Source organism: Micromonospora sp. CNZ309 (assembly GCF_002846525.1).
Genome location: NZ_PJNG01000001.1, coordinates 3,748,841 through 4,203,947, shown reverse-complemented (window position 1 = coordinate 4,203,947; position 455,107 = coordinate 3,748,841). Strand labels below are relative to the sequence as shown.

Below are 455,107 nucleotides of genomic sequence, written 5' to 3'. Positions count from 1 at the left end.
CTGCTGCCATGAGCACGCCTCGCCCCGTCCTCGTGGTGGACTTCGGAGCCCAGTACGCCCAGCTCATCGCGCGTCGGGTGCGTGAGGCCAACGTCTATTCCGAGATCGTGCCGCACTCGATGCCGGTCGCCGAGATGCTGGCGAAGGACCCGGCCGCGATCATCCTGTCCGGCGGCCCGTCGAGCGTCTACGCGCCGGGCGCCCCGCAGATCGACGCCGGCATGTTCGACGCCGGGGTGCCGGTCTTCGGCATCTGCTACGGCTTCCAGGCGATGGCCCAGGCACTCGGCGGCACGGTGGCCCGCACCGGCAACCGCGAGTACGGCGGCACCCCGCTGCGCCCCCGCCTGCTCGACCCGGGCGTGCTGCTCCGCGACCTGCCGGCCGACCTGCCGGTCTGGATGAGCCACGGCGACTGCGTGACCGAGGCCCCTGCGGGCTTCACGGTGACCGCCGAGTCGGCGGGCGCGCCGGTCGCCGCGTTCGAGGACGTGGCCGGCCGCCGCGCCGGCGTGCAGTTCCACCCGGAGGTCGGGCACACCGCGCACGGCCAGGAGATGCTGCGCCGCTTCCTGCACGACATCGCCGGGATCGCGCCGACCTGGACGCCCGAGAACATCATCGACGAGCAGGTCGCGCGCATCCGCGAGCAGGTCGGCGACAAGGAGGTCATCTGCGGCCTGAGCGGCGGGGTCGACTCGGCCGTCGCCGCCGCGCTGGTGCACCGGGCCGTCGGCGACCAGCTCACCTGCGTCTTCGTCGACCACGGCCTGCTGCGCGCCGGCGAGGCCGAGCAGGTGGAGAAGGACTACGTCGCCGCTACCGGCATCAAGCTCAAGGTGGTCGACGCGGCCGACCGGTTCCTCGGGGCCCTGGCCGGGGTCACCGACCCCGAGCAGAAGCGCAAGATCATCGGCCGCGAGTTCATCCGGGTCTTCGAGGCCGCCGCGCGGGAGGTCGCCGCCCACGGCGACGTCGAGTTCCTCGTGCAGGGCACCCTCTACCCGGACGTCGTCGAGTCCGGCGGCGGCACCGGCACCGCCAACATCAAGAGCCATCACAACGTCGGCGGCCTGCCGGAGGACCTGAAGTTCGCCCTGGTCGAGCCGCTGCGCACGCTGTTCAAGGACGAGGTCCGCGCGCTCGGCCTCCAGCTCGGCCTGCCCGAGGCGATGGTCTGGCGGCACCCGTTCCCGGGCCCCGGCCTGGCGATCCGGATCATCGGCGCGGTCGACCGGGAGCGGCTCGACCTGCTCCGCAGGGCCGACCTGATCGCCCGGGAGGAGTTGACCGCAGCCGGCCTGGACCGGGGCGTCTGGCAGTTCCCGGTCGTGCTCCTGGCCGACGTGCGCAGCGTCGGGGTGCAGGGCGACGGCCGCAGCTACGGGCACCCCGTGGTGCTGCGGCCGGTCTCCAGCGAGGACGCCATGACCGCGGACTGGTCCCGGCTGCCCTACGAGGTGGTCGCCCGGATCTCCACCCGGATCACCAACGAGGTCGCCGAGGTCAACCGCGTCGTGCTGGACGTGACGAGCAAGCCGCCGGGCACGATCGAGTGGGAGTGATCCCGCCTCACGCCGCCGGCGGGTAGGCCGGCGGTGCCGGCTGCGCGCCGTCGGCCGGCGACGCGGCCTGCGCCGGGTGCGGCCAGGCCGGCGCGCCTGCCGGCTCCTCGGGCATCAGGAACCACATGATCGGGTACGCGAGCAGCGCGAGCCCGCCGGTGAGCAGGCCGGCGACGGCGAAGACCACCCGGACGAGGGTGGGGTCGACGGCGAAGTACCGGCCGAGGCCGCTGGCCACGCCGGCAACCATCCGGTCCGTGACGGGCCGGCGGAGCTGCTTGTACGGGGGCTGGGGCGGGGTGGTGTAGGTCATGTCTCCACGGTCCGCGCCGGTCGTCGGGTCGGCCTCGGTGACCGCCCGGATCCTTACCCTGAGCCGGCCCTGAGGCGCGAGCATTCAGTCAGGAATCTGACTCTTTTCGATGGAGTCAACCTGGGCCGAGGAGAATTTGGCCCCGTGACCACCATGCTGGAGCCGCTCCGCAGGATCGCGGCATACGCAGTTTGTGCTGATTCAGTCGGCCGGGTGTTGCTGGTCCGCGCATCGGAGCGCTCCGGCACCCCCGGCACGTGGTCGCTGCCCGGCGGGGCGGTCGACCACGGTGAGGACCCCCACCACACCGTCGTCCGGGAGACCGCCGCCGAGACCGGCCTCTCCGTCACCGTCGCCGGCCTGCACGACGTGCTCGCCGACATGCGGGCGCTGCCGGAGCGAGGCATCACCATCCACACCGACCGCCTGATCTACCAGGTCTCGGTGCGGGGCGGGACGCTCGCCGACCGGGTCGACCGGCCCACCGACCTAGCCCGCTGGTTCACCCCGGCGGAGGCGCGCGAGCTGCCGCTGCGCTCGTTCACCGCTCGGGCGCTGGGTCTGCCCGCCTCGTCGGCCGACATCGTGCCGGACGAGGCGCCGGAGTTCCCCTCGTTCTACGCCGTGCCCGGCCCCGACGGGCTGCACCGCGCCCAGCGCTTCGCCGCGTACGCCGTGGTGACCGACCCGGACGGGCGGGTGCTGCTCACCCGCGTCTCCGACGGCTACCCGGGCGCGGGCTGCTGGCACCTGCCCGGCGGCGGCACCGACTACGGCGAGCAGCCCGGCGCCGCCCTGATCCGGGAGCTGGTCGAGGAGACCGGGCAGAACGGCCGCCTCGTCGAGCTGCTCGGCGTGGCCAGCCACCGCGACGCCGCCTCCCTCGGCCCGGAGGGCTACCCGATCGACTGGCACGGCGTACGCGCCTTCTACCGGGTCGTCGTCGACAAGCCCGCCCCGCCCACCGTCGCCGACGTCGGCGGTTCCACCTGTGAGGCCCGCTGGTTCGCCCGCGACGAGCTGGGGGCCCTGCCGACCGACCGGCTGACCGAGGTGACGGCGGAGGCCGTCCAGGCAGCCCGCCTGGCCTGACTCTCCCACCCCCTGCTTCCCGTTCGCCGATCATGAGGTTGACCGGGCGGCGCGCGAGCTGCGCTGCGGCTAGCCTCATGATCGACGGGGCAACCCGGGAACGGCCGGGCAGGCGGGGGAGTGCGAGCGGGTGGAGCAGCGGCGGCGGGTGCGACGAGCTGGGCTGGTTCACGACCGACGAGGCGGCGGCGGTGCCGCTGATGCCGTTCACCGCCGAGCTGCTCGACCTGCCCGTGTCGCCCCTGCCGTCTGATCTGCCCCGTTCGTCGGCGACCGAGCCCGCCGCCGCGCTCCCGCCCGACCGGAGGCAGCGCTTCGGGGCGTACGGCCTGGTCACGGACCCCGCCGGCCGGGTGCTGCTCACCATGATCGCCGACGGCTACCCGGGCGCGGGCCGGTGGCACCTGCCCGGCGGCGGGACCGACCACGGCGAGCAGCCGGTGTCCGCCCTGCTGCGCGAACTGGTCGAGGAGTCCGGCCAGCTCGGTCGGGTGGTCGAGCTGGTCGGCGTCGACAACCTGCACAATCCGGCCGCGCTGGGCCCGGAGGGGCGCCCGCTCGACTGGCACGGCGTCCGGGTGGTCTACCGGGTGGCGGTCGACGTGCCCACCGAGCCACGGGTGACCGAACTCGCCGGCGGCTCCACCGCCCGGGCGGCCTGGTTCACGCCCGGGCGGCTCGTCGGGCTGCCGCTGACCGAGATCGCCGTACTGGCGCTGGCCGGGGGCCCCGCCGTCGGCCGTCCGTAACCGGACATCGGCGTCCCTGACGCCCGCTCGCCGAGCCGGTGGAGACGGGGTCCGGTACATTCGATGTGGGGTTGGTGGAGGAAACGGGCGATGGAGCCCGAGATGGGAATAAGAGCGCGGTTCGAGCGGTTGGACCAGATATAAGTACCGCCGGCAGCTATCGCCAATCCCCGTTCCCCTATGCGATGGTGTACTCCGCAAAACGGCTGCCGGGCCAGAAAGGTCCGGCACGAGACAGCCGGACACCCGCCCTCGCGGCGGTAAGCCGATCCGGTGATGGAGGAAACGTGCCGAGAGCCCCATGGCGCCGGCGTCGTACCACTGACAGTCCGCGTCCCGCAGGGCGTCGTTGGGCGGGCCCGTTGCGCCGCAGCAGCACGCTCGCCCGGCAGGTGCTGCTGGTCCGGGTGGGGCGCCGCGACGGTGACCTGCACGGAGGCGGCGACCTGTCGATGCCCGAGCACCGCTACGCCGACCGGCCGCGCCGCCGCAACGGGCTGACCCGTGTCGAGCGCGCCGAGGTCGCCTCGATCGTCCCGGTCAGCCCCGCCCTCGGCCCCACGACACCGGTCGACGACGATGGCGCGATGTCGATCCCGCTGCTTCCGGGCGAGCGGACGGTCGCCCGCCGGATGAAGTTCGCGGTGGTCAACGCCTGCACCCTCAGCAGCCTGATGCTCGGCATGCTGGCCATCTTCCTGGCGATGCAGGGCGAGGTGCGCGTCGCCGCGCTCTTCCTGATCGCCTGCGTCATCTTCGACGGCCTCGACGGCGCGCTCGCCCGCAAGTTCGGTGTGGCCAGCCCGTTCGGCGCGCAGATGGACTCGCTGGCCGACATGTGCTCGTTCGGCCTCGCCGCCCCGGTGGTCGTCTACGCCTCGCTGGCCGGCTCGGTCTCGACACCGGCCGCCGCGGTGGCCTGCGCCCTCGTGGCGGCGTGCGCGGCGATCCGGCTCGCCCGGTTCAACGTCTCGCCGAAGGACGGCAGGTTCTTCTGCGGCGTGCCCACCACCATGGCGGCCGCCGTGCTCGCCCTGACCGTCGCCATCGGGCTGCCCGTGCCGGGCATCGTCCTGGTCGCCGGCGTGGCGCTGCTGGCCTTCGCCATGGTCTCCAGCTTCCCCTACGCGAAGCTCGCCCGGCTGGTGAAGCTGCCGCCGTGGCTGTGGCTGGCCCCGGTGATCGGCGCGCTGATCGACATCCGGCTCACCTTCGCCCTGATCGTGGTCGGTTACCTGGTCAGCGGCCCGGTGCTCTGGCTGCGTCAGCGTCGCACCGCCTGAGGCACGTACGCGAGAAGGGGCGCCGCGATCCGCGGCGCCCCTTCTTCGTGTCGTCCGTCCGGGCCGTCAGCGCCAACGGGCGATGACGCTCGAACCCCCGACGACCTTGTCCCCGGGGCCGACCAGCGGCTCCGCGGCGTCGGCCGGCAGGTAGACGTCGGTGCGCGAGCCGAACCGGATCAGGCCGAAGCGCTCGCCCCGGGCCAGCAGCGCGCCGATCGGCGCCCGCTGCACGATCCGCCGGGCGATGAGGCCGGTGCGCTGCGCCACGACCACCGTGCCGTGCGCGGTGTCCAGCACCGTGTACGCGGCCACGTTGTGCTCCGCCGCCGGCTTCATGGCGTTGGCGAAGCCACCGTCGGCGACGAAGTAGTCGACCACCTTGCCGGCCACCGGAGCACGGTTGACGTGCACGTCCAGCACCGACAGGAAGACCGCGATCCGCAGCCACTCGCCCTCGCCGAAGCGCTCGTCGTGCAGCCGCTGCACCGACAGCACCCGACCGTCGGCCGAGGCGACCACCGCCGACGCGTCCTCCGGCACGTCGCGCTCCGGGTCCCGGAAGAAGGCGGCCACCGGGGCGGCGGCCAGGGCCGGCAGCAGCCAGAGCTTCGACTTCGGCCGGGTGGCCCGGGCCACCGCGGCCAGGCCCAGCGCGATGCCGGCCGCGGCCACCCCGTTGGAGTCGATGTGCATGCCGCGGGTCAGCGGGACGCTGGACGGGCGGTACGCCGGGGCCAGCCCGACCGCCGACGCGGCGTCGGCCGGGGTGTAGCGGAGCCGGTACACCCGCAGCGGCGGCGTGTTGCGCAGCACCAGGTCGACGCCGACGCCGTACAGCGCACCCTGCCGGTCCAACTCGGCGGCCGCGCCCGCGGTGCGCCCCGGCGTGGCGGTCGTGGCCACGCTCAGCACCGCGCCGTCGGTGAGGTACTTCGTCAGGCCCTCGACGGTGGCGCGGGTCTCGTCGGGCGTGCCGGTGAGCGGCTCCGCGGCGACGACCACCGTGGCGGGCTCGGCCTCGGCGAGGGTGTCGACCACGCTGACCCGGTCGGCCACCCAGCGGCCCTGGGCGGTGACGTGCTCGCGCAGGGCCGCCGCGGAGCCCGACCCGGCGGGCACCAGGGTGAGGGTGTCGCCGGGCAGCAGCGCGTCGATCGCCGCGGCCAGCACCGCGGACTCGGGCGTCGCGCCGACCAGCAGCGCGGCCTTCGGGTCGTTGATCCGGGCGAGCTCGGAGACGAGGGTACGGGCGGCTCGCTCGCCGATGCGGACCGGACCGGAGCGGCCGGAGGTGCGCACGGCGGGGGACTGCGTCATGTCGGACGGACTCCTGACGGGGTAGAGACGGGAATCGCGGCGGGACCGCCACGGCGGCGCGGTCCGGCCGGCGCGGCGGCCAGGTCGGCGCGGGCCGGCCGGCGGAGGGCGAGTTCTCCACGGCCAGCATAGGCCGCCGCCGACAGCCTCCGCACCGCTGTGGTCAGCCGCGCGGGCGTTCCTCGTCGGCGGGCGGCCGGTCGGTGCGCCGCTGCGGCCCGCCCTCGTCGGCGGCGCGGTCCTCCACCGCCTCGGGCCGGACGTCGGTGACGGCCTCCGTCGGCCACTCGTCGGCCTCGCCCCCGGCCCGGAGCCCGCCTGCCGTCGGCCCGTCCGCCGTCTGCCCGGTGGCCGTCGGCTCCTGCGTCGTCGGTCCGGCGGTCGCCGGCTCCTGCGTCGTCGGTCCGCTCGACGGCCATCCGGCCGTCGTCGGTGCGCCGGTCGTCGGCGCGGAGACGTCCCACTCGGACCGCGTGCCCCAGTCGGTCGGTCCGCCCCAGTCGGAGCGCCGGCCGCCCCACGCCGTCGGCTCGTCGGCCGGCGCGGGCCGGTCGAGGTCCCAGCGGGTCGGGTCGACCTCGACGGGCTGGTCCGTCCCCACCGGGCCCGACGGCTCGGGCGGGGCCGAGGCGGAGCCGACCGGCTCCGAGGCCCCGGGGCCGTCGTCGGGGCCGTCGTCGGGGGCGGCGGCGTCGCGGGGCGGGGCCGTGTCGGCGGGCCGTCCGGAGCGCAGCGCGCCCACCAGGCCCAGCAGGCCGATCAGGATCAGCGCGCCGGCCAGGAACCACCCCACCGCCGGGAGGGCGAGCCCGAGCAGTTGCGCGAGCAGCCACCACGCGGCGAGGCCGAGGAAGATCAGCCCGAAGGCGAACGACACGATGTCGGTGCGGTGGGCCTTCACCGGGTCACCTCCAGGTTGCCGGCGTTGACGTGGATGTAGAGCCGCAGCGCGCCGCCGCCGGCCCCGTCCGGGCCGAGGTCGGTGGTCTCCCGCAGTTCGCCGGCGAGCCCGCCGGAGCGCTTGCCGAAGACGAGCGCGTCGCCGGCGTTGACGTCGGCCACGGTGGTGACGTCGACGTTGGGCGGCACGACCACCGTGCACTCGCCGAAGTTGACGGCGACGGTGATCTCGGTGTTCTTCTTGTCGAAGTCGACCGCGCGCAGGTCCAGCACGGTGTCACCGAAGCTGTTCTCGTACCGCAGGGCCAGGTCGCGGTGGTCGGTGGGCGCCCAGGTGACGTTGCCGTCGACGCCCCGGATCCGGTCGTAGGACTCGGCGACGGTGGCCACCCCGAGCGCGGCGGCGGCCACCACGCCGAGCGCGATCAGCCAGCGGGCCCGCCCGAACCAGGTGCCGACCAGCAGCCCGAACCCGATGGTGGCCAGCGTGGCGGCGAAGTACGCCGACGCCCCGACGTCGAAGACGTCCAGCAGGTCGACGACGGCGACCACGCCCAGGGCGAGGAAGATCAGCGAGAACGTCACCGCGCCGAGCGGGGAGCGCTCGCGGGGTCGCTTCGGCGGCTTCACCCGCGGCTTCGGCGGCGCCGGCGGCACGGGGGTCTGCGCGGCGTACGGGCCGTGCGGGGCGTACGGGCCGTGCGGGGCGAACGGGGGCCGGTAGCCCGGAGGCAGCGGCGGGGCGACCGGGTGAGCCGGTGCCCCCGACGTCACGGTGGGCCAGCCCGAGGTGGGCGGGGCCGGCGGCCAGCCGGCGGTCGGCGTACCCGTCGAGGGGCGGGCGGGCGCGGCCGGGGCGGCCGGCGGCCAGGCGGGCAGCTCGGCGGTCTGCTCGGCCGGCGGGGTGGGGACCGGGGCGCTCCAGGCGGCCTGGGTGGCGGTCGCCGGCGGGGCCGGGACCGGGCCCGCGCCGGGGGGCACGGTCACGGTCGGCGGGGCCGCGTACGCGACCGGGGCGGGATGGGCGACCGGCGGTACCGGCCCGGGCGGGGCGCCGGGCGGCACGGGACCGACCGGAGCCTGCTGGGCGCCCCTGTTGTCGCGGTTGAGCAGTAGCGCGCCGCCGACCAGGATGGTGGCGCCGAGCAGCACCGCCCGGAACGCGTCCGTGACGATGTAGCCGAAGCTGATCGCGACCAGGATGCTCAGCACGATCACGGTGACCGGGGACATGCTGGACCGGCCCCGGCCCAGCATGGACTCGACGGGGGAGGCGCTGTCGCCCTCGCCCGGGATGATCAGCCACGCGGTGACGTAGACCAGGATGCCGATGCCGCCGAAGAAGCCGAGCACCGCCAGCAGCACCCGCCAGAGGACGGGGTCCGTGTTCGTGGCCCGGCCGATCGCCGCGCAGACGCCGGCCAGGTAGCGGCCGTCGCGGGGGCGCACCAACCCGTACCGCGAGGTGAAGCCGGCGCCGCCGAACGACGGCTGCGGCCCGGGGCCGGGCCCGGGTGGTGGCGGCGCACCCGCGCCCCCGGCGGCGGCCGGCGCGGCCACGGGCGGCGGTGTCGCGGAGCCGCCGGGCGGTGTCGCGGCGGCCGGTGGCCCACCCGGCTGTGCCGCCCCGGGACCGGCGGACTGGGCAGCTTCCTCGCTCATGCCTCGATCCTGCTGCCCCGACCCGCCGGACGGCCTCAGGAGCCGACCCTGACCCCACCCTGAGATCCCGGCCGCCCGAATGTCGGGGGCGTCCCCGTGGTCGGGCGACGGCGCGCCGTGTGACGATCGACCCGGCGCCGGCGACGGACCGTCGCCCGCCGCGTGCCCGTCGTGACCAGGGAGTCTCCGATCAGTGCCGTGACCCAGCCACCGCGCCTCTACCGCGCCCCCGAGCACCGGATGGCCGCGGGGGTGGCCGCCGGCATCGCCGACCACCTCGGCATCTCGGTGCTGCGGGTACGCGTCGCCTTCATGGTGCTGCTCGGGCTGAGCGGCCTCGGCCTGCTGCTCTACGCGGCCTTCTGGGCGGTCGTGCCGCTGCGCCCGGGCGACACCGCCGTACCGCCCCGCAGGGACGTCGCCCAACTGCTGCCGTTCGTGGTCATCGGCCTCGGCGTGCTGCTGGTGCAGGTGATGGTCTTCGACTCGATCGGTGCGGCGGGCACCGCCGGCTGGCTGGTTGCGATCATCGCGGTCGGCGCCGGCGTGATCTGGCACCAGTCGGCCCCGGAGCGGCTGCGGCAGTGGGGCGACTCCATGCCGGTGCCCTGGCTGGGCGCGGTCGTGGAGGAGAGCGACCGGCGGGCCTTCGTGCTCCGGTTCATCGGCGGCGGGGTGCTGGTCGCGGTCGGCATCATCGGCGTCGCCGCGGTCTACTCCCCGGCGCAGAACTTCGACGCCGTGCTCAACGGCGTGATCTTCGCCCTGGTGGGGCTCGCCGGGGTCGGCGTGGTGGCCGCGCCGGTGCTGTGGCGGACGTACAACCAGCTCCGCTCGGAGCGCGAGGGGCGCATCCGCGAGCAGGAGCGGGCCGAGCTGGCCGCCATGGTGCACGACCAGGTGCTGCACACCCTGGCCCTGATCCAGCGCAACGCGAGCGACGTGAAGACCGTCCAGCGGCTCGCCCGGGGGCAGGAACGCTCGCTGCGCAACTGGCTCTACAAACCCACCGGCTCGCCCACCGAGCGGTTCGCCGCCGCCCTGGAGCAGGCCGCCGCCGAGGTCGAGGACACGTTCGCGATCACCGTGGAGGCGGTGGTGGTCGGCGACCGGGAGACCGACGAACGGGTCGGCGCCCTGGTGGCGGCGGCGCGCGAGGCGCTGGTGAACGCCGCCCGGCACGCGGGGGTGCAGACCGTCTCGCTCTATGCCGAGGTCGAGCCCGAACAGGTCAGCGTCTTCGTCCGGGACCGGGGGAAGGGCTTCGACCCGGATACGGTGGAGGATCACCGGCACGGGGTCCGGGGTTCGATCATCGGGCGGATGAAGCGGCACGGCGGCCGGGCGGAGATCCGCTCCGGGCCGGGGGAAGGGACCGAGGTCCGGTTGATCCTGCCGATCAGCCGGGACTCGGCAACGGCGGAAAGGGACAAGGGATGACCGAGCAGTCGATGGAACCGGTCGAGGGGGCGGCTGCCCGTACCGAGCGGCTGCGGGTCTTCCTCGTCGACGACCACGCCATGTTCCGGGCGGGGGTCCGCGCCGAGCTGGGCGCGCACGTCGAGGTGGTGGGCGAGGCGAGCACCGTCGGCGAGGCGGTCACCCGCATCGCCGTCACGCTGCCCGACGTGGTGCTGCTCGACGTGCACATGCCCGACGGCGGCGGCCGCGCGGTGCTGGAGGCGATGCGGCGTACCCACCCGCAGGTCAAGTTCCTGGCGCTGAGCGTCTCGGACGCGGCGGAGGACGTGATCGGGCTGATCCGGGCCGGCGCGCGGGGCTACGTCACCAAGACGATCTCCCCGGAGGAGCTGGCCGCCGCGGTCCGGCGGGTGGCCGACGGCGACGCGGTGTTCAGCCCCCGGTTGGCGGGGTTCGTGCTCGACGCGTTCGCGGCCCGTCCGGACGCCCCGGTGGCCGACCCGGAGCTGGACCAGCTGACCAACCGCGAGCGCGAGGTGCTGCGGCTGCTCGCCCGGGGGTACGCGTACAAGGAGATCGCCAAGGAGCTCTACATCTCCATCAAGACCGTGGAGACGCACGTGTCGAACGTGCTGCGCAAGCTCCAGATGTCCAACAGGTACGAGTTGTCCCGCTGGGCGGCCGACCGCCGGCTCGTGTGATCCATTTCTTTTCCCCGTCATTTGGGACGGAAGCGACGAATGTGGCCCACAGGGGCTGACAAACGATCAACTGCCGTCACATAATGCCCCGTCGCGTTCTCGCGTGCGGGTGGTGCGCATCCCGCGGGAACGGCGGCTTCACGCAACCCGCCGTACGCGGGTCACCCCTGGGGAGAGGTGCACGAATCTGATGTTCGGACAACGAGGACGGCGCTGGGCGCGGATCGCCCTGGCGACCGTCGCCGGTGGCGCGCTGGCACTCGGCGCGGTGGCGCCGGCCGCCGCCGCCGACAAGATCGGCGTGGCCAAGTCGGTCAAGGGCAGCAACGTCACGCTCATGCTCAACGGGCAGCCGAAGAGCACCGGTGCGCTGGCGCTCAAGATCGATGGCAAGCTCGTCCCCGCCTTCTGCATCGACTACCACACCAACGTGGCGATCGACGGCAAGTACAAGGAGGGCACCTGGGACGAGTCCCAGGTGAAGAACCTCGGCAAGGTGCAGTGGGTGCTCACCCACGGCTACCCGAACGCCGACGTCGCCAAGCTGCTGGCCGCCGCCGGCGCCACCGCCCCGGCGCAGGCCGACGCCGACAAGCTGCTCTACTTCGGCACCCAGACCGCCATCTGGAACTTCAGCGACGGCGTCAAGCTGGGTGACTGGGTCGACAACTCGAAGCTGCTCGGCAAGAAGCAGTACGACGTGGTCAAGAAGGTCCACGACTACCTGGTCGCCAATGCCACCGACCAGCCCGAGCCGAAGGCCGAGCTGAGCGTCGACCCGGTCAGCGCCAAGGCCACCGTCGGCGAGAAGGCCGGTCCCTTCACCGTCAAGGGCCCGGCGGGCGAGATCACCGTCGCGGTCGACGGCGGCTCGGCGGTCGACGCCGAGGGCAAGCCGGTAACCACGACCACCAACGGCGGGCAGTTCTGGCTGGTCGCCGACGGCGCCGGCGAGGTGAAGGTGACCGTTTCCGCCCAGGACTCGGTCTCCTTCGGCCGGGTGTTCCTCTTCACCGGCCAGCGTGCCGCGCAGAAGCTGATCCTCGGTGGCAGCACCGGCGCCACCGTGACCGCCAAGGCCGAGGCCGCGTTCGCCGCCGCCCCGACCGAGTCGCCGTCGCCGAGCGCGCCGGCGGAGTCGCCGTCGCCCAGCGCCCCGGCGGAGTCGCCGTCGCCGAGCGCCCCGGTCGACAGCCCGGCCCCGTCGACCTCGCCCGCGAGCAGCGGCGGTGACCTGCCGCTGACCGGCTCCCCGATCGCCGCCTCGATCGCCGCCGGTGTGGCGCTGCTGGCCGCCGGCGCGGTCGCCGTGCTGCTGTTCCGCCGTCGCAAGCTGCGCTTCACGGCCTGATCGACGCCCGCTCCACGGCCCCGGCCCCGGCACCGCCCGCGCGGTGTCGGGGCCGTCCGCTGTCCGGCCTGCCCGGCGTGTCGGATCACCCGGACCACCCGTGGCTCCAGCCCCGCCGAAGGCGACCGCACCACCCTGGTCGACGCCGCCATCGGCCGACTCCTGCGCGGCGACCGCGCCACGGCCCCCGGCCAGCAGTCGCGGACCGGCCCGCCGCCCCTGCTCCTGTCGTCGCAGCCGCCGCCCCCTCGGCACGCGGGGTGTCGCGTCGCAACCGTCGCGTCACCCTGGGTGACGAGTGGGTGCGTGGCGTCTCTGACCTCGTCCACCCGGGTGGCGGTGATGCCCGCACAGCCGGGGTCGGCATCCTCCGGATGGGCAAAAACGGCCAACGCCCGGACGGCGTCCGTGAGCGCCGGAGCAGGCGCGGGGAAGGTCACAGCCGCAGCGCCCACACCCAGGGCGGCACCCCCGCCGAACCATGTCTTTCCTGCTCAGAGCGGTACGACCGGCGTAGATCATGATCTTTTTTCAAGTATCGGCAACGTGGCGACCAACTAACGGCTTGATAACGGCACCTTCACGGAACGGGCCGGTGGGTGTCACAGTGGCAGCACCTCACCCCTCATGTGAGGCACTCCGTACGGCCTGACGACCATGGGACCCGCCTGTTGACGGTGCTCCGTGGTGGTCTCGTGTGCGCGGTGCCGAGCGTCAAGGGCGGGGCGGCCCGGCGGATTCGTACAACATCTTGTCCCGAATTCTCTGCGGTGAAACCGGCTCCCGCGGTGCGGGCGCCGGACGTGTCACCCCCAACGTGCGTGATACCCACGACGGAACCAGGTTCAGAAAGAGGAGGCCCCTCGGAATGAGAGTCTCGAAGCGGGCAAGCAGCGCGGTCGCGCTGGGCGCGGCGTTCGCGCTCGTCGCGTCCGGTTGCTCGAGCAGTGACGGCGACGGCGGCGACGCCGGCGCGAGCTCGGACGGCGCGATCACCATCGACGGCACGCAGCCGGAGGTCGGCCTGGTCCCGTCGAACACCACCGAGACCGGTGGTGGGGCGATCATCGACTGGATCTGGACCGGTCTGGTCGAGTACCCGAACGACGGCAGCGCCCCGCGCAACGCGGTCGCCGAGTCGATCGAGACGACCGACTCCAAGGTCTACACGATCAAGATCAAGAAGGACACGAAGTTCCACGACGGCACCGTCGTCAAGGCCAAGAACTTCGTGGACGCCTGGAACTGGGGCGCCTACTCGCCGAACGGCGCGCAGAACGGCAGCTTCTTCGGCGACATCCAGGGCTTCGCGGACGTCCACACCGAGGACCCGGACGGCGCCGACGGCCCGCAGAAGGCCCCGGAGCCGAAGGCCAAGGAGATGTCCGGCCTGAAGGTCGTCGACGACTTCACCTTCGAGGTCACCCTCGCGGCGCCGACCGCCGTGTTCCCGACCAAGCTCGGCTACAGCACCTTCATGCCGCTGCCGGACGCGTTCTTCACCCAGGGCGCCGAGGCGTTCGGCAAGAAGCCGATCGGCAACGGCCCGATCAAGTTCGTGTCGTGGGAAGACGACGTCCAGATCAAGCTGACGCGCTTCGATGACTACTCCTTGAACGACAAGATGAAGATCAAGGACGTCAACATCAAGCTCTACCAGGACGACACGGCGGCGTACAACGACCTGCTCGCCGGCAACCTGGACTTCCAGCAGCAGGTTCCGGTCTCCGCGATCGCGGGCGACAAGTGGAAGACCGACCTGGCTGACCGGGCCATCGCCTCCACCACGCCGTCGACCGGCATCATCGCCTTCCCGATCTACGACAAGCGCTTCCAGAACCCGAAGCTGCGTCGGGCGATCTCGATGGCGATCAACCGCCAGGAGATCAGCGACAAGATCTTCTTCGGTTCGCGTAAGCCGGCCGACAGCTGGGCCAACCCGCTGACCCCGGGCGCCAAGGCGGGCAACTGCACCGCGTGCCAGTTCAACGTCGAGGAGGCCAAGAAGCTCCTCGCCGAGGCCGGCGGCTTCTCCGGCGAGCTGGTCATGTTCTACAACGCCGACGCCAGCCACAAGGAGTGGATGGAGGCCGTCGCGCAGCAGGTCAAGACGAACCTCGGCATCAACGCCCGCGCCGAGGGTGTGCCGACCTTCGCGGTGTTCCGCCAGAACATCAACGCCGGCAAGATGACCGGCATGTACCGCGCCGGCTGGCAGCAGGACTACCCGGACGTGGAGAACTGGGTCGGCCCGCTCTACGTGACCGGCGGTTCCTCGAACGACGGCAAGTACAGCAACCCGCAGGTCGACGCGCTGGCCAAGGAAGCCGCCTCCGCGCCGAGCCTGGAGGCCTCGCACGCCAAGTACGCCGAGGCGGTCGCCCTGATCGACCAGGACGTCCCCTCGATCCCGGTCTACTTCGGTGGTCAGCAGTCCGGCCACTCGGAGAAGATCAAGAAGCTCGAGCTCTCCAACGTCGGTGAACTCGACCTCACCTCGGTCGAGCTCTGATCCGAACGGTCTGACCCCGGGTCGGGCTCACCTACCGGTGAGCCCGACCCGGGCCGTTCCGTGAGGAAGTGTCACCACACGTCCTCGCCACGTCTGTCATCCCCGTGTCGGCCGTCCGACGCGCGCCCCCTGTCTGGAGGACCACCCCATGGGCCGTTATCTGTTGAGACGGCTACTCCAACTCGTTCCGGTCTTCATCGGGACGACGTTCCTGATCTACTGGCTCGTGTGGTCGGTGCCCGGCGACCCCTTCGCGGGCAAGTGCGGCGAGCGACGCTGCCCCGACAGCTTCGTCAACATGATGACCGAGAAGTTCAAGCTCGACGAGCCGCTGGTCGTGCAGTACGGCAACTACATGAAGAACCTGTTCCAGGGCGACTTCGGGCAGACGTTCAACAACCGGGAAATCGGCGACATCATCGCCACGGCGTACCCGAACACCCTGAAGCTGGCGCTGGTCGCGCTGGCCATCGAGGCGGTCATCGGACTCACCGCGGGCGTGCTGACCGGTCTGCGCCGCAACGGCTTCCTGGACAACCTGGTCCTGGTCTCCAGCCTCTTCCTGATCGCCCTGCCGATCTTCGTCATCGGCTTCGTGGCCCAGTGGCTGCTCGGCGTGCAGTGGGGCATCGTCAAGCCGACGGTCTCCAGCGAGATGCGGCTCACCGAGCTGATCGTGCCCGGCTTCGTCCTGGGCAGCGCCTCGATGGCGTACATCGCCCGGTTGGCCCGCACGAGCATCGCGGAGAACCGCCGCGCCGACTACGTGCGCACCGCGATCGCCAAGGGCCTGCCGATGCGCCGGGTGGTCGGAATCCACCTGCTGCGCAACTCGCTCATCCCCGTGGTGACCCTGCTCGGCACCGACCTCGGCGCCCTGATGGGCGGCGCGATCGTCACCGAGGGCATCTTCCAGATCAACGGGATCGGCCGGCAGGTCTACCGCGCGATCATCACCAAGGAGAGCGCTACCGTTGTCTCCATCGTGGTGGTCCTGGTGCTCGTCTACCTGCTGATGAACCTGCTGGTCGACCTGCTCTACGCCGCCCTGGACCCGAGGATCCGCTATGAGTGAGCGCAGCGAACGAACCAGCATTGCCGCGTCCGCGGGCATGAACGACCCGAGTGCCGCCTCGATCGTCACCGCGCCGCCCGCGCTGGCGCCTGACGAGGTCGGCGCGCCGACCAACGCCGGCCTGCCGGAGAACGCCCGCACGGAGAAGCCGCGCGGCCTGCTCGGCGACGCCTGGCGCGACCTGCGCCGCAAGCCGCTGTTCTGGATCTCCGCGGCGTTCATCCTCCTCTTCCTGCTGATGACCACTTTCCCCTCGCTGTTCACCTCCGGTGACCCGGAGAACGGCGACCTGCAGAACAGCCTCGTCGGCCCGTCGTCGGAGGCCTGGTTCGGCTACGACTTCCAGGGCCGTGACGTCTTCGCCCGGGTGATCTACGGCGCCCGCGCGTCCATCGTGGTCTCGCTGCTCTCCGTGCTCGGCGTGCTCCTCTTCGGTGGCGCGATGGGGATCGTCGCGGGCTACCGGGGCGGCTGGGTGGACGCGTTGCTCTCCCGGATCGCCGACGTCTTCTTCGGCCTGCCCTTCGTGCTCGGTGCCATTGTGATCCTGACCACCTTCAACGGGTCGGGCACGAGCAACAGCAAGGCCGAGATCATGGCTCTGGTGAGCATGTCCCTGATCGTGCTGGGCTGGCCGGTCGTGATGCGACTGATGCGTTCCTCGGTGCTGGCCACCAAGGAGGCCGACTACATCGTCGCCGCCCGCGCGCTGGGCGCCGGCACCGGCCGCATCATCCTCAAGCACCTGCTGCCGAACTGCCTCGCGCCGCTGCTGGTCTACGGGACGATCCTGGTCGGCTCGTACATCGGGGCCGAGGCGACGCTGTCCTTCCTCGGTGTCGGCCTGAAGAGCCCGGTGGTCTCCTGGGGCATCATGATCAACGAGGCGCAGAACCTCCTCCGGGTCGCGCCCTACCTGCTCTTCTTCCCCGCCGGGTTCCTCGTCGCCGCCGTCCTGAGCTTCGTGATGCTCGGTGAGACGGTCCGCGAGGCCCTCGATCCGAAACTCCGCTAGGGGAGATTCAGTTGTCCGACATTCTGGTGTCCGAGCAGTCCGCGGCCGGTGCGTCCGGCCGCCCCTCGGGCAGGTTGCTCGAGGTCGACGACCTCCGCGTGGAGTTCCGCACCCGGGACGGCGTCGCCAAGGTCATCAACGGGGTCACGTACCACGTCGACGCGGGGGAGACCCTCGCCGTGCTCGGCGAATCCGGCTCCGGTAAGAGCGTCACCGCGCAGACCATCATGGGCATCCTCGACACGCCGCCCGGCTACGTCACCGGCGGCCAGGTCCGCTTCCACGGCAAGGACATGCTCGCCATGTCCTTCGAGGAGCGGCGCCGCATCCGCGGCGAGGGCATCGCGATGATCTTCCAGGACGCGCTCTCGGCGCTGAACCCGGTCTTCACCGTCGGGTTCCAGATCGCCGAGCAGTTCCGGGTGCGGCGCGGCATGAGCCGGGCCGACGCGAAGAAGCGCGCGATCGAGATGCTCGACCAGGTCAAGATCCCGAACGCCAAGGGGCGGTTCAGCAGCTACCCCCACCAGTTCTCGGGCGGTATGCGGCAGCGCGCGATGATCGCGATGTCGCTCGCCCTGGACCCGGAGGTGCTGATCGCGGACGAGCCGACCACCGCGCTCGACGTGACGGTGCAGGCGCAGATCATGGACCTGCTCGCGGAGCTCCAGCGTGAGCGGCAGATGGGCCTGATCCTGATCACCCACGACCTCGGCGTGGTCGCCGACGTCGCGGACCGGATCGCGGTGATGTACGCGGGCCGGATCGTCGAGGAAGCCGACGTCTACGACCTGTACGCCAAGCCGGCGCACCCGTACACGATCGGCCTGATCAACTCGATCCCGCGGCTCGACGAGAAGGGGCAGCAGCTCCGGACGATCAAGGGTCTCCCGCCGAACCTGATGAACATCCCGCCGGGCTGCCCGTTCAACCCGCGCTGCCCCATGGCGCAGCCGGTCTGCCGGGAGAAGGTCCCGCCGCTGCTGCAGGTCGGCTCCGGCCGGGCCAGCGCCTGCCACTTCGCCGAGGAGCTGGTGAACCGTGACTGAGAACATCCTCGAGGTCCGTGACCTGGTCAAGCACTATCCCGTGACCCGGGGCGTGGTGTTCAAGAAGACCATCGGTCACGTCAAGGCGGTCGACGGGGTCTCCTTCGAGCTCAAGGCCGGCGAGACCCTGGGTGTGGTCGGCGAGTCGGGCTGCGGCAAGTCGACGCTGGCCCGGGTCCTGATGAACCTGGAGAAGCCGACGGGTGGCAGCGTCCACTACAAGGGCCAGGACATCTCGAAGCTGTCCGGCCCGGCACTGCGCCGGCTGCGCCGGCAGATCCAGCTGGTGATGCAGGACCCGTACACCTCGCTGAACCCGCGGATGACGGTCGGCGACCTGATCGGTGAGCCGTTCGAGATCCACCCGGAGGTTGCGCCGAAGGCCAGCCGCCGGGACAAGGTCAAGGAACTGCTCGACCTGGTGGGTCTGAACCCGGAGCACATCAACCGGTACCCGCACCAGTTCTCCGGCGGTCAGCGCCAGCGCATCGGCATCGCCCGCGCCCTCGCCCTGCGGCCCGAGATCATCATCTGCGACGAGCCGGTGTCCGCGCTGGACGTGTCGATCCAGGCCCAGGTGATGAACCTGCTGGAGAAGCTCCAGGGCGAGTTCGGCCTGTCGTACGTGTTCATCGCGCACGACCTGTCGGTGGTCCGGCACCTGTCGGACCGGGTGGCGGTCATGTACCTCGGCAAGATCGCCGAGATCGGCACCGAGGACGAGATCTACGAGCGGCCGACCCACCCGTACACGCAGGCGCTGCTCTCGGCCGTGCCAGTGCCGGACCCGACCGTTCGGGACAACAAGGCGATCATCCGGCTCACCGGGGACGTGCCCTCGCCGGTGAGCCCGCCGTCGGGCTGCCGGTTCCGGACCCGCTGCTGGAAGGCGCAGGACATCTGCGCCGAGCAGGTCCCGCTGCTGGAGATCCGCCCAGGCTCGGACCACCCGAGCGCCTGCCACTTCGCGGAGAAGCGCGAGATCGTGCAGACGCACGAGGTGTGAGCCCCACGGAACCGCCCGCCGACGTCACCGCGACGACGGCGGGCGGTTCCGTCGTCTCCGGGGACGGGCGACCCGCCCGGACCCCCACGGGGGCGCGGGGCGGGCCGCTGCCGGCGTACGCCTCACAGAGGGCCGCGGCCGGCGCGGAGCAGCAGCAACGCGAGCTGCGTGCCGTCGGCGCCGAGGGCGCCCCGGAAGCGCTCCAGGATCTCCCGCTCCCGGGACAGCACCAGCCGGGTGCCGCCGGAGGCCATCCGCGTCACCCCGACCTCCTGGGAGAGCCGGGCCCGCTCCTGCCAGAGCTCGATCAACGCCCGGTCGATCTCGTCGATCCGCTCCCGGATCTCGACGATCCGGGCGGCCGCGGCCGGCTCCGGGGTGCCGGTGCCCGCCTCCGGCCTGGCGTCGTCGGCGCCGTTCGGGCCGTCGACCGGGGACCCGGAGGCACCCGGGCCGGGCCGGCCCGCCTCGGGTCGCGTCAGGCTGCCGTTGGACTCCACCACGTCTGTCATCATCGGGTACCCCTCGCCGTCAGGTGCCCGGTGCCCGGATCCCGGGACGGAGAAAGCCCCGGGCTTCCAGGAGCCCGGGGCTTTCTCGTAGGTCTTGTCGATCAGGCGCGACCTACGGCTGCCGGACTCCCGGTGCCGTAGTAAAAGTAGAAGCGCTGACCGAACACGTCGTCGAGTATGCCGACCCCGGCCCGGCCGGCGCAAGGATTCGGCGCAACCCGTGCCCGGACGGGCGGCCCCGGCGCCGTCGTGACGCCGGGACCGCCCGCGCCTCAGCCGAGGCGGGTGATCCGGTCGGCCGGCCCGGGGGCGACCGGGGCGCCGGCGCCCAGGTAGGCGATCAGGGCGTCGACGTCGAAGCCGGGGGCGGTGGTCCGCGCCGTGCCGGCCTGCAACTCGGTGAACCCGTCCCCGCCGTTGGCCAGGAAGTCGTTCGTGGTTACCCGGTAGCTGGCGGCGGGGTCGACCGGCGCGCCGTCGAACGCCAGGGCGCTGACCCGCGAGCCCGCCGGGGCGGTGCTGTCGTACGAGTAGGTCAGCCCGGCCGAGACCTGGAGGATGCGCTGGGTGGTCTGCCCCTTGAAGCCCACGAACTGCTGCTCCAGCACGTTGCGCAGTTGCGCGCCGGTGAGGGTCTGGGTGACCACCAGGTTGTTGAACGGCTGGACGGTGAACGCCTCGCCGTAGGTGACCTCACCCGGCGCCTCGCCCCCGGCCGAGGCCGCGTACGGCAGGGACGCCCGGATGCCGCCCGGGTTCATCAGCGCGATCTGCGCCCCGTTCGAGCGGGTGTACGCGAGCTGGGCGTCGGCGATGACGTCACCGAGCGGGCTCTCCCCGCTGGGGCGGGCGTCGCGGACGATGTCGGCCGAGATCCGGCCCACCACGCGGTTGGCGATGGGCGCGACGGCCGCCCGGTACTTGTCGGCCAGGGCCTTGGCGTCCGGGTCCACCAGGTCGGGGTTGCGCACGTACGTGCCCGGGGCGCTCTGCTGCCAGGTGCCGTCCGGGTTGCGGACGCCGTTCTCGACGACCACGTTGCGGGCGGTGATCCCGGTGAACCGGCCCGTGCGCCGGTCCAGCGAGTAGTCGACGTCGGTGATCAGCTGACCGTTGTTGCCGGCGCTGGTGACCACGCTCGGGGCGCCCGAGGAGTTCGGCAGCGAGCAGGAGTAGAAGCGGTGGGTGTGGCCGGAGACGACCAGCCCGAACTCCGGCCGCAGGCCGCGGACGATGTCCACGATCGGGCCGGAGAAGTTGGCGCAGTCCGAGACGCCCGGGGTGGCCGGCGGCGGCGACTGGGCGCCGCCCTCGTGCACCAGCAGCACCATCGCCTTGACGCCGAAGAGCTTGAGCAGGCCGCCCCACTTGTTGGCGGTCGCCACCTCGTCGGTGAAGCGTACGGAGGCGATGCCGGCCGGGTTGACGATGCCCGGGGTGCCCTCCAGGGTCACGCCGACGAAGCCGACCGGCACGCCACCGACGAACCGCACGTCCACCGGGGGCAGGATCGGCAGGCCGGTCTTCCTGCTCACGGTGTTGGCGGCCAGGTACGTGAACTTCGCGCCCGCGAAACCGTCGCCGTCCTGGCAGCCGTCGACCGGGTGACAGCCGCCCTTGTCGATCCGGATCAGCTCGTCGACGCCCTCGTCGAACTCGTGGTTGCCGACGCTGCTGACGTCCAGGCCGATCTCGTCCATCAGCTCGATGGTCGGCTCGTCGTGGAAGGCGGCGCTAACGAGCGGGGTGGCGCCGATCAGGTCGCCGGCCCCGACGGTGGTGGTGCTCCGCCCCTCGGCCTTGGCCTCGGCGCGCAGCTTCTTCAGCCAGGTGGCGAGGTACTCCACACCTCCGGCGGGGGTGCCGTTGACCGCCGCGCCGCTGCCGCCGGGCGGGTCGATGGCGCCGTGGAAGTCGTTGTAGCTCAGGAAGTTGCCCTTGACCTCGCCGCCGCTCGGGGCGGCGTAGGAGACCGAGACGGGGGTGAGGCCGGCCGTCTGGTCGCCGGCGGGACCCGGCGCGGGCCGGGAAGCGGGGGACAGCGTGGCGACGACGGCCAACGCGAGGGTGGGCGCGGCGAGGTGGCGCAGCGCCGCCCGACCGCGCGAACGCGGCTGAGTCATGGTCGTTCTCCCAGTCGTGTACGGGGGAGGAGCCGGATTTTCACCGTCATCGTTCTGCACGGGGGACGGCGGCACCAGACACGACAGGGTGACATCTTCGTCTCGACCGGATGAGTCGGGGACGATTCCCTGCACCACGCGCCCGCGGCGGGCAGCCGGCGGCGACGCGGACCGGGCGGATCGACCGGCCCGGGGAACGGCTCGGGCGAGCCGGGGTACGCGCGGCGGGGAACTGTCCGCCCGGCGGCATAGACTCGCCGTGCGATGCATCCTCTCTTCGACATCCCCACGTCCCCGCCCGCGCCGACGCCTGCCCCGACCTCGCCGCACCGGCCCCGGTCGTCGGCCGTCCACCTCGACCCGCAGGCCCTGGTCGAGGGCCTGAACGGCCCGCAGCGCGACGCCGTCACGCATGCCGGCTCGCCGCTGCTGATCGTGGCAGGTGCGGGCTCGGGCAAGACCCGGGTGCTCACCCACCGGATCGCCTACCTGCTGGCCGCCCGGGACGTGCACCCCGGCGAGATCATCGCGATCACCTTCACCAACAAGGCCGCCGGCGAGATGAAGGAGCGCGTCGCCCACCTGGTGGGTCCCCGCGCCCGCCTGATGTGGGTGTCGACGTTCCATTCGGCGTGCGTACGCATCCTGCGCGCCGAGCACGAGCACGCCGGGCTGAAGTCGACCTTCTCGATCTACGACGCGGACGACTCCCGCCGACTGATGCAGATGGTCGCCAGGGAGCTCGACCTCGACCCGAAGCGCTACCCGGCGCGCGGGCTGGCCGCCCAGGTCTCCAACCTGAAGAACGAGCTGGTCGACCCCGAGGAGTTCGCGGGCCGCGCCAAGGGGCCCAACGAGCGGGCGCTGGCGGAGGCCTACACGCTCTACCAGCGGCGGCTGCGCGAGGCGCACGCGCTGGACTTCGACGACCTGATCATGACGACGGTGCACCTGCTCCAGTCCCACCCGCACGTCGCGGAGAGCTACCGCCGGCGGTTCCGGCACGTCCTGGTCGACGAATACCAGGACACCAACCACGCCCAGTACGTGCTGATCAAGGAGCTGGTCGCCGGCACGGAGGGGATCGAGCCGGCGGAACTCTGCGTGGTCGGTGACGCCGACCAGTCGATCTACGCGTTCCGGGGCGCCACGATCCGCAACATCCTGGAGTTCGAGCGCGACTTCGGCGACGCCCGGACGATCCTGCTGGAGCAGAACTACCGCTCCACCCAGACCATCCTCAACGCGGCCAACGCGGTGATCGACCGCAACACGTCGCGCAAGCCGAAGCGGCTGTGGAGCGAGGCGGGCGCCGGCGAGCCGATCGTCGGCTACGTGGCCGACACCGAGCACGCCGAGGCCGACTGGGTGGCGCGCGAGATCGACCGGCTGGTCGACGCCGACGAGACCCGCCCCGGCGACGTGGCCGTCTTCTACCGCACCAACGCCCAGTCCCGGGTCTTCGAGGAGGTGTTCATCCGCGTCGGCCTGCCCTACAAGGTGGTCGGCGGGGTGCGCTTCTACGAGCGCAAGGAGGTCCGCGACGCGCTGGCCTACCTGCGCGCGGTGGTCAACGACGACGACACGGTCAGCCTGCGCCGGATCCTCAACACGCCGCGCCGCGGCATCGGCGACCGGGCCGAGGCGTGCGTGGAGGCGCTGTCCAGCCGCGACCGGGTCTCCTTCGGGGCGGCGCTGCGGCGGGCCAAGGACGCCCCGGGCATCTCCACGCGGGCGGCCAACGGCATCGCCGACTTCGTGGCGCTGCTCGACGGCGCCCGCGAGCTGGCCGAGACGGGCACCCCGGAGGAGGTGCTGGAGGCGCTGCTGACCCGCTCGGGCTACCTCACCGAGCTGGAGGAGAGCCTCGACCCGCAGGACGCGGGGCGGGTCGACAACCTCCAGGAGCTGGTCAGCGTCGCCCGGGAGTACACCGAGCGGATCGAGGCCCTCGGCGAGGAGGGGGAGCGGGCCACCCTGGCCGGCTTCCTGGAGCAGGTCGCGCTGGTCGCCGACGCCGACCAGGTGCCGACGGACGACCCCGACCACCAGGGCGTGGTCACGCTGATGACGCTGCACACCGCCAAGGGGCTGGAGTTCCCGGTGGTCTTCCTGACGGGCCTGGAGGACGGCGTCTTCCCGCACCTGCGCTCGCTGGGCGACAGCCGGGAGTTGGAGGAGGAGCGCCGGCTGGCGTACGTCGGCATCACCCGGGCCCGGCAGCGTCTCTACCTCTCCCGGGCGGTCACCCGTTCGGCGTGGGGGCAGCCGGCCTACAACCCGCCGTCGCGCTTCCTGGAGGAGCTGCCGCCGGAGCTGGTGCGCTGGGAGCGCACCGAGGGGTCGTACACCTCGTGGGCCGGCGGGGGCGGCGGCGTGGGTGGCCGCGCGGACCGGGTGCCCGGCGGCCGCGTGGGCTTCAACGGCGGCACGCCCAAGGCCGCGCAGCTGGCGAAGCGGCTGGGGGTCGACGCCAGCCGCCTCACCACGGCGAGCGAGCTGCCGCAGGGGCCGAAGGTCTCCGTCGGCGACCGGGTCAACCACCAGCGCTACGGCCTGGGCCGGGTGCTCGCCGTCGAGGGGCACGGCCCGGGCGCACGGGCGCAGATCGACTTCGGCGACCAGACGATGTGGCTGGTGCTCCGGCACGCCCCGATCGACAAGCTCTGAGACCGGCCCGGCCCGGCCCGGCAGCGCGCCGGACCGGGCCGTTTCCGGTGGTTGCGGGTCAGCAGGCCACGTCGATGCCCCGGGCGCGCAGGAACGGCGCGGGGTCGATCTGGTTCCACATCTGGCCCTGGTGCACCTCGAAGTGCAGGTGCGGGCCGGTGGAGTCGCCGGTGGACCCCTCCAGGCCGATGGTCTGCCCGGCGGCGACCTTCTCGCCCACGCCCACCTTGGCGGTGCTCAGGTGCGCGTAGTGGGTCAGGTAGCCGTTGCCGTGGTCGACGAAGACGGAGATGCCGTACCCGTCGCCGACGTCGCCGGCCTTGGTGACGGTGCCGCCGAAGGCCGCGCGGACCGGGGTGCCGGCGGGCAACGCGAAGTCGATGCCGGCGTGCTGCGTGCCCCAGCGCGGGCCGTAGCAGGAGGTGATCGCCGCGCCCTTCATCGGGATCACCCAACTGGGCTTCGGCTTGGTGGTCGCCTTGGGCTTGGGCTTGGCGGTGGTGGCCTTGGGGCGGGGCTTCGCCGAAGGGATGGCCTTCGTGGCGCTGGGCGTCGGGCTCGCCGAGGGGGTGGCCGGGGCGGTGGTCTCCCGGGCGGAGCGGTCGGCGCGGTCGGCGGCCTGCGCGCGTGCCTGCGGCTCCGCGGCGGCGGCCGGCACGGGGGGCTCGTCGTTCCCGGTGGCCGCGAAGGCGGCTCCGCCGAGACCGAGGCCGGCCAGGGCGGCCGCTGCGATGATCACGCGGGTACGGCTGCCGATCCGCCGCCGGTGCCGGACGGGGGCGTCGGGGGTGTTCTCGTTCCGAATGTCTTCCTGCACGGCGGACCTTCACTGATCGAGGGGGCACTTGACCTCGAAATACTGGTGTCGCCACGCCGCGTGACGGGTAGGGATACGGAGTCGGGGCGGACCACGGCGGCCGTCGCCGTCCGTTGCGTGCCTGTTAGGGGGTATTCGCGGGCAAAAGTGATCATGCTGGCGGATGGCGCGCGTCACAGCCGTGGGTGTGACGCGGCTTACTTCGGCTGACCGTCGCCAAACGAAAAACCGCCCGGATCGACAGATCCGGGCGGTCATCGTGCGATGCGCAGCGTCAGGACGCGGCTACCTCGCTGTAGTAAGCCTCGACTTGCAGCTGGATGTCCACTCCGCGCTCCTTGAGCCACGGCACCGGGTCGAGCGGCTCGCCCTTGACATGCACCTCGAGGTGCAGGTGGGAGCCGTAGGAGTGGCCGGTGTTGCCGACGAGGCCGAGCTGGTCGCCCGCCTTCACCTGCTGCCCCTCCTTCACGCTCAGCGCGGAGGAGTGGCCGTAGATCGCCTCGCTGCCGTCGGCGTGCTGGACGATCACCGTGTAGCCGTAGCCGCCGAACCAGCCGGCCTTGGTGACGGTGCCGCCGTGGATGGCGACGTAGGGCGTGCCCTCGGCCGCGACCAGGTCGACGCCGGTGTGCAGCTTGCCCCAGCGCATGCCGTAGGGCGAGTTGAACTCGTAGCCCTGGAGGGGGAGTAGCCAGACCTCGGGCTCGGCGGACTCGTCGGCACCGGCCCGGTCGCTGTCGCGGCTGGCACGGTTGGCGGAGTCGGCGCGGGCCGCGGTGTCCTGGTTGACGGTCGAGGCGGCCTTCAACTCGTCGAGGACCGACGGGCTGACGCTCTTGGCGTCCGGCAGGGCGCCCGCGCCGATCGCGACGATGCCGGCGCCGACGAAGGCGGTGGTGACGACGGCCGCGTAGCGGCTACGCGGGGGGGTGGGTACGCGGCGACGACCGCGATATCGATCGGGCTCAGACGACAGGCGCTGGCGCACGCACACCCTCCGTTGTCGGGGATCCGATGCGGCTTCCTCGACGCCCGTGAAACTCGGGTGAACGTCGCCTGGCCGCGTCGTCACCCGTCCGTGGACCTGATGACAACCGTGGACACGTTAGCCAACCACCAGTCCCGTCACAAGCCGAAGCGCCGAATTGCTACCGCGTTCTGTCCCTTTGCGTCCGTGATTGTCATGGCTCGTACCCCTCGAACGGTGCCCCCCTAACTGCCCGTTCGTCGCGCAGGGTGACCGAACGGCGGAGGTGTCCGGCTTGACGCCGGCCGTCGGCGCGGTCCGCCGCGCCCGCTCCACGGGGCTGCGCCCGCGCCCGGTTGCCGTGCGGTTCGCCGCCCGGATTTCCCGGGCGGGGCCGGGCGGGTTACCGTTCGTTCAGTGAAGCCGCGGAGCCGGTGAAAGGGATGCGCTGATGAGCTCTCGTGTTCGGGTCGTCGTCGCCAAGCCGGGCCTGGACGGCCACGACCGTGGTGCAAAGGTCGTCGCGCGTGCCCTGCGGGACGCCGGCATGGAGGTCATCTACACCGGCCTGCACCAGACCCCGGAACAGATCGTGGAGACCGCGATCCAGGAGGACGCCGACGCGGTCGGGCTCTCCGTGCTGTCCGGGGCGCACATGACGCTGTTCCGGCGGGTCGTGGAGCTGCTCGGTGAGCGCGACGCCCGCGACATCGTCGTGTTCGGCGGCGGCATCATCCCCGACGCCGACATCCCGGAGCTCCAGCGGATCGGGGTCGCCAAGATCTTCACGCCGGGCGCGACCACCCAGTCGATCGTCGAGTGGGTCCGGCAGAACGTCGCGCAGCCGGTCGCCTGACGGCAGCCGCGGGTCGCCTGACGACAGTCGCGCAGCACGCCGTCCGACGGCAGTCGCGGGGCCGGCCTGCCGGAGCCGGACAGGGGGAGGGGCCGGACGCACCCCTCACACGTCCGGCCCCTCTATGCACGATGCCCCGCCGCCACCCCTCGACCGACAGGGCATCGGCCGCTCCCGTCGCCGCGCTGTCTCAGCGCTCCGACACCTGACTCAACGACGCCCCCACGGCGGGGTTACGCACCCCCGGCAACATCGCCCGGACGGCTGAGATCGGGCCGAAGTCGCGAAAAGGCCACGTGACGCCGCCGAATGTGCATTACCACACAACGCGCACCCGCTCGGTTGCCGGCGGTGTCCACCTCGCTAGGCTGCGCCCAATGGCCTGTGTCAAGTGATGACAGGCGTCAAACTGTTTTCCATAACGCTGGTGGCGGCGCGACGGCGCGCCGCGGAGACGGGACGGGACGCGCAAACGTGGACCTGTACGAGTACCAGGGGCGGGACCTGTTCGAGCGGCACGGCTTGCCCGTGCTCGCCGGCGGCGTCGCCACGACCCCGGAGGAGGCCCGCGCGATCGCCGAACGCCTCGGCGGTCGGGTGGTCGTCAAGGCGCAGGTGAAGGTCGGTGGCCGAGGCAAGGCCGGCGGCGTGAAGCTGGCCGAGGGCGCCGAGGAGACGGTGGCCCGCGCCACCGACATCCTGGGCATGGACATCAAGGGCCACACCGTCCACAAGGTCATGATCACTGTGACCGCGGACGTGGCCGAGGAGTACTACTTCTCCTACCTGCTCGACCGGGCGAACCGCACCTTCCTCTGCATCGCCAGCGTCGCGGGTGGAATGGACATCGAGCAGGTCGCCGCCGAGACCCCGGAGAAGGTCGTCAAGGCTCCGATCGACGCCAACACCGGCGTCGACGAGGCGAAGGCGCGCGAGATCGTCACCGCCGCCAACTTCCCGGCCGAGGTCGCCGACCAGGTCGTCGAGGTCGCCGTGGGGCTGTGGAAGGCCTTCGTCGCCGAGGACGCCACGCTGGTCGAGGTGAACCCGCTGGCCAAGACCGGCGAGGGCAAGCTGCTGCTGCTCGACGCCAAGGTCACCCTCGACGAGAACGCCGCGTTCCGGCACCCGGACCACGAGGCGCTGGTCGACCAGGCCGCCGTGGACCCGCTGGAGCAGGCCGCCAAGGAGAAGGACCTCAACTACGTCAAGCTCGACGGCGAGGTCGGGATCATCGGCAACGGCGCCGGCCTGGTCATGTCGACCCTCGACGTGGTCGCGTACGCCGGTGAGCGGCACGGCGGCGTCAAGCCGGCCAACTTCCTCGACATCGGCGGCGGCGCGAGCGCCGCCGTGATGGCGAACGGGCTGGAGATCGTCCTGTCCGACCCGTCGGTGAAGAGCGTCTTCGTCAACGTCTTCGGCGGCATCACCGCCTGCGACGAGGTCGCCAACGGCATCGTGCAGGCGCTGGCCCTGCTCGAGCAGCGCGGCGAGCAGGTCACCAAGCCGCTGGTCGTCCGCCTCGACGGCAACAACGCCGAGGCCGGCCGGGCGATCCTCGACGGCGCGAACAACCCGCTGGTCCAGCGGGTCGACACGATGGATGGCGCGGCCGAGCGGGCCGCCGAGCTGGCGGCTGCGGGGGTCTGACAATGGCTATCTGGCTGACCAAGGACTCGAAGGTCATCGTCCAGGGGATGACCGGTTCCGAGGGTTCCAAGCACACCCGGCGGATGCTCGCCGCGGGCACCAACGTCGTCGGCGGCGTCAACCCGCGCAAGGCGGGCCAGACGGTCGACTTCGACGGCACCGAGCTGCCGGTCTTCGCCAGCGTCGCGGACGCGATGGCGCAGACCGGTGCCGACGTGACCGTGATCTTCGTACCGCCGCAGTTCACCAAGGGCGCGGTCGTCGAGGCGATCGACGCCGGGATCGACCTGGCCGTGGTGATCACCGAGGGCGTGCCGGTGCACGACACCGCCGCGTTCTGGGCGTACAACGTCGCCAAGGGGGAGCGGACCCGGATCATCGGCCCGAACTGCCCGGGCATCGCCTCGCCGGGCGCGTCCAACGCCGGCATCATCCCGGCCGACATCACCGGCACCGGCCGCATCGGCCTGGTCAGCAAGAGCGGCACGCTGACCTACCAGATGATGTACGAGCTGCGCGACATCGGCTTCTCGACCTGCGTCGGCATCGGTGGTGACCCGATCATCGGCACCACGCACATCGACGCGCTCGCCGCGTTCGAGGCCGACCCCGACACCGACGCGATCGTCATGATCGGTGAGATCGGTGGCGACGCCGAGGAGCGGGCCGCCGAGTTCATCAAGGCGAACGTGACCAAGCCGGTGGTCGGCTACATCGCCGGCTTCACCGCGCCGCCCGGCAAGACCATGGGCCACGCCGGTGCGATCATCTCCGGCTCGGCGGGCACCGCCGACGCCAAGAAGAACGCGCTGGAGGCCGTCGGCGTCAAGGTCGGCAAGACCCCGACCGAGACCGCCAAGCTCATGCGGGAGATCATGTCCGCGGGCTGAGCCCGACCGACGTACGACCGGAGGGCCGACCGTTCGCGGTCGGCCCTCCGTCGTCGTGGGCCGGTCGGCCTCAGTCGTTGTAGAGCGGGTAGTTGCCGCCGGCCCAGAGGATGCCGCTGCCGACGATGTTCAGTACGCCGAACGCGATCGCCAGGTAGCCGAGCACGGGCGACTGGCCGTAGCGCTTGGCGTCCCGGATCGACAGGTAACCGAAGACGATCCCCAGGATGCCGCAGCACAGCAGGCCGAGGATGATGCCGAGCACGCCCCAGAGCACCGTGCGGTCGCTGCCGGCCGCGGCCGGTGGTGGCGGGGGCGGCGGATACGGAGTGTTCACGACTCTCCTCCGGGCGTCGGTGCCGCGACTCTCGATCGCGTCCCTGCGCCTGACGCTAGACCGGAACGGGGGCCGAAGACGGTGGATCACGGAACTCGTCGCCCCTGCGGGGCGGTATCGGACTGCCACCGCCGGCCCGGCATGCCAGAGTAGACGCGATGTCCCCCGTCACCCCTGATCAGCCCAGCCGTCCCGGCGTCGACGTCGGCCCCGGCGCCCGCCCGGCCGCGCCCGCCGGGCGGGGTCGGCGGGTGCCCGCGCCGCGCGCCGGCGAGTCGCGCCGCAGCCGTGCGCCGCTCGTCGTCGCCGCCGGGGTCGCCGCCGGGTGGGCGGCGCTCACCTCGTGGCTGCCGGTCGCGCTCGTGCTCTGGCTGTTCCAGCTCAGCGAGGGTGCCGCCTCCGTGCCGGGCGCGCTGCGCGCCGGGCTGGCCGGCTGGCTGCTCGGGCACGGCGTCCCGCTGGACACCCCCGCCGGCCCGCTCGGGCTGACCCCGCTGGCGCTGACCGCGCTGGTGCTCTGGCGGCTGACCAGGGCGGGCGTGCACGCCAGTCGGGCCATCGGCGCGCGGGGCGGGCGGTCGCCGCGGCAGGCGCTCCTCGCCGCCGTCGCGGTCGGCGTCGCGTATGCGTTGCTCGGGGTGCTCGGCGCGGTCCTGGCCGGCGCGTCACCGGTGCGCGCCGGGCTGACCCTCGTGGTGCTCGGCACGCTCGGGGCCCTCGTCGGCTCGGCCCGGACGACGCACGTGGCCGGCCTGCTCGCCGTGCGATCCCCGGAGCTGCTGCGCGACGGGATCCGCACCGGGCTGGTGGCCGCGCTGCTGCTCCTCGGCGCGGGGGCCGGTGCGGCGGGGCTCGCCGTGGCCATTGGGGGCGGCGACGCCGCCGACCTGATCGGGGCCTACCGCACCGGGGTCGCCGGCCAGGCCGGGATCACGCTGGTCAGCCTCGCCTACGCGCCCAACGCCGCGATCTGGGCGGTCAGCTACCTGCTCGGTCCGGGGTTCGCCGTCGGCACCGACACGGCGGTACGCACCAGCGAGGTCTCCGTCGGGGCGCTGCCGGCCGTACCACTGCTGGCCGGGCTGCCGCGCGGGCCGGTCGACGGGCTCGGGGCCGGGCTGCTCGCGGTGCCGGTCCTCGCCGGGATGGCCGCGGGCTGGTTGCTCGCCCGCCGGCTGCTCCGCCTCGCCGCCGACGACCGGGCACCGTTGCGCTGGGGGCCGCTGCTCGGGCCGGCGGTGATCGCCGGCCCGGTGGCCGGTCTGCTGCTGGGCGCCGCCGCGGCCGGCTCTGCCGGATCGCTCGGCGGTGGCCGGCTGGCCGAGGTGGGGCCCGTCGCCTGGCAGGTGGCGGCGGTGGCCACTGCGGTCGTCGCCGCCGGGGCGCTCATCGGTGCCGCCGCGACCCGGGTGCTGTCCCGCGCGTCCCGCTGAGGGCCGGCAGACGCCGAAGGGGCGCCCCGGACGAGCCGGGACGCCCCTGTCGCATGCCGGTCAGGGCTGGTCGGGCAGCGTCAGACTGAAGCCCAGGAAGACGATCTGGAGCAGGCCGAGCACGACGCCGATGGCGCCGCAGATCATGCCGGCGAGGGCCTGACCGTTGTTGTCGGCCAGCCCCTGGGCGGCCTTCTGCTTGCCCAGCCACCCGGTCACCAGCGCACCGAGGCCCAGCGGGATGCCGAGGTAGCAGCAGACCAGCGGGATCGAGGCGATGCCGAGGATCATGGACACCAGGCCGAGGGTGTTCTGCTGCTGCCCCGGCCCCTTCGCGGCGAACCCCGCGTTGGGATACATGGGCGGCGGGTACGCCTGCTGGCCGTAGGGGTCCTGGTACGGCTGCTGCCCGTACGGCTGACCGGACGCCGGCTGCCCGTAGGGCTGGCCGGAGATCGGCTGCTGCCCGTAGGGCTGCCCCGACGTGGGCGGCTGCCCGTAGGGGTCCTGCTGGCCGTACGGGTTCTGCTGGCCGTACGGATCCTGCGGCGCGGCGTACGGGTCGTTCGGCTGCCCGGAGGTGGGCTGCTGACCGTACGGCGCCGCCGGCGGCGGGGCGTACGGGTCGTGGTGCGGCGCGGTCGGATCCTGGTGCGGCTGCTGGCCGTACGGATCCTGTCCGGGGTAACCGGGCTGCATGCGACTCCTCGTCCGATCTGTCAGTAGCTGCTGGTGGACGTGTCGCCGCCCATGACGCCGGCGAGCCCACCCAGCAGGCAGCAGATCAGCACGATCACGTACCAGCTGATGCCGACGATGAGGGCCCACTTGGACCACTTCTTCGACTCGGCGGCGGCGGCCTGGGCCCCGGCGTAGTCACCCTGCTGGAGCAGCGGGTTCACCTTGGAGGCGTTGATGATCGCCGGGATGGCCAGCGGCCAGAAGAGGAAGATGGCGACGATCGACATCGTCATGTTGTTGTTGATCTGCGGCTGCTGCGGCTGGTATCCGGGCTGCATCTCGGCGTACTCCTCATTCCACTCGACACCCCCGCGGGCGTCGGATCACTGACGGGTGCGGGCCGGACGCGCGCCGGGCCCGAGCGACCGGCAGCGTACCTGGTCCGGGCCATTCGCGTCGTCGGTGAATGTCGCAATGCCCAGCGGATGGACCCGACGGCAGGCCCGATAGGGTGGCCCGGTGACCGAGCCCGCGTCCGCCGCCCGCATCGTCGTCCTCGTCTCCGGCTCCGGAAGCAACCTCCAGGCACTGCTCGACGCCGGCGCCGATCCGGCGTACGGGGCCCGGGTGGTGGCCGTCGGCGCCGACCGCGACGGCATCGCGGGCCTGGACCGGGCCGCCGCGGCCGGGGTGCCGACCTTCGTCGAGCGGGTCGCCGACCACCCCACCCGCGAGGACTGGGACGCCGCGCTGACCGCCCGCGTCGCCGAGCACCGGCCCGACCTGGTCGTCTCCGCCGGCTTCCTCAAGCTGGTCGGCCCGCACTTCCTGGCCGCCTTCGGCGACCGCTACCTGAACACGCACAACACGCTGCTGCCGGCGTTCCCCGGCATCCACGGCCCGCGCGACGCCCTCGCCTACGGCGTGAAGGTCACCGGGGCCACGCTCTTCTTCGTCGACGCCGGCATGGACACCGGCCCGATCGTCGCGCAGGTCGCCGTGCCGGTGCGCGACGACGACGACGTCGAGACGCTCACCGAGCGCATCAAGGAAGCCGAGCGGCGCCAGCTCGTCGAGCAGGTGGGCCGCCTGGTCCGCGAAGGTTGGACGATCACCGGAAGAAAGGTCACGGTCCCGTGAGTTCCACTCAGGACGAACGCCGCCCGATCAGGCGGGCGCTGGTCAGCGTCTACGACAAGACCGGCCTGGTCGAGCTGGCCCGGGCGCTGCACGCGGCCGGGGTGGAGATCGTCTCGACCGGCAGCACGGCCTCGGCGATCGCGGGCGCGGACGTGCCGGTGACTCCGGTGGAGACGGTGACCGGCTTCCCGGAGATCCTCGACGGGCGGGTCAAGACGCTGCACCCGAAGGTGCACGGCGGGCTCCTCGCCGACCTGCGCAAGGACACCCACGTCGCCCAGCTCGACGAGCACGGCATCGCGGGGATCGACCTGCTGGTGTCCAACCTGTACCCGTTCCAGGCCACGGTCGCCTCCGGCGCGGGCGTCGAGGAGTGCGTCGAGCAGATCGACATCGGTGGGCCGGCGATGGTCCGGGCCGCCGCCAAGAACCACGCCTCGGTCGCCGTGGTCACCGACCCGGCCGCGTACCCGGCGCTGCTCGCCGCGCTCGACGGGGGCGGCTTCACGCTGGCCCAGCGGCGGGTGCTGGCCGCCCGCGCCTTCGCCGTCATCGCCGAGTACGACGTCGCGGTGGCCGAGTGGTGCGCCGCCACGCTGGCGCCCGAGGAGAACGGCTGGCCGGACTTCGCCGGGCTGTCGCTGCGCCGGCAGGCGGTGCTGCGCTACGGCGAGAACCCGCACCAGCGGGCCGCGCTCTACGTCGACCCGGCCAGCCCGGCCGGGCTCGCCCAGGCCGAGCAGCTGCACGGCAAGGAGATGTCCTACAACAACTACGTCGACGCCGACGCGGCGTGGCGGGCGGCCAACGACTTCGCCGACCAGCCGGCCGTGGCGATCATCAAGCACGCCAACCCGTGCGGCATCGCCGTCGGCGCCGACGTGGCCGAGGCGCACCGCAAGGCGCACGCCTGCGACCCGGTGTCCGCGTACGGCGGGGTGATCGCGGTCAACCGGCCGGTCTCGGTCGAGCTGGCCCGGCAGGTCTCGGAGATCTTCACCGAGGTGCTGGTGGCGCCGGGCTTCGACGAGGGCGCGGTGGAGGTCCTCCAGGCGAAGAAGAACATCCGGCTGCTGCGCGCGCCGGCCTTCGACCCGCTGCCGGCGGAGTGGCGGCAGGTCACCGGCGGCGTGCTGGTGCAGGTGGCCGACCGGATCGACGCCGAGGGCGACGACCCGGCCAACTGGCGACTGGCCACGGGTGAGGCGGCCGACGAGGCGACCCTGCGCGACCTGGCCTTCGCCTGGCGGGCCGTGCGCGCGGTGAAGAGCAACGCGATCCTGCTCGCCTCCGACGGCGCGACCGTCGGCGTCGGCATGGGCCAGGTCAACCGGGTCGACTCGGCGCAGCTCGCGGTCAGCCGCGCCGGCGCGGACCGGGCCCGTGGGGCCGTCTGCGCCTCGGACGCGTTCTTCCCGTTCGCCGACGGCCCGAAGATCCTCATCGACGCCGGCGTACGCGCGATCGTGCAGCCGGGCGGCTCGATCCGCGACGAGGAGGTGATCGCCGCCGCCAAGGAGGCCGGCGTCACCATGTACCTCACCTCCACCCGCCACTTCTTCCACTGATCCGATCGCCCTTGTTGTGGATCATGCAGTTGTGGTGCCCCGCGAGAAGGGGTGGAGGCGGCGATCCGCCCACCACGACTGCATGATCCACGGGGACAGGGCAGGGTGGGTCAGGGCGCGGGGCGCAGCTCGGCGAAGTGGCAGGCCGAGGGGTGCGGGTCCGCCGCGCGGGGGACCGCGTGGGGCTCCTGAGTCGCGCAGACCTCCTGGGCCTTCCAGCAGCGGGTGCGGAAGTGGCAGCCGCTGGGCGGGTCCGCCGGGCTCGGCACGTCGCCCGTAAGCCTGATCATGGTGCGCTGGTCGCGGGCCTCCGGGTCGGGCACCGGCACGGCCGAGAGCAGCGCCTGCGTGTACGGGTGGGTGGCCCGCTCGTAGATCTCGTCCTCGGTGCCGATCTCCACGATCTTGCCGAGGTACATGACCGCGACCCGGTCGGAGATGTGCCGGACCACCGACAGGTCGTGCGCGATGAAGATGTACGACAGGCCGAACTCGTCCTGGAGCTTCTCCAGCAGGTTGATCACCTGGGCCTGGATCGACACGTCCAGGGCGCTGACCGGCTCGTCGCAGACGATGATCTCGGGCCGCAGGGCGAGCGCGCGGGCGATGCCGATGCGCTGGCGCTGACCGCCGGAGAACTGGTGCGGGTACCGGTTGATGTGCTCCGGGTTCAGGCCCACCACGTCGAGCAGCTCCCGCACCCGGGTCTGTCGGCTGCCCTTCGGCGCGGCGTCGGGGTGGATCTCGAACGGCTCGCCGATGATGTCGCCGACCGTCATCCGCGGGTTCAGCGAGGTGTACGGGTCCTGCATGACCATCTGCATGTTGCGCCGCAGCCGCCGCAGCTCGGCCCCGGAGGCGGAGAACAGATCCCTGCCCTCCAGGGTGGCCCGGCCCGCGGTCGGCGTCTCCAGCCGCATGAGCAGCCGGGCCAGCGTCGACTTGCCGCAGCCCGACTCGCCGACCACCCCGAGGGTCTCGCCCCGGCGCAGCTCGAAGCTGACGCCGTCGACGGCCTTCACGGCGCCGACCTGCCTCTGGAACAGCACGCCCTGCCGGATGGGGAAGTGCTTGACCAGGTTGTCGACGGCGAGGATCGTCTCGCCGCGTACCTTGGTCGGGCTAGCGGGCGCTGTCATCACGGACCTCCTGGGCGAAGTGGCACGCGCTGGTCCGGCCGTCGCCCAGCACCAGGTCGTGCGGCACCACGTCGACGCAGACCTGCTGGGCGTACGGGCACCGGGGGTGGAACGGGCAGCCGGACGGGATCCGCATGAGGTTCGGCGGCAGCCCCCTGATCGTGGCGAGCTCCTGACCCCGTACGTCGAGGCGCGGGATCGACTCCAGCAACCCCTTGGTGTACGGGTGGGCCGGCGCCCGGTACAGCGAGTGGACGTCGGCGTGCTCGACGATCCGGCCGGCGTACATGACGGCGATCCGGTCCGCGACGCCGGCGACCACGCCGAGGTCGTGCGTGATCAGGATCATCGCCATGTCGAGGTCGCGGCGCAGGTCGGCCAGCAGGTCCATGATCTGGGCCTGCACGGTGACGTCCAGGGCCGTGGTCGGCTCGTCGGCGATCAGCACCTTCGGGTTCATGGCCAGCGCCATCGCGATCATGACGCGCTGCCGCATGCCGCCGGAGAACTGGTGCGGGTAGTCGCCGAGCCGGCTGGCGGCGCCGGGGATCCGTACCAGGTCCATCAGCTCCACGACCCGCGCGCGGGCGGCGGCCTTCGACATCCCCTCGCGCTGGCGCAGCGTCTCGCCGATCTGCCAACCCACGCCGAAGACCGGGTTCAGCGCGGAGAGGGCGTCCTGGAAGATCATGGCGATCTCCTTGCCGCGCACCTGCCGGCGCTGCTCCTCCGGCAGTTTCAGCAGGTCCCGGCCCCGGTAGCGGATCTCGCCGGAGCGGATCACGGCCGGGGGAGTGTCGAGGATGCCCATGATCGCCTGGGCGGTGACCGACTTGCCCGAACCCGACTCGCCGAGCACGGCGAGCGTCTCGCCGGGATCCAGGTGGTACGACACCCCGTTGATCACCTTGGCCACGCCCTCGCCGGTGCGGAACTCGACGTGCAGGTCCCGTACGTCCAGCAGGTGGCCGCCCTCGGGCGTGGGGGAGGCCGGCGTGGGTCGGACGGCGGACTGGCTCACGGTTCACGCCTTCCGCCCGCGGCTGCGGGGCTCGCTGCGCTCACTCCTCGCGCTCGCATGGTCTCTGCCTCTCGATCGTGACGGTGGTGGGCGGGGTCAGCGCAGCTTCGGGTCGAAGGCGTCGCGGATCGCGTCGCCGAGCATGATGAACGCCAGCACGGTCAGCGCCAGGAAGACCGAGGGAACCAGCAGCGGGGTGGCCGACTCGCGCATGTGCACCCGGCCGGCGTCGATGTCGATGCCCCAGGAGATGGTCGGCGCCTTGAGGCCGATGCCCAGGAAGCTGAGCGTGGCCTCGGCGGCGATGAAGGAGCCGAGGGCGATGGTCAGCACCACGATCGCCGGGGCGAGCGCGTTCGGCAGGATGTGCCGCAGCATGATCCGGCCGTCGCCGGCACCGAGCATCCGGGCCGCCGCGACGTAGTCCTGCTCCTTGGCCGTGATCACCGAGGAGCGGACGACGCGGGCGGCCGTGGTCCAGCCGAGGATCGACAGCACGAAGATCACCGCACCGATCCGGACCGCCGAGCTGTCGCTGTCGACCCGCTTGAGCAGCACGATCGCGGCGAGCAGGAGCGGGATGCCGAGGACGATGTCGATCACCCGGGAGAGCACCGCGTCGACCCAGCGGCCGAAGTAGCCGGCCAGCATCCCCACGGCGAGCGCGATCAGGCCGGTGAGCAGCGCGGAGAGCGCGCCGACCAGCAGTGACGCGCGGGCGCCGTAGACCGCCCGGGAGTACGTGTCGCAGCCCTGGAAGTCGTACCCGAAGATCGCCCCGCCGGACGGACCGGCGTGCTGGCGGGCCAGCACGCAGTCGCGCGGGTCGTTCGTCGTGAACAGGCCGGGCACGGCGGCCATGGCGGCGACCAGCACCACCAGGGCGAGGCTGATCCAGAAGATCGGCTTGCGGCGCAGGTCGCGCCAGGCGTCGCCGGCCAGGCTGCGGGGCTTCTGCGGTACGCCCACCTGGTTCGGCGCGCCGGGCTCACCCGACGGTCCCCGCCGCGCGGCCTGGTTCTCGCTCGCGGCGACGGTCTCGAAGTCACTCATGCCCGCACCTCGCTGCGCTCACTCATAGCGGATCCTCGGGTCGAGTACGGCGTACAGGACGTCCACCACCAGGTTGGAGATGAGGTAGACCACGACGAGCACGCTGACGATGCCGACCACCAGCGGGCCGTCCTCGGTGCGGATGCCGCGGAAGAGGTTGAAGCCGACCCCGGGGATGTTGAACACGCCCTCGGTGATGATCGCGCCGCTCATCAGGTTGCCCAGCTCGACGCCGAGGAAGGTGACCACCGGGATGAGCGAGTTGCGCAGCACGTGGACGCTGACGATCCGCCGCTTCACGAGCCCCTTCGACCGGGCGGTGCGGACGTAGTCGGCGCGCAGGTTCTCGGCCACCGACGTCCGGGTGAGCCGCAGCGCGGTGGCCAGCGAGAGCGAGCCGAGCACGATGCCCGGCAGCAGCAGCGCGTACAGGTCCGGGTCGGCGCCGGCGGTGGGCGGGAAGAGCTGCCACTTCACGCCGAGGAGGTACTGCGCCAGCGGGGCGAGCACGATCGTGGGGATGCCGAGCACCAGCAGGGTCAGCAGCAGCGTCGAGTTGTCGAAGATGCTGGCCCGCCGGATGCCGGCGAGGACGCCCGCGGTGACCCCGAAGAGGATGGTGACCGCCATGGCGATCAGCGCCAGCTTGACCGTGACCGGCCAGGCGGCGGCCAGGATGTCGCCGATCGAGCGTCCGGTGAGGGACTGCCCGAGGTCACCCTGGAGCAGGTTCCTGAGGTAGTCGAAGTATCGGTAGAAGAAGCCGCCGACCCCGGTGCGGTCGAGGTGGAACTTCTCCGTCAGGTATGCCCGCTGGGCCGCCGTGACCGGGCGCTCGCCGGCGAGCGCCTGGATGGGATCGCCCTGGCCGGCGAACATCAGCGCGTAGACGATCAGGGTGGTCCCGAAGAACGCGAGGACCATCTGGAGCAGACGCCGCAGGATGAAGCGGAACATACTTGGCAGTCTGGCGGAAAAAGTGCGAAGAGGAAGGCGGGTCGGGCCACCGTACGCCGATGGCCCGACCCGTCCTGCCGTGGTGTTACTTGACGGCCTCGATCTTCAGCAGGTCGATCCGGTCGAAGAGATCCATCTCCACGTTGGTGACCTTGGTCGAGTGGCCGAAGTTGTTCTGGCCGTACCGCAGCGGGATCACCGGCAGGTCCTCCGCCAGCAGGTCCTCCGCCGCCTGGTACTTCTTGATCGCCTCGTCCTCGTTCGCGGCGCTGGCGCCCTCGGCGAGCAGCTTGTCGAACTCCGGGTTGCCGTAGCCGTAGTAGTTCGACGAGCCGTTGCTGCTGTACAGCGGGCCCAGGTAGTTCTCCATGGACGGGTAGTCCATGACCCAGCCCATCCGGAACAGGCCGACCGGCTGCTTGGCCTTGACCTTGGTCAGCAGGTCCGCGAACTTCGGCTCGGCGGTGCCCACGCAGTCCACGCCCAGGTTGGTCTTGAGCTGGTTGCAGGTCGCGTCGATCCAGTCCTTGTGGCCGCCGTCGCCGTTGTAGGACAGCTCGATCCTCGCCGGGCCGCCCGCGGCCTGGTACAGGGCCTTGGCCTTGGCCGCGTCGAACTCGCCGGCCTCGCCGATGGTGTTGTCGCGGTAGCCCGCGACGACCGGCGAGACGAACGAGCGGGCCGGCTGCTGCGAGTCCTTGAAGATCGACTTGGTGATCTCATCCCGGTCGATCGCCATGGAGATCGCCTTGCGCACGTCGGGGTTGCTGAACTCCTCCTGGAACGTCGGGAAGGCCAGCACCTGGAGCGACGACGCGGAGCTCTGCTTGAACCGGTCACCGAGGTCGGTGCCGGCCGTCGAGAGGTTCTCGGTCGGGATGGTCTTGATGACGTCCAGGTTGTCCGAGAGCACGTCCGCGTACGCGGCGGTCGGCTGCTGGTAGATCCGGAACTCGACGCCGGCCACCTTCGGCTTCTCGCCGGGGAAGGCGTCGTACTTCTCGACCTCGACCTTGGCGTCGTGCTGCCAGGTGCCCTTCATCTTGAACGGGCCCTGACCGATCGGCGCCTGCTCGTACGCCTCGGCCAGCACGCCGGGCGCGGAGAACGCGGCCTTCGGCATCGGGTAGAAGGCGGTGTATCCGAGCACGGACTTGAACTCGCTGTACGGCTCCGACAGCGTGACGGTGAAGGTCAGGTCGTCGACCTTCTTCAGCCCGCTGAGCGTCTTGGCCTTCGGGGTCTCGCCCTGCAGGTCCTCGTAGCCGGCGATCTTCTCGAAGAAATAGCTGGAGTTCTGCCCGTTGGGGGCGTACGCGCCGTAGTTCCAGGCGTCGAGGTAGTTGTCGGCGGTGACCTTCTCGCCGTTGTGGAAGGTGTAGCCGTCCTTGAGCTTGACCGTCCAGGTCGTGTTGTCCTCGGACGTCACCGACTCGGCCGCCACCTCGTAGGGCTTGTTGGCCTCGTCGTAGTCGACCAGCGGGCTGAACAGGGCGGCGAGCACCTGCGAGCCGCTCGTCTCGTTGGTGTTGGTCGGCACCAGGTGCTGCGGCTCGGCGATCTCGATCCGCACGGCCGCGTCGGGGTTGCTCTCGCCGGATCCACCGTCGCCGCCCGAGCCGCAGGCCACCAGGCCCAGGGTCACCGCGAGCGGGAGGGCGGTCCAGGCAGCGAGCCTACGAACACGCATACAGCCTCCTCATCTCCTCACGCTGCGCAGTCAGGCCCGGCGCTGGGTTAACGCTGCGCAACGTTGGGCAACGGTAGGTCACCGGTCGGCGATCGACAACGGGCCGGTTGCGAACCGGTAACGGAGTGCCGGCCCGGGCCTTGTCGAGGCGACCCCCATCTGCTACAGCTGTCGGGCCCCGGATGTGGGCTCTCGCTGCGGAGACTCTCGACGCCGCCGAGGCCGCTCGCGGCGGTCGGCCCATCTCGGCCCGCCCGTCCCGAGCCTGCCGTTCCGGTCCCCGCGCTGCCGTTCCGTCCGGATCAGGGAGGCCTCCCGACCGCCCCGATGTGACTCAGAGTGATTAACGGCACCTCACCCTTCGTGATCGCGTGGCGGGCTTGGTGCGGGTCGTCGGATCACCGGCCGTGGACCGTGAGACGATCTGGGCGTGACGGCGACGCTTCTGGACGGCAAGGCGACCGCGGCCGAGATCAAGGACGAGCTGCGGACACGGGTCAAGGCACTGGCGGAACGCGGTATCACCCCCGGGCTCGGTACGGTCCTGGTCGGTGCGGACCCCGGCTCCCAGGCGTACGTCAACGGCAAGCACCGCGACTGCGCCGAGGTGGGGATCGCCTCGATCCGCAGGGAGCTGCCGGCCGACGCGACCCAGGCGCAGGTCGACGCCGTGCTCGACGAGCTGAACGCCGACCCGGCGTGCCACGGCTACATCGTCCAGCTCCCGCTGCCGGGCCACCTCGACACCCAGCGGGTGCTGGAGCTGATCGACCCCGACAAGGACGCCGACGGCCTGCACCCGGTCAACCTCGGCCGGCTCGTGCTCGGCTACGACGGCCCGCTGCCCTGCACCCCGCGCGGCATCGTCGAGCTGCTCCGCCGGCACGACGTGGCGCTGCGCGGCGCCAAGGTCGCCGTGGTCGGTCGCGGCAACACCGTCGGCCGTCCGCTCGGTCTGCTGCTCACCCGGCGCAGCGAGAACGCCACGGTGACCCTCTGCCACACCGGCACCCTCGACCTGGCCTCGCACACCCGGGCCGCCGACATCGTCATCGTGGCCGCCGGCGTGCCCGGCCTGCTCACCGCCGACATGATCACGCCGGGCGCGGTGGTCGTCGACGTCGGCATCACCCGGGTGATCGGCCCCGACGGCAAGGGCCGCTACACCGGCGACGTCGCCGCCGAGGCGGCGGAGGCCGCCGGCAAGCTGGTGCCCATGCCGGGCGGCGTCGGCCCGATGACCCGCGCCATGCTGCTGACCAACGTCGTGGAGCGGGCCGAACGCGACTGAGCCGCCCGCCCGGCTCCCGTCCGGTGAGTCGCCCGCCGGCGCTCGCCCGACTCCACCCCGGTGAGTCGCCCGCCGGCCCGCCCGGAGCCGGACGGCGGTGACGTTCGCCCCATCCCGGCGATGGCCGCCGCCCCTGGCCTGTTCGGTGCCAGGATGACTGATACGGTCCGGAAAACCGACTGGTAGCAGGGAGTGGGACGACCATGGGTAAGAAGGTCACTGTCGTCGGGGCCGGCTTCTACGGCTCCACCACCGCACAGCGCCTGGCCGAGTACGACGTCTTCGACACCGTCGTGATCACCGACATCGTGGAGGGCAAGCCCGCGGGTCTCGCCCTGGACCTCAACCAGTCGCGCGCCATCGAGGGCTTCGAGACCAAGGTGGTCGGCGCGACCACCGGCCCGAACGGCGAGGGCTACGAGGCCATCGAGGGCTCGGACGTCGTGGTGATCACCGCCGGCCTGCCGCGCAAGCCGGGCATGAGCCGGATGGACCTGCTGGAGACGAACGCCAAGATCGTCCGCCAGGTCTCCGAGAACGTCGCCAAGTACGCCCCGAACGCCGTCGTCATCGTGGTGTCCAACCCGCTGGACGAGATGACCGCGCTGGCCCAGCTCGCCACCCAGTTCCCGAAGAACCGGGTGCTCGGCCAGGCCGGCATGCTGGACACCGCCCGGTTCACCAACTTCGTGGCCGAGGCGCTGGGCGTACCGGTGAAGTCGGTCAAGACGCTGACCCTCGGCTCGCACGGCGACACGATGGTGCCGGTGCCGTCGCAGAGCACGGTCGACGGCAAGCCGCTGCGTGAGGCCATGCCGGCCGAGCAGATCGAGGAGCTGGTCGTCAAGACCCGCAACGGCGGCGCCGAGGTGGTCGCGCTGCTCAAGACCGGCTCGGCCTACTACGCGCCGTCGGCCGCCGCCGCGCGGATGGCCAAGGCCGTCGCGGAGGACTCCGGCGAGGTCATGCCGGTCTGCGCCTGGGTCGACGGCGAGTACGGCATCTCCGGCGTCTACCTGGGTGTCGAGGCCGCGATCGGCGCCGAGGGCGTCAAGCGGGTCGTCGAGACCGACCTGGACGCCGACGAGCTGGCCAGCCTGAAGGAGGCCGCCGAGGCCGTCCGCGCCAAGCAGGGCGACGTCGCCAGCATGTGATCCACCCGTCGAGGGGGCACGCCGGTCGCCGGCGGGCCCCCTCGCGTCGTATCCGGTTACAGCGTGACGAACGCCTCGCCCAGGTGCGGGGTCGCGAGCACCGTGGGGCCGCGCGCGGCCAGGTCGCGCAGCAGCCCCACCCGCGAGGCACGCGCCGCCGCCGGGTCCTCCTCGTGGGCGTACGCCAGCTCGGGGTGGACCAGTTGCACGGCGTGCACCAGCAGGTCGCCGGTGAGCAGTAGCCGCTCGTCGCCGACCTCCAGCAGCACCGACTGGTGCCCGGGCGTGTGCCCCGGCGTCGGCAGCAGCCGTACGCCCGGATCGAGCCTCTCCCCGCCGTCGACCACCCGGAGCTGGCCGGCGGTGCGCAAGGGCGCGACCAGGCCGGCCGACAGCCCCGGGTCGAGCTGCCCCACGGCGGCCAGCTCGGCCCGCTGGAGCAGGTAGTCGGCGTTGGGGAAGTACGGCGTGCCCGGCGAGCCGGTGACCGCCCAGCCGACGTGGTCGCTGTGCAGGTGGGTGAGCACCACCGCGCGGACGTCGGCCGGGTCGATGCCGGCGGCGGCGAGTTCGGCCGGCAGCCGACCGGGCACCGGCGCCCAGCTCGCGGCGGGGGAGCCCGCCGGGCCGATCCCCGCGTCGACCAGGGTCACCGGGCCGTCGCCAACGCGGATCGCGAAGGCGCGGAACGGCAACCACCAGCGGCCGTCGGCGGTCACCGTGCCCGGGTCCCGCCGGTCGGCGGCGCGCCACTGCTCCGCCGTGGCGTCCGGGAACGCCTCGGCGCGAGGCTGGAAGAAGGGCCCCTCGCCGTCGGTGAGCGCGGTGACCGTGATAGACCCGAGGATGCGGCTCAGCGGCATCGGGCGATCATGCCAACGGTCCCTGCGCCGTGCACTCCGTTTCTTCCGGCCCGACCGAGGCCGGCTGGGGACTGCCGACCAGTTTCCAGTACGCTCGTACTGCTTGAGCACGTGTCCCCCGAGAGGAGCGCCGGCCGATGGCGAAGATCAAGGTAAACAACCCGGTCGTTGAGCTCGACGGCGACGAGATGACCCGGATCATCTGGAAGCAGATCCGGGAGCAGCTGATCCTGCCCTACCTCGACGTCGACCTGCACTACTACGACCTGTCGATCCAGCACCGCGACGAGACCGACGACCAGGTCACCGTCGATGCCGCCAACGCCATCAAGGAGCACGGCGTCGGCGTCAAGTGCGCGACCATCACCCCGGACGAGGCCCGGGTCGAGGAGTTCGGCCTGAAGAAGATGTGGCGGTCGCCGAACGGCACGATCCGCAACATCCTCGGCGGCGTCGTCTTCCGTGAGCCGATCATCATGTCCAACGTGCCGCGGCTGGTCCCCGGTTGGACCAAGCCGATCATCATCGGCCGGCACGCCCACGGTGACCAGTACAAGGCCACCGACTTCGTCGTGCCGGGCCCGGGCAAGGTGACCGTCACCTACACCCCGGCGGACGGCGGCGCCCCGATGGAGATGGAGGTCGCCAACTTCCCCGGCGGCGGCATCGCCATGGGCATGTACAACTACGACGAGTCGATCCGGGACTTCGCCCGCGCCTCGTTCCGGTACGGCCTGGACCGCAACTACCCGGTCTACCTGTCCACCAAGAACACCATCCTCAAGGCGTACGACGGCCGGTTCAAGGACATCTTCGCCGAGGTGTTCGAGAACGAGTTCAAGGCCGAGTTCGACGCCGCCGGCATCACCTACGAGCACCGGCTGATCGACGACATGGTCGCCGCCGCGCTCAAGTGGGAGGGCGGCTACGTCTGGGCCTGCAAGAACTACGACGGTGACGTGCAGTCCGACACCGTCGCGCAGGGCTTCGGCTCGCTGGGCCTGATGACCTCGGTGCTGCTCTCCCCGGACGGCCGTACGGTCGAGGCCGAGGCCGCGCACGGCACGGTCACCCGGCACTACCGGCAGTGGCAGAAGGGCGAGAAGACCTCGACCAACCCGATCGCGTCGATCTACGCCTGGACCCGGGGCCTGGCCCACCGGGGCAAGCTGGACGGCACCCCGGCGGTCACCGAGTTCGCCAACACCCTGGAGCAGGTCATCGTCGACACCGTCGAGGGCGGCCAGATGACCAAGGACCTCTCGCTGCTCATCTCGCGGGACGCCCCGTGGCTGACCACCGACGAGTTCATGAACGCGCTCGACGAGAACCTGGCGCGCAAGCTCTCCGCCTGATTCTCGTCCACGCGGGGCGGCACGCAGCGCCGCCGCGTCGCACAGGAGCCCGCCGGCACCCGCCGGCGGGCTCCCGCCGTTCCACCCGCTCGTGCCGTCCTGCCGTCCCGTCGGGTGGCGGGAGCGTGCGGTCGCTCGCCGAGCGCCTGAGATGTTGGTGAGAAGCGCCCTTCCGGGGCCCATTCCTACCAAGATCTATCTGCTCGGCCTTTCGGCGCACGTGCTTGGCGGCGTGTCGGGGGGTGACACGCCGTCGGCGTCACCTGCTTCGGCGCGCCTCGTTGACCTGGGTGGACGAGATGCCAGTCGCGTCCAGGAAGGTTGACCGCGGTCGCCTCGCGGCAAGCGCGCCGATCAGCCAGCCTTCCCGGCTGTCGCGCTGTCGCGCACAGCCAGCCGTCCCTTCCCTGCGGGGGGCCCTGTCCCGGGCCCCCCGCGCCCTGTCTCCGTCCCGCCGCCGGCGACCACCCGGCCGCCCGCGCCCACCGGTACCGCTCCAGCCGGCGCGCCGGTCGAACCGGCGGGGTCACGCCAGTCGCCGTCCTCGCCCCGCTGGGCGCGGTGCCGTGGCTCAGGCGGCGCGGAGGAGTTCGGCGGCGCGCTCCGGGGAGATGTCGTTGATGAAGACGCCCATCCCGGACTCGGAGCCCGCCAGGTACTTCAGCTTGTCCTTCGCGCGCCGGATGCTGAACAGCTGAAGGTGCAGGTGACCCAGCTCGCGGTCGACGCGCACCGGCGCCTGGTGCCAGGCGGCGATGTAGGGCATCGGCAGGTCGAACAGCCCGTCGAAGCGGCGCAGCAGGTCCAGGTAGAGCGGCCCGAAGGCGTCCCGCTCGGCGTCGTCGAGCGCGGGAATGTCCGGCACCGGCCGGTGCGGGGCCACGTGCACCTCGAACGGCCAGCGGGCCGCCGCCGGGACGTACGCCGTCCAGTGGTCGTTCTCGGCGACCACCCGCGTGCCGGCGGCCCGCTCGGCGGCGAGCACGTCGGCGTAGAGGTTGCGCCCGCCGGTGCCCTCCGCATGCCGGCGGGCGGCGGCCAGCAACGCCCGGGTCCGCGGGGTCACGAAGGGGTACGCGTAGATCTGGCCGTGCGGGTGGTGCAGGGTGACGCCGATCTCCACGCCCCGGTTCTCGAAGCAGAACACCTGCTCCACCCCCGGCAGCTCGCCGAGCACCTGCGTACGGTCGGCGAGCGCGTCGAGGACGGTGCGCACCCGTGGTGGCGGCAGGGCGGCGAAGGACGCGTTGTGGTCGTCGGTGAAGCAGACCACCTCGCAGCGGCCCCGACCGGGCCGGACCGGGGTGTACGGGGTGATCTCGGCGGGCTCGTCGGCCACCCGGCCGCTCAGCGAGGGGAACCGGTTCTCGAAGACGGCGACGTCGTAGTCGGGCGCCGGGATCTCGCTGTGCCGGTCGTCGGTGCTGGGGCAGAGCGGGCACTGGTCGGCCGGCGGGAGGAAGGTGCGCGTCTGCCGGTGCACGGCGACGGCCACCCACTCGTCGGTCAGCGGGTCCAGGCGCAGCTGCGACGCGGGCGGCGGCGGGGGCAGCTCGCGCCGGTCCGGCTGGTCCCGGACGGCGTCGTCCCGTTCGTCGAAGTAGACCAGCTCCCGGCCGTCGGCCAGCGCGATCGCGGTGCGCTTCACCTCGCCATCCCCTCATCTGTCGTCGTGGCCGCCCGTCCCGCGCCCGCCGAGGCGGGCACGACGACCAGCTCGCCCACCCGTTCGTCGAGCGCCTGCCGCGCGTCGGGGGGCAGCCGGTCGTCGGTGACCAGCACGTGGGCGGCGGAGAGCTCAACGATCGAGGAGATGCCGACGGTGCCCCACTTGGTGTGGTCGGCGAGCACGACCAGCCGGTCGGCGGCGGCCACCAGGGCCCGGTCGGTCTCCGCCTCCATCAGGTTCGGAGTGGTGAATCCCGCCCGTTGGGTGATCCCGTGCACCCCGAGGAAGAGCAGGTCCAGGTGCAGCGACCGGATGGCAGCGACGGCGAGCGGCCCGACCAGGGCGTCCGAGGGCGTACGGACCCCGCCGGTGAGCACCACGGTCTGGTCCGACCGGCCGCCGGCGTGCAGTATCTCGGCCACCGGCAGCGAGTTGGTGACCACGGTCAGCCCCGGCACGTCGACCAGCCGGCGGGCCAGCTCGGCGGTGGTGGTGCCGGCGGAGAGGGCCACCGCCGCCCCGGGCCGGACCAGCTCGGCGGCGCGGCCCGCGATGGCCGCCTTCTCCGCGAGCTGCCGCACCGACTTGGCCCGGAAGCCGGGTTCGTCGGTCGAGCCGGGGCCGGCCACCGTCGCGCCGCCGTGCACCTTGGCCAGCAGGCCGCGTTCGTGCAGCGCCTCCAGGTCGCGGCGGATGGTCATGTCCGAGACGCCGTACTCGGCGGCCAGCTCGGTGACGCGTACGCCCCCGGTGGCGCGGACCCGCTCCAGGATGGCCGCCTGTCGCTGCTGAGCGAGCATCCGCCGCACCTCCGTGCCTGCCGCGCACTCTCACGCGGTCGAACGTGTTCGAACAAAGATGAACATTAGCGTGAAGGAGGGGACCACCGGAAGGCGGAGGGCTGTCAGAGGGACGGGAGGCGGGGTTCGACCCAACCCGTCTCGTTCAGGTGGTGCAGGACGGCCTCGACCGCCTCCTCGACCGACAGGTCGCTGGTGTCGACCATCAGGTCGGCGTCGGTCGGCTCCTCGTAGGGATCGTCGATGCCGGTCATCCCGGTCAGCAGGCCGGCCCGGGCCCGGGCGTAGAGACCCTTGCGGTCGCGCTGCTCGCAGACCTCCAGCGGGGTCGCCACGTGCACCAGCAGGAAGCCCGCGCCGGCGGCCAGCGCCATCTCGCGGGCGGTGGCGCGGGCCTGGGCGTACGGGGCGATCGGGCAGCAGATGCCGATGCCGTGGTGCCGGGCGATCTCCGCCGCCACCCAGCCGATACGCCGGACGTTCAGGTCCCGGTCGGCCTTGCTGAAGCCCAGCCCGGCGGAGAGTTCACGGCGTACCACGTCCCCGTCGAGCAGCGTGACACTCCGGTCGCCCTGCTCGCGCAGCACGTCGGCCAGGCCCCGGGCGATCGTCGACTTGCCGGAACCCGAGAGCCCGGTCAGGAAGATCACCAGACCCCGGTGCCGCCGCGGCGGCCGGGCCCGGGCCAGCTCCTTCGCCACCGCTGGCGGGGTGTGCCACTCGGGCAGCGGGAAACCCCGGTCCAGCAGGTCGTCGATCTCCGGCTGGGTCAGGGCCAGGCGCCGGTTGCGCGGCGGGATGTCCTCCCGCCAGCGCCACTGCCCGTCGCGGCTGTCGTAGGCCAGCTCGCGCGGCACCAGCACCCGCAGGCCGGCGCCGGAGAGCATCTCGCCCGTGGAGAGCAGGTGCGTGACGCCGTACGCCGCCGACACCCGGGCCCGCAGCAGCGCGTCACTGATCTCGTCGCGCCGCCGGGACAGCGGCACGGCGACCAGCGTGGCCGGCGGCATCCGGTCGCGGGCGGCGAAGACGCTGCGCACCAGCGCCTCCGGCGGCAGCCCGCCGAGGCCGTCCTCGCCGACCGGGATCATCACCAGCAGGTGGGCGCCGAGCGTGCGGACCGCGTGGGCGATCTGGGCGAGCTGCGGCCGGTGCAGCGGCCGGTCGGCGATCACTCCGAGCACCCGCCCCGACGGCAGCAGCGGGCGTACCTCCTCCGGGGTGCGGCGCAGCCGCTGGAACGGGCCGTGCCCGCCGTCGCCGAGCCGGCGGACCGTGCCACCGACGCCGGCCACCCCGTCGCGGACCTGCCACACGTCGGCGACCGACAGCGCCGCGACCGGCGCGCCCTCGCCGTCGGTGAGCACCAGGGCCCGGCGTGCCTCGTCGCGCGGGTCGAGGCCCTGGGCGAGCGCCGTCGGCACCTGGAGGGTCACCGGCACGGGCCACGGCGAGCCGTCGGCGAGCCGGCCCCGGCGGCTCACCGAGACCAGGTCGGCGCGGGTCATGAAGCCGGCCAGCGGCGCGTACGCCCCGGTCAGCAGCAGCTCCAGGTCGGCCAGCTCGCCGGGGCGCGGCGTGTACGCCGGCGCATCCCGGAGCACCTCGTCGGGCAGCACCCAGCTGTTGCTCATCCATCCCCCAAACGACACTGACCGGCACACAGTTTCTCAGCCGCCCGGCGATCGGTCGAGAGCGCCACTCCACCGGCGGCTCAGCCGGCGGCCGGCGGGTCAGCGGGGCGGGGCCAGGGGCGCGGCCCCGAAGGAGACGGCGAACCGCTTGCACCAGATGGAGACGCTGGTCAGGCCCGTCAGGTCGACGTCGGCCGGGATGTCGTAACCCTGGTCACCCCGGTTGCCCTTGAGTCGGCCCAGCTCGACCCACCGGCCGTCGTCGAAGACCCGCCACCCGGCAGTGCCGCTGCGCACCGGCTGGTCGGTGAGCCAGACCCGCAGGTCCGGGCCGTTGGAGGTGGCCAGGCCGACGAGCTCCAGCCGGTGCCGCCCGTCGGGGGCGCGGACGATCCGCGCGCTGCCCGACGTGTCGTGCTCGTGGGTCACGAAGTCGCCCTGCCCGACGAGGACCGGCCCGGCGGGGGCGGGCGCCGCGCCCGTGGCGGAACCCGTCGGCGCCGGCGTGGCCGCCACGCTCGAGAGCGTCTCGTCGACCTCGGCGTCGGTGACCAGCTTCCAGGGCTGGAACCAGTAGAGGCCGAACGCCGACCCGGCGGCGAGGACGGCGACCACCACCCAGGTCAGCGGTGCGCGGAAGAGTCGGGTCATGCCCGCAGTGTGGCGGCCCGGGCCGCGTCCTGTCTGCCCCGTGCGGCGTGGCGGAGGCGGCTGCGCGCGGCGGTGCCGGCCCGCCACCGGCGGGGTCCGCGCCGGACCCTAGGGGACGCGGACCGCCAGGATCAGGGGAGCGCCCGGGGGCGAGCCGCTGCCCGGGGCGGTCGTCGCCTCCTACGCTGTACGACGTGACACTGATCGCGACCGAGTCGCTGACCAAGACGTACGGGGGTGGGGTCACCGCGCTGGCCGACCTGACCGTCGCGGTCGAGCCGGGGATCATCGGGTTGGTCGGCGCGAACGGCGCCGGCAAGTCCACCCTGATCAAGATCCTGCTCGGCCTCCTCGCCCCGACCAGCGGACGGGTCCGGGTGCTCGGCCTCGACCCGACCACCGACTCCGCCCAGGTCCGCGCCCGGGTCGGCTACATGCCCGAGCACGACGCCCTGCCGCCCGACCTCTCCGCCGCCGAGCTGGTCACCCACCTCGGCCGGATCAGCGGCCTGCCGCGTACGGTCGCCCGCGAACGGGCCTCGGAGGCGCTGCGCCACGTCGGGCTCTACGAGGAGCGCTACCGCCCGGTCGGCGGCTACTCCACCGGCATGAAGCAGCGGGTCAAGCTCGCCCAGGCCCTGGTGCACGACCCCGACCTGCTGCTGCTCGACGAGCCGACCAACGGCCTCGACCCGGCCGGTCGCGACGCCATGCTGGCGCTGGTGCACCGCATCGGCACCGAGTTCGGCATCTCCGTGCTGGTCTGCTCGCACCTGCTGGGCGAGGTCGAGCGCATCTGCGACACCCTGGTCGCCATCGACGGCGGGCGGCTGCTGCGCGCCGACCACATCTCCGCCATGACCTCGGCCACCGACGTGCTCGCCGTCGAGGTGAGCGAGGGCACCGACGAGCTGGCCGCCCGGCTGGTCGCGCTCGACCTGCCGGTGCGCCGGGACGGCCGGCTGCTGCTCGTCGAGCTCGCCGACGACGCCACCTACGACCTGATCCTCGGCGCGGTCGCCGAGCTGGACCTGCCGCTGCACCGGCTGGACCAGCGCCGGCACCGGGTGGCCGAACTCTTCGCCACGAGGGAGCCCAGCCATGTCTGAGCCGACCGGCGTCATCCACGACATCGGCTACCAGCGCTACACCGGTCCCCGGCTGGGCCGCCGGGCCGTCTTCGGCGCGCTCTACCTGCACGGCCTGCGTACGGCGTTCGGGCTGGGCCGCAGCGCGAAGGCCAAGATCTTCCCCTGGCTGGTGGTCGCCATCGTCACCGTGGTGGCCGCCGGCCTCGCCGCGGTACGCAGCCAGGTCGGCGAGTCGGTGATGACGTACGCACAGTTCGCCGACAACATGAGCTGGCTGGTCATCTTCTTCGTCGCGGCGGTCGCCCCCGAGCTGGTCTCGCGGGACCTGCGCAGCGGGGCGCTGCCGCTCTACTTCTCCCGGCCGCTGCCGAGGTCGGACTACCCGCTGGCGAAGCTGCTGGCGCTGGCCACGGCGCTCTGGCTGCTGCTCGGCGGGCCGCAGCTGGTGATGTTCCTGGGCGCCGCCTTCACCACCGGCGACGGCATGCGCGGGGTCTGGAACGAGCTGCTCGACCTGCTGCCCAGCCTGCTCTACGCCGGGCTCTGGGCGGCGGTCTTCGCCTCGGTCGGGCTGCTGGTCGCCTCGTCCACCGGCAAGCGGGCGTTCGCGGCCGGCGGGATCGTGGCCGTGTTCCTGATGACCACCCCGATCGTCGGCACCCTGTCGATCATGCCCTCCCAGACGGTCAACGAGTTGGCCTTCCTCGCCTCGCCCTCGACGTTGGTGGGCGGCGTGGGCACCTGGGCGCTCGGCGACCTGCTGCTGTCCAAGGGGGAGGGCGGAGTGCCGATCGGCGACTTCGGCCCGATCTACGGGGTCGCCGCCGTGCTGCTCGTGACCGGCAGCGTCGCCCTGCTGATGCTGCGATACCGGAAGGTTGCCGCCCGATGACCACGATCAGCACCGACCAGGTGACGGGCCCGCCGGCCGTCGCCGCCAGCACCCTCGACCTCGCGGGCGTCTCCCGCTGGTACGGCAACGTGGTGGCGGTCAACGACGTCAGCATGAGCCTCGGCCCCGGCGTCACCGGGCTGCTCGGCCCGAACGGCGCGGGCAAGACCACCCTGCTGCACATGATGGCGGGCTTCCTGGCCCCGTCGCGCGGGGTGGTCAGCCTGGACGGCCGGCCCACCTGGCGCAACCCCGAGGTCTACCGCCGGCTCGGCCTGGTCAGCGAACGCGAGGCGGTGCACACCTTCCTCACCGCGCACGAGTTCGTGCTGGCCAGCGCGAAGCTGCACCGGCTGCCGGATCCGGCGGAGGCGGCCCGCCGCGCGATCGCCCTGGTGGAGATGGAGGGCGCGCAGGACCGCCGGATCGGCACGTACTCCAAGGGCATGCGGCAGCGCGCCCGGGTGGCCGCGGCGCTGGTGCACGAGCCGCAGGTGCTGCTGCTCGACGAGCCGTTCAACGGGATGGACCCGCGCCAGCGGCTGCACATGATGGAGCTGCTGCACCGCCTCGGCGACGCCGGCCGGACCATCCTGTTCAGCTCGCACATCCTGGAGGAGGTCGAGCAGGTCTCCGGCACCGTCCAGGTGATGGTCGCCGGCCGGCTGGCCGCCTCCGGCGACTTCCGCACGATCCGCCGGCTGATGACCAACCGGCCGCACGTCTTCGCCGTGCACTCCACCGACGACCGGGCGCTCGCCGTGGCGCTGATGGCCCAGGCGTCGGTGACGGGGGTCGAGTTGGGCCGCAACGGCTTGACCGTGCGGGCCGGCGACTACGGCGCGTTCACCCGCGTCCTGCCGAAGATCGCCCTGGCGGAGGGCATCCGGGTGCGGCAGTTGGTGCCCGAGGACGAATCCCTGGAGAGCGTCTTCTCCTACCTCGTGGAGGCCTGAACCCATGTCTACCGTTTCCTGGATCACCGTGCGGGGGCTGTTCGGGCGTCGCCGGTTCCTGCTGCTGCTGCCGCTGCCCGTGGTGCTGGTGCTGCTCGCCGTGCTCTCCCGCGCGCTCGGGGTGGACCCGGGTGAGTGGGGTCCGCCGGTGCTGGTCGGCCTCGGCCTGGCCGTGGTGCTCCCGGTGGTCGCCCTGATCGTCGGCACCGGCGTGCTGGGGGCCGAGATCGACGACGGCACGGTCGTGCACATCCTGACCAAGCCGCTGCCGCGCTGGCAGATCGTGCTGCCCAAGCTGGCGGTGGCCGCCGGCGTCACCGCGGTCACCGTCGCCGTGCCGCTCTACGTGGCGGGCGTGCTGGCCGACTCCGTACGCCTCGGGCTGTCGCTCGCCGCCGCGTCGGCGGTCGGTGCGCTGGCGTACTCGGCGCTGTTCGTGGCGCTCAGCCTCCTCACCCGGCGGCCGGTGCTGCTCGGCCTGGTCTACGTGCTGATCTGGGAGGGGCTGCTCGGCAACGTCGTCAGCGGCACCAAGGTGCTCTCCATCCAGCAGTACGTCATCAGCATCGCCGACCGGATGGCCCCAACCGGGCTGCTGGAGGCCGGCGTCTCGGTGCCGGTGGCGGCGGTGATGGCCGCTCTGATCAGCGTGGGGTTCACCGCGCTGGCGGTCGACCGGCTCCGCTCGTTCAGCGTGGCCGGCGAGACGAGCTGATCTCCGCCAGGACGGTCGTCCGGGCGGCCCGACCTGCGATGGTAGGGCTGGCCGGATGGACCGGTCCGGGCGGCTGCGCGAGGCTGACGGCGTGAGCGCGGAGACGGGGCTGGTGATGTCGCGGGAGTCCCATCCGGGTGCCGGCCGCCACTGGATGGTCAGCCTGGCGGTGGCGGGGCTCGCGGCGGCGGCGACCACCACGGCCGCGCAGGCCACCGGGCACTTCCACTGGTGGGCCGGCTTCGTGCTGATCCCCGGCGCGCTGATCGCCGCCACCGGCGGGCCGCTGCTGGCCCGGGGTGGCGGGCGGGCCTTCGCCGGCTACGTGGTCGCCTGCCTCGGCGCGCTGGTGTTCGCGGTCGGGGCGCTGCTGATGTTCGGCGTGTTCGGGCGGGGCTGGCCCCTGATGGTCATCCTGCCGTGCCTGGCGGTCGCCGGCACCTACCGCTGGCGGCTGGTCCATCCGCTGGCCCGGGGGCTGCACCGGGCGGTCGCCCTGCTGGCGCTGGCCGGCGCCCTGCTGCTCGGCGGGACGCTGCAACTGACCCGCGTCGGTCCGGTCGAGGTCGGGGCGGCCCCGATGTGGGGCACGTTCCTGATGCTGGCCGGGGTGATCGTGCTGGGCAACGCGGTGGAGCTGACCCGGCACCGGATGCCGTACCGCCTCCAGGCGATCACCCTGCTGGTCGGCCCCGCCGTCGTCGCCTTCCTCCTCGGCCTGCGCCTGCTGCGCGGCTGGTGACGCCCCGCCGCGCCGTAGGGGGCGCGACGGGGCCGGCCGGTCAGAACGCGCAGGCGATCACGAGTTCCGGGGTGCGGTCGGGCAGCAGGTCCAGCTTGGCGATGCGGCCGGCGGCCCGCACGTCGTCGGCGACCAGGCTCAACTGTTCCAGCAGGGCCGCCGGGCCGAGCGCCTCGGCCAGCGGCACCTCCGCCTTCATCGACAGCTTCCGCTCCGACTTGGCCCGGCGCACCTGGCTGAGCGCGTCGCCGGCCAGCCGCAGCAGCTCCGGTTCGCCGGCGCCCTCGATCGCCCGGTCCACCTCGTACGTGGTGGGCCAGGTCGCGCGGTGCACCGACCCGTAGCGCCACCACGACCAGACCTCCTCGGTCGCGTACGGCAGCACCGGGGCGAACAGCCGCAACTGCACCGACAGCGCGGTGGCCAGCGCCGCCCGGGCCGAGTCCGCCCCCGGCCCGGAGCCGTAGGCGCGCTCCTTCACCAGCTCGATGTAGTCGTCGCAGAACCGCCAGAAGAAGCTCTCCGCGACCTGCAAGGCGGCCGTGTGGTCGTACGCCTCCAGCGCCGACGTCGCGGCGGCGACCACGCCGGAGAGCTCGGCGAGCATGGCGCGGTCCAGCGCCTCGGTGGCCGGGGCCCGCAACGCGTCGGCGGCGCCCAGCCCGAGGGCGAACCTCGACGCGTTCAGCAGCTTGGTGGCCAGCCGCCGGCCGACCTTGATCTGGGCCGGGTCGAAGGCGAGGTCCATGCCCGGCCTGCCGTTGGCCGCCCAGTAGCGCACCGCGTCGGAGCCGTGCTGCTCCAGCAGCGCCATCGGGGTGACCACGTTCCCCTTGGACTTGGACATCTTCTTCCGGTCGGGGTCGAGGATCCAGCCGGAGAGCACCGTGTCCCGCCACGGCAGCGCCCCGTGCTCCAGGTGGGCGCGGACCACCGTGGAGAACAGCCAGGTGCGGATGATCTCCTGTCCCTGGGGGCGCAGGTCCATCGGGAAGACGCGGGCGAACAGGTCCGGGTCGGTCTCCCACCCGCCGGCGATCTGCGGGGTCAGCGACGAGGTGGCCCAGGTGTCGAGCACGTCGGGGTCGCCGACGAAGCCGCCCGGGCGACCCCGCTGCGCCTCCTCGAACCCCGGCGGGGCGTCGCTGGACGGGTCGACCGGCAGCGCGGACTCCGCCGGCGTGAGAGGCTGGGACCAGTCCGGCTCGCCAGCGTCGTCGAGCCGGTACCACACCGGCACCGGCACGCCGAAGAAGCGCTGCCGGCTGACCAGCCAGTCACCGGTCAGGCCGCCGACCCAGTGCGCGTAGCGGTGCCGCATGTGCTCCGGCACCCAGCGCAGCTCCCCGCCCCGGGCGAGCAGTTCCTCGCGCAGGCCCGCGTCGCGTCCGCCGTTGCGCAGGTACCACTGCCGGGTCGAGACGATCTCCAGCGGCCGGTCGCCGCGCTCGTAGAACTTGACCGGGTGGGTGATCGGACGCGGCTCGCCGACCAGGTCGCCGGCGTCGGCCAGCATCCCCACCAGCGTCCGCCGGGCCCCGTTGACGCCCTGCCCGGCCAGCTTCGCGTACGGCTGCGCCGGCACGCCGGCCGGCGGCTCGGGCAGCAGCCGGCCGTCGCGGCCGATCACCACCCGCGTGTCCAGCCGCAGCTCCCGCCACCAGGTCACGTCGGTCAGGTCGCCGAAGGTGCAGACCATCGCGATGCCCGTGCCCTTGGCCGGGTCCGCCAGCGGGTGCGCCCGCACCGGCACCTCGACCCCGAAGACCGGCGTACGCGCGCTGCCGCCGACCAGGTCGGCGTAGCGCTCGTCGTCGGGGTGGCAGACCAGCGCCACGCAGGCCGGCAGCAGCTCGGGACGGGTGGTGTCGATCAGGATCCCGCGCCCGCCCGGCCCGGCGAACCGCAGCCGGTGGTAGGCCCCGGGCCGCTCCCGGTCCTCCAACTCCGCCTGGGCGACGGCGGTGGCGAACCCGACGTCCCACAGCGTCGGCGCCTCCGCCTGGTACGCCTCGCCCCGGGCCAGGTTGCGCAGGAACGCCCGCTGCGACACGGTCCGGGCCGCAGCGCCGATCGTGGTGTACGTCAACGACCAGTCCACGGAGAGCCCGAGCCGCCGCCAGAGCGCCTCGAAGACCTGCTCGTCGGCGGCGGTCAGCCGCTCGCACAGCTCGATGAAGTTGCGTCGGGAGACCGGGGTCGGGTCCCTGCGGGCGGCCTCGCTCACCGGCGCCCCGGGAGCCTGCCAGTCCGGGTCGTACGGCAGCGCCGGATCGCAGCGCACGCCGTAGACGTTCTGCACCCGGCGCTCGGTGGGCAGGCCGTTGTCGTCCCAGCCCATCGGGTAGAAGACCGTGCGCCCGCGCATCCGCTGGAACCGGGCCACGATGTCGGTGTGCGTGTACGAGAAGACGTGCCCCATGTGCAGCTCGCCGGACACGGTCGGCGGCGGGGTGTCGATCGCGTAGACGTCGGCCCTGCGACCGTTCGGGCGCGGCGCGTCTGACGCCGCGCCGCGCCCCCGAACGGTCGTCTTCGAGCGGTCGAACGCGTACGTGCCTTCCTCCTGCCAGCGGCGGGCCCAGGTCTCCTCGATGCCGTCCAGGGTCGGACGTTCGGGGACGCCGGCGCGGGCCGTCCTCGCCGTATCAGTCATCCGTCGATGGTAGGCACCGGCCAACGGCCGGACCACGGGATAACCCGCGTGCCACGGGGCGGGTCAGCGGATGGCCGGCCGGGTCAGCGGGGGGACCGGGCCACTGGTGGCCAGCCGGAGCCGCAGGCCGCCGTAGGTGCGGGCGTTCGCCCGGTCGAGGATCGTGGAGACCGGGGCGTAGGAGTTGCGCTCGTTCGGGTTGGTGCAGGGGCCCTGTCCCGGGTCGCCGTGCGACAGGATGCCCAGCGCCTTGCCGTCGGTCTCGGTGAAGAGCGGGCCGCCGCTGTCGCCCGGGCGGGCACAGATGCGCACGTCGATGCCGCCGCTGGTCTTGCCGATGATCTCCCCGCAGCGGGTGCCGGGCACGTAGCCGGCGCCCGCGCCCGAGTCGACGTGCTGCTCGCCGTCCTTCGGGGTGTACGCCGCCCCGGTGGCGCAGACCACCCAGCCGGACTGGATGGCGCTCCACGGCACGTGCCCGGTGATCGCCACGTCGCGGCTGCCCCGGGTGGCGCATCCGGTGCTGTCCGGCACGCACCAGTAGTTGACCAGGCTGGGCACCTGCGTGGCCCCCGCCGGGTACGCCCACAGCCCGAGCGCGCCGGCCTGGTACGGCATGATCGCGTAGTCGTACGGGTATGCGTTCTCGGCCAGCCCCGGCCTCGACGACTCGACGGTCACCGGCACCTTCGGGCCGAGGAACCGGTGCCAGGTGCGGTCCACCAGTTGGTGCCGCCCCCCGACGACGCAGTGCCCCGCCGTCAGCACGTACGGGTCGCGCAGCCCGGCGACCACGTTGAAGCCCGTCGTGCAGCCGCCCACGGTGCCGTCGTCGCGCGGCACGTCCAGCCGGATGCCGCCGCGCATCGGCGCCTGCGCGCAGTCGCGCGGGTCGCAGGCCTTCTGCACCACGGTCCCGGCGATCCGGGCCTGCGCGCGGGCCGGCACCCCGGCGGCGCGCAGCGCCCCGGCCAACCGGGGGTCGTCGGCGGCGATCCGGTCGCCGGTCAGCACGACGACCTCGTTGGCCCGCTCGTCCACGAGGACGTCGGCGCCGGCCGTGGCGTCGAGCGTGGTGGCCAGCCGGGTCGCCGCCTCGGTGAGCTGCCGCAGCGGGTGGCGCACCGGCACCACCCGGACGCGCGCCGCGTCCGGCATGCCGGCCAGCGCCGCCCGGACCGGTTCGACGCCGGTGGCGGCGACGGTCAGCACGCCGCCGGCGGCCTGGTCCAGCCACATCCCGCCGTACGCGGCGGGGAGCTCCGTGGCGAGCCGGGCGGCCAGCGGCGCGGACAGCTCCTGGAGGGCGAGCCGCCGGGCCGCCTCGTCGGCGTCGACCCGGTAGCGGTCGCGCAGGTAGGAGACCGAGGCGGGGCTGCCGGCGGCGACCTCGGCGGCCGGCCGGGCCCGGAGGGTCGTCGCCGCGCCCGGCGTCGCGCCGCCTCGGGGACGGCTCCCGGGCCCGTTGTCGGCACGGACCGGCCCGTTGTCGGCGCGGACCCGCGTGCCCGCCGGGGCGGCGGCGTCGCCCGGCGACGCAAGGGTCTCCCCGGCGGTGAGCGTGGCCGGTGTCCGGCCGGCGTCGCCGAACGGCATCCCGGCGACCGCCGCCGCACCCAGCGCGCAGGCGGTGACCATCCCGGCCACCGTCACCCGTCGTCCGAACCGCACGTCGCAACCCCCCTCGTCGCCGCCGTCGGGACGACCACCCGGTGGACCGCTCCGCTCAGCGCGGTGAGTCTAGTGGCATCGACGATCATGGTGGGGGCCGTCGGCCGTGGGCGACCGCGACCGACCGGGGCTCACACCAGGGAGTCGCGCCACTGTCGGTGCAGGGCGGCGTACCGGCCGTCGGCCACGGCGAGCCGGGCGGGCGGACCGTCCTCGACGATCCGGCCGGCGTCGAGCACCAGCACCCGGTCGGCCGTCTCCACGGTGGAGAGCCGGTGCGCGATCACCAGAGCGGTGCGGTCGGCCAGGATGGTGCCGAGGGCGTGCTGCACCAGCCGCTCGGTGGGCACGTCCAGCGACGAGGTCGCCTCGTCCAGGACCAGCACCGTCGGGTCGGCCAGGAACGCCCGGGCGAACGCGACCAGTTGCCGCTGCCCGGCGGAGAGCCGGCCGCCGCGCCGCCGCACCTCGGTGGCGTACCCGTCGGGGAGGGCGGCGATGAAGTCGTGCGCGCCGATGGCCCGCGCGGCGGCCTCCACGGCGGCGTCGTCGGCGCCGGGACGGCCGAAGCGGATGTTCTCCGCGACCGTGCCGCCGAACAGGTGGGTCTCCTGGGTCACCAGCACGACGGCGCGCCGCAGCTCCGCGTCGGCGACCTCGCGCAGGTCGACCCCGTCGAGGGTGACCGCCCCCGACACCGGGTCGTGGAACCGGGCGAGCAGCTTCGCGACGGTCGACTTGCCGGCGCCGGTCGCCCCGACCAGCGCCACGGTCTGGCCGGCCGGGACGGCGAGGTCCAGCCCGGCGATGATCGGCGCGTCCGGCCGGTAGCCGAAGGTGACCGACCGGAAGGCGACCGCGCCGCGGCCCGGCCCGGTGGGCAGCGGCACGGGCCGGGCCGGTTCGGCCACCGACGGCCGCTCGTCGAGCACCCCGGCGAGCTTCTCCAAAGCGGCGGTGGCCGACTGGAGCGAGTTGTAGAAGTGGCTCAGCTCCTGCATCGGCTCGAAGAACCGCCGCAGGTAGAGCAGGAACGCCGCCAGCACCCCGATCCCGGTGGACCCGCCCAGCACCCGCCAGCCGCCGTAGCAGAGCACCACCGCCACGGTGACGTTGCCGATCACCTTGATCCCCGGCGAGTACGTCGCGATCAGCCGGAACGCGTCGCGGCTGGCCCGCCGGTAGTCGTCGCTGACCGTCCCGAAGATCTCCTGGTTGCGCGGCTCCCGGCGGAACGCCTGCACCGCCCGGATGCCACGCATCGACTCGACGAAGTGGACGATGACCAGCGCCACCGTCTCCCGGGTGCGCCGCCACGCGTCGGCCGACGCCCGCGCGAACCAGCGGCTCAGCCAGATCAGGAACGGGAACGCGAGCAGCGTCACCGCGGCCAGGGGCAGGTCGAGCCAGAGCAGGATGCCGGCGATCGACAGGATCGACAGCACGGCCAGCACCACGCCGTCGATGCCGCCGCCGACCAGCTCGCCGATGGAGTCCAGGTCGCTGGTGAGCCGGGAGACCATCCGGCCGGAGGTGTAGCGCTCGTGGAACGCCACCGACAGGCGCAGGAAGTGCGCGTACACCCGCTGGCGGAGGTCGAGCAGGACGGCCTGGCCGATCCGCGCGGAGAGCGTGAGGAAGCCCCGGCGGGCGACGTACTCGACGGCGGTGGCGGCGGCGAACCCGGCGGCGACGGCCATCAGCGGGCCGGGCTCGCCGGCCCGCAGCGGCGCGATCGCCCGGTCGATGCCGAGCATCACCAGGTACGGCCCGGCCATCGCGGCGGCGTTCTGGCCGAGCAGCAGCGCGACGGCCAGCCCGAGGCGGCGCCGGTGCGGGCGCAGCAGGTCGCGCAGCAGCACCCGGCTGCGGGCCCGGAGCCGGGCCACCGCCTCGGGGGCGGTGTCCTCGGCGTGGCTGCGGTCCGCGTCCGGGTCGGTGGCGACGCCGCGCCACCGCGCGAGGTGCGCCCCGCCCGGGGGCCGGCCGGCGTCGCCGGTCACGAACGCACCAGGCCGCGGTCGCCGGGCGGTGCGGGGGTGGGCTCGGCCGAGAGCACCGCGCGGTACGCCGGCACACCGGCGAGCAGCTCCGAGTGCCGCCCGACGGCGGTGATCCGGCCCTCCTCCAGCAGCGCCACCCGGTCGGCGAGGGCGATCGTGGAGGGCCGGTGCACCACCAGCAGCGCGGTGGTGGTGCGCAGTACCCGCCGCAGCGCCGTCTCGACCAGCGCCTCGGTGTGCACGTCGAGCGCGGAGAGCGGGTCGTCCAGCACGAGCAGGGCGGGCCGGCCGAGCACCGCCCGGGCCAGCGCCAGCCGCTGCCGTTGCCCGCCGGAGAGCGACAGTCCCTGCTCGCCCACCCGGGTCGCCAGCCCCCACGGCAGCTCGTACGCGAAGTCGGCCTGGGCGAGGGCGAGGGCGGCGCGCACCTCGTCCTCGCCGGCCTCCGGTCGGCCGAGCGTGACGTTCTCCCAGACCGACATGGAGAACAGCGTCGGCTCCTCGAAGGCCACCCCGACCAGCCGGCGCAGGGCGGACAGCCGCAGCTCGCGCAGGTCGTGCCCGTCGAGGGTGATCCGCCCGCCGGTCACCTCGTGCAGCCGGGGCACCAGGGAGAGCAGGGTGCTCTTGCCGCAGCCGGTCGCCCCGACCAGCGCCACGGTCTCGCCCGGCTCGACGGTCAGGTCGATCTCCCGCAGCACCGGTGCGGCCGTGCCCGGGTAGCGGAACGACACGCGCTCGAAGCGGAGCCGCCCGCGTACGTCGGCGCGGCGGGGGGCCAGCGCGTGCGGGGCGTCCTCGATGGCCGGCGGAGTGTCCAGCACCTCCCGCACCCGGTCGGCCGCGGTGGCCGCCTCCTGGCCGTTGGCGATGATCCAGCCCAGCGACTGCACCGGCCAGATCAGCATCAGCTGGAGGCTGACGAAGGCGACCAGTTCGCCGATGGTCAGCACCCCGCCCGCGGCGGCCGCCGCGCCGGCGACCAGGACCACGCCGAGGGTCAGGTTGGGCACCAGGTCGAGCAGGGCGGAGGTGCGGGCCAGCAGCCGGCCCTTGGCGACCCCCGTGTCGTGCAGCGCCCGCGCGTCGACGCCGAAGCGGGCGGCGAGTTCCGGCCCCCGCCCGTACGCCTTCATCGTGCGCAGCCCCTGCGCGGTCTCCTCGACGAGGGTGGCCACGTCGCCCTGCTGGTCCTGCATCCGGCGGGAGGCCGCGTGGTAGTGCCGCGCGAAGCGGCGGCTGATCAGGAACAGCGGCACCGCGCTGCCCGCCACCAGCAGCCCCAACGCGGGATGCAGCCGGATCAGCAGCACCACCACGGCCAGGTAGGTCACCAGGTTGAGGATCAGGAAGAAGAGGCCGAAGGAGAGGAAGCGGCGCAGCACCGACAGGTCGCTGGTGACCCGGGAGAGCAACTGGCCGGACTGCCAGCGGTCGTGGAAGCTGGCCGGCAGCCGTTGCAGGTGGGCGTAGACGTCCTCGCGGATGGCCGCCTCGATCCGCATCGAGGACGACGACTGTACCCAGCGCCGGATGAAGATCAGCAGCGCCTCGACCAGGCCGAGCAGCAGCGCCAGCCCGGCCAGCCGGAACAGCCCGCCCGGGTCCTGGCGGGCCACCGGGCCGTCCACGACCCGCTGCGCGACCAGCGGTACGGCGATGCCCGCCCCGGTGGCGGCGAGGCCGGCCAGCAGCAGCCAGCCGAACTCCGCCGCGTGCGGGCGCAGGTAGTGGCGCAGCCGCCAGAGGTTGTGCAGGGGGTGCCGGCCGGCCTCCACCCGGGAGGCCGGGTTACCGTCACCTTCCGCAGGCACTACCCGACGGTAGCCTCAAACGGCCCCGGCGCAGGTGTCGGCTTCCCGTCATGGTCGCTCGTGCCCGAGAAGCCACTTCTTCACGTCCAGCCCCCAGCGGTAGCCGCCGAGGGCCCCGTCGGTGCGCAGCACCCGGTGGCAGGGCACGAAGAGGGCGGCGGCGTTGCGGGCGCAGGCCGCCGCGGCGGCGCGTACGGCGGCGGGCCGGCCGGCCAGCCCGGCGAAACCGGTGTAGGTCACCGGGTCACCCGGCTTCACCTCGCGCAGCACCTGCCAGGCGTGCGCCATGAACGCGCCCCCCGTGTGCTGCCGCACCGGCACGGCGTCGATCGCGGCCAGGTCGCCGTCCAGGTAGGACGCCACGGCGGCGCTGACCGGGCCGAGGTCGCCCCGGTGCCGCAGCGGCGCCCGCAGGGTCGGGTGCACGAGGGGGAGCAGGCTCTCCGGGTCGCCGGTGAAGCCCGCCGCCCGGACCGCGCCGTCCGGGCCGGCCACGATGCTGAGCGGCCCGACGGGGGTGTCGATGACGGTGCTGTCGTTCATGCTCATCCTGCTCTCCAGAGTCGGATCACCGCGTAGGAGCGCCAGGGGCGCCAGCGGTCGGCGTACGTGTCGAGGGTCCGGGGGGCGGCGGGGACGCCGAGGGCGGCGGCGCCCCGGCGTACGGCGAGGTCGGTGGGGAGCAGGACGTCCGGGTCGCCGAGGGCGCGCATCGCCACGTAGCCCGCCGTCCAGGGCCCGATCCCGGGCAGCGCCAGCAGCCGCCGTACGGTCTCCTCGCGGTCGCCCCCCGGCGCCAGGTCCAGCGACCCGTCGGCGACGGCCCCCGCCAGCGCCCGGAGGGTCTCCCGCCGCCCCGCCGGCATCCCGAACACCTCGTCTGGCACCCCGAGCACCTCCTCGGCGGTGGGAAACCCCCGCAACCGGCCCACCCGCCCGGTCCCCTTGCCACTCCCCGCGCCCTCGGCTGGTTGATCAAGAGGTTCGGGCTCCCGAGAGCGCTCAGCGGGTGCCCGAACCTCTTGATCAACGTCGCCGGGGCCGGGGGTGGGTGGGTGCAGGTGGGTCAGGAGGCGGGTGAGGGTGGTGCGGGCCGAGCGGACGGAGACCTGCTGGCCGACGACCGCGCGTACGGCCATCTCGAAGCCGTCGACCGAGCGGGGGAGCCGGATGCCGGGCTCGGCGGCGACCGCCCCGGCCAGCGCCGGGTCGGCGGCGAGGGTGCCGTCGACGGCGGTCGGGTCGGCGTCGAGGTCGAGCAGGCGGCGGCAGCGGGCCACGGCGGGGGCGAGGTCGCGCATGTCGGTCAGCCGCAGCGTCGCGCTCACGTGCCCGTCCGCCGGGGTCAGGGACGCCTCGCCCGGACCGTGCGGCAGCCGCAGGCCGCGCCGGTACGTCCCGTCGCGCACCTCCTCGACGCCGGGCAGCGCGCGCAGCGCGAGGAAGTCCAGCAGCGCCCGGGCGTGCAACGGCGGGCGGTACGCGAGGCGCAGCGTGATCGTGCCCGCCCCGCCCGGCGCCACCGACCGCCCGCGCGCGGTGCGCAGTTCGGACGGGGCCCTGCCGTACACCTCCCGGACCGTGTCGTTGAACTGCCGGACGCTGCCGAACCCGGCGGCGAACGCGATCTCCGCCATGCCGAGCCCGGTCGTCTCGATCAGGGTGCGCGCGGTCTGCGCGCGTTGCGCCCGGGCCAGGGCCAGGGGACCGGCGCCCATCTCGGCCCGCAGCATGCGGTGCAGGTGCCGCTCGGTGTACCCGAGCCGGGCGGCCAGCCCCGGGATGCCGTCGCGGTCCACCACCCCGTCGGCGATCAGCCGCATGGCCCGGCCGACCACGTCGGCCCGTACGTCCCACTGGGGCGAGCCCGGGGCGGCGTCCGGCCGGCAGCGCCGGCAGGCGCGCAGCCCCGCCGTCTGGGCGGCGGCCGCCGACGGGAAGAACCGGACGTTCTGCCGCTTCGGCGTCGTCGCCGGGCAGGACGGCCGGCAGTAGATCCCGGTCGACGTGACGCCCGTGTAGAACCAGCCGTCGAACCGCTGGTCGCGGCTGTCGACCGCCCGGTAGCACCGCTCGAAGTCCAACTCCACGTCACCGATGATGCCCCTGCCCGGCGCCCACGGCTCGCGGGAATCGGACGTGGCCGTGCGGGCGCGAAGCCGACTTCCGGCGCCGAAAGTGTCGGTTGTGGCCGGTACCGTCCGGCCACCAACTCAAGAAGGGGTGCGGCGATGGCGAGCGTGGCGGGTCGGGAGGCGGCGTCGGCACGGGACGGGCACCCACCGCTGGACGGCGTGGTGGTGCAGCGCTTCTACGAGCGGATGCGCGCGGTCGCCCCGGCCGCCGTCGGCGCGATCGAACGCGACCGGGGTGGCGACCCGGGGCGGGCGTTCGGCGACACCGCCTGCGGTCGGCTCGTGCGGTCGCTCGACGCCGACGGCCTCCGCGCGCTGGGCATGTGGGTGCACCACTGGTGCATGCGGTTCTACGACGACGACACCCGGGTGGCGCTGCGCCTGGTCCGGGAGATCGCCGGCCGCCCCGGGCTGGGCTGGACGGCCGACGAGGTGCGCTGGATGCTCCGCGAGTCGTACGCGGCCGGCCCCGCCGCCGAGGCCCGCTTCACCCTGCCGCTGGCCGCCGCCGGCGAGCTGGCCCCCGGCGCCCTGCGCATCGAGGCCGTGGTTCCCCGCCAGGCGGGCCCCCGCGACTGACCCGCCGGCCGGGGCCACCGCGACCGACCCCGCCGGGCGGGGTGGGCGTGCCGGCAGTTGCCCGGCCACGGTGGCGCCGACCGCCACGGCGAAGCCGACGAGCTGCCAGCCGGTCAGCGCCTGCCCGAGCACGGCCCAGCCGAGCGCGGCGGCCGTCAGCGGGCTGAGGGCGCCGAGCAGCGAGACCTGGGTGACCGGCAACCGGGCCGCGCCCCGGAACCACAGCGCGTACGCCAGCGCCGTCCCGGCGAGCGTCAGCCACGCGTAGCCGGCCAGCGCCGGCGGGTCGGGCACGGGCGGCGTCCCCTCGACGAGCAGGGCCGCCGGCACCACCATCAGCCCGCCGGCGGTGAGCTGCCAGCCGGTGGCGGTGAGCGTGCCGACGCCCGGCGGGCGGCCCCAGCGGCGGGTCAGCACCAGACCGGCGCCCATCGCGGCGGTGGCGGTCAGCCCGGCGGCGACGCCGGCCGGGTCGAGGCCCGCGTCGGGGCGCAGCACGACCAGGGTGACACCGGCCAGCGCGGCGAGCGCGGCGGCCAGCGCCCGGGGGCGGGGCCGCTCGTGCAGCGCGAGCACCGTCAGCCCCGCCACCAGCAGCGGCTGGGTGGCGCCGAGCACGGCGGCGGTGCCCCCGGGCAGGTGGTAGGCGGCGAAGAAGAGCAGCGGGAAGAACGCCCCGATGTTCAGCGCGCCGAGCGCGGCCGAGCGCCACCACCAGGCGCCGCGCGGGCGGTGCCGGGTCAGCGCCAGCAGCAGCAGGCCGGCGGGGAGGGCCCGGATCGCGCCGGACCAGAGCGGCCGGTCCGGCGGCAGCAGCTCGCTGGTGACCAGGTAGGTCGTGCCCCACGCGGTCGGCGCGGCGGCGGTGAGCAGGACGTCAGGCCAGCGTCGGTCCACGGTTCCTCCCTGAATGCTTGATGCCAAGTATCTTGCTACTAAGCTACTTTGCGACGAGACAAGAGGGGAGTGCGAGGTGCGGCACAATCCGGGGGTGACCGAGCGGGACGACGTCGACGGCATCGTCGAGCAGTGGCGGCGGGAGCGACCCGGGATGCGTCCCGAGCCGATGGCGGTCTTCGGCCGGATCTACCGCTTGGCCCGCCTCGTCGGCGACGAGCAGGAGCGCACCTACGCCCGCTGGTCGATCAGCCGGGGCGAGTTCGACGTGCTCGCCGCCCTGCGCCGCGCCGGCGCCCCCTACACGCTGGCGCCGAAGGCGCTCACCGCCTCGCTGATGCTCACCTCCGGCGGGATGACCGGCCGGCTCGACCGGCTGGAGCGCGCCGGGCTGGTCCGCCGCTCACCCGACCCGGCCGACCGGCGCGGGCTCCAGGTCACGCTCACCCCCGCCGGCCTCGAACTCGTGGAGGAGGCCGCCGAGGCGGGGCTGGCCGTCCAGCGCCGGCTGCTCGACGCGCTGCCCGCCGAGGACCAGCGGCGCCTCGCCGACCTGCTGCGTACGCTGCTGGGCGCGGTCACCGACGGCGGACGCTGAGCGGCGGCGCGGACCCCGGCGGCGACGGGCGGCAGCCCTGGGCGGGCGACCGTCCCGGGCGCCGAGCGGCGGGGGACCGTCCTCAGGCAGGATGGGCAGCGCCGACCCCGACGGAAGGACGACCGTGCCCGCCAGCGAACCGACCATCCTCGCCACCAGCATGGGCATCTACGCGCCGCGCCACGAGGGCGGGCCCCGGCGGGTCAACCCCGTCTTCGACCTCGCCGCCGAGCTGGCCGGGGCCGGGTCGGAGCCCCGGATCTGCTTCCTCAACCAGGCCGAGGGGGACCAGCCGACCACGCTCGCCCGGGTCTACGAGGCGTTCGCCGGCAGCCGGTTCCGGATGACGCACCTGGCGCTGTTCCCGATGCCCAACGTCGACGACCTCCGCGCCCACCTGCTCGCCCAGGACGTGATCTGGGTCGGCGGCGGCAGCGTCGCCAACCTCTGCGCGGTCTGGCGGGTGCACGGCCTCGGCGAGATCCTGCGCGAGTGCTGGGAATCCGGCGTGGTGCTCGGCGGCGTCTCCGCCGGCTCGATCTGCTGGCACGCCGGCGGGGCCACCGACAGCTTCGGCACCACCCTGCGCGGCTTCACCGACGGGCTGGGCTGGCTGCCCTACGGCAACGGCGTGCACTACGACAGCGAGGAACAGCGCCGGCCGCTGATGCACCGGCTGGTCGCCGACGGCACGCTGCCGACCGCCCACTGCACCGACGACGGCACCGGCCTGCTCTACCGGGGCACCCGGCTGGTCGAGGCGGTCGCGGACCGCGAGGGCGTCTCGGCGTACGAGGTCAGCCGCGCCGAGGACGGCACGGCCCGCGAGACCCCGATCGCCCCCCGCCTGCTCGCCTGAGCCGCCCGGGCCGTCCGGACCCCTGGCCGATCTTGGTGCGGGAGCGCCCCTCATCGGGGGCTGTTCCGTACCAGGATCGGTGGGCGTGGACCCGGTGCACCGGCCTGCCTGACCGGGAGCGTGGGGCACCGGCGTAAGCTGGCTCGTCGTGAGTCTCACCATCGGCATCGTCGGCCTGCCCAACGTCGGCAAGAGCACCCTGTTCAACGCGCTGACCAAGAACGACGTGCTCGCGGCGAACTACCCGTTCGCCACCATCGAGCCCAACGTCGGCGTCGTCGGGCTGCCGGACGAGCGGCTGCACACGCTCGCCGAGATCTTCAGTTCGCAGAAGGTGCTGCCCGCCCCGGTGTCGTTCGTCGACATCGCCGGCCTGGTGCGCGGCGCCTCCAAGGGGCAGGGCCGGGGCAACGCGTTCCTGGCGAACATCCGCGACGCGTCGGCGATCTGCCAGGTCGTCCGTGCCTTCTCCGACCCCAACGTGGTGCACGTCGACGGCAAGGTCTCCCCGGCCGACGACATCGAGACGATCAACACCGAGCTGATCCTCGCTGACCTCCAGACGCTGGAGAAGGCGCTGCCCCGGCTGGAGAAGGAGGCCAAGCTCCGCAAGGACCGGGCCGCCGCCGTCGCCGCCGCCAAGCGGGCCGTCGAGCTGCTCGACACCGGCGTCACCCTCTACGCGGGCGCCAAGGACGCGGGCATCGAGCTGGAGCACCTGCGCGAGCTGCACCTGCTCACCACCAAGCCCTTCCTCTACGTCTTCAACGTCGACGAGGCCGAGCTGGGGAACGCCGAGTTCCTCGACGAGCTGCGCGCCCTGGTCGCCCCGGCCGAGGCGGTCTTCATGGACGCCAAGATCGAGTCTGAGCTGGTGGACCTGCCCGAGGAGGAGGCCCGCGAGCTGCTGGAGTCGATCGGCCAGCCCGAGCCGGGCCTGGACCAGCTCGTCCGCGTCGGGTTCCGCACGCTCGGGCTCCAGACGTACCTCACCGCCGGCCCCAAGGAGGCGCGCGCCTGGACCATCCCGGTCGGCGCGACCGCCCCGGAGGCCGCAGGGGTCATCCACTCCGACTTCCAGCGCGGCTTCATCAAGGCCGAGGTGGTCTCCTTCGCCGACCTCGTCGCGGCCGGATCGATGGCGGCGGCCAAGGCCGCCGGCAAGGTCCGGATCGAGGGCAAGGAGTACGTCATGCAGGACGGCGACGTCGTGGAGTTCCGCTTCAACGTCTGAAATTCCTGTTCGCCCTGGTCGAGGTGTGGTGCCCTCGCCCTGGGCCATCGCTTCATCGAGGGCCCGTACCCAACGCTGGGCGCGACGAGTCAGCGGGCAGGGTGATGCCTGCCGGACTGATCCACGACGCGAGGGATTGCTCGCATCCCCTACCCTCACGAGCCATGACCCATCCGTACCAGGTGCCCCAACCGCCGAAGCGGCGCACGCTGCGCACCGTCCTGATCGTCGTCGGCGTGGTCGTCGTGCTGTGCTGCGGCGGCGCCGGCATCGGCGGCTTCTTCCTGTACAAGGGGGTCAAGGGCGCGACGGATCCGGCGCGGCAGGCCGCCGAGTCGTTCGTGAGCCACCTGGAGGCCGGCGATCCGGACGCGGCGTACGAGCTGTTGTGCGGCGACACGCGCGGCGGATACACAAGGGAGGCGTTCGCCCAGGGTGTCGCCCAGCAGGCGAAGATCCGCAGTCACAAGGTCAACGGCGTCAACGTGTCGAGCGTCAACGGCCGCACGTCGGCGACGGTGAACATGGCCCTGACGCTGGACAGCGGCTTCACCGACCAGCACACGTTCATGCTCGTGAAGGAGGACGGGGCCTGGAAGGTGTGCGGCCAGCCGTACTGAGTGCGGGTCGAGCCCGTACGCCGGATGCCGGCCGTCCCCGGCGGTGCGGGAGGTCAGCCGAGTCCCGCCCAGGGATCCTCCCGGCGCCACGCGGTCGGCAGGTGCAGCGCGATCCGGTCGTGCTCGGCCAGTCGGACGAGGACGCGCATGGTGCGGTCGAGGTCGTCGCCCGCGTACGGCAGGGCGCGGAGCGGACGGTCGACCGGACGGAAGAAGTCGTCCCAGTGGATGAGGACCACGCGCCGGGCCCCGACGGCCCGTACGGTCTGGGCCCAGTAGGTGCGGATGTAGTCCTCGTCCTGCGCGCCGAGCTGGCCGACGCCCAGATAGACCACGTCGGCCCGGCATCCGTCCAGCGCTCCCGGCAGGTAGCCCGCGCTGCCCTGGACCAGGGCCGTCCGGCCGCTCGTGTGCGCGACGAACACCGACCACGCCTCACCGCACCGGTAGGCGGCGGCCCTGGCCGGGGGCACCACGGGCGCGGTGACGGCACCGGGAAAGCGATCCGGTGGGCAGTGCGCGGACTCGACGAACGTGAGGGCGAAGGGACCCTGGGCCACCGGCTCGCGGGGCGTGACGACCTGGATGCGGTCGTCGGCGAGGCCGGCTCCTCGGCCGACCCAGGCCGCGGACGGGCCACCGGTGAGCGCCGCACCGGTGCGCAGGGCGACGGTCGCGGAGTCCAGGACGTGGTCGAAGTGAGTGTGTACGGGGATCACGGCCGCCAGCCGGCGTCCACCATCGTCGTGGCGCAGTCCCAGCCGGGTGAGCGCGGCGTTGATGCGCGCGTCGTCGGGTGCGAGCTTGCCGATAGCGACCCTGAGCAGGGGCGGCCGGGAGAAGAACCCGTCTGTCATCACCGCGGTGTCGCCGTCGTCGAACAGCAGGCTGGCGGTGCCGAGGAACGTGACGCCGAAGCCCTCGGCCGCGGGCGGGACGTCGAACCGGTCGGCGTAGGCGTTCACGTCGGGGCGGCCGAGCTTCAGGCGCATGGCGGGACGTTACCTCCGCGCGGGCGGCCGGCGGGTGCCGTCGATCGCCCGCGACCTGCGGACCGCTAAGGCGTCTTTCGTAAGAGATTGTCTCACGTGGCAAGTCTCGCGAGCTTGTAGCAGGTCAGGTGGCGGCCATGGCCAGGCCTCGGCTCTGCCGGTCGTTGCGGAGCACGTACGAAATCTTGAGACCACGAGTAGCCCATGGCAGGCTCATTCCGCATGATCGATGATTTCGCGAAAGCCAACCTGCACGGGAGACTGCGGCGGGACCGCAAGGCGCTGCTCTGGAAACTCGACGGCTTGTCCGAATACGACGCCCGCCGACCTTTGACAGCGACCGGGACCAACCTCCTCGGCCTCGTCAAACACGTGGCCACCGTCGAGGCCAGGTACTTCGGCGAGGTCTTCGACCGCCCTTCCCCGGAACCGCTGCCCCGGTGGCAGGACTCCAACGGCAGCGATCTGTGGGCGACCGAGGACGAGACCCGCGATCAGATCATCGCGTTCTACCGGCGCATGTGGGAACACTCGGACGCGACGATCAACGCGCTTCCCCTCGACGCCCCCGGCCACGTGCCGTGGTGGCCGGAGCCTCATGCCGACACGAACCTGTTCGCCATCATGGTCCATGTCCTCGGCGAGTCCATCCGGCATGCCGGGCACGCCGATATCCTGCGCGAGGGCCTCGACGGCCGGACCGGGTTGCGCGCCGAACACGAGAACCAGATCGACGAGGAAGCCCGTGCAGCCTACTGCGCGAAGATCGAGCAGGCCGCCAGGTCGGCTGACGAGGCGGCACGACCTGACCGACGGGCGTAGTGGCGGAGTCCGACACCGCCGCGTGGGTCAGCCGCTGCGGGGGGCGTACATGATGACGGCGACCCCGACCAGGCAGAGGGCCGCGCCGACGAGGTCGTAGCGGTCGGGGCGGAACTTGTCGACGACCATGCCCCACGCGAGGGAACCGGCGACGAAGACGCCGCCGTACGCGGCCAGGATCCGGCCGAAGTTCGGGTCGGGCTGGAAGGTGGCGACGAAGCCGTAGAGGCCGAGGGCGACGATCCCGGCGGCCACCCACAGCAGCCCCCGGTTCTCGCGCCAGCCCTGCCAGACGAGCCAGGCCCCGCCGATCTCGGCGAGCGCGGCGAGCAGAAACAGCAGGACGGAGCGGGCCACTGTCATGGGGTCGAAGGTAGCGGGAGCATCACCTGGTCAGCGGGCGGGCGGCCTGTCGCCGACGGTGGCGATGTGCGGGGCCAGCCCCTGCGCGAGGTCCCCACGCTCCGGACCGGCCGTCGATGCCTTATTGCAAAGCCCTGGCAACTGCGGAATATTGGCAACTGGCTGAGTCGCACGGGACTCCGTCCACGGCCGACGCTGTCGGCAGGGCGCGCCTCCGCGCCGCGATGATCATCGGTGGAGGCGCGCCCGCACGTGCTTCCTCCCGGCCCTGTCGTCGTGGTCGGAGGGGCGCGACCGGCGCCGGGCTTCGACCCGGGAACCACCCGCCCGTGCCGCTGCCGCCCGGCCGGCCACCCCGTTGGCCGTCACCGCCCAGCGGCCGCTGCCCTCGCTTGTGCGGCGAGGCCGTCGAGCACGTCGGCGTGTGCCGCCGGCACCCGGATGTCCAGCGTCAGCGCGTCCGGGCCGGAGCGGGAGAGGTCGAACGTGAAGAACGAGCAGCACGCGGACTCGCGCGCCGTAAGGTCCCGTGCCGCCTCCTCCGCCTGCCCCGACCCGGTGAGCCGCAACCGCAGGTGCCGCGCTGAGAGCCGCGTGACGTCGCGTACCGCCTCCCGGAAGAACCGGTCGAACTCGGCGAGTCGCAGCGGTCGTGCGGCCGTCGGCAGCGTGCACGCGTCCGGCACCCAAGCTGCATCCGTCGCGGAATCGTGGTCGTCCATGCCCCGACGGTAGTCCGCTGGGCGGGCACCGGAGGCGGGCCGTCGACGGGCGCAGGCCCCGTTCGTGCCCGGCCCGGACGCACCGGGCTCCCCTCCACGGGGGAGGCGGTCCCCTCGCGCTCGGGAGTCGGCGTGCCCTCCGCCGGGCCTAGCGTCGGGACCATGGATGCTTCTCCTGGTGCGCGGCGATGGCCGGCCTACGCGGTGGCGGCGCTCTTCCTCGCGTACGCCGTGGGCAAGGCCGCCTTCGCGCTCGACTCCCGGCTCGGTTTCCCGGGCGGCCCGGTCGTTGCGGCCGCCGAGCACGATCGGTACGCCCGCGACGTGATGGGCGTGGCGACGGCGCAGTGGTCGGCGGCCGTGTCGGGGGTGGTGGGGGCCTGCCTCGCCCTCGCCACGGTCACGGCGCCGGGGCGCCGCGTGCCGAGGCCCCTGATGCTGCTGGCGCTGGCCGGCATGCTGCTGGCCGTCGGGGCCGGCGCGACGATCATGATCGTGGACGGGTTCGTGGGCATCGGCGTGGGCTGGCAGTGGTACCACGGCCTCCTCGGGCTCGTCGTGATCGGGCTGCTCGTGGCGATGGTCCGGTCCTACCTGGTGGCGACGAGACGTGCCGCGCACTGACCGGGCCCGGGTGGGCGCGTACGGCGCGGCGGCGTGCGCCTCGGCCTACGGGGCGATGAAGCTCGCGCAGGCGCTGGGGGCCAACGCGCTGGCCGACAAGGATCCGCTCCCGCCGGAGTTGCGTGAACGGCTCCTCGCCCGTGATCCGCTGTTCGTGGCGAGCCACTGGGTGCTGGCCGCCGCCGCGGTCGTCGGCGTCGTGGTCGCGCTGGCCACCCTGCGACCCTGGCGGGCGGCCCTGCCACGCCGGCTGCTGTCGACGGTCGCCTGGACGCTCGGCGTACTCATGATCGCCCGGGCGGTCGGGGCGCTGGGGCACGGCCTCGTCGGTGACGCGCTGCTGCTGACGGGCCTGCGGCCGCCGCCGGCAACCCACGCCGCGCTGGCCCGCGACCTGGCGTGGTGGGACCTGCTGCTGTGGTCGCCGTTCTTCCTGCTCTGGGGGGTGTGTTGGGCGACGGCGGCATGGCGGCTGGGCAGGCGGCACCGCGCCACGGGGTGACCGGACTCCTCGGCTCCGACCGGCCGGCGGTCGCCCGCCTACGATCTCGCCATGATCACCCCGCCCCTCCCGCCCGACGCGCTCGCCCGCTTTCCCGGACTCGAGAGGTTCGGTCGCACGGCGACCCGGTTGCATCCGCGCCCCGGGCCGGTCACGGCAGCCGAGAGCCACGTCGGCGGGCCGCTGCGCTGGCCGGCAGACGAGCCCTGGCCCACCTGCGACGCGCCACACATGGTGCACGAGGAGGTGCCTCTCCCGGCCGAGCTGGTGGCCCGGATGCGGGCGGCGGAGCGCGGGCGCACCCAGCCGCACGTCCTGGCCGAGGGCGAGGTCGAGCTGCACCGGGAGATCGCCCGCCTGGTCGGCCCGGGCCTCGTCGGTTGGGGCTCGCGCGACGGCGGCCCGGTCGTCGGCCACCGGTACGTACCGCGACCGCACCCGACGCCGAACCCGATGGTCGCGCTGGCGCAACTGCACGCGCGGGACGTCCCCGACCTGCCCCGCCCCGGCGGGGCGGACCTGTTGCAGGTGCTGTGGTGCCCGTTCGAGCACTCCGCGGGTCCGTGGGGGCCGACGGTGCAGCTGCGCTGGCGGCGGGAGGCGGACCTGACGGACCTCCTCGGTCAGCCGCCGCGCGGCGAGGTCGGCAACGACGGCTACGTGCCCGAGCCGTGCCGGCTGCACCCGGAGCAGGTCGTCGAGTACCCGTACCCGGAGGACCTGCCGGAGGACCTGCGGACGCTGATCGACGAGACCGACGAGGCGGACGGGTACGACGACGGGAGCTACGTCGACACCTTCATGGCACCCGGCTGGAAGGTCGGCGGCTACGCCGACTGGAGCCTCACCGACCTGCGCCCGACGCCGTGCCCCCGCTGCGCCGGCCCCACCACGCTGACCCTGGTCGTCGACTCCTCCGAGCGGGGCACCGGGCGGTGGCGGCCGACGCCGGCGGACGGCGAGCCGGACGACGACCCGTACGAGCCCACCGGGGTGGTCGTCGGCCGCCACGGCGCGCTGCGCATCTTCGTGTGCCTGAGCTGCCCGGACGTACCGTTCCTGCTCGACCAGCAGTAAGGAGTCACCGTGCCGTCGACGAATCCGTGGCTGTCCGGGCCGACGCCCACCGGCCGCCTGCCCCGCGAACGGTTGGAGGAGCGCATCCTCAACCTGATGTCGTCGCAGAACATGTGCGTTCTCGCCACGGTCGGCCCGGACGGGCCGCTCGCCACGCCGGTGCGGTACTACCCGCTGGGCTTCGCGGTGCTGTTCACCGCCGCGCCGGGGTCGCCGAAGATGCGCAACGTCGCCGCCGATCCGCGGGTGTCGGTGGGAATCTTCGCTCCGTTGGTGGGACTGGCCAGCAGCCGTGGGGCCCAGGTCTTCGGCACGGCCCGGGTGCTCGGGCCGGACGACCCGGACCGGGCGCACTACTGGTCAGCGTTCCGCTGGGAGAACGAGCACGTCGAGCGCGGCCGGTCGTTGTCCGAGCCGCCCAGCGACACGCTCGTGGTCGTCGAGGCGGACCGCATCGTCTACACGGAACACTGGCTGCGGCGCGAGGGCTTCGCGCCCCGGCAGTTCTGGCGGCGCCGACCCGACGAGTGAGTGGAACGCCACGGGTGTCGGGCGGGTGCGTTGACACCCGTGGCGTTCCACTCGTTGGAGCAGCCCGACGCTCGGCCGGGTGCGCTCGCACGGACCGACCCGGCGGGACCATCGTTTGACGGAGGACGCGCAGTAACTGCGGCACCGGGTCTTCTGTGACACGCTGCTGTCCGGGGGCGACGCCGCCTGCTGCGGGCGGCCACGAGGGCTGCTGCACCCGCCGCCCCGCGAGACTCTGAGATCGCCGGCAGCACGGTGTCCGGAACCGGGCCGCCCGTTCGTCACCCCGGCGACAACCCGACACCGAGGAGCGGCATGAAGTACCTGATGTTCGTCTGCACCGACAGCGAGCCGGACACCGACCGGGCCGAGTGGCCGGACATCGAGGCATGGGTCGAGGAGAACGACACCCGGGGCCGGCGGCTGACGGGCGACGCCCTCGCGGAGACGACGGCGGCCACCACGGTCCGCGTCCGCAACGGGGAGCTACTGGTCACCGACGGTCCGTTCGCCGAGACCAAGGAGGTGATCGTGGGCTTCGACCTGTTGGAGTGCGCCGACCTGGACGAGGCGATCGAGGTGGCGCGCGCCCACCCGATGGCCCGCGAGGGGCGGCTCGAACTGCGTCCGGTCGTCAGCCTGGATGGCTGACGGCCCCGCCGACCCGCTCGCGGTGGCGGCAGCCGTCGCCACCGCGAGCACCGGGTCGTACGCCCGGATCGTCGCCACGCTGATCCGGGTGACCGGCGACTGGACCCTGGCCGAGGACTGCGCCCAGGAGGCGTCGGCGCTCGCGCTGACCCGGTGGCCGGCCGAGGGCGTGCCCGCCAACCCGGGCGGCTGGCTGATGACGGTGGCCCGCAACCGGGCGATCGACGTGCTCCGGCGGGCCTCGGTCGAGCGGCGCAAGCTGCGTGAGCTGGCCGTGCTCACGCTGACCGAAGCGGAACCCGGGGCGGGGGCGGGGGCGGGGGAGATCGTGGACGACCGGTTGCGGCTCGTCTTCACCTGCTGCCACCCCGCCCTGTCGCCGCAGGCGCGGGTCGCCCTGACGCTGCGTACGGTCTGCGGGGTGTCGACCGCCGACATCGCGCGGGCCTTCCTGACCAGCGAGTCGACCATGACCCGCCGGCTCACCCGGGCCAAGGCGAAGATCGCCGCCGCCGGCATCCCGTACCGGGTGCCGACCGGCCCAGCGCTCGCCGAGCGGCTCCCGGGCGTCCTCGCCGTGCTGTACCTGCTCTTCACCCGCGGCTACGACGCCGACGGCGAGCCCGCCTTCGCCGACGAGGCGATCCGGCTGGCCCGGCTGCTCGACCGGCTGATGCCGGCCCAGTCGGAGGTGGCCGCCCTGCTGGCGCTCTTCCTGCTCCAGCACTCACGGCGCGACGCCCGCCGCGACCCCGACGGCAACCTGCTCACCCTCGACCGGCAGGACCGCGCCCGCTGGGACCACGACGCGATCGCCGAGGGCGTCGGCGTGCTCGCGCGGGTCACGACGGACGGCCCGTACGCCCTCCAGGCCCGGATCGCCGCGTGCCACGCCACCGCCGCGTCCGCCGAGGCCACCGACTGGGCGGCGATCGCCGAGGCGTACGACCGGCTCGTCCGGCGGCAGCCGTCGCCGGTGGTGGAGCTGAACCGTGCCGTCGCCCACGGCTACGCCCACGGGCCGGCGGCAGGGCTGGCGCTGCTGGCGGCCGCCCGGACCGGCGGGGCGCTGGACGGCTATCCGCTCGCCGTCGCCGCCGAGGCCGAGCTGACGGCCCGGCAGGGCGACCGGCACCGGGCCGCCGAGCTGTTCCGGCGGGCGGCCGAGGCGCACCGTGGGGCGGAGCGCCGCGCCCTGCTGGACCGGGCCGCCCGGCTCAGCTGATGTGGTGCAGGATCACGTTGTGCACGTGGTGGCTCTTGTCGGCGCCCCGGAACTCCACCTCGTAGGTGTGCGTACCGACGTGGATCGCGATGGCGCCGGTGGAGAAGAACGATCCACCCCACGACTTGTTGCTGACCACGCTGACGCTGGTGACCTTCGAGTACGGGATGCTGGTGATGGCGTACCGCTTGCCGACGAAGGAGCGGTCCTGGATTATGACGCGCCGGTCGGTCAGGCCGATGAAGCCGGTGCCGGTGCCGACGGCGTCGTAGACGGCGATGATCTGTTCTCCGTGGAGCAGGCCGCTCTGGATCTGCTGGAACTGCTCCTTGCGGTCGTACGTCGCGTTCGCCATGCCCCCACGGTAGGTCGGGCCCGCCAGCCGAAGATCACTGCCGCCTGGCGAGGACGAGGAACTCGCCGTCGCCCCGGCCCACCGGCTCCCCGCCCCAGCCGCCGTCGATCCGCTGCACGGCGAACCCGGCCGCCCGCAGCGAGCCGCGCAACTCCTCCTCGGTGCGGAAGCGCAGGGTGGCCGAGCTGAGCAGCTCCTCGCCGTCGCCGAAGCGGTAGTGGTGGGTGAGGTCGACCCGGCCGCCGGCCGCCGAGTGCGCCTGCGTCCACGCCCGGACCACCTCGCCGTCGGGCAGCACGACGCGCCGCCGCGAGTCGACCGGGTTCCAGCGTTCCCACCGTCGGTCCGCCGGGTCGCGCGTGTCGAACGCCAGCAGGCCGCCGGGCACCAGCGTCCGTGCCAGGTCGGCGAGCGTACGCGTCCACTCGTCGTCGGCCACGAGGAACTGCGCGACGTGGCTGGTCAGCACCGCCACGTCGAACATCCGGTCGGCCAGTACGGCCGAGGTGCCCTCGATCCACGTCACCCGCTCGGCGCCCGGCTTGGCGCGGGCGGCGTCCAGCGACGCGCCGGCCGGGTCGACGCCGGTGACGGTGTGGCCGGCCGCGGCCAGGGCGAGGGCGAGCCGCCCGGTCCCGCAGCCCAGGTCGAGGACGCGTACGCCGGGCGTCTGGCCGACGACGGCGAGGAACCAGTCGTCGTCACGCGCCCAGGGACACTCGGCGTCGTAGACCGCGACCAGTCGTGGATGGCGGAACTCCCCGTGCCTCATCGACGCCGATCATGCCAGCCGGGGCGGCGTCCGTCAGGCCGCGTTCGCGTCGGTCGCGGCGCGGACGAACTCGTGGACCCGGGCCGTGGCGTTGCTCTCCCGCCAGACGAGGCCCCGCCGGATCGGTGGCGCGTCGCTGATCGGCACGTACGCCACGTCGGGGCGCGGGTAGTAGCGGCGGGTGTGCTCGCCGACGGGCAGCACGCCGCGCCCCATCGCGACCAGCGTCAGCATCTCCGAGAACGTGTTGCCGGCCGGCCCCTTCGGCACCGGCCGGCCCGATGGGGTCTGCTCGGGGGTGCGGTCGCGCTTGAACTCCGCCGAGGTCACGGCCGGGTACTGCACCACCGGGTGGTCGCCGAGCGTCTCCAGGGAGACGGACTCCTCCCGGGTCAACGGGTGTCCGGCGGCCACCGCGAGCAACCGCCGCTCCTGAAGCAGCGCCGGCCCGCAGGCCATCCCGTCGAAGGGGTACGCGGCCATCAGGACGTCGACGGAGCCGTCGAGCAGGCTCTGCCGGGAGTTGAAGAGCTGCACCTCCCGCACCTCGACCTGGCACTCGGGGTGACGCTGCGAGAAGAGGGCGACGGCCTTGAGCAGCGTCGGCGCGGTCCACTCGCCGAGGAAGGCGACCCGCAGCCGGCCGGTCACGCCCCGCCCGGCCTCGACGGCCCGGCGTACCGCGTCGTCGATGCCGGCCACCAGCGGCGCCAGGTCGGCGGCGAGCTGCCGGCCGATCGGGGTGAGCTGCACGACGCGGCTGGTGCGGGCGAACAGCGGGGCGCCGACGCGGCGTTCCAGCTTCTTCACCACGTGGCTGATCCGCCCGGTGGTCACCCGCAGCCGCGCCGCCGTCCGGCCGAAGTGCAGCTCCTCGGCGAGGGTCAGGAAGGTCTCCAGCTCGTGTCGTTCCAGCACGTCCCGCCCCATCGTTGAATCCGGCTCAACGATGGTAGTGCGATCGGGTCTTGGTCGGCCCCGCCCGCCGGCGGATCGTGAGGGGCATGGAAACCACGACAGTCACCGACTACCTGGCCGCCCTCGACGCCCCGTTGCGGGAGGTCGGCGAGAAGCTCCGCCCCGTCATCGAGGCGGCCCTGCCGGGCGCGACGGGCGCGATGTGGCACGGCCACCCGGTCTGGGGTCTCGGCGACCGCCCGGGCCGGCACCCCGTCTGCCTGGTGAAGGCGTACGCCGCGTACGTCACCTTCGGGCTGTGGCGCGGCGCCGACGTCACCGACCCCTCGGGGCGGCTCGTCCCCGGCGCCCGCCAGATGGCCGCCGTGAAGCTGCGGACGCTCGCCGACGTCGACCCCGCCCTGTTCACCGACTGGCTGCGCCAGGCCCACGCCCTGGAGGCGAGGTGAGCGCGGTGCGGGTCACGGGTTTCGACCACCTCGTGCTCAACGTGACCGACGTCGAGCGCGCGTTGGACTTCTACTGCGGGCAGCTCGGCCTGGCGCCGGTGCGGGTCGACCGTTGGCGGGCCGGCGAGGTCCCGTTCCCCTCGGTACGGGTCGACGCGGGGACCATCATCGACCTCGTGCGCCGCGACCGGCACGGAACCAACGTCGACCATTTCTGCCTGGTGGTGGAGCCGCTGGACTGGGCGCAGGTGGTCGCCTCGGGCGCCTTCGCGGTGGTCGAGGGCCCGGTGGGCCGGTTCGGGGCGCGCGGCGACGCCACCTCGGTGTACGTACGGGACCCGGACGGCAACGTCGTCGAGCTGCGCTGTTACCCGGGGGACGACGCCTGAACGACCGGCGTCGGGGCCGGCCGGCGCGGCTGCCGACGCGGGTCAGGGCTGGGTGACCGCCCGGTAGGCGTCCTCGATGCGGGCGGCCAGGAGGACCTCGCCCTCGGTCAGCGGCGCGTCGCCGTGCCCGACCCGGATCTGGGTCTGGTCGGCCCGGCGGCTGATCTCCGGCCGCTGGTGCAGCGCGTCCGCGACCACCTTCACGCGCTCGGTGAGCGCCGCGTGCTGGGTGTCGTCGAGGGTCAGGGTGCGTCGGATCTGCTCACCCTCACGGATCCAGCCGGTGAGGAGGGTGAGAGCGTCGCTGAGGTAGTCGTGCTTGGATCGACTGCTGAACAGCGCGCGCATCACCGCACCTCCCAGGCGCCGTTGCCGGCTTGTGGCCAAATCGTCGCCGTCCCGTGTCTTGTCGGTGCCTTCTAGTCTGTCCTCGCATGCTGGATGTGTCCACGCCCACACTTCCGGGTTCTCCTGCCCTGACGGTCGGCCACGGTACCCAAACCGCCTATTGATCTGGCACGCTGGACGCCCGTGCGGACCGAACGGGCTAATGGCGGCGGGCAGGCCGAGCGACGGGACCTCAGGGTGATCGTCGGGGCGGCGATCATCAGGGACGGCCGGGTGCTCGCCTGCGCCCGCTCCGCCCCGCCCGAGGTGGCGGGCATGTGGGAGTTCCCCGGCGGGAAGGTCGAGCCCGGCGAGAGCGAGACCGCCGCGCTCGCCCGCGAGTGCGCCGAGGAGTTGGCCGTCCGCGTGGAGATCGGCGACCGGGTGGGCCGCAACGTCCGGATGGCCCACGGCCGTTCGGTGCTCAAGGTGTACGCGGCCCGCCTGCTGCACGGCGACCAGCCCAAGGCCCTGGAGCACTCGGCGCTGCGCTGGCTCTCCGCCGACGAACTGGACAGCGTCACCTGGCTGCCCGCCGACGCGCCCATCGTCGCCGCCCTTCGGCCGATGCTGTCAGGCTGAGCGGAAGCGGACAGCCGGGTCGAAAGGGGACGGGGGCCGGCGGCACAAGCCGCGGCCCCCGTCTTCACCAGACACACTCAGTGCTTGTCCTGCTCCGGGTGGGCGAAGTTCAGGTGCTCCGGGGGCAGCGGGAAGGTCACGTCGTCGCCGAACGGCGACGGTGCCGCCGCCCGGTCGAAGGTGAGCTCCGTCAGCGGCAGCTTGCCGTGGTCGTCGACGGCCGGCGCGGTCGGCCTCGGCACCTCGCGGTCCCAGTTGACGCCGCGCTGCGCCTGCACCTCGGCCCGCGGGTCGTGGGAGCCGCCCGCGTGCGAGTGCACGCCCCCGTGCGCCGCGCTGCCGCGCACCGCACCGCTGACGTGCCCGCTGGTCACGCTGGTCTGAGGCACCTGACCCCTCCGGAAGATCTTGCTACCAAGCCACACAAGGGGATCGTACCTGCGGTCGACGACCCGCTCCTTCATGGGGATGATCCCGTTGTCCGTGATCTTGATGTGCTCGGGGCAGACCTCGGTGCAGCACTTGGTGATGTTGCAGAATCCGAGGCCCTGCTCGGCCTGCGCGTACTCCTTGCGGTCGCTCTTCGCGTCCAGCGGGTGCATGTCCAGCTCGGCGGCCCGGATGAAGTACCGCGGCCCGGAGAAGGCCTGCTTGTTCTCCTCGTGATCGCGGATCACGTGGCAGACGTTCTGGCACAGGAAGCACTCGATGCACTTGCGGAACTCCTGCGAGCGTTCCACGTCGACCTGCTGCATCCGGTAGTCACCGGGCGCCACGTCGGCCGGCGGCGCGAACGCCGGCGTCTCCCGGGCCTTCTCGTAGTTGAACGAGACGTCGGTGACCAGGTCCCGGATCACCGGGAAGGTACGCAGCGGGGTGACCGTGACCGTCTCGTCCTCCGTGAAGGTGGACATCCGGGTCATGCAGCTCAGCCGCGGCTTGCCGTTGATCTCCATCGAGCAGGAGCCGCACTTGCCGGCCTTGCAGTTCCAGCGGCAGGCCAGGTCGGGGGCGTCGGTCGCCTGGAGCCGGTGGATGACGTCGAGGACGACCTCGCCCTCGTTCACCTCCACCATGTAGTCCTGGAGGTCGCCGCCGTTCTCGTCGCCGCGCCAGATGCGGAACTGGCGCTTCGCGCCCGGCTTCCCGGGCCCCTGGGGGTTCTGGTTACCCATGCCTCAGCGCTCCTTCTCGGTCTCGACGTCGGCGACCTGGGCGTCGAACTCGGCGAGTTCCTCGTCCGTGAGGTACTTGGCCAGCTCCGCGCGGTCGAAGAGGCCGATCAGCTCCGGGCGCATCCTCGGCAGCGGCTTGCGCTCCAGGCGTACCGTGTCGCCGTCGAGGGAGCAGACCAGGTTGACCCGACGCCACGCCGGATCCATCGCCGGGTGGTCCTCCCGGGTGTGCCCGCCGCGCGACTCCCGCCGCTCCAGCGCCGCCTTCGCGGTGCACTCCGAGACGACCAGCATGTTGCGCAGGTCGAGCGCGAGGTGCCAGCCCGGGTTGTAGCGCCGGCCGCCGCTCGCGCTGACCTTCGCCACCCGCTCCCGCAGCTCCGCCAGCCGTACCAGCGAGTCCTCCAGCTCGCTCTCCCGGCGGATGATGCCGACGAGATCCCCCATCACCGCCTGGAGGTCCTGCTGGAGGGTGTACGGGTTCTCGCCGGTGTCCCGCTGCAACGGCGCCAGGGCCGTCTCCACCGCGGCCTCCACGGCGGCGACGGCCACCTTCGGGCGCGCGGGGAGGCTGTCGGCGTACGAGGCGGCGTGGCCGCCCGCGCGCTTGCCGAACACCAGCAGGTCGGACAGGGAGTTGCCGCCGAGCCGGTTGGAGCCGTGCATGCCGCCGGACACCTCACCGGCGGCGAAGAGCCCCCGCACGTGGCCGAACGCGGCCCCGCTGTCCGGGTCGACCTCGACGCCGCCCATCACGTAGTGACAGGTGGGCCCGACCTCCATCGGCTCCTTGGTGATGTCGACGTCGGCCAGCTCCTTGAACTGGTGGTACATCGACGGCAGGCGGCGGCGGATCTCCTCCGCCGGCTTGCGGGAGGCGATGTCGAGGTAGACGCCGCCGGCCGGCGTGCCCCGCCCGGCCTTCACCTCGCTGTTGATCGCCCGGGCCACCTCGTCGCGCGGCAGCAGCTCCGGCGGGCGCCGGTTGTTGTCCGGGTCCGTGTACCAGCGGTCCGCCTCCTCCTCGGTCTCCGCGTACTGCTTGCGGAAGACGTCGGGGACGTAGTCGAACATGAACCGCTTGCCGTCGGAGTTCTTCAGCACGCCGCCGTCACCGCGTACCGACTCGGTGACGAGGATGCCCTTCACCGACGGCGGCCAGACCATGCCGGTCGGGTGGAACTGGAGGAACTCCATGTTGATCAGCGTCGCGCCGGCGCGCAGGGCGAGCGCGTGCCCGTCGCCCGTGTACTCCCAGGAGTTCGAGGTGACCTTGTAGGAGCGGCCGACGCCGCCGGTCGCCAGCACCACGGCGGGCGCCTCGAACAGGACGAACTCGCCGGACTCCCGGTAGTAGCCGAACGCGCCCGCGACCCGGTCGCCGTCGAGCAGCAGCTCGGTGATCGTGGTCTCGGCGAAGACCTTGATCCGCGCGTCGTACGAGCCGTGGTCGCGCTTGTCCTCCTGCTGGAGCGACACGATCTTCTGCTGGAGGGTGCGGATCAGCTCCAGGCCGGTCCGGTCGCCGACGTGGGCGAGGCGGGGGTACTCGTGGCCACCGAAGTTGCGCTGCGAGATCTTCCCGTCCTTGGTGCGGTCGAAGAGCGCACCGTACGTCTCCAGCTCCCAGATCCGCTGCGGCGACTCCTTCGCGTGCAGCTCGGCCATCCGGAAGTTGTTGAGGAACTTGCCGCCGCGCATCGTGTCGCGGAAGTGCACCTGCCAGTTGTCCCGGCTGTTCACGTTCCCCATCGCGGCGGCGGCGCCGCCCTCGGCCATCACCGTGTGCGCCTTGCCGAAGAGCGACTTCGAGATGATCGCGGTCTTCTTGCCGGCGAGGCGGGCCTCGATCGCCGCGCGCAGGCCGGCGCCGCCGGCCCCGATCACGACGACGTCGTAGTGGTGTCGTTCGATTCGCGTTGTGTTCGTCATGTCAGGGGGCCCTCTAGTTGATGAACCGCAGGTCGTTGAACCAGCCGGCCGCGACCGCCATGACGTAGAAGTCCGTCAGGGCCAGCGTGCCGAGGGTGATCCAGGCGAGCTGCATGTGCCGGACGTTCAGGACGGAGATGAAGGACCAGGCCCGGTAGCGCACCGGGTGCTTGGAGAAGTGCTTCAGCCGCCCGCCGATGATGTGCCGGCACGAGTGGCAGGAGATCGTGTACGCCCACAGCATCACCACGTTGCCGAGCAGGATGATGTTGCCCAGCCCGAACCCGAAGCCCTCGGGGGAGCGGAAGGCCAGGATCGCGTCCCAGGTGTTGATCAGCGAGATGATCGCGGCGGCGTAGAAGAAGTAGCGGTGCAGGTTCTGCCCGAGCAACGGGAACCGGGTCTCGCCGCTGTAGGACTTGTGCCCGTCGGGGACCGCGCAGGCGGGCGGCGACAGCCAGAACGACCGGTAGTACGCCTTGCGGTAGTAGTAGCAGGTCAGCCGGAACAGCAGCAGGAACGGCAGCGTCAGCGCCGCGTCCGGGATGATCCACCAGCCGGGCAGGAACTGCCCGAAGTGCGAGGCCTCCGGCAGGCACCGGTCGGTCACGCAGGGGGAGTAGAACGGGGTCAGGTAGTGGTAGTCCTCGACCCAGTACCACTTGTGCATGAAGACCCGGACCGTCGCGTACGCCACCCACGCGCTGAGCCCGATCACGGTGATCAGCGGGGCGAGCCACCAGCGGTCGGTTCGCAACGTCTTCGCCGCGATGGCGGCGCGCGCCCGCGCTCCCCGCGGCCTCGTTGCCGTTGATGTCATTAGAGTCGTCTCCCTGACAGGACCCTCACGGGCGGATCAAGTTCCGGTCGGCACGCGGACCGGCGAACCCGCACCCGCTTGCCACGTCATGCGCACACCAACGACCGCGCCGGCGATACGGCGCAGCTAGGTGACACACGTTACGCCGATCTTCGCGAGCCGTCCGCGCAAGGCAGTGTCCCGTGTGTCCCGGCCGGTGGAAAGCCCCGCACGATGATCGATGTCCGGATGTTAAGAACTTCACCCGGCGCCTGTCCGGCGTACCGGAGCGGCTCACCCGAACAGCGTCCAGCGGCGGCGGCCCGTCAGGCGAGCAGGTCCGCCGGCCGGATCGTGGCCCGTACCGGCTCGGTCAGCTCCAGCGTCTCGCCGGCCTTGGTCACCGACCGCTCGACGTAGTGGGCGCCCCGCCGCCGGTAGAGGTGTACGGACAGCGTCTCCTGCTCCACCAGGAGGTACCACTCGATGCCGGCTGCCGCGTAGTAGTGCATCTTGAGCACCTTGTCGGTGGCCGCGTTGCCCGGCGAGATGATCTCGCAGACCAGCTTCACGTCGGCCGCCTCGATCCAGGGGTCGTCGAGGTCGATCGGGCCCGTGACGACGAGGTCGGGAATGGGGATGCGACCCGGCCGGAGCCGGACGTTCACCGCTTCCAGCAGTTCCAGGCCGAGGGCCTTGGCCGCAGGCTCGAGGATGTTGCCCAGCTTGCGTGAGATGCGCTGGTGGCGGGGGGTGGGGGCTGGGGTCACGTGAAGGCTCCCGTCGAAGAGTTCGACGCGCTGCTGCGTCTCGCCGAGGGCGAGGTACTCCTCTTCGTTCCACGGGCCGTCGTGGCCGAACACCGCCGCGGTCATCGTCACCTCCACCTCGTGCCGGGGGCATCCTCGCGGGACCGCCGTGCCCATCGTCGCACCCGCTGTCCGCTCGCGGGAGGTCAACGCCGGTGAATGCCGAGGTGAGGGGGTGCGGGCCCGTTGCAGAGTCGTTACGCTGTGGCCCGCTGACAGCCCCCGGCTATGTAGCTTATTTTCACCCTCAGTGCTTTCCTGTAAGTTCTCTTCGTCACTGAGGGAGGCGGTCGTGGACAGGTCGGAGTCGGCGCCGTCCGGGAAACCGGACCGCCCCAACGTGCCGGAGCAACGCTCCAACGGGGATCCCTACCTGCGGGTGAGCGACCTGCGGGTCCGTTTCGACACCGAGGACGGCGTGGTGCGCGCCGTCGACGGGGTGTCGTTCGAGGTGGCGCGGGGACGCACCCTCGGCATCGTCGGCGAGTCCGGCTCGGGCAAGAGCGTCACCTCGCTGGCCATCCTCGGGCTGCACGGCGCCAAGCGGACCACCATCACCGGGGAGATCTCCGTCGGCGGCCGCCAGCTGGTCGGCCTGCCGGACGAGGAGGTACGCCGGCTGCGCGGCCGGGACATGGCGATGATCTTCCAGGATCCGCTGTCCGCCCTGCACCCCTACTACACGGTGGGCAGGCAGATCGTCGAGGCGTACCGGGTGCACCACCCGAAGGCCGGCAAGCGCGAGGCCCGCCAGCGCGCAGTCGACATGCTGGGCCGGGTCGGCATCCCGCAGCCGGCCCGCCGCTTCGACCAGTACCCGCACGAGTTCTCCGGCGGCATGCGCCAGCGGGCGATGATCGCGATGGCGCTGGTCAACGACCCCGACCTGCTGATCGCCGACGAGCCGACGACCGCCCTGGACGTGACGGTGCAGGCGCAGATCCTCGACCTGCTGGCCGACCTCCAGACCGAGTTCAACTCCGCGATCATCCTGATCACCCACGACCTCGGCGTGGTCAGCCAGGTCGCGGACGAGGTGCTGGTCATGTACGGCGGGCGGGCCGTCGAGCACGGCAGCGTCGAGCAGGTGCTCCGCCGGCCGCAGCACCCGTACACCTGGGGTCTGCTCTCCAGCGTGCCCTCGTTGCACGGCGACGCGGACGCGGACCTGGTGCCCATCCGGGGCAACCCGCCGAGCCTGATCAACCTGCCGTCCGGCTGCGCCTTCCACCCGCGCTGCCGCTACGCCGACCGCAACGGCGACCGTTCCCGCACGGAGGTCCCCGAGCTGCGCCCCGCTGGCGCGCCCGGCCACCTGGTGGCCTGCCACCTCTCCGCCGACGACCGGACGCTGCTGTACGCGGAGGACATCGCCCACGTGGGAGTCGCCCGATGATGGAGACCGAGGAACCGCTGCTGCGCGTACGCGGGCTGGCCAAGCACTTCCCGGTGCGCGACGGCCTGCGGCGCGGCGGGCTGGTCCGGGCCGTGGACGGGCTGGACTTCGACGTGCGCCCGGGCGAGACGCTCGGCCTGGTGGGGGAGTCGGGCTGCGGCAAGACGACCACCGGCCGGATGCTGGTCCGTCTGCTGGAGCCCACGGCGGGCAGCATCGAGTTCGCCGGGCGGGACATCACGCACGCGGGCCGCCGCGAGCTGCGGGCGCTGCGGCAGGACCTCCAGATCATCTTCCAGGACCCGTACGCGTCGCTGAACCCCCGGCACACGGTGGGTCGGATCGTGGCGATGCCGTTGCAGGTCAACGGGATCGACCCGCCGGGCGGGGTCAAGAAGCGGGTCCAGGAGCTACTGGAGCTGGTCGGGCTGAACCCCGAGCACTACAACCGCTACCCGCACGAGTTCTCGGGCGGCCAGCGGCAGCGCATCGGCATCGCCCGCGCGCTCGCCCTGCGACCCAAGCTGATCGTCGCCGACGAGCCGGTCTCCGCCCTGGACGTGTCGATCCAGGCGCAGGTGGTCAACCTGCTGCGCGACCTGCAACGCGATCTGGGCCTGGCGTTCGTCTTCATCGCCCACGACCTGGCCGTGGTCCGGCACTTCTGTCAGCGGGTCGCCGTCATGTACCTCGGCAAGGTCGTCGAGATCGGCGACCGGAGCGACATCTACGAGCGCCCGCAGCATCCGTACACCCGGGCCCTGCTCTCGGCGATCCCCGACGTCACCCAGCTCGGCGCGGCCGGTCGGATCCGGCTCTCCGGGGACGTCCCCACGCCGCTGGACCCGCCGTCGGGCTGCCGCTTCCGCACCCGGTGCTGGAAGGCGCAGGAGCGGTGTGCCACCGAGGAGCCGGCGCTGGTGCCGCGCGGCGGCGACCAGGCCACCGCCTGCCACTTCCCGGAGACGGGGCCGGTCGGCGCCACCACGGGACCGGCCGGTGACGACGCGTGGCCGGCGGACCCCGGGACGGCCGGGGTCGGCACGACCGCCGAGGAGGTGTCGAAGTGAGCCTGTCACCGGCCGAGGGCACGGCGCTGGCCGAGATCGAATCCGGCGGCGACGCCGGCGAGGGGAAGACGCTGGTCGGCCGCTCGCCGGGCCAGCTCGTCCGCAGCCGGCTGCGCAGCGACCGCACCGCCCTGGTGAGCGGCGTGGTGCTGGTCCTCTTCGTGCTGCTGGCGGTGGGCGCGCCCCTGGTCCAGCGGCTCTACGGGGTGACGCCGAACGAGCAGTTCGGCGAGCTGCTGGACAGCACCGGGATGCCGCTGGGATACGTCGGCGGGATCAGCGGCGACCACTGGTTCGGTCTGGAGCCCGGCCTGGGCCGGGACATCTTCATGCGGATGATCTACGGCATCCGCACCTCGCTGCTGATCGCGCTCGGCGCGGCCCTGATCACCACCACGATCGGCGTGGTCCTCGGGATCCTCGCCGGTTACCTCGGCGGGGTGGTGGACGCGGTGATCAGCTGGATCACCGACGTGGCCCTGGCGATGCCGTTCCTTATCTTCGCGCTGGCCGTGGTGCCGACGTTCTCGCTGCGCTTCTACGGGCCGCGCGACGAGGTGCCGACCTGGTTCGCGGTCACCACGCTGATCGTGGTCTTCACCGCGTTCGGCTGGACCAGCACCGCCCGGCTGGTCCGGGGGCAGGTGGTCTCGCTGCGCGAACGCGAGTTCGTGGAGGCGGCCAAGGCCAGCGGCGCAGGGCTGGGGCACATGCTCTTCCGGCAGCTGCTGCCGAACATCTGGGCCCCGATCCTGGTGTCGTTCTCGCTGCTGGTGCCCTCGTACGTGACCAGCGAGGCGGCGCTGTCCTTCCTCGGCGTCGGGCTGCCCGAGTCGGTGCCCAGCTTCGGCCGGATGATCTACCGGAGCATCGACTACCTCCAGACCGACCCGGCCTACGTGTTCTTCCCCGGCATCACGATCTTCGCGCTCGTGCTGGCGTTCAACCTCTTCGGCGACGCGTTGCGTGACGCGCTCGACCCGAAGTCGTCACGGTAAGGGGTACTGCGCATGGTGCGCTTCCTGGTGAAGCGGGTGCTGCTGGCGATCTCGGTGCTGTTCGCGGTGAGTGTGGTCAGCTTCCTGCTGTTCTTCGCGCTGCCCGCCGACCCGGTGACCGGCATGTGCCCGAAGAACTGCAACGCCGAGCGTCTGGAGCGGGTGCGGACGGAGCTGGGGCTCAACGAGCCGAAGGTGCAGCAGTACGCCGACTACATGAAGGGCATCTTCGTCGGCCGCGACCTGGGCAGCGCGCAGGGCGGTGAGTGCGCGGCGCCCTGCCTCGGCTACTCGTACGTCAACAGCGAGGCGGTCACCGACACCTTCGCCCGGGTGCTGCCGGTGACGTTGAGCATCGTCCTGCCCGCGGCGGTGCTGTGGCTCGCCATCGGCGTCGGGCTCGGCATGGTCTCGGCCCTGCGGCGCGGTTCGCTGCTGGACCGGATCTCGATCGGCCTCACCCTGACCTTCGCCTCGCTCCAGCTCTACTTCGTCGGCGCGGTCCTGTTGCTGATCTTCGTCTACACCCTGAAAATCCTGCCCACGCCCCGCTACACGTCGCTGTTCGAGAATCCCGTCGAGTGGGCGCGGGGGCTGGTGCTGGCCTGGGTGACCCTGGCCCTGCTCTTCTCCGCGATCTACGCCCGGCTGTCCCGGGCCCAGATGCTGGAGACGCTCTCCGAGGACTACGTCCGCACGGCCCGGGCCAAGGGCATGCCGAAGCGGCAGGTGTACGGCAAGCACGCGCTGCGTGCCGCCATCACGCCGATCGTCACCATCGCCGGTCTCGACGTCGGCGCGGCGCTCGGCGGCACGGTGATCACGGAGACCACCTTCGGCATCCAGGGGCTGGGGCGTACGGCGGTGGAGGCGGTCCGCCAGGGGGACCTGCCGACCATCATGGCGACCGTGCTGATCGCCGCGCTGTTCGTGGTCGTCGCCAACATGCTCGTCGACCTGCTCTACGCGTTCATCGACCCCCGGGTGCGCCTCGGCTGACCCGCGGGGCCTCGGGGCCGATCGTTGTAGCCCCGTTACCTGCTCGAAATTTACCGTCATTGAAGGCTGAGCGAAGCTTTCCTTCATCGGCGATCCGGAGGAGTGAGTATGCGAGCAAGACGCGTCACCGCCCTGGGCGGTGCGATCGCACTGATGGTTTCCCTCGGTGCGTGCAGCGAGAACACCGGTGACGACACCGGCGGGGTGGACACCGCCAAGCCGCGCACCGGCGCCATCGCGACCGACCCCAAGGACTCCCTCGGCCCGGCGCCGGAGGTGCCCGGCGCGGCCAAGGGCGGCACGTTCTACATCCTGCGGGAGAACAAGATCTCCCACATGGACCCGCAGCGGATCTACTCGTTCGCCGGGCTGATGGGAAGCCAGCTCTACGCCCGCTTCCTCACCACCTTCAAGGACGACGGCAAGGGCAACGTCACCCTGGTCGGCGACCTCGCCGAGACCCCCGGCACCAACGTCAACAACGACTGCAAGGTCTGGGAGTTCAAGGTCAAGCAGGGGGTGAAGTTCGAGGACGGTCGCCCGATCACCAGCAAGGAGATCGCGTACGGCATCGCCCGGTCCTTCGACCCGGACCTCACGGGCGGCCCGACCTACCTCCAGGAGTGGCTGGTCGACAGCCCGCAGTACGACACCAAGTGGGACTTCAAGGCCAACAAGACCTCGCTGCCGCCCGGGCTGACCACGCCGGACGAGCGGACCCTGCGCTTCGAGTTCAACAAGCCCCGCTGTGACCTGCCGTTCGCCGTCTCGCTGCCGGCCACCGCGCCGCTGCCGGCCGACAAGGACACGGGCGTCAACCTGGACAACCAGCCGTTCTCGTCGGGCCCGTACAAGTTCACCAAGCACACCCCGGGCGTCGAGATCGTGCTCGAGCGCAACGAGCACTGGGACCCGGCCACCGACGCCGTGCGCCACCAGTACCCGGACAAGTTCGTCTGGTCGCTGGGCGCGGACCAGGCCGCCCAGACCAACCGGGTGCTCGCCGGCACCGGCAACGACGCCGCGGCGGTCGCCACCGGCGGTGTCCCCTCGGAGCTGATCGCCAAGGTCACCGGCGACCCCAAGCTCAAGGAGCGGATGATCGTCGCCGCCACGCCGAACGCGTACCGGCTGAGCATCAACACCGCCCGGGTCACCGACCTGTCGGTGCGGCAGGCGATCAACCACGCGATCGACCGCACCAGCATCACCAAGAACCTCGGCGGCCCCTACGGCGCCGTGCCGATGACCACGCTGCTGCCGCCCACCACCCTGGGCTACAAGCAGTTCGACGCGTACCCGGCCGGCGACAGCGGCAACCCGGAGAAGGCCAAGGAGCTGCTCGCCGGCAAGACGCAGAACCTGGTGCTGCTCACCTCCGACGTGACCAGCTCCCAGGAGCGGGCCACGCAGATCAAGAACGCCCTGGAGAAGGCCGGCTTCACCGTCACGATCAAGACGATCCCCGAGGACGGCTACCTCGACACGGTGAAGAAGAAGGACAACCCGTACGACATCTGGGTCGACTCGTGGGCGGCCGACTGGCCCAGCGGCGCGTCGATCCTGCCGGTGCTCTTCGACGGCCGTGGCATCAAGGCCGAGGGCAACAGCAACACCTCGCAGCTCAACAACGAGGCGCTCAACGCGGAGTTCGACCGGATCCTCGCGCTCGACCCGGCCAAGCAGGCCGACGAGTGGAGCAAGATCGACGAGCGGCTCATGAAGGAGACGGCGCCGGCGGTGCCGCTCTACACCGAGGTGGTCTCCGTCGCACACGGCGAGAAGGCCGGCGGCGTCTTCGTCGGCAGCATCTTCGGCTGGCCGAGCTTCGTGGACGCGTACGTCAAGCAGTGACACCGCCCGTGACACGGTGACGCCCGCGCGGTGACACCGCACGGACCGACCCCCGGTCGACAACGTCGTCGGCCGGGGGTCGCCGTGTCCGTGGGCCGCCCACCCGCGACCTGCCCGGCGGCGCCACCGCCCGGCCTGCGGCGGCGGGCGCGGCTAGAGGTGGCGGCGGACGAAGTCGAGCTCGAGCCTGAGCAGGCGTTCGGCGATGCCGCCGGCGGCCATGTGGGTGGCCCCGGTCAGCGGTAGCACCGAGTGCGGCCGGCCGGTCGCCAGCAGCGCGGCGGACAGCCGCAGCGTGTGCGCGGCCACCACGTTGTCGTCCACCAGGCCGTGCACCAGCAGCAGCGGCCGGGCCGCCTCCCCGGCCGGCACGGGCTCGCCGGCCAGCTCCACCAGCGAGTGGTGCGCGTAGATGTCCGTGCCGTCGTCCGGCAGGCCCAGGTAGCGCTCCGTGTAGGCGGTGTCGTACAGCGCCCAGTCGGTGACCGGCGCCCCGACGATGCCGCACCGGAACAGCTCCGGGTGCCGCAGCACGGCCAGGCCGGCCAGCCAACCGCCGAACGACCAGCCGCGCACCGCCACCCGCTCCAGGTCGAGGTCGGGGTGCTTGCCGGCCAACGCGGTGAGCGCGTCCACCTGGTCGAGCAGCACCACGTCCGCCACCCGGCGGTGGATCGCCTTCTCGAAGGAGGGGGCCACACCCGGCGTACCGCGGTTGTCGATGGTGACCACCGCGAAGCCGGCGTCGGCCCACCACTGCCGCTCCAGCCACGCCCCACGGGCGGCCAGCACCTCCTGGTGCCCCGGCCCGCCGTAGACGTCCAGCAGCACCGGCAGCCGCCGGCCGGTGACGTAGTTGTCCGGGTAGAGCACGGCCGTCGGCAGCCGCCGGTCGGTGACCCGCTCCAGCAGCGGCAGCGGCGCGTACGGCGGGGTGGCGGCGAGCGAGCGCAGCACGGCCACCTCCTGCCCGCCGCGCCGCACCGTCCACCGGGTGCCCGCGTGGTCGAGCGAGGCGCTGCCCACCACCAGCACGTCCCCGCCCACGGCGGCGGTGTGCCAGCCCGGGTCGGTGGTGATCCGACGGGCGTCCACGCCGCCGCCGATGGTGGTGCGTACCCGGAACAGGTGCCGCTCGCTCGGCTCGCCGTCGCTGGCCTCCACCAGCAGGTCGGCCGGGCCGGTGCCGCCCGGCAGCCGCCCGACCACCCGCCGCACGTAGAGCGACGGCGGGGTGAGCAGCGTCCCGTCGGCGAAGAGGCAGCGGGCGTCGTACCCGTCGTGGGCCAGCTCGCCGCCGACCAGCACCCGGCCGTCCGGCAGGTGCGCCGGGGTGCCGGGGATCGGCTCCACCCAGCGCGGGTCGGCCAGCTCGGCGTGCACCTGGGTCTCGCCGGTGCGCGGGTCGATCGCCAGCACCAGGCCGTGCTGCTGGGAACGGCGCAGCACGGTGATCAGCGGCCCGCCCTCGGCCCAGTGCACGGCCGTCAGGTACGGGTAGGTCTCCCGGTCCCAGTGCACGTCGACCCAGCCGTCGTCGAGGTCCAGCAGGTGCAGGCTGACCTCGGCGTTAGCGCTGCCCGCCCGGGGGTACGCGACCGTCGTCGGCGGGCTCGCCGGATCGGCCGGGTCGTGCAGGTGCCAGCGTTCGACCCGGGACTCGTCCACCCGGGCGGCCAGCACCGACCGGCCGTCCGGCGCCCACCAGTAGCCGCGGAAGCGGTGGAACTCCTCGGCCGCGATGTGCTCGGCCAGCCCCCAGGTCACCCCGGAGTCCTCGCCGGCCAGCAGGGTGTCCGTGCCGTCGTGCTCGACCACCCGCAGCTGCCCCCGGCGGATCCCCTCGGCGGCGTCGGTGACGTACGCCAGGCGCTGCCCGGTGGGGTCGGGCCGGGGGTCGAGCACCGGACCGACGGTGGCGACCTCGACCACGTCACCGTGCACCAGGTCGGCCCGGAACAGCCGCCCGGCCAGCGCGAAGGCCGCCACCCGCCCGGCGCCGTCGAGGGCGTACGAGCCGATGCCGGAGGCGCTCAGCCGCAGCCGCTCGCGCAGCGCTCGCTCGCCCGGGCTCAGCGCGGCGGGATCGGCGTCGGCCCCGAGCAGCGTCGCCGGGTCGGCGACCAGCCGCTCCTCGCCGGTCGCCACGTCGAGCAGCCAGAGGGCGTCGGCCGGGTCCTCCGGGCCGGCCGAGCGCAGGAAGACCACCCGGGAGCCGTCATCGGCCACGGTCACCGCCCGCGGCGCTCCGCGGCTGAACCGGCGGGTGCGGGCGGCCAGCTCCGGAAAGTCCACAGCCCAGATCGTAGAGCGGTGACCGGGGGTGATGTGGCCGACCTGCGCGGACGCGTCAGGGTCGGCGGAGGAGAACCGCCGGATAGAGTGACCGGCGTGACGACGCTGCCTGACCGCCGCCTCCTGCTGGTCCACGCGCACCCCGACGACGAGTCCATCGGCACCGGCTCGACGATGGCGCACTACGCCGCCGCCGGCGCCCACGTCACCCTGGTGACCTGCACCCTCGGCGAGGAGGGTGAGATCCACGTACCGGCGCTGTCCCAGCTCGCCGCAGCCGAGGCCGACCAGCTCGGCGGCTGGCGGATCGCGGAGCTGAACGCCGCCTGCGCCGCGCTCGGCGTCACCGACCACCGCTTCCTCGGCGGCGCCGGCCGCTACCGCGACTCCGGCATGATGGGCCTCGCCACCAACGAGCACCCCCGGGCCTTCTGGCAGGCCGACCTCGACGAGGCCGCCGGGCACCTGGTGGAGATCATGCGGGAGGTACGCCCGCAGGTCATGGTCACCTACGACGACAACGGCTTCTACGGCCACCCGGACCACATCCAGGCGCACCGGGTCGCGATGCGCGCGTACGAGCTGGCCGGCGCGGAGGGCTTCGCCCCGGCGAAGGTCTACTGGACCGCGATGCCGCTCAGCGTGCTGGAGGCCGGTCTGACCCACTTCGCCGAGGCGGCCGACAACCCCTTCGCCGGCATCCAGGACATCTCCGAGCTGCCCTTCGGCACCCCGGACGCGCAGATCGCCGCCCGGATCGACGCCACCGAGCAGCACGCCGCCAAGGAGGCGGCGATGCGCGCGCACGCCACCCAGATCCCCGACGCCTCGTGGCTCTACTCGATCGCCGGCAACTTCGGCAGCGAGTTCATGGGCGTGGAGTACTACACCCTCGCGGTGGGGGAGAAGGGGCCGGGCAGCGGCCCGTACGGCTGGGAGGACGACCTCTTCGCCGGGCTCGACGTCGCCGACGGCCCGGACCGGTCCCCGGTCGCGGCGGCCGGCCTCCGGTGACCCTGCCCGTCGCGTCGATGTCGGCCGCCCCGGAGGAGACCGCCGCGCCGCCGCCCGGGCGGTCCCGGCGGCTGCTCGACCTCGCCCTGCGGGTGGCGGGCGGGCTGATCGCCGTCCTCGGCGGGACGCTCACCGCGGTGCTGGAGCTGCTGCTGGCCACGCTCCGGGTCGGCGGCCAACTGATCGGCGTCTCGGTGCTGGTCGCCATCGGCGCGAACATCGCGCTGAGCTGGTTCGCGTACGAGGCCGTCGGCCGCCGGTGGGCGGTGGCGCTGCCCGCGACCCCCTGGTTCGTCCTGATGGCGGTGGCGGCGGTGCGTACCGCCGAGGGGGACCTGCTGGTCTCCGGCGACAACTGGGTCGGCCTGGCGATGATCGTGGCCGGCGCGATGACCTTCGCGGTGATGGGTTTCCGGCAGATCCTGGCGCCGCCACCGGTCCCTTCGGGGGACTGACGCCGCACAGGTTCCGGTGGTAGACATTCCTGCCAGGAGGCCCGCCGCCGGGGCGGGCGGTACGGCGGGAGGCGTGCGATGAGTGAGCGGTGGCGCGGGACGGCGGTTCTCGCGGTCGCGCTGTTCGCGGTCAACGTGGTCGCCCGGCTGGTCACCCGGTTCGGCTTCGACGGCGACGACACCGCCGCCGACCGGGTGTCGCTGGGGATGTTCATGGTGATCGGGCTGGTCCTGGCCGCGGTCGCCTTCGTCTGGGGCAGGCGTCGGCCGGTGGCCGCCTGGGGTGCGGACCTGGCCGCCGCGGTCGGGGTCGCGCTGCTGCTGACGGTGCTGGTGGGGCCGCTGCTGGTCGGTGACAACCCGTTCGGCGGGGGCGCCGGCACCTTCTTCGCCCAGATCTGGCTCTACCTCGCGGCGGCCGGCGTGGGCGTGCTGCTCGGCTACCTGCTGCTCACGGCGCTCGGCCTCGACCACCGTTCCCAGTCCCTCAAGCGCTACGCCGAACTCCGGGCCACCAAGCCCCGCCGCGTGGTCCGCCGCTGACCACCTGACGGCCTGGCCCTCCGGCCCACCCTGCCCCGCGCCGCGCCCCGTCCCCTCCGGCTGCCAGGTCGATCATGAGGTTAGCGTCCTGGAATGCGCTTTCCGGCGGCGACAACTTCATGATCGACGGCGTCAGAGGGGGGCCGGAGGGCGCGGGGCGGCGCGAGGAGGAGGGGCGGGGGCCCGGGCGGGTCAGGAGGGTGGGGTGCGGGTCAGGTAGGTGTGGTGGGTGGTGAAGCCGAGGGAGCGGTAGAGGGCCACGGCCGGGGTGTTGCGCTGCTCGACCTGGAGGAAGGCGCGCGAGGCGCCGGCCGTGGCGCCCCAGTCGACGAGGGCGCGGATGATCCGCCCCGCCAGGCCCTGCCGCCTCGCCTCGGGCAGCACCTCGATCAGGCTGAGCCCGAGCCAGCGTCCCGGCCCGGTGACCGTGCCCCGGCCGATGGCGAGCAGCGCGCCGTCGGCGTACACGTGGGCGAAGCGGACCTGGTCCACGGCGGTGAGCACGTGCCGGGCGGCGTCCGGGAGCCCGCCCTTGCGGCCGGCGGCGACGGTGAGCCAGTCGTCCGACGGCGCGGTGGCCAGCGCGACCGGCGGCGCCCCGGCGTGCTCCGGCGCGGCCGGCGGCAGCCCGGCCAGCGGCACGGTCTGCACCAGTACGGGCGGCCGGCCGACCCAGCCACGGGCGTCCAGCTCCGCGCCGACCGGCGCGGCGAGCGGCAGCGGGGTGTTGACCATCGGCGGCTGCCCGAGGTCGGCGTACCAGCGCTCCACCGCGTCCAGCGCGGCGGGCAGGGGCCGGTCCGGGTCGCCCACGGGCAGCGCCGAGTTGGCCCGGCCGGTCCAGCCGCCGGCGGCGCGCAGCCGCCAGTCGCCGAGCCGACCCCGTACGGCGGCGGGCCAGGCCTCGTCGGCGGCCAGTTCCAGCTCGACCACCGCCGCGGCGGTGGGCCGGCGGGCCGGCGGCACCCGCTTGGCCCGGTGCACCTCGGCCACCGGGACCCGCAGCCGGCCCTGCGCGGTGGCGAGCGTGAGGTGGGTCTCACTCAGCTCGACAAGCTCGCCGAGGGCGTCCGAAAAGAGCGGCCGGCCCTCGCGGATGCCCACGATCCGGCGAACCACGATCCGGTGTCCCACATCCTGCTGTCGGAGCACGATCGACCCCCTCCCCGGCGAGATACTAGGCTCTTACCGTCGCGGGTGATCGCGGCGTGTCTTGCGGAGGAGAAGACCGGTGACCTACATCATCGCCGAACCGTGCGTGGATGTGCTCGACAAGGCTTGCATCGAGGAATGCCCGGTCGACTGCATTTACGAGGGCAACCGGATGCTCTACATCCACCCCGACGAGTGCGTCGACTGTGGTGCCTGTGAGCCGGTCTGCCCGGTCGAGGCGATCTTCTACGAGGACGACGTGCCAGAGCAGTGGAAGGACTACACCGGCGCCAACTACGAGTTCTTCGAGGAGCTGGGCTCGCCCGGTGGCGCCTCGAAGATCGGCAAGGTCGAGAAGGACGCGACCTTCGTCGCCGCGCAGCCACCGCGCGGCGAGGGCCACTGAACCGGCGGGCGCCGGTCTCGTCGCGGCTGCCGGAGTTCACCTGGGACACCCTGGACGCCGCGGCCGCGCTGGCCGCGGCGCATCCTGAGGGCCTGATCAACCTCTCCATGGGTACGCCGGTCGACCCGGTGCCCGAGGTGATCCGGCGGGCGCTGGCCGACGCGTCCGACGCCCCGGGCTACCCGCTGACCGCCGGGACGCCGGTGCTGCGCGACACGATCGCGGCCTGGGTCGCGCGGGCCTGCGGCGCCGGCGTCGACGGCCTCGGCGTGCTGCCGACGATCGGCTCGAAGGAACTCGTCGCCTGGCTGCCGACCCTGCTCGGGATCGGCCCCGGCGACGTCGTCGTGGTGCCCTCGATCGCCTACCCGACCTACGAGGACGGGGTGCGGCTCGCCGGTGCCACCGTCGTGCGCGCCGACTCGCTGACGGCCGTCGGCCCCACCCCACGCGTACGCCTGGTCTGGGTCAACTCGCCCGGCAACCCGACGGGCCGGGTGCTGCCGGCGGCCCACCTGCGCAAGGTGGTCGACTGGGCCCGGGAGCGCGGCGCGGTGGTCGCCAGCGACGAGTGCTACCTGCCGCTGGGCTGGTCCGCCGAGCCCGTCTCGGTGCTCTCGCCCGAGGTCTGCGGCGGCTCGTACGACGGGGTGCTGGCCGTGCACTCGCTCTCCAAGCGGTCCAACCTGGCCGGCTACCGGGCGGGCTTCGTGGCGGGCGACCCGGCGCTGGTGGCGGAGCTGCTCAAGGTCCGTAAGCACGCCGGGATGATCGTGCCGGCGCCGGTGCAGGCGGCGATGGTGGCCGCGCTGCGCGACGGGCGGCACGCCGACGAGCAGCGGGAGCGCTACCGGGCCCGGCGCGAGGTCCTGCACGCCGCGTTCACCGACGCGGGCTTCACCGTCGAGCACTCCGAGGCCGGGCTCTACCTCTGGCTGACCCGGGGCGAGGACTGCTGGGAGACGGTCGACTGGCTGGCCCGGCGGGGCATCCTCGCGGCCGCCGGCGTCTTCTACGGCCCGGGCGGTCGGCAGCACGTGCGGGTGGCGCTTACCGAGTCCGACGAGCGCGTGGCGGCGGTCGCCGGCCGGCTGCGCGCCTGAGCGCGATGACGACCGACGCGTCGGCGCCGGACCCGGCCGGGCGCTGGGCCGGGGTCCGGGCGGCGGTCGTGGGCACCGGCCTGATCGGCGGTTCCGTCCTGCTCCGGCTGCGCGCGGCCGGCCTGGACGTCGCCGGTTGGGACCCGGACCCGGCGACCCGCCGGCACGCCCGGCGGCAGGGCGTCGAGGCCCCCGAGACGCTCGACGAGGCGGTGGCCGGGCGCCGCGTGGTGCTGCTCTGCGGCCCGCTGCCCACCCTCGCGGACACCCTGCTGCGGGTCGCCCGGGCGGCCCCGCCCGACTGCGTACTGACGGACGTCGGCAGCACGAAGGCCGAGCTGGCGGCCTTCGCCGCCCGGCACGGCCTCGTCGACCGGTTCGTGCCCGGCCACCCGATGGCCGGCGCGGACTCCGCCGGGCTCACCTCCGCCACGGCCGCCCTGCTCGACTCCGCCGCCTGGGTGCTCTGCCCGTCCGACGGCCCGGCGACGCCCGCGTTCCGGTGGCTCGCGGCCCTGGTCGTCGACGTGTTCCGCGCCCGGGTGGTGCCGATGTCCCCGCAGGAGCACGACGAGGCCGCCGCGCTCGCCTCCCACGTGCCGCACCTGCTCGCCGGGGCGCTGGCGGGGGCGGTCCGGCACGCCGCCCTGCGCGACGCGGTCCTCGCGCTCGCCGCCGGCAGCTTCCGCGACGGCACCCGCGTCGCCGGCACCCCGGCCCCGCGTACCGCCAGCATGCTGCTCGGCAACCGCGACCGGGTGCTGGACGGCCTGGCCGGCGTCACCGCCTTCCTCGACCGGCTGGCGGGCGCGCTGCGGGCCGGCGACGCCGCCTCCCTCACCGCCCTGTACGCCGAGGCCGAGGCGACCCGCTCCGCGCTGCTCGCCCGCCCGTTCGACACCTCCGTACGGGAGTTCCCGGCGGTCGGCGACCACGCCGCCGAGGTCGGCTGGCTGCGGCGGCTGGGCGCGGGCGGTGGGCACCTGAGCGCCTGCCGGGTCGCGGGCGGCACGGTCTCCTACACCGCGCACGCCCCGGCGGGCACCGCGCCGGCCTGACCCGCGACCGGCTCCGCCGTGCTCCGGACGGCGGGCGGGTCGGTGGGTGCGCGGTTAGGGTGAGGGCATGGTGGACGGGCCGGTGGTGGCGGTGCGCGGCGAGGCGTACCGGGAGGTGGCTCCGGAGATCGCCCGGTTCGCGGTGACCGCCAGGGCGCGCGACCGCGACCGGGAGGCCACCCTGACCCGGCTGGCCGAGCGGGCCGCCGCCGTCCGGGTGCTGCTCGACGCCGAGGGCACCGGCATCGACCGGCGGGAGACCGGCGAGCTGCGGGTACGGCCGGAGACCCGGCGCTCGGGTGAGCGGGTGGTGGCGTACAGCGGCAGCGTGACCACCACCGTGACGGTCAGCGACTTCACCGCGCTCGGCGAGCTGATGCTGCGCCTGGCCGACCAGGACCAGATCGAGGTGGCCGGGCCGTGGTGGGCGCTGCGGCCGGGCAGCCCGGCCCACCGGGAGGCCCGGCACGCCGCGCTCGCCGACGCCCTGCTGCGGGCCCGCGAGTACGCGGAGGCCCTCGGCGCCCGGGTCACCGCGCTGATCGAGCTGGCCGACGCGGGCGCGGCGGAGCAGCCGATGCTGAGCCGGATGGCGTACGCGGCCGACGGCGCGGAGAGCGCTCCGCCGGAGCTGGAGCTCGACCCGCAGCCGCAGACCGTGCACGCCGCGGTGCACGCCCGGTTCGCGATCAGCGAACCGGTCCTCGGCTGATGGCCGCCGCCCGGGTCGTCGGGACCGACGAGCTGGTGGCACGGGCGCGCGCCCTCGCCGAGGCCGGCCCGCGGCAGCTGCTCGGCATCGCCGGGCCGCCCGGCGCGGGCAAGTCGACGCTGGCGGAGCGGATCGTCGAGGCGGTCGGCCCGACGGCCCGGCTGGTGCCGATGGACGGCTTCCACCTCGCCCAGGCCGAGCTGCGCCGCCTGCGCCGGGCGGAGCGCAAGGGCGCCGTGGACACCTTCGACGCCAACGGCTACGTGTCGACGCTGCGCCGCCTGCGTCGGCTGGAGCCGACGGCGGTCTACGTGCCGGCGTTCCGCCGGGACCTGGAGGAGCCGGTGGCCGGCTCGATCGAGGTGCCGCCGTCGGTGCGGCTGGTGGTCACCGAGGGCAACTACCTGCTGGTGGACGCGACCCCCTGGGACGAGGTGCGGCAGCTGCTGCACGAGGCGTGGTTCCTCGACCTGGACGCCGAGCTGCGGCTGCGCCGGCTGACGGCCCGGCACGAGGCGTACGGGCGGTCGCCGGAACAGGCCCGGGCGTGGGCGACGGGCAGCGACGAGGCCAACGCCGCCCTGGTCGCCGGCACCGCGCACCGCGCCGACCTGGTCGTCCGCCTCGCCGAGCCGCCGCCGACGCCCTGACGAGGATCCGCGCTCAGCCCGTCGCCGTTCTCCCGGCGGCGCCCTGACGGCTGCCCTGACGCGCCCCGGCGCGCTCTGCCGGTGGCCAGGCGGGGTCAGCCGGAGCCGGGCCGGGGTGCCGGGACGCCCCGGCGCAGCAGCCACGCCACCCGCGAGCGTTCCCGGTGGAACTCCGGCGCCTCGGGGTAGCCGCTGTGGTTGCGGATCGGGGGATCCGCTACCTCCCCGTCGCTGGGGTGCAGCGCCTCCGGGTCGCGTACGGGCAGGTCCCGTTCCCCGGCGGTGACCGGCCAGCCGAGCGGGTCGGTGTCGCGCCAGAAGTTGGTCCAGCGGACCCTGTCGCCGGTCGGGGTCAGCGCGTCGGCGAGCACGGGCAGCCGGTCCGGGCCGAAGTAGCCGGGGAAGACCCGCCCGTAGAGCCGGGTCAGCTGGCAGCCGTACGAGAAGAACCAGATCCGCCGGCGTACGCGGGCCGGCAGTTGCAGGAGCACCGCCGCGCAGATCACCGTGCCCTGGCTGTGCCCGGAGAGGATGATCCCGTCCACGCCCCGGGGGTCGTGCTCGGGCAGCGCCAGCAGTCCGGCGACGCGGGTCTGCAACTCGGGTACGGCCCGTTCGGCGTAGCTGGGCGGGGCCAGCGGGTGGGCCGTCCGGGGCCAGAAGGTGCCCACGTCCCAGACCACGCCCACCGAGCGGCGGACGACGTCGTTGCGGTAGACCAGCATGCCCACCGTGGCGATCAGCACCGGCAGCCAGCCGAGCAGACGCCCGCCCATCTCGGAGATCCACTCGACCACCGCCGCTCCGCCGGTCGCCGCCGTGGGGTGCGGTGGGCTGTGGGTGAGCAGGGCGGCGCAGGAGAGGGTCGCCAGCACGAGCGACACGGCCGCGTAGCAGCCGACCAGCCGTACGGCGTGTTCGCCGACCAGTCGGTGCAGCGCGCGCCAGGCGACGACGTCGCGGCAGCGCCGCAGCTCGTGCGCGGAGAGGGGGGCGCCGGTGCGCGCCGTCGCCTCCGCGTACTCGTGGCGGCGCAGGCGCAGGTAGAGCAGCCCGGCCCGGACGACGGTGGCGGCGAGTGCGAGCAGGGCGGCGGCGAAGACGAGCCCGGCCCACAGCACCGGCACCGGGGGCGCGACGGGGGAGGACCCGCCCGTGGCCGGGCCGCCGTTGAGCCGGCCGGTGACCCAGTAGAGCAGCCCGGCGCTGTAAGAGACGCAGAGCATCCAGCCGAAGCCGGCGAGGAGCGCCGGCGCGCGCCCGCCCCAGGCCAGGTCGGTGTGGGGCCCCAGGGGTTGTCGCCCGAGTGGCACCGGCACGCGCGGCAGCAGCAGCCCGGTGGCGGCCAGGGCGACGATCAGCACGACGACGGCCCAGAACTCCAGCGCGGCGGGCGCGGGCGGCAACCCGGGTAGCCACCCGGTGAACCAGGCGAACCCGGGGACGAGCAGCAGGGCGGCCGCCGCCGGCGCGACCAGCGCCCGCCGCCCGGACCGGGCCACCGCGCCGATCGCGATCAGCAGCAGCAACTGTCCCGTGCCCAGCCACGCGACGATCCAGTTCAGGCCGGGCAGCGACCGGCCGGCCGGGCAGGCCGGCGCACCGGCGGCGCGGGCGCAGCCGGGGGCCGGACGCAGGTCGGCCAGGGGCGTACCGGCGGGGCCGTCGGGCAGCAGCAGGATCAGCACCGTGCCGGCCAGCCCGAACCCGGTGAGCGCGGCGACCGTGATGCTCCACCGGCCGAGCGGGGTGGCCCCCGCGCGCCGCGTCAGGCCTGGGCCGGCGAGGGCCACGACCGCGACCACCACGACTGCGGCGAGGGCCGCCACGGTGGACCAGGCGACGACCGCCCGCGCACCCCGGGGCGGGTCCAGGGCGAGGACCACCCCCAGCGGTACGGCGGCGGCGACGACCACGCCGGTGCACAGGTGCAGCACGGCGCCCCTGCGCAGTTGGCCCTCGCCGATCCAGAAGGTGCGGTCCTGCAACGGGTTCCCGGGCGGGCCGGGGGGTGGGTCGGGCGCGGCCGGGCCCGCCTCGGGTTGCTGCGGTCCGTCCGGCGTCGCGTCGGCGGGTCGAGGAACCCTCGGTGGGGGCACCGGTTCGGCGGGCATCTGTGCCTCGTACTGGTAGGTGCGCCAGCTCACCAGGCCGAGCAGGGCCAGCGCGCCGAGGGGCACGATCAGGCCGACGGCCATCGGTCTGGTGCCCTCGCTCCACCAGCCCCGTCCCAGGAACTCCCAGGGGCCCGGGATCCGGCGCAGGCAGTCCTGGTCGACGCACTGCCAGCCCACGAGGTCGACTCCGACGGCGGTGAGGGTGAGGGCGAGGGTGCCGGTGAGGCTCAGGCAGAACAGCCGGATGAACCAGGCCGTGATCCCCGAGGTGCTGTGCCAGCGTTCGGTGCCGGGGTCGGCCGGTACGGACGGCCGGGCGTGCAGCGCGACGTTGGCCAGCGTGAACGGGAGCAGCAACGTCCACAGTGCGCGTTCGACGTCGCGCGCGGTGCGCGCGCCGGAGGTCAACTGCCCCCAGCTGTACGCCTCGACGACGATCGGGTCACCGGGTTCGGCGGTGTGGGAGCGGTAGAAGCCGGTGACCGGGCCGCCCGCGACGAGCCACGGCGGCGGGGGCGCGTCCTCCCCGGGGGCCGGACGCAGGCCGAGGATCTGGCCCGGGGGCGTGTTGGAGACCCCGTGCACGCGCAGTTCGAGAACCCGACCGACCATCCTCGCCCCCTGGTGACGACGTCACCACCCACAGTGCCGGGTGCCGGGTGTGGAATGCCAGGGGTTGGAGGGTGTTTGTGCAGGTGGTGGGCTTGATCGTGGTCAGTCGAGCTGTCGTACGACCCGGGCGGGGTTACCCACGGCGACGACGTTCGCCGGCAGGTCCCTGGTCACCACGGCGCCCGCGCCGACGACGGTGTTCTCGCCGATGGTGACGCCCGCGAGCACGATGGCCCCGCCGCCGAGCCAGACGTTGTCGCCGATGGTGATCGGCTTGGCCGCCTCCCACTTGTCGCGGCGGGGCCCGGGCTCGACGGGGTGGGTGGGGGTGAGCAGTTGCACGTTCGGTCCGATCTGGACGTCGGCGCCGATGGTGATCGGGGCGACGTCGAGGAGGACCGCGTTGAAGTTGACGAAGCTGCGTGGTCCGATTCGGATGTTGCGGCCGTAGTCGACGTACAGCGGTGGCCGGACGTGGGTGCCCTCGCCCACCTCGCCGAGCAGGTCGCGCAGGGCGGCGAGCCGGGTCTCGGGGTCGGCGGCCGGGCTGCCGTTGAAGCGTTCCATCAGCCGCGTCGCCCGGTCCAGGTCGGCGGCGATCTCCGGGCCCTCGGCGATGTAGGGCTCGCCGGCCAGCATGCGTTCCTTCATGGAGGTCACCGGCCGATCATCCCCGATGACGGGGCCCGATCGTTGGCTGGTCCGTCATCTCCGTGTCTTCATTTTGCATACCCGGTATGTAATCCTGATGACTGTCAATGCGTCCATCCCTACAGGTAGTAACGCCCGACAAGGAGGATCCGTTGCAGCGAAGAAGAAAACTGGTCGGTCTCGGTCTGGTGCTCGGCGTGGTGCTCGGCACCCCCGGCATGGCCGTCGCCCAGGCGCCCGCCGATCCGGCCGCCCGTCCCGTCCCGGCCGCGTCGGCCCCGGCGGCGGGCACCGGCAGCCGCCCGGTGACCCTCACCCTGCTCACCGGCGACCGGGTCACCGTCACCGGCTCCCGCGTCAGCGTGCGCCCCGCGCCCGGGCGTGAGGACGTCCGCTTCCTCACCCGACGCGACCGGGGCCACCTCTCGGTGGTGCCCGAGGACGCCGTGGCGCCGATCCGCGAGGGACGGGTCGACCGGCGGCTGTTCGACGTCACCGAGCTGGTCGCCGCCGGCTACGACGACGCCCGGCGCGACCACCTGCCCCTGCTGATCACGGGCGGCAGCGGGGCGGCCCGGCGCTCGACCGTGCCCGGCGGGGTGACGGTCACCCGCGAGCTGCCCGCCGTCGGCGGCCTCGCCGCCACGGCGAGCAAGCGGCGCGCCACGGAGGTCTGGGCGGCGGTCACCGCCGCCGGTGCACGCGTCGGCGCGGCAGGGGGCGCCGACAAGATCTGGCTCGACGGCCGGCGTCAGCTCACGCTCGACCGCAGCGTGCCGCAGATCGGCGCGCCGGAGGCCCACCGGGCCGGATTCACCGGTCGGGGCGTGCGGGTCGCCGTGCTGGACACGGGGATCGACGCCACGCACCCCGACCTGGCCGGCCGGGTGGCCGAGGTGCGCAACTTCACCGAGGAGTCCGCGGCGGGCGACGTGGTCGGGCACGGCACCCACGTGGCCTCGATCGTCGCCGGCAGCGGCGCCGCCTCCGGCGGTCGCCTCCGGGGCGTCGCCCCCGACGCGACGCTGCTCGACGGCAAGGTCTGCGAGACGTACGGCTGCCCCGAGTCGGCGATCCTCGCCGGCATGCAGTGGGCCGCGGTGGAGCAGCGGGCCGACGTGGTCAACCTCAGCCTCGGCGGCTACGACACCCCGGAGGTCGACCCGCTGGAGGAGGCCGTCAACACGCTCACCGCGCAGACCGGCGCCCTCTTCGTGATCAGCGCCGGCAACTCCGGCCGGTTCGCCCCGGTCAGTTCCCCCAGCACCGCCGACGCCGCCCTCTCGGTGGGCGCAGTCGACCGGGACGACAGCCTCGCCGACTTCTCCAGCCGTGGCCCCCGCACCGGTGACGACGCGCTCAAGCCCGACATCACCGCCCCCGGGGTGGACATCGTGGCGGCGCGCAGCCGTGACGGCGTGATCGGCGAGCCGGCCGGCGACGGGTACGTCTCGCTCTCCGGCACCTCGATGGCCGCCCCGCACGTCACCGGCGCGGCGGCGCTGCTGGCCCAGCAGCACGCCGACTGGAAGGCCGACCGGCTCAAGGCCCTCCTGATGTCCTCCGCGAAGCCGCACCCCGAGCTGACCGCGTACGAGCAGGGGGCCGGGCGGGTCGACCTGGCCAGCGCGGTCCGGCAGACGGTGACCAGCGACCCGCCGAGCGTGTCGCTCGGACGGGCACTCTGGCCGCACGACGACGACACCCCGATCACCCGCACCGTGACCTGGCGCAACGACGGCGCCGCCACCGACCTGGAGCTGGCCGTCGAGGCGACCGGCCCGGACGGCAGGCCCGCCCCGGCGGGGATGTTCACCCTCGGCGCGAGCCGCATCAGCGTGCCGGCCGACGGCACGGCGAGCGCCACGATCACCGCCGACACCCGGGTCGACGGCCCGGACGGTCACTACACCGGCCGGATCGTGGCCCGCTCCGGCGGCACGGTGGTGGCCGTGACCCCCGTGGCCGTGCACCGGGAGGTGGAGAGCTACGTCGTGACCGCCCGGCACCTGAACCGGGCCGGCACGGTCGCCAGCGAGTACGGCACCATGCTGGTCGCGCTGGACGGGCTCGACCCGTACGACCTGTACGACCCGGACGGCACCGCCGAGATGCGGGTCCCCAAGGGCCGCTACGGGCTGGTCAGCTTCGTGTACGACGTGGCCGGCGAGGAGGTCACCGCGCTCACCCAGATCGTCCAGCCGGAGCTGGTGGTCGCCGGCGATACGCGGATCACCCTCGACGCCCGCCGGGGCGAGCCGGTCCGGATGAGCGTCCCGCAGCGCTCGGCCACCCCGGCGCTCGTCGTCACCGAGGCGATCTTCCTCGCCGAGACGGGCAGCCACACGTTCGGCATGCTGGGCTCCGACTTCGAGGGCCTGCACACCCTCGGGCTCGGGCAACCGGCGTCCGGTGAGCGGTTCGTCGCCACGGTCAGCAGCCAGTGGGCCGACCTGGAAGCGGCGAGCAGCCCCTACCTCTACGCCCTCAGTGAGGGCGTGCCGGGCCGGATGCCGACCGGCTTCGTCCGGCACTACCGCACGAAGGACCTGGCCACGGTCACCCACCGGTTCAACGGCGGCGACCCGGGGCTGGTCACCGACCGCCTGGTCTTCGCCCAGCGCGAGCCCGACGTGGGCGGCTGGGCGGTCGGCCTGCGTACCGCCACGCCGGGGCAGCGGGTCGAGCACTACAACACGCGGGGCGTGCGCTGGTACTCCGAGCTGGACTTCGGGGTGCCGACCGACGAGGGCTGGGCCGACCTCAAGGCGATCCTCTTCTCCGAGGCGCGCACCCTGCGTCCCGGGCGGCACTACCGGGAGAGCTGGAACAGCGCGCCGTACGGGCCGTCGTTCCCGGCGGCGGGGATCACCCGGCAGGGCGACCGCATCGAGGTGAACCTGCCGCTGCACAGCGACGCCGAGGGGCACCCGGGGGCTCGGTCGCCGACACCGCCCGCACCGCCCTCTACCGCAACGGGGTGCTGGTCGGGGAGAGCGCGGAGCCGGCGTACGGCGGGTTCGACGTGCCGCCGGGCGCGGCCGACTACCGGCTGGAGGTGTCGTCGAAGCGGAGCTTCACCGACCTCGCCACCGAGGTGGCGGCCACGTGGACGTTCCGGTCGCGGCACGTCGGCGGGGACGACCCGGTCGCGCTGCCGGCGTCGGCGATCCGGTTCGCGCCCCGGCTGTACCGGGACAACGCCGCCCCGGCGGGCCGGAGCTTCGTGATCCCGGTCGAGGTGCAGCGGCAGCCGGGCGCGCCCAGGGCCCGGATCGCCGCGCTGACCGTCGACGCCTCCTACGACGGCGGGAAGACCTGGCAGCGGGCCCGGGTCCGCCCCGGCGGGGACGGCTGGACGGCCACCGTGCGGCACCCCGACGGCGCCGGGTACGTCTCGCTGCGGGCCACCGCCCGGGACACCGCCGGCAACACGGTCACCCAGCGCGTCATCCAGGCGTACCGCCTGCGCTGAGGCGTACCCCCGCCGGGCCCGCGGCCGATCGCGGGCCCGGCGGGGGCGACCCGTCAGTCGTTGGCGTGCAGCGCGGCGTTCAGCTCGATGCCCCGGCCCGCGCGCTGCTTCGCCTCCAGCGCACCGGTCACCGAGTTGCGCCAGAACAGCAGGTTGTCCACCCCGGACAGCTCGCGGGCCTTGACCACCCGGCCGTCCGGCAGGGTGATCTTGGAGGCGGCGGTGATGTAGCAGCCGGCCTCCACCATGCAGTCGTCGCCGAGCGAGATGCCCACGCCCGCGTTCGCGCCGATCAGGCTGCGTTCGCCGATGCGGACCTTGTCGGTGCCGCCGCCGGAGAGGGTGCCCATGATCGAGGCGCCGCCGCCGATGTCGGAGCCGTCGCCGACCACCACGCCCTGCACGATCCGCCCCTCGACCATGGAGGTGCCGAGCGTGCCGGCGTTGAAGTTGCAGAAGCCCTCGTGCATGACCGTCGTGCCGGCCGCCAGGTGCGCGCCGAGCCGGACCCGGTCGGCGTCGGCGATCCGCACGCCCGACGGCACCACGTAGTCGGTCATCCGGGGGAACTTGTCCACCCCGTACACGGCCAGGTGGCGGCCGGCGGCCCGTTCGATGACCCGCAGCTCGTCCACGCGCTCCGGCGGGCACGGCCCGGCGGAGGTCCAGGCCACGTTCGCCAGCTTGCCGAAGATGCCGTCGAGGTTGAGCTCGTTGGGTCGCACCAGGCGGTGGGAGAGCAGGTGCAGCCGCAGGTACGCGTCGGCCGCGTCCTTGATCGGGTCGTCCAGCGAGTCGATCACGGTGACCACCTGGACGGTACGCAGCCCGGGCAGCGCCCGGTCGCCGACCGCTCCCGGCGGCAGGTCCAGCACGTCCGCCTCGTCCTCGCCGGCGACCAGCGGCAGCTTGCCGAGGCCCAGCTTGCCGGTCGGGTACCAGGTGTCGAGCACCTGGTCGTCAGCGGTCACGGTGGCCAGGCCGATGCCCCAGGCGGATTCGGACGTCACTGATTCACCTCTCGTTCGTGGCTGCCGGGCGGGCGGGTCACCGGGTGCCCCGCGCGACCGCGCGCTCTGACGCCGGCCGCCCGGAACGCTCGCTCCTCACACGCCCGACCTGACGGTACCGTGCGAACCATGGAGAACCCGCTGACCCCCGAGGTCCTGGCCGATCCGGTGGCGCTGACCCGAGCGCTGGTCGACATGGAGTCCGTGTCCCTCAACGAGAAGGCGATCGCCGACTGCGTGGAGCAGGTGCTGCGGGGCGTACCGCACCTGACCACGTACCGGCACGGCAACACGGTGATGGCCCGGACCGACCTGGGCCGCGACCAGCGGGTGGTGCTCGCCGGTCACTTGGACACGGTGCCGCTGAACAACAACTTCCCGTCGACCATGCGCGGCGACCTGATGTACGGCTGCGGCACCTCCGACATGAAGTCCGGGGTGGCGTACGCGCTGCACCTGGCCGTGAGCCTGCCCGACCCGCGCTACGACGTGACGTACTTCTTCTACGAGGCGGAGGAGATCGAGTCGAAGTACAACGGCCTCTTCCTGGTCGCCGAGGCGCACCCGGAGTGGCTGGAGGCGGACTTCGCGCTGCTGCTGGAGCCGACGTACGGCATCGTCGAGGCCGGGTGCCAGGGCACCATGCGCTCGGTCGTCACCACCACCGGCGTACGCGCCCACTCGGCCCGCTCCTGGCACGGCGTGAACGCGATCCACGCGGCCGGCGAGGTGCTCGACCGGCTGGCCAACTACGAGGCGCGGCGGGTCACCATCGACGGCTGCGACTACCGCGAGGGGATGAACGCGGTCCGCATCCACGGCGGCGTGGCCGGCAACGTGGTGCCCGACCGGTGCGAGGTCGAGGTCAACTACCGCTTCGCGCCGGACCGGACCCCGGCCGAGGCCGAGGCGCACCTGCGCGAGGTCTTCGCCGGCTTCGACGTGCGGGTCACGGACTCGGCCGCCGGCGCCCCGCCCGGGCTGGAGGCGGCACCCGCCAAGGAGTTCGTGGCGGCGGTGGGTGCCAAGCCGATCGGCAAGCTGGGCTGGACGGACGTGGCCCGGTTCGCCGCGATGGGCGTCCCGGCGCTGAACTTCGGCCCCGGCGACCCGAACCTGGCCCACCACCCGGACGAGCACGTCGAGATCAGCAAGATCCGGGACGGTGCCGCCACGCTGCACCGCTGGCTCGCCTCCGCCTGACGCCCGGGGCGGGTGGCCTCCTCGCATGGACGGAGGGTCCGCGTCGGACGACGCGGACCCTCCGCTCACGGTGCTGCCGGTGCGGGTCAGACGGTGGTGGACGCCTCGGCGGTGGGCCGGGCGTCGGTCTGGCCGCCCTGATCGGTGGACGGTTCCATCAGGCGGGCGCGGCGGCGCTCGGCCACCACGTCGCGGATGCGGCGCTGCATCTGCCGCCGGATCCGGATCATCTCGCTGTTGCTGATCACGCTGACTCCTCCCCCGAAGGCGCGCGCCGGGGCATACCCGGTATGTGAATAGTAAGACGTCCGTGCGACCGAATTAGTTGCCCAAGATCGGAAAATTTTCTCCGGTCACCGCCGCGGCGCGCCGCCGTCCTCCGCGCCGCCGTCCTCGGGCTCGTCGCCGGGCGTCGCCCGATAGCCGCCTCCGCCGGTCGGCGCAGGTCCGGCTCGTGGTGCCCGCACCTGGCGGGTGCCGCTCCACTACGGTGGCTCCCATGGGTCAGAGCAACGGGCGGGAGGCCGGCCGCCAGCCGGGACAGGAACGGCACCGGGGGGCCGTGACGCTGCGTCGACAGGCGATCACGAGCAGCACGGCGGACCAGCGCCTGCTCGATTCGCGGGGGCGGAGCGACTGGAAGACCAAGGACGCCTGGCGGGCGCTGCGCATCCTCTCCGAGTTCGTCGAGGGCTTCGACACCCTCGCCGACCTGCCCCCGGCGGTCAGCGTGTTCGGCTCCGCCCGCAGCCGGCCGGAGAGCCCGGAGTGCCAGCTGGCCGAGGCGCTGGGCGCCGCCCTGGCCCGGGCCGGCTACGCGGTGATCACCGGTGGCGGGCCGGGCGTGATGGAGGCGGCCAACCGGGGCGCCAGCGAGGCCGGCGGGCTCTCGGTCGGTCTCGGCATCGAGCTGCCCTTCGAGCAGGGCCTCAACGAGTGGGTCGACCTGGCCATCGACTTCCGCTACTTCTTCGCCCGCAAGACCATGTTCGTCAAGTACGCCCAGGCGTTCGTCGTGCTGCCCGGCGGGTTCGGCACCATGGACGAGCTGTTCGAGGCGCTGACCCTGGTGCAGACCGGCAAGGTCACCCGCTTCCCCGTGGTGCTGATGGGCGCGGAGTACTGGAGCGGCCTGCTCGACTGGCTGCGCGACACGATGGCCGCCGACGGCAAGATCGGCCCGGTCGACCTGGAGCTGATCTGCGTGACCGACGACGTCGACGCGGCCGTCCGGCACATCGTGGAGGCCGAGGCCGCGCTCAACGTCGAGCAGGAGGCGGTCCGCGAGGAGGCCGTCGCCGTGACCGCCGCCGACCAGCAGGCCGCCGCCGAGGCGGGCGACGAGAGGCGGGAGCGCTGATGGCGGCGATCTGCGTGTTCTGCGCCTCCTCCCGTACGCTCGACCAGCGCTGGCTGGACCTCGCGGCCGAGACGGGCGCGGAGATCGCCCGGCGCGGGCACACGCTCGTCAGCGGCGGCGGGTGCGTCGGCATGATGGGCGCGCTGGCGGACGGGGCGCGGGCCGCCGGCGGTCGGACGGTCGGGGTGATCCCGCAGTCGCTGGTCGACCTGGAGGTCGCCGACCTGGCGTCGGACGAGCTGCTGATCACCGACTCGATGGCCAGCCGCAAGACCGTCATGATCGACAAGTCGGACGCTTTCCTCACCCTGCCGGGCGGGCTCGGCACCCTCGACGAGCTGTTCGAGGTCTGGACGACCGCGACCCTCGCCCTGCACGCCAAGCCGATGGTGCTGGTCGACACCGACGGTTTCTACCGCCCGGTGCTCGACTGGCTGGGCGCGTTGGCCGACCAGACCTTCCTCAAGCCCGCCGGCCTGGGCCTGCTCACCGTGACCGACACGGTTCCCGCCGCCCTGGACGCCGTGGAACGCCAGCTGACCTGACCCCACCCCAGCCGCCCCGTGTCCCGCGCCGGAAGAGGGCGGGGTGGCGGGGCGGGGGTGTCGTACCGGCGTGGTGGGATGGGCGGATGCAGGCGTACCGGCTGGTGCGCCGGCCTGCCGAGGCGGTCCGGGGGGACCAGCGGCCCGGCGGGCCGGCCCGGGGGGACGGTCGGTCCGAGGGGCCGACCGGGGACGAGCGGCGCTCCGAGGGGCCGACCGGCGGCCAGCGGAGCTCCGGCGAGCCCACGGGCGCGCGGCGGGCGGCGGCGCGGCTGAGCGATCCGCACCAGGCCGAGATCGTGGCGCACACCGACGGGCCGATGCTGGTGCTCGGCGGTCCCGGCACGGGCAAGACCGCCACGCTGGTCGAGGCGGTCGCCGCCCGGGTCGCCGAGGGCGTCGACCCGGAGCGGATCCTGGTGCTCACCTTCGGCCGCCGGGCCGCCACCGCGCTACGCCAGCGGATCGAGGCCCGGGTCGCCGAGGACGGCCACCGCGTGCTGCGCGAGCCGCTGGTGCGCACCCTTCCGGCGTACGCCTTCGGGCTGCTGCGCCGGGCCGCGGCCGAGCGCGGCGAGCCGTCGCCCCGGCTGCTCACCGGCCCGGAACAGGATCTGATCATCCGTGAGCTGCTCGACGTGGTCGGCGAGGAGCCCGACGACGACCCGGTCGGCTGGCCGGAGGACCTGCGCCCCGCGCTGCGCACCCGGGCCTTCGCGGCGCAGCTGCGCGACCTGCTGATGCGCGCCGCCGAGCGGGGCGTGGGCCCCGTCGAGCTGGCCCGGCTGGGCGAGAAGCTCGGCCGCGCCGACTGGCCCGCCGCCGCCCGCTTCCTGCGGGAGTACGTGGCCGTGCTCGCCCTGCGTGACGTCAGCAACCGGGGTTCCGTCGCGTACGACCCGGCCGAGCTGGTGCGGGCCGCCACCGGGATGCTGCTCGACGATCCCGAGCTGCTCGCGGCCGAGCGCCGGCGGCTGGCGTACGTCTACGTCGACGAGCTGGCCGACACCGACCCGGCCCAGCAGGACCTGCTCGCGACGGTGGCGGGCGGCGGCAAGCCCCTGGTCGCGTTCGCCGACCCGGATTCGTCCACGTACGCCTTCCGTGGCGCGGACCCGGCGGGGGTGACCACGTTCCCGCACCGGTTCCGCACCGCCTCCGGAGCCCCCGCGGCCCAGGTGGTGCTGACCACCTCCTACCGGGCCGGTGCCCGGCTGCTCGCCGCGTCGGGCCGGCTGGCGCGGCGGCTGCGCGGCCCGGCGGCGCACCGCCGGCTGCACCCGCTGCCCGACGCGCCGCCCGGCGCGGTGGAGGTACGCACCTTCCGCTCGGCCACCAGCGAGGCGGCCTGGCTGGCGCACGCGCTGCGCGAGGCGCACCTGCTCGGCGGCGTGCCCTGGTCGGAGATGGCGGTGCTGGTGCGCTCCACCGGGCGGCAGCTGCCCTCGTTGCAACGCGCCCTGCACGCCGCCGGCGTGCCCACCGTCGTGCACGGCGAGGACCTGCCGCTGCACCTGCAACCGGCGGTCGCGCCGCTGCTGCTCCTGCTGCGCTGCGCCCTGGAGCCCGAGCGGCTCGACGAGGAGGCCGCCGTGGCCCTGCTGCACTCGCCGCTCGGCGGCGCCGATCCGCTGGCCGAGCGGCGCCTGCGGCAGGGGCTGCGGGCCCTGGCGCTGGCCGGCGGCGACCGGCGGCCCTCCGGCGAGCTGATCGTGCGGGCGCTGCGCGATCCGGCCGAGCTGGCCGGGATCGAGCGGCACTGGGCGGAGCCGGCGCAGACGGTGGCCGGCCTGCTGGCCGTCGCCCGGGAGGCCGCCGAACGGCCAGGGGCCACCGCCGAGGACGTGCTATGGGCGGTCTGGCGGGCCAGCGGGCTCGCCGAGCTGTGGTCGGCGGCGACCGGCCGGGGCCAGACGGTGGCCGGCGAGGGCGATGTCGCGCGGCGTCGCCGCGCCGAGGCGGCCGACCGCGACCTCGACGCCGTGATGGTGCTGTTCGACGCGGCGGCCCGCTTCACCGACCGGCTGCCCGGCGCGCGTACGGAGGTCTTCCTCGACCACGTCCTCGCGCAGGACCTGCCGGCCGACACCCTCGCCCCGACCGCCGACCGGGGGGAGGCGGTGCGCCTGCTCACCGCCCACGCCGCGAAGGGACTGGAGTGGGATCTCGTGGCGGTCGCCGGGGTGCAGGAGGGCGTCTGGCCCGACCTGCGGCTGCGCGGCAGCCTGCTCGGCTCGGAGCGTCTGGTCGACGTGCTCGCCGGCCGCACGGCCGGGGCCGGCAGGGTGGCCACCCTGGTCGGGCAGAGCTCGGCGCTGCTCGACGAGGAGCGGCGGCTGTTCCACGTCGCGGTCACCCGGGCCCGACGACGGCTGCTGGTCAGCGCGGTCGCCTCCGCCGCGGTCGGCGGCGACGACCACGAGGAGCAGCCGAGCCGCTTCCTCTACGAGCTGGGCCCGACCGACCCGCCCGCGCCGCCCGCCCCACCCTCCCCGGGCGACGGCCCTCCGCCGCCCGGCGACGGCCCTGACGGCCCCGACCCGGCCCGGCCCGATCGGGACGCGCCACAGCGGCCGGGCGCCGGAGGGAGCGCCGACGCCGACGAGGAACCGGACCGGCCGGGCGCGTTGCCGGTGAGCCGGCCACCCCGGGCGCTGACCCTGCCGGCGCTGGTGGCGGAGCTGCGTACGGCCGTCAGCGACCCCGCCGCGCCGTACGCCCGGCGGCAGGCGGCGGCTGCCGAGCTGGCCCGGCTCGCCGCCGCCGGGGTGGCCGGCGCGCACCCGGACGACTGGTGGGGGCTGCGGCAGCTCTCCGACGACCGCCCGCTGGTCGACGAGGGGGCGCCGGTCCGGGTCACCCCGTCGGCGATGGAGAGCGCGCTGCGGTGCAGCCTGCGCTGGCTGCTGGAGCGGCACGGCGGCAGCCCGCCGGCCAGCGCCGCCCAGGGGGTCGGCAACCTGGTGCACGCCGCCGCGATGCTCGCCGAGGACGCCAGCGCCGACCGTGGGGCGCTGCTGGACTACGTCGCCGCCCGGTTCGACGCGATCGAGCTGGCCGCCCGCTGGATGGTCGGGCCGGAACGCAGCCGCGCCGAGGCGATGGTGGACAAGCTGCTGCGCTGGCTGGCCGCCAACCCGCGCCGGCTGCTCGCCATCGAGCACGAGTTCGCCGTACGCCTCGACGACCCGCAGCGGCCGGTCGAGTTGGCCGGCCGGGTGGACCGGCTGGAGGTCGACGAGGACGGCCGGCTGGTCGTGATCGACCTGAAGACCGGCAAGTCCACGGCGGTCACGGCCCACGACCTCGCCGAGCACCCGCAGCTCGGCGCCTACCAGGCGGCGGTGGAGGCGGGCGCCTTCGCCGACTTCGGCGAGGAGTCCGGCGGGGCGGCCCTGGTGCAGCTCGGCACGGGTGCGAAGGACGCGAAGGAGCAGAGCCAACCGCCGGCCGGGGAGGGCCCGGAGGCCGGCTGGGCGACCGCGCTGGTGCGGCGCACCGCCGATACGATGGCTGCCGCCACCTTCGCCGCCGTCGCCAACTCGAAGTGCCGGGTCTGCCCGGTGCGGACGAGCTGCCCGGTCTCCGGGCAGGGCCGCCAGGTGGTCGAGCCGCCGACCGCCCGCCGCCCGGAGACGCCTTGACGCAGCCCGCCCTGTTCAGCGGCGCGACCCCGGCGCCCCGGGTCGCCGACGCCGGTCCCCGGTACACGCCGGTGGAGCTGGCGAAGCTGCTGCGGCTGCCCGCGCCGACCCGGGAGCAGGCGGCGATCATCGCGGCCCCCGTGGAGCCGCTGCTGGTGGTCGCGGGCGCCGGCTCGGGCAAGACCGAGACGATGGCGGCGCGGGTGGTCTGGCTGGTCGCCAACTCGTACGTGCGGCCGGAGCAGGTGCTCGGGCTCACCTTCACCCGCAAGGCCGCCGGGGAGCTGGCGCACCGGGTGCGTACGCGGCTGGACCAGTTGGTGCGCCGGCTCGGGCGGCGGGGGCGCGACCCGCTCGACGACCCGCTGGCGGGGGAGCCGACGGTCTCCACCTACCACTCGTACGCGGGCCGGATCGTCACCGAGCACGGGCTGCGGGCCGGCTACGAGCCGTCCACCAGGCTGCTCACCGAGGCGTCCCGCTGGCAGCTGGTCGACCTGCTCGTGCGCAACTACGACGGCGACATGTCCGAGGTGGACCGGATGCCGAGCACCGTCACCGACGCGGTGCTGGCGCTCGCCGGGGAGCTCGACGAGCACCTGGTCGACCCGGACGCGCTGGCCGCGTGGACGGGCCGCTTCTTCGCCGAGGTGCAGGCGCGGCCCGGCCGGGTCTACGCCGACGTGCGCAAGGCGCTGCAACTCCAGCAGACCCGCCTGAAGCTGCTCCCGCTGGTGCGCGCGTACGCCCGGCGCAAGGAGGACTTCGAGGCGATGGACTTCGCCGACCAGCTCGCCCGGGCGGCCCGGGTGGCCCGGGACCACCCGGGCGTCGGCGAGATCGAGCGCGACCGCTTCCGGGTGGTGCTGCTCGACGAGTACCAGGACACCAGCCACGCCCAGGTGGTGCTGCTCAACGCGCTCTTCGGCGGCGGGCACCCCGTGACGGCGGTCGGCGACCCGTGCCAGTCGATCTACGGCTGGCGCGGGGCGAGCGCCGGCACCCTGGACCGCTTCCCCACGGAGTTCGCCCGCCCCGACGGCGCGCCGGCCGAGGTGCTCAGCCTCACGACGAGCTGGCGCAACCGGCCCGAGATCCTCGGCGTCGCCAACGCCCTGGCCACCCCGCTGCGGGCCGCCGGCGCCCGGGTGCCGGAGCTGCACGCGGCGATGAGCGTCCGGGAGCCGGTCCCGCACCGCAGCGCCCGTGGTGCCGCCGGCGGCACCGTCCACTGCGCCCTGCTGCGGACGTACGCCGACGAGGCCGACTGGATCGCCGACAGCGTGCTGCACGCCTGGCGGGGGGCGGCGGGGATGCCCGGCGTGCTGCCCGAGCACATCCCGGTGCCGCTGCGGCCCACGACCGCCGTGCTCGTCCGGCTGCGCAGCCAGATCCCGGCGATCGAGTCGGCGCTGCGCGAGCGCGGCCTGCCCGTCGAGGTGGTCGGCCTGGGTGGCCTGCTGGACACCCCCGAGGTGCGCGACGTGGTGTGCACGCTGCGGGTGCTGGCCGACCCGACGGACGGGGCCGCGCTGCTGCGCCTGCTGACCGGCGCGCGCTGGCGGATCGGCCCCCGTGACCTGGTGGCCCTGCACCGCCGGGCGAAGGCCATCGCGGCGGCCCGGCGCAAACTCGCCGACGACGGCACCCCCGAGATCAGCCCGGACCTGCTCGACGAGGCGACCCTGGTGGAGGCGCTGGCCGACCTCGGCCCGGCGCAGGCGTACTCGGCGGAGGGCTACGCGCGGCTGCGCGCGTACGCCCGGGAGCTGGGCCTGCTGCGCTACCGGCTGGACCAGTCCCTGCCGGAGCTGATCGCGGACATCGAGCGGACGATCGGCCTGGACGTGGAGGTGGCGGTGCGGGCGGGCCGGGACGGGGCCGGCGACGCCGGCCTGGCCCGGGGCCACCTGGACGCGCTCGGCGACGTGGCCGCCCGGTTCAGCGGGGAGACGCCGGGGGCCACCCTGTCGGGGTTCCTGGCCTACCTGGCTGCCGCCGAGGACGAGGAGCGCGGCCTCACGCCGGGCGAGGTGGAGGTGGTCGAGGGCGCGGTGCAGATCCTCACCGCGCACGCCGCCAAGGGCCTGGAGTGGGACGTGGTGGCGGTGGCGGGGCTGAGCCGGGGCGTCTGGCCGGGCCCGGTGCGCAACTCCGACCACTGGCTCGGCGGGCTGGGCGTGCTGCCGTTCCCGCTGCGCGGCGACGCCGACGGGCTGCCCGAGCTGGGCCTGGCCGAGGCCGGGGACCAGCGGGGGGTGGCCCGGGCAGTGGAGGACTTCACCGACGCCTGGCGGGCGCACGACGAGCGGGAGGAGCGCCGGCTGGCGTACGTGGCGGTGACCCGTCCCCGGCGGCTGCTGCTCTGCTCCGGCTACTGGTGGGGGGAGGGCACCAAACGGCCGCGCGGCCCGTCGGTGCTGCTGCGGGAGGTGCACGACGCCTGCCTGGACGGGGGCGCGGGGCACCTGGTCGACGAGTGGGCGCCGGAGCCGCCGGGCGACGCGGTCAACCCGACGACCGAGGTGGTGCTGCGCGCCGAGTGGCCGGCGGACCCGCTGGGCGCCCGCCGGCCGGCGCTGGCCGAGGCGGCCACCCTGGTCCGCCGCTTCCTCACCGACGGCGACCCGGTCACCCGCCCACTGCCCGACGGCGACCCGGCCGAACCGACGCTGTCCGGCGGCGACCGGGCCGCCCGTCCGCTGGCCGGCGGCGACGACACCGCCGGGGCGGGCGCGGCCCCGTCGGTGGGCGACGCGGACGTGGCGCGGTGGCGACGGGAGGCCGATCTGCTGCTCGCCGAGCGGGCCGAGCTGACCCGGCAGTCCGGCGCGATCGAGGTGGCGCTGCCCGGCCAGTTGTCGGTCACCCAGCTGGTGGCGCTGCGCCGCGATCCGGCGGCGCTGGCCCGCGCGCTGCGCCGCCCGGTGCCCACCGAGCCCAACCCGTACGCCCGCCGGGGCACCGCCTTCCACACCTGGCTGGAGCAACGCTTCGGCGCCGACCGGCTGCTCGACCTGGACGAGCTGCCCGGTGCGGCCGACGCGGACGCGGCGCCCGACGAGGCGCTGGCCGAGCTCCAGGAGCGCTTCCTGGCCAGCGAGTGGGCCGACCGGGTGCCGGTCGAGGTGGAGGTGCCCTTCGCCACAGTGATCGCCGACGTGGTGGTCCGGGGGCGGATGGACGCCGTGTTCGCCCGGCCGGGTGGGCGGTTCGACGTGGTGGACTGGAAGACCGGCCGGCAGCCCGCCGGCACCGCCGCCGCCGTGGCCGCCGTGCAGCTCGCGGTCTACCGGCTGGCCTGGGCCGAGCTGGCCGGCGTGCCCGTGGAACGGGTCGGCGCGGCGTTCCACTACGTACGGGACGGGGTCACGGTCCGCCCGGCGGACCTGCTCGACGCGGACGGCCTGACCGCGCTGATCGTCTCCGTACCGGAAATTGCGGCAGACGGTGGTGCTCGGCCGAATCCGTGATAGGTTGGTCGCGTTGCAGTTATGGTTCCCAGAGACTCTGTGTGCGCCTGGAGGATTGTGGCCCAGGCGCTCTTTGTTGTGTCCGGAGTTCTCCGGGCGGGGCGACCAGAAGCGACAAGCGAGCCAGGCAGTTCCGCGTGGCGCGCTCCTCTTCGAGTCCGCAACAAGTGCGGGTTCGACGTTCCGTCAAGGAGACGAAACAAAAATGGCTATTGGCACCGTCAAGTGGTTCAACGCTGACAAGGGCTTCGGCTTCATCACCCCGGACGGCGGCGGCGCCGACGTCTTCGCCCACTTCTCGGCGATCCAGTCCTCCGGCTACCGGAGCCTGGACGAGAACCAGCGGGTCGAGTTCGAGGTGACCCAGGGCCAGAAGGGCCCGCAGGCGGAGAACATCCGCCCGCTCTGATCTTCGGATCTTCCAGGTAACACCCACTGCGCCCTCCGGGCGCGGTGACGGGACCGGCCCGCCGCACCGTCGACCTGCGTGAGCAGGCGGCGAACGGCGGCGGGCCGGGGCCCGTACCCCTTTCGGTTCGTGCTTGTGAGTCACCCGCGGCCTGGTCCGCCGGTGACAGCGCCGCCTCCGGCGCCCTCCCTCGACACGTGCCGCGTCGAGGAAGGCTTCCGCATGACCACTGTCGTACCCTCGTTCGCCCTCACCGGGCTGGCCCCGGCGCTCCTCGCCGAGTTGACCGCCCAGGGCATCACCGAGCCGTTCCCGATCCAGTCGGCGACCCTGCCGGACTCGCTGGCCGGCCGCGACGTGCTCGGCCGGGGCCGCACCGGCTCCGGCAAGACGCTCGCCTTCGGGCTTCCCCTGCTGTCGCGCACCGCCGGCCGCCGGGCCCGCCCGGGCCGACCGCTGGCCCTGGTGCTGGTGCCGACCCGCGAGCTGGCCCAGCAGGTCACCACCGCGCTCGACCCGTACGCCCGCGCCGTCGGGCTGCGCTGCGCCACCGTCGTCGGCGGGCTCTCGCTGCAACGCCAGGCGGACGCCCTGCGCGCGGGCGCCGAGCTGGTCGTGGCCACCCCCGGCCGGCTGCACGACCTGATCAACCGCGGTGACGCCCGGCTGGACCAGGTCGCCATCACCGTGCTCGACGAGGCCGACCAGATGGCCGACATGGGCTTCCTGCCGCAGGTCACCAAGCTGCTGGAGCAGGTCGCCCCGAACGGGCAGCGGATGCTCTTCTCGGCCACCCTCGACGGCGGCGTGGACCGCCTGGTGCGCCGATTCCTCAGCAACCCGGTCTCGCACTCGGTCGACCCGGGCACCGCCACGGTGACCGCGATGACCCACCACGTGTTGCACGTGGACGCGGTGGACAAGCCGACCGCCCTGACCTGGATCGCCGCCCGCGAGGGCCGCACCATCCTGTTCATGGGGACCAAGCACCGTGCCGACCGGCTCGCCCGCCAACTGCTGTCCAAGGGGGTACGCGCGGCCGCACTGCACGGCGGGAAGTCGCAGCCGCAGCGCACCCGGATCCTGGAGCAGTTCCGCACCGGACAGGTGACGGCGCTGGTCGCCACCGACGTGGCGGCCCGGGGCATCCACGTCGACGGGCTGGACATGGTGGTCAACGTGGACCCGCCCACCGAGGCGAAGGACTACCTGCACCGTGGTGGGCGTACCGCCCGGGCGGGGGAGTCCGGCACGGTGGTCACCCTCGTCCTGCCGGAGCAGCGCCGGGACGTGTCCCGGCTGATGTCGACCGCCGGCATCCGTCCCGAGTCCGTCCAGGTGCGTCTCGGCGACGAGTCCCTGGCCCGGGTGACCGGTGCCCGGGAGCCGTCCGGCGTGCCGGTGACGATCGCGCCGCCGCCGCAGGCCGCCTCCTCCGGGGGCCGGTCGACCGGCCGGGGCGGTGAGGGCGGTCGTGCCGGCGAGGGCGCTCGGGCTCCGCACCGCGCCTCGGGGCGGCCGCGCCGCTCCCGCCGTCCCCGCGCCCCGCACGCCTCCTGATCGACGTCCTCCCCGCTCCTCCCACCGGCTCCGGGCACCCGTGCCCGGAGCCGGCTGAGTCTGGAATCAGCACATGTTGCGTCCGATCGGCGGCTGTTTCCGTCGCCCCGGGTGGTGAAGGCTTGGTGCGGGGGAAGATCCGGGCGGAAGCGCCCGGCGGGGAGGGGTGACCATGGTGGGCGACGCCGGCTCGGGCGCGGCGCGGGAACTGCTGCTGGTGCTCGCGGTGGCGCTGGCCGGGCTGTTGCTCGCGGTGGTCGCGGTGTTCACACCGTGGCACGCGGCCCCGGACGGGGCCGCGCCCGCCGCTCCCGTCGAGCTGCGCAGCCCGACGGAGCAGCCGGCCACCACCGCCGACTGACCGTCAAGAGGCCCCGCCTGCCCGCCTTGACCAGCTCGCCGCCGACCGGAGCCGAGGCGGCGACGGCGAGCATGGCCCGAAGCGCGTAGTCGCTGCGCGCGGAGACGTACACGTCACTGACCCGCCTGGTCCAGCACGCCCCAGCGCCGCCGGATCGCCTTGTCCGCCGCCCCGAACGCGGCGTCGACCACCAGGCCCAGCACCAGGATCACGATCATCGTGGAGATCAGCCAGGGCGAGTCGGAGAGTTCCCGTGAGTAGGTCAGCTGCGCGCCCAGCGAGGTCTGCGAGATGCCGACCACGATCAGTTCGCCGGCCATCAGGCTGCGCGAGGAGAACGCCCAGCCCTGCTTGAGGCCGGCCACAATGGCCGGCAGCGCGGCGGGCGCGATGACGTACCGGTACAGGTTCAGCCCTCGGGCGTCGAGGTTGCGGCCGGCCCGCGGCACCCGGGGCGCCGGCCGGGGCGGCTGACGACAGGTCGCCGGTGGCGGAGGTGCCGACGCGCTAGGGTCGATCCCGTGGCGGCCCGGAGATCGAAAATTCCAACGACGAAGTACCCGGTCGAGCGGTTCACCCTCGACAACGGCCTGCGGGTGGTGCTGACGCCGGACCGCAGCGCCCCGGTGATCGGGGTGGCGGTCGTCTACGACGTCGGCATCCGCTCGGAGCCGGAGGGGCGCACCGGCTTCGCCCACCTCTTCGAGCACCTCATGTTCCAGGGCTCGGAGAACCTGGAGAAGCTGGCGCACTTCCGGCACGTTCAGGGGGCGGGCGGCACCTTCAACGGCTCCACCCACCTGGACTACACCGACTACTTCGAGACCCTGCCGAGCAACGCCCTTGAGCGGGCGCTGTTCCTGGAGGCCGACCGGATGCGCGGCCCCCGGCTGACCGAGGAGAACCTGCGCAACCAGGTCGACGTGGTCAAGGAGGAGATCCGGGTCAACGTCCTCAACCGCCCGTACGGCGGCTTCCCCTGGCTGACCCTGCCGCCGGTGCTGTTCGACACCTTCCCGAACGCGCACGACGGCTACGGCTCCTTCGTCGACCTGGAGTCGGCCACCGTCGCCGACGCGGCCGACTTCTTCCGCCGCTACTACGCGAGCGGCAACGCGGTCCTGGCGATCGGCGGGGACATCGACGTCGCCGAGGCGACCACGCTGATCGAGCGGCACTTCGGCGACGTGCCGGCCCGGCCCGCCCCGCAACGCCCCGACTTCGCCGAGCCCGACCTGACCGAGGAGCGGCGCACCTCGTACACCGACAAGCTGGCCCCGCTGCCGGCGGTGGCCGGCGCCTGGCGGGTGCCCGACCCGATCACCGACTTCGCCGCCTACCTGCCCTACGTCGTCCTGGCCGAGGTGCTCACCGACGGCGACGCGTCCCGGCTGGTCGAGCGGCTGGTCCAGCGCGACCGGGCGGTGACCAGCCTCGGCGGCTACGTCGGCTTCATGGGCGACCCGTTCGACGTGCGGGACCCCACGGCGCTGCTGCTCCAGGCGCACCTGCCCCCGAGCGGGGACGTGGACAAGGTGCTGCGCACCGTCGACGAGGAGCTGGACCGGCTGGCCACCGACGGCCTGGCCGAGGGCGAACTGGCCCGTACCCAGGCCCGGATGGCGACCCACCTGCTGCGCGACACCGACGCGGTGCTCGGCCGGACGTTGCAGATGGCCGTGCTGGAGCAGCAGCGCGGCGAGCCGGGGCTGCTCAACGACCTGCCCCGGCTCGTCGGCGAGGTCACCGACGAGCAGGTCCGCGCCGCCGCCGCCACCCTGCGGCCCGAGCGCCGGGCGTCCATCGAGGTCATCGCCGGAGGTCACCAGTGACGGCAACCGCACAGGCCGCGCCCCGGGCGCTGCCACCGCTCGGCCCGAACCGTCGGCTCAAGCTGCCGAAGCAGGCCGAACGCACGCTGGGCAACGGGCTGACCGTGATCGCCGTACGCCGGCCGGCGGTGCCGCTGGTGGAGGTGCGGCTGTGGATGCCGTTCGGCCGTGCCCACCTCGCCCGGGGCGCCATGCTCGCGCAGACCCTGCTCTCCGGCACGCGGACCATGTCCAGCGTGCGGATCGCGGCCGAGTTGCAGAAGGTCGGCGGCGGGCTCTCCGCCGGGATCGACCCGGACCGGCTGATGCTCTCCGGCGCCGGGCTGGTCACCGGGCTGGACCGGATGCTGGAGATCCTCGCCGAGGTGCTGACCGACGCGAGCTACCCCAACGACGACGTCGCCACCGAGCGGGACCGGCTGGTCGACCGGATCCAGGTGGCGCGCAGCCAGCCGGCGCACCTGGCCCGCACCGCCCTGCTGCGGCGGGTCTACGGCACGCACCCGTACGCGGCGCAGACCCCCGAACCGGACGCGGTCCGGGCGGTCCGGCCGGCGGTGCTGCGGACCCTGCACGCCCAGCGGGTGCACCCCGCCGACGCGGTGCTGGTGCTGGTCGGCGACTTGCAGCCGGAGCGGGCGCTGGACGCCGCCGAGAAGGCGCTCTCGGGGTGGAACGGCGCCGGGCACACCGCCGACCTGCCGCCCGCCCCGCCGCTGGAGCCGGGGCCGCTGCTGCTGGTCGACCGCCCCGGGGCCGTGCAGTCCTCGCTGCGGATCGCGCTGCCGGCGGTGCCCCGCACCCACCCCGACCACGCCGCGCTGCAACTGGCCAACCTGATCTTCGGTGGCTACTTCTCCTCCCGCTGGACGGAGAACATCCGCGAGGACAAGGGCTACACGTACGGGGGGCACTCCGTCGTCGAGCACTCGGTGGCCGGGTCCGTGCTGGTCGCCGCCGCCGACGTGGCCACGGAGGTCACCGGGCCCGCGCTGCTGGAGACGACGTACGAACTCGGCCGGCTGGCCACCCTTCCGCCCGGGGAGGACGAGCTGGAACAGGCCCGCCAGTACGCCCTCGGCACCCTCCAGCTCGGGATCTCCACCCAGGCCGGGCTCGCCTCGCTGACCAGCGCGTACGCCGGCAGCGGGCTGCGCCTGGAGTTCCTGGCCGAGCACGCCGCCCGGTTGGCGAAGGCGACGGTGGCGGACGTGGCCGAGGTGGCGGCCCGCTACCTCGCCCCGGCCCGGGCGGCCACGGTGGTGCTGGGGGACGCCGAACGGATCGGGCCGCAGCTCGCGGCGCTGGTCCCGGTGACCACCGAGCCGGCACGACCGTGAACGGGGAGGCCGCCCCGCCGCTGGCCCGGTCCACCCTGGACCGGGCGGCCCACCGGCGTACCGACCCGGGATGGCTGGCGCAGGCCTGGAGCCAGGCCCGGGTGCTGGTGCTCGACTCCGGCGACGGCGGCCGGGCCCTGGTGCGTACGGACACGTCGCCGCCGACGCTGGTGCTGCTCGATCCGGCCGGGCTGCCCGAGCCGACGGCACCGATCTTCCTCGGCGTCGAGCCGGACGGGGTCCCGGTCTTCGCCGTGGACGCCCCGCTGCCGGCGGTGCCGGGGGCCCGGGCGACGCACCTGCGCGAGGTCGGGCACCTGCTCGGCGACCGCGACGCCGGGCTGTTCACCACCGCGCTGGCGCTGATCAACTGGCACCTGCGGCACCGCTACTCGTCGGCCACCGGGCACCCGACCGAGGTGGACGAGGCCGGCTGGTCCCGGGTGGACCCGGCGGGGGAGCGGATCTGGCCGCGTACCGATCCCGCGATGATCGTGCTGGTGCACGACGGCGTCGCGGGCCTGGACGGGCGGTGCCTGCTCGGCAACAACGCGAGTTGGCCGCACACCGCCGGCGAGCGACGCTTCTCCTGCCTCGCCGGCTACGTCGAGCCGGGGGAGTCGGCCGAGGCCGCCGTGCTGCGCGAGGTCCGCGAGGAGGTCGGCGTCCCGGTCGACGACATCGCGTACGCGGGCAGCCAGGCCTGGCCGTTCCCCGGCTCGCTGATGCTCGGCTTCCTCGCCACCGCGGACCCGGCGCATCCGGTGCAGGTGGACCCGACGGAGATCGCGTACGCCCGCTGGTTCTCGCGCCGGGAGATCGGCACGGCCCTGGCGGGGCGGCCGGTGGAGGTCGGCGGGGCCCGGCTGGTGCTGCCGCCGCCGTCGTCGATCGCGCTCTTCCTGATCCACCGCTGGCTCGACGGGCACTGCTGAACCGGGTGCCGCCGGCGGTGGCTGGACCGCCGGGAGGCCGGGTCGGTGGCCGGGAGGTCGTGCGGTCCCGGCCCGTGGCCGCCGTTGCCGCGACGGTCACGGGCCGGGAACACGGGCCGTCGTGGCCGGCTGGGGCAAGGAACACGGCGGGGGAGCCGGTCCGACCACGACGGACGTCTGGGTGCGGGTCAGCTGCCCCGGTCGTCGGGCGCGGCCCGGAGCCCGCCGCCCGGCTCGTCGAGCGGGAGCACCTTGACCCGTTGCCTGCCGGAGCGGACCGCGCCGACGGTGGCGAGGGCCCGGGCCAGCAGCAGCGCGGCGTCGCGCTCCTCGGCGTGCACGATCTGGCGGCGCGGTTCGGGCGCCGTGGTCTCGTCCCGCAGGCGGCCACCGCACGCCCAGGCGGCGGCGATGTCCACGTCGGCGGCGGCGCGGATGTCGGTGCGAACGATCAGGAACCGCATACGGGTCTCCGGATGAATCGCGACGGTGGGGAACGGGTGGAAGTTCCACGTCACTCTGTCGTCATGTTACGCCGCGCGGTCGTCTCATCAAGTGAAACGCGACGATTGGTCCGGAGGCTCGTCCGATCAGCGGATGCCTGGTCGGCGGGGTGGTACGGCGCTGACGCGACGGGGCCGCCGGCACCCTGCCGGCGGCCCCGCGACGGTCGACGGATCAGTTCAGATCGAACTGTCCGTTCTTCGCGCCGGCGATGAAGCCCAGCCAGCCCGCCCGGTTGAACAGCAGCACCGGACCGCACTGGTCCTTGCTGTCGCGCAGGGCCACCGCGGCCGGCCCGGTCCTCAGTGGTGCGACCTCGACGCAGTTCGAGGTCTGGCTGCGCGTGCTCTTACGCCACGGGGCGTCGGCGAGCTGGTTGATCACGGTCGTGTTGCGGATCTCGTTCATCGTGCCACTCCTGAGGTGAACTGCTCCGATGGAACGAGTGGCGCCGCACGACCCGAGGGTGGGACCCCCGTGATCATCGCTCCGTCAGGCGCCCGGAGTGCCGGCGACGCTGGGGCGGCGCCGTTGCCGACCCGTACGCCACCGTGGACGCGGTCGCCGTGTCGGGCAGCCGCCCCGTCGCTTCGATCAGCCAGGAGAGGGTGTCCGACTCGGAGAGCGCCGCCGTGCATAGCCACTCGAACACCACTTTATAGCGATTTAGGGCGTTTGCCTCGGTCGACATGACGTCGGTGAACCCCCCTTCGATCGCGAGCGTCTCCGGATCGAGCGGATCGGCGAACCGGTAGACCGAGAACGCGGTCGGCGGGAGGTACCAGTCGCCGATCTGGGTGTCGCGTGGCAGCACGTGCAGCGTGACGTTCGGCAGCATCGCCAGCTCGCAGAGCTGCACGAGCTGCTCGTGCAGCACCTCCGGCGGCGCGGTCCGGCCGCCGAGCGCCGCCTCCTCCAGCACCGCCGTGTAGCGGGGCGCGTCGACGGCGCGGTTGAGCAGCGACTGGCGGGCCAGCCGGGCCCGCACCTCGGTGTCGATGTCCTCCCCGGCCTCCGGATCGCCGGCCTCCTCGCCGACCTGCCGGGCCGAGGCGATCCGCACCGACGCGTACGCCGCCGTCTGGAGCAGGCCCGGCACCAGGACCGGGTTGTATTCCGAGATCTCCGCGCAGCCCGCCTCCAGCTCGGCGAAGCTGCGCTGCTGCTGGGTCATCACCGGGTAGTTCCGCAGCCAGCCGCGGATGTCGCCGGCCTCCTGCGTGATGCCGAGGAGCTCCCGGCGTAGCGCCTCTTCGGCGCCGTAGAGATCCAGCAGCGCGCGGACGTCGTCCGGGTCCGGGCGGCTGCGGCCGTTCTCCAGTCGGGACAACTTGGACGCGGACGCCCAGCCGACCCGCTCGATGACCTGGTCTCCCGTGAGACCCGCGGCCTCGCGCAGTCGGCGCAGTTCGGTGCCCAACCTGCGTCGGCGCAGGATCGGGCTGGGTGAGGCAGGAGGCACGACGTCCTCTTTTCCCGTGGGCCGCCGCAGACGCGACGGTAACTGTATGAAATTCGCCCCCCACGGTCAGTATGGACGGCGCGCCTCCCGTCGGAGGCCCCGGTGGGGGGCGTGTCTCGCAGAAAAGAGGACCGTGGGAAGGGCGCGGCGGCCCGCACGACGCCGTCGGCCCGCCCGCGCCACCCCCGACCGCGCCACGCCGCGCACCACCCCCGCCGGAGGGACCCCATGCGCACCGTCCTGCGCCGCCCGGATTTCCGTCTGCTCTTCGGTGGCCTGCTGGCCAGCATGGCCGCCGAGTCGATCCTGCTGCTGGCCCTCGCCATCTGGGTGAAGGACCTGACCGGATCGGACGGGCTGGCCGGCGCCACCATCTTCGCCGTCATCGCCCCGATGACCCTGGCCCCGCTGGTCGGGTGGATCGTCGACCGCTATCCCCGCCGCCCGTTCTTCGTGGCGGCCAACCTGGCGACGGCCGTGCTGCTCACCCCGCTCCTCGCGGTGCGGGACCGGACCGACGTGTGGATCATCTACGTGGTGGCCGCCCTCTACGGCCTGTCGTACATCACCCTCAGCGCGGTGCTCAGCGGCCTGATCCGCCAGCTCGTGCCGGTGGAACTGCTGGCCGACGCCAACGGCGTGCTCCAGACCGTGCGCCAGGGGCTGCGCCTGGTCGGCCCGCTGGCCGGCGCCGGGCTCTACGCCGCCGTGGGCGGCTGGATGCTGGCCGTCATCGGGATGGTCGGCTTCCTGTCGGCCGCCGTCGTGGTGGGCCTGATCCGCACGACGGAGACGCCGCGGACCGGGGCCGGGGTGCGCTGGCCGGCCGAGGTGAGCGCCGGGCTGCGGCACCTGGCCGGGGAGCCGGCGCTGCGGCGGGCGCTGCTCGGCTACGGGCTGGGGTCGCTGGCGATGGGCTTCAGCGAGTCGTTGATCTTCGCGTACGTCGACCAGGGGCTCCGCCGCGACGCCGCGTTCGTGGGCGTGCTGGTCACCGTGCAGGGCGTCGGCGGACTGGTCGGCGGGCTGCTCTCCCCGGCCGTGGTGCGCCGCGCCGGCGAGGTGGGCACGCTCGCCACCGGGGTGGCGTTCTTCGGTCCGGCCTCGTTGGCGCTGGTGTACCCGAACCTCTGGCTCGGCTTCGTCGCGGTGCTGCTGGCCGGCGTCTCGCTGCCGCTGACGATGGTCGGGCTGCACACGCTGATCCAGCGGCGTACCCCGCCGGGCCTGCTCGGCCGGGTCGCCGCGGCCTCCGAGGCGGTGGTGAGCGGCCCGCAGGCGCTCTCCATCGGCGCGGGGGCCCTGCTCGTCGGGGTGCTGGACTACCGCGTCCTGTTCGCCCTGATCGGGGTGGCCACCCTGCTCGCCGGCGGCTACCTCTGGCGCGGCCGTACGCTCAGCCCTCCGCCGCCCGCAACGATCCCGGCGCCCCGCCGGCCCACCGACGGGCCGGCCGGGGCCGGCAGCCAGTGGCGCGGGGCCGGGGGCCAGCGGGCCGGGACCGAGGGGTGGCGGGGCGAGGCCGGGGGGCAGGAGGTGGTCGGCACCACGCCACCGAGCCCGGGGCGCTGAGTCGTCCTGTCCGCCCCGCCGTGACCGCCCGCCGTGACCGCCCGCCGCGACCGCCCCGCCGCGACCGCCCCGCCGCGGGAACGCGACGAGCGGCCGCCCGGGTGGGCGGCCGCTCGTCGTCGGTGCTGCGTCGGTCAGGCGTCGATCGTGGCGAGGTGCTGCTTGACCTGGGTGATCGAGGGGTTGGTCAGGGCGCTGCCGTCGGCGAACCGCAGCGTCGGGACGGTCTGGTTGCCGCCGTTGACGCTCATCACGAACTCCGCGGCCTTCGGGTCCTGCTCGATGTCGACCACCTCGTAGCCGATGCCCTCCCGGTCGAGCTGCGACTTCAGCCGGTGGCAGTAGCCGCACCAGGGGGTGGAATACATCGTCAGCATGCTCAGGTCCTCCAACGGTCCGCACGGCGGCTTGCCGATCAAGCCCAGGCTAATCGCTGCAACGTCCGGCGGAGCTGAGACAATTCCTCGCTGTGGCGGTTCACTCAGCATCCGAACGCGTGCTCGCGGGGCTCGACCCGGAGCAGCGCTCGGCGGTGACCGCCCCCGCCGGTCCGGTCTGCATCCTGGCCGGCGCCGGCACCGGCAAGACGCGCGCGGTAACCTGCCGGATCGCCCATCGGGCGCTCTCCGGCGAGATCTCCGCCCGGCACGTGCTCGCGGTGACCTTCACGGCCCGCGCCGCCGCCGAGATGCGGGCCCGGCTCACCGCGCTCGGGGTGGGTGGCGTCCAGGCGCGGACGTTCCACGCCGCCGCGTTGCGCCAGGTGCGCTACTTCGCGCCCCGGCTGCTGGAGGGTCGGGCGATGCCCGAGCTGCTGGACAGCAAGGTCCGGCTGGTCACCCTCGCCGCGGCCAAGGCGGGCCTGCGTACCGACCGGGCGGCCGCGCGCGACCTCGCCGGCGAGATCGAGTGGGCGAAGTCGTCGCTGGTGGAGCCGGGGGAGTACGTCGTCGCGGCGGCCAAGGCGATGCGGGACACCCCGCACGAGCCGGCCCGGGTCGCCGAGGTCTTCGCGGCGTACGAGCGGCTCAAGCGCTCCAACGGCGTGATCGACTTCGAGGACATGCTGCGCGCCGCGGTCTGGGGCATCGAGGAGCACCGGGACGTCGCCGAGCAGGTCCGCGCCCAGTACCGGCACTTCGTCGTCGACGAGTACCAGGACGTCAACCCCCTCCAGCAGCGGCTGCTCGACGCGTGGCTGGGCGGGCGGGACGACCTGACCGTGGTCGGCGACGCCAGCCAGACGATCTACTCCTTCACCGGGGCCACCTCGTCCTACCTGGTCGACTTCCCGCGCCGGCACCGGGGCGCGACGGTGGTCCGGCTGGTCCGCGACTACCGCTCCACCCCGCAGGTCGTCGGGCTGGCCAACGCGGTGATCTCCCAGGCGCGGGGCGCCGAGGCGCGGCTGCGACTCGAACTGGTCGGCCAGCGTCCGCCCGGCCCCGAACCGGAGCTGCGGATCTTCACCGACGAGCCGGCCGAGGCCAACGCCGTGGCCGCGCGCTGCCGCGCCCTCGTCGACGCCGGCACCCCGGCGAAGGAGATCGCCGTGCTGTTCCGGACCAACGCGCAGTCCGAGGCGTACGAGAAGGCGCTGACCGAGGCGCAGGTGCCGTACGTGGTGCAGGGGGCGGAGCGGTTCTTCGAGCGGGTCGAGGTCCGGCAGGCGATGGTCGCCCTGCGGGCCGCCACCCGGTCGATCCCCGGGGAGACCCCGCTGCCCGCCGCCGTCGTGGAGGCGCTCACCGCGGTCGGCTGGGCCCCCGACGCGGCCCCGGCCGGCGGCGCCGTCCGCGAGCGGTGGGAGGCGCTGGCCGCGCTGGTGCAGCTCGCCGAGGAGTACGCGGCCACCCCGCAGGTGCTGCCGATCGGGCCCGCCGCCTCGGTCGAGCGCCCGGTCACCCTGGCCGACTTCAACGAGGAGCTGGCCCGCCGGGCCGCCGCGCAGCACGTGCCGACGGTCGACGGGGTGACCCTGGCCTCGCTGCACTCCGCCAAGGGCCTGGAGTGGGACGCGGTCTTCCTGGTCGGCCTCTCCGAAGGCACCCTGCCCACCACGTACGCCAAGACCGCCGAACAGGTCGAGGAGGAGCGCCGGCTGCTCTACGTCGGCGTTACCCGGGCGCGGGAGTGGCTCTGGCTGTCGTACGCCTCGGCCCGCTCCCCGGGCGGGCGGGCCCGGCGGCCCTCGCGGTTCCTGCCGCAGCTCGACCGCTCCGGCGGGGCGGAGCGGGCCGGGGCCGCGCCGGCGGCGCGCCGGCCGGAGCGCCGCCGGACCCAGATCGTCTCCTGCCGGATCTGCGGCGCCACCCTGCTGGCCGGGCCGGACCGCAAGCTCGGCCGCTGCCCCACCTGCCCCTCGGACATCGACGAGGAGCTGCACGAACGGCTGCGCGAGTGGCGCCAGCGGGTGGCCGGCGGGCAGCGGGTACCGGCCTATGTGGTCTTCACCGACGCCACGTTGGTGGCGCTCGCGGAGCGGCGCCCCGGCCGGGCGGAGGAGTTGATCGCCATCGCCGGCATCGGGCCCCGCAAGCTCGGCCTCTACGGGGAGGCGGTGCTGGCGCTGGTGGCGGGCGCGGCGGTCGACGACGTCTGCCCGGAGAAAACTTTCGAAATCTCGCCGTAAATTCGTTTGCCCTCGCCCCGTGACGAGGAATAGCCTCATGGCACACCTCGCGAGCGGCGCCATTTCGGCTGCTCACGAGGGGTAGAGACCGTATCGGCACGAGTGAACGTCAGAGGAGGTGGCCCCCATGGAGATCGTCTACATCTGCGAGCGTCCGGCGGCGCTGCCCGCTGTCGTCGCTCCGCTGTCGGCTGTCCGGGTGGCCCTCGCCGCTGCGCGACCGTCGGTTTCCCAGGTGCACCGGGTCGAGGCTCAGGCCGAGCTGATCCTCGCCCCCGCGCCGAACGGAATCCAGGGCACCAGTGGCTTCACGGGCAAGGGCGTCGATGCTGCCAAGCGTCACATGGACGTCCGCGGAGTTCCACCTCGAGGTAGACCGGTCTGATCCTCAGACCACCGGCTCACCTCGAGGCCGCGGAACCCGCTACCGGGATCCGCGGCCTCAGTTTTTTGCCCGCCAAGTACGTCGGAAATGCGATCCACGAGATCGAAGTGAGAGAGAGGTGACCGGGCGATGAGTCTGGCGTTGGCCCCGCTCGACGTGAGCGTCGAAGTGGAGGCGAACCTGCCCTGCCGGAAGTTCGACCCCGACCTGTGGTTCTCCGACTCGCCCGCCGAGCTCGAGCTGGCCAAGTCGCTCTGCGGGGACTGCCCGCTGCGCGTCGAGTGCCTCGCCGGGGCGGTGGAGCGGGCCGAGCCCTGGGGCGTCTGGGGCGGCGAGATCTTCGAGCGTGGCGCGGTCGTCCCGCGCAAGCGGCCCCGTGGCCGCCCGCGCAAGGAGGACCTCGCCCGCGACGCGGCGCTCCGGGTCGAGGCCGAGGCACGACTGGCGGCCAGTGGGCTGTCCGAGTCGCGCACCACGGTCCGGCTGGCGGCCTGACATGCACCCGATCCAATCCACCCACGCCGGTGCCACGCCGGCGACGAGAGAGCTGACCACCATGCTGAACGTTCTTGACGGAGTCGCCGAGATGCAACTACTTCACGAAGCGTTGTCCCGGGCTCGAATGCGCCGGCCTCAGGCCGGTCGTACCACCGCGAGCACTGAGGCAACCCTTTCCGCCCGTACCGTCGCCATGAACAGCCGCAACCGAGCGGCGCGCGACCTGGGCGTTCTCTAGTACCCCACCGAATGTCGAGGGCGGTGGCCGGACTCCGGCCACCGCCCTCGACGCGTCCGCAGCGGACCGACCCGCCGGGCCGACTCAGCCGCAGCCTGGCTCAGCCGCCCGTCGAGGGCTGCTCGGTCGACGGGGCGAAGCCGGGCAGCCAGCGCTCCAGGACGCCCCGGTAGGGCGCCTTCGCCTCCAACTGGCAGAGCACGCCGATCGAACCGAGCGTCACCCGGTGGATGAGCAGGTACGACGGCGGCAGGTTGAGCTGGCGGCTCAACTGGTAGGCGGGGGAACGGGGGCTGGCCAACCGCGTCGCCTCCGCACGCAGCCAGGCCCGGGTGAACCGGAACTCGTCGGCGGCGATGGGCTCCAGCATCGGACGCAGGAAGTCGAGCACCGCCTGGGCGTCGATCTCCTCGGTGGAGCCGATGAAGCCCTCCGCGCGCAGGCCCGCCACCACCCCGTCGGCGTCGCCCCGCAGCGCCAGCCCGGCGATGCGCCCGATCGGCTCGGGCGTGCCCTCCGGCATCCGGGCCACCGCGCCGAAGTCGATCACCCCGAGGCGGCCGTCCGCCAGCAGCCGGAAGTTGCCCGGGTGCGGGTCGGCGTGCAGCAGCCCGGCCCGCTGCGGCGCGGACAGGTGCAGGATGGCCATCAACCGGCCGGCCTCGTCGCGCTGCTCCTCCGTGCCCTCGCGGATGATCTCCGCCAGCGGGGTGCCCTCGACCCACTCGGTGACCAGCACCCGGGGCGACGCCGAGACCACCGCCGGGATGTGGATCTCGGGATCGTCCGCGTACGCGGCGGCGAAGGCGCGCTGCGACTCCGCCTCCAGTTCGTAGTCGAGTTCCTCGGTGATCCGTTCCCGCAGCTCCGCCAGGAGCGGCTTGACGTCCAGCCCGGGCTGGATCGCCCGGAACATCCCGCCGAGCCGGGAGAGCTGCTTGAGGTCGGCGAGCAGGGCGTCACCGGCGCCCGGGTACTGGATCTTGACGGCCACGTCGCGGGTGTTCGGCGCGCCCGAGGGGCCGTAGCCCGGCTCCCGCCACACCGCCCGGTGCACCTGGCCGATGCTGGCCGCCGCGGCGGGGGTGTCGTCGAACTCCACGAACCGGTCCCGCCAGTCCGGGCCGAGCTGCTCGGCGAGCACCTTGTGCACGCTGGCCGCCGGGAGCGGCGGCGCGGCCTCCTGGAGCTTGGTCAGCGCCTGCCGGTAGGGGGCGGCGATCTCCTCGGGCAGGGCGGCCTCGAAGACCGACAGCGCCTGGCCGAACTTCATCGCACCGCCCTTGAGCTGCCCCAACACGCTGAAGAGCTGCTCGGCGGTGCGTTGCTGGATCTCCGCGGAGATCACGTCGGAGGCGAGCCCGGTGACGCGCTTACCCATGCCGAGGACGGTCCGACCGGCGAAGCCGAGCGGCAGAGCGGCGAGCTTGGCGGTCCGGGACACGGCCCGGCGCGGGATGTCGGTCACTCGGCCATTGTTACCGACTCCGGGGTCCCACGGCTGCTCTGCCGGCGGGCTGGCTGCCCAGCCCCGCTCTCCGGGGCGTCACCGGCGTCGTCGGGAGCATCCGCAGGAGGGGTGCGGCGGCCACGTCCGGCGGCGGAACCGCCCCGCCCCGGTGATCTCCACCGCGCAGCCCAGGGTCTCCGGGGTGCCCCCGTCGAGCTGTGTCAGCGCCTCGGCCGCCGCGTACGCCCCGGCGGCCAGGAGGTTCGCGGTGGCGCACGCCTGCTCACCGGCGTCCGAGGCGAGCTGGGCGGCCAGCGCCGGCCAGTCCGGGTCCCGGTCGGCCCGGTGCAGGTCGAGGCAGTGCAGGCACGGCCCGGCGGGCGGGCGGACGAGAGGGCCGACGACGGGCACTCCCTCGCGCAGGCCGAGCAGCAGGTGCGGCTGGCGGCGCTGGGCGTGGCCGGCGGCGAGCAGGGCGGCCGGCCGGTCCGTACCGAGCTGGACGACCAGGTCGATCCGCCCCCGCCGGAGCGGGCCCGTGGCCGTGCCCGGGGCGGCCCGCTCGACGGCGTCGCGTACCGCCGGGGCGAGCGGGCGGCCGAGCGCGGCGGCCGGGATGCCCGTGCCGACCAGGTCCGCCGGCCGCACCGGGCCGGCCAGGTCGGCGTGCACGTGCCCGACCCCGGCCTGGGCCAGCGCGAGGGCGACGGGGGCGCCGAGGCGGCCGGTGCCGCTGACCACCACCCGGGCGGCCAGCCGCCGGCGCAGCACCTGGGCGGGGGTGCCGGGAAGTCGCGCCGCGGCCAGGGCGAGCGCCCCGGCCTCCGCGGTGAGCCGGGCCCGGGGCGGGCCCGCCAGGTCCTTCGGCAGCAGGGTGTGCGCGGGTACGACCAGGCCCGCGGTCCGCAGCGCGTCGAGCAGGGTACGGGCCTCGTCCGGCGCCACGTCGGCGGCGACGGCGTGCGCCAGGACCACCCGTTCGCTACGGGTGCCGTCGAGCAGGTCGAGCAGGCGGGCGGCCCGGGGATCGGCGATCTCCAGCAGTACGGCGCGGCCGGGCTCGACGCCGAGTTGCAGGGTGTGGCGGTCCCGCCAGAGTCTGGTGAGGCCCGGCAGCAGCGTGGGCCGGGGCAGCGTGGCACGGCGCATGACACGAATCGTGACCGTGTCCGCGCTCACCGTCGATCGTTGTCCACAGGTGCGCGGCGCCCTGTCCAGGGCTGTCCACAGGAAATCCGGGGATATCCACAACTCGCCGGTAACCGTGTCGGCCAGCCGACAGTGTTCCCGGCCGGGTCGCCCGGGCGAGCCGGCCGCCGGGCGGTCGACCCGGATCAGGTGTGGCCATGCCGGGGAGGGCGGCCGGCGGCCGCCCTCCCCGACGCATCCGTACGGGTCAGACCTTCGCCTTGCCCAGGATGCGGTTCACTGTTGTGCCGCAGACCGGACACTTGCCCTTGGCCATGTTCATCCCGGTCTTCGACACCTCGACGCGGCCCTCGAAGTCCCGCTTCTCCTTGCACTTGACGCAGTAACCGTTGTAGGTCTGGGCCTGGTCGGCCACGGTGCCCTCCTCGTCTCGTCCGCCGGCCGATGCCGTCCCGGCGGGGTTCCCGGCGGCGGGGCCACTCGGGCACCGGCGCTGGGTCGTTCTCCCACGGCCACGCTCGTGACCGCTGGTCCGCGGACCCTACCCAGGTCTGGGCAGTTCCATGTCAGCTGTGCTTCGTCACTGTGAGCAAGTCGACGTCGAGAGTGTGCATGGCGAATTACGTCGGATAAGTCAGTTTGGCGGGGACACGCCGACCGAACCCGGTCAGATGCCCCGTGCGGGGCACCCCGAGCTGCGCGCGCTACGGAGATCACCTACGGTGGAGGTGTCGCCCCGCCCCCGCCGGCGGCAACCGCAGGTCCGACCCGTCGCGCCGAAATCGGCCGCCACGAAGGGTGACGGCGGCGTATTGCGAGGGCCCGGCAAAAGATTTTTTGGGACTCCTGCCGACCAATCACCATTTTCCGGGCGAGTGTCGGGGTGTTGACCCTTGCGGACCCCTGGTCAGTACGCATTAGCTTTCCTTCGTGACAGGAATCCGAGGCTGCGCGGCCCACTGATGGCAGGGACGCGGAAGCCGGTCGTCGAGGTGCGGCGCAGCCAGCGTCGGCGACGCACGGTGTCCGCGTACCGCGACGGTGAGCGGGTCGTCGTCCTGATCCCCGACCAGTTCTCCCGTGCCGAGGAGAGCGAGTGGGTCGACCGGATGCTCGCCCGGCTCGCCGCCCGGGAGGGGCGCCTCGCCCGCTCCGACGCCGAACTGCTGGCCCGGGCCACCCGACTGATCAAACTCTACCTCGCCGAGCACGGCACGCAGGCCGTACCGACGAGCGTCCGCTGGGTCACCAACCAGAACGGCCGGTGGGGGTCCTGCACCCCCGACGACGGCACGATCCGCCTCTCGCACCGCGTCCGGGACATGCCCGACTGGGTGATCGACTACGTACTCATGCACGAACTCGCGCACCTCATCGTGCCCAGCCACAACGCCCGGTTCTGGGCGCTCGTCGCGCGCTACCCGAAGACGGAGCGGGCGCGCGGCTACCTGGAGGGCGTGGCAGCGGCCTCCGGCACCCCGCCATCGGACTGAGACCATCCGCGTCGGCTCGCTCGGCGTCGGCTCGCTCCGCGGAGATGGTAGATCTCGAAGACTCGTTCCGTACGCGTCGCGCGGCAAACAGCCGGACAGCCCGCGCTGCCGGACAGCCCGCGCAGCCGCGCAGCCGGATGTCGGTCCGGCCGTCGTCCGGGCAGCCGGCTAGGGTCGGGGCGTGGCCCGACGTGTGGTGGTGGCGTTGCTCGGACCGGTGGCCTGGGCACCTCCCGGCACCGACCCGGTGGAATGGCGGGCCGCGCTCGCCGAGGACGTGGTGGACCTGCTCGCCACGCTCAACGAGGTGGAGGCGGCCGTCGCCGTCACCGCAGCCGACCGGCCGTTGGCCGACGCGGTGATCTGGCCGGACACGGCCGTGTACGAGGTGCCCGAGGCGACGCCGAACGCCGTCTTCGCCGCCCTCGCCGGCACCGGTTACGACCAGGCGGCGGTGATCGCCGGTGACGCGCCCGACGTGCCGGGCCTGACCATCGGCAAGCTGCTGCGCCCGCTCACCACCCGGCCGGTCGCTGTCGCGCCGGTCGAGGGCGGTGCACCGGGGCTGCTCGGCGTGGCCGTGCGACTGCCCGTGCCGGGCTGGCTCCCGGCGCTGGACCTGGACACCGCCCGACCCGGGGCCGTGCGCGCGGCGGCGCCGCGACCCGGCGACCTCGCGGTCACCCCCGCCTGGCGGCGCCTGCGCGGGCCGGACGACCTGGTCTTCCTGGACCCGGCGGTGGAGGGGTGGGAGACCACCCGCGCCCTGCTCTCCGGCGCCGCCCGGTCCCACTGACCGGGCGCCGACGGGGGCTCGGTCCCCGCTGACCCGCTCGGGACCACGCGACGAGGGCCGCCCGACCACGCGACGAGGGCCGCCGGATCGCGCGACGAGGGCCGCCCAACCACGCGACGTGGGCTGCCGGACCGCGCGGCGAAGTCGCCGGATCGCGCGACGAGGGCCGCCCGAACCCCGGTGGGTCGGGCGGCCCTCGCCGTCGACTCGATCAGGGGCGGCTGGCGTCGCCGTCCTCGGTGCCGTCGTCCGGGCGCCGCTGCTCCGGCCCGCCCGGGGACTTCTCCTCCGGGCCGCCCGGCGCGCTGAAGTCGAAGTTCTCCAACTCGCCGAGGTCCCACTCGGACATCGCGAAGGCCACCGGGTCGGCGAAGTCGTCGTCGGAGGGGAGCAGGTCGGGGTGGCCCCACAGGGCGTCCCGGCCGGAGATCCCCCGGTGCTCGGTGAGCGCCGCCCACAGCGCCGCCGCCTCGCGCAGCCGGCGCGGACGCAGTTCCAGGCCGACCAGCGCCGCGAAGGTCTGCTCCGCCGGGCCACCGGCGGCCCGGCGACGACGGAACGCCTCGCCGAGGCTCACGACGTTGGGCAGCCGGCCGCTCGCCGCGCTGTCCACCACGTGGCACACCCAGCCCTCGACCAGGGCCAGGGCGGTCTCCAGCCGGGCCAGGGACGCCTTCTGCGCCGGGCTGTCCTCCGGCGTGAAGATGCCCTCCAGCGCGATCGCCTGCATCGACTCCGGATCGGTCGGGTCGACCCGGCCCATCGCCTCCTCGATCGCCTCCCGGTTGACCCGGATGCCGGCGGCGTACATCTCCACGGCGTTGAGCACGTGCCCGCGCAGCCACGGCACGTGCTGGAAGAGCCGCTGGTGAGCCGCCTCGCGCAGGGCCACGTAGAGGCGCACCTCGTCCTCGGGCAGCTCCAGGCCCTCGCCGTACGCCCGGATGTTGGCCGGGATCAGCGCGGCCGTGCCGGCCGGGCCGAGCGGCAGCCCGATGTCGCCGGCGGAGAGCACCTCCGCGGCGAGCGAGCCGAGTGCCTGGCCGAGCTGGCCGCCGAAGAGCGCGCCACCGAGGGTGGCGACCATCGACTGCATCGGGCCGAGCTGGGCGCGCGCCTCCGGCGGCACCAGGTCGCCCATCGCGCCGACCATCCGGCTGGCCACCGGGTCGCAGAGCTTGCGCCAGACGTCGAGCGTCTTGTAGATCCACTCGTTGCGGTTCCAGGCCAGCGAGGTCTGGATCCCCGAGGGCAGGGCGGAGGCCGGCTCCAGCCACAGGTCGGCGAGCCGCAACGCCTCCTCCACCGCGTTGCGCTCGAAGGGCGACACCGCCGGGTCGCCCGCGGCGGCGAGCTGGCTGGCGGCCACCTGCCGGGCCAGGTCCCAGTTGACCGGCCCGCTGCCCGACGCGGAGAGCAGGTGCTGCAACTGCGACATGAACTGCTGCATCTGCGCGGGATCGTTGGGGTCTGGTGGTTGCCCACCCGGGAGCGCGAAACCGAACGGAATATCAGGCACGACGTCTACGGTACGCGCGCCGCGCCCCAGGTAGTCGCCGCTGGCGTTGCGCTGAGGGCGAAGTCGCGATTCATCCGCCGGAGGCCCCGATCCCGGTCGGTACGCTCTGCCGCATGAGACGTCGCGGCGTGACCGTCCTGCTCGGTGCTCTGCTCACCGCTCTGCTCAGCATCGGCGTGCTCGGCGCGCCCATCCCGTACGTGGTGCTCGGCCCCGGGCCGACCGTCAACACGCTGGGCAAGGAGAACGGCAAGGAGGTCATCCAGGTCACCGGCCGGGAGACGTCCACCTCCGCCGGGCAGCTGCGGCTGACCACGGTCGGCGTGCAGCCCTCGGTCAAGCTGCGCTCCGCCATCCAGGGCTGGTTCTCCGACGACGAGGCGGTCGTGCCGCGTGAGCTGGTGTACCCGCCGGGGGAGAGCCGCGAGGAGGTCGAGGAGCGCAACGCGGAGGACTTCAAGACCTCGCAGACCAGCGCGGAGACCGCGGCGCTGCGCGAGCTGGGCTACCCGGTGCAGGTGGTCGTGAAGACGGTCGCCGCCGACGGGCCGGCGGCCGGGGTGCTCAAGCCCGGCGACGTGCTGACCTCGGTCGACGGGCAGGCCGTGCCGGTGGCCGCCCGCCTCACGGAGCTGATCCGGGCGAAGCCGGCCGGGACGGCGCTGGAGATCGGCTACACCCGCGGCGGCGTCGCCGCGACGGCGACGGTCACCAGCCGGGAGCAGGACAACCGGCCCCGCATCGGCGTGGAGATCGAGCAGCAGCAGCCGCACCCGTTCACCCTGAACATCGACCTGGAGGACATCGGCGGGCCGAGCGCCGGCCTGATGTTCGCCCTCGGCATCGTGGACAAGCTGACCCCGGAGGACCTGACCGGCGGGAAGATCATCGCCGGGACCGGCACGATCGACGACTCCGGGCAGGTCGGCCCGATCGGCGGCATCGCCCAGAAGCTGGTGGGCGCGAAGGACGCCGGCGCGGTGGCGTTCCTGGTGCCGGCGGCGAACTGCGCCGAGGCCGTACGCAACCCGCAGCCCGGGCTGCCCATGCTCAAGGTCGGCTCGCTGGACGAGGCGCTGACCGCGCTGGAGGCGCTGCGCGCCGGGGGCCAGCCGGCCCGCTGCTGACCACGCGCGCGGGCGCTCCCGGCGTACGTGGCGGGCCCGCCCCGGCCGCCCGTGCGTCGACGCTTGCGCCGCGCGGCGCGACGCCCGTGTGACCTTGGACCGACACGTTCAGGAACACCCCGTACTCTGGGTGCCTGGTCGGAGCCGATCACATCGAGCGTGCGGAGCCAACAGTGGTCATGAAGAGCAGCAGCCCCCTGCCGAGGATGAGCCGACGCGGACGCGTCACGATCGGTGTCCTGGTCGGGGTGTTCGTGCTCTTCACCCTGCTCGGCTGGGGTGTCCAGGCGTGGACGGACTGGCTGTGGTTCGACGAGGTCCGCTACACCGGGGTCTTCACGGGGGTGCTGACGACCCGGCTGCTGCTCTTCTTCGTCGTCGGCCTGGGCATGGCGCTGATCGTCGGCGGCAACCTCTGGCTGGCCCAGCGGCTGCGTCCGCGCATGCGCCCGCACTCGCCCGAGCAGGCCACCCTGGAGCGCTACCGGATGCTGCTGGGCCCCCGGCTGGGTCTGTGGATCGCGCTGGCCGCCGCCGTGGTCGGCCTCTTCGCCGGGCTGTCGGCGCAGAGCCGGTGGAACCAGTGGCTGCTCTTCCGCAACGGCGGGGACTTCGGCGTGAAGGACCCGGAGTTCGGCATCGACGTCGGCTTCTACGTCTTCCAGCTGCCGTTCCTGCGCTACCTGCTCGGGGTGGGCTTCACCGCGGTGGTGCTCTCCGTGATCGGCGCGCTCGCCGTGCACTACATCTTCGGCGGCGTCCGGCTCCAGGGCGTCGGCGACCGGATGACCAACGCCGCCCGGGCCCACCTGAGCACGCTCGTCGCGGTCTTCGTCCTGCTGAAGGCGCTCGCGTACGTGCTGGACCGGCGCGCGATGCTGCTGGAGTACGGCAACGGCCCCGTCTACGGCGCCGGCTACGCCGACGTGAACGCGTTGCTGCCGGCCAAGGAGATCCTCGCGTACATCTCCATCGTGGTGGCGATCGCGATCATCGTCTTCTCCAACGCCTGGATGCGCAACCTCGTCTGGCCGGGCATCTCGCTGGCCCTGCTGGGCGTCTCCGCCGTCGCCATCGGCGGCGTCTACCCCTGGGCGGTGCAGACCTTCGAGGTCAAGCCCAGCGCGAAGGAGAAGGAAGCGCCCTACATCGAGCGCAGCATCAAGGCCACCCGCGCGGCGTTCGGCCTGGAGGCGGCCACCACCACGCCGTACGCGGCGAGCAACCTGAGGCCGCCGGCGAGTCTCGCCACGGACACCTCCGTGGTGCCGAACATCCGGCTGCTCGACCCGCAACTGGTCTCCGAGACGTACACCCAGCGCCAGCAGGTCCGGCAGTTCTACGACTTCGGCGAGAAGCTGGACGTCGACCGGTACGGCGTCAACGGCAAGGTGCAGGACTACGTGGTCGGCCTCCGCGAGGTCAACTACCGGCAGCTGACCCCCCAGCAGAACACCTGGATCAACCGGCACACCGTCTACACCCACGGCTACGGGCTGGTGGCGGCGCCCGGCAACCGGGTGGTCTGCGGCGGCCAGCCCTTCTTCGTCTCCGGCTTCCTCGGCGACCCGCAGGAGCAGCAGAAGGAGCAGGGCCAGCAGACGGGCGAGCAGTGCGCCTCGCAGACCGAGCAGATCGCGGCCAAGCAGCCCCGCGTCTACTACGGCGAGCGGATGGACGCCAGCGACTACGCGATCGTCGGCCAGAGCGACCCGGAGCGGAAGGCGGAGTTCGACCGCCCGGTCGGCGAGGGCGGCGAGTCCTACACCTACACCGGCGAGGGCGGCGTCGAGATCGGCTCGTTCACCCGGCGGCTGCTCTACGCGATCAAGGAGCAGGAGTCGAACTTCCTGCTTTCCGACGCGGTCAACGACGACTCCAAGCTGCTCTACGTGCGTAACCCCCGCGACCGGGTGGAGAAGGTCGCCCCGTTCCTCACCCTCGACGGCGACCCGTACCCGGCCGTGGTCGACGGTCGGATCCAGTGGATCATCGACGGCTACACGACGGCGGCGACCTACCCGTACGCGGAGCGCGTCAACCTCCAGGAGCAGACCGCCGACGAGCTGACCGGGCGGGGCACCTTCCAGCTCGCCCGGGAGAACGTCAACTACATCCGCAACTCGGTGAAGGCCACCGTCGACGCGTACGACGGCACGGTCCGGCTCTACGAGTTCGACGAGACCGACCCGGTGCTCAAGGCGTGGAACAAGGCGTTCGGCGGCGACCTGGTGGTGCCGAAGGCGGAGATCCCGGCGGAGTTGGCCGAGCACTTCCGCTACCCGGCCGACCTGTTCAAGGTGCAGCGCAACCTGCTGACCCGGTTCCACGTGACCGACGCGGGCGCCTTCTACTCGGAGACGGACTTCTGGCAGGTGCCGAACGTGCCGGACGCCCCCGACACCGGCCAGAAGCAGCCGCCCTACTACCTCTTCACGAAGTTCCCCGGCCAGGAATCGGCGCGCTTCCAGCTCACCTCGGCGGTCACCCCGAACGGCCGGGAGAACCTCGCGGCGCTGATCTCCGGGTCGTACGTGGACGGGCAGCCGAGGCTGGAGGTGCTCGACCTGCCCGACCAGACCCGCATCTCCGGCCCGGTGCAGGTGCACCAGTCGATGACCAACAACGCCAACATCCGCCAGCAGCTCAACCTGCTCCAGTCCCAGCAGGCCCAGGTGCAGTACGGCAACCTGCTCTCCCTGCCGTTCGGCGACGGCATGCTCTACGTCGAGCCGGTCTACGTGAAGACCGCCGCGCAGAACGCGCCGCCGCTGCTGCAACGGGTGCTGATGTCCTACGGCGACGGCGGCTCCTACGTGGTGCTGGCCAACAACGTGGCCGACGGCATCAAGCAGCTCATCGAGCAGGGCAAGCAGGCCGCCACCCCGGGCACCCCGCCGCCCGCCGGCGGGACCCCGCCGCCGCCCGGGGGCACCCCGCCGGGCGGGACCGCGCCCCCGCTGACCGGCGAGCTGGCTGAGGCGGCCAACCGCGTGCAAAGCGCCATCGCGGAGGTCCGGGCCGCGCAGACCTCGGGCGACTTCGAGCGGTACGGGCGCGCGTTGAAGGCGCTGGACGAGGCGCTCACCGCCTTCCAGCAGGCCCAGCAGGCCGCCTCCGCCCCGACCCCGGGGGCGAGCGCCCCGGCGTCCCCGTCGCCCGGTGCCAGCGCCCCGGCGTCCCCGGCGCCGGGTGGCAGCGCCTCCCCGAACCCGGGCGGCTGACCCGTACCACCCTCGCGGCGCCCCCGGCCCACGGACCGAACCGGTCGGAGACGCCGGGGGCGCTGTCGTGTTCGCGACGGCCGGCCCGGCACCCGCAACCCGCCACCCCACTACGCCGTCTTCCCTGCAAGAGGCGGGAACGACCGGGGGGCGTGGGTCGGAGACATGAGAGATGCGACGAGCTTCGACGAGTTCTACCGGAGCACCTCCCGACGGATGCTCCGCTACGGCTACGCCGTGACCGGTGACCACGCCGAGGCGCAGGACCTGGTGCAGGAGGCGTACGCCCGGGCCTGGCGGCAGTGGGGCGGCCTGGCCGCCCACCCGGCGCCGGAGGCGTGGCTGCGGCTCGTGGTCGCCCGGCTCGCCACGGACCGGTGGCGCCGGTTGCAGGGTTGGCGCGTCGCGCTGAGCCGCACGGGCCCGCCCGAGCCGGTGCCGCCACCGAACGAGGACGCCGTGCTGCTGGCGGGCGCGCTGCGCCGGCTGCCGGCCGCCCAGCGGCAGGCGCTCGCCCTGCACTACCTCTTCGACATGTCGGTGCAGGACATCGCCCGGGAGACGCGGGTGCCCACCGGCACCGTGAAGTCCTGGCTGTCGCGGGGGCGGGCGCGGCTGGCCACGCTGCTGCCCGGCCTGCCCACGGAGGAGTTGGAGGCGAACGATGTCGCGTGAACTGTCCGAGCTCTACCGGTCGCTCGCCGAGGACGCCGACGGCCGTACCCTCGCACTCCCAGAGGAACTGCGCGGGCGCGCCGACCGGCGGGCCCGGCGGCGGATCGCCGGCACCGCGCTCGGGACGGCGCTGCTGGTCGGTGGGCTGGCGACCGGCACCGGACTGGTGCTCGCCGAGGAGCGCGGGCCCGTCGCGCCGCCCGCCGCCGTCGCGCCGCCGTCGAGCGTGCCGCCGGCGCCGACCGCGTCCACCCCACCGGCCGTCACGGCCGGACCGGTCGCCCCGACCGGAGGCGCACCGAGGTCGACGGGCACGCCGGCGGCGACCGGCAGCACCCGCGCCGCGCCGCCCCGGGCGCCCGGCAGCGTTCCGGACCGGGCCTTCTTCGTCCAGGCCGCCTCGAACCGCACGGGCATCGAGCCGTTCTTCCGGGACACCGACGCGCTGCCCGCGCTCTGCGACGCCCGCTACCGCAGCGACGCCGCCATCGTGCAGCGCCGTACCCGCAACCTGGCCTACAAGCTGCCGCAGACCCCCAAGGGGTACGTCCCGGACGGCAGCTACGCGCACACCGTCACCCTCTACCGGCCCGGGCGGGCCGACGAGTTCCTCCGCGAGCTGCGGGCGGCGGTGCGGGGCTGTCCCACGCAGCCGGGGGTGGGCGGCGGCAACGCGTCGACCTCCCGACTGCGGCTGCTCGCCGACGCCGGCTTCGGCGACGGGTCGGTGCTGTTCGAGATCCGGACGCCGGCCCGGGACATCGACGGCAACCCCACGGGCGGCGAGGAGGTCCGGCTGATCCGGGCGATCCGGGTCGACGACGTGGTGACCGTGCTCTGGGAGCAGGGCTGGGAGGGCACCTCCTCGCCCCGGTCGCAGGTCGACGCGGACAGCCGGCGGGCCGTGGCCGCGATCGAGGACTGGCTGCGCTGAGGCGTACGCCGCCCGGGTCGGGCAGGCCCGGGCGGCGTACCGCCGGGGTCGTTTTGCGGCGACGGGGTCCGGTGGGATACGGTGTACGAACCGACGCGGGGTGGAGCAGCTCGGTAGCTCGCTGGGCTCATAACCCAGAGGTCGCAGGTTCAAATCCTGTCCCCGCTACCACGACGGAACGGCCCCGGAGTTCACTCCGGGGCCGTTCCGCATTCTCGGACTCCGCTCGTTTTTCGCCGCCGCCCGCCTTACCTGGCGCTGGCTGTCTTGCCTGGACGCCCCGCCGCCTGCCGCCTGCCGTCTGCCGCCTTGCCTGCCTGTCGCGCGCCGCCTGCCGCTGCCTGCCGCCTGCCGCTGCCTGCCGCCTGCCGCTGCCTGCCGCCTGCCGCTGCCTGCCGCCTGCCGCTGCCTGCCGCTGCCTGCCGTCTGCCATCTGCCGCTGCCCGCACCGCTGCTGCCTGGCGTCCGCCGCTGGTGTGCCTGGCTGCTGCCTGGCGTCCGCCGCTGGTGTGCCTGGACGCTGCCCGTCCGCCGGCCGCGTCCGGTCACTCGGTCGTGTCCTGTCCCCGCGGTGGCCGTGCACGTCCCGGCGCGGCGGGCGGCAATTCCGCCACCGTGGTACCGGCCCCGATCGGGGTAGGCGCGAACGGGCGGTATGACGCCGGTCACTCCGCCACGCCACTGGCGCCCTCGGCCTCGGCCTTGACCACCCTCACCGGCTCAGCCCCGGTGCCAACCTCCACGTCACCCAACCAGCCAAGCGGTGATCAGGACGCCGTGGACCCCAAGACCTCTGGATGACGTCCATGGCGTCCTGATCACCGGACGTTCGCGGCGAGGGAGGGGGCGGTGTGTTCGTGGTGAGGGAGGAGCTTTGAGGAGCGAGAGGGTTCCGTGACGGCCACTGCGGGCGGACGGACGGGAGCCGGGTGGGCCTCGTGCGGGTCTCTGGTGCCGGTTTGTGCTGGTCAGAGAGGGGGCTGCGGCGGGATCGGGGGTCCGCTGATCATCGTGGCGTCGGGTGCGCTACAGTTAACGAGCCGACGCGGGGTGGAGCAGCTCGGTAGCTCGCTGGGCTCATAACCCAGAGGTCGCAGGTTCAAATCCTGTCCCCGCTACCACGACGGAACGACCCCGGATTCTACTCCGGGGTCGTTCCGCATTTCCGCGTCCACCCGCTGCCCGATGATCAGTCGGCTCCGGCTTCCGGCTCCGGCCTTCGCCTCACCCCCGAGGAGGTCGACGCGGGGGCTTCCGGCTTTCTGCTCCGTGTCGCCTGCCGTGCTCGTGTCCGTTCCCGCTGTCGTCCACGCCTGACGCTGGCGTTCACGGGCACGGGAAGGGTGCCGGCCGAGTGGGAGGGCGGCGCCAGCGTCGGATTCCTCCCCGACCGACGTGCCGGGGTTGCGGTTGTCGGCGAGGATGTTGGCATGTCTGCATTCGGTAAGTGGTGGGGCCGGTTGACGACCGTCCTCGGAGCGGTCGTGCTGTCGGTGTTCGTGCCCGTCGCGGCTTGGGCGTCCACCGGTACGGGTGAGCTGGTGGTGGAGGCCGCCCGGCGGCGGCGCGGTGGCGGCTTCGGCTTCATCGGTCTGCTCTGCTGCCTGGTCGTGGTCGCCGGAGTCGTCTTCCTCCTCCTGCGCATGATGCGTAACCGTCGGGGCGGACCGCCGCGCTGAGGTAGGGGCGCCACCGCGCCGATGCTTCGCTTCGGTCGAGGCGCCGGGTGCTTCGACCCGGCCCGGGTCGGGGCACCCGACCCGGTACCCGGCTGGCGGTAGCCGCTCTGAGCGTCGGCGCGCCCTACCCGGTGTCCAGTCCGGGCAGTCCGGCGGTGGTCGTCGGGAGCGGCGGCGCACCCGACCCGCGCGTTGACGTTCTCCATGAGCGAGTCGGCCACCGGGCCGTTCAGGGCAGCGGTGCCGACCACCAGACCGATCGCCAGGATTGCTCGCGGGGCAGGCGTGCGTGTCCGGGCCTACCCGGCCAGCGCCGCGTCCGCCCGTGCCAGGAAGCGGGCCGCTGCCGCCCGGGGGCCGGTTTCGCCGCCGCGAACGCTCTCGGCGGCCTGCAACAGCAGTGCCCGCACCCGCAGGTGCCCCTGCGGAGGCGGGCTGGGCGCCGGCCCGAGCCGGGCGGCGAGCGTGGCGCCGAGGGCCGCCGCGCGCCGCTGTGCCGGGTCGGTGATGCTGCCCTCGACGAAGCTCCGTACGGCGAGGCTGGGGCTGAGACCGCGCTCGTGGCCGAGCGCCGCCCCCGCCTCGCCGTTGTTCGTCAGGAAGTTGATCACGTCCGCGACCAGGGCGGGGTGCCGGGTGCCGCGGAAGGCCGCCCAGTACATCGACGCCCGGTGCCACTGCGCCTCGACGGGACCCGGCATGGCGGCCACGCCGAGTTCGGAGTCGGTGAGGCGCTGGAGTTCCGGCAGCTGGTGCGACCAGGCGAACGAGGCGGCCGTGGCGCCGGTGACCACGAGCTGCCGCGTCGGCTCGCCGCCCTCGGCCTGCTCCACGAGGGCCGCGCTCGGGGTCGCCCGGCCGGAGCGGGCGCGCCGCCACAGCTCGAACCACTCGGTCAGCGCGTCGGCGCCGAAGCCGAGCTGGCGGTCGCGGTAGAACTCACCGCCCTGGCCGCGCAGCCAGAGCCAGAACGCCCGGTGGTCGCCGGACGGGTCCATCGTGCCGGCCACCCGGCCCTCGCCGACCCGGGTGACCCGCCGCGCCCAGGCGACGTACTCCGTCCAGGACATTCCCGTGCTCGGCTCGGGCAGCCGCAGCCGGCGCAGCAGCGTGCGGTCGTAGACGACGGCCGCGGTGGTCTGTCCCGCGGCGACGCCGACCGTGCGCCCGTCGACCTGCCCGTAGCGGACCAGGCCCGGGGGCAGGGTGCGCAGGTCGACGCGGTGGTCGGCGACGTAGGCGCTGAGGTCGAGGACGATCTCGCGGCGGGCGTACTCGGTGAGCATGCCGTCGTCGAGCTGGATCAGGTCGGGCACGTTGCCGCCCGCCGCCTGGGTGGCCAGCCGGTCGTAGTAGCCGTCGGCGCCCTGCCAGGTGATGCGGAAGCCGACGCGGGGATTGCGGTCGGTGTAGAGCCGCAGCACCCGTTCGGTGAGTTCGGCCCGCTTCGCCCCGCCGTACCAGAACACCGACAGCTCGACCGGCCCGGTCTCCTCCGGGGCCGCCTGGCCCTCGCTGCACCCGGTGAGCCCGCCGGCGGCGAGCACCGGCGCACCCAGCAACGCGGCGAGCACCCGACGCCGGCCCGGGTCCGCTCCGGCGCGGGGCAGCGGAAATCGGGCAGTGGGCACGGAAACTCCTGGCGGACCGGTGGGGTGGGCGGCCGGATCATTCACGCAGGCGCGGGGAGGGGTGTCAACGTACGTCCGGCCACACCACCGCACCCCAGGCGTACGCATCGATGCCCGCAGCCACCGGCCGAGGCCGGACCCGGCCCACATGGTGTACTAGGGCGCGTGGAACTTCTGCACTCGGGCAAGGTCAGGGACGTCTACGCCGACGGCGACGACCTGATCCTGGTCGCCTCCGACCGCATCTCGATCTACGACGTGGTGCTGCCGACGCCGATCCCCGACAAGGGCAAGCTGCTCACCGCGCTGTCGCTGTGGTGGTTCGAGCAACTGGCCGACCTGGTGCCGAACCACGTCGTCTCGGCCACCGACGTGCCCGCCGAGTTCGCCGGTCGGGCCGTGCGCTGCCGGCGGCTGGAGATGGTGCCCGTGGAGTGCGTCGCCCGGGGCTACCTGACCGGCGGCGGCCTGAAGGAGTACCAGCGCACCGGCGCGGTCTCCGGCGTCGAGCTGCCGCGCGGCCTGGTCGAGGCGTCGATCCTGCCCGAGCCGATCTTCACCCCGTCGACCAAGGCGCCGGTGGGGGAGCACGACGAGCCGATCACCTTCGCCGAGGTGGTGGACAAGGTCGGTGCCGAGACCGCCGAGCGGCTGCGCCGGATCACGATCGACGTCTACCGCCGGGGCGCCGAGCTGGCCGCCGACCGGGGCATCCTGGTCGCCGACACCAAGCTCGAACTGGGCTGGACGCCCGACGGCACGCTGATGCTGGGCGACGAGCTGCTCACCTCCGACTCGTCCCGGTTCTGGCCGGCGGAGTCGTACCAGCCGGGTCGGGCGCAGTTCTCCTACGACAAGCAGTACGTGCGCGACTGGGCGGTGGAGAGCGGCTGGGACAAGCAGGCCCCGGCGCCGGAGGTGCCGGCCGAGGTCGTCGAGGCGACCCGGGCCCGCTACGTGGACGTCTACGAGAAGCTCACCGGCAACCGCTGGGGCTGAGCGGGGCCGCCGGTGCCCGACCGACGCCGGGCGGCCCTGACCGACGCCGGACGGCCCCGACGAGGTTCCGGGCGGCGCGGCGACGTCGCGGGCGGCGCCACGGCGTTCCGGGCGGCGCCACCGCGTTCCGGGCGGCGCGCGCTCAGTCCACCCAGTCGAGGGTGCGCTGGACGGCCTTGCGCCAGTTGCGCAGCTCCTGCTCCCGGTGCGCCGGCGCCATCGTCGACTCCCACTGCGCGTCGGAGCGCCACTGCGCGCGCAGCGTCGCCAGGTCCGGCCAGAAGCCGACCGCCAGGCCGGCCGCGTAGGCCGCGCCGAGGCAGGTGGTCTCGGTGATCCGGGACCGGACCACCGGCACGTCGAGCACGTCGGCGAGGAACTGCATGAGCAGCCCGTTGGCGGTCATGCCGCCGTCGACCCGCAGCCGGCGCAGCGCCACGTCGGAGTCGGCGTTCATGGCGTCGACCACCTCGCGGGTCTGCCAGGCCGATGCCTCCAGCGCCGCCCGGGCGAGGTGCCCCTTGGTGATGTAGCCGGTCAGGCCGGCGACCACCCCGCGCGCGTCGCTGCGCCAGTGCGGCGCGAACAGCCCGGAGAAGGCCGGCACGATGTAGCAGCCGCCGTTGTCGTCGACGGTGCGGGCCAACTCCTCCACCTCGGACGCGGTGGAGATCAGCCCGAGGTTGTCGCGCAGCCACTGCACCAGCGAGCCGGTGACCGCGATGGCCCCCTCCAGCGCGTACGCGGCGGGCTGGCCGTGGATGCGGTAGGCGACCGTGGTGAGCAGGCCGTGGGTGGAGGGCACCGGGCTGGCACCGGTGTTGAGCAGCAGGAAGCTGCCGGTGCCGTAGGTGCACTTCGCCTCGCCCGGCTGGAAGCAGGTCTGCCCGAACAGGGCGGCCTGCTGGTCGCCGAGCGCACTGGCGACGGGCACCCCGGCCAGTACGCCCGTGGCCTCTCCGTAGACCTCCGCCGAGCTGCGGATCTCCGGCAGCATCGCGGCCGGCACGCCCATCGCGTCGAGCAGTTCCGGGTCCCAGTCGAGGGTGCGCAGGTCCATCAGCAGGGTGCGGCTGGCGTTGGTCACGTCGGTGACGTGCCGGCCGGTCAGCTTCCAGATCAGCCAGCTGTCCATCGTGCCGAAGAGCACCTCGCCGGCCTCGGCGCGCTCGCGCAGGCCGTCGACGTGCTCCAGCAGCCACCGCAGCTTCGGCCCGGCGAAGTAGGTGGCCAGCGGCAGCCCGGTGCGGGAGCGGAACCGTTCCTCGCCGTACGCCTGGTCGAGTTCGCGCAGCAGCGGCCCGGTGCGGGTGTCCTGCCAGACGACGGCGTTGGCCACCGGCCGGCCGGTGGCCCGGTCCCAGACGACGGTGGTCTCCCGCTGGTTGGTGATGCCCACGGCGGCGAGCCCGGCGGCGTCGGTGCCCGCGCCGCGCAGCGCCTCGCGGACCACCCGCTGGACGTTCTCCCAGATCTCCTCGGCGTCGTGTTCCACCCAGCCTGGCCGGGGGAAGATCTGCCGGTGCTCCCGCTGGGCCACGGAGACGATCTCCCCGGCGCGGTCGAAGACGATGCACCGCGAGGAGGTGGTGCCCTGGTCGATGGCGGCGACGTACTGGGGGGTCACGGCAGCACCGTACCCGCAGCGGCGGCGCCCCGCCGACCGGCCGCGCCCGGCCCGCCGGTCCCGGCCCCGGTCGGGGGCGGACCGGGGTGGCGTCCGTACGATGTGCGGACGTGCGTGACATCGCCGTCTTCAGTGGTACCGCCCATCCCGAACTCGCCGCCGAGATCTGCGCCCACCTCGACGTGCCGCTGCACCCGGTACGGGTGTCCCGGTTCGCCAACGACTGCCTGGAAGTGCAGTTGCAGGCCAACTGCCGGGAGCGGGACGTCTTCCTGATCCAGCCGCTGGTGCCGCCCGTACAGGAGAACCTGGTCGAGCTGCTGCTCATGATCGACGCGGCCCGGGGCGCGTCGGCCGGCCGGATCACCGTGGTGCTGCCGCACTACGCGTACGCCCGGTCGGACAAGAAGGACGCGCCGCGCATCTCGATCGGCGGGCGCCTCGTCGCCGACCTGCTCACCTCGGCGGGCGCGGACCGGGTGCTGGCGATGACCCTGCACTCACCGCAGGTGCACGGCTTCTTCAGCGTGCCGGTCGACCACCTGCACGCGCTGCGCGAGCTGGCCGACCACTTCAGCCGCTACGACCTGGGCAACACGGTGGTGGTCTCGCCGGACCTCGGCAACGCCAAGGAGGCGGCGGCGTTCGCCCGGCGGCTCGGCACCCCGGTGGCCGCCGGGGCGAAGCAGCGGTTCAGCGACGACCGGGTCAAGATCAGTGCGGTGATCGGCGACGTGGCCGACCGGGACGTCATCGTGCTCGACGACGAGATCGCCAAGGGCAGTACGGTCATCGAGCTGATGGAGCACCTGCGCGAGCTGAAGGTCCGCTCGATCCGCCTGGCCTGCACGCACGGCCTCTTCTCCAGCGACGCGTTGCGGCGGCTGAGCGGGCAGGAGGGCGTGCTGGAGATCGTCTGCACGAACACGGTGCCGATCCCCGCCGACAAGCGGGTGCCGAAGCTGCGGGTCCTGTCCGTGGCGCCGGCCCTGGCCGAGGCGATGCGCCGGATCCACAACGGCGAATCGGTGAGCGCCCTCTTCGCCTGATCCGCCCCGGCCCCCGTGCGGCGGTCAGTCGCGGCGGTGGCGGCCGGTGTGCTGGGGGGCCTCGACGGCGGTGCTGATGCGGACCGTGGTGCCGCGCGCGCCGGTCTCGACGTCCATGCTGTCGCTCAGTTCGCGGGCCAGCCAGAGACCCCACCCGCCGGCGGTGTCGGCGGCGGGGCGGCTCCGGTCGCCCAGCCGCTGCGTGCTGATTCCCTGCCCGTGGTCGGAGACCTCGCAGAACAGCTGCCCCGGCTGCCGCCACAGCCGCAGCCAGCCCCGCCCGCCGCCGTGCCGGACCGCGTTGGTGATCAGCTCGTTGACCGCGAGCACGAAGTCGTCCAGGCGCTGCCCGCTCAGCCCGGCGGCGTGCGCGCAGGAGGTGACCGAGTGGCGAAGCTCGGTCACCTGGGCCTGCTCGAAGGCCTCGGCGATGAGGAGGGAAGGTTCGATGGGCACAACCGTACGCTGTGCTCCGGGTTCCGCATTCGTCATGGCCCCGTCCCGACAGCGGATCGCGGAATTCTTTGCGGCTTTTCCACCGTACGTCAGGGTTCTGCCGGGCGCATCCGGCGGCCCGTCGGCCGACGTGGCCCGCTGTGGCATCGTGACGGGCGTGTCGACGCCGCCCGGTGGTTTCGAGGTCCCGCTCTGGCGGGCCATCGCCGTGTTCCGCGTGGCCTCCCTGGCGTACGTCTGCGCGCTGGCGCTGCGCGACGCCGACCGGTACGCCCACCCGCTGGCGGCCGCCGGCCTGGTCCTGTTGATGGCGGTCTGGACGGCCGTGACCGCCGTCGGCTACGCCGACCCGGCCCGCCGGCGCTGGCCGCTGCTCCTGGCCGACCTGGGGGTCGTCCTCGGCATCATGCTCGCCACCCCCTGGGTGATCGGGCGGGCGGCGCTCGCCGCCGGCGTGCCCACCCTCGCGGTGGCCTGGCTGGCCGGCCCGGTGCTGGCCTGGGCGGTCTCCGGCGGCCGGCGACGGGGCACGGTCGCCGCCCTCGTGCTCGGCGCGGCGGACCTGCTCACCCGCGAGCGGATCGGCGGGTCCTCGCTCACCGGGGTGATCCTGCTGCTGCTCGCCGGGGTGGTGGTCGGGCACGTCGCCCGGCTGGCCGTGACCGCCGAGGAGCGACTGCACCGGGCGGTCGAGCTGGAGGCCGCCACCCGGGAACGGGAGCGCCTGGCCCGGGACATCCACGACTCCGTGCTCCAGGTGCTCGCCCTGGTGCAGCGGCGCGGCGCCCACCTCGACGGCGAGGCCGGGGAACTGGCCCGGCTCGCCGGGGAACAGGAGGCCGCGCTGCGCGCCCTGATCGGCGGCGCCGCGTCGGCCGGGACCGTCGCCGACGGCGGGCCGGTGGACCTGCGCGGGCTGCTCAACCGGTACGCCTCGGCCTCGGTCTCGCTCTCCGCGCCGGCGACCCCGGTGCCGCTGCCCGGGCCGGTCGCCCACGAGTTGGCCGCCGCGACCGCCGCCGCCCTCGACAACGTGGCCCGGCACACGGACGGGCGGGCGTGGGTGCTGGTCGAGGACGAGGGGACGACGGTGACCGTGTCGATCCGCGACGAGGGACCGGGCTTCGCGGCCGGCCGGCTGGAGGAGGCCGCCGCCGAGGGCCGGCTCGGCGTGGCCCGGTCGATCCGGGGCCGCCTCGCCGACCTCGGCGGCACGGTGCGGATCACCTCCGCGCCGGACGTCGGCACCGAGCTGGAACTGACCGTGGAAAGGGAGGGCCGGTGAGCGCGAGGAGTGAGCCGGGTCTGCGAGCCCCGCAGTCGCGAACGAAGGAGGGGCCGGTGAGCGCGAGGAGTGAGCCGGGTCTGCGAGCCCCGCAGTCGCGAACGAAGGAGGTACGGCCGTGACGGGCGTGCGGGTGATGGTCGTGGACGACCACCCGATGTGGCGTGAGGGGGTGGCCCGGGACCTCACCGAGGCCGGCCACGTCGTCGTCGCCACCACCGGCGAGGGCCGGCAGGCGGTACGGGTGGCTGCCGCCGCCCGGCCCGACGTGGTCGTCCTCGACCTGCAACTGCCGGACGTCTCGGGGGTGGAGGTGATCCACGGGTTGCGTGCCGTGCTGCCGCAGGTGCGGGTGCTGATGCTCTCGGCCAGCGGCGAGCAGCAGAGCGTGCTGGACGCGGTGAAGGCGGGCGCCACCGGCTACCTGGTGAAGTCGGCCGCCCCGGCGGAGTTCCTGGAGGCGGTGCGCCGGACGGCGGCGGGGGAGCCGGTGTTCACGCCCGGCCTGGCCGGGCTGGTGCTCGGCGAGTACCGCCGGCTCGCGGCCGCCCCGGGCGGTGCCGAACCGGGCGGGCGGGACGTTCGGGGAGCCGGCCCGGCCCCCCAGCTCACCGACCGGGAGACCGAGGTGCTGCGCCTGGTCGCCAAGGGGATGTCCTACAAGCAGATCGCCGAGCGGCTCGGGTTGTCCCACCGCACGGTGCAGAACCACGTGCAGAACACGCTCGGCAAGCTCCAGCTGCACAACCGCGTCGAGCTGACCCGGTACGCGATCGAACGGGGCCTGGACGACTGAGGGCCGCCGGGGAACCGACCCGAAGGGTTCCCCGACGGCCCCGGGACGGCTCAGACCGAGTGCGGTGGGCGCGTCTCGTGGATGGCCAGCTCCTCGGCGCTCGCGCCGCCGCCAGCCGAACCGGCGTCGTACGCCACCGAGTCGGTCTCCTGGTCGGTGTGCGCCCCCTCGTCCGGTTCGACGAGCCGGCCGACCTCGGCGTCGGCGACGCTGCCGAGCTGGCCGTGGTCGTAGAGGGAGACCGGCGAGTTCGGGTCGGAGGTGGGTCCGGGGTCGAGCACGTCCGCGTCGAGCTGGGCCTGGGCCGCGGCCTCCTCGCTGTCGGCCTCGGCGGCGATGTCCGGGTCGACGGGGCCAGCCAGCGGATCGTCGGCTGGGCGTTCGTACAGCTCCCGGTCGAGCTTGTAGTCGAGCGACTCGCCGTCGAGCTGCTCCTCGGCGGTGGTCCCGAACCGGTCCACCGCGACCGGCGTCCGGTCGCCCGGCAGCTGGGCCGGCTCCGGGCCGTCCGCCTCGCGCCCGGTCAGGACGTCGTCGTTGGCGGTCGAGTCGTCGTCGGCGGTGTCGGGCAGGCCCTCCGCCTCGGGGTCGGACACGGGGGTCGGGTACTCGTCGTCGCGCATGGCTGACCACTACCCACCTCCCTGGCGGCATAACCGGTGCCGGCCGTGGCCATCCGGGCGGAAGGGGCACCTCCGGGGACGGCGGGGCAGGATCGGGGCGCCGTCAGCCGTGCTCGCCGGCCTCGTCGGCCACGTGCAGCACGCACCAGACGACCTTGCCGTCCGGCACCCGGCTGCTGCCCCAGCTGCGGGCCACGGTGTCGATCAGCAGCAGGCCGCGCCCGCCCGCGACGTCCAGCGGGGCCGTCCCGGTGAACGCCGGCTGCCGGGACGAGTGGTCGCGTACCGCCAGGTGCAGGTGGTCGTCCCGGGGCGCCAGGCGGACCGTCATCGGGGTGCGCGCGTGGGCGACGACGTTGTTCACCATCTCGGTGACGGCGATGCACGCGGGTTCGACCAGCTCGGGCAGGCCCCAGGCTCCGCAGCCCTCCGCCACGAGCTGCCGGGCCTGCCGGGCGGCCCCGACGACGGGCGGCAGGTCGGCCTCGACCACCGCGGCCAGCGGCGCGGCGGCCAGCCCGGCCATCGCCCCGTCCAGGGTCGGCCAGGCCGGCACCCCCTCGACGGCACCGGTCGGATCGCAGAGCAGCAGGTCGGCGGCGGGCCAGTGGCGCACCTCCCGGCGCACCTGCGTGAAGACGTCCCGGGCCGTCGGGTCGGTCACCCGCAGGTCGGTGAGGTCCGCCACGACCGCGCCGGGCCGTTCGCAGAGGTGGGCGAGCAGGCCGTCGCGCACGGCGTCCGTGGCGGAGTGGTCGAGCACGCCGGTCACCCGGAGCACCCCGGAGGACTCGTCGGCCTTCACCTGGCAGCGCGCGTCGGTCGCCATGATCGCCCTATTCTGCACTGCCCGCGCGGTGTGCGCACCCGACCGCTCGCTGCCGGACATCAGCGGTTCGTCCGCGCCCGGCGGGTCATCGCGGCCACCGTCCCGACGGCGGTTCCCGCAGCCGCCAGCCCGAAGGCGGCGGTCATCCGGACCAGGTGCCGCCGCCGGCCGTGCCAGCCGCCCTCGCGCCGCGCCGCCGCATCGGCGCGGAAGACGTTGCCGGTGCTCTCCGGTCGCGGGGCGGGCCCGAACTGGGTGCGGTGCGTGTACCAACCGAGGACCCGCTCGGCGAGCGCCGGGGCCAGCCGCCACTGGAGGCCGATCAGCCGGGCGGCCCCACCGGCGTACGCCTCACGCCTCGGGCGGCGCAGCAGCCGGACGATCGTCTCGGCCACCACCTCCGGCGGGTAGACCGGGGGCGGCGGCACCAGCTCCCGGCCGCTGTGGTTGGCGGCGTGCCCGAAGAACGGGGTGTCGATGGTGGCCGGCAGCACCGTGCAGATGGAGATGTCGCCCCGCCCGGTGACCCGCATCTCCTGCCGGACCGTGTCGGCCAGCCCGCGGATGCCGTGCTTCGCGGCGTTGTACGCCGACTGGTAGGGCATCGCCACCTCGGCCAGCACCGACGCGTTGTTGACCAGTACGCCGCCCCCCGCCGCGCTCAGCTGGGGCAGGGCGGCCCGGGTGCCGTACGCGGCGCCGAGCAGGTTCACCTCCAGCACCCGTCGGAACTCCTCCACCGGGATCTCGTCGAAGAGCCCGACCGCGCCGACGGCCGCGTTGTTGATCCAGCCGTCGATCCTGCCGAACTCGGCGACGGCGCGGGCGGCGAGGCGCTCGACTGCCGCCGGGTCGGTCACGTCGGTCGGCACCACCAGTGCCCGCCCGCCCAGTTCCCGGCACCGCTGGGCCACCTCCTCCAGCGCCGCCTCGCTGCGGGCGGCCAGCACGACGGCGGTGCCGCGCCGGGCGAGGGCGTACGCGGTGGCCGTACCGATGCCGCTGGAGGCACCGGTGAGCACGACGGTGGCGTCGGCGAGGCTGCGGGTCAGAGGCATTCTTCGCCCGTACCCCCCTCGGCAGGCGTCATGCGGCCGGGGCCGGGTCGGAATTGCCCCGGCTTCGGGTGCGGCAGGCCGCGCCGCGACAGTTGCCGTCGCGCAAGCATCCGCCGGGCTCTTCCCGATCTGCCAGGTTTCGGCTCCCGGGAGTTCGGTTAATGGGACCCTCTGACCGAGGACCACCGCTTGAGAAGATCGCATGGAGGTGACCCATGCGCGTCGGCCTCGTCTGCGCGCACGCCGGCCCGCCCAAGGGCACCGACGGCCTGACCGTCGGCACCCACCAGCACATCGCCCGGGTCGCCGCCGAACTCGCCGCGCGGGGCCACGACGTCCGGGTGTACGAACGCCGCGACGACCCCGACCTGCCGGAGACGGCGACGGTCGACGGTTACCGGGTGGAGCGGGTCCCGGTCGGCCCGGCCGCCCCGCTGCCCACCGCCGAGCTGGTGCCGTACGTGTCCGCGTTCGGCGCCTGGCTGGCCGACCGGTGGGTGGGCGACTGGCACCCCGAGGTGGTCCACGGGCACTACTGGGTCGGCGGGCTGGCCGCCGCGCACGCGGTCCGCGAGACCGACATCCCGGTGGTGCAGACCTTCCACTCCCTGGGCGTCGAGCAGCTGCGCCACCTCGGCCGGATGTACGACGGCCCGGGGGAGCGGATCCCGCTGGAGCGCGCGCTGACCCGGGCGGTGGACATCGCGGTCGCCCAGTGCACCGACGAGGTCGACGAGCTGACCCGGATGGGACTGCAACGCACCTCCGTGGCGATGGTGCCGGCCGGCGTCGACACCACGCAGTTCCACCCCGACGGCGAGGCCGCTCCCCGCGACCGGCGGGCCCGGATCCTCTCCGTCGGCGGGCTCTCGGCCGGGCACGGCCAGGAGGACCTGATCCGGGCCATGCGGCTGGTCGGCGACGCCGAACTCGTGATCGCCGGCGGCCCGCCCGCCGGGCAGCTCGCCAGCCACGCCGAGGCCCGCCGGCTGCGCGAGCTGGCCGAGCGCAGCGGGGTGGCCGAGCAGGTGAAGCTGGTGGGCGCGGTGCCGCACGAGCAGATGGCCACCTGGTACCGCTCGGCGGACGTGGTCGCCTGCACGCCGCACTACTCCTCCGCCGGCCGGGTGTCGCTGGAGGCGATGGCCTGCGGGGTGCCGGTGGTGGGCTACTCCATGGGCGGCATCGCCGACGCGGTGGTCGACGAGGTCACCGGCCGGCTGGTGCCGCCGGGCGACGTCCGCACGCTGGGCGTGACGCTGCGCCGGCTGCTCTCCGACAACGCCGGGCGGTTCGCGTACGGGCACGCCGCCGTCGACCGGGTGCGGTGCAGCTACACCTGGGAGCGGACGGCCGGCGCGCTGGAGCGCCTCTACGAGCGGGTGGTGAGCCGGCGCAAGCCGGTCGAGGCGGCCTGACCCGGCTCCTCAGAGCGGTCGGCCGGGCGCTCCGACGCCCACCATGCCCCGGTCGGGTTCCCCGGCGACGGCGTGGTGGTGCTGGGGTTCGGCGTACCGGGTGAGACCGATGACGGCCGCGAGCGTGACCAGGAACCCGACGGCGGCGAGCCACTCCCGCCCGGGCCAGATCTTGTCGTTGAGCAGCAGCAGGCCGACGATCGCGGCGGGCACCGCCCCGGCGGCGTCCATCGCCGCCACGGCGGCCGTGGTCGAGCCGCGCTGCATGGCGAGGCCGAGCAGCAGCTGACCGACGATCGAGTGGACGATCAGCAGGTAGAGCAGCGGGTCCCGGACGAACGCCTCCGGCGTCGGGGAGGAGGCGAGGGGTCGGGCGGCCACTGCGGCGGCCGAGAACGCCAGCCCGGCCAGCGCGCCGAGCGCCACCGAGCCGGGCGCCCCGTGCAGGCGTACGGCGAAGAAGCCGATGACCGCGATCACGCCGAGCGCCACCGCCAGGGCGACCAGCCCGGCGGTGCCGAGCGGCTTGGCCGGCGCGGGCTCGGCGGAGAGCACCAGCGCGGTGATCCCGGCGAACAGCAGCACCAGCAGCGCCACCTCGGCGGCCGGCAGCCGCCACTTCAGCACCAGCACGCCGAGCAGGGCGGTCACCCCGAGGCCGGCGGCGACGCTGGACTGGACCAGGAACAGCGGCAGGTCCCGGCGGGCGAGCAGGGCCAGCACGAACCCGGCCACCTGGCAGCCGAGCCCGACCAGGTACGTGCGGTGCCCCGCCAGCCGCAGCAGCAGCCCCGGGTCGAAGGTGTGGTGCACGGTGGTGCGGGCGGCAGCCACCGACTGGAGGAGGTTGGCGACGCCGTACGCGACGATCATGGCCGCGAGGAAGCACCAACCGGAGGAGACCACCTGGCGAGGATAGAGGCTGCCGGAGGTCAGTGCTCGGTTGGCCGACCCAGCCGGGCGAGGATGTCGGCGTGCAACGCGCCGTTGCTGGCCACGGCGCTGCTCTCGGTCCCGGCGTCGCCGGAGGGGGCGGGCCGGCCGGCCAGATCGGTGAACGTGCCGCCCGCCTCGGTGACGATCGGCACCAGCGCGGCGACGTCCCACAGCGACAGCTCCGGCTCCACCATCACGTCCAGCGCGCCCTCGGCCAGCAGCATGTAGCCGTAGAAGTCGCCGTACGCCCGGCTGCGCCAGGTGTCCCGCATGAGCTGGAGCATCGCGTCCAGCCGCCCGGCGGACTCCCACCCCGTCAGCGACGAGTAGCAGAAGCTCGCGTCGGCGAGGTCGCGGACCGCGGAGACCCGGATCGGCACGCCGCTCGCGGCGTCGGGCCCCGCGTACGCCCCCTCGCTGAGCGCGCCCCACCAGCGGCGGCCGAGCGCCGGCGCGGAGACCAGCCCGGCGACCGGTCGGTCGCCCTCCAGCAGCGCGATCAGGGTGGCCCACACCGGTACGCCGCGGATGAAGTTCTTCGTGCCGTCGATCGGGTCGACCACCCAGCGCCGGCCGTCCGGGCCGCTGGCGGGCTGCTCGCCGTACTCCTCGCCCAGCAGGCCGTCGGCCGGCCGGTGCGCGGCCAGCAGCGCCCGGATCTCCCGCTCGACCGCGGTGTCCGCGTCGGAGACCGGCGTCAGGTCGGGCTTCGCCTCGACCCGCAGGTCGAGCGCGCGGAACCGGGCCGTGGAGACGGCGTCGGCGGCGTCGGCGAGCAGGTGGGCGAGGGCGATGTCGTCGGCGTACCGGGGCATGCCCCAAACGGTAGCGGCGATGAGCTCAGGACCCCGCGCGGGTAGCCGTGCCCGCCTTCCGCGCGCGACTGCGGGGCTCGCAAGCTCACTCCTCGCGCACGCAGCCGTGCCCGCCTTCCGCGCGCGACTGCGGGGCTCGCAAGCTCACTCCTCGCGCACGCCGGGATTCCGCTGGTCGGGTTCGCGCGCGTCGCCCTCGCCCGACCGGGAGGCCAGCAGCCGGCGGTACGAGGCCAGCCGGCGCGGATCGGCCTTGCCCGCGGCGACCCAGGCGTCCAGCCCGCAGTCAACCTCGTCCGGCGTGTGCGGGCAGTTGGCGGGACAGTCGACCGTCCCCTCGACCAGGTCGGGGAAGCCGTGCAGCAGGCTGTCGGCGGAGACGTGCGCGAGCCCGAAGCTGCGTACCCCCGGGGTGTCGACGATCCAGCCGGCGGCGTCCCCGCCGCGCGGTGGGTCGCCGGGCAGCCGGGGCAGGCGCAGCGCCACCGCGCTCGTGGAGGTGTGCCGGCCCCGGCCGATCGCGCTGACCGTGCCGACCGCCCGGGCGGCGTCCGGCACGAGCCGGTTGACCAGCGTCGACTTGCCCACCCCCGAGTGCCCCACCATGACCGAGATCCGCCCGGCGAGCAAGTCGCGCAGGGCGTCGAGGTCGGAGTCCGGGCGGATCAGCACGTACGGCAGCTCCAGCTCGGCGTAGTAGCCGAGCACCGTCTCGGGGCCGGCCAGGTCGGCCTTGGTGAGGCAGAGCAGCGGCTCGATGCCGGCGTCGTACGCGGCCACCAGGCACCGGTCGATGAACCCGGTGCGCGGCGGCGGGTCGGCCAGCGCGCTGACGATGACCAGTTGGTCGGCGTTGGCGACGACCACCCGTTCCAGCCGACCCTCGGCGGTGGTCTCGTCGTCGTCGGCGGTGCGCCGCAGCACCGACGTGCGCTCGGCGATCCGGACGATGCGGGCCAGCGCCCCGGCCGCGCCGGAGGTGTCGCCGACCAGGCCGACGCGGTCGCCGACCACCACCGACTTGCGCCCCAGTTCCCGGGCCCGCATCGCGGTGACCAGGGGTGCGTCGGGCCCGGCGCCGGGCGGCACGCACGTGTAGCGGCCCCGGTCGACGGCGATCACGAAGCCGTCCACCGCGTCGGCGTGCAGGGGGCGCGTGCGGGTACGCGGGCGCGACGACCTGCCCGGCCGGACCCGGACGTCGTCCTCGTCGTACTCCCGCCGTCTGGTCGTCAGGACCGCCCCCCGTCGTGTCAGCTCTTGCCGGTCACCATCGCCGACCATAGTGCCGGAAACTCCGGCATGGTCTTCGAGGTGCACGCCACGTCGCTCAGCTCGACGCCCGGAACGGCCAGGCCGGCCACGGCGGCGGCGTGCGCCATCCGGTGGTCGTGGTAGGTCTCGAACACCCCGCCGTGCAGCGGCCGGGGCCGGATCTCCAGCCCGTCGGGGGACTCGGTGATGTCGGCGCCGAGGGCGGTGAACTCCCGCGCCAGCGCGGTCAGCCGGTCGGTCTCGTGGCCCCGGATGTGGCCGACGCCGGTGAACACCGACGGCGAGTCGGCGAGCATGGCCAGCGCGGTCAGCGCCGGGGTCAGCTCGCTGACGTCGGAGAGGTCGGCGGTCAGGCCGTGCACGGCGCCGGTGCCCCGGACCGTCAGCCCGCCGGTGGAGAGGGTCACCTCGCCGCCCATCCGCTGGAGCAGCGAACGGAGCTGCTCGACGGGCTGGGCGCTGCTGCGCGGCCAGCCCTGGAGGGTCACCTCGCCGCCGGTGACCAGGGCGGCGGCGAAGAACGGCACGGCGCCCGACAGGTCGGGCTCGATCTGCCAGCCGCGCCCCGTCAGCGGGCCGGGCTCGACCACCCACACGTCGGGGGTGCCGTCGTCGACGGCCGCGCCCGCGGCCCGCAGCATCTGCACGGTCATCCGCAGGTGCGGCGCGGAGGGCACCGGCGGGCCCACGTGCCGGACCACCACGCCCCGGTCGAAGCGCGGCGCGGCCAGCAGCAGCCCGGAGACGAGCTGGCTGGACGCGGAGGCGTCGATCACCACCTCGCCGCCGACCACCCGCCCGGCGCCCAGCACGGTCAGCGGCAGGCTGCCGGTGGCGGGGGCGTCCACGCGTACGCCGAGGGAGCGCAGCGCCCCGATCAGCGGGCCGAGGGGCCGGGTGCGGGCCTGCGGGTCGCCGTCGAGGGTGATCCGCCCGTCGGCGAGGCCCGCCACGGGTGGGACGAAGCGCATCACGGTGCCGGCCAGGCCGACGTCGACGTGCGCGGGGCCGACCAGCGGGTGGGGGCGGACCAGCCAGCGCTCGTCGTCGCTGATCGACATGTGCGCGCCCATGGCGCGCAGCCCGGCGGCCATCAGCTCGGTGTCCCGGGCGCGCAGCGGCCCGGCCAGGGTCGAGGGACCGCCGGCCAGGGCGCTCAGCACCAGGGCGCGCGCGGTCATCGACTTGGACCCGGGCAGGCGCAGCGTCGCCGCGACCGGGTCGGAGGCGGTCGGAGCTGTCCACGGCTGCGGCGGCCGGGTCGCGATCAGGTTCCCCACGCCTCCATTCTGCCGTGTCCGGGGGCGGGTGCGGCCGGCCGGCGCGGCTACTCCCGGTCAGCGGGACAGCCGGACGACGCGCGGCGGGTTAGCGTGTGCGACATGTGCGGGAGGTACGCGACGACCCGGAGCGCGGGCGACCTGAGCGCGCTGTTCGAGTCCCAGGACGAGACCGGCGGCGGCGTCGGCCCCGACCACAACGTCGCGCCCACCGACAGGGTGCCGTTGGTGCGGGTCAGCCCGGAGGGCCACCGCGCGCTGTCCGTCGGCCGTTGGGGTCTGGTCCCGTCCTGGTCCCGGTCGCCGTCCGGCGCCGCCCGCATGATCAACGCCCGTGCCGAGACGGTCGCCACCAGCCGGGCGTACGCGGGGGCCTTCGCCCGCCGCCGCTGCCTCGTCCCGGCCGACGGCTGGTACGAGTGGGTCCGCTCGGCGGACGGGCGCAAGCAGCCCTTCTACATGACCCCGTCGGACGGCTCGGTGCTGGCCTTCGCCGGCATCTGGTCGGTCTGGGAGGGCTCCGCCGACCCGCTGCTGACCTTCAGCGTCCTCACCACGGCCGCTCTGGGCGAGCTGGCCGAGGTGCACGACCGGATGCCGCTGCTGCTGCCCCGGGAGCGCTGGGGGGCCTGGCTGGCGTCGACCGACGAGCCGGAGGGCCTGCTCGCGCCCCCGCCGCCGTCCTGGCTCGCGACGCTGGAGATCCGCCCGGTGGGCACGGCGGTGGGGGACGTGCGCAACGACGGGCCGCAGTTGACCGAGCGGGTGCCGCTCGCGCGGGCCGCCGGGCCGCAGGAGATGACGCTTTTCTGACAGTCCGACACATTGTCGGGAGTGATTTACCAGAGTTGCGGACGAAACGTCGCCCCCGCGTTCACCCGTATTCGCCGTGAAGTCTTGTCCCGGTGTCCGGAAGTGCGATACAACACAGCGCCGGTAGTGGGTGTCGATTCGCACGGGGCGGACGACGCGCACCGATCTTGCCGGTCCCACGGGGGAGGTGGGTGGATGACACGGGCACGTATGCCCCGGCCGCACGAGGTGGCCGCCGCACGACGAGATCCGCGACTGCTGCGGGCGTTGCGGGAGCGGCGACAGGACGAGGCGTGGCGCACCAGGGGAACATGCCAGAACGTCGACCCGGAAACGTTCTTTCCGGCGCCGAACGAACCGGCCGACGCGGCAGTCGCGTTGTGCCGCAGCTGTGACGTGCAGGGCTCCTGCCTGGCGTGGGCGCTGGACGTGGGCGATCTGCACGGCGTCTGGGGCGGCACCACCCCACGCGAGCGGCGGGCGATGCTGGTCGCCTGGCGCGACGAGGTGCTACCGGATCCGGAGGCCGCCGGCGAGGCGGGCCCACCGGTCCGGGACCGGCTGCTCACCCTGGTGCCGCTGAGCTGACCGGCGACTGAACCGGTCGCGGCCGGCCCCCCATCTCGGCGGGCCGGCCGCCCGTCGTGCCTGCGACACCGCAGAATGGGCCGGTGCCGCAGGACGACGAGCTCCCCACCCCGCGCGGGCCCGCCCGGGTCGACACCGACCTGCCGGCGGGTGCGCCGAGCGCCCTGCTGGTGCTCGGCCACGGCGCGGGCGGTGACGTCGACGCCCCGGACCTGCGTGCGCTCCGGGACGCGGCGGTCGACGCCGGGCTGGTGGTGGCCCGGGTTACCCAGCCGTACCGCGTCGCCGGCCGGCGCGCGCCGGCTCCGGCGGGCCACCTCGACGAGGCGTGGACGGCCGTGCTCGCCGTGCTGCGGCAGCGGCACCCCGGCGTACCCCTGCTGGTGGGTGGACGCTCCAGCGGCGCGCGGGTGGCGTGCCGCACCGCGGCGGCGGTGGGCGTCGCCGGGATCGTGGCGCTGGCGTTCCCACTGCATCCGCCCGGCCGCCCGGAGCGGTCGAGGGCGGCGGAGTTGGCGACCGGCCTGCCCACCCTCGTGGTCAACGGCGACCGCGACCCGTTCGGGGTGCCGGAGCCGGGGCCGGGGGTGCGCGTGGTGACCCGTCCGGGGGAGCGGCACGACCTGCGGGGCGACCCGGCCGGTACGGCCGCGGCGGTGTGCGACTGGCTGCGCGGGCAGGGCTGGGCGCGACGCTGAGCCGGGCGGCGGACGCCGTGGCGGGCCGTGTCCGGTGGCGGCGGCGGGTCGTTGCATCGGATGGCGCCGGACGCCCGGTTCGGGCGGGCGGCGCCGGTCCTCCCAGGCCCTTCCTGGTCCCAGCGTCGGCCCGCTGCCGGCGCCGGGACCAGGAACGGGGGAGGCCAGCGGAATGCCCCACCCCGTCGGGGGCGTTGCACCCCCCGGACGACATTTCTGGCGAGGGGGGAGACCGGTGCCGACCGAGACACGGGCCCGGGAACGGGACGAGCGGGGAGCGCGGCAGCTCCGACGGCTGCTGGGCGGCCCGGACTGGCCCGCGGTGGTGCCGCCGGTCGGCCCGGCGGCGGTGCGCACGACCACGGTGAGCACGAGCACACCCGCCGGAAGTGAATCTGCGGGCACGTCCGGGCGCGTATCCTCGGCGGGACAGCATCCGACGCGAGGGGATGTGCGGTTGACCACCGAGAAGACGGACGAGCGCAGGGCCCGCTTCGAGCGGGACGCGATGCCCTTCGTCGATCAGCTCTACGCTGCCGGGCTGCGGATGACCCGCAATCCGGCGGATGCCGAGGACCTGGTCCAGGAGACCTACCTGAAGGCGTACGCGGCCTTCCACCAGTTCGAGCAGGGCACGAACCTGAAGGCCTGGCTCTACCGGATCCTGACCAACACCTACATCAACTCCTACCGCAAGCGGCAGCGCCAGCCCATCCAGGCGCCGACCGAGGAGATCACCGACTGGCAGCTCGCCGAGGCCGAGTCGCACACCTCCAGCGGCCTGCGTTCGGCCGAGACCGAGGCGCTGGACCGGCTGCCGGACAGCGACGTCAAGGAGGCCCTCCAGCAGTTGCCGGAGGAGTTCCGCCTGGCCGTCTACCTCACCGACGTCGAAGGCTTCTCCTACAAGGAGGTCGCCGACATCATGGGCACGCCGATCGGCACGGTCATGTCGCGGCTGCACCGCGGCCGTCGTAATCTGCGCAAGCTGCTCGAGCAGTACGCCGCCGAGCGGGGCTTCACCGCCGCGGCGTCGAAGAAGGGCTCGACCGCTTCCGCCGGCCGGGAGGTCTGACATGAGCTGTGGGGATCCGCACGAGACGGACTGCCGAGAGGTCCTCGCGGAGGTCTACCTCTACCTGGATCTGGAGTGCGCCGAGGAACGGCGCGCGCTGATCCGCCACCACCTCGACGAGTGCGGGCCGTGCCTGCGCGAGTACGGCATCGAGCAGGAGGTGCGGGCGCTCGTCGCCCGCTGCTGCGGCAACGAGACCGCGCCCGACAAGCTGCGTGAGCGGCTGCGGCTGCGCCTGACCGAGCTGGTGGTCTTCGAGAGCACGGAGTCGAAGGAACTGGCCGACTGAGACCGGGCCGGTGAACGGCGGCCGACGGGGGTCGGCCGCCACGTGGACGGCGACAGCGGTGGCCCGGGTCGGGACGACCCGGGCCACCGGCGTTCGCGCTGACTGGTCGTGCCGGGCCGTGGGGCCCGGCCGCCGGTCAGGAGTTGGGGCGCTTGCCGTGGTTCGCGCCGCTCTTCTTACGGGCCTTCTTCTTACGGGCCTTCTTCGCCATGGTGACCTCCTCGTGATGGTCGGATCCCCCTGCGCACGAGCTCGGCGCCGGTGCACGCACCGGTCCTCCCGGCGCCGGGGTCCGACCCGCTGATGCTAGTGCGGCCGGCACCCGCCGTCGTCCGCCGGGGCCGCCGACCGTACGCCGCGCCGCACGACACGCCGCAGGCCGTGCCGCCCACCGGCCGGGACGCCCGGGCGGTCCGGCCCCGGAGTCGATCAACCATCCGCCCGGGCCGCTCCACGCCCGCCGGAGGCCGCCCGCATGATTGGATACGTCGGCAGGCAACCGCGAGAGGGAGGGCCCTGGACATGGCCGAGGAGATCCGCGCCGAGATGGTGGCGAACGTCTGGAAGGTCGTCGCGTCGGCCGGGGACACCGTGTCCGAGGGGGACACGCTGGTGATCCTGGAGTCGATGAAGATGGAGATCCCGGTCGTCGCCGAGTCCGACGGTGTCGTCAAGCAGCTCGCGGTCAACGAGGGCGACGTCGTGCAGGACGGTGACCTGATCGCGGTGATCGATTGACCGGCCTCTCGGTGCGCCGGGCCGGGCCGGACGACTTCCCGGCGGTGGCCCGGCTGACGGTCGCCGCGTACGAGGCGGACGGCCAGCTCAAGGGCGAACACGGCTACGCCGCCGTGCTCGCCGACGTGGCGGCCCGGGCCGTCGACGGCGAGGTGCTGGTCGCCGTCGACGACGCCACCGGCGCGCCGCTCGGGTCGGTGACCTTCGTCCTGCCCGGCACCCGCTACGCCGAGCTGTCCCGGGCGGGCGAGGCGGAGTTCCGGATGCTGGCGGTCGACCCGGCCGCGCAGGGGCGGGGCGTCGGCGCGGCGCTGGTCGAGGCCTGCGTGTCGCGGGCGGCCGAGCTGGGCTGTTCCGCCGTGGTGATCTGCGTACGCAGCGGCTTCGCCGCCTCCGCCCAGCGGCTCTACGAGCGTCGCGGTTTCGTGCGGACGCCGGAGCTGGACTGGGAGCCCCTGGACGGGGTGCGACTGCTCGGCCTCCGGCTGGAACTCGGCGGCTCCTGAGGCACCGCCGGCGACGGCTCAGCGGCGCCTGAGGAGCCGCCAGAGGCGGCCCAGGCGGGAGGAACGCGGTCGGGGGACCGGGCGGGTGGCCGTCAGCGTGGCGGCCAGGGCCGCCGTCTGCGGGTCCAGGGCCGGGCTGGCCAGGGACAGGTGGGCGAGGGACGGCGCGATGGGCACCGGGCGGGTCCGGGCGACCGCTGCGGCGTCGGCCAGCCGCTCGGTCACCACCCGGGCCACCTCGGGGCGTACGGCCGGATCGACCCAGGCGGCGGTGACCAGGGCGAACAGGGCCGCCTCGGTGACCCAGTCCTCGACGCCCCAGACCAGGTCCAGCAGCACCTGGCGCCGGGTCGACTCCGCCCACGGCTCGTCGGTGCGGTGGTGCAGCAGGCCCAGGCACGCCCACACCTGCACGCAGCGCACCCAGAGCGAGGGGTCCTGCCCGAGTACCCGGCCCAGCGCGGTCGGCGGCGCCTCCGGCGGGTGCGCCAGCAGGCCGAGCAGGTCGTCCAGTTCCAGGGTGGCCAGGCCCACCGCCGTGTCGTACGCGGCCGGCGGGTGCGGCCACGCCGGGTGGGCGAGCTGCCGCAGCCGCGCGGCCGCCTCCGCCGAGGGCGCCGGCACGGCGGGCACGACCGTCGCGCCGTCGTGCCGCCAGAGCTGCCGGGCGCCCGTCCGCCGGGGCTCGCGCGGGTCGGGTTCCGGCACGCCGGTGACCTCGATCCGCAGCCCGGGCGCGGCCGTCGCGGCCGTACGCAGCGCGCTGGGCGGCGCGGGCGAGTCCAGCCGTACGGTGCCGAGGCCGGCCCGCTCGTCGGTGACGGCCAGGCGCAGCGCCTCCACCACCGGCCCGGTCGCCGGGGTGACCTGCCCGAGCCAGGGCCGCCCCCGGCAGCTCTCCGCCAGGTCGCCGTGCTCGTGGGTGTCGTCGGGATGCTCCCGGACGAAGTCGGCGAGCGCGACCAGGTGTGCCACGTCGCCGTCACGCTGGTGCCGCAGCCGGTGCGCCGTGTGCACGGCGCACTCGAAGGAGGGGTCCCGGGCCAGCGCCCGCTCGATCCACTCCAGCGCCTCGTCGAGCCGCCCGTTGTCGGCGAGGGTGCCGGCGATGTCGGCGTAGACGGTCAGGTCGTCGGGGTCGTGCGCGACGGCCCGACCGAGCGCGGCCAGCGCCTCGCGGGTGCGCCCGGCGCTGCGGTACGCGTACCCGAGCCACACCTCGCCGATCTTCGACGGCTCCGCGCGTACGCCCCGGGCGGCCCAGCGGATCGCCAGGTCGACCTCGCCGACCCGCCTGGCCAGCGCGGACGCCGCGCCCAGCAGCAGGCCGTGCTCGGGGTGGACGGTGACCGCGTTGCGGGCCAGCGCCAGGTACGGGGTCAGGGCGGCCCGGTCGGCCCTGGGCACGGGGTCGGACACGGCGGCGCAGACCTGCATCAGGATCCGGGCGGTCCGGTCCGGTTCGAGGCGCTCGGCGAGTTGCGGGGTGGTCACCCACGGCACCGCGGCCCAGCCCGTCCCCGGTGCGTGGCCGGTCGCCGCGACCAGCAGGTCGAGCCCTTCCGCGGGCCGGCCGGCGGCGGCGAGCAGGTGGGCGCGGGCCACCACGGCACCGACGAAGGCGTGGCCCTGGAGCGGGAAGAGGTCGACGCCGCCCGTGCCGTCGGCGGCGGCGAGCCGGGCGAGGGTCTCGTGCACCTCGGGCAGGGTCGGGGCCTGGGCCAGCGCGGCGGCGACGTGACCGGCGGCGTGTCTCAGATCGCCGTCGTCCATGGCGAGGCGGGCCAGGGCAAGTTCCTCCGCCGCGGGCAGCGACCGGTCGTCCTCGGGCACGTGGTCCTCTCGCTCGTCGGGCTCCGGTGGGCCGGGCAAGCCTAGGTGATGTTGCGGTGAGATGGTGATCATCTGCGCAGTACTGCTCGTTCGATTGCTCTGTCCAGCTCAAACGTGCAAGACTGAGCAGGAAACGCGCGGCAACCGCGCAGTGGGAGGAGTTTCCGTGACGCGTGCAGGGGCTGGCATGGCCGCCGACATCGACGAGCAGCCGGCGGGCTACGAGCGGTTGCTCTCCGCCGGGCACGCCGGGGCGATCGCCCGGGTGGCGGCGGTCATCGCGCAACGCCGTCCCCGGCACGTGGTCTTCACCGCCCGCGGCACCTCCGACCACGCCGCCCTCTACGGGGCGTACCTGACCGAGATCCGGCTCGGCCTGCCCGCCGGCCTCGCCTCGCCCAGCGTCGTCACCCTCTACGGCGCGACGCCGGACCTCTCCGACGCGCTGGTCGTCGGCGTCAGCCAGAGCGGCGGCTCGCCCGACCTCGCCGAGGTGCTGCGCACCGCCCGCGCCTCCGGCGCGCTGACCCTCGCGGTCACCAACGCGCCCGACTCCCGGCTGGCCGACGTCGCCGAGCTCAGCGTCGACATCGCCGCCGGGCACGAGCGCGCGGTGGCCGCCACCAAGACCTACACCGCCGAGCTGCTCGCCCTGCTGATGCTGGTCGAGGGCGTCCGGGCCGGCGACGGGGCGCTGCCCGCCGACGAACGCGAGGCGCTCGCCGCCCTGCCCGAGCTGGCCGCCCGCACCCTGGAGGACCCCACCCCGGCCCAGCTCGCGCCCCGCTACCGGTTCGCCGGCCAGCTCGTCACCACCGGTCGCGGGTACGCGTACCCGACCGCCCGCGAGGCCGCGCTGAAGCTGATGGAGACCTCCTACCTGCCGGCGCTGGCGTTCTCCGGCGCCGACCTGCTGCACGGCCCCCTCGCCATGACCGACCCGGACGTGCCGGTGCTCGCGGTGGTCGGCTCCGGGCCGGGTGGCCGGTCGATGGGCGAGGTGCTGCCCCGGCTCGGCGAGCGCCGCGCCGACGTGGTGGTGGTCGGCTCCGCCGACGTCGAGGGCGCCACCCGGATGGCCGTCCCCGAGGTCGACGAGCGGTACGCGCCGCTGCTGGACATCCTGCCGTTGCAGCGCCTGGCGCTGGCGCTGGCGCTCGCCCGGGGCGAGGACCCGGACGCGCCGCGTGGGCTGAAGAAGGTCACCGCGACGATGTGACGCCCGCCGTGGCACGCTGGTCGACGTGTCCACGCTGCGCGACCTCGCCGAGGAGCACACCCGCCTCCGTCCGGCCGACATCGACCACCTGCACCGGATCGCCGGCGACTGGCAGTTGCTGTCCGATCTGTCCTTCGCCGACCTGCTGCTCTGGGTGCCCGTCGACGGTGACGGTGCCTTCCTCTGCGTCGCCCAGGTCCGGCCGACGACCGCACCCACCGCGTACCTGGACGACCAGGTGGGGCGGATCGTCGGCGGGCCCGAGGTGGCGCACCTGGAGGTGGCCCACCGGCAGGGCCGGATCTGGCGGGAGGGCGACCCGGTCTGGTACGGCGACGTTCCGGCCCGGCACGAGGCGATCCCGGTGCGGCTGCGCACCACCGACGGCGAGGCCGGCGAGGTGATCGCCGTGGTGGGGCGGGACACCAACCTCTCCACCGCGCGTACGCCCAGCCAGCTGGAGCTGAACTACCTCACGACGGCCGACGACCTGGCCCAGATGATCGCCGACGGCACCTTCCCACCGCCGCGGCATCCGGGGGAGACCACCTCGGCCCCGCGCGTCGGCGACGGGCTGGTCCGGCTCGACGCCGGCGGCAAGGTCACCTACGCCAGCCCGAACGCGCAGTCGGCGTACCGGCGGCTGGGCTACGCCTCCCACCTGGTGGGCGAGGACCTGGCGGCGCTGCACCGTCGGCTGGCGAGCGACCCGCTGGAGGGCACGGACGCGGCGAACGGGATCCTCGCCGCGCTGCGCGGCGAGGCGCCGCCCCGCCGGGAGATCGACGCGCGCGGCGCGACCATGCTCACCCGGGCACTGCCGCTGATGCCCGCCGGGGTGCCGATCGGCGCGCTGGTGCTGGTCCGCGACATCACCGAGGTACGCCGCCGCGACCGCGCCCTGATCACCAAGGACGCCACCATCCGGGAGATCCACCACCGGGTGAAGAACAACCTGCAGACCGTCGCCGCCCTGCTGCGGCTCCAGGCCCGCCGGGTCTCCATGCCGGAGGCCCGGATCGCCCTGGAGGAGTCGGTACGCCGGGTCGCCTCCATCGCGCTGGTGCACGAGACCCTCTCCATGTCCAGCGACGAGGCGGTCGAGTTCGACGGCATCGTGGACCGGGTGGCCAGCGCCGCGACGGAGGTGGCCGCGACCGAGGCGACGGTGGGCATGCGGCGCGAGGGCAGCTTCGGCGTGCTGCCCGCCGAGGTCGCCACGTCGCTGGTGATGGTGCTCAACGAGCTGCTGCTCAACGCCGTCGAGCACGGCTTCCCACCGCCCGCCGAGCCCACCGACCAGGCGGGCCCCGGAGGCTTTGCCCCGGCGGAACCGGCGGCGGCCGGCGCGGAGGGACCGGAGGGGGCCGGCCTGGCGGGACCGGCGGCCGGCGCGGAGGGATCGGAGGGGGCCGGTCCGGCCGCGCCGGAGGTCGTGGTGTCGGCGCACCGGTTCCGCAAGATGCTGCACGTCTCGGTCACCGACAACGGGCGCGGGCTGCCGCCCGACTTCGACGCCGAGCGGGGCGGCAACCTCGGGTTGCAGATCGTCCGGGCGCTGGTCACCGGCGAGCTGCGCGGCACCATCGAGCTGCGCGACGGCGCGAAGGGCGGCACCGAGGCGACGCTCGTCGTCCCGCTGGCCCGCAACGAGAGCCGCTCCGCCGGCTGACCACCCGGCCCGCCGCCGAACGATCGAGCCCGCCCAGCCGAGCCGGCGACGGGGGACGGTCGCCGCCCTTGCGCTCGGCGGGTCAGCGGGTCAGGAGGGCGACGGTCACGCCCGGGCGGGGCCAGACCCGTTCGACGGTGAACCCGGCGCGCAGCGCGTCGCCCTTGGCGCCCGCGACGGCGGCCAGCGGGTCGTCGCGGCGGCCGGTCACCACCAGCCAGACCCGTTGCGTGCCAACCAGGCACTCGGCCGGGCGGGCGCACTCGGCGGCCCACAGGTCGCCCTGGCGGGCCTGGTCCTCGGTGACCAGCACGTCGCGGGGCCGCCGGTCGCCGAGGTGGTACGCCAGACCCAGGTCGAGGAAGAACCAGCTCCGGCGGGGGGAGAAGACGACCGCGTCGCCCGGCCGTTGACCGTCGGCGACGATCCGGGCCGCGCCCCGGTAGTCCACCGTCGCGCTGCGCGGCCACTCGTGCGTACGCCGCAGCGCCGCCTGGTCGGGCAGCCCGAGCAGCCCGGTCAGGGCGACGACGGCCAGCGCGGGCGGCAGCGGCACCGCAGCCAGCGCCGCCCCGGCGAGCAGGCAGCCGAAGGGCACCACGAAGACGAGGTAGCGGGGCACCCAGAGCGGTACGGCCAGCCCGGCGGCGAAGAGCAGCAGCACGGGCAGCAGCACGGCGAGCCCGGGCAGCAGCGCGCGCCGGCCGAGCGTGGCCGCGCCCAACGCCGCGAGGCCCACCAGCGCCCCGCCCACCACGCCGCTCTGCGTCACCCCGCCCGCGAGCGCGGCGAGGTCGTCGGGCCGGGCGGTGTCCACCCAGCCGAGTTGCCGGGCCCGCTGTGCCCTGGCGAGCAGCACCAGCGGCGCCACCAGCAGTACGGTCGGCAGCAGGGCGAGGACCCAGCGCAGCGGGCGGTTCGGTGGCCCCGTACGGCGGGTGGCGAGCACCGCCACCGCGTGCGCGGCGAGCAGCGTGAGCGCCACCAGGTGGGTGAGTCCGAGCGCGGCCACGGCGGCGGCGTACCCGGCCCAGCGCGTCCACCCCGGCCGGGCCGTCGCCTCGACCAGCAGCAGGGTGGCCAGCACGGCCAGGAGGGTGGCCAGCGCGTACGGGCGGGCCTCCTGGCCGTACCGCGAGGTGCCCGGGAGCACCGCGAGGAGCAGCCCGGCGAGCAGCCCGGCCCGGGTGCCGACCAGTCGCTGCCCGAGGACCGCCGTCAGCCCGGCCGTGGCGGCCATGGCCAGTGCGGCGGGCAGCCGCAGCGCGGTCACCGAGTCGCCGAAGAGGGCCACCCAGGCGTGCATGAACAGGTAGTAGGGGCTGGTGGCGGCGTCGATGGTGCCGGCGAGCCGGACGAGTTCGGCGGGCGAGCGGGTCGCCGCGCTCCAGGTGGCCAACTCGTCGCGCCACGGCTGCGCGTGGTCGATCCCGGTCAGTACGACGGCCAGCGTGACCAGGCTCGGTGCGATCCAGACCAGCCGGCCCACCCGATCCGGCCCGCCCGCCGCCTCGCGCACCGTCGGGACGCGCTCGCCGGGCGGGTCAGCGGAACCGGTCACGTACCGCAGCGTCACACAATCCGGACCTCCCGTGCGCCGATCCGGCGATCGGGCACGCGTGGCCGGAGAAGCCGGGACGGCGGTCTGGTTCATGAACCGTGACCGGCTGCGCCCGACCTCGGCGGCCGGCGGTGTAGTTCGCTGGTCTCGATACCACACAGGTATATTTATGCCGCAGAGGTATCAGCGTCCCGGGTGACAGCGCCCCCACGCGGCGACCGCCTGCGGCGGCGACGGTGACGCTTCCGGGCTGGCCCGTGATGTGGGATCCCGCACGCGTTCGTTGGCCGGCCCCCACCGGGTGTGGCAGCATGACTTTCATGACCGCCGCTGTCGTCCGCCGTCTCGTGGCCCGCCGCCACGTCGACTACGGCCGCGTGCGCAGCGCGATCTGTCCGGCCCACTGACGACGCCCGACCAATCTGTCTCGGGCGCGCCTCGCGCCGGCTGTCCCGACACCGTTGTCGCCAGCCCGTTCCGACGGGTCGGCCGCGCGCCTTGCGTGTCCCAGAGGCACCGCAGACAACGGAGGACGCCGCCATGGCGGTCAGCAGCATTCCGGCCCGGGCCGGGGACCCGACGTCTCCCCGACCGGCCCGGACCCCCCGCCGGCCCCGGGGGGAAGGTCAGTGGGCGCTCGGTCACCGCGAGCCGCTCAACCCCAACGAGCGGATCAAGAAGGACGACGACCCGCTGAACGTACGGGCGCGGATCGAGAACATCTACGCCCACCACGGGTTCGCCTCGATCGACCCGCAGGACCTGCGCGGCCGGTTCCGCTGGTGGGGCCTCTACACCCAGCGCAAGGCGGGCATCGACGGTGGCCGTACCGCCGTGCTGGAGCCGCACGAGCTGGAGGACGAGTTCTTCATGCTCCGCGTGCGGGTCGACGGGGGCGAGCTCAACCTGGCGCAGTTGCGGGTGGTCGCGGACATCTCCCGCGAGTTCGCCCGGGACACGGCCGACATCACCGACCGGCAGAACATCCAGTACCACTGGATCCGCGTCGAGGACATGCCGGAGATCTGGCGCCGGCTGGAGTCCGTCGGCCTCCAGACCACCGAGGCGTGCGGCGACTGCCCCCGGGTCGTGCTGGGCAGCCCGGTCGCCGGGGTGGCCCGCGACGAGCTGGTCGACCCGACGCCGGCCGTCGACGAGATCGTCCGCCGGTACGTGGGCGACAAGGCGTACTCCAACCTGCCGCGCAAGTTCAAGACCTCCATCTCCTGGCTGGTCGACACCCCGTACGAGGCGAACGACATCTCCTTCCTGGGGGTGGACCACCCGGACCACGGGCCGGGCTTCGACGTGTGGGTCGGCGGTGGCCTGTCCACGAACCCCATGCTGGCGCAGCGGCTCGGCGTCTGGGTGCCGCTCGACGAGGTGCCGGATGTCTGGGCGGGCGTGGTCGGCATCTTCCGCGACTACGGCTACCGCCGGCTGCGCAACCGTGCCCGGCTGAAGTTCCTGGTCGCCGACTGGGGTGTGGAGAAGTTCCGCGAGGTGCTGGAGAAGGAGTACCTGGGCCGCGCCCTGCTCGACGGCCCGGCCCCGCAGCTGCCCGACCGGCCGGTGGACCACATCGGGGTGCACCCGCAGCGCGACGGCCGCCACTGGGTGGGCGCCGCACCGGTGGTGGGCCGGGTCTCCGGCGGGCAGCTCGCCCGCCTGGCCGACGTCGTCGAGGCGCACGGCAGCGGGCGGGTGCGGCTCACCCCGTACCAGAAGCTGCTGGTGCTGGACGTGGCGCCGGAGCGGACCGACTCGCTGGTGCGCGAGCTGCGCGGCATCGGTCTGGAGGCGCGGCCGTCGGCCTGGCGGCGCGGCACCATGGCCTGCACGGGCATCGAGTACTGCAAGCTGGCCATCGTCGAGACCAAGGCGCGCGGCGAGGAGCTGGTGGCCCGGCTGGAGGAGCGGCTGCGCGACTTCGACGCCGACATCTCCATCCACCTCAACGGCTGCCCCAACGCCTGCGCCCGCACGCAGGTCGCCGACATCGGACTCAAGGGCCAGCTCGTGGTCGGGCCGGACGGCCGGCAGGTGGAGGGCTTCCAGGTGCACCTCGGCGGCGGGCTCGGCATGGCCGAGGGGCAGACGGCCGGGTTCGGCCGCAAGCTGCGCGGTCTGAAGACCACCGCCGAGGAGCTTCCGGCGTACGTGGAGCGGCTGGCCCGGCGTTACCTGGCCGGCCGGGAGGCGGGCGAGACGTTCGCCAACTGGGTGATCAGGGTCGACGAGGAGGAACTCCGATGAGCGAGACCCGTTCCGCGCCGCTGTACTGCCCGTACTGCGGCGAGGAGGACCTGCGGCCGAGCGAGGCCGGTCACGGCGCCTGGGAGTGCCACGCGTGCGCCCGGGTGTTCACGGTGAAGTTCACCGGCCTGCTCGGCAGGGCGGTGGCCCGGTGAGCGCGCGGCCGGGCGAGCGGCCCGGTCTCGTCTCCGCGACGGGCCTGAACCTGGTGGGCCCCGGTGCTCCCACGCCGGCCGACCCGGCCCGATCCGACCCGGCCCGATCCGGCCCGGCCGACCCGGCCCGGCGTGGCCCGGACGAGCTGCGTGCGTTGGCCGAGGCGGCCGGCCGGGAGCTGGAGGGCGCCCCCGCGCTGGAGATCGCCCGCTGGGCGGCCGAGACGTTCGGTGACCGGTTCTGCGTCACCAGCTCCATGGCCGACGCGGTCCTGGCGCACCTGGTCTCCCGGGTCGCCCCGGGCGTGGACGTGGTATTCCTCGACACCGGCCTGCACTTCCCGGAGACGCTCCGGGTCCGCGACGAGGTGGCCCGGACGCTGCCGGTGAACGTGCGCTCGATCCGGCCGAGGCTGACCGTGGGCCAGCAGGACGGCCAGTACGGCCCGCGCCTGTTCAACAAGGCGCCGGACGACTGCTGCCAGCTGCGCAAGGTGGAGCCGCTGGAGCGGGCGCTCGCCGGCTACGACGCCTGGGCCGCCGGGCTGCGCCGGGACGAGTCGCCGACCAGGGCGAACACGCCGGTGGTGACCTTCGACGCCCGCCGGGGCAAGGTCAAGGTAAACCCGATCGCGGCGTGGCGGCAGGCCGACGTGGACGCCTACGTCGCCCGCTGGAACGTGCCGGTCAACGAGCTGTTCCGGCAGGGCTACGGCTCGATCGGCTGCTGGCCCTGCACCCGCCGTACGAAGGCGGGGGAGGACCCCCGGGCGGGCCGCTGGGCCATGTTCGAGAAGACCGAGTGCGGACTGCACGTCTGACCGGGCCCACCCCGGTCCCTCCCGTGCCGCCGGGAGCGCCCGCGCCGTGCGTGCCGTGGGGGGCCGGGCCGTCGGGAGCGGCCGACCCGGTGGTGCTGGTCGCCCACGGCAGCCGGGACCCGAGGGCTGCCGAGGCGACCCGGGCGCTGGCTCGGGCCGTGTCGGCCGTCCGCCCGGGCGCGCCGGTGCTGGCGAGTTGGCTGGACCACACCGAGCCAGGGCCAGCGACGGTGCTGCGGGACCTGGCCGCCGCCGGGCACCCCCGGGCCGTGCTGGTGCCGCTGCTGCTCACCGCGGCGTACCACCGGCGGGTGGACGTCCCGGCAGCCGTGGCGGCCGCCCGGGAGGCGGGACCACCGATCGCGGTACGGGTGACCGACGTGCTCGGTCCCGCCGACGGGGAGGTGGACGCCGGTCTGCTGGCGGGGCTGCGCCGACGGCTGGCCGAGGCGGAGCCGGGGCGGTTCGACGCGCTGGTACTGGCGGCAGCCGGCACCAGGGACGCCCGGGCGCGCGGGTCGGTGGGTCGGGTGGCCGCCGCCCTCGCCGCCGGACTCGGGGTGCCGACCCGTGTGTCGTACGCCTCGGCGGCCCCGCCGGAGGTCGCCGAGGCGGTGGCCCGGCTGCGGGACCGGGGTGCCCGGCGGGTGGCCGTGTCGGCGTACTTCCTGGCTCCGGGCCTGTTCCACGACGCCGTCGCCGTGTCGGCGCGGGGCGCGGGGGCGGTGGCCGTGTCCGCCCCGCTGACCGACGCGCCGGAACTGGCCGACCTGGTCCTGCGGCGGGTGGACGCCCTCGGCCGGGTGGCGGGAGTCACGCCCCGTTCATGATCGTCGACTGGCCCCGGCGGGTACCGGCAGGACATGCGGACAGCGATACGCCCCGGCGGGCGTACCCGGCCGGGGCGTATCGCTGGTGCGTGGGGATCAGGCGGAGTGAGCGCGCAGCACCCGGAGGCCACCGCGGCGCTTGACAGCCCGCCGCTCCTCCTCGCTCATCCCGCCCCAGACGCCGGCGTCCTGACCGGACTCCAGCGCCCACTGCAGGCACTGGTCGGTCACGGAGCAGCGCCGGCAGACGGCCTTGGCCTGCTCGACCTGCAGGAGAGCCGGTCCGGACGTCCCGATCGGGAAGAACAGCTCCGGGTCCTCGTCGCGGCAGACAGCATGGTGACGCCAGTCCATGGCGGCAACACTCCTCATTCTGGGTGGGTGGCAGATATTGCTTCTGTTGCTTTTCCTATATGCATCCGCAGCGCCGATGGTGACGGTTCGCGTCTGCCTATTCGGCAATGCGTGAGCAGGCTGTGTCGGCCCCGCGGACCTGCTGGAACAGCTCAACCTGACGAGCGTATCCAGGCAATGTCCCGGTAACTCAAGTTCGCTTGTGAATACTTTCACGAACATCGGGGATGTCAAGGGTGACGCTCGGAAAAACTCCGGGCGGTGAGCAAGCCCACAACCCCTTTGTCCGGATTCCAGCGCCTTCCTGGTTACCCGGCGTACCACTGTCGAGGATCAATATAGTACAGTCCGCGTGACATTGCTGACATTTCCGGCACCTGCCCCTCGGTGTGGCGGCCGTCGCATCGACCGGTGGCGCGACCGCGTCGACCAAGGGCAGTACCCGAGACCTAGCAGATTACTCTCAGTGCGGCGGGAATGGATGTGAATCTGACTTTCTCCCGCTCGCCAAGGTAGTCGCCGTCGAGCTGGAACGCCTGCGGACGGGCCGAGACCAGGGTGAACTCGGCAACATCGTGCAGCCGCAGCACCTGGCGGCCGTGCGGATCCGGCGTCCGGGAGAAGAACTGCGTCACCGTCCGTGTCGTGCTGGCCACCCGCAGCTGACGTAGTGCCAGCACGTCCAGGCCCAGATCGAACGACGCCTCCGGGTTCGGGTTCACCTCGCGGTCCCCCAGATAGGTCCACGGGGCGGTGTTCTGGATGATGGCCGTCGCCAGCTCGCCCTCCGCCGGCTCGCCCGGGCGCTCCAGACTGATCGCCGGATGACGGCGGTCGGAGTTGAGGAAGTACTGGGCCACGGTGGACCGGAAGTAGAGGGCGGGCGTCGAGACCCGGCCCCGCCGGCGGGCCTGCTCCACGCGGTGGATGACGGCCGCGTCGACGCCGAAGCCCGCGCAGAAGGTGAAGTAGCGGTCGTCGGCCCGGCCGAGCCCGATCGTCCGGTACCGGCCCAGCCGCAGGCCCTCCAGGATCATGCTGGTCCCGTCCGGCCAGTCCCGGGGCAGGCCCAGCGCCCGCGCGAAGACGTTCGTGGAGCCCCCCGGCACGGTCGCCAGGGCGGGCAGCCGCTCGGCCGGCGTGGCCCCGTTCGGCAGGGTCGGCGGCTGCGCCGCCATCAACCCGTTGACGACCTCGTTGACCGTCCCGTCGCCACCGAGCGTGACGACGACGTCGACGCCCTCCTCGGCCGCCTCGCGCGCCAGGTCGGTCGCGTGGCCCCGCCGTCGGGTGTAGCGCACGGAGAGGTCGACTTCGCTGCGCAGTGCCCGGACCAGGACGTCCCGGCTGCGCTCGCTGGTGGTGGTGGCCTTCGGATTGACCACCAGGACGGCCCGCATGGGCGGCACTGTACCGCGCGCCACCACGGGTATCGTGGCGCGCGTGACCATCGACTCCGACCCGTTCCCCGTCACCCTCCGCTGGGCGGTCCGGTTGCTGCGGGCCGAGGCGGTCGCCGTGGGACTGGTCGCCGCGTGGCTGCTCTGGGCCGACCTCACCGCCACCACCACCGACCTCACGTCGGCGTTGCTGGTGACCGCGTTCGCCATCGGCGCGGCGGCGGCCCTCTGGGCGCTGGGCGGCGCGCTGACCCGACGGCGGGCGGGAGCCCGGGCCCCGGCGATCGTGCTCCAGTTGATGCTGCTGCCGATCGGGTGGTTCATGATCCAGGGCGGCATGGGGTGGCTCGGCGTACCGCTGATCGCGCTCGGCCTCGGCGTGACCGCACTGCTGGTCAGCACCCCCACCACCCGGGCCCTCGGCTTCGGGTGACGCCCGGCGTGGCGCCGGGCCGAGGTGTCAGTAGCCGGAGGCGCGTCGGGTGAGCAGCGAGATGGTGGCCTTGCCGTCGGCGGCCGTCGCGGCCGCGGACGTGGTCAGCGCGGTGAGCACCTTCCAGGCGAACGACGACTCGGCGGGGAGCGTGGCGCCACGCACGGTCGGCACGGTCACCTCCACGGTGAGCGCGTCGTCGGTGACCGCGAAGCGGCAGTCGAGCTCCGCGTCGCGGGTGGCGATGGCGAGCAGCATCGCGCACGCCTCGTCGACGGCGATCCGCAGGTCCTCGATCTCGTCGAGGGCGAACTGGAGCCGCGCCGCGAGCCCCGCGGTGGCGGTACGTAGCACCCCGAGGTAGCCCCCGTCCGCGGGCACGGTGAGGTGCACGACGTCGTCGTCGGTCGTCGGCTGCCCGGTCAGTTGAGTCACCACTCATCCCCCCGGTCGGGGACTCTACCCGCTCGGTCGCCCGCACGTGTGGGGACCGCCACGTTCCCGCGCGGCGGGACCCGTCAGCGCGTCGCCACCGAGCCGGTGGGGGTCGGTTCGTGGCCGGCCGATCCGGGCGCCACGACGACGACGGCCGGCACGCCCTCGGGGCGTGCCGGCCGGATCGTCGGCGGACCGGTGAGGGTCACGCCTGCTTGGTCTCCCAGAAGATCTTGGAGATCTCGTCGATCTTCTGGAGCAGCTCGTCGGCCTTGGACGGGTCGGTGCCGCCCTTCGCGCCGGCGGCGCCGGCCAGCTTGGTGGCCTCGTTGAACAGCTGGTGCAGGTGCGGGTACTTCTCGAAGTGGGCCGGCTTGAAGTAGTCGGTCCAGAGCACCCACAGGTGGTGCTTCACCAGGTCGGCGCGCTGCTCCTTGATCAGGATGGCGCGGGTGCGGAACTCGGGGTCGGTGTTGGCCTGGTACTTCTCGCAGATCGCCTTCACCGACTCGGCCTCGATCCGGGCCTGGGCCGGATCGTAGACGCCGCAGGGCAGGTCGCAGTGGGCGCTGGCGGTCACGCGGGGCGTAAGGATGCGCGGAAGTCGCATCAGGATCCTCCATGGGAAGTTTGCGATGATCCAAGACGACATTACTCCTGGACGCGCTCCGGGGAGGCCGGGTGGAGGGGAAACCGATGGGGACCGATTACCCGGCGGTGGGCCCCCGGTTGCGGTGGCCGCTGACCGCCGTCCTGGTGACCGGCCCCTCCATGTCGCCCACGCTGCGGCACGGCGACGCGGTGCTGGTGCGCCCGGGTGACCGGGCGGTGCGCCCCGGCGACGTCGTGGTCGCCGTCTTCCGCAGCCGCCCCGACCTGCTCGTGGTCAAGCGCGCGGTACGCGCCCAGGACGGCGGCTGGTGGTTGCGCGGCGACAACGACCTGATCGCCGACGATTCCCGGGCGTACGGGGTGGCCGACGTGCGGGGTCGCGTGGTGGCCCGCTACTGGCCCCGCCCCGCCCGGGTGCGCCCCCGTCGGATATGACCCCGCTCACATCGGTGTGACGGTCGCGACACTATGCTCGGGGCGTGCCCGGGTGACCCCCGCACCGCGTGCCGCCGCTCGGCGCCTCACCTCGCGTCCGCGCCGGCCGCTCCGTCTGCTCGACAGATCATGGAGTCACCATGTCATCGTCCCCCGTGGACCCCGCTGATCCCGTCTTCCGGCTGCACCGGGGCGGCAAGATGGCCGTCGCCTCGACCGTCCCGCTGACCAGCCGGGAGGACCTCTCCCTCGCGTACACCCCGGGTGTGGCCCGGGTCTGCGAGGCGATCGCCGCCGACCCGACGCTCGCCGACGACTACACGTGGGCGTCGCACACCGTCGCGGTCGTCACCGACGGCTCGGCCGTACTCGGGCTGGGCAACATCGGCCCGCGCGCGTCGCTGCCGGTGATGGAGGGCAAGGCGGTGCTGTTCAAGCAGTTCGCCGGGGTCGACGCGGTACCGGTCTGCCTGGACACCCAGGACGTGGACGAGATCGTGGCCGTGGTGCGCGCGCTGGCCCCGTCGTTCGGCGGGATCAACCTGGAGGACATCAGCGCCCCGCGCTGCTTCGAGGTGGAGCGCCGCCTCGACGAGGCGCTGGACATCCCGGTCTTCCACGACGACCAGCACGGCACCGCGATCGTCGTGCTCGCCGCCCTGCGCAACGCCGCGGCGCTGCTCGACCGCAAGCTCGGCGACCTGCGGGTGACGGTCAGCGGCGCCGGCGCGGCCGGGGTCGCGGTGACGAAGATGCTCGTCGCCGGCGGCGTGAACCCCGACCAGGTGGTGGTCTGCGACTCCAAGGGCATCATCGGCCGGCACCGGTCCGAGCTGACCGGCAGCAAGGCCGAGTTGGCCGCGAGCACGAACGCCGGCCGCCGCGAGGGCGACGTCACCGAGGCGCTGCGCGGCGCCGACGTGCTGATCGGCGTCTCGGGCGGGCAGATCCCGGAGGCGGCGATCGCCGGCATGGCCCCCGGGGGCATCGTCTTCGCGCTGGCCAACCCGACGCCCGAGGTGCACCCCGAGGTGGCCGCCCGGCACGTCGCGGTCGTCGCCACCGGCCGCAGCGACTACCCCAACCAGATCAACAACGTGCTGGCCTTCCCGGGCGTGTTCCGGGGCGCGCTGGACGCCCGCGCCACCCGGATCACCGAGGGCATGAAGGTCGCCGCCGCCGACGCCATCGCCGGCGTGGTGGCCGAGTCGCTCACCGCCGAGGCGATCGTGCCGTCCCCGCTCGACCCCCGGGTCGCCCCCGCGGTGGCCGAGGCGGTGGCCGAGGCCGCCCGCCGCGACGGCGTCACCCGCTGACGGTGTGAGGGGCCCTTTCCCGTCGCCCGACGGCGGGAAAGGGCCCCTCCGCGCGTCGGTGCCCTTCTTGTCGGGGGCTCGGCTTGTTACCGTGCCGATCATGCGTGCCGCCTTCGCCTCCCGCTTCGACGACGCCAACCCGCTCGCCGCGCTCACCGTCGGCGAGCAGCCCGAGCCGACCCACCCGGCCGACGACTGGGTGACCGTGCAGGTGCGGGCCAGCTCCCTCAACCACCACGACCTCTGGTCCCTGCGGGGGGTCGGGCTGCGCGCGGAGCAGTTGCCGATGATCCTCGGCTGCGACGCCGTCGGGGTGGACCCGGACGGCAACGAGGTCGTCGTCTACCCGGTGATCCCGACCCCGGGGGACCCGCGCGGCGTCTCCATCCTCTCCGAGCACTTCCCCGGCACGCTGGCCGAGCGGGTCGCCGTACCCCGGTCGAACCTGCTGGCCCTGCCGGCGGGCCTGGCGGCGGCGGACGCGGCCTGCCTGCCGACGGCCTGGCTGACCGCGTGGCGGATGCTGACCACCAGGGGCCGGGTCGACGAGGCCGACGCCGTGCTCGTGCAGGGCGCCGGCGGGGGCGTGGCCACCGCGGCCGTCGCGCTGGCCGTCGCGATGGGCAAGCGGGTGTACGCGACCAGCCGCGACGCCGCCAAGCGGGAACGGATCGCCGAGCTGGGCGCCACCGCCGTCGAGCCCGGCGCCCGGCTGCCGGAGCGGGTCGACGTCGTCATCGAGACGGTCGGGGCGGCGACCTTCGACCACTCCCTGAAGTCCGCCGCGCCGATGGCCCGGATCGTGGTCTCCGGCGCCACCAGCGGGCACGAGCCCAAGGTCAACCTGCGCCGCGTCTTCGCCATGCAGCTGGAGATCCTGGGCACCTCGATGGGCACCCCGGACGAGCTGGCCGCCCTGCTCGCGTTCTGCGCCGAGCGCGGCGTACGCCCGGTGGTGGACACCGTGGTCCCGTTCAGCGAGGTCGCCGACGCCTTCGCCCGCCTGCACTCCGGCGACGTCTTCGGCAAGGTCGTCGTCGACCACACCGCCTGAGGCACGCACCGGTGGCCGCCCCCGAGCGGGGAGGCCACCGGTTGACTCAGAGGCGGTTGTCGAGGGTGGCGACGTCGTCGCGGGCGGCGTCGGTCGGGATGCGGCCCTTGGCGGCCTGGTCGCCGTAGAGCGACCAGCGCAGGAACTCGACCGTGGTGTCGGCGACCACCCGCAGCGCGGCCCCGTCGCTGAGCAGCGCCCGGCCGTGGTCGCCCTTCGGCAGGCTCAGCATCGCCTTCGGCCAGGGCACCTTGTCGTAGACGGCCTTGCCGGCGGCGTACTCGACCACCTCGTCGGCCTCACCGTGCACGAAGAGCTGCGGGGCGGCGGCGCCCGCGAAGGCGGTACCCACGCCGAGCGCCGTGCCGGCGAAGACCACCCCGGCGTCCAGCCGCTCGTCCCGGCCGGTCGTGAAGAGGCCGATCGTGGTCACCCCGCCGGCGGAGTGCCCAGCCGCCGCCACCCGGTCCGTGGCGAGCCGGCCGCGCAGCGGGTCGCCGGACCTGCCGTCGAGGGCGAGCACCTGGGTCAGCACGTACGACACGTCGGCCGGCTGGTTGAGCACGTCGAGCACGTTGCCGTCGCTGCCGGAGGCGGTGTGCGGGAACGTCGGCGCGGCCACCACGAACCCGGCCGCCGCCCACCGGGTCAGCAGCGCCCTGTAGTCGGCCGGCCGGGCGCCCAACCCGTGGCTGAACATCACCACGGGGAACTTCCCCGTGGCGGCGTCCGCCGACCCCGCCGGCTGCCCGCCGGGCTTCCCGGCCGCCGGATACCAGACGGTCACCGGCAGCGGCCGCTTCCCGTCGCGGTTCAGCTTCAACTGACGTACGCCGACGGCGAAGGCCCTGCCGGGCGCGGTGCCGGCGGGCACCCGCGGGGCGGGGGTGACCGCCTGCGAGGGCGGCGCCGGGGCGGTCACCTGCGGAGCCGCCTCCCGCGGAGCCGGCCCGGCGTCGTCGGAGCAGCCGACCAGACCGGCGGTGAACAGCGCGGAGGCGAGCAGGGCGGGGGTGACACGACGCGGCATGGAGACGATTGTGCCTCGCGGCTCGCCCCGGCCCACCGGGGATCGACGCAGGCGCTCCCCGGGTGCCCGTCCGCCCCCTTCCTGCCTCGCCGTTCCGGTGCCGTGCACGTCGGTCTGCGCCTCGGGCGGCAGCCGGCCTGCGCTTCGGCGGCGTCGGGCTGTGCCTCAGGATCCGTTGCTGCTGGCCCGGGCGGGACGCGGTCGGGAGCCCGGCGGAGCGTCAACCGATCATGGGCGCGGCTCGGGGGCGACGCGGGCGCGCAGGCGGGTCAGGTCGGCGGCGTCCTTGTCTCGCCGGGGCCGGTCCGGCATCCAGACGGGAAACATCTCCTTGAACTCGATCTGCGCGGCCACCGAGATCATCGGTACGGCCAGCGGGCCGATGCGACCGGGCGGGCCGGTCAGCATGCCGTCCGGCAGCGCCGTGCCCGCCCAGGGCCCGGCACCCACCACCACCTGCCCCGTCGCGTCACGCGCCAGGTACGCGACGCTCATCTCGACGTCTGCTCGGACGAGGTCGAGTTGCAGGTCGACGGGCATCCGGGGGTCGGGCCGCCAGCCGCGTCCGCGCAGCAGGTCGGCCAGCCGGTCGGCGTCCGCGCGCCAGCAGTACCAGTCGACGTCGACGTGCGCTCTGGTGACCTCGCCCAGGTGGAAGTCCATGGCCCAGCCGCCGCGTAGCCACACCTCGATGCCGGCCGCCGCCGCGAGCCCGGCCAGTTCCGCGATGCCGTCCAGTTGCCGCCTCGCGAGATCGTCCACAGCGGCACCGTAGCCGGATGGTCCCTCCCGCGCACGCGCCTTTGTCTGCTCGGCCCGGCGGTGACCGGTGGCGGGAGCGGGGCGCGGGCGGGAGCGGGCGCTGGCGGCAGGGGGCATGTCCGGCTCCCGCGCCGGCACGGGAGGGATCAGCGGGCGAGGCGGGTCTCGTACGCCGTCACGCCGGGGGAGCGGGCGTCGGCGGGCAGGCGGCGGCCGGCTGCCTCGTCACCGTAGAGCGTCCAGCGGAGGAAGTCGGTGGTGGTGGCGAGAACCTGGTCGAAGCCCGGCAGGCCCGGGCTCAGGTACTCGCCGTGGCCCTGCCCGAGCAGGCTCAGGAAGGTGGACGGGCCGATGGTGCGGTGGTACGCGGCGCGGCCGACCGTCACCGGCACGATCCGGTCCGCCGTGCCGTGCACGAAGAGCAGCGGGGCCGCCGGCCCGGCGAAGCTGCCGGCCATGCCGCCGCCGGCGATCACGATGCCGGCGCGCAGCCGCCCCGAGCGCCCGGAGGTGAACATGCCGGCGGTGGTGAAGCCGCCCGCCGAGTGGCCGGCGGCGGCGATCCGGGCGACGTCGAGGTGCCCGGCGAGCGGGTCCCCGGCCCGGGCGTCGAGCCGCACCAGGTGCCGGATCAGCCGCCAACCGTCGGCCGGCTGGTGGCGTACGTCGGCGCGGCTGAACCGGACCGCGCCGCGCCGGGTGTGCGGGTAGGCCGGGGCGGCCACCACGAACCCGGCGGCGGCCCAGCGCGTGGTCAGCCCGGCGTGCAGTTCGGGCAGGCTGTGCAGCCCGTGGCTGTAGACCACCACGGGGAAGCGGCCGGCGGCCACCGCGCCGCGATCTGCCGGGTACCAGAGGGTCACCGGCAGGGGACGCGCCGAGGCCGGATCGACGGTGAAGGTGCGTACGCCGACGGCGTAGGCCGCCACGGGCGCCGGGCGCGGCGGCGGCGGTGCGCCGGGCGCGGCGGTGGCCGCCGGGGAGCACCCGGCCAGCAGCGTCGTCATCAGTACGGCGACCAGCCGCTTGATCCCCACGGCTTCACGGTAGGTGCCCGGCGGCCCGCGGCGGTCCCGCCGTCCGGACCGGACGCCCCCGCCACCCGGGCGGATCGTCTCCACCGGCCGGCTCGACCTGACCCCGGTACGCGTGCCGGGGACGGCGGCGGGGAACCGGCTTGGCTAGGGTCACCGCCATGTCTGAGAACCGCACCGACCCGAGCGGCAACACCGAGGCGTTCCGCGCCTACGCCCACACCGCCGAGCCCGAGGCTCCGGCGGGCGCCTCCCGGACGCCGCTGCTCGTCGGCGCGGCGGCGGTCGCGGTCGTGCTGGTCGCCCTGCTCGCCTGGCTCGCCCTGAGCTGACCGGCGTTGGAACCAGCAGGTGACCCGGGGCCGGGCACTCCCGTCACGCCGTCCGGCACGCGGCGTCCGGCGCGCGCCCCCGGGGCGGTGGCGGAGGCTCCGCTCCGGTCTTCGCGGCATCCGTCGGGGCAGCGCCGCCCTCGGCCTGGTGTTGCTGCTCGCGGGGCTGACGAACGCGGTGGCCACCGGTGCGTACAAGTGGCACCTGCACGCCAAGGCGGAGCGGCTACGGGCGGACGGCGTCCCGGTACGGGCGACCGTGACCGACCGGCGCGACACCGTCGGACGCGGCGGCGGCACCGACACCGTCCAGGTCTGGTACGACTACGAGGGCGTCCGGCACAACGAGCGCATCCTCTGCGGCCCGGCCAGTGGCTGCCTGCGCGATCCGCCCGAGGTGATGACGCTCTGGGTCGACCCGGAGCGCCCCGGTGAGTTCGTCGCCGCCAACGGCGTCACCGACGACTCGGTCTTCTTCCTCAACTCCTGGGGTGGCATCCCATTCGGGCTGCTGGTCGCCACGGCGGGCGGGGCGTTCGTCTTCGCGGCCCTCGTCCCGACCGGGATGTTCGACCGGCCCACCCCCGCACCACCGCGCCGAGGGCCGGGACGCGACCGGGTCCGGCGCACCCGATCCGCCCGGCGTCGCGCCCGGGGCCGACGCTGAGCGTACGGCGTCCTGCCGGGGCCGACGCTGAGCGAGGTCAGTCGGCTGCGGCGACCACCGCGCGGGTCTGGAGGGCGATCTCGCGCTCCTCGTCGGTGCCGACGACGCAGACGGTCACCTCGGCGCCCTCCGGCGAGACGACCCGGTCGCCGCTGCCGGCGTTGCGTTCCGGGTCCACCGCGATGCCGAGCCGCTCCAGGCCGGCCAGGGCGGCGGCGCGTACCGGCGCGGCGTGCTCGCCGACGCCGGCGGTGAAGGTGACCGCGTCCACCCGGCCGAGCAGGGCGTAGTACGCGCCCACGTAGCCGGTGATCCGCCGGCAGTAGACGTCGAAGGCGAGCGTCGCCGCCGGGTCGCCCTCCGCCCGGCGCGCGAGCACCTCGCGCATGTCGTTGGCGCCGGTCAGCCCGAGCAGGCCGCTGCGGTGGTTGAGCAGGTCGTCGATCTCGTCGACGGAGAGCCCGCCCTCCCGGCGCAGGTGGAAGATCACGGTCGGGTCGAGGTCGCCGCTGCGGGTGCCCATGACCAGGCCCTCCAGGGGGGACATGCCCATCGAGGTGGCCACGCTCCGGCCCCCGGCCACCGCGCAGGCGCTCGCGCCGTTGCCGAGGTGCAGGGTGATCGTGTTCACCTCCGCGTACGGGCGGCCGAGCAGTTCGGCGGTGCGTCGCGACACGTACGCGTGCGAGGTGCCGTGGAAGCCGTAGCGCCGGATGCCGTACCGCTCGGCGGTGGCCCGCTCGATCGCGTAGGTCGCGGCGGCCTCGGGCAGGGTGTGGTGGAACGCGGTGTCGAAGACGGCGACCTGCGGCACCTGCGGCAGCGCCGCCCGGGTGACCTCGATGCCGGTCAGGTTGGCGGGGTTGTGCAGCGGTGCGAGCGGGATCAGGTCGCGGATCGCGGTCAGCACCGCGTCGTCGACGAGCACCGGCTCGCCGAACCGCTTCCCGCCGTGCACCACCCGGTGACCGACGGCGGCGAGCCCGCTCAGGTCCAGCCCGTCGAGGATGGCCCGGACGGCCGTCTCGTGGTCGGCCGGGCCGCCACCGGCCTCGCCGACCCGCTCCACGGTCCCCTTGTCGATCACCCGGTCGTCGTCGAAGAGCCGGTACTTCACCGACGACGACCCGCAGTTGAGCACGAGGACCCGGCCGGTCTCCTGCGGCGCGGGGGCACCGTCGACGGGCGCGTTCATGACGACTCCTCGGTGGCTGCGGCCTGGATGGCGGTGATCGCCACGGTGTTCACGATGTCCGGCACGGTGGCGCCCCTGGACAGGTCGTTCACCGGCCGCCGCAGGCCCTGCATGACCGGCCCGACGGCCACCGCCCCGGCGGAGCGCTGCACCGCCTTGTACGTGTTGTTGCCCGTGTTCAGGTCCGGGAAGATGAAGACCGTGGCCCGGCCGGCGACCTCGCTGCCCGGCAGCTTCGTCGCCGCGACCGCCGGGTCGATGGCGGCGTCGTACTGGATGGGCCCCTCGACGAGCAGGTCGGGCCGGCGTTCCCGGACGAGCTTGGTGGCCGCCGCGACCTTCTCGACGTCGGCGCCCGCTCCGGAGCTGCCGGTGGAGTAGGACAGCATCGCGACCCGTGGTTCGATGCCGAACCGGGCGGCGGTGTCCGCCGAGGAGATGGCGATGTCGGCGAGCTGGGCGGCGTCCGGGTCGGGGTTGACCGCGCAGTCGCCGTAGACCAGCACCCGGTCGGCGAGCAGCATGAAGAAGACGCTGGAGGCCACCGAGACGCCCGGCACGTTGCGGATGATCTCGAACGCGGGGCGGATGGTGGCGGCGGTGGTGTGGGTCGCGCCGGAGACCATGCCGTCGGCGTGCCCCGTCTGCACCATCAGCGTGCCGAAGTAGTTGGGCTGGGCGACGACGTCGTGGGCCAGGTCGAGGGTCATGCCCCGGTGCGCGCGCAGCTTGGCGTACGTGGCGGCGAACTCGTCGCGCCACTCGCTGGCGACGGGGTCGACCACCTGCGCGCCGGTGATGTCGATGCCCAGCTCGCGGGTGCGCCGGGCGATGTCGTCGGGGCGGCCGAGCAGGGTGATGTCGGCGACGCCCCGGCGCAGCAGGATCTCCGTCGCCCGCAGGATCCGCTCCTCCGACCCCTCGGGCAGCACGAGGTGCCGGCGCCGGGTCCGGGCGCGGTCGATCAGGTCGTACTCGAACATCAGCGGGGTGACCCGCTCGGAGCGGCTGACCCGCAGCCGGCGGGCCAGGTCGTCGGTGTCCACGCAGCGCTCGAACGCGCCGAGCGCGGCCTCCACCTTGCGCGGGTTGGCGGCGCTGGGCCGCCCCTCGATCCGGCTGGACGCGGCGACCGTGTCGTAGCTGTCGCTGGGCACGGAGAGCACCGCGAGCCCCGTGTTGAGCCCCTCGACCAGCCGCATCGCGCGCGGGTCCGGCCGCTCGCCGAGGGTCAGCACCAGTCCGGAGACCGAGACCTGCCCGGCCACGTGCGCGGCGCTCGCCGCCACCAGCAGGTCGGCCCGGTCGCCGGGGGTGATGACCAGGGCGCCCTCGGTCAGGTGGTCCAGCAGGGTCGGCACGTGCGCCGCCCCGACCACGTAGTCGAGCACGTCGCGGCTGAGCGCGTCGTCGTCGCCGGCGAGCAGGGTGGCGCCGAGCGCCGCCGCCACCTCGGCCACCGTCGGCGCCGACACGGTCGGCACCTCCGGGATGGCGTACGTGGGGACGGGCAGCTCGGGCAGCGTCATCGGCCCGGGGACCCGGTTGGCGATCACCGCCAGCACCGTCGCCCCGAGGTCCTCCAGATCGTGGTACGCCCCGCGTGCGGCGGCCGCGATCGCCGCCGGCTCCTGCTCGAAGCCGTCGATGACGGGCACCACCACGCTGCCGAACTCGGTGGCCAGCCGGGCGTTGAAGGCCAGCTCGCGGGGGCCGGCGCCGTCGCCGCCGTCGGCGAAGTCGCTGCCCACCACGACCACGGCGGGGCAGCGCCGTTCGACCTCCCGGTAGCGCTCGACGATGCCGCTGATGAGCTCCTCGCGCCGCCCGTCGGCGACGAGTGCCGTCGCCTCGGCGTAGCTGGTGCCGCTCAGCTCGGCCAGCGGCAGCTCGATCCGGTAGCGGTCACTGAGCAGGGCGAGGATCGGATCGGGGCCCTGCCCGCGTACCAGCGGTCGGAACGCGCCGATCCGCTCGACCTGCCGGGACAACAGTTCCGCGAGCCCGAGGGCGACGGTCGACTTCCCGCCGCCGGATCCCACGCTGGTCAGGTACACACTCCGCGCCACCCACCCACCCTAGAAGATCTTCGGATTCCCGGCTCGGGTCCTTCGCCCCCTTTCGTCGATCATGAAGTTGTCGCGGAGCCCGGCGCAGTCCAGGCAGGGGCTACTCGTCGTCGGGGTCGTCGAGGCGGGCCAGCCAGGTGGCGAAGCGCTCGATCGGGGTCTCGAACTCCGGGTTCAGGTCGACGAAGTCGCGCAGGCGCTCGCCGAGCCACTCCATGCTGACCTGCTCTTCGCCCCGGCGTTCGACCAGTTCCTCGATACCGCGGTCGGTGAAGTACATGCTGTCGGTTCCCTCTTCGTCGCTGTGCTGTGCGGGCCGTGGTGCCGCCGGGGGCCTGCCGGCGGCGGAGGCGGGACGGCGACCGGGGCAGAGCCGTCAGGGTCGACGGGCTCTGCCCCGGTGCGCTCGGCGGTGCGTCAGGTCACGGGCGGGGCAGGGCCGCCTCGATCAGCGCGGTCTGCTCGACCTCGTGCATCTTCGCGGAGCCCACGGCCGGGGCGGCCGCCGCCGGGCGGGAGATCCGGCGCAGCCGTACGTCCGCCAGGTGCTCCAGCAGGTTGAGCGCGACGAACGACCAGGCGCCCTGGTTGGCCGGCTCCTCCTGCACCCAGGCGAAGTCCTCGGCGTGCGGGTACGCCGCCAGGGCGGCCCGGATCTCCTCGACCGGCATCGGGTAGAGCTGCTCGATCCGGATGATCGCGGTGTCGGTGACGCCCCGCTCGTTACGGGCCTGGAACAGGTCGTAGTAGACCTTGCCCGAGCAGAGCAGCACCCGCTTCACCTGCTCCGGCGCCGGGGCGCCCGAGTCGGGCAGCACCGGCTGGAAGGTGCCGGTGGTGAAGTCCTCCACCGGGGAGACGCAGAGCTTGTGCCGCAGCAGCGACTTCGGCGTGAACACCACCAGCGGCTTGCGCTTCGGCGACAGCGCCTGGCGGCGCAGCAGGTGGAAGTAGTTCGCCGGGGTGGTCGGGATCGACACCCGCATGTTGTCCTCGGCGCACATCTGGAGGAACCGCTCTGGGCGGCCGGAGGTGTGGTCCGGGCCCTGGCCCTCGTGGCCGTGCGGCAGCAGCAGGGTGACGGCGGAGCGCTGGCCCCACTTCACCTCGCCGGAGGAGATGAACTCGTCGATGACCGACTGGGCGCCGTTGACGAAGTCGCCGAACTGCGCCTCCCAGCACACCAGCGCGTTGATGTTCTCCACCGAGTAGCCGTACTCGAAGCCCATCGCCGCGTACTCGCTGAGCAGGGAGTCGTGCACGAAGAACCGGGACCGCTCGCCGTCGCCGGTCAGCGACTGCAACGGCAGGTAGTCGTTGCCGGTCTGCGCGTCGACCACGGAGGCGTGCCGCTGCACGAAGGTGCCCCGGCGGGAGTCCTGCCCGGCGAGCCGGACGGTGACCCCGTCGTGCAGCAGCGCGCCGAAGGCGATGATCTCGCCGAAGCCCCAGTCGATGTTGCCCTCGACGGACATCTTGGCCCGCCGGTCGAGCAGCTGCTGGATCCGCTTGTGCGGGGTGAAGCCCTCCGGCAGGTTGACGTGCGCCTCGCCGACGGCCTTGACGACGGCGGCGTCGGTGGCGGTCTCCACCTGCGGCTCCGGCTCGTCCTCCCGCTTGGGGCGGCTGAGCTGCCGCGGCGTGGTGGCCGCGTCCCGGGTGGCCTTGAAGACCCGCTCCAACTGCGACTGGTAGTCGCGCAGCAGCTCCTCCGCGTCCTCCACGGTGATGTCGCCGCGCCCGATCAGCTCCTCCGTGTAGAGCTTGCGGACGGAGCGCTTCGAGTCGATGATCTTGTACATCTGCGGGTTGGACATCGACGGGTCGTCGCCCTCGTTGTGCCCGCGCCGGCGGTAGCAGACCATGTCGATGACGACGTCCTTGTTGAACTCCTGCCGGTACTCGAAGGCCAGCCGCGCGACCCGGACCACGGCCTCGGGGTCGTCGCCGTTGACGTGGAAGATCGGCGCCTGGATCATCCGGGCGACGTCGGTGCTGTAGAGGCTGGAGCGGCTGTACTCCGGGGCGGTGGTGAAGCCGACCTGGTTGTTGACCACCACGTGGACCGTGCCACCGGTGCGGTAGCCGCGCAGCTGCGAGAGGTTGAGGGTCTCGGCGACCACGCCCTGACCGGCGAAGGCGGCGTCACCGTGCACCGCCAGCGGCAGCACGGTGTAGCCCTCCAGCTTGAGGTCTATCCGGTCCTGCTTGGCCCGGACGATGCCCTCCAGCACCGGGTCGACGGCCTCCAGGTGCGACGGGTTCGCCACCACCGAGACCTTGACCGCGTGGTCGCCGTCGGGCGTGGTGAACTTGCCGTTCTGGCCCAGGTGGTACTTCACGTCGCCGGAGCCCTGCGTGGAGCGCGGGTCCAGGTGCCCCTCGAACTCCGAGAAGATCTTCTCGTACGGCTTGCCGACGATGTTGGCCAGCACGTTGAGCCGGCCCCGGTGGGCCATGCCGATGACGACCTCGTCCAGCCCGCCCTCGGCGGAGGCCTCCAGCACCTCGCCGAGCAGCGGAATCAGCGACTCGCCGCCCTCCAGCGAGAAGCGCTTCTGCCCGACGTACTTGGTCTGGAGGAAGGTCTCGAACGCCTCGGCGGCGTTGAGCCGGTTGAGCACGTGCTTCTGCTCGTCGGCCGACGGCTTCTCGTACTTGCGCTCGATCCGCTCCTGGATCCAGCGCCGCTCCTCCGGGTCCTGGATGTGCATGTACTCGATGCCGACCCGGCGGCAGTACGAGTCGCGCAGCACGCCGAGGATGTCGCGCAGCTTCATCCGCTGCTTGCCGGCGAAGCCGTTGACGGGGAACTCGCGGTCGAGGTCCCAGAGCGTCAGCCCGTGCTGGAGCACGTCCAGGTCGGGGTGCTTGCGGATCTTGAACTCGAGCGGGTCGGTGTCGGCCATCAGGTGGCCGCGCACGCGGTACGCGTGGATCAGCTCGTGCACCCGGGCGGTCTTGTTGATCTGGCCCTCGTTGTTGACCGCGACGTCGCGCATCCAGCGCACCGGCTCGTAGGGGATGCGCAGCGAGGTGAAGATCTGGTCGTAGAAGTTGTGCTCGCCGAGCAGCAGCTCGTGCATCACCTTCAGGAACTCGCCGGACTGCGCGCCCTGGATGATCCGGTGGTCGTACGTGCTGGTCAGGGTGATGACCTTGCTGACGGCCAGCTCGGCCAGGGTGGCCTCGGACATGCCCTGGTAGGGGGCCGGGTACTCCATCGCGCCGACGCCGATGATGGCGCTCTGCCCCGGCATGAGCCGCGGCATCGAGTGCACGGTGCCGATGCCGCCTGGGTTGGTCAGCGAGATCGTGGTGCCGGAGTGGTCCTCCATGGTCAGCTCGTTGCGGCGGGCGCGCCGGACCACGTCCTCGTACGCCTGCCAGAACTGCCGGAAGTCCATCTGCTCGCAGGCCTTGATGGAGGGGACCACCAGGTTGCGGCTGCCGTCCGGCTTCACCAGGTCGATCGCGATGCCCAGGTTGACGTGCTCCGGCCGGACCATGACCGGCTTGCCGTCGACCTCGGCGAAGGAGTTGTTCATCTCCGGATGGGCGACCAGGGCGCGGACCATCGCGTAGCCGATGAGGTGGGTGAAGCTGACCTTGCCACCGCGCCCACGGGTGAGGTGGTTGTTGATCACGATGCGGTTGTCGACCAGCAGCTTTGCCGGGACGGCGCGCACGCTGGTGGCGGTCGGCACGGCCAGCGAGGCGTCCATGTTCTGGACGATCTTCGCCGCCACGCCGCGCAGCGGGGTGGTCTGCGGGCCGGTGGCGGTCGGCTTGGCCGCCGCCGGCTTGGCGGGGGCCGCCTTCGTGGCCGCCGGCTTGGCCGGGGCGGCCTTGGCGGCGGGCTTCTCCGCCTTGGGCTCGGCCCTGGGTTCCGGCTTCGGCTCCGGCTTCTTCTCGGCCGGCTGGGCGACCGTGGTGGCCGCCTCCTGCTGGCCGGCGGGCTCCGGTGCGGCGGCCGGCTTCGGGGCCTGCTCAGCTCCGCGCGGCTTCCCGGCGCCTGGCGCCGGGCGGTAGTCCGCGAAGAAGTCGTGCCAGGCCGAATCGACGCTGGTGGGGTCGGCGAGGTAGCGCTGGTACATCTCCTCGACGATCCACTCGTTCGGACCGAAACCCGCCAGTGGGTTCTCCTGCGAAGTCTGCTGGGTCGACACGGCCGGTAATCGCCTCTTTCACGCGGGTTTGTGTGGCACGCGGTGTCCGGTGTCGCCCTGCCTTCGAGCGCGCACGAGACGGCTCCCAGGCTACGCCGTACGGATGCCACAGGCATTTCCGCCTCCGACGCGTGGCCGGTTTCACAGAAGATGCCAGAAGTTCACCAAACGCTGCGTGTTCCGTCGGCTCCTGATAAGGCCCGACATGTGGGCGGAGCCCGGTGCGACCGGGGCGGGGGTGGTGCCCGGCACCACCCCCGCCCCGGCGTCACGGCGGACCCGTCAGGAGATGTCGCGCCGCCGGGTGATCAGGACACCGGCGACCCCGCTCACCACCGCGTAACCGATCAGCACGAGCGCGCCGACCCACCACGCGGGGGTGAAGTCCGTCTGGCCCTCGCTGACCATCACGGTCGAGGCGATGGCGGGCCAGATCACCTGCCACTTGACGACGGCCTCGCTGTTCAGCAGGTTCGACAGCAGCATGAACAGCAGCCCCACCACCTGCGTGCCGACGAGGTAGAGCACCGCGGCGGTGATCACCGCGCCGAGCTGGTTGGTGATCAGCGTGCCGATGCCGATGCCCAGGACCGTCCAGATCGCGTACGCCAGCAGGTTGAGCAGCAGCGCCCGCTGCACGGCCCACTCGCCGAGCATGGTGCCGTGGCCGTTGGCCGACAGGAACACCGCCCCGGCGGCCAGGTCGATCAGCGTGGTCACCAGCCAGAAGCCGATGCCCAGCAGGCTGGCTGCGACCAGCTTGCTGAGGATCACCGACGTGCGCCGCGGCGTGGCCAGGAACGTGGTGGTCGCCGTCTGGTGGAAGAACTCGTTGGTGACCATCAGGATGCCGATCAGCATCACGAACATCAGGCCCAGGTACTGCCCGGAGGTGTAGAGGTTCGCGGCCTGCGCCGGCGCGGAGGCCGCGTCGCCCGTGACGCCCAGCTCCTCGGCGTTGCCGTTCAACGTCTCGTTGGCGACCCAGGCGTTGAAGGCGAAGGCCAGCGCGATCGACAGGAACGCGGCGATGGCCAGCCACCACCACGTGCTGGTGGTACGGATCTTGAGAAGCTCGGACCGGACGAGGTTCATCGGATGCCCGCCTTTCCGGCCGTCAGCTCCAGGAAGACCCGTTCCAGGTCGGGCCGTTCCGTGGTCAGTTCGTGCAGTTCGACGCCCGCCGTCAGGGCGACCCGGCCCACGGTCGGGGCGTCCACCCCGCCCACCAGCAGGACGCCGTGCTCGTCGCGGTCGACGGTGGCCGGCCCCTCCTTGAGGGCGGCGATCAGCGCGTCGGCCTGCGGGGTGCGCACCCGCACCCGGATGCCCTGCGCCATCGAGCCGATCACCTGCTCGACCGTGCCCTGCCGGACGAGCTGCCCGGCCGCGATGATCACCACGTCGTCGGCGAGCAGCTGCATCTCCGACAGCAGGTGGCTGGAGACCAGCACCGTACGGCCCTCGTGCGCGAGGTTCTTGAGGAACCCGCGCATCCACCGGATGCCCTCCGGGTCGAGCCCGTTGGCGGGCTCGTCGAGGACCAGCACGCGGGGGTCGCCCAGCATGGCGGCGGCGATGCCGAGCCGCTGCTTCATGCCGAGCGAGTAGCCCTTGAACTTGCGCTTCGCCGCCGGGGTGAGCCCGACCTGCGCCAGCACCTCGTCGGCCCGCTGCTTCGGCAGCCCGGCCGCCGCCGCGATCACCCGCAGGTGGTTGATGCCGGTGCGGCCCTTGTGCGCGCTGGACGCCTCCAGCACGGCACCGACGTGCCGCAGCGGGTCGGTCAGGTCGGCGTACCGACGCCCGCCGATGGTGGCCGTCCCGCTGGTCGGCGTGACCAGGTTCAGCAGCATCCGCAGCGTGGTGGTCTTGCCGGCGCCGTTGGGGCCGAGGAAGCCGGTCACCCGCCCCGGTTCGACGGTGAACGACAGGTCGTTGACGGCCCGTACGTTCTTGTACTGCTTCGTCAGGCCGGACACCACGATCTGACCGTCACCGGTGGGGCTTCTCTGCCCGTCAGTCATTGCTCTCCTTCGTGCGGTGGCGTCGGGGTACGCCGTGACACAGCGTGGCGGGCGGGCGCAACCAGGTCAATCAGGCGCGCTTCCTAGATCGACCTCCGCCTCAGGCAGGAGGCCCTCATCCCCAGGGACGATTATCCGGCGTCGTCCGCCACGGCGATCCAGGTTGCCCGGGCCCAGGCCAGGAGGGCGCCGTCGGGGGCGTACAGGCTGGTGTGCACGAGCGCCTTGCGGCCCTCGCCGCCGACCATGACGCCGGTCACCACGCACTCGTCGCCCGGCTCCGGCAGCGTCGCGACCACCGCCGCGATCCGGCCGAGGACGTACGGCCGGCCGGGGGCGATCACCGCCCAGCCGCCGGGGCAGTCCAGCGCTGCCCAGACGGTGGGCGTCGTGACCGCGGCGGGCACCCGGAACGGCGCGGCGGTGCGGCCGTCCGGCAGCCGCCCCGGAAAGATCCGCAGCCCGTCGGGGCGGTCGGGACCGCAGACGTAGCAGCCCGGGAAGGGGTGCTCCACCAGTCCGGGGTACGCCGCCGAGGCGGCCCGCGCGGCCGGCAGCTCCACCGGCGCCACCACCGCCCGGGGGTCCTCCGTGGGGCGGACCTGGGCGATGAGGAGGCCCCGCGGGTCGTGGACCTCGCCGTCGGCGAGAGTGAGCGGGGTCTCCAGCGGGGGCGGGCGACGCAGCGTGACCTCGACCGGCCCCGGGCCGGCGGCCTCGGCGAAGACCCCGGCGCTCCAGCCGCCGTTGCCCGAGCCGGGCGGCCCGTTGAAACGCGACTCGATGATCATCAGACACCTCCGGCGGCGACGCCCGGCCCCGTCGCCGGTACGCCCCCGGCAGCCTCGCACGCCGTCCGTCCGACTCCGGCACGGGCCGTTCACCTCATCGACACCGCTCACCCCGCCGGCCGGCAACCCGGGCCGCCTACACAGGTCCCATGGCCGTTCTGCACGCCGCTGGCGCACCCCTGACGACCAGCGGATACACCCTGCTGATCGCCGACGACCCGAGCGAGGTCGCGGCCGCGCAACGCCTGCGTCACGAGGTGTTCGCCACCGAACTCGGCGCGATCCTGCGCCCGGGCGCCGCCGGGCTCGACGTCGACGACTTCGACACGTACTGCGACCACCTGATCGTCCGGCGGGAGAGCACCGGCGAGGTGGTCGGCACGTACCGGCTGCTCCCGCCGGGGCGCACCGACCGGCGGTACGCGGAGACCGAGTTCGACCTCAGGGCGCTCGACCCGCTCCGCGGCGACCTGGTCGAGGCGGGCCGCTCCTGCGTGCACCCCGACCACCGCTCCGGTGCGGTGATCAACCTGATGTGGGCCGGCATCGTCCGCTACCTGCACCTGCGCGGGTCCCGCTGGCTCGGCGGCTGCGCGTCGGTGCCGGTGGCCGACGGGGGCGGGACCGTCGCGCGGGTGTGGGACGAGGTCTCCGCGCGGCACCTGGCCCCGCCGCGACTGCGCGTACGCCCGAGGCGCCCCTGGTTCGCCGAGCCGGGCGCGGCGAGGGGCCCGGCCGCAGACGGCTCGGCGGCGCGGGCCGTGCCGCCGCTGCTGCGCGGCTACCTGCGCCTCGGCGCCTGGGTCGGCGGCGAGCCGGCGTACGACCCGGACTTCGGGGTGGCCGACTTCTACGTGCTGTTCTCCCTGGACCGGATGAACCCCCGCTACCTGCGGCACTTCCTCGGCGGGGCGGAGCGGTGAGCGCGGTCGGACGCCTCTGGCTGCCCGCGTCGGGTTGCGGGCCGGCGTGCCTGCCGGCCGCCGGCGAGGTACCGGCCGTGTCGCCGCCCCGCCGGCTCGCCCGGCTGCTCGCGGTGCTCGGCATGCTGGCGGCGGGAGCGGGGCTGGCGGTGCTGCTGCCGGTGCTGCCGGCCGCCGCCCGGGCGGCGGCCGTGCGCGGCTGGGCCCGGTGGACGCTGCGGGCGTTCGGCGTACGCCTGGTGGCGCGCGGCCGGCCGCCCCGGCGGCGGGCGCTGCTGGTCGCCAACCACGCCTCGTGGCTGGACGTGCTGGCGTTGCTGGCCGTCGCGCCGGCCCGGATGGTGGCCAAGCGGGAGGTCCGGTCCTGGCCGCTGGTGGGGCTGCTCGCCGCGGCGGCCGGCACCGTCCTGGTGGACCGTTCCCGCCCTCGCGACCTGCCCGCGACGGTGGCCCGGGTCACTGCCGACCTGCGCGCCGGTCGCCCGGTCGCGGTCTTCCCGGAGGGTACGACGTGGTGCGGCGCCGCCGACGCGGCCGGTTGCCGGCCCGGGCGCGGGTTCCGTCCGGCGCTGTTCCAGGCGGCCATCGACGCCGGGACGCCGGTGGTGCCGCTGCGGATCGGCTACCGGTGCGCCGCGACCGGCGCGCCGACCACGGCCGCCGCCTTCGTCGGCGACGACGACCTGCTCCGCTCGGTACGCCGGGTGCTCGCCGCCCGGGACCTGGAGGTGCGGGTGACGGTCTCCGCCGCCCTGCACCCCGACCCGGGCGCGGACCGGCGGCTGCTCGCCCGGGCGGCCGAGTCCGTCGTGCACCTCGCGGCCGTCACCCCGCCCGCCACCCGCAGGCGGGGGCTCGACCTGGCCGCCTGATCCTCTTCCCCGGTGCGCCGGTGTGGGGTGTGCGCCCTTCCCGGCCCCGGTGCCCGTCGGGTGCGCGGCCGGCGCTGTGTCATCGTGAGGGACGTGCCCAGGACCCATCCGCCGGCCGGCCCGACGCGCGAGGCGGCCCGGCGTCGGCTCCGCTCACTGGCCGGGTGGGAGCTGCTGAACGTCCCCCTCCAGGCGTGGCTGTGGTTCCGGGTGGTGGACGTGCCGCTGACGGCAGCCAACATCGCCGGCTTCGGGTCCGTCGCGGCCCTGCTCGTGGTGGGCGCTGCGTACTGGGCACTCAAGCTCCGGCAACTGCGCCCCGGGCGGTCGCGCCTGCCCGGCCTGCGCCTCTTCGCCACCGCGCGGGCCGCCCTGCCGGTCCTCCTGGCGGCCGTGCTCGCCGCCTGCGCCGTGGCCGCCGTGCGGACGCCCGGCGCGCAGTCGTACCCGGGGCTGGCCTTCGGCATCTTCGCCGTCCTCGAGTACGTCAACTACTTCCACGTCCAGCTCATGCACGACAACCGCGCCGACCTGCGGCGCCTGGCCACGGTGGGGTTCCGGCGTGCGCATCTCGCCCGGGACCTGCGCGCCGCCTGCTGAGCCCTGGTACCGCGTCCCGACCGGAGCGCCGCCACGGCGGTTGTGGTGTCGCGATGTATCGCGTTAATGTCTCGCCCGTGGACGAGGAGGAGCTGCCGTGACCGCCGTGTTCAGCCACGGGCGGCTCCGGCTCTACCTGCTCAAGCTCCTCGACGACGGCCCCAGGCACGGCTACGAGCTGATCCGCCTGCTGGAGGACCGCTTCCTCGGCCTCTACGCGCCCAGCGCCGGCACGATCTACCCCCGGTTGCAGCGGCTGGAGGCCGGCGGGCTGGTCACCCGCACCGCCGTCGGAGGCCGCAAGGTCTACGAGATCACCGAGGCGGGCCGGGCCGAGCTGCGGCAGCGGGCCGGCGAGCTGACCGCCCTGGAGTCGGACGTCGCCGCCTCGGTGGAGGAGCTGTCCGCGCTGGCCGGGGAGCTCCGCAACGAGGTACGCGGCTCCGTGCGCGACCTGAAGCGGGAGCTGCGCGAGGCCCGGCGGCCCCGCCGTACGCTCTGGGGGTCCCCGGGCCCGGGACCGACGCCCGCCCCTCGCCCGGTCCCGCACCGGCGCCCCCCGCCGGCCCGTCGTCGGCGCCCGAGCCCGCCTCGACGCCGCTGGACGAGTTCGACCAGCGACTGGCCGCCTTCGCCGCCGAGGCGGCCGCCCTGGTGCGGGCCCGCCGGCCGAGCGACGTGCAGCTGCGTACGGCCGCCCGGTTGCTCGACGGCGCGCTGGACGGGCTGCGCCGGCTGCTGCGCTGAGCGACGACCGTCTCACAGGTTCTTTCCAGCGAGTGCCCAGCGCGGACGCAGCGAGAGCGCGGATGATGGGCGGCATGGCCGCTACCCAGACCGAGGCGCGACTGCTCGTCGTCGAGGACGACCCCAACATCCTCGAACTGCTCTCCGCGAGCCTGCGCTTCGCGGGCTTCGACGTGGCCACCGCGACGAGCGGCAGCGCCGCGCTCAACGCCGCCAAGGACCACCGGCCCGACCTGGTGGTGCTCGACGTGATGCTGCCCGACCTGGACGGCTTCGAGGTCATCCGCATGCTGCGCGAGGGCGGCACCCGTACGCCGGTGGTCTTCCTCACCGCCCGCGACGCCACCGACGACAAGATCCGCGGGCTCACCCTGGGCGGCGACGACTACGTGACCAAGCCGTTCAGCCTGGAGGAGCTGACCGCCCGGATCCGGGCGGTGCTGCGACGCACCAGCAGCGGCGAGCAGGCACCCTCCCGGCTCACCTTCGCCGACCTCGAACTGGACGAGGAGACCCACGAGGTGCACCGGGCCGGGCAGCGGGTGCAGCTCTCGCCGACCGAGTTCAAGCTGCTGCGCTACCTGATGCTGAACGCCAACCGGGTGCTGTCGAAGGCGCAGATCCTCGACCACGTGTGGAACTACGACTTCCGCGGCGACGACAACATCGTCGAGTCCTACATCTCGTACCTGCGCCGCAAGGTGGACAACACCCAGCCCCGGCTGATCCACACGCTGCGGGGCGTCGGCTACGTCCTGCGCAAGCCGGCGGCGTGAAACCGCTCGACCAGGGCAAGGCCCAGCTGCGCGGGGTGCCGCTACGGCTCAAGCTGGTGGCCTCCGTCCTCGCCCTGGTCTCCGGAGCGCTGGTGGTGATCAGTGTCTCCACCACCTTCTTCCTCCGCAGCTACCTGGAGGGACAGGTCGACGAGGACCTGCGGCTCGCCAAGAGCACGATGTCCCGGGCGGTGGACCTGCTACTGCAGGGCAGGTCCACCGAGTTCGGCCTGCCCAGCGAGTTCGTCGTGCTAGCGGTCGTCAACGGCGAGCCGAGGGCGGGCTACTTCAACCCGAACCTGCGCCCGGAGGACCTGCCACCGTGGCCGACGACGGAGCAGGGCTTCGCGGAGCTGGTCGGCGAGCCTTTCACCGTCCATTCCCGCGACGGTCACAGCCGCTGGCGGATGCTCTACACACAGCTGCCGAACGGACAGATGGGTGCAGTGGGGCAACACCTCACCGACGTGGACCTAGCGGTCAAGCGCCTGGTCTGGATCGACGTGCTCGCTGGCACCGCAGTGCTGATCCTGCTCGCCTCCATCGGCGCGGCGATCGTGCGGACCAGCCTGAAACCGCTGGTGGAGATAGAGCGTACGGCTGCGGCCATCGCTGGCGGCGACCTCACCCGGCGGGTGCCCGACCCGGAGGAGGGACAGCCCTTCCCCACTTCCGAGCTGGGGCGGCTCTCCCGGGCGTTGAACGCCATGTTGAACCAGATCGAGGTCGCCTTCACCGCGCGGGCGGCCTCGGAGTTGGCCGCCCGCTCCGCCGAGGCGGTGGCCCGGGACGCGGCCGGCGCGGCGCGGGCCTCCGAGGCGCGGGCCCGGCGCTCCGAGGAGCGGATGCGGCAGTTCGTGGCGGACGCCTCGCACGAGCTGCGGACCCCGCTGACCACCATCCGGGGCTTCGCCGAGCTCTACCGCCAGGGTGCGGCCAGCGCGCCGGAGCAGACCGCCGACCTGTTGCGGCGCATCGAGCAGGAGGCGGCCCGGATGGGGCTGCTGGTGGAGGACCTGCTGCTGCTCGCCCGGCTGGACCGGGAGCGACCGCTCGCCCTCGCCCCGGTGGAGCTGCCGGTGCTGGCCAGCGAGGCGGTCGAGGCCGCCCGGGTGACGGCGCCCGAGCGCCGGATCGAGCTGCAGGTGGCGCCCAGCTCGGGCCCGCTGGTGGTCTACGGCGACGACGCCCGGCTGCGCCAGGTCATCGGCAACCTGATGACCAACGCCCTGACGCACACCCCGCCGGAGGCCGGGGTGACCCTGCGGCTGCGGGCCGAGCCGGGCAACCTGGCCGTGGTGGAGGTGGTCGACACCGGTCCCGGGCTCACCCCGGAGCAGGCGGAGCGGGTCTTCGAGCGCTTCTACCGGGTGGACGCGGCACGTACCCGGCGGGCCGGCGGCAACACCGGCACCGGGCTGGGCCTGGCCATCGTCGCGGCGCTGGTGCGCGCCCACCACGGCACGGTCGAGGTGGCCGAGACCCCCGGCGGGGGAGCGACCTTCCGGGTCCGACTCCCGCTGGTGCCGTACGTCGAGGGCGATGGCGAGTGACTTTCAGCCAACATTCAGGTCGGTTCCAGGCGGATCGCAGTGGTGCGCGTCAAGGTGGACACATGACCGAGCACGAGTCCGACCCGCAGCGCCGGCCGGCCCACCCCGACGCCGAGCCGTCGCACCCCACCGCCGAGCTGCCGCGCGCCGAGCGCGCGCAGTCCGACTCCGCCCCGACCGTCGGCTTCGCCACCACGTCCGGCGACGCCCCCACGGTCGGCCTCACCACGCATCCCGCCGGCGCGGCCGCCCCTGCCGCCGGTGGATCCGTCCCGGCCGGCGGCGACGCACCGCGTGCCGGAGAGCCGGGCGCGACCACCGGCGACGGCGCCCCGTCCGCCGCCGGGCCGGCCCGCGCCCCCGACGCCGCCGGCCCGCCCGCCCCGCCCGCCCCGCCGGGCCCCTTCGCGCCAGCCCCGCAGTACCCGCTGCCCGGCCAGCACCAGCCGGGTCAGCCCGCCCACCCGTACGCCGCCGGTCAGCCCGGTCACCCGCACCTCGCGGGTCAGCCCGGCGGGCCCTGGTACGGCCAGCAGTCCGGCTGGAGCGGCGGGGGCCAGCCGGGACAGCCGTACGGCCACCAGCCGCACCCCTCCGGCCAGCCGGTGCCGCCCTGGGCGGCCCCGCAGACGGGCCCCCGGCCCGGCCGGATCGCCAAGTTCGCCGGCGCCGGGGTGGCGGTCTTCGCGCTGATGCTCGGCTCGGGCGTCGCCGGTGGGGCGCTCGCGTTGGCCGTCGACGGCGACTCGGGCATCACCCGCACCTACTCCGCCGCGCCGGTCATCAACGGCGCCGACCTGCCCCGCATCGCCGCCGCCGTGCAGCCCAGCGTCGTGTCGATCGCGACCGGCAACGGCGAGGGCTCCGGCGTGATCCTCACCGCCGACGGCTTCGTGCTCACCAACAACCACGTGATCGCCTCCGCCACGGACGGCAAGGTCGTGGTGACCTTCGCCGACGGCAAGACCGCCCAGGCCCAGATCCGGGGCACCGACCCGAAGACCGACCTGGCGGTGGTGAAGGCCGACGGCGTCAGCGGCCTGAAGGCCGCCACGTTCGGCGACAGCGACGCGATGCAGGTCGGCGACCAGGTGCTCGCCCTCGGCAGCCCGCTGGGCCTGCAGGGCTCGGTCACCGCCGGCATCCTCAGCGCCCGGGACCGCACCATCCAGGCGGGCAGCGGCGAGCAGCGGCAGGAGCCCAACCAGGGCGCCTCCTCGATCGCCGGCCTGCTCCAGACCGACGCGCCGATCAACCCGGGCAACTCCGGCGGCGCCCTGGTCAACACGCGGGGCGAGGTGATCGGCATCAACACCGCGATCGCCACCGCCGGGCAGGGCAGCAGCGGCAACATCGGCGTCGGCTTCGCGATCCCCAGCAACAAGGCCAAGGACGTGGCCGGCAAGCTCCAGCGCGGCGAGAAGGTCAGCCACCCGTCGCTCGGGGTCAGCGTGACCGCCGCCGAGGGCGGGGGCGCCCTGGTCGCGGCGGTCACGCCGGGCAGCGCCGCCGAGAAGGCCGGGTTGCAGCGCGGCGATGTGATCACCCGGTTCGGCGACAAGGTGGTCAACGACTCGGACGACCTGGTCGGCGCCGTGCAGGCCGGCAAGGTCGGCGACCGGGTCGAGGTGACCTACAAGCGCAACGGCACCGAGGCCAGGGCAACCGTGACGCTCGCCGAGACGTCGTAACCGGTAACCGAAGACATTCCTCCTCCCTCCGGCGGCGGGTGGCGGGGCCAAGGGGGTTGGCTCCGTCACCCGCCGCTCACTCTCGACGGCGGTTCACCCGGTGCGGGTGAACCGCCGTCACCCGTCGCGCCGGCACCGTCGCAGAGGCAGGACCGGCGAGGCGTACGGAGGGGTGCGATGACCACGGCAGCGGCCGACCGGACGGACGAGCGGATCCAGCGGGACGTGCTCGACGAGCTGGCCTGGGACGCCCAGGTGCAGCCCAACGAGATCGGGGTGAGCGTCGACGGCGGCGTGGTCACCCTGACCGGGCAGGTCGACGCGTACGCGCGCAAGTGGGCGGCGCAACGCTGCGCGCAGCGCGTACGGGGGGTGCGGGCGGTCGCCGACGACGTCGAGGTGCGCCTGCCCGGCGAGCCGGGGCGTACGGACGCCGAGATCGCGATCGCGGCGGGCCGGGCGTTGGAGTGGGACAGCTTCGTCCCGGCGGAGCGGCTGGACGTCACCGTCGCCAACGGCTGGGTGATGCTCCGCGGCGAGGTCGAGTTCGGCTGGCAGCGGCGTACCGCCGAGCGGGAGTTGCGCCGGCTGCGGGGCGTACGCGGGGTGACCAACCTGGTCGAGGTGCGGCCCGTCACCCGTCCCGACACCGGTCGGACCCGGCGCGACCTCCAGCGGGCGCTGGGTCGGGGCATCGGTACGGAGCGGGTGACCGTCGAGCTGGACGGGGACACGGTCGTGCTCACCGGGGTCGTCCGCTCCTGGTGGGAGCGGGACGAGGCGGAGCGGGTGGCGTGGTCGGCCGAGGGGGTGCGGGCGGTGCGGGACCGTCTTCTCGTGGGCGGGTGACCCGCCCACGGCGTCCCGTTTAGTGGTGCCGCCCTCGGGAAACCGGCGCCGATTCCGCCCGCGCGGCCGGGGGACGGTCGCGGCGGGGCGGCCGGTGCTCCACAGCAGTGACCGACTGGGAGGTGTCCGTGGCCGTCGACCGTCCGTCGCCCGACCGATCGGCAGCGCGGCCGTTGCGGATCGCGATGGTGGTGCCGCCGTGGCTGTCGGTGCCGCCGCCCGGCTACGGCGGCCTGGAACAGGTGGTGACCGGCCTGGTGGAGACGCTGGTCGACCGGGGTCACGCCGTCACCGTCTTCGGGGCCGGCCAGGAGCACGGCACGGCGGCCGCGTTCGTCTCCACGGTGCCCGAACTCCAGTTCGACCGGCTCGGCGAGGCGCTGCCCGAGCTGGCCCACCTGGCCCGGGTCAACCACCGCGTGCACGCGGGGGACTTCGACGTCGTGCACGACCACACGACGATCGGCCCGCTGATCGCCGGCCACCGGGCCGTGCCGACGGTGGCCACGGTGCACGGCAACCCGGTGGGTGAGTACGGCGACGTGCTCAGCGAGACCGACCGGGGGGTCGGGCTGGTGGCCATCTCGCACGCCCAGCGCCGCCTGAACGCGGCGCTGGGCTGGGTCGGTACGGTGCACAACGCGATGGACGTCCGGGGCGTGCCGCACAAGAGCGCACCCGGGCGGGGGCCGGTGCTCTGGCTGGCCCGGTTCAGCCCCGACAAGGGCCCGGACCTCGCCATCCGGGCGTGCCGGGAGGCCGGCCTGCCGCTGGTGCTGGCGGGCAAGTGCAACGAGCCGGCCGAGCGTCGCTACTACGACCAGGTGGTCCGGCCCCTGCTCGGCGAGGACGTCCGGGTGGTGCTCGACGCCGACCGGGCCGAGGCCCTGCGGCTGCTGGTCGAGGCCCGCTGCCTGATCATGCCGATCCAGTGGGACGAACCCTTCGGCATGGTGATGGTGGAGGCGATGGCGACCGGCACGCCGGTGGTGGCGCTGGACCGGGGGGCGGTGCCGGAACTCGTCCGGTCCGGCCGGACGGGCCTGATCTGCGAGCGCGTGGACGAGCTGCCCGGCGCGTTGCGCGCGGCGACGGAGCTCGACCCGGCGGCCTGCGTCGCGCACGTGGCGGAGAGCTTCTCCACGGAGCGGATGGCCACGGGCTACGAGGAGGTGTACCGCCGCTTCATCGCGCGGACGGCCCCGGACCGGGCGGCCCGGGAGCCGGTCCGGGCCCGGGCCCGCTGACGGCCGCCGTCAGACGCGGGCGGCCCCGAGCGCGCTGATCGCGCTGTCGAGGCGCCGGGCGTACGCGTCGGTGACGGCACCCTCGCCGCGGCGGACCGCGACCTTCTCGCGCAGCCGGGCGATCCGCTCGCCGAGGTCGCCCGAGCGGGCGCGGGCCGCGTCGGTCAGGTTACGCAGCTCGTTGCGGAAGTCGAGGCCGACGTCGGCCCGGATCCCGCCGTCGTCGAGCCCCGCGCCGATCAGCCCGTCGACCCGGTTGGCCGCCTCGATGAGGTCGTCGCGTCCGGGGGGCGACGGGGTCGGCCGGGGCGCGACCGGCGCGGCGGACGTCGGCTGCGGGGAGGCCGCCGGGGGCGGTGCGGCATCGGCCGTCGGCGTGGAAGTGGCCGGCGGATCGGACGGGCCCGTGGTGGGCAGCGACCGTGGCGGCGTCGTCTCCTCCTGGCGGATCGCGGGCACGGCCAGGGCCACCCCCACGAGCAGTACGACCGGCACGATCAGCACCGGCCGGGGCAGGCGGCGTCGCCGGCGCTCCCGGGCGAGCCGGGCGCTGCGCGACTCGGCCCCGCCGTCCTGCTCCGTCCCGCGCCCTTCCGTCGTCCCGGCCGGTTCCGTCGTCCCGGCCGGTCCCGCTGCGCCGCCCGGTCCCGTCGTCCCGGCCGGTTCCGCCGGTCGGTTCTGTTCCGCCGGTTCAGCCGGTCCGGCCATCGGCGGGGTGGAGGCACCCGCTGGCGGCGGCAGTGTCGGGAGGGTGACCGTCGGCGCGAGCATCGTGGCGGCCTGGGGATCGGCGGGGAGTAGCTGGTCGCGCAGAATGGTGGCGACCTGGCGGGCGGTGGGGCGATCCAGCGGGTCGCGCTCCAGGCAGCGCAGGCAGGTGCGGGCCACCTCCGGCGGCAGGCCCGGCATGTCCGTGAGCGGGGGCGGGCCGTCACCGGCGAGCGCCTCGCTGAGCTGCTCCCAGGTGTCCGCCGGGTACGGCACCCGACCCGTCAGCGCCTCGTAGAGCAGCACGCCGAGGGAGTACACGTCGGTGGCCGGCTGCGCGGGCGCCCCGTCGAGGCGTTCCGGCGCGACGTACGCGGGCGTGCCGAAGGTGCCGCCGTCCTCGTCGTCGTCCGGCGCGCCGATGCGGGTGGCGATGCCGAAGTCGAGCACCTTGACCCCCGCCCGGGTCATCATCACGTTGGCCGGGGTGATGTCCCGGTGCACGATGCCGAGCCGGTGGGCGGCGGCGAGCGCGTCCGCCACCTGGGCGCCGACCTCGACCGCCTCGGCCCACGGCAGTGGCCCCTCGGTGAGGCGGACCTCCAGCTCCTCACCGGCGAGCAGCTCCATCACCACGAACGAGGTGATCGACCCGTCGGGCGCGACCGTCTCGCCGTAGTCGTGCACCGAGGTGACGTGCGGGTGGACGAGCTGGGCGGCGGCGCGGGCCTCCTCGCGCACCATGTCGCGGAAGCGGGCGTCGGCGGCGAGCGACGGGGCGAGCACCTTCAGCGCCACGACCCGGTCGAGCACCTCGTCGTGCGCCCGCCAGATAACCGACATGCCGCCGGCGCCGATCTGGTCGAGGAGCCGGTACCGGCGGGCCAGCAACCGGCCGGGGTGCAGTGCTGGCTTCACGGATAGCACCTGCCTCGCTGTGGGAGCGCTATCAGGTTGCGTGAATGTGTCGGGCCTGTCAACGGTCGGCTACTCGCGGGGCCGGACCCTTCCCGGGTGGCACCGGGACCCCACCGCCGGTGCCGCCCGGGCTACCACGCCGGGCGGCACCGGATGGCCCCTTTCGCGCCCGTGCCAGGATGAAGCCATGTCGCGGGGACCGGTGGCGTTCGTGCTCGGGGGCGGGGGAGTCCTCGGCGCGGTCGAGGTGGGCATGCTGCGGGCGCTGTTCCGGGCCGGCATCCGGCCCGACGTGGTGCTCGGCACCTCGATCGGGGCGGTCAACGGCGCGCTGGTCGCCGCCGAACCGTCCGAGGCGGTCACCGACCGGTTGGTCCGGCTCTGGGCCTCGCCGGAGGCGAGCGAGGTGTACGGCGACTCGGTGGCCCGCCAACTGCGCCGGTTCGCCGCCCGTACCCACCTGCACTCGCCCCGCCCGCTGCGCAAGCTGCTGGAGGCCGAGCTGGGCGCGGAGACCACCTTCGCCGACCTCCAGGTGCCCTTCCGCTGCTGCGCGGCCAACATCGAGCGGGCCGCCGAGCACTGGTTCGACAGTGGGCCGCTGGTGCCGGCCGTGCTCGCCTCCGCCTCGGTGCCGGGACTGCTGCCGCCCGCCCGCATCGACGACCAGCACTACATCGACGGCGGCATCGTGAACTCCATCCCGATCGGTGAGGCGGTCACCGTGGGCGCGAAGCGCATCTTCGTACTCCAGGTGGGCCGGATCGAACGGGAGCTGAGCCCGCCCCGGCGGCCCTGGGAGATCGCCCAGGTCGCGTTCGAGATCGCCCGGCGGCACCGGTTCGCCCGGGAGATGGCGGCCCTGCCCGACGGGGTGGAGGTGCACGTGCTGCCCACCGGGGGGTTGGAGCCGCGCGACGACACGCCGTGGGCCTACCGGGACATGGCGGCCGTGGGGCGGCGGATCAGCCGCGCCTACACGGCCTCCCGGCGCTACCTGGCGACGCAGTTGGACCACTGATGCCCCTGCCGCCGCGGTGGGCACGCCGGCTGTTCCTGGCCCCCGGCGTGGTGCTGCTCGCCTTCCTGGTGGTGACGACCCTGCCGGTCTGGGCGCTGCTCGCGGCGGCCGTCTCGCCGCTGGTCCCGGGCCGGCTCCGCCCGCTGCGCCTGCTCTGGCTCGGCTGCGTCTACCTGGTCTGGGACGCGGCGGCGCTGCTCGCGCTCTTCCTGCTCTGGGTGGCCTCCGGCTTCGGCTGGCAGGTCCGGTCGCCGGGCTTCCAGCGGGCCCACTACGTGCTCGCCGGCTGGTTCCTGCGGGTGCTCTTCTGGCAGGCCCGCTGGGCGCTGCACCTGAACATCGACGTGGTGGGCACCGACCCCGACACGGCGTTGCCCGGCCGGCCGGAGCTGGTGCTCTGCCGGCACGCCGGCCCCGGCGACTCGTTCATCCTGATCCACGCCCTGGTCAACTGGTTCAACCGCGAGCCGCGGATCGTGCTGAAGGACAGCCTCCAGTGGGATCCGGCGGTCGACGTGCTGCTCAACCGGCTGCCCAACCGCTTCCTCGCGCCGGGCCCGGAGGGCCGGGGATCGGTGACCGAGCAGATCGGGCACCTGGCGCAGGGCCTGGACGACGACGACGCCTTCGTGATCTTCCCGGAGGGCGGCAACTTCACCCCCGGCCGCCGGCTGCGGGCCATCGACCGCCTGCGCGGTCTCGGCCTGGAGCGGATGGCGCGGCGCGCGGAACGGCTGCGCCACGTGCTCGCCCCGCAGCCGGGCGGGCTGCTCGCCGCGCTGGACGCCGCCCCCGACGCCGGGGTGATCTTCGTGGCGCACACCGGCCTGGACCGGATGCTCACCATCGGCGACGTGTGGCGGGAACTACCCATGGACAAGCGGATCACCATGCGCTTCTGGTCGGTGCCGCCGGAGGAGGTACCGGCCGGCCGGCAGGAGCGGATCGACTGGCTCTTCGACTGGTGGGCCCGGATCGACGAGTGGATCGCGGCCAATCGGGACGGTGCCGCGTAGGGTGCGCTGGTGGACCAGATCTGCGTGGTGACGACGGTGGTGGACGCCCGCTCGGTCGCCGACGTGATGGCGGCGGCGGCCGTCGCGGGTCGGCTGGCGGCCTGCGCACAGGTGGGCGGTCAGGTGGACAGCACCTACTGGTGGCGTGAGGGGGTGGAGACCAGCACCGAGTGGTCGGTGCAGTTCAAGACCGCGCCCGACCGGGCCGCCGCGCTGGTGGAGCAGATCCGGGCCAGCCACCCGTACGAGGTGCCGGAGATCCTGGTCACCCGGGTGGACAGCGGCGACCCCGGCTACGCCACCTGGGTGCACGAGCACACCCGGCCCTGAGTATCCGCACTCTTCTCAGGTGATCTCCCGGCCACCATGATGGCCGGGTGCAGAACACCGGCTATCCCTGCCCCGCCTGCGGCGCGTCGGCCGATCTCGGCTCCGGCTGCTCCGGTTGCGGCCGACCGCCGTACCCGGCCGCCGCCGAGGTGGTCCGGCTCGACCGGGAGATCGTCGCGCTCGGCGGCGAGGTCGAGCGGGCCCGCGCGGCGTACCAGGGGCTCGTCGACCGGCTGGGCGCGACCCGGCAGCGCCGCGCGGCACTGGCCGCCGCGATCCGCGCGGAGTTCCCCGTGCCGCGCCCGACGGCTCCCGCGACCACGACGCCGGTACGCCCCGCGCCCGCCGCAGCCCCCGCGCCGGTACGCCCCGCGCCGGGCGTGACCCCGCCGGCCAGCACCCCGACGCCGGCCTGGCCCGGCCGGGGGCCGGTCGCCCCGGTGCCCGTCGGCGTCGGCGGGGCGGAGACCTCCACTCGTACGGTGCAGAGCCTGCTCTTCGTCCTCGGTGGGCTGCTGCTGGGCACCGCCGCGGTGGTCTTCACGGCGGTCGCCTGGGCGGCGGTCGGGGTCGCCGGCCGGGCCCTGATCCTGTTCGCGTTCACCGCGCTCGCCCTGGCCGTGCCCCTGGTGGCGGTACGGCGCGGGCTGCGCGGCACCGCGGAGACCTTCGCGGCCGTCGGCCTGCTGCTGGTGCTCCTCGACGGGTACGCCGCCTGGTCGGTGGACCTGGTCGGCGTGGCGGACTGGCCCGGCACCCGGTACGCCGCGCTGGTCGGGGGGGCCAGCGCGGCTGTCGCGGCCGGGTACGCCCGGCTGAGCGGGCTGACCGTGCCGTGGTTCGCGGCCCTGCTGACCGCGCAGCCGGTGCTGCCCCTGCTCGCTGCCGACGCCCGGCCGGACGCCGCCGGCTGGTCGATGGTCTTCCTGGGGGTGGCGCTGCTCGACCTGGCGGTGCTGGTCGCGCTGCGCCGCCGGGGCGGCCCGGCGAGCGAGGCCGCGACGGCGGCCGGTGCGGTGGGCGGCACTCCGGCTGCGGCCGGCGTGCCGGCCCGTCCGACGGGCGAGCGGCCGGCGGTCCTCGCCGGGCGCGTCCTCGCCTGGGTGGGGCACGCCGGCGCGCTGCTCGTGGCCGCCTGCTGCGCGCTCGTGCCGTTGACCGTCGGCCGGGCCGCAGGCGTCCCGCTGCTGGCCGGGGCGCCCCTGCTGCTGGTGGCGCTGACGCTGCTCGGCACCGCGCTGCTCACCGGCGGGGCGGTGTTCCGCGCCGTGGCCGCCGCGCTGCTGGTGCCGGTGCTGGCCGGCGCGGTGGTCCGACCGCTCGCGGAGCTGGGCCTGTCGCCGCTGCTCACGGCGCTGGTCGTGGTGGCCCTGGCCGGCGCGGTGCGGCTGTTGCCCGCCGGGTGGCGGACCGGCCCCCGCGCCGGCGCGCTGCTGGTGGCCGGCGTGACGGCCCAGCTCGCCGTGCTGCTGGCCGTCGCGTTCGCCGGCGTCACCGCGGGCCGGTCGCTGCCGCCGTGGCAGGGGGCCGACGCCGGGCCCGACCTCGGCCGGGGATGGCAGCTCCCGGTGGTGATCGCGCTGGCCGTGGCCGCCCTGGCGCTGCTGCTGCCGAGGCCCGCACGGCCGGCGCTGGCCGCGATCGGCGGGGCGGCCGTCGCGCTGGCGGTGCCCGCCGGCTGGCCGTCGCCCTGGCCCGCCGTGGTGGCCGTGGACCTGGTGGCGGCGGTGGGCCTGCTCGCCGTCGCGGTGGGCCGTCCGGGCGTACGGTCCTGGACGGTCCTGGCGGCGGGGGGCGCCGGGACCGTCCTGCTCGGGCACGCACTTGTCGTAGGGTTCGCCGCGCCCGCGGGGGCGGGGGCGGCGCTCGCGGTGGTGCTGGTCGCGGGGACAGCCGTGGCGGCCGCCGGCCGGCGCGGCACGCCCGCGCAGCGCCGGATGGCCGGCACGGCGCTGGCCGTCGTGCCGCTCGCGGTGCCGGCCGGCGCGGTCGTCGCCCTGTTCGCCGCCGGTGCGCCGGCCTGGTGGCAGGCGCGGGCGGCGCTGGCCGCCGTCGCGCTGCTGCCCGTGGGGCTGTTCGCGGTCCGCCGGCACTGGCCCGACCTGGGGGCGTACGCCTGCGTCGGGGTCGCCGTGGCCCTCCCGGCGGTCGGGTTGGCGCCGGTGGTCGTACCGGCCGACGAACCCGTGACGCTCTACGCCGCCGTGGCGGTGCTGCTGGCGTCGCTGGGCGGTGCGGCGCGCGCGGACGTCGCACTGCGGGTGGCCGGCGTCGGGCTGCTCGTGGTCTCGGTCGTCACCGCCGTACCCGTGACGTTGACGGCGCTCGTCGCCCCGTACGGCGACGTGCCGCCCTGGTCCGGTGCGCCCACGGTCCGCGCCGATCCGGACGCGCTCCCGGTGGGGCTGGCGCTGGCCGCCCTGGCGGTGGCCGGGGTGCTGGCCGGCCGGCTCGTCCGGCCCGGTGCCGCCGCCCCGCTCGTCCGGCCCGGTGCCGCTGCCCCGCTCGTCCGGCCCGGTGCCACCGCCCAGGAGGCGGCCCCGTCGGCGGGCGCCGCCTGGTGGCGGGCCGGGCTGGTCGCGGTGCCGTTCGTCGCGGCGGCGCTGCCCGTGCTGCTGGTGGCCGCCGGCGTGCCGTGGCCGGTGCTGCCGGTCGTCACGCTGCTCGGCGGGGTCGCCCTGGTCCTGGCCGCCGCGCTGGCCGCGCCGCGCCCGCTGCTCGCCCCGGTCGGGGTGCCGGTGGGGCTGGTGCTGGCGGCGTCCGGGCTGCTCGGGCTGCTCGCCACCCGGGCGGGCACGATCGCCGGCCTGGGCGTGCTCGTGGTCGCGGCGACGGTCGTCGGCGTGGCCGCCCGCCGCGACGACGCCCGGCTGTCCGGGGCCCTGGTCGCGGTGGCCGCCGCGACGGGCCTGGCGGTCGTCGCGCCGCTGGCCGGCGGGCTGCCCGTACGGACGGCCGCCTTCAGCGTGCTCGCCGTCGCGGTGCTCACGCTGGCCGCCGCGGCTGCCGTACCGGTCCGCCGGGGGCGTCCCGTGGCGGTGGCGCTGGACGCGGCGGCCCAGGCGGTGGCACTGGTCGCGCTGCTGCTCGCGGTGGGCTCGCTGCGCCACGCCGCGGCGGTGTGCGTGCTGTGGGGCGCCGCCGTCGCGCTGCGGGTGCTGCGCCGGGGCGAGTCGTCGGGCCGACGGTGGGTCTTCGCGGGCATCGCCGGCGGCAGCGAGCTGCTCGGCGGCTGGCTGCTGCTGGCCGCCGGCGACGTGGCGCTGCTGGAGGCCTACACGGTGCCGGCGGCGGCGCTGGCCCTCGCGGCGGGTGTGGTGGCGCTGCGTACCCGGCCCGGGCTGACCAGTTGGCTGGCGCTGGGCCCGGGGCTGGCGGCCGCCCTGCTGCCGAGCCTGGTGTCGGTGTTGGTGGCCCCGGACCCCCAGCCGTGGCGGCGGCTGCTGCTGGGCGTCGCCGCGCTCGGCGCGGTGCTGGCCGGGGCGACCCGCCGCTGGCAGGCGCCGGTGCTGCTGGGCGGCGTGACCCTGGCGCTGCTCGCGCTGCACGAGCTGGTCCGTGGCTGGGACCTGCTGCCCCGGTGGATCTTCCTGGCCGTCGGCGGGCTCGCGCTGATCGGGCTCGCCACCACCTACGAGCGGCGCCGCCGCGACCTGGCCCGGCTCCGGGCCGCCCTCGGCCGGATGGGCTGACCGGCACGTTCAGGGGGTCGGGGGTAGGGCTCGCCCTACCCCCGACCCGGGGGTGGGCAGGGTTACTCAGCGCAACCGTTCGTCGGAGACTGGGGTAGGGCGCGCCGACCGGCGCGGGCCGGGATCGAGGAACGGGAGCCGCGATGGTGCTCGGAGCGGTGGCGGAACCGCCGGTACGGCGGGGCAGTGACTACGCGCAGTTGTCCCGGCGGATCAGCGGGGCGGGGCTGCTGGAGCGGCGTCCGGGGCGGTACGTGACCCGCATCGCGCTCACGCTGGGCGTCTTCGCGGCGGGCTGGGCGACGGTCGGCCTGGTCGGCGACTCGTGGGCGCAGCTCCTGGTCGCCGTCTTCCTCGCCGTCGCCACCACCCAGGTCGCGTTCCTCGGCCACGACGCCGGGCACCGGCAGATGTTCCGGCGGCGGGGGCCGAGCGAGGCCATCGGCCTGCTCACCGGCAACCTGGCGGTCGGGCTCAGCTACGGCTGGTGGGTCGACAAGCACAACCGGCACCACGCCAACCCCAACCACGAGGACGAGGATCCCGACGTCGGGGCGGGCGCGCTGGTCTGGACGTACGAGCAGGCCGCCGCGACGCGCGGCTTCGGCCGCCGGCTGGCCCGCCGGCAGGCGTGGCTGTTCTTCCCGATGCTGCTGCTGGAGGGGCTCGCCCTGCACGTGGCGAGCGTGCAGGCGATCGTGGGGCGGGACTCCGACGGCCGGTTCCGCACCCCGATGCGGCACCGCCGGGTGGAGGCGCTGCTGCTGGTCCTGCACGGCGTGGGCTACCTCGGCGCGCTGCTGCTGGTGATGTCGCCGCTGAAGGCGTTGCTCTTCGTCGCCGTCCACCAGGGGTTGTGGGGGCTCTACATGGGCTGCTCGTTCGCCCCCAACCACAAGGGCATGCCGATGCCCACCGCCGACGACGACCTGGACTTCCTGCGTAAGCAGGTGCTCACCGCCCGCAACGTGCGGGGCGGCCGGCTCGTCGACGTGGCACTGGGCGGGCTCAACTACCAGATCGAGCACCACCTGTTCCCCAACATGCCCCGGGCCAACCTGCGCCGGGCCCGGCCGATCGTCCGCGCCTACTGCGCCGAGCAGGGCATCCCGTACGCCGAGACGGGGCTCGTCGAGTCGTACCGCCAGGCGCTCGCGCACCTGCACGAGGTCGGCCGGCCGCTGCGCGGTGACGACGCGCGGTGACGACGCGCGAACGGGGGCGGCGCCGACCGGCGCCGCCCCCGTTCGGTTGCGGTCGGGCTCAGGAGCCCATGGACTCGATCAGCTCCTGCGGCGCCTCCTGCGTGTCGCCCGCAGCGGGCTTCTTCACCGAGACCGGGGCGCCGAAGTCCGAGTACGTGGTGATCATGGTGCCCAGCGACTCGTGCAGCACCTGGGTGTCGATGGCGAACTCGACGAGCCGGCCCTGGTCGTCGACCCTGGCCGTGAACGGGACGGCCTTGGCCTTGTCACCGAGAGCCTGGATGGCCTTGTCGTCGGGCTTGGTGCGGGTGTAGTCGAGGATGCCGGAGTAGCTGCCCGGGGCGGTCTTCTCGACGTCCACCACGCTCTGGACCATCTGCTTCGCGCCGCCCGGGTCGCCGTCGGGCATCAGGTTGAGCTGGCCGCTCTTGCCGAGCTTGGTGGCGTCCATGTGCATCCACTTCTTCGGCATCCCCTGCATGCCGGTGACCTTCAGGTAGACGTCGTTGCCGAGCATCAGGATCCGGAAGGTGCCCTCCGCGCCCATCTTCAGCGTCATGTCGCCGGTCTTGGTGGCCGGGTCCATCACGCCGCTGCCGTTGATGACCGGCGAGGTGAGCTTCATCTTGACGCTCTGCTGGTTGAGCTTCTGCGCGGCGGCGCCCAGTTCGGCGCGGGCGTCGGCGGGGGCGCTGCTGGCCGCCGCCGCGCCGGTGGTGGTGCCGCCGTCGCCGGCCGGAGCGTCCGCGTCCGTCCCCGTGCCGCACCCGGTCAGACCGAGGGCGAGCGCGGCGACGAGCGCGACCCCCGTGGTCGCCAGCCGTCGAGTGTTCATCGTGGAATCTCCTCACGCAGGGTTGGCCGGGGGCGACGCCGTCGCGGCCCCCGACCGGGCCGCCGGTCAGCCTAACCCCGCGGTCGGACAGCCGCCCATCTATGCCGTGGCGGCCCCCGCAGCGCCGCGCTGCCGGGTCGGCCACACCTCGCGCCGCTGGTCGGCGTCGTCGCGACCGGCCCCGGTAGGGTCTCCCCATGGCAGACGTGCTCACCGCCGAGGCGGTGCGAGACGAGCTGGGTGGCCTGGCGGGCTGGTCGGGAGACCCCGCGGGGATCACCCGCACCGTGGAGCTGGCCGACTTCCCGGAGGCCATCGCGGTGGTCGACCGGGTCGCGGTGGCGGCGGAGGAGATGGACCACCACCCCGACATCGACATCCGCTGGCGCACCCTGACCTTCCGCTGCGTCACGCACGCGGTCGGCGGGGTCACCCGGCGTGACCTGGAACTGGCTCGGCGGATCGACGACATCGTGGGGAGCGTCGGATGAGATTCGAGATCAGCAAGGTGCTGGACGCCATCGAGGGCCGGGTCAGCACCGACCCGTCGCTGGCGCGGGCGGTCGTCGACCTAGCGGAGGTGATCCGCTACCAGGATCTCGACGGCGGCCGGCCGGCCAGCCTGCTCCGCCTCGGCATGGTGATCGACGCCCTGGCCCGTGAGATGGAGGAGGACAGCGTCCCGGTCTACGCGGTGGTCCACCGGGCCCTGCTCTCCGACGCCGACCTCACCTCCAACGAGCGCATGGTGGTGCGCCGGTGGGCCGACGACGGGCTGGTCGAGGTGCTCGACAACCCGGGCGACCGGATGCTGGAGGTGGCGGACCTGCTCGGGCTGCCGGTGCTGACCCGGGCGCGGGCCGACGGCCTGCGCGGGCGCTACCCGTGGCTGGTCGAGCAGGCCGGCCGGGTGCTCGCCCCGGTGCCCGGCGCCGGTGGGCCGGCCTTCGTCGCCCACGTCGGCGGCGGGCACACGCCGGTCGCCGGTGACCGGTCGCCGGCCGGCGCGAAGCTGCTCTCCCGGCGGTGGCGCTGCGCCGAGCCCGGCTGCGCGCTCTTCGGCGGCGGCGGGGGCGGCGGGGCCTTCGCCGACCTGGCCCGGGTGGTGGAGCGCAGCCCCGCCGGGCAGCCGCCGCCCACGCTGCGCGGCGGCGTGCCCACCTGCCCCCGGCACGGCACCCGGCTCGGTGACGCCGGTCCGCGACCGCGCAGCGCCGTACTCGCCGTGCGGGTGGGTGGGCTGATCCGCCGCCGCTTCGTGCTCACCGAGGACGAGCCGGCGGTGGTCGGCCGCGCCCCCGACCAGGCCGGCGGGATCACGCTCGGGCAGTGGCTCAACGACGAGGCGCGGCGCTGGATCAGCCGCAGCCACGTCCGGTTCGAGCTGCGGGTCGGCGAGGTGATCGTGACCGACGTCAGCACCAACGGCTCGGGCATCCGTCCGGGCGGGTCGATGGCGGAGGCCGACCGCGTCCCGTTGGCGCCGCAGCAGTCCCGGGTGCTGGCCGAGGGCGACATGGTGGAGCTCTACCCCGGGGTGCAGATCGGCCGGCCCGACGAGCTTCCCGCCGGCGCCCCCTACACGCCGACCTCGGTCATGGCCGAGGCCCCCACGATGGCGATGCGCCTGCCCCGCTGATCCTCGGGCGAGACGACGGCGGGCGCCGGGACCGTGGTCCCGACGCCCGCCCTTGTCGTACGGGGCTCAGCCGGCCAGCACGGCGGCGAGCTGGGCGACCGCGTGGTCGATCTCCTCCTCGGTGATCACCAGCGGCGGGGCGAGCCGGATGGTGGAGCCGTGGGTGTCCTTGGCGAGCACCCCGCGCTCGGCGAGCCGCTCGCACGCCTCCCGGCCGCTCATCAGCGCCGGGTCGATGTCGAGGCCGGCCCACAGGCCCCGGCCCCGCACCGCGAGCAGGCCCCTGCCGACCAGCGACCGGAGACCGGCGTGCAGCCGGGCGCCCAGCTCGGTCGAGCGGCGCTGGAACTCGCCGGTCGCCAGCAGCCGCACGACCTCGGTCGCGACGGCGCAGGCCAGCGGGTTGCCGCCGAACGTGGAGCCGTGCTGGCCCGGCCGGAGCACGCCGAGCACGTCGCTGTCCGCGGCCACCGCGGAGACCGGCACGATGCCGCCGCCGAGCGCCTTGCCCAGCAGGTACATGTCGGGCGTGACGCCCTCGTGGTCGCAGGCGAAGGTCTGCCCGGTCCGGCCCAGGCCGGACTGGATCTCGTCGGCGATGAAGAGCACGTTGCGTTCCGTGCAGACCCGGCGTACGCCCGGCAGGTAGCCCTCCGGCGGCACGACGACGCCCTGCTCGCCCTGGATGGGCTCGAGCAGCACCGCGACGGTGTTCTCGTCGATGGCGGCGCTCAGCGCGGCCAGGTCGCCGTAGGGGACGACCGTGAAGCCCGGGGTGTACGGCCCGAAGTCGGCCCGCGCGTCCTCATCGGTGGAGAAGCTGACGATGGTGGTCGTCCGGCCGTGGAAGTTACCCTCGGCCACCACGATGTTCGCCTGCCCCGGCGCGACGCCCTTGACCTGGTAGCCCCACTTGCGGGCGACCTTGATGCCGGTCTCCACGGCCTCGGCGCCGGTGTTCATCGGCAGCACGAGGTCCTTGCCGCACAGCTCGGCCAGCTCGCGGCAGAAGTCGGCGAACTGGTCGTGGACGAACGCCCGACTGGTGAGGGTCAGCCGGTCGAGCTGGGCGTGCGCGGCGGCGATCAGTGTCGGGTGGCGGTGGCCGAAGTTCAGCGCCGAGTAGCCGGCCAGGCAGTCGAGGTAGCGGCGGCCGTCCACGTCGGTCAGCCAGGAGCCCTCGGCGGAGGAGATGACCACCGGCAGCGGGTGGTAGTTGTGCGCGGTCCACCGCTCCGCGTCGCGGATCGCCTCCGGCGTCCGCAGCATGTCGTCGATCACTGGCTCGCCTTTCCCTGACGGAGTCGCAACGTGCAGCACTTCGGTCCGCCGCCGGCCTTGCGCAGCTCGGAGAGGTCGACACCGATCGTCTCGTAGCCCCGGTCGCGCAGCTTCGCGGCCAGGCCGGTGGCCTGCGCCGGCAGCACCACGTGCCGACCGTCGCTGACCGCGTTCAACCCGAAGACCTCGGCGTCGGCCAGGGTGGCGTGCACCGCGTCGGGGAAGAGCCGGCGCAGCACGGTCCGGCTGCCGGGCGAGAACGCCTCCGGCAGGTACGCCACGGTCCGCTCGTCGAGCACGGTGAGCGCGGTGTCCAGGTGGTAGAAGCGGGGGTCGACCAGCTGCATGGTCACCACCGGGTAGCCGAAGACCTCCTGGAGCTGCGCGTGCGAGGCGTGCGCGGTGCGGAAGCCGGTGCCGGCCAGCAGGACGTCGCCGGCCAGCAGGATGTCGCCTTCGCCCTCGTTGACGTGCTTCGGGTCGTACATCTCGAAGCCGGCGGCCTCGAACCAGGCGCGGTAGGCGGGGGCCTCGTCGGCGCGCTGCGGGTCGCGGAACTGCACGGCCATCGCCTTGCCGTCGATCACGGTGCCGCCGTTCGCGGCGAAGACCATGTCGGGCAGGCCGGGCACCGGAGCGATCTCCTCGACGGTGTGGCCCAGGTCCCGGTACGTCTGCCGCAGCTGCTCCCACTGCCGTACGGCGAGGTCGGCGTCGACCGGCGCGGTCGGGTCCATCCACGGGTTGATGGCGTAGTCGACGGCGAAGTACGTCGGCCGGCACATCAGGAAGCGCTGGCTGGTGGCGTCCATCGTCATTGTCCTGCTCCCAGGGTCGGGCGCGCCCGGCCACCTTCGGCCCACGGGCTGGCGCCGTTGCTCAACGCTATGCGGCCCCGATGGTGGAATCCACCGCTGGAAGTTGCGCAGGCCGACGGATCGTTGCGTCTGGAGGGTGCTGGACGATGTTTCGTTGCGTATCGAGCACCGTCGGTGCGTCCCGTCGGGAGCCGGGCCCGGAAGACACTTCGGGGGCGGCGAACCGCCGCCCCCGAAAAGGGTTGCCCGGCTGGTGAACCACCAGGCTGGTCGGGCGTCGCCGGTGAACCACCGGCGTCTGCCGGCGCATCGCCGGCGAGCCGATCAGTGCCCGCTAGAAGCGATCCACAAACTGTGAGTCGAGCCACTCGCGGAACCGCTGCACCCAGTCGCCGTCGGTGGTCGGCCAGTCGAACTGACCGGTCATCGCCAGCACGCCGAGCACCACCGCGCCGAGACCCAGCGCGATGCCGAGCAGCGCGTCGGTCTTGCCGGCGATGTGCCGGCGGCGGGTGGCCATCAGGCCGAACACCGCGAGGACCGCGCCGACGGCGCCGAGCGCGATGCCGTATCCGGCGAGGGTGCCGGTGAGCACGAAGAGCGCCCCCGCCACGCCGACGATCAACCCCAGCGTGGCGAGCAGGCTGGCCCGGGGCTTCGGGCCGGCGACCACCGGTCGCTCCGGCTCGCGGTCGGCGACGCCGTCGCCGTCGCGGTCGACGGGCCGCTCCACGGTGCGGTCCGCGTCGAGCGGGTGCTCCCCGGTGCGGTCCCGGTCCGTCCGGGCGGCCAGCGCCGTCGCGCTGCGGTCCAGGTCGGTCGTCCGGCCGTCGAGGGTCCGTTCGAGGGTCGGGCCGGAGTCGGTGGTCCGGGGGGCGCGCCGGGGGCCGTCGTCGGCGGGTCGGGCCGTGGCGGCCCGGGCGACCGCCGCCCGCTCGGCCGCCCGCCGCTCGGCGTCGCCGTCGCCGTCGCGCCCGTCGGCGTCCGGCGCCGTGCTGCTGCGGTAGGTCGTCTGCTCGCTGTCCCGATCCGTCACCACCGGGCTGGCGACCCGGCCGGGGTCGTCGGTCCGGTCCCGGCCGGTGGCATCCGCCCGGTCCCGCGCGCTCCCGTCGACCCGCGCGCCCTCCTCGCTCCGGTCCCGGCCGCCGATGTCGTCATCCGTCGGCGTCGGCTCGGTCCGACGCGACAGGGAAGGAATCTTCACCACAACACACCTCCTGAGGCAGACGCGGCCGGACGGAAGTGGTGCGGTCCGCCGCGCGGTAACACGCCCTGCGGTACCCGCCCGCTCTGATCGGTACACCCGTCGACGGCACGGCCGGGGCTTGCTTGCCGCCGGGTGAACATCGGCCGTCGACTTGCCGTACGGCCCGGAGAAGGGGTCCGACCGGCCATAGGCTCTCCGCGGCCGGCCGGCCACGTCGGCCGCGGAAGGGTGACGATGGAGATTCGAGCCGGAGCCAGGGGCCGGGTGGTCATGCTGGTCGACAACGCGGTCCAGGGCGACTCCCGGGTGCAGAAGTCGGCCCGGTCGGCCGCCGAAGCCGGCTGGGACGTCACCCTGCTGGGCCGCTCGCCCGACGGCGAGCCGCACCGGTGGCACATCGGCGACGCCCTGGTCCGGCTGCTGCCGATGGGCCGTCCCGGCGCGCCGGCGCCCCGCACGCCGCGCCGGAACGCGGCGGCGCTGCTCGGGCGCCTCGGCCTGCGGACACCCGTCGAGCGGGCGTACACCCGGCTGTGCCTGCGGCTGTACGGCGACCGCGCCTGGCGCCGGTTGCAGCCGGCACTGTGGAGCTACGAGCACGCCTACGGCCCGGTGCTCGACGAGCTGGCGCCCGACCTGATCCACGCCAACGACTTCCGGATGCTCGGCGTGGGCGCGCGGGGGCTGCTGCGGGCCAGGGCGGCCGGCCGCCGGGCCGCCCTGGTGTGGGACGCCCACGAGTTCCTGCCCGGCATCAAGCCCTGGAGCGACAACGTGCGGTGGCTGCCCGCCCAGTTGGCGCACGAACGGGAGTACGCCCGCCACGCCGACGCGGTGGTGACCGTCTCGCCGGAGCTGGCCCGCCTGCTGCAACGCGAGCACGACCTGCCCGAACTGCCCGCTGTGGTGCTCAACGCGCCCGACCGTCGCGAGACCGACCAGCCGGTACGGGCCACGCGGACCCTCCGCTCGGGGTTCGGCCTCGGGGCGGGCGACCCGCTGCTGGTCTACAGCGGCGCCGCGGCGCCGCAGCGCGGCCTGGACGTCCTGGTCGAGGCGCTGCCGCTGCTGCCCGGCGTGCACGTCGCGCTGGTGGTCAACCACCCCGACGGCGAGTACGTCCGGTCGCTGACGGCCCGGGCGGCCGACCTCGGCGTCGGTGGGCGCCTGCACGTGCGGGGGTACGTGCCGCACGACGAGGTGGTGCCCCTGCTCGCGGGCGCCGACCTCGGGGTGATCCCGATCCAGCACTGGCCCAACCACGAGATCGCGCTGATCACCAAGTTCTTCGAGTACTCGCACGCGCGGCTGCCCATCGTGGTCAGCGACGTGCGCACCATGGCGGGCACCGTCCGGGCCACCGGGCAGGGCGAGGTGTTCCGGGCCGGGGACGCCGGGGACCTCGCCCGCGCCGTCCGTGCCGTCCTCGCCGACCCCGGCCGGTACCGGGCCGCGTACGACGACCCGGCCCTGCTGGCCGGGTGGACGTGGGAGCGGCAGGCCGGGGAACTCGACCGGGTCTACGCCCGGCTGGTGCCGGCGGCCGTCGCCGGCGGGACGGATGCGTACGGCCGTGTCGGCTGACCCGGTGGCCGTCGACCCGGGGGACCGGGACGGCTCCCCGCCGCCCGACGTGACGGTGATCCTGCCCGTGTACGACACGATGCCGTACCTCACCGGATGCCTTGATTCGCTGCTCGGGCAGAGCATCGGTCCGGACCGGATGCGGATCGTGGCGGTGGACGACGGATCGACCGACGGCAGCGGCCGGCAGCTCGACCGCTACGCCCGCCGGTATCCGGGCACCGTGACCGTCGTGCACCAGCCCAACTCCGGCGGCCCGGCGGCGCCCTGCAACCGGGCCCTCGACCTGGCAACCGGGCGGTACGTCTTCTTCGTCGGCGCGGACGACCGCCTCGGCCCCGAGGCGCTGGAGCGGCTGGTGGCCGCCGCCGACCGGTACGGCTCCGACGTCGTCCTCGGCCGGGTGGTGGGGGTGAACAGCCGCCACGTCCACCAGGAGGTCTTCGCCCGCACGGCGGTGGACGTCGGGCTGGCCGACTCGGCCCTGCCGCTGTCGCTGGCCAACACCAAGCTGTTCCGGCGGGAACTCGTCGAGCGGCACCGGCTGCGGTACCCGGAGGACATGCCGATCGGCAGCGACCAGCCGTTCACCCTGGAGGCGTGCCACCGGGCGGCCCGGGTGACGGTCCTCGCCGACTACGACTACTACCACGCGGTGCGGCGGCTGGACGCCCGCAACATCACCTACCTGAGCCGGGCACAGGAGCGGCTCGACTGCGCGCGGCGGCTCGTGGAGTTCGCCGTCGGCCTGATCCCGCCGGGCGACGAGCGGGACGCGGTGCTGCGGCGCTACTTCCGTTTCGAGGTGGCGGCCCTGCTCGACGACGACTTCCTGCGGCTGGACGCGCCGACCCGACGGCTGCTGCACGCCGGCGTACGGGAGCTGGCCGGGCGGCACCTCACCGCCGCCGTACGGGACCGGCTGCCGGTGGAGACCCGGCTGCGGATCGGGGTCGCCGAGCACGGCACGCCCGACGACCTGGTCGACGTGATCCGGCAGGACGCGGAGCGCGGCGTGCCGCCGACGGTCGTCGAGGGCACCCGGCGGTACGCGGCGTACCCGGGCTTCCGGGCGCCGCACGGCCGGCTGCCCGACGACGTCTTCGACGTCACCGACGCCGTGGACTGGCTGGCCCGCTTCGAGGTCACCGGCATCGGCTGGGACCGCGACGCCGACGCCGGAGCGGCTCTCGTCCTGGACCTGCGTACGCCCCTGCCCGACCTCGGCCGGCTCTGCCCGGGGCCGCCGCGACTCACCGCCGGCGAGCTGGCCGGCGACGTACGTCCCGCCACGGCCACCGGCGGCACCGCGCTGCGGGCCCGGATCAGCGTGACCGAGGTGCTGGGCGCCAGCGCGGTCACCGGGCAGCGCCGTGCCGTACACCTGACGCTGCCCGCGCCCGACGGCCGGCCCGGGAGCGCGCCGCTGCGCGCGCCCCGCCGGCTCCGGTTCCCCCGGCCGGTGGTCCGGCGGCGGGGACGACGCTGGTACGCGGTGTCGCCGGTGACCGACGGCAGCGGCCGGTTGATGATCTCCGTGGTGCCACTGACCCCCCGGCGGGTACTCGCCCGGCTGACCGCCCGCCGTCCCTCCTGACGCCCCGCCGCGCGCCGGTCCCCGGGTCGGTCGGGGCTACCGCAGGGCGAGCGGGGCCACGGCCAGGTGCCGGCGGTCGTCGAGCGCCCGCCACTCCAGCGCGTGCCGGATGCCGTCCTCGACGCCGAAGCGCGGCGACCAACCCAGCAGGTCCTGGTAGCGGCGGCTGCGGTTGTAGACCCCCGGCACGTCTCCGGGCCGGCGGGGGGCCTCCCGGTACGGCAGGGGCCGCCCGGTCACCGCGGCGAACGCGGCCAGCAGTTCCCGCACCGTGGTGCCGACCCCGGTACCGATGTTGAGCGCGGTGTACCCGTGCGGGCCGGCGGACGCCACCTCGTCGAAGCGGGCCAGCGCCGCCACGTGGGCCTGGGCGAGATCCCACACGTGGACGTAGTCCCGGACGGCGCTGCCGTCGCGGGTGGGCCAGTCCGTGCCGGTGACGCGGAACTCCGTGCCGGTGCTGGCCGCCTCGATCATGCGACCCAGGGCGTGCGTCGGGTGGCGCAGTTGCAGCCCGGTGCGCAGCAGGGGATCGGCGCCGATCGGGTTGAAGTAGCGCAGCGCCACCGCCCGCAGCTCACCGGCCCGCGCGCAGTCGGCGAGCACCGCCTCCACCATCGCCTTCGTGCGGGCGTACGGGCTGATCGGGTCGACGGGGGAGGACTCGTCGACCGCGAAGTCGGCACCCGGCCGGTAGACGGCGGCGGTGGAGCTGAACAGCACCCGACGGCACCCGTTGCGGACCAGGTGGCGGACCAGCTCGACGGACTTCGCGAGGTTCTCCCGGTAGTAGCGCAGCGGGTCGCGGGTCGACTCGGGCACCACGATCACCCCGGCGCAGTGCACGGTGGCCCGGATCTCGGGATGCTCGGCGAAGATCCGGTCGACCAGGTCCCCGTCGGCGACGTCGCCCCGGTAGAAGGGGCGGCCGGCCGCGAAGGAGGCCCGGCCGGTCGACAGGTCGTCGAGGATCACCGGCGTGATGCCCCGGTCCAGCAGCGCGGAACCGACGGTGCTGCCGATGAAACCGGCGCCACCGGTGATCAGGTACTTCACGTTCCTCACCGCTTCGTCCCGGCCCGCGTGCGCAGCCGGCCCGCCGCGCGGTGCGCGGCCCGCAGGACCGCCCAGACGAGGTAGGCGTCGTGGCGCACCATCCGGTGCTTGAGCCCGGCGATCCCGCCCGGCCGGGGGTAGCCGGCGGGAGGCAGCCACCGCCGGTAGTCCGCCGCCATCCGGCGGAAGAACGCGCGGCGGGTCTCCGGCGGCAGCCGGAAGTCGTTGCCGACGATGACCAGGTAGTGGTCGAGCATGACGCGGAACAGGTCGGGCCCGAAGCGGTCCGGGGTGTCGCCGCCGGTGGTGGCCAGCCAGCCGAACACCGAGGCGTACTGGTCGAAGACCTCGAAGTGCCGCGTGCTCAGGGTGGCGGTGATCCGGTCCCGGGGGCGCTGCCGGTAGTGGTAGCAGTCCCGCGCCAGCACGTCGATGCTGCCGGCGGCGATCAGCAGGGGATGGCTGTAGGCGCAGTCCTCGTACCAGCCGGGCCGGAAGGAGAGCCCCGACTCGGCCAGGAACGCGCGGCGGACGAGCTTGGTGCACGCGGACTGGGCGAGCATGAGCAGTTCGGGCCGGTCGGCGAGCCGCAGCGGCAGGTGCCGCCCCCCGAGGGCCACCCCGGACGGCCGGGCCACCACCCGGCCGTCCGGGAACACCTCGGCGTGGTCGACGATCAGCACGTCCGGGCGGGTGTCCGCGAGCCGCTCCCGCACCGCCGCGACCGCGCCGGGCGGCAGCCAGTCGTCGCCGTCGACGAACCAGAGGTAGTCGCCGGTGGCCCGGGCCGCGCCGGCGTTGCGGGCGCCGCCCAGGCCGGCGTTTTCAGCCAGGCGGACCACCCGCACCCGGGGGTCGCGCGCGGCGTACCGGTCGAGCAGCCGCCCGCTGCCGTCCGGCGAGGCGTCGTCGACCGCGACGACCTCCACGTCCTCGGCGCCCGGCTGGGTGAGGATCGAGTCGAGGCAGGTCGCGAGGTACGCCTCGACGCCGTGCACCGGAACGACGACGGACAACGTCGGGCGGTCGGCTGGGGTCTCGGCACCGTCCACGGCTGGGACTATGCCGAGGCGGCCCGACCGTCCCGCCACGCGCAGGTGAACTCGGCCTGACATTCTGCGAGCCGGCCCGGTCCCCGCGCTGGCTATCCTTGGCACCCGTGCCAGAGGGACACACCATCCACCGCCTGGCGGCGCGGCACGCCGAGCTGTTCGGCGGGGACAAGCTGCACGCCGCCAGCCCGCAGGGCCGCTTCGCCGAGGGCGCGGCCCGCCTCTCCGGCACGGTCCTGGAGACCACCGAGGCGTACGGCAAGCACCTGCTGCACCACCACGCGGGCGAGCTGACCCTGCACGTGCACCTCGGGCTCTACGGCAGGTTCGCCGACGGCGCCGGGGAGCCGCCGGAGCCGGTCGGCCAGGTGCGGCTGCGGCTGACCAGCGACCGGCACTGGCTGGACCTGCGCGGCCCCACCGCCTGCGAGCTGCTCACCCCGCCCGAGGTGGCGGCGCTGCGCGGCCGGCTCGGTCCCGACCCGCTGCGCGCCGACGCCGACCCCGACCGGGCGTACGCCCGGATCTCCCGCAGCCCGACGCCGCTCGCGGCGTTGCTGCTGGACCAGTCGGTGGTGGCCGGCACCGGGCTGATCTTCGTCACCGAGGCGCTGTTCCGGGCCGGTCTGCCGCCGACGCTGCCCGGCCGGCGGCTGACCCGCGCCGGCTGGGACGCGCTCTGGGCCGACCTGGTGGCACTGATGCGGCTCGCCGTCGGTCGGGGCCGGATCGACACCGTCCGTGACGCGCACCTGCCCGAGGCGATGGGCCGCCCCGCCCGCGTCGACCGGCACGGCGGCGAGGTGTACGTCTACCGCCGCCCCGGCGAGCCCTGCCACGTCTGCGGCACGCCGGTGAGCCGGGGCGGGCTGGCCGGCCGCAACCTCTACTGGTGCCCCACCTGCCAACCGTCCTGACCGCTCCGCCCGCTGTTGCACGCTTCGCGGCGCCTCTGTCGAGCTGCCCCGTCCGTGCGGGCAGCTCGACAGGCGCGTATGGCCGTGGCCGGGGTCCGACCGAGGACGGCAGGGACCGGCATCCCCGGGCTCGTTAGGTTCAGGCCCCGTCGAGCAGCCAGCGGACCACCTCGACCTGGTTGGGGAAGACCTCCCCCTCGCCGATGCTCCAGGCCAGCGTCTGCCCGATCGTCCAGCCCCACACCCGCTCCCGGTCCAGCCCCAGCTCCGCGCTGAGCCGGTCCAGCCGGTGCCGGACGGCGTCCGGCGAGTGCCCCAGCTCCGCGCCCCGCACCAGCGGCACCACCCCGAACTCGCGCTCGCCGGTCAGCGGCTTCGGGTCGATGACCAGCCACGGCTCCCGGGTCGCCCGCAGCACGTTGCCGGCGTGCAGGTCCTGGTTGACGAGCACCTGCTCGCCCTGGCTGTCGGCCAGGTCGGCCAACAGCCCGAGCGCCGTGTCGATCAGCCGCCGCTCGTAGGGCCGGCCGGCCCGCTCCCAGTTGGCCGGCAACCGTTCCGCCCAGCCGGCTGCCTCCTCGGCGAGTGGGGTGAACGGCGCGCCGGCCGGGCGCCAGACCCGGGGCAGCAACTCCACCGCCGCGTCCAGCGCCGCGTCGGCGGGCAACTCGTGCAGCGGCGTGCCGGGTACGCACCGCTCGACCAGCAACGCCCGCCGCTCCGGGTCGTGCGCGAGCAGCCGGATCGCCCCCACGCCGGCCAGGTGGTCGAGCGCCGTCGCCTCGTGGACGCTGTCGGGGTCCGGGTACTGGAGCTTCAGCACCGCCAGCGTGCCGTCGGGCAGTTCGGCCGGCAGGGCCAGCGACACGAAGGCGTACGGGTAGGGGCGTCCCACCCGCAGTTGCCAGCGTTCGACGCACGCGGCCAGGCGCTCCGGCAGCGCCGCCAGCCACTCCCGCCCGGCCGGCGTGCCCCGCACCCAGCCCAGCCCGTCGGGGATTTCCAGCTCCAAAGCCATCCGGGCATCCTCGGCCATTCCGACCGGCCCCGTACAACCGATTTCGATCCGCCCCCCCGCCGCGCGGTGCGCCGGGAACGCCGCTGACCGGTCCGGGGGCGGTCCCGCACCGCCCCCGGACCGGAGCTGTCAGCGCAGCCGGCGGATGTCGCCGTGGGCGCGGTAGAAGCCGCCCCGGCCCGACTCGCGGACCTGGGTGACCAGGTAGCGCGCGCCGGGCTCGCGGATGCCCTTGGGGAACTGCACGGACCAGTCCCGGTGGTAGCCGGGGGAGACCACGTGCACGCGCAGCCGGCCCCGGTCCTCGACGCACTGCACGATGACGCCGCCGTCGGCGTCGCTGGTCACCTCGACCGTCGTCCAGGCCGCCGGCTCGGGCATCCGGGGCGGGGCCTTGACGTCGACCACCTCCGGCACGCTGCCGGCCTCCGCCGCCCGGATCGCCGGCTCGCTGGCGTCGATGCAGGCCAGATAGCCGCCGGTGGTGACCACGTAGAGCCGGTCCTCGTGGTACTGCATCGAGTAGGCCGAGCCGCAGCCCGTGCCGAGCTTCCACAGCCGGTTGCCCGCCGCGTCGAAGCAGTAGATCGAGGACTGGCTGTCGCCGGCGAAGACGTACCGGCCGCCCTCGGCCGTGGCGCAGGAGAAGACCGGGGCGTCGCAGCGGTAGCGGCGCTCGGCACGGCCGTCCTTCGCGAGGCGCACCACCTCCCGGGTGCCGGTGCCCGCGAACACCGCGCCGGGCTCCTGCCAGCCGAAGAGCACCGAGCCGGTCGGGGTGTGCCACAGCTCCCGGCCCGTACGCCAGTCGTAGCCGGTCACGCCCTGCGAGTGGCCGTGGTAGAGCGCGTCGGCGTCGCAGCGCACCATCCACGCCGACCGGCCACGGCCCTGCCGGCGCCAGAGGAACTCGTCCTCGTGGTCGACGGCCACGACGCCGCCGCCCGCGTCGGAGACGCCCAGCACCCCGTCGTGGATGTCCAGCCAGTAGATGTCGATCTCCGGCGCGATCTCGTAGGCCACCCGGGGCACCTTGCCGGACAGGTCGTAGACGTTGCCGTCGTCGCAGCCCGCGTAGATCCAGGCGTCGTCGGCGACGATGCACTTCACCCCGTCGGGAAGGCGGACCTGGTTCAGCACCCGGGCGTCGTGGCCGAGCGTGGTGATGACGCCCCGCTCGTTGCCGACCATGCAGCTCTGCCCGTCGACGAAGATGCCGAAGGCGGGGGCGCCGGAGTCGTAGCGCCACAGCACCGGGGCGGTGCGGGCCGTGGAGCGGGTGCTGACGATCTGCCGCCGCGAGACGGCGCGCTTCTGCCGTACCCCCGGCACGGCCGGGGCGTAGCCCTTGCGGACCTTCTCGCCGATCTTCTTCGCCGCCGCCGCGCGGGCCTTGGCGTTGTCGGCGTAGGCGGTGGTCTTGACCTGGCCCTGGTCACCGATCCGGCCGTAGCGGACGGTCAGCGCGGCGTCGTCGACGACGACCTCGTAGAACTTGTGCGCACCGTCCACTTCGGACAGTTCGAGGTAGGTCGTCTCCTGCGACATGGGGTGCCTCCGAGGGGTCAGCGACCGGCCCGACGTGGCCGGCGCGGCGAGCGCGGGCACACGCTAACCGCCACCCCCGACAAAGCCTTGCGCGGGTTCCGGGACGCTCCCGCCTCAGCGGCCGACGGCGGCCAGGGCGTCGACGGCCTTGCGGGCGGCGATCAGCACCGGATCCCAGACCGGGGCGTACGGCGGGGCGTAGCCGAGGTCGAGCGCGGTCATGTCGTCCACCGTCATGCCGTTCCACAGCGCCACCGCGAGGGTGTCGATCCGCTTGGCCGCCTCGGACCAGCCGACGATCTGCGCCCCGAGCAGCCGCCCGCTGGGCTTCTCCGCGATCAGCTTCACCGTCATGGACCGGGCGCCCGGGTAGTAGCCGGCGCGGTTGGTCGACTCGGCGATCACCGAGACGAACTCGAACCCCGCCGCCGCGGCGTCCTTCTCGCGCAGCCCGGTGCGCCCGACCTCCAGCTCGCAGACCTTGGTGACGGCCGTGCCGATCACCCCCGCGAAGGTGGCGTACCCGCCGCCGATGTTGATGCCGGCGACCCGGCCCTGCTTGTTGGCGTGGGTGCCCAGCGGCACGTGCACCGGCAGCCCGGTGACCCGGTGCACGGTCTCCACACAGTCGCCGGCGGCCCAGACGTCGGGCACCCCCTGCACACGCATGCGGCGGTCCACCCGGATCCCACCGGTGTCGCCCAACGGCAGGCCGGCGGCCTCCGCGAGCGCGGTGTTGGGGCGTACGCCCAGACCCAGGACGACCACGTCGGCGGGGATGGGCCCCTCGGCGGTGACCACCGCGGACACCCGGCCCCCGGTCTCCTCCAGGCCGGTCACCCCGAGGCCGGTACGGATGGTGACGCCGATGCCCCGCATCGCGTCGGTGACCAGTTCGGCCATGTCCGGGTCCACGGTGGCCATCGGCTGTTCGGCCTGCTCGACCAGGGTGACGGCCAGCCCGCGCTGGATCAGCGCCTCGGCCATCTCCACGCCGATGTAGCCGCCGCCGATCACCACCGCCCGGCGCGGCCGGGGCTCGGCGTCCAGCCAGGCGCGCAGCGCCGCGCCGTCGTCGAGGGTCTGCATCCCGAAGACCCCGCCGGCGTCGGTGTGGGCCCAGCCGGGCTTCTTCGGCAGCGCCCCGGTGGCGTACATCAGGGTGTCGAAGCGTTCCCGGACCTCGCCGCCGCCTTCGAGGTCCCGCGCGACGACCTCGCGCCGGTCGAGGTCGATGGCGGTCACCTCGTGCCGGAGCCGGACGTCGATGTCGAACTTCTCCCGGAACGTCTCCGGATCGCGGGCGATCAACTGGTCCCGATCGGGCACCAGCCCGCTGATCCAGTACGGGATGCCGCACGCCGAGTACGACGTGAAGTGCCCCCGCTCGAAGGCGACGATCTCCAGGTCGTCGCGGTCGCGGCGGCGCCGCGCCTGGGACGCCGCCGCCATTCCCGCGGCGTCCCCACCGATGACGATCAGCCGTTGCGCCACGGGCACCATCCTGTCACGAGCGGTCCGCGCCGCGGGTCTGCCGCGCGACGTCGGAGACCACGTCCACGAGCTTGCCGGTACGCGCGAAGACCGCCCGCTGCCGGGCCGCCCCGGTGCCGTGCCGGCGCAGCCCCGCGACGAGGTCGGTCACCTCGTCGAGGTCGCCGTGGCGCTCCAGCGCCGGGCGCAGCCGCTCGACGAACTGGTCGAACAGCTCCCAGGCCGGCCGCAGCTCGCCGTCGGTCAGGTCGACGCCGTCGCCCTCCAGCCCGTCGTGCGCCGCCCGCCAGTGCGCGGCGACCAGCAGGTGGTGGTCGGTGCGCAGGGCGGGCCGCCCGGCGGCCATGTCGTCCAGCGCGGTCGCCACCATGGCCCGGACGAGGGCGGCGACGAGCACCGCGTCGTCCACGGACGGGCAGACGTCGCCGATCCGGATCTCCACCGTCGGGTACTTGGCCGACAGGCGGGCGTACCAGTAGAGCATCCCCTCGTCGAGCATCATCCCGCTGGCGATGAGCTGCCCGATCAGCCGCTCGTAGTGCTCGTGCGACTCCAGGTACGGGGTGGGCGCCACCGACGGCCAGCGCTCCCACTCCACCGACCGCCAGCTCGCGTACCCGCTGTCCTCGCCCCGGGCGAAGGGGGAGTTGGTGGTCACCGCGTGCAGCACCGGCAGCCAGGGCCGGACGTGGTTGAGCACCCGCACCCCGGTGTCCGGGTCGGGCACCCCGACGTGCACGTGCATCCCGTTGTTGCCCGGGCCGGGGACCAGCAGGCGGAACCGCTCGATCATCCGGTCGAAGCGGGGCTTGTCGACCACCGGCGGCACGGGACCGTCGACCGGCCCGGTGCCGATGGCGAGCAAGCGCACGCCCGCGCGCTCGGCCGCGTCGGCGAGCGCGGCCCGCAGCACGCCGAGGGAGTGCCGGATCGAGGAGAGCTCCAGGCCGGGCGGGCTGCCGATCTCGATCTGGCTGGTCTGGAACTCCCGCTCCACCTGCCCGCGCAGCTCCGGCGGCACCTGCTCCATGACGAGGTCGACGGCGGGCACCGCCGCCCCGGTGTGCGGGTCGACGAGCAGGAACTCCTCCTCGACACCCACCGTGAGCAGGTCGGTCCCCTCGGCCGTACCGCTCGGAGCCTCCGCCACCTGGCCGGTCATCGTCACCACCGTCCGTTCACCCCGGTAGCGGCCCGTCCGCGCCGGTCGGTCAGTGGTTACCCACCGTGTGGAGGCGGGGAAACGCGGCCCGGCGTGTCGCCCGAAGATCGCCGGCACCAGCCGAACGGCCGGGGCGGCGTGACAACGGGTCCTAGGCTGATCGTCGTGCCGGGGCCGCTGGGGATCGTGGTGGGGATGTGGGCGTACGCCCTCGTCCACCTGACGCTGCTCGCCGACCGCCCGGCCGGGCTGCTCGCGGGAGCCGCGTTCGTCGCGGTGGCGCTGCTCGCCGTCGCGTTCGCGGCGCACGTGGCCGGCGTCGCCGACGCGCCCCGGGCCGGCCGGGCCGCCGCCCTGCGCGCCCGGGCCCGCCATCGCCGGGTGCCCCGACAGGTCGACCCGGACGCGGCCGGGCGTCCCCGGCCCCGCGCGCCCGGACCGCACCCCTCGGCCGCGTAGCACCGCCGCGCGGCCGATTCCGCCGTTCACCCGCCCATCCCGGCGACTCCCACCGCCGGGCCGGCATTCCGGAATCGGACCGAGGGGTCACCCATGCTCGCCTTCGCACCTCTGCACGACGCCGTCGGCGCCGCCGGCCGCGCGCTCACCTGGTTCACCACCCTGCTCGAACCGCTGGCCGGCGACGCGGCCACGGCCGCCGCCATCGTCGTCCTCACCGTCGTGGTCCGGTTGCTGATCTCGCCGTTGACCCTCGCGCAGGTGCGCGGGGAGCGGTGCCGCGCGGCGCTCGCCCCCGAGGTCCACGCGCTCCAGCGGCGGTACGCGGACGACCCCGCCCGGTTGCAGGGCGAGTTGTTCGCGCTCTACCGGGCCAACGGCGCCAGCCCGGTCTCCGGCTGCCTGCCGCTGCTGCTCCAGGCCCCGGTCCTGCTGGTGATGTACCGGCTCTTCACCACCGCCGAGGGTGGCACGGGGCTGCTGGACGAGCTGCTGGCCGGCGTGCCGCTGGGCCACCACCTGGGCGACGGGCTGGACGGCGGGACGCTGCCGCTGTTCGGCGCCCTGCTGGCGGCCCTGCTCGCGCTCGCCTGGTGGACGTCGCGGCGGATGCGGCGTGCGGCGGCGACGACGGGAACGGTGGTCGGTACGCCGACCGAGGAGCCCGGCGCGGCCGTGCTCGGCCGGGTGCTGCCGCTGCTGCCGTACACGACCGTGCTGGTGGCGCTGGTGCTGCCGCTCGCCGCGGTGATCTACCTGGTGACCACCACCGCCTGGTCGGCGGCGGAGCAGGCGGTGCTGCGCCGCCCGCGGCCCGAGCCCGCTCGCATCGATGGGCGTTGACATCTGTGGAGTCGGCACGTTGCCTCGCGCCCACCACCCCGCCGCCGGCGACTCCACCGCCCGGCGGGACGCGGGACGCGTACGCGAGGATCCAGGCGGAGTCGTTCAACGCGTGGCACGGCTGGACGGCCCGACCAGCCCGCCGACTTCGTCAACGTCAACTGGTTCACCTTCCGCCGCTGATCCGCTGATCCCGCTGATTTAGGGCGTGAAGCTGGCGCACCACTGCCGCGCAACGCTGATACCTGTGCGGCATAAAGATGCCTGTGTGGTATCGGGGACGAGGGGGCGGTGCCGCCGGTCGTCGAGAGTCCGGCGCAGCCGGTCACGGATCCGACCCGCACCGCCCAGCTCTGGACAGAAACAGTTAACACTCTTAATAATGGGCGTCAATGTCGATGCCGGTGGATGGCGTCCGGGCGTGGAGGGTGTCGTGAAACGATCCAGATCTCTGGTGTTCTCGCTGGTCACGGCGGTGGTCGCGGCGCTCGGCGCGGTGTGGGTGGCGATGCCCGCGTTCGCCGCCGGAGTGACCGCCAGCTTCGTCAAGACGTCCGACTGGGGCTCGGGCTGGGAAGGGAAGTACACGATCACGAACGGGGGCGGGGCCACGGTCGACGGCTGGACCGTCGCCTTCGACCTGCCGGCCGGGACCACCGTCGGCAGCTACTGGGACGCGCTGCTGACCTCGTCGGGCCAGCGGCACACCTTCACCAACCGGTCCTGGAACGGCCGCGTCGCCCCGGGGGCCTCGGTCTCGTTCGGCTTCCTCGGCTCCGGGCCGGGCGCGCCCACCAACTGCCAGCTCAACGGCACGGCGTGCGGCGGCGGCACCAGCCCCACCACCGCGCCCCCGACCACCGCACCGCCGACGACCCCGCCCCCGACCACGCCACCCCCGACCACCCCGCCTCCGACGAGCCCGCCCCCGAACACCGGCCTGCCGAAGCACATCCTCACCGGGTACTGGCACAACTTCGACAACCCGGCGGTCGAGCTGCGTCTGCGTGACGTACCCGTCGAGTACGACGTCGTCGCGGTCGCCTTCGCCGACGCCACCGCCACCCCCGGCGCGGTCGCCTTCGCCGTCGACCCCGGCCTGTCGGCCGCCCTCGGCGGCTACACCGACGCCGACTTCTCCGCCGACGTACGCGCCCTCCAGGCGCGGGGCAAGAAGGTGATCATCTCGGTCGGCGGCGAGACGGGCCGGGTGGCGGTCAACGACGCCGCCTCGGCGGTCGCGTTCAGCAACAGCGTCCACGCGCTGATCCAGCGGTACGGCTTCGACGGCGTCGACATCGACCTGGAGAACGGGCTGAACGCGACCTACATGGCGCAGGCGCTGCGTTCGCTGCGTGCCAAGGTCGGCGCGGGACTGATCATCGCGATGGCCCCGCAGACCATCGACATGCAGTCCCCGGACAGCAGCTACTTCAAGCTGGCGCTCGACATCAAGGACATCCTCACCGTCGTGAACACCCAGTTCTACAACTCGGGAGCGATGCTCGGCTGCGACCGCAACGCCGCGTACGCCCAGGGGACGGTGAACTTCATCGTGGCGCTGGCCTGCATCCAGTTGGAGGCCGGGCTCCGCCCGGACCAGGTCGGCCTCGGCCTGCCGGCCGGCCCCGGCGCGGCCGGCGGCGGCATCGTCGCGCCTTCCGTGGTGAACGCCGCGCTGGACTGCCTGGCCCGGGGCACCAACTGCGGCAGCTTCCGCCCGCCGCGCACCTACCCGGGTATCCGCGGCGCGATGACCTGGTCGGTCAACTGGGACGTGACCAACGGCAACACCTTCGCCCGCACCGTGGCCCCCCACCTGAAGACCCTCCCCTGACCTCTCTCCCGCTCCCACCCCCACCCGGGCGCCGCAACTGCATGATCGCCGCCGGTGGGGGCGGGAGGGAGCGGGGGTGGGTCAGGGGGTGGCGTCCGCGTGGTCGTGCTGGCGGTCGCGGCGGCGACGGGTCTTCTTGACCGCCCACCAGGCGATCATCACGACGAAGACGGCGATGATGCCGTAGTCGAACCACTTGCTGTACTGCTCGATCTGCTGCCAGCGCGAGCCGAGCGCGTAGCCCAGGCCGACGAAGAGCGCGTTCCAGATGCCGCTGCCCAGCGTGGTGAACGCGATGAACTCCGGCAGCGGCATCCGATTTGCTCCGGCGGGGATGGAGATCAGACTGCGTACCACCGGCATCATCCGGCCGAAGAGCACCGCCCACCGGCCGTGCCGCTCGAACCAGCGGTCGGCCTTCTCCAGGTCGTCGAGGTCGACCAGGGGCAGTCGGTCGAGCCAGCGCTTGAGCCGGTCCTCGCCAGCCGCCGCGCCCAGCCAGTAGAGGACGAGCGCCCCGCCCAGGGAGCCGGCGGTGGCGGCGAGCCCCACCAGCACGACGTTGAAGCGTCCCTCGCTGGCCAGGTAGCCGGCCATCGCCAGGACGATCTCGCTCGGAATCGGCGGGATGATGCTCTCCAGGGCGACCAGCAGGGCCACCCCGATGGCACCGGCGGCGTCGATCACCCCCGCCACCCAACCGGTCAGGCCGCCGAGTTCGGTCGGGTCGACGTTCTCGGCGAGTGCCATCGCGATCCTTCCGGCCGGGTCCGATCGGAGTCATCTACCCTGCGGCCCGGCCGTCACACCTGCCCGTGAGCCGGGCCACCACCGATCACTCCTGCGGGTGCAGTTCCGCGTCGGCCGGCCCCCGCCGCCAGCCGGTGAACCGGACCCGCAGGCCCGCCCGGGTGGGGGAGCAGCAGTACGGCCCAGCCACCGCCACGGCCTGCGGCGCCAGCGGGGCGAGCCGCACCAGCCGCCACTGCTCGTCGTCGGCCCGGGCCCGTACGGTCAGCGCGTCCCGATCGCGGCTGACCCGCACGGTCACCTCCCGCCCGGCCCAGATCGGCACCGGGGCGACCGACCAGTCGGAGACCTCGCGGGTCACCACGGCACCGACCTGCGGCTGGCCGTCGCTGACCTCCACCCCGGCCTTGACCCAGTTCCGCTCGTCGACCCGGACCAGCACGCCGGCCTGGTCGAACTGCTCGCCGTAGTCGAGGACGAAGCTCACCTCCACGGCCTCGCCCGTGGGCAGCGGCGCGAGCAGCGCCGGGGCGTCGTCGTGGACGAAGCCGTACGAGGTGTGCCGCCACAGGTCACTGCCCCCGGCCGGCTGCACCAGCAGGTCGCCCGCCGGCCCGCCCTCGACCAGCACCGGCTCGTTCCACCACTCACCCTCGGCCCAGTCGATCGGCCGCTGCCCGTCTCCCATGCCGGTGACCGTACCGCCGGTGCTCGCCCGTGCGCCGCCCCTCAAGCGCGACGGTCGGGACGACAGGCAGGCTCGTTGATCTTCACGGCGGTGTCCGGGCAACCGGGAAGACGGCGGAGGGCGTGGCGTGACCAGGGGACAGCGGGAAGACGGCGGTGGCGGCCGCAGCGGTCCTGTGCGGACTCGTGCTCGTCCCGGCGCCCCGCGGCTGACGGAACACCCCGGCCGTGCCCGGCCCCGGTGTTTGGGGGTGCGCGGGAACGGAGACATAAGCTCGGCATGGCTGACAGGTGGTACTCGGAGGCGGTCGTCTACTGCCTCGACATCGACACGTACGCGGACTCCGACGGCGACGGGGTCGGCGACATCCGGGGGCTCATCGGCCGGCTGGACTATCTCGCCCGGCTGGGCGTGACCTGCCTCTGGCTGCACCCCATCCACCCGTCTCCCAACCGCGACGACGGCTACGACGCGACCGACTTCTACAACGTCGACCCGCGCTTCGGCACCCTCGGCGACTTCGCGGAGCTGCTGCACCAGGCGCAGAACCGCGGCATCCGGGTCATCATCGACCTGGTCGTGAACCACACCTCGAACGAGCACCCGTGGTTCCAGTCCGCCCGCTCGTCGCCCGACTCGCCGTACCGCGACTGGTACGTCTGGGCCGACCACGAGCCGGCCGACCGGCACCAGGGCATGGTCTTCCCCGGCGAGCAGCATGAGACCTGGACCTACGACCGCACCGCCAAGGCCTGGTACTACCACCGGTTCTACAAGTTCCAGCCGGACCTGAACATGACCAACCCGGCGGTCCGTGCCGAGGTCAAGAAGATCATGTCGTTCTGGCTCCAGCTCGGCGTCTCCGGCTTCCGGATGGACGCCGTGCCGTTCATCATCGAGCTGACCGAGCCGGGCAACCCGGACTCGCCGAAGGACTACGAGTTCCTCACCGAGCTGCGCCAGCACGTGCAGTGGCGCCGGGGCGACGCCGTCCTGCTCGCCGAGGCCAACGTCGAGCCCGACCAGCTGCCGACCTTCTTCGCCGACAGCGGCGGCTCGGGCAACCGGCTGCACATGCTCTTCGACTTCATGCTCAACGGGCGGCTGATGCTGGCCCTGGCCCGGCAGGACCCGGAGCCGATCATCGAGGCGCTGCGGGACACTCCGAAGCTGCCCGAGGGCGGGCAGTGGGCGACCTTCCTGCGCAACCACGACGAGATCGACCTCTCCCGGCTCACCGCCGAGCAGCGCAACCAGGTGTACGCGGAGTTCGGCCCCGACGAGGACATGCGCATCTACGACCGGGGCATCCGCCGCCGGCTCGCCCCGATGCTCGGCAACGACCGCCGCCGCATCGAGCTGGCGTACGCGTTGCAGTTCTCGCTGCGCGGCACGCCGGTGCTGCGCTACGGCGAGGAGATCGGCATGGGGGAGGACCTGTCGCTGCCCGGCCGGGAGGCGATCCGCACCCCGATGCAGTGGTCGTACCAGCCGAACGCCGGCTTCTCCACCGCCGACCCGGAGAAGCTGGTCCGCCCGGTCATCGACAAGGGCGAGTTCTCGTACGAGAAGGTGAACGTGACCGCCCAGCGCAGCGACCCGAAGTCGCTGCTCGCCTGGTTCGAGCGGATGATCCGTACGCTGCGCGAGGCCCCCGAGATCGGTTCGGGCTCGACCACCCACATCGACGTGGCGATGCCCCCGGGCGTGCTGGCGCACCGCGCCGACGGGCGCACCGGCACCATGGTCTTCGTGCACAACCTCGGCACCGACGACGCCGAGGTGGACCTCAGCACGCTGGAGCCGGAGGCGGACCTGCCCATCGACGTCCTCGCCGACCGCAACTACGGCGACGTCGGCAAGCTGGACCGGCTCAAGGTGGCCGGCCACGGCTACCGGTGGATCCGCCTCTGCCGGGGCCGCGGCCTCTGACCGGTCACTCCCGCCAGCCGGCGAGTTCCACCCCCTTGGCGAGCTCGACCCGGAAGCCCAGGGTGATCTCGCCGCTCTCTCCCGGCCCGAGCCGAAGCCGCCAGGTCAGCTCGCCCAGCTCGGTGCGCTCGGCCGGGGGCGGGACGAGGGTGGGCTCCCGCACGACCACCGCCTCGTCGCGCGACACCGGAAGCTGGTCGCGCACCTCCACGGTCGCCGGACGGGGCGTGTGGTTGGCGACGCTGATCCGGTACTCCACGTCCCGCCGCCGGGTCGAGCCGAGGGTGGCGCGGGTGTCGGAGCGCCGGCTGAGCTCGCGCTGCACGCGGACCCGGTCGTCCACCCCGAGGGCCAGTTCGGTCTCCTCGCCGGGCGCCCACGTCGGCAGCCGGGTGGTCGCGACGAAGTCGGCACCGTGGAAGACCGCCGCCGGGCCGGGCAGCAGCGTGTGTGACGAGGTGTTGCGTACGGTCGCCCGCAGGTGCGCCTCGGTCGCGCGGACCGGCGCGGTCACGTGGTCCAACCGGGCCGGCAGCTCCAGCACGGCGATGGTGGCCCGGTGGGCGCTGCCGTCCGCCGGCACCGCGACCGGGCGGGCCGGCCGGTAGGTGGCCGCCGTGACCCCCTGCTCGACGGTGGCCACGCTCTCGCGCATCTCGGGGCGCGGCGCGCCGGACCGTGCCACGGCCCCGGCGGGCGGACCGGCGGGTGCGGCGGGTGCCGACATCGCGCCGAAGCTGGCCGCCCTCGGCATCGGCGGCGGCACCGGCCGGAGCCGGTCGAGGTACCAGGGCGTCAGTTCGGGTACGCGGGTCGCCGCCGCTGGCCGGGCCGTCGAGAGTTCGAGCGCGCACTCCGGCCAGTCCTCGCCGGTGTCCTGGCTGACCAGCCCGAACCAGGTGACGGTCATGGTGTCGTCGACCAGCCGCAGGTCGTAGGAGGGCTGCCAGCGGGCCCCGTCGACCAGGTAGCTCAGCTCCAGGTCCAGCTCGTCGTCGTCGGCGTCCACCGACACCGTCACCTCGGCGGCCAGCCGGTCCGGTGCCCGCTTGCCGCTCGCGGCCTCCAACTCCCGCTCGACGACCGCCCGCTCCTCGGCCAGGTCGGAACGCCGCCGGTCCAGCCCGCGCCGGCGGCGCTGGGAGTCGGCGAGCTGGCCCGCCACCGAGTCGGCGAAGGCGGCCACGTCGGTCGGGGCGGCGTCGCCGGCGGCCAGCGCGCGGGCGTACGTGGCGCCGGCCCGGTCGGCCAGCCGGGTGAGGAACTGCCCCCGCTGCGTCTCGATCTCGTACGCGTCGTCGACCTCGGCCAGTTCGTCGGCCAGCTCCCGGCTGCGCTGCTCCAGCTCGCGGACCTGCCCGTCGGCGCTGCGTGCCTGCCGCCAGGTCGTGACGTCCACGCCGAGTACGGTGGCCGCGCCCCGGCCGCCGACGCGCAGCGAGTCCCGCCGCACGCCCAGCGGCAGCGGCGCGACGCGTACCCGGTGCTCGCCAGCGCCCAACCTGGTGCTGCCCCGGCGGGTGACCCGGGCCCGGTCCGGATAGACGGTGACGCCGACGACGGGTGCTTCGATCTCCACTGCCTCCACGGCGGCGAGCGTAGCCGGACGACGCTCGTGAGCCCGTCGGCCGCGACGGGGTCACGGGAGCCGGCGTCCCGCGTCGGACCGGCGCCGCGTACGCCTGGGTTAAGCTCCTTCGATCGAGCGCAAGTTACCGGGAGGTAGGCATGTCGGAGGAGCAGCGGGTCGCCATCGTCACGGGGGCGGCGCGGGGGATCGGGGCGGCCACCGCCCGGCGGCTGGCGGCCGACGGCCTCGCGGTCGCCGTGGTCGACATCGAGGAGTCCGCGACCAAGGAGACCGTGGACGCCATCGTCGCCGCCGGCGGCCGGGCGCTCGGCGTCGGCGCGGACGTGTCCGACCGGGCCCAGGTGGAGGCGGCCGTGCAGCGGGTCGCCGCCGAACTGGGCGCCCCGACGGTGCTGGTCAACAACGCCGGCGTGCTCCGCGACAACCTGCTGTTCAAGATGACCGACGCCGACTGGGACACGGTCATGGGCGTGCACCTGCGCGGCGCGTTCCTGTTCAGCCAGGCCGCCCAGAAGCACATGGTCGAGGCGAAGTGGGGCCGGATCGTCAACCTCTCCAGCACCTCGGCGCTGGGCAACCGGGGCCAGGCGAACTACGCCGCCGCGAAGGCCGGCCTCCAGGGCTTCACCAAGACCCTCGCCATCGAGCTGGGCCCGTTCGGGGTGACCGTCAACGCGGTCGCGCCCGGCTTCATCGTCACCGACATGACCGCCGCCACCGCCGCCCGGATGAAGGTCGACTTCGAGGCGCTCCAGAAGCACGCCGAGTCGGAGATCGCGGTACGCCGGGTCGGCCGCCCCGAGGACGTCGCGCACGCCATCTCGTTCCTGGCCAGCGAGGGTGCCTCCTTCGTCTCCGGCCAGGTCATCTACGTGGCCGGCGGCCCCAAGGACTGACCCCCGCGTACGCCCCGGCGGGCAACCGCCCGCCGGGGATCAGGCCGCGGCGGGGCGGGTGCGCCAGAGCCAGAGCAGGCCGAGCACCGGCAGGACCAGCGGGATGTAGCCGTACCCGCTGCCGAACCGCGACCAGACCGTCTCGTCGGGGAAGAGTTCCGGGTCGACGAGGCTGAGCGTGCCGACGCCGAGCACCCCGGCCAGCTCCACGGCGCAGCACGCCAGGGCGACGCGCCGGCCGGCGGCGCCGGCGCGGGCCAGCCCCACCGCCGCGACGATGTAGATGGCCGCGGCGAGGGCCGAGAGCAGGTACGCGACGGGCGCCTCGTCGAACTTCGTGGCGATCTGGAGGCCGGCGCGGCTCGTCGCGGCGATCGCAAAGAGCAGGTAGACCGCGATCAGCAGCCGTCCGGGGCCGGCGTTGGTCCGCTTCCGTTCCGGGGCGCGCACGTCAGCCACCGAGCACCTCCCACGTCTGCTGGAGTCGTACGACGACCACCGGCGTGACGAGGCAGACCGCGCAGACGATCGCCGAGCCCCAGCGCGTCGGCTCCATCCGGGCCAGCACCCAGGCCAGCGGCGGCAGGCAGACCACCGTGGCGACGTACCCGAAGAAGGCCCCCGGCTCGTCCGGCCGTTCGCCGCCGCCGAGGGCGACCAGCGCCACCGCCGCGAGCGCGAGCAGCGCCGCCTCCAGCACGGCCAGGCCGGCGAACTGCACCCGGTCCGGCGCGCGGTGCCGCAGCGTGGCGACCAGCGCCCACGCGGCGACGAGGAGCGACAACACGATCGAGGCTGTCGCGAGGAGCCCGTCCACCGGCGAACCCGCCGTCGCTGCGCTGGTCACCGGGGCCATCCGGAGTGCGGTTCGGTCACCGGCACAGCCTACTAACCCGCGTAGTACACCCTGTCACCCGCCGCCCCGCCTCGGCGAACCGGCGTCGTCGGTGCCGGGGGGCGATCCGGGGCCGACGGATCCGGTCCCCGGATGTCCGGCATCCGCCCGGTGTGGGTTCGGGTGGGCGTGGGTATGGGTCCGGCCGAGGCGATGACCGTCGTGAAGGGACAGTGCACCCCTATCGACCCCTATTTATGCGTAAGGACGCCGTTGCGGAGCGTTATCCTCTGACGACGTCGCCGACCTCCGACGGCAAGTTCGTCTGACGGAGAGGATCGCCATGTCGTTGCCCGCCATCCCCCCGGTGCTGAGCGTGGTGATGCCGACGTACCAGGACCCGCAGTGCCTCGCGCTGACCCTCCGGGCACTGACCCGCCAGACGTTGCCGCCGGAACGCTTCGAGGTCATCGTGGTCCGGGACGGTGGCTCGTCCGACGGGTACGCCGAGGCTCTCGCCGAGGGCGCCGGTCTCCGCCTGCGCGTGCTGGAACTCGCGCAGCGCAAGGGCCGCTCCGTCGCCCGCAACGAGGGGGCGCGCCGCGCCTCCGCGCCCCTGCTGGTCTTCCTCGACGCCGACTCGTGGGCGGTGCCCGACCTGCTGGAGCGGCACCTGGCCTGGCACAGCACGCCCGGCAACGCGGCGGTGCTGATCGGCCGGCGGGACGAGATCGGCCTCGCGGACCTGCCCGCCGTGCTGGCCGGGGAGTCGCACGCGATCGCGCGCGCCTTCCCGCACGGCGGCGACCTGCGGTTCGCCACGGGGCTCCCGGACGACGGCGGCGAGTGGCTCCGGGCCGGCTGGGTCATCGCCTACACGCACAACATCTCGCTGTCCAGCGCGCACTTCGCGCAGGTCGGTGGCTACCGGGAGGCGTTCGGCCTGAGCTACGGCGTGGAGGACGTCGAGCTGTTCTACCGCGTCGACCGCAGCCTGCCCGACGGCGTCAACTTCGGCTACGACGACGATGCCCGGGTCGTCCACCTGCCGCACCACAAGAACATCACCCGCAACTGGATGGAGATGAAGGCCAACTTCCAGCAGGCCGCCCGGCTCTATCCCTGCCTGGAGTGGGAGTTCCTCACCGCCGTCATGGGGTACGAGGCGATCCGACGGATCCTGCACTACCGGGCGCTCATCGACGAGTGCGTCGAGCGGTCCGCCTGCGCCATCGGGCCCGCCGCCGCGCGCCTCGCCGGCCAGTTGCGGGGGCACCGCACGCTCTGGATCGGCACCGGCCGCGCCGAGTCGGGGTTGCCAGCCTCGGCGCTGACCTTCGACTACGCCGCGCCCATCGGGCGGACGAACTTCCACCTGCTCGGCGTCGCCCCGCCCATGCCGCCGGGCAGCCTGGACGCGGTGATCAGCGTGGACTTCTGGCGGTACCTGCTGTGGCCGGAACTCTGCCAGTTCATCTCCGCCTCGCTGGTGCTGGCCGGCGAGGTCCACCTGGTCGCCACCGCCGACTCGACGCCGGGGATGTGCGCGGCCGACCCGCAGACGCTCGACTACCTGCGCCAGGCGCAGGCCGCGGCGTGCACGGCCGAACTGCGCGCGGTCGAGGGGCTCGGCCACGTACTGACCCTGCGAGCCCTCCAGCCCGCGGCCGGCGCCGCGCGCCGGGTACCCGCTCAGACCGCCGTCAAGGCGCGCCCCCCGGCACTGGCGCCGGGGCGCGCCACGACGCGGGGATAGCAGATCGATGGTGCGGCCAGGCCCGACAAGGGTGTCGGGCCTGTCCCGCCGCGCCCGGATCCGCCGTAAAAGACGGAAAGGCGAGTAGCATGCGCGTACTGCTGTCGACTCTCGGGTCGCGTGGCGACGTCCAACCACTGGTGGCGCTCGCTTCGCGCCTGAAGGCCCTCGGCCTTCAGGTCCGCCTCTGCGCCCCGCCGGACTTCGCCCGCTGGGTGGCCACCTTCAGGATTCCCTTCGTGCCCGTCGGCCCGCCCTGGCGCAGGTCGGCGGCGCCCAGGCCGCGGGCCGTCGTGCCCAAACCCTCGCCCGCACAGGTACGCAAGCTGGCCGAGTCCTCCATCGGCATCCAGTTCGAGGTGCTGTCGGCCGCCGCCCGGGACTGTGACGTCCTCGTCGCGTCGACCGGCCTCCAGATCGCCGCCCGCACCGTGGCGGAGAAGCGCGGCATCCCGTACGTCTTCGCGGCGCTCTGCCCGGCGGCCCTTCCCTCACCGCACCACCCCCCGCTACCGCTGCCGGTGCTCGGGGAGGCGCCGGCGCCCGCGTCGGCGGACAACCGCGACCTGTGGGCCGCCAACCTGCGGCACGTCAACGACACCTTCGCCGCGCCCCTCAACGCGCTGCGGTCGGCGGTGGGGCTGGGCACCGTCGACGACGTCAGCGACCACATCCACACCGACCAGCCGTGGCTGGCCACCGACCCGACCCTGGCACCCTGGCCGGACGCCGCCGACCCGGCCGTCTACCAGCCGGGCGCCTGGCTCCTGCCGGACGAGCGGGCCCTGCCGGCCGAGTTGACGACCTTCCTGGACGCCGGTGGGCCGTGCGTCTACGTCGGATTCGGCAGCGTCGCCGCACCCCCGGGCCTGCTGGAGACGGCCGTGCAGGCCGTGCGCGCGGTCGGCTGCCGGCTCATCGTCTCCCGGGGGTGGGCGCCGCTCTCGCTGAGCGACCGGGCACCCGACTGCCTGGTGGTCGGCGAGGTGAACCAGCAGGCGCTGTTCAGGGAGGTGGCCGTGGTGGTCCACCACGGCGGCTCGGGCACCACGACCACGGCCGCACGGGCCGGGACGCCGCAGGTCGTCATCCCGCAGGTGTACGACCAGCACTACTTCGCGCGCCGGGTGTCCGCGCTCGGCATCGGCACCGCACACCCCGGCTCGGTGCCGACCGTCGAGTCGCTGACCGAGGCTCTCGCCGCCGCGCTGCGGCCGGAGGTGGCCGCCCGGGCCCGCGAGTTCGCCGGCGTCGTACGCACCGACGCGGCGCAGGCCGCCGCGAAGCGGCTGACGGTCGCCCTGGGGGCCTGAGCGGGCGGCCCGCCCCGCCGGCGTACGACCGGCGGGGCCCGCCGCCCCGACCCCGGGACGGGGCGGCGGGCGCGCCCCGACTTCCGGCACGGGACCGGCGCGACTGCCGGCCGCGGGTACCGTGGTGTGACGACGACGTGGAGGTTCTCGTGGTGCGGTTCGGGTTGTTCGGCACCGGTCACTGGGCGGCCGAGACGCACGGCGCGGCGCTGGACGCGCACCCGGGGGTCACGTTCGCCGGCGTGTGGGGCCGGGACCCGGGCAAGGCCGCCGCCCTGGCCGAGCGCTACGGGGTGCCGGCGTTCGACGACGTCGACGCGCTCGTCGACGCGTGCGACGCGGTCGCCGTCGCCCTCCCACCGGACGTCCAGGCCGACATCGCGGTCCGCGCGGCGACCGCCGGCCGGCACCTGCTGCTGGACAAGCCGCTCGCGTTGAGCGTGACCGACGCCGACCGCGTGGTGGACGCCGCGCAGGCGGCGGGCGTCGCCTCGGTGGTCTTCTTCACCGGTCGCTACCGGCCCGACGTAGCCGCCTTCCTCGCCTCGACGGCCGCCGTCGGCGGGTGGCACACCGCCAGGGCGCTCTGGTTCGCGTCCATCTTCCAGCCCGGCAGCCCCTACGGCGCCTCGTCCTGGCGCCGGGAGCACGGCGCGCTGTGGGACATCGGCCCGCACGCGCTGTCGTTCGTCCTGCCGGTGCTCGGCCGGGTCACCCGCGTCGCCGCGATGGACGGGCCGAACGGGCTCGTCCACCTGCTCCTCACCCACGAGGGGGTCGCCACCAGCACGGTGTCGCTGACCCTGGACGGCCCGCAGGAGGCGGTGGCCCGGGAGTTCGTCTTCTACGGCGAGAACGGCGTCGAGACCGCTCCGGCGGGCCAGGGCGACGCGGCGACCGCCTTCGGGGTGGCCATCGACCAACTGCTGGAGGAGATCGGCTCCGGCACCCGGGACCACCGCTGCGACGTGCGCTTCGGCCGCGAGGTCGTCGCCGTGCTGGCCGCCGCCGAGACCGCCCGCGCCGAGGGCCGCACCGTCGACCTGCCGGCCTGAGGGCCGCACCGCCGAGGCGGAAAAGCGGTCGCCTCCGGCGGACGGGCGCGGTTAGGGTCGCCGCATGTCCGCGCACGCTCTGATCGAGGCGGTCGGTACGCCGGCCGCATTCGGGTCGCTGCTGGTGGCCCGCCCGCGAGTCCGGCGTCCGGCCCTGGCCGGCGCGACCCGCGACTGACCTCGCACCGCACGCGCGGCGCCACCGCCCGGGTGACCCCGGGCGCGACGCCGCCCCCGCCACTCGTCCGGGTGCCGACCCGGGGCTGACGCCGCCCCGGTCGTGCACGCCGGCGTGGCGCCTGTGGTGCGCCGCCGATCCCGCGTTCCGCGTCCCGCCCAGGGCCGTCCGAGTCCCCGAATCCTCGGACAGGCCCGCGCTCGCGGCTGCCTGTCCGCTCCGTCGCCGCACGGCGACAGACAGGACGACGAACCGTGGCGCCCCGCCGTACCCGAGCAACCGAACGCGACCGGTCCCGTCGCGTACTGTCCCAGAACTTCCTCGCCGACCCGGCCGCGATCGCCCGCGTGGTGCACGCCGCCCGGCCCGGACCCGACCGGCTCCTGCTGGAGGTGGGCGCCGGCCGGGGCCAGCTCACCCGGCCGCTCGCCGCCCGCTGCCGGCACCTGACGGCGTACGAGGTGGACCCGGCGGCCGGCGCCGAGCTGGCCCGGGTCTGCGCCGCCCTGCCGAACGTGACGCACCGGCAGGCCGACTTCCTGACCGCCGCGCCGCCGCCGGAGGAGTTCGACGTGGTCGGCAACATCCCCTGGTCGCTGACCTCGGCCGTGGTGCGCTGGTGCCTGGCCGCGCCCGGCCTGCGCGCGGCCACCCTGCTCACCCAGTTGGAGTACGCCCGGCGACGCGGCGGCGACTACGGCCGGTGGACCAGGCTGACCGTGTCGACCTGGCCGGAGTTCGGCTGGCGGCTGGCCGGGCGGGTGCCCCGCACCGCGTTCCGGCCGGTGCCGAGGGTCGACGCCGGCATCCTGCGGATCGAGCGGCGCCCGGAGCCGCTGCTGGCCGCGTCGGCGCTGCCCGCGTACCGCCGGATGGTGGAGATCGGCTTCGACGGGGTCGGCGGCTCGCTCGCGGCCTCGCTCGCCCGGCACCACCCGCGGGCGCGGTTGGCGGCGGCGCTGCGGGCGACCCGGCTCGACCCGGCCACCCCGGTCGGGCACGTCTGGCCCGAGCAGTGGCTGGTGCTGTTCCGGCTGCTGCACGCCCGCTGAGGGATCAGGCCAGGGTGTTCAGGGCCTCGCTCAGCTCGGCGGGGGAGCCGAACTCCTCCGCCGGCAGGGCCCGCAGCGTCTGGAGCATCTCCGTGCTGGCCCCGTTCTCCTGGCCCCAGCGGACCAGGTCCTCGCGGGAGACCGGGTAGTCGAGCCCGGCCAGGTACTCCTGCAACTGCACGCCGGTGACGGTCATGCCGGCGGGCTACCCGCTCAGCCCGCCGGCACACGCCCGCCGATCGACGATCGGCGGTTTGCCCGGCGGCGCGCCGGGTAGCCGCCCCCATGCTGGTTCAGCGGCTCGGCGCGCCGAGCGACTTCGACCCGTTGCTGGAGCGCGTCCGGGACGCCCGGATCGTGATGATCGGCGAGGCGACGCACGGCAACTACGACTACTACCGGCTGCGCGAACAGCTCACCCGCCGGCTGATCGCCGAGTGCGGGTTCTCCTTCGTGGCGGTGGAGGGGGACTGGCCCGACTGCGACCGGGTGCACCGCTCGGTGACCGCCGCCCCGGGCGGGGCAGCCGACCCGCGCGTCGCGCTGGAGCGCTTCGAGCGCTGGCCGACGTGGATGTGGGCGAACGCCGAGGTGTCGCGCTTCTGCTCCTGGCTGCGGGCGTGGAACGTGGAGCGGCCCGAGGGCGCCCGGGCCGGCTTCCACGGGCTGGACGTCTACAGCCTCTGGGAGTCCATGCAGGCGATCTTCGACTATCTCGGCGAGGAGGACCCGGGCTCGCTGGAGGCGGCCCAGGACGCGTACCGCTGCTTCGAGCCGTACGGCAAGCGGGTCGAGGAGTACGGCATGGCGAGCCGGTTCGTCTCGGCCCGCTGCGAGGAGGAGGTCGTACGGCTGCTGGCGCGTACCCGCGAACAGGCCGCCGCGGACGGCCCGGACAGCTTCTCGGCCTGGCAGAACGCGGAGGTGGTGGCCGGGGCGGAGCGCTACTACCGGGCGATGGTGCGCGGCGGGCCGGAGTCGTGGAACATCCGGGACACGCACATGGCGGACACCCTGGACCGGCTGCTGGAGCGCTACGGACCGGGCGCGCGGGGCGTCGTCTGGGCGCACAACACGCACGTGGGCGACGCCCGGGCCACGGACATGGCCGCCGACGGGATGGTCAACGTCGGCCAGTTGGCCCGCGAGCGGCACGGCGCCGACGAGGTGGTCCTGGTCGGCTTCGGCGGCTACCGGGGCACGGTGCTCGCCGCGCCCCGCTGGGGGTCGCCGGCCGAGGCGATGGTGGTGCCGCCGGCCCGCCCAGGTTCGGTCGAGCACCGGCTGCACGAGCTGATGCCCGAGCGGGCCGTACTGGTCTTCGGCGGCGACGACCAGCCCGGCTGGGTCACCGGGACCGCCGACCATCGGGCGATCGGGGTGGTCTACGACCCGTCCTTCGAGTCGTGGGGCAACTACGTGCCGACCCGCCTGGGGGAGCGCTACGACGCCTTCGTCTGGTGCGACGAGACGACCACCCTGCACCCCCTGCCCGCGCTGAGCAGCCCGGGCGAGATGGAAACCTACCCGGCCGGCGTCTAGGCCCTTCCGTTCCTGGTGACCATGCAGTCGTGGTGCCCGTTCCAGCCGGCTCCGCCGGTCGGGCGGGGCACCACGACTGCATGGTGGACCCAGTCGGGTCAGGCCCGGGTGGGGGTCTTGTCGTCCAGGTGGGCGCGCAGGCCCTCGCCCTCGATGTCGACGTTGGGCAGGATCCTGTCCAACCAGCGGGGGAGCCACCAGGCCCGCTTGCCGAGCAGCGACATCACGGCCGGCACGATGGTCATCCGGACCACGAACGCGTCGATGGCGACGCCGATGGCGAGCGCGAAGCCCATCGACTTGATGACCGGGTCGTCGAGGAAGACGAAGCCCCCGAACACCGAGATCATGATCAGCGCGGCGGCCGTCACCACCCGCGCGCCGTGCCCCATCCCGTTGATGGTCGCCTGCTGCGCGGTGTCGCCGTGCACGAAGTCCTCCCGCATCCGGGAGACCAGGAAGACCTCGTAGTCCATCGCCAGGCCGAACAGGATGCCGATGAGCAGGATCGGCAGGAAGCTGACCAGCGGGCCGGGCGTGTCCAGGCCGACCAGGTCGGCGAGGTGGCCCTGCTGGAACACCGCCACGGTGATGCCGAAGGTGGCGGCGACGGTCAGCAGGAAGCCCAGCGCCGCCTTGACCGGCACCAGCAGCGAACGGAAGACCAGCATCAGCAGCAGCACCGAGAGGCCCACCACCAGCAGCAGGTACACCGGCAGGGCGTCGGAGAGCTTCTCGGAGACGTCGATGCCGATCGCGGTCGCGCCGGTCAGCAGCACCTCGACGTCGCGGAACTCGCCCACCTTCGCGCGTACGTCGTTGACCAGGGTCTCGGTGGCCTCGTCGGTCGGGCCGGTCTTCGGCACCACCCCGAGCAGCGCGGTCCGGCCGTCCGGGCTGAGCTGCGGCGGGGCCACCGCGAGGACGTTCTCGGTGCCCTGGACGAGCGCGGTGACCTGGGGGATGGCGGCCGAGGTCGCCTGCGGGGTGTCCCCGGCGACCACCACCGCGAGCCGGCCGGTGAAGCCCGGCCCGAAGCCCTCGGTGATCAGGTCGTTCGACGCCCGCGCCGGCGAGCCGACCGGCGCGGTGCCCGCGTCGGGCAGCGCCAGGCGCATGTCGGGCGCGGGCAGCGCGAGCAGCCCCAGCCCGATCAGCCCGACCAGGATGACCGGCACCCGGAACCGGGTGACGAGACGCGCCCAACGGAACCCGAAGCCCGACCGGTCCTCGGCCGGCGTGGTGCCCGCCTCGGCGGCGTCGACCGCCCGGTCCCCGGCCGGGGCGTCCCCGGCCGGCACGGTGGTGCGCAGCTTGCGGGGCAGCACCCGGCGGCCGGCGAAGCCGAGCAGGGCCGGCTGGAGGGTGATCGCGACCAGCACCGCGACGGTGACCGTACCGGCGGCGGCCAGACCCATCACCGTCAGGAACGGGATGTTCACCACGGCCAGCCCGGCCAGCGCGATGACCACGGTGGCGCCGGCGAAGACCACGGCCGAGCCGGCGGTGCCCACGGCGCGGCCCACCGCCTCGTCCGGCGGCAGCCCCTCCATCAGGTTCTGCCGGTAGCGGGAGGTGATGAAGAGCGAGTAGTCGATGCCGACCGCGAGGCCGAGCATCAGGGCGAGGATCGGGGCGGTGCTGCTCAGGTCGACCACGCTGCTGATCGCGAAGAGGCCCGCCATGCCGACGCCCACGCCGATCAGCGCGTTGAGCATCGTCATCCCGGCCGCCACCAGCGAACCGAACGTGACCACCAGGACGATCGCGGCGACCGCCACACCGATCGCCTCGGTCGAGCCGACCTCCGGCACGCTGCTGAGCACCTCGCCGCCGGGCGCGACCTCCCAGCCCTGGGCCTCGACCCGCTCGCCGACCTTCTCGTACGCGTCGCGCTGGGCGTCGGTCACCTCGTCGGCGCCGGTGGCGAACTGGACCTGGACCAGCGCGTACCGGCCGTCGGGGGAGACCGCCCCCACCTGGAACGGGTCGACGGCGCCGACGACGCCGGGCAGCGTCGCCGCCTGCTGGGTGAGTTCCTTCACCACGGCCTGCCCCTGCGGGCTGGCGAGCGCGCCGTCGGCCGGCGCCTTGACCGCGATCGTGCCGGTCGCGCCGCTGGCCGCCGGGAACTGTTCGGCGAGCAGGTCGAGGGCGCGCTGCGACTCCGTGCCGGGCATGGTGAAGTTGTCGGCTATCGGGCCGCGCAGGGTCGCGGCGGCGAGGCCGAGGCCGACGAGTACGACGAGCCAGATCGCCGCGACGAGTCGCCGCCGGCGCATCGAGCCCCGGCCGAGCCGGTAGAGCAGGGTGGCCATGAGTTCCTTGTCCTCGGTCGTGGATGGTGGAAACGGGATCAGTCGACGGGCTCCAGGGCCCGTCGGGCGAGTGCCAGCAGGGCGTCGCGCAACTCCTCGTCGCCGACGTCGGCGAACTCCCCGCAGGTCTCGGAGATGCCGGCGAGCAGCACCAGCGCCGTGATCCGGGCGGACGGGCGTTGCGGGTGCCCGGCGAGCGCGTCGACCAGCCGCTCGGAGATCCGCTGGATGTGCGCGAAGGCGGGTTGCTGGAGCAGCTCCGGGAACTCGCCCCGGAGCAGGGCGATCTCGCGCCGGAAGCGGACCGCGAGGTCGACGAAGCCCTCGGCGGCGACCCGCTGGGCGGCCGCGCCGCGTTGGGCGCGGATCCGCTCGTCGAGCGCCTGGAGGACGCCGATCGCCGGCGCCATCAACTCGGTGAGGATGGCCTCCTTGTTGGCGAAGTGGTAGAGCACCGCCGCCTTGGAACAGCCCACCTCGCGGGCGATGTCCTGCAACGAGGTGCCCCGGTAGCCGGTCGTCGCGAAGAGCCGGGCCGCCGCCACGAGGATCTCGTCGTGCGTCTCCGGAACCATCCGCGCCATGCCGGCCCACCTCCCCGACCAGCATGCCTGACCGATCGGTCAGACCCTGACCGATCGGTCAGATCGGGGGCGTGGCGTTCCCCACAGGCGACCGGGGTTTACCGGTTCCCGGCCGACCGGGGCAGCCTCCGGCGGGGGTTCCGCCGCCCTGGTCGGCCGCGCCGTGTGCCTGGTCGTACGCGGCCCGGGCGTCGGCGATCGCGCTCCGGTGCCGCTCCGCCCAGCTGGTCAGCGCGACCAGCGACCCGTAGAGCTCCAGCGCGATCGGCGTGGCCGTGTACTCCACCTTCGGCGGCACCGTCGGGTAGACCCTGCGGTGCAGCAGCCCGTCGCGTTCCAGGTTGCGCAGGGTCAGGGTGAGCATCCGGCGGCTGATGCCCTCCACGCAGCGCTCCAACTCGGTGAAGCGCACCGGGCCCGGGGAGGCGGCGACCAGGATGCCGATGCTCCACTTGCCGCCCACCCGGTCCAGCACCTCGCGGACGGTGCACGCCTTGGCCCGACCGGGCGTGCAGGGCTCGCCGGCCGCCCCGTACGCCTGCGCCGCCCGGCCGACGGTCGCATCGCTGTTCCCCTGGGACATGGAAGTGTCTCCTCACGCTCCGCCTCATGGTCACAGGGGATTGCCCCGGTAACAAACCGTGCACCGAGGAGGCGCCGCCCCCGTGAGCGGACCTCACGGTCCCGGACGACGGCGGGGCGGGAGACGATCCGTTCGTCGCGGTTCGCACCGCCGCGTCCGGTTGACCGCCGGCCAACGGGCCGCGAAGGTGGTCGGATGAGTGGCGCTGACGCGACCCGCGACGGGGTGTCGCTGACCAACCTCGACCAGCCGCTGTTCGACGGCGCCGACGCGACCAAGCGGGACCTGGTCGACTACCTCGACGCGGTGCACGAGCGGATCCTGCCCCAGTTGCGGGGCCGACCGCTGTCGGTGATCCGGGTCCGGCCGGGGCAGCCGCCGTTCATGCAGAAGAACCTGCCGAAGTACACCCCGGACTGGGTGGCCCGCACGCCGGTCTGGGCCGAGGCGTCGCACCGCGAGATCTCGTACGCGCTCTGCGACGACCGGCGCACCCTGCTGTGGTTCGCCAACCAGCGTGCGGTGGAGTACCACCCCACCCTCGCCACGGTCGACGACCTGCACCGCCCCACCCACCTGGTGCTGGACCTCGACCCGCCGGAGGGGGACTCCTTCGCGCTGGCGGTCGCCGCCGCACGGCTGGTCCGGCAGGCGCTCGCCGACGCGGGGCTCGCCGGAGCGGTCAAGACCAGCGGCGCCAAGGGGGTACACGTCTTCGTGCCCGTGGCGCGGGGTGCCACGGTCGAGGACATGGCCGCCGCCACCCGGGCGGTGGCGGCCCGCGCCGAACGGCTGGACCCGGCGCTGGCCACCACCGCCTTCATCCGCGAGGACCGGGGCGGCAGGGTGTTCGTCGACTCGACCCGGGCCGGCGGCGCGACGGTGGTGGCCGCCTACAGTCCCCGGCTGCGACCGGGCGTGCCGGTCTCCTTCCCCGTCGACTGGGCCGACCTGGGCGACGTGGTCCCGGCGGACTTCACGATCCGTACCGCCCCGGCGCTCGTCGCCGAGCGCGATCCCTGGGCCGAGCGGCTGCCCGCGCCGCAGCGACTCCCGGCGGACCTGGTCGCGGAGGGGCACACCATCCCGATCGCCCGGGTGCAGGCCATGCACGAGGGCAAGCGCCGGGCCCGCGCCCGTCGCGCCGCCGACTGACGTACGCGCACCGTCCTCCCCGGGGCCGTCGCCCGCCGCCCGTCGTGCCCGCCTGTCGTTCGCCGCTGGTCGTGCCCGCCCGTCGCCCGCCGCTGGTCGTGCCCGCCTGTCGTTCGCCGCCGGCCGCGTCGGTCTGTCCGCCGCGACGGTGTGTCGGCCGGCTACGTCGGGAGGCGGTCCCCGACTGCGTGGCCGGGCGACCGGGCCTGGGCCCCGTACGTCCTCAGGCGACCCCGCGTTCGCGCCTGCGGGCGGCAGGCGGGCGGCGGCGGCGGACCTAGCGTCGACGACGACCCAGCGGACGGCGTCGGGACCGGCGTCGACGGACCGGCAGGAGGACCCATGACCCGCGACAGGCTGACCTGGGCGGTGCTCGTCGCTCTGGTGTGGACGGCGATGATGTCGTTCGGCGGCGTGGCCGCCGAGACCGTGATGCTCTACCCGAACATCTTCGGCGACCCGCCCGCGTCGCTGGATCGGGCCCGCGAGTTCCTGGTGGCGGGCGGCCCGAGCGACTACTTCCCACCGCTCGGCGCGTCCGTCGTGCTCACCTGCCTGGCAGCGGCGGTGCTCACCTGGCGCGACCGCCGGCTGCGCTGGTGGGTGGCCGGCGCGGCGGTGGTCTTCGTGGCCTGCGAGTTCCTGTTCTCCGTCTTCTTCTTCTGGCCGCGCAACGAGATCATGTTCGTGGACCCGGTCGGCACGCACTCCCCGGAGTACCTGCGTCAGGTCGCGGCCGAGTTCGTCGCCGGGCACCGGGTGCGGCTGGTGGGCGGGGCGGTGACGGCGGCGCTGGCGTTCACCGCGCTGCTGCGCTGGGCGCGCACGACCGCGTCCCGGGCCTGACAGAGATGAACGAAGGGCGGACGCGCCGGCGTCCGCCCTTCGTGTCGTCTTCTCTTGTGCCCCCGGCAGGATTCGAACCTGCGCCCCCGCCTCCGGAGGGCGGTGCTCTATCCCCTGAGCTACGGGGGCTCAGCGACTGGAGAAGACTAGCAAACGCCTCCCCGGAATGCCGAATCGGTATCCGGCGTCCGCCCTCGTGTCGCCCTTGCCTGTTCCCCCTGCGCCGAACGCCGCCAGACACGGCTGACGGAAGCCTCCGGGCAGCGCGAGTGGAACCTCATGGTTGTCTCCCGGCGCCGGATACACCCCTGACGTTCCACTCGCCGACGCCGCCGGCCGGCGTTGTCAGGCGGCGACGGCGCGGCCGCAGCTCGGCAACGGGTGCAGCACGATGCGGCGGGGCAGGCGTCGGGGCCACTCGTTGCGGGGCCAGGAGCCGTCGACGATGAGGTGCACCGTCCGCTGCTCCTCGCCGCTGAGCCGCAGCACGAAGTCGCGGGGGAGCGGCGGGTCGACCGACGGCGTGGTGATCATGAAGCGTACGCGGCCCCGGGACGAGACGGCGGAGATGACGTCCGCCGCCGGCATCGTCCCGCGCAGGCGTACGCGGCCGATCCAGTAGACCTCGGCGAGGTGCTCCTGGGCTGCCCGGGTGATGGCCGGGTACTCGCTGCGTACCCAGCGCTCGACCGCGCCGACGCAGAGGCCGCAGGCGCGCTCGCGGGGTTCGCGCGGGCCCAACCCCCAGGCCCGCAGGTAGGCCCCGACCGCCCCGGCGTCCATGGGAGCCTCGAATCGGCGCTGGATGAGGGCGTGCAGGCTCTGCCGCGTCCACAGCTCCTCGTCCAGGCCCAGCTCGTCGGGGTAGACGCCCCGCAGGACGTCGATGAGTTCGAGCTCCTGTTCGCGACTGAGCGTTCCCGGCTCGCCCTGTCGCTGTCCGCGACGGACGGCTGCCACCGCCCCGTCACCGCCGATGGTGTGGCGCCGGCACCAGCTGGTGACCGAACGCCGTGCGTCTCTCAGTGCAACCCCCACGTCCTGCGCAACGAGCCCGAATCGCAACTGGTCACGATATGTATGGAGAAAACTCTCTTAGTGTCGCAATCGGTCGGACTGCCCGTCACGTCACTAAGCCGTCAAACCGGACAGGGTGGCGCCGGGCCGGCCCGGTGGCGAGACGGCGAGAGGTCCGTGGCCGCCGGGGTGAGCCTGCGGCGCCACGGACCTCTCGACGAAGGGGCGGTACGGCGGGGCGGGTCAGCCGCCCAGCCGCTGGAGCGCGTTCTGGAGGTTGGTGAGATCGTTGCGCTGGGTGTTCTTCATGGTCTGCGCCGTCCTGACGACGTCGGGCTCGTCGCTGACCTCGAGGATGCCGTCGATCATGTGGATGCCGCCCAGGTGATGCTTGATCATCAGTTGCAGGAAGAGGACGTCCAGCTCCCGGCCCTGCGCCGCGTGCAGCTTGGCCATCTCCTCGGGGGTCGCCATGCCCGGCATCAGGCCGTTCTTGACCAGGCCGGCGCCGTCGGACATCCACGACATCGACGGCTCGCTGCCCGCCGGGTCGAGCCCCCACGAACGCAGCCACGTGTGCATGGTGCCGATCTCGCCCTGCTGGGCGGTGGCGATGTCGCCGCCGATGCTGCGGACCTCCGGGTCGCTGCCCTCGTCGAAGGCGACCAGACCCATCTCCACCGCCTGCGCGTGGTGGGTCATCATGTCCCGCGCGAAGCCCGCCTCCGCCGAGGCGTCGCCCGGCCGGGTCAGCCGGGGCGTCAGCAGGCCGCCGGCGTACCCGAGGAGCAGCCCGACCACGACGGCCAGGGCCAGTGCGGCCGTGCCCCAGCGGGCCGGTCGGCGCCGCTGCTCCGGAGCCGGGCTGGCCGGCTCACTGGTCTCGGTCATGGTCGGGATGCTCATCGCTCTCCTCAGCCCTGCGGCATCTGCTGGGCGTCGTCACGCGGGGTGGTGCCGGTGGCGGTGATGCCCTGGCTGCACAGCGCGGTCGGGCCCTCCACCGAGGCGTTGACCTTCAGCGTCTTGATGAACTCGTCGATCCGGCCGTCGTCGGCGTTGTCGACCTTGAGCTGGTAGCCCCACGCCTGGAGCGAGATCGGCTTGTCCAGCCCCTCGAACGGGCTGAGCATCAGCTTCTCCTTGCCCCGCACCTTGTCGGCGAGCTTCGTCACCTGGTCGGCGGGCAGGTCGGGGCGGTAGGTGATCCAGACCGTGCCGTGCTCCAGGCTGTGCACCGCGTGCTCGTTGGCGATCTGGGCGGGGTAGACGTCACCCATGCAGTTCTGCCAGGCCGCGTTGTGCGGGCCGGCCACCGGCGGCAGCACCGTGTAGGTGATGGGGCCCGTCTTGTGGTTGCCGCCCGCCACGAGGTCCTTGTCCTTCTCGCGGTAGTTGACGATGCCGTCGATCGCGTCCGCCCGGTCCTCCCAGGGCTTGGCGCCCTGGAACGTCGCCCAGGCGCCGTAACCGATGATCGCCACGGCCAGCACACCCACGGCGACGAAGAGCGCGATCGGCCCCCACGAGCGGCCCTGGCTCACCTTCACCGGGGCGATGGGCTTGCGGCCCTTGCCGCCGGCGCCGGGGCGGGTGCCCGCCGGCTTGCCGGACCCGGCCCTGGCACCGGTGGACCCGGTCTTCGCGCCGGTGGAACCGGGCTTGGCGCCGCCGGACCCGGCCTTGGCGCCTGCTGCCGGCCGGCCCGCCGCCGGCTTCTTGCCGGTGCTGACCACGTTCGGGCGCCGCTCGGGGCCGCCACCCGGTGTGCTGATGCTCATCGTGCCTCGTCAGGTCGGTCGGTCAGGGGATCCGGCGGGCCGGTCTCACACACTGGGTCGCCGCCGCGGGTGCCGAGTCTACCCCCGATAACATGGATCGGTGACTCCCGCAGAACTCGCCGAGGTCGTCCTCTCCGCAGCCCACGCCGTCTTCACCGAGCGTGGCCTCGACCGCTCCGCCCTGCCGGAGCGGACGGTGGTCGAGCGACCCCGCAACCCCGAGCACGGCGACTACGCCTCCACGCTGGCCCTCCAGCTCAGCAAGAAGGTGGGCGTCCCGCCGCGCGAGCTGGCGACGGCCCTGGCCGACCAGCTGGGCCGCGCCCCGGGGGTCAAGTCGGTGGAGATCGCCGGCCCGGGCTTCCTCAACATCCGGCTCGACGCGGCCGCCGCCGGCCAGCTGGCCCGCGCGATCGTCGAGGCGGGCGAGGCGTACGGCCGCAGCGACCGGCTCGCCGGCCAGCGGATGAACCTGGAGTTCGTCTCGGCGAACCCGACCGGCCCGGTGCACATCGGCGGCGTCCGCTGGGCGGCGGTCGGCGACGCGCTGAGCCGGCTCCTGCGCGCCACCGGCGCCGAGGTGGGCACGGAATATTACTTCAACGACGCGGGCTCCCAGATCGACCGGTTCGCCCGTTCCCTGCTCGCCGCCGCCAAGGGCGAGCCGGCCCCGGAGGACGGCTACGCGGGGGCGTACATCAACGAGATCGCCGACGCCGTGCGCGGCATCCGGCCCGACGTGCTGGAGCTGGACGACGCCGCCGCCCAGGAGGTCTTCCGGGTCGAGGGCGTGCAGCTCATGTTCGCCGAGATCAAGTCCTCGCTGCGCGGCTTCGGCGTCGAGTTCGACACCTACTTCAACGAGAAGGACCTGCACGACCGGGGCGAGCTGGACCTGGCGCTCCAGCGGCTGCGCGAGCAGGGCCGGGTGTTCGAGTCCGACGGCGCGACCTGGCTGCGCACCACCGACTTCGGCGACGACAAGGACCGGGTGCTGCGCAAGTCCAACGGCGAGTGGACCTACTTCGCCGCGGACTGCGCCTACTACCTCGACAAGCGGGAGCGCGGCTTCGAGCGGGTCGTGATCATGCTGGGCGCCGACCACCACGGCTACATCGGGCGGATGAAGGCGATGTCGGCGTGCTTCGGCGACGACCCGGAACGCAACCTGGAGATCCTGATCGGTCAGATGGTCAACCTCGTCCGCGACGGCGCGCCGGTCCGGATGAGCAAGCGGGCCGGCACGGTCGTGACCCTGGAGGACCTGGTCGACGCCATCGGCGTGGACGCCGCCCGCTACGCCCTGGCCCGCTACTCCAGCGACTCCCCGATCGACATCGACGTGGAGCTGTGGACCCGGGCCACCCGCGACAACCCGGTCTACTACGTGCAGTACGTGGCGGCCCGGACGGCCAGCGTGGGCCGCAACGCCGCCGAGGTGGGGCTGACCCGGGGCGACGCCGAGGCGTTCCGCCCCGAGCTGCTCGGCCACGAGAAGGAGAACGAGCTGCTCAAGGCGCTCGCCGAGTTCCCCGCCGTGGTGGCGGCGGCGGCCGAGCTGCGGGGCCCGCACCGGGTCGCCCGCTACCTGGAGGAGCTGGCCGGGGCCTACCACCGGTTCTACGACGACTGCCGGATCCTGCCGCGCGGCGACGAGGAGACCACCGACCTGCACCGGGCCCGGCTCTGGCTGAACGACGCCACCCGCACCGTCATCGCCAACGGCCTGCGCCTGCTGGGCGTCTCGGCCCCGGAGAGGATGTAGCTCACCAGTGCGAGCGCGAGGAGTGAGCTTGCGAGCCCCGCAGTCGCGAAGCGAAGGTCGGGTGATGCGAGCGCGAGGAGTGAGCTTGCGAGCCCCGCAGTCGCGAAGCGAAGGTCGGGTGATGCGAGCGCGAGGAGTGAGCTTGCGAGCCCCGCAGGCGCGAAGGGAAGAGCGGTAATGCGTGCTCACGAGGCCGGTGCGCTGCACGGCGACATCGGCAGCCGGGGGCCGGCGTGGCTGCGTACGCCGGTCGACGTCAACGCCCTGGTGCCGGCGCTGTGGCCGCGCAACGTGACCCGCGGCGGCGACGGCGTGCTGGCCGTGGCCGGGCTCGGCGTCCGCGACATCGCGGCCGAGTTCGGCACCCCGGTGTACGTCCTCGACGAGGACGACCTGCGCTCGCGCTGCCGCGACTTCCGCACCGCCTTCGACGGCGTCGACGTCTACTACGCCGGCAAGGCCTTCCTCTGCCGCGCGGTGGTCCGGATGATCGCCGAGGAGGGCCTGCACCTCGACGTGTGCACCGGGGGCGAGCTGGCCACCGCGCTGTCGGCCGGGATGCCGCCCGAGCGGATCGGCTTCCACGGCAACAACAAGTCGGTACGCGAACTGACCCGGGCGCTCGACGCCGGGGTGGGCCGCATCATCCTCGACTCGTTCGACGAGATCGGCCGGCTCACCGCGCTGGCCCGCGAGCGGGGCGTCCGCCCCCGGGTGCTGATCCGGGTCACGGTCGGTGTCGAGGCGCACACCCACGAGTTCATCGCCACCGCCCACGAGGACCAGAAGTTCGGCTTCTCCCTCGCGGGCGGGGCGGCGGCCGAGGCGGCCTTCCGGGTGCTCGACGAGGGCGTGCTGGAGCTGCGCGGCCTGCACTCGCACATCGGCTCGCAGATCTTCGACGCCAGCGGCTTCGAGGTCTCCGCCCGCCGGGTGCTCGGCCTCCAGGCGCAGATCCGCGACGCGCGCGGGGTGGAGCTGCCCGAGCTGGACCTCGGCGGCGGCTTCGGCATCGCGTACACGACCCAGGACGACCCGGCCTCCCCGCAGGACCTGGCGAAGCGGCTGCGTCGCATCGTCGAGTCGGAGTGCGCCGCCGAGCGGCTGGCGGTGCCGCACCTGTCGATCGAGCCGGGCCGGGCGATCGTGGGACCGGCCGTGTTCACCCTCTACGAGGTCGGCACGGTCAAGTCCGTGCCGGTAGGCACTGGTGGTGACGCGGCGGACGGGCGTCGTGCCTACGTCAGCGTCGACGGCGGGATGAGCGACAACATCCGGACGGCCCTCTACGACGCGTCCTACTCGGCGACGCTGGCGTCCCGGGCGTCGGCCGCCGCGCCGATGCTCGCCCGCGTGGTGGGAAAGCATTGTGAGTCGGGGGACATCGTGGTGAAGGATGAATTCCTGCCCGCCGACGTGCAGCCCGGAGATCTTGTCGCGGTGCCCGGCACCGGTGCCTACTGCCGGAGCATGGCCAGCAACTACAACCACGTGCCCCGCCCCCCGGTCGTCGCCGTGCGCGACGGCCAGGCGCGCCTGATCGTCCGGCGGGAGACCGAAGAGGACCTGCTCGCATTGGATGTGGGATGACGTCACCTGTGCGCCTGGCACTGCTCGGCTGCGGCACGGTCGGTAGCGAGGTGGTCCGGCTGCTGCACGGGCAGGCCGCCGACCTCGCCGCCCGGATCGGCGCCCCGCTGGAGATCGCCGGCATCGCCGTACGCCGTCTCGGCCGCGACCGGGGTGACCTGCCGGTCGACCCGACCCTGTTCACCACCGACGCGCTCGGCCTGATCAAGCGCGACGACGTCGACGTGGTCGTCGAGGTCGTCGGCGGCATCGAGCCGGCGCGGGGCTGGCTGGTCGAGGCGCTGCGGGCCGGCAAGAGCGTGGTCACGGCCAACAAGGCGCTGCTCGCCGAGGACGGCGCCGCCCTGCACGACGCGGCGGCCGAGGGCGGTGGCGACCTCTACTACGAGGCGTCCGTGGCGGGCGCGATCCCGCTGCTGCGCCCGCTGCGCGAGTCGCTGCACGGCGACCGGATCAACCGGGTCACCGGCATCGTCAACGGCACCACCAACTTCATCCTCTCCGCGATGGACGCCACCGGCGCCGGCTTCGCGGAGGCGCTGGAGGAGGCCACCGAGCTGGGCTACGCCGAGGCCGACCCGACCGCCGACGTGGAGGGCTTCGACGCGGCGGCGAAGGCGGCCATCCTCGCCTCGCTGGCGTTCCACACCCGGGTCGGCGCGGCCGACGTGCACCGGGAGGGCATCACCGAGGTCACGGCGGCCGACGTGGCCAGCGCCAAGGCGATGGGGTGCACGATCAAGCTGCTCTGCATCGCCGCCCGGGGCGCCGACGCCGCCGGCCGGGAGGCCGTCAGCGTGCGGGTGCACCCGGCGATGATCCCGCTGAGCCACCCGCTGGCCAGCGTCGGCGACGCGTTCAACGCCGTCTTCGTCGAGGCCGAGGCGGCCGGGCCGCTGATGTTCTACGGCCGGGGCGCGGGTGGCGCGCCGACGGCCAGCGCGGTGCTGGGCGACGTGGTGGCGGTCTCCCGCAACCGGCTCGCCGGGGTGCGCTCGCCCAGCGAGAGCGCGTACGCCGACCTGCCCGTACGGCCGATGGGGGAGGCGCTGACCCGCTACCACATCAGCCTCGACGTGGCCGACCGGCCGGGTGTGCTGGAGGCGGTGGCCGGGGTGTTCGCCCGGCACGACGTGTCGATCGCCACCGTGCGGCAGGGCCCGGCGGGCGGTGGCGCGGCTGGCCGGGGCGAGGACGCCGACCTGGTCATCGTCACCCACGTGGCCCCGGACGCGGCGCTCGCCGCCACCGTGGGGGAGCTGCGCGGGCTGGACATCGTCCGGTCGGTGGCGAGCGTGCTGCGGGTCGAGGGCGGGCTCTGACCGACCGGCCGGTGGGCGGGCTGACCGGCCGATGCCTCCGGTTCGCGGGCTGACCCGTCCGGTGGCTGCGGGGCGCGGCCCGGGCGGCCGGTGCGGGTGCCGCCCGGCGCCCCGGCGGGGCGGGCGCTCACGCGTCTCGCCTGGTGGTTAACTGCGGGTGCGGCGGCGGCGGCCCGGCGATGCTGGTCCAGGCTCAAGGGGCACCCCGCGCGGCGGGGCGTTACGAGGCGAGGGAGAGCGACATGTGGCGGGGTCTGATCGACGCGTACCGGGACCGGCTGCCGGTCACCGACGCCACCCCGGTCGTGACCCTGCACGAGGGGAACACCCCGCTGCTGCCAGCCCCGGTGCTCTCCGCCCGGCTCGGTTGCGACGTGCACCTCAAGGTGGAGGGCGCCAACCCGACCGGCTCGTTCAAGGACCGGGGCATGACGCTCGCGGTCTCGAAGGCCGTGGAGGCCGGCAACAAGGCGATCATCTGCGCCTCCACCGGCAACACCAGCGCCTCCGCCGCGGCGTACGCGGCCCGCGCCGGGCTGACCTGCGCGGTGCTCGTGCCACAGGGCAAGATCGCGCTGGGCAAGCTGGCCCAGGCGCTCGTGCACGGGGCGAAGCTGCTCCAGGTCACCGGCAACTTCGACGACTGCCTTTCGCTGGCCGCCAAGCTCGCCCAGGACTACCCGGTGGCCCTGGTCAACTCGGTCAACATCGACCGGCTGCACGGCCAGAAGACGGCCGCGTTCGAGATCGTCGACGCGCTGGGCGAGGCACCCGACATCCACTGCCTGCCGGTCGGCAACGCGGGCAACGTCTCCGCCTACTGGATGGGCTACTGCGAGGAGCTGCGGGACGGCAACGCCACCCGAACCCCCAAGATGTACGGCTTCCAGGCGGCCGGCGCCGCCCCGATCGTCAGCGGGCAGGTGGTCCGCGAGCCGTCCACGATCGCCACCGCCATCCGGATCGGCAACCCGGCGAGCTGGACCAGAGCGGTCGACGCCCGCGACGCCTCGGGGGGCCTGATCGCCGCCGTCACCGACCGGGAGATCCTGGCCGCGTACCGGCTGCTGGCCCGTGAGGTCGGGGTCTTCGTCGAGCTGGGCAGCGCGGCCAGCGTGGCCGGCCTGCTCCAGCAGGCCGCCGCCGGTCGGGTCCCGGCCGGCTCGACGGTGGTCTGTACGGTCACCGGCCACGGCCTGAAGGACCCGGAGTGGGCCATCTCCACCGCTCCCGTGCCGACCACCATCGCCAACGACCCCCTGGCCGCCGCCCGCTGTCTCGACCTGGCCTGAGCCCCGGGGGTCGGGCCGAGGCCGGCCGGGTCGGGCCGACGGTGGCGGGGAGGGACGCCGCGCGGCGGAGGCGAGTCCTGTGCATCGGACGGAGGCAGGGGCGAGCGGGGCCGCCCGCGCGGGGTGGGAGAGAATCCGTACCCCCGCCAATCGCCTTTCCAGGAGTGAGTCACGCCGATGTCGCTGCTCGCCAGATTCAGCCTCGCCAACCGGGGGCTGATCGCCCTCATCGCGGTGGTGACCACGCTGTTCGGGGCGTTCGCCGTACCGTCACTGAAGCAGCAGCTCCTGCCGTCGCTGGAGTTCCCGGCCGCGTTCATCGTGGCGGTCTATCCCGGCGCCGGGCCCGAGGTGGTCGAGTCGCAGGTCACCGAGCCGATCGAGAACAGCCTCCAGGGCATCCCCGGGCTGGACCAGGTCACCTCGACCTCCCGCGAGGGATCGGCGACCGTCCAGGTCCAGTACGAGTTCGGCACCGACCTGGACGACGTCGTCAACAAGATGCAGACCGCGCTCAACCGGATCGACGCGCAGCTGCCGGAGGGGGTCGACCCGCAGGTCATCGCCGGCAGCACCGACGACCTGCCCGCGGTGGTGCTCGCCGCCTCCGGCGGTGACGACCAGCGCGTCCTCGCGGAGAAGCTGCGGGGCACGGTCGTGCCGGAGCTGGAGGCGATCGAGGGGGTACGGACGGTCGAGCTGACCGGTGCCCGCGACGACGTCGTGGTGGTCACCCCGGACCCGGCCAAGATGGCGGCCGCGAAGCTCCTGCCGACCGCCCTCGGCGCGGCGCTGAAGACCAACGGCGTGACGGTGCCGGCCGGTGCGGTGACCGACGGTACCCGTGCCCTCCCCGTGCAGGTCGGCACCCGGCTGGCGACGCTGGACGACCTGCGTGGCGTCGTCGTCGCGCCGGCGACGGGCCGGGCGGCCCCGGTCCGCCTCGGCGACGTGGCCGCCGTCGAGCAGCAGCTCGCCCCGGCCACCGCGATCACCCGCACGAACGGCAAGGACAGCCTGGGTATCGCGATCACCGCCGCGCCGGACGGCAACGCGGTGGAGATCTCCCACGAGATCCGTGACCGCCTCGCCGACCTGCGGGGGGCCTCCGGCGCCGAGCTGACCGTCGTCTTCGACCAGGCGCCGTTCGTCGAGAAGTCCATCGAGACCCTGACCACCGAGGGCCTGCTGGGCCTGGTCATGGCCGTCGTGGTCATCCTGGTCTTCCTGCTGTCGGTCCGCTCCACGCTGGTCACCGCGGTCTCCATCCCGCTCTCGGTGGTGGTCGCGCTGCTCGCCCTCTGGATCGGCGACTACTCGCTCAACCTGCTCACCCTCGGCGCGCTCACCATCGCGGTCGGCCGGGTGGTCGACGACTCGATCGTCGTGCTGGAGAACATCAAGAGACACCTGGAGTACGGCGAGCCGAAGCGGGAGGCGATCCTCGCGGCCGTCCGCGAGGTGGCCGGGGCGGTGACCGCGTCCACCCTCACCACGGTGGCCGTCTTCGCGCCGATCGCGCTGGTGGGCGGCTTCGTCGGGCAGCTCTTCGCGCCGTTCGCGATCACCGTCACGGTGGCCCTGCTCGCCTCGCTGCTGGTCTCGCTGACCGTCATTCCGGTGCTCGCGTACTGGTTCCTGAAGCCGCCGACCGGCACGGCGGACGACGCCGCGCTGCGCCGGGCGGCGGAGGAGAAGGAGCTGCGCAGCCCGTTGCAGCGGGCGTACCTGCCGGTGATCGGGTTCGCGACCCGCAAGCGGGCCACCCGGTGGATCACGCTCGGGCTCGGCATGCTCGTGCTCTTCGGCACCTTCGGCCTGTCCCGGCAGCTGGAGACCAACTTCATCGACGACTCCGGCCAGGACACGCTGAGCATCACCCAGGAGCTGCCGGCGGGCACCGGGCTGGCCGGCACCGACGCGGCGGCCCGCCAGATCGAGGCGGTGCTGGAGCGTACCGAGGACGTCGAGACGTACCAGGTCACGGCCGGCGGCGGGGACAACCCGTTCGGCGGCGGCGGCAACAACGTCGCCAACTGGTCGCTGGCCCTCGGCGACGGCACCGACGCCCAGCAGATGCGGGAGAAGCTGCGCCGGGAGTTCGACGCGCTGGGCCCGGGCATCGGTGAGGTGAGCTTCGGCGCCGGTCAGGGCGGGGCGGCGGCCAACCAGATCGAGGTGGTCGTGCAGGGCGCCGACCAGGAGGCGCTGGCCCGGGCCGCCGAGGAGGTCCGTACGGCGATGGCCGGGCTGGCGGGCGTCGAGGACGTCTCCACGAGCCTCGCCACGCGGGTGCCGCGCGTCGACGTCACCGTCGACCGGGTCGCCGCCGGCCGGGTCGGGCTCACCGAGGCCGCCGTCGGCCAGGTGGTGGCGCAGGCGTTCCGGGGCTCGCCCCTGGGGCAGGTCACGCTCGACGAGGGGCAGCGCGACGTGGTGCTGCGGTTCGCGGGCAAGCCGCCGACCACGGTGGCGGAGCTGCGCGCGATGCCGGTCGGGCCGGTGAAGCTCGACGACATCGCCGAGGTCACCCAGACCGAGGGCCCGCAGCAGGTGAGCCGGATCGACGGCGAGCGCAGCGTCTCCGTCACCGGTACGGCCACCGGCTCGAACCTCGGGGCCATCACGCAGGAGTTGCAGAAGAAGCTGGACGGCATCAAGGTGCCGGGGGCGAGCTTCGAGATCGGCGGGGTCAGCGCCGACCAGGAGGAGGCCTTCGCCGACCTTGGTCTGGCCGTGCTCGCGGCCATCGCGATCGTCTTCCTGATCATGGTGGCGACGTTCCGCAGCCTGGTCCAGGCGCTGATCCTGCTGGTCTCCATCCCGTTCGCGGCGACCGGCGCGATCGGCCTGCTGCTCGCCACCGGCACCCCGCTGGGCGTGCCGGCGCTGATCGGCGTGCTCATGCTGGTCGGCATCGTGGTGACGAACGCGATCGTGCTGCTGGACCTGGTCAACCAGTACCGGGCCCAGGGCATGGGCGTCCAGGAGGCGGTGGTCGAGGGCGGCCGGCGCCGGCTGCGGCCGATCCTGATGACCGCGGTCGCCACCATCTTCGCGCTGCTGCCGATGGCGTTCGGCCTCACCGGGGAGGGCGGCTTCATCTCCAAGCCGCTGGCCATCGTGGTGATCGGTGGTCTGCTCAGCTCGACGCTGCTCACCCTGATCCTGGTGCCGACGCTCTACGCCATGGCGGAGAACACCAAGGAGTCGTTCCGTGCCCGCCGGGCCCGCCGCTCCGGCGGCGTGGCCCCGGCCACCGGCACGGGCGACGGCGACCCGGCCGGCGACGACGGTGGGACGCCCGCCGCCGAGCCGGTCCCGGTGCCCGCGGGCCCGGCGTCCACCGCCGAGGGCGCGGGCGCCCCGGTGCCCCGGCCGACGCCGTCGGGGGCGCTGGTGGACGGCACCGACCAGTTCGAGGTGCTGCGGCTGCCGAAGAGCCGCAAGTCCCCGCTGCCGCCGGCCGAGTAACGGCGGTCGGCGGACACCCCCGACGGGTCTCACCCGCCGGGGGTGTCCGCGTTCGGGCAGGTACCCGCCGTACGCCCGGCCCGCCGGTCGCCGCCCGGTAGGGTCCCGGACGTGCCGTCCACCGTCTCGGTCCTCACCCACAACCGCAACTTCCGCAATCTGTTCCTCGCCGAGCTGGTGGTCTTCGGCGCCGACTGGTTCGTCATGGTGCCGCTGCTGGTGCTGCTGCCGGACCTGACCGGCAGCGGCGTGTGGGGCGCGCTGGTGCTCGCCGTCGACACCGGGATCGTGGCGCTGCTGCTGCCGTACACGGGCACGATCGCGGACCGCTTCGACCGCCGCAAGATCATGATCATCTCGAACGTCGCAGCCCTGCTCGGCGTGCTGCTGCTGCTCGGGGTGCGCAGCGCGGGGACCGCCTGGCTGGCGATGGCCGGGATCGGCGTGGTGGCGGTCGCCAAGGCGTTCTACTCCCCGGCGGCCCAGGCGGCCCTGCCCAACGTGCTCGACCCCGACGAGCTGGCCGCCGGCAACGCCGTCGCGGGGTCGGCCTGGGGCACGATGACCGTCGTCGGCGCGTCCCTCGGTGGCGTGCTCAGCGCCGCCGTCGGCCCGTACGCCTGCTTCTGGGTGGCGGCCGTGGGCCTGGTGGTCGCGGCGGGCCTGGCCACGCTGATCCGCCGGCCGTTGCAGGCGCCCCGCGACGCGGCGCTGCCGGTGCAGCGGACGTGGCCCGCGATCCGGGAGGCGCTGGGCTACATCGGGCACCGGCCGAGGGTCCTGGCGCTGGTCACCGTGAAGTCGGCGGTCGGCCTCGGCAACGGCGTGCTGACGGTGTTTCCGCTGCTCGCGGCGGTGTACGGCGTGGGCCCCGTCGGCACCGGGCTGCTCTTCGCGGTCCGCGGGGCAGGCGCGCTCGTCGGGCCGATCCTGATGCGCCGGGTGCTGACCAACCGGGCCTGGCTGCTGCCCGGGCTCGCGCTGTCCATGTCCCTCTACGGCCTGGCCTACCTCGGCACCTCGGTCGCCCGCTGGTTCCCGCTGGTGCTGGCCCTGGTCTTCGTCGCCCACTTCGCGGGCGGCAGCAACTGGGTGATGTCGAACTTCGCCCTCCAGGGCGAGGTGCCGGACCGGCTGCGGGGCCGCGTCTTCGCCACCGACATGATGCTCGCGACCCTCGCCGTCTCGGTCAGCCAGCTCGCGGTCGCCGCCGTGGTGGACACCGTGGACGAGCGGGTGGTGCTGGCCACCTGCGGCCTGGTCACGGTGGTCTACGCGATCGGCTGGCGGATCGCCACCCGCCGGCTCTCGCTCACTGACCCGGCCGGGCAGCCGGCCCCGACCCCCGCCCGCTGACCCACCCGGCGGTCAGGGCCGGTCCGGCGCGGTGCCCGTCGGCGCGTCGGGCCGGGACCGCCCGTCCCACTGCGCCGGCACGTCGGCTCCGCCCACCGCGTCCCACCCCACGCCCGCCTGCGGCACCGGCTGCGCGGCCGGCACCGGCTGGCCGCCGTCGCCGAACGGACCGGCCTCCGCGCCGCGCGCCCGCCGCCCGGCCAGCACGGCCGCGACCAGCAGACCCGTCCCGAGGGGGTACGCCAGAGCCTGCACCCCGCCGTGGGCCAGGTTCAGCAGCTGGAAGTTCGAGCGTCCCCAGTCGGAGCCGAACACCCGGGGCAGCAGCAGCGTCCAGGCCGCGCCGAGCAGCGCACCGACCAGCAGCACGGCGAGCCCCGACAGCGCCAGCATCCGGGGTCTGCGGGGCAGCCGCTGCCCGGCGGTCGCGACCAGTACGAGGCCCACCAGCAGCACCAGCACCGTGGGCGTCTCGAAGGCGGCCATCGTCGCCAGGTACCCGAATTCGCGCATCCCTGCCTCCAGCCGCCGTCGGTCGGGCCAGGCTAACGGAACCACAGCGCCGCCACCGGCCGCCGGAGCAGTCAGCCGTCCGGCCCGTCCCAGCCGGCGGGCGGAGATTCGCGTCGTCGGTGCGCAGCCCTACCATGAGCCCGTGCCGAAGAACTTCACCTCCGGCCCGGTCCGGGTCCGGGTCCCCGCCACCAGCGCCAACCTGGGGCCGGGGTTCGACGCGTTGGGGCTCGCCCTGGCGCTGCACGACGACGTGGCCGCCGAGGTGACGGCGCAGGGCGTCACGGTGGCCGTGGCCGGGCAGGGCGCCGGGGAGCTGCCGACCGACGACCGGCACCTGGTCGTCCGCGCCATGCGTGCGGCCTTCGACGTGCTCGGCGGGCAGCCGCCCGGGCTGGCGGTGGAGTGCGTCAACCGCATCCCGCAGGCCCGTGGGCTGGGCTCCTCGTCCGCGGCGATCGTCGCCGGCGTACTGCTGGCCCGTGCGCTGGTCACCGACGGGGAGGCACGCCTCGACGACGACGCCGCGCTGCACCTCGCCGCGCGGATCGAGGGCCATCCGGACAACGTGGCGCCGTGCCTGCTCGGCGGCTTCACCCTGGCCTGGACGGAGCCGTCCGGCGCCCGCGCGGTGTCGCTGCCGGTCGCCGACGGCGTACGACCGGTGGTCTTCGTGCCGGCGGAGCGCGGCCTGACGGCGGCAGCGCGGGCCGCGCTGCCGGCCACCGTGCCCCACGTCGACGCGGCGCTCAACGCCGGCCGGGCCGCGCTGCTGGTGCACGCGCTGACCGCCGACCCCGTTCTGCTGCTGCCGGCCACGGTCGACCGGCTGCACCAGGACTACCGCGCGCCGGGCATGCCGGGCACCGCCGCCCTGGTGAAAGCGCTGCGTGAGGCCGGTGTGGCCGCTGTGGTCAGCGGTGCGGGCCCCACCGTGCTGGCCCTGAGCGACCCGCCCGAGGGCTTCGAGGCGGGAACAGGTTGGCAGGTCCGGCGGTTGGATCCAGACGGGCGCGGAGCACAGGTTGCCCGGGGTAGACTGGGACACGCAGAGCGGGACCCTGTTGCCGCAGGTCGGAAGAGTTGATTACGCTCTAGACTTAGCACAGCCGCGAAGCATGCGATCTCCCTGCGGGTCGGCGCACCCCCGAAGCTTTCGGCGGTCAGCCCGTCACCCCTGCCTAGGCCCACGCCGCACCGCAGTCTTCACAGGTCGCCGCAGACGGCGAGACCTGCTCACCGACGTTTGGTGAGTCGGGAAACCGACCGGCTGCTGTGTTACAGACTCCCGCGACGCGTCCTTGCGAGGCGGGTGCACCGAGGCCGCCCGGCCACCTTGCTTTTCGACCCCGGGCAGTCCCGGCCTATCGAGGGAAGGAATCCATTGAGCGACACCACCGACGTGACGTCGGATGTTTCCAACGTCGCTGGCGATGCCACCACCGCCGCCGCCCCCGCCCGTCGTCGGCGTAGCGGCACCGGCCTGTCGGCGATGCTGCTGCCGGAGCTGCAGAGCCTGGCCGCGTCGCTCGGCATCTCGGGCACGGCCCGCATGCGCAAGGGCGAGCTGATCAGCGCGATCTCCGAGCGGCAGGGCGGCGGCGCCGCCGGGACCCCTCGACCGCGGGCCGAGGCCGCTGCCGCTCCCACCCGGGAGGAGGCCCCCGCCGAGGTCCGCGAGAGCACCGAGCGGCCGGCGGCCGAGCGGCGCGCCGCGGAGCAGGCTCCGGCCGAGCCGGCGGCGGTCGAGGCCGAGCCGCGTGGCCGGACCCGGCGCAGCCGGGCCGCCACCTCCGAGGCGCGGGCCGCGGAGGCCCGCCCGACGGAGACGCGTCCCACGGCGGAGCGGCCCGCGGAGGCCCGTCCGGCCGAGACGCGTACGGACGAGGCCGAGGCCGGCGAGCGTGCCGAGGGCCGTGGCCGTGACCGCGCCGAGCGTGGCGACCGTGCGGAGCGGGGCGCTGACCGTGCCGAGCGGGGCGCTGAGCGTGGCGACCGGGGCGCTGAGCGTGGCGACCGTGCCGAGCGTGGCGACCGCAGCGAGCGGGGCGCTGAGCGTGCGGAGCGCGGTGCCGAGCGTGGCGACCGTGCCGAGCGTGGCGACCGTGCCGAGCGCGGTGACCGCAACGAGCGTGGCGACCGCAACGAGCGCGGTGACCGTGCCGAGCGCGGTGACCGTGCCGAGCGTGGCGCTGAGCGTGCCGAGCGCGGTGACCGTGCCGAGCGCGGTGACCGCAACGAGCGGAGCGATCGTGGCGAGCGTGCCGAGCGGGGCGACCGCGACCGTAACGAGCGCGGCGACCGGGGCCAGCGGGTCGAGCGCGACAACGACGGCGACGACGACGAGGGCGGCGGCCGGCGTGGCCGGCGCAGCCGGTTCCGGGACCGTCGCCGTGGCCGCGGCGAGCGTGCCGAGGGCGGCGACGGCGGGCGTGACGGCGGGCGCGAGCCGCAGGTCGGCGAGGACGACGTGCTCGTCCCGGTGGCCGGCATCATCGACGTGCTCGACAACTACGCCTTCGTGCGGACCACCGGCTACCTGGCGGGCCCGAACGACGTCTACGTCTCCATGTCGCAGATCAAGAAGTACGGCCTGCGGCGCGGTGACGCCATCACCGGTGCGGTGCGCGCCTCGCGCGACGGCGAGCAGCGGCGGGACAAGTACAACCCGCTGGTGCGGCTGGACACCATCAACGGTATGGAGCCCGACGAGGCCAAGCGCCGGCCGGAGTTCTACAAGCTCACCCCGCTCTACCCGCAGGAGCGACTGCGGTTGGAGACCGAGCCGCACATCCTCACCACCCGGGTCATCGACCTGGTCATGCCGCTCGGCAAGGGCCAGCGTGCGCTGATCGTGTCGCCGCCGAAGGCGGGCAAGACGATGGTGCTCCAGGCCATCGCGAACGCGATCACGCACAACAACCCGGAGTGCCACCTGATGGTGGTGCTGGTGGACGAGCGGCCCGAAGAGGTCACCGACATGCAGCGGTCGGTGAAGGGCGAGGTCATCGCGGCGACGTTCGACCGTCCGCCGCAGGACCACACCACCGTGGCCGAGCTGGCGATCGAGCGGGCGAAGCGCCTGGTCGAGCTGGGCCACGACGTGGTCGTGCTGCTCGACTCGGTGACCCGCCTCGGCCGGTCGTACAACCTGGCGGCACCGGCCAGCGGCCGGATCATGTCGGGTGGTATCGACTCCACGGCGCTCTACCCGCCGAAGCGCTTCCTGGGTGCGGCCCGCAACATCGAGAACGGCGGCTCGCTGACCATCCTCGCCACCGCGCTGGTGGAGACCGGGTCCATGGCGGACACGGTCATCTTCGAGGAGTTCAAGGGCACCGGCAACGCGGAGCTGAAGCTGGATCGGAAGATCGCCGACAAGCGCATCTTCCCGGCCATCGACATCCACCCGTCCGGCACGCGTAAGGAGGAGATCCTGCTCGCGCCGGAGGAGCTGGCCATCATCCACAAGCTCCGGAAGGTCCTGCACTCGCTGGACTCGCAGGCGGCGCTGGACCTGCTGCTCGACAAGCTCAAGCAGACCCGCACCAACATCGAGTTCCTGATGCAGATTGCGAAGTCGACGCCGGGGGAGTGACTATCCCCGGGTGAGACGAGCGGGAGGGGCACGGCCGTCCGGCCGTGCCCCTCCCGCGTTCCGGGCCTGGTCTCGTCGTCTCTGGCGGCGGAGCTGCCGGCAGCGCCGGCCACGGGTCATCGACATCGCCGATCGCCCGAGTTGCTGTCGGTGACCAAGGCCTGATTCGAACCCGGCGTCACCCTGCGTGATTGATTGTGGTCGAGTGGCGCGTCCCGACGGCTGGGCTGTCGCTGCTGACGCCTGTTGACCAGGTGATTCGCCGAAAGGGCCGGAGCCGCCACACCACTCTCCACGCTCCCTTTGCTCTGCATCCATATGCGCACCGCTTACCGTGCGTGCCTGGTGCCTATGTGGATGCAGAGCAAAGGGGAAGGAGTCGGAGGTGGGAGAGGAGCGCGGACCCTACGCTCCGTGATGGAGGGTGAAGGGGGGTGGGCGCGGCGGCTGTGCGGCGCGGCGCAGACCGCGCTGCGGCTCAGGGCGGTGGCAACCCGACGGGCGGAGTTTTCCTTCGCTTTGGCTGGCAGGTATTGAAACTTCTATTCACCGTCCGGTTGACTGTCGCCCATGCGTACCCGCAGACGATCCGCCCGGCTCGCAGGCGTCCTGCTGCTGACGCCGCTGCTCACCCTGGCCGGCACGGTGCCGGCGAACGCCGGTGCGCCCGCTCCGGCCACCGATCCCTCCGTCACCGCGGCCGAGGACGCACCACGTGCCTCCTCGTACTCCGCGGACTCCGTGACGCTCGCGGGCGATCCCGCCGCGAGCACGTCGGCCGCCGCCGCACCGACCGGTGTGGAGCCGGCCGGCGGGCTGGAGACCGCCAAGACCACCCGCCCGGTCGCCCCGGGCCTCGCCCTGACCTCCTTCGACCGGTACGACGCCGACGGCTGGCTGCGCGCGGACGCGCTGACGGCCGACCTGACCGGCGGCCTCACCGTGGACTACGTCAACTCCGGCGCGGTCAGCCGGGCCGAGCCGCTGCGGGGCGCCGTCGACGCGGCCCGGGCGGTTGCCGCGGTCAACGGCGACTTCTTCGACATCAACAACTCCGGTGCCGCCCAGGGCGTCGGGATCCGGAACGGGCAACTGGTCCAGTCGGCGGTCAGCGGGCACCGCAACGCCGTCGCGATCACCACCGAGGGGCTCGGCCGGGTCATCGAGGTGAACTTCGACGGCACCGCGACGCTGCCCACCGGCCCGGTGACGTTGACGCAGTTCAACAACATGATCCAGGCGAACGGCATCGGCGTGTTCACGGCGCTCTGGGGGTCGTACACCCGGGAGCGTGCGGTTTCCGGCGCCGCCCGCGTGACGGAGGTCACGGTGGTCGACGGCCGCGTCGTCACCGTCGCCGGCACGGCCGGCAGCGGGGCGGTCCCGGCGGGCACCACCGTGCTGCTCGGCCGCGACGCGGGTGCGGACGCCCTCGCGGGGCTGCGCCCCGGCGACGCGGTGACGGTCGCCTACCGGCCCAAGCCGGCCGACGGCAGCAACCTGCACGCGGCGGTCGGCGGCGGCAACGTGCTGGTCCGCGACGGGGTGGTGCAGAGCATCGCCGACACGTCGCTGGCCCCGCGTACCTCCGTCGGCTTCTCCGCCGACGGCCGACGCATGATCATGCTGACCGTGGACGGCCGGCAGGTCGACAGCCGCGGCGTCACCCAGACCGAGATGGGCCGCATGATGGCCGAACTCGGCGCGCACCACGCGCTCAACCTCGACGGCGGCGGCTCGTCCACGCTGCTCGCCCGGGAGCCGGGCGCGGCGGCCGTACAGGTGGAGAACAGCCCGTCCGACGGCAGTGAGCGTGCCGTGCCCAACGGCCTGGCCATCTACGCGCCCAAGGGCAGTGGCCGGCTCACCGGGTACTGGCTGGAGACCGCCAGCGACCCGACGACCGCCCCGGGCGTCGCGCCGGTGCGCGGCGGCCGACCCGACCGTGTCTTCCCCGGCCTGACCCGGCGGCTCACCGCCGCCGGCCACGACGAGACGTACGGCCCGGCGGCCGGCGCGCCGACGTGGCGGGCCAACCCGGCGGTGCACGGCGTCGTCGACAGCAAGGGCCGGTTCCGTGCCGGGTTGCCCGGAAAGACCACGGTCACCGCCTCGCGGGGCGCGGCCCGGGGCACCCTCGACCTGACCGTGCTCGGGCCGCTGGCCCGGATCGACTCCACCGTGGAGCGGGTCGGCCTGACCGGTGCCCAGGGCAGCGCGCTGTTCGGCGTCGTCGGCTACGACGCCGAGGGCAACACCGCCCCCATCGAGCCGGCCGACCTGAAGCTCGACTACGACAGGGACCTGCTGAAGATCGCCCCGACCGCCGACGGCAACCTCGCCGTCACCGCCCTGCGGGACACCGGCTCGGCGCTGGTCACCGTCCACGTCGGCCGCAACAGCACCGTCCTGCCGGTCACCGTCGGGCTCACCGACGTGCCGGTGGCCGGCTTCGACGACGCGGCGGCCTGGAAGTTCAGCCAGGCCCGGGCCAGCGGCGCCGTTGCGCCCGCGCCGGGCCGCACCGGCACGGGCCTGAAGATGACGTACGACTTCAGCCAGTCCACCGGCACCCGGGCCGCGTACGCGGACCCGCCGGCCTGGATCACGGTGCCCGGCCAGCCGCAGGCGTTCGGCATGTGGGTCCACGGCAACGGCACGGGGGAGTGGCCCAGCCTGCACCTGCACGACGCCCAGGACACCCAGCACGTGCTGCGCGGCCCGCTGATCACCTGGACGGGCTGGAAGTACGTCGAGTTCGCCGTCCCCGCCGGGGTGCAGTACCCGGTGCGGGTCCGCCGGTTCTACGTGGCGGAGACCAACGCCGCCGCGCAGTACCGCAGCGAGGTCATCATCGACGACCTGGTGGCGAAGGTGCCGCCGACGGTCGACGTGCCGGCCGAGAAGCCGCGTACCGACCGGGTGGTGCTGCGCGACGGCACTGTGGATGGTGCGCCCTGGCGCTTCGCCGTCCTGTCCGACGCGCAGTTCGTCGCGGCGAACCCGGACAGCGACCTGGTCGCCCAGGCCCGCCGTACGCTGCGCGAGGTCAAGGCCGCGAAGCCGGACTTCCTGGTCATCAACGGCGACTTCGTGGACACCGCCTACCCGGCGGACTTCGCGCTGGCCAAGCGGCTGCTGGACGAGGAGCTCGGCGGCGAGGTGCCGTACTACTACGTGCCCGGCAACCACGAGATCATGGGCGCCCCGATCGCCAACTTCCGGGCCGCCTTCGGCGACACCGAGCGCACCTTCGACCACAAGGGCACCCGGTTCGTCACGCTGAACTCGTCGACCGGCTCGCTGCGCGGCGGCGGCTTCGACCAGGTGCGGATGCTGCGCGAGGCGCTCGACTCGGCGGCCGGCGACCCGGCCGTCGGCTCGGTGGTCGTGCTGCACCACCACCCGCCGCGCGACCCCAGCCCGGCCAAGGCCAGCCAGCTCGGCGACCGGAAGGAGGCGGCGCTGCTGGAGCAGTGGCTGGCCGACTTCCAGCACCGCACCGGCAAGGGCGCGGCCTTCGTCGGCGGACACGTCGGCACCTTCCACGCCGACCGGCTCGACGGGGTGCCGTACCTGATCAACGGCAACGCGGGCAAGAACCCCTCCACCCCGGCCGACCAGGGCGGCTTCACCGGGTGGACCGAGTTCGGGGTGGACCCGGTGAGCCCGGCCGAGGCCGACCGGGCGCGACGCAACCCGCTCGTCGAGGGCCCGCGCTGGGTCGCCGCCGAGACCCACGCGCACGTCGACGCGCTCGCGCTGACCGCCCCGGCCGGCGTCGCGGTCGGCGCCCCGGCGACGGTCACCGCCGCGGTGACCCAGCCTGGCGGGCGTACGGTGCCGGTGGCGGCGCCGGTGAGCGCGGACTGGTCCGCCTCGCCGAACGTGCACGTCGGCTCGGTCCTCGGGCTGCGGCCGTGGCACGTGGCCCGCTTCGACCCGGCGACCGGCAAGCTCACGGCCCTGCGCCCCGGCGCCCAGGTCAAGCTGGCCGTCGCGGTCAACGGCGCGCACGCCGAGGCCACGATCACCCTGACTGCCGCCGCCCAGGCCCCGGCCGCCTGACAGGTGCGGAGGGCCCCTTCCGGCGGCAGCCGTCCGGAGGGGGCCCTCGCGCACTCCCGGGAGTCCGGAGGGCCCTCCGCGCTCCCGGGAGTGCGCGGGCCGGCCGGTCGGGCGACGACCCGGACGTCGGTGGTCGCGTCGCCTCCCGCGCCGTGCCCCGCGCGGGGCACGCCCGGACGGCGGCCGTGCCGGGGTGAATGCCCGGCCACGCTGCGGGAATGCGGGAGGTGCGGCGGGCGTTGTCGATGCCGGACCAGCCGTGCGGCCCGATTGCCGGGCCGGCGTCCGCCCATGGCACACTGGTCAATCGGCCACCGGTTCCGGTTCACGCCCGAGCCCGTCGCACGCCGCGACGGACACCGACGGCGACCCGGCGACCACCCACGAGAGGACCGAGGCGAGATGAAGTCCAACATCCACCCGGAGTACGTGACCACCGAGGTCAGCTGCTCCTGCGGCAACACGTTCACCACCCGCAGCACCGCCAAGGGCGGCTCGATCCACGTCGAGACCTGCAGCGCCTGCCACCCGTTCTACACCGGCAAGCAGCGCGTCCTGGACACCGCGGGCCGGGTGGCGAAGTTCCAGCAGAAGTACGCCAAGGTTCAGGCCAAGAAGGCCAAGTAGCTCCTCGTTCGGCGCCCGCGTCCGGTCTCGTGCCGGACGCGGGCGCCGTCCGTATTCCCACTGGTCCCGCCCTCGTCGTCGAAGGAGCCTCCCCCGCATGAGCAGCGAGCGTCTGGCCACCCTCCTCGACGAGTACGCCGAGCTGGAGAAGCGGCTGGCGGACCCGGCCATCCACGCCGACCAGAACACGGCCCGCCGGGTCGGCCGCCGGTACGCCGAGCTGGTGCCGCTGCACAAGGCGGCCGGTGAGCTGGAGCAGGCCCGCGCCGACCTCGCCGCCGCCCGCGAGCTGGTCGCCGAGGACGCGTCCTTCGCCGCCGAGGCGGAGTCGATCGCGGCGAGCCTGCCGGGGCTGGAGGAGCGGCTGGCGGAGCTGCTGATCCCACGCGACCCGCACGACGCCAAGGACGTGATCGTCGAGATCAAGGCGGGGGAGGGCGGCGAGGAGTCCGCCCTGTTCGCCGGCGACCTGCTGCGCATGTACACCCGCTACGCCGAGCGGCGCGGCTGGCTCACCGAGGTCATCGACGCCCAGGACTCGGACCTGGGCGGGGTGAAGGACGTCTCGCTGGCGATCAAGACCAAGGGCGTGCCCGAGGGCGGCAACGGCGTCTGGTCCCGGCTCAAGTGGGAGGGCGGCGTGCACCGGGTGCAGCGCGTACCCGTCACCGAGTCGCAGGGGCGCATCCACACCAGCGCCGCCGGCGTGCTGGTGCTGCCGGAGGCAGAGGACGTCGACGTCACCATCGACCCGAACGAGCTGCGCATCGACGTGTTCCGCTCCTCCGGCCCGGGCGGGCAGTCGGTGAACACGACCGACTCGGCGGTGCGGATCACGCACGTCCCGACCGGGATCGTGGTCTCCTGCCAGAACGAGAAGTCCCAGTTGCAGAACCGGGAGCAGGCGATGCGGATCCTGCGCGCCCGGCTGCTGGCGGCGGCGCAGGAGCAGGCCGACGCGGCCGCCTCGGACGCCCGCAAGGCGCAGGTGCGCACCGTGGACCGCTCCGAGCGCATCCGCACGTACAACTTCCCGCAGAACCGGATCACCGACCACCGGATCGGCTACACCGCGTACAACCTGGACCTGGCGCTCGCGGGCGACCTGGACGGGGTGCTCGACGCCCTCGTCGAGGCCGACCGCGCGGCCCGCCTGGCCGGCGACACCGAGTTGACCCGCCGCTGACCCGCCGCCGGCGCGGTCAGGAGGCGCGGGGGCGGGTCTTCGCCGCCAGCATCGCGCGGTCGGCGGCCTCGAACGCGGTGCCGAGGGCGTCGCGCAGGCCCGGGCCGGTGGCGCCCACCTCGGCGAAGCCGACGCTGACGCCGACCGGGGTGCCGGGCACCAGCGACTCCCAGTCCTCCGTGCGTACCGCGGCGTCGATGCGGCGGCCCACCTCGGCCGCCTCGGCCATCCCGGCACCGGGCAGCACCACCACGAACTCGTCCCCGCCGTAGCGGGCCACGAAGTCGCCCCGGCGCATCACCCGGTTGATCACCCCGGCGATGCGCTGGAGCACCAGGTCGCCCGAGTGGTGCCCGTGCCGGGTGTTGACGGCCTTGAAGCCGTCCAGGTCGCAGACGCCGATCACCACCCGGTCGCCGTGGGAGACCACGGTGGCGATGTAGCGCTCCAGCCGCCGCCGGTTGGGCAGCCCGGTCAGCGGGTCGGTCAACGCCTCACCCTCGAAGCGGGCCGCCTCGCGGCGCATCTCCTCGTGGTCGATGCGGGCGGCGATGCCGTCGATGTAGACGTCCCGGAGCCGGTCGTTGCGCTGGGCGGCCAGCCGGAACGCCAGCCGGTCGGCCCGGTGCGCCCCGGCGTGGTCGCCGGCGCGGGCGAGGGCGATGCTGCGCAGCCGGGCCGGCTCGGCCGCGCCCAGCGTCTCGGTGGAGACCTGGACGGTGTCCAGCCGGGTGACGGCCTCGATCGGCCGCCCCTCGGCGACGGCCAGGCAGACCTGGCCGAGCTGGCGCATGTCACGGGCGCGGGCGCTGTCGCCGCCGTGGCCGAGCAGCCGGGCCGGGGCCGCATCCGTGTCGGCGTCCAACCGGTCGCCGAGGGCCGCCTGCCGGGCGGCGGCGTAGCCGTACGCGGCCAGGCTGCTCGGGCGCAGCTTCCCGGCCCGACCGCTGCGCAGGAACCGGTCGAGGTCGGCCGCGACGTCGCGCAGCACCCGCAGGCAGCCGTCGCTGTCGCCGTTGTGGTCCAGGGCCACGGCGTTGCGCAGCCGGATGCCGGGGGCGGCGAAGGTCTCCTCGGGGATCTTGGCGGCGCCGCCGAGCTGCCGGGCCCGTTCGATGGCGCCGAGGGCGTAGCCGTGGAAGCTGAGGTACGAGTAGGCCATCGCCAGGTCGTGCCAGCCCCACGCGGTGTCCCGGTCGGGGTCCGCCACGGCGCCCAGCGCCCGCGCCGCCTTCACGAGGTGGGTGACGCAGCGGTCCGGCGCGCCCTGGTGGTGCGCGGCGAGGGCGGCCAGCGCGTTGAGGTGCCCGAGCAGGTAGGGCTCGGCGAGGTCGCGGACGGCGGTGGAGGCCTCCTCGACGGCCCGGGTGTACTCCGCCGTGCGCCCCAGGTTGATCACCGCGGAGAGGCGCTGCACCAGGGCGTCGGCCCGCGCGTACGGGTCGGTGGTGGTGGTGATGACCCGGTCGAGGATAGCGTACGCCTCGGCGGAGCGGCTGGACTCCTGGAGAGTCCGCGCCCGCGTCAGGGCGTCAACCTGGTCGGTGACCCGGTCGAGCCAACCCACCGCGACCTCCTGTCGGTGTGCGTCCGGACGCATCCGCTCGTGATGTCCAGCGCGACGCCCCATGATTATCTCGTGACCACCGTGCCGCAACACCCGTCCGAAGGGACGAGACGGCAGCGCCCTTCCGTGGCGTTGGCCCGGGCGTCCCGCGCCCTCGCCGACGCCGGGATCGCCTCGGCGCGGGCCGAGGCGGAGCAGTTGGCCGCGTACGTGCTCGGGGTGCCCCGGGGGCGCCTGGCGCTGGCCGACGATCTCACCGCCGACCAGCTCGACCGGTTCGACGAGCTGGTCGCGCGGCGGGCCGGGCGGGAGCCGTTGCAGCACCTCACGGGCAGCGCCGGCTTCCGGCACCTGGAGCTGGCCGTCGGGCCGGGCGTCTTCGTGCCCCGGCCGGAGACCGAGCTGCTCGCCGGCTGGGGGATCGCGCAGGGCCGACGCCTGGGCGCCGGGTTGGTGGTGGACCTGTGCAGCGGCTCGGGGGCGATCGCCCTCTCGGTCGCCCAGGAGCTGCCGGCGGCCCGGGTGGTGGCGGTGGAACGGTCGACGGCGGCGCTGCCCTGGCTGCGGCGCAACGCGGCGGCCCGGGCGGCCGCCGGGGACCGGCCGATCGAGGTGGTGGCGGCGGACGTCACCGCCGCCGACCTGCTCGCCGACCTGGTGGGCCGGGTCGACGTGCTGCTGTGCAACCCGCCGTACGTGCCGTCGGACGTCGCCGTACCCCCGGAGGTGGGCCGGCACGACCCGGCGAGCGCGGTCTTCGGCGGCGCGGACGGCCTGGCGGTGATCCGTCCGGTGATCGCCCGGGCGGCGGCGCTGCTGCGCCCGGGCGGGGTGCTCGGCGTGGAGCACGACGACACGCACGGCACGGCGGTGCCCGACCTGCTCGCGGCGGACGGCCGGTTCGAGGCGGTCGCCGGCCACCCGGACCTGGCCGGGCGGCCCCGCTTCGCGACCGCGTCCCGCCGGGCGGACGGCCAGCACGCCGCCGCCGGGGCGACGTGGCAGACTGACTCCTCGTGATGCTCTACGACTGCCGGTCGCCCGCCGACCGGGACCGCGGCATCGCCGCTGCCATCGAGGCGGTCAAGAACGGCGAGCTGGTCGTCCTGCCGACCGACACGGTCTACGGGATCGGCGCGGACGCGTTCACCCCTTACGCGGTCAAGGCCCTGCTGGACGCCAAGGGTGGCCGTCAGGTGCCGCCGCCCGTGCTGATCGGCTCCCGGCACACCCTCGACGGCCTGGTCTACTCGCTGCCCCAGGCGGCCCGGGACCTCGTCGAGGCGTTCTGGCCGGGGGCGTTGACCATCATCGTGGCGCACTCGCCCAGCCTGCGCTGGGATCTCGGCGACTCCTCGGGGACGGTGGCGGTGCGGATGCCGCTGCACCCGGTGGCGCTGGAGGTGCTGCGCGAGACCGGCCCGATGGCGGTCGCCTCGGCCAACAAGACCGGCCAGCCGGCGGCCCTCACCGCCGAGGAGGCCCGCGACCAGCTCGCCTACTCGGTGCGGGCCTACCTGGAGGCCGGGCCCTGCCCGGACCCGGTGCCGAGCACGATCGTCGACCTCACCGGCGAGGTGCCGCAGGTGCTGCGGCAGGGCGCCGTCCCGATCGAGAAGCTCCGCGACGTGGTGCCCGACATCCTCGCCGGCCAGGGGGTCTGAGTGCCTCCGTTCACCGTGCTGCACGTGTGCATGGGCAACATCTGCCGGTCGCCGATGGCCGAGCGGCTGCTGGCCCTCGCCGTGCGGGAACGGCTGGCCCGCCGCGAGGTCGATCCGGAGCGCGCCGACGAGCTGCTGCACAGCCACAGCGCCGGCACCGGCGGCTGGCACGCCGGCGAGGAGATGAACCCGCCGGCGTCGCGCCAGGTGACCGCCCGGGGCGGCAGCGTCGCCGGCTTCGCCGCGCGCAAGCTGCGGTCGGACCACATCGACGCCGCCGACCTCGTCCTCACGGCCACCGCCGACCAGCAGGACTACGTGGTGGCGTTGCGCCCCGACGCCGCGTCCCGCACGTTCGTGCTGGGCGAGTTCGGCCGGCTGCTCGCGGGGGTGGACGCCGCCGGGCTGCCGGCGGCCGAGGCGACCCCCGACGGGGTGTACGCGCGGGGCGTGGCCCTGGTGGCGGCCGCGCACGCCGCCCGCCTGGGCGCCTCGGCGCTGCCCACCGACGATCTCGACGATCCGTGGGGTCGCGGCGACCAGTGCTTCAGCCGGGTCGCCGACGAGATCGAGGAGACCGTCCACCCCCTCGCGGCCGCGCTCCTGCCGTAACCCGCCCGAGGTACCCCCGCGCGTGAGTTTCCTGCGGGTTTGGGGGAAAGGCGCGGTCAAGAGGGACATTCGGGTCATTCTGGGTGGGTCCTGACCGGCTCCTGCGGGGAGAGCTGATGACCCGGGCACGCCTCGACAAACTGTTCACCGTGCTGATCGCCGGCGTGCTGGCCGGGCTGGCGCTCGCGGTGGCGGCCCTCCCGGCCGCGCTGGTCTTCGGGATCGGGTTCTCGGCGCTCGCCGCGCCGTACTCGGAGCTGCCGAACACGCTGCGCACGCCGCCCACGCCCCAGCGCTCCAACCTCTACGCCAACGACGGCACCACCCTGATCACCTCCTTCTACCAGGAGGACCGGGTGGACGTGCCGCTGGCCGAGGTGGCGCCGGTGATGCGGCAGGCGATCATCGCCGCCGAGGACACCCGGTTCCACGAGCACCGCGGCGTCGACCTGCGCGGCGTGGTGCGGGCCTTCGCGGTCAACCAGCGCGACGGCACGACGAGGCAGGGCGCGTCCACGCTGACCATGCAGTACGTCCGCAACGTGCTCAGCAACGACCCCCGGCTCAGCGAGCGGCAGCGCGCCGCCGCCAGCGAGCTGACCACCGCCCGCAAGATCCAGGAGATGCGGTACGCGTTGGCCCTGGAGCGGGAGCTTTCCAAGGACGAGATCCTCACCCGCTACCTCAACATCGCCTACTTCGGGGCGGGCGCGTACGGGGTGGCCGCCGCGAGCCGGCGCTACTTCTCCAAGCCGCCGGCGGAGCTGACCCTGGCCGAGGCGGCGCTGCTGGCGGGCCTGGTCCGCTCCCCGCACACCGACGACCCCATCAACGGCGACGCGGACGCGGCACTCGCCCGTCGGGCGTACGTGCTCGACCGGCTGGTGGAGTCCGGGCAGGTGCCGGCCGAGGCGGCGGCCCTGGCCGAGGCCGAGCAGTTGAAGCTGCGGCCCAGCCAGACGCCGAACGACTGCACGGCGGTGCCGGCCGAGCACAACGACTGGGGATTCTTCTGCGACTGGTTCACCCGCTGGTGGAACGCGCAGCCGGCGTTCGGCGCGACGGTCGACGAGCGGCAGCTCACGCTGCGCCGGGGCGGCTTCTCCATCGTCTCCTCGCTCGACCCCGCGGTGCAGCGCGCCACCACCGAGCAGGTCCGCCGGATCTATCCGGTGGACGACCGCCGGGCGGCGCCGACGGCGGTGGTCCAGCCTGGCACGGGCCGGGTGCTCGCGATGGCGGTGAACCGGAACTACGGCGTGACCGCCAACCCGGCAGGGCAGAAGAACCACCCGAACACGGTCAACCAGCTGGTCGCCGGGGGCGGGGCGATCGAGGGCTACCAGGCCGGCTCCACGTTCAAGCTCTTCACGATGCTGGCCGCGCTGGAGGCCGGGCTGCCGCTGAGCACGGAGTTCGACGCGCCGGCGCGGATCGTGACGGACTACTCGGTGACCGAGGCGACGGCGAGCTGCGACGGGTACTGGTGCCCGCGCAACGCCAGCGCCTCGATGGACGGCCGGCACACCATGTGGACCGCGTTCGGCGAGTCGGTCAACACGTACTTCGCCTGGCTGACCGAGCGGGTCGGCGCGGACCGGGTGGTGGAGATGGCCGAGCGGCTCGGCATCGTCTTCCGCTCCGAGGACGACGCGCGGCTGGCCCGCCACGGGGCGCGCGAGTGGGGACCGTTCACCCTCGGCGTCTCCGCCACCACCCCGCTCGACCTGGCTGGCGCGTACGCGGCGGTGGCGGCCGAGGGGTCGTGGTGCGCGCCGCTGCCGGTCGTCTCGATCGCCGACGCCGCCGGCCGGCCGGTGGCCGCCGCGCAGCCGAACTGCCGCCAGGCGGTCGACGTGGACGTGGCCCGGGCGGCGGCCGACGCGGCCCGCTGCCCGGTCGGCGACCAGTCGATGTACCGGGAGTGCGACCGCGGCACCGCCGAGAGGCTGCACCGGCAGCTCGGCCGGCCGGTGGCGGGCAAGACGGGCAGCTCGGACGGGTACGCGACGGAGACCGTGGTCGCCTTCACCCCACAGCTCGCGGTCGCCTCGATCGCCGCCAACCCCGACGACCCGGGCGACGCGGTCGGCCAGCGGGTGCAGAGGCAGCTGGTCGAGGCGGTGGGGGAGGTGCTCTCCTTCGCGCTGCGCGACGAGCCGGTGCGCGACTTCGTGCCGCCGAGCGAGGCGACCGCCTTCCAGCTCACCGGCGCCCGCGCCGGCAACTGAGCCCGCCCGCGAGCCGCCGTGCCCCGCCCCCCGGCGGGTGCGCCCGCGCGGGCGGCCCGGCGGGCGGCTCGGATCCCGCGCGGGGGCCGCCTCAGCGGCGTAGGAAGGCGGCGGGCCGGTGGGCCTCCTGCTCCGCCTGGCGGGCGATGTTGCGGGCCATTCCGCCGAAGACCACCGCGTGGAAGGGCGCGACGGAACCCCAGTAGGCGTGCCCGGGTAGCCCGCGCGGCAGGAACACGGCCCGCTGCTGGTAGCGGCTGCCGCCGTCGGCGCCGGGGAGCACGCGCATCTCCAGCCAGGCCCGGCCGGGCAGCCGCATCTCGGCGCGCAGCCGCAGCAGCTCGCCGGGCACGATCTCCTCCACCCGCCAGAAGTCCAGCGCCTCGCCGACCTGGAGGCGGTGCGGGTCGCGCCGGCCACGGCGTAGCCCCACGCCGCCGATCAGCCGGTCCAGCCAGCCCCGGATCGTCCAGGCCAGCGGGAACGAGTACCAGCCGTGCTCGCCGCCGACGCCCTCGATGACCCGCCACAGGTCCTCCGGCGGCGCGTGCACCGCCCGTTCGCGGACGTCGGTGTAGGCGGTGCCGCCGGACCACTCCGGGTCGCTGGGCAGCGGCTCGGCCGTCGCGTCGGGCCCGCTCGCCGTCGACCAGCGGGTCTCCACCTCGCCGTCGCGCACCTTCGACAGGGCCAGCGCGACCGCCTGGTCGAAGCTGGTCAGCCCGTCGGGCGGGTCCGGCACGTACCGCGCGATGTCGTGCTCGTGGGCTACGGCCTCGTGGACCAGGCTCTCCACCAACGGCCGGGCGATGGCGTTCGGCACCGGGGTGATGAGCCCGACCCAGTGCGAGGAGAGCGACGGCGTCAGCGGTCGCACCGGCACGATGACGCGCCGGCGCAGCCCGGCCACCCGCGCGTACCGCTGCATCATGTCCTGGAAGGTGAGGATGTCCGGCCCGCCGATGTCGAAGGCGCGGTTGACCTCCGGCGGCAGGTCGACGCAGCCGGCCAGGTAGCGCAGCACGTCGCGGACGGCGATCGGCTGGATCCGGTTGCGGACCCAGCGCGGGGTGACCATCGCCGGCAGCCGCTCGGTCAGGTAGCGCAGCATCTCGAACGAGGCCGACCCCGAGCCGATGATCACCGCGGCGCGCAGCACCGCCGTCGGCACCCCGCTGTCGAGCAGGATCCGCCCCACCTCGGCCCGCGAGCGCAGGTGCGCCGACGGGACCTCCCGGTCCGCCGCCGGCTCCGGCCCGCCCAGGTAGACGATCCGGCGTACGCCCGCGGCGCGCGCGGCCTCGGCGAACCGGGTGGCGGCCTCGCGGTCGGCGGCCTCGAAGCCGGCCTGGCCGAGCGAGTGCACCAGGTAGTACGCGACGTCCACGCCCGCGAACGCGGCGGGCAGCGTCTCCGGCCTGCGTAGGTCGCCCTCGACGATCTCCGTCTGCGCCGCCCACGGCACGTCCCGCAGCCGTCCCGCCTTGCGGGCCAGGCACCGCACCGTGTGCCCCTCGGCCAGCAGCCGGGGCGCCAGGCGCCCGCCGATGTAACCCGTCGCTCCCGTGACCAGGCATCTCACGGTCTCCAGTGTGCGGCCCAATAGACTCTGGCGCTGTGGCTACTGAGACGAGCACCTTCTGGGGGCCGGACTTCGACCAGCTCCGCGCGACCGACCCGGAGATCGCCGGGGTGGTGCTCGGCGAACTGGACCGGCTCCGGGGCGGCCTGCAACTGATCGCCAGCGAGAACCTCACCTCGCCGGCCGTGCTGGCCGCGCTCGGCTCCACCCTGACCAACAAGTACGCCGAGGGCTACCCGGGCCGGCGCTACTACGGCGGCTGCGCCGAGGTCGACCGGGCCGAGGAGATCGGCATCGCGCGGGCGAAGGAGCTCTTCGGCGCCGAGCACGCCAACCTCCAGCCGCACTCCGGGGCGAGCGCCAACCTGGCCGCGTACGCGGCGCTGGTCCAGCCGGGGGACACGGTGCTCGCCATGGACCTGCCGCACGGCGGCCACCTGACCCACGGCAGCCGGGTGAACTTCTCCGGCAAGTGGTTCCACACCGTCGGCTACACGGTCCGGCCGGACACCGAGCTGATCGACTACGACGAGGTGCGGGACCTCGCCCGGGCCCACCGCCCCAAGATGATCATCTGCGGTGCGACGGCGTACCCGCGCCTGATCGACTTCGCGCGGTTCCGTGAGATCGCCGACGAGGTCGGTGCGTACCTGATGGTCGACGCCGCGCACTTCATCGGGCTGGTCGCCGGGCAGGCCGTACCGTCGCCGGTGCCGCACGCCGACGTCGTCTGCGCCACCACGCACAAGGTGCTGCGCGGGCCGCGCGGCGGCATGATCCTCTGCCGGGAGTCGCTGGCCCAGCGCATCGACAAGGCGGTCTTCCCGTTCACCCAGGGCGGCCCGCTGATGCACGCGGTGGCCGCGAAGGCGGTCGCGCTGCGCGAGGCCGCCCAGCCCGAGTACCGGGCCTACGCCGAGCGGGTGGTGGCCAACGCCCGGGCACTGGCCGCCGGGCTCGCCGACGAGGGGATGCGCCCGGTCTCCGGGGGCACCGACACCCACCTCGCCCTGGTGGACCTGCGCGAGGTCGGGGTCACCGGCGCCGACGCCGAGGCGCGCTGCGACGCCGCCACCATCACCCTGAACAAGAACGCGATCCCGTACGACCCACAGAAGCCGATGGTTGCCTCTGGCATCCGGGTGGGCACCCCGAGCGTCACCACCCAGGGCATGCGCGAGCCGGAGATGCGCCAGGTCGCCTCGCTGATCGCCCGCGCCGTACGCACCGATCCCGCCGCCCCGGGCGGCGCCGACACCCTCGCCGGGATCGCCGGCGAGGTCGCCGCGCTGGTCGCCGCCTTCCCGGCGTACCCCCGATGAGCGAGCCGCGCGCGGGCGAGCCCGGCGCCATCCGGGCGCGGCTGCCGCACCTTCGCCTGCCGCTGCTGGCCTGCGGGGTGCTCGCGCTTGTCGCGGTGCCGACCGCGGCGGTGCTGCGCGGCGGCACCGGCGCGGCCGGCGTGGCCGCCGGGATCGCGCTGGTCGTCGTCAGCTACCTGGTCTCCGGCGTCTCGGTGGCCTGGGCCGACGCCGTCAATCCACGGATGATCATGTCGGTGGGGCTGGTCACCTACGCCACGAAGATCGTGGTGCTCGGGGTGGCGATGGCCGCCGTGGCGGCCACCGGCTGGCCCGGCCTGCCGGACATGGGGGTGGCGATCATCGCGGCCGTGGTGGTCTGGACGGGCGCCCACCTCGCCTGGGCCCTGCGCTCGCCGCTGCCCACATTCGAGCGACGCGGTGAGTGAGCGTTCTGTCGGATCTGCGTCCGGCATTTCGGGCTGCCGCCGCGGGCCGCACGGGAGTAACCTGACCAACGACTTTCGCGCCCGCACCACGGCCCGCACGCTGTCCGCAGTGTGGGGGGTGCCGCACACTCCCGCGCGTGCCTGCTGATATTGTTCGCCACGTCATGGCCGAAGACCCACACCCCCGCAGGTCCGACGACCCTTCGTCGGAAGGCGCGGCAGGGGCCGTTCTGGGCTACCTACTCGCCGGCATCGTGGTGTGGGGCTTCCTCGGGTGGTTGGCGGAGCGACTTCTCGATCTGCGAACCGGCGTCGGGGTCGCCCTCGGCATGATCTTCGGCGCGGCCGGAGCGATTTACCTGATCATGAAGAGGCTCAGTGCTTGAGTGCCAGCACGCCCGGGTCTGTCGAGTGCGGAGGATGACACGGTGAGTGGACAGCTCGTCGCCGCCGAGGGGCTTCCCTGGCCCCCCAGCGTCGGAGATTTCTACCCGCCGGACGTGGCTGGCCCCTGGGTCACCAAGTTCGGGATCATGGTCTGGCTCGCGGTCGCGCTGCTGATCGTCTTCTTCATGCTCGCCTACCGGAAGCCCAAGCTGGTCCCCGGCAAGGCCCAGTGGTACGCGGAGTCGGTCTACGGCCTGGTCCGGGACAACATCGCCCGCGAACAGATGGGCAACGCGGGCATCCGCTTCGCGCCCTACTTCACGGTGCTGTTCAGCTTCATCGTGCTGACCAACCTCTTCGCCATCGTGCCCGGTCTGCAGATCTCGCCGAACTCGCACATCGCGTTCCCCATCGTGCTCGCGGCGATCTCCTACGTGATGTACCTCTACATCGGCGCCCGCAAGCACGGCCTCGGCAAGTACCTCAAGATGAGCCTGATCATCCCGAACGTGCCGTGGCCCATGCACATCCTGCTGATCCCGATCGAGTTCATGCAGACGTTCATCGTCCGGCCCGTCACGCTGGCGCTGCGGCTCTTCGCCAACCTGTTCGCCGGCCACCTGCTGCTGCTGGTCTTCACCATCGGCGGCTTCGTGATGCTCAACTCGAGCAGCCTGTTCATCCAGGTGACCTCGATCTTCTCCTTCCTGATGGCGATCGTGATGGCCTTCTTCGAGGTGCTGGTCGCCGTGCTGCAGGCCTACGTCTTCGTCACGCTGAGCGCGAACTACATCGGAAGTTCGCTCGCCGACGAGCACTGATCGGGCTCGGCGGGCCACCCGGCCCGACCAAGCTTCTGGTACCGACCCGCGTACGCGTGAGACCTCACGCGTCGAACAGGAGGAATACCCGCAATGACTGTTCTTGCCGAGATCGGCGGTAGCGTCAACACCATCGGCTACGGCCTCGCCGCCATCGGCCCCGGTATCGGTGTCGCCCTGGTCTTCGCGGCCTACATCCAGTCGAGCGCGCGCCAGCCGGAGTCCGCCGGCTACAACCGCACCTGGCTGATCCTGGGCTTCGCCCTGGTCGAGGCGCTCGCGCTCTTCGGCCTGGTGCTCGCCTTCGCCGTCGGCGGCTGACGAGAGCTTTCCCCCGACCCGGAGGTCTGACATGTTCATCGCCGCAGAAGGTGTGGAGCACAACCCGATCCTGCCCATCTGGCAGGAGATGGTCGTCGGCACCATCGCCTTCGCCCTGCTCTGCTTCGTCCTGCTGAAGTTCGTCATGCCCCGCATGGAGGCGATGTACCAGGCGCGGGTCGACGCCATCGAGGGCGGGCTCAAGCGGGCCGAGGCCGCCCAGGCCGAGGCCAACCAGGTGCTCGAGCAGTACCGGGCCCAGCTCGCCGAGGTGCGTACCGAGGCAGCCCGGATCCGGGACGACGCCCGGGCCGACGCCGAGGGCATCCGCCAGGACATCCTCGCCAAGGCGCGGGAGGAGTCCGACCGGATCATCGCCGCCGGCAAGGAGCAGCTCGCCGCCGAGCGCGCCACCATCGTGCGCGAGCTGCGCACGGAGGTCGGCACGATCGCGGTCGACCTGGCCAGCAAGATCGTCGGGGAGTCCCTCGCCGACGAGGCGCGTCGCAAGGGCACCGTCGACCGGTTCCTGAGCAACCTCGAGAGCGCGGGGGCCCGCTGATGCAGGCCGCCAGCCGGGAGTCGTACAAGGTCGCGGCCGAGCGCCTCGACGCGTACGTCCGCGGTGCGGAGCCGTCGGCGGTGACCACCACCGCCGACGCCATCCTCTCCGTCGCCGACCTGCTGCGGCGCGAGCCGCGGCTGCGCCGGGCGCTCTCCGACCCGGCCCGCAGCGGTGCCGACCGGGCCGGGCTGCTCGGCGAGCTGCTGCGCGGCAAGGTCGACGCCGAGGCGCTGGACCTGATCGCCTCGCTGGTCGCCGGCCGCTGGTCGGCGCCCTCGGAGCTGCTCGACGCCGCCGAGCGGCTGGGCGTCGACGCTCTCCTGGCCGGCGCCGACTCCGCGGGCGAGCTGGGCGAGGTCGAGGACGAGCTGTTCCGCTTCGGGCAGGTCGTCGCCGGTGCGCCGGAGCTGTCCAGCGCGCTCTCCGACTCGACCGTCCCGGCCGTCCGGCGGGCCACGCTGGTCGACCAGCTGCTCGCCGGCAAGGCCCGGCCGATCACCGGCTACCTCATCGGGGTCGCGCTCGCCGGGTTCGGTGGACGCAACCTCTCCGGTGCGCTCAGCCGGCTGGTCGAGCTGGCCGCCGAGCGGCGGGACCGGCAGGTGGCGTACGTGACCGCCGCGGCCCCGTTGAGTGAGGAGGAGGAGCACCGGTTGGGTGCCAGCCTCTCCGCGATATACGGTCGAGAGGTTTCCGTCAAGCAGACGGTGGACCCCTCGGTTCTCGGTGGCGTCAGTGTGCGGGTCGGCTCCGACCTGTACGACGGCACCGTCCTGCGCCGCCTCAACGAGAGCCGCAACGCGCTCGCGAAGCGCTGAGGCGGCAGCGCCGCCCAGTGCCTGTGACATAGACGCCATTCGGACCGGTCGGTACTAGGTATCCCGGGCCCCTGATACTTAAGGAAGCAGAGGATGGCCGAGCTGACCATCTCGACGGAGGAGATCCGCGGCGCCCTGGAGCGCTACGTCTCCTCCTACTCGTCCGAACTCTCCCGCGAGGAGGTCGGCACCGTCGCCGACACCGGCGACGGCATCGCCCACGTCGAGGGCCTCCCCTCGACCATGACCAACGAGCTCCTGGAGTTCGAGGACGGCACCCTGGGTGTGGCGCTGAACCTCGACGTCCGGGAGATCGGTGTCGTCGTTCTCGGTGACTCCGCCAAGCTCGAAGAGGGGCAGCGCGTCAAGCGCACCGGCCGGGTGCTCTCGGTGCCGGTCGGCGACGCCTTCCTCGGCCGTGTGGTCAACGCGCTCGGCCAGCCGATCGACGGGCTCGGCGACATCGCCAACGAGGGCTACCGCGAGCTGGAGCTCCAGGCCCCGAACGTGATGTCCCGACAGTCCGTGGACGAGCCGCTGCAGACCGGCCTCAAGGCCGTCGACGCCATGACCCCGATCGGTCGCGGCCAGCGTCAGCTGATCATCGGTGACCGGAAGACCGGCAAGACCACCGTCGCGCTGGACACCATCCTCAACCAGCGGGACAACTGGCGCTCCGGCGACCCGAAGAAGCAGGTCCGCTGCATCTACGTCGCCATCGGTCAGAAGGCCTCCACGATCGCCTCGATCAAGGGCGTCCTGGAGGAGGCGGGCGCGATGGAGTACACCACGATCGTCGCCTCCCCGGCCTCCGACCCGGCCGGCTTCAAGTACCTCGCCCCCTACACCGGCTCGTCCATCGGGCAGCACTGGATGTACGGCGGCAAGCACGTCCTCATCGTCTTCGACGACCTGAGCAAGCAGGCCGAGGCGTACCGCGCCGTGTCCCTGCTGCTGCGTCGCCCGCCGGGCCGCGAGGCGTACCCGGGTGACGTCTTCTACCTGCACTCCCGTCTGCTGGAGCGCTGCGCGAAGCTCTCCGACGAGCTGGGCGGCGGCTCGATGACCGGCCTGCCGATCATCGAGACGAAGGCCAACGACATCTCGGCCTTCATCCCGACCAACGTCATCTCCATCACCGACGGCCAGATCTTCCTGGAGACCGACCTGTTCAACCAGGGCGTCCGGCCGGCCATCAACGTCGGCACCTCGGTCTCCCGGGTCGGTGGCGCCGCGCAGGTGAAGCCGATGAAGAAGGTCGCCGGCTCGCTGCGGCTCAACCTGGCCCAGTTCCGCGAGCTGGAGGCGTTCGCCGCCTTCGCCTCCGACCTGGACAAGACCTCCCGCGCCCAGCTCGACCGCGGCGCCCGCCTGGTCGAGCTGCTGAAGCAGGCGAACTACTCGCCGTTCCCGGTGCAGGAGCAGGTCGTCTCGGTCTGGGCCGGCACCGAGGGCAAGCTGGACGACATCCCGGTCGGGGAGATCCGCCGCTTCGAGTCGGAGTTCCTCCAGTACCTGCGCCACAAGCACGAGGGTGTGCTGGCCGCCATCGCCGACCACCAGTGGAACGACGACATCATCGGCTCGCTCGACGCCGCCATCGCCGACTTCAAGCAGGTCTTCCTCGGCAAGGCCGACGAGCGGCGGATCAACGAGGCCCCGGCCTCGCCGCTGGAGGGCGACGAGAACCGTGAGACGGTGACCCGCTACCGGGACGGCGCGGGCGACCGTCCGGCCGAGAACCAGTAAGGGCTGATCCATGGCGGCCCAGGTACGCGTTCTTCGTCAACGGATCCGCTCGGCGAAGGGGATGAAGAAGATCACCAAGGCGATGGAGCTCGTGGCGACGAGCCGGATCGCCAAGGCCCAGGCCCGCGTGGCGGCGTCCCTGCCGTACGCCCAGGCCGTCACCGGTGTGCTCACGGCGCTGGCGTCCAACGCGCAGATCGACCACCCGCTGCTCACCCCGCGTCCGAAGGTGCGGCGGGCGGGCGTCCTGCTGGTCACCTCCGACCGCGGCCTCGCCGGTGGTTACAGCTCCAACGCCATCAAGATGGCCGAGTCGCTGATCGCCCGGCTGCGGGCCGACGGCAAGGAGCCGGTGCTCTACGTCATCGGGCGCAAGGGCGTCGGGTTCTTCCGGTTCCGCGACCGGCCGATCGAGGCGAACTGGACCGGGTTCTCGGAGCAGCCGACCTTCGCCGACGCCCGCGCGGTGGGTGAGACGCTGATCAAGGCGTTCACCGCCGGTGCGGACGACGTCGACGGTGGCGCCGGGGCGGACGGGGTGCTCGGCATCGACGAGCTGCACATCGTCTACACCGAGTTCCACTCCCTGATGACCCAGACCCCGGTCGCCAAGGTCATCGGCCCCATGCAGGTGGAGGACCGGCCGCGCGCCGAGGGTGCGCTGCCGGCCTACGAGTTCGAGCCGGACGCGGAGGCGCTGCTCGACGCGCTGCTGCCGAAGTACATCAACACGCGGATCTACGCGGCGTTGCTGGAGTCGGCGGCGAGCGAGTCGGCGGCCCGTCGGCGGGCGATGAAGAGCGCCACCGACAACGCCGAAGAGATGATCGAGAAGTACACGCGTGAGATGAACTCGGCCCGCCAGGCCGGGATCACCCAGGAGATCAGCGAGATCGTCGGCGGCGCGAACGCGCTGGCCGCGTCGGGAAGTGAAGTGTGATGACTGCCCCAGTAGAGACCAAGACGGCCACGGGTCGCGTGGTCCGGGTCATCGGCCCGGTCGTCGACGCCGAGTTCCCGCGCGACGCCATGCCGGCCCTGTTCAACGCCCTGCACGTGGACGTGACGCTCTCGGGCGGCGAGAAGACGCTGACCCTGGAGGTCGCCCAGCACCTGGGTGACAACATGGTCCGCGCCATCTCGATGCAGCCGACCGACGGCCTGGTCCGCGGCACCGAGGTGCGCGACACCGGTTCGCCGATCACCGTTCCGGTGGGCGACACGGTCAAGGGCCACGTGTTCAACGCGATCGGCGAGTGCCTCAACCTGACCGAGGGCGAGACGCTCCAGCCCGACGACCACTGGGGCATCCACCGCAAGGCCCCGGCCTTCGCGGACCTGGAGCCGAAGACCGAGATGCTGGAGACCGGCATCAAGGTCATCGACCTGCTCGCCCCGTACGTCAAGGGTGGCAAGATCGGCCTGTTCGGCGGTGCCGGCGTCGGCAAGACGGTGCTCATCCAGGAGATGATCACCCGTGTCGCCCGGAACTTCGGTGGTACCTCGGTCTTCGCCGGCGTGGGTGAGCGCACCCGCGAGGGCAACGACCTCATCGCCGAGATGACCGAGTCCGGCGTCATCGACAAGACCGCGCTGGTCTACGGCCAGATGGACGAGCCGCCGGGCACCCGGCTGCGGGTCGCCCTCTCCGCGCTGACCATGGCGGAGTACTTCCGCGACGTCAAGAAGCAGGAGGTGCTGCTCTTCATCGACAACATCTTCCGCTTCACCCAGGCCGGTTCGGAGGTCTCCACCCTGCTCGGCCGCATGCCGAGCGCGGTCGGTTACCAGCCGACCCTGGCCGACGAGATGGGCGAGCTCCAGGAGCGGATCACCTCCGTCCGGGGCCAGGCCATCACCTCGATGCAAGCGATCTACGTGCCGGCGGACGACTACACCGACCCCGCCCCGGCCACCACGTTCGCCCACCTCGACGCGACCACCAACCTGGAGCGGTCGATCTCCGACAAGGGCATCTACCCGGCCGTGGACCCGCTGGCGTCCTCGTCCCGGATCCTCGCCCCGGAGTTCGTCGGCGCCGAGCACTTCGCGGTGGCGACCGAGGTGAAGCGGATCCTGCAGAAGTACAAGGACCTGCAGGACATCATCGCCATCCTCGGCATCGAGGAGCTCTCCGAGGAAGACAAGATCACCGTGCAGCGCGCGCGGCGCATCGAGCGCTTCCTGTCGCAGAACACCTACGCGGCGGAGCAGTTCACCGGCGTGCCGGGCTCGACGGTCCCGATCCAGGAGACCATCGAGGCCTTCAAGAAGATCAGCGAGGGCGAGTACGACCACTTCCCCGAGCAGGCCTTCTTCATGTGCGGTGGCCTGGAGGACCTGGAGCGCAAGGCTGCGGAGCTGATGAAGGGCTGACCTGTCGGTCCTGAAGAAAGGCCGCCCCGGCAACGCCGGGGCGGCCTTTCGTTCATCTTCGGGCCCTATCATCACCGTCGCCCGGTTCCGCCTGCTCGGCGATCATGTCGTACGCGAGGTACCGTCGATCCGCCCACCCACCGCGTGGGCGTCGATCGCAACGAACCGGCTGCATGCGCCCGTCTCCTGATCGTGGGCGTGACGAACGGAGATGATCGTGGGTAAGGCCGACAAGGCCGGCGGTAAACCGTCCAGGTGGTCGGGGGTGCCGCGCTGGGCCCGGGTGTGCACCGTCTTCGGTGCCGTCCTGATGCTGCTCAGCGGCGCGGTGCTGGTCGGCGCCGAGGCGTTGATGGCCCGCTACGAGGGGGCCGTGGGCAAAGCCGACCTCTTCGGCGACCAGGCGGCCGGGGCGAAGGAGCGTAAGAGCGACATCAAGGGCCCGCTCAACATCCTGCTGGTGGGCATCGACCCGCGCAATCCGGAGATGCCGCCGCTGGCCGACTCGGTGATGGTGCTGCACGTGCCCGCCGAGATGGACCGCGCCTACCTCTTCTCGATGCCGCGCGACCTCCTCGTGGAGATCCCCGCGTTCAGCCGGGCGGAGTTCAGGGGCGGCACCGACAAGCTCAACGCGGCGATGTCGTACGGCAGCCGGGTGCCCGGCGGAAACCCGGACGCCGCGCGCGGCTTCGAGCTGCTCGCCACCACCGTCCAGAACGTCACCGGCATCAAGCGCTTCGACGCGGGCGCGATCATCAACTTCAACGGCTTCAAGAAGATCGTCGACGCGATGGGCGGCGTCGACATGTACATCGAGCGCGAGGTGCGCTCCGAGCACCGCGAGCCGGACGGCAAGCACCGCAAGGGCAACCCCAACGGCGAGGGCTACGTCGGCCCGCAGGCGGTCTACAAGAAGGGCAACCAGCACCTCGACGGCTGGCAGGCGCTCGACTACGTCCGCCAGCGCTACCCGAAGAACGGTGTCCCCGACGGCGACTACGGCCGGCAGCGCCACCAGCAGCAGTTCGTCAAGGCCATGGCCGGTCAGGCGCTCAGCGCCGACGTGGTGACCAACCCGGTCAAGCTGGACCGGGTGCTGCGGGCGGCCGGGCAGTCGCTCATCTTCAGCGGCCGGGGCAACAGCGTGGTCGACTTCGGCCTGGCGCTCAAGGACATCCGCCCGGAGACCATCCAGATGATCAAGTTGCCGGGCGGCTCGGTCGTCGAGAACGGCAAGTACCAGGGCGAGAAGTTCCAGCCCGCCGTGGACGACTTCTTCGCCGCCCTCCAGAAGGGGCAGCTGGACGCCTTCCTGCTCGAGCACCCGGACTTCCAGAACAAGGCCAAGTAGTCGTGGCGCAGGTCTCGCCACCCGCGTTGGGGGCGGGCCGGCGGCACGACTAGACTTTTGACAATCCGCCGCCGCAGCAAGGAGACAGCGTGGCAAAGCAGCTTCACGTCGAGCTCGTAGCCGTCGAGGAGAAGGTCTGGTCCGGCGAGGCCGAGATGGTCGTCGCCCGCACGACCGAGGGCGAGCTGGGTGTGCTGGCGGGGCACGCGCCCCTGCTCGGCCAGCTTGCCGAGCCCGGCCAGGTGCGCATCAAGCTTCCCGGCGGTGAGCAGGTCTCCTACGAGGTGGCCGGCGGCTTCCTGTCGGTGACCGGTGAGGGCGTCACCGTCCTGGCCGAGAGCGCCACCCCGGTCTCCGCCGCGCAGAGCCACTGAGCCGAAACGCCGATGGAGATCGTCGAAGGGGTCGGAATCGGCGTCGCCGTCATCCTCGGCGCACTTCTGATCCTCTTCGCCCGGCGGGCCGTCGTCACTCGTAGCGGGGGCATCATCCGGCTCGGCGTCCGGACCTCCACGATGCTCGACGGCCGAGGCTGGTCTCCGGGCTTCGGCCGCTTCGTCGGCGACGAACTCCGCTGGTACCGGCTGTTCAGCTTCGCCATCCGCCCCACCCGGGTGCTCTCCCGCAAGGAGTTGGCCGTCGAGCGGCGACGGCTCCCCGAGGGGCAGGAGCGCCTCTCGATGCCCGCCGACTGGGTCATCCTCCGCTGTACGAGCAACCACGCTCCGGTGGAGATCGCGATGGCCCGGTCCACCGTCACCGGGTTCCTCTCCTGGCTCGAGGCCGCCCCTCCGGGGGCGGTCTCGCCGCGTCTGGCCTCCCAGGACTGGCCCGCCGCCTGACGTCCCCTCGTCCGTGGGGGTTTCCGAGCCCACCCGCCCGGGCGGTCAGGCCTGATCCCTCCGCCGGCGGGCTCCAGGGTGGAAGGCCAGGTGGTTGAGGCCGGGAGTCAACCGGTCGTGCCGCCGCCCGGAGAGCGCCGGGACTCCTCCACGACCAGGTAGGTCGGGCCGAGCCGCCAGGAGCGGCCGTCCGGCCACGCCTGGAACGGCGCCCAGCCCAGCTCGCCGAGCAACCATTCCCAGCCGCGCACGGTGGCGGCCAGATCGGGTACCCAGACCTCGACGTGGTGCAGCGTGCCCACCGGGGTCTCCGGTGGGCACGAGGGCCGCGTGGTCAGCGGTTACCGCCCGGAACCCATAGCACATCTCCGTCCGGATTTGCCGTTCTTGACAGGATAAAGAGCAGGTCGGAGAGCCGGTTGAGATACTTTGCCGGGAGCGAGCTGGTCCGATCGGGGTCGTGCGCGACCAGGGCCCACGCCGCCCGCTCGGCGCGCCGGGCGACCGTCCGCGCCACGTGCAGCAGCGCCGCACCCGCGGTGCCGCCGGGGAGGATGAAGGAGTCGAGCTTGCTCAGGCGTGCGTTGTACTCGTCGCACCAGCCCTCCAGACGCTCGACGTACGCCTCGGTGACCCGCAGCGGCGGGTACTTCGGGTCGGGCTCGACCGGGGTGGCCAGGTCGGCGCCCACGTCGAACATGTCGTTCTGGATCGACGCCAGGACGGCCCGCAGCTCGTCGTCGAGCTGCCCCAGGGCGAGCGCCACGCCGATCGCGGCGTTGCACTCGTCGACGTCCGCGTACGCGGAGATGCGCGGATCGGTCTTCGGCACCTGCTCGTTGTTGCTCAGCCTGGTCATGCCGGCATCGCCGGCCTTGGTGTAGATGCGCGTGAGGTGGACGGCCATGACGCACAGCCTACGGATACCGGACCTGACGATCCCGGAGCGCCCGGGCGGCACCGCCGTCCGGACGGCCGGGGTGGGGCCCGGCGACGCCGGTGACCCGGCGGTCAACGATCTCGACGTCATCCGGGTACGCGGCGACGCGCGCCTGGCCGGCACGGTGCACGTCGTCGGCGCCAAGAACTCGGCACTGAAGCTGATGGCCGCCGCGCTGCTCGCCCCGGGCCGCAGCGTGATCACCAACGTGCCCCGGATCACGGACATCGCGATCATGGGCGAGGTGCTCCGCCGGCTCGGCTGCGGCGTGCACTTCGACGCCGACGACCCCGTCGACCCGATGGTCGCGTACGACGGGGTGGCCCGCTCACGGTCGGTCGTCATCGACGTGCCGGAGCAGCCCGGCGCCGAGGCGGACTACGACCTCGTACGCCGGCTGCGCGCCTCGATCTGCGTGCTGGGCCCCCTGCTGGCCCGCCGGGGGTACGTGCGGGTGGCCCACCCGGGCGGGGACGCCATCGGCTCGCGGGGCCTGGACATGCACGTCTCCGGCCTGACCCGGATGGGCGCCGAGATCTCCGGCGAGCACGGCTTCGTGATCGCGTCGGCGCCGCACGGGCTGCACGGCGCGGAGATCGTGCTCGACTTCCCCAGCGTGGGGGCGACGGAGAACCTGGTCATGGCGGCGGTGCTGGCCCGGGGGCCGAGCCTCATCGAGAACGCCGCCCGGGAGCCGGAGATCGTCGACATCTGCACCATGCTCAACCAGATGGGCGCCCGGATCTCCGGCGCCGGCACCTCCACGCTGCGCATCGAGGGGGTGCCGGGGCTGCGGCCGGTGCGGCACGCCACGGTGGGGGACCGGATCGTCGCGGGCACCTGGGCGTTCGGTGCGGCGATGACCCGGGGGGACGTCACCGTCACCGGGGTGGAGCCGGCGTTCCTGGAGGTGGCGCTCGACAAGCTGGTCTCTGCCGGGGGCCTGGTGGAGACCCGGGGCGACGCGTTCCGGATCCGGATGGACGACCGCCCGAAGGCGGTGGACGTCGTCACGCTGCCGTACCCGGGCTTCGCCACCGACCTGCTGCCGATGGCGATCGGGCTGGCCGCGGTCAGCGACGGGGCCTCCCTGATCACCGAGAACATCTTCGACGGACGGTTCATGTTCGCCAACGAGATGATGCGGCTGGGCGCGGACATCAAGACCGACGGTCACCACGCGGTGGTCCGGGGCCGGGAGGTGCTCTCCGGCGCGCCCGTACGCGCCACCGACATCCGGGCCGGCGCTGGCCTGATCATCGCCGGGCTCTGCGCCGAGGGGGTCACCGAGGTCTCCCACGTGCACCACGTGGACCGGGGCTATCCGGACTTCGCCGCCGACCTGCGCGCGCTGGGCGTCGAGGTGGAGCGCGGCACCGCCCCGGAGGAGCCGGACCTGACCATCTGAGCCGCCGCGCCCCGCCCGACACCGGCCGCGAAGCCGGGGGAGCCCGCCCGGGCCGTCGCCCGGCCGCGAAGCCCGGGCCGTCGCCGGCCGCGAAGCCCGGGGAGTGCGTCCGGCCGTCGCCCCGGGGACACGCCTTAGCACTCGTTCAGGCTCGCCGACTAGGGTGCTGACAGACACTCCAACAGGCGAGGGAGATAGAGATGGCGGGTCGACTCGCGGTCGTCGGTGCCGGGCTGATGGGTTCGGGCATCGCCCAGGTGGCGGCGCAGGCGGGCTGGCAGGTGACCCTGCGGGACCTGGACGACGCGGCCACCGGGCGCGGCATGGCCGGGATCCGGAAGTCGCTGGAGAAGTTCGCCGAGAAGGGGAAGATCGAGGCGTCCGACGTCGAGGCGACCCTGGCCCGGATCACCCCGACCACCGAGCTGGAGGCGGCTGCCGACGCGGACATCGTGGTCGAGGCGGTCTTCGAACGGCTGGAGATCAAGCACGAGGTGTTCCGCGCGCTGGACAAGATCTGCAAGGCCGACGCGGTGCTCGCGACCAACACCTCGGCCATCCCGGTGACGCAGATCGCCGCGGTGACCGGGCGCCCGGAGGCGGTCGTCGGCACCCACTTCTTCTCGCCGGTGCCGATGATGAAGCTCTGCGAGCTGGTGCGCGGCTACAAGACCAGCGACGCGACGCTGGCCACGGCGAAGACGTTCGCCGAGGAGATCGGCAAGACCGTCGTGGTGGTCAACCGGGACATCGCGGGCTTCGTCACCACCCGGCTGATCTCGGCCCTGCTCGTCGAGGCCGTCAAGCTGGTCGAGGCGGGCGTGGTCTCGGCCGAGGACCTGGACACCGCCTGCCGGCTCGGCTTCGGCCACGCCATGGGCCCGCTGGCCACCGCCGACCTCACCGGCGTGGACGTGCTCATGCACGCCACGAAGAACATCCACACCGACACCGCGGACCAGAAGTTCTTCCCGCCGGAGCTGCTCCAGCGCATGGTCACCGCCGGCGACCTGGGCCGCAAGAGCGGCAAGGGCTTCTACACGTACTGAGTCGGCGCGGCGGACGGGGGCGGTGACCCGCCCCCGTCCGGCTCAGCCGTCGCGCTTGGTCGTCCAGCGGAACGTGGTCAGGCAGAGCACCAGGCCGATCACGCACCAGGCGACGAGCACCAGGGCGACCCGGTCCAGCTCGAACGAGCCGCCCGGCTCGCGGGCGCCGAAGGCGTCCGGCAGGAAGACCGAGCGCAGGCCCTGGCACATCCACTTCAGCGGAAAGAGCGCCGCCACCTGCTGCATCCACGTCGGCAGCTCGGTGAAGACGAAGAACACCCCGGAGATGAACTGGAGCACCAGCGCGACCGGCGTGACGACCGCCGAGCCGCTGCGGGCGGTGCGGGCCAGCGACGAGATGGCGATGCCGCACAGGGTGCAGGCGGTGACGCCCAGCACCGACACCCAGCCGAAGGTCAGCCACTTCGCGGCGGTGCCGGGCAGCTCCAGGTCGAACAGCGCCACCGAGACCGCGAGCAGCAGCACCGTCTCGGCGATGCCGATCGCCACCACCATGATCACCTTGCCGGCGAACCAGACCCACTTCGGCATCGGCGTGCCCCGGTAGCGCTTGAGCACGCCCCGGTCCCGCTCGATCGGGATCCAGATGCCCAGGTTCTGGAAGCTCACGGTCATCAGGCCGGTGGCGATCATGCCGGTGATGAAGTATTGCGTGTAGCTGACCCCGGGGGCGATCTCGTCGTCGAAGATCGCCGCGAAGATCAGGATCATGATGATCGGGAAGCCCATCGTGAAGACGACGGACTCCCGGCTGCGCAGGAACTGGGTGATCTCCAGCCGGCTCTGCCGCAGGCTGAGGGCGACCGGGCCGGGCCGTCGGGTCGGCGCCGTGGTGGCCGGCGCGGCCGGCTTCGTCGTGGTGGTCATCGGTGTCCGATCATGCGCAGGTAGATGTCCTCCAGGGTCGGCCGGGTCACCGTCAGGCCCGGGACCTCGCCACCGAAGCGCGCGGCCAGCTCCGCCACCAGCGCCGTCGGCGTCGCGCTCTCCGCCGTCTGCCGCGCCCCATCCGGCGTACGCCAGGAGACCGTCGCCAGGGCCTCGCGCCGGTTGCCGAGCTGGTCGGGCGTGGCCACCTCGACCACCCGGCCGCCCGCGATCACGCCGACCCGGTCGGCGAGGGACTCCGCCTCGTCGAGGTAGTGGGTGGTGAGCACGATGGTGGTGCCGGCGGCGGCCAGGTCGCGGATCAGCTCCCAGAACTCCCGGCGCGCCTCCGGGTCGAATCCGGTGGTCGGCTCGTCGAGGAAGAGCAGCTCGGGGCGGCCGACGATGCCGAGTGCCACGTCGAGCCGGCGCTTCTGCCCGCCCGAGAGGGTGTGCGTACGGGCCTTCGCCTTGCCGGCCAGCCCTACCCGCTCGACGACCTTGTCGGGGTCGTCCGCGTCGGCGTAGAAGCCGGCGAAGTGGCGCACCACCTCGGCGACCGTCAGCTCGTCGAACTCGCCGGTGCCCTGGAGCACGATGCCCACCCGCGAGCGCCAGTCCGGCGCCGGGCGGGCCGGGTCGCTGCCGAGGACGTCGACGTCGCCGGCGTCGCGCCGCCGGTAGCCCTCCAGGATCTCGACGGTGGTGGTCTTGCCGGCGCCGTTGGGGCCGAGGAGGGCGAAGACCTCGCCGCGGTGGACGTCGAGGTCCACGCCCGCGACGGCGACGTTGTCCCCGTACGCCTTGCGCAGCCCCCGCACGGAGATCGCCAGCTCGTCATGCATGCCTCAAGTGTGCGACCTGGCCACGGCGACGGGCCGGCCGGGGTGTGGTGGTCGCGCCCATGTCGGGCGCTTCGCACCCAGGTTTCCGCTCCATGGAGCTGTGTGGTTTTCCACAGCCCTGGTGACTGAACGGTAACTTAGACTCCCGCCATGGACGAGAAGGCACTCCCCGGCCGGCTGCCCGAGCGCGACCGCCCCTGGGTGATGCGCACCTACGCCGGGCACAGCTCGGCCGCCGCGACCAACGCGCTCTTCCGCCGCAACCTGGCGAAGGGGCAGACCGGGCTGTCGGTCGCCTTCGACCTGCCGACGCAGACCGGCTACGACCCCGACCACGAGCTCGCAGCCGGAGAGGTGGGCCGGGTGGGCGTCCCGGTGGCGCACCTCGGCGACATGCGGGCCCTCTTCGACGGCATCCCGCTGGCCGACATGAACACGTCCATGACCATCAACGCGCCGGCGATGTGGCTGCTCGCCCTCTACGGCACCGTCGGCGCCGAGCAGGGCGCGGAGCTGTCCCGCTGCGCCGGCACCACGCAGAACGACATCATCAAGGAGTACCTCTCCCGGGGCACCCACATCTTCCCGCCGGCCGCGTCGCTGCGGCTGACCGCCGACGTCGTGGCGTACACGCTGCGCGAGATGCCGCGCTGGAACCCGGTGAACATCTGCTCGTACCACCTCCAGGAGGCCGGGGCGACGCCGGTGCAGGAGGTCGGCTTCGCGCTCTCCACCGCCGTCGCCGTGCTCGACGCGGTCCGCGACTCCGGGCAGGTGCCCGCCGAGCGCATGGGCGACGTCGTGCAGCGGATCTCCTTCTTCGTCAACGCCGGGGTGCGCTTCGTCGAGGAGATCGCCAAGATGCGCGCCTTCGGCACGCTCTGGGACGAGATCACCCGCGAGCGCTACGGGGTGCAGAACCCGAAGCAGCGGCGGTTCCGCTACGGCGTGCAGGTCAACTCGCTCGGCCTGACCGAGGCGCAGCCGGAGAACAACATCCAGCGCATCGTGCTGGAGATGCTCGGCGTCACCCTCTCCCGCGACGCCCGCGCCCGCGCCGTGCAACTGCCCGCCTGGAACGAGGCGCTCGGCCTGCCCCGGCCGTGGGACCAGCAGTGGTCGCTGCGGATGCAGCAGGTGCTCGCGTACGAGTCGGACCTGCTGGAGTACCCGGACCTGTTCGAGGGCTCGCACGTGATGACCGCGCTGGTCGACGAGATCGTCGCCGGCGCGCGGGTCGAGCTGGAGAAGGTGCTGGAGATGGGCGGCGTGGTGGCCGCCGTCGAGACCGGCTACCTCAAGAGCGCGCTGGTCGCCTCGCTGGCCGAGCGACGCCGTCGGATGGAGTCCGGCGCCGACGTGGTGGTCGGTGTCAACCGGTTCACCGAGACCGAGCCGTCGCCGCTGACCGCCGCCGGCGCCGAGTCCGTCGAGCAGGTCGACCCGGCCGTCGAGGCGGCGGCCACTGCCTCCGTACGCGAGTGGCGGGCCGGTCGGGACGACGCGGCCGTCGACGCGGCGCTGGCCCGGCTGCGCGCGGACGCCGCGACCACGACGAACCTGATGCCGGCGACGTTGCAGTGCGTGCGGGCCGGGGTGACCACCGGCGAGTGGGCCGGCGCGCTGCGCCAGGTCTTCGGCGAGTACCGGGCGCCCACCGGCCTGACCGGCGCCGCCGGCTCCGGCGGGGACCCCGGCCTGGCCGCCGTCCGCGCGCGGGTCGTCGCCACCGCCCGCGAGCTGGGCAGCGGCCGGCTGCGGCTGCTCGTCGGCAAGCCCGGCCTCGACGGGCACTCCAACGGCGCGGAGCAGATCGCGGTACGCGCCCGCGACGCCGGCTTCGAGGTGGTCTACCAGGGCATCCGGCTGACCGCCGGGCAGATCGTCGCCGCCGCCGTGGAGGAGGACGTGGACCTGGTCGGCCTCTCGGTGCTCTCCGGCTCGCACCTGGCGGCGGTGCCGGCGGTGCTGGACGGTCTGCGTGCCGCCGGCCGCCCGGACCTGCCGGTGGTGGTCGGCGGGATCATCCCCGCCGGCGACGCGCAGCAGCTCCGCGCCGCCGGGGTGGCCCGGGTCTTCACGCCCAAGGACTTCGCCCTGACCGGGATCATCGACGAGCTGGTCACCGTGGTCCGGGAGGCCAACGGCCTGCGCTAACGCGAGAGCCCGTGGTGGCGCTGGCCGACGTGCCGGGCGGGCACGGGCCGGCGCGGCACGCGTCGCCAGGGGCCCTCTCCGCCGGTGGTGCGGTCCCGCCCGTGGGGCGCGCCGGTCCGGCGCGCCCCGGGCGAGGTCAGCGGCTGGCGTACGTCATGCAGTCGGCCATGTCGTTGTCGGGGCCGACCTTGATCGACGGCGCGTGGCATTCCAACTGCTCGTTGTGTCGGCAGTCCGCGCGCTGGCAGGCGCCGACCTGCGCGGTCATGCCGCCGTCCACCCCGCCACGGACCGCCGGCATCTCGATGAAGGTGTGGCAGTGCGCGTGGTCCGGGCTGCCGATGGTGATGGCGAAGGCGTGGCAGTCGTTGGTGTGGTTGTACGAGCACGCCGCCACGACACATTCCTGGACGCGGGGCATCTCCACTGCTGCGGTCACGGTGACCTCCTTAGTGTCTTGCCCCGATTTTAGGCTTTTGTGGGTTTTGCCGAGCCGGGTTCAGCCCACCCCGAGCACCTCCGACAGCGGGGCCGGCTCCAGGCCGCGCTCCGCGAGCCCGGCCAGGATGTGCGGCAGCGCCTCGTCCGTCATCGGCGCGTTCGCCTCCGTCACGTGCAGCACGATCACCGAGCCGGGACGCACCCCCTCCAGCGACGCGCGCACCACCGGCCGCCAGGACGTCGCGAACGGGTCACCACTGACCACGTCGCCGTCCACCACCGTCACCCCCAGCGGCGCCAGCGCGGTCAGCGCCTTCCGGTCGTGGCACAGCCCCGGGAAGCGGAAGTACCGGGTCTGCCGCCCCCCGTACGCGGCCACCACGTCGAACGTCCGCGCCACGTCGGCGGTCATCTCGCGCTCCGCGATGCGGGGCAGGCCGTAGCAGTCCGGGGTGAAGGCCAGATGGCCGTACGTGTGGTTGGCCAGCTCGAAACGCGGGTTCCCGGCGAGCCGGCGGGTCACGTCCGGGTACTGCTCGACCCACTTGCCCGTGAGGAAGAACGTCGCCGGCACCCGCTCCCGCTCCAGCAGCTCGATGATCTTCAGGTTCGCGTACGACCGCACCGCGCCGCTGCGCAGCTGGTACCGCATCGCGTCCGTCATGTCGGCGTCGAAGGTGAGCGCCACCTTGTTCCCCGTACGCGGCCCGTGGTCGACGACGGGCGGCCTGGTCCCGACCGGGGTCGCGCCGGGAACCGTCGCCGCGGACGTGGCGGGGCCCGTGGTCTCCGGGGTGGCCGTGGCCGTGGGCGCGCCGGGGGCTGTGGCCTCCGGAGTGACCGGGGCGCGATCTGTTGCCGCGATGCGGAAGGTGCCAGCGTCGGCCGGCGCGCGCAGCGGGCTTGGGAGGACGAGGAGAGCCGCGGCGGCGACGACGGCGGTGAGGGTCGCGACGAGCGGAACGCGGGGGATCTTCACGTGCACCGGGAGATGATGTCAGCGCCTGACATTTCCTGCGTGCCCGCTGTCGAGCTTGCTGCCTGAACCGGCTGCTTGCGCGAGCCCTGTCCGGGTTGATTTGCGCGAACCTGTCCAGTTGATTGCGCGGGCCTTGTCCTGGCTGCTTGGCGCGGGCCGTGTCCGGTTGATTCTGTGAGGGACCCGGCCGGACGCGCCCCGGATGGCCCGCCCGAGCCGGGCGCACAAAGGGCCGGTCGCCCGCAACGGGAGCCACCTGCTTGCCGCCGGTGAAGCAAGCATTGGTGATCAGGACGCCATGGACCTTATCGGGCGGTTTTGACGTCCATGGCGTCCTGATCACCAGTGAGTGGAACGGTGTTCTTGGCATGCCCGTGTGGCGAGGCGGGCAATTCGGGCGGGGTGTGGCGGTCGCCCCACCTTGTTGCCTGGCTGCACGGTGTCCGGGCTTGTCACCAAGGTCCGGTCGGAGGCCGCGTCGGGCATCACCCGACGCCCGTCCCGGATGCTTTGTCCGACTTGTGGATGTGGCCGGACGCATTGTGGGGGCGGAATCGTGGCTGCGGCGGGGTTGTTACACCGTCCGTACGACCAAGCAGGGCCGCCGTCGCGGGAGGCTGAACCAAGCCGCCATCCTCTCGCCGGCCGCCTTCCCGAGAAGGTGCGGGCCAACCCCGACGGAGTGGGCCAGGCCACGTTGTCCGACGGGCCGGTGGGCCCGGGCCCGGAATGATGGCGGGCCGGCGGTGGTTACACATGGTCACGGCCAGCGTAAGGGCATCCCGCAACGCTAAGCGGGAGGGCGTCCCCGCCCCCACGAGACAGCTTCGACCTGCACTGGTCAGGCATCCGGCGGGCGCGGCCGATCTGATCTTCCTCCGGGCGAGCTGCCGGAGATCCCCTGGTTCCTGAGTTGAGCCGAGTTCGTGAGCGCCGGACGGTGCTTGCACCCGCGCGTAGCCGATCCCCCTTCGGTGTGGGTGCCGACCCCCGAATGGAGCGTTTCTGATGAACACGATCATGCGTAAGAGCGTTCTTGGTGTTGCTGGCCTGGCGGTCGCCGGTGGTCTTGCTGCCGGTCCGCTGAACCACGCCAACTCCGGTGTCGAGGTCGAGGCGGGCTCGCCGATCACGGCGGTTGCGGTGCAGGCCGACAAGCCGGACATGGGCAAGCTGGTGCCGCATGGTGTGCAGGGCGCGCAGTCGCGTATCGACCTGTCGGATGAGCAGGTGGCGAACGTGAAGGCGATCATCGCGGCGACGAAGAAGGCCGGCATGGACGAGCGTGCCGCGGTGGTGTCGATCGCGACGGCGTTGCAGGAGTCGAAGCTGGAGAACCTGGGTCATCTGGGTGACCGCAACGACCACGACTCGCAGGGCCTGTTCCAGCAGCGCCCGTCCAGCGGTTGGGGCACGGTCGAGCAGATCACCGACCCCGAGTACTCGACCACCGCGTTCCTGAAGGGTCTGAAGCAGGTCGACGGGTGGCAGGACATGCCGCTGACGAAGGCCGCGCAGACGGTGCAGGTGTCGGCGTACCCGGACCACTACGCCCAGTGGGAGCAGCAGGCTGCCGACCTGGTGGCCGAGCACTGGAACAGCTGACAGCAGTAGACGGATCGCCGCTGGCCGGCACCCCAACCGGGGCGCCGGCCAGCGGCATGTCCGGATGCGTCAGACGCGGAAGCCGGCGGCCCGCGCCGCCTGACGTTCCCGGCGGCGGTCGGAGCGGCGGCGCAGGAACCAGAAGAGGAAGACGACCAGCCCGAGCAGGAACGCCAGCACCAGCACCGGCAGGATGATCGCCACCACCGACATGACGACGCTGGTGGCGTCCTCGGCGGTGCTGGCGACCGGCGCTCCGACGCCGGCCGTGGTCGCGTTGATGACCGGTCGCGCGGCGGACTTCAGCAGGTGCACGCCGAGGGCGATCAGCACACCGGTCACCACGGGGACCCACTCGTTGGACGAGAAGAAGCTGCCCGGGTCGCTCACCGTCACCGTCTCCGACGACGAGCCCGCGCCGAACGCCAGGCCGCCCGCCGTCGGTCGGACCACGGTCTGCACGACGTCGTTGACGTGGTCGACCAGCGGGACCTTGTCGGCGACGACCTCGACGACCAGCAGCACCGCCAGGATCGCGATCACCCAGCCGTTGCCCAGCCACTGCCACCCGCCGGGCAGGTCGATCACGCTGGTGTAGCGGGCCAGCAGGCCCATGGTGAGCAGGGGGATGTACGCGTTCAGCCCCGCCGAGGCGGCGAGACCCGTACCGGTGAGAACTTCGAGCACCGTCTCAGCATCGCACCGGCACGCCAGTGCCGCTCGCTGGCGAGGGCCGGGGTCTCGGCTACCCTCGTCGGGTGCGGTTGGTCATTGCGAAGTGCTCGGTGGACTATGTCGGACGGCTCTCGGCCCACCTGCCGCCGGCCACCCGGTTGCTCATGGTGAAGGCGGACGGGTCGGTGTCGATCCACGCCGACGACCGGGCGTACAAGCCGTTGAACTGGATGAGCCCGCCCTGCCGGCTGGAGGAGGCTCCCGGCGTCTGGCGGGTCGTCAACAAGGCGGGCGAGGAGCTGCGGATCACCCTGGAGGAGATCTTCCAGGACACCTCGTACGAGCTGGGCGTCGATCCGGGCCTGCGCAAGGACGGCGTGGAGGCGCATCTGCAGGAGCTGCTGGCGGCCAACCCCGAAGCGCTCGGCGAGGGGTTCACGCTGGTCCGCCGGGAGTACATGACGGCGATCGGCCCGGTCGACCTGCTCTGTCGGGACGCCAACCAGGGCGCCGTGGCCGTGGAGGTGAAGCGGCGCGGCGAGATCGACGGCGTGGAGCAGCTCACCCGGTACCTGGAGCTGATGAACCGCGACCCGCTGCTCGCGCCGGTCGCCGGGGTCTTCGCGGCACAGGAGATCAAGCCGCAGGCCCGGGTGCTCGCGATGGACCGGGGCATCCGCTGCGTGGTCGTGAACTACGACAAGCTGCGCGGCATCGAGCGCGACGAGCTAACCCTCTTCTGACGTACGGCCGCCGAACCGCTGCTCCGGCACGCCTGGGGCAGCGCGGCCTCGGGCCCGCCCGCGGCGACTGCGGGGCCCGCCGGGTCAGGGCGGCGGGACCGGCGGCCCGTCCGCGCGGACGGCGATCAGCGACTTGGGCAGGCCGGCCACCCGCTCGACGAGGATCCGCGAGTCGGGGAAGTAGTGCCGCATCTGTGAGCGGTCGAGCAGTTCCGTCCAGAGCACCTGGTGGATGGCGGCCTCGTGGCTGCGGGTCGGCTTGTGTCCGAGCGGCCAGCGGCGGGCGAACGCCGTCCGCAGCCGTACGGGGAGGAACTGCATCCCCGGCGCGATCCAGTGCGGCTCGATGGGGAAGTAGCGGTAGGGCGTCTGCACCCAGTGCCGGTCGCCGAGCCCGCGCACGGCGTCGGCGAAGCGCAGCCGCCGCTCGTGGCCGCCGACGTGCTCCAGCACGGAGTTGGAGAAGACCAGGTCGTAGCGGCGTGAGGTGATGCGGGCCGGCAGGTCGCAGGCGTCGGCCCGGTCGACCTCCGCCCAGTCCGGGACGTCCGTGGGCGGTCGCTCCAGGTTGACCACGTGTACGCGCGCCGGCCGCATGTCGGCACGGGTCCAGGTGCCGAGCCGGCCACCCAGGTCGATGACGTGCATCTTCTCCAGGTCGGGGAAGGTCCGGGCCAGCCAGTCGGCGCGTCGACGTCGCTGCCGGGCACTCCACGACCGGTCACTGTCGACGAGGTGGAAGCGCAATCGATGGGGGCGCATTTAACGCAATGTACCGCTCCCACCACGTTGGACACACACGGGGACCTTCATGATCGGTTATCCGACAGTCACCTGCCGTACATAACCTTGATGGCCTTCACGAGCCGCGCGACGTCGGCCGGCGTCCGCTCGAAGGTCGTCGACGGCAGCAGCGACCGGGCCCGCCGCCGGGTGACGGCCTTGGCGCGGCTGAACTCCCGCAGCCCGTCCTCGCCGTGGATGCGCCCGAAGCCGGAGTCGCCGACGCCGCCGAACGGCAGCGTGGACATCCCGGCGAAGGTCAGCGCCGAGTTCACCGACGCCATGCCGGAGCGCAGCCGCCGGGCGATCGCCACCGCGCGTCGCCGACCGAAGACCGAACCCCCCAGGCCGTACGACAGGGCGTTGGCCCGGTCGACGGCCTCGTCGGCGTCGCGGACCCGGTTGATGGTCAGGGTCGGGCCGAACGTCTCCTCGCGTACGGCGGCGGAGTCCTCCGGAACGTCCACCAGCACGGTCGGCCGCACGTACGGCGGCTGCACGGCGTCCGCGCCGCCAAGCACGGCCCGACCGCCCCGCGACAGCGCGTCGTCGATGTGCCGGCGGATCACGTCGAGCTGGCTGGGCATGGTGATCGGGCCGATGTCCGCGTCGTCCGGGCCGACGGTCAGCCGGCCGGCCCGCTCGACCACCTTGCCGACGAAGGCGTCGAAGACCGGCTCGACCGCGTAGACCCGTTCGATGCCGATGCAGGTCTGCCCGGCGTTGGTCAGCGCGCCCCAGACGCACGCCTCGGCGGCGGCGTCCAGGTCGGCGTCGGCGTCGACGATCATCGCGTCCTTGCCGCCGGCCTCCAGCAGCACCGGCGTCAGCGACTCGGCGCAGGCCGCCATCACCTTGCGCGCCGTGGCCGACGAGCCGGTGAAGGCCACCTTGTCGGCCCCGGAACGGCACAGCGCCGCCCCGACGTCGCCGAGCCCGTGCACCGCCGTGAACACCGGCTGCTCGGGCACGACCTCGGCGAAGGTGTCGACGAGCCACTGGCCGACGACGGGGGTGTATTCGCTGGGCTTCAGCACCACCGCGTTCCCCGCCGCCAGCGCGTACGCGGCGGAGCCGATCGGGGTGAAGACGGGGTAGTTCCACGGGCCGATCACGCCGACGACCCCGTACGGCTGGTATTCGAGGTGGGCGGAGAACTCGGCCAGGACGAGCCGCGAGCGGACCCGGCGGGGGCCCAGCACCCGGCGGGCGTTGCGGGCCGCCCAGTCGACGTGCTCGACGGCGGTGACGACCTCGACGACGGCGTCGGCGACCGGCTTGCCGCCCTCGGCGTGCACCAGCCCGGCGATCTCCTCGATCCGCCGGGCGAGCAGGCCGCGCCAGCGCAGCAGCCGCTCCCTGCGCCCGTCGAAGCCGAGCGCGGCCCACCACTCGCCGGCCGCGCGGGCCCGCTCGACCGCCCGCCGGACGTCCTCGGCGGTGGCGACCGGCAGACGTCCGGCCTCCGCTCCGGTCGCGGGGCTCGTCGAGACCAGCCGACCGTCCTCGATGACCGGGGTGCCCGGGACATGCACAGCCGTCATGGCGGAAGTCTAGACCCGAGAATTACTCGCCGGTAGGGGCGCGGACGGCGGTCCCGTCCGCCGGACCGGCCGCACAGGGCACGGAACGGGGTGGACGGCCGTCGGCCGGACTTGTGATGATTCTTGGGCCGATGCGCGCCGAACCGCTGAACGCGAGGTGTCCGGCCGGGGGCGCGTAGGTGACCAGGCGGCGGTGGAGGGCGACTACCGGGTGCTGGCAGGCTGACGCACGGGGTGACCGTGCGGGGTGGAGGCTGACTGTCCATGGAGGAACATCCGGAACTGAGACCGTTGTTGACGGTGGCCGGCGGGGCGATGCGGGGACTGAGCTTCCGGGTGGGCCCCGAGCGGCAGGTCATCGGCCGGGCGCCGACCGTCGACGTCGTGGTGCACGACGCCCACCTGAGCCGCCGGCACGCCGAGGTCTGGCTCACGGGGGAGGGAGCGGCCCTGGCCGACCTGGGCTCCACCAACGGCACCTGGCTGAACGACCGGCGGATCACCGGCGTGGAGCGACTGGCCGACGGGGACGTGATCCGGCTCGGCCGCACCGAACTGCGCGTCTACGACCCGGGGGTGGCGCGCACCGACCCGGTGGGCTTCAGCTTCAACGTGCCGCGCCGCGACCGTCGCCCGACCCTGCCGTTGCCGCTCGCGACCCCGGCCGTCGGCCCGGCGCCGCCGCCGGCGGTCCCGGCCGTCGACCCGGTGGCGGTGGCGGTCCCGGCCGTCGACCCGGCGCCGGGGGCGGTTCCGGCCGTGTCGTCCGCCCCGTCCTGACCGAGGCCGCCGGCACACACCGTACGGTGCCCGAAGGTGGCGGGCCGGCCCATGGACGCGTCCGCCGCCGCCGTGGCAGCATCCGGCGGATGGAGACCGGAGAGCGGCTGGTGTCGGCGAACGGGATCACCCAGGCGGTACGGGTGGCGGGGCCGCCGGACGGCGCTCCCGCGCTGCTGATCCACGGCAACTGCTCGTCGGCGGCCTTCTGGGAGCCGCTGGTGCGGCGGCTGCCGGCGACCCTCCGGGTGGTCGCGCCCGACCTGCGCGGCTACGGGCTGACCGACACCGTCGGGGTGGACGCGACCCGGGGGCTCAGCGACTTCGCCGACGACGTCGCGGCGCTGCTCGACGAGCCCTCCCTCTTCCCGTCCGGCGCCAAACCGGTGGTCGTCGGCCACTCGCTCGGTGGCGGGGTGGCCATGCGGCTGCTCGTCGACCACCCCGACCGGGTGGGCGCGCTGCTGCTCGCCGCGCCGGTCTCCCCGTACGGCTACGGCGGCACCCGGGACCTGACGGGCACGCCGACCACCCCCGACTTCGCCGGCACCGGCGGCGGCACCGGCAACCGCGACTTCGTCAAGCGGCTGGCGGCCGGCGACCGGGGCGTGGACGCCCCGACCAGCCCGCGCGCCGTGCTGCGGGCGACCTACGTGGCGGACCCGGCCTCGCTCGGCGACGACGAGGAGCTGCTGCTGGACAGCCTCCTCTCAACCGCCACCGGCGACGACAACTACCCCGGTACGGCGGTGACCTCGGCGAACTGGCCCGGCACCGCTCCGGGCCGGCGCGGCGTGCTCAACGCCCTCTCGCCGGCGTACTTCCGCGTCGCCGACGAGCTGGTCGCGGTGGCCGGCAAGCCGCCGGTCACCTGGATCCACGGGGACGCCGACGTGATCGTCTCGGACACGGCGATGATGGACCTGGCCCACCTGGGCTCGCTGGGCGTGCTGCCCGGCTGGCCGGGGGAGGCGGCCTGCCCGGCGCAGCCGATGGTGGGGCAGACCCGGGCGGTGCTGGAGCGCTACGCGGCGGCCGGCGGGTCGTACCGCGAGGTGCTGCTGCCCGGCTGCGGGCACAGCCCGCACCTGGAACGGCCGGCCGAGTTCGTCGCCGAGTTGCTCAGGCTGACCGACGCGGCGAGCTGACCGGTCCGGCGGGCTGACCGACGCGGCGCGAGCTGACCGACGCGGGGCGGGCTGACCGAACCGGCGAACTGACCGAACCGGCGCGGGCTGACCGATGCGGCGTGGGCTGACCGACGGCGCCGCGCGACCGGTGCGCAGGCCCGCTGGGCTCGTGAAATTTCCCACGGCGCCTCGACAACCCAGCGTCAGGTGGCAGACTCGCGCGCATAACCTTAATGGTCGTTCATGCGGCCGTGCGGAGCATCGAGGAGGCTGGCCGTGGCGCGCGATTTCACCAGCGTGGGCGTAGTGGGTCTGGGCACCATGGGTGCCGGCATCGTCGAGGTGTTCGCGCGCAACGGGGTGGACGTCGTCGCCGTGGAGGTCTCCGAGGACGCGCTCGACCGCGGGCGGGCCATCCTCACCGGGTCGACGGACCGGGCCGTGGCCAAGGGCAAGCTCGCCGAGGCCGACCGGGACGCGCTGCTGAGCCGCGTACGGTTCGCCGTCGGGCTGGACGCGCTGCACTCCGTGGACCTGGTCATCGAGGCGGTGCCCGAGCACCTGGACCTGAAGCAGCGGATCTTCGCCGAGCTGGACCGGGTCTGCAAGCCCGAGGCGATCCTGGCCACCAACACCTCGTCGCTCAGCGTCACCGAGATCTCCGTCGCCACCAGCCGGCCCAACCAGGTCATCGGCATCCACTTCTTCAACCCCGCCCCGGTGATGAAGCTGGTCGAGGTGGTCCGGACGGTGGTCACCTCCGCCGACGTGGTCGCCGACGTGGAGGGGCTCTGCAAGCGGCTCGGCAAGGTCGACGTCACCATCAGCGACCGGGCCGGCTTCATCGCCAACGCGCTGCTCTTCGGTTACCTCAACCACGCCGTCGGCATGTTCGAGTCGCACTACGCCACCCGCGAGGACATCGACGCCGCCATGAAGCTCGGCTGCGGCCTGCCGATGGGCCCGCTGGCGCTGATGGACCTGATCGGCGTGGACACCGCGTACGAGATCCTCGACACCATGTACCGGCGCGGCGGGCGGGACCGCCGGCACGCCCCGGTGCCGCTGATCAAGCAGATGGTCACCGCCGGGCTCCTCGGTCGCAAGTCCGGCCGAGGCTTCTACACCTACGAGCGGCCGGGCTCCCCGGTCGTCGTACCCGACGAGCAGACGCCGGTGCCGGCGGACGCCGCGCTCGGCGACGGCACCCGTGCGGGGGGCGAGTCCGCCGGCCCCGCCGCCGTGACCAAGATCGGGATCGTCGGCTCCGGGACGATGGCCACCGGCATCATCGAGGTCTTCGCGAAGGCCGGCTACGAGGTCGTCTCGGTGACCCGGGGCGCCGAGAAGTCCGCCAAGGTCTTCGAGGCCGTCAAGACCTCGCTCAACAAGGGCGTGGTGCGCGGCAAGCTCAGCGAGGCCGACCGCGACGCCGCGCTGGGCCGGATCAACTGGTCGGCCACCCTGGAGCACCTCGCCGACGTCGACCTCGTCGTCGAGGCCGTGGTCGAGGAGTTGAGCGTCAAGAAGGCCCTCTTCGCCAGCCTCGACGAGATCTGCAAGCCGGGTGTCGTGCTCGCCACCACCACCTCGTCGCTGCCGGTGATCGACGTCGCGATGGCCACCCAGCGGCCCGCCGACGTGGTCGGGCTGCACTTCTTCAACCCGGCGCCGCTCATGCCGCTGGTCGAGGTCGTGGAGACCATCCGCACCTCGGCGGAGACCACCGCCACCGCCCGCGCCGTCTGCGCCGCGCTGGGCAAGACGGGCGTGGTCTGCGGCGACCGGTCCGGCTTCATCGTCAACGCGCTGCTCTTCCCGTACCTCAACGACGCGGTGAAGATGCTGGAGGCGAGCTACTCGACGGCCGACGACATCGACCACGCGATGAAGCTGGGCTGCGGCTACCCGATGGGCCCGTTCGAGCTGCTCGACGTGGTCGGCCTGGACGTGGCGCTGGCCATCCAGCGGGAGCTCTACCTGGAGCTGCGCGAGCCGGGCTTCGCCCCCGCGCCGCTGCTGGAGCACCTGGTCACGGCCGGCTACCTGGGCCGTAAGAGCGGCCGGGGCTTCCGCGACCACACCCGCCGCTGACCGGCGTCGACGCCGCACCCGGGGACGGGCCCGCCCGCCCCGGGCCGGCCCCGCCGTCGGCCCGTACGCTTGGCAGGCGTGAGCCCCCGTCGCAACCGACCCCGCCGCGATGACGCCACGCACCTCGACTCCGACCGGGTCCGCCAGGGCGTCGCCTCGGTGCAGCAGTGGCGTGACGGCGACTGGCAGGTGCGCGGGATCAGCGGCGGCGCCTCCACCAAGACGTACCGCTGTCCGGGCTGCGACCAGGAGATCCGGCCCGGCGTGGCGCACCTGGTGGCGTGGCCGGCGGACGGGCGGGGCGACCTGACCGACCGACGGCACTGGCACAGCGGGTGTTGGCGGGCCCGGGACCGGCGCGGGCCCGTCGTGCAGCGCGGTCGCGGCGCCCCCCGCTACGGCTGAGCGATCTGGATCACGCTGTTTCCGCCCCGCCCGGCGCTTCCCGGCCGCACCGGCGAGACTGGTGGGGTGAGCACACCGATCCGCGCGTCCTCCATCCTGCCCGGCCACCGCGAGGACATCGAGCTGCACACCGCCGACGGTCTGCGGCTGGTCGGCGAGCTGGCCCGGCCCCTGGACCGTGAGCCGGTGGGCACCCTCGTCTGCCTGCACCCGCTGCCGACGCACGGCGGGATGATGGACAGCCACGTGTTCCGCAAGGCGGCGTGGCGGCTGCCGGCCCTGGCCGACCTGGCGGTGCTCCGCTTCAACACCCGGGGCACCAGCAGCCTGCGCGGCACCAGCGAGGGGGCGTTCGACAACGCGGTCGGCGAGCGCTTCGACGTCGCCGCCGCCATCGAGTACGCCGAGTTCCACGAGTTGCCGAACGTCTGGCTGCTGGGCTGGTCGTTCGGCACCGACCTGACCCTCAAGTACGGCTGCGACCCGGCCGTCGTCGGGGCGATCCTGCTCTCCCCGCCGCTGCGCTTCTCCGCGCCGGCGGACCTGGAGCACTGGGCGGGGTCGGGCAAGCCGCTGACCGCGCTGGTGCCCGAGTTCGACGACTACCTGCGCCCCGAGGAGGCCCGGGAGCGCTTCGCGGCGGTGCCGCAGGCCGAGGTGGTCGGGGTGCCCGGGGCGAAGCACCTCTGGGTCGGCGACGCCGAGACCGTGCTGGACGAGGTGGTCCGCCGGGTCAGCCCGGCCGCCGCCGTGCCGCTGCCGACGACCTGGGACGGCCCGATGGAGACCGGGGACGTCAGCGCGTACGCCGACCGCACGGTGGCCTCCTTCGCGGACCGCCCGGTGCCCGGCCCGCCCGCCGGCCAGGCCGGCTGAGCCATTCCCCGCGCTCCGTCACGGACCCGCCCGACCGGTCCAGCGTTGGCTGACCGGGCCAGCGTTGGCCGACCCGGGCCGGGCGGGGTCAGCGGGACTCCTGCCGCGGCAGGACCACCTCCCGCAGGATGAGCTGGAACGCGGCCACCGCCGGGATCGCGATGAGCGCGCCCACCACACCCAGCAGGGACACCCCGAGCAGGGCGGCCACCAGGGCGGCCACCTCGTTGACCGCCACCGACCGGCGCATGATCTTCGGATAGATCAGGTAGTTCTCCACCTGCTGGTAGATCAGGAAGAACACCGCGCAGGCGATGCCGACCGGCAGGTCCGTGGCGAACCCGACCAGGCTGACGATCACCGCGCCCAGGGTCGCGCCGATCTGCGGGATGAGGTCCGTGACCGCGACCACCACGGCCAGCGCGAACGGGTACGGCAGCCCGACGATCAGCGCGAACACGTACGTGGAGATCCCGGCCAGCACCGCGATGCTGAGCGCGCCGACCATGTACGCACCCACCTTGGTCAGGATCTCGTCCCCGATGAGCTGCACCCGCTCCCGGCGCGAGCGGGGCACCAGCGAGTAGCCCAGGTCGCGCAGCCGGTCGAAGTAGGCCAGGAAGTAGATGGTCAGCACCAGCACGGTCAGCCCCCGGAAGACCGTGCCGAAGAGCAGTTGGGCGCCGCCGAGCACGCCGCCCAGGGCCTGCCCGACGGTGTCGGCGTTGGCCGCGTTCTGCAACCGCTCCATGAGGTCGTACCGGACCACCAGGTCGTTGACCGTCTCGTTGCGGCGCAACGCCTCCAGGTAGCTCGGTAGCTGCTCGATGAACTGCCCGCTCTGGGTGACGATCGGCGGCACCAGGGCGAACACGCCACCGCAGAGCAGCAGCACGACCGTCAGCGCGACCACCGCCACGGCGATGCCGTGCGGCAGCCCCCAGGAGCGCAACCGGACCACCGCGGGGTGCAGGCCGACCGCGAGGAAGAGCGCGATGACCACCAGGACCAGGATGCCGGCCGCATTGCGCAGGCCCAGATAGAGGGCGTACGCCAGCAGCACCCCCGCCGCGCCGGTGAAGCCGACCAGGAAGCTGCTGCGCTTCAGCGGCCGCCCCGGCGTGCCGAACCGGCTCGACCCGTTCGCCCCCGGCTCGCCGCCGTCCGTGGCACCGGTGGCCCGCTGGCCGTGGTCCGTGCTCCCCGTTGCGGGCTGACCGCCGGGCGCGGTGCCCGCCGCCGGCTCGCTGCGGTCCGTGGTGCCCGCCGCCGGCTCGCCGCCGTCCGTGGTGCCCGCGGGCCGGGTGCTGTGCTCGGGCGCGGTGGCCTGCTCCGGCTTCCGGCTCCCGTCGCCCGGTCCCGGGGTGCTGGCGGGCTCCCGATCGCCGCTCGACGCCGTCGGTCCGTCGTCCGCCATCGGACCTCCCCTGATCGATTCGCGCCGACGGCTCCACCACGATTCGTGTCGACGGATCCCACCCGGGAGCGTACGCCGCAAGCCCGACCCGCCCCGCAGCTCGCCCGACCCACCTGGCCACCCTCACACCCCCGCTGGGGTGTGGGGCAGACCCGGGTCTTGAGACCTTGGTAGGAACGGGTCCCTCCGGGCGTTTCTTACCAAGATCCGCCCGGCGACCCAGGTCGCCGGGCGGTGCCGTGCCCAGGGGTCAGTCCTTGTCGACGACCACCTTGCTCGGCTTGGCGCTGCGCTCGTCGGTGGTCGGCTTGGCCGGGCGCTTGCCGTTCTCACCCGTGCTGGTGATCTTCGTCGGGGTCGCGCCCCGGCCGCCCTCGCCGGGTACCGCCGCCACGGTCGGCTCTCCGTCCACGCCGGCACTGGCCGTGCCCCCGTCGACGGTGGTCACGGTGGCGACCTTGCCGTTGGTCGGCTGCCCGGTGTCCGCCGGCTCGATCCGGCCCTTGGCCGGCTGTCCGGCATCCTCGGGCTCCACCTTGCCGGCAGCGGGCTTCTCACCCGAGGAGGACGCGCCTCCCGCGGCGCCCGTCGTCCCGGCGCCCGCACCGACCGGGGCCTGGTCCGTCGTGCCCGCACCGGCCGGAGCCTTGTCCGCGCCGGCCGGGGTCTTGTCCGTGTCAGCCGGGGTCTTGTCCGCCCCGACCGGGACCTTGTCCGCGCCCGCCTTGGTCTTGTCCGCGCCGACCGGGACAGCACCCGCACCGACCGTGGCCTTGTCGGCGGTGTCCCCGCCGGCCGGGACCGCCTCCGCCGAGGCCTTGGCCGCGTCGGGACGGGGCTTGCCGCCGTTCGCCGTGGCCGGCGCAGGCTTGCCGCCCGCCACGACCGGGGCGGCGGCGCCGTCCGCTCCGCCCGGCCGGTCGGCCGCGCCGAGTACGCCCAACCGCAGCTCCGCCACCTGGCGCTGGAGCTCGTCGGACTCCTGCCGGGACTTCCAGGTCTCCTGCCGCAGGTCGGCCAGCTCCTGCTGGGCCTGGGCGATCTCCAGCATCACCTGGGCGAGCTGCTGGCGGCTCGCGGCGGCCTCCTGCTGGGTGGCGGCGAGATGCTGCTGGGTGGTGGCCAGGTGCTGCTGGGTCGTGGCCGCGTACTCCTCGAACTGCCGGCGCGACGTCGCTACGTGCTCGTCGGCCCTGCGGCGCTTCTCGGCCGCCTCCGACTCGGCCCGGCCGAGCAGCGTCGCGGCCTCCTCCTCGGCCCGCTGGCGCATCGTCAGGGCGTCCTGCTCGGCGGCCTGGCGGACGGCGGCGGCACCCTGCTCGATCTCGTTCCGGCGGGCGGTGTACTCCGTCTCCAGGGCGGTGCGGCGCGCCTCGAACTCCGACTCCAGCTCGTCGTGCCGGCTCGTGTGCTGCCTGTCCAGCTCGGCGAGGCGGGTCTTGTACTGCTTCTCCAACTCGTCACGGCGCGCGGTGAACTCCTGCTCGGCCGTCGCGCGGCGCTGGGTCAGCTCGCGGTCCGCGGCCTCGCGCCGGTTGTTGACCTCCTGCTCCACCCCGGCCCGCCAGGCGCCCAGCTCCTGCTGCGTCTGGGCCCGGGCCTGCTGCACGTACGCCTCGGTCTCGGTGCGCATCCGCTGCACGTACGCCTCGGTCTCGGCGCGGTTGCGCTTGGCGGTCTCGGCCGCCTGCGTGGTGAGCCGCTCCGCCTCCTGGCGGGCCTTCTCCCGGGTGGCCCGCCCGGCGTCGGCGGCGTCGTCGATGGTCTGCTTGGCGTCGCGCTGCGCCTTGGCGTGGGTGGCCCGGCCGGCCTCGGTGGCCTGGTCGACCAGGCGCTTGGCCTCCTGCTGCGCCTTGGCGTGCACCTCCTTGGCGGCCTCGCGCAGCTGGGTGGCCTCCTGCTGGGCCTTGGCGTGCACCTCCTTGGCCGCCTCGCGCAGCTTGGTCGCCTCCTGCTGGGCCCGCTGGTGGATCTCCTTCGCCGCGTCCCGCAGATGGGTGGCCTCCTGCTGGGCCTTGGCCAGCGCGTCCTGGGCGGCCTTGCGCAGCCGGGCGGCCTCCTCCTTGGCCGCCCTGACCGCGGCGTCCGCCTCGGCCCTGCGGGCGGCGCCGTGCCGCTCCTCCTCCGTCCGGCGGGCGGCCAGCGCGATCTCGAAGTCCTTGAGGGCGGTGGCGGCCTGCTCGCGGGCCTCGTCCACGATGTGCTCGGCGGCGGCCCGGCGAGCTTCGATCTCCTCGTTGGCGGCGGCCAGGATCGCGTCGGCCTGCTCCTCGGCGATGGTGAGGATCTGCTCGACCCGCGGGCCCAGGTGCCGGTAGGAGACGTTCTCCAACGCCCCGGACGACTTGCGCGCCTGGGCGAGGTCGCGTTGGAGCACCTCGACCTGGCCGGCCAGCTTGTGGATCTGTGTGTAGGCCTGTTCCCGCTCGGCCGCCAGGGCCGCGATCTCGTGCTCCGCGCGAGCGACGTACCGGTCGACCTGTCGTTTCTCGTACCCCCGCAGAGCGGACTCGAAGCTGGGCTCCGTGGTCACGTCCCCGCCGAGAGCGAACAGTTCCTCGCCGTGCGACATGCCCCCATCCTCACACGCCTCCACTCCGGCTGGGGCGATACGGACGCCCCGGATAGGACCTACTTCACTGCCGACACGCCCGGGCAATTCGTCTGGCGCGAAAAAGCGTACGGCGCGGGGCGCACCGGTCACCCGGTGTCACCCCGCGCCGTCGATCATGCCCCGGTCGGGTGGTCGGTCTGGGTCAGTTGGACGTCTCCGCGGTCACCCGCTCGTCGGTGCTGTCGGCCTTCTTCGCCTCCGGCTTGGGTTGCGCGGCGGGCGGCGTGGCGGGCACGCCCGGCACGATGCCGGCGAGACCGGAGAGCATCTGGCCGAGCTGCGAGGTGACGGCGTCCTTCTGCCGGGTGAGGTCCTCGACCTCGCGGCGGGCCGCCTGGGTGGTCAGCTCGGCCTCGGTGCGCGCCTCGGTGAGCAGGCGCTTCGCCTCGGCCTTCGCCTCGGTGAGCGTCTTGTCGGCCAGTGCCTTGGCCTTGTCGACCGTCTCGTTGGCGGTGCGCTCGGACTCGACCCGGCGGGCCTCGGCGCGCTGCTCGATCTCCTTGGCCCGCTCCTGTGCGGCGTGGGCGCGCTGCTCGGCCTCGCTGACCAGCTTCTGGGTCTGGGCGACCTGCGCGGCGTGCCGCTCGGACTCCTCGCGCTCGGCCTTCTCCCGGCGCTCGGCGAGCTGGAGTTCCAGGGCCTGGAGGTCCTTGTCGCGCTTGTCGCGGGCGTCGGTGAGCAGCTTGGTCGCCTCGGCGCGCTTCTCCTCGGCCTCGCGCGCGGCCTTCGCCCGCTGCTGGGTGATCTCCCGCTCGGCGGTGGCCCGCAGGGTGGCGACCTCACGCTCGACGGTGGACTTCAGCTCGGCGACCTCGTGGGCGGTCACCGTGCGCAGCTGCTTGGTCTCCCGGTCGGCGTCGGCGCGCAGCGTGTCGGCCTCGCGACGGGCCTGGACGCGCACCTCGGCGGCCTCACGCTCGGCGGCGGTGCGGACGCTGCCGGCCTCCCGCTCGGCGTTGGCCTTCATGGCCGCCGCCTCGGCGCGCGCCTTGTCGGTGATCTCGCGCGCCTCGAGGCGGGCGGCGGAGAGGATGCCCTCCGACTCCCGCTTGGCCTCGTTGCGGTGGTCGTTGGCCTGCTCCTCGGCCAGCCGGAGGATCTGCTCGACGCGGGTGCCGAGGCCCGAGAGGGTGGGCCGGCTGTTCTCCTCGAGCTGCTTGTTGGTGTCGGCGAGCTTCTGCTCCAGCGCGCTCATGCGCTGCTCGGCCTGGCGCAGGCGGCGCTGGGCGTCGTTCATCCGCTGCTCGGCCTCGGCGCGGGCCTGCTCGGACTGGGTCAGCGCGGCCGTCATCCGGCCGATGAAGTCATCGACCTGATGGGTGTTGTAGCCGCGCAGGCCAACGGTGAAATCGGGCTGCGAGTTCGCGTTATCGAAGAACGCAAGAGGGGAGGACTGCTGGGGCATTGGGACATACTCGCAGACCCCCCAGGGTGCTTCGCAAGAGCGGTCCCGAGCTTTCGTGTCCTCTTTACATGGTCAACTACAGCTCCGTCCACGGCGGGACAGATCGCCGATCTTGGCAGGTCCCGGGCGGGTCGGACGCCACGGAGCGTGACAGGGGAGAGGGCACGGAGCGTGACATGGAAAAGGGCCGCGGGAGTACCCCGCGGCCCTTTGTCGCGCCATGGTCGGCATCACTCGAATGAGTGTCCGACACCCGGCGGAAAGGCAATCGCCGTTCACCGCAATGGTCGGCCCCGCCTCATCCGCGGGGTCAGTGGCCCCGGAACCGGTTGATCGCGTCCTCGTGCCGGGAGCGGAGCTCGCGGTCGCGTACGCCGAGGCCGTCCGACGGGGCGAGGCAGCGGACGCCGACCTTGCCCTGGTGCGCGTTGCGGTGCACCTCGTACGCGGCCTGGCCGGTCTGCTCCAGCGCGTAGGTCTTCGACACGGTGGGGTGGACCTTGCCCAACGCCACCAGCCGGTTGGCCTCCCACGCCTCGCGGTAGTTGGCGAAGTGGCTGCCGATGATGCGCTTCAGGTGCATCCAGAGGTAGCGGTTGTCGTACTGGTGCAGGAAGCCGCTGGTGGAGGCGCAGGTGACGATGGTGCCGCCCTTCTTGGCCACGTAGACGCTGGCGCCGAAGGTCTCCCGGCCGGGGTGCTCGAAGACGATGTCCGGGTCCTCGCCGCCGGTCAGCTCGCGGATGCGCTCGCCGAAGCGGCGCCACTCGTCCTGGTCCTGGGTCTGCTCGTCCTTCCAGAAGCGGAAGCCCTCGGCGGTGCGGTCGATCACCAGCTCGGCGCCCATCTTCCGGCACAGCTCCGCCTTCTCCGGCGAGGAGACCACGCAGACCGGGATCGCGCCGCCGTTGAGCGCCATCTGGGTGGCGTAGCCGCCCAGGCCGCCGGAGGCGCCCCAGATCAGCACCACGTCGCCCTGCTTCATGTTCGCCCCGTGGTGCGACACCAGCTGCCGGTACGCCGTCGAGTTGACCAGCCCGGGGCTGGCCGCCTCCTCCCAGCTCAGGTGGCGCGGCTTGGGCATCAGCTGGTTGGCCTTGACCACGCACAGCTCGGCCAGGCCGCCGAAGTTGGTCTCGAAGCCCCAGATCCGCTGCTGCGGATCCAGCATGGTGTCGTCGTGCCCGGCCGCGTCCTCCAGCTCCACGGAGAGGCAGTGCGCGACGACCTCGTCGCCGGCCTTCCACTTCGTCACCCCGGGCCCGGTGCGCAGCACCACGCCGGCGGCGTCGGAGCCCACCACGTGGTACGGCAGGTCGTGCCGGCGGGTCAGCTCGGAGAGCCGGCCGTAGCGCTGGAGGAACTTGAAGGTCGGCAGCGGCTCGAAGATGCTGGTCCAGACCGTGTTGTAGTTGATCGCGCTGGCCATCACCGCGACCAGCGCCTCGCCCGGCCCCAGCTCCGGCGTCGGCACCTCCTGCACGTGCAGCGCCTTGCGCGGGTCCTTGTCCCGGGTGGCCAGGCCGTCGAACATCCGGGTCTCGTCGGCGCGCACCACCACGCCGCGGTACGTCTCGGGTACCGGCAGGCCGGCGATCCGGGCGAGTTCCCGTGCGGGTCGGTCGGATCCCTCCGCCGCCATGATCGCTTCAAGGATGTCCTGCACGTCGACCTCCCGTTCGTCCGCACCCCGCCCACGCGGGCCTGGGTGCTGCCATCGTCGGCGCCGGTGCGGCCGACCGCCATGTCGGTGTCCGACACAACCGGCACCGGCCGCGCTCCTGTGGGCCGGGACGTTACTGAACAGTAGCTAGGGCCGGAAGTCCTGTGTGAAAAACTGCATTGGCCGATGAGCGGAGGTGTCCGGGCGGTGGTGGAACCACGCAGCGGCGCGCTCGGCGGGGCGGTGGGCGCCGGCCCCCGCCCAGGTGACGGGGGCCGGCGGTGGGGTCAGTGCCCGGCGGCGGGCTCGACGAGTTCGACCAGCACCCCGCCGGCGTCCTTCGGGTGGACGAAGTTGACGCGCGAGTTGGCGGTGCCGCGCTTCGGGGTGTCGTAGAGCAGCTTCACGCCCCGCTCGCGCAGCTTCGCGCAGGCGACGTCGATGTCCGCCACGGTGTACGCCACCTGCTGGACACCCGGGCCCTTCTTGTCGAGGAACTTGGCGATGGTCGATTCCGGGCTCAGCGGGGCGAGCAGTTGCACGCAGCCGCCCTCGGCGTCCGGGCCCACGGCCAGCATCGCCTCGCGTACGCCCTGCTCGGCGTTCACCTCGGTGTGCACGCAGCGCATCCCGAAGGTGCGCTGGTAGAAGTCGATCGCGGCGTCCAGGTCGGCGACGGCGACCCCGACGTGGTCGATGCGGCGCAGGCCGATGTCTGTGACATAGTCGGCAGCGGTCTCGACGGGGGAGTTCTCAGCCATGACGCTAGTCTGACCGAACAATCGTTAAGGCGTACAGGTCGGCACCCCTCGGAGGCAGGCATGGCTTCGGTGATCGTCAGCGGCGCGCGGACCCCGATGGGGCGCCTGCTGGGCAACCTCAAGGACCTCCCGGCGACCCGGCTCGGTGGCGTCGCGATCAAGGCGGCGCTCGAGCGGGCCGGCGTCGCCCCCGAGCAGGTCCAGTACGTGATCATGGGGCAGGTGCTCCAGGCCGGCGCCGGGCAGATCCCGGCCCGCCAGGCGGCGGTCGAGGCCGGCATCCCGATGTCCGTGCCGGCGCTGACCGTCAACAAGGTCTGCCTCTCCGGCCTGGACGCGATCGCCCTGGCCGACCAGCTGATCCGCGCCGGCGAGTTCGACATCGTCGTCGCCGGCGGCATGGAGTCCATGACCAACGCCCCGCACCTGCTGCTGGGCCAGCGGGGCGGCTACAAGTACGGCGACGTGGTGGTCAAGGACCACATGGCGCTCGACGGGCTCACCGACGCCTGGGACAGCTGCGCCATGGGGGAGTCCACCGAGCGGCACAACGCCCGGCACGGCATCACCCGCGAGGAGCAGGACGCGTTCGCCGCGACCAGCCACCAGCGGGCCGCCGCCGCGCAGAAGAACGGCCACTTCTCCGAGGAGATCGCCCCGGTCGTCATCCCGCAGCGCAAGGGCGACCCGCTGGTGATCAGCGAGGACGAGGGGATCCGCCCGGACACCACCGCCGAGTCGCTGGCGAAGCTGCGCCCGGCGTTCGCCAAGGACGGCACGATCACCGCCGGCAGTTCCTCGCCGATCTCCGACGGCGCCGCCGCCGTGGTCGTCATGAGCAAGGCCAAGGCCAAGGAGCTGGGGCTGACCTGGCTGGCCGAGATCGGCGCGCACGGCAACGTCGCGGGCCCGGACAACTCCCTGCACTCGCAGCCGTCCAACGCGATCCAGCACGCGCTCAAGAAGGGCGGGCTCGGCATCGAGGACCTGGACCTGATCGAGATCAACGAGGCGTTCGCCCAGGTCGGCATCCAGTCCACCCGTGACCTCGGGGTCAGCCCGGACAAGGTCAACGTCAACGGCGGGGCGATCGCGCTGGGCCACCCGATCGGCATGTCCGGCGCCCGGCTGGTGCTCACCCTCGCCCTGGAGCTCAAGCGCCGGGGCGGCGGCACGGGCGCGGCGGCGCTCTGCGGCGGCGGCGGCCAGGGCGACGCCCTGATCATCCACGTCCCGGCCCCCGGCGAGAGCGGTCACTGACCGCGGTCCGGCCGACCCCGTAGAGGCAGCACAGTGAGCGAGATCGTCGACGACGTCCCGACGGCGGGCGCACCCCCGGTGCGCCGCAGCCGGGATGTGCCGATGCTGGTCGAGCGGGCCCGCGCGGGGGATCCCCGCGCGGTGGCCCGGCTGATCACCCTGGTCGAGTCGGGCGACGAGACGCTGCCGCGCATCGCGGCGGCGCTCGCCCCGTACGCCGGTCAGGCCCAGGTGGTCGGGCTGACCGGCTCGCCCGGGGTGGGCAAGTCGACCACCACCAACGAGCTGGTCCGGGCGCTGCGTGCCCGCGGCCACCGGGTGGGCGTGCTGGCCATCGACCCGTCCAGCCCGTTCACGGGCGGGGCGATCCTCGGCGACCGGGTCCGCATGCAGGACCACGCCACCGACCCGGGCGTCTACATCCGGTCGATGTCGAGCCGGGGCCACCTCGGCGGGCTGTCGGCCGCGACGCCGCAGGCGGTGCGGGTGCTGGAGGGCGCCGGCTGCGACGTCGTGCTGGTGGAGACGGTGGGCGTCGGGCAGGCCGAGGTGGAGGTCGCCTCGCTGGCCGACACCACGCTGGTGTTGCTCGCCCCGGGCATGGGCGACGCGATCCAGGCGGTCAAGGCCGGCATCCTGGAGATCGCCGACGTCTTCGTGGTCAACAAGGCCGACCGGGACGGCGTCGACGCCACCTACCGCGACATCCAGGGCATGATCGCCCTGGGCGAGCGCGGCCCGGGCGACTGGCGGCCGCAGGTGGTGCGCGCGATCGCCTCCCGGGGCGAAGGGATCGACGACATCGCCGCCGCCATCGACAAGCACCGTGGCTGGCTGGTCGAGCACGGCGAGCTGCGCCGCCGCCAGGAGGCGCGGGCCGCCGCCGAGATCGAGGCGATCGCGCTGGGCGCGCTCCGCGCCCGGATCGGTTCCCTGCGCGACGGTACGGAGCTGCCGGCGCTCGCCGCGAAGGTGGCCGAGGGCTCCCTCGACCCGTACGCGGCGGCCGACGAACTGCTCGCCCAGATCGCCTCCTGAGCCGATCGCGCGTCCGCTGCGGACGGCGTCCGCCTAGTACGCTCGCACCGCCTCGCCCCGACGGCGCGGGGCGGTGCGGTGCGACGTATGGGGAGATCATGGCTGACGAGGCGACGCAGGAGCTGCCGGTGGCACCGGGTGCGGTGGCGGGCGGCAGCACGCACGTGTCCGACGAGGTGGTGGAGAAGATCGCCGTGGCCGCCGCGCGGTCCGTGCCCGGCGTGGTCGAGCTGGGCGGGGACGTGGCCCGGTTCTTCAACGCCGTGCTGGACAAGGTCGGGCTCGACCAGGTCGGCGACGCCCGCCGCGGCTGCTCGGCCCACGTCACCAACGGCGCGGCGGTGGTCAACCTGGTCATCGTGATCGAGGCCGACCGCGCGGTGCCGCAGGTGACCGCCGACGTCCGGGCGCAGGTCGCCGGGGCGGTCGAGGCGTACGGGCTGCGGGTCGACGAGATCAACATCAGGGTCGACGACGTGGCCCTGGGCGGTCCCGCGGCACCCGTCGCGTGAGGCGTCGGGCGGCCCAGGTTACCTGCCGGTACGAGGTTACTTAGCGATCGTTCAGGTCGGGGCTCTACACTCGCAGTGCAGTCGAGGACTCGAGGAGGAGCCCCGCGGATGAACGCCGACGAGATCGCCGCCGGACGGGCACGCTGGCAGGCCCGCTACGACGCCGCGCGCAAGCGGGACGCCGACTTCACCACCCTCTCCGGGATGCCCGTCGACCCGGTCTACGGGCCGCCGGAGGGTGTCGCCTACCCGGGCTTCGAGCGGATCGGCTGGCCGGGCGAGTACCCGTACACCCGGGGCCTGCACCCGACCGGCTACCGCGGGCGGACCTGGACGATCCGGCAGTTCGCCGGGTTCGGCAACGCCCAGCAGACCAACGAGCGCTACAAGATGATCCTGGGCGCCGGCGGCGGCGGCCTCTCCGTCGCCTTCGACATGCCCACGCTGATGGGCCGGGACTCCGACGACCCGCAGGCGCTCGGCGAGGTGGGCCACTGCGGCGTCGCCATCGACACCGCCGCCGACATGGAGGCGCTGTTCGACGGCATCGACCTGGCCGGGGTCACCACGTCGATGACCATCTCCGGGCCGGCGGTGCCGGTGTTCTGCATGTACCTGGTGGCCGCCGAGCGGCAGGGCGCCGACCTGTCCAAGCTGGACGGCACCCTGCAGACGGACATCTTCAAGGAGTACATCGCGCAGAAGGAGTGGCTCTTCGACCCCGAGCCGCACCTGCGCCTGATCGGCGACCTGATGGAGTACTGCGCCCGGGAGATCCCGCGCTACAAGCCGCTCTCGGTCTCCGGCTACCACATCCGCGAGGCCGGCTCGACCGCCGCGCAGGAACTGGCGTACACCCTCGCCGACGGCTTCGGCTACGTCGAGCTGGGCCTGTCCCGGGGGCTGGACGTCAACGTCTTCGCGCCCGGCCTGAGCTTCTTCTTCGACTCGCACGTCGACTTCTTCGAGGAGATCGCCAAGTTCCGGGCCGCCCGCCGGATCTGGGCCCGCTGGCTGCGCGACGTATACGGCGCGACCAGCGAGAAGGCCCTCTGGCTGCGGTTCCACACGCAGACCGCCGGGGTGTCGCTGACCGCCCAGCAGCCGGTCAACAACGTGGTGCGTACCGCCGTGGAGGCGCTCGCGGCGGTGCTCGGCGGCACCAACTCGCTGCACACCAACGCCCTCGACGAGACCCTGGCGCTACCCACCGACGAGTCCGCCGAGATCGCCCTGCGTACGCAGCAGGTGCTGATGGAGGAGACCGGGGTGACCAACGTGGCGGACCCGCTGGGCGGATCCTGGTACGTCGAGGCGCTCACCGACAAGATCGAGGCCGAGGCGGAGGAGATCTTCGCCCGGATCCGGCAGCTCGGCGGGGAGGGGCCGCACCAGATCGGGCCGATGACCTCCGGCATCCTGCGCGGCATCGAGGACGGCTGGTTCACCGGCCACATCGCCGAGTCCGCCTTCGTCTACCAGCAGGCGCTGGAGAAGGGCGACAAGCGGATCGTCGGCGTCAACTGCCACACCGGCACGGTCGCCAAGGACCTGGAGATCCTGCGCATCTCGCACGAGGTGGAGCTGGAGCAGCGCCGGGTGCTGGCCGAGCGGAAGGCCGGCCGCGACGAGGCCACCGTCAAGGCCGCGATCGACCGGATGGTCGCCGTCGGCCGGACCGACGGCAACATGATCCCGGCCATGCTGGACGCCGTACGCGCCGAAGCCACCCTCGGCGAGATCTGCGACGCCCTGCGCGCCGAGTGGGGCGTCTACCGCGAACCGGCCCGCTTCTGACCCACCCGTTCCCGGCCCCGCCCCTCCGTCACCCGCACTCCGCGACCCCTGTCTCCGCGCCCCCGCCGGTACCACGCAGTCCGCGTGCCGGGGGCGCGGGCGCATGGTCGCCGCAGTGCCGGACGGGAGGGCGGGGCAGGGGCGGGAGCAGCCGTGACAGTCGCAACTGTCGCCGTCGCGGTTGATCTGAGTTCGGCGGGTCGCGTGCGAGACTAGGTAACCATGAGCGACCCACGGATCACCTCGTCGATCTTCACCCGCGGCGCGGTCGACCTCAGCGCGCTGCGCACCCCCGCACCGGCCCCTGCCCGCCCCGCCACCCCGGCCCAGTCCGCCCCCTCCGCCGACTTCCCCGGCGCCACCGGTGGCGGCGTCGCCGTCATCGACGTGAGCGAGGCGACATTCCAGTCCGAGGTTCTCGAGCGCTCGCTCACCACACCGGTGATCGTGGACTTCTGGGCCGAGTGGTGCGAGCCGTGCAAGCAGCTGAGTCCCGTGCTGGAGCGGCTGGCCGCGGAGGGCGGCGGCGCCTGGGTGCTCGCCAAGGTCGACGTGGACGCCAACCCCCGGATCGCCCAGATGTTCCGGGTGCAGGGCATCCCGATGGTCTACGCGGTCGTCGGCGGCCAGCCGATCGACGCCTTCTCCGGCGTGGTGCCCGAGGCGCAGCTGCGGCAGTGGATCCAGGCGGTGCTCAAGGCCGGTGGCGTGAGCGTCGAGGAGCCGGAGGACCCGCGCCTCGACGAGGCGGACGACGCCCTGATGAGCGGCGACCTCGACGCGGCCGAGCGGGCGTACCGCAAGATCCTCGCCGAGTCGCCGGCGGACGCCGCGGCGGAGGCGGGCCTCGCCCAGGTCGGGCTCGCCCGCCGGGTGGCCGGGGCCGACCCGGGCGCGGCGATCGCCGCCGCCCAGGCCAACCCCGACGACGTCGAGGCCCAGCTCCTGGCCGCCGACATCGAGGTGCTCAGCGGTCAGGCCGAGGCGGCGTACGCCCGCCTGGTGGGCCTGGTCCGCCGCACCGCCGGCGACGAGCGGGAGAGGGTACGCCAGCACCTGGTCGGCCTCTTCACGGTCGCCGGGCCGGAGGATCCCGCGGTCGCCTCGGCGCGCCGGGCCCTGGCCAGCGCCCTGTTCTGAGCACCCTTGTTCCGGGCCCGCCCTGTTCCTGAGCGCGCCCTGAACCTGTAGCACGCCAGCGCGGGCCGGCGTTCCGGCCGGCCCGCCCGACACCTCGAGGACGGGAGCCCATGATGCGCCGGATCGCCGTCCTCGACGCGCCCAGCAACCTCGGCCTGCGCCCACCCACGTCCACCTCGGTCCCCGGCTGCGGTAAGGCCCCGGGCGCGCTGCGCGACCAGGGGCTGCTCGCCCGGCTGCGCGCCCGCGACGCCGGTTGCCTCACGGCGCCTCGCTACGACCCCGGCGACTGGCGACCGGGTGACGGCGTCTGCCACGCCCGGGAGATCGCCGACTACTCGGTGGCGCTCGCGGAGCGGATCGGCGCCATCATCGACCGCAGCGAGTTCCCGCTGGTGCTCGGCGGCGACTGCTCCATCCTGCTCGGCTCGGCGCTGGCCATGCACCGGCTCGGCGAGGCGGTCGGCGGGCGCATCGGGCTGGTCTTCGTCGACGGGCACTCCGACTTCCGGCACCCCGGCAACGCCTCCTACGTGGGGGCGGCCGCCGGCGAGGACCTCGCCCTGGTCACCGGGCGGGGGCAGGCCGACCTGGCCGCCATCGAGGGCCGTCGGCCGTACTTCCGGGACATCGACGTGGTGGTGCTCGGCATCCGGGCGCAGGACGAGTACCGCCTGGACCTCCAGGCCGCCGGGATCACCACCCGACCGGTGCCGGCGCTGCGCGCCGAGGGCGCCGCGCGTACGGCGCAGTGGGCGCACGAGCAACTCGCCGACTGCGCAGGCTACTGGGTGCACATCGACGTGGACGTGCTGGACCCCGCCGTGATGCCGGCCGTCGACGCCCCCGATCCGGGCGGGATCGCCTTCGCCGAACTGGAGATCCTGCTCGCCGGCCTGGTCGACACCCCGCACTGCCTCGGCGTCGAGCTGACCGTCTTCGACCCCGACTACGACCCCGACGGCGCGTACGCGGCCGAGATCGTCAACACCGTGGTCGCCGGGCTGCGTCCGGTCTCCGCGCCGGCGGCGTCGCCACCCCGACTGCTGCCGGGCCCGTCGGCGTCCGCCGCCCCGTCCGCGCCGTCACGCTCTGCCGCCCCCAGCAGGCCCTCCGCCCCCACCACGCCCTCTGCGTCCGCCGCGCCGCGCGTGCCGTCGTCGTCTGCCGCCCCCGGCGTGCCGTCTACCTCTGCCGTTTCGTCCGGGCTGTCTGCGGTGTCGTCCGGACCGTCTGCGGGGCCTGCTGGGCTGTCTGCGGTGTCGCCGGCGTCTGCCGGCTCGGTCGTGCCCTCCACGCGGCGGAGCAACGGTCGTCCCGAGGTGCCGACCATGCCTCCGTCGGCCTCCGCCCCGGCGCTCGTTTCCGCCCCCGTTCCACGCAGCGACGGCGACGACCGGCACCCGGGCGGCGCCGAGGAGCGTGCCGAGGACGGTCCGCCAGCCCCGCTCCGGCCGCTCGGGCCGGTGGCCCCGGTTGCCGCCTCCGACGGTCCCGCCGAGCCGGAACCCGTCGGCCCGCCAGCCTCCGTAGGCCCGGGCCTGCTGCGCCGGGCACCGCTCGCGGACCTCGACCCGGGCGACCCGCTACCCGCGCCCGAGGACGGCACCTCGCCATCTGCCGCCGGTATCGCCTGACTGTCGAGCTGCCCCATCTATGCGCCCACCTGCCCGCCACCGTAGCGGTGGGGCGGCTGGTGGCGCGTGGCTGAGCATGCCGCGGTGGGGCGGCCATTGGCACGTGCCCGAGACGGTCGAGGCGGGCGCGGTCGAGGCAGACCGACCGAGCTGGGGCCGGTGCAGCCTGCCGAGTCCGGTCGCGGAGGCTGGTGGCGCCCGAGGTGACGGGTGGAACGTCATGGGTGTCACCGACAGGTTTTGACACACATGACGTTCCACCAGTGGATGGCCGGACGTGCGTCCGGCGGCGTCGGCCCCTGCCCCGTCGGTAGGGGCAGCTCGACAGCGTCGCGCCGGTTGCGCGGGAACGCTGCCGCCCGTTGGTGATCAGGACGCGATGGACGTTACCGGGCGGCTTTAACGTCCATGGCGTCCTGATCACCAATGCTCGCTTCGTGGCGGTAGGGCAGGTGGGCTCCCGATGCGGCGGCCGGCCGGGGCGCCGAGGGCAGCCGCAACTACATGTCGCCGTCGCCGACCCGTGACGGACGAAGCCGACCAGGGCGTGGCCGCGTGAATCGCGAAGCGGCGGTGCCGACGGGTGCCCCACGCCGCCGGTTCCGGTTGCGGACGGTTCCGGGTGTGCGAAGGGTACGAGTGTGCGGCGGGTGCCGGGGTGCCGGGGTGCCGGGGTGCCGGGGTGCCGAGGGTGCCGAGGGTGCCGGGGGTGGAGGGTGCAGGCGGCGCCGGTGGGGCTGGTCAGCGACCGAGGGCGCGGAGGAAGCGCTCGGCGGCGGGGACGGCGGTGGCGGTGCTGGCGCCGCCCTTCTCCACGAAGACCGCGAACGCGACGTCGCCCTGCCAGCCGACGAACCAGGCGTGGGTGTGGGCCGGGTTGTCGTCGTACTCGGCGGTGCCCGTCTTGCCGTGCACCGGCGCGCCCGGCACGTCCCGCAGCGCGCTGCCGGTGCCGGCCGTGACCACCTCCCGCATCATCGCGCGTACGGCCTGCACCGACTCCGGCTTGAGCTGCGGGCCGGGGGCGGCGGGCTGGGCCGGAGCCGGGTCGAGCACCAGCTTGGGCTGCTCGAAGCTGCCCCGGGCGACCGCCGCGGTGGCCGACGCCATGGCGAGCGGGCTGACCAGCGTCGTGCCCTGGCCGATGGCGGCGGCGGCCTGCTCGGTCGCGCCGCCGTTCGCCGAGACCTTGCCGGTGAAGGCGTCGAGGCCGACGTCCCACTGCCCCTCCAGCCCGAGGGAGCGGCCGGTCACGGCCAGCCCGTCGGGGCCGAGCTTCGGTGCCAGCGCGGCGAACGCGGTGTTGCAGGACTTGGCGAAGTCGGTGCGGAACGGCACCGGACCCAGCACGAAGTTGTCGGAGTTCTTGAACGGCCGGCCGTCGACCGTGAACGTCTTCGGGCAGGCCACCGTCGCGTCGGGCGTGACCGCGCCCCGGTCGAGCAGGCCGAGCGCGCTGACCATCTTGAAGGTCGAGCCCGGCGGAACCTGGGCGGTGAAGGCCAGGTTCTCCCCGGCCGCCCCGGGCCCGTTGGCCGCGGCGAGCACCGCGCCGTCGCTGATCCGTACCGCCACCAGCGCCGCCCGGCGCTTCTCGGCCCGCAGGGCGGCGTCGGCCGCGTTCTGGGTGGGCACGTCGAGAGTGGTCTTGACCGGCTGCCCCGGCTTCGGCTCGCTGCGGAACACCTCGGTGCCGGTGGGCACCAGCGTGCCGTCCGGGCCGGGACGCTCCGTGATCACGGTCAGCCCCGCCGCGCCACGGAGCCGCTCGTCGTGGCGACCCTGGAGGCCCCCGTGGCCGACGAGGTCGCCGGCCTCGTAGCGGTCGGGGTGCCGGGCGAGGTCGTCGGCCTGCGCCGGGTCGACGGAGCCGAGCACCGCCCGGGCGAACTCGCGGGTGGGGGCCAGGTCGAGCTTGTCGCTGCGGAACTTCGTGCCCGGCAGGTCGTAGATGCGCGCCTTGATCTGCCGGTACGCCTCCTCCCGCAGGGTCACCACCTCGACGAACGCGCCGGGATCCGCGTCGGCGAGCCGCTCGGGCAGGTCGGTGAGGTCCACCGGCGGGGTGATCGCGGGCCGGATCGCCCGGAACGCGGCGTCCAGCTTGCGGGCCAGGCTCGCCGCGTTGGTGACCTCGCTCGGTTGGAGCCCGACGCGCACCACGGGCCGGGGTGCCACGATCGGCTGACCGGCGGCGTCGAGCACCGCGGCCCGGGTGGCGGTGTCGCGGCGCAGCCCCAGCCGGTCGCCCCGGGTCAGCTGCTCCTGCACCAGCTGCGGCTCCCAGATCACCCGCCACTCGTCGCCGCCGAGGGTGAGCCGCACCGGGCGCTCGTACGCCCAACGGGTCCCGCCCGGGAGGGCCCAGTCGACCTTGACCACCGCGGTCGCGACGTCCTTGGTCACCTTCGCCTCGCCCCGGCGCGTGAGCGTGGGCGGCGTGGCCGCCAGCTCGCCGGAGAGTTCCTTGAGCTCGCGGACGACGTCGGCCGCCGGCACCTTGGCGCCGGTCGGGTCGACGAAGCCGACGGCCTGGAGGTCGCCCGAGCGCCAGCCGGCGAGGAACGCGTCGACCTCGCGCTCCGGGCCGTCACCGCCCGAGCACGCGGTGAGGGCGCCGCCCGCGAGCGCGGTCGCGGCGAGCAGCGCCAGTGCCGGGCGGAGCCGGTTGCGGCGGGGGCGGCGAGGGTACGACAGGCGCATGGAACGGATCTCCGATCTCGGAACTGCCCTGCACGGTAGTACGGCGGTGCCGTCCGCACCGTCCCCCCGCACCGCGACGTGCGGAAAGAGAGGTCGGTGACGGGGTGATGAACGACTGGAGGCGGGGTACTCCCGAACCGGCCAACCTCGTACCCGCAACGGGTGAAAGGACGAAGTCCGGAACCGGACGTCCGCACTGAGGTCCGCCGAGCAAGGGGCGGAACGGTAGGGCCTAGGCTGGGCGGCAGAGTGACCCACAACGCGGTGGGTCGAGGGGAGTGGCACCGATGGACCGGCGTCCGGCGATCAAACCGGGACCCGACCTCCGGCAGGATGACACCAGCCGGGACGACAGCTTCGATTCGGCGACCGACGGGGACGGCTTCGGCCGGCTCGACACAGGAGTGACCGGGATGACCGGTTCGAGTATCGACACCCTCTACGACCTGGGTCTGCCCGCCAACGCGCTGGCCGACGACGTCGAGGACAACGAGCTCGACGAGCCCGTTCCCAACGTGGAGCGCCTGGTCGCCCAGGCGGTCGCGCTGGCCGGCGACGACCACGACGCGGCGACCCTGGTCAGCCGCTTCTGGCGGTTCGCGCCGGACGAGGAGCTGATCGGCTTCACCGCCGAGGAGATGCTGGAGGCGGCCCGCGCGCACCGCGACCTCGCCCAGCAGCGGGTACCGGGCGAGCTGAAGCTGCGCATCCACGAGCCCGACGCCGACCAGCACCACACCGTCATCGAGATCGTCACCGACGACATGCCGTTCCTGGTCGACTCGGTGACCGCCCTGCTCAACTCGCACCACCTGGACGTGCACCTGCTGGTCCACCCGCTGGTGGTGGTCCGGCGCGAGCCGCTGGGCCGGCTGGTCGAGGTCTCCGCCGACGTCGAGCCCGACGACGCCATCGCCGGCGACATCGTCGAGAGCTGGATGCACATCGAGGTCGACCCGGTACGCGACGCCGCCGAGCGGGACCGGCTGCGCCGGGAACTCCAGCGGGTGCTCACCGACGTGCGGGAGGCGGTGGAGGACTGGCCGAAGATGCGCCAGCGGGCCCTCGCCCTCGCCGACGAGCTTGCCGCCGCGCGGACGTCGGACAACCGCCCACCGGTGCCGGAGAAGGACATCACGGACTCGGTGGAGCTGCTGCGCTGGCTCGCCCACGACCACTTCACGTTCCTCGGTTACCGGGAGTACCGGCTGGTCGACACCGCCGGAGACGGGGAGCGGGGCAGCGGCCAGGCGCTGGAGGCGGTGCTCGGCACCGGGCTGGGCATCCTGCGTCAGGACTCGCCGGAGGCCCGGCCGCTGTCGTCGATGACGCCCGAGGCGCACGATAGGGTCACCGAGAAGCGCCTGCTGATCATCACGAAGGCGAACTCGCGGGCCACCGTGCACCGCTCCGCCTACCTCGACTACATCGGCTTCAAGGTCTTCAACGAGTCCGGCGAGGTGGTCGGCGAGCGCCGCTTCCTCGGCCTGTTCTCCACGGCCGCGTACCGGACCAGCGTGCAGGAGCTGCCGGTGGTGCGCCGTAAGGTGGCCGAGGTGCTGGACCGCTCCGGCCTGAGCCAGCGCAGCCACTCCGGCAAGGACCTGCTCCAGATCCTGGAGACCTACCCGCGCGACGAGCTGTTCCAGATCAAGACGGAGGACCTCTACCACGCGGTGATCGGCGTGCTGCGGATGGCCGGCCGCCGGCAGCTGCGGGTGTTCCTGCGCCGCGACGCGTACGGGCGGTTCATCTCCTGCCTGATCTACCTGCCCCGGGACCGGTTCACCACGCAGAACCGGCTGCGGATGCAGGACATCCTGCTGCGCGAGCTGAACGGCGTCGGGGTCGACTACACGACCCGGGTCACCGAGTCGATGCTCGCCCGGGTGCACTTCATCGTCCGGACCGACCCCACGAAGGTCCCCGGCGACATCGACGCCGACCTGCTGGCCGAGGAGTTGGCCGACGCCACCCGGCTGTGGGACGACGACTACCGGCTGGTGCTGGAGCGCAAGCTCGGCGACGAGCAGGCAAAGCACCTGTTCACCCGCTACGCCGACGCCTTCCCCGAGGGCTACAAGGACGGCCACACGCCGTACGAGGCGATGAAGGACCTGGCGAAGCTGGAGCTGCTGGAGGAGCCCGGCCAGCTGGAGATGCACCTGTTCCGCAAGCAGCTCGCGCCGCGGGCCGGCGGGCGGGGGCCGGACGTCGACGAGGCGATGGACGTCCGCTTCAAGGTCTACCGCTACGGCGAGCCGATGATGCTCTCCGCCGTGCTGCCGGTGCTGCACTCGCTCGGCGTCAAGGTGGTCGACGAGCACCCGCACGAGGTGGACCGGATCGACGGTCGGGTCTACCTCTACGACTTCGGGCTGCGGCTGCCCGAGGGGCACCAGGAGCTGTCCGAGGTGCGCCCGCACGTGGAGAACGCCTTCGCGGCGGCGTGGCGGGGCGAGGCCGAGGTGGACGGCTTCAACGAGCTGGTGCTGCGGGCCGGTCTCACCTGGCGGCAGGTGGTGGTGCTGCGGGCGTACGCGAAGTACCTGCGCCAGGCCGGCACGGTCTTCTCCCAGGAGTACATGGAGCAGACCTTCATCGCGTACCCGAGGATCGCCACCCTGCTGGTGGAGCTGTTCGAGGTGCGGTTCGCGCCCGGCGAGGACGGCCACGAGCGGCGCCAGCAGCGCAGCGCCGAGCTGGTGGGCGACATCCGGACCGCGCTGGACGACGTCGCCAGCCTCGACCAGGACCGGATCCTGCGCGCCTACCTGACGATGATCCAGGCCACCCTGCGCACCAGCTTCTACCAGAAGCGCTCCGACGGGCGGCCGAAGTCGTACGTGGCGCTCAAGCTGGACCCGCAGGCGATCCCGGACCTGCCGGCGCCGCGGCCGAAGTTCGAGATCTTCGTCTACTCGCCGCGTTTCGAGGGCGTGCACCTGCGGTTCGGCCCGGTGGCCCGTGGCGGGCTGCGCTGGTCCGACCGCCGTGAGGACTTCCGCACCGAGGTGTTGGGCCTGGTCAAGGCGCAGATGGTGAAGAATGCCGTGATCGTGCCGGTGGGCGCGAAGGGCGGCTTCGTGCTCAAGCAGAAGCCGGGGGACCGCGACGAGGCGGTGATCTGCTACAAGGAGTTCATCTCCGCCCTGCTCGACGTCACGGACAACATCGTCAGCGGCGAGATCGTGCCGCCGGAGGACGTGGTCCGCCACGACGGCGACGACCCGTACATGGTGGTCGCGGCGGACAAGGGCACGGCGACGTTCTCGGACATCGCCAACGAGATCTCCACGGCGCACAACTTCTGGCTCGGCGACGCGTTCGCCTCCGGTGGCTCCGCCGGCTACGACCACAAGAAGATGGGCATCACCGCCCGGGGCGCCTGGGAGTCGGTGAAGCGGCACTTCCGCGAGATGGGCCACGACACCCAGACCCAGGACTTCACCGTGGTCGGCGTCGGTGACATGTCCGGTGACGTGTTCGGCAACGGGATGCTGCTGTCGGAGCACATCCGGCTGGTGGCCGCGTTCGACCACCGGCACATCTTCCTGGACCCGGACCCGGACGCCGCGTCCTCGTACGCCGAGCGGAAGCGGCTGTTCGACCTGCCCCGTTCGTCGTGGGAGGACTACGACCGGGAGCTGATCTCGGCCGGCGGCGGGGTGTACCCGCGTACGGCCAAGACGGTGCCGATCTCGGCGCAGGTCCGGGAGCGGCTAGGCCTGGACGCCGACACGGAGCAGCTCTCCCCGCAGGAGCTGATGAAGGCGATCCTGACCGCGCCGGTCGACCTGTTCTGGAACGGCGGCATCGGCACGTACGTGAAGGCCTCCAGCCAGACCAACGCGGAGGTGGGCGACAAGTCCAACGACGCCATCCGGGTGGACGGCAGGAACGTGCGCTGCCGGGTGGTGGGCGAGGGCGGCAACCTGGGCTGGACCCAGCTCGGGCGCATCGAGTACGCCCAGACCGGCGGGCGGATCTACACGGACTTCATCGACAACGCGGCCGGGGTGGACTGCTCCGACCACGAGGTGAACATCAAGATCCTGCTGAACACGGCGGTCGCGGACGGCGCGCTGGGCCTGCCCGAGCGCGACGAGCTGCTCGCGGGGATGACCGACGAGGTCGCCGAGCTGGTGCTGCGGGACAACTACGACCAGGCCCGGGCGATCAACAACGCGCAGGCGCAGGCCGCCTCGCTGCTGCCGGTGCACCGGCGGATGATCACGGATCTGGAGCGTTCCGGGGCGCTGGACCGGTCCCTGGAGGCGCTGCCGCCGGACGACGAGCTGGCGGTGCGGACCGAGTCCGGGCTGACCGCGCCGGAGTTCGCGGTGCTGCTCGCGTACGTCAAGATCGTCCTTGAGACGGAGATCCTGGCCGAGGGGCTCGCGGACGAGGAGTGGACGACCGACGTCCTGGTCAACTACTTCCCGACGCCGATGCGGGAGCGGTTCGCCGACCGGATGGGCCAGCACCGCCTGCGCCGGGACATCGTGACGACGGTGCTCGTCAACGAGGCGATCAACCGGGGCGGCATCTCGTTCGTCTTCCGGGTGGTCGAGGAGACGGCGGCCCCGGCGGCGGACGTCATCCGGGCGTACGTGGTGGTCCGCGAGGTGTTCGGGCTGCGCGCGCTCTGGGACGCGGTGGAGGACCTGGACAACAAGGTCGACCCCGAGTTGCAGACCAGCGTCTACCTGGACACCCGGCGTCTGCTCGACCGCGCGGTGCGGTGGCTGGTCACCAACCGCCGTTCGCCGATCGACGTGCCGGCGGAGATCGCCCGGCTGCGCGACGGGGTGGCGCGGCTCCTGCCCGACCTGGAGGAGCGCTTCCACGGCAGCGAGCGGGAGTCCCTCGCGGCGCACATCGACTCGCTCATCGGGCGGGGGCTGCCGCGCGACCTGGCCGAGCTGGCGACCCGGCTGATGTACAGCTTCGGCCTGCTCGACGTGGTGGAGACGGCGGCGAGCAGTGGGCGGGACGTCGGCGAGGTGGCCTCGGTCTACTTCGTGCTCTCCGACCGCTTCCGGGTCGACTCGCTGCTGTCGAAGATCTCCCTGCTGCCGCGTGAGGACCGCTGGCAGACGCTGGCCCGGATGGCGCTGCGCTACGACCTGTACGCCGCGCTGGCCGCGCTGACCGTGGAGGTTCTCGACTCCACGCCGGACACCCTGTCGCCGCAGGAGCGGGTGTCGCAGTGGGAGCAGTCGAACGCCACCTCGATCCACCGCGCCGAGCGGGCGATGGGGGAGTTCGACGAGTCCCGGGCGGACCTCGCCGCCCTGTCGGTGCTGCTGCGCCAGATCCGCACCCTGGTGCGGACCTCCGCCGCCGCCTGACGCCTACGGCGGACGGCCCGGCCGGTCGGTGTCCCGACCGGCCGGGCCGCGTCGTGCCGGGCGGCGCCCTCCGCGCGGCGGCCGGCTCACACCGGCATGGAGGCGAAGACGACCACGTTGTCCGGGTAGCTGCCGGCGGCCTTGTCGAAGGTTCCGCCGCAGGTGACCACGCGCAGGCCGGGTCGGTCGCTGGGACCGTAGACCTGCTCGGTCGGGAACTGCGTCTTCGGGTACGCCTTGACCGACTCGACGGTGAAGGTGGCCTGCTGGCCGTCCTCGCGGGTGACGGTGATGGTGTCGCCCGGTTGCAGGGCGCCGAGGGAGAAGAAGACCGCCGGCCCGATCTCCGCCGAGTCGACGTGCCCGACGATGACCGCGTTGCCGATCTCACCCGGGCTGGGCCCCGGCTCGTACCAACCGGCCAGCTGCGCCCGTTCGAGCGGGGGCACCTGGACGGTGCCGTCCGGGTTGGTGCCGAGCGGCATGATCGAGGCGTCGACCCCGATCCGGGGGATGGTGATCGTGGTGGGGGCGGAGCGGGCCAGGCCGGTGGCGTCGCCGAGGTCCGGGTCCGCGTCGGGGGCGGGCACGTCGGCGACCGCCGGCCCGGTGCTGACGGGTGCGGCCAGCGGCTGCGGGGGCAGGGGAGCGGGCGCGGTCTTGAGCGAGGCGCCGATCAGGCCCGCGCCGACCATGGCGACCACGACGACGACGGCCGCGCCGGCGGCGCGCCACGGTGTCCCGTGACGGCCGCCGGCCGGTGTCGCCGTCGTGTCAGACGAAGGACTCATCGGTCCGACGCCGGCGCATCAGCACGAGGCCGCCCAGGGCGGCAGCGCCGATCAGGCTCGCCCCGCCGGCGGCCAGGCCCCGGTCGGTGCCGGCGACGGCGCCACCGTCACCACCGTCGACCCCGCCGCGCGGCAGCACGACCAGTTCGCCCTCGCCGCACGAGCCCTTGAGCTCGTAGCGGCCCGGCTTGGCGTCCTCGGACACCTCGGCCTCGCCGTAGTAGACGAAGTCCCGCTTGTGCTCCCAGCGGTCCTCGCCCTTGCCGTTGCCCTCGGACTCCTCGTCCGACCAGCCCTTGTCGTGGCCCTTGCGGTCGTACTCGTCCGACCAGCTCTTGCGGTCGTACTCGTCCGAGCCGTAGCTCTCCGAGCCGTACTCGTGCTCGCGACCCTCGCGGTCGCCCTTGTCGTGGCCCTTGTCGCCGCGGTCGCCTTCGGCGTCCTGGCCGTGCTCGTAGCCCTTCCAGTCGCGCTCGCCCTCGGCGGCGTCGGCGGCGTCGGCGGCGCCGCCACCCTGGCCGTTGGCGGGCGGCTGGCCACCGTTGGCCGGCGGCTGACCGCCGTTGGCTGGCGGCTGCGGCTGTCCGGTGCCGTTGGCCGGCGGCTGCGGCCTCGGGGTCTCGTCCTTGCCGTCCCTGCCCTTGTCGTGGTCGCGGCCCTTGTCGTGGTCCTTGCCCTTGTCGTGGTCGCGGCCCTTGTCCTCGTGGTCGCGGCCCTTGTCGTGGTCGCGGGAGTCCTCGTCGCCGCCACGCCAGTCGCCCCGGCCCTCGGCCGGCTTGAGCTTGACCTTGCCGGTGACCTTCGACCACACGTAGGCGTGCTCCTGCGACTCGGGGCAGACCTCGATCAGCTTGACCGTGTCGCCCGCCTTGACGACGTGCGGCTTGGCGTAGACCTTGCCCTCGTCCTCGTGGTGGCCGCCGTCCGCCAACGCGATCCCCGGCGTGAACACGAGCAGGGAAGCACCACCGAGGGCAGCGCCCGCAACGACCTTCCCGAGCATCTTGTTTGCCATGACCTGCGTCACTCCATCCCTGTTGTCCTGGGCTCGGTGACAACCGAGCTACCGATGACGTTAGACCGTTTCATGAGCTATGAAGGGAAAGATTCGTGTTTTCGTGGCTTCGTGGAACTACGCCCTCTAGTGCCGCTACGCCGCTTTAGTCGGCCGCCGCGCGAGCCGGGCGGTTCGCCACCGCAGGCGTGCGCAGGTGCTCCTCGGGCGGCGTGACGCCACCTCGGCCGGATCGTCCCGTCCCGCCCGCCCCACCAGGCGTCGCCGGCCCCGGCGGCCTCGGCTGGTTCATCGAGGCATTGCCATGGAAGCGCTCCCATGCAAGAATCGCTGCACGCGGTTCGGGGAGCCACACCGCGCAGGCAGGAGTCGAGGGCACCGGTCCGCCGGACGACGTCATGCCTCCCGGTCGGCACGTCGTTGCCGGTCGGACCACCACCAACACGCCCGTCCGGGTCGGGCACCCCCCGAAGAAACCCGTGGTACCGGCGGTCGTCCACGCAGGACGCCCATCGGGCCGTAACGCCGGGCCGTTCGCGGATCCGGTCTCGCCCAAGGAGATCAGTGGCATGAATGTGTGGAGAAGGCTGTCCGGCCCCCGCCGGGCCCTCGCGCTCGGTGGCGCGGGCGCCCTGGTCGCGGGCGGGCTGGTGACCTTGCCGGTCACCGTGGCGCACGCCGCCACCCAGTGCGACGTGTCGTACACGACCAGCGACTGGCAGGGCGGTTTCACCGCCACCGTCAACATCAAGAACATCGGCGACGCCCTCAACGGCTGGACGCTGGGCTTCACCTTCCCTGACGGCAGCCAGCGGGTGCAGCAGGGCTGGTCGGCCCGCTGGTCCCAGAGCGGCCAGAACGTCACCGCGCAGAACGAGTCCTACAACGGGACGGTGGCCAGCGGCGCCACGGTGAGCATCGGCTTCAACGGCGCCTGGAGCGGCAGCAACCCGAAGCCCACCTCGTTCACCCTCAACGGCGTGACCTGCAACGGCGGCACCCCGCCCACCACCACCCCGCCCACCACGGCCCCGCCGACGACGCCGCCCCCCACGACGCCGCCGCCGACCACCCCGCCGCCGACCACCCCGCCGCCCGGGCAGCGGGTGGACAACCCGTACCTGAACGCCCAGGGGTACGTGAACCCGGAGTGGAAGGCCAAGGCCGAGTCGGTGCCCGGCGGCAACCGGGTGTCGAACAACCCGACCGCCGTCTGGATCGACCGGATCGCCGCCATCAACGGCACCCCGGACAGCAGCTCCAACGGCGCGATGGGTGTCCGTGACCACCTGAACAAGGCGCTGGAGCAGGGGGCGAACTACATCCAGTTCGTCATCTACAACCTGCCCGGCCGCGACTGCTCGGCGCTGGCGTCCAACGGTGAGCTGGGCCCGGACGAGTTGCCGCGCTACAAGGCCGAGTACATCGACCCGATCGCCGCGATCCAGGGCGACCCGAAGTACGCCAGCCTGCGGATCGTCAACATCATCGAGATCGACTCGCTGCCGAACCTGGTGACCAACACCTCCGGCAACCCCGGCGGCACGGTCATGTGCGACACGGTGAAGGCCAACGGCGCCTACGTCAACGGCGTCGGCTACGCCCTGTCGAAGCTGGGTGCGATCGGCAACGTCTACAACTACATCGACGCCGCGCACCACGGCTGGATCGGCTGGGACAGCAACTTCAGCCCGACCGCGCAGATCCTGAAGGACGCCGCCGTCGCCTCCGGCAGCACGGTGAACAACGTGCACGGCTTCATCGTCAACACCGCCAACTACTCGGCGCTGCGTGAGCCGCACTTCAAGGTGACCGACAACGTCAACGGCACCACCGTGCGGCAGTCGAAGTGGGTCGACTGGAACTTCTACGTGGACGAGCTCTCGTTCGCCCAGGCGTTCCGCAACGAGCTGGTGGCCAAGGGCTTCGACTCGAAGATCGGCATGCTGATCGACACCTCCCGCAACGGCTGGGGCGGCACCGCCCGGCCCACCGGCCCGGGCGCGACGACCAACGTGGACACCTACGTCGACGGCGGCCGCGTGGACCGTCGGTTCCACACCGGCAACTGGTGCAACCAGGCCGGGGCCGGCCTGGGCGAGCGGCCGAAGGCCGCGCCGGAGCCGGGCATCGACGCCTACGTCTGGGTGAAGCCCCCGGGCGAGTCGGACGGCTCCAGCAAGGAGATCCCGAACAACGAGGGCAAGGGCTTCGACCGCATGTGCGACCCGACCTACACCGGTAACGCCCGCAACGGCAACAGCATGAGCGGCGCCCTGCCGGACGCCCCGATCTCGGGCGCCTGGTTCCCCGCGCAGTTCACGCAGCTCATGCAGAACGCGTACCCGGCGCTCTGAGACCGGAGCCCACCCGCCGCTGGCAGTAGGTGAGGCGCTCCAGCGGCAGGTTCCCCGGGCCCCCGGCCCGACCGTCCGACGGTCGGGGCGGGGGCCCCCTCGCGTACGCCGGTCAGGGCACCGTCTTCTCGATCGCGGCGCGGCCCAGTTCGGCCAGGTCCCGGCGGGCCCGCTCGACGTTCTCCGGCGTGATGTCCTGCCCCCGGGCCGCCACCAGGTCCTCCGGTTCCCAGGGCTGCTCCGCCCCGGTGCGGATGTCGTCCGGGGCCGCGCCCGTGCCGGTGCCCGTCGCGCCGGTGCCGGCGGCGTACGGATCGCCGATCAGCTCGTCGCCACCCGCCCCGTCCCCGGGCCCGGTGAACGACGGGGTGTCGCGATCGGCGCCGCCCCCGGTCATCAGCTGCGCGATGCCGGTGTCGTCCTCGGCCGCCGCGGCCATCTCCGGGCTCTCCTCCAGCGGCCGGTCACGGTCACGATCCGTCATGTCGCTGCCCTCCCGTCACCAGGTGGTGTCTCCTGATCCCGCTCGCGTACCCGGCGTGACGGTGCCCATGCCGGTCACCGGCGGCGGGACGGCTGCCTCCTCCTCGGAGGTCTCCGGCGGCTCGACCGGGTTGCGCCACTGCCAGAGCAGCATCAGCACGCCGAAGACGAGCATGCCGAGGCCCGCCCAGAGGTTGATCCGGACGCCCTGGGCCTTCTGCACGGATGAATCGCCGTCGAAGATCCCGATCAGGGTGACGATCGTCCCGTACGCGGTGAAAAGGCCACCGATCACCCGGCGGATGTCGAACAGCCGGGCGGCGGACGAGCGGCGGCGGGCCTCCTCGGCGGCCCTGACCGAGCGGTCGTGCCCGTGGGGGTTGAGGTTGTCCATGCGACGCCAGCACGATCAGCGCGCCGATCACGATGGCGACCCAGAGCGGCCAGCCGAGCAGCGCCTGCATGATCAGCGCCAGGGCGTACAGGTTCACCCCGGCGATGATCTCCAACGCGCCGAGGTTGGCGGAGACGAAGGCCAGGCCGGTCACCCAGGCGGGCAGGGAGCGCCCGGAGAGGAAGAAGTCGACGTCAAACGTCCGCTGCGGGCTTGCCCGGTCCGACCGGCCACGGCGCCCTCCCGCCGGGACCCGCCGACGCGGCGGCGCCTCCACCGGGCCGGGCCACCGGGCCCTGCGGCCGTGCACGGGAGGCGACGGCAGTGGCGCCCCGGGCCGTGGACGCGACGACGCCCCCGGCCGGTCGGCCGGGGGCGCCTCGTGGGAACCGGGGGTCAGCGCCCGAGGACCCGGTCCAGGAAGTCGCGGTAGTGGCGGACGGCCATCCGGAGCTGCTCGGTGTCGGACGAACCGGCGTCCTGCCAGCCGCCCAGCTTGTTCTTCTGCGCGGACAGCGCCGAGGAGAGCGCCTGGATGGCCTCGTCGACCAGCGACTGGGCCTCCCCGGCCGCCGCGCGGGGGTCGTCCACGAAGCGCAGCTGGACGTCCCGCCAGCGGTCCCGGAAGCCCTGCGCCATCGCGGGGTCGAAGAGGCTGGCCGGCTCGGCGGCCACCGTGGCGCCCGCCGGCCGGTCCATCCCGGCGGCCTCCAGCTTTCCGGCGCCCGCGCGTCCGGCCGGCGCGTGCTCGGCGTCCGGGTCGACCATGGCCGGCGTGGCGCTGCCGTACCCGGCCGCACCGGCCTCCGCGTCGTCGGTCAGGTCGGCCCGGCGCTCGGGGCGGCCGTCGACGGCGTCCGGAGGCAGCACCTCCGCGTCGCCCCGGCGGGCCTGCCGCTCGTCGGGACGGGCGTCGCCGAGCCCGACGGAGCGGTGGAACTCCGCGGTCGGGTCCGCCCGGCGGCCCTCCCGGGGGCCGTCCGCGGCCCCGTCGCCCGGCCGCGCGGTCGACTCCGTACGCGGGTCGGGTTCGTCCTCGGGAAGCGGGCTGGCCAGGGCGGACGCGGCGACCGCGCCGCCGACGCTGGTGGCGCCGAAGGCGGTCGGCACGGGCCCTGGCTCGTGGAACTCGGCGCGGTCGCCGTCGGCGTCCCGCCCGTCCGTGCGGGTCCTGCCGGTGCCCCGGCCGCGCGACGGCTCGTCGCCGGCGACCGCCGGGTCGTCGAAGGTGCCCCGGTCGTCGAGGGCGTCCTCGGGTACGTCGGCGCGGCCGGCTCGGTCGCCCGGAGGCGGCACCGGCACCGGCTCGGAACGGACGGCCTCGGGGTGTTCGTTGCCCACCCGCTGCTCTTCCTGGCGCATGGTGATCCTCCTAGCGGCTCGTGGCGTCGTGCTGGCTGTCCGGGTTGCGCTGCTCTGCCGGTCGGGCCGCGACCGGCTCCTCACCGAGCAGGTCGGCGAAGAGGGCGCGGTAGTGGACGACGGCCTGGCGCAGTTCCTCGGTGCTCGCCTCGCCCCGGGAGTTGCGCAGGTGGATCTCGTGGGCGTCGCGGTAGTGGCCCAGGGTGCGGGCGTGCTCCACGGAGAGGTGGGCGATTTGGTCGGAGAACTCGCCGGTGGGGTAGCCCCGTTCCGCGATGAGCCGGGTGACCAGTTCGTCCGCGTCACCTACGGTCTCGGCGGGGGAGTCGACGAAGCGGACCTGGAGTTCCTCCCACGCGGCGGCGTAGCGGGCCCGGGACTCGGGGGCGAGCGGGGTGAGCGTGAGATCGGCGTGGCGACGCTCCCGCTCCCGTAGTTCCCGCTCGGCGGCGGTCCGGCTGTCCTGCTCGGCGACGGCGCGGTCGTACTCGGGCCCGAAACGCGACCGCAGCGCGCGGCGGCGGGCGTACGACCGGGCGGCCACGGCCACGGCCGCGATCACCAGCACGACGAGAACTATGACGATTACCTGCGTGGGCGACATGGCTCCTCCTTCGTGGGTGGTATTCCCTCCGCTCGGTGATCGCCAATCCCGTTCCGGCGCACTTTCCTTGAAGGAACCCGGCGGCGGCCCCTTCCCCGCTCGGGCATGACGAGTCACACAGCGCGATCGGGGCCCAAAACTTGACTCGTTCCAGAAAACGAGCTTGGGTGGGGTGATGCCGGTCGGATCCGACGTCGAACGCCTGCGAGCTGCGGGGCTGCGTGTCACGCGCCCCCGGCTCGCGGTGCTCGCGGCGGTGCGCGACCGGCCGCACCTGGACGCCGACACGATCACCCGACTCGCCCGGGTCCGCCTCGGGCGGATCTCCCACCAGGCGGTCTACGACGTCCTGCGCGCGCTCACCGGCGCGGGCCTGCTGCGCCGGTTCGCCCCGGCCGGCGGGCCGGCCCGGTACGAGCTGGGCGGGGACGACCACGACCACCTGGTCTGCCGGGACTGCGGCGCGATCGTCGACACCCGGCGCAAGCGGGCCCCCGGGCCCTGCCTCGACCCCGGGGCCTCCGCCTTCGAGGTGGAGTCCACCGAGGTCACGTACTGGGGCCGGTGCCCCGGATGCCAGCCGCGACACGGCTGACGCCAGCCGCCACACCGATCTGGAGGAGAGCCATGAGCGACCCGCAGGCCAGCAAGCCGATCCTCACCACCCGTCAGGGTCACCCCGTGCACAACAACCAGCAGCAGCGGACGGTCGGCTCGCGCGGCCCGGCGACGCTGGAGAACTACCACTTCCTGGAGAAGATCAGCCACTTCGACCGGGAGCGGATCCCGGAGCGGGTGGTGCACGCCCGCGGCTTCGTCGCGCACGGCGAGTTCGAGGCGTACGGGACGATCGGCGACCAGCCGGCGTCGACCTACACCCGGGCCAAGCTGTTCCAGACCAAGGGCAGGAAGACCCCGGTCACCATCCGCTTCTCCACCGTCATCGGCGGCCGGGACTCCTCCGAGGCGGCCCGCGACCCGCGCGGCTTCGCCGTGAAGTTCCGCACCGAGGACGGCAACTGGGACATGGTGGGCAACAACCTCCAGGTCTTCTTCATCCGTGACGCCATCAAGTTCCCCGACGTGATCCACTCGCTGAAGCCGGACCCGGTCACCTTCCGTCAGGAGCCGAACCGGATCTTCGACTTCATGTCGAACACGCCGGAGTCGATGCACATGCTGACCTGGCTCTTCTCCCCGTACGGCATCCCGAAGAACTACCGGACGATGCGCGGTTCCGGGGTGAACACCTACCGCCTCGTCAACGCCGCGGGCGAGGGCGTGCTGGTCAAGTTCCACTGGCTGTCCCAGCAGGGCGAGCACAACCTCACCCAGGCCGAGGCGGACGCCATCCAGGCCACCGACCTGGGCCACGCCTCGAAGGACATCTACGAGGCGATCGAGCGCGGCGACCACCCGAAGTGGGAGCTCAACGTCCAGGTCATGAGCGACGACGAGCACCCGGAGCTGGACTTCGACCCGCTCGACGACACCAAGATCTGGCCGGAGGAGGACTTCCCCTACCTGCCGGTCGGCATGATGACGCTCAACCGCAACATCACCGACCACCACAACGAGAACGAGCAGATCGCCTTCGGTACCGGCGTGCTGGTCGACGGCATCGACTTCTCCGACGACAAGATGCTGGTCGGCCGGACGTTCTCCTACTCGGACACCCAGCGCTACCGGGTCGGCCCGAACTACCTCCAGTTGCCGATCAACCGGCCGCGCGAGGACGTCCAGGTCAGCACCAACCAGGGCGGCGGCCAGATGTCGTACGGGGTGGACAACCGTGGTGCCAACCCGCACATCAACTTCGAGCCGTCCTCGGTCGCGGGCCTCCAGGAGGCCGACGAGTCCTACCGGGAGTACCGTCCGTTCGTCTCGGGCCAGATCATGAAGGCCCCGATCGAGCGGCAGAACAACTACTCCCAGGCCGGCCGGCGCTACCGCGAGATGGACGACTGGGAGCGCGACGACCTGATCCTCAACCTCACCACCCTGCTGTCGCAGTGCGACAAGCACATCCAGGAGAAGATGGTCTGGCACTTCAGCCAGTGCGACTCCGACTACGGCCGACGCGTCGCCGAGGGCCTCGGCATCGCCGTCGACGCCTGACCCGTACCGCCCACGAACGCCCCGCCGGCCCTCCGGCGGGGCGTTCGTCGACTGTGGACGATCGGTCCGGTGGGCCCGACGCGACGGACGGTAGTGCATCGGGCGAGGATTACGTATCCTGCCCAAGGCGTCCGCCGGACCTGCCCGGCAACCGCGGGCCGGAACGGTCCGACCGCGACGCTGCCCGGCCGGCGCCGGCGCCCCCGCAGCCACACCTTCCGGGCGAGGTCTGATTGAACACCCGCGACTGGCCGATCCGCTCGAAGCTGACCGCACTGGTCGTCGTGCCGGTGACCGCGCTGCTGGCGCTCTGGATCTTCGCCACGACGCTGACCTTCGGGCCCGCCCTCGACCTGCTCGCCGCCCGCACCCTCCTCTACGACCTCGGTCGTCCCGGCGAGACCGTGGTGGCCGAGCTGCAACGGGAGCGCCGGCTGTCGGTGGTGCAGTTGGCGGGCGACGGCGACGCACCGGGGCTCGCGGAGCAGCGGCAGCGGACCGACCGGGCGATCGCCGAGCTGCGCCGCCGGGTCGGCGGGGAGGACCTGCGCGACGCCGCCGACGACATCCTCGACGCCCGGCTCGACCAGTTGGTCACCGCCCTGGAGGCGCTGCCGGCCGGGCGGGGCTTCATCGACCGGCGGGCGGTGGACCGGGCAGGCGCGGTCGGGCTCTACAGCGGCCTGATCAATTCGGCCTTCCAGGCGTTCTCCGCGATGGCCAGCCTGCCGGACCGGGACCTCAACCGGCAGGCCCTCGCCGTCACCGCGCTCGGCCGGTCGCGGGAGCTGCTCGGGCAGACCGACGCCCTGCTCGCCGGAGCGTTCACCGCCGGCCGGTTCGCCGACGGCGAGCATCTCCAGCTCGTGCAGACCATCGGCAACCAGCGGTTCCTCGCCGAGACGGCGGTCGCCGACCTGCCGGACGCCGAGCGCGCCGCGTTCCAGCGGTTGACCGAGGGGGAGGCCTTCGGTCGGCTGCGGGCGATGCAGGACACGCTGGTCGGCGCCGGGTCCACCACGCGACCGGCGGTGGACCCGGCCGCCTGGCAGGAGAGCTACCAGGCGGTGCACGAGGCGCTGCGGAAGTTCGAGCTGGCGCAGGCCGACGGGCTCGCCGACCGGTCGGTGCCGTCGGCCGTACGCATCCTGGTCCGGCTCGCCGCCGCCGGCGTGCTGGGGCTGGCCGCCGTCGTGGTCTCGGTCCTCGTGGCGCTGCGGGTCGGTCGCAACCTCGCGCACCGGCTCACCGGCGTACGCACGGCGGCGCTGGAGACGGCCGAGCGCCGGCTGCCCGACGTGGTGGCCCGGCTGCGCCGGGGCGAGCAGGTCGACGTCGCGCGGGAGGCGCCCCCGCTGGAGTACGGCGGCGACGAGATCGGTCAGGTGGCGCGGGCGTTCACCGAGGTGCAGCGCACCGCGGTCCAGTCGGCCGTCGACGAGGTGACCCTGCGGCGCGGCCTCAACGAGGTGTTCCTGAACATCGCCCGGCGCAGCCAGGGGTTGGTGCACCGGCAGCTCGCGCTGCTGGACCGGATGGAGCGGCACACCGAGGACCCGGACGAGCTGGCGGAGCTGTTCCGTGTCGACCACCTCGCCACCCGGCTGCGGCGGCACGCCGAGGACCTGGTCATCCTGGCCGGGGCGGCCCCGGGCCGGGGCTGGCGCAACCCGGTGGCGACGGTCGACCTCGTCCGGGGCGCGATCTCCGAGGTCGAGTCGTACGACCGGGTCGACATCACCGCCGTGGCGCCTGCCGGCGTGCTGGGTCGGGCCGTCGGCGACGTGATCCACCTGCTCGCCGAGCTGATCGAGAACGCCACCGCGTTCTCGCGGCCGCAGACCCGGGTCGAGGTCGCCGGGCAGCACGTGGCGAACGGCTACGCGATCGAGATCACCGATCGGGGCCTGGGCATGTCCGCCGCCGCGCTGGAGGACACGAACCGGCGGCTGGCCCGCTCGCCCGACTTCGAGCCGACCGAGACCGCCCGCCTCGGGCACTTCGTGGTGGCCCGGCTGGCGGCCCGGCACGGCGTCCGGGTGCGGCTGCGCCCGTCCGACGGCGGCGGGCTGACCGCCGTGGTGCTCATCCCCGCCGACCTGGTCACCGACGAGCCCGCCCTGGCCCCGACCGGCGGCCCGCCGGTGGCAAGCCCGGCCACGGGGACCCCGGAGGAGCGCCGGCTCGCCCGGGCGAGCCGGCTCAGCACGCTGCCCCGCCCGGCCCGTTCCGCCGAGCCCGCCACGGCGGCTCCGGCCCCCGCGCGGCCGGCCCCGTCGTCCGGAGGTGCCGCAGCGCGCGGCGCGGCTGGCGGCGGTCCGACTCCGGGCGGCGCGGCTGGCGGCGGTCCGGTCCCGAACGGCGTGGCTTCCGGCGGCCCGGCCCCCGTCGAGGCGGTCGGGGAGATCGACGGGCTGCCGCGGCGGGTGCGCCGGCGGCCGGCGGCGGTCCGGCCCCGGGCGGCGGCCCCGGGCGGAGGGCGGCCGACCGCCGGGGACGGCCCGGGGCGCGGGTCCGCGCTGGACGGCCCGACGCTGCGGCAACCGGTGATCGAGAGTCCCGCCCCGCGCAGCCCGGAGGAGGCACGGCGGGCCATGTCCGCCCTCCAGGCCGGCACCGCCCGAGGCCGCGCGGCGGCCACCGGCGCGGTCCCGGAGGGGGCCTCCGCCGCGACGGCCACCGGACCCGCCTCGGAGCGGGCCGCCTCCGCCGCGACGGCCACCGGCCCGGCTTCCGGGCAGGCCGCCCCGCACGCCACCGCGGCGGCTCCCGGGCAGGCCACCGCCGACGGGCCGGGCCGGCCACGCGCGGACCCGAGCCCGACGCCGGCCGAGCGGCCGGTGGACCCCGAACCGATGACCGCGACTGAGAGGGACGCCTGATGCATCCGACGAGGCAGAGCGCCGATCTCGACTGGTTGCTCGACGAACTGGTGGAACGGGTGCCGCCCGCCCGGCAGGCGGTGGTGCTCTCGGCGGACGGGCTGCTGATCGGCTCCTCCGCCGGCATGGACCGCGCCGACGCCGAGCACCTCTCCGCGTTGGCCTCCGGCTTCTCCAGCCTGGCGCGGGGCGCGAGCCGGCAGGTGGCCGGCGGGGCGGTCCGGCAGACCGTGGTGGAGATGGAGTCCGCGTACCTCTTCGTCACCGCCGCCGGGCAGGGTGCCTGCCTGGCCGTCGTCAGCGACGCGGACGCGGACATCGGCCTGGTGGCGTACGAGATGGCGATGCTCGTCACCCGGGTCGGGGAGAACCTGAGCGCGCCCGCCCGGCCGGCGGCGGGGGTCGCCGATGCGGGCTGAATCGCCCGGGCCCCAGCACGAGTGGCTGGACGACGACGCCGGCCCGGTCGTACGGCCCTACACCCTCACCGGGGGGCGGGTGCGCTCCGCCGCCGACGGGTTCGACCTGGTCGCGTTCGTGCTGGCTGAGGCGGCCGCCGACCCGACCGCCCATCCCGAGCTGCACCCCGAGCACCGGCGCCTGGTGGAGCTGGCCGCCCGGCCGGTCCCCGTCGCGGAACTCGCGGCCGACCTCGACCTCGCGGTGGGCGTGGTCCGCGTACTCCTCGGCGACCTGCTGGCGCGGGGCCTGGTCGCGGTGCACCAGCCGACAGCCGCCACGTACCTGCCCGACGACGACATCCTCAAGGCGGTGGTCAGTGGACTCCGTGCGCTATGACCGAACCGGATCCGGCTCTCGGATCCCGCTCGCGCTCAAGATCCTGATCGCCGGGGGGTTCGGCGCCGGCAAGACGACGCTGGTGAGCGCGCTCAGCGAGGTCCGGCCGTTGCAGACCGAGGAGGTGCTGACCGGCGCCAGCATCGGCACCGACGACCTCTCCGGCGTCGAGGCGAAGTCGACCACGACGGTCGCGATGGACTTCGGCCGGATCACGATCAACGACGATCTCCAGGTCTACCTCTTCGGCACCCCGGGACAGGACCGGTTCTGGTTCCTCTGGGACGAGCTGGCGTTCGGGGCGCTCGGCGCGGTGGTGCTCGCCGACACCCGTCGGCTGGCCGACTGCTTCCCGTCGATCGACTACTTCGAGCAGCGGGGCGTCCCCTTCGTGGTGGGGGTGAACTGCTTCGACGGCGCCCGCAAGTTCAGCCTGGAGTCCGTACGCCAGGCGCTGGACCTCGACCCCGACGTGCCGCTGGTGCTCTGCGACGCGCGGGACCGGCAGTCCGGCAAGGAGGTGCTGATCGAGCTGGTCGAGCACGTGGCCCGGCAGCGCGGCGAGCCCGTGCCCACGGCCTGACCGCCCACGGCGGCGGTCCCGGCGGGCGTCCGCCCGGCCGGGCCGCCGCGATTCGGCGGGGTTTTCGGGGCTAAGCGGGCGGCCCAGCGGGAAGGCTGGTGGGATCGGTACGGGAATCGACGGAGGGCGGATCCGGTGACAGGTCAGGGCGAGATCGTCCACATCGGCGGCTACACGGCGCACAGCGGGGGTCGGGGCACCGGCATCGTCGCGGCGCGGCGGGACCCCGCGTCGGGTGAGCTGACCCCGCTCGGCACCGTCGCGACGACCCCCTCGCCGTCGTTCCTCGCCCGGCACCCGCGGCTGCCCGTGCTGTACGCCGTGAGCGAGTTGCCCGACGGGCAGGTGAGCGCCTTCCGGGTCGGCGCCGACGGCGACCTCACCCCGCTCGGCAGCCGGCCCACCGGGGGCGCGGAGCCCTGCCACCTGGCGGTCGTGCCGGGTGGCGACCACCTCGTCGTGGCCAACTACGGCGGCGGCAGCGTGACGGTGTTCCCGCTCGACCCCGACGGGGTGCCCGGCGAGCGCAGCGACCTGGTGGCGCACGAGGGGCACGGGCCGGACCCGGAACGCCAGGACCGGGCGCACGCCCACATGGTGAACCCGGCTCCGGGCCGGGGCCCGCTGCTCGCCGTCGACCTCGGCACCGACTCGATCTACCGCTACGACCTGGACGCCGCCACCGGCCGACTGGTGCCCCGGGCGCCCCGGGTGCGTACGGCCGCCGGCGTCGGTCCCCGGCACCTGGCCCGGCACCCCGACGGGCGGCGCTGCTGGGTGGCGGGGGAGCTGGACGGCTCGGTCACCGCCTACGAGCTGACCGACGACGGGGCGCTGCACCAGCGGGGCCGGGTCGAGGCCAGCGACCGGGCCGGGCACGTCCAGCCGTCGGAGATCGCGGTCGGCCCGGACGGGCGGCACCTCTACGTCGCCAACCGGGGGGTGGGCACCGTCGCGGTCTTCGCCGTCTCCGGTGAGCTGCCGGAGCTCGTCGCCGAGGTGGACACGGGCGGCGAGTGGCCGCGGCACTTCGCCCGGTCCGGGGAGCACCTCTACGTCGCCGACGAGCGGGCCGACATGGTCCGGGTCTTCCGGGTGGACGCGGCCACCGGCGTGCCGGCTCCGGTCGGGGAGCCCGTGGCGGTGCCGAGCCCGACCTGCGTGCTGCCCTGACCAGCCACGACACCCACGGCGTCACTCCTGCGGGGCAGCGTCGTCACGTTAAGTGACGATTTGGCGATCAACTATTTCTCCTGCGTAACTTTCGTCCGAACGGCCGTGGCAGTTGTCCCGACAGGTCCGCAAGATGGTCAGCGTGTCAGCAGGCCGCCATCGCATGCGTACGAACCTCCACGCAGCCACCGCCGCCGCCGCCGTGGGCGTCCTCGCCGTCACGGCCGGCGGCTGGTTCGGCTACCGGCAGCTGGCGCAACCCGACTGCTCGGGGCGGCTCGAACTCTCCGTCGCGGTGGCGGCCGAACTCGCGCCGGCGGTCGACGACGCCGCCGCGCAGTGGGTGAAGGACGGCGCCGCGGTGGGCGACACCTGCATCGCGGTGAACGTCACGGCGTCCGATCCCGTCGACGTGGCCGCGACGGTCGCCGCCAAGCACGGCGTCACCCTGGCCGGCGTGGGGCAGGCCAGCGGCACGTCGGTCAGCCCGGACGTCTGGGTGCCCGACTCCTCCACGTGGCTGCTGCGGCTCAAGACCGGCGGCGCCACCGCCTTCGAGCCGGGCAACGGGGCGTCCATCGCGCGCAGCCCGGTGGTCGTGGCGATGCCGGAGCCGGTCGCGACCCGGCTGGGCTGGCCGCAGAAGAAGTTCAGCTGGACCCAGCTCCTGCAACAGGTGCAGAGCGACAAGCCGTTGCGCACCGGGATCGTCGAGCCGACCCGCGACGCCGCCGGCCTGTCCGGCCTGCTCTCGCTGACGGCCGCCGCCAGCGCCTCCGGTGGCCCCGACGCCGAGAAGGAGAAGGTCGCCGCGCTGCGGGCGCTGGCGACCGACCGCTCGGCGCTGCGGCCGGACCTGCTCGCCCGGTTCCCCACCGCCTCGGATCCGACGACGATCGCGAGCAGCCTGGGTGCGGCGGCGCTCTCGGAAGAGGACGTGATCCAGTACAACAGCAAGAAGCCGCCGGTGCGGCTGGCCGCGCTCTACCTGGAGCCGGCGCCCGCGGCGCTGGACTACCCGTACGCGGTGCTGCCCGGCATCGAGCCGGCCAAGGCGTCGGCGGCGCGGGTGCTCTACGAGGTGCTCAGCAGCGACAGCTTCCGTGACCGGCTGGCGAGCCGGTCGTTGCGCGCGCCGGACGGCAACTGGGGCGCGGGCTTCGACGCGCCGCAGGGTGCGCCCAGCCCGGCCGGTGGCGCGCCCGCCCCGCCGACCAACGGCGGCGGCTCGGCTGCCGGCGGGCTCGACCCGCAGGCCATGGACCGGGCGGTCTCCAGTTGGTCGATCGCCACCCAGTCCGGCCGGATGCTCGCCGTCATCGACGTCTCCGGCTCGATGAAGGAGAAGGTTGCCAACGCCGGCAACGCGACCCGGCAGCAGGTCACCGTCGAGGCGGCCCGTCGAGGGCTGAACCTCTTCGACGACTCCTGGTCGATCGGCCTCTGGACGTTCTCCACGCAGCTGGTGGGCGCCCGCGACCACCGGGAACTGCTGCCCATCGGTCCGTTGTCCCGCCAGCGCGGCAAGCTGGAGCAGTCCCTCGGCTCGATCCGCTCCTCGACCGGCAACACCGGCCTCTACGACACGGTGCTGGCGGCCTACCAGAAGGTGCAGGACAACTGGGAGCCCGGCCGGGTGAACTCGATCGTGCTCTTCACCGACGGCAAGAACGAGGACTCCGACGGCATCACGCAGCAGAAGCTGTTGGGCGAACTCAACAAGATCAAGGACCCGGAGCGGCCCGTGCAGGTCGTGATCATCGGTATCGGCAGCGACGTGAGCAAGGCCGAGCTGAAGTCGATCACCGACGTCACCGGCGGCGGGGCGTTCGTCACCGAGGACCCGACCAAGATCGGCGACATCTTCCTCAAGGCGATCGCCTTGCGCAAGGCTCCGGCCTGAGCCGCCACGCAGCGCGGAGCGGGTCCGGCGTACGGGACCGGGTGCCGTGGGCCCTTTCCCCGAAAGGGGTTCCTCGGGGAAAGTAGTGACGGTAATGCGTCCGAAGCAATCGGCGGCCATGGTTGTCGGGGCAGGATGTCCTGGTGCCCCCGTGACGGGCCCGCGACCCGGGCCCGACCGGCGGGCCGTCGGCGACCGAAGTGGGGAGGGCCGGTGACCTCAGCGACGCTGTTGACCCCCGCCAGCACGTCGTCGAGACCGGACGAACCACGACCAGGGCCGGCCCGCACCCGCGAGCGCGCCTACGTCCGCTCCCTGGTGGTGCTGGACACCACCGTCCTGACCGTCGCCGTGCTCGTCGGCTACGTCGCCCGGTTCGGCGACGACGCCCCCGGCGGCTCGAAGATCCCCTACGTCCTGGTCGCCCCCGGGCTGGTGCTCGCCTGGCTGATCTCGCTGCGGGTGCTGCGCTGCTACGACGACCGCGTCCTCGGCTACGGCGCCGACGAGTACCGGCGGATCGGCACCGCCAGCCTGCGCCTCGCCGGCGGCATCGCGATCGCCGGCTACATCGCCGACGTGGGCGTCTCCCGGGGATTCCTCGGCATCTCGTTCGCCGTCGGGATGCTCGGCCTGGAGGTGGCCCGGTTCGCCGCCCGCAAGCGGTTGCACCGGGCACGGTCGGAGGGCGCCGGCTGGTCGCGCAAGGTGCTGGTGGTCGGCGACACCGCGCACGTGCTGGAGCTGGTGCACACGCTGCGCCGCGAGCCGTACGCGGGCTACCAGGTGGTCGGCGCGTGCATCCCGGACGCGCTGCTCGCCCCGGTGGCCCAGCGGCTGGGCGACGTGCCGGTGGTCGGTTCGTTCCGGGGCATCCCCGAGGCGGCCACCGCCATCGGCGCGGACACCGTCGCGGTGACCGCCTCCGGCGAACTGACCGCCACCCGGCTGCGGCGGCTGGGTTGGCAGCTGGAGGGCACCGGCATCGACCTGGTGGTGGCCCCGGCGCTGACCGACGTCGCCGGCCCGCGCATCCACACCCGGCCGGTCGCCGGGCTGCCGCTGATCCACGTCGAGGCTCCGGAGTTCCGGGGGGCCCGCAAGCTGGTCAAGGGCTTCGTCGACCGGGCCGTCTCCTCGGTGGCCCTGACGCTGCTGCTGCCGCTGCTGGCCGCCATCGCGCTGGCCATCAAGATCGACAGTCGGGGCCCGGTGCTGTTCCGGCAGACCCGCGTCGGGCAGGGCGGGCGGGAGTTCGGCGTCTACAAGTTCCGCACCATGGTGGTCAACGCCGACGCCCTGCTGGCCGCGCTGGCCGCTCGCAACGAGACCGACGGCCTGATGTTCAAGATGCGCGACGACCCGCGGGTGACCCGGATCGGGCGGCTGCTGCGCAAGTGGTCGCTGGACGAGCTGCCGCAGCTGGTCAACGTCCTGCTCGGGCACATGAGCCTGGTCGGCCCCCGTCCGCCGCTGCCCTCGGAGGTGGCCCGCTACGACGGCGACGTGGCCCGCCGCCTGCTGGTCAAGCCGGGCATGACGGGGCTCTGGCAGGTCAGCGGCCGGTCCGACCTGAGCTGGGAGGACGGCATCCGGCTCGACCTCTACTACGTGGAGAACTGGTCGCTCGCGGCCGACCTGACGATCCTGTGGAAGACCTTCGGCGCGGTGGTCAACAGTCGCGGGGCGTACTGAGCCCGCTCAGTCCTGCGGGCCCGTCCAGTCGAGGCAGACCACCACCGCGTCGTCGATCAGGTCGCCGGCGACGAACGCGCGCAGGTCGCCGATCAGCGAGCGGACGGCGTCCAGCGGCTCCATCGGGCCGGTCCGGCGCAGGAACCGGTCCAGCGCGCTCTCGCCGTACCGGACGCTCTGCCCGGTGGCGTCGATGACGCCGTCGCTGACCACGAAGAGCCGGTCGTCGCGGCACAGCTCGAAGCGCTGCTCGTGGTAGTCGGTGGCCTCGAACATGCCGAGCGGGAACTGCGGCTCCAGCGGCAGCTCCCGCACGTCCCCGTCGCGCAGCAGCATCAGGCGGGGCGACCCGGCGTCCACGAGGGTGAGCCGCCCCGAGCGCAGGTCGAGCTCCATCAGCAGCGCCGCGATGTGCCGGTCGCCCCGGTGCACGTCGTAGACGGCCTGGTCGGCGAGGGCGGCCTGGTCGGCGAGGCCGAGCCCGGACCGGCGGGCGTTGCGCAGCGCGTGGGTGGCGAGCGAGGTCAGCATCGCGGCGGCCACCCCCTCGCCCGTGCCGTTGATGGTCGACAACCAGACCCGGGTGCCGTCGTCGGACCAGTCGAAGCTGTCGCCGCGCACCGCGTACGCCGGTTCCAGCTGCCCGGCGAGGCGGAACGACGGGCGGGTCCGGCTGCGGCCGGGCAGCAGCTCCCACTGCATCTCGGCGGCGAGGGTGAGCCGCCGGCTGCGGCTTGCCATCCGGTACACGTCCGTGCCCTCGGTGACGGCGGCGATCTCGTGGGCGAGCGCGGTCGCGATCTCCGTCAGCTCGTCGAGCGCGCCCGGCCGCGTCGGCACGGGGGCCACCACCAGTACGCCCCGGCGTTCACCGCGCATCGACACGGGGAGGTAGCCGGTGTCGTCGGCGACGATCGGGGTCTGGTGGTCGAAGCAGCGCCACGCGGGGTGCCCCGGTGCGGTGACGGGCTCGTCCCCGAGCAGCGGCAGCAGGGCGGCCAGCCGGTAGTCGACCTGGAGCAGCTCCACCCGGGTCGTCCCGTAGCCCGCGGTCAGGACGTCGGCGATCCGGTCCAGCAGGAGGTCGGCGGGCGCCTCGTTGAGGACGTGCCGTGCCCGGTTGACCGGTTCGCTCATCATCGCTCCTTCATCACGAGCCCAGACCAGTGGATTCGGAGTAGTCTCGGGCCCACCATGGCGGAAGTACACGGTCCCGACGGACCCGAGACGAGTATGGCCGTCGAGCTCGACGCGGTGGCCGGTGCCCTGCTGACGGTCTGGGAGGCCGCGCGCGAGCGCACGACCAGTCGGGTCTCGGGCGCGCAGTTGCGCGCGATCATGCTCGTCGAGCAGCACGAGGGAATCAACCTGCGCCGCCTGGCCACCGGGCTGGACATGCTGCTCTCCTCCGCCAGCCGACTCTGCGACCGCCTCGTGGCGGCGGGGATGCTGGAACGCGAGCCCGGCCGGTTCGACCGGCGGGAGATCGCGCTGCACCTCACCCCGGAGGCACGCCGGCTCCTCGCGGAGCTGCGGGACGACCGGCGCCAGCAGCTCGCGGCGATCCTCGCCGACATGACCCCCGAGGGGCGGCAGGCCCTGCTGCGGGGCATGCGGGAGTTCGACGAGGCGGCGCGCCACCGCGACGCGTCCGTGGAGTCCGTCGAGGAGACCGGCCCCTGGCCGGGCGTGCCGAGGGAGCGCCCGGCGAGCCTGCCGACGCAGGAGCGGTCCGAAGACGGGCCGCGGGTGGCCAGGACGGCGTGACCCGGGCGCCCCGCCCACGACCAGGCCGTCACGTTCCCGGCAGCACGGCGACCGACGTGGTCCTTACCCGCCCCGCCGGGCACAGGCGCTCGGGGTCGACGACGTCGACGTGCCTCCGCGTCGAGCCGCCCGGGGCGCCGCCGCTCGACCCGAGGGCGGGTCAGGCCGGCGCCGCCGCGACGACCAGCATCGCGATGTCGTCCTGGCTCTGCCCGTCGAGCCACTCGTCGAGGGCTTCCAGCAGCCGGTCTACCAGCTCCGCCGGCGTCGACCCGGCGGCCGCGGCCAGCGCCGCGTGCAGCCGTTCCTCACCGAACATCTCCTGACCGCCGGGGCCGCCGCGCGCCTCGACCACCCCGTCGGTGTACGCGAACAGCAGCTCACCGGGGGCGAGGCGGAACTCGGCCTCGGCGAAGCGGGCGGCGGCGAGCGCGCCCACCGGCATCCCGCCGACCGCGACGGGGCTGACCCCGCCGTCGGCGCGTACGCGCAGTGGGGACGGGTGGCCGCCGCCGGCGATCCGGACGGTGAACCCGCCGTCGGCCGCGGCGTCGAGGGTGCCGAGCAGCAGGGTGGTGAACTGGCTGCGGCGGGCGGCGTCCGGGGCGTCGAAGAGCGCCTGGTTGAGCAGCCGCATCAGCTCCAGGGGCCGCTGCTCGACCAGGCGCAGGGTCCGCAGGGACTGGCGGACCCTGCCGGTGAGCACGGCCGCGCCGACGCCCTTGCCGGCCACGTCGCCGAGCGCGAAGATCGCGCCCCCCGGGACGGGGAACACGTCGTAGAAGTCGCCCCCGATACGCAGCCGGTCGCCGGCCGCCCGGTAACCGCCGGCGAGGGTGGCGCCCGCTACGGCCGGCAGGTCGGGCGGGAGCAGGCTGTGCTGGAGCACCCGGGCCAGGTGGACCTGCTCGCCGTAGAGGTCGGCGGCGCCGAGGGCCGTGCCCGCGCGGGTGGCGAACTCCCGGGCGAGTTCGACGTCGCGGCCGTCGAAGCCGGCGCGCCCGGCGCGGCGGACCAGCACCAGGGCGCCGATGGTGCGCCCGGCGCCCCGCATCGGGCTGACCAGCACGGTGCCGGGGCGGCCGAAGTCGGCCGGCAGCATGGTGGCCGGGTCGGCCGCCTCCGCGTCCGGCCAGGGGGAGGGGCCCACCGCGTGGCCGGCCAGCGCCTCGGCCAGACCGGGCAGCGAGCCGGTCAACGGCCACGTCGCCAGGCCTGTCGCCGGGGCGGCTCCGGTCCCGTCGTACCGGATCCAGTGCGGCTGATCCGTCGCCGGCGGGGGCGGCAGGTGCACCACCAGAGCCAGGTCGGCGAGATAGGGCACGGGCAGGGTCGCGGTGGTGCGCAGCGTCTGCTCGCGCTGGAGGGAGAGCCCGAGCCGGTTGCCGGCCTGGGCGAGGAACATCGTGCGGGACCGTTCGACGTGCAGCGCCTCGGTGCGCGCGTGTTCCTCGGTGACGTCCCGCACGTACCAGGCGTGCCGCCCGTCGGCCAGGTCGCGCCGCACGCCACGCAGGCGGCGACCGCCGTGTTCGGCGTCGAAGCCGTCCGCCCCGGCGTTGACCGCGCGCGCCACGGCCGGCACCGGGCAGGCGCGCAGGTCCGTGCCGGGCGCGAGCTCGGGGAGCAGCGCGGTGGCCGTCGCGTTGACCAGCGTCACCAGCCCCGCCCGGTCGACCGTCACGACCGCCTCGGTGAGCCCGTCGAGCACCTCGCGGGTGAGCCGGGAGTCGGCCGGCGTGCTGCCGGGGTGGGGGTGGGCGGGTCGCCCGCCGTCGGCCGGGCCCGTGACACCGCCTCGGGAAGCGGTGGTCACCGCCGCTCGCCGGGCGCCCCGGTCTGTCGACCTGTGCGCATGCTGGTCGTGCACTCCTCGGATGTGGGTCGTTGCCTCGGGGCAAGCGTACCGAGGCAAGGCCGCGTCGCCATCGGAGGAATGGGGCTCAGGTCGGGCGGGCCAGCCAGCCGGCCGGACGAGCCAGGATCCGGCGTACCACCGAACCGGCCCCGCCGACGGCCGCGGCGGCGGCGCCGAGGGTCGCCGGGCGGACGGTGACGGGGGACCAGGCCGCGGTGAGCACCCGCCGGGAGATCTCGGCGAGCACCGGGGGGCGCAGCCACGGCGCCAGTGGGGCGTATCCGCCGCCGAGCACCACAGTGTTCAGGTCCAGCAGGTTCACCACGCCGGCGAGGGCGACGCCCAGGGCGGTCCCGGCCCCGGCCAGGGCCCGCAGCGCGGCGGGGTCGCCGGCCCCGGCCAGCTCGGCCAGCCGGGTCGTCGCGGTGTCCGCCGGCAGGTCCGCGCCGGCGAGGCCGGCCGCCGCGAGGATGGCCTCCTGACCGGTGTACGTCTCCAGGCAGCCCCGGCTGCCGCACCGGCAGGGCGGGCCGTCGGGCCGGATCGGGAGGTGACCGATCTCGCCGCTCCAGCCGCGCGCGCCCCGGTAGAGGGCACCGTCGAGCACGATCCCGGCGCCGATGCCGACCTCGCCGGAGACGTGCAGGAAGCTGGGCCGGCCGGCCGGACCGGCGTGCAGCTCGCCCAGCGCGGCGAGGTTGGCCTCGTTGTCGACCACCAGCGGTGGCACGCCGTCGACGTGCGCGGTCAGCGGCGGCCCCTTCCCGAGCAGCGCCGGCACGGGCACGTCGCGCCAGCCGAGGTTCGGCGCGAGGCGGACCAGGCCGGCGTCGTCGACCAGGCCCGGCACCGCGAGGGCCGCGCCGGCCAGGGTCAGCCCCTCGCGGGTGGCGTCGGCGCGGGCGTGCGCGGCCAGGTCCGCGAGCCGGGCGAGCGCCTCGGCGGGGGAGAGGGGCCGCAGGTCGGCGCGGCGCACGGTGTGGTGGCGGACCCGGCCGGCGAGATCCACCACGCAGGCGGCCAGGTAGTCGACGTTGATCTCCAGGCCGAGCCCGGCCGGCCCGTCGGTGGCGAGCACCAGGCCCCTCGACGGCCGGCCCGCGCCGGTGCGCGGCGTCGGCTCCGCCTCGGTGACGAGCCGGCCGGCGAGCAGGTCCTCCACGACGGCCGAGACCGTGGCCCGGGTGAGGCCGGTGCCGGCGGCCAGCTCGGCCCGGGAGGGGGGACGGTCGGCGGCGGCGATCCGGCCGAGCACCACGGCGAGGTTCCACTCGCGCAGGCTGCCCTGGCGTACGGGCCCGGGCGGGGCGTCGGGTCGGGTCACCCCTTGACACTGCCACAGGCCGGCCAAATAATTCAACCACTGAACAAATAGCGGACGACACCCCGGAGGTCTGCCATGGCACCCCGTCCCACTCCCGCCGACAAGTTCTCCTTCGGCCTCTGGACGGTGGGCTGGCAGGGCCGCGACCCGTTCGGCGACGCCAGCCGGCCCGAGCTGGACCCGGTCGAGGCGGTGCACCGGCTCGCCGAACTGGGCGCGTACGGGATCACGCTGCACGACGACGACCTGATCCCCTTCGGCGCGGACGCCGCCACCCGCGACCGGCACGTGGCCCGCTTCCGCAAGGCGCTCGACGAGACCGGCCTGGTGGTTCCCATGGTGACCACCAACCTCTTCACCCACCCCGTCTTCAAGGACGGCGGCTTCACCAGCAACGACCGCGACGTGCGGCGCTACGCGCTGCGCAAGGTGCTGCGCAACGTCGACCTCGCCGCGGAGCTGGGCGCCCGCACCTTCGTGATGTGGGGCGGCCGGGAGGGCGCCGAGTACGACCTCGCCAAGGACGTGCGCGCCGCCCTGGACCGCTACCGCGAGGCCGTCGACGTGCTCTGTCAGTACGTCGTCGACTCCGGCTACGACCTGCGCTTCGCCCTCGAACCCAAGCCCAACGAGCCGCGCGGCGACATCCTCCTGCCCACCGTCGGGCACGCCCTGGCCTTCATCTCCACCCTGGCCCGCCCCGAGCTGGTCGGGCTCAACCCGGAGGTGGGGCACGAGCAGATGGCGGGCCTGAACTTCGCCCACGGCATCGCCCAGGCGCTCTGGCAGGGCAAGCTGTTCCACATCGACCTCAACGGCCAGCGCGGCGTCAAGTACGACCAGGACCTCGTCTTCGGCCACGGCGACCTGCTGAACGCGTTCGCCCTCGTCGACCTGCTGGAGCACGGCGGCCCCGGCGGCGGGCCCGCGTACGACGGCCCGAGGCACTTCGACTACAAGCCCTCGCGCACCGAGGACCTGACCGGTGTCTGGGCGTCGGCGGAGGCGAACATGCGCACCTACCTGCTGCTCAAGGAGCGGGCGGCGGCGTTCCGGGCCGACCCGGAGGTCGCCGAGGCGCTGGCCGCCAGCCGGGTCGCCGACCTGGGCACGTCGACGCTGGCGCCGGGGGAGGGCTACGCCGACCTGCTCGCCGACCGGTCCGCGTTCGAGGAGTTCGACGTCGACGTGGCCGCCGCGAAGGGCTTCGGCTTCGTCCGGCTCAACCAGCTCGCCGTCGAGCACCTGCTCGGCGCCCGCTGAGGGCCGCCGGCGATGCCGATCGTCGCGGGGGTCGACTCCTCGACCCAGTCCTGCAAGGTCGTCGTCCGGGACGCGGAGACCGGGGCGCTGCTGCGGCAGGGCCGCGCGCCGCACCCGGACGGCACCGAGGTCGACCCGGCGGCGTGGTGGTCCGCGCTGGGCGCGGCGGTCGACGCCGCCGGCGGGCTGGCCGACGTGGCGGCGGTCTCCGTCGCCGGCCAGCAGCACGGCATGGTCTGCCTCGACGAGGCGGGCGAGGTGGTCCGGCCGGCGCTGCTGTGGAACGACACGCGTTCCGCCGGTGCCGCCGCCGAGCTGGTCGAGGAGGCCGGCGGCGGGGAGACCGGGCGCCGGTTCTGGGCCGACGCGGTGGGCAGCGTGCCGGTGGCGAGCTTCACCGCCACGAAGCTGCGCTGGCTGGCCCGGCACGAGCCGGAGCGCGCCGCCCGGGTGGCGGCGGTCTGCCTGCCGCACGACTGGCTGACCTGGCGGCTGGCCGGCGCGCCCGACCTGGCGGCGCTGCGCACCGACCGGGGCGACGCCAGCGGCACCGGCTACTGGTCCCCGGGCACCGGCGACTACCGGCTCGACCTGCTGGAGCGGGCGTTCGGCCGGCGGCCGCACGTGCCGGCGGTGCTCGGTCCGGCGGAGCCGGCCGGCGCCGTACGCCCCGACGTCCTGTCGGGGCTGCCCGCCGGTGGGGCGGTGCTCGGCCCCGGCACCGGGGACAATGCCGCCGCCGCGCTGGGCGTCGGCGCGGGCCCGGGCGACGTGGTCCTCTCGGTCGGCACCTCCGGCACCGTGTCCAGCGTCGCCGACGCCCCGGCCGCCGACCCGAGCGGCACGGTAGCCGGCTTCGCCGACGCCACCGGCCGCTTCCTGCCCCTGGTCTGCACGCTCAACGCGGCCCGGGTGCTCGACGCCGCCGCGGCGATGCTCCGGGTCGACCTGGACGAGCTGGCCGGGCTGGCGCTCTCCGCCCCCGCCGGCGCGGACGGGCTGGTCATGGTGCCCTATCTGGAGGGCGAGCGGACACCCGACCAGCCGCTGGCGTCCGGTGCCCTGCACGGGCTGACCCTGCGCACCTCGACGGCGGCCCACCTGGCGCGCGCCGCCGTGGAGGGGATGCTCTGCGCCCTCGCCGACGGCCTCGACGCGCTCACCGCCCAGGGCGCCACGGTCCGCCGGGTGATCCTCGTGGGCGGCGGAGCCCGGTCGGTGGCCGTGCGCCGGATCGCACCGCAGGTCCTCGGGGTGCCGGTGGTCGTCCCGCCCCCCGGCGAGTACGTCGCCGACGGTGCCGCCCGCCAGGCCGCCTGGGTCGCCCTGGGCGGCGCGGCACCCCCCGCGTGGTCCGTCGCGGGCACCGAGGAGTACGCGGACGCCCCCGTCCCCGCCGTTCGGGAGCGGTACGCCGCCGCCCGGGAACACTTCCTCGACCGGATCGACGCCGTGGCGGGGTAAACGGCTGTACGGGCGCGCGCCGGCTCGCGATCATCGACGGATGCGGACCACCCCCGAAACGGACGCGGCACCCGGCACCGGCATCCCCTCGATGCTCCAGTACGACGACGCGGACACCCCCTGCGACGTCATCGACGCGCTGGTCCTGGCTGACTTCGTCACCGGCCGCCACCCGTGGTCGCACACCGTCCGGCTCTCCCGGGTGCGCCCCGACGCGCCGCTGACCGCCCCGGACGGGCGACTGCTCCGCACGGCCGTGGAGAACCGCCAGCTGTCCCGCCTGCTGGCCGGCAACGGCTGGACGGCCCGGGTGGTCACCTGGAAGGGACGCGGCGCCGAGGTGACGGTCACGGCGGTGTCCGAGGAGGTGGGCCGGCCGGCTCTCGACCGGATCGTCGACGGCGCCGCCGAACCGGAGGACCCGGGCGCCGGCCGGATCGGCTTCTGGCACCAGAACCCCCGCCGGGGCAGCCAGCGCGACGTACGGTCCATCGCCGCGCCGGACTGGGCGGCGATCCGGCCGAACTACACCGCGACGGCCCGCGAGGCGCTCGACGCGCTGATGGCGACCACCCCGGAGCGTCTCTCCGGCCGGCTGGTGCTGCTGCACGGGGCGCCGGGGACGGGAAAGACCACCGCGCTGCGCGCCCTCGCCCGGCAGTGGCGCGACTGGTGCCAGGTCGACGCCGTACTCGACCCGGACGTGCTCTTCGCGGACACGGCGTACCTGTCCGAGGTGGCGGTCGGGGACGAGGACGGCGAGCAGGGCACGGGCCGCCGGTGGCGGCTGCTCATCCTGGAGGACTGCGACGAGCTGATCCGGGGCGAGGCGAAGCAGGCCGCCGGGCAGGCCCTGTCCCGGCTGCTGAACCTCACCGACGGGCTGCTCGGGCAGGGGCGCGACGTGCTCGTCGCCATCACCACGAACGAGGACCTGTCCCGGCTGCATCCGGCGGTGGTCCGCCCGGGGCGCTGCCTGGCCCGGATCGAGGTGGGCCCGCTGTCGTACGAGGAGGCGGCCGGTTGGCTGGGCACCTCGGCGCAGGTGCCGTCGCGGGGCGCCACCCTCGCCGAGTTGTACGCGCTGCGGGCGGGCACGCCGGTCACGCCCGCCGCCGCGCCCGCGATCGGCGGCTACCTCTGAGGGCTCGGGCGCGCCCGCGCGTCGTCACCCGCTCGTGACCTGATCCTGGTTGGCTGCCGAACATGACCTTGACCAGGGGCGGGCCGGCGCGGGCCCGGGGCGGCACGCCGGCGCACCGGTTCTACAGCGTCGTGGTCTTCGTGCTGCTCGCCTCGCTGGACAACGTGGCGATCGGCCTGGTCCCCCCGCTGTACGGGCCCATCTCCGACGCCTTCGACGTACCGCAGCGGCTGCTCGGCCTGGTCACCGCCGTGAGCTTCCTCGCCAGCGCCGTGGCCGCCGTCGGCTGGGCGTACGTCGGTGACCGCGCGAACCGCAAGCCGCTGTTGATGGTCGGCACCCTCATCTGGGCGCTCGGCACGGGCGGCAGCGCGCTCGCGGCGAACTATCCGGCCTTCCTGGCGGCGCAGATCCTGGCGGCGGTCGGCCTGGGCGCGGTCGGTTCGGTCGGGTTCTCGGTCGTCACCGACCTGATCTCGCCCCGCCGCCGGGGGCTGGTGATGAGCTTCTGGGGGCTGTCCCAGGGCGTCGGCACGCTCGCCGGCACGCTGGTCGGCGGGCTGCTCGGGGCCGCCGACTGGCGGCGGCCGTTCCTGCTGCTGACGGTGGTCGGCGTCGCGGCCACCGTCGCCTACCTGTTCACGTACGACATCCGGCGCGGGCAGAGCGAGCCGGAGTTGGCCGACGCGCTGGCCACCGGCGCCGAGTACGACTACCGGATCAGCCGGGCGGACCTGCCGAGGATCCTGAGCCGGCGGACGAACCGCTGGCTGGTCCTCCAGGGCCTCACCGCCCAGGCGGCGTTCGGGTCGCTGGTCTGGCTGCCGGTGCTCTTCGCCGAGCGGGCCGAGGACCAGGGCTACTCCGCCGCCACCGCCGTGATCGTGGGCAGCGTCTTCGCCACCCTGTTCCAGCTCGGCGGGGTGCTCTCCATCGTGGGCGGGCTGGTCGGCGACGCGCTGCAACGGCGTACGCCCCGGGGCCGGGCGCTGGTCGCGGCGGTGGGCATCCTCGCGGCGCTGCCGTTCTACCTGGTGCTCTTCTTCGTGCCGATCCGCATCGACGTGCCCGACGGAGCCGGCACGGGAGCGGTCGTCCGGGCGGTGCTGGGCAGCGTGGTCACCGAGCCGACGGTCGGGCTGAGCCTGCTCACCGCCGTGGTGGCCCTGGCGCTGACCTCGGCCAACTCGCCGAACTGGTTCGCCCTGATCGCCGACGTCAACCCGCCCGAGCACCGGGGCACCGTCTACAGCCTCGGCAACCTGGTCAACGGCGTCGGCCGGGCGGCCGGCAACGGGCTGGTCGGGGTGGCCTTCCACGGGCTGCGGGCGGCCTTCCCGCCGCCGCTGAACTACGCCGTCGGGCTGGCGGCCTTCCAGCTCTTCTTCATCCCGACGGGCGTCATGTACTGGCTGGCCTCACGGACCTCGCCGGACGACATCGCCGCCGTCCGCGACCTGCTGCACGAGCGCGCCGAGCGCCTGTAGGCGTACGGGCCGGGCCGACCGGGCCACGGGGAGGGTCCCCCGGGCAGCGTGTGGCGCTGCCCGGGGACCCCTGCCGCGTCAGGCCGGGCGGACCCAGACCGTCACGTCGGTCCCGACGGCGCCGTCGTCGTCCAGCGGGGCGCTGGCGTGCACCAGCTCGGACCCGGCGGGCAGCGGCACGGGGGCGTCGCCGAAGTTGGTCAGCACGGTCAGCCCGCCGTTGCGGAACGAGAGCACCTCGTCGCCGGAGGCGAGCCACTCCAGCGGGCCCTCGCCGAGCCGGTGCTCGCGGCGCAGCCGCAGCGCCGTGCGGTACAGCTCGTACGTCGAGCCGGGCGTGTCCCGCTGCCGGTCCAGGGCGTACTCCGCCCAGCTAGACGGCTGCGGCAGCCAGCTCGCGTCGGTCGGCCCGAAGCCGTACGACGGCGCGTCGGCCTCCCACGGGATCGGCACCCGGCAGCCGTCCCGGCCCCGCTCGGTGTGGCCGCTGCGCGTCCAGGTCGGGTCCTGCCGGGCCTCGTCGGGCATCGTGGTGTGCTCCGGCAGGCCCAGCTCCTCGCCCTGGTAGAGGTAGGCCGTGCCGGGCAGGGCGAGCATCAGCAGGGTGGCCGCCCGGGCCCGGCGCAGGCCGAGCGCGGCGTCGGGCTGCGGGTCGCCGGCACCGATGCCGTTGGGCCGCTTGACGCCGATCGGCAGCCCCAGCCGGGAGGCGTGCCGCACCACGTCGTGGTTGGAGAGCACCCAGGTGGTCGGGGCGCCGACGGCGTCCGTGGCCTCCAACGAGCGGGTGACGACCGCGTACTGGGCCGGCGCGGTCCAGGAGGCGAGCAGGTACTCGAAGTTGAACGCCTGGTGCATCTCGTCGGGGCGGACGTAGCGGGCCAGCCGCTCGGCCGGCTCGACCCACGCCTCGGCGACGAGGATCCGCTCGTCCGGGTAGCCGTCCAGCAGGCGCCGCCACTCGCGGTAGATCTCGTGCACGCCGTCCTGGTCCCACATCGGTGGGCGCGGCTTGTCGACCTCCTGGCCGGAGAGGATCTCCTGCGGCTCCTGCCAGTCGGCGAGGTCGGCCTGCTTGATCAGGCCGTGCGCCACGTCGACGCGGAAGCCGTCGACACCGCGGTCCAGCCAGAACCGCAGCACGTCCAGGAACTCCTCCCGCACCTGCGGGTTGTCCCAGTTGAGGTCGGGCTGGCCGGAGTCGAACAGGTGCAGGTACCACTGGCCGGGGCGGCCGTCGGCCTCGGTGACGCGGGTCCAGGCCGGCCCGCCGAAGACGCTCTGCCAGTCGTTCGGCGGCTGCGCGCCGTCCGGGCCGAGGCCGTCGCGGAAGACGTAGCGGTCGCGCTCCGGACTGCCGGGGGCGGCGGCGAGCGCGGCGGCGAACCACCGGTGTGCCGACGAGGTGTGGTTGGGCACCAGGTCGACGATGACCCGCAGGCCCCGCGAGTGCGCCTCGCCGATCAGCCGGTCGGCGTCGGCGAGGGTGCCGAAGAGCGGGTCCACGTCCCGGTAGTCGGCCACGTCGTACCCGGCGTCGGCCTGCGGCGACGGGTAGAACGGCGACAGCCAGAGCGCGTCCACGCCCAGTTCCACGAGGTGGTCCAGGCGGGCGGTGATGCCGGGCAGGTCACCGATGCCGTCGCCGTCGGAGTCGGCGAACGAGCGCGGGTAGACCTGGTAGATGGTGGCCCTGGTCCACCAACCGGTGGCGGGGCCGGCGGGCGTGTCCTGGTGCGTCGGGTTGCTGTTCAGGGCCTTCTCCCGTGTGTCGAGCCGGACGGTCGGGCGCTGCCGGGCGGCGGCGGTTTCCCGTTAGTGTGCCCGCGGTGCCGCCGTCGATTCACGCACGATCAGGCGAGTGGGCAGGATCACCGGTTCCCCGGGCGTGTCGAGGTAGGGGCCGCCCCACGACGACCGGGCCCCGCCGTGCAGCGGGTCGAGCAGGATCCGGGCCGCGAGGCGACCCTGTTCCGCCGCGGGCTGGGCGATCGTGCTGAGCCCGAGGACGCTGGCCAGGTCGTGGTCGTCGACGCCGATCACGCTGACGTCCTGCGGCACCCGCAGGCCGGCGTCGCGCAGCGCGGTCATCGCTCCCATCGCCATCTCGTCGCACGCCGCGAAGATCGCCGTCGGCGGGTCGCCGCGCCGCAGCAGCTCCTCGGTGGCCCGCGTGCCGCCGCTGATGGTGAACTGCGACTCGACGTCGAGGCAGGGGTCCGGTTCGATCCCGGCGGCGGCGAGCGCCTCCCGGTAGCCGCGCCGGCGGTCGAGGTGGGTGGTGTAGGCCAGCTCGTCGTCGGGATCGCCGGAGATGTGCGCGATCCTGCGGTGGCCCAGGTCGAGCAGGTGCCGGGTGGCGGTGCGCGCGACGCCCACGTCGTCGATGCGTACGCAGGGCCAGTCGGGCACCACCGTGCCGGAGCTGATGGTCACCCCGGGCAGCTTCAGCTTCGTCAGGGCGGTCAGGTCGGCTGGCCGCAGCGGCGTGGCGACCAGCATGATCGCGTCGACCCGCTTGTGCAGGTTGGCGGTGCGCAGCACCCGCTGGCGCACCTGCTCGCGCCCGCCGAGGTTGTAGAGCAGCAGGTCGTAGCCCGCCTGCTGGAGGAGGTCCTCGACCGCCTCCACGACGGTGCCGAAGAACCACCGGGTGATGCGGGGGACCACGACGGCGACGGTGCCGGTGCGTCCGCCGGCCAGCCGCGAGGCGCTCGGCGAGACGGCGTACTCCAGTTGCTCGGCCGCCGCGAGCACCCGGCGCCGGGTCGCGGCCGAGACCGTCGGCAGCCCCCGCAGCGCCCGGGACACGGTGGCGGTGGAGACCCCGGCCAGGCGTGCGACATCGTCGATCTTCGTCACGGACCCCCCCGCTCCGCCCAGCTCCGCCGCCGCCGGGTCACCGGCGGCGGCGGAGACGCCTCAGCCCTTGACGCTGCCGGCGAGCAGGCCGCGCACGAAGTAGCGCTGGAGGGACAGGAAGACGATCAGCGGTACGACGATCGAGACGAACGCGCCGGCGGTGAGCCGCTGCCACTCGTTGCCCCGGGTGCCGGCCATCTCGGCCAGCCGGACGGTGAGCGGGGCGGTCTCGTTGCCGCCACCGGCGAAGATCAGCGCGACCAGCAGGTCGTTCCAGACCCAGAGGAACTGGAAGATGCCGAACGCGGCCAGCGCGGGGGTGATCAGCGGCAGCACGATGCTGCGGAAGATCTTCGGGTGGGTGGCCCCGTCGACCCGGGCGGCCTCCATCAGGTCACCCGGGAGCTGCGAGATGAAGTTGTGCAGCAGGAAGACGGCGAACGGCAGCGCGAAGCAGGTGTGCGCGAACCACACCTGCGCGAACTTCTGTTCGTCGACCAGGTCCCAGGCCGGCATGACGGTGACCCCGCCGATGGTGACGCCGGTGGAGAAGAACTTCAGCAGTGGCACCAGGGCCATCTGGAGCGGCACGATCTGCAACGCGAAGATCGCGATGTACATCCAGTCCCGACCCCGGAAGTTGATCCAGGCGAGCGCGTACGCGGCCAGGGCCGCGAAGGCGAGCGGGAAGAGCACCGAGGGGATGGTGATCGCCAGCGAGTTGATGAAGTAGCTGGCGAGCTGCCCGGACGACGAGGACCGGCCGAACAGCACCTCCTGGTAGTTCTCCAGGGTGAACGACGGGTTGGTGAAGAAGGTCCACCACCCGCTGGACTTGATCTCGTCCTCCGGCCGCACCGAGGAGATGAAGAGGCCGAAGGTGGGGATGGTCCAGAGCACCGCGATGACGATCGAGACGAGGGTCGCGGTACGGCTGTTGAGCCGCTTGCGGACCCGTCCGGCAGCGCTGGGGCCCCGGCCACCGGTCTTCTGGGTGCCGGCGGCGACGGTGGGCGTTGCGGTGGTCATCTCAGCCCTCCCGCTGCTGACGGATGTTGCGGATCTGGTAGATCACGATCGGGATCACCAGGACGAACAGGAAGACCGCCAGGGCCGAGCCCTGCCCGTTCTGGCCGTACCGGAACGCCTGGTTGTACATCTCGTTGGCGATCACGCTGGTGTCGTAGTTGCCGTTCGTGCCGGTCCGGACGATGTCGAAGACCTTGAGGGTGGCGATCGACAGCGTCACCACGACCACGATCAGCGCCGGCCGGATGCTCGGCATGGTGATCCGCCAGAACATCTGCCAGGGGGTGACCCCGTCGAGGCGGGCCGCCTCCACGATGTCGGCCGGGATCGCCTTGATCGCGGCGGAGAGCACCACCATCGCGAAACCGGCCTGGATCCAGACCATGATCACGATCAGCAGCAGCGTGTTCAGTGGCGAGTCCAGCAGCCACTGCTTCGGTTCGCCGCCGAGGCTGACCACGATCTGGTTCAGCAGGCCGATCTGCTCCTGCCCGTCGCCCCGGTAGGCGTAGACGAACTTCCAGATGATGCTCGCGCCGACGAAGGAGATCGCCATCGGCAGGAAGATCAGTGACTTGGCCACCGCCTCGAACCGGGCCTTGTCCACCATCACGGCGTAGAGCAGACCGAACGAGGTGGCCACCAGCGGCACGAGGAGCACCCAGATCAAGGTGTTGATCAACACCCGGACGATGGAGTCCTCGGAGAACATCCAGCCGTAGTTGCGCAGCCCAACCCAGTCGTTGCTGTTCGCGTCCATGAACGACAGCAACGTGGTGCGGATGGCCGGGACCACCAGCCCGATGGTGAGCAGCAGCAGCGTCGGCAGCAGGAAGAATAGCGCGAACACGCCCTCGCGCGGCTTGCGTCGGCGGGGGAGCGGGGCGCCGCTCGCGGAGGCGGCAATGATCTGCTCCTCCCGGCGGCGGGCGAACCAGGCCGGCACCACGTCGAGGAGCAGGAGCAGACCGCCCACCACCGCGACGAAAGCGATCAGCCCGTACATCAGCATGAGGAACTTCGGCTGTTCCTCAGCGAAGTCGAACTCCATCGACCCTCCCAGGTCTCTGATCAGCCGGTGGGCCGGTCCGCGTACGCGGACCGGCCCACCGGTTCAGATCACTTCCAGCTGCCCTCGATGCCGTCGAGGACCGTCTTGGTGTCCTTGCCGTTGATCCACTGCACCATGCCCTTCCAGAACGTCCCGGAGCCGACGGCCGCCGGCATCAGGTCCGAGCCGTCGAAGCGGAAGACGGTGGACTTGTCCTGGAGGATCTGGACGGAGAGCTTGTCGATCGGGTTGGCGACGTTGGCCAGGTCGAGCTTGTTGTTGGCCGACACCCAGTCGCCGATCTTGGCGCGGCTGTTGGCGTACTCACCGGACGCGAGGTAGGTCTGCACGGCCTGGACCTCGGGGCGGTCGTTGAAGGCCGCGACGAACTCGCCGCCACCCAGCACCGGCTTGCCCTTGCTGGCGTCGATCGCCGGGAAGTAGAAGGCGAAGACGTCGCCGTCCTCGGCCACCTTGGTGCCCTGCGGCCACTGGTTGGCGTAGAAGGACGCCTGGCGGTGCAGCGCGCACTTGCCCGTGGTGATCGGCACGCCGGCCTCCTGGAAGGAGGTGGTGGCGATGCTCTTCACGCCGCCGAAGCCGCCGTTGACGTACTTCTCGTTCTTGAGGATGGTGCCGGCCTTGTCGAGGGCCTCGGCGACCTTCGGGTCGTTGAACGGGATGCCGTGGCTCGTCCACTGGTCGTAGACCTCGGGGGTCTGCGTCCGCAGCATCAGGTCCTCGATCCAGTCGGTGGCCGGCCAACCGGTGGCCTCACCCGACTCGATGCCGACGCACCACGGCTTGGTGCCGGTGCCCGCGATCTGGTCGCTGAGCTTGATCAGCTCGTCCCAGCTGGTCGGGACGGTCCAGCCCTTCTCCTTGAAGGTCTTCGGCGAGTACCACACGAAGGACTTCACGTTGGAGCCGAGCGGGGCGCCGTAGAACTGGCCGTTGACGGTGCTGTACTTCAGCCAGTCGGCCGGGTAGTTCTCCTCGGCCATCTTCTTGGTGTCGGCGCCGACCGGCTTGAGCTTGCCCGAGTCGACGAAGCGCTTGAGCAGGCCCGGCTGCGGGATGAACGCCAGGTCGGGGGCGTTGCCGCCGTCGACCCGGACGTTGAGCTGCGCCTCGAACTCGCCACTGCCCTCGTGGTCGATCTCGATGCCGGTGCAGTCCTCGAACTGCTTCCAGGACTCCGCGAGGCGGTCGGCCTCGATGTCCCGGATCGACGAGTAGATCGTGACCTTCTTGCCGTCGTTGTCGCCGTACTTCTCGTATGCGGCGCACTCCGCGGAGCCCGCGGTGTCGCTCTTCTTGTCGTCGCCGGTGCCGCAGGCCGTGGCGCTCAGCGCCAGCCCCAGTACGCCGGCGATCGCGAAAGCCTGGCGTGATCTGGCAAACGCCATGCCGTTCTCCTTCCTTGCCGGCGCGTCAGGGATCGAACCCGCGCCGGTCCGATGGGCGTCACCACATGTAAGCGCTTGCATCTGGCCTGGTCCACCCCTAACCGGACACGAGGAAGTAACAATCCGGAAACCCGTAGTCCCCCTGGTGGGCGCGCTCCCACACGGGAATTCGACCCCTTTCCATCGATGTCATTTTCTGACACGCTGAAGGCAGCTGATCGAAGGATTTCGACATAGGAGGTGTTGGATGGGCAAGCGGTGGTTGGGCCTGCTGGCGGCCGGTCTGCTGGCGGTGGGCGCGCTGGTCGTCCCGGCGGCCCCGGCGATGGCCGCCCCCACGTTCAAGGTGCCGTTCCCGTGCGGGCAGTCCTGGTCCGGGCAGACGCGCACCGGCCACAGCCCGGCGTACGCGGTGGACTTCAACCGCACCGACGACCTCGGCGACCCGGTGGTGGCGAGCGCCTCGGGCACGGTGGACATCGTTCGTGACCTCGGCGGCACCAGTTACGGAAAGTACGTCCGGATCAACCACGGCGGCGGGTACACCACCTACTACGCCCACCTCACCGGCTTCAACGTCTCCGTGGGGCAGACCGTCGGCTACGGCAAGGTGATCGGCTGGGTCGGCAGCACCGGCGGCTCCACCGGCCCGCACCTGCACTACGAGCAGCGGCTCAACGGCGCCGACATCAAGGTGCGGTTCAACGGCGCGCTCGCCTACTACTGGGGCACGAAGACCTACACCAGCGACAACGGCTGCGCCAGCAGCACCGGCTCCGGCACGGTCAACACCAACGGCACCGCGCTGACCGTCCGCTCCGGCCCGGGCACCGGCTACACCGCGGTGGGCACCGTCGCGGACGGCGCGCGGGTGACCATCTACTGCCAGACCAGCGGCACCAGCGTCACCGGCACCTACGGCACCAGCACCATCTGGGACCGGATCGGCTCCGGCCGCTACATCGCCGACGCGTACGTCTACACGGGCTACGACGGCTACATCCCCGGCGTGCCCCGCTGCTGAGCGGGTGATGGGGCCCCGGCTGCACGCCGGGGCCCCGTGCCGTCGTCGGGTCGGCTCAGCTGTTCAGGCGCCAGATGGCGAAGTTCAGCGCGGCGGCGAAGGTGACCCAGGCCCAGTAGGGGAGCATCAGCAGCGTCGCCGGGCGGGACACCCGGCGGAAGAGCGCGACCGTCACGCCGATGGCCACCCACATCAGCAGGATCTCGACGAACGCCAGCCCGTAGCGGCCGGCGCCGAAGAAGAGCGGGGTCCAGATCGCGTTGAGCACCAACTGGGCGATCCACGCCCAGAGGGCCGGGCCGAAGCCGACCCGCCGCCAGACCAGCCAGCCGGCCACCGCGATCATCGCGTAGAGCAGGCTCCAGACCGGCCCGAAGAGCCAGGACGGCGGCGCCCAGGCGGGCTGTTCGAGGCCCGCGTACTCGGTCGAGGTGCCCTGCACGCCGAGCCCGCCGATCGCCGCGGCGACGAAGACCGCCGCCCCGAAGCCGAGCAGTGCCCACCACTGCCGGGCGCCGCCGGTCCGTTCAGCGCTCCGAGACGTCTCCATGGCCGAGATATCTCCGCAAAGTGAGGGCGGTAAACCCGCCGTCACCCTCCGGACGGCACGACACCGGGGTCGTCATGGCCGGAGGCTCCTGTCGGGAGGACGGAGTTCCGGGCACGACGACCCCGGTGGGTCCTGAACGGCGGCCTGTAGCCGCCTCGTCAATTGAAGATGCTCACACCACCCGGCCCGACGAGCAGGCCGACCACGATGAGGACGACGCCCCACAGGATCTGCCGCCGGAACAGCGCGAGGATGCCGGCGACCACGAGTACGACTGCGAGAATCCAGAGAATCAGCTCCATGTTTGCTGAATACCCGAGCTACCGACGCCGGAAACCTGTGCCTGATCGAGGTGGTCGCCCAGGTGGAAGACGCTGTACGCCTGCTTGATCACGGGGTGGGCGACGTTGCGGACGCGTACCCCGCCGGGCGTGGTGCCCCGCTCGGTGCCGGCGTGCGCGTGCCCGTGCAGGGCCAGCGCGGTCGGCGCCGAGTCGATCGCCTGCCCGAGCTGGTAAGAGCCCAGGAACGGATAGATCTCCAGCGGCTCACCGGCCAGCGTGTCCGGCACCGGCGAATAGTGGGTCAGCGCCACCAGCACGTCGCAGTCCAGCCCCCGCAGCGCGGCGGACAGGGCGTCCGCGCTCTGGGTGGTGGTCCGGACGAAGGCCTTCATTTCCGGTTCGCCGAAGTCGCTGGCGCAGCGGCCGGCGAACCCACCACCGAACCCCTTCACCCCGGCCACGCCCAGCCGGCCGCCGGCGCAGTCGAGCACGACGCCGTCGCCCTCCAGTACGGTGATCCCGGCGTCCTCGAGCACCTTGACCACCTGCGGTACCTGGTCGCACTGGTGGTCGTGGTTGCCGAGCACCGTCACCACCGGCACGCCGAGCCCGCCGAACTCGGTGGCGACGCAGCGGGCCTCCGCCTCGGTGCCGTGCCGCGTCAGGTCGCCGGCGAGCAACAGCACGTCGGCGTGCTCAGGCAGCTCGTCCAGTGCCGGCCGGAACCGGCCGACGACGTCCTCGTCCAGATGCACGTCGCCCACGGCGGCGATCCGGATCACCATGGAACCTCCTCAGGGCAGTTGCTCGATCTCCGTGGGCGCCTGCGCGCGGATCACCCCGATGTCGCTGGTGATCGGCACGTCCGGGAAGCGTTCGGCGACCCGGCGCAGGATCTCCTCCCGACGGTGCGGGCTCTCGACCTCGCCGTAGAGCATCAGGCCGCGCTCCCGGCGGACCACGGTGATTCCCTGTTCGGCCACGTCCGGGTCCTCGGTGAGCAGGCGGTGGACCTCGGCCTCGACGTACTCGTCGGGCGGTCCGGTGGCGACGTCGCGGTGCTCGGTCACGGTGTCCCCTCTCCCTCGCCGGTGCCGGAGTGCGGCACCACCTCCAGCCGGTCCAACAGCACCAGGAACGCCTCCGCGTACGGTGAGTGCTGCGTCTCCTTGCGTACCCGTTCCCAGTCGATCTGCTCCCGCAGCGAACGGGCCAGCGGCAGACCCCGGGCGAAGTCGCAGTAGTGCTGCGAGAAGCTCAGCAGTTTGTGCACCATGAGCTGGGTGGCCGAGAGCACCGGCATGTGGATCGCGTCGACGGGTCGTACGACCGTGTCGGCGAACGTCTCCTCGGTCACCGGGGTCTCGATCGGCCGGTGGATCAGGTCCACCATGCGGCCGTCGTCGAAGACCTTGACCAGCCAGTCCTCGGGCGGCCGTTCGGCGGTGAAGCCCGCCCCGACCAGCGCCTCCAGGGAGCGCTCCACGTCGACCTCGCGGATCAGGAAGTCGACGTCGTGGTCACTGGAGTGACCGCCGTGGGCGTACACCGCGAAGCTGCCCCCGAGCGCGAAGGGAATCTCTTCCTGCTTGAGCACGGCGGCGACCTTCTTCAGCGTGTGCACCAGGCTCTCGTCCCCGCGCTCTGCCATTGGCGTCTCCCGTCGATGGTGGTGGGCGGCTGATCCAATACCGGTACCCGGCATCCCCGCGGCCCACACCTGGCAGGCGGGGCGGTGGGGGTCAACCGGGAGGACACAGCACAAAACTCCCGGGTACGCGAGCGCGGGTCGGATAGTCTGTGCAGGGTGTCCAGATCACCGGAGGCACGGCGCGGCAGGGCCCGATTGCGCGCCGTAGCCCTGATCGGCATCGACGGCTCGGGCAAGACCACCCAGGCGCACCGGCTCGCCGACGCGCTGACCGCGGCGGGTTGCCCCGCCACCTACCACCGCAACGCCGGCGGGCGGCGCTGGCTGGGACGCCTCGCGCACCGTCTCGGCCGCCCCGATGCCCAGCGGCTCGTGGGGCGCAACGGCATGCTGGCGGTGGAGTCCGTGCTCCGCTGGCTGGCGATCGCTGTCGCCCTGCTCACTTGCCTGGCCACCGGCCGGGTCGCGGTCATGGACCGCTACTCCGCCTGCCAGTACGCGAGCATCCGGGCGCACGGGGGGCAGCGCTGGGAGCGGCTGGCCCGGGCCGGCTACCGGATGTTCCCGCGACCGCAGGTGACCTTCCTGCTGACCGTCGATCCCGCCGAGGCGTACCGGCGGATCGAGCAGCGCGGCACCGACCACGAGAGCATGCGCTACCTGACCGACGCGGACACCGCCTACCGGACGCTGCCGGAGTACCCCACCTTCGTGGTGGTCGACGCCGGGCGCCCGCCGGAGGAGGTCTCCCGGCAGATCCAGGCCCACATGGCCGGTTGGCTGGCGTCCGCCGACGACCGCGACGACCGGCCGGCCGAGGGGCGCGACGGCTGGCCGGCCGGCCGTGGGAGTCGACCCGCCGTGGTGCCCGTCCCGCCGGGGGCGGAACCGGTCGCGATCGCCCGGCTGACCGTCTGAACCGGCGCGGGCGCGGCGGGACGGCCTGAACGCGGTCGGCCGTCCGGGCCGGTCGCGGGCGGTGCGCGGGCGACGGCTGCCCGACGGGTCCCGTCGGGTGCCCGGGGCATCGGGCGCGGCCGTGAGGTGGCATCGTCTGCACCAGGAGAGGGAGGATCGGTGGCCCGCAGCCCTCGCGTGGGTCGCGCCGGGAGGGGCCACCGTTCGTGGGAATGGCACCGACGGGCAAAACGGCACGTCCGGGCGGGCGGTACTTTTCCCAATACGCCCAGTCATGGTTGACGCTCACGCCTCGTGAAAGTAAGTTTCATCCGTGGCGAAGAGTCCGAAGATTTCTGCGAGTCACGAGCCGGGTGGGCTGATCGTCCACATCAGCGGCCTGCTCCCCTCGTTGTCGCCGGCCGAGCAGCGGGTCGCCCGGCTGGTGGTCTCCGACCCGGCCGACGCCGCGCGTCGGACGATCACCGACCTCGCCACCGCCGCGGAGACATCCGAGGCGACCGTCATCCGCTTCTGCCGGTCGGTCGGCATGGACGGCTACCCGCAGCTGCGGATCCGGCTCGCCGCCGAGGCCGCCCGCCGGGTCGAGCCGCCGGACGCCCGGGTCGTCGGCGGCGACATCCCGCCCGGCGCCGACCTCGCCCAGATCATCGCGACCATCGCCTTCAACGACGCGCGGGCCGTCGAGGAGACGGCCGAGCAGCTCGACCCGGCGATCTGCGAGCAGGTCGTCGACGCCATCGCGGGGGCCAGCCGGATCGACGTCTACGGGGCGGGCGCCAGCGGGTTCGTCGCCTCGGACTTCCAGCAGAAGCTGCACCGCATCGGCCGCACCGCCTTCTACTTCCCCGACGTGCACACCGCGCTGACGTCGGCCGCGCTGCTCGGGCGCGGCGACGTCGCCGTCGGCATCTCGCACACCGGCACCACCTCGGACGTGATCGAGGTGCTGGAGCAGGCGCGGGCCCGGGGAGCGTCCACGGTGGCGCTCACCAACTTCCCCCGGTCGCCGATCACCGAGGTGGCCGACTTCGTGCTCACCACGGCCGCCCGCGAGACGACCTACCGCTCCGGTGCGATGGCGAGCCGGCTGGCCCAGCTCACCGTCGTCGACTGCCTCTTCGTGGGGGTGGCCGCGCGCAACCGGTCCCGGGCCAGGAAGGCCCTCGAAGCGACAGCCGAGGCGGTCCGGTCACACCGGATCGGCCCGGGACGGAGGCGGGCATGACGGCGGGCGCGGTGGAACCCCACGAGGTGACGGCTCCGATGACGGCGCGGCCGGTGATCCGGGTCGGCGCGCCGACCGAGCGGCGCAACCCGCTCAGCGCGGACCTCGACCTCATGTCGACCCGCGATGTGCTCACGGTGATCAACGAGGCGGACCGGCGGGTGCCCGGCGCCGTCGCCGCCGTCCTCGACGAGATCGCCGCGACGGTGGACCTGGCGGTGACCGCCCTGCGCGGCGGGCACCGGGTGCACTACTTCGGCGCCGGCACCTCCGGCCGGCTCGGCGTGCTCGACGCCGCCGAACTCGCACCCACCTTCAACTCGCCCCGGCACTGGTTCTGCGCGCACATCGCCGGCGGGCCGGAGGCCATGTGGCGGGCGGTGGAGGACGCCGAGGACGACGACCGGGGCGGCGCGGCCGAGGCCGCCGACTGCGTACGGTCGGGGGACCTGGTGGTCGGACTCGCCGCCAGCGGACGCACACCGTACGTCCTGGGGGCGCTCGCCGCGGCGAGCGCCAAGGGGGCCTCGACCGTGCTGCTCTGCGCCAACCCGGAGGCGGAGGCCGCCCGGTCGGTGGACGTCTTCATCGGGGTGGACACCGGGCCGGAGGTCGTCACCGGGTCGACCCGGATGAAGGCGGGCACCGCGCAGAAGCTGGTGCTGAACACGTTCTCCACGGCAGTGATGGTCCGACTGGGCCGGGTCTACTCGAACCTCATGATCGACATGGTCGCCACCAACGCCAAGCTGCGGGGTCGGATGATCTCGATCCTGATCGAGGCCACCGGCTGCTCGGAGGAGATCTGCCGGCGGGCCCTCGTCGAGGCCGACGGCGACATGAAGGTGGCGCTGGTCTCGCTCGTCTCCGGGGTGGAGGTGTCCGCCGCGCGGGCCGCCCTGGCCCGCTCCGCCGACCAGGTCCGCGGCGCCCTGGCCCTGCTCGCCTCCTGATCCCGCCCCACCGCCCGCCCGGCCCCTTCCTGCGATCCCCGTCACGCGGGGGCATGCGATGGCGCGGCGGATTGTTCACCGGGGGGTGGGGTATTACCACGGGCGTGGATGAACCGAGCCGTCCACCGCTGCGTGTCTGGCAGTGACCAGGATCGCAGCGCGACGGTGACCCGGGTCGCTGCGTCTCCGGCCGGGGCGGTGCTGCCATGGATCGGGAGACGACGACACGTCGATCCGCCGCCCCTGGTGTAGTGCCCGCGAGAGCCGCCGCATGGGGTGCTGACAGCAAACATGGACCGCGCTCTCAGCGGATTATCAGGCATTCGTGACAGTTTCGACTCACGACATGGAATCCCCGACACGTCTCAACTGTTGTGTAGGTGTCAGCACCGGTGGGCACAGCGGAAGTTACGGGGAGGGCTGATGGACGTGGGGATGGCAAGGAACCGGGCAACCGGCGCGAGCGAGGGGACCGTGGGCAACGTGGACAAGAACATCGGCATGCGAACCGACGAGGTTGCCGAGGAGCGCGACCTGGTCGGCGTCTACCTTCACGAGATCTCCCGGACGCCACTGCTGGACGCCGCCAAGGAGGTCGACCTCTCCAAGGCTATCGAGGCCGGCCTCTACGCCGAGCACCTGCTCGGTGCGGACCGCGTCCCCGCCGGTGTCGACCGGGACGACCTGGAACGCCTGGTCGCCGAGGGCGAGCGGGCCAAGGACCTGTTCATCCGGGCCAACCTGCGGCTGGTCGTGTCGATCGCGCGCCGCTACGTCCGCTCGGGCATGCCCATGCTGGACCTGATCCAGGAGGGCAACACCGGCCTCGTGCGGGCGGTCGAGAAGTTCGACTACGTGCGCGGCTACAAGTTCTCCACCTACGCGACCTGGTGGATCCGCCAGGCGATCAGCCGGGCGATCGCCCAGCAGGAGCGCACCGTGCGGCTGCCGGTGCACCTGGTCGAGGACGTCAACCGGATGCGTAACGTGGCCCGCCAGCTCACCCGCGAGCTGGGCAGCGACCCGGAGCCGGAGCAGATCGCCACGGCCCTCGGGGTCACCGTCGAGCGGGTCAACGAACTGGTCCGCTGGTCGCAGGACACCGTCTCGCTGGACACCCCGGTGGGCGACGACGGCGACACCAACCTCGGTGACCTGGTCGCCGACAGCGACGCGCCGTCGCCGGAGGAGATCGTCCTCACCGGGCTGGAGCGGCAGCGGATCGAGGGCCTGCTCAACCACCTCGACGACCGTTCGGCCGGCATCATGCGGGCCCGCTACGGGCTCGAGGACGGCCGGGAGCACTCCCTGACCGAGGTGGCCTCGCGGTTCTCGCTCTCCCGGGAGCGGATCCGTCAGCTGGAGATCCAGGCGCTCGGCCGGCTCCGCGAGCTGGCCAGGGCCGAGGGGCTCCAGGCGGCCTGAGCAGGGTAGGAACAACGGCGAACGGCCGGCGTCCGATAGGGGGACGCCGGCCGTTCGCCGTACTCGGTCGAGGTCAGCGGACCCGGCCGTAGCCCTGGATGGGCATCAGGTTCATGCCCCGTTTGAGCACGTTGCGACCGGCGCTCGGCGCGTCGATGACCTGGCCGCCGCCGACGTACAGGCCCACGTGCCCCAGCCCGCTGTAGAAGACGAGGTCGCCCGGGCGCAGCTCGCTGCGGCTGATGTGGGTCACCGCGCCCCACTGCATCCGGGTGTTGTGCGGCAGCGACTTGCCGGCGGCCCGCCAGGCCGCCGAGGTCAGCCCCGAGCAGTCGTAGCCGTTCGGCCCGTCGGCGCCCCAGACGTACGGCTTGCCGAGCGCGCCGTACGCGTACCGCACCGCGGCGCCGGCCCGGCCGGAGACCGCCGGGGCCTGCTTCGCGCTGTCGGGCCGGGCGGCCGGCTTCTCGGTGGCCCGGCCGTACGCCTGCCGGCGCAGCTCGTAGAGCTCGGCCAGGTCGCGTTCGATCCGCTTCTTCGCGGCGGTCATCTCGCGGGCCTGTGCCGCCTGCCGGCCCAGCGTGACCTCCAGCCGGGTCTTCTCGTCGAGCAGCCGGCGCTGGTTGCCGGTGAAGTTCGTGATCTTCGCCTGCCGCTGCCGGGTGAGCTGGTCGAGCATGCCGAGCCGGTCCAGCAGGGTGTCGGCGCCGCCGGGACGCAGCAGCGCGTCCGCGGTGGTCAGGTTGCTGCCGGTCTTGTACGCGGTTACCGCCATCTCGCCGACGTCGGCCCGGCTCCGCTCGGTCTCCTGCTCCAGCGGGCCGATGCGGCTCTGCACCCGCGCCACGGCGGCCTGGTTGGCCTTGATCTCCTCGCGGAGCTTGTTGTACGCCTCGACGACGTGTTCGAGCTTCGCGGAGGAGTTCTCGATCCGCCGGGTCAGCTCGGCGGGGGACGGTTCGGCCCGGGCGGGTACCGCCGGTGCGAGCAGCGTGGCCGACACCACGGCGACCGCCAGGGCGCGCAGCGTGTTCCTGAGGGACGACAAGAGCGGAAGGCTCCTCTCCCATCGGCCGACGCGGGCTGCTGAGGCCCCCGACGACACCGGGCCGGTGCTGTCCGGGTGGACGGCGATCGACCGGGCCGGCCCGGACAACCTATCCCGGGGCGGGAGTGATGCGCAGTTGAAGCTGGGTCGAATGTTCGCGGAGTGACGGAAATTGTTGATCACCGGGGACACGTAGAGTGATCAACTTTCCCCGGCTCCTCGCGGGTCTCTGCGGCTATTGACGATTTTGCGATGATGTGTGCCATTGGTCGTTCTCGACGCATGCTGCCGGGCGCTGGTCCGTTATGACCGACAAGACCGACACGGTGGCCGGAAGCGACGGGAGGCGGGGCCGCCCGCCCCGGACGCGAGCCGAAATCGCCGTCGGGGCTGGCACGTGCGCCACACAATGAAGCGCGCAGCCGGGAATCCCGTCGACCGGCACCGACGCGAGACCGTCGACGGGAGCCGACCCGGCACCAGCCGTGGGAGGTAGAACCGTGAACCCTCAAGGCGCCACCCGACAGCCGCAGTCACCGCCGGTGACCGCAGCGAAGAACACCCTCCTCTACGCCCGACCCGGGATCATCGTCACGGTCGACCGGTTCACCGTCGGACGCAACAGCTGGCAGGTCACCGAGCTGACCCACCTGCACACCGGCCGGGGCCCGCACGACCGCGTCGCGGTGCGGGCCGTCGTCGTCACCGGCGCCATGATCGGCGGCGTCGGCCTGCTGCTCGGCTTCACCGGCGGGCTGCAACGGCTCACCGCGGGGGCGTACCTCGTGCTGGGCCTGGTGTTCCTGCTGCCGGTGCTGGTCGCGCTGGTGGGGGACCGGTGGCGACCGCCCGCGTACGAGCTGTGGGGGCGACGCCGGGGCGAGCGGGTGCTGCTGTTCAGCAGCGACGACGAGCGGCAGTTCGGCCAGGTCTCCCGGGCCCTGCGCCGGGCCCGGGAGATCAACCGCTACGGCGGCTGGGAGGACCCGCCCGCCTCGGTCGACCCGTGGCGGCCCAACCGGTGACCGGTGTCAGCCGGCGACCGGCTGCGGCGTACGCGCGGACTCTTCCGCCGTCACCCAGGAGCTGACCCGGCGCTCGGCGAAGAAGGAGACGAAGGGCACCGTGCCGGCCAGCATGACCAGGACCATCCGCTTCAGCGGCCAGCCGGCCCGGCGGGACAGGTCGAAGGCGGCCACCAGGTAGAGCATGTAGAGGAAGCCGTGCGCCTGGCCCACGGTCTCCACCAGGATCGGTTCGTCGAAGGCGTACTTCATCGGCATGCCGATCACGACCAGCAGGATCAGCGCCACGCCGACGATCCAGGCGATGACTCGGTACCGGGTCAGGGCTGCGCCCACCGTCGTCCGTCCTTTCGCGTCCGGCCTCAGCCGGGGTAGTCACCGGGCTTGGCGCCCGGGTTGTCGTTCAGCCATTGCAGGTAGTGGTTGTAGGCGGCCAGGTCGCCGTCCTCGCCGCCGTCGGCAGCCGCGGACACGCGGGCGACCCGGACGGGCCGGCGTACGACCGGGCGCGTCGCGGCGGCCTGCGGGGCGTCGGCCGGCGCCTCCCCGGGGGCGTCGGCCGGCGCCGCGGGCCCCCGCAGCGTGTGCCGGACCTCACGCCACCAGACGAAGACCACGAAGCCCGCGAAGATCGGCCACTCGACCGCGTAGCCCCAGCTGATCGCGTTGCCGGCGGCGGCCCGGCTGACCTGCCACCAGCCCAGCGCCAGGAAGCCGGCGACCAGCACGACCATGGCCACGTGGCGTGCGATCCACGCCGGGGTCCAGAGCCGTTTCATGGCATCGAGGGTACCGGGGGCGGCAGCGGTCTCCGACGCGGCGTCGTAGGGCGCTCTGGTTTGGTGTCACCGGGTGTGGGCATCCGTCTAGACGCGAGCCCAAACCAGAGCAGGGGGTCGATCATGACGGGATCGGTACGGCAGGACGACTTCGGCAGCCCGGAGCAGCGGATGCCCGAGTGGGACGGCGACCACGTCCACGACAGGGCCTCCGGCGAGGCGGACGAACCCGACGGCGGGCTGCTCGGCGTCGACCCGGCCGAGCTGGCCGACGATGACCTGGTCCGGGAGATGCACAGCCTGCACCGTACGCGCCTGGACACGCTGCGCCACGCGTCGGACTCCGCCCTCGCCAACCACCTGCGCCGCACGGCGGAGCTGGAGACCGAGTACCTCGCCCGGCACCCCGGCCGCGAGGTCGACCCGAGCCGGCTGCGGGACGCCTGATGGCGTCCGCCGAGCGCGGGATGTCCGCGCCGCCGGAGGTGGTCTTCAACACCGCCACCGACCCCGCCCGGGCGTCGGCGTGGCTGCCCGAGGCACTGCGCGCCGACGGCAGCCCGGCCGACGAGGTCAGCGCCGAGGAACTGCGCGCCCGGTGGAGCGGCGCCGAGGAGTGGTCGGCGGAGATCAGGGTGGAGCCCGCCCAGGCGGGTGGCGCCCGGATGCGGCTCGACCTCACGGGTGGGCCGGACGCCGAGCGACTGGCCGACGAGGCGCTGGACAGCCTCGCCCGCGTGGTGGCCGACAACCTGCAGGCCGGCTGAGCCGGCCCACACCAGCGAGAAGAGCAGAGGAGACCGGGTGACCGCCCTGAAGGAGAAGGTGGCGCGGCTGCGCCAGGCGTACGCGCCGCACGAGCACCGGCCGCTGGGCGGCTACCTGGCGGCGATGGGCACCTACGCCGGGGTGACCGCCGGCATCGCCGGCCTGGTCCGGGCGACCGGCCGACCGGTGCCCGACCGGCCCGCGCCGGCCGACGTGGTGCTGTTGAGCATCGCCACCCACAAGCTGAGCCGGCTGCTGTCGAAGGACGCGGTGACGAGCCCGTTGCGGGCGCCCTTCACCCGGTACGACAAGCCGATCGGCAGCGGCGAGGTGATGGAGCAGGTCCGTGACCAGGGCAGCTCCACCCGGCATGCGATCGGGGAGCTGCTGAGCTGCCCGTTCTGCCTCGCGGTCTGGGTTGCCACGGGGCTCACCGGCGGGCTGGTGCTCGCCCCCCGGCTGACCCGCCTGGTGGCGACCGCGCTGACCGCCGTGGCCGCCTCGGACTTCCTCCAGATGGCGTACGCGGTGGCCCAGCAGGCAGCCGAGAGCGGCGACCACGACGAGGACTGACGACGTACGACGAAGGGGGCCGGCTTTAGCCGGTCCCCTTCGTCGGTGCCTGTGCTTGTCGTGCGCCGTCGCCCCCGGTTGTCTCGGCTCCGCCCGGCGGCCCGGCATGCTGTCGTGGCCCTGCCGGAGCGCCGGGTCGGTCTGCGCCTGGTGGTCGCGCCGCGTCAGGTCGGGGTCGTGCCGTGGTCCTCGCCGGCCCAGCCGCGGGACGTCTCCGGCTCGCGCTCGTCGGCGTCGGCCCCGGTGATGATGTCCCGGTCGACCGCCGTACGGTCGTGCTCGTTGGCGAAGTCCGGTTCCGGCAGGGTGTCCCGGCCCCCGGGGGGTTGACCGAGCGCCGGCAACTTCTCGTGCTCTTCCTCGTGGTGGGACATCTCGCTCTCCTCACTGCTCGTCGGCCTCCGGTGCGGAAGGCCGTCCGCCCCGGGGGACGGGTGGGGCGGCGGTATCGCCCACGACGGATCGCCACGGCCCGCCGGGGCCGTGCCGGTCCCGGGCCGCCGGGCGTCAGGCGACCGAACCGCCGAGCAGGTCGGCCACCTCGTCCACGGCGTACTCGCCCTCGGGCAGGGCGGCCATGCGGGTGAGAAGCTGCGCGGGAAGTTCGGCGGCGACGGCCCGACGGTAGATGTCCGCCTGACTGATCCGCTCCTGGCCGTGGTAGAGATCCTCAAGGAGGTCGTCGAGGCGCCGGGTGTCCGGCTCCTCGGTCACGGGCGCGTCCGTCACGGGTGCGTCGTCGGTCACGACGGTCAGCTACCCGCGTCCGAACCGGTCAAACGTCACCGCCTCGCCTTCCACGGGTCCGCGCCGACGGTGCCCGCGCCAGGCCGACGGCGCCCACGCCAGGACCGGCCGATGCGGAGTCGCCGGGCTGTGACGGCGGTCATGGCGGGGGCCGGAACACCGGCGGCGGGTCGCCGGTTGAGTCAGGTGTCGGTGTGTCCAGTGTCCCCGGGCCTCACCTAATTGCCTTCGCGGAATACCGTCCGGCTGGAGCCGCGTCGTGCCACTCGCCGAGAGGCGACCTGCATACCGACACCGGTGCCGCCCCCGAGCCCTAGGGCCCGGGGGCGGCACTGTCCGTCAGCACTGTCCGTCTCCGCCTCCCGCGCCGCCTCGCCCTCCCGCACCCTCCCCGCCGTCTCGTCCGCCCGCCGTCCCATCCGCCGCTCTCCCGCCCGCTGGCCTCCCGGCGATCATGAGGTTGGCGGCAGTAATGAAGATCGACTTCGCCGCCAACCTCATGATCACCGGGGGCGGGGGCGGGGGCGGGGGCGGGGGCGGGGGCGGGGGCGGGGCGGGTAGGGGAGAGGAGGGGGGTAGGGGTCAGGCGGAGGTGGGTACGGCGGTGCGGCGGCGGGTGCGGACGGCGGCGGCCAGGTGGCTGAGGACCTCCCCGGTGGTGTCCCAGCCGATGCAGGCGTCGGTGACCGACTGGCCGTACGTCAGCTCGCGGGTCGGGTCGAGGTCCTGGCGGCCGGGGAGCAGGAAGCTCTCCAGCATGATCCCGACGATGCCGCGCTGCCCGGCGTCGAGCTGGGCCGCCACGTCGGCGGCCACCCTCGGCTGGTTGCGGTGGTCCTTGCCGCTGTTCGCGTGGCTCGCGTCGATCACCACGCGCTCGGGCAGGCCGGCCGCGCGCAGCAGTTCCAGGGCGCCGGCCACCGACTCCGCGTCGTAGTTCGGCCGGCCGCCCCCGCCGCGCAGCACCAGGTGCCCGTCGGCGTTGCCCCGGGTGTGCAGGATCGCGGGCGTGCCGGAGACGTCGATGCCGGGGAAGACGTGCGGTACGCCGGCCGCCCGGATGGCGTCGACGGCGGTGCCGATGCTGCCGTCCGGGCGGTTCTTCATGCCGATCGGCATCGACAGGCCGGAGGCGAGCTGCCGGTGCACCTGGCTCTCCACCGTCCGCGCGCCGATCGCTCCCCACACCACCGTGTCGGCGATGTACTGCGGCGTGATCGGGTCGAGGAACTCGCAGCCCACGGGGAGCCCCAGGCGCAACACGTCGAGCAGGAGGGCGCGGGCCGTACGCAGGCCGGTGTTGACGTCGCCGGAGCCGTCCAGCCCCGGATCGTTGATGAGGCCCTTCCAGCCCACCGTCGAGCGCGGCTTCTCGAAGTAGACCCGCATCACGACCAGCAGGTCGTCGGCCACCCGGGCGGCGGCTTCGCGCAGCAGGTGGGCGTACTCCAGCGCGGCGGCCGGGTCGTGCACGGAGCACGGGCCGACCACCACCAGCAGCCGGTCGTCGGCGCCGTCCAGCACGCGGCCGACCGCCCGTCGCCCGGCCAGTACGGCCGAGGCGAGCGTGTCGTCGAGGGGCAGCTCGTGGTGCAGCAGGGCCGGGGTGGTCAACGGCACGACGCGGTCGATGCGTTGGTCGCTGACCCGATCGGTCTCCGGGGTCGTCACGGTGGGAGTCCTTCCGCCGACCGTGCCCCGGGGCCGGTGCCCGGGTCGAGCCGGCTGCTCGTACGCAAAAGGGCAGGAACGGAAGCTCCTGCCCGGCCGGCTCGAATGTGGTGACGTCAGATCATGGTGAAGTCACCGGCGTGCGAGCCGGCTGCCTAAACCATCGATACGAACGCGTCACGCGGCCCAGCGTACCCGACCGTGCGGGAAGGTCCACCCGGTCGTCGGGAAAGACTCGCTTCGTGTTCACCTCCATCGATGTCTGCGACGGTAGTTTCATCGACACCGACCGCTGTTCCCCGGAGGTTCCCGATGGACCGTCGTTCCGTCCTGCGCGCCACCGTCCTCGGCGGCGCCGCCGCCTTCTCCGGCAGTCTCTGGGCCGGCGCCGCCCTGGCCGCCCCTGCTCAGCCCGGTGCCAGCCCGTACGGGCCGCTCGGCGCGGCCGACGCCAACGGCATCCAGCTGCCCGCCGGTTTCACCAGCCGGGTGATCGCCCGCTCCCGGCAGACGGTGCCGGGGACGTCGTACACCTGGCACGACGCGCCCGACGGCGGCGCCTGTTTCGTCGCCGGCACCGGATGGATCTACGTCTCGAACTCCGAGATCCTGACCACCGGCGGGGCCTCGGCGGTGCGCTTCGACGCCGACGGCAGCGTCGCCTCGGCGTACCGCATCCTGTCGAACACCAACCGCAACTGCGCGGGCGGCGCGACCCCGTGGGGGACCTGGCTCTCCGGCGAGGAGGTCAGCCGGGGATACGTCTACGAGACGTACCCGCAGGGCGGCCGGGCCGGGGTGCGGCGGGCCGCGATGGGCCGGTTCAACCACGAGGCGGCGGCCTGCGACCCGGAGCGGCAGGTCGTCTACCTCACGGAGGACGAGACCAGCGGCTGCTTCTACCGGTTCCGGCCGACCACCTGGGGCGACCTCTCGGCCGGCACGCTGGAGGTGCTGGTCGCCGGCACGGGCACCAGCGGCCCGGTGAGCTGGGCGCGGGTCCCCGACCCGGACGGCTCGCCCACGCTCACCCGCAACCAGGTCTCCGGGGCGAAGAGGTTCAACGGCGGCGAGGGCTGCTGGTACGCCGACGGCACCTGCTGGTTCACCACCAAGGGCGACAACCGGGTCTGGGCCTACGACGCGGTCGAGCAGCGCATCGACCTGGCGTACGACGACTCGCTGGTCTCCGGGACGGCGCCGCTGACCGGGGTGGACAACATCACCGGGGCCCGCTCGGGCGACCTCTACGTCGCCGAGGACGGCGGCAACATGGAGATCAACGTGATCACGCCGGCGGGGGTGGTCGCCCCGTTCCTGCGGATCACCGGCCAGTCCTCGTCGGAGATCTGCGGGCCGGCGTTCTCGCCCGACGGCAGCCGGTTCTACTTCTCGTCGCAGCGCGGCACGTCCGGGTCCTCCTCCGGGGGCATCACCTACGAGGTGCGGGGCCCGTTCCGTTCCTGACCGCCCGCCGGGCGCGATCTTGCGGCGTGCCGGAGGCGCCGATGGGGTATGTGGGCGGTCATGAGTCACGAGCAGAGCGACCAGGAACGGGTGGAGTCCCGCGCACACCTGCTGCCCGAGGAGGCGGCGGCCGGCAGCGACGACCCCCACGCGCAGGCGGAGGCCATCCTCGCCGAGTCCGACCTCCGGGAGGAGGACCGCAACGCCGCCCCCGACACCGTGCTGGAGCGGCGTACCTCCGATCAGACGGTGACCCCCATCGAGCCCCCCGACTGAGCCACGGCGCCCCGGGCCCGGCGCGAGGCCCGGTAGGTGTGCTCCCGCAGCCAGGCGATCGGGCCGACCGCCCGCAGCCCCGGCGGGAGATTGCCGATCGGGTCGAAGGCCAGCGCCGCGTCCTCGCGGGCGCTGAGCTGGGCACCGAGGCTGACCTGCCCGAACGGCCGCCAGGGCCCGACGGCGGACGCGACCGCGAGCACCAGGCGCGGCGCGTCCGCCCGGGCCGCGGCGGCGACCTCGGCCAGGCTGCGGCCCAGGTCGGGCGACTCCGGGTCGGCCAGCGCGGCCAGGAAGAGCCGCCGCCGGCCCGCACGCAACGGCATGATCGTGCTGTACGTCCCCGCGAAGCGGCGCCGGGGCAGCGGCAGGTTCCGCAGCAGCGGCGCGGCCCCGCTGGAGCTGACCAGCAGGTCGAACGGCCGGCCCGCGTCGGAGTGCAGCCGCACGGCCAGCCCCAGCACGTCCGGCCAGGCACCCGGGGTGGGCACGCCCTTGGAGAGCCGGACGGTCGCCGGGAAACGCCCCGGACCATCCAGCAGCGGCACCCCGGTCGGCGGTCCCGGCGTACCCCAGACGGCGACCTCGCCCGCGAACGAGCGGCCCGCGGGATGCAGCAGGCGGGCCCGGCGCAGCCGGGTCAGGGCGGCGGTCGCGCTCTCGACCGCGACGGCGGCCCGGTCGGTCACGGTGGCGGCAGGCGGCATGCCTCCCCGGTACCCGGCGGCCGGCGGTCGATGCCTCGCCGCGTGCGGCGCGTCCCGCTGCGCGACCCCCGATCGGATAGCGTCGTGCCATGCCCGACAGCGGTTACCCCTGGCCCATCGAGACCACCCGCCTGGACAACGGCCTGCGCGTGGTGGTGAGTGAGGACCGCACCGCCCCGGCGGTCGCGGTGAACCTCTGGTACGACGTCGGTTCCCGCCACGAGCCCGAGGGGCAGACCGGCTTCGCCCACCTCTTCGAGCACCTGATGTTCGAGGGCTCGGTCAACGTGGCGAAGACCGAGCACATGAAGCTGGTGCAGGGCGCGGGCGGCTCGCTCAACGCCACCACCAATCCGGACCGCACCAACTACTTCGAGACCGTCCCCGCCGAGCACCTCGAACTGGCGCTGTGGCTGGAGGCCGACCGGATGGGCGGGCTGGTCCCCGCGCTGACCCAGGAGACGCTGGACAACCAGCGGGACGTGGTCAAGAACGAGCGGCGCCAGCGCTACGACAACGTGCCCTACGGCGACGCCTGGCTGCGGCTGCTGCCGCTGCTCTATCCGCCCGGGCACCCCTACCACCACGCCACGATCGGGTCGATGGCCGACCTCAACGCCGCCGACCTGGCCACCTTCCAGGCGTTCCACCAGACCTACTACGCGCCGAACAACGCGGTGCTCACCGTGGTGGGTGACGCCTCGGCCGCCGAGGTGTTCGCGCTGGCCGACAAGTACTTCGGCGCGATCCCGCCGCGCGCGCAGATCCCGCCCGCGCCGGACGGCCGGACCGTCGCGGCCACCGGCCGACCCGCCGTGGAGACGGTCACCGCCGACGTGCCGGCGCCGCGCGTCTACGTCGCGCACCGCACCCACCCCTTCGGCAGCCCGGGCTACGACGTGCTGACGGTGCTCGCCACCGTGCTGGGCAGCGGCCGGGGCAGCCGCCTCTACCAGCGCCTCGCCGACGGGGAGCGGATCGCCCAGCCCGACCTCGTCGGGGCGTACGGGGTGGACCTGGCGCACGCCCCCGCGCCGCTGATCGCCACCGCCACGGCCCGCCCCGGGGTCAGCGCCGAACGGCTGGGCGCCGGGCTGGCCGAGGTGGTCGACGAGTTGGCCACCGTGCCGGTCACCGCCACCGAGCTGGACCGGGCCAAGTCCCTGTTGAGCACCTCGTGGTGGCGGCAGATGTCCACGGTGGACGGCCGGGCGGACACGCTCGGGCGCTACGCCACCCAGTTCGGCGACCCGGCGAAGGCCGCGCAGCGGCTGCCGGCCTGGCTCGCGGTGACCGCCGAGCAGATCGCCGAGGCCGCCGCCGAGGTGCTCGCCGCCGACGACCGGGTGGCCCTGACCTACCTGCCCGAGGAGAAGCCCTGATGACGCTGATCGCTGACCGTCCCGGGCCGGGCGCCGCCCGCCCGTACCGGTTCCCGCAGGTGGTCCGCCGCACGGTGGCGGGTGGTCAGGTGGTCGCCGCGCACCTGCCCGGGCAGAACCTGGCCGTGGCGCTGCTGCTGCTCGACGCGGGCGCCGGCCGCGAAGCGACCGGCAAGGAAGGGCTCGGCGCGGTGCTCGCCAAGGCCCTGGAGGAGGGGACCGCGCAGCGCGACGCGACGGCGTACGCGCTGGCGATCGAAGGGCTCGGCACCGAGCTGGTGATCGGCCTGGACTGGGACTCCTTCCAGGTGAGCGTGCAGGTGCCGGTGGAGCGGCTGAGCGCCGCCGTGGAGCTGCTCGCCGAGGCGGTACGCACCCCGAAGCTGGACCCGGACGACGTCCGGCGGGTGCGTGACGACGAGGCGACCGCGTTGCGGATGGACTGGGCCAACCCCGGCCCGCGGGCCGACGCGGCACTGCGCGCCGACCTGTTCGGCGCCGGCAACCGCTGGGGCCGCCCCATGTACGGCGACCCGGAGTCGGTGGCGGCGCTGGACGTCGAGGACGTCACGGTCTTCCACTCGGAGTGGTTCATCCGCCCCGGCACGCTGATCGTCGCGGGTGACCTGGACCGGCTGGACCTGGACGCGCTCGGCGCGACGGCCTTCGCCGGCACCGGCGGCGGGCCGGTCGAGCAGGGCGGCCCGATCGAGGTGCCGACCCGCTCCGGCCGACGGATCATCCTCGTGGACCGGCCCGGGTCGGTGCAGTCCACGCTGCGACTGGGCCACCCGTCGCCGCACCGCGCCCACCCCGACCACGTGCCGATGACGCTCGCCGGCACGGTGCTCGGCGGGGCGTTCACCTCCCGGCTCAACCACCTGATCCGCGAGGTGCGCGGCTACACGTACGGCATCCGGGGCGACTTCGCCTCGTCCCGCCGGTTCGGCCGCTTCGGGGTCAGCTCCAGCGTGCAGACGGCCGTCACCGCGCCGGCCGTCGTCGAGGCCGTCGGGGAGATCACCCGTACCCGCGAGACCGGGGTGACCGAGGAGGAACTGGCGGTCGCGCGTTCCTGGCGGGCCGGGCAGCTCTCGGTGGAGTTGCAGAGCCCCCGGGCCATCGCCGCCGCGCTGACCACCCTGGTCGTGTACGACCTGCCCGACGACTACCACGCCCGGCTGCGGGAGTCGCTGCTCGCCGCCGACGTGGCCCAGGTCTCCGCGGCGGCCGCCGCGCACCTGCGCCCGGAGGAACTCACCCTCGTGGTGGAGGGCGACGCCGCCGTGATCCGCGACGAACTCGTCGGCACCGGCCTGGGCGAACTGGTCGAGTACGCCTCCTGACCGGCCGGGGCGGTGTGACGTGCGTCGCGCCGCCCCCGGCCGGTGCCGCGTCCCGTCCGGGGGCGGCCGACGTGGATGCTGCGGTGGTTCGCCCCGCCGGCTGACGATCCTCCCGTCCCACCGGCCCTCCCGGCGGTGTCGTTTTCGTCCCGTGGCGGTTGCGGGGGTGACCACCGCGACGCCGTCGCGGCCCCGGCGGGTGGGAAAGCGTTCCCGGTCGGGCCGCCCGGCTGGGTAGCCTCGCGGGCATGAGGATCGGCATTGTGGGGGCCACCGGCCAGGTCGGTGGCGTGATGCGGCAGGTGCTGGCGGAGCGGGAGTTCCCGGCGGAGCAGGTGCGGTTGTTCGCCTCGGCGCGCTCGGCCGGGCGCACCCTGCCCTGGCGGGACGGCGAGGTGACCGTGGAGGACGCGGCCACCGCCGACTACTCCGGGCTCGACATCGCCCTCTTCTCCGCCGGCAAGGGCACCGCGAAGGAGCTCGCGCCGCGGGTCGCCGCCGCCGGCGCCGTCGTCATCGACAACTCCTCGGCGTTCCGCATGGACCCGCAGGTGCCGCTGGTCGTCGCCGAGGTCAACCCGCACGCCGCCGCCGTACGCCCCAAGGGGATCATCGCCAACCCGAACTGCACGACGATGGCCGCGATGCCCGTGCTGCGGCCGCTGCACGCCGAGGCGGAGCTGGTCAGCCTGGTCGTCTCGACGTACCAGGCGGTCTCCGGCGCCGGCCTGGCCGGCGTCGCCGAACTCGACGAGCAGGTCCGCAAGGTCGCCGAGCACGCCGCCGGCCTCGCCTTCGACGGCACGGCCGTGGAGTTCCCGGCCCCCCGTTCGTTCGCCCGGCCGATCGCGTTCAACGTGCTTCCGCTCGCCGGCTCGATCGTCGACGACGGCAGCTTCGAGACCGACGAGGAGCAGAAGCTGCGCAACGAGAGCCGCCGCATCCTGGAGATCCCCGGGCTGCGCGTCTCCGGCACCTGCGTCCGGGTGCCCGTGTTCACCGGCCACTCGCTCCAGATCAACGCCCGCTTCGCCCGCCCGATCACCCCGCAGCGGGCCCGCGAGCTGCTCGACGGCGCCCCCGGCGTGGCGCTCGCCGACGTGCCGACCCCGTTGCAGGCGGCCGGCCAGGACCCGACCTACGTGGGACGGATCCGCGCCGACGAGACCGTCGAGCACGGCCTCGCCCTGTTCTGCTCCAACGACAACCTGCGCAAGGGCGCCGCGCTCAACGCGGTGCAGCTCGCCGAGCTGGTCGCCGCCGAGCGCCGCTGACCGGCACGCCTCTCCGGGCCCCCGTCGGCTTCGGCGGGGGCCCGTCGCGTCCTCCGACGGGCCCCCGGTCGCGCCAGCACACGGCGGGCGATGGTCGCCGAGGGGCGCCTCGCGTTACCCCGTGCGGTCGGCGGGTAGACGGCGGTGCCGACACCGAGAGGGGAGCACCATGACAACGGTCGGAGAGTTCATGACGACCCGGTTGGTGACGATGGACGGCAACGACACGCTGACCGCCGCTGCGCAGGAGATGCGCGACAGCGCCATCGGCGACGTGGTGGTGACCGACGGTGACGACGTGATCGGCATCGTGACGGACCGGGACATCACGGTACGGGGTGTGGCCGAGAACATGGACCCGAACTCGACCCCGCTCAACCGGATCACCAGCAAGGACGTGATCACGGTCAGCCAGTACGACGACGCGGTGGCCGCCGCAGACCTGATGCGCACGTACGCCGTGCGCCGGCTGCCGGTCATCGACGACGGGCGGCTGGTCGGCCTGGTCTCGATGGGCGACCTCGCCGTGGAGCGGGAGCCGCAGTCGGTGCTCGCCGACATCAGCGCCGACGAACCGAACAACTGACCCGTCCGCCGCGGCGACGCCGGCTCCCCGAGACGGGGAGCCGGCGTCGCGTCTCGACCATGGGCGTGGCGCCGTCGCCCGGGGCGACATGCGGCCGACACCACCTTCTTGCGGCGCGCCCGGAGGTGCCCGATGGCAGGGCCTGCCGGCGGGGTGTGCGACGGCTGGCGGTGTAGTGCCTTGTCACTCGATACCACAGAGGCATGTTCATACCGCTCAGGTATCAGCGTTTCCGGCGGCAGCGACTCAGCCTGGTCGGCTGGCAGCGACTCACCCCATCCGGGCGAGGTTGGCCCGGCGCCGGAGGGGGACCCCTGGTCGGAACTGACCGACGGGGAGGAGAGGACCCGATGGTGGACGCGACGACGAGGTTCTTCGAGGATCTCGACCGGCGGGGGTACGACCCCCTGCTGGCGAAGTCCTCCGGAACCCTGCGCCTGGACCTGCACGAGGGGGCGCAGACGACGCACTGGCTGCTGCGGGTCGACCGGGGGCGGCTCCAGGTGAGCCGGGAGGACCAGGAGGCCGACACGGTGGTCGGCACCAGCCCGGCCCTCTTCGAGGAACTCGCCGCCGGCCGCGAGCACGGGGTGGCGGCGCTGCTGCGCGGGGACATGACGGTCAGCGGAAACCTGCAGCTGGTGTTGCAGATGGAGCGGCTCTTCCCCAGCCACCCGGACGCCCGCGGGCCCCGCCGGCGCTTCCACAGCTACACGGAGGTGCAGTGATGGCGAAGAGCAACACGGTCCGCATCCTGGACGGCAGCACCTTCGTGGTGTCGGAGGACACCGGGGACATCGAGGCGACGCCGAGCGAGCCGACGGGGTTCTTCGCGCTCGACACCCGCTACCTGTCGACGTGGGTGCTGACGTTGAACGGGGAGCGCCTCACCCCCCTGTCGTACGACGACCTCCAGTACTACGAGGCCCGCTTCTTCCTGGTGCCGGGGATGGCCACGCACTACGTCGACGCCAAGCTGTCGATTGTCCGGGAGCGGGCGGTGGGGAGCAGCTTCCGAGAGACGCTCACCATCCTCAACCACGACGAGAAGCCGGTCGACCTGGAGATCAGGATGGAGGCGGCGTCCGACTTCGCCGACCTGTTCCAGGTCAAGGACGAGATCCTCAACAAGAAGGGCGAGATCTACACGGAGGCCGACTCCGACCGGCTGCGCCTGGGCTACCGGCGGGGCAACTTCATCCGGGAGACGCTGATCTCCGCGTCCCCGTCGCCCCGGTACGACCGCAGGGGTTTCGCGTACTCGATCCACCTCCAACCCAACGAGCGGTGGGAAGCCGAGATCGACGTCAAGACCGTGGCGGCCTCTTCGGGCGGCCGGGACCTGCGGATGGGGCTGCGGGCGCACGCCACCGAGCGGCTCGCGCTCCAGCACGACCTGGAGGAGTGGATCGCCCGGGCCCCGAAGGTGAACAGCCAGCACGACCGGGTCGCCGCCACGTACCGGCGCAGCCTCATCGACCTGGCCGCGCTGCGCTTCTCGCCGCTCTCGTTGGGCGGGGCGACGCTACCCGCCGCCGGGCTGCCCTGGTTCATGACGATGTTCGGCCGGGACAGCATCCTGACCTGCCTCCAGACGTTGCCCTTCACGCCGGAGCTGTCGAAGACCACGCTGCGGATCCTGGCATCCCTCCAGGGCACCCGGTTCGACGACTTCCGGGACGAGGACCCGGGGCGGATCCTGCACGAGATGCGCTACGGCGAGACCGCCGCCTTCGAGGAACAGCCGCACTCGCCGTACTACGGGTCGGTGGACGCGACCCCGCTGTTCCTGGTGCTGCTCGACGAGTACGAGAAGTGGAGCGGCGACGCCGGGCTGGTCAGGGAGTTGGAGCGGGAGTGCCGGGCGGCGCTGAAGTGGATCGACGACTACGCCGACCTGGTCGGCAGCGGCTACATCTGGTACGAGCGGCGCAACACCGACACCGGCCTGGAGAACCAGTGCTGGAAGGACTCCTGGGACTCCATCTCCTACCGCGACGGCACGCTGCCGCCGTTCCCCCGGGCCACCTGCGAGGTGCAGGGGTACGCGTACGACGCGAAGGTGCGCGCCGCCCGGCTGGCCCGTGAGTTCTGGGGCGACCCGGAGTTGGCCGACCGGTTGGAGCGGGAGGCGGCGGCGCTGAAGGAACGGTTCAACCGGGACTTCTGGGTGGACGACGGCGAGTACTACGCCCTGGCCCTGGACCCGGACGGCCGCCAGTGCGACGTGCTGAGCTCCAACATCGGCCACCTGCTCTGGAGCGGCATCGTCGACCACGACCGGGCCGAGAAGATCGCCCAGCACCTGGTCGGGCCCCGCCTCTTCACCGGCTGGGGCGTACGCACGCTGGCCGAGGGCGAGGTGCGCTACAACCCGATCGGCTACCACAACGGCACGATCTGGCCGTTCGACAACTCGTTCATCGCCTGGGGTCTGCGCCGGTACGGCTTCGCCGAGGAGGCGGCGGTCATCGCCAGCGGCATCCTCGACGCGGCCACCTACTTCGAGGGGCGGCTGCCGGAGGCGTTCGGCGGCTACCCGCGCGAGCTGACCAAGTTTCCCGTCGAGTACCCGACGGCGTGCAGCCCGCAGGCATGGTCGACCGGCACGCCACTGCTGCTGCTGCGCACGATGCTCGGCCTGGAGCCGCACGAGGGGCACCTCGCGGTGGAACCCCGGCTGCCGATCGGGATGGGCCGGATCGAGGTGCTGGACATTCCGGGGCGGTGGGGTCGCGTCGACGCGTTCGCCCGGGGCCGCCTCGACATGCACCGGCTGACCGACTAACGCGACCGGGCCGGCGGCGCGACCCGACCGCGCGCCGCCGGCCGGCCGCCACCCGGGGCCGCCACCCCTGGCGGGTCGGCATGGCCTTCAGCCGGGCAGGGTAAGTTCGCGCCATGCCGGAACTCGTGTACCCGCCCGTGATCGCTGCCGCCAAGACGATGTTCCGGGTCCTCGACCTGAAGATCACCATTGAGGGTGCGCACCACGTGCCGCGTACGGGCGGGGCGGTGCTGGCGAGCAACCACATCAGCTACCTCGACTTCATCTTCTGCGGGCTGGGCGCGAACCCCGCGAAGCGGCTGGTGCGGTTCATGGCCAAGAAGTCCGTCTTCACGCACAAGATCTCGGGCCCGTTGATGCGGGGCATGCGGCACATCCCGGTCGACCGGCGGGCGGGTGCCGGGTCGTACGCGACGGCGGTCAGCGCCCTGAGGCGCGGCGAGGTGGTGGGCGTCTTCCCCGAGGCCACGATCAGCCGGTCGTTCACGGTCAAGGAACTCAAGAGCGGGACCACCCGGATGGCCACCGAGGCCGGCGTGCCGGTGTTGCCGGTGGCGATCTGGGGCACGCAGCGGCTCTGGACCAAGGGCCGGCCGCGCACCCTCAACCGCCGGCACATCCCGATCACCATCCTGGTCGGCGAGCCGATGGACCCGGCCGACTACCCGGACGCCAACGCGATGACCGTCGACCTGAAGGCGCGGCTGACCGCGCTCGTCGACCGTGCCCAGCGGAACTACCCCGACAAGCCGGCCGGCCCCGACGACACCTGGTGGCTCCCGGTGCACCTGGGCGGCACGGCCCCCACCCTGGAGGAGGCCGCCGAGCTGGAGGTGCGCCGCCGGGCCGCCGCGGTGGACCCCGACGCCTGACATCCCCCGCGGCGCTACGCCCGACGGTGACGGCCGCCCGGCACCGTCTACGCCCAACGCGATGACAGCCGCCCGGCACCGTCTACGCCCGGCGCCTGACGGCTTCCGGCACCACTACGCCCCGGCGCACGTGGTCCTCGGCGCCGGGACGGCCGCCCGTACCGTCGGCTTCACCTATGCCCGGAGGCGGCGCCGGCGGCGGGCCCCTGCCACCCACGGCCGACGCATCCCGGCCGGTAGTAGTCCTCCCGGGACTGGAACTCGACCGGCAGCGACCCGGGCAGGGTGATCCGGGTCTCGCCGGCGCCCGGCCCGGCCCCCGCGCGTACCGCAAGCACGTCCCGCTCGGGCGGCGACAGGTCGACCAGTTCGGGGTGGGTCAGCCGGAAACCGGCCACCGCCCGGCGCACCAGGCGGGTCAGCTCGACGATCTGCCCGGCGGGACCGGTGAATCCGAGAGCCGGCTGCTGGATGGTGCGCAGCGCGTCGCAGACCACCAGCATGCGGGCGTGCTCCCCGTGCTCCGCCGCCAGCAGTTCCAGCCGGGACGGCCACTGCCAGCGGATCTGACCGCTGATCAGGCCCGGCAGCCGCACGCCCCGGCGGTGCCGCGCGCCCGCGCCGGCCCCGCCGACCAGGGCGAGCTGCGGCCCGGCACCGGCGTACGCGATCCGCCGGTCGGTGACGGTGACCGCCACCGGCTCGGGCAACGTCCACCGCTGCCGCGCCTCCGTCGGGCCGAGCAGGTGCCCCGACGCGTGCAGCCGGCGCCGGGCGAGCACCCGCTCGCCGGCCTCGACGACCAGCTCGTGCCGCCGGTCCAGCGCCGGGGTCACGTCGTCGTCCGCGTCGAAGCGGTGTGGGGCGATGAAGAAGGGGGACGCGTCATCGTGCATCGTCATGACCTCCGCTGCCGACGGCATCTGACCACGAGCGTCGCCGACCCCCGGGCCGGCTGTCATGACGCCCGTTAGGGGGTCGGCCGGTCGTAGGAAGCCTGTGACCGGTAGATGCCGATCTCCTCCGGCCGGACTAGGCCGTCCTCGATCGCCCGGGCGAGCAGCGCCGCCTTAGTGGCGGCCGGTCGCCCCGCTCGGGTGTACTTGATGCGCGCCCGGTCGACGTACTGCTTCACGGTGTGCTCGCTGATCCGCATCCGACGGGCCACCGACGCCTTCGACATCGACTGGAACCACAGCAGCAGCGCCTCGCGCTCCTTGTCGGACAGGGCGGGCCGGTCCGGGCGGGGGTCACCCACGATCGCCCCGGCGAGCGCCGGCGGCACGTACGGGCGGTCGCTGGCGGCGGCCAGCACGGTGGCCACGCAGTGCTCCCGCCCCTCGTGCTTGGCCAGGAACGCCACCGCCCCGGCGTCCAGGGCGGCGAGCATCGTCTGCGGGTCGGTGTGCTCCGAGTAGACCACCACCCGCCGGCCGGCCGTGCTCAGCTCGGCGAGCTTGTCCAGGGCCATCCGCCCGTGCAGCCGCAGGTCGAGCAGGATCACGTCGGCGTCGGGCGCGGCCCGCAGCACGGCGTCGGGGTCGTCACCGGTCGCCAGGACCCGCAGCCGGGGTTCGGCGGCCAGCCAGACGCGTACGCCCTCGATGACGACCGGGTGGTCGTCCACGATCGCCACGCCCACCGACCGACCACCGGTCAACCCCGCCACCGGGTCTGCGCCCATCTGATCTCCCCGTCCCGCTCGTAGAGGTACTCCACCCGCCCGTCGTCGCCCGGCGGTCCGGCGGTGTCGGGGCCGGCCCGGTCGGGCGTGACCAGGCTGACCACCACCTCGTCGGGACCGGCGACCACGGTCAGCCGGGCCCAGCCCCGGGCGTCGGCCAGGAGCGCGGTGAGCGGGTCGGCCAGCCGGCGACGCACCTGCACCGGCAGCGGCGGCGGGTCGCCGATCGTGACCAGGTCGATCGGGAGCCCGTTACGCTCCGCCAGGTCGGCGGCGGCCCGCAGCTCGTGCAGCAGCGGGTCGGGCACGTCGTCGGACTCGGCGATGAGCCGGCGCAGCCGGGCGGCGGCCAGCACGGCCCGCCGCTGCACGTCCGGGTCGGCCGGGTCGGCCCGGCCGGCGGCCAGCTCCGCGAGCACCTCCTCGGCGGCGCCGCCGGCCAGCGTGAGGCGGGCGCGCCGCTCCCGCCGGGCCCGTTCGGCGGCGTCCCGCTCGGCCTCCGCCGCGTGGGCGGCGGCCGCCGCGCCGGCCCGCTGCCGGGCCAGCCTCGCGATCGCCGTGCCGCCCACGAGGACCGCCACCTGAAGGGTCGACGTGGCGTAGACGGACATGGCGTACCGGGCCAGGTCGGCGGGGGCGGTCGCGCCGTGGCCGAGCACCCCGGCCAGCGCGATCAGCGCGTGTACGCCCAGCGCCGCGATCAGCCCGTAGACCCGACGCCCCCACAGCACCAGGACGAAGAACCAGCCGAGGGTGCCCCACACCCAGTTCGCGGCGGTGAAGAGCTGCCGGTCACCGGCCGCCGCGACGACCACCGCGTCGACCACCAGCAGCAGCGCGACCAACGGCCAGGCCGGCAGGCGCGCGCCGCGCAGCAGCCGGAGGCCGGCCAGCACCCCGACCGCCGCCACGAGCAGCCAGCCGGCGAGGACCACCGCCGGCGCGGCCAGCTCCGCCCACGCGCCCAGCACCGCGGGCAGCGCGATCGCCGTGTGCCAGGCCAGCGCGATGACCACCGCCACGACCCGGGCGCCACCGTCGGAGGCGGCGGCCACCGCCGCCGCCGGGTCCACCGGGGACCGGCCCCCGTCCGGCGTACGCGCCACCGGCACCGCCGTCGCCGGGGCGGTCGTCGTCTCAGTCGACATGGGGCCACTCCAACCGGATCCGGGTACCGGCGCCGGGGCGCGAGTCGACCTCGGCGCGCCCGCCGACGGAGGACATCCGGCCGCGTACCGACTCACGTAGCCCGTACCGGTGCGCGGGGACGGCCGCCGGGTCGAAGCCCGGACCGTCGTCGGCGAGCTCGACCACGACGGTGTCGGCGACCCGGCTCAGCCGCAGCGCGGCGGACGCGCCCGGCGCGTGCCGCAGCACGTTGGACAGCGCCGCGTACGTGCTCTCCGCGAGCGCCTCCGCGACCGGGGCGGGCACGACGCACGGCGCCAGCTCGGTGGTGACCGGCAGCTCGGGCAGCCGGGCGCGCACCGCCCGCAGCCGCCCGTCCAGCGGCACCGGCCCCTCCTCGGGCGCGGACCGCGCGTCGGCCAGCGCGGTGAGGGTCCGCAGGTCGGCGGCGCACCGTTCGCGCAGCGCGGCGGACGGGCCGGCGACCGCGCCCAGCCCGACCATCGTCAGGGTGGCCAGCACCGTGTCGTGCAGATCCCGGTTCTGCCGCCGCTCCGCGTCCCGCGCGGTCCGGGCGACCAGCGACTCCCGGGTGAGCCGCTGGTGCGCCACGAAGGCGTCGTCGGCCCGACCGATCCGCCGCCGCATGATGGCGGTGATCAGCGCGCCGCAGGCCGTCTGCACCAGCAGCGTCACCGCGTGCGCGGCGGCCTCGTCGGGCTGGCCGGCGGCGTGCGCGCCGGTCGCGTACGCCGCCGTCACCAGCAGCCCCGCCGGAACCGACCAACCGATGGGGGCGTTGGCCTGCGCGTTGAGGACCGTGGTGCTGGCCAGCACCGCGATCCAGCTCACCTCGCCGGGCAGCACCTCCGGGGCGACCAGCACCGGCATCGCCAGGCAGGCGGCGGCGGTCAGCGCCACGTCGCCGAGCACCATCGGGCGGCCGATGCCGTGGCGCAGCGCCCGGAACGCGTACCAGACCGACCAGGCGGTCAGGGCCGCGACGGCCGGAACCAGCAGCGCCGGCTCGACCGGCGGGGTACGCACCGCCAGGGCGACCACCGCGCCGACCAGGCCGCAGGCCAGGCGCAGCAGCGCCGGCAGGCGGGTGAAGATGAGAGTGAACGCGCCACCGGCCGGAGTGTCCAGCGAGGTCGGCGACGTGGTCGGTGCGGCGACGGCCGGCATCGGGAAAGAGGGTCCTTCTGCGACAACGACCCGATCCGGGCCAAAACGGGGGATCGACGCCGGAGAATAGCACGAGCATCCGCCCACGATCACCCTCGGTGCGTGCCGTGTCGCCGGTCGGTCAGCTCTTCCCGGTGCCGCCGACAGGCCGCTGACCTGCCCACCCGTCCCTGTGGACGCCCGGTCAGTTGATCGGCAGGACCTTCGTGCCGCCGCCCGCGATCGAGCGGGTCAGCTTCTTTCCGCTGGACCAGTACCAGCAGCGCACCCCCCGGTCGCCGCGCGCCCACGCCTGCTCCGACGGGAACCGGTACGTGCTGCCCGTGCGGTAGCGGAGCATGCCGTCGACCGGCACCTTCGCGTAGCGGGCGATGACCGGCCGGCACTTCGCGTGGACGGCGTCCTCGTCCTTCGTCGCGTCGTCGTAGGACACGTCCGGTGCGGTCCACACGCCCACGTACTCGAAGCGGTGGACCTTCGTGCACGGGACCGCCAGCAGGTTCGACCAGTCGTCCTCCTCGGCGCAGCCGTACCGCAGCGGGGTGGCGGCCTTCAGCACGCCACGCAGGCTGCCCGCCCGGTTGACGGCCGAGTCGTTGTCGCCGTTGGCGCCGCTCACCGCGTCGAGCTCGAACAGGTCGCACCGGTACCACCGGCTGCCGCCCGTCCAGCCGGCCGGCGACGTGGGCGCCACCTGCACCGACAACCGGGCGTCGCGCCACTCGCCGCCGACGAACTCCTTGGCCTTGGCGTCACACTCGGCGAACGCGGACCGCATCGCCGCCGACCCGACGCGGGGCGGGACCGGGCGGGCCGCCAGGTCGCCGGTGAACGTGCCGATGTGGAACGTCTCGACGAGGTGCGCCTTCGCGCAGTCCACCGGCTGGTGGCTGGTGAGGTAGGCGGTCGGCTCGGCGACGACGTGACACTCGCCGGCCTGCGGTGTGAACTGACGGGCCTCGGCCACCGGCCGCCAGTCGTCGGTCAGGTCCCCGTCCGTGCCGGCCGGTGTGCCGCACCCGCTGACCGCCGCCGCGACCAGCGCGGCCGAAGCCGTGACGCACAGCCAGCGTCGCATGTGTTCCTCCCCGTGCCCCGTGACGACCGGCGCAGCATATGGCACCCGGCGCCGACCCGGGTGCCCACGGGCGCCGCCCGGTCCGTGCCGGCGGCGATCCTCCGGGTCAGCCGAGCCGCAGGTGCAGGTCGCGCAGCAACGCGATCTCGGCGAGGTGGTGGATGGCCTCCCGGTTGATGTGCAGCACGAGCGTCGCCAGCGACCGGTCCGCGTAGGGCCCCTCCGCCGGACCGCACGGCCGGGCCAGGCCCTCGCGGCCCAGGCCGCGAACCCCGGCCACCCACCGGTCGTACGCCTCGTCGAGCTGCGCCAGCGCCGCGTCGGCGGTGCCGGCGTACGCGAAGGAGCCGTAGTCCATCGGGGGACCACCGAAGTGGGCGGCGACGCGGGCACCGAACACCCCCACGACGAGGTGCCCGATCCGCCAGGCGATCGTGGTGACGGGCGCGGGATCGGGCTGCGGCATCGCGAACTCGATCAGATGATCGCCCTGCCCGACCGCCATGGGGGCGGTGCTGCGCCCGCGCGGCCGTACGCCCCAGGCGTCGGGGACGGGCTCCCAGTGGTATTCGGCGTCGGTCAGCCCGTCGAGGCGCGGGCGGGCCTGCCGCTGCCAGTGCCAGTCGAGCTGTTCGAGCAGCTCACCGTTCCAGTCGACCTCCATGCCCCGACGCTACGCCCCACCACCGACGAGCCGCCGACTTTGGACGGTGGTGCTACCTTCGCGCCGTCGCCGTTCTCACCGCCGTCGGGAGCCCACCGTGACGAGAAGGTACGTCGGTCTGCTCACCCTCGTCGCCGTGACGGCGTGCCTCGCCGTGGTCGGCACCCTCGGCGGCTGGTTCCTCGCCGACCGGGGCGACTCCGGGCCGGCCGACCCGACGCCGTCCGCGCGGGTCGCCGCCACCGGCGCCGTCGGCGGCCCGTCGACGGGCTCCCCGGCGTCGGGTTCTCCAGCTGCCGGCGCGTCGCCGGGCTCCCCGGCTGCCGGTCGGACGTACCAGCTCGACCAGTCGGTCTACAGCCAGTCGGGCCTGACGGTCACGTTGGTCAGCGCGCGGACCACCGGAGGCAAGCTGCGGCTGAACCTGACGTACCGCAACGGCTCGCCCGTCCCGTGGCCGGTGAGCTGCCCGACCGCCGAGGTCGACCGGACCTCCTCGGAGATCGTCCTGGCGGACGGCCGTACGGTGCGTCCCGACTCCACCTGGTGCACCACCACGCGGCCCGACGAGTCCTTCACCATCGCGCCGGGGGAGCGGGTGGAGAGCTGGGGCGTGTTCCCGGTGGTGCCGGAGAGCGGCTCCTCCTTCGAGCTGACCTGGTACGACTTCCCGACCCTCGACGTCCGGCTCCGCTGACCACCCAGCGGTGCGCCGGGCAGGATCCGGACCTGCGGCCGAGGGCGCGGGGCCGTCGGTCCGCGCCGTCGCCGACGCGGCAGCGGCAAGGACCGACGGCCCCGCTCGTCCACGCCGGCGTCAGCCCGGCAGGGCCACCTGCGCCGGGGTCGACCGGTGGGTGGTGGTGCCGTCGCCGAGCTGCCCGAACGAGTTGTCGCCCCAGCACCACAGGCTGCCATCGGTGCGCATCGCGCAGGCGTGGTAGGACGCGGCGAGGCTGTCCGCCCAGGCGGTGGCGCTACCGACCCGGGTCGGGGTCGACCGGTGGGTCGTGGTGCCGTCGCCGAGCTGCCCGGACCCGTTGCTGCCCCAGCACCACAGGCTGCCGTCGGTGCGCGTCGCGCACGACGAGTCGATGCCCGTCTCGACCCTCGCCCAGGTGGTGTCGGTGCCGACCTGGAGTGGGGTGGTCTGGAAGCCGACGCCCCCGCCCACCTGGCCGTACCCGTTCTCGCCCCAGCACCACAGCGTCCCGTCGGCGCGGACCGCGCAGGTGTGCACGTACCCGGCCGTCACGCCGGTCCACGTGGTCGCGGTGCCGACCTGCGTCGGTGTCGCCCGGTAGTCCCGGATGCCGAGACCGAGCTGCCCGTCCGAACTGCTGCCCCAGCACCACAGCGTCCCGTCGGTGCGGGTGGCGCAGGTGTGCGCGTACCCGGTCGTGACGCTCGCCCAGGTGGTCGCCGTGCCGACCTGCACCGGGGCGGTCGCCCGATAGGGGGTCATGCCGGTGCCGAGCTGCCCGTGGCGGTTCGAGCCCCAGCACCACAGGGTGCCGGTGGTCTGGACGGCGCAGGTGTGGTTGGCGGCGGTGCTGACGCTGGCCCAGGTGGTGCCGTCGCCGATCCGTACGGGGCTGGTCCGTTTCGTGGTCGTGCCGTCGCCGACCTGCCCGTTGTGGTTGCTGCCCCAGCACCACAGCGTTCCGTCCGTGCGTACCCCGCAGGTGGTGCTCATGCTGGCTTCGATCCGCGCCCAGTTGGCGGTGTCGCCGATCCGGACCGGAGCGGTCCGTTGCGTGGTGGTGCCGTCGCCGAGCTGGCCGTAGAAGTTGTTGCCCCAGCACCAGAGTGCGTCATCGGTGCGGATCACACAGGTGTGCAGATCGCCTGCGGCGACCCGGGACACCGGCCCGGCGGCGAGCGAGGCGTTCGGCGTGCCCCGATCGTCAGAGCTGGCGCTCGCCGTGGCCGCACCCGCCGTGAGCACGAGGGCCAGCACGGTGATCCCCACAGAGGCCGCTGCCGCGACGGCGCTTCGGGCTGCCCGCCGCCATCGCGTCCGTAGTAGCCCCTCCCGATGTTCGCTCATGGTCCGATCTCCTTGACATCGTCGTTCCGTACGGCGGAGGCGGCGCTGCCCCGACAGGTCGCCCAGCGACCCGTCACTTCACATCGATGAAACGCTACATTGATGTACGTCAGTTCCGCTCAGGTCGCCGCCGATCGACCACTCCTTGGACGCCGGCGCCCCGGTGGGGCAGTGGCCGAGGACGTGGAGTGGGTGCCGGAGCCGGTCGAGCGGATCATCGGTCCCCCTGGCTGTCCGACCCTGGGGATCCGCGGTATCGAGTCCTCACGCCGACTCGGGCGGCACCGGTGGGTGATCGAGCGGCCCTTCGCCTGGTTCACCCCTGACCGGTGAGGAGCCGAGGTGCGGCCTTGGCTGTACAGCCATTCGTGCAGCCAGGGCCGCCCACTGAGACCGACCTCGCCCGACAAACACGGACGGGCTGGCCAGGGACATAGCCGCCCGACCAGCCATCCCCGGTCATTTCTAATCTCGAGAGCAGAATCCCGAGGGCACAGGTTCGACCCCGGCCACCCCGGCGCCTGCAGGGCTACTGCCTACTGCCTTGTCGTTCGATCGCCGCCTGCCCGTCTTCGCCAGCGAAGCCAACCTGGGTCATGACGCTCAGAGTCGCGGCATTCTCATTGGCGATCGTCGCCTCCACGCGCTCGACCAGGGTTGTGAAGGCTGCGACGTCGTCCAGATCGGTGTACACGCCGGTTCGTGTGAGGAAGTAGATCCTCTCGTGCCCCAGCGTCTGCTCCGTCGACCGGTAATTCTTCCACTGCTCCCGATAGCGGAACACACTCTCCAACGACACCGCCCCGGCCACGATCAGACTCACGACGGTGGTCACCGCCTGGGCGTAGGGAAAGTCGAGGTTGACGAGGACCGGAACCAGGGAACCCCCGACCACGGCAGCGGTGCGGGTTCGAAGGTGGGTAGCCTTCGCCTTCACCGCCTTCTTGTCGTACCAGGACTGGTACTGGGCAAGTCGCTCGGTGAGGTATTCCTTCGCCGAGAGCCCGGGACTTGACCCCTGCCCGGGGATGTCCTCGGGCAGAGGGACCTGGGCTCTATCCACCACGGCGATTAGTAGAGCCGGTGCGCCGGTGGTCGTCAAGGCGATGCGCCACCGCGGCCGGCGTGAGTCCCCATGTGGTTCGCACGGGGCCGGTGTTAGCTCGATGGCTCCACGAATAGCCCCACGGGAGCCGTCCGGTCGATAGAAGTACCTGTGCGCCCGGCAGGATTCGAACCTGCGGCCTTGGGATTAGAAGTGGTGTTAGCCCCATGATCTCTGGCTTCATTAGGCGCTCTAGCTGCAAAAACCTCTTCCCTGGTATGCCTGACCTTCCGTGGTGACCTGCATTTCGCACCACGAATAGCTCCACGGTTGATCGAGTTGACGGGGCTGACGCATTCAAGGTGTCGTAACGCTCTGTAGGTCGCCACTGCGTAAGGCTGTCCGTCTGACTGGATTCGGGTGATGTCGGACGTATGTGAAGTGGTTCAGGCCTTCTGCACGCCCTCAAGGCGGCCCTGAACGGGCCGCACGCGCCGCCGGCTGGGCGCGCGCCGGCCGCTGCCACTGTCGCTCTGCGGCCGTCACGCCGGTGCCTGGCGGCTGGCGCGGATAGTGGAAAGCCCAGAGGGCCGCAGAACGCCAGACCGTTGACCAGAAGAGGGTGGGCCGGCAGCCGGTCGGGCCGCGCGGCCACGAGCCCGCGCGGCGTAGGGAGGCGCACGCCAGCCGTGTCGGCGAGCTGGCGGCGGTCGCGTGGTTGCGGTTACTGCGCCTCCGGCGGGGGCGCTGAAAGAAGGAAGGCGCGGGAGAGCCGTGCTGGACCTAGTTGTTCAGTTTTCCCGCGAGCAGGGTTGAGTCCCAACCACGGCCTCTGTTAGCCGCGCTTAGTAAAGGTCAGTGTCAAGCCGATGGCCAGAAGCGAAAATCCAAATATGGAGAGGGCTATTGCAGTTACTATCTCCGAAGTGCCGTGCTTGTCCTCGGTAAACATGATGGCATACGTTGAGGCGAGGGCAGCACCCGCAAACACGCCGCCCAACGTGTTCGCTACGCTCGCGAAAGGGCCCGGTCCGGCTCCGGAGCCGTTTCGGGCAGCGGCCGCATTGACATGGCTTTCGTCAACAGTGGCAAGCCCATGTTTCCGGGCATCTCGAATCGCGTCTTGCGCGACGTCGGCGAGATACTCCGTTTGCAGTAGTTCGAGCTTCGCTCGTGCGCGGGAACTGATAGACATCGGCTCGCTTTGTCGACGATTCAATTCGTCATTGATGCGTTTCGCGGCGATGGCGACGTTAGGAGGCGTGGTCGTCGGTATTGTCGGATTCGAGGTCAACGACCGTCTCCTGCCTCATGTTCAAGGTTCTGCAGCGATTCATTGAAGCTGGCCTGATCTCGGACGAGATTAGACGTCAATAGTCGGAGCTCAGGGTCGCGAATTTCTTCGATCGAAAATGACGGCTCATTTGACTTTCGTCGTAAGGTCGGCATCGCGACCGCAAGCGCAGCACCAATGACAGTCGCAATGATCGGTACAGCCAGCAGCCACACGGGGAATTCTGCGCTAGCCTCGGGCGCTCCTCGCAAGTCCCTCACAAGAGCCGCGAGGCTTACCGCAACACCCGACATTGTTGCGACCGCCGTTAGGAGCTTGGATAGGGAATCGCTGGTATCGTGCCGCTGCTTGTTCCGCAACACGCGGTCCATAGGTAGGTCACGGTTCCCGGTGAATTTACGAGCAGTTGGTGCTCGTCGTTGTCGACGCAAAGCCAACTCCTAGCCACGGCCCGCAACTTGGTGCGCTTAAGAACCTCTTGTGCTTCCGCGAGGGCGGCTACCCTCCCCGCCACCCGAGCGTGGCTACAGCCTACGGTGGTAGTGGGTTGCTTGACATCCCACGGATGTCGGGTACGCGACAGCCGCGAGGATGTAGTAGTGCCGCAAGCAAGATGCCAGTGACCGTCACGAGATCGCTGCCCTGTGTCACGTCTCGCGATCGCCAGGTCGACAGGTCCGGTCGCGGCGCACATGACACACGGCCTTGGTCTAAATGGTGAGAATGGCAGAAACCCTGACCACGCCGGGGTTTCTGCCATTGCGACCATTTGGGCCAGCGGGTTACGCGGGTCTGCGGCCTGTTGTCGCGGGCAGGGCGTGGACGGTGCCGTTGGTCTGGTGCACGTCGGGGTGAACGAGGAACGCGGGCGACGGTGGCCGTCCGGCACCGGTGCGGGCGGGCGGGTCGAGTTGGCGCAGGTAGCCGTGGATTTCCAGTAGGGACAGGACGGGGTCGAGGTCGGCGGCGGTGGGAATCTGGCTGCGGACGGCCCGGTACAGCTCCTTCTTGGTGAACGTGGTGGAGCCGGTGCGTTCGATCCAGGCGAGCGCGAGTCGGGCGTACCGGGTGCTCTTGTCGGTGCCCATGTCGTCGAAGGCGGCTAGGGCGTGAGCGGCGAAGTATTCGCCGAGCAGCGCGGCCCGCTCGATGGTCTCGGCAGTGATCGGCCTACCCCAGCCGTCGCGCAGGTGTTCGGCCAGGTGGATCAGCCCGGCGATGCGGACCACTGCGCCGGTGTACTTGCTGCCCCAGTCCACGACGTGTCCCCACGCGGCACCGGGGGCGAGGCGTGGTTCTACGGCTCGTTCGATATCCAGTACCCGTTCGTTGGCTTCCGGGGTGAGCGGGAGCACGGCCGGGTCGGTCCATTCGGCGAGGCTGGCGACCATGGCACCGAGGTTGGCGGTGTAGGCGGTGGCGATGGGCTCGGGTACCGGGTCGGCACCGATCTTTCGGCGCCCGACGGTGTTCTCCGGCAGGCTGAACAGGATTCGGGCCAGCAGTCCTTTGCCGCGGAAGCCGGGCATGTCGGCGATGTCGCGCAGCACGTCGGGTTGCACGGCCAGGCCGAGGGTGAGGGCGGGGTGCTCGACGTGTTCGGGGGCGCGGGAGCGCCGGTTGACGCGCAGCATGTCTCCGGCGTGGCCCTTGAGGAAGACCTCCAGGTTGGGGGTGCCGGAGTAGCGGCCAGCGATGGTGGCGAAGATGCCGCCTTCGGGGGAGAGCACGGCGAGGCGTCCGCCCTGCTCGGCGAGCAGGGAAGCGGCCTCCTCACTGGTGACGTCGTCGGCGACCAGTTGCGGCAGGACCGGCACGGTGACGGCGTCGGCGTTCATCGCGGCGGCGGTCGCTTCGGCAAGCAGGGTGTCTCGGCCGGACGCGTCGGCGTTCGCGGCGGCGATGGCGGCTTTCTCCGCCGTCTTACCGGCGACGCGGGCGGCAAGTTCGGCCTCCACGATCGCCGGTTTGGTCCGTTCGACAAGGATCTTCTCGGCGGCGAGCAGCGGTCCGGTCATCGCGGCGAACACGGCCGACTTGCGGGAGCCCGGCGGCAGGACGACGACGGTGAACAGGTTCGTGGGTTCGCGCCAGGAACCGCGTACCTCCACTTCGGCGCGGCCCCCGGCGGCGGTCGAGAGGGCGGCGAGGGCGATGCAGCCGGCCAGGTCGACGGGGGTTTGGGTGAATTCGGCGACGGCGTAGACGTGCTCGGCGACCCATTCGGGCAGCACGTAGGCCGGAAACTCGGGGAGGTGCCGGCGGTCGCCGAGCGGGATCAGCGGTGCCCATTGGGTGCCGGTGGCGGCGTGGTCGAGCATCGCGCGGCCGGTGGCGAGGATGTCGGCGACGTCGGCGCCCTGGTCGGCTTTCTCGGCGAAGTAGGCGCCGAGGTTGGCGACCTGGCGGCGGCGGGCGTGGTCGGCGACGATCCGCGCATAGTGGCCTGCGTTCGCAGTGGTGGGGACGGCGGCAATCAGCGTGTGCAGGTACGGGGCACCGCCGACCTTGGCGAGGTCGCCGGTTGCGGCGAGGCGGGCGGCCAGAGCGATCGGGTCGACCGGTTCGCCAGCGGCGTGCATCGCGCAGAGCGTTTCCCACAGCCGGCCGTGCGCGGGCCGGTGGAAGTCGGCCGGGGCGAGCGTCGTGGCGAGGTCGGCGACGACGGACGGGTTGAGCAGCGCAGCACCGATCACGGCCTGCTCGGCGGCGTGGTCGTGTGCGGGCGGTCGGGTCACGATGACGTGCTCCTGTCGTGAGTCGGAGAGGAAAGTCAGGCGGCGGTGCGGCCGGGACGTGGCTGACGGATTGCGGCGGCGTGGGTCACCAGGTCGCGCAGGCCGGCGAGCAGGGTGCCGAGCTGGCGGCGGGCGGCCGGGTCGACGTCGGCTAGGGCAACTCGTACGCGGATCTCGGCGTGTTCGCGGCCGTCACTGGCCCGTACGCGGACGAGGACGGCCCGTGCGTGGCCGGGCAGGTCGACCAGGATCTCTGCGGAGCGGTGTTCGGCGAGGTTGCAGCGGTGGTCCCTGGCGCACCATCCGGTGTGCCGGTCAGGGCCGGTGCGGCGGTTCACTGGTTGCCTGACCGGTACTCGGTGCGGATGTGGTCGATGATGCGGCGGCCGGTGCGGACGCGGATGCCGGTGGCATCGCAGTGGTGGCAGTCGCGGCGGGTGCCGATGGCGGTGCGGTGGGAGCGGGCGCCGTGGCAGCGGCGGCAGCGTCCCCACGGGGATACCGCGCAGAGGATGAGGTACCACGTTGCGTAACCGAGAGCGGTCAGGCTAGCGAGTAGGGCGAGGGTGGTCACGGAATGCCTCCACGAGCCGGTTTCAGGGTGCGAAGGGGCGACGCCGCTAGTGGCTAGGGCGCTGGCCAGGGCTGGGGTGTGGTGCTAGCGGGGGTGCTAGGTCTAGCGGGGGATGCCGCTAGACCTAGCACCCGATCGCTGTCCGGCTTAGGCGGCTTTGTCACCTCGCCGCTTGTTACGCTCCGCAACCGCATCGGTGATGTGTGCGCGTTCGATGCCGCGCCGGTTGGCGCCCTTGCCGGTGGCCGGGTCGGCGCCCCACACCTGCCCGGTCGTGATCCCGTAGGGCTTGAGCGCGGCCGTCAACTGGTCCCGGGTCAGGTCCCCGTACGCCTCGGGGTTGAGGTCGGCGAGCCGTTCGGTCAGCGTCTCGGCCCACACCTTCGGCTCCGTCGCGGGAACGACGGTGAGGATGTCGTCCAACAGGGTGTCCCGGCGTGCCGCCGGGGTCGGCGTGGCCTGCCCGATGGCGTGGCCGGTCAGGGTGCCGGCCGCTTCCCGCAGGGCGCGCGCCCGGTCGGTGATCTTCTCGGCGGTGGGGCCGTCCACGTAGAAGGTCCGGACGATCTGCGCGTCGTCAGCCGCGCCGACCAGGTAGCCGACGCCCTTGTCTTTCTTGGCGAACATGGTCGCCCGGATGCCGTTCTTGTAGGCCGAGGTGCCAAGGATCATGTCGTTCTCGATCTGACCCATGACCCGCAGGCAGAACCGCGTACCCGCGTTCGCGCTCACACCGGTCGGCAGGCTCTTGGCGTCGGGCCGCTGGGTGGCCACGACGAGGATGACGCCCAGGGCGCGACCCAGCTTGATGACCTTCTCGGCCAGCTCGCCGGCTTCCTTGCCGAACTCCGGGTGCGAGAACAGTTCCTGCACCTCATCGAGGGCGACGACGAGCCAGTGAAGGCCCAACTTCTTACGGCGGGCCAGTTCGGGGGTGACCTTGTTGTCCGGGCACACCGCCTTGGGGAGTCCCTTGATGACGGCGGCGCGGCGCTGGCACTCCTTGCGCAGCTCCCGCAACGCCAACAGGCCCTCTTCGGCGGTGTCGTCGTCCTGCCCCGAGGCGTAGCGGGCGGACACCTTCTCCAGGGGGTCGAGGCCGCCGGTGCCCTTGAAGTCGAAGCACCACAGTTCCGCGTACGGGTCCAGGGCTGCGGCCAGCATCGGCACCTGCGTGGCGGCCGTCTTGCCGTAGCCCGGGATCGACCCGATCAGCACGTTCGTGTACGGCATCTCGATCGAGATGACCCGGCCGCGCGGGTCGGTGCCGAACGGCACCGGACGCCCCAGATCGAACCCACCGGACGCCTTGAGCAGCGGCCACGGCTTCGGCGGGGTCGCGGCCATGTCCTGATCGCCCACCCACAGCAGCAGCCGCCCCGGGTGCACCTCCGGCTGCCCCTCCGGCCAAACACAGCCCAGCGGCCGGGTGAGGCCGGCGGCGAGCCGGTCGCGCCGCTCGATGACGTCTCCGGCGGTGACGCCGGGCGGTAGGTCGATGTCGGCTCGCCAGCCGGGGCCGTCGCGCACGATGGGGGCGGTGAACGCGATCGCCCGCTGTCCCTGCTTGGCGATGGCCTGGGTGATGCCGGAGATGCCGAGCACGGCCAGGGCGCGCACCACCACATCCGAGGTCAGCCGCGCCACACGCGGGACGACCACGGCGGTGTCGAGCAGCGGCTTGTCGGCCGGCTGACCGAGCATTCCGCACAGGGTGACGAGCAGTGCGAGCACTGCCCACCGTGCCCACTCCGGCGCGAGAGCGACCGTCACGCCACCGGCGAGGGTGATTGCGACGGTGAAGGTGGCGACGATGCCGCGCCACCGCACCCGCCGGTCACGCTGCCGCGACAGCTTCAGGTACAGGTCCCCGTCGCGGGTCTCGGAGGTGGCCTGTCGCAGCCGCTCACCCTCCCAGTCGAACACCCACCGGGTAGCCCCGGACAGCAGCCGCCACGCCCCCGCCGGAGAGCGCAACGCGAGCTTGCCGGCGTACTTGGGGAGGCGGGTTGCGTGGTAGGCGGTGGTGTGCAGCAGGTGCCCGACAGCCCAGCGCATCGCGTCGCGCAGCTCGGCGCACGAGCGCAGCCAGGCTGGCAGGATCGGTCGGCGCTGACCGGCGCGTACGCCGTCGAGGGTGAACCGCGGCGTGCGCTGCGCGGCGGGCGAGTCGACCAGCACCGGCCCGTCATCGGGGTCGGTGGTGCGGGCGGCGCGGGCGGCGTCGAGGTCGACAACGTTGGTGTCGGGGGCATCTCCGGTCAGGTCGCGCTCGGCGGCCCGCCAGTCAAAGTTGTCTTCGTCTCGGGGGGACGTCATGGGGTGTTCCTCCATCAGGGTTCGTGGCGGTGGGTGAGGGCCGGCGGCGCGGCGCAGGTTGGTAGCCAGGTGGCCGCGCCGCCGGGCAGGGTCAGCTCTTGACGGAGATGCGGTTGCCGCAGTCGGCGCAGGTCGCGTAGGTGCGCTGGTTGTTGGCGGTGATGTCGCGCCAGTTGGTCTCGTTGCCGCAGGCAGGGCACCACAACTGGGAGTTGCCGGTGGTGATGCGTCCGCCGGTAGAGCCGATCGAGATGCTTGCCATCAGTGGTGTTCCTCTCGTCGTGTCGGCTGGGTCAGATCTCCCACACGGCTCCGCACTGGGTGCAGACCATGTACTTCTTTCCGTTGGCGTAGGTGTAGTGGAAGGCGGGGTGCGCGCAGCTCGTCACGCTGTCTCCTTGCGGGTCGGGGTGGTCCGGTCGGGCCACCTCCGCGCGGGCACCCGGTGATGAGCGGGTGCCCCACGGGGGTGGTCAGGCCGAGGCCAACAGGGCGGCGATGAACAGCCAGCCGATGTGCCATGACTGGTCGAGGGCGTAGGCGCCGGTGCCAAGCGACGGGTTGTCGTCGTGGCCGGGTCGGGGTGCGCCGAGGGCGTAGAAGCGGGCCGAGCCGAGCGCGGCGGCGATGCGCTTGAGAGGGGTGCGTCGGTCGGCGATGTAGTGGGAGACGGCCGAGATGGTCAGCCCGACCGTCACGCCCCACGGGTCGAGCCGCAGGCCGGTGCCGGCGATCAGAAGCACCAGGGCGAACAGGGCGGTGAGGGTGTAGGTGGCGACGTGGGCGGCGCAGGCGACGCGGCCGGGCCAGCCGGGTTGGCCCTTGCAGTCGGCCTGGTGCTGCGTCTGCACCCAGTGGTCGGCGACCTGGTGGGCGACGTAGAGGGCGACGAAGACGGCAGCGAACGCGGCGGCGTGGCGGCCGGTGGGATCTGCGAACATGGGTGGTCTCTCCCGAGGTCGTTGGCTGAGGGGTGGAGGGCCGGCGGCGCGGCGCAGGTTGGTAGCCAGGTGGCCGCGCCGCCGGGCGGAACTAGTCGTGCGTGCGGACGAGGTGTGCCAGGGCGGCGCCCATGCCGAGCACCCCGACCGGCAGACAGGCCACGGCGGTGGTGATCCACCACGGGGCCGACGTGACTCCGGCCGCAACCAAGAGGTGGTACGCGACCTGGCCGAGCGCGCCGACGAGCAGCGATGCGATGGCCGACCACTTGGCGAACCGGCGGGCCAGGTCCGGCACCCGACCGGACAGCCACACGTAGAGGGCGTAAGCGCCGTACGTCTCCACGCCGATCGGCAGGGTGATTGCCGAGTTGATGGAGAAGCTGTCCCAGATGCCCGGCAGCGGGTGCACCACCCCGAACCCGGTGAGTCCGCCGAGTCCGACCCACCCGGACCAGATCGCCACGAACGCGGGCAGGGCCAGCAGCACCACCGGCCACACCACCGCCCGCCGGTTGTCCGTCGAGTCGGCCGGGAGAACCTCGGTCGTGATGTTGGTGCCCAGGTCTGCGACGGGTGCTGCCTGCTCCGACAGGACCGGCGAGGTGCCGTCGCTGGCCGGCGGCAGGTCCGGTGCCGGGACCGGGTCAACGATCGGGTCCGGGGTGGTGTCGGCCGGGTCGGTGGTGGGCTCGGTGGTGGCCGGTGGGGTGTCGGTGCGGGTCAGCGCGGCGAGGATCGCGTCAGCCTTCGGACCACCCACCCGCAGCTCCTTCTTGATGCGGTTGCGCGACGGGATCTCGCCGAGCTGGTCGGCCAGGTCGCGGGCGGCGGGGATCAGGTCTTCGACCGGCCGGGGGAAGGCCGACAGCGTGGGGGCGGTCATGACAGGTGTCCCTCCGATACGTCGGTGCCGTAGATGAGCGAGAACAGGGCTTGTTGCAGGTCCACCAGGTCCGCTCCGCACCCGTCGTACGGCTCGGCCATCGACGGGTAGCCGTGCGCGGCGAGCACCTGGGCCACGTCCAGCGCCAGACCGAACGTGAAGCGGGGGTCGTCAGCGGGGCGGTGGATCGGGTAGCGACGGCTCATGGCGCTATCCGCCTACGCGGCCCGGCCGTCGGCCGAGCGAACGGCGAGCAGGGCACGCGCCTCACGCAGCACCCGGCGCTGCGCCCGCCGAAGCCGCTGCCAGTCCAACTCGGTCGGGCCGGCGTCGCTGGTCAGCACGACGATCTGCGCGTCGAGCAACAGAACCTCGGCCTCGATCAGCGGCAACTCCTGCTCGATCTCGGAGAGTTCAGCGGCGTTCGGCTCGACCTCGGGGGAGTGGTTCGACTCAGTCACTTGCATGTCCCTTCTGACTGATCCGGCGCTCTAGATGCGCGCCCTGGTTGCGCAACAAGGTAGCGATACGCGAGCCTGTTGCGCAAGGGGGTGGCGGTATGTTGGTCCGATGAGTGATGCGCGAGATGAGCTGTCAGCAGCTACGAAGCGGTACCGGCGTACCGAAGCTGCTCACGAAGCGGCACGTGCGGCGGTGGTTGCGGCGGTGGTTGCGGCGCTCCGCGATGGTGTCGGTCCGGCTGAGGTCGAGCGGCTGTCGCCGTTCAGCGGTGCCTACGTCCGGAAGCTCGCTCGGGAGCACAGTGTCCCGCCTGCGCCGCCGGGGCCGAAGCGGGCCACCCGGTAGCGGTCAACCGGCGGGCCGCAACGCGTAGTTGCTGGCGTCCACCAGGCCGTACGCCAGCGCGGATGTTTCCATTTCGTCGATGGCGCGTGCCGGGATCACGAAGCGGCCACGGACCTTGATGGCGGGGAACTGGCCGGCGTGGATCGCGCGGTAGAGGGTCACCTCCGACATGCCGAGAATCGTTGCGGTGTCCGCGACCGACCGGAACCGAGGGCGGTCGTTCTTGGCGGCGAGGGGTTCAGCCACGGGAGTCTCCTCAGTAGTCTGTGCTTGGCGTTACGTTCGGCTTGCTGAGACCCAGTGAAGTCGGAAAGAAGCGGAGCGCCCATGCAAAACCAGTGCAACGCTCGGCAATCCGATGCAACTTGCAAGCTCGGGAGACCACGGTGGCGACGGTAGGGCGGTGGACAGGGAGCCTCGCCTGTTCGCTTCAAGCTGCCGCCGGTATGACGAACGAGGGATTCGCGGGGTGGCTGGGAATCGCGACAAGGACGGTCGCGTACTGGCATAGTCGACCCGATACTGTTCCTGGGAATGCCAATCAAGACTTGCTGAATGCCGCCTTGGACCGTGTCGCGGATTCGGCTCGTTCCCGGTTCTTCGAAATGCTCAGCGCGGGGCGCCTGGAGGGAAATGCTGGCAGCGGCGGCAGTGTTGTCGATGCTGTGAGCGCTGCTGCCGACTCGGTCGCCAATGATTCTCTGCTGTTGAGCCTGGCCCTGCCACACGACTCTATCGAGTCTTTGCAGGAAGACGTGACGTTGCTCGCCCGGTCGGGGGGCATGCCAGCCTTCGATGTCTTCAGCAGTGCCCGCCGGTTGCGAGACGAGGCAAGGGCATTGGTGGAGCGCACGCGTCGGCCGGTCGAGTTAGCCGACCTCTACGTGGTTATCGGCCAGAGTGCTTCCCTGATGGCCTCCACCGCATTCGATCTCGGGCACTGGAACGAATCGGCGGCGCTGGCCAGGGCATCGACGCAGTACGCCGACTTGGCCAGACATGCGTCATTGAAGGCGTGGACCTATGGCCTGCAAATGACTCTCGCAAACTGGCGTAACGAGCCTGATTCCGCGCTGAGCTACTTCGCTCGCGCTATGCGAACGGCACCGGAGGGCGAGCCGAGACTGAGGCTCCGCTATGTCGCTGCCCGCTCTCACGCCCTGCTCGCCGACTCCGATTCAGTCGCGGCCGTCTTGCATGCGGCTCAGCGAGACAGGGAAACGGCGGCGGATCGACCCGACGAACTTGCCACCGTTACCGGCGGGGAGTTCGCATTCGGCGACGCGCGGGCGGCGGCATGTGCGGCGGCGGCATGGCTTGACCTCCGCAACGGCGAGCAGGCCGCGAGGTACGCCCGAGAGGCGTTGCAGGTGTACGAGGCGTTGCCGTCGCCCAGGCGGCCGTACTCGCAGATCAATGGGACGCAGATCGACGTAGCCGCTGCCCACCTCCACATGCGAGACAAGGACGGCGCGGCCGAAGCGCTGCGTACCGTCTTGGACCTGCCACCGCAGAAGCGCAACGTCTCGCTGACTGGCCGGCTGTCGCGGATCGAGCGCCTGCTGAGCCAGTCGCCGTGGGACCGCGACGCCGACGCGCGCCAGCTCGCCGAGCGCATCTCGGTCTGGCTGTCGGAAACCTCAGCGCGCCCGCTCGCCTGACTGCCGCCAGGCGGTCAACACCTGCGCCTCCCTCTCTGGGCTGATGCCGATCTCGGCGGCGCGGTCGTGGTTGCTGACTTCGCCGCTCTCCACCATCCACCGCCAGGTATCGCGGACGGTCAGGGAGATCGGCCGACAGCGCAGGCCGGCAGCCTGAGCCTTGGCGGTGTCGACGCGCCACACGCCGTCGAAGGTGCGCCAGAGGGGCAGCTCGGACCACTGCCGGACGCCTTGGCGGAGCAACACCTCATCGGGCACCCACTCGAAGGAAGCGTCCGCCTGGGTGGCGTGGGCGCAGTCGGCCAGTAGCCCGCCGAAGGTGGCGCCGCCCACCGGGGCGCAGACGTTGAACGCGCCGGAGGAATCTTCGGTGATGGTGTGAAGTGCGAACGCGGCCAGGTCGCGCACGTCGACCGGCTGAATCGTGCGGTCGGGGGAGCCGGGGGCTAGGACTTGCCCGCCGGCAGCCACACGGCGCAGCCACCACGGCAGGCGGCCGACGTACTCACGCGGGCCGAGCACGACACCGGGGCGCAGGATCGTCGTCCGGTCAGCTCCGAACGCGGCGGCGGCTGCTGCCTCGCAGCCGGACTTCTGGTAGCCGTACTGCGTCGGTCCGTCCTCGGTGTCGGTGCCGTAGTCCGGGCCGGCGTCCGGCGGGCAGTAGAGCACCTCGGACCGTTCGCTAAGCGGCTTCAGCGGCCAGTCGCGATAGACGCTGACCGTCGACATGAAGACGTAGCGACCGGCGACGGGAGCGAGCGCACGGGCCACGTCGAGGGTATTCCTCGGCACGTATCCCGAGGTGTCGACCACGGCATCCCAGGGGCCGGCAGCGGCGAGGGCAGCGACATCCTCCGGGCGGGTTCGATTGCCCCGGATCGGTCGTACGGCATCTAGGAAGGGGTCGGAGGTGCCGCGGTTGAACGTTGTGACCTCCCATCCGGCGTCGAGGGCTGCCGTGACGATCGCGTGGCCTACGAACCAGGTTCCGCCGAGCACTAGCAAACGCATAGGCCCATCATGCCGAGCAGGGGCGATCGCCTGATCGGCGGAGGACGCCGGCAGCCAGTTGCCGAATTGGCCACGAGATCGAGCAAGGCGGCCCGCAAGCGGGCCGCGCCGGCCCGGCCCCGGCCTGCTGGCGACCTCCGGCCGGCATCGGCCGGGCCGGCCGGCCATGCTTACGAGCTGCAAGAGCGGAAGACCTCGGGGCTCCGCCCCGAACCCCGGCCCTCCTCAGAGATCAGCCGGGGGCGGATCACCTCATGGGGCACGACAAGGGCTACCAGCCTTCCCCGGACGGTCTGGCGACTGCCCGACGAGGAGATCCTTTAGGTCCGCCGATGTTGCCTTACACCACAGCCCCGTCTGCTGGCGGTTCCTCTACCGATCTAACGATCGTCCTATAGACAGCGAAAGGAACAATCGAAAAACCGGGGTACTGAGGAAGGTCCGCGAATCCAAAGCTTGCTACGCCGCTGACGAGAGCATTGATCATGCCGGTAAGCGCAGCACGGTCAATGCCGCCCGAGCGTACGTCGAAAGGGTTGCTGGAATCCTCTCCGACTTCGGCATCTGAATGACTTCCAATCGTACCTACTACCGTCCACTCCTGCTCCTGTACGCCATAGCGTGCAAACAGGACGTCCGCTTCACTTTCAAGGAATGAACGGCCCTCTTCGAGGCGAACTGAGACGGAAAGCCCTTCTTGGTCGGCGGGGTTCATGATGAGGTGCAGGCCGGTGTGAAATAGGCCGCGAGTCATTCTTGCGAAGCCGCGCAGCTGTTCGGCGGTCAAGGAATCGCCGAACAGGGCAGCCGGGAAGTCTTCGATCTCGTCTTCAGGAGACTCCCGCTGTGGGGCTGCTTTGACCTTCGGCGGCGTCGGGCGGCCCTTGTTACCCTTAGGCCGCTCACTATCCGGCGTAGGGTTAAGGGCGGTGAAACCGTTGGCGGCATACGACAAGCCCGCAAAGATGCGATTGACGTAGCGTGAGTCGAAGAGGCGGGCCGGTGCAGTGATTCGAACGAAAGATCCTTCCGGGTATGTCTCTTGCAGCGCCCCCCTCCAGAAGTCCGCTTCCTGAAGCTCGTCGGAGATGTCGACGAGGTAGCCAGCTGTCTGCATTGCATCTTCCAATGCGGGAAAGACGGCGTCCGCCAGGGATCGAGTAGTGCTGGATTCTGCACCTGAGTCCCAGTCGCGGGTCGCGATGTTGCGGGACCCTACACTGAGCTTTTTTTGAGTCTTCTCTGTGATTTTGACTTCCTCGCTGACTCCTCCCTCATCCAGTTGGGCGAGCAGCGACCTGACCTTTTGCGTGTCGACGTATAGGAACTCCCGCAGCAAGAGCCTTCTCCCCACTTGAACGCGGCGTTGAGGTGACCATCCTAGGGAATGTCCGTGCATCCTGCAGGCCCGTGAATGTCAAGGTCGGCACCAACGAGGGGTGATCTCGCGGACGGGCGATAGAGCTACCACTGGTGGCTGTACAGCCAAGCCCGTCTACCTGACTGGTCTGAGGCAGACCGAGGCCGTACAGCCAAGCCCGCCCACTGACGCCGACGTCTCCCGACAACGACGGACGGGCTGACCAGGAGCGCCATCACCTGACCAGCCATCCGCGATCTTCTTCTAACCCCAAGGCCGCCGGCTTCTCCTCGCGGATTCAGGGCCGCCCCTGCTACGCGCTTAGTGCCAGTCAGTGTGTTGGAACGCCTGTGTCGTCCGGGCATCGAGCAACTCCAGCCGGGAACCCAGTCCTGCGAGCTGATCCATCGAGTGGCCCTTCACTCTGAGCAGGCTATGTAGTCCGGCCAACATGTAGTGAGCGGCTACCGTCGCGATTTGTACCGAATGAACCTGAATAGGCCCGAGGTTTCCCTGTCGCGCCATGGTGACTTCAAGGTATCCGGCGATTACGGACCACAGGGTGCCGTGAGCGAATGCGCTAAGGCGGCTGTAATCTGCCCGTCCTGTATCGGCGCTAACCCGCTCCAAGAGGTCAGTTTTGGAGCCAGGACCCTTAGCGCGAGTTCCTCTGTTCTCTGCCCAGTCGAGAATAAGTTGAGTTCCGCCAGACGTGAGGTCCCGCTTGATTGCCTTTCCTAACTTCGCCTCCTCCTCGTCCGAGATCTTTAGTAGGCCGAGAAGGCGCTGGATCCGTTCCTCGCCGTCTGCGGCGGCATCGCCAAGCCAAGCTGCTGCGGCAGCCGCCTCGGCGGTCGCGCGGGCCAACTCGTTCGCGCTCAGCATGTGAGGTGGGCGTGTGTTCAGGCACCAGGTGAGGGTGATTAGGCGCTCTCCCGCCCCGTAGACCAAGGTCTCGTGCATCTCGTGGGCAAAGGCGAACGGGATGGGAAATATGCCATCGCCCAACTGTTCGTCCCGCGCCACCTCCAACGCCTTCACCGATCCGTCGCTGTGTGGTGTCTGCACCGCGTTGATCGTCGCTTCCGTGATGCTGTTGAGGAGGGCTATGCACTCCTGAACTAGGCGCTCATGCATCGATCAACTATATTCGCCTATCCGCCACGCTGCCCGCCGGCCTGACCGCATGGCAGGAGTCTCGGCCGGGCATCGGAAGGTCGTAAGCCTGCCCCCGTCCTGGTCCGCATCCAGTCCGCAAGAGGTCGACCGACGACGGGGGAGTGGTGCGAGATGTCGAGAGGTGTTTCCGCTGCTGGGCCGCCATGTGTCCAGGTGTACGGGACGGGCAGTTTGATCTGGTAATGCGGGAGTCGCCGTCATAGATGAGGGTCTGCGACGGTCGCTCGGCGACCTCGGATGACGCTTACCAAGCCCTCCGCCGTCAGCAGCGCCACGGCGCGGTGAGCGGTTCCGACCGACACGCCATGCGCCGAAGCCAGCTCGGCAACCGCTGGGAGCTGGTCGCCGGGCCGTAGCCGACCGGCCGTGATCTGCTTGCGCAGGTCGGCGGCGATCGTCTGATAGGGGCTGCGTGCCACACGGCGTTGCGTCGGCGCGGCGGGGCGCGGCGGCATCCGTGCGGCCAGCGTCCCTGCCGCGCGCTGGTCTGACTCCGACAGCCAGGCTGCGTAGACCCTGAGCGTGGTTGTTCCGCCGCCGCCATGACCAAGCCGGCCGGCGACCGTCCGTACGTCGACGCCCGCGTTGATTAGCTCAGTCGCCGAGTAGTGGCGCAGAGCGTGGATGTGGCTGCTGATGCCGAGCCGGGTGGCGAGCCGGCCGTACCGCTGGGTGATGGTGTCGGGCCGGTAGCCGCGGCTGTTGTCCGGTTCGGGGGAGAAGACGTAATCAGTGGCCTCGGGCTCGGCGTCGAGCTGCGCCAGGCGGTCGAGGTACCGGCCGTGCAGCTCGCGCAGCACTTCGATCGTCTCGGCGTCGAGCGCTACCCGCCGTTGCTGGTGCGTCTTGGTGTCCTTCTCGCGCAGCTCGCCGTCTGCGTCCAGGTAGGAGCTACGCCGCAAGGTCAGCACACCGGCGGCCAGGTCGAGATGGTGCCAGCGCAGCGCGCACAGCTCGCCGCGCCGGGCGCCGGTGGTCATCGCGAGCCAGACCAGCGCACCCCAGTCCGGGTCGCGCCACGCTTCGTTGACGATGCGCGCGGCGTCGGCCGGGTTCGGCGGCTGTGGGTCGGGATGCGGCGGTGCGGGAGGCTCGGCCTGGCTGGCGGGGTTGACAGCGATCCAGCGCCACCGGACAGCGCGGCTGAGGGCGCCACTGAGGATCCAGTGGATTTGCCGCACTGACGAGGCGCTGAGCGGCTTGCAGACGTGCGGCCGGCACTTCGCTGTGCAGGTGTGCTCGCCCTCTAGGCGGTGCTTCACGTACGCCTTGCCGCCGCACCAGTCGCGGCAGCGGCGCAGGCTCGCGTAGAACGACTCCAGCGTCTCGGGTTCGAGCCGGCCGACCGGTAGTTTGCCTAGCACCGGCCGTACGTGCTTGTTGAGCTTGTTCACGTAGCCCATGCGGGTGGTGGCCTCGATGTCGGCCACTTCAAGCCACCGGTCTAGGAGTTGGTCGAGTGTGGCGCGGGTGCGCGGGTTGCGTCGCTCGTCCACCTGGGCCAGCAACCGGGTGCGCGCCTTCTCCGCTTCCTTGGCAGCGGTGCGGCCGGCGGGGATGACTTCGGTCAGGTAGTGCCGCTTGCCGCTGATCGGATCCTCGCCCGCATACACCTTCACTCTCAGTGAGCCGCTGGGCAGGGTTGCGATCTCGCCGCGTTGCCGCTTCCGACGTCCGTTCGAGGTTGCCACGCGGCAAAGCTAGCTCGTTCGCACCACGCGCCGCACCACGCGGCATGATCGGCCGAGAGAAAGTCCTGTGCGCCCGGCAGGATTCGAACCTGCGGCCTTGGGATTAGAAGTCCCCTGCTCTATCCGCTGAGCTACGGGCGCGCGCGTGCGTGTCGCGCGAGAAGGGTACCGCCGCCCACCGGGTGACCGGTGGAACGGGTGGTCGCGTTCCACGTCGCGGACCAGGGTCGCACGCGTCCCCGGCGTCGGTCACTCGGGTTCCGCCGTCCGCGCGGCCCGGGGTGCGTCGGCCCGTACCCTCGGCTGGTGCTGCTTGACCCGGACACCGAGAACGACGTCGCCTACGAGCTGTGCCAGCTCCTCGGCCGCGCGATCCTGCCCATCCGCCGGACCGACGCCGGCGCGGCGGACGACCGGGGCGAGGGCACCGCGTTCCTCTTCAGCGGGCGGGGGCGCGAGCACCTGCTGACCGCCGACGCGCTCACCCACGCCGGGGCGGGGGAGATCGGGCTGCGGGCGAGCGTGACCGAGCCGGCCGGGGTGGCCGCCGACGCCGTGGCCCTGCCCGACCTCGCCGACCGGTGGCGGCACCACGGGGATCTCGGCGTCGCCGTCCTGCCCACTGTCGCGCTGCACGAGCACGCCGCCGGGGAGGGCTGGCGGTGGCGTACCCAACAGGTGCCGGACGCGATCGCGGCCGATCGGGACGCGATCGCCCGGATCGGCGCGGAGCCCGGCTCGGCGGTCGTGCTGGCCCACGGCGTCGGCGCGGGCGGCGCCAGGCCGCTGGAGGTGGCGATCGAGCGGGTGGCGCGCGTGGGCGGCGTCGTGCGGCTCATGGCGGAGCTGCCGGCCGGCTACGTCGGCGCGCCGGTGTTCGGCGTGCAGGCCGACGGCGCGGGCGGGCCGGGGCTGCGGTGCCTGGGCCTGGTGCTGCCGGCGCGCGACGGCGGCCACCCGCTGGCCACCTTCGACCGCATCCGGGCGGCCGTCGACGCGTCGTGAGGCCGGCGGCCCGTCGGTGAGGGCGTGATCGGCGGGCGGGCGACGCTCAGCCGCCCTGCGCGGGGGCGTCCGCCGGGTCGGTGTCGTCCGCCGGCTGCCGGCTCGCCGGTGGGCGCTCTCCGGCGCGGGCCGTCGGCCCGGCGTCGAAGAACGCGTCGGCCCAGCGTCCGACCTCCTGGAAGACCTTTTCCCGTACGGCGGTGCCGGAGAGCGTGAGGTCGTGCATCCCGCCGTCGAAGCGCGCCACGGTGACGTGCCGGCCGAGGCGGGGAGCCCAGCGGACCATGTGCTCGACGTCCAGGACGGCGTCGGCGAGCGCGGCCGACTCGTGCCACTTCTTTCCCCTGAACGAGCGGGTCGAGCAGGCGAGCAGCACCGGCACCTGGATGTCCAGGCCGGCGCGGAGCTGCCGCTGGGCGCCGCGGATGGCGTTCAGCCAGCCGGCCCGCACGGGGAACCCGGCGAGCGGCTTCCAGGTCAGGTCGTAGTTCCACTCGCCGTGGTGCTCGGCGTGGATGCTCTCGCTGTAGACCGTGCCCAGCCCGAACGGCAGCACCCGGCGGGGCGCCCGGCGGCCCAGCCGGCTCACGGCGGCGGCGAGGGGGCGGCGGACCAGCCAGGGGGCGTTGATGTCGAAGAAGGGGCTGTTCAGGAAGAGCCCGTCGATGATCCCGGCGTCGCGGCGGGCGTGCGCCCACAGCGGCAGGATCAGCCCGCCGGTGGAGTGACCCATCGCGAGCAGCGTGTCGTGCCCGTCGTCCTCGCGGATGATCCGCGCGGCGGCGTCCAGCTCCGGGAAGTAGTCGCTGAGGTCGCGGCAGAAGTTCGGCGTCTGGTGGGGCCGCAGGCTGCGTCCGTACTTGCGCAGGTCGAGGGCGTAGAAGTCCCATCCCCGCTCGGCGAAGAAGTCGCCGAGGTGGCCCTGGAAGAAGTAGTCGGTGAAGCCGTGCACGTAGAGCACGGCCCGCCCCGTGGGGCGGTCGGCCCGGCGACGGACCAGGGTGGCGACCACCGGCCCCTCGTCGTCGGTGCCCAGGTCGATCGTCTGCCGCTCGTACGGCGGGCCCAGCACGTCCGGTTCCACGACCGCGACGGTACGCCGGCAAGCTACCGGGCGGTAGCCCCGGGCGCCGTCCGGCCCCGCCCGCCCGCACCCGGCGGACGGGGCCTGAGGCGTACGTCTCAGACGGTCTCGGCCTCGGCGCGGGCCGGGTCGGTGTCGGGCTCGACCTCGACGACCGGCGGGGGTACGTCGCGCAGGTGCTTGTTGTGCCGCGGCTCCTGCTTGGTCTTCGCGTCGTTGAGTCGCCGCCGCAGGTCGTCCCGGACGTCGTTGAGCGCGGCGTGCAGGTCCTCCTCGCCGGAGGTGGTGACGATCTTCTGGCGGCCGGCGATCCAGCACTCCAAGGTGACCTTCTGACCCTTGGCCTCCCGATCCTTGACCGACACCTCCAGCTCGGTGGCGTCGGCGTGGAACCCGGCCAGCCGCGAGTCGAGCGTGGCGAACTGCTCCGCGATCCAGTTCCGGTCGCCCTGGGAGAACCCCGCGCCGACCCGCAGGCATTCCGCCACGGTGGCCGGGTTGGCGACGGCGCTCATCGCCGCACCTCGCCCGAGACGGTGGCGGCTGCGGTGCTGGTCATCTTCATGATCGCTGACCTCTCGTTCGTCGTGCTGTCGGCGGTGCGGTTGATCGGCTCCATACCCCGTCCCGCTCCGTCCGGAACGTGACGCCTCACCCCGGGCGCGGGCGCCCGGCCGCCGGCGGTTCTGGCTGCGCTCCCGCCGGACGGCGGGCCTGGTGCTGCGGCCGTCGCCGGCGGGCGGCTCGCCTCCAGATCATCGGACCGATCGCGCGGGCTCCCCAGGGCCGACCGGCCCTAGCACACCGGGACCTTGATCAGGTTCTTGTCCACAGGCGGTCCCGTTGTCCACAGGTCGACGCGCGGTGCTGGCGCGCCCCCGCGTCGAGGGCCCAGGCTCGGCACCGAGTCGACTCGCCGTGGCAAGCCCGATCTCCCCCTGGAGGGACGATGTTCGACACCTACGTCACGATCGTGGGCAACGTGTTGACCGCGCCGGAATGGCGTCGCACCACCCAGAGCAACACCCTGGTGGCCAACTTCAAGGTCGCCTCGACCGCCCGCCGTCTCGACCGCGACAGCGGGCGCTGGGTCGACGGCAACAGCCTGCGCGTCCGGGTCAACTGCTGGCGCAAGCTCGCCGAGGGGGTGGCCGCCTCCGTGATGGTCGGCGACCCGGTGGTGGTCTGTGGCCGGCTCTACACCCGCGACTGGACCGACGACGCCGGCAACCACCGTTCGCTCTACGAGCTGGAGGCTGTCGCCGTCGGCCACGACCTGTCCCGGGGCCGCAGCCGGTTCCAGCGCAACCGGCCGACGATGACGACCAGCACCGTCGAGGACGCCGAGGCCGAGCACCGGGTGCACGGCGAGGCGACCGAGCCGGTGCCGGACGAGGAGGCCCCCGTCCTGCCCGACCGCCGGCCGCTCGACGACGACTTCGATCCCGACTTCGGCGCGTTCCCTGCCGGGCGCGCCCTGCCGGCCGACACCGTCGCCGACAACTCCCTCGACCCCTTCGACGACCCGGTGGACGACCCCCACGGCGAGGAGCCCCACGACCCGCAGCGGGAGGACGACGACCCGACGCCTGGGTCCGGCTCGGTCCCCGAGCCCGGCTCGGCGGGGGACGCAGCGGGTGCCCGGGGTGGTCGGCGCGACGCGACGGCGGGGGAGTCGGGCTCCTCGGGCGCTTCGGGTCTGCCGGGCCCCTCGAATCTGCCAACCGAGGAGGCTGAGGCGGCCGAGGCGGGTGGCTCTCCGGCCGGTCGTGGCCGGCGGGGCCGGGGGCGGGTGCCGCAGCCCGCGTGACCGCCCGCACCCGGGTGACACGACGGGGGCGGGGTGGCGCGGCGGTGCCGTCGTCACCCCGCGTGTCGCCCGCGGTGCTTCGGCGGACGACCGGACCGTCGGGGAGGGGCGGGAGACCGGTGCGGCGCGGCTCGGCGGTTGGGCACCGACGGGCGGTGCGCGGCTCGGCGCGGTTGGGCGCCGACGGGCGGGGTGCGGATGGTCGGGTGTTCGGCCGGGGACGGGTGGGCGCTCGGCTAGGCTGGCCGGCCGGAGGTGGTGGCGGGTGCGACAGGCGACGCCGGTGGCGACCGCGGCGGGACTGGTCGCGGGGTACGCCCTCGACGCGCTCCTCGGCGACCCCCGTCGGTACCACCCCGTGGCCGGCTTCGGCCGCGCCGCCGGGGCCCTGGAACGGCGGATCTACCGTCCGGACCGGCTGGCCGGAACGGCGTTCACCGCGTTGGCCGTCGGCGCGCCGGTGCTGCTCGGGGTGGCCGCGACTGTCGCCACCCGACGCCGGCCGGTGGCCCGGGCCGCGCTGGTCGCCGCCGGCACCTGGACCGTGCTCGGCGGGCGTACGCTGCGGCACGAGGCCACCGTCATGGGCCGTGCGCTGCGCGCGGGCGACCTCCCGGCCGCCCGGCAGCGGCTCGGCCACCTCTGCGGCCGGGACCCGTCCGTGCTCGACGAGCCCGAGCTGGCCCGCGCCACCGTCGAGTCGCTCGCCGAGAACACCTCGGACGCGGTCGTCGCCCCGCTGCTGTGGGGCGCCGTCGCGGGGCTGCCCGGCCTGCTCGGCTACCGCGCGGCGAACACGCTCGACGCGATGGTGGGCCACCGCTCGCCCCGGTACGCCCGGTTCGGCACCCCCGCCGCCCGCCTCGACGACCTGCTCAACCTGGTGCCCGCGCGGCTGACGGGCCTGCTCACCATCGCGGTCGCGCCCACCGCGCACGGCGACCGGGAACGCGCGCTGCACGTGTGGCGCCGGGACCGCAACGACCATCCCAGCCCGAACGCCGGGCAGTGCGAGGCGGCGATGGCCGGCGCCCTCGGCGTACGGCTGGGCGGGCGCAACGTCTACTTCGGCCGTTCCGAGGTGCGCCCGTTCCTCGGCGACGGGCCCCGGCCCGAGGCGCGGCACCTCAAGCGGGCCGCCCGGATCTCCGGCGCGGTCGGGCTGGCGGCGCTCGGGCTGGCCGCCGCCTACCCGCTCACGCTCGGGCGGCTGGCGGGTGCCCTCGGCCGCCAAGCCCTGCACCGCAACGTCTCCGGCCGCGTCGTCCCGGGGCGGGCCGTCGTTGCGGACCGCGTCGTCGCCGGCCGCGTCGTCCTCGGGCGGGCCGTCGCCGGCCCCGTCGTCCTCGGGCGGGCCGTCGCCGGCCCCGTCGTCCTCGGGCGGGCCGTCGCCGGGGCGCCCGCCGACGGCCGCACCATCCTCGGGCGGGGCGGCGTCGGCGGGGGCGGCGCGGGTACGGCCGGGCTCGGGAGCCACCGGTGAGCGGCGGCCTGCTGGTCGCCGGCACCACCTCCGACGCGGGCAAGAGCGTGCTCACCGCCGGCATCTGCCGCTGGCTGCACCGCCGGGGCGTGAAGGTGGCGCCGTTCAAGGCGCAGAACATGTCCAACAACTCGGCCGTCGTCGTCGGCCCGGACGGCCGGGGCGGCGAGATCGGGCGGGCCCAGGCGATGCAGGCCGCCGCCTGCGGCCTCGCCCCCGACCTGCGGTTCAACCCGGTGCTGCTCAAGCCCGGCAGCGATCTGGCCAGTCAGGTGGTGCTGCTCGGCGAGGCGGTCGACACGGTCACCGCCGGCAACTTCCGCGAGCTGCGACCCCGGCTCGCCGAGACGGCGTACGCGGCGCTCGCCGAGTTGCGGGCCGCGTACGACGTGGTGATCTGTGAGGGGGCCGGCAGCCCGGCGGAGATCAACCTGCGGGCCGGCGACTACGTCAACATGGGCCTGGCCCGGCACGCCAACCTGCCCACGATCGTGGTCGGCGACATCGACCGGGGCGGGGTCTTCGCCTCGATGTTCGGCACCCTCGCCCTGCTGGACCCGGCCGACCAGGCGCTGATCGCCGGCTTTGTGATCAACAAGTTCCGGGGCGACCTCGGGCTCCTCCGGCCGGGGCTGGACATGCTGCGCCAGGTCACCGGTCGCCCCACGTACGGGGTGCTGCCCTGGGCGCTCGACCTCTGGCTCGACGCGGAGGACTCGCTCGCGTACGGCCGGGTGCTCGGCCGACCGGCCGCCCCGCGCGGCACCGACTGGCTGGACGTGGCCGTGGTCCGGCTGCCTCGGATCAGCAACGCCACCGACGTCGAGGCGCTCGCCACCGAGCCGGGCGTACGGGTCCGGTTGACCGTCGAGCCCGCCGAACTGGCCGCCGCCGACCTGGTCGTACTGCCCGGTTCGAAGTCGACCGTGGCCGACCTGGCCTGGCTGCGGCAGACCGGCCTGGCCGACGCCGTACTGGCGCACGCGGCGGCGGGCAGGCCGCTGCTCGGCATCTGCGGCGGCTTCCAGATGCTGGCCCGGGAGATCCACGACCCCGTGGAGAGCCGGCAGGGGAGCGTACCGGGGCTGGGCCTGCTGCCGATCGAGGTCACCTTCGATCCGCGCAAGACCGTCCGCCAGTCGACCGGCACCGCCGGCGGCGACGTCCTCGTCCGCGGCTACGAGATCCACCACGGGTACGTCTCCCACGCCGACCCGGCGCTGACCCCGCTACTGACCTGCGCGGACGGCAGCGGCGAGGGGGCGGTGCTGGGCGCCGTGCACGGCACCCACTGGCACGGTGCCTTCGAGTCCGACGGGTTCCGCCGCCGCTTCCTGACCGAGGTGGCCCGACTCGCCGGCCGGACCGGCTTCACGGTGGCCCCCGACACGACCTTCGCCGCCGTCCGCGAGCGTTCCCTGGACCTGCTCGGCGACCTGGTGGAGGAGCACCTCGACACCGACGCCCTCTGGCGCCTCGTCGAGTCCGGCCCGCCCGCCACCCTCCCCTTCATCCCACCCGGAGCCCCAGGAACCCCCTGACCCACCCCACCCCACCGCCCCACCCGAATCCCGCGCGCACCCGCGCCCCGCGCGCACCCGCGCCCCGCGCGCACCCGCGCCCCGCGCGCACCCGCGCCCCGCGCGCACCCGCGCCCCGCGCGCACCCGCGCCCCGCGTCTCGCCGGAGTGATCAAGAGGTTTGCGTCCTGTGGAACCCCGGATCAGCGCGCAAATCTCTTGATCATTGGCTGCGGGCTGCGGGCTGCGGGCTGCGGGGGCACGCGGGGCGCGCGGTGTGGGGTGAGGGGGCGGGACGGTGGGCTCAGGGGCGGATGTCGGCGGGGCGGTCGGACATGGGCAGTCCCGCCTCGCGCCACGCCTGTACGCCGCCGATCATGTCGGTCGCGCGGTGCAGCCCGAGCGCCCGCAGGCTCGCCACGGCGAGGCTGGAGCTGTAGCCCTGGCGGCACACCACCACGATGCGCTGGTCGTACCCGGTGGCCTCGGGTATCCGCCAGGCGCTGGCCGGATCGAGCCGCCACTCCAGCACCGTCCGGTCGATCACGATGGCGCCGGGGAGGTCGCCCTGCTCCCGCCGCTGTGCGTCGGTGCGGGTGTCGACCAGCAACGCGCCGGTACGGACCGCCTCGACGGTCTGGTGCGGGGTCAGCCGGCGTACCCCGGCGCGGGCCTGTTCCAGGAGGGCGTCGACGCCCGGACTCATCACGCTGTGGGACACCAGCAGATCATCCCGCCCCGTTCCGGGCTCCGCCCGAGGAATGGCCCCGGCCCAGCCGACGACCGCTCGTTCGGGCGACCCCCGATCGGAGCGCCTGGCGGACACGCAGGGCGCCCACGCAGCGGACCGACGGCTGCGCCGACGCGCTTCCGACCCGCGCGGTGGTCGGGCGTCCGGGCTGGTTACCGTCGGCCACGTGGCGGTGGCGGTGATCGAGGCGTACGACCGGCTGGCCCGGCGGGTGCTCGCCGGGCCGGCGCGGTTGGGACGGACCCGGCTGGTGGCGGTGGACGGGCCGAGCGGCGCGGGCAAGAGCGCGTTCGCGGCGCGGCTCGCGGACGCCCTCGCCGCCCTACCCGGCGGTGGTCCGGTGCCGGTGGTGCACACCGACGACCTGCTGGACGGCTGGGACGACCAGCTCACCTTCTGGCCCCGGCTGGAGGAGTGGGTGCTCGGGCCGCTGCGCGCCGGGCGGCCGGGGGCGTACCGCCGGTACAGCTGGGTGCGCCGGACCTTCCTGCCGCGCCCGGTGCCGGTACCGGTCGCGTCCGTGCTCCTCGTCGAGGGCGTGAGCGCGGCGCGGGCGGCGGTCGCCGCGGACCTCACCCTGGCCGTCTTCGTCACCGCCCCGGCGCCGCTGCGGCTGGCCCGGGCGCTGGAGCGCGACGGCCGGGCGATCCTGCCGGAGTTGCGCCGCTGGCACCTCGGGGAGCGGGCGCACTTCGCCGCCGACGGCACCGAGGCGCGCGCGGACCTGGTGGTCGACGGCGCCCCGGGCCTGCCGCACGACGCCGCCCGCTACTACGTCCGCCGCCGCTGAGGCCCTCGGCTGCGGCGGGTGGCCACGGGCGCCGCGATCCGACGGGAGCGAGGTCGCCGTGCGCCGTCTGCCGCCCGGGAGCCAGGTCGCCGCGTCGGCGGGCGGCCTGGGGCGAGGCCGTCGCGGCGGGCTCGGGCGGTGCGGTCGGTAAGGCCGGCATACGATGCCGGTCATGACCACACCGATCATGTCCGAGTCCGAGGTCCGGGCCGCCGTCGAGCGGGAGATGCCCGGCGTCCGCGCCGACCTGGAACGCCTCGTCCGCATTCCCGGCATCGCGTTCGAGGGCTTCGACCACTCGCACGTGGAGCGCTCCGCCGAGGCGGTTGCCGAACTGCTGCGCGGCTGCGGTCTCGACGTCGAGATCGTGCGCTCCGGTGGCCAGCCGGCGGTCATCGGGAGGAAGGCGGCCCCGCCCGGGGCGCCGACGGTGCTGCTCTACGCCCACCACGACGTGCAGCCGGTCGGCGACCTGACGCTGTGGGAGTCGGACCCGTTCGAGCCGGTGGAGCGCGACGGGCGGCTCTACGGCCGGGGCGCCGCCGACGACAAGGCCGGCATCATGGCGCACGTGGCGGCGCTGCGCGCGTACGGTGACGCGCTGCCGGTCGGCGTGGTGCTCTTCATCGAGGGCGAGGAGGAGTACGGCTCCGACTCGCTGGAGCGGCTGCTCGCCGAGCACCGCGACGAGATCGCCTCGGACGTCATCGTCATCGCCGACTCCGCCAACTGGGACATCGGCGTACCCGCGCTGACCACCTCCCTGCGCGGCATCGTCAACTGCTTCGTGGAGGTGCGCACCCTCGACCACGCCGTGCACAGCGGCATGTACGGCGGCGCCGTGCCGGACGCGTTGACCGCCCTGGCGCGGCTGCTGGCGACCCTGCACACCGACGCCGGCGACGTGGCGGTCGACGGGCTGGCGGCCCGGGAGGGCGCGAGCGTCGACTACCCCGAGGACCGCTTCCGCGCCGAGGCCGGGCTGGCCGAGGGCGTGAGCCTCCTCGGCACCGGGCGGATCACCGACCGGCTCTGGACCAAGCCCGCGCTGGCGGTGCTCGGCGTCGACGCCCCGGCCACCGGGGAGGCGCCGAACGCGCTGGTGCCGGCCGCCAAGGCCAAGCTGAGCGTACGGCTGGCGCCGGGCGACGACCCGAAGCGGGCGTACGCGGCCCTGCGCGCCCACCTGGAGAAGCACGCCCCCTGGGGTGCCCAGGTGACGCTCACCTTCGAACACGACGGCGACCCGTGCGTCATCGACGCGTCCGGGCCGATGTTCGACGCGGCCCGCTCGGCGTTCCGGACCGCCTGGGACGGCACCGCCCCGGTGGACCTCGGCATCGGCGGCTCGATCCCGTTCATCGCCACCTTCCAGGAGATGTTCCCCCGCGCGGCGATCCTGGTGACCGGCGTGGAGGACCCGCACGCCCGGGCGCACGGCCCGAACGAGAGCCTGCACCTCGGGGAGTTCGCCCGGGTCTGCCTGGCCGAGGCCCTGCTGCTCAGGAACGTGGCCGAGGCGGGCGTCGACGGGCGGTAGGTGTCGGAACCGTAACTTCCGGGTCGATGTGGGAGTTTGCGGTGTGTCGCCCGTGGGCTTGTTATAGCCTCTCGAACATGCGTACGAACGAGGTGATGGGCCGGCTCGAGGCCGCCGTCAGCGCACTGGGGGACGTCGACGTCTCCGCGTGGCCCGAGGACACGCTCAAGGAACAGCTCGGTGACCTGTCGGCGGCGCTGGTCGCGCTCGACACGGTGCTCTCCCGGGTCGCCGAGGAGATCCGCGCCCGCGGCCTGCGCATCGAGGAGCCCGTCTCGGCCTGACCCGCCCGCTGCGTGACGGGCCGAAGTTCTCGGCGCGTCGCTGGCGGCGGGGCAGGCCGGTGGGGCCCGGGCACGGCAATGCCGGGGTCGTGTCGGGGGTGGCTGGCAGGATGGAGCCCGTGCGGTTCCTCGACCTGGCAGCCACCTCCGCCGCAGTCGGCGCCACCCGGGCCCGGCGGGCCAAGGTGGAGCTGCTCGCCGCCGCGCTGCGGGCGCTCGACCCGCCCGAGGTGCCGGCGGGCGCCGGCTGGCTGGCCGGTGAGCTGCGCCAACGGCAGACCGGGGTGGGCTGGGCGAGCCTGCGTGACCTGCCGCCGCCGGCCGCCGAGCCGACCCTGACCGTGGCCGCCGTCGACGCGGCCATCGACGAGATCGCGTCCGTGCACGGGCCGGGCTCCCAGGCCCGCCGCCGGGAACTGCTCGGCGCGCTCTTCGCCGCCGCCACCGCCGAGGAACAGCGGCTGCTCACCGGGCTGTTCAGCGGCGAGCTGCGCCAGGGCGCGCAGGCGGGGCTGCTCGCCGACGCGGTGGCCCGGGCCGCCGAGGTGCCGGTCGCCGCCGTACGCCGGGCGCTGCTGCTCGCCGGCGACCTGCGCGCGGTCGCGGTCGCCGCGCTCGACGGGGGCGCGGCGGCGCTGGCCGCCTTCGGCCTCCAGGTCGGCCGCCCGCTCGCGCCGATGCTGGCGCAGAGCGCGCCCTCGGTCGACGAGGCGCTCACGGCCACCGGCACCCCCGCCGTGGTCGACGTCAAGCTCGACGGCATCCGGATCCAGGTCCACCGCTCGGGCGACGACATCGCCGTGTTCACCCGCAGCCTGGACGACATCACCGCCCGCGTGCCGGAGGTGGTCGCCGCCGTGCGGGCGCTGCCCGCCCGCGAGCTGGTGCTCGACGGGGAGGCGATCGGGCTCGACCAGACGGGCCGGCCGCTGCCCTTCCAGCAGACGTCGAGCCGGGCGGCGCGGCGCACCACGTCGGGCGGCACCGGCCGCGCCCCGGTCGCCCCGGCCGTGCGCGCCGCCGCCGAGACCACCGGCGGGACGGTGCTGACGCCCTACTTCTTCGACCTGCTGCACCTCGGCGGCGACGACCTCGTCGACCGGCCGGGCCGGGAGCGCTGGGCCGCGCTCGACGTCGCCGTCGACGCCTCGCTGCTGGTCGGCCGGGTGGAGGTCGACGGCCCCGGGCCGGCCGGCGAAGCGTTCGCCGCCGCCGTCGACGCCGGCCAGGAGGGGGTCGTCGTGAAGGCGCCCGACGCCCCCTACGACGCCGGCCGGCGCGGCGCGGCCTGGGTGAAGGTGAAGCCCCGGCACACCCTCGACCTGGTGGTGCTGGCGGTGGAGTGGGGCAGCGGGCGGCGTCAGGGCTGGCTGTCCAACCTGCATCTCGGCGCCCGCGACCCGCGCACCGGCGACTTCGTCATGCTCGGCAAGACGTTCAAGGGCCTCACCGACGAGCTGCTGCGCTGGCAGACCGAGCGCTTCCTCGGCCTCGCCGTCGAGCGCGGCGACTGGGTGGTGCGGGTCCGCCCCGAGCAGGTGGTCGAGATCGCCTTCGACGGGGTGCAGACCAGCACCCGCTACCCGGGCGGGATGGCGCTGCGCTTCGCCCGGGTGCTGCGCTACCGCGACGACAAGACGGCGGCGGAGGCCGACACCATCGACGCCGTACGCGCCATCCACGCCGGCCGCGTCACCGGCTGAGCCGGCGGGCCGCCCGGCATCCGCCCCGGGTGGTGCGGCGTCGTGGGGCCGGCCGGGTCCCGTGGGGGACCGGTCAGGCGGCGCCCTGCGGCGCGGGCTCGGCGGCCCGGTCGACGGGCCGCTTCGGCTCCACGCCCGCCAGCCGGCGGGCCTCCCGGCGGGCCACCCAGCCGTAGCCGAAGAGGGTCATCGCGGCGAAGATCCACCACTGCACGACGTAGCCGAAGTTCTGCCAGTTGTTGGTGTATCCGACCGGCACGTCCTTGAAGACCGGTTCGGCCGCCGGGGACTGCTCGTCGAGCAGCAGGTATGCCCCGTGCACCGGGTAGGGCAGTTCGCGGGCGAGCCGGGGCACGCCGACGCGCCGGGTCTCCAGCTTGCCGTCGCGCCGGGTGACGGCGACCGAGCCGCTCTCGCTCAGGTGCACCCGCCCCGTCACGGTCACCTCGCCGGACGGCAGGGCCGGCACGTCCGGCTGGACGGTCGCGTCGCCGCCCCGGGCCGGCGGGATCCAGCCCCGGTCCACCAGCACGGCGGTGCCGTCGGCCAGCACCAGCGGCGTGACCACCTCGAAGCCGACGGTGCGATCCACCGAGCGACCCCGGACCAGGACCACGTTCGCCGGGTCGTAGCGACCGGTCACGGTGACTTTGGTCCACGCCTTCTCCGCGGCGGGGGCGGGGCCGGCAGTGCCGCTGCCGCCGGTCGGGGCGGGCAGCACGTCGCGCAGCGGCACCGGGTCCATCCGCAGGCCGGCGTCGATCCGTTCGTTGATCTCCGTGCGGCCTTGGTAGCGGTCCAGCTGCCAGTTGCCGAGCAGCACCATCACGGCGGCGGCGACCAGGGTCAGCACGAGAATGCCCAGCCAGCGAGGCGTCAGCAGGAACCGGTACACGCACACGAGGCTACCCCTGTGACCGGAGGCACTCGCCGCGACAGCCCCCGCCGGGCCGGACCTCGACGCCCGAACCCGCCAGGCGCCGCCGCGACACCGCAGACGGGCTCCGCCCGGCGGCGGCGCGACACCGCCGGCACGCCCGTTCGGCGGCGACCACCCGACGGTCGGTTGGGCTATCGTCACGCGGGCGGACCGCGCCGTCGGCCCTTCGCAGGTCCCCCGCCGCCCCGCAGGGAGTCGATGATGACCGTCGTGCCGCGCCTGGTGCTCAGCGCACCGTCCTCCGGCCACGGCAAGAACGCGTTGGCGATCGGGTTGCTCGCCGCCTTCGCCGACCGGGGCGTCGACGTCGCCGGATTCAAGGTCGGCCCCGACCGCGTCGACGCCGCGTACCTCGGGCTGGCCGCCGGTCGCCCCGGGCGGACCCTCGACCCCCGGCTGGTCGGCGCCGACCGGATCGTCCCGCTCGTCGGCCACGGCGCGGCCGGCGCCGGGCTCGCCGTGGTGCAGGGCAGCATGGGCCTGTACGACAGTCTCGCCGGCCGCCCGGAGCGCGAGTCGACCGCCGCCGTGGCCGTCGCGCTGCGCAGCCCGGTCGTGCTGGTGGTCGACGTCGCCGCGACCGGGCAGTCGGTGGCCGCCCTGGTGCACGGCTTCCGGTCGTACGACGAGCAGCTCTGGCTAGGCGGGGTGATCCTCAACCGGGTGGCCTCCTCCCGGCACGAGGAGCTGCTGCGCGAGGCGCTCGACGACATCGGCGTACCGGTCTACGGCGCGCTGCGCCGCCAGGACCTGCCGTCCGTGCTACCCGCCCGCCGCTACGGGGCGGTGCCCGCGCTCGCCCGCACCGACGAGGCCACCCGGGCGGTCCGCCGGCTCGGCGAGGCGGTCGCCGCCACCGTCGAGCTGGACCGGCTACTGGGCCTGGCCCGCTCCGCCCCGCCGCTGCCCGCGCCACCCTGGACGCCGGAGGCCGGGCGCGAGGGTGCCGGGCCGGCGCCGTCCGGGCCACGCCCCGTCGTCGCGGTCGCCGGGACGCCGGGCGGCAGCTACAGCCATCCCGAGACCGTCGAGCTGCTGCGGGCGGCCGGCGCCGAGGTGGTGACGGTCGACCCGCTGCACGACGAGGCGCTGCCCGCCGGCACCGGCGCGCTGGTCGTCGGCGGCGGGCTACCCGAGTCGTACGCCGGGCAGCTCTCCGCCAACCGTCGGCTCTGCATCGCGGTCGCCGAGCTGGCCCGCACCGGGCGGCCCGTCGTCGCCGAGGGGGCCGGCCTGCTCTGGCTCGCCCGGGAGTTGGACGGGCTGCCCATGTGCGGCGTGCTCGACGCGGTGGGCACCCGCCGTGACGGCCTGGTGGTGGGCTACCGGGAGGCGACCGCGCTGACGGACAGCCTCGTGGGCCCGGCGGGCACGGTGGTGACCGGGCACAAGGAGCACAGCGGGGTGCTCACCCCGCGCGCCGGGGCGCGGCCGGCGTGGAGCTGGGACGGCGGGGCGCCCGAGGGCTTCGTCTGGCGGGGCGTGCACGCCTCGCAGCTCACCCTGCACTGGGCGGCGTACCCGCGGCTGGCGGCCCGGCTCGTGGACGCGGCGGCGGCCGAGCCCGTGGCCGCCCGGCCCGACGGGGTGCCCGCGTGATCGGTCAGGTGGCCGTGCGGCGCTTCCCGGCGCTGACGGTCTCCACGCCCCGCACCGAGGTACGCGCGCTGACCGCCGCCGACGCGGCGGCGGCCGACGAGGTCTTCGGCGACCGGCAGACCCAGCGGTGGCTGCCGCTGGCCGACACCTCGGGCCAGATCGACGGGCTGGCCTGGTGCACCGACCTGGCCCGGCAACGACGCGACAGCGGCGACGGCGACCACTACGCGGTGGTACGCCGGGAGGACGACCGGGTGGTGGGCTGCCTGTGGACGCGGCGCACCGACTGGGGCGCCCGGTGCACGGAGGTCTCCTACGCGATGGCGGCGCACGCCCGGGGTTTCGGCCTGGCGGTCGAGGCGGTCGACGCGCTCGCCATCGCGCTGATCCTCGAACACGGCTTCCAGCGCGTCGAGCTGCGGGTCGCCCCCGGCAACCTGGCCTCCCGCCGGGTCGCCGAGAAGGGCGGCTTCAGCTACGAGGGCCTGCTCCGCAACGCCGGCTTCGTCCGGGGTGGCCGGGTCGACCTGGAGGTCTGGTCCCTCGTCTCCGCCGACCTCCGCTGACGCGCCCCGGCCTGCCCCGCCGACACGGGCGCCCCGGCCTGCCCGGCCGATACGGGCGCCCCGGCCTGCCCCGCCGACACGGGCGCCCCGGCCTGCCCGGCCGATACGGGCGCCCCGGCCTGCCCCGCCGACACGGGCGCCCCGGCCTGCCAGGCCGATACGGGCGGCTCAGCCGACCATGCGGTCCGAGGGTGGGGTGAACTGGCGGGTGGGCTGGCCCTTGAGGCCGTCGCGGAGGGTCTGCGCCACCGCCTTGATCGGGATCTGCGACTGGCCGTCGCCGACCGCGTTGAACGGGTTGTCCGGGTCGGAGATGAAGCTGGCCGCCGCGAGCTCAGGGGTGTAGCCGACGAACCAGGCGGACCGGGTGCTGTCGGTGGTGCCCGTCTTGCCCGCCACCGGGCGCCCGACGGTGCCCCGCACGCTGTCCGCGGTCGACCAGCCGCCGCAGCTTCCCCGGGCCGGGGTGTCGCCGGTCGGGCAGCGGGCGGCGTCGGTGGCGGCGCGGGCCGCGTCGGCGTTCACCACCTGCCGGCAGCGGGGCTTGGCGACCTCGCGTTCGATCCCGGAGGCCGTCTTCCAGGTGGTCGGCGTGCCGTCGCGGTTGTAGATCGCCTGCACCGGGATCGCCTCGCAGTAGCGGCCGTCGGCGGCGATGGCGGCGTACGCGTTGGCCATCTCCAGGGGCGTGGCGTCGGAGACGCCGAGGGTGAACGCGCCCCACTGTTTCGCCTTGGCCGGGGACGCGTGCTCCCGGTCGACGTCGGTGCGCCAGCGCAGCCCGAGCTGCTCGGCCAGGCGGACCGCCTTGTCCGCGCCGACCTGCTCCTCCAGCCACACGAAGTACGTGTTCACCGACTTGCCGAAGCCGGACCACATGGTCTGGTTGCCGCTCATCGCGCCGCTGGCGTTGGACGGCGACCAGCCGTCGTAGACCTCGGAGCGGTACCGGTGCGGTGCGTTGAACGAGGTGGACAGCGGCATGCCCGCGTCCAGCGCGGCCAGCATCGGGAACATCTTGAACGTCGAGCCGGCCTGGTAGCCCGGCAGGTCGCCGCCGCCGAGCAGGGGCGCCACGGTGTTCGGGTAGTTCGCCTTGACGTTCGGCCCGGCCTCGGGGTTGGAGCTCTGCCCGTTCTCGCTCAGGTCCAGCGAGTACGTCCGGTTCACCGCCATCGCCTTGACCCGCCCGGTGCCGGGCTCGGAGACCACGATGCCGTTGGCGAAGGGGCTGCCGGTGTTCTCCTTGGTGCCGACGTTCTTCTCCGCCGCCTCCTGGATCTTGGGATCCATGCTGAGCACGATCCGGTAGCCGCCCCGGCGCAGCTTGTCCATCCGTTCCAGCCGGTTCTCGCCGAACGCGGGCTGCGCGCTCCACCAGTTCTTCAGGTAGTCGCAGGCGAAGCCCCAGCTGTTCCACTTCTCGGGCACGGCGGCGCAGTCGTTCGGCGGGTACGTCAGCTTGAGCCGGATCGGCTCGGACTTCGCCTGCGTGACGGCGTCCGGCGAGAGGTAGCCGAGCTGGGCCATCCGGTCGAGCACGTAGTTGCGTCGGCCGGTGGCCTCCTTCTGGTCGGAGCTGGCCGGGTCGTACTCGGAGGGGGACTTGACCAGGCCGGCGAGGGTGGCCGCCTCGACGGGGCTGAGGTCCTTGGGGGCCTTGGAGAAGAAGATCTCGCTGGCCGCGTAGATGCCGTACGCGCGGTGCCCGAAGTACGCGGAGTTGAGGTAGCGCTCCAGGATCTGGTCCTTGCTCAGTTCCTTCTCCAGGTCCATCGCCATCCGCATCTCGCGGACCTTGCGCAGGCTGGTCTGCTGGGTGGCCTCCTGCACCTCCTTCGGCGTCTTCGCGCTGTCCCGCAGCGCCATCCGCACGTACTGCATGGTGAGCGTGGAGGCGCCCTGGGAGACGCCGCTGGAGCGGGCGTTCGCCACGAAGGCGCGGGCGACGCCCTTCGGGTCGACGCCCCGGTGCTGGTAGAAGCGGTTGTCCTCGGCGGCCACGATCGCCTGCTGCATGTTCGGCGAGATGTCGGCCAGCTTCGTGTACTGCCGGTACTCCTCGTAGAACATCGTCAGCACCGTCTTGCCGTCCGGCGCGTAGACGTACGACGTCTCGGCCGGCAGCGCGGTGGTGAGGATCTTGGTCTTGTGTTCCATGGCGTGCGCCGTGACCTTGGCGCCGAGGCCGGTGGCGGCGGCCACCGGGTACGCCACGGCGGCGACCACGATGCCGGCGATCAGTCCGGCGCGGAGGAGGGGAACGAGACGACCAGCGGCAGCAAGGGGTCGGTTGCTCACACGCTCAAGTTATGACATTTCCGATTCGTACCTGAGAAATATTCATGAACGCCCGTGTGGTGATGCGGCCCACGCCGGGATGCGCTGTCCCGCGCGCCACCTTCCCGGCAGGATCGCGGACATGCGTGGTCAGCCGACCGACACCCTCCCCGCAAGCGGGCCCGAAGCCGGCCCCGGCCCCGGACCCGGACCCGGGCCCGAGGCCGAAGCCGCCGGGCCCGGGGCCGAAGCCATCCGCCCCGAGGCCGGGCCCGACCTCGCCCATCACGGGGACGCCGAGGTGGGGCCGGGGCTGGTCGACCTCGCCGTCAACGTGCGGCGCGACGCGATGCCGGACTGGCTGGCCGACCCGATCACCGCCGCGCTCGGCGACCTCGCCGCGTACCCCGACCCGGGGCCGGCCCGCGCGGCCGTCGCGGCCCGGCACGGCCGCCCGCCCGCCGAGGTGCTGCTCACCGCCGGCGCCGCCGAGGGCTTCGTGCTGCTCGCCCGGGCGCTGACCGGCGTGCGCCGGCCGGTGGTGGTGCATCCGCAGTTCACCGAGCCCGAGGCCGCGCTGCGCGCCGCCGGGCACCGGGTGGAGCGAGTGCTGCTCGACGCGGACGACGACTTCCGGCTCGACCCGGCCCGGGTGCCCGCCGACGCCGACCTCGTGATGATCGGCAACCCGACCAATCCCACGTCGGTGCTGCACCCGGCCGCCGACCTGGCGGCCCTGGCCCGGCCCGGCCGGGTGCTGGTCGTCGACGAGGCGTTCGCCGACACCACCGTTACCCCCGGCGTGGCCGGCGAACCGGAGTCGCTGGCCGCGCGGCGGGACCTGCCCGGCCTGCTGGTGGTCCGCAGCCTCACCAAGACCTGGGGACTGGCCGGCCTGCGGATCGGTTACCTGCTCGGCGAGGCGGCGCTGCTGGAGCGGTTGGCCGCCGCCCAGCCGCTCTGGGCCGTCTCCACCCCGGCCCTGGCGGCCGCGTCGGCCTGCGCCACGCCCGTCGCGGTCGAGGCCGAGCGCGCCATCGCCGTCCGGCTCGCCGCCGACCGCGACCACCTGGTCGCCCGCCTGTCGACCCTGCCCGGCGTACGCGTCGCCGGCCGACCCGCCAGCGCGTTCGTGCTGGTGCACGTGCCCGGGGCCGCCGACGTGCGGCTCGCCCTGCGGCGGCGCGGCTGGGCGGTGCGCCGGGGCGACACCTTCCCCGGTCTCGGCCCGGACTGGCTGCGCGTCGCCGTACGCGACCGGGCCACCACCGACGCGTTCACCGAGGTACTGGCAGAGATCCTGGAGGCGTGATGCTGGAGACCACGATCGCGGCGATCCGGCCGCCCGACGAGCCGGCCATGGCCGCCGCCCGGGAGTTGCAGGGGCGGCTGACGAAGCCCGCCGGCTCCCTCGGCGCCCTGGAGGAGCTCTCCGTACGCCTGGCCGGCCTGGCGGGGCACTGCCCGCCGCCGCTGCCCGAGCCGGCCGCCGTCGCGATCTTCGCCGGTGACCACGGCGTGCACGCCCAGGGGGTGACGCCCTGGCCGCAGGAGGTCACCGCCCAGATGATCGGCAACTTCCTCGCCGGCGGCGCGGTGGTCAACGCGTTCGCCCGGCAGGCCGGCGCCTCGGTCACCGTGGTCGACGTCGGCGTGGCCACCGCGCTGCCGGTCGCCGCGCCGGGCGGGCACGCCGGAGACCGGCCGGCCCGCGACGAGCCCCGGCTGGTCGCGGCGAACGTCCGCGCCGGCACCCGGGACCTGGCGGTGACCGCCGCGCTGACCCGCGACGAGGCCCGCGCGGCCGTCGAGACCGGCATCCGGGTGGCCGGCGAGCTGATCGACGCCGGCGCGGGCATCCTGCTCACCGGCGACATGGGCATCGGCAACACCACGCCCGCCGCCGCCCTGATCGCCGCGTTCGCCGGCATCGACCCGGCGGAGACGACCGGCCGGGGCACCGGGGTCGACGACCCGACGTACGCCCGCAAGGTGGCCGTCGTGCGGGCCGCGCTGCGCCGGCACGCCCCCGACCCGGCCGACCCGCTGGGCGTGCTGGCCGCCGTCGGCGGCCTGGAGCACGCCGCGCTGGCCGGGCTGGTCCTGGGCGCCGCCGCCCGCCGCACGCCGGTGCTGCTGGACGGGGTGATCGCGGTCTCCGCGGCGCTCGCCGCGGCGGCGTTCGCCCCGCACGCCGTGGCCGCCATGGTGGCCGGGCACCGCTCCGCCGAGCCGGGCGCCACGGTCGCGCTGCGCCGGCTGGGCCTGGAGCCGCTGATCGACCTCGGGCTGCGCCTGGGCGAGGGCACCGGCGCGCTGCTCGCGCTGCCGGTGGTCACCGGCGCGGTCCGGGTGCTGCACGAGGTCGCCACCTTCGACTCGGCGGGGGTGGCCGAGAAGTGAGCGGGCGAACCGGCGCGCCCGGCGGCGGGAGGGCGGCGTGAGCGGCAACCCGTACCCGCTGGGCCTGCGCCTCGCCGGCCGACGGGTGGTCGTGGTGGGCGGGGGAGCGGTGGCCACCCGGCGGGTGCCGGCCCTGCTCGACGCCGGCGCGGACGTCCTGCTCGTCGCGCCGGAGCTGACCCCGGCGCTGCGCGCGCACGTCGACGCGGGACGGCTGCACTGGGCGCCGCGCCGGTTCGCCCCCGACGACCTGGACGGCGCGTGGCTGGTGCAGGTCGCGATCGACGACCCGCTCGCCGCCGCGTCGGTCAGCGCCGCCGCCGCCGAGCGCCGCATCTTCTGCGTACGCGCCGACGACCGCGCCGCCGCCACCGCCTGGACCCCGGCCGTGACCCGGCACGGGCCGGTGACCGTGGCGGTGCTCGGCGGGGGCGACCCGCGCCGGGCGATGGCCGTCCGCGACGCCGTGCGCGCCCTGCTGGAGGTGCGCGAGGGCACCCTGTCGACGCCCGCGGCACCGGAGGGGACGACGTCGGGCACCCGGCCCGGGCGGGTGGCACTTGTCGGCGCCGGCCCCGGGGACCCGGAGCTGATCACCGTCCGGGGCTGGCGGCTGCTCACCGAGGCCGACGTGGTGGTCGCCGACCGGCTCGTCCCCGGCCTGCTCCTCGACGAGCTGCGCGCCGACGTCGAACTGGTCGACGCCTCCAAGATCCCCTACGGCCCGTCCCGCGCCCAGGAGGAGATCAACCGGATCCTGGTGGACCGGGCCCTCGCCGGCCGGTCCGTGGTGCGGCTCAAGGGCGGCGACCCGTACGTCTTCGGCCGTGGCGGCGAGGAGCTGCTGGCCTGCGCGGCGGCCGGCGTGCCGGTGACCGTGGTCCCCGGCGTGACCAGCTCGATCGCCGCCCCGGCGGCGGCGGGCATCCCGGTCACCCACCGGGGGGTGGCCCACGAGTTCACCGTGGTCTCCGGGCACGTCGCGCCCGACTCGCCGGCCTCCCTGGTCCGCTGGGACGCGCTGGCCGGACTGCGCGGCACGCTGGTCGTCCTGATGGGGCTGAAGAACCTCGCGGCGATCACCGCGACGCTCATCGCGCACGGCCGGCCGGCGCAGACGCCGGCCGCCGTGGTGCAGGAGGCGACCACCGGGGCCCAGCGGGTGCTGCGTTCCACGCTCGGCGCGGTGGCCGCCGACGTGGTCGCCGCGGGGCTGCGCCCACCCGCCGTGGTGGTGCTGGGGGACGTGGTCGACACCCTCGCCGGGGCTGGCGCTGCGGGACTTCCGGACAGCCCGCTCGCTCCGGGCGGTCAGGCTGACCCCGTGGAATGAGCGACGACGGCCGGAGAGAAGTTTCTCTCCGGCCGCCGTCTTCGCTGGTCAGGTCACTGCTTGAGCATGTTGTCCAGCAGCAGCGCGCAGCGGATCAGGCCGAGGTGGCTGTACGCCTGCGGGTGGTTGCCCAGCCCGCGCTCGGCCATCGGGTCGTACTGCTCGGGCAGCAGGCCCGTCGGGCCGGCGGTGTCCACCATCTGCGAGAACAGCTCCTCGGCGTCGGTACGCCGCCCGGTGCGCAGGTACGCCTCGATGAGCCACGCCGTGCAGATGTGGAAGCCGCCCTCGCGCCCCGGCAGGCCGTCGTCCCAGTGGTAGCGGTAGACGACCGGGCCGCTGCGCAGGTCCGCCTCGATCCGCAGGACGGTGGAGAGGAAGCGCGGGTCGTCGCCGGGGAGCAGGCCCGACAGCCCGATCCACAGCGACGAGGCGTCCATGTCCTCGTCCCCGTACGCCACGCTGTAGGCCTCGACGGTCTCGTGCCAGCCGTACTCCAGCACGTTGGCGCCGATGCGGTCGCGCAGCTCCACCCACTCCGGGCGGTCCTCGCCGCCGTGCTGGCGCATGACGTGCAGCGCCCGGTCGACGGTCATCCAGCACATCACCTTCGAGAAGATGTGGTGCCGCGGGGGGAGGCGGGCCTCCCAGATGCCGTGGTCGGGCTCGTGCCAGCGGCGACGGACCGCCTCGACCATGTTGTCGAGCACCCGCCACTCGTCCTCGCGTACGGAGCCGCGGGCGTCGGCGACGGCCGCGATCAGGTCCGCGATGGGGCCGAACACGTCGAGCTGGAGCTGGTGGTTGGCGAGGTTGCCGACCCGCACCGGGCGGGAGCCGGCGTACCCGGGCAGGGTGTCGATGACCGCCTCGGCGCCCAGCTCGTAGCCGTCGACCGTGTAGAGCGGGTGCAGCCGCTCCGGGTGCCCGCCGGTGCGCTCGATGCACCCGTCGACCCAGCGCAGCAGCGCCTCGGCCTCCTCGATCGAGCCCAGGTCGACCAGGGACCGCGCGGTCATCGCCGCGTCCCGCAGCCAGCAGTAGCGGTAGTCCCAGTTGCGGACGCCGCCCAGCTCCTCGGGCAGCGACGTGGTCGCGGCGGCCAGGATCGAACCGGTGGCCTCGTGGCAGAGCCCGCGCAGGGTCAGCGCGCTGCGCACCACCAGGTCCCGGGCGGTGCTCGGCAGCCGCAGGGTGGCCACCCAGTCCTTCCACGGCTGCTCGGCCAGGGTCTGCCGCTCGTGCACCGGCAGCCGGTGGTGTTCCAGGCTGTGCGTGCCGAAGCGCAGCTCCAGCACGACCTGCCCGCCGGCGGCGGAGAGGTCGACGACCGCCTTGGCCGTCTCGTAGCCGCCGTCGTTGGTGACCTGCCACTCGACCCCGGGGGAGTAGAGCGCGACCGGCTCGTTGGAGCCGAGCACCAGCAGGCCGTCGCCGATCGGCTGCAACTGCACCGCGACCTGGCCGAACTCGGGCCGGGGCGCGAACTCCAGCCGGGCCCGGCCCGAGCCGGTCAGCACCCGGACCAGGGTCGAGTCGCCGCTGACGACGGCCGGGCCGTCGGGCGTGGTCTCCCTGGCCGGCTTGTCGAGCCAGTCGGTGACGGTCAGGCCCGACCACCGGGTCTCGACGGTCATCGTGCCCGAGCGGTAGCGCTGGCCGAGCGGGATGCCGCCGCGCTCCGGGGCGACGCTGAAGTGCCCGGCCGGGCTGCCACCGACCAGGTCGGCGAAGATCGCCGCCGAGTCCGGCTTGGGGTGGCAGAGCCAGGTGACCTTGGCTTCGGGGGTGAGCAGGGCCACCGTCCGGCCGTTGGCCAGCATCGAGTGCCGCTCGATGGGGACCGCCCGCTCGCCGAAGAGCCAGTGCCGCCGGGTCTCCAGCAGCAGGCCGAGGGCGCGGGCGGCCTCGATCGGCTCGGCGACCCGGTAGCCGGCCTTGGTGTCGCCGGGACCGATCTTGATGCCGACGTCCGGCCCGTGCAGGTTGCCGAAGGCGTTCTCGTCGGTGACGTCGTCGCCGATGAAGAGCACCGCGCTGGCGGAGAGCTGGGTGCGCAGCTGGTCGACGGCCGTGCCCTTGTGGGTGGCGACCACCGACAGCTCGATGACCTCCTTGCCCTGCGTGACCGTGACGTCGTCCCAGGTGGCGGGGCCGCTGCGGACCGCCTCGATGGCGGCTGCCGCGACCTCCGGGGCCACCCCGCGGGTGTGCACGGCGACGCTCGCCGGCTTGCGCTCCAGCCGGATGCCCGGGTGCGCCGAGGCGATCTCGCGCAGGGCGTCGCGCAGCCGGGTACGGACCGCGATCAGCTCGGGGGAGAGCCGCTCGACGAACCCGATGTCGAACTCGGAGCCGTGGCTGCCGACCAGGTGGACCTCGCTGGGCAGCCGGGAGAGCGCGGCGAGGTCGCGCAGGGCCCGCCCGGAGACCACCGCCACGGTGGTCTGGGGCAGGGCGGCCAGGGCCCGGACGGCCGCCACCGACTCCGGCAGCGGCACGGCCTTGCTCGGGTCCTCCACGATCGGCGCCAGGGTGCCGTCGTAGTCGCAGGCGATCAGAAGCTGGGGCACCCGGGCGATGCGGCCGATGGCGGCGCGCAGTTCCGGGTCCATCGTGCCGGCCGCCGGGGTGATGATCTCGCTGGCGGCGTTCACGCGACCTCCGATTGAGGCACACCGAGCTCGGTGAGGAACGACTTCGCCCAGTGCCCCACGTCGTGGGTGCGTAGGTGGCGTTGCATTGTCCGCATTCTGCGGCGGGCCTCCGGCTTCTCGACATGCACGGCCCTCAGCAGGGCGTCCTTGACCGCGTCTGGGTCGTGCGGGTTACACAGGAACGCCTGACGCAGCTCGGTTGCGGCGCCGGCGAACTCGCTGAGCACGAGTGCACCGCCCTGGTCGGCGCGCGATGCGACGTACTCCTTGGCTACCAGGTTCATTCCGTCTCGCAGCGGGGTCACCATCATCACGTCCGCGGCGGCGTACATCGCGGCCAGTTCAGTGCGACTGTACGACTGATGCAGATAATGCACCGCCGGCACGCCGACCCTGCCGAATTCGCCATTAATCCGACCGACCTCGCGCTCCACCTTCACGCGTAGTGCCTGGTAGTGCTCCACGCGCTCGCGGCTGGGCGTGGCGACCTGCACCATGACCGCATCGGGAACTGTCAACTTTCCGTCAGCCAGCAGTTCGCGGAAGGCCTTCAGGCGCAACTCGATGCCCTTGGTGTAATCCAGCCGGTCGACGCCCAGGATGATCGTCTTCGGGTTGCCCAGCTCCTCGCGGATCTCCTTCGCCCGGGCCTGGATCGCCGGGTCGGTGGCCAGCCGCTCCATCTCCCTGGTGTCGATGGAGATCGGGAATGCGCCGGCCTTCACCTGGCGGCCGTCGACCTGGATCATCTGCCCCTCGTAGCGCAGCCCGAGCAGGTGCCGGGCCAGCCGGACGAAGTTCTGCGCGGCGAGGCGCTGCTGGAACCCGACCAGGTCGGCGCCGAGCAGGCCGCGCAGGATCTCGGTGCGGAACGGCATCTGCATGAACAGCTCGATGGGCGGGAACGGGATGTGCAGGAAGAAGCCGATCCGCAGGTCGGGCCGCAGCTCGCGGAGCATCGCCGGGACGAGCTGGAGCTGGTAGTCCTGCACCCAGACCGTCGCCCCCTCGGCCGCGACCTCCGCCGCGGCCTCCGCGAAGCGGGCGTTGACCAGGCGGTACGCCTCGCGCCAGCGGCGCTTGTAGGCCGGCGTCTCCACCGCGTCGTGGTAGAGCGGCCAGATCGTCGCGTTGGACTGGCCCTCGTAGTAGCGCTCCAGTTCCTCCGCGCTCAGCGGTACCGGGTGCAGCCGGATGCCCTCCAGGTCGAAGGGCTCGGGGGCGGCGCCGGTGCCGCCGGCCCAGCCGACCCAGGTGCCCTGGTGCTCGGCGAGGACGGGATGCAGTGCGGTCACCAGCCCTCCTGGGCTGCGACGCCACTGCCGTCCTTCGGGGGTGCTCACCTCGTCGACGGGTAGCCGGTTCGCCACTACGACAAAGGAGCTGCGGACGGTCACGTTCGGCCACCTCCGGGTGCTGACGGGTCAACCGCGAATGAGCGTACTGAGCGTAGCTGCGGCTTCTGGGGCCCCGTGCCGGAGTCACCTACCCTTCCCACGATGGTCCAACCCCTGGCGTGATCTTGTCGATACCCCTTTCCGGAAGCAGGGGTGGCGCGCCGCGTCCGGAGCGTCGGAGGCGGGGTGATGTGGGCGCGGCGCCGCGTACCTGTCAGGATTGAGGATGGCGTGCGTGCGGCCGGCCACCGGCCGGCGGCGGCGGGCGGAGGTCGAAGCCCGCGCCCGCGCCCGCCGGCCCCAGTCGCAACCCTACGGAGGTAGCCCACACCGTGGCCCAGTACATCTACGTCCTCGAGAAGGCGCGCAAGGCGCACGGCGACAAGGTCGTGCTCGACAACGTGACGCTGAGCTTCCTGCCGGGGGCCAAGATCGGTGTGGTCGGCCCGAACGGCGCGGGCAAGTCCAGCCTCCTCAAGATCATGGCAGGACTGGACAAGCCGAGCAACGGCGAGGCCCGGCTGATGCCCGGCTACACCGTCGGCATGCTCGCCCAGGAGCCCCCGCTCAACGACGCCAAGACCGTGCTCGGCAACGTCGAGGAGGCGGTCGCCGAGACCAAGGCCAAGCTGGAGCGGTTCAACAAGATCGCCGAGCAGATGGCCACCGACTACTCCGACGAGCTGATGGAGGAGATGGGCCGGCTCCAGGAGGAGCTGGACCACCTCGACGCGTGGGACATCGACTCCAAGCTCGAACTGGCGATGGACGCGCTGCGCTGCCCGCCGCCGGACGCCGACGTCACCCAGCTCTCCGGCGGTGAGCGCCGCCGCGTGGCGTTGTGCAAGCTGCTGCTGGAGGCTCCCGACCTGCTGCTGCTCGACGAGCCCACCAACCACCTGGACGCGGAGAGCGTCTCCTGGCTGGAGCAGCACCTGGCCAAGTACGCCGGCACCGTCATGGCGATCACCCACGACCGGTACTTCCTCGACAAGGTGGCCGGCTGGATCCTGGAGCTGGACCGCGGCCGGGCCATCGGCTACGAGGGCAACTACTCCACGTACCTGGAGAAGAAGGCCGCCCGGCTCGCCGTCGAGGGCCGCCGCGACGCCAAGATGAAGAAGCGGCTCACCGAGGAACTGGAGTGGGTCCGCTCCAACGCCAAGGCGCGGCAGACCAAGTCCAAGGCCCGACTCGACCGCTACGACGAGATGGCCAACGAGGCGGAGAAGACCCGGAAGCTGGACTTCGAGGAGATCCAGATCCCGCCGGGCCCGCGCCTGGGCAACACGGTCATCGAGGTGCAGAACCTGAGCAAGGGCTTCGGCGACCGGCTGTTGATCGACAACCTGTCGTTCTCGCTGCCGCGCAACGGCATCGTCGGCATCATCGGTCCGAACGGCGTCGGCAAGACCACCCTGTTCAAGACCATCGTCGGGCTGGAGCAGCCGACCAGCGGCGAGGTCCGGGTCGGCCCCACCGTCTCGCTGTCGTACGTCGACCAGAACCGGCAGGGCCTCGACGGTGACAAGAGCGTCTGGGAGGTCGTCTCCGACGGCTTGGACTACCTCATGGTCGGCAAGGTCGAGATGCCGTCGCGGGCCTACATCGCGGCGTTCGGGTTCAAGGGGCCGGATCAGCAGAAGCCGACCAAGGTGCTCTCCGGCGGCGAGCGCAACCGGCTCAACCTCGCGCTGACGCTGAAGATCGGCGGCAACGTGATCCTGCTCGACGAGCCCACCAACGACCTGGACGTGGAGACGCTCTCCAGCCTGGAGAACGCGCTGCTGGAGTTCCCCGGCTGCGCCGTGGTCATCTCCCACGACCGGATGTTCCTCGACCGGGTCTCCACGCACATCCTGGCGTGGGAGGGCGACGACGAGGACCCGGCCCGGTGGTTCTGGTTCGAGGGCAACTTCGAGGCGTACGAGAAGAACAAGATCGACCGGCTCGGCGCGGAGGCGGCCCGACCGCACCGGGTGACCTACCGCAAGCTGACCCGCGACTGACGTGGCAGACCGTTTCGTGTACCACTGCACCCTGCGGTGGTCCGACCTGGACGCGTACGGGCACATCAACAACTCGCGCTTCCTCACCCTCTACGAGGAGGCCCGGGTGGCGTTGATGTTCGCCGGCGGCCGGGCGTGGGGCGTGGGTTCGTTCGCCGACGGCGTCGTGATCAGCCGGCACGAGATCGACTACCTGCGCCCGGTCGAGTACGCCCTCGGCCGGGCCACCGCCGAGGCCGCCCCCACGGTGCGCATCGAGCTGTGGGTGGAGGAGATCCGGGGCGCGTCCTTCACCGTCGCCTACGAGCTCTTCGACGGTGACGTGCTGGCCAGCCGCGCACGCTCGGTGCTGGTGCCGTTCGACCTGACCCGGCAGCGGCCCCGGCGGATCACCCCGGAGGAGCGGACGTTCCTGCTCACGTACGCGCCGCAGGAGCCGGCGGCGTGACGGCGACCGACGGGCCGGCCGCCCCGGGGCGGGCCGCTGGCGGCGGTCCGGTCGGCGGCGGGCACGGGATCGCGGACGCCGCCGACGCCGGGGCCTTCCTGGCCCGCCTCGTCCGGCTGGACCGCGACGCGCCGGTCCGGCTCCGCTCCGGCGGTGTGCGGGGCCGTACGGCCCTCTGGGGGCGTCTGCCGTGGGGTGTGCTGGTCGTCCGGACGGTGGCCGGCGACGGCCCCGGCGACGCCACGGTCTCGGCCGGGGAACTGCTTGCCGAGTTGGCGGCGGGCGGTGCGGCGCTGCCGACGCGGCGGGACGAGCGGTGGCGCTGGCCGCTGCCGCCCACGGCGAGCCGCCGGGTGGAGACGCTGCCGGGCGGCGAGCTGCGGCGGGTCGCGGCGGCGGCGGCCGACGCCCTGCGCGAGGCCGGCACCCACGGCGTCGGCGGCCGTGCCGTCGGGCAACGGGCGCTGCGCGACGCGCTGCTCGACCACGTGCCGGTGGTCGTCACCCCGGACGACCCACCCGGCGAGCCGGTGGAGGTGACCCAGCGGATGGTCCAGGGGTTGGTCCGGATGGGCTTCCTGGGGGCGTCCGAGGGGTCGGCCGAGACGGGGGACGGGGGCGACGTCCAGGTGCGGACGGTCGGCCGTTGGGTCGGACTGGTGGGACCGTACGGAGCGATCTGGTCGCAGAAGGCCACGGAACTTGCCGTGCGGCCGCTCTGAGGTCATCCGTTCGGATGACCCGCATTCATTCTTCTGTCCTGGGGCTGCCGTTGGGGGGGTGCCTCAACCCGGCTGTCCGGGTACCGTCCATCCTCGGATCCAACGCACCGTAGGCGAGTGGATCCGCTGGGGAGTGAGGTGCGCGAGCGATGCCGTGGTGGTCATGGCGCCCCGGTCCCGCCAACGGCGGCGGCGACCCGGAAAGGCGGAGCGGGGTCACAGTGGAGAGCACCGTCCGGGTCGGACCACCGACCCCGCGTCAGCCGGGAGACGACTGCCCACCGACGGAGCGAGCCGTGATCGCGGACATGCCCGCCACGGTCGAGCCGGTCACCCTGCGCCGCGTCTGCGACGCACTCGACATGCTCGACGTGCGCTACCTGGCCGACGGCGACGGCAACCTGCTGGCCATGTGGGAGCGGCACGCCGTGCTGGTCACACTGGAGGGTCCGGAGGACGAGATCCTGGTGATGCGGGCCCGTCCACACGCGACGGTGCCGCCGGACTGGGCCGACCGCGCCTACCGGGTGGTCAACGAGTGGAACCACACCCGCCGCTTCTGCAAGGCCTACATCGGCGACCCGAC

402 protein-coding genes, 4 tRNA genes and 10 pseudogenes (1 of these 416 only partly in view) are annotated in these 455,107 nt (G+C 73.5%); 233 read left to right on the top strand and 183 right to left on the bottom strand.

The genetic code is table 11. The features are described 5' to 3' along the window. The first annotated feature begins 8 nt into the window (after positions 1-8). Complete coding sequence (gene guaA, locus CLT72_RS17395) at positions 9-1,565, top strand: glutamine-hydrolyzing GMP synthase (RefSeq protein WP_101412737.1); 1,557 nt, start codon at positions 9-11, stop codon at positions 1,563-1,565. A gap of 7 nt (positions 1,566-1,572) precedes the next feature. On the opposite strand, the gene CLT72_RS17390 is transcribed toward guaA, so the two are convergent. Beyond that, positions 1,573-1,878 carry a PspC domain-containing protein gene (locus CLT72_RS17390; protein WP_101412736.1) on the bottom strand — a complete coding sequence of 102 codons (306 nt, stop codon included), beginning with the start codon at positions 1,876-1,878 and terminating at the stop codon, positions 1,573-1,575. 144 nt (positions 1,879-2,022) lie between these two features. On the opposite strand from CLT72_RS17390, the gene CLT72_RS17385 reads away from it, so the two are divergent. From CLT72_RS17385 to CLT72_RS17375, 3 genes are all read left to right on the top strand, one after another. Beyond that, entirely contained in the window at positions 2,023-2,970 is a 948-nt protein-coding gene (locus CLT72_RS17385; RefSeq protein ID WP_088998440.1) for an NUDIX hydrolase, read from the top strand. Then, a complete protein-coding gene (locus CLT72_RS17380; protein ID WP_486484383.1) occupies positions 2,880-3,719 on the top strand; it encodes an NUDIX hydrolase in 840 nt (279 codons plus the stop codon). Before CLT72_RS17385 ends, CLT72_RS17380 begins: the two co-directional genes overlap by 91 nt. 362 nt (positions 3,720-4,081) lie before the next feature. After that, the gene (locus tag CLT72_RS17375; RefSeq protein WP_101412734.1) at positions 4,082-5,002 is read left to right on the top strand and encodes a CDP-alcohol phosphatidyltransferase family protein; all 921 of its coding nucleotides are present in this window, start codon (positions 4,082-4,084) and stop codon (positions 5,000-5,002) included. Between the two features lie 66 nt (positions 5,003-5,068). On the opposite strand, the gene CLT72_RS17370 is transcribed toward CLT72_RS17375, so the two are convergent. The 3 genes and pseudogenes from CLT72_RS17370 to CLT72_RS17360 all read right to left on the bottom strand — a co-directional run bounded on the left by CLT72_RS17370 (position 5,069) and on the right by CLT72_RS17360 (position 8,884). Further along, positions 5,069-6,322: a phosphatidylserine decarboxylase gene (locus CLT72_RS17370; RefSeq protein ID WP_101412733.1), complete on the bottom strand. Its 1,254-nt coding sequence runs from the start codon at positions 6,320-6,322 to the stop codon at positions 5,069-5,071. A gap of 717 nt (positions 6,323-7,039) precedes the next feature. Beyond that, a pseudogene (locus CLT72_RS17365) lies at positions 7,040-7,223 on the bottom strand (hypothetical protein); the annotation flags it as partial. Then, complete coding sequence (locus CLT72_RS17360) at positions 7,220-8,884, bottom strand: PspC domain-containing protein (RefSeq protein WP_101412732.1); 1,665 nt, start codon at positions 8,882-8,884, stop codon at positions 7,220-7,222. The pseudogene CLT72_RS17365 and the gene CLT72_RS17360, both read right to left, overlap by 4 nt. Positions 8,885-9,055: 171 nt before the next feature. Here CLT72_RS17360 and CLT72_RS17355 point away from each other — a divergent pair, with 171 nt between their 5' ends. The 8 genes from CLT72_RS17355 to CLT72_RS17320 all read left to right on the top strand — a co-directional run bounded on the left by CLT72_RS17355 (position 9,056) and on the right by CLT72_RS17320 (position 19,015). Then, the gene (locus tag CLT72_RS17355) at positions 9,056-10,324 is read left to right on the top strand and encodes a PspC domain-containing protein (RefSeq protein WP_101415236.1); all 1,269 of its coding nucleotides are present in this window, start codon (positions 9,056-9,058) and stop codon (positions 10,322-10,324) included. Next, the gene (locus CLT72_RS17350; protein ID WP_088998445.1) at positions 10,321-11,007 is read left to right on the top strand and encodes a response regulator; all 687 of its coding nucleotides are present in this window, start codon (positions 10,321-10,323) and stop codon (positions 11,005-11,007) included. The genes CLT72_RS17355 and CLT72_RS17350 overlap by 4 nt, the downstream gene beginning before the upstream one ends. Positions 11,008-11,197: 190 nt before the next feature. Beyond that, positions 11,198-12,358, top strand: a complete 1,161-nt coding sequence (locus tag CLT72_RS17345) for a Cys-Gln thioester bond-forming surface protein (RefSeq protein ID WP_199184591.1) — start codon at positions 11,198-11,200, stop codon at positions 12,356-12,358. Between the two features lie 868 nt (positions 12,359-13,226). After that, positions 13,227-14,870 (top strand): peptide ABC transporter substrate-binding protein, encoded by a 1,644-nt coding sequence (locus tag CLT72_RS17340; protein ID WP_101412731.1) that lies wholly within the window; start codon positions 13,227-13,229, stop codon positions 14,868-14,870. A gap of 148 nt (positions 14,871-15,018) precedes the next feature. Continuing rightward, a complete protein-coding gene (locus CLT72_RS17335; RefSeq protein WP_101412730.1) occupies positions 15,019-15,945 on the top strand; it encodes an ABC transporter permease in 927 nt (308 codons plus the stop codon). Between the two features lie 37 nt (positions 15,946-15,982). After that, positions 15,983-16,960, top strand: a complete 978-nt coding sequence (locus tag CLT72_RS17330) for an ABC transporter permease (RefSeq protein ID WP_101412729.1) — start codon at positions 15,983-15,985, stop codon at positions 16,958-16,960. Positions 16,961-16,986: 26 nt separating this feature from the next. Further along, positions 16,987-18,009, top strand: coding sequence for an ABC transporter ATP-binding protein (locus CLT72_RS17325; RefSeq protein WP_101412728.1), 1,023 nt, complete (start codon positions 16,987-16,989; stop codon positions 18,007-18,009). Beyond that, positions 18,002-19,015: an ABC transporter ATP-binding protein gene (locus tag CLT72_RS17320; RefSeq protein WP_101412727.1), complete on the top strand. Its 1,014-nt coding sequence runs from the start codon at positions 18,002-18,004 to the stop codon at positions 19,013-19,015. Before CLT72_RS17325 ends, CLT72_RS17320 begins: the two co-directional genes overlap by 8 nt. Positions 19,016-19,137: 122 nt before the next feature. On the opposite strand, the gene CLT72_RS17315 is transcribed toward CLT72_RS17320, so the two are convergent. Continuing rightward, a complete protein-coding gene (locus CLT72_RS17315; protein ID WP_101412726.1) occupies positions 19,138-19,530 on the bottom strand; it encodes a chorismate mutase in 393 nt (130 codons plus the stop codon). Between the two features lie 269 nt (positions 19,531-19,799). After that, on the bottom strand, positions 19,800-21,650 hold the full coding sequence (locus CLT72_RS17310; RefSeq protein WP_101412725.1) for a bifunctional metallophosphatase/5'-nucleotidase: 1,851 nt from the start codon (positions 21,648-21,650) through the stop codon (positions 19,800-19,802). A gap of 264 nt (positions 21,651-21,914) precedes the next feature. Here CLT72_RS17310 and pcrA point away from each other — a divergent pair, with 264 nt between their 5' ends. Next, positions 21,915-24,320, top strand: coding sequence for a DNA helicase PcrA (gene pcrA, locus CLT72_RS17305; RefSeq protein WP_101412724.1), 2,406 nt, complete (start codon positions 21,915-21,917; stop codon positions 24,318-24,320). A gap of 58 nt (positions 24,321-24,378) precedes the next feature. Here the strand turns inward: pcrA and CLT72_RS17300 are convergent, their stop codons facing one another. Both CLT72_RS17300 and CLT72_RS17295 read right to left on the bottom strand, forming a co-directional pair. Then, entirely contained in the window at positions 24,379-25,137 is a 759-nt protein-coding gene (locus CLT72_RS17300) for a M23 family metallopeptidase (protein WP_101412723.1), read from the bottom strand. Between the two features lie 274 nt (positions 25,138-25,411). After that, complete coding sequence (locus CLT72_RS17295; protein ID WP_101412722.1) at positions 25,412-26,128, bottom strand: M23 family metallopeptidase; 717 nt, start codon at positions 26,126-26,128, stop codon at positions 25,412-25,414. A gap of 430 nt (positions 26,129-26,558) precedes the next feature. Between CLT72_RS17295 and icmB the strand changes: the two genes are divergently transcribed. The 3 genes from icmB (at position 26,559) to sucD (ending at position 29,506) form a co-directional block, all read left to right on the top strand. After that, entirely contained in the window at positions 26,559-26,963 is a 405-nt protein-coding gene (icmB, locus tag CLT72_RS17290; protein WP_101412721.1) for a coenzyme B12-dependent isobutyryl CoA mutase small subunit, read from the top strand. Between the two features lie 474 nt (positions 26,964-27,437). After that, a complete protein-coding gene (sucC, locus tag CLT72_RS17285) occupies positions 27,438-28,616 on the top strand; it encodes an ADP-forming succinate--CoA ligase subunit beta (RefSeq protein ID WP_101412720.1) in 1,179 nt (392 codons plus the stop codon). 2 nt (positions 28,617-28,618) lie between these two features. Continuing rightward, positions 28,619-29,506: a succinate--CoA ligase subunit alpha gene (gene sucD, locus CLT72_RS17280; protein WP_101412719.1), complete on the top strand. Its 888-nt coding sequence runs from the start codon at positions 28,619-28,621 to the stop codon at positions 29,504-29,506. Between the two features lie 70 nt (positions 29,507-29,576). Here the strand turns inward: sucD and CLT72_RS17275 are convergent, their stop codons facing one another. Further along, positions 29,577-29,843 carry a hypothetical protein gene (locus CLT72_RS17275; RefSeq protein ID WP_088998459.1) on the bottom strand — a complete coding sequence of 89 codons (267 nt, stop codon included), beginning with the start codon at positions 29,841-29,843 and terminating at the stop codon, positions 29,577-29,579. Positions 29,844-30,001: 158 nt separating this feature from the next. Here CLT72_RS17275 and CLT72_RS17270 point away from each other — a divergent pair, with 158 nt between their 5' ends. Next, positions 30,002-31,276, top strand: a complete 1,275-nt coding sequence (locus tag CLT72_RS17270) for a cell division protein PerM (RefSeq protein ID WP_101412718.1) — start codon at positions 30,002-30,004, stop codon at positions 31,274-31,276. Between the two features lie 60 nt (positions 31,277-31,336). Here CLT72_RS17270 and CLT72_RS17265 read toward each other — a convergent pair whose 3' ends face one another. Together CLT72_RS17265 and CLT72_RS17260 are read right to left on the bottom strand one after the other, a co-directional pair. Further along, the gene (locus CLT72_RS17265) at positions 31,337-31,975 is read right to left on the bottom strand and encodes a hypothetical protein (protein ID WP_101412717.1); all 639 of its coding nucleotides are present in this window, start codon (positions 31,973-31,975) and stop codon (positions 31,337-31,339) included. Positions 31,976-31,995: 20 nt separating this feature from the next. Next, positions 31,996-32,295 carry a CD225/dispanin family protein gene (locus CLT72_RS17260; protein ID WP_088998462.1) on the bottom strand — a complete coding sequence of 100 codons (300 nt, stop codon included), beginning with the start codon at positions 32,293-32,295 and terminating at the stop codon, positions 31,996-31,998. Between the two features lie 181 nt (positions 32,296-32,476). On the opposite strand from CLT72_RS17260, the gene purN reads away from it, so the two are divergent. Both purN and purH read left to right on the top strand, forming a co-directional pair. Beyond that, positions 32,477-33,097: a phosphoribosylglycinamide formyltransferase gene (purN, locus tag CLT72_RS17255; protein ID WP_101412716.1), complete on the top strand. Its 621-nt coding sequence runs from the start codon at positions 32,477-32,479 to the stop codon at positions 33,095-33,097. Continuing rightward, positions 33,094-34,665 (top strand): bifunctional phosphoribosylaminoimidazolecarboxamide formyltransferase/IMP cyclohydrolase, encoded by a 1,572-nt coding sequence (gene purH / locus CLT72_RS17250; RefSeq protein ID WP_101412715.1) that lies wholly within the window; start codon positions 33,094-33,096, stop codon positions 34,663-34,665. The genes purN and purH overlap by 4 nt, the downstream gene beginning before the upstream one ends. A gap of 110 nt (positions 34,666-34,775) precedes the next feature. On the opposite strand, the gene CLT72_RS17245 is transcribed toward purH, so the two are convergent. The 5 genes from CLT72_RS17245 to CLT72_RS17225 form a co-directional block, all read right to left on the bottom strand. Further along, positions 34,776-35,804 (bottom strand): ABC transporter ATP-binding protein, encoded by a 1,029-nt coding sequence (locus tag CLT72_RS17245; RefSeq protein WP_101412714.1) that lies wholly within the window; start codon positions 35,802-35,804, stop codon positions 34,776-34,778. Then, the gene (locus CLT72_RS17240; RefSeq protein ID WP_101412713.1) at positions 35,788-36,825 is read right to left on the bottom strand and encodes an ABC transporter ATP-binding protein; all 1,038 of its coding nucleotides are present in this window, start codon (positions 36,823-36,825) and stop codon (positions 35,788-35,790) included. The genes CLT72_RS17245 and CLT72_RS17240 overlap by 17 nt, the downstream gene beginning before the upstream one ends. 96 nt (positions 36,826-36,921) lie before the next feature. Further along, positions 36,922-37,878: an ABC transporter permease gene (locus CLT72_RS17235; RefSeq protein WP_101412712.1), complete on the bottom strand. Its 957-nt coding sequence runs from the start codon at positions 37,876-37,878 to the stop codon at positions 36,922-36,924. Between the two features lie 18 nt (positions 37,879-37,896). Continuing rightward, on the bottom strand, positions 37,897-38,835 hold the full coding sequence (locus CLT72_RS17230) for an ABC transporter permease (RefSeq protein ID WP_101412711.1): 939 nt from the start codon (positions 38,833-38,835) through the stop codon (positions 37,897-37,899). Between the two features lie 85 nt (positions 38,836-38,920). Continuing rightward, complete coding sequence (locus CLT72_RS17225) at positions 38,921-40,525, bottom strand: peptide ABC transporter substrate-binding protein (protein ID WP_101412710.1); 1,605 nt, start codon at positions 40,523-40,525, stop codon at positions 38,921-38,923. Between the two features lie 430 nt (positions 40,526-40,955). Here CLT72_RS17225 and CLT72_RS17220 point away from each other — a divergent pair, with 430 nt between their 5' ends. Continuing rightward, positions 40,956-41,816 (top strand): bifunctional methylenetetrahydrofolate dehydrogenase/methenyltetrahydrofolate cyclohydrolase, encoded by an 861-nt coding sequence (locus tag CLT72_RS17220; RefSeq protein WP_088998470.1) that lies wholly within the window; start codon positions 40,956-40,958, stop codon positions 41,814-41,816. Between the two features lie 203 nt (positions 41,817-42,019). Then, positions 42,020-42,970: a malate dehydrogenase gene (gene mdh, locus CLT72_RS17215; RefSeq protein WP_088998471.1), complete on the top strand. Its 951-nt coding sequence runs from the start codon at positions 42,020-42,022 to the stop codon at positions 42,968-42,970. A 56-nt stretch (positions 42,971-43,026) separates the two neighbouring features. Here mdh and CLT72_RS17210 read toward each other — a convergent pair whose 3' ends face one another. Then, on the bottom strand, positions 43,027-43,833 hold the full coding sequence (locus CLT72_RS17210; RefSeq protein ID WP_101412709.1) for an MBL fold metallo-hydrolase: 807 nt from the start codon (positions 43,831-43,833) through the stop codon (positions 43,027-43,029). 137 nt (positions 43,834-43,970) lie between these two features. On the opposite strand from CLT72_RS17210, the gene CLT72_RS17205 reads away from it, so the two are divergent. Next, a complete protein-coding gene (locus CLT72_RS17205) occupies positions 43,971-45,188 on the top strand; it encodes an NADP-dependent isocitrate dehydrogenase (RefSeq protein WP_101412708.1) in 1,218 nt (405 codons plus the stop codon). A 571-nt stretch (positions 45,189-45,759) separates the two neighbouring features. Here the strand turns inward: CLT72_RS17205 and galT are convergent. The 4 genes from galT to CLT72_RS17185 form a co-directional block, all read right to left on the bottom strand. Then, the gene (gene galT, locus CLT72_RS17200) at positions 45,760-46,836 is read right to left on the bottom strand and encodes a galactose-1-phosphate uridylyltransferase (RefSeq protein ID WP_101412707.1); all 1,077 of its coding nucleotides are present in this window, start codon (positions 46,834-46,836) and stop codon (positions 45,760-45,762) included. After that, positions 46,833-47,657, bottom strand: a complete 825-nt coding sequence (locus tag CLT72_RS17195; RefSeq protein ID WP_101412706.1) for a DeoR/GlpR family DNA-binding transcription regulator — start codon at positions 47,655-47,657, stop codon at positions 46,833-46,835. Before CLT72_RS17195 ends, galT begins: the two co-directional genes overlap by 4 nt. A 104-nt stretch (positions 47,658-47,761) precedes the next feature. Beyond that, the gene (gene cysC / locus CLT72_RS17190) at positions 47,762-49,291 is read right to left on the bottom strand and encodes an adenylyl-sulfate kinase (protein WP_101412705.1); all 1,530 of its coding nucleotides are present in this window, start codon (positions 49,289-49,291) and stop codon (positions 47,762-47,764) included. A gap of 99 nt (positions 49,292-49,390) precedes the next feature. After that, positions 49,391-49,942: a DM13 domain-containing protein gene (locus CLT72_RS17185; RefSeq protein ID WP_101412704.1), complete on the bottom strand. Its 552-nt coding sequence runs from the start codon at positions 49,940-49,942 to the stop codon at positions 49,391-49,393. Positions 49,943-50,136: 194 nt separating this feature from the next. Between CLT72_RS17185 and CLT72_RS17180 the strand changes: the two genes are divergently transcribed. From CLT72_RS17180 to CLT72_RS17160, 5 genes are all read left to right on the top strand, one after another. Next, positions 50,137-51,051 (top strand): ABC transporter ATP-binding protein, encoded by a 915-nt coding sequence (locus tag CLT72_RS17180; RefSeq protein ID WP_101412703.1) that lies wholly within the window; start codon positions 50,137-50,139, stop codon positions 51,049-51,051. After that, complete coding sequence (locus tag CLT72_RS17175; RefSeq protein ID WP_101412702.1) at positions 51,044-51,925, top strand: ABC transporter permease; 882 nt, start codon at positions 51,044-51,046, stop codon at positions 51,923-51,925. The genes CLT72_RS17180 and CLT72_RS17175 overlap by 8 nt, the downstream gene beginning before the upstream one ends. After that, the gene (locus CLT72_RS17170) at positions 51,922-52,881 is read left to right on the top strand and encodes an ABC transporter ATP-binding protein (protein WP_101412701.1); all 960 of its coding nucleotides are present in this window, start codon (positions 51,922-51,924) and stop codon (positions 52,879-52,881) included. The genes CLT72_RS17175 and CLT72_RS17170 overlap by 4 nt, the downstream gene beginning before the upstream one ends. 4 nt (positions 52,882-52,885) lie before the next feature. Further along, positions 52,886-53,596, top strand: coding sequence for an ABC transporter permease (locus CLT72_RS17165; protein WP_101412700.1), 711 nt, complete (start codon positions 52,886-52,888; stop codon positions 53,594-53,596). A gap of 91 nt (positions 53,597-53,687) precedes the next feature. After that, on the top strand, positions 53,688-54,338 hold the full coding sequence (locus tag CLT72_RS17160; protein WP_250102058.1) for a hypothetical protein: 651 nt from the start codon (positions 53,688-53,690) through the stop codon (positions 54,336-54,338). Between the two features lie 40 nt (positions 54,339-54,378). On the opposite strand, the gene valS is transcribed toward CLT72_RS17160, so the two are convergent. The 6 genes from valS to CLT72_RS17130 form a co-directional block, all read right to left on the bottom strand. Beyond that, on the bottom strand, positions 54,379-56,994 hold the full coding sequence (valS, locus tag CLT72_RS17155; protein WP_101412699.1) for a valine--tRNA ligase: 2,616 nt from the start codon (positions 56,992-56,994) through the stop codon (positions 54,379-54,381). 63 nt (positions 56,995-57,057) lie between these two features. Then, on the bottom strand, positions 57,058-58,665 hold the full coding sequence (locus tag CLT72_RS17150) for a trypsin-like serine protease (RefSeq protein ID WP_144082268.1): 1,608 nt from the start codon (positions 58,663-58,665) through the stop codon (positions 57,058-57,060). A gap of 131 nt (positions 58,666-58,796) precedes the next feature. Then, positions 58,797-60,668 (bottom strand): ABC transporter ATP-binding protein, encoded by a 1,872-nt coding sequence (locus tag CLT72_RS17145; RefSeq protein WP_101412697.1) that lies wholly within the window; start codon positions 60,666-60,668, stop codon positions 58,797-58,799. Beyond that, positions 60,665-62,482 (bottom strand): ABC transporter ATP-binding protein, encoded by a 1,818-nt coding sequence (locus CLT72_RS17140; protein WP_101412696.1) that lies wholly within the window; start codon positions 62,480-62,482, stop codon positions 60,665-60,667. Before CLT72_RS17140 ends, CLT72_RS17145 begins: the two co-directional genes overlap by 4 nt. A 48-nt stretch (positions 62,483-62,530) precedes the next feature. Next, on the bottom strand, positions 62,531-63,031 hold the full coding sequence (locus tag CLT72_RS17135) for a methylated-DNA--[protein]-cysteine S-methyltransferase (RefSeq protein ID WP_101412695.1): 501 nt from the start codon (positions 63,029-63,031) through the stop codon (positions 62,531-62,533). After that, positions 63,028-64,572, bottom strand: a complete 1,545-nt coding sequence (locus CLT72_RS17130; protein WP_101412694.1) for a DNA-3-methyladenine glycosylase 2 family protein — start codon at positions 64,570-64,572, stop codon at positions 63,028-63,030. The genes CLT72_RS17135 and CLT72_RS17130 overlap by 4 nt, the downstream gene beginning before the upstream one ends. 141 nt (positions 64,573-64,713) lie before the next feature. Here CLT72_RS17130 and CLT72_RS32860 point away from each other — a divergent pair, with 141 nt between their 5' ends. Continuing rightward, positions 64,714-65,196, top strand: coding sequence for a hypothetical protein (locus CLT72_RS32860; protein ID WP_350820916.1), 483 nt, complete (start codon positions 64,714-64,716; stop codon positions 65,194-65,196). A 129-nt stretch (positions 65,197-65,325) separates the two neighbouring features. On the opposite strand, the pseudogene CLT72_RS17125 reads toward CLT72_RS32860, so the two are convergent. After that, a pseudogene (locus CLT72_RS17125) lies at positions 65,326-66,216 on the bottom strand (EamA family transporter); the annotation flags it as partial. Here CLT72_RS17125 and CLT72_RS17120 point away from each other — a divergent pair. The 4 genes from CLT72_RS17120 to CLT72_RS17105 all read left to right on the top strand — a co-directional run bounded on the left by CLT72_RS17120 (position 66,188) and on the right by CLT72_RS17105 (position 69,404). Beyond that, positions 66,188-66,691, top strand: coding sequence for a MarR family winged helix-turn-helix transcriptional regulator (locus CLT72_RS17120; protein WP_250102054.1), 504 nt, complete (start codon positions 66,188-66,190; stop codon positions 66,689-66,691). The pseudogene CLT72_RS17125 and the gene CLT72_RS17120 sit on opposite strands and share 29 nt — an antisense overlap. Positions 66,692-66,782: 91 nt before the next feature. Then, positions 66,783-67,550, top strand: a complete 768-nt coding sequence (locus CLT72_RS17115) for a peptidase E (protein ID WP_199184590.1) — start codon at positions 66,783-66,785, stop codon at positions 67,548-67,550. A gap of 148 nt (positions 67,551-67,698) precedes the next feature. Next, complete coding sequence (gene ychF, locus CLT72_RS17110) at positions 67,699-68,784, top strand: redox-regulated ATPase YchF (protein ID WP_101412691.1); 1,086 nt, start codon at positions 67,699-67,701, stop codon at positions 68,782-68,784. Positions 68,785-68,948: 164 nt separating this feature from the next. Beyond that, the gene (locus tag CLT72_RS17105) at positions 68,949-69,404 is read left to right on the top strand and encodes an Rv0361 family membrane protein (RefSeq protein WP_158242036.1); all 456 of its coding nucleotides are present in this window, start codon (positions 68,949-68,951) and stop codon (positions 69,402-69,404) included. A gap of 53 nt (positions 69,405-69,457) precedes the next feature. Here CLT72_RS17105 and CLT72_RS17100 read toward each other — a convergent pair whose 3' ends face one another. Continuing rightward, complete coding sequence (locus CLT72_RS17100) at positions 69,458-70,396, bottom strand: MBL fold metallo-hydrolase (RefSeq protein ID WP_101412689.1); 939 nt, start codon at positions 70,394-70,396, stop codon at positions 69,458-69,460. A 222-nt stretch (positions 70,397-70,618) separates the two neighbouring features. Here CLT72_RS17100 and CLT72_RS17095 point away from each other — a divergent pair, with 222 nt between their 5' ends. Then, the gene (locus CLT72_RS17095; RefSeq protein WP_101415233.1) at positions 70,619-71,218 is read left to right on the top strand and encodes a DinB family protein; all 600 of its coding nucleotides are present in this window, start codon (positions 70,619-70,621) and stop codon (positions 71,216-71,218) included. Positions 71,219-71,245: 27 nt separating this feature from the next. Here the strand turns inward: CLT72_RS17095 and CLT72_RS17090 are convergent, their stop codons facing one another. Further along, positions 71,246-71,581, bottom strand: a complete 336-nt coding sequence (locus tag CLT72_RS17090; protein WP_101412688.1) for a YnfA family protein — start codon at positions 71,579-71,581, stop codon at positions 71,246-71,248. 365 nt (positions 71,582-71,946) lie between these two features. Then, the gene (locus CLT72_RS17085) at positions 71,947-72,303 is read right to left on the bottom strand and encodes a hypothetical protein (protein ID WP_101412687.1); all 357 of its coding nucleotides are present in this window, start codon (positions 72,301-72,303) and stop codon (positions 71,947-71,949) included. Between the two features lie 162 nt (positions 72,304-72,465). On the opposite strand from CLT72_RS17085, the gene CLT72_RS17080 reads away from it, so the two are divergent. From CLT72_RS17080 to CLT72_RS17055, 6 genes are all read left to right on the top strand, one after another. Next, complete coding sequence (locus CLT72_RS17080; protein ID WP_101412686.1) at positions 72,466-72,927, top strand: hypothetical protein; 462 nt, start codon at positions 72,466-72,468, stop codon at positions 72,925-72,927. Next, positions 72,914-73,429, top strand: a complete 516-nt coding sequence (locus tag CLT72_RS17075) for a DUF3995 domain-containing protein (protein WP_101412685.1) — start codon at positions 72,914-72,916, stop codon at positions 73,427-73,429. Before CLT72_RS17080 ends, CLT72_RS17075 begins: the two co-directional genes overlap by 14 nt. Positions 73,430-73,480: 51 nt before the next feature. Next, positions 73,481-74,506 carry a hypothetical protein gene (locus CLT72_RS17070; protein WP_144082266.1) on the top strand — a complete coding sequence of 342 codons (1,026 nt, stop codon included), beginning with the start codon at positions 73,481-73,483 and terminating at the stop codon, positions 74,504-74,506. Positions 74,507-74,515: 9 nt separating this feature from the next. Then, positions 74,516-75,037, top strand: coding sequence for a pyridoxamine 5'-phosphate oxidase family protein (locus tag CLT72_RS17065; protein ID WP_101412683.1), 522 nt, complete (start codon positions 74,516-74,518; stop codon positions 75,035-75,037). Between the two features lie 315 nt (positions 75,038-75,352). Then, a complete protein-coding gene (locus tag CLT72_RS17060) occupies positions 75,353-75,688 on the top strand; it encodes a YciI family protein (protein ID WP_101412682.1) in 336 nt (111 codons plus the stop codon). Further along, on the top strand, positions 75,681-76,913 hold the full coding sequence (locus tag CLT72_RS17055; RefSeq protein ID WP_101412681.1) for an RNA polymerase sigma factor: 1,233 nt from the start codon (positions 75,681-75,683) through the stop codon (positions 76,911-76,913). Before CLT72_RS17060 ends, CLT72_RS17055 begins: the two co-directional genes overlap by 8 nt. Here the strand turns inward: CLT72_RS17055 and CLT72_RS17050 are convergent. Genes CLT72_RS17050 through CLT72_RS17040 form a run of 3 tightly spaced genes read right to left on the bottom strand, consistent with a single transcriptional unit; the run spans position 76,906 to position 78,958 of the window. After that, the gene (locus CLT72_RS17050) at positions 76,906-77,268 is read right to left on the bottom strand and encodes a PH domain-containing protein (protein ID WP_101412680.1); all 363 of its coding nucleotides are present in this window, start codon (positions 77,266-77,268) and stop codon (positions 76,906-76,908) included. The genes CLT72_RS17055 and CLT72_RS17050 overlap by 8 nt on opposite strands. Before the next feature lie 34 nt (positions 77,269-77,302). After that, the gene (locus tag CLT72_RS17045) at positions 77,303-78,040 is read right to left on the bottom strand and encodes a class I SAM-dependent methyltransferase (RefSeq protein ID WP_101412679.1); all 738 of its coding nucleotides are present in this window, start codon (positions 78,038-78,040) and stop codon (positions 77,303-77,305) included. Positions 78,041-78,073: 33 nt separating this feature from the next. Beyond that, positions 78,074-78,958, bottom strand: coding sequence for a LysR family transcriptional regulator (locus tag CLT72_RS17040; RefSeq protein ID WP_101415232.1), 885 nt, complete (start codon positions 78,956-78,958; stop codon positions 78,074-78,076). A gap of 86 nt (positions 78,959-79,044) precedes the next feature. On the opposite strand from CLT72_RS17040, the gene CLT72_RS17035 reads away from it, so the two are divergent. Next, positions 79,045-79,407, top strand: coding sequence for a DUF1801 domain-containing protein (locus CLT72_RS17035; RefSeq protein ID WP_101412678.1), 363 nt, complete (start codon positions 79,045-79,047; stop codon positions 79,405-79,407). Between the two features lie 5 nt (positions 79,408-79,412). Further along, entirely contained in the window at positions 79,413-79,796 is a 384-nt protein-coding gene (locus tag CLT72_RS17030) for a VOC family protein (protein WP_101415231.1), read from the top strand. Between the two features lie 42 nt (positions 79,797-79,838). Here CLT72_RS17030 and CLT72_RS17025 read toward each other — a convergent pair whose 3' ends face one another. Then, on the bottom strand, positions 79,839-80,144 hold the full coding sequence (locus CLT72_RS17025) for a 4a-hydroxytetrahydrobiopterin dehydratase (protein WP_101412677.1): 306 nt from the start codon (positions 80,142-80,144) through the stop codon (positions 79,839-79,841). Positions 80,145-80,327: 183 nt separating this feature from the next. On the opposite strand from CLT72_RS17025, the gene CLT72_RS17020 reads away from it, so the two are divergent. Beyond that, on the top strand, positions 80,328-80,765 hold the full coding sequence (locus tag CLT72_RS17020; protein WP_101412676.1) for a (deoxy)nucleoside triphosphate pyrophosphohydrolase: 438 nt from the start codon (positions 80,328-80,330) through the stop codon (positions 80,763-80,765). Positions 80,766-80,842: 77 nt separating this feature from the next. Here CLT72_RS17020 and CLT72_RS17015 read toward each other — a convergent pair whose 3' ends face one another. The 4 genes from CLT72_RS17015 to CLT72_RS17000 all read right to left on the bottom strand — a co-directional run bounded on the left by CLT72_RS17015 (position 80,843) and on the right by CLT72_RS17000 (position 85,546). Next, positions 80,843-81,940 (bottom strand): succinate dehydrogenase/fumarate reductase iron-sulfur subunit, encoded by a 1,098-nt coding sequence (locus CLT72_RS17015; RefSeq protein ID WP_101412675.1) that lies wholly within the window; start codon positions 81,938-81,940, stop codon positions 80,843-80,845. 3 nt (positions 81,941-81,943) lie between these two features. Then, the gene (locus CLT72_RS17010) at positions 81,944-83,872 is read right to left on the bottom strand and encodes a fumarate reductase/succinate dehydrogenase flavoprotein subunit (protein ID WP_101412674.1); all 1,929 of its coding nucleotides are present in this window, start codon (positions 83,870-83,872) and stop codon (positions 81,944-81,946) included. A 13-nt stretch (positions 83,873-83,885) separates the two neighbouring features. Then, complete coding sequence (locus CLT72_RS17005) at positions 83,886-84,692, bottom strand: hypothetical protein (protein WP_101412673.1); 807 nt, start codon at positions 84,690-84,692, stop codon at positions 83,886-83,888. A 305-nt stretch (positions 84,693-84,997) separates the two neighbouring features. Beyond that, positions 84,998-85,546: a Uma2 family endonuclease gene (locus CLT72_RS17000; RefSeq protein ID WP_101415230.1), complete on the bottom strand. Its 549-nt coding sequence runs from the start codon at positions 85,544-85,546 to the stop codon at positions 84,998-85,000. 274 nt (positions 85,547-85,820) lie between these two features. Between CLT72_RS17000 and CLT72_RS16995 the strand changes: the two genes are divergently transcribed. The 5 genes from CLT72_RS16995 to CLT72_RS16975 all read left to right on the top strand — a co-directional run bounded on the left by CLT72_RS16995 (position 85,821) and on the right by CLT72_RS16975 (position 91,797). Continuing rightward, positions 85,821-86,876, top strand: a complete 1,056-nt coding sequence (locus CLT72_RS16995) for an ABC transporter ATP-binding protein (protein WP_486484382.1) — start codon at positions 85,821-85,823, stop codon at positions 86,874-86,876. After that, a complete protein-coding gene (locus CLT72_RS16990; RefSeq protein ID WP_374208870.1) occupies positions 86,873-87,946 on the top strand; it encodes an ABC transporter ATP-binding protein in 1,074 nt (357 codons plus the stop codon). The genes CLT72_RS16995 and CLT72_RS16990 overlap by 4 nt, the downstream gene beginning before the upstream one ends. Then, complete coding sequence (locus CLT72_RS16985; RefSeq protein ID WP_101412671.1) at positions 87,943-88,944, top strand: ABC transporter permease; 1,002 nt, start codon at positions 87,943-87,945, stop codon at positions 88,942-88,944. Before CLT72_RS16990 ends, CLT72_RS16985 begins: the two co-directional genes overlap by 4 nt. 12 nt (positions 88,945-88,956) lie before the next feature. After that, positions 88,957-89,943, top strand: coding sequence for an ABC transporter permease (locus CLT72_RS16980; protein ID WP_101412670.1), 987 nt, complete (start codon positions 88,957-88,959; stop codon positions 89,941-89,943). 108 nt (positions 89,944-90,051) lie between these two features. Next, a complete protein-coding gene (locus CLT72_RS16975; RefSeq protein WP_101412669.1) occupies positions 90,052-91,797 on the top strand; it encodes an ABC transporter substrate-binding protein in 1,746 nt (581 codons plus the stop codon). A 153-nt stretch (positions 91,798-91,950) separates the two neighbouring features. Here CLT72_RS16975 and CLT72_RS16970 read toward each other — a convergent pair whose 3' ends face one another. Next, on the bottom strand, positions 91,951-94,092 hold the full coding sequence (locus CLT72_RS16970; RefSeq protein WP_101412668.1) for a S9 family peptidase: 2,142 nt from the start codon (positions 94,090-94,092) through the stop codon (positions 91,951-91,953). An 87-nt stretch (positions 94,093-94,179) separates the two neighbouring features. Between CLT72_RS16970 and mshB the strand changes: the two genes are divergently transcribed. The 3 genes from mshB (at position 94,180) to CLT72_RS16955 (ending at position 96,104) form a co-directional block, all read left to right on the top strand. Then, positions 94,180-95,106, top strand: coding sequence for an N-acetyl-1-D-myo-inositol-2-amino-2-deoxy-alpha-D-glucopyranoside deacetylase (gene mshB, locus CLT72_RS16965; protein WP_101412667.1), 927 nt, complete (start codon positions 94,180-94,182; stop codon positions 95,104-95,106). 17 nt (positions 95,107-95,123) lie between these two features. Continuing rightward, positions 95,124-95,561 (top strand): hypothetical protein, encoded by a 438-nt coding sequence (locus CLT72_RS16960; RefSeq protein ID WP_101415229.1) that lies wholly within the window; start codon positions 95,124-95,126, stop codon positions 95,559-95,561. A gap of 78 nt (positions 95,562-95,639) precedes the next feature. Further along, positions 95,640-96,104, top strand: coding sequence for a hypothetical protein (locus CLT72_RS16955; protein ID WP_101412666.1), 465 nt, complete (start codon positions 95,640-95,642; stop codon positions 96,102-96,104). A gap of 192 nt (positions 96,105-96,296) precedes the next feature. On the opposite strand, the gene CLT72_RS16950 is transcribed toward CLT72_RS16955, so the two are convergent. Continuing rightward, on the bottom strand, positions 96,297-97,256 hold the full coding sequence (locus CLT72_RS16950) for a GNAT family N-acetyltransferase (protein ID WP_101412665.1): 960 nt from the start codon (positions 97,254-97,256) through the stop codon (positions 96,297-96,299). 79 nt (positions 97,257-97,335) lie between these two features. On the opposite strand from CLT72_RS16950, the gene fdxA reads away from it, so the two are divergent. The 5 genes from fdxA to CLT72_RS16925 all read left to right on the top strand — a co-directional run bounded on the left by fdxA (position 97,336) and on the right by CLT72_RS16925 (position 101,185). Further along, the gene (gene fdxA, locus CLT72_RS16945; RefSeq protein WP_091422126.1) at positions 97,336-97,662 is read left to right on the top strand and encodes a ferredoxin; all 327 of its coding nucleotides are present in this window, start codon (positions 97,336-97,338) and stop codon (positions 97,660-97,662) included. After that, positions 97,659-98,765 carry a succinyldiaminopimelate transaminase gene (gene dapC / locus CLT72_RS16940; RefSeq protein WP_101415228.1) on the top strand — a complete coding sequence of 369 codons (1,107 nt, stop codon included), beginning with the start codon at positions 97,659-97,661 and terminating at the stop codon, positions 98,763-98,765. The genes fdxA and dapC overlap by 4 nt, the downstream gene beginning before the upstream one ends. Positions 98,766-98,770: 5 nt before the next feature. Continuing rightward, positions 98,771-99,823: a prephenate dehydrogenase/arogenate dehydrogenase family protein gene (locus CLT72_RS16935; protein ID WP_101412664.1), complete on the top strand. Its 1,053-nt coding sequence runs from the start codon at positions 98,771-98,773 to the stop codon at positions 99,821-99,823. Positions 99,824-99,890: 67 nt separating this feature from the next. Continuing rightward, positions 99,891-100,535 (top strand): SIMPL domain-containing protein, encoded by a 645-nt coding sequence (locus CLT72_RS16930; RefSeq protein WP_101412663.1) that lies wholly within the window; start codon positions 99,891-99,893, stop codon positions 100,533-100,535. Beyond that, positions 100,535-101,185 (top strand): nucleoside/nucleotide kinase family protein, encoded by a 651-nt coding sequence (locus CLT72_RS16925; RefSeq protein WP_101412662.1) that lies wholly within the window; start codon positions 100,535-100,537, stop codon positions 101,183-101,185. Before CLT72_RS16930 ends, CLT72_RS16925 begins: the two co-directional genes overlap by 1 nt. A 95-nt stretch (positions 101,186-101,280) precedes the next feature. Here CLT72_RS16925 and CLT72_RS16920 read toward each other — a convergent pair whose 3' ends face one another. Both CLT72_RS16920 and CLT72_RS16915 read right to left on the bottom strand, forming a co-directional pair. Then, positions 101,281-103,914: a hypothetical protein gene (locus CLT72_RS16920; RefSeq protein WP_101412661.1), complete on the bottom strand. Its 2,634-nt coding sequence runs from the start codon at positions 103,912-103,914 to the stop codon at positions 101,281-101,283. Positions 103,915-104,016: 102 nt separating this feature from the next. After that, complete coding sequence (locus CLT72_RS16915) at positions 104,017-104,574, bottom strand: sugar O-acetyltransferase (RefSeq protein ID WP_101412660.1); 558 nt, start codon at positions 104,572-104,574, stop codon at positions 104,017-104,019. Between the two features lie 179 nt (positions 104,575-104,753). Between CLT72_RS16915 and CLT72_RS16910 the strand changes: the two are divergent. Then, positions 104,754-108,040 (top strand): annotated as a pseudogene (locus tag CLT72_RS16910) (S8 family serine peptidase). A gap of 53 nt (positions 108,041-108,093) precedes the next feature. On the opposite strand, the gene dapD reads toward CLT72_RS16910, so the two are convergent. Beyond that, positions 108,094-109,050: a 2,3,4,5-tetrahydropyridine-2,6-dicarboxylate N-succinyltransferase gene (dapD, locus tag CLT72_RS16905; RefSeq protein ID WP_101412659.1), complete on the bottom strand. Its 957-nt coding sequence runs from the start codon at positions 109,048-109,050 to the stop codon at positions 108,094-108,096. A gap of 129 nt (positions 109,051-109,179) precedes the next feature. Here dapD and dapE point away from each other — a divergent pair, with 129 nt between their 5' ends. Further along, positions 109,180-110,253: a succinyl-diaminopimelate desuccinylase gene (gene dapE, locus CLT72_RS16900; protein WP_101412658.1), complete on the top strand. Its 1,074-nt coding sequence runs from the start codon at positions 109,180-109,182 to the stop codon at positions 110,251-110,253. Positions 110,254-110,339: 86 nt separating this feature from the next. On the opposite strand, the gene CLT72_RS32330 is transcribed toward dapE, so the two are convergent. Beyond that, positions 110,340-110,501, bottom strand: a complete 162-nt coding sequence (locus CLT72_RS32330) for a hypothetical protein (protein WP_172896355.1) — start codon at positions 110,499-110,501, stop codon at positions 110,340-110,342. Between the two features lie 251 nt (positions 110,502-110,752). Between CLT72_RS32330 and CLT72_RS16895 the strand changes: the two genes are divergently transcribed. The 7 genes from CLT72_RS16895 (at position 110,753) to CLT72_RS16865 (ending at position 121,605) form a co-directional block, all read left to right on the top strand. After that, a complete protein-coding gene (locus CLT72_RS16895) occupies positions 110,753-111,613 on the top strand; it encodes an LOG family protein (RefSeq protein WP_101412657.1) in 861 nt (286 codons plus the stop codon). After that, a complete protein-coding gene (locus tag CLT72_RS16890) occupies positions 111,613-112,158 on the top strand; it encodes an LOG family protein (protein ID WP_101412656.1) in 546 nt (181 codons plus the stop codon). Before CLT72_RS16895 ends, CLT72_RS16890 begins: the two co-directional genes overlap by 1 nt. 86 nt (positions 112,159-112,244) lie before the next feature. After that, on the top strand, positions 112,245-115,802 hold the full coding sequence (locus CLT72_RS16885; RefSeq protein ID WP_199184588.1) for an ATP-dependent DNA helicase: 3,558 nt from the start codon (positions 112,245-112,247) through the stop codon (positions 115,800-115,802). Beyond that, on the top strand, positions 115,799-119,275 hold the full coding sequence (locus CLT72_RS16880) for an ATP-dependent helicase (protein WP_101415226.1): 3,477 nt from the start codon (positions 115,799-115,801) through the stop codon (positions 119,273-119,275). Before CLT72_RS16885 ends, CLT72_RS16880 begins: the two co-directional genes overlap by 4 nt. A gap of 205 nt (positions 119,276-119,480) precedes the next feature. Further along, complete coding sequence (cspE, locus tag CLT72_RS16875; RefSeq protein WP_007464836.1) at positions 119,481-119,684, top strand: transcription antiterminator/RNA stability regulator CspE; 204 nt, start codon at positions 119,481-119,483, stop codon at positions 119,682-119,684. Positions 119,685-119,906: 222 nt separating this feature from the next. Beyond that, complete coding sequence (locus CLT72_RS16870) at positions 119,907-121,244, top strand: DEAD/DEAH box helicase (RefSeq protein ID WP_101412655.1); 1,338 nt, start codon at positions 119,907-119,909, stop codon at positions 121,242-121,244. A 172-nt stretch (positions 121,245-121,416) separates the two neighbouring features. Continuing rightward, the gene (locus CLT72_RS16865) at positions 121,417-121,605 is read left to right on the top strand and encodes a hypothetical protein (RefSeq protein ID WP_101415225.1); all 189 of its coding nucleotides are present in this window, start codon (positions 121,417-121,419) and stop codon (positions 121,603-121,605) included. A 113-nt stretch (positions 121,606-121,718) separates the two neighbouring features. Here CLT72_RS16865 and CLT72_RS16855 read toward each other — a convergent pair whose 3' ends face one another. Next, positions 121,719-122,054, bottom strand: a complete 336-nt coding sequence (locus CLT72_RS16855) for an ABC transporter permease subunit (protein ID WP_250102285.1) — start codon at positions 122,052-122,054, stop codon at positions 121,719-121,721. Between the two features lie 72 nt (positions 122,055-122,126). Between CLT72_RS16855 and CLT72_RS16850 the strand changes: the two genes are divergently transcribed. From CLT72_RS16850 to nudC, 3 genes are read left to right on the top strand one after another with little or no spacing between them, the layout of a single operon-like run. Continuing rightward, positions 122,127-123,437, top strand: a complete 1,311-nt coding sequence (locus CLT72_RS16850) for a M16 family metallopeptidase (protein WP_101412654.1) — start codon at positions 122,127-122,129, stop codon at positions 123,435-123,437. Then, complete coding sequence (locus CLT72_RS16845) at positions 123,434-124,777, top strand: M16 family metallopeptidase (protein ID WP_101412653.1); 1,344 nt, start codon at positions 123,434-123,436, stop codon at positions 124,775-124,777. The genes CLT72_RS16850 and CLT72_RS16845 overlap by 4 nt, the downstream gene beginning before the upstream one ends. Further along, the gene (gene nudC, locus CLT72_RS16840) at positions 124,774-125,712 is read left to right on the top strand and encodes an NAD(+) diphosphatase (RefSeq protein ID WP_101412652.1); all 939 of its coding nucleotides are present in this window, start codon (positions 124,774-124,776) and stop codon (positions 125,710-125,712) included. Before CLT72_RS16845 ends, nudC begins: the two co-directional genes overlap by 4 nt. 188 nt (positions 125,713-125,900) lie before the next feature. Here nudC and CLT72_RS16835 read toward each other — a convergent pair whose 3' ends face one another. From CLT72_RS16835 to CLT72_RS16825, 3 genes are all read right to left on the bottom strand, one after another. Further along, on the bottom strand, positions 125,901-126,176 hold the full coding sequence (locus CLT72_RS16835) for a hypothetical protein (RefSeq protein WP_101415224.1): 276 nt from the start codon (positions 126,174-126,176) through the stop codon (positions 125,901-125,903). Positions 126,177-126,390: 214 nt separating this feature from the next. Further along, entirely contained in the window at positions 126,391-126,624 is a 234-nt protein-coding gene (locus CLT72_RS16830; protein WP_101412651.1) for a DUF397 domain-containing protein, read from the bottom strand. 73 nt (positions 126,625-126,697) lie between these two features. Continuing rightward, entirely contained in the window at positions 126,698-127,678 is a 981-nt protein-coding gene (locus CLT72_RS16825) for a helix-turn-helix domain-containing protein (protein WP_101412650.1), read from the bottom strand. 102 nt (positions 127,679-127,780) lie between these two features. Here CLT72_RS16825 and CLT72_RS16820 point away from each other — a divergent pair, with 102 nt between their 5' ends. After that, on the top strand, positions 127,781-129,250 hold the full coding sequence (locus CLT72_RS16820) for an MFS transporter (protein WP_374208879.1): 1,470 nt from the start codon (positions 127,781-127,783) through the stop codon (positions 129,248-129,250). A 134-nt stretch (positions 129,251-129,384) separates the two neighbouring features. On the opposite strand, the gene CLT72_RS16815 is transcribed toward CLT72_RS16820, so the two are convergent. Continuing rightward, positions 129,385-129,627 (bottom strand): mycoredoxin, encoded by a 243-nt coding sequence (locus tag CLT72_RS16815; RefSeq protein WP_089003216.1) that lies wholly within the window; start codon positions 129,625-129,627, stop codon positions 129,385-129,387. 92 nt (positions 129,628-129,719) lie between these two features. On the opposite strand from CLT72_RS16815, the gene CLT72_RS16810 reads away from it, so the two are divergent. The 3 genes from CLT72_RS16810 to CLT72_RS16800 all read left to right on the top strand — a co-directional run bounded on the left by CLT72_RS16810 (position 129,720) and on the right by CLT72_RS16800 (position 132,762). Continuing rightward, positions 129,720-131,882, top strand: a complete 2,163-nt coding sequence (locus CLT72_RS16810) for an ATP-dependent DNA helicase UvrD2 (RefSeq protein WP_101412648.1) — start codon at positions 129,720-129,722, stop codon at positions 131,880-131,882. Between the two features lie 127 nt (positions 131,883-132,009). After that, positions 132,010-132,267: a hypothetical protein gene (locus tag CLT72_RS16805; RefSeq protein WP_101415223.1), complete on the top strand. Its 258-nt coding sequence runs from the start codon at positions 132,010-132,012 to the stop codon at positions 132,265-132,267. 129 nt (positions 132,268-132,396) lie between these two features. Continuing rightward, complete coding sequence (locus CLT72_RS16800; protein WP_088998544.1) at positions 132,397-132,762, top strand: WhiB family transcriptional regulator; 366 nt, start codon at positions 132,397-132,399, stop codon at positions 132,760-132,762. A 341-nt stretch (positions 132,763-133,103) separates the two neighbouring features. Here the strand turns inward: CLT72_RS16800 and CLT72_RS16790 are convergent, their stop codons facing one another. The 3 genes from CLT72_RS16790 to CLT72_RS32325 form a co-directional block, all read right to left on the bottom strand. Next, on the bottom strand, positions 133,104-134,471 hold the full coding sequence (locus CLT72_RS16790; RefSeq protein WP_101412646.1) for an ABC1 kinase family protein: 1,368 nt from the start codon (positions 134,469-134,471) through the stop codon (positions 133,104-133,106). 78 nt (positions 134,472-134,549) lie between these two features. Further along, entirely contained in the window at positions 134,550-135,602 is a 1,053-nt protein-coding gene (locus CLT72_RS16785) for a TOMM precursor leader peptide-binding protein (RefSeq protein ID WP_101412645.1), read from the bottom strand. Positions 135,603-135,849: 247 nt separating this feature from the next. Then, positions 135,850-136,017, bottom strand: coding sequence for a DUF5679 domain-containing protein (locus CLT72_RS32325; protein ID WP_012014940.1), 168 nt, complete (start codon positions 136,015-136,017; stop codon positions 135,850-135,852). A gap of 547 nt (positions 136,018-136,564) precedes the next feature. On the opposite strand from CLT72_RS32325, the gene CLT72_RS16780 reads away from it, so the two are divergent. After that, positions 136,565-137,095, top strand: a complete 531-nt coding sequence (locus CLT72_RS16780) for a M48 metallopeptidase family protein (RefSeq protein WP_088998547.1) — start codon at positions 136,565-136,567, stop codon at positions 137,093-137,095. 181 nt (positions 137,096-137,276) lie between these two features. Further along, entirely contained in the window at positions 137,277-137,891 is a 615-nt protein-coding gene (locus CLT72_RS16775; RefSeq protein ID WP_101412644.1) for a hypothetical protein, read from the top strand. A gap of 211 nt (positions 137,892-138,102) precedes the next feature. Here the strand turns inward: CLT72_RS16775 and CLT72_RS16770 are convergent, their stop codons facing one another. After that, positions 138,103-139,341 (bottom strand): zinc-dependent metalloprotease, encoded by a 1,239-nt coding sequence (locus CLT72_RS16770; RefSeq protein ID WP_101412643.1) that lies wholly within the window; start codon positions 139,339-139,341, stop codon positions 138,103-138,105. A gap of 182 nt (positions 139,342-139,523) precedes the next feature. Here CLT72_RS16770 and CLT72_RS16765 point away from each other — a divergent pair, with 182 nt between their 5' ends. From CLT72_RS16765 to CLT72_RS16735, 7 genes are all read left to right on the top strand, one after another. Continuing rightward, on the top strand, positions 139,524-140,537 hold the full coding sequence (locus CLT72_RS16765) for a YlbL family protein (RefSeq protein ID WP_101412642.1): 1,014 nt from the start codon (positions 139,524-139,526) through the stop codon (positions 140,535-140,537). A 179-nt stretch (positions 140,538-140,716) separates the two neighbouring features. After that, positions 140,717-143,761: a UPF0182 family membrane protein gene (locus CLT72_RS16760; RefSeq protein WP_101415222.1), complete on the top strand. Its 3,045-nt coding sequence runs from the start codon at positions 140,717-140,719 to the stop codon at positions 143,759-143,761. 165 nt (positions 143,762-143,926) lie between these two features. Next, on the top strand, positions 143,927-144,436 hold the full coding sequence (locus CLT72_RS16755; RefSeq protein WP_101412641.1) for a SigE family RNA polymerase sigma factor: 510 nt from the start codon (positions 143,927-143,929) through the stop codon (positions 144,434-144,436). Continuing rightward, entirely contained in the window at positions 144,426-145,370 is a 945-nt protein-coding gene (locus tag CLT72_RS16750; RefSeq protein ID WP_101412640.1) for a hypothetical protein, read from the top strand. The genes CLT72_RS16755 and CLT72_RS16750 overlap by 11 nt, the downstream gene beginning before the upstream one ends. Positions 145,371-145,464: 94 nt before the next feature. Beyond that, positions 145,465-145,541 (top strand) — tRNA-Met (locus CLT72_RS16745). Between the two features lie 873 nt (positions 145,542-146,414). Then, positions 146,415-146,491: transfer RNA gene (locus CLT72_RS16740), tRNA-Met, on the top strand. 309 nt (positions 146,492-146,800) lie between these two features. Continuing rightward, a complete protein-coding gene (locus CLT72_RS16735; RefSeq protein ID WP_101412639.1) occupies positions 146,801-147,049 on the top strand; it encodes a hypothetical protein in 249 nt (82 codons plus the stop codon). Positions 147,050-147,348: 299 nt separating this feature from the next. Here the strand turns inward: CLT72_RS16735 and CLT72_RS16730 are convergent, their stop codons facing one another. Next, the gene (locus CLT72_RS16730) at positions 147,349-148,680 is read right to left on the bottom strand and encodes an ABC transporter substrate-binding protein (protein WP_358164069.1); all 1,332 of its coding nucleotides are present in this window, start codon (positions 148,678-148,680) and stop codon (positions 147,349-147,351) included. A gap of 165 nt (positions 148,681-148,845) precedes the next feature. Between CLT72_RS16730 and CLT72_RS16725 the strand changes: the two genes are divergently transcribed. Then, entirely contained in the window at positions 148,846-149,679 is an 834-nt protein-coding gene (locus CLT72_RS16725) for a phosphoribosylaminoimidazolesuccinocarboxamide synthase (protein ID WP_101412638.1), read from the top strand. A gap of 142 nt (positions 149,680-149,821) precedes the next feature. Here the strand turns inward: CLT72_RS16725 and glpK are convergent, their stop codons facing one another. Beyond that, complete coding sequence (gene glpK, locus CLT72_RS16720; protein WP_101412637.1) at positions 149,822-151,306, bottom strand: glycerol kinase GlpK; 1,485 nt, start codon at positions 151,304-151,306, stop codon at positions 149,822-149,824. A gap of 110 nt (positions 151,307-151,416) precedes the next feature. Between glpK and CLT72_RS16715 the strand changes: the two genes are divergently transcribed. Beyond that, on the top strand, positions 151,417-152,355 hold the full coding sequence (locus CLT72_RS16715; protein WP_101412636.1) for a ribose-phosphate diphosphokinase: 939 nt from the start codon (positions 151,417-151,419) through the stop codon (positions 152,353-152,355). A gap of 24 nt (positions 152,356-152,379) precedes the next feature. On the opposite strand, the gene CLT72_RS16710 is transcribed toward CLT72_RS16715, so the two are convergent. Next, positions 152,380-152,847 carry an ATP-binding protein gene (locus tag CLT72_RS16710; protein ID WP_101412635.1) on the bottom strand — a complete coding sequence of 156 codons (468 nt, stop codon included), beginning with the start codon at positions 152,845-152,847 and terminating at the stop codon, positions 152,380-152,382. A gap of 121 nt (positions 152,848-152,968) precedes the next feature. Here CLT72_RS16710 and macS point away from each other — a divergent pair, with 121 nt between their 5' ends. Continuing rightward, a complete protein-coding gene (macS, locus tag CLT72_RS16705) occupies positions 152,969-154,096 on the top strand; it encodes a MacS family sensor histidine kinase (protein WP_101412634.1) in 1,128 nt (375 codons plus the stop codon). Positions 154,097-154,232: 136 nt separating this feature from the next. Continuing rightward, positions 154,233-154,892, top strand: a complete 660-nt coding sequence (locus CLT72_RS16700; protein WP_101415220.1) for a response regulator — start codon at positions 154,233-154,235, stop codon at positions 154,890-154,892. A gap of 50 nt (positions 154,893-154,942) precedes the next feature. Here the strand turns inward: CLT72_RS16700 and CLT72_RS16695 are convergent, their stop codons facing one another. The 3 genes from CLT72_RS16695 to CLT72_RS16685 form a co-directional block, all read right to left on the bottom strand. Beyond that, complete coding sequence (locus CLT72_RS16695; protein ID WP_101412633.1) at positions 154,943-155,515, bottom strand: DUF5709 domain-containing protein; 573 nt, start codon at positions 155,513-155,515, stop codon at positions 154,943-154,945. A 103-nt stretch (positions 155,516-155,618) separates the two neighbouring features. After that, complete coding sequence (locus CLT72_RS16690) at positions 155,619-156,344, bottom strand: ATP-binding protein (RefSeq protein ID WP_250100456.1); 726 nt, start codon at positions 156,342-156,344, stop codon at positions 155,619-155,621. Between the two features lie 59 nt (positions 156,345-156,403). Continuing rightward, positions 156,404-157,402 carry an SDR family oxidoreductase gene (locus tag CLT72_RS16685; RefSeq protein WP_101412631.1) on the bottom strand — a complete coding sequence of 333 codons (999 nt, stop codon included), beginning with the start codon at positions 157,400-157,402 and terminating at the stop codon, positions 156,404-156,406. 215 nt (positions 157,403-157,617) lie between these two features. On the opposite strand from CLT72_RS16685, the gene CLT72_RS16680 reads away from it, so the two are divergent. After that, positions 157,618-158,820, top strand: coding sequence for a glycosyltransferase (locus CLT72_RS16680; protein WP_101412630.1), 1,203 nt, complete (start codon positions 157,618-157,620; stop codon positions 158,818-158,820). On the opposite strand, the pseudogene CLT72_RS16675 reads toward CLT72_RS16680, so the two are convergent. The 4 genes and pseudogenes from CLT72_RS16675 to aroA form a co-directional block, all read right to left on the bottom strand. Then, positions 158,775-159,693 (bottom strand): annotated as a pseudogene (locus CLT72_RS16675) (hypothetical protein). The gene CLT72_RS16680 and the pseudogene CLT72_RS16675 overlap by 46 nt on opposite strands. A gap of 59 nt (positions 159,694-159,752) precedes the next feature. Continuing rightward, positions 159,753-160,571 carry a histidinol-phosphatase gene (gene hisN, locus CLT72_RS16670; RefSeq protein ID WP_101412629.1) on the bottom strand — a complete coding sequence of 273 codons (819 nt, stop codon included), beginning with the start codon at positions 160,569-160,571 and terminating at the stop codon, positions 159,753-159,755. A 144-nt stretch (positions 160,572-160,715) separates the two neighbouring features. Further along, positions 160,716-161,855: a ribosome small subunit-dependent GTPase A gene (rsgA, locus tag CLT72_RS16665; RefSeq protein ID WP_199184586.1), complete on the bottom strand. Its 1,140-nt coding sequence runs from the start codon at positions 161,853-161,855 to the stop codon at positions 160,716-160,718. Further along, positions 161,825-163,126, bottom strand: coding sequence for a 3-phosphoshikimate 1-carboxyvinyltransferase (gene aroA, locus CLT72_RS16660; RefSeq protein WP_101412628.1), 1,302 nt, complete (start codon positions 163,124-163,126; stop codon positions 161,825-161,827). Before aroA ends, rsgA begins: the two co-directional genes overlap by 31 nt. Before the next feature lie 102 nt (positions 163,127-163,228). On the opposite strand from aroA, the gene CLT72_RS16655 reads away from it, so the two are divergent. The 5 genes from CLT72_RS16655 (at position 163,229) to rsrA (ending at position 166,589) form a co-directional block, all read left to right on the top strand. Then, the gene (locus CLT72_RS16655) at positions 163,229-163,939 is read left to right on the top strand and encodes an SOS response-associated peptidase (RefSeq protein WP_101412627.1); all 711 of its coding nucleotides are present in this window, start codon (positions 163,229-163,231) and stop codon (positions 163,937-163,939) included. Between the two features lie 195 nt (positions 163,940-164,134). Then, positions 164,135-164,527 carry a WhiB family transcriptional regulator gene (locus tag CLT72_RS16650; RefSeq protein ID WP_088998568.1) on the top strand — a complete coding sequence of 131 codons (393 nt, stop codon included), beginning with the start codon at positions 164,135-164,137 and terminating at the stop codon, positions 164,525-164,527. An 83-nt stretch (positions 164,528-164,610) separates the two neighbouring features. Then, positions 164,611-165,225: an alpha/beta family hydrolase gene (locus CLT72_RS16645; RefSeq protein ID WP_101412626.1), complete on the top strand. Its 615-nt coding sequence runs from the start codon at positions 164,611-164,613 to the stop codon at positions 165,223-165,225. A 235-nt stretch (positions 165,226-165,460) separates the two neighbouring features. Next, positions 165,461-166,300 (top strand): sigma-70 family RNA polymerase sigma factor, encoded by an 840-nt coding sequence (locus CLT72_RS16640; protein ID WP_101412625.1) that lies wholly within the window; start codon positions 165,461-165,463, stop codon positions 166,298-166,300. Position 166,301: 1 nt separating this feature from the next. After that, positions 166,302-166,589 (top strand): mycothiol system anti-sigma-R factor, encoded by a 288-nt coding sequence (gene rsrA / locus CLT72_RS16635; RefSeq protein ID WP_088998571.1) that lies wholly within the window; start codon positions 166,302-166,304, stop codon positions 166,587-166,589. A gap of 136 nt (positions 166,590-166,725) precedes the next feature. On the opposite strand, the gene CLT72_RS32855 is transcribed toward rsrA, so the two are convergent. Then, the gene (locus CLT72_RS32855) at positions 166,726-166,800 is read right to left on the bottom strand and encodes a 50S ribosomal protein bL37 (RefSeq protein WP_369700219.1); all 75 of its coding nucleotides are present in this window, start codon (positions 166,798-166,800) and stop codon (positions 166,726-166,728) included. Positions 166,801-167,105: 305 nt separating this feature from the next. On the opposite strand from CLT72_RS32855, the gene CLT72_RS16630 reads away from it, so the two are divergent. Together CLT72_RS16630 and CLT72_RS16625 are read left to right on the top strand one after the other, a co-directional pair. Beyond that, positions 167,106-167,327, top strand: a complete 222-nt coding sequence (locus CLT72_RS16630) for a biotin/lipoyl-binding carrier protein (RefSeq protein ID WP_172896635.1) — start codon at positions 167,106-167,108, stop codon at positions 167,325-167,327. Then, positions 167,324-167,833, top strand: a complete 510-nt coding sequence (locus CLT72_RS16625; protein ID WP_101412624.1) for a GNAT family N-acetyltransferase — start codon at positions 167,324-167,326, stop codon at positions 167,831-167,833. Before CLT72_RS16630 ends, CLT72_RS16625 begins: the two co-directional genes overlap by 4 nt. 18 nt (positions 167,834-167,851) lie before the next feature. Here CLT72_RS16625 and CLT72_RS16620 read toward each other — a convergent pair whose 3' ends face one another. Then, complete coding sequence (locus tag CLT72_RS16620) at positions 167,852-169,666, bottom strand: tetratricopeptide repeat protein (protein ID WP_101412623.1); 1,815 nt, start codon at positions 169,664-169,666, stop codon at positions 167,852-167,854. 187 nt (positions 169,667-169,853) lie between these two features. Here CLT72_RS16620 and CLT72_RS16615 point away from each other — a divergent pair, with 187 nt between their 5' ends. After that, positions 169,854-170,885 (top strand): SIS domain-containing protein, encoded by a 1,032-nt coding sequence (locus CLT72_RS16615; protein WP_101412622.1) that lies wholly within the window; start codon positions 169,854-169,856, stop codon positions 170,883-170,885. A gap of 25 nt (positions 170,886-170,910) precedes the next feature. Next, positions 170,911-172,557 carry a histidine kinase N-terminal domain-containing protein gene (locus CLT72_RS16610; protein ID WP_101412621.1) on the top strand — a complete coding sequence of 549 codons (1,647 nt, stop codon included), beginning with the start codon at positions 170,911-170,913 and terminating at the stop codon, positions 172,555-172,557. Between the two features lie 82 nt (positions 172,558-172,639). Here the strand turns inward: CLT72_RS16610 and CLT72_RS16605 are convergent, their stop codons facing one another. Then, entirely contained in the window at positions 172,640-174,046 is a 1,407-nt protein-coding gene (locus tag CLT72_RS16605) for a glycosyltransferase family 39 protein (protein WP_486484381.1), read from the bottom strand. A gap of 612 nt (positions 174,047-174,658) precedes the next feature. On the opposite strand from CLT72_RS16605, the gene CLT72_RS16600 reads away from it, so the two are divergent. Genes CLT72_RS16600 through CLT72_RS16590 form a run of 4 tightly spaced genes read left to right on the top strand, consistent with a single transcriptional unit; the run spans position 174,659 to position 178,180 of the window. Then, the gene (locus CLT72_RS16600) at positions 174,659-176,374 is read left to right on the top strand and encodes a nitrite/sulfite reductase (RefSeq protein ID WP_101412619.1); all 1,716 of its coding nucleotides are present in this window, start codon (positions 174,659-174,661) and stop codon (positions 176,372-176,374) included. After that, complete coding sequence (locus CLT72_RS32320; RefSeq protein WP_121399684.1) at positions 176,371-176,529, top strand: IS1 family transposase; 159 nt, start codon at positions 176,371-176,373, stop codon at positions 176,527-176,529. Before CLT72_RS16600 ends, CLT72_RS32320 begins: the two co-directional genes overlap by 4 nt. Beyond that, positions 176,526-177,350, top strand: coding sequence for a phosphoadenylyl-sulfate reductase (locus tag CLT72_RS16595; protein WP_199184585.1), 825 nt, complete (start codon positions 176,526-176,528; stop codon positions 177,348-177,350). The genes CLT72_RS32320 and CLT72_RS16595 overlap by 4 nt, the downstream gene beginning before the upstream one ends. A 50-nt stretch (positions 177,351-177,400) precedes the next feature. After that, positions 177,401-178,180 carry a sirohydrochlorin chelatase gene (locus CLT72_RS16590; RefSeq protein ID WP_101412618.1) on the top strand — a complete coding sequence of 260 codons (780 nt, stop codon included), beginning with the start codon at positions 177,401-177,403 and terminating at the stop codon, positions 178,178-178,180. A 96-nt stretch (positions 178,181-178,276) separates the two neighbouring features. Here CLT72_RS16590 and CLT72_RS16585 read toward each other — a convergent pair whose 3' ends face one another. Both CLT72_RS16585 and CLT72_RS16580 read right to left on the bottom strand, forming a co-directional pair. Beyond that, complete coding sequence (locus tag CLT72_RS16585; protein WP_007072794.1) at positions 178,277-178,534, bottom strand: WhiB family transcriptional regulator; 258 nt, start codon at positions 178,532-178,534, stop codon at positions 178,277-178,279. Between the two features lie 449 nt (positions 178,535-178,983). Continuing rightward, positions 178,984-179,934 carry a diacylglycerol/lipid kinase family protein gene (locus tag CLT72_RS16580; protein WP_101415216.1) on the bottom strand — a complete coding sequence of 317 codons (951 nt, stop codon included), beginning with the start codon at positions 179,932-179,934 and terminating at the stop codon, positions 178,984-178,986. Here CLT72_RS16580 and CLT72_RS16575 point away from each other — a divergent pair. Then, on the top strand, positions 179,933-180,367 hold the full coding sequence (locus CLT72_RS16575; RefSeq protein ID WP_284039288.1) for a hypothetical protein: 435 nt from the start codon (positions 179,933-179,935) through the stop codon (positions 180,365-180,367). The two genes, CLT72_RS16580 and CLT72_RS16575, sit on opposite strands and share 2 nt — an antisense overlap. Positions 180,368-180,394: 27 nt before the next feature. Here CLT72_RS16575 and CLT72_RS16570 read toward each other — a convergent pair whose 3' ends face one another. The 3 genes from CLT72_RS16570 to sodN all read right to left on the bottom strand — a co-directional run bounded on the left by CLT72_RS16570 (position 180,395) and on the right by sodN (position 181,412). Continuing rightward, the gene (locus tag CLT72_RS16570) at positions 180,395-180,802 is read right to left on the bottom strand and encodes an ATP-binding protein (protein ID WP_101412617.1); all 408 of its coding nucleotides are present in this window, start codon (positions 180,800-180,802) and stop codon (positions 180,395-180,397) included. Positions 180,803-180,885: 83 nt separating this feature from the next. After that, positions 180,886-181,011, bottom strand: a complete 126-nt coding sequence (locus CLT72_RS32850) for a hypothetical protein (RefSeq protein WP_486484271.1) — start codon at positions 181,009-181,011, stop codon at positions 180,886-180,888. Continuing rightward, positions 181,008-181,412 (bottom strand): superoxide dismutase, Ni, encoded by a 405-nt coding sequence (gene sodN / locus CLT72_RS16565; RefSeq protein ID WP_088998581.1) that lies wholly within the window; start codon positions 181,410-181,412, stop codon positions 181,008-181,010. The genes CLT72_RS32850 and sodN overlap by 4 nt, the downstream gene beginning before the upstream one ends. Before the next feature lie 86 nt (positions 181,413-181,498). Here sodN and CLT72_RS16560 point away from each other — a divergent pair, with 86 nt between their 5' ends. The 3 genes from CLT72_RS16560 (at position 181,499) to CLT72_RS16550 (ending at position 184,219) form a co-directional block, all read left to right on the top strand. After that, positions 181,499-181,849, top strand: a complete 351-nt coding sequence (locus tag CLT72_RS16560) for a S24 family peptidase (RefSeq protein ID WP_101412616.1) — start codon at positions 181,499-181,501, stop codon at positions 181,847-181,849. A 140-nt stretch (positions 181,850-181,989) separates the two neighbouring features. After that, a complete protein-coding gene (locus tag CLT72_RS16555; RefSeq protein ID WP_101412615.1) occupies positions 181,990-183,165 on the top strand; it encodes an NAD(P)-dependent malic enzyme in 1,176 nt (391 codons plus the stop codon). A 91-nt stretch (positions 183,166-183,256) separates the two neighbouring features. Beyond that, positions 183,257-184,219, top strand: a complete 963-nt coding sequence (locus tag CLT72_RS16550) for a zinc-binding dehydrogenase (RefSeq protein ID WP_101412614.1) — start codon at positions 183,257-183,259, stop codon at positions 184,217-184,219. A 46-nt stretch (positions 184,220-184,265) separates the two neighbouring features. Here CLT72_RS16550 and CLT72_RS16545 read toward each other — a convergent pair whose 3' ends face one another. The 3 genes from CLT72_RS16545 to CLT72_RS16535 all read right to left on the bottom strand — a co-directional run bounded on the left by CLT72_RS16545 (position 184,266) and on the right by CLT72_RS16535 (position 187,018). Then, positions 184,266-185,249, bottom strand: a complete 984-nt coding sequence (locus CLT72_RS16545) for an alpha/beta hydrolase family protein (protein WP_101412613.1) — start codon at positions 185,247-185,249, stop codon at positions 184,266-184,268. Between the two features lie 228 nt (positions 185,250-185,477). Beyond that, positions 185,478-186,011, bottom strand: coding sequence for a nucleotidyltransferase domain-containing protein (locus tag CLT72_RS16540; protein WP_101412612.1), 534 nt, complete (start codon positions 186,009-186,011; stop codon positions 185,478-185,480). 146 nt (positions 186,012-186,157) lie between these two features. After that, the gene (locus CLT72_RS16535; RefSeq protein ID WP_284039312.1) at positions 186,158-187,018 is read right to left on the bottom strand and encodes an alpha/beta hydrolase family protein; all 861 of its coding nucleotides are present in this window, start codon (positions 187,016-187,018) and stop codon (positions 186,158-186,160) included. A gap of 188 nt (positions 187,019-187,206) precedes the next feature. Between CLT72_RS16535 and CLT72_RS31960 the strand changes: the two genes are divergently transcribed. Together CLT72_RS31960 and CLT72_RS16530 are read left to right on the top strand one after the other, a co-directional pair. Continuing rightward, positions 187,207-187,377 (top strand): hypothetical protein, encoded by a 171-nt coding sequence (locus CLT72_RS31960; protein WP_158242034.1) that lies wholly within the window; start codon positions 187,207-187,209, stop codon positions 187,375-187,377. A gap of 148 nt (positions 187,378-187,525) precedes the next feature. Further along, positions 187,526-188,044: a hypothetical protein gene (locus tag CLT72_RS16530; RefSeq protein ID WP_101412611.1), complete on the top strand. Its 519-nt coding sequence runs from the start codon at positions 187,526-187,528 to the stop codon at positions 188,042-188,044. A 37-nt stretch (positions 188,045-188,081) separates the two neighbouring features. Here the strand turns inward: CLT72_RS16530 and CLT72_RS16525 are convergent, their stop codons facing one another. The 7 genes from CLT72_RS16525 to CLT72_RS16495 all read right to left on the bottom strand — a co-directional run bounded on the left by CLT72_RS16525 (position 188,082) and on the right by CLT72_RS16495 (position 198,295). Continuing rightward, entirely contained in the window at positions 188,082-189,239 is a 1,158-nt protein-coding gene (locus CLT72_RS16525) for an acetate kinase (protein ID WP_101412610.1), read from the bottom strand. Continuing rightward, positions 189,236-191,308: a phosphate acetyltransferase gene (gene pta / locus CLT72_RS16520; protein WP_101412609.1), complete on the bottom strand. Its 2,073-nt coding sequence runs from the start codon at positions 191,306-191,308 to the stop codon at positions 189,236-189,238. Before pta ends, CLT72_RS16525 begins: the two co-directional genes overlap by 4 nt. A gap of 100 nt (positions 191,309-191,408) precedes the next feature. Beyond that, a complete protein-coding gene (locus CLT72_RS16515) occupies positions 191,409-191,588 on the bottom strand; it encodes a DUF6104 family protein (RefSeq protein ID WP_088998590.1) in 180 nt (59 codons plus the stop codon). 142 nt (positions 191,589-191,730) lie between these two features. Next, a complete protein-coding gene (locus tag CLT72_RS16510) occupies positions 191,731-195,477 on the bottom strand; it encodes a multifunctional oxoglutarate decarboxylase/oxoglutarate dehydrogenase thiamine pyrophosphate-binding subunit/dihydrolipoyllysine-residue succinyltransferase subunit (RefSeq protein WP_101412608.1) in 3,747 nt (1,248 codons plus the stop codon). Between the two features lie 282 nt (positions 195,478-195,759). Beyond that, positions 195,760-196,572, bottom strand: a complete 813-nt coding sequence (locus tag CLT72_RS16505; RefSeq protein WP_101412607.1) for an ABC transporter permease — start codon at positions 196,570-196,572, stop codon at positions 195,760-195,762. After that, positions 196,569-197,504, bottom strand: a complete 936-nt coding sequence (locus CLT72_RS16500) for an ABC transporter ATP-binding protein (protein WP_088998593.1) — start codon at positions 197,502-197,504, stop codon at positions 196,569-196,571. The genes CLT72_RS16505 and CLT72_RS16500 overlap by 4 nt, the downstream gene beginning before the upstream one ends. Before the next feature lie 131 nt (positions 197,505-197,635). Further along, a complete protein-coding gene (locus CLT72_RS16495) occupies positions 197,636-198,295 on the bottom strand; it encodes a hypothetical protein (protein WP_101412606.1) in 660 nt (219 codons plus the stop codon). 149 nt (positions 198,296-198,444) lie between these two features. On the opposite strand from CLT72_RS16495, the gene CLT72_RS16490 reads away from it, so the two are divergent. The 9 genes and pseudogenes from CLT72_RS16490 to CLT72_RS16450 all read left to right on the top strand — a co-directional run bounded on the left by CLT72_RS16490 (position 198,445) and on the right by CLT72_RS16450 (position 207,553). Beyond that, positions 198,445-199,218, top strand: a complete 774-nt coding sequence (locus CLT72_RS16490) for a GNAT family N-acetyltransferase (protein ID WP_101412605.1) — start codon at positions 198,445-198,447, stop codon at positions 199,216-199,218. Next, positions 199,215-200,090, top strand: a complete 876-nt coding sequence (locus CLT72_RS16485) for a lysophospholipid acyltransferase family protein (protein WP_101412604.1) — start codon at positions 199,215-199,217, stop codon at positions 200,088-200,090. The genes CLT72_RS16490 and CLT72_RS16485 overlap by 4 nt, the downstream gene beginning before the upstream one ends. Positions 200,091-200,183: 93 nt before the next feature. Continuing rightward, entirely contained in the window at positions 200,184-200,690 is a 507-nt protein-coding gene (locus CLT72_RS16480) for a hypothetical protein (protein ID WP_199184583.1), read from the top strand. Between the two features lie 97 nt (positions 200,691-200,787). After that, positions 200,788-200,973 (top strand): annotated as a pseudogene (locus CLT72_RS32845) (PadR family transcriptional regulator); the annotation flags it as partial. A gap of 538 nt (positions 200,974-201,511) precedes the next feature. Further along, complete coding sequence (locus tag CLT72_RS16470; RefSeq protein ID WP_089003225.1) at positions 201,512-202,213, top strand: response regulator transcription factor; 702 nt, start codon at positions 201,512-201,514, stop codon at positions 202,211-202,213. After that, positions 202,210-203,766, top strand: coding sequence for an ATP-binding protein (locus tag CLT72_RS16465; RefSeq protein ID WP_101412603.1), 1,557 nt, complete (start codon positions 202,210-202,212; stop codon positions 203,764-203,766). The genes CLT72_RS16470 and CLT72_RS16465 overlap by 4 nt, the downstream gene beginning before the upstream one ends. Positions 203,767-203,828: 62 nt before the next feature. Beyond that, positions 203,829-205,457: a S1C family serine protease gene (locus tag CLT72_RS16460; protein WP_101412602.1), complete on the top strand. Its 1,629-nt coding sequence runs from the start codon at positions 203,829-203,831 to the stop codon at positions 205,455-205,457. 177 nt (positions 205,458-205,634) lie between these two features. Further along, complete coding sequence (locus CLT72_RS16455; protein WP_101412601.1) at positions 205,635-206,306, top strand: BON domain-containing protein; 672 nt, start codon at positions 205,635-205,637, stop codon at positions 206,304-206,306. 185 nt (positions 206,307-206,491) lie between these two features. Then, positions 206,492-207,553, top strand: a complete 1,062-nt coding sequence (locus tag CLT72_RS16450) for a glycosyltransferase family 4 protein (protein ID WP_101415213.1) — start codon at positions 206,492-206,494, stop codon at positions 207,551-207,553. Positions 207,554-207,562: 9 nt separating this feature from the next. Here the strand turns inward: CLT72_RS16450 and CLT72_RS16445 are convergent, their stop codons facing one another. Next, entirely contained in the window at positions 207,563-209,179 is a 1,617-nt protein-coding gene (locus CLT72_RS16445; protein WP_101412600.1) for a serine/threonine-protein kinase, read from the bottom strand. 187 nt (positions 209,180-209,366) lie between these two features. Between CLT72_RS16445 and CLT72_RS16440 the strand changes: the two genes are divergently transcribed. From CLT72_RS16440 to CLT72_RS16420, 5 genes are all read left to right on the top strand, one after another. Further along, entirely contained in the window at positions 209,367-210,200 is an 834-nt protein-coding gene (locus CLT72_RS16440; protein ID WP_101412599.1) for a patatin-like phospholipase family protein, read from the top strand. Continuing rightward, a complete protein-coding gene (locus tag CLT72_RS16435) occupies positions 210,200-211,216 on the top strand; it encodes a 1-acyl-sn-glycerol-3-phosphate acyltransferase (RefSeq protein WP_101412598.1) in 1,017 nt (338 codons plus the stop codon). Before CLT72_RS16440 ends, CLT72_RS16435 begins: the two co-directional genes overlap by 1 nt. 9 nt (positions 211,217-211,225) lie before the next feature. Further along, a complete protein-coding gene (cutA, locus tag CLT72_RS16430; protein WP_088998604.1) occupies positions 211,226-211,546 on the top strand; it encodes a divalent-cation tolerance protein CutA in 321 nt (106 codons plus the stop codon). Positions 211,547-211,593: 47 nt separating this feature from the next. Beyond that, the gene (locus CLT72_RS16425) at positions 211,594-215,238 is read left to right on the top strand and encodes an SCO7613 C-terminal domain-containing membrane protein (protein ID WP_101412597.1); all 3,645 of its coding nucleotides are present in this window, start codon (positions 211,594-211,596) and stop codon (positions 215,236-215,238) included. Between the two features lie 143 nt (positions 215,239-215,381). Next, positions 215,382-216,443, top strand: coding sequence for a fatty acid desaturase family protein (locus tag CLT72_RS16420; protein ID WP_101412596.1), 1,062 nt, complete (start codon positions 215,382-215,384; stop codon positions 216,441-216,443). Positions 216,444-216,501: 58 nt separating this feature from the next. On the opposite strand, the gene CLT72_RS16415 is transcribed toward CLT72_RS16420, so the two are convergent. Then, complete coding sequence (locus tag CLT72_RS16415) at positions 216,502-217,278, bottom strand: hypothetical protein (protein ID WP_101412595.1); 777 nt, start codon at positions 217,276-217,278, stop codon at positions 216,502-216,504. A gap of 197 nt (positions 217,279-217,475) precedes the next feature. Between CLT72_RS16415 and CLT72_RS16410 the strand changes: the two genes are divergently transcribed. Both CLT72_RS16410 and CLT72_RS16405 read left to right on the top strand, forming a co-directional pair. Then, entirely contained in the window at positions 217,476-217,769 is a 294-nt protein-coding gene (locus tag CLT72_RS16410; protein ID WP_101412594.1) for a 4a-hydroxytetrahydrobiopterin dehydratase, read from the top strand. Then, positions 217,766-218,917: an FHA domain-containing protein gene (locus tag CLT72_RS16405; protein WP_101412593.1), complete on the top strand. Its 1,152-nt coding sequence runs from the start codon at positions 217,766-217,768 to the stop codon at positions 218,915-218,917. The genes CLT72_RS16410 and CLT72_RS16405 overlap by 4 nt, the downstream gene beginning before the upstream one ends. Positions 218,918-218,983: 66 nt before the next feature. On the opposite strand, the gene rocD is transcribed toward CLT72_RS16405, so the two are convergent. The 3 genes from rocD to CLT72_RS16390 form a co-directional block, all read right to left on the bottom strand. Beyond that, positions 218,984-220,198, bottom strand: a complete 1,215-nt coding sequence (rocD, locus tag CLT72_RS16400) for an ornithine--oxo-acid transaminase (protein ID WP_199184582.1) — start codon at positions 220,196-220,198, stop codon at positions 218,984-218,986. Then, a complete protein-coding gene (gene ddaH, locus CLT72_RS16395; protein WP_199184771.1) occupies positions 220,195-221,010 on the bottom strand; it encodes a dimethylargininase in 816 nt (271 codons plus the stop codon). The genes rocD and ddaH overlap by 4 nt, the downstream gene beginning before the upstream one ends. Positions 221,011-221,350: 340 nt before the next feature. Further along, entirely contained in the window at positions 221,351-222,223 is an 873-nt protein-coding gene (locus CLT72_RS16390; protein ID WP_144082263.1) for a UbiA family prenyltransferase, read from the bottom strand. A 237-nt stretch (positions 222,224-222,460) separates the two neighbouring features. Here CLT72_RS16390 and CLT72_RS16385 point away from each other — a divergent pair, with 237 nt between their 5' ends. Together CLT72_RS16385 and CLT72_RS16380 are read left to right on the top strand one after the other, a co-directional pair. Further along, entirely contained in the window at positions 222,461-223,810 is a 1,350-nt protein-coding gene (locus tag CLT72_RS16385; RefSeq protein ID WP_350822560.1) for a glycosyltransferase family 4 protein, read from the top strand. A 79-nt stretch (positions 223,811-223,889) separates the two neighbouring features. Next, positions 223,890-225,407: a glycosyltransferase family 2 protein gene (locus tag CLT72_RS16380; RefSeq protein ID WP_486484380.1), complete on the top strand. Its 1,518-nt coding sequence runs from the start codon at positions 223,890-223,892 to the stop codon at positions 225,405-225,407. 36 nt (positions 225,408-225,443) lie between these two features. On the opposite strand, the gene galE is transcribed toward CLT72_RS16380, so the two are convergent. Continuing rightward, positions 225,444-226,472, bottom strand: coding sequence for an NAD-dependent epimerase/dehydratase family protein (gene galE / locus CLT72_RS16375; protein ID WP_486484270.1), 1,029 nt, complete (start codon positions 226,470-226,472; stop codon positions 225,444-225,446). After that, positions 226,469-227,515, bottom strand: coding sequence for a glycosyltransferase family 2 protein (locus CLT72_RS16370; RefSeq protein ID WP_158242033.1), 1,047 nt, complete (start codon positions 227,513-227,515; stop codon positions 226,469-226,471). Before CLT72_RS16370 ends, galE begins: the two co-directional genes overlap by 4 nt. 107 nt (positions 227,516-227,622) lie before the next feature. Between CLT72_RS16370 and CLT72_RS16365 the strand changes: the two genes are divergently transcribed. Further along, a complete protein-coding gene (locus tag CLT72_RS16365) occupies positions 227,623-228,432 on the top strand; it encodes an Fpg/Nei family DNA glycosylase (protein WP_101412588.1) in 810 nt (269 codons plus the stop codon). 139 nt (positions 228,433-228,571) lie between these two features. Here the strand turns inward: CLT72_RS16365 and CLT72_RS16360 are convergent, their stop codons facing one another. From CLT72_RS16360 to CLT72_RS16345, 4 genes are all read right to left on the bottom strand, one after another. Next, on the bottom strand, positions 228,572-229,450 hold the full coding sequence (locus tag CLT72_RS16360; protein ID WP_350822565.1) for an aminoglycoside phosphotransferase family protein: 879 nt from the start codon (positions 229,448-229,450) through the stop codon (positions 228,572-228,574). Between the two features lie 129 nt (positions 229,451-229,579). Next, complete coding sequence (locus CLT72_RS16355; protein ID WP_101412587.1) at positions 229,580-230,998, bottom strand: WGR domain-containing protein; 1,419 nt, start codon at positions 230,996-230,998, stop codon at positions 229,580-229,582. Between the two features lie 114 nt (positions 230,999-231,112). Then, positions 231,113-232,492: an FAD-dependent oxidoreductase gene (locus tag CLT72_RS16350; protein ID WP_101412586.1), complete on the bottom strand. Its 1,380-nt coding sequence runs from the start codon at positions 232,490-232,492 to the stop codon at positions 231,113-231,115. A gap of 13 nt (positions 232,493-232,505) precedes the next feature. Then, positions 232,506-233,654: a carboxylate-amine ligase gene (locus CLT72_RS16345; RefSeq protein ID WP_199184581.1), complete on the bottom strand. Its 1,149-nt coding sequence runs from the start codon at positions 233,652-233,654 to the stop codon at positions 232,506-232,508. Positions 233,655-233,819: 165 nt separating this feature from the next. Between CLT72_RS16345 and CLT72_RS16340 the strand changes: the two genes are divergently transcribed. The 3 genes from CLT72_RS16340 (at position 233,820) to CLT72_RS16330 (ending at position 236,793) form a co-directional block, all read left to right on the top strand. Further along, positions 233,820-234,113 (top strand): DUF6412 domain-containing protein, encoded by a 294-nt coding sequence (locus tag CLT72_RS16340; RefSeq protein ID WP_250100485.1) that lies wholly within the window; start codon positions 233,820-233,822, stop codon positions 234,111-234,113. Between the two features lie 93 nt (positions 234,114-234,206). Then, positions 234,207-234,956, top strand: a complete 750-nt coding sequence (locus tag CLT72_RS16335) for a membrane protein insertase YidC (protein ID WP_101412583.1) — start codon at positions 234,207-234,209, stop codon at positions 234,954-234,956. 433 nt (positions 234,957-235,389) lie between these two features. Next, positions 235,390-236,793 carry a cellulose binding domain-containing protein gene (locus CLT72_RS16330; protein ID WP_101415208.1) on the top strand — a complete coding sequence of 468 codons (1,404 nt, stop codon included), beginning with the start codon at positions 235,390-235,392 and terminating at the stop codon, positions 236,791-236,793. An 81-nt stretch (positions 236,794-236,874) separates the two neighbouring features. On the opposite strand, the gene CLT72_RS16325 is transcribed toward CLT72_RS16330, so the two are convergent. Together CLT72_RS16325 and CLT72_RS16320 are read right to left on the bottom strand one after the other, a co-directional pair. After that, complete coding sequence (locus CLT72_RS16325; protein WP_101412582.1) at positions 236,875-237,543, bottom strand: DedA family protein; 669 nt, start codon at positions 237,541-237,543, stop codon at positions 236,875-236,877. Between the two features lie 85 nt (positions 237,544-237,628). Next, positions 237,629-238,231, bottom strand: a complete 603-nt coding sequence (locus tag CLT72_RS16320) for a DUF1349 domain-containing protein (protein WP_101415207.1) — start codon at positions 238,229-238,231, stop codon at positions 237,629-237,631. A 279-nt stretch (positions 238,232-238,510) separates the two neighbouring features. Between CLT72_RS16320 and CLT72_RS16315 the strand changes: the two genes are divergently transcribed. Next, on the top strand, positions 238,511-240,163 hold the full coding sequence (locus CLT72_RS16315; RefSeq protein WP_101412581.1) for an alpha-amylase family protein: 1,653 nt from the start codon (positions 238,511-238,513) through the stop codon (positions 240,161-240,163). Positions 240,164-240,167: 4 nt separating this feature from the next. Here CLT72_RS16315 and CLT72_RS16310 read toward each other — a convergent pair whose 3' ends face one another. Beyond that, positions 240,168-241,751, bottom strand: coding sequence for a DUF4139 domain-containing protein (locus tag CLT72_RS16310; protein ID WP_101412580.1), 1,584 nt, complete (start codon positions 241,749-241,751; stop codon positions 240,168-240,170). A gap of 140 nt (positions 241,752-241,891) precedes the next feature. Here CLT72_RS16310 and fabG point away from each other — a divergent pair, with 140 nt between their 5' ends. Further along, positions 241,892-242,650, top strand: coding sequence for a 3-oxoacyl-ACP reductase FabG (fabG, locus tag CLT72_RS16305; RefSeq protein ID WP_101412579.1), 759 nt, complete (start codon positions 241,892-241,894; stop codon positions 242,648-242,650). On the opposite strand, the pseudogene CLT72_RS16300 reads toward fabG, so the two are convergent. Both CLT72_RS16300 and CLT72_RS16295 read right to left on the bottom strand, forming a co-directional pair. After that, positions 242,623-243,109 (bottom strand): annotated as a pseudogene (locus CLT72_RS16300) (hypothetical protein). The gene fabG and the pseudogene CLT72_RS16300 sit on opposite strands and share 28 nt — an antisense overlap. Continuing rightward, entirely contained in the window at positions 243,102-243,506 is a 405-nt protein-coding gene (locus tag CLT72_RS16295; protein WP_101412577.1) for a hypothetical protein, read from the bottom strand. The pseudogene CLT72_RS16300 and the gene CLT72_RS16295 overlap by 8 nt, the downstream one beginning before the upstream one ends. A gap of 322 nt (positions 243,507-243,828) precedes the next feature. Between CLT72_RS16295 and CLT72_RS16290 the strand changes: the two genes are divergently transcribed. The 4 genes from CLT72_RS16290 (at position 243,829) to erm (ending at position 248,839) form a co-directional block, all read left to right on the top strand. After that, positions 243,829-245,241, top strand: a complete 1,413-nt coding sequence (locus CLT72_RS16290) for a glycosyltransferase family 2 protein (RefSeq protein ID WP_101412576.1) — start codon at positions 243,829-243,831, stop codon at positions 245,239-245,241. 89 nt (positions 245,242-245,330) lie between these two features. After that, positions 245,331-246,554 (top strand): glycosyltransferase, encoded by a 1,224-nt coding sequence (locus CLT72_RS16285; RefSeq protein ID WP_101412575.1) that lies wholly within the window; start codon positions 245,331-245,333, stop codon positions 246,552-246,554. Positions 246,555-246,703: 149 nt separating this feature from the next. Beyond that, a complete protein-coding gene (locus CLT72_RS16280; protein WP_199184770.1) occupies positions 246,704-247,609 on the top strand; it encodes a Gfo/Idh/MocA family protein in 906 nt (301 codons plus the stop codon). Between the two features lie 432 nt (positions 247,610-248,041). After that, on the top strand, positions 248,042-248,839 hold the full coding sequence (gene erm, locus CLT72_RS16275; RefSeq protein ID WP_101412574.1) for an ErmE/ErmH/ErmO/ErmR family 23S rRNA (adenine(2058)-N(6))-methyltransferase: 798 nt from the start codon (positions 248,042-248,044) through the stop codon (positions 248,837-248,839). 4 nt (positions 248,840-248,843) lie between these two features. On the opposite strand, the gene CLT72_RS16270 is transcribed toward erm, so the two are convergent. Then, positions 248,844-249,035 carry a DUF2795 domain-containing protein gene (locus tag CLT72_RS16270; protein WP_088998630.1) on the bottom strand — a complete coding sequence of 64 codons (192 nt, stop codon included), beginning with the start codon at positions 249,033-249,035 and terminating at the stop codon, positions 248,844-248,846. Positions 249,036-249,124: 89 nt separating this feature from the next. Here CLT72_RS16270 and CLT72_RS16265 point away from each other — a divergent pair, with 89 nt between their 5' ends. Next, positions 249,125-250,381, top strand: a complete 1,257-nt coding sequence (locus tag CLT72_RS16265; protein WP_101412573.1) for an erythromycin esterase family protein — start codon at positions 249,125-249,127, stop codon at positions 250,379-250,381. Between the two features lie 98 nt (positions 250,382-250,479). On the opposite strand, the gene CLT72_RS16260 is transcribed toward CLT72_RS16265, so the two are convergent. The 3 genes and pseudogenes from CLT72_RS16260 to CLT72_RS16250 all read right to left on the bottom strand — a co-directional run. After that, complete coding sequence (locus tag CLT72_RS16260; RefSeq protein ID WP_101412572.1) at positions 250,480-252,699, bottom strand: MMPL family transporter; 2,220 nt, start codon at positions 252,697-252,699, stop codon at positions 250,480-250,482. A gap of 38 nt (positions 252,700-252,737) precedes the next feature. Continuing rightward, a complete protein-coding gene (locus CLT72_RS16255) occupies positions 252,738-253,283 on the bottom strand; it encodes a TetR/AcrR family transcriptional regulator (protein WP_101412571.1) in 546 nt (181 codons plus the stop codon). Positions 253,284-253,425: 142 nt separating this feature from the next. After that, positions 253,426-253,866 (bottom strand): annotated as a pseudogene (locus CLT72_RS16250) (winged helix-turn-helix transcriptional regulator); the annotation flags it as partial. A gap of 195 nt (positions 253,867-254,061) precedes the next feature. Between CLT72_RS16250 and ligD the strand changes: the two are divergent. Both ligD and CLT72_RS16240 read left to right on the top strand, forming a co-directional pair. Next, entirely contained in the window at positions 254,062-255,021 is a 960-nt protein-coding gene (gene ligD, locus CLT72_RS16245; protein ID WP_101412569.1) for a non-homologous end-joining DNA ligase, read from the top strand. Positions 255,022-255,363: 342 nt separating this feature from the next. Next, complete coding sequence (locus tag CLT72_RS16240; RefSeq protein WP_101412568.1) at positions 255,364-255,867, top strand: anthrone oxygenase family protein; 504 nt, start codon at positions 255,364-255,366, stop codon at positions 255,865-255,867. 57 nt (positions 255,868-255,924) lie between these two features. Here CLT72_RS16240 and CLT72_RS16235 read toward each other — a convergent pair. The 4 genes from CLT72_RS16235 to CLT72_RS16220 form a co-directional block, all read right to left on the bottom strand. Beyond that, positions 255,925-255,996, bottom strand: a tRNA-Arg gene (locus tag CLT72_RS16235). Between the two features lie 216 nt (positions 255,997-256,212). Next, a complete protein-coding gene (locus CLT72_RS16230; protein WP_088998637.1) occupies positions 256,213-256,905 on the bottom strand; it encodes a winged helix-turn-helix domain-containing protein in 693 nt (230 codons plus the stop codon). A gap of 222 nt (positions 256,906-257,127) precedes the next feature. Then, entirely contained in the window at positions 257,128-257,790 is a 663-nt protein-coding gene (locus tag CLT72_RS16225) for a DUF305 domain-containing protein (RefSeq protein WP_101412567.1), read from the bottom strand. A gap of 8 nt (positions 257,791-257,798) precedes the next feature. Next, positions 257,799-258,665 carry a thioredoxin-like domain-containing protein gene (locus tag CLT72_RS16220; protein ID WP_101412566.1) on the bottom strand — a complete coding sequence of 289 codons (867 nt, stop codon included), beginning with the start codon at positions 258,663-258,665 and terminating at the stop codon, positions 257,799-257,801. 100 nt (positions 258,666-258,765) lie between these two features. Between CLT72_RS16220 and argS the strand changes: the two genes are divergently transcribed. From argS to CLT72_RS16190, 6 genes are all read left to right on the top strand, one after another. Next, positions 258,766-260,430, top strand: coding sequence for an arginine--tRNA ligase (gene argS, locus CLT72_RS16215; RefSeq protein ID WP_101412565.1), 1,665 nt, complete (start codon positions 258,766-258,768; stop codon positions 260,428-260,430). Between the two features lie 177 nt (positions 260,431-260,607). Beyond that, positions 260,608-262,020: a diaminopimelate decarboxylase gene (gene lysA, locus CLT72_RS16210; RefSeq protein WP_101412564.1), complete on the top strand. Its 1,413-nt coding sequence runs from the start codon at positions 260,608-260,610 to the stop codon at positions 262,018-262,020. Positions 262,021-262,028: 8 nt separating this feature from the next. Beyond that, positions 262,029-263,342, top strand: coding sequence for a homoserine dehydrogenase (locus tag CLT72_RS16205; RefSeq protein WP_199184769.1), 1,314 nt, complete (start codon positions 262,029-262,031; stop codon positions 263,340-263,342). 242 nt (positions 263,343-263,584) lie between these two features. Further along, positions 263,585-264,634: a threonine synthase gene (thrC, locus tag CLT72_RS16200; RefSeq protein ID WP_101412562.1), complete on the top strand. Its 1,050-nt coding sequence runs from the start codon at positions 263,585-263,587 to the stop codon at positions 264,632-264,634. A gap of 177 nt (positions 264,635-264,811) precedes the next feature. Then, entirely contained in the window at positions 264,812-268,108 is a 3,297-nt protein-coding gene (locus CLT72_RS16195) for an efflux RND transporter permease subunit (RefSeq protein WP_101412561.1), read from the top strand. 111 nt (positions 268,109-268,219) lie between these two features. After that, on the top strand, positions 268,220-269,464 hold the full coding sequence (locus tag CLT72_RS16190; RefSeq protein ID WP_101415205.1) for an MFS transporter: 1,245 nt from the start codon (positions 268,220-268,222) through the stop codon (positions 269,462-269,464). A gap of 12 nt (positions 269,465-269,476) precedes the next feature. On the opposite strand, the gene CLT72_RS31955 is transcribed toward CLT72_RS16190, so the two are convergent. Further along, the gene (locus CLT72_RS31955) at positions 269,477-269,977 is read right to left on the bottom strand and encodes a hypothetical protein (protein WP_101412560.1); all 501 of its coding nucleotides are present in this window, start codon (positions 269,975-269,977) and stop codon (positions 269,477-269,479) included. 142 nt (positions 269,978-270,119) lie between these two features. Between CLT72_RS31955 and thrB the strand changes: the two genes are divergently transcribed. From thrB to prfA, 5 genes are all read left to right on the top strand, one after another. Beyond that, entirely contained in the window at positions 270,120-271,064 is a 945-nt protein-coding gene (thrB, locus tag CLT72_RS16180; RefSeq protein ID WP_101412559.1) for a homoserine kinase, read from the top strand. Positions 271,065-271,361: 297 nt separating this feature from the next. Beyond that, a complete protein-coding gene (rho, locus tag CLT72_RS16175; protein WP_101412558.1) occupies positions 271,362-273,575 on the top strand; it encodes a transcription termination factor Rho in 2,214 nt (737 codons plus the stop codon). 570 nt (positions 273,576-274,145) lie between these two features. Next, on the top strand, positions 274,146-277,643 hold the full coding sequence (locus CLT72_RS16170; protein WP_101412557.1) for a phosphodiester glycosidase family protein: 3,498 nt from the start codon (positions 274,146-274,148) through the stop codon (positions 277,641-277,643). A gap of 402 nt (positions 277,644-278,045) precedes the next feature. Continuing rightward, on the top strand, positions 278,046-278,270 hold the full coding sequence (gene rpmE, locus CLT72_RS16165) for a 50S ribosomal protein L31 (RefSeq protein ID WP_088998650.1): 225 nt from the start codon (positions 278,046-278,048) through the stop codon (positions 278,268-278,270). A 97-nt stretch (positions 278,271-278,367) separates the two neighbouring features. After that, positions 278,368-279,456, top strand: a complete 1,089-nt coding sequence (gene prfA / locus CLT72_RS16160) for a peptide chain release factor 1 (RefSeq protein ID WP_101412556.1) — start codon at positions 278,368-278,370, stop codon at positions 279,454-279,456. 16 nt (positions 279,457-279,472) lie between these two features. Here prfA and CLT72_RS16155 read toward each other — a convergent pair whose 3' ends face one another. Beyond that, the gene (locus tag CLT72_RS16155) at positions 279,473-281,023 is read right to left on the bottom strand and encodes a GGDEF domain-containing protein (RefSeq protein ID WP_101415204.1); all 1,551 of its coding nucleotides are present in this window, start codon (positions 281,021-281,023) and stop codon (positions 279,473-279,475) included. Between the two features lie 42 nt (positions 281,024-281,065). Between CLT72_RS16155 and prmC the strand changes: the two genes are divergently transcribed. The 4 genes from prmC to CLT72_RS16135 all read left to right on the top strand — a co-directional run bounded on the left by prmC (position 281,066) and on the right by CLT72_RS16135 (position 285,530). Continuing rightward, positions 281,066-282,043, top strand: coding sequence for a peptide chain release factor N(5)-glutamine methyltransferase (gene prmC, locus CLT72_RS16150; RefSeq protein WP_101415203.1), 978 nt, complete (start codon positions 281,066-281,068; stop codon positions 282,041-282,043). Beyond that, positions 282,043-282,687, top strand: coding sequence for an L-threonylcarbamoyladenylate synthase (locus CLT72_RS16145; RefSeq protein ID WP_089003235.1), 645 nt, complete (start codon positions 282,043-282,045; stop codon positions 282,685-282,687). Before prmC ends, CLT72_RS16145 begins: the two co-directional genes overlap by 1 nt. Next, the gene (locus tag CLT72_RS16140) at positions 282,688-283,299 is read left to right on the top strand and encodes an arsenate reductase/protein-tyrosine-phosphatase family protein (RefSeq protein WP_101412555.1); all 612 of its coding nucleotides are present in this window, start codon (positions 282,688-282,690) and stop codon (positions 283,297-283,299) included. A gap of 116 nt (positions 283,300-283,415) precedes the next feature. Then, positions 283,416-285,530 (top strand): transglycosylase domain-containing protein, encoded by a 2,115-nt coding sequence (locus tag CLT72_RS16135; protein WP_101412554.1) that lies wholly within the window; start codon positions 283,416-283,418, stop codon positions 285,528-285,530. A gap of 91 nt (positions 285,531-285,621) precedes the next feature. Here CLT72_RS16135 and CLT72_RS16130 read toward each other — a convergent pair whose 3' ends face one another. Then, entirely contained in the window at positions 285,622-287,112 is a 1,491-nt protein-coding gene (locus CLT72_RS16130; RefSeq protein ID WP_101412553.1) for an SDR family oxidoreductase, read from the bottom strand. A gap of 35 nt (positions 287,113-287,147) precedes the next feature. Here CLT72_RS16130 and CLT72_RS16125 point away from each other — a divergent pair, with 35 nt between their 5' ends. The 13 genes from CLT72_RS16125 (at position 287,148) to CLT72_RS16065 (ending at position 298,095) form a co-directional block, all read left to right on the top strand. Then, on the top strand, positions 287,148-288,434 hold the full coding sequence (locus CLT72_RS16125) for a serine hydroxymethyltransferase (protein ID WP_199184579.1): 1,287 nt from the start codon (positions 287,148-287,150) through the stop codon (positions 288,432-288,434). Next, positions 288,431-288,862 (top strand): hypothetical protein, encoded by a 432-nt coding sequence (locus CLT72_RS16120; protein ID WP_101412551.1) that lies wholly within the window; start codon positions 288,431-288,433, stop codon positions 288,860-288,862. The genes CLT72_RS16125 and CLT72_RS16120 overlap by 4 nt, the downstream gene beginning before the upstream one ends. Before the next feature lie 164 nt (positions 288,863-289,026). Further along, the gene (locus CLT72_RS16115) at positions 289,027-289,248 is read left to right on the top strand and encodes a hypothetical protein (protein ID WP_088998658.1); all 222 of its coding nucleotides are present in this window, start codon (positions 289,027-289,029) and stop codon (positions 289,246-289,248) included. Beyond that, positions 289,249-290,070 (top strand): F0F1 ATP synthase subunit A, encoded by an 822-nt coding sequence (atpB, locus tag CLT72_RS16110; protein ID WP_101412550.1) that lies wholly within the window; start codon positions 289,249-289,251, stop codon positions 290,068-290,070. 93 nt (positions 290,071-290,163) lie between these two features. Continuing rightward, positions 290,164-290,391, top strand: a complete 228-nt coding sequence (atpE, locus tag CLT72_RS16105) for an ATP synthase F0 subunit C (RefSeq protein WP_088998660.1) — start codon at positions 290,164-290,166, stop codon at positions 290,389-290,391. Between the two features lie 31 nt (positions 290,392-290,422). Then, a complete protein-coding gene (locus CLT72_RS16100; RefSeq protein ID WP_088998661.1) occupies positions 290,423-290,953 on the top strand; it encodes a F0F1 ATP synthase subunit B in 531 nt (176 codons plus the stop codon). Then, a complete protein-coding gene (locus CLT72_RS16095; RefSeq protein ID WP_101412549.1) occupies positions 290,953-291,774 on the top strand; it encodes a F0F1 ATP synthase subunit delta in 822 nt (273 codons plus the stop codon). The genes CLT72_RS16100 and CLT72_RS16095 overlap by 1 nt, the downstream gene beginning before the upstream one ends. 93 nt (positions 291,775-291,867) lie before the next feature. Further along, a complete protein-coding gene (atpA, locus tag CLT72_RS16090) occupies positions 291,868-293,523 on the top strand; it encodes a F0F1 ATP synthase subunit alpha (protein WP_101412548.1) in 1,656 nt (551 codons plus the stop codon). Between the two features lie 10 nt (positions 293,524-293,533). Then, positions 293,534-294,463 carry a F0F1 ATP synthase subunit gamma gene (locus tag CLT72_RS16085; protein ID WP_101412547.1) on the top strand — a complete coding sequence of 310 codons (930 nt, stop codon included), beginning with the start codon at positions 293,534-293,536 and terminating at the stop codon, positions 294,461-294,463. Beyond that, complete coding sequence (gene atpD / locus CLT72_RS16080) at positions 294,463-295,899, top strand: F0F1 ATP synthase subunit beta (protein WP_088998665.1); 1,437 nt, start codon at positions 294,463-294,465, stop codon at positions 295,897-295,899. Before CLT72_RS16085 ends, atpD begins: the two co-directional genes overlap by 1 nt. Positions 295,900-296,110: 211 nt before the next feature. Further along, positions 296,111-297,253, top strand: a complete 1,143-nt coding sequence (locus CLT72_RS16075) for an LCP family protein (RefSeq protein ID WP_101412546.1) — start codon at positions 296,111-296,113, stop codon at positions 297,251-297,253. Between the two features lie 89 nt (positions 297,254-297,342). Next, positions 297,343-297,627: a F0F1 ATP synthase subunit epsilon gene (locus tag CLT72_RS16070; protein WP_088998667.1), complete on the top strand. Its 285-nt coding sequence runs from the start codon at positions 297,343-297,345 to the stop codon at positions 297,625-297,627. Positions 297,628-297,639: 12 nt separating this feature from the next. Then, positions 297,640-298,095, top strand: coding sequence for a DUF2550 domain-containing protein (locus tag CLT72_RS16065; RefSeq protein WP_101412545.1), 456 nt, complete (start codon positions 297,640-297,642; stop codon positions 298,093-298,095). 107 nt (positions 298,096-298,202) lie between these two features. Here CLT72_RS16065 and CLT72_RS16060 read toward each other — a convergent pair whose 3' ends face one another. Both CLT72_RS16060 and CLT72_RS16055 read right to left on the bottom strand, forming a co-directional pair. Then, positions 298,203-298,397: a VOC family protein gene (locus CLT72_RS16060; RefSeq protein WP_250100499.1), complete on the bottom strand. Its 195-nt coding sequence runs from the start codon at positions 298,395-298,397 to the stop codon at positions 298,203-298,205. Between the two features lie 32 nt (positions 298,398-298,429). Next, positions 298,430-299,002 carry a cob(I)yrinic acid a,c-diamide adenosyltransferase gene (locus CLT72_RS16055; protein WP_101412544.1) on the bottom strand — a complete coding sequence of 191 codons (573 nt, stop codon included), beginning with the start codon at positions 299,000-299,002 and terminating at the stop codon, positions 298,430-298,432. Between CLT72_RS16055 and murA the strand changes: the two genes are divergently transcribed. Then, positions 299,001-300,443: a UDP-N-acetylglucosamine 1-carboxyvinyltransferase gene (gene murA, locus CLT72_RS16050; protein ID WP_101412543.1), complete on the top strand. Its 1,443-nt coding sequence runs from the start codon at positions 299,001-299,003 to the stop codon at positions 300,441-300,443. The two genes, CLT72_RS16055 and murA, sit on opposite strands and share 2 nt — an antisense overlap. Positions 300,444-300,643: 200 nt before the next feature. Then, complete coding sequence (locus tag CLT72_RS16045; protein WP_101412542.1) at positions 300,644-301,492, top strand: 3-hydroxyacyl-CoA dehydrogenase family protein; 849 nt, start codon at positions 300,644-300,646, stop codon at positions 301,490-301,492. Positions 301,493-301,534: 42 nt separating this feature from the next. Here the strand turns inward: CLT72_RS16045 and CLT72_RS16040 are convergent, their stop codons facing one another. Both CLT72_RS16040 and CLT72_RS16035 read right to left on the bottom strand, forming a co-directional pair. Beyond that, entirely contained in the window at positions 301,535-302,380 is an 846-nt protein-coding gene (locus CLT72_RS16040) for an ABC transporter permease (protein ID WP_101412541.1), read from the bottom strand. Then, positions 302,377-303,225 carry an ABC transporter ATP-binding protein gene (locus CLT72_RS16035; RefSeq protein ID WP_101412540.1) on the bottom strand — a complete coding sequence of 283 codons (849 nt, stop codon included), beginning with the start codon at positions 303,223-303,225 and terminating at the stop codon, positions 302,377-302,379. Before CLT72_RS16035 ends, CLT72_RS16040 begins: the two co-directional genes overlap by 4 nt. A 150-nt stretch (positions 303,226-303,375) precedes the next feature. On the opposite strand from CLT72_RS16035, the gene CLT72_RS16030 reads away from it, so the two are divergent. Continuing rightward, the gene (locus CLT72_RS16030; protein WP_101412539.1) at positions 303,376-305,382 is read left to right on the top strand and encodes a protein meaA; all 2,007 of its coding nucleotides are present in this window, start codon (positions 303,376-303,378) and stop codon (positions 305,380-305,382) included. 136 nt (positions 305,383-305,518) lie between these two features. On the opposite strand, the gene CLT72_RS16025 is transcribed toward CLT72_RS16030, so the two are convergent. Continuing rightward, positions 305,519-305,821 (bottom strand): DUF1540 domain-containing protein, encoded by a 303-nt coding sequence (locus CLT72_RS16025; RefSeq protein WP_088998675.1) that lies wholly within the window; start codon positions 305,819-305,821, stop codon positions 305,519-305,521. Positions 305,822-305,881: 60 nt separating this feature from the next. Next, on the bottom strand, positions 305,882-306,808 hold the full coding sequence (locus tag CLT72_RS16020) for a polysaccharide deacetylase family protein (protein WP_486484269.1): 927 nt from the start codon (positions 306,806-306,808) through the stop codon (positions 305,882-305,884). Between the two features lie 1,002 nt (positions 306,809-307,810). On the opposite strand from CLT72_RS16020, the gene CLT72_RS16015 reads away from it, so the two are divergent. Next, a complete protein-coding gene (locus tag CLT72_RS16015) occupies positions 307,811-308,407 on the top strand; it encodes a hypothetical protein (RefSeq protein ID WP_101412538.1) in 597 nt (198 codons plus the stop codon). Positions 308,408-308,476: 69 nt separating this feature from the next. Here CLT72_RS16015 and CLT72_RS16010 read toward each other — a convergent pair whose 3' ends face one another. Continuing rightward, positions 308,477-309,094 (bottom strand): DUF4126 domain-containing protein, encoded by a 618-nt coding sequence (locus CLT72_RS16010; RefSeq protein ID WP_101412537.1) that lies wholly within the window; start codon positions 309,092-309,094, stop codon positions 308,477-308,479. A 71-nt stretch (positions 309,095-309,165) separates the two neighbouring features. Here CLT72_RS16010 and nucS point away from each other — a divergent pair, with 71 nt between their 5' ends. Beyond that, positions 309,166-309,825: an endonuclease NucS gene (gene nucS / locus CLT72_RS16005; RefSeq protein ID WP_101412536.1), complete on the top strand. Its 660-nt coding sequence runs from the start codon at positions 309,166-309,168 to the stop codon at positions 309,823-309,825. Between the two features lie 84 nt (positions 309,826-309,909). Here nucS and CLT72_RS16000 read toward each other — a convergent pair whose 3' ends face one another. Beyond that, on the bottom strand, positions 309,910-310,587 hold the full coding sequence (locus CLT72_RS16000) for a methyltransferase domain-containing protein (protein WP_101412535.1): 678 nt from the start codon (positions 310,585-310,587) through the stop codon (positions 309,910-309,912). Positions 310,588-310,655: 68 nt separating this feature from the next. Then, positions 310,656-312,152: an aldehyde dehydrogenase family protein gene (locus CLT72_RS15995; protein ID WP_101412534.1), complete on the bottom strand. Its 1,497-nt coding sequence runs from the start codon at positions 312,150-312,152 to the stop codon at positions 310,656-310,658. A gap of 264 nt (positions 312,153-312,416) precedes the next feature. Here CLT72_RS15995 and CLT72_RS15990 point away from each other — a divergent pair, with 264 nt between their 5' ends. The 5 genes from CLT72_RS15990 (at position 312,417) to CLT72_RS15970 (ending at position 317,437) form a co-directional block, all read left to right on the top strand. Beyond that, positions 312,417-312,932 carry an FHA domain-containing protein gene (locus tag CLT72_RS15990; RefSeq protein WP_101412533.1) on the top strand — a complete coding sequence of 172 codons (516 nt, stop codon included), beginning with the start codon at positions 312,417-312,419 and terminating at the stop codon, positions 312,930-312,932. Positions 312,933-313,021: 89 nt separating this feature from the next. Then, positions 313,022-314,080, top strand: a complete 1,059-nt coding sequence (locus CLT72_RS15985) for an alpha/beta fold hydrolase (protein ID WP_101412532.1) — start codon at positions 313,022-313,024, stop codon at positions 314,078-314,080. Positions 314,081-314,338: 258 nt separating this feature from the next. After that, entirely contained in the window at positions 314,339-316,156 is a 1,818-nt protein-coding gene (locus CLT72_RS15980) for a 3-hydroxyacyl-CoA dehydrogenase family protein (RefSeq protein ID WP_101412531.1), read from the top strand. A 78-nt stretch (positions 316,157-316,234) separates the two neighbouring features. Next, entirely contained in the window at positions 316,235-316,561 is a 327-nt protein-coding gene (locus CLT72_RS15975; RefSeq protein ID WP_101412530.1) for a hypothetical protein, read from the top strand. 66 nt (positions 316,562-316,627) lie between these two features. After that, positions 316,628-317,437, top strand: coding sequence for an alpha/beta hydrolase (locus CLT72_RS15970; RefSeq protein ID WP_101412529.1), 810 nt, complete (start codon positions 316,628-316,630; stop codon positions 317,435-317,437). A gap of 88 nt (positions 317,438-317,525) precedes the next feature. Here CLT72_RS15970 and CLT72_RS15965 read toward each other — a convergent pair whose 3' ends face one another. From CLT72_RS15965 to mce, 5 genes are all read right to left on the bottom strand, one after another. Continuing rightward, on the bottom strand, positions 317,526-318,854 hold the full coding sequence (locus tag CLT72_RS15965; protein ID WP_250100505.1) for an AI-2E family transporter: 1,329 nt from the start codon (positions 318,852-318,854) through the stop codon (positions 317,526-317,528). Between the two features lie 250 nt (positions 318,855-319,104). After that, positions 319,105-321,426 (bottom strand): hypothetical protein, encoded by a 2,322-nt coding sequence (locus tag CLT72_RS15960; RefSeq protein WP_101412528.1) that lies wholly within the window; start codon positions 321,424-321,426, stop codon positions 319,105-319,107. Positions 321,427-321,610: 184 nt separating this feature from the next. Then, entirely contained in the window at positions 321,611-322,873 is a 1,263-nt protein-coding gene (locus CLT72_RS15955; RefSeq protein WP_101412527.1) for a coiled-coil domain-containing protein, read from the bottom strand. A gap of 310 nt (positions 322,874-323,183) precedes the next feature. Then, positions 323,184-324,539 (bottom strand): crotonyl-CoA carboxylase/reductase, encoded by a 1,356-nt coding sequence (ccrA, locus tag CLT72_RS15950; RefSeq protein WP_101412526.1) that lies wholly within the window; start codon positions 324,537-324,539, stop codon positions 323,184-323,186. 284 nt (positions 324,540-324,823) lie between these two features. Then, positions 324,824-325,297, bottom strand: coding sequence for a methylmalonyl-CoA epimerase (mce, locus tag CLT72_RS15945; RefSeq protein WP_088998690.1), 474 nt, complete (start codon positions 325,295-325,297; stop codon positions 324,824-324,826). A 60-nt stretch (positions 325,298-325,357) separates the two neighbouring features. Between mce and CLT72_RS15940 the strand changes: the two genes are divergently transcribed. The 6 genes and pseudogenes from CLT72_RS15940 to CLT72_RS15915 form a co-directional block, all read left to right on the top strand. Continuing rightward, on the top strand, positions 325,358-326,557 hold the full coding sequence (locus CLT72_RS15940; protein ID WP_088998691.1) for an acetyl-CoA C-acetyltransferase: 1,200 nt from the start codon (positions 325,358-325,360) through the stop codon (positions 326,555-326,557). A 102-nt stretch (positions 326,558-326,659) separates the two neighbouring features. Continuing rightward, positions 326,660-327,595 (top strand): methylmalonyl Co-A mutase-associated GTPase MeaB, encoded by a 936-nt coding sequence (gene meaB / locus CLT72_RS15935; protein ID WP_284039335.1) that lies wholly within the window; start codon positions 326,660-326,662, stop codon positions 327,593-327,595. Between the two features lie 98 nt (positions 327,596-327,693). Next, positions 327,694-328,107 (top strand): Asp23/Gls24 family envelope stress response protein, encoded by a 414-nt coding sequence (locus CLT72_RS15930; RefSeq protein WP_101412524.1) that lies wholly within the window; start codon positions 327,694-327,696, stop codon positions 328,105-328,107. 108 nt (positions 328,108-328,215) lie between these two features. Continuing rightward, entirely contained in the window at positions 328,216-329,904 is a 1,689-nt protein-coding gene (icmA, locus tag CLT72_RS15925; RefSeq protein WP_101412523.1) for a coenzyme B12-dependent isobutyryl-CoA mutase large subunit, read from the top strand. A gap of 222 nt (positions 329,905-330,126) precedes the next feature. After that, positions 330,127-331,044, top strand: a complete 918-nt coding sequence (locus CLT72_RS15920) for a tetratricopeptide repeat protein (protein ID WP_101412522.1) — start codon at positions 330,127-330,129, stop codon at positions 331,042-331,044. Between the two features lie 110 nt (positions 331,045-331,154). After that, positions 331,155-332,318: pseudogene (locus CLT72_RS15915) on the top strand (arginase family protein); the annotation flags it as partial. A gap of 1,104 nt (positions 332,319-333,422) precedes the next feature. On the opposite strand, the gene CLT72_RS15910 reads toward CLT72_RS15915, so the two are convergent. Beyond that, positions 333,423-335,384, bottom strand: coding sequence for a penicillin-binding transpeptidase domain-containing protein (locus CLT72_RS15910; RefSeq protein ID WP_101412521.1), 1,962 nt, complete (start codon positions 335,382-335,384; stop codon positions 333,423-333,425). A gap of 287 nt (positions 335,385-335,671) precedes the next feature. On the opposite strand from CLT72_RS15910, the gene CLT72_RS15905 reads away from it, so the two are divergent. Beyond that, positions 335,672-340,738, top strand: a complete 5,067-nt coding sequence (locus CLT72_RS15905; protein ID WP_101412520.1) for an NAD-glutamate dehydrogenase — start codon at positions 335,672-335,674, stop codon at positions 340,736-340,738. An 86-nt stretch (positions 340,739-340,824) separates the two neighbouring features. Here CLT72_RS15905 and CLT72_RS15900 read toward each other — a convergent pair whose 3' ends face one another. Then, positions 340,825-341,529, bottom strand: a complete 705-nt coding sequence (locus CLT72_RS15900; RefSeq protein ID WP_101412519.1) for a class F sortase — start codon at positions 341,527-341,529, stop codon at positions 340,825-340,827. Then, entirely contained in the window at positions 341,513-342,544 is a 1,032-nt protein-coding gene (locus CLT72_RS15895; RefSeq protein WP_101415200.1) for a putative sodium/potassium/calcium exchanger, read from the bottom strand. Before CLT72_RS15895 ends, CLT72_RS15900 begins: the two co-directional genes overlap by 17 nt. Positions 342,545-343,113: 569 nt before the next feature. Here CLT72_RS15895 and CLT72_RS15890 point away from each other — a divergent pair. Then, positions 343,114-344,901 carry a glycoside hydrolase family 6 protein gene (locus CLT72_RS15890; protein WP_101412518.1) on the top strand — a complete coding sequence of 596 codons (1,788 nt, stop codon included), beginning with the start codon at positions 343,114-343,116 and terminating at the stop codon, positions 344,899-344,901. Positions 344,902-345,013: 112 nt separating this feature from the next. Here CLT72_RS15890 and CLT72_RS15885 read toward each other — a convergent pair whose 3' ends face one another. The 5 genes and pseudogenes from CLT72_RS15885 to CLT72_RS15870 all read right to left on the bottom strand — a co-directional run bounded on the left by CLT72_RS15885 (position 345,014) and on the right by CLT72_RS15870 (position 347,744). After that, entirely contained in the window at positions 345,014-345,385 is a 372-nt protein-coding gene (locus CLT72_RS15885) for a hypothetical protein (protein WP_101412517.1), read from the bottom strand. A gap of 15 nt (positions 345,386-345,400) precedes the next feature. Next, on the bottom strand, positions 345,401-345,778 hold the full coding sequence (locus tag CLT72_RS15880) for a hypothetical protein (RefSeq protein WP_199184825.1): 378 nt from the start codon (positions 345,776-345,778) through the stop codon (positions 345,401-345,403). Between the two features lie 4 nt (positions 345,779-345,782). Next, positions 345,783-345,971 (bottom strand): annotated as a pseudogene (locus tag CLT72_RS32840) (Na+/galactose cotransporter); the annotation flags it as partial. Positions 345,972-346,174: 203 nt separating this feature from the next. Further along, positions 346,175-347,140 carry a hypothetical protein gene (locus tag CLT72_RS15875; RefSeq protein WP_101412516.1) on the bottom strand — a complete coding sequence of 322 codons (966 nt, stop codon included), beginning with the start codon at positions 347,138-347,140 and terminating at the stop codon, positions 346,175-346,177. Between the two features lie 10 nt (positions 347,141-347,150). After that, entirely contained in the window at positions 347,151-347,744 is a 594-nt protein-coding gene (locus CLT72_RS15870; RefSeq protein ID WP_101412515.1) for a hypothetical protein, read from the bottom strand. A gap of 175 nt (positions 347,745-347,919) precedes the next feature. Between CLT72_RS15870 and CLT72_RS15865 the strand changes: the two genes are divergently transcribed. The 9 genes from CLT72_RS15865 to CLT72_RS15825 all read left to right on the top strand — a co-directional run bounded on the left by CLT72_RS15865 (position 347,920) and on the right by CLT72_RS15825 (position 358,896). Beyond that, positions 347,920-348,339, top strand: coding sequence for a Fur family transcriptional regulator (locus CLT72_RS15865; protein WP_101412514.1), 420 nt, complete (start codon positions 347,920-347,922; stop codon positions 348,337-348,339). A gap of 32 nt (positions 348,340-348,371) precedes the next feature. Then, positions 348,372-349,862: a catalase gene (locus CLT72_RS15860; protein ID WP_101412513.1), complete on the top strand. Its 1,491-nt coding sequence runs from the start codon at positions 348,372-348,374 to the stop codon at positions 349,860-349,862. Between the two features lie 233 nt (positions 349,863-350,095). After that, the gene (locus tag CLT72_RS15855; RefSeq protein WP_101412512.1) at positions 350,096-352,744 is read left to right on the top strand and encodes a sensor histidine kinase; all 2,649 of its coding nucleotides are present in this window, start codon (positions 350,096-350,098) and stop codon (positions 352,742-352,744) included. After that, positions 352,744-353,163 (top strand): roadblock/LC7 domain-containing protein, encoded by a 420-nt coding sequence (locus CLT72_RS15850; RefSeq protein WP_101412511.1) that lies wholly within the window; start codon positions 352,744-352,746, stop codon positions 353,161-353,163. Before CLT72_RS15855 ends, CLT72_RS15850 begins: the two co-directional genes overlap by 1 nt. Beyond that, positions 353,153-353,542: a DUF742 domain-containing protein gene (locus tag CLT72_RS15845; protein ID WP_101412510.1), complete on the top strand. Its 390-nt coding sequence runs from the start codon at positions 353,153-353,155 to the stop codon at positions 353,540-353,542. Before CLT72_RS15850 ends, CLT72_RS15845 begins: the two co-directional genes overlap by 11 nt. Beyond that, a complete protein-coding gene (locus CLT72_RS15840; protein ID WP_088998708.1) occupies positions 353,523-354,125 on the top strand; it encodes a GTP-binding protein in 603 nt (200 codons plus the stop codon). The genes CLT72_RS15845 and CLT72_RS15840 overlap by 20 nt, the downstream gene beginning before the upstream one ends. Positions 354,126-354,260: 135 nt before the next feature. Further along, positions 354,261-355,298 carry a lactonase family protein gene (locus CLT72_RS15835; protein WP_101412509.1) on the top strand — a complete coding sequence of 346 codons (1,038 nt, stop codon included), beginning with the start codon at positions 354,261-354,263 and terminating at the stop codon, positions 355,296-355,298. 142 nt (positions 355,299-355,440) lie between these two features. Then, positions 355,441-357,201 carry a substrate-binding domain-containing protein gene (locus tag CLT72_RS15830; protein WP_101415199.1) on the top strand — a complete coding sequence of 587 codons (1,761 nt, stop codon included), beginning with the start codon at positions 355,441-355,443 and terminating at the stop codon, positions 357,199-357,201. Positions 357,202-357,414: 213 nt separating this feature from the next. Continuing rightward, positions 357,415-358,896 carry a sugar transferase gene (locus CLT72_RS15825; protein WP_101412508.1) on the top strand — a complete coding sequence of 494 codons (1,482 nt, stop codon included), beginning with the start codon at positions 357,415-357,417 and terminating at the stop codon, positions 358,894-358,896. Between the two features lie 6 nt (positions 358,897-358,902). Here CLT72_RS15825 and CLT72_RS15820 read toward each other — a convergent pair whose 3' ends face one another. After that, the gene (locus CLT72_RS15820; protein ID WP_101415198.1) at positions 358,903-360,033 is read right to left on the bottom strand and encodes a PP2C family protein-serine/threonine phosphatase; all 1,131 of its coding nucleotides are present in this window, start codon (positions 360,031-360,033) and stop codon (positions 358,903-358,905) included. A 96-nt stretch (positions 360,034-360,129) separates the two neighbouring features. Between CLT72_RS15820 and CLT72_RS15815 the strand changes: the two genes are divergently transcribed. Continuing rightward, positions 360,130-360,663 carry a MarR family winged helix-turn-helix transcriptional regulator gene (locus tag CLT72_RS15815; RefSeq protein WP_101412507.1) on the top strand — a complete coding sequence of 178 codons (534 nt, stop codon included), beginning with the start codon at positions 360,130-360,132 and terminating at the stop codon, positions 360,661-360,663. A 160-nt stretch (positions 360,664-360,823) separates the two neighbouring features. Here the strand turns inward: CLT72_RS15815 and CLT72_RS15810 are convergent, their stop codons facing one another. Together CLT72_RS15810 and CLT72_RS15805 are read right to left on the bottom strand one after the other, a co-directional pair. Further along, complete coding sequence (locus CLT72_RS15810) at positions 360,824-362,479, bottom strand: SpoIIE family protein phosphatase (RefSeq protein ID WP_350822622.1); 1,656 nt, start codon at positions 362,477-362,479, stop codon at positions 360,824-360,826. A gap of 127 nt (positions 362,480-362,606) precedes the next feature. Beyond that, positions 362,607-363,845 carry an ROK family protein gene (locus CLT72_RS15805; protein ID WP_486484268.1) on the bottom strand — a complete coding sequence of 413 codons (1,239 nt, stop codon included), beginning with the start codon at positions 363,843-363,845 and terminating at the stop codon, positions 362,607-362,609. A 75-nt stretch (positions 363,846-363,920) separates the two neighbouring features. Here CLT72_RS15805 and xylA point away from each other — a divergent pair, with 75 nt between their 5' ends. The 4 genes from xylA (at position 363,921) to CLT72_RS15785 (ending at position 369,203) form a co-directional block, all read left to right on the top strand. Then, entirely contained in the window at positions 363,921-365,108 is a 1,188-nt protein-coding gene (xylA, locus tag CLT72_RS15800) for a xylose isomerase (protein ID WP_101412505.1), read from the top strand. A 12-nt stretch (positions 365,109-365,120) separates the two neighbouring features. Further along, positions 365,121-366,572, top strand: a complete 1,452-nt coding sequence (gene xylB / locus CLT72_RS15795; RefSeq protein WP_101412504.1) for a xylulokinase — start codon at positions 365,121-365,123, stop codon at positions 366,570-366,572. 40 nt (positions 366,573-366,612) lie between these two features. Continuing rightward, positions 366,613-367,716, top strand: a complete 1,104-nt coding sequence (locus CLT72_RS15790; protein WP_250100519.1) for a DUF5925 domain-containing protein — start codon at positions 366,613-366,615, stop codon at positions 367,714-367,716. A 62-nt stretch (positions 367,717-367,778) separates the two neighbouring features. Then, positions 367,779-369,203: an MFS transporter gene (locus CLT72_RS15785; protein ID WP_101412503.1), complete on the top strand. Its 1,425-nt coding sequence runs from the start codon at positions 367,779-367,781 to the stop codon at positions 369,201-369,203. 78 nt (positions 369,204-369,281) lie between these two features. Here CLT72_RS15785 and CLT72_RS15780 read toward each other — a convergent pair whose 3' ends face one another. The 5 genes from CLT72_RS15780 to CLT72_RS15760 form a co-directional block, all read right to left on the bottom strand. Continuing rightward, on the bottom strand, positions 369,282-370,958 hold the full coding sequence (locus CLT72_RS15780) for a glycoside hydrolase family 13 protein (RefSeq protein ID WP_101412502.1): 1,677 nt from the start codon (positions 370,956-370,958) through the stop codon (positions 369,282-369,284). A gap of 60 nt (positions 370,959-371,018) precedes the next feature. Further along, the gene (locus CLT72_RS15775) at positions 371,019-372,065 is read right to left on the bottom strand and encodes a LacI family DNA-binding transcriptional regulator (protein WP_101412501.1); all 1,047 of its coding nucleotides are present in this window, start codon (positions 372,063-372,065) and stop codon (positions 371,019-371,021) included. Between the two features lie 60 nt (positions 372,066-372,125). Continuing rightward, positions 372,126-373,094 (bottom strand): carbohydrate ABC transporter permease, encoded by a 969-nt coding sequence (locus tag CLT72_RS15770; RefSeq protein ID WP_101412500.1) that lies wholly within the window; start codon positions 373,092-373,094, stop codon positions 372,126-372,128. A gap of 1 nt (position 373,095) precedes the next feature. Next, positions 373,096-374,145, bottom strand: coding sequence for a carbohydrate ABC transporter permease (locus CLT72_RS15765; protein ID WP_101412499.1), 1,050 nt, complete (start codon positions 374,143-374,145; stop codon positions 373,096-373,098). Between the two features lie 68 nt (positions 374,146-374,213). Then, complete coding sequence (locus CLT72_RS15760; protein WP_101412498.1) at positions 374,214-375,554, bottom strand: ABC transporter substrate-binding protein; 1,341 nt, start codon at positions 375,552-375,554, stop codon at positions 374,214-374,216. Between the two features lie 247 nt (positions 375,555-375,801). Here CLT72_RS15760 and CLT72_RS15755 point away from each other — a divergent pair, with 247 nt between their 5' ends. Then, on the top strand, positions 375,802-376,578 hold the full coding sequence (locus tag CLT72_RS15755; protein ID WP_101412497.1) for a peptidoglycan DD-metalloendopeptidase family protein: 777 nt from the start codon (positions 375,802-375,804) through the stop codon (positions 376,576-376,578). Positions 376,579-376,633: 55 nt separating this feature from the next. Here the strand turns inward: CLT72_RS15755 and CLT72_RS15750 are convergent, their stop codons facing one another. The 5 genes from CLT72_RS15750 to CLT72_RS15735 form a co-directional block, all read right to left on the bottom strand. Then, positions 376,634-377,128, bottom strand: coding sequence for a TspO/MBR family protein (locus CLT72_RS15750; RefSeq protein ID WP_101412496.1), 495 nt, complete (start codon positions 377,126-377,128; stop codon positions 376,634-376,636). A gap of 158 nt (positions 377,129-377,286) precedes the next feature. Next, positions 377,287-377,430, bottom strand: a complete 144-nt coding sequence (locus CLT72_RS32315; RefSeq protein WP_165947907.1) for a GPGG-motif small membrane protein — start codon at positions 377,428-377,430, stop codon at positions 377,287-377,289. Further along, positions 377,421-378,197, bottom strand: a complete 777-nt coding sequence (locus CLT72_RS15745) for a metallophosphoesterase family protein (protein ID WP_101412495.1) — start codon at positions 378,195-378,197, stop codon at positions 377,421-377,423. The genes CLT72_RS32315 and CLT72_RS15745 overlap by 10 nt, the downstream gene beginning before the upstream one ends. Before the next feature lie 9 nt (positions 378,198-378,206). After that, on the bottom strand, positions 378,207-378,482 hold the full coding sequence (locus tag CLT72_RS15740; RefSeq protein WP_088998725.1) for a hypothetical protein: 276 nt from the start codon (positions 378,480-378,482) through the stop codon (positions 378,207-378,209). Next, positions 378,479-379,117, bottom strand: a complete 639-nt coding sequence (locus tag CLT72_RS15735) for a nucleotidyltransferase family protein (protein WP_101415195.1) — start codon at positions 379,115-379,117, stop codon at positions 378,479-378,481. Before CLT72_RS15735 ends, CLT72_RS15740 begins: the two co-directional genes overlap by 4 nt. 102 nt (positions 379,118-379,219) lie before the next feature. Between CLT72_RS15735 and CLT72_RS15730 the strand changes: the two genes are divergently transcribed. The 4 genes from CLT72_RS15730 to CLT72_RS15715 all read left to right on the top strand — a co-directional run bounded on the left by CLT72_RS15730 (position 379,220) and on the right by CLT72_RS15715 (position 383,587). Further along, positions 379,220-379,981 (top strand): dTMP kinase, encoded by a 762-nt coding sequence (locus CLT72_RS15730; RefSeq protein WP_101412494.1) that lies wholly within the window; start codon positions 379,220-379,222, stop codon positions 379,979-379,981. 313 nt (positions 379,982-380,294) lie between these two features. Then, on the top strand, positions 380,295-381,209 hold the full coding sequence (locus tag CLT72_RS15725; protein WP_101412493.1) for a MurR/RpiR family transcriptional regulator: 915 nt from the start codon (positions 380,295-380,297) through the stop codon (positions 381,207-381,209). Continuing rightward, a complete protein-coding gene (gene murQ, locus CLT72_RS15720; protein WP_101412492.1) occupies positions 381,206-382,162 on the top strand; it encodes an N-acetylmuramic acid 6-phosphate etherase in 957 nt (318 codons plus the stop codon). Before CLT72_RS15725 ends, murQ begins: the two co-directional genes overlap by 4 nt. Before the next feature lie 435 nt (positions 382,163-382,597). After that, complete coding sequence (locus CLT72_RS15715) at positions 382,598-383,587, top strand: sigma-70 family RNA polymerase sigma factor (RefSeq protein WP_199184577.1); 990 nt, start codon at positions 382,598-382,600, stop codon at positions 383,585-383,587. A gap of 73 nt (positions 383,588-383,660) precedes the next feature. Here the strand turns inward: CLT72_RS15715 and CLT72_RS15710 are convergent, their stop codons facing one another. Continuing rightward, the gene (locus CLT72_RS15710; protein ID WP_101412490.1) at positions 383,661-384,635 is read right to left on the bottom strand and encodes a C40 family peptidase; all 975 of its coding nucleotides are present in this window, start codon (positions 384,633-384,635) and stop codon (positions 383,661-383,663) included. Positions 384,636-385,177: 542 nt separating this feature from the next. Here CLT72_RS15710 and CLT72_RS15700 point away from each other — a divergent pair. Further along, the gene (locus CLT72_RS15700) at positions 385,178-385,660 is read left to right on the top strand and encodes a DUF6232 family protein (protein WP_350823020.1); all 483 of its coding nucleotides are present in this window, start codon (positions 385,178-385,180) and stop codon (positions 385,658-385,660) included. A 6-nt stretch (positions 385,661-385,666) separates the two neighbouring features. On the opposite strand, the gene CLT72_RS15695 is transcribed toward CLT72_RS15700, so the two are convergent. Together CLT72_RS15695 and CLT72_RS15690 are read right to left on the bottom strand one after the other, a co-directional pair. Then, positions 385,667-385,996 (bottom strand): DUF3817 domain-containing protein, encoded by a 330-nt coding sequence (locus CLT72_RS15695; protein ID WP_101412487.1) that lies wholly within the window; start codon positions 385,994-385,996, stop codon positions 385,667-385,669. A 26-nt stretch (positions 385,997-386,022) separates the two neighbouring features. Next, the gene (locus CLT72_RS15690; RefSeq protein WP_101412486.1) at positions 386,023-386,439 is read right to left on the bottom strand and encodes a hypothetical protein; all 417 of its coding nucleotides are present in this window, start codon (positions 386,437-386,439) and stop codon (positions 386,023-386,025) included. A gap of 120 nt (positions 386,440-386,559) precedes the next feature. Here CLT72_RS15690 and CLT72_RS15685 point away from each other — a divergent pair, with 120 nt between their 5' ends. From CLT72_RS15685 to CLT72_RS15675, 3 genes are read left to right on the top strand one after another with little or no spacing between them, the layout of a single operon-like run. Then, positions 386,560-386,886, top strand: a complete 327-nt coding sequence (locus CLT72_RS15685) for a DUF6158 family protein (RefSeq protein ID WP_101415194.1) — start codon at positions 386,560-386,562, stop codon at positions 386,884-386,886. Continuing rightward, a complete protein-coding gene (locus CLT72_RS15680) occupies positions 386,886-387,206 on the top strand; it encodes a hypothetical protein (protein ID WP_101412485.1) in 321 nt (106 codons plus the stop codon). Before CLT72_RS15685 ends, CLT72_RS15680 begins: the two co-directional genes overlap by 1 nt. Before the next feature lie 37 nt (positions 387,207-387,243). Beyond that, a complete protein-coding gene (locus CLT72_RS15675; protein WP_101412484.1) occupies positions 387,244-387,780 on the top strand; it encodes a DUF1360 domain-containing protein in 537 nt (178 codons plus the stop codon). Positions 387,781-387,944: 164 nt separating this feature from the next. On the opposite strand, the gene CLT72_RS15670 is transcribed toward CLT72_RS15675, so the two are convergent. The 3 genes from CLT72_RS15670 to CLT72_RS15655 form a co-directional block, all read right to left on the bottom strand. Continuing rightward, positions 387,945-388,154, bottom strand: coding sequence for a hypothetical protein (locus CLT72_RS15670; RefSeq protein WP_088998736.1), 210 nt, complete (start codon positions 388,152-388,154; stop codon positions 387,945-387,947). A gap of 133 nt (positions 388,155-388,287) precedes the next feature. Further along, complete coding sequence (locus CLT72_RS15665; protein WP_199184768.1) at positions 388,288-388,536, bottom strand: hypothetical protein; 249 nt, start codon at positions 388,534-388,536, stop codon at positions 388,288-388,290. Between the two features lie 573 nt (positions 388,537-389,109). Continuing rightward, positions 389,110-390,198 carry a 3-deoxy-7-phosphoheptulonate synthase gene (locus CLT72_RS15655; RefSeq protein ID WP_101412482.1) on the bottom strand — a complete coding sequence of 363 codons (1,089 nt, stop codon included), beginning with the start codon at positions 390,196-390,198 and terminating at the stop codon, positions 389,110-389,112. Positions 390,199-390,510: 312 nt separating this feature from the next. On the opposite strand from CLT72_RS15655, the gene CLT72_RS15650 reads away from it, so the two are divergent. Continuing rightward, positions 390,511-391,665, top strand: coding sequence for an alkaline phosphatase PhoX (locus CLT72_RS15650; RefSeq protein ID WP_101412481.1), 1,155 nt, complete (start codon positions 390,511-390,513; stop codon positions 391,663-391,665). 60 nt (positions 391,666-391,725) lie between these two features. Beyond that, a complete protein-coding gene (locus CLT72_RS15645) occupies positions 391,726-391,941 on the top strand; it encodes a hypothetical protein (RefSeq protein WP_101415193.1) in 216 nt (71 codons plus the stop codon). On the opposite strand, the gene CLT72_RS15640 is transcribed toward CLT72_RS15645, so the two are convergent. After that, complete coding sequence (locus tag CLT72_RS15640; protein WP_101412480.1) at positions 391,908-392,648, bottom strand: phosphodiesterase; 741 nt, start codon at positions 392,646-392,648, stop codon at positions 391,908-391,910. The genes CLT72_RS15645 and CLT72_RS15640 overlap by 34 nt on opposite strands. A gap of 89 nt (positions 392,649-392,737) precedes the next feature. Between CLT72_RS15640 and CLT72_RS15635 the strand changes: the two genes are divergently transcribed. From CLT72_RS15635 to CLT72_RS15605, 7 genes are all read left to right on the top strand, one after another. Next, complete coding sequence (locus CLT72_RS15635; protein ID WP_101412479.1) at positions 392,738-394,030, top strand: M16 family metallopeptidase; 1,293 nt, start codon at positions 392,738-392,740, stop codon at positions 394,028-394,030. Next, positions 394,030-395,376, top strand: a complete 1,347-nt coding sequence (locus CLT72_RS15630; protein WP_101412478.1) for a M16 family metallopeptidase — start codon at positions 394,030-394,032, stop codon at positions 395,374-395,376. Before CLT72_RS15635 ends, CLT72_RS15630 begins: the two co-directional genes overlap by 1 nt. 248 nt (positions 395,377-395,624) lie before the next feature. Beyond that, a complete protein-coding gene (locus tag CLT72_RS15625) occupies positions 395,625-396,650 on the top strand; it encodes an aspartate-semialdehyde dehydrogenase (RefSeq protein WP_088998743.1) in 1,026 nt (341 codons plus the stop codon). A 169-nt stretch (positions 396,651-396,819) separates the two neighbouring features. Next, positions 396,820-397,236 (top strand): CBS domain-containing protein, encoded by a 417-nt coding sequence (locus tag CLT72_RS15620; RefSeq protein ID WP_088998745.1) that lies wholly within the window; start codon positions 396,820-396,822, stop codon positions 397,234-397,236. Positions 397,237-397,586: 350 nt separating this feature from the next. Continuing rightward, entirely contained in the window at positions 397,587-397,964 is a 378-nt protein-coding gene (locus CLT72_RS15615) for an SCP2 sterol-binding domain-containing protein (protein ID WP_101412477.1), read from the top strand. After that, the gene (locus CLT72_RS15610) at positions 397,964-400,024 is read left to right on the top strand and encodes a glycogen debranching N-terminal domain-containing protein (protein ID WP_101412476.1); all 2,061 of its coding nucleotides are present in this window, start codon (positions 397,964-397,966) and stop codon (positions 400,022-400,024) included. Before CLT72_RS15615 ends, CLT72_RS15610 begins: the two co-directional genes overlap by 1 nt. A 113-nt stretch (positions 400,025-400,137) precedes the next feature. Beyond that, positions 400,138-400,896, top strand: a complete 759-nt coding sequence (locus tag CLT72_RS15605; protein ID WP_088998747.1) for a lysophospholipid acyltransferase family protein — start codon at positions 400,138-400,140, stop codon at positions 400,894-400,896. Between the two features lie 170 nt (positions 400,897-401,066). On the opposite strand, the gene CLT72_RS15600 is transcribed toward CLT72_RS15605, so the two are convergent. From CLT72_RS15600 to CLT72_RS15575, 6 genes are all read right to left on the bottom strand, one after another. After that, complete coding sequence (locus CLT72_RS15600; RefSeq protein WP_101415192.1) at positions 401,067-401,792, bottom strand: hypothetical protein; 726 nt, start codon at positions 401,790-401,792, stop codon at positions 401,067-401,069. A gap of 74 nt (positions 401,793-401,866) precedes the next feature. Beyond that, entirely contained in the window at positions 401,867-402,580 is a 714-nt protein-coding gene (locus CLT72_RS15595; RefSeq protein WP_101412475.1) for a response regulator, read from the bottom strand. After that, positions 402,553-403,728: a hypothetical protein gene (locus CLT72_RS15590; RefSeq protein ID WP_350823013.1), complete on the bottom strand. Its 1,176-nt coding sequence runs from the start codon at positions 403,726-403,728 to the stop codon at positions 402,553-402,555. The genes CLT72_RS15595 and CLT72_RS15590 overlap by 28 nt, the downstream gene beginning before the upstream one ends. After that, on the bottom strand, positions 403,718-404,896 hold the full coding sequence (locus CLT72_RS15585) for a sensor histidine kinase (RefSeq protein ID WP_101412474.1): 1,179 nt from the start codon (positions 404,894-404,896) through the stop codon (positions 403,718-403,720). Before CLT72_RS15585 ends, CLT72_RS15590 begins: the two co-directional genes overlap by 11 nt. 184 nt (positions 404,897-405,080) lie before the next feature. Further along, positions 405,081-405,974 (bottom strand): septum formation family protein, encoded by an 894-nt coding sequence (locus CLT72_RS15580; RefSeq protein WP_101412473.1) that lies wholly within the window; start codon positions 405,972-405,974, stop codon positions 405,081-405,083. Between the two features lie 106 nt (positions 405,975-406,080). Next, on the bottom strand, positions 406,081-406,638 hold the full coding sequence (locus CLT72_RS15575) for a DinB family protein (protein WP_101412472.1): 558 nt from the start codon (positions 406,636-406,638) through the stop codon (positions 406,081-406,083). 97 nt (positions 406,639-406,735) lie between these two features. On the opposite strand from CLT72_RS15575, the gene CLT72_RS15570 reads away from it, so the two are divergent. Next, positions 406,736-407,335 (top strand): hypothetical protein, encoded by a 600-nt coding sequence (locus tag CLT72_RS15570; protein WP_144082262.1) that lies wholly within the window; start codon positions 406,736-406,738, stop codon positions 407,333-407,335. A gap of 120 nt (positions 407,336-407,455) precedes the next feature. On the opposite strand, the gene CLT72_RS15565 is transcribed toward CLT72_RS15570, so the two are convergent. After that, positions 407,456-408,610, bottom strand: coding sequence for an RCC1 domain-containing protein (locus tag CLT72_RS15565; protein WP_486484267.1), 1,155 nt, complete (start codon positions 408,608-408,610; stop codon positions 407,456-407,458). A gap of 327 nt (positions 408,611-408,937) precedes the next feature. Between CLT72_RS15565 and CLT72_RS32835 the strand changes: the two are divergent. Next, a pseudogene (locus tag CLT72_RS32835) lies at positions 408,938-409,018 on the top strand (IS5/IS1182 family transposase); the annotation flags it as partial. A gap of 199 nt (positions 409,019-409,217) precedes the next feature. On the opposite strand, the gene CLT72_RS15560 reads toward CLT72_RS32835, so the two are convergent. From CLT72_RS15560 to CLT72_RS15515, 13 genes are all read right to left on the bottom strand, one after another. Next, a complete protein-coding gene (locus CLT72_RS15560) occupies positions 409,218-409,790 on the bottom strand; it encodes a DUF4231 domain-containing protein (protein WP_284039299.1) in 573 nt (190 codons plus the stop codon). Positions 409,791-410,568: 778 nt separating this feature from the next. Next, positions 410,569-411,027 (bottom strand): hypothetical protein, encoded by a 459-nt coding sequence (locus tag CLT72_RS31575; protein WP_144082261.1) that lies wholly within the window; start codon positions 411,025-411,027, stop codon positions 410,569-410,571. Continuing rightward, positions 411,024-411,242 (bottom strand): hypothetical protein, encoded by a 219-nt coding sequence (locus tag CLT72_RS31570; protein WP_144082260.1) that lies wholly within the window; start codon positions 411,240-411,242, stop codon positions 411,024-411,026. The genes CLT72_RS31575 and CLT72_RS31570 overlap by 4 nt, the downstream gene beginning before the upstream one ends. A gap of 567 nt (positions 411,243-411,809) precedes the next feature. Next, positions 411,810-413,765 carry a DUF3987 domain-containing protein gene (locus CLT72_RS15555; RefSeq protein WP_101412469.1) on the bottom strand — a complete coding sequence of 652 codons (1,956 nt, stop codon included), beginning with the start codon at positions 413,763-413,765 and terminating at the stop codon, positions 411,810-411,812. A 35-nt stretch (positions 413,766-413,800) separates the two neighbouring features. Then, entirely contained in the window at positions 413,801-414,103 is a 303-nt protein-coding gene (locus CLT72_RS15550) for a hypothetical protein (protein ID WP_101412468.1), read from the bottom strand. Further along, entirely contained in the window at positions 414,100-414,339 is a 240-nt protein-coding gene (locus CLT72_RS15545) for a hypothetical protein (RefSeq protein WP_101412467.1), read from the bottom strand. The genes CLT72_RS15550 and CLT72_RS15545 overlap by 4 nt, the downstream gene beginning before the upstream one ends. A 147-nt stretch (positions 414,340-414,486) precedes the next feature. Continuing rightward, a complete protein-coding gene (locus CLT72_RS15540; protein ID WP_101412466.1) occupies positions 414,487-416,658 on the bottom strand; it encodes an FtsK/SpoIIIE domain-containing protein in 2,172 nt (723 codons plus the stop codon). 91 nt (positions 416,659-416,749) lie between these two features. After that, on the bottom strand, positions 416,750-416,920 hold the full coding sequence (locus CLT72_RS32310; RefSeq protein ID WP_199184575.1) for a hypothetical protein: 171 nt from the start codon (positions 416,918-416,920) through the stop codon (positions 416,750-416,752). A 211-nt stretch (positions 416,921-417,131) separates the two neighbouring features. Further along, positions 417,132-417,599 (bottom strand): DUF3307 domain-containing protein, encoded by a 468-nt coding sequence (locus CLT72_RS15535; protein WP_101412465.1) that lies wholly within the window; start codon positions 417,597-417,599, stop codon positions 417,132-417,134. A 91-nt stretch (positions 417,600-417,690) separates the two neighbouring features. Continuing rightward, a complete protein-coding gene (locus CLT72_RS15530) occupies positions 417,691-418,485 on the bottom strand; it encodes an ABC transporter permease (RefSeq protein WP_101412464.1) in 795 nt (264 codons plus the stop codon). Beyond that, on the bottom strand, positions 418,482-418,691 hold the full coding sequence (locus CLT72_RS15525) for a hypothetical protein (protein WP_101412463.1): 210 nt from the start codon (positions 418,689-418,691) through the stop codon (positions 418,482-418,484). The genes CLT72_RS15530 and CLT72_RS15525 overlap by 4 nt, the downstream gene beginning before the upstream one ends. Positions 418,692-418,703: 12 nt before the next feature. Next, positions 418,704-418,952 (bottom strand): DUF6284 family protein, encoded by a 249-nt coding sequence (locus tag CLT72_RS15520; RefSeq protein ID WP_170839531.1) that lies wholly within the window; start codon positions 418,950-418,952, stop codon positions 418,704-418,706. Positions 418,953-419,295: 343 nt separating this feature from the next. Next, on the bottom strand, positions 419,296-419,538 hold the full coding sequence (locus tag CLT72_RS15515) for a helix-turn-helix domain-containing protein (RefSeq protein WP_101412462.1): 243 nt from the start codon (positions 419,536-419,538) through the stop codon (positions 419,296-419,298). Positions 419,539-419,738: 200 nt separating this feature from the next. On the opposite strand from CLT72_RS15515, the gene CLT72_RS15510 reads away from it, so the two are divergent. Continuing rightward, the gene (locus CLT72_RS15510; RefSeq protein WP_486484266.1) at positions 419,739-420,953 is read left to right on the top strand and encodes a hypothetical protein; all 1,215 of its coding nucleotides are present in this window, start codon (positions 419,739-419,741) and stop codon (positions 420,951-420,953) included. Here CLT72_RS15510 and CLT72_RS15505 read toward each other — a convergent pair. From CLT72_RS15505 to CLT72_RS15490, 5 genes are all read right to left on the bottom strand, one after another. After that, on the bottom strand, positions 420,933-421,967 hold the full coding sequence (locus tag CLT72_RS15505) for an NAD-dependent epimerase/dehydratase family protein (RefSeq protein WP_101412461.1): 1,035 nt from the start codon (positions 421,965-421,967) through the stop codon (positions 420,933-420,935). The genes CLT72_RS15510 and CLT72_RS15505 overlap by 21 nt on opposite strands. 340 nt (positions 421,968-422,307) lie before the next feature. Further along, positions 422,308-423,306: a DUF6414 family protein gene (locus CLT72_RS31565; protein ID WP_144082259.1), complete on the bottom strand. Its 999-nt coding sequence runs from the start codon at positions 423,304-423,306 to the stop codon at positions 422,308-422,310. 342 nt (positions 423,307-423,648) lie between these two features. After that, complete coding sequence (locus CLT72_RS15500; RefSeq protein WP_101412460.1) at positions 423,649-424,464, bottom strand: hypothetical protein; 816 nt, start codon at positions 424,462-424,464, stop codon at positions 423,649-423,651. A gap of 239 nt (positions 424,465-424,703) precedes the next feature. After that, positions 424,704-426,197 (bottom strand): tyrosine-type recombinase/integrase, encoded by a 1,494-nt coding sequence (locus CLT72_RS15495; RefSeq protein WP_101412459.1) that lies wholly within the window; start codon positions 426,195-426,197, stop codon positions 424,704-424,706. A 68-nt stretch (positions 426,198-426,265) separates the two neighbouring features. After that, a tRNA-Arg gene (locus tag CLT72_RS15490) sits at positions 426,266-426,338 on the bottom strand. Positions 426,339-426,503: 165 nt separating this feature from the next. Between CLT72_RS15490 and CLT72_RS15485 the strand changes: the two genes are divergently transcribed. Continuing rightward, positions 426,504-427,202 (top strand): hypothetical protein, encoded by a 699-nt coding sequence (locus CLT72_RS15485; RefSeq protein WP_101415189.1) that lies wholly within the window; start codon positions 426,504-426,506, stop codon positions 427,200-427,202. Between the two features lie 46 nt (positions 427,203-427,248). On the opposite strand, the gene CLT72_RS15480 is transcribed toward CLT72_RS15485, so the two are convergent. Both CLT72_RS15480 and CLT72_RS15475 read right to left on the bottom strand, forming a co-directional pair. Further along, positions 427,249-428,286, bottom strand: coding sequence for an alpha/beta hydrolase (locus CLT72_RS15480; protein ID WP_101412458.1), 1,038 nt, complete (start codon positions 428,284-428,286; stop codon positions 427,249-427,251). A gap of 98 nt (positions 428,287-428,384) precedes the next feature. After that, positions 428,385-428,801, bottom strand: a complete 417-nt coding sequence (locus tag CLT72_RS15475) for an HPF/RaiA family ribosome-associated protein (protein WP_101412457.1) — start codon at positions 428,799-428,801, stop codon at positions 428,385-428,387. 434 nt (positions 428,802-429,235) lie between these two features. On the opposite strand from CLT72_RS15475, the gene ssb reads away from it, so the two are divergent. The 3 genes from ssb (at position 429,236) to CLT72_RS15460 (ending at position 433,120) form a co-directional block, all read left to right on the top strand. Continuing rightward, complete coding sequence (gene ssb / locus CLT72_RS15470; RefSeq protein WP_101412456.1) at positions 429,236-430,096, top strand: single-stranded DNA-binding protein; 861 nt, start codon at positions 429,236-429,238, stop codon at positions 430,094-430,096. Between the two features lie 265 nt (positions 430,097-430,361). After that, positions 430,362-431,579, top strand: coding sequence for a cobalamin biosynthesis protein (locus tag CLT72_RS15465; protein WP_101412455.1), 1,218 nt, complete (start codon positions 430,362-430,364; stop codon positions 431,577-431,579). Continuing rightward, complete coding sequence (locus CLT72_RS15460) at positions 431,576-433,120, top strand: cobyric acid synthase (protein ID WP_101412454.1); 1,545 nt, start codon at positions 431,576-431,578, stop codon at positions 433,118-433,120. Before CLT72_RS15465 ends, CLT72_RS15460 begins: the two co-directional genes overlap by 4 nt. A gap of 283 nt (positions 433,121-433,403) precedes the next feature. Here CLT72_RS15460 and CLT72_RS15455 read toward each other — a convergent pair whose 3' ends face one another. Further along, positions 433,404-433,805 (bottom strand): rhodanese-like domain-containing protein, encoded by a 402-nt coding sequence (locus tag CLT72_RS15455; RefSeq protein ID WP_089003250.1) that lies wholly within the window; start codon positions 433,803-433,805, stop codon positions 433,404-433,406. A gap of 211 nt (positions 433,806-434,016) precedes the next feature. Here CLT72_RS15455 and CLT72_RS15450 point away from each other — a divergent pair, with 211 nt between their 5' ends. The 4 genes from CLT72_RS15450 (at position 434,017) to CLT72_RS15435 (ending at position 438,167) form a co-directional block, all read left to right on the top strand. Next, entirely contained in the window at positions 434,017-434,640 is a 624-nt protein-coding gene (locus tag CLT72_RS15450) for a uridine kinase family protein (RefSeq protein WP_101415188.1), read from the top strand. A gap of 187 nt (positions 434,641-434,827) precedes the next feature. Further along, the gene (locus tag CLT72_RS15445) at positions 434,828-436,180 is read left to right on the top strand and encodes a dipeptidase (protein WP_199184767.1); all 1,353 of its coding nucleotides are present in this window, start codon (positions 434,828-434,830) and stop codon (positions 436,178-436,180) included. A 77-nt stretch (positions 436,181-436,257) separates the two neighbouring features. Next, a complete protein-coding gene (locus CLT72_RS15440; RefSeq protein ID WP_101412453.1) occupies positions 436,258-436,464 on the top strand; it encodes a hypothetical protein in 207 nt (68 codons plus the stop codon). A gap of 119 nt (positions 436,465-436,583) precedes the next feature. Continuing rightward, on the top strand, positions 436,584-438,167 hold the full coding sequence (locus CLT72_RS15435; RefSeq protein WP_101415186.1) for an ATP-dependent DNA ligase: 1,584 nt from the start codon (positions 436,584-436,586) through the stop codon (positions 438,165-438,167). Positions 438,168-438,240: 73 nt separating this feature from the next. Here CLT72_RS15435 and CLT72_RS15430 read toward each other — a convergent pair whose 3' ends face one another. Next, on the bottom strand, positions 438,241-439,068 hold the full coding sequence (locus tag CLT72_RS15430; protein ID WP_199184574.1) for an SURF1 family cytochrome oxidase biogenesis protein: 828 nt from the start codon (positions 439,066-439,068) through the stop codon (positions 438,241-438,243). Between the two features lie 240 nt (positions 439,069-439,308). Here CLT72_RS15430 and CLT72_RS15425 point away from each other — a divergent pair, with 240 nt between their 5' ends. Both CLT72_RS15425 and CLT72_RS15420 read left to right on the top strand, forming a co-directional pair. After that, complete coding sequence (locus CLT72_RS15425; RefSeq protein ID WP_101412452.1) at positions 439,309-440,706, top strand: cobyrinic acid a,c-diamide synthase CobB; 1,398 nt, start codon at positions 439,309-439,311, stop codon at positions 440,704-440,706. Further along, a complete protein-coding gene (locus CLT72_RS15420) occupies positions 440,703-441,272 on the top strand; it encodes a GNAT family N-acetyltransferase (protein WP_088998774.1) in 570 nt (189 codons plus the stop codon). Before CLT72_RS15425 ends, CLT72_RS15420 begins: the two co-directional genes overlap by 4 nt. 168 nt (positions 441,273-441,440) lie before the next feature. On the opposite strand, the gene CLT72_RS15415 is transcribed toward CLT72_RS15420, so the two are convergent. Beyond that, complete coding sequence (locus tag CLT72_RS15415) at positions 441,441-443,573, bottom strand: transglycosylase domain-containing protein (protein WP_101412451.1); 2,133 nt, start codon at positions 443,571-443,573, stop codon at positions 441,441-441,443. Between the two features lie 121 nt (positions 443,574-443,694). On the opposite strand from CLT72_RS15415, the gene cobC reads away from it, so the two are divergent. Genes cobC through cobA form a run of 3 tightly spaced genes read left to right on the top strand, consistent with a single transcriptional unit; the run spans position 443,695 to position 447,288 of the window. Next, a complete protein-coding gene (gene cobC, locus CLT72_RS15410; RefSeq protein ID WP_101412450.1) occupies positions 443,695-444,864 on the top strand; it encodes an Rv2231c family histidinol phosphate aminotransferase CobC in 1,170 nt (389 codons plus the stop codon). Continuing rightward, positions 444,864-445,955 (top strand): nicotinate-nucleotide--dimethylbenzimidazole phosphoribosyltransferase, encoded by a 1,092-nt coding sequence (gene cobT, locus CLT72_RS15405; RefSeq protein ID WP_101415184.1) that lies wholly within the window; start codon positions 444,864-444,866, stop codon positions 445,953-445,955. Before cobC ends, cobT begins: the two co-directional genes overlap by 1 nt. A 37-nt stretch (positions 445,956-445,992) precedes the next feature. Then, on the top strand, positions 445,993-447,288 hold the full coding sequence (gene cobA, locus CLT72_RS15400; protein WP_350822992.1) for a uroporphyrinogen-III C-methyltransferase: 1,296 nt from the start codon (positions 445,993-445,995) through the stop codon (positions 447,286-447,288). A 53-nt stretch (positions 447,289-447,341) separates the two neighbouring features. Here cobA and otsB read toward each other — a convergent pair whose 3' ends face one another. Both otsB and CLT72_RS15390 read right to left on the bottom strand, forming a co-directional pair. Next, positions 447,342-449,903: a trehalose-phosphatase gene (otsB, locus tag CLT72_RS15395; RefSeq protein WP_284040464.1), complete on the bottom strand. Its 2,562-nt coding sequence runs from the start codon at positions 449,901-449,903 to the stop codon at positions 447,342-447,344. Positions 449,904-449,941: 38 nt separating this feature from the next. Further along, positions 449,942-451,342: an alpha,alpha-trehalose-phosphate synthase (UDP-forming) gene (locus CLT72_RS15390; RefSeq protein WP_088998779.1), complete on the bottom strand. Its 1,401-nt coding sequence runs from the start codon at positions 451,340-451,342 to the stop codon at positions 449,942-449,944. A gap of 332 nt (positions 451,343-451,674) precedes the next feature. Between CLT72_RS15390 and ettA the strand changes: the two genes are divergently transcribed. From ettA to CLT72_RS15370, 4 genes are all read left to right on the top strand, one after another. Then, entirely contained in the window at positions 451,675-453,351 is a 1,677-nt protein-coding gene (ettA, locus tag CLT72_RS15385) for an energy-dependent translational throttle protein EttA (protein ID WP_088998780.1), read from the top strand. 1 nt (position 453,352) lies between these two features. Then, on the top strand, positions 453,353-453,799 hold the full coding sequence (locus tag CLT72_RS15380) for an acyl-CoA thioesterase (RefSeq protein WP_101412448.1): 447 nt from the start codon (positions 453,353-453,355) through the stop codon (positions 453,797-453,799). Continuing rightward, on the top strand, positions 453,796-454,521 hold the full coding sequence (locus CLT72_RS15375) for a DUF8185 domain-containing protein (RefSeq protein ID WP_101412447.1): 726 nt from the start codon (positions 453,796-453,798) through the stop codon (positions 454,519-454,521). The genes CLT72_RS15380 and CLT72_RS15375 overlap by 4 nt, the downstream gene beginning before the upstream one ends. Before the next feature lie 149 nt (positions 454,522-454,670). Continuing rightward, on the top strand, positions 454,671-455,107 hold the 5' portion of the coding sequence (locus CLT72_RS15370) for a type III secretion system chaperone family protein (RefSeq protein ID WP_088998782.1). Its footprint extends 151 nt past the window's final position; 437 of the gene's 588 nt are visible here — the first part of the coding sequence; the start codon lies at positions 454,671-454,673; its stop codon lies beyond the right edge, outside the window.

Coding starts and splice junctions, on each gene's coding strand:
- CLT72_RS15815 (WP_101412507.1), top strand. CDS start 360,130: ATGGCCGTCGAGCTCGACGCGGTGGCCGGTGCCCTGCTGACGGTCTGG.
- CLT72_RS17050 (WP_101412680.1), bottom strand. CDS start 77,268: ATGGCGAACGCGACGTACGACCGCAAGGAGCAGTTCCAGCAGATCCAG.
- CLT72_RS15850 (WP_101412511.1), top strand. CDS start 352,744: ATGCATCCGACGAGGCAGAGCGCCGATCTCGACTGGTTGCTCGACGAA.
- CLT72_RS16545 (WP_101412613.1), bottom strand. CDS start 185,249: ATGCCGCGTCGTGTCACCCCCGCCCTGCTCGCCTCCGCGCTGTTCACC.
- CLT72_RS16680 (WP_101412630.1), top strand. CDS start 157,618: ATGCGCGTCGGCCTCGTCTGCGCGCACGCCGGCCCGCCCAAGGGCACC.
- CLT72_RS16815 (WP_089003216.1), bottom strand. CDS start 129,627: ATGCTGACGATGTATTCCACCCCCTGGTGCGGCTACTGCCACCGGCTG.
- CLT72_RS16075 (WP_101412546.1), top strand. CDS start 296,111: ATGATCGTGGGTAAGGCCGACAAGGCCGGCGGTAAACCGTCCAGGTGG.
- otsB (WP_284040464.1), bottom strand. CDS start 449,903: ATGGACCCGGAACTGCGCGCCGCCATCGGCCGCATCGCCCGGGTGCCC.
- CLT72_RS15600 (WP_101415192.1), bottom strand. CDS start 401,792: ATGCACGATGACGCGTCCCCCTTCTTCATCGCCCCACACCGCTTCGAC.
- CLT72_RS16000 (WP_101412535.1), bottom strand. CDS start 310,587: ATGCGCCCCCATCGATTGCGCTTCCACCTCGTCGACAGTGACCGGTCG.
- CLT72_RS16655 (WP_101412627.1), top strand. CDS start 163,229: ATGTGCGGGAGGTACGCGACGACCCGGAGCGCGGGCGACCTGAGCGCG.
- murQ (WP_101412492.1), top strand. CDS start 381,206: ATGACGGCGGGCGCGGTGGAACCCCACGAGGTGACGGCTCCGATGACG.
- CLT72_RS16870 (WP_101412655.1), top strand. CDS start 119,907: ATGACCACTGTCGTACCCTCGTTCGCCCTCACCGGGCTGGCCCCGGCG.
- CLT72_RS16065 (WP_101412545.1), top strand. CDS start 297,640: ATGGAGATCGTCGAAGGGGTCGGAATCGGCGTCGCCGTCATCCTCGGC.
- CLT72_RS15440 (WP_101412453.1), top strand. CDS start 436,258: ATGCGTACGAACGAGGTGATGGGCCGGCTCGAGGCCGCCGTCAGCGCA.
- CLT72_RS17165 (WP_101412700.1), top strand. CDS start 52,886: ATGTCTACCGTTTCCTGGATCACCGTGCGGGGGCTGTTCGGGCGTCGC.
- CLT72_RS15520 (WP_170839531.1), bottom strand. CDS start 418,952: ATGCAAGTGACTGAGTCGAACCACTCCCCCGAGGTCGAGCCGAACGCC.
- icmA (WP_101412523.1), top strand. CDS start 328,216: ATGAACGCCGACGAGATCGCCGCCGGACGGGCACGCTGGCAGGCCCGC.
- CLT72_RS17230 (WP_101412711.1), bottom strand. CDS start 38,835: ATGTTCCGCTTCATCCTGCGGCGTCTGCTCCAGATGGTCCTCGCGTTC.
- CLT72_RS15765 (WP_101412499.1), bottom strand. CDS start 374,145: ATGGAGTTCGACTTCGCTGAGGAACAGCCGAAGTTCCTCATGCTGATG.
- CLT72_RS16095 (WP_101412549.1), top strand. CDS start 290,953: ATGCAGGCCGCCAGCCGGGAGTCGTACAAGGTCGCGGCCGAGCGCCTC.
- CLT72_RS16290 (WP_101412576.1), top strand. CDS start 243,829: ATGTCGTTGCCCGCCATCCCCCCGGTGCTGAGCGTGGTGATGCCGACG.
- CLT72_RS16925 (WP_101412662.1), top strand. CDS start 100,535: ATGGCCGCCGCCCGGGTCGTCGGGACCGACGAGCTGGTGGCACGGGCG.
- CLT72_RS16525 (WP_101412610.1), bottom strand. CDS start 189,239: ATGAACGCGCCCGTCGACGGTGCCCCCGCGCCGCAGGAGACCGGCCGG.
- CLT72_RS15575 (WP_101412472.1), bottom strand. CDS start 406,638: ATGGAGGTCGACTGGAACGGTGAGCTGCTCGAACAGCTCGACTGGCAC.
- CLT72_RS15900 (WP_101412519.1), bottom strand. CDS start 341,529: ATGAGTCCTTCGTCTGACACGACGGCGACACCGGCCGGCGGCCGTCAC.
- CLT72_RS17100 (WP_101412689.1), bottom strand. CDS start 70,396: ATGCGCCTGAAGCTCGGCCGCCCCGACGTGAACGCCTACGCCGACCGG.
- CLT72_RS15930 (WP_101412524.1), top strand. CDS start 327,694: ATGGCTGACGAGGCGACGCAGGAGCTGCCGGTGGCACCGGGTGCGGTG.
- CLT72_RS16785 (WP_101412645.1), bottom strand. CDS start 135,602: ATGCGCCGTGCCACGCTGCCCCGGCCCACGCTGCTGCCGGGCCTCACC.
- CLT72_RS15540 (WP_101412466.1), bottom strand. CDS start 416,658: ATGACGTCCCCCCGAGACGAAGACAACTTTGACTGGCGGGCCGCCGAG.
- CLT72_RS16170 (WP_101412557.1), top strand. CDS start 274,146: ATGCGTACCCGCAGACGATCCGCCCGGCTCGCAGGCGTCCTGCTGCTG.
- CLT72_RS16560 (WP_101412616.1), top strand. CDS start 181,499: ATGGGGACCGATTACCCGGCGGTGGGCCCCCGGTTGCGGTGGCCGCTG.
- CLT72_RS16890 (WP_101412656.1), top strand. CDS start 111,613: ATGGCGGCGATCTGCGTGTTCTGCGCCTCCTCCCGTACGCTCGACCAG.
- CLT72_RS15760 (WP_101412498.1), bottom strand. CDS start 375,554: ATGGCGTTTGCCAGATCACGCCAGGCTTTCGCGATCGCCGGCGTACTG.
- CLT72_RS16085 (WP_101412547.1), top strand. CDS start 293,534: ATGGCGGCCCAGGTACGCGTTCTTCGTCAACGGATCCGCTCGGCGAAG.
- CLT72_RS15785 (WP_101412503.1), top strand. CDS start 367,779: ATGACCTTGACCAGGGGCGGGCCGGCGCGGGCCCGGGGCGGCACGCCG.
- CLT72_RS16685 (WP_101412631.1), bottom strand. CDS start 157,402: ATGCCTCTGACCCGCAGCCTCGCCGACGCCACCGTCGTGCTCACCGGT.
- CLT72_RS17055 (WP_101412681.1), top strand. CDS start 75,681: ATGGCTGACGGCCCCGCCGACCCGCTCGCGGTGGCGGCAGCCGTCGCC.
- dapE (WP_101412658.1), top strand. CDS start 109,180: ATGGAGAACCCGCTGACCCCCGAGGTCCTGGCCGATCCGGTGGCGCTG.
- CLT72_RS15530 (WP_101412464.1), bottom strand. CDS start 418,485: ATGACCGCCCCCACGCTGTCGGCCTTCCCCCGGCCGGTCGAAGACCTG.
- CLT72_RS17105 (WP_158242036.1), top strand. CDS start 68,949: ATGACCCATCCGTACCAGGTGCCCCAACCGCCGAAGCGGCGCACGCTG.
- CLT72_RS15895 (WP_101415200.1), bottom strand. CDS start 342,544: ATGGCAAACAAGATGCTCGGGAAGGTCGTTGCGGGCGCTGCCCTCGGT.
- ligD (WP_101412569.1), top strand. CDS start 254,062: ATGAGTGGCGCTGACGCGACCCGCGACGGGGTGTCGCTGACCAACCTC.
- mce (WP_088998690.1), bottom strand. CDS start 325,297: ATGGCTGAGAACTCCCCCGTCGAGACCGCTGCCGACTATGTCACAGAC.
- CLT72_RS17225 (WP_101412710.1), bottom strand. CDS start 40,525: ATGCGTGTTCGTAGGCTCGCTGCCTGGACCGCCCTCCCGCTCGCGGTG.
- CLT72_RS16255 (WP_101412571.1), bottom strand. CDS start 253,283: ATGGCGCGGATGGTTCCGGAGACGCACGACGAGATCCTCGTGGCGGCG.
- CLT72_RS16580 (WP_101415216.1), bottom strand. CDS start 179,934: ATGCGGGCCGTCCTGGTGGTCAATCCGAAGGCCACCACCACCAGCGAG.
- CLT72_RS16690 (WP_250100456.1), bottom strand. CDS start 156,344: ATGGCGACCGACGCGCGCTGCCAGGTGAAGGCCGACGAGTCCTCCGGG.
- CLT72_RS16040 (WP_101412541.1), bottom strand. CDS start 302,380: ATGACCACCACGACGAAGCCGGCCGCGCCGGCCACCACGGCGCCGACC.
- CLT72_RS15985 (WP_101412532.1), top strand. CDS start 313,022: ATGGAGACCGGAGAGCGGCTGGTGTCGGCGAACGGGATCACCCAGGCG.
- CLT72_RS15625 (WP_088998743.1), top strand. CDS start 395,625: ATGAGGATCGGCATTGTGGGGGCCACCGGCCAGGTCGGTGGCGTGATG.
- CLT72_RS16450 (WP_101415213.1), top strand. CDS start 206,492: ATGGTGGTGCCGCCGTGGCTGTCGGTGCCGCCGCCCGGCTACGGCGGC.
- CLT72_RS16100 (WP_088998661.1), top strand. CDS start 290,423: ATGTTCATCGCCGCAGAAGGTGTGGAGCACAACCCGATCCTGCCCATC.
- CLT72_RS15870 (WP_101412515.1), bottom strand. CDS start 347,744: ATGTCGCCCACGCAGGTAATCGTCATAGTTCTCGTCGTGCTGGTGATC.
- CLT72_RS15715 (WP_199184577.1), top strand. CDS start 382,598: ATGGCAAGGAACCGGGCAACCGGCGCGAGCGAGGGGACCGTGGGCAAC.
- CLT72_RS16260 (WP_101412572.1), bottom strand. CDS start 252,699: ATGGCCACCCTGCTCTACCGGCTCGGCCGGGGCTCGATGCGCCGGCGG.
- CLT72_RS17080 (WP_101412686.1), top strand. CDS start 72,466: ATGGATGCTTCTCCTGGTGCGCGGCGATGGCCGGCCTACGCGGTGGCG.
- CLT72_RS17205 (WP_101412708.1), top strand. CDS start 43,971: ATGGCGAAGATCAAGGTAAACAACCCGGTCGTTGAGCTCGACGGCGAC.
- CLT72_RS16935 (WP_101412664.1), top strand. CDS start 98,771: ATGACGACCGACGCGTCGGCGCCGGACCCGGCCGGGCGCTGGGCCGGG.
- CLT72_RS16975 (WP_101412669.1), top strand. CDS start 90,052: ATGCGAGCAAGACGCGTCACCGCCCTGGGCGGTGCGATCGCACTGATG.
- pcrA (WP_101412724.1), top strand. CDS start 21,915: ATGCATCCTCTCTTCGACATCCCCACGTCCCCGCCCGCGCCGACGCCT.
- CLT72_RS15995 (WP_101412534.1), bottom strand. CDS start 312,152: ATGACGGCTGTGCATGTCCCGGGCACCCCGGTCATCGAGGACGGTCGG.
- CLT72_RS17235 (WP_101412712.1), bottom strand. CDS start 37,878: ATGAGTGACTTCGAGACCGTCGCCGCGAGCGAGAACCAGGCCGCGCGG.
- CLT72_RS16535 (WP_284039312.1), bottom strand. CDS start 187,018: ATGACGACGCTGCTGGCCGGGTGCTCCCCGGCGGCCACCGCCGCGCCC.
- murA (WP_101412543.1), top strand. CDS start 299,001: ATGACGCACAGCCTACGGATACCGGACCTGACGATCCCGGAGCGCCCG.
- CLT72_RS15845 (WP_101412510.1), top strand. CDS start 353,153: ATGCGGGCTGAATCGCCCGGGCCCCAGCACGAGTGGCTGGACGACGAC.
- CLT72_RS15990 (WP_101412533.1), top strand. CDS start 312,417: ATGGAGGAACATCCGGAACTGAGACCGTTGTTGACGGTGGCCGGCGGG.
- CLT72_RS16385 (WP_350822560.1), top strand. CDS start 222,461: ATGGAGATTCGAGCCGGAGCCAGGGGCCGGGTGGTCATGCTGGTCGAC.
- CLT72_RS17335 (WP_101412730.1), top strand. CDS start 15,019: ATGGGCCGTTATCTGTTGAGACGGCTACTCCAACTCGTTCCGGTCTTC.
- CLT72_RS16240 (WP_101412568.1), top strand. CDS start 255,364: ATGACCCGCGACAGGCTGACCTGGGCGGTGCTCGTCGCTCTGGTGTGG.
- CLT72_RS16615 (WP_101412622.1), top strand. CDS start 169,854: ATGGCCGCCGACATCGACGAGCAGCCGGCGGGCTACGAGCGGTTGCTC.
- hisN (WP_101412629.1), bottom strand. CDS start 160,571: ATGCCCCGGTACGCCGACGACATCGCCCTCGCCCACCTGCTCGCCGAC.
- CLT72_RS17390 (WP_101412736.1), bottom strand. CDS start 1,878: ATGACCTACACCACCCCGCCCCAGCCCCCGTACAAGCAGCTCCGCCGG.
- CLT72_RS16410 (WP_101412594.1), top strand. CDS start 217,476: ATGGCAGACGTGCTCACCGCCGAGGCGGTGCGAGACGAGCTGGGTGGC.
- CLT72_RS15880 (WP_199184825.1), bottom strand. CDS start 345,778: ATGGACAACCTCAACCCCCACGGGCACGACCGCTCGGTCAGGGCCGCC.
- CLT72_RS16895 (WP_101412657.1), top strand. CDS start 110,753: ATGGGTCAGAGCAACGGGCGGGAGGCCGGCCGCCAGCCGGGACAGGAA.
- CLT72_RS16695 (WP_101412633.1), bottom strand. CDS start 155,515: ATGCGCGACGACGAGTACCCGACCCCCGTGTCCGACCCCGAGGCGGAG.
- CLT72_RS16555 (WP_101412615.1), top strand. CDS start 181,990: ATGTCATCGTCCCCCGTGGACCCCGCTGATCCCGTCTTCCGGCTGCAC.
- CLT72_RS17025 (WP_101412677.1), bottom strand. CDS start 80,144: ATGCGCGCGCTGTTCAGCAGTCGATCCAAGCACGACTACCTCAGCGAC.
- CLT72_RS17135 (WP_101412695.1), bottom strand. CDS start 63,031: ATGAGCATGAACGACAGCACCGTCATCGACACCCCCGTCGGGCCGCTC.
- CLT72_RS17360 (WP_101412732.1), bottom strand. CDS start 8,884: ATGAGCGAGGAAGCTGCCCAGTCCGCCGGTCCCGGGGCGGCACAGCCG.
- CLT72_RS16030 (WP_101412539.1), top strand. CDS start 303,376: ATGGACGAGAAGGCACTCCCCGGCCGGCTGCCCGAGCGCGACCGCCCC.
- CLT72_RS16770 (WP_101412643.1), bottom strand. CDS start 139,341: ATGCAGCAGTTCATGTCGCAGTTGCAGCACCTGCTCTCCGCGTCGGGC.
- CLT72_RS31960 (WP_158242034.1), top strand. CDS start 187,207: ATGTCTGAGAACCGCACCGACCCGAGCGGCAACACCGAGGCGTTCCGC.
- CLT72_RS17000 (WP_101415230.1), bottom strand. CDS start 85,546: ATGACCGCGGCGGTGTTCGGCCACGACGGCCCGTGGAACGAAGAGGAG.
- lysA (WP_101412564.1), top strand. CDS start 260,608: ATGCGTGCTCACGAGGCCGGTGCGCTGCACGGCGACATCGGCAGCCGG.
- cobT (WP_101415184.1), top strand. CDS start 444,864: ATGCTGGAGACCACGATCGCGGCGATCCGGCCGCCCGACGAGCCGGCC.
- CLT72_RS15640 (WP_101412480.1), bottom strand. CDS start 392,648: ATGCCGCCTGCCGCCACCGTGACCGACCGGGCCGCCGTCGCGGTCGAG.
- CLT72_RS17005 (WP_101412673.1), bottom strand. CDS start 84,692: ATGACATCAACGGCAACGAGGCCGCGGGGAGCGCGGGCGCGCGCCGCC.
- CLT72_RS15615 (WP_101412477.1), top strand. CDS start 397,587: ATGGTGGACGCGACGACGAGGTTCTTCGAGGATCTCGACCGGCGGGGG.
- CLT72_RS15875 (WP_101412516.1), bottom strand. CDS start 347,140: ATGCGCCAGGAAGAGCAGCGGGTGGGCAACGAACACCCCGAGGCCGTC.
- CLT72_RS16495 (WP_101412606.1), bottom strand. CDS start 198,295: ATGATCATCGAGTCGCGTTTCAACGGGCCGCCCGGCTCGGGCAACGGC.
- CLT72_RS16760 (WP_101415222.1), top strand. CDS start 140,717: ATGAAGAGCAGCAGCCCCCTGCCGAGGATGAGCCGACGCGGACGCGTC.
- CLT72_RS15920 (WP_101412522.1), top strand. CDS start 330,127: ATGAGCGACCCACGGATCACCTCGTCGATCTTCACCCGCGGCGCGGTC.
- CLT72_RS16600 (WP_101412619.1), top strand. CDS start 174,659: ATGGCGGTCAGCAGCATTCCGGCCCGGGCCGGGGACCCGACGTCTCCC.
- CLT72_RS16835 (WP_101415224.1), bottom strand. CDS start 126,176: ATGCGGTTCCTGATCGTTCGCACCGACATCCGCGCCGCCGCCGACGTG.
- CLT72_RS17070 (WP_144082266.1), top strand. CDS start 73,481: ATGATCACCCCGCCCCTCCCGCCCGACGCGCTCGCCCGCTTTCCCGGA.
- CLT72_RS17330 (WP_101412729.1), top strand. CDS start 15,983: ATGAACGACCCGAGTGCCGCCTCGATCGTCACCGCGCCGCCCGCGCTG.
- CLT72_RS32860 (WP_350820916.1), top strand. CDS start 64,714: ATGGCGAGCGTGGCGGGTCGGGAGGCGGCGTCGGCACGGGACGGGCAC.
- CLT72_RS16765 (WP_101412642.1), top strand. CDS start 139,524: ATGAGACGTCGCGGCGTGACCGTCCTGCTCGGTGCTCTGCTCACCGCT.
- CLT72_RS16960 (WP_101415229.1), top strand. CDS start 95,124: ATGTCGGCCGCCCCGGAGGAGACCGCCGCGCCGCCGCCCGGGCGGTCC.
- CLT72_RS17090 (WP_101412688.1), bottom strand. CDS start 71,581: ATGACAGTGGCCCGCTCCGTCCTGCTGTTTCTGCTCGCCGCGCTCGCC.
- rsrA (WP_088998571.1), top strand. CDS start 166,302: ATGAGCTGTGGGGATCCGCACGAGACGGACTGCCGAGAGGTCCTCGCG.
- CLT72_RS15535 (WP_101412465.1), bottom strand. CDS start 417,599: ATGTTCGCAGATCCCACCGGCCGCCACGCCGCCGCGTTCGCTGCCGTC.
- CLT72_RS16120 (WP_101412551.1), top strand. CDS start 288,431: ATGAGCGAGCCGCGCGCGGGCGAGCCCGGCGCCATCCGGGCGCGGCTG.
- atpD (WP_088998665.1), top strand. CDS start 294,463: ATGACTGCCCCAGTAGAGACCAAGACGGCCACGGGTCGCGTGGTCCGG.
- CLT72_RS16490 (WP_101412605.1), top strand. CDS start 198,445: ATGGCCGTTCTGCACGCCGCTGGCGCACCCCTGACGACCAGCGGATAC.
- CLT72_RS16800 (WP_088998544.1), top strand. CDS start 132,397: ATGAGTCTGGCGTTGGCCCCGCTCGACGTGAGCGTCGAAGTGGAGGCG.
- xylA (WP_101412505.1), top strand. CDS start 363,921: ATGGCACCCCGTCCCACTCCCGCCGACAAGTTCTCCTTCGGCCTCTGG.
- CLT72_RS15965 (WP_250100505.1), bottom strand. CDS start 318,854: ATGGCGGACGACGGACCGACGGCGTCGAGCGGCGATCGGGAGCCCGCC.
- CLT72_RS17015 (WP_101412675.1), bottom strand. CDS start 81,940: ATGGGTAACCAGAACCCCCAGGGGCCCGGGAAGCCGGGCGCGAAGCGC.
- CLT72_RS17350 (WP_088998445.1), top strand. CDS start 10,321: ATGACCGAGCAGTCGATGGAACCGGTCGAGGGGGCGGCTGCCCGTACC.
- CLT72_RS16865 (WP_101415225.1), top strand. CDS start 121,417: ATGGTGGGCGACGCCGGCTCGGGCGCGGCGCGGGAACTGCTGCTGGTG.
- guaA (WP_101412737.1), top strand. CDS start 9: ATGAGCACGCCTCGCCCCGTCCTCGTGGTGGACTTCGGAGCCCAGTAC.
- meaB (WP_284039335.1), top strand. CDS start 326,660: ATGCTGGTCGAGCGGGCCCGCGCGGGGGATCCCCGCGCGGTGGCCCGG.
- CLT72_RS16055 (WP_101412544.1), bottom strand. CDS start 299,002: ATGGCCGTCCACCTCACGCGCATCTACACCAAGGCCGGCGATGCCGGC.
- CLT72_RS15905 (WP_101412520.1), top strand. CDS start 335,672: ATGGACCGGCGTCCGGCGATCAAACCGGGACCCGACCTCCGGCAGGAT.
- CLT72_RS16315 (WP_101412581.1), top strand. CDS start 238,511: ATGGCTGACAGGTGGTACTCGGAGGCGGTCGTCTACTGCCTCGACATC.
- CLT72_RS16435 (WP_101412598.1), top strand. CDS start 210,200: ATGCCCCTGCCGCCGCGGTGGGCACGCCGGCTGTTCCTGGCCCCCGGC.
- CLT72_RS16470 (WP_089003225.1), top strand. CDS start 201,512: ATGGCCGCTACCCAGACCGAGGCGCGACTGCTCGTCGTCGAGGACGAC.
- CLT72_RS15790 (WP_250100519.1), top strand. CDS start 366,613: ATGCGGACCACCCCCGAAACGGACGCGGCACCCGGCACCGGCATCCCC.
- CLT72_RS15510 (WP_486484266.1), top strand. CDS start 419,739: ATGACGAACGAGGGATTCGCGGGGTGGCTGGGAATCGCGACAAGGACG.
- rsgA (WP_199184586.1), bottom strand. CDS start 161,855: ATGGTCGGCGATGGTGACCGGCAAGAGCTGACACGACGGGGGGCGGTC.
- thrC (WP_101412562.1), top strand. CDS start 263,585: ATGTGGCGGGGTCTGATCGACGCGTACCGGGACCGGCTGCCGGTCACC.
- CLT72_RS16035 (WP_101412540.1), bottom strand. CDS start 303,225: ATGCATGACGAGCTGGCGATCTCCGTGCGGGGGCTGCGCAAGGCGTAC.
- CLT72_RS15585 (WP_101412474.1), bottom strand. CDS start 404,896: ATGCCGGCCGTCGCCGCACCGACCACGTCGCCGACCTCGCTGGACACT.
- sucD (WP_101412719.1), top strand. CDS start 28,619: ATGGCTATCTGGCTGACCAAGGACTCGAAGGTCATCGTCCAGGGGATG.
- CLT72_RS17175 (WP_101412702.1), top strand. CDS start 51,044: ATGTCTGAGCCGACCGGCGTCATCCACGACATCGGCTACCAGCGCTAC.
- CLT72_RS17310 (WP_101412725.1), bottom strand. CDS start 21,650: ATGACTCAGCCGCGTTCGCGCGGTCGGGCGGCGCTGCGCCACCTCGCC.
- CLT72_RS16135 (WP_101412554.1), top strand. CDS start 283,416: ATGACCCGGGCACGCCTCGACAAACTGTTCACCGTGCTGATCGCCGGC.
- CLT72_RS15960 (WP_101412528.1), bottom strand. CDS start 321,426: ATGTCGCACGGCGAGGAACTGTTCGCTCTCGGCGGGGACGTGACCACG.
- CLT72_RS15690 (WP_101412486.1), bottom strand. CDS start 386,439: ATGAAACGGCTCTGGACCCCGGCGTGGATCGCACGCCACGTGGCCATG.
- CLT72_RS17185 (WP_101412704.1), bottom strand. CDS start 49,942: ATGACCCGACTCTTCCGCGCACCGCTGACCTGGGTGGTGGTCGCCGTC.
- CLT72_RS16575 (WP_284039288.1), top strand. CDS start 179,933: ATGGGCGGCACTGTACCGCGCGCCACCACGGGTATCGTGGCGCGCGTG.
- CLT72_RS15645 (WP_101415193.1), top strand. CDS start 391,726: ATGAGTCACGAGCAGAGCGACCAGGAACGGGTGGAGTCCCGCGCACAC.
- CLT72_RS16440 (WP_101412599.1), top strand. CDS start 209,367: ATGTCGCGGGGACCGGTGGCGTTCGTGCTCGGGGGCGGGGGAGTCCTC.
- CLT72_RS16710 (WP_101412635.1), bottom strand. CDS start 152,847: ATGACGAATGCGGAACCCGGAGCACAGCGTACGGTTGTGCCCATCGAA.
- CLT72_RS16830 (WP_101412651.1), bottom strand. CDS start 126,624: ATGAACGAGATCCGCAACACGACCGTGATCAACCAGCTCGCCGACGCC.
- CLT72_RS16700 (WP_101415220.1), top strand. CDS start 154,233: ATGGTCGTGGACGACCACCCGATGTGGCGTGAGGGGGTGGCCCGGGAC.
- CLT72_RS17210 (WP_101412709.1), bottom strand. CDS start 43,833: ATGCCGCTGAGCCGCATCCTCGGGTCTATCACGGTCACCGCGCTCACC.
- CLT72_RS16780 (WP_088998547.1), top strand. CDS start 136,565: ATGGCAGGGACGCGGAAGCCGGTCGTCGAGGTGCGGCGCAGCCAGCGT.
- CLT72_RS16045 (WP_101412542.1), top strand. CDS start 300,644: ATGGCGGGTCGACTCGCGGTCGTCGGTGCCGGGCTGATGGGTTCGGGC.
- CLT72_RS17035 (WP_101412678.1), top strand. CDS start 79,045: ATGGAAACCACGACAGTCACCGACTACCTGGCCGCCCTCGACGCCCCG.
- CLT72_RS16755 (WP_101412641.1), top strand. CDS start 143,927: ATGAGAGATGCGACGAGCTTCGACGAGTTCTACCGGAGCACCTCCCGA.
- CLT72_RS32320 (WP_121399684.1), top strand. CDS start 176,371: ATGAGCGAGACCCGTTCCGCGCCGCTGTACTGCCCGTACTGCGGCGAG.
- CLT72_RS16505 (WP_101412607.1), bottom strand. CDS start 196,572: ATGAACCTCGTCCGGTCCGAGCTTCTCAAGATCCGTACCACCAGCACG.
- CLT72_RS15910 (WP_101412521.1), bottom strand. CDS start 335,384: ATGCGCCTGTCGTACCCTCGCCGCCCCCGCCGCAACCGGCTCCGCCCG.
- CLT72_RS17345 (WP_199184591.1), top strand. CDS start 11,198: ATGTTCGGACAACGAGGACGGCGCTGGGCGCGGATCGCCCTGGCGACC.
- CLT72_RS15650 (WP_101412481.1), top strand. CDS start 390,511: ATGGACCGTCGTTCCGTCCTGCGCGCCACCGTCCTCGGCGGCGCCGCC.
- xylB (WP_101412504.1), top strand. CDS start 365,121: ATGCCGATCGTCGCGGGGGTCGACTCCTCGACCCAGTCCTGCAAGGTC.
- CLT72_RS16650 (WP_088998568.1), top strand. CDS start 164,135: ATGACACGGGCACGTATGCCCCGGCCGCACGAGGTGGCCGCCGCACGA.
- CLT72_RS16585 (WP_007072794.1), bottom strand. CDS start 178,534: ATGGACTGGCGTCACCATGCTGTCTGCCGCGACGAGGACCCGGAGCTG.
- ddaH (WP_199184771.1), bottom strand. CDS start 221,010: ATGGACGCCACCAGCCAGCGCTTCCTGATGTGCCGGCCGACGTACTTC.
- CLT72_RS16955 (WP_101412666.1), top strand. CDS start 95,640: ATGAGTGAGCGGTGGCGCGGGACGGCGGTTCTCGCGGTCGCGCTGTTC.
- CLT72_RS16380 (WP_486484380.1), top strand. CDS start 223,890: ATGCCGTACCTCACCGGATGCCTTGATTCGCTGCTCGGGCAGAGCATC.
- CLT72_RS17060 (WP_101412682.1), top strand. CDS start 75,353: ATGAAGTACCTGATGTTCGTCTGCACCGACAGCGAGCCGGACACCGAC.
- CLT72_RS15865 (WP_101412514.1), top strand. CDS start 347,920: ATGCCGGTCGGATCCGACGTCGAACGCCTGCGAGCTGCGGGGCTGCGT.
- cysC (WP_101412705.1), bottom strand. CDS start 49,291: ATGAGCAACAGCTGGGTGCTGCCCGACGAGGTGCTCCGGGATGCGCCG.
- CLT72_RS17260 (WP_088998462.1), bottom strand. CDS start 32,295: ATGCAGCCCGGATACCAGCCGCAGCAGCCGCAGATCAACAACAACATG.
- CLT72_RS16920 (WP_101412661.1), bottom strand. CDS start 103,914: ATGGTCGGTCGGGTTCTCGAACTGCGCGTGCACGGGGTCTCCAACACG.
- CLT72_RS15610 (WP_101412476.1), top strand. CDS start 397,964: ATGGCGAAGAGCAACACGGTCCGCATCCTGGACGGCAGCACCTTCGTG.
- CLT72_RS16455 (WP_101412601.1), top strand. CDS start 205,635: ATGACCACGGCAGCGGCCGACCGGACGGACGAGCGGATCCAGCGGGAC.
- CLT72_RS16735 (WP_101412639.1), top strand. CDS start 146,801: ATGTCTGCATTCGGTAAGTGGTGGGGCCGGTTGACGACCGTCCTCGGA.
- fabG (WP_101412579.1), top strand. CDS start 241,892: ATGTCGGAGGAGCAGCGGGTCGCCATCGTCACGGGGGCGGCGCGGGGG.
- CLT72_RS16220 (WP_101412566.1), bottom strand. CDS start 258,665: ATGAGCATCAGCACACCGGGTGGCGGCCCCGAGCGGCGCCCGAACGTG.
- prmC (WP_101415203.1), top strand. CDS start 281,066: ATGTCCAGCGCGACGCCCCATGATTATCTCGTGACCACCGTGCCGCAA.
- sodN (WP_088998581.1), bottom strand. CDS start 181,412: ATGCGACTTCCGCGCATCCTTACGCCCCGCGTGACCGCCAGCGCCCAC.
- cobC (WP_101412450.1), top strand. CDS start 443,695: ATGCGTGGTCAGCCGACCGACACCCTCCCCGCAAGCGGGCCCGAAGCC.
- prfA (WP_101412556.1), top strand. CDS start 278,368: ATGAGCAGCGAGCGTCTGGCCACCCTCCTCGACGAGTACGCCGAGCTG.
- CLT72_RS16415 (WP_101412595.1), bottom strand. CDS start 217,278: ATGAACACTCGACGGCTGGCGACCACGGGGGTCGCGCTCGTCGCCGCG.
- CLT72_RS15630 (WP_101412478.1), top strand. CDS start 394,030: ATGACGCTGATCGCTGACCGTCCCGGGCCGGGCGCCGCCCGCCCGTAC.
- valS (WP_101412699.1), bottom strand. CDS start 56,994: ATGACTGATACGGCGAGGACGGCCCGCGCCGGCGTCCCCGAACGTCCG.
- CLT72_RS17115 (WP_199184590.1), top strand. CDS start 66,783: ATGGGCAGCGCCGACCCCGACGGAAGGACGACCGTGCCCGCCAGCGAA.
- CLT72_RS32310 (WP_199184575.1), bottom strand. CDS start 416,920: ATGGCAAGCATCTCGATCGGCTCTACCGGCGGACGCATCACCACCGGC.
- CLT72_RS16115 (WP_088998658.1), top strand. CDS start 289,027: ATGGCCGAAGACCCACACCCCCGCAGGTCCGACGACCCTTCGTCGGAA.
- CLT72_RS16500 (WP_088998593.1), bottom strand. CDS start 197,504: ATGACTGACGGGCAGAGAAGCCCCACCGGTGACGGTCAGATCGTGGTG.
- CLT72_RS16270 (WP_088998630.1), bottom strand. CDS start 249,035: ATGACCGTCACCGGCGTGCAGTTGCAGGAGTACCTGGCCGGGCTCGAC.
- CLT72_RS16930 (WP_101412663.1), top strand. CDS start 99,891: ATGGTGGACGGGCCGGTGGTGGCGGTGCGCGGCGAGGCGTACCGGGAG.
- CLT72_RS15620 (WP_088998745.1), top strand. CDS start 396,820: ATGACAACGGTCGGAGAGTTCATGACGACCCGGTTGGTGACGATGGAC.
- CLT72_RS17170 (WP_101412701.1), top strand. CDS start 51,922: ATGACCACGATCAGCACCGACCAGGTGACGGGCCCGCCGGCCGTCGCC.
- CLT72_RS15590 (WP_350823013.1), bottom strand. CDS start 403,728: ATGTCGACTGAGACGACGACCGCCCCGGCGACGGCGGTGCCGGTGGCG.
- CLT72_RS16295 (WP_101412577.1), bottom strand. CDS start 243,506: ATGGCCCCGGTGACCAGCGCAGCGACGGCGGGTTCGCCGGTGGACGGG.
- CLT72_RS16015 (WP_101412538.1), top strand. CDS start 307,811: ATGAACACGATCATGCGTAAGAGCGTTCTTGGTGTTGCTGGCCTGGCG.
- CLT72_RS17315 (WP_101412726.1), bottom strand. CDS start 19,530: ATGATGACAGACGTGGTGGAGTCCAACGGCAGCCTGACGCGACCCGAG.
- CLT72_RS15445 (WP_199184767.1), top strand. CDS start 434,828: ATGTCCGAGTCCGAGGTCCGGGCCGCCGTCGAGCGGGAGATGCCCGGC.
- CLT72_RS17045 (WP_101412679.1), bottom strand. CDS start 78,040: ATGAGGCACGGGGAGTTCCGCCATCCACGACTGGTCGCGGTCTACGAC.
- ssb (WP_101412456.1), top strand. CDS start 429,236: ATGTTCGACACCTACGTCACGATCGTGGGCAACGTGTTGACCGCGCCG.
- CLT72_RS17370 (WP_101412733.1), bottom strand. CDS start 6,322: ATGACGCAGTCCCCCGCCGTGCGCACCTCCGGCCGCTCCGGTCCGGTC.
- CLT72_RS16195 (WP_101412561.1), top strand. CDS start 264,812: ATGTCGCTGCTCGCCAGATTCAGCCTCGCCAACCGGGGGCTGATCGCC.
- CLT72_RS15525 (WP_101412463.1), bottom strand. CDS start 418,691: ATGAGCCGTCGCTACCCGATCCACCGCCCCGCTGACGACCCCCGCTTC.
- CLT72_RS15940 (WP_088998691.1), top strand. CDS start 325,358: ATGGCTTCGGTGATCGTCAGCGGCGCGCGGACCCCGATGGGGCGCCTG.
- CLT72_RS16805 (WP_101415223.1), top strand. CDS start 132,010: ATGGAGATCGTCTACATCTGCGAGCGTCCGGCGGCGCTGCCCGCTGTC.
- CLT72_RS15595 (WP_101412475.1), bottom strand. CDS start 402,580: ATGGGCGCAGACCCGGTGGCGGGGTTGACCGGTGGTCGGTCGGTGGGC.
- mdh (WP_088998471.1), top strand. CDS start 42,020: ATGGGTAAGAAGGTCACTGTCGTCGGGGCCGGCTTCTACGGCTCCACC.
- CLT72_RS16420 (WP_101412596.1), top strand. CDS start 215,382: ATGGTGCTCGGAGCGGTGGCGGAACCGCCGGTACGGCGGGGCAGTGAC.
- CLT72_RS15580 (WP_101412473.1), bottom strand. CDS start 405,974: ATGCGACGCTGGCTGTGCGTCACGGCTTCGGCCGCGCTGGTCGCGGCG.
- CLT72_RS16990 (WP_374208870.1), top strand. CDS start 86,873: ATGATGGAGACCGAGGAACCGCTGCTGCGCGTACGCGGGCTGGCCAAG.
- CLT72_RS17010 (WP_101412674.1), bottom strand. CDS start 83,872: ATGACGAACACAACGCGAATCGAACGACACCACTACGACGTCGTCGTG.
- CLT72_RS16285 (WP_101412575.1), top strand. CDS start 245,331: ATGCGCGTACTGCTGTCGACTCTCGGGTCGCGTGGCGACGTCCAACCA.
- CLT72_RS31955 (WP_101412560.1), bottom strand. CDS start 269,977: ATGCGCGAATTCGGGTACCTGGCGACGATGGCCGCCTTCGAGACGCCC.
- CLT72_RS15505 (WP_101412461.1), bottom strand. CDS start 421,967: ATGCGTTTGCTAGTGCTCGGCGGAACCTGGTTCGTAGGCCACGCGATC.
- CLT72_RS15750 (WP_101412496.1), bottom strand. CDS start 377,128: ATGGAGACGTCTCGGAGCGCTGAACGGACCGGCGGCGCCCGGCAGTGG.
- CLT72_RS16320 (WP_101415207.1), bottom strand. CDS start 238,231: ATGGGAGACGGGCAGCGGCCGATCGACTGGGCCGAGGGTGAGTGGTGG.
- CLT72_RS15670 (WP_088998736.1), bottom strand. CDS start 388,154: ATGTCCCACCACGAGGAAGAGCACGAGAAGTTGCCGGCGCTCGGTCAA.
- CLT72_RS17085 (WP_101412687.1), bottom strand. CDS start 72,303: ATGGACGACCACGATTCCGCGACGGATGCAGCTTGGGTGCCGGACGCG.
- CLT72_RS15735 (WP_101415195.1), bottom strand. CDS start 379,117: ATGCCGGGTACCGGTATTGGATCAGCCGCCCACCACCATCGACGGGAG.
- CLT72_RS16405 (WP_101412593.1), top strand. CDS start 217,766: ATGAGATTCGAGATCAGCAAGGTGCTGGACGCCATCGAGGGCCGGGTC.
- rpmE (WP_088998650.1), top strand. CDS start 278,046: ATGAAGTCCAACATCCACCCGGAGTACGTGACCACCGAGGTCAGCTGC.
- CLT72_RS17245 (WP_101412714.1), bottom strand. CDS start 35,804: ATGACAGCGCCCGCTAGCCCGACCAAGGTACGCGGCGAGACGATCCTC.
- CLT72_RS15955 (WP_101412527.1), bottom strand. CDS start 322,873: ATGCCCCAGCAGTCCTCCCCTCTTGCGTTCTTCGATAACGCGAACTCG.
- CLT72_RS16885 (WP_199184588.1), top strand. CDS start 112,245: ATGCAGGCGTACCGGCTGGTGCGCCGGCCTGCCGAGGCGGTCCGGGGG.
- CLT72_RS16515 (WP_088998590.1), bottom strand. CDS start 191,588: ATGTACTTCACCGACCGCGGTATCGAGGAACTGGTCGAACGCCGGGGC.
- CLT72_RS16265 (WP_101412573.1), top strand. CDS start 249,125: ATGCTGGTTCAGCGGCTCGGCGCGCCGAGCGACTTCGACCCGTTGCTG.
- CLT72_RS15745 (WP_101412495.1), bottom strand. CDS start 378,197: ATGGTGATCCGGATCGCCGCCGTGGGCGACGTGCATCTGGACGAGGAC.
- cspE (WP_007464836.1), top strand. CDS start 119,481: ATGGCTATTGGCACCGTCAAGTGGTTCAACGCTGACAAGGGCTTCGGC.
- atpA (WP_101412548.1), top strand. CDS start 291,868: ATGGCCGAGCTGACCATCTCGACGGAGGAGATCCGCGGCGCCCTGGAG.
- CLT72_RS32315 (WP_165947907.1), bottom strand. CDS start 377,430: ATGGAGCTGATTCTCTGGATTCTCGCAGTCGTACTCGTGGTCGCCGGC.
- CLT72_RS16980 (WP_101412670.1), top strand. CDS start 88,957: ATGGTGCGCTTCCTGGTGAAGCGGGTGCTGCTGGCGATCTCGGTGCTG.
- CLT72_RS15890 (WP_101412518.1), top strand. CDS start 343,114: ATGAATGTGTGGAGAAGGCTGTCCGGCCCCCGCCGGGCCCTCGCGCTC.
- CLT72_RS17095 (WP_101415233.1), top strand. CDS start 70,619: ATGATCGATGATTTCGCGAAAGCCAACCTGCACGGGAGACTGCGGCGG.
- CLT72_RS16460 (WP_101412602.1), top strand. CDS start 203,829: ATGACCGAGCACGAGTCCGACCCGCAGCGCCGGCCGGCCCACCCCGAC.
- CLT72_RS16225 (WP_101412567.1), bottom strand. CDS start 257,790: ATGAGCATCCCGACCATGACCGAGACCAGTGAGCCGGCCAGCCCGGCT.
- CLT72_RS15820 (WP_101415198.1), bottom strand. CDS start 360,033: ATGAGCGAACCGGTCAACCGGGCACGGCACGTCCTCAACGAGGCGCCC.
- CLT72_RS16325 (WP_101412582.1), bottom strand. CDS start 237,543: ATGGCACTCGCCGAGAACGTCGACCCGACCGAACTCGGCGGCCTGACC.
- CLT72_RS15500 (WP_101412460.1), bottom strand. CDS start 424,464: ATGCATGAGCGCCTAGTTCAGGAGTGCATAGCCCTCCTCAACAGCATC.
- CLT72_RS15455 (WP_089003250.1), bottom strand. CDS start 433,805: ATGAGTCCGGGCGTCGACGCCCTCCTGGAACAGGCCCGCGCCGGGGTA.
- CLT72_RS15635 (WP_101412479.1), top strand. CDS start 392,738: ATGCCCGACAGCGGTTACCCCTGGCCCATCGAGACCACCCGCCTGGAC.
- CLT72_RS16145 (WP_089003235.1), top strand. CDS start 282,043: ATGCTCTACGACTGCCGGTCGCCCGCCGACCGGGACCGCGGCATCGCC.
- CLT72_RS15755 (WP_101412497.1), top strand. CDS start 375,802: ATGGGCAAGCGGTGGTTGGGCCTGCTGGCGGCCGGTCTGCTGGCGGTG.
- CLT72_RS17270 (WP_101412718.1), top strand. CDS start 30,002: ATGTCCCCCGTCACCCCTGATCAGCCCAGCCGTCCCGGCGTCGACGTC.
- CLT72_RS15475 (WP_101412457.1), bottom strand. CDS start 428,801: ATGAGCGCCGTCGCCAACCCGGCCACCGTGGCGGAATGCCTGCGGGTC.
- CLT72_RS17195 (WP_101412706.1), bottom strand. CDS start 47,657: ATGCTCGCTCAGCAGCGACAGGCGGCCATCCTGGAGCGGGTCCGCGCC.
- CLT72_RS16750 (WP_101412640.1), top strand. CDS start 144,426: ATGTCGCGTGAACTGTCCGAGCTCTACCGGTCGCTCGCCGAGGACGCC.
- CLT72_RS16345 (WP_199184581.1), bottom strand. CDS start 233,654: ATGACCGGCCAGGTGGCGGAGGCTCCGAGCGGTACGGCCGAGGGGACC.
- CLT72_RS16335 (WP_101412583.1), top strand. CDS start 234,207: ATGCTCGCCTTCGCACCTCTGCACGACGCCGTCGGCGCCGCCGGCCGC.
- CLT72_RS16355 (WP_101412587.1), bottom strand. CDS start 230,998: ATGTCGCAGGAGACGACCTACCTCGAACTGTCCGAAGTGGACGGTGCG.
- CLT72_RS17340 (WP_101412731.1), top strand. CDS start 13,227: ATGAGAGTCTCGAAGCGGGCAAGCAGCGCGGTCGCGCTGGGCGCGGCG.
- CLT72_RS15770 (WP_101412500.1), bottom strand. CDS start 373,094: ATGACCACCGCAACGCCCACCGTCGCCGCCGGCACCCAGAAGACCGGT.
- CLT72_RS15885 (WP_101412517.1), bottom strand. CDS start 345,385: ATGACGGATCGTGACCGTGACCGGCCGCTGGAGGAGAGCCCGGAGATG.
- CLT72_RS15860 (WP_101412513.1), top strand. CDS start 348,372: ATGAGCGACCCGCAGGCCAGCAAGCCGATCCTCACCACCCGTCAGGGT.
- icmB (WP_101412721.1), top strand. CDS start 26,559: ATGAGCTCTCGTGTTCGGGTCGTCGTCGCCAAGCCGGGCCTGGACGGC.
- CLT72_RS15425 (WP_101412452.1), top strand. CDS start 439,309: ATGACCGTCGTGCCGCGCCTGGTGCTCAGCGCACCGTCCTCCGGCCAC.
- CLT72_RS15680 (WP_101412485.1), top strand. CDS start 386,886: ATGGCGTCCGCCGAGCGCGGGATGTCCGCGCCGCCGGAGGTGGTCTTC.
- CLT72_RS16360 (WP_350822565.1), bottom strand. CDS start 229,450: ATGGCTTTGGAGCTGGAAATCCCCGACGGGCTGGGCTGGGTGCGGGGC.
- CLT72_RS15605 (WP_088998747.1), top strand. CDS start 400,138: ATGCCGGAACTCGTGTACCCGCCCGTGATCGCTGCCGCCAAGACGATG.
- atpE (WP_088998660.1), top strand. CDS start 290,164: ATGACTGTTCTTGCCGAGATCGGCGGTAGCGTCAACACCATCGGCTAC.
- CLT72_RS17265 (WP_101412717.1), bottom strand. CDS start 31,975: ATGCAGCCCGGTTACCCCGGACAGGATCCGTACGGCCAGCAGCCGCAC.